The sequence below is a fragment of the Parabacteroides vesiculifaciens genome (genome assembly GCF_049860805.1).
Lineage (GTDB): Bacteria > Bacteroidota > Bacteroidia > Bacteroidales > Tannerellaceae > Parabacteroides.
The window spans coordinates 1,326,443-1,787,815 of the sequence record NZ_CP187555.1; the positions used below are offsets into that span (position 1 = coordinate 1,326,443).

Below are 461,373 nucleotides of genomic sequence, written 5' to 3' on the forward strand. Positions count from 1 at the left end.
GTTCCTCGAATCTTATGATTTTGCAGGGAAAACGATTATCCCCTTCTGCACTCACGAAGGTAGTGCAATGGGACGCAGCGAAGGAGATATAAAGAAGCTCTGCCCGGAAGCCAAAGTCCTGTCCGGCCTTGCCATCAAAGGCGGAAGTGTCAATAAATCGGACGAGAAGATCGCCGCATGGTGCAAGGTTTCCGGTAATAATGGTAGATAAACCGGTAATTTATGTATTAGCAGTCGGTATAATCAGGTATAACTTTGTATTTCACAGTGTGATGTAAGTACACAAGTATCGGTTCAACCTGTTGTGAAATAGGTTGATTCCGATGTATGTTTTTATGAATCGGAAAGGCGAGATAATGGAATAAGTCATTACCTTTGCAGCCGGTTTAGAAAAAAGATGAATTATGACACTACCGGAAGATCCGATGATGCTCTTTAGCGTTATCAATATGAAACTGCGTGATAATTATTCTTCTCTTGATGAATTGTGTGACGATATGCATATCAAGAAAGAAACACTCGTCCAGAAACTGAAGAACGTAGGATTCGAGTATAGCCAAGAGAATAATAAATTCTGGTGATTGCGGGAATGGGGCTGTCTCATTTTTTTATATTCCATACGGCAAGAATGATTTTGTGATTTGTAAGATTTATTTGTATATTGATCCCGCAAATTGCATTATGGTTATGAATAGTTGTAGGAATATAAAAGTAATAGTTGCCGGATTGGCGGGGACATTAGGATTGCTTTTCGCATGCGTACCAGGTTCCCGTCCGGAATTGAGCGATAAGGAGCTGGTAGGGAAACAGCTCTTTTTTGACGAATCGCTGTCGGAACCGGCTGGACAGTCATGCGGTACCTGCCATGAACCGACGAAGGGCTTTGCCGATAAATACGGACGGATCACTTCGGAAGGGGCCGTGAAAGGCTTGTTCAGCAACCGGAATTCCATGAGCTGTTCGTATGTGGCGTATGTCCCGGCCTTGTATTATGACGAGAAAGAAGAAACCTACGTAGGCGGCTTGTTCTGGGACGGCCGGGTGAACTCGTTGGAAGAACAGGCCGGACAACCCTTCATCAATCCGTTGGAAATGGGGAACAAGGACGGCCGGATGGTTACTGAGAAAGTCCGGCGTGCAACCTACTATCCCGATTTTGTGCGGGTATATGGAGAGATAACCTCCGATGATTCCCTATATGCCAAAATACTGGATGCGTTGGCGACTTATGAACGGTCTGCCGAGGTGAACCCGTTCACCTCCAAATACGATGCCTATCTGGAAGGAAAATGCCGGCTTAGCGAGCAAGAGATGGAAGGACTTGACTTGTTCAAGGAGAAAGGCCTTTGCGCCGAATGCCATATCCTGGAAAACGACGAGCGCGCCGGTCGTGTCCTGTTTACCGACCATACATACGATAACCTCGGAATCCCCTCCAACCCTGACAATCCGTTCTTCAGGGTTCCCGCTCCCTACAACACGGCCGGACGGGACACGATGGACCTGGGGTTAGGGGCTTTCCTGCATGACAGCACCGAGTTCGGCAAGTTCCGTGTACCCACATTACGCAATATAACCCTGACGGCCCCTTACGGGCATAACGGCTATTTCAAGACACTTGAAGAGATAGTCCATTTCTATAATGTGCGTGACGTGGAAGAATACCCGGCCCCTGAATATGCAGAGACTGTCAACCGCGACGAATTGGGGAACCTCGGACTCACACCGGAGGAGGAAGCGGCCATTGTCCTCTTTATGCATACCCTGACCGACGGATATCAAATAGATTGATCCATATTGTTTTTTTGTATACATTTGCTGTCATTTAATAAAAAGTGAAAGAGATATGAAAACAAGATTGATGATGTTCATGGCGGTTGTCGCTTTGTTCGTTTTAAGTGGTTGTAGCGATTCCAAAGAGTCGTATATGAAAGATTTCAAGAAGTTTATCGAGAAGGTGGAAGCTGCCGGGAGCGATTACACGGAAGAAGACTGGAAGAAAGCCGATGAAAAGTATGAAGCCTTTACCGGTGACCGCTATGAGAAGTTCAGTTCCGAACTGACGATAGACGAGCAGGTGGAGATCACGAAACTGAAAGCGACCTATGCAACCCGGAGAGGACTTTCGACCTTAAAGAACGGAGTTGACAAACTTCTGGATAGCGATATCCTCAAAAAGGAAAAGAACAAAAAATAACGTTTGAAGAGTCTGATACCATGAAGCTTAAATTATCCTTTTTGGCCCTTTTTACCCTGTTAGCCATTTCGGCAAAAGGGGCGGTTGTCGATACGTTGGCTGTTTATAGCGAGGCAATGAAGAAAAATGTCCAGGTCGTTGTCGTTTCTCCGGAGAATAATCGTGTGCCCAAACCGGTTATCTACCTGTTGCACGGATATGGCGGGAATGCGAAAACCTGGATTTCTATGAAGCCGGAGTTGAAAGATTTTGCAGACCGCGACGGCCTGATCTTTGTCTGTCCCGACGGCAAGAACAGTTGGTATTGGGACAGCCCGAAAGATCCGTCCTACCGTTATGAGACATTCGTCACTTCTGAATTAGTCAAGTATATCGATTCCAAATATCCGACAGTGAAAGATCGCTCCGGCCGTGCTATTACAGGGTTGAGCATGGGTGGACACGGAGCTATGTGGCTATCTTTCCGTCATAAGGATGTGTTTGGCGCCGCCGGAAGCACGAGTGGCGGAGTCGATATCCGTCCGTTCCCCAACAACTGGGAAATGAGCAAGCAGCTCGGAAACGAGAGCGACAATCAGGAGGTCTGGAACCGTCACACGGCAATCATGCAGATCGACCGTATCAAAAACGGCGAGCTGGCTATTATCTTCGATTGCGGTTACAGCGATTTCTTTTTCGAAGTGAATAACGACTTCCACCAAAAACTGTTGAAATATAAGATCGACCATGATTTCCTGGTCCGTCCCGGATCGCATAACGGGGAGTATTGGAAGAACTCGATGGATTATCAGATCATCTTCTTCAAGAAGTTCTTCGATAAAAACAAAGGAAAGAATTAGCCAGGTATGGTCTGATTGCAAAACACCTATGTTTTTCCGCGAAACATAGGTGTTTTGCATATAAGGATATGGAGGCTCTTTTTTAGCTCAACCCTTCTATCACGCCGTTCACGATGTCGATACGTTTTGCCTGCGGGTCTTTCGGCAATCCCGGCATACGCATGATCTCGCCCATGACAACGACGATCATCTCCGCACCGTTGTTGATGATGATGTCACGCACTTTCAACTCGAAATTCTTGGCTACCCCGTATGCTTTCGGGTCGGAAGAGAACGAATACTGCGTCTTGGCTATACAGATCGGGTAGTGGGAGATGCCGAGGCTTTCGATCTGTTTGATTTTCTTGTCCGCCAATGTCGTGTAGACAACGGAGGCCGCCCCGTAGATCTGTTCGGATACCTTTTTGATTTTCTCGCGGATCGGTTCGCTGTCTTCGTATATATATTTAAGCGGGGCGGAAGGTTTCTTCTCGATCGTGTCGACCACCAGTTTCGCCAGCTCTGCGCCCCCGTCGCCTCCGTCGGCAAATACGTTATTCATGCAGAAGCCTACGCCTATCTCGCGGCAATGTTCTGCCACCAGAGCGATTTCTTCGTCCGTATCGGATGCATACCTATTGAAAGTGACGATCACTTCCTGACCGAAACGTTTCATATTTTCAACATGCTTGTCCAGGTTAGCAAAGCCGTTTTTAAGACCTTCGATATTCTGTTCCTTGATCTTGTCTTCCGGTACTCCTCCATGTAGCTTCAAACTCTGGGCCGTTGCCACGATAACCGTCAGCTTCGGCGTCAATCCGGCTTTCCGGCATTTGATGTCGAAAAACTTTTCGGCTCCCAGATCTGCACCGAAACCGGCTTCCGTAATGACATAATCGCCATACGTCAGCGCCATCTTGGTAGCCAGGACGGAGTTGCAACCGTGTGCGATGTTGGCGAATGGGCCTCCGTGTACGAATGCAGCCGTGTTCTCGGTTGTCTGCACTAAGTTGGGCAAGAGGGCGTCTTTCAGCAATACCGTAATCGCTCCGGCTACGCCCAGATCGTTAACGGTGAAGGGCTTGTCGTCGTTCGTATACCCCAGCAGAATATTGCCGACACGGCGTTTCAGGTCCTCGATGTCCGTTGCCAGGCAAAGGATCGCCATGATTTCCGAAGCGGGCGTGATGTCGAAGCCCGTCTCCGTCGGTACGCCGTTGGCCGATCCGCCCAGGCCGGAAACGATGTTGCGCAGGCTGCGGTCGTTTACGTCCAGGACGCGTTTCCATTTAATCTCTTTCAGACCTTCACAGGTGTTACGTGTCTGGTAGATGTAGTTATCCAGCAGCGCCGTGATCATATTGTGGGCGGAAGTAACAGCATGGAAGTCTCCCGTAAAATGCAGGTTGATGTTTTCCATCGGCAACACTTGCGAGTAGCCCCCTCCGGCAGCTCCGCCCTTCATACCGAAGCACGGGCCTAATGAGGGTTCGCGCAAGGCGACGATCGCCTTTTTACCGATCTTGTTCAGTCCCAATGCCAGCCCGATCGAAACGGTCGTCTTGCCGATACCGGCTTTCGTAGGGGTGATGGCTGTGACCAGGATAAGATTGTGTTGTTTGATTTTCTCTTCGTCAATCAGATGGAGAGGTATTTTGGCGATGTATCTGCCGTAATTCTGAACTTCTTCGCGCGGGATGCCTAATCCGGTTGCGATTTCTTTTATCTTGCGCAGAGAAATCTCTCTTGCAATTTCTATGTCCGATTTCATGTCTTATGTAAGTTTAAGTGGAAAACAAAAGTAAATATATTTTTATATAATAACAAAATGAAAGGTCAAGTAGTTTTAGATATTATTGAATGATCATCAGGGAAAAGTATGGGAATATTTTTTCCTGAATTTGTTTACGGTCGGAGGTATAAAACTCTTTTCCGGTCCCCACATTTTCGAAATAGTGGAAGTTCACCTGCGGATGTAACCGGATGCAGGTATGGACGGCCTCCACGCATTGGGACAGCTTCATGATGACGACCACATAACCGGCCTCGATCTTTTCCGACAATTCTTCCGCCGTCAGCATTCCGGGTATGACGATGATCTGTTCTTCCTGTTTGACGATATGCAAGCCGGCCAAAGCACCTGCCGCAATGAAGGCGGGGATTCCGGCGGTTCGTTCCACTTCGATCCGGTTCTCCCTGAATTTGTCATATATATATTGTATGGATGAATAGAACCCGGCATCGCCTTCCGCCACAATGACCACCTTTTTCCCTTCATGCCAGGCGGAAACAGCCTTTTCATACAAGGCGTCGTAGGCTTTCCTGGCTTCGGTGCGGTCTTTGCTCATCGGGAGCGTGAAGAGCCGGATTGCGGATTCACCGATTTCCAGTTCCTCGATAATATGGGCTGCGCGGGAGAGGGGTTGCCCGCTTTTGTTCATGGTGGCAGGGCAATAGATGATATCGGCCTGTTGTAGCTTTTTCAAGCCTTTCAGGGTGATCAGTTCCGGTTCTCCCGGGCCGAGCGATACGAAGCAGATGGGGTACGACATTATGCGTTTTATTTATTTGGTGCGCAAAAGTGAGGAAAATCGCGGAACTTTCCAAATCCGCATTCCACAATTGTGGGGATAATATCCACACTCCCCGTTCTACAGGCTTTAATGTCCCGTTTGTTTCATCAGGTTGAAACTATCGTTTCAAGCGGAGACACTTTTGTTTCTGATATTGAAACTAAAGTGTCCTGCAAGGGAAACATTTACGGAGTTATGGAGAGTATTTACGGAGAAAGAGACCGTTTTTATGTTCTTTGGCATATAATTTGTATTTAATGGGGCGATTAGAAAAAGGTAAATAGATTGTTTAAAATTTTAGGTTATGAAGAAGTTGGTATTAATGGTGACTATGGTGGTTTCATGTGTCTTTATGTCTCAAAACGGTTATGCGCAGGCAGGACAAGACGGGAATACGGATATCGATATGTTGAGTATGAAAAATTTCTATGCCGTCGATATCGTCGATGTGGATCTTGCCGCACAGGAAGCAATTTACAATGCGTATGAGAATTGCCTGATCAAAGAAGTGTACAAATCGAATGGCAGCGGCAGCCCTATCCAGTATAAAGTCTCTCTCGAAACGACCGATCAGCGAAACCTGGTTGTTGCTTTCGACGAAAGCGGCCGTGTACTGAAGGTCATGCCGGAAGACGAATATCTGGCAGCCCGTAAGGAAAACAGATAAATCATCATTCTTTCTTCTTTTTTTATTACTTTTGCCGCTGAAACAGGTTCTGTTATCCTTTTCTGGATATGGGATTAAAAGGGAACCGGGTGGAAATCCCGGACAGACCACGCTGCTGTGAAACTTCGGGAACATACCGGCAATACTCTATGCCACTGATCGGGGGATCGGGAAGGTGTCCGGGATGGAAGTAAGTCAGAAGACCTGCCGTTTCGGTTTGGAAGAGTTTTGTCCTCGTGGGGCGGACAAGGTTGCCCGGTTGTAATAAAATAATATTGAATATGAAAAAATGCCTGGCAGGGTGTTACCTGCTCATGTCGTTGTGTGTCGCATCTTCGTGTACGACTAAAAACAATCAACAGACCGGTAAGGTGGAGACGGCGGAAGAAAGCACGTTCTCCGGTGTCCGTATCGTACCGGGGTATGCCCGTGGTTTCGAATTGTCCTATCGGGACGGATATGTCTTGGTGGATATCCGGGACCCGCAGAATGAGGAGAGCACGACTTTCCATTATGCACTTGTCAGGAGAGGGATGAAACCGGCCGGCATCCCCGGATCATATACCGTGATCGAGACACCCATCAGGAGTGTTATCTGCATGACCTCTTTGCAGTTGTCCAATTTTATCAAGATGGGCGAACTGGACAAGGTAGTAGGAGTGACCAGCACCCGGCATCTGTTCAATAAGGAGATGAACGAACGCCTGGAGAGTGGAAAGACCGCCAAGATCGGCATAGAAGGGAATTTTGACAACGAAGTGATCATGAGCATGAACCCCGACCTGATCCTTGTCTCGCCTTTCAAACGGGGCGGGTATGAGACATTGAAGGATGTCGGCATCCCTCTGATCCCGCATTTAGGTTATAAGGAGATGACGCCGCTGGGACAGGCGGAATGGGTGAAGTTCGTCGGCTTGTTGTTAGGACAGGAGCAAAAGGCGAACGAAACGTTCGACGCCATCGCGATGCGTTATAATGAATTGAAGGAACTAACGGCGGAAGGAAAGGTGAAGAAGCGCCCGGTCGTGCTGAGCGGTGAGATGCGGGGCGGGAACTGGTATGCCGTGGGAGGGGAGAGCTTCCTCGCCCAACTGTTCGAGGATGCCGGAGCCGACTATTTCCTGAAAGACGACAAACGCTCGGGAGGTGTGACGCTTGACTTCGAAACTGTCTACAACCAAGGTGACGAAGCCGACTATTGGCGCATCGTGAACAGCTATCCGGGCACATTCAGCTATGAGGCGCTGAAGGAGCAGGACCCGCGTTATGCCGATTTCCGTGCTTTCAAGGAGAAAGGGATTATCTATTGCAATATGAAAGATACGCCTTTTTATGAAAGTATGCCGACCGAGCCGGAGGTCGTGTTGGCCGACCTGTTGTATATATTCCATCCGGACCTGCTGCCCGATCATACTCCCGTTTATTATGCCCGACTCAAATAAGTTGCACGAATGAGACATTCCACTACTTTTCTGATGTTGCTCATCGTAGCGTCTATCTTAGCCCTGATGTTCCTGAACCTGGTGCTGGGATCGGTGTCTATTCCTTTGAAGTCTGTCTGGAACATTGTCTGCGGATTGGGAGACGAGCCGGTGACCTGGCAGAATATCGTCTGGAAATCACGTCTCCCGCAGGCGTTGACAGCCTTAGTGGCGGGAGCGGGCCTGGCGATAAGCGGCTTGCAGATGCAGACTGTTTTCCGGAATCCGCTGGCGGGTCCATCCGTGCTGGGGATCAGTTCCGGAGCGAGTATGGGCGTGGCTTTTGTGGTGCTGTTGAGCGGTAGCCTCGGAGGGGTGGCACTTAGCAAATTAGGGTTTATGGGAGAGATCGCGCTTTCGATTGCGGCTGTGATCGGTTCACTGTCGGTGATGGCGTTGATCGTATATGTGTCGCAGAAGGTGAAGGGGAACGTGACTTTGCTGATTATCGGTGTGATGATCGGCTACGTGGCGAATGCGGTGATCGGCGTGCTGAAGTTCTTCAGTGTGGAGGAAGATATTCGCGCCTACGTGATCTGGGGCTTAGGCAGTTTCTCCCGTGTTTCCGGCAATCAGATGATGCTGTTTGTCGCGATCATGGCGATTCTGATCCCTTTGTCATTCCTGCTGATCAAGACACTGAACCTAATGCTGCTCGGTGACGGTTATGCCCGTAACTTGGGGCTGAATATCAAGCGGGCACGTCTTCTGGTTATCACCTCGGCAGGAGTGTTGACGGCGATCGTGACGGCCTATTGCGGACCGGTCATCTTTCTGGGCCTGGCTGTCCCGCACCTTTGCCGGGCTATTTTCCAGACGTCCGACCACCGGGTATTGATGCCTGCCGTTCTGTTTGCCGGTGCTGCGCTGGCACTCGCCTGCAACCTGATCGCCCGGATGCCCGGCTTCGAAGGGGCTTTGCCGGTCAACTCGGTGACTGCCTTAGTTGGAGCCCCGGTAGTGGCTTCCGTGCTATTCAGCAAACGTAAGAACGAACTGAACGAATGATGAAGCAAGACACGATTCATATAAACGACCTTTCGATCGGCTACCGGACGAAGAACGATACAAAGTTGGTGGCGAGCCATATACAGGCCCGGATCTATAGTGGTGAATTAACTTGTCTTTTAGGGGCGAACGGGGTCGGTAAGTCGACGCTCTTACGCACGTTGTCGGCTTTTCAGCCGAAGTTGGGAGGTGAGATCGCCGTCTTGGGACGTGATATGGACAGCTATTCGGACAAAGAGTTAAGCGCAACGATCGGTGTTGTCCTGACGGAGAAATGCGATATCCGGAATATGTCCGTACGCGAACTGGTCGAGATGGGACGCAGTCCCTACACCGGTTTCTGGGGGCGGTTGGGCAAGGAGGATAAGCAGGTCGTGGAAGAGTCGATCGCCCTGGTACGGATCGAGAACCTGGCTTACCGCATGGTGCATACTCTCTCGGACGGGGAGCGGCAGAAGGTCATGATCGCTAAAGCACTGGCCCAGGAAACACCTGTGATCTTCTTAGACGAACCGACCGCTTTCCTTGATTTCCCAAGCAAGGTGGAGATCATGCAATTGCTCCATCATCTGACACGAAGCACGAATAAGACGATTTTCCTCTCCACGCACGACCTCGAACTGGCGCTCCAGATAGCTGACAAGATCTGGCTGATGGACCGGACGAACGGGATTACGACCGGTACGCCCGAAGATCTTGCCCTGAGCGGATACCTGAGCGGCTTCTTTGCCCGCAAGGGAATCGTGTTCGACACGGAGACTGGCTTGTTTCGTATCGATAACCAGTATTCGAAAGAGATACGTCTGACCGGTCACGGACAGAAATATGCGATGGTCCGTAAGGCGCTCCAGCGGAACGGCATACGGGCCGGCCGGCATATCGAATCGTCCATGTGGATCGAAACAGGCGATCTGCCTTCCGGTTCCGTATTCCTGATCCACCACCCCGACGGGTGTACGCAGACAGCCAATACTATAGAATCCCTTTTGCAGCAGCTTTCCGTCTGACAAAAAAAACTAAAAGGAAAAACTTTTCCCGCTTCGTTTGTTATTTCTATCTAAGAACGACAGAGTCCGTAAGGTGACAAATCATCATCATCCTCCCGAAACTTGAATAAAATTAAACGATATGAAAAAGTATTTCCTTTATGCCTCCCTGCTGTTTGCCGGCGTACTTACCGCTTGCGATAACGATGATTCGGACGGGATCGACCCGTCGATTCCTTTTTACCAGAATCTGGGTGTCGAATATAATGTCACGCAGAACCATACCCATATAGGTGCAAACTTCAATAAGTATAACAGCGAAGGGGCCAACCTGCGCCTGCCAGCCAAGAGCATTCTCTTTAACGGGAAAGAACCGGACTTTCTGGGGATGGGGACCTATATGTATATGCTGTCGGAAACCGGGCTGGATCCGGTCACGTTCACCTTCACCCGCTGGAAAGACCAGGTTTACACAAACAAGGCTTCTATCGACGATGTCGATCCGATTGCACTCCCCGAATCCCTGACGGCTATCAAAGGTAATGGCGAAACCGTTATCACCTGGGTGGGAAAGCCTATCGGAAAGGACGAGTATGTCCAAGCTCACCTGACCTATAGCGGCGGTGTCTATGATATCAACAACACGCAGGAAGGGGCGACCTTCATCACGCTGAACTTTACGAACCCGACCTCTGTCGCCAAAGGAACTTTATTCCTGAGCCGCGTCAAGAAACTCTCCTTGCAGGAGAGCAATGGCGATGCGGGAGGAAAGATCGATGTATCCTACGTGCAGAACAAGGACGTTACGTTTGAATAATTACAGCTGAAAGGCTACTTCCCCGCTTTCCGAAATCAGCAGGACGGACAGTTTACCGTTGGGGAGCAGGGGCGCACAATGCTCCCGGCATTTCTGCAACAGGAGCGGGAAGAAACTTTGCTGTTCGGTCGCGCTGAACAGCTCCCATAATTCCCTGGCCAACGTCAGGGAATCTATTTTGTGTACGGATTCCGCTGTGCAGCCCGCCTTCCCTGCCAGTTCTTTCAGGAAGGCTTTGTTCATGACGACCTTCTTGCTGTGTGTGTCCAGGGCTCCTTCAGCCAGTTTGACGGCTTTGCCGGTCATAATCCCCAGTATGACTTCGTCGAATTGCAGTTCGGCGGCTATCTTTAGCGTCTCACCGATAAAGTTTCCGTAGTGCACGAACATCTGCGGAGGAAATTCTTCCGAAAACCGCTCCGAGAGGTAGCCTTTTAGGAAACGTTCGCTTTTAGCCCCGGAGTTGACCACGAGGCGGGAGCATCCTATTGCTTTCGCCACTTCGGCTTCTTTCCGGATGGAGGCGATAAAGGCGTCGTTAGAGAAAGGACGTACGATCCCGGATGTCCCGATGATCGAGATCCCGCCGATGATCCCCAACTTGGGATTGAATGTCCGGGCGGCCAGTTCTTTCCCGCCCGGAACCGAGATCGTGACGACCACCTCTTTTATCTTGCCGGACAGATCGTTCTCTTCCAGTACCGCCGTCAGTTCTTCGGTAATCAGGCGGCGGGGAGTGGCGTTGATGGCGGGGCCGCCTATTTCGAGACCCAGGCCGGGAAGCGTCACCGTACCAACCCCTTCACCACCCCGGAACAGGATAACGGGTGCGGGGGATTGCCCTGCCTGCAATTCGATGCGGGCGATGACAGAACAGCCGTTTGTCACGTCCGGATCGTCGCCGGAATCTTTTATGACAGTGCATTGGGCCGCGTTGTCCACCCATTCGGTGGCGGCGACAGGGAGCGTGACCTTTTCTCCTGACGGGAGCGTGATGCAACTTGCGGTTTGTTCCGTTTGGCTCAGGAGAGCGATTAGAGCGGCTTTGGCGGCTGCCGTGGCACATGCGCCGGTCGTGAAACCGCTTCGGAGCGGAAAAAAGCCGGGAACCAGGCGTTCGATGGCTTTACGAAGTCCTTCTACGCCTTGCACGAAAGTGAAACTGTCGGGCAGGAGAGGGCGTTGAATGACATAAACGGGGATGTCACAGGCTTTTGCCGCCTCTACCTTTTCCCTGAAATATCCGCTTTCCCCACTTTCCTTTGTCAGGATGGCATCCGGCTGAAGCTGGTTCAGCAACCGTTTTTCATCTTCTCCTTCATGGAAAAAAATAAGCCGTTCCTTCGGGAACCCGTCGGATTCGGCGATCGAAAGCGACTCTTCCCGGTCCAGTATACGGAACCAACAGAGCGTCTGCTCCCAATAGGGGCGCAACTTCACAATGGTCTTGACACCTGTCAGGGCCAGCAGGTTGCGAATCCCGTCCGCACGCAGGCGGTCGATGGCGTCGGCATAATCCGTGCACCATATCAATCGTTTGTCGCGCGCGGGATATTGCCTTTCCAATCGGACAACCGGAATCCGGAGCCGTGAGGAAATCTTCGCGAGTGTCCGGTGCAGCCGGACGGCGAAAGGGTGGGCGGCATCGACCAGCAACGAGATTTCTTTCTCGCGGCAGAACCGTGCCATCTCTTCTTCTTCCATGCCTCCGGTAATGCGGATGGCATGGGCGGCTTCTATCGCCTGCTCGCTACCGACCGTCGAGTAATAGTAGGGCTTGCCTGCACTCTCGACGACTTGTATGGCTTTACGCCCTTCGGTTGTTCCTCCTAAGATCAGTATCATTATCGTCACCTGAACAGGTGTTTGAACTCTTTCGCATAAAGTCGTGAAAGCCCTTCCCTGTTGTCTATGGCATCGCCGACGACAAGGAGGGTTGTCAGTGTCAGGTTGTTGTCTTTTACGATCCGTGCCAGGTCTTTCAGTTCACCCCGGTAGATACGTTCGTCTTTCCAGGTCAGCTTGTAGCAGGCGGCGACCGGTGTTGTCGGCGGGTAGTGTTCCAGAAGTTCTTTCTGGACCTGTTCGGCAATGCCGGCGCTTAGGAAGATGCACATCGTGCTTTGGCTGGCTGCCAGTTTATGCAACTGCTCTTTCTCCGGCATGGGCGTACGTCCTTCGCCGCGTGTCAGGATGATGGTCTGCACCTTTTCGGGGATGGTGAACTGGGAGCGGAGAGCCGCCGCGGCAGCCTGGAACGAGGAGATACCCGGTGTGATGCGGTAGCTCATGCCGTATTGGTCGAAGAAGGCCATCTGTTCCTGTATCGCCCCATAGATGCAGGGGTCGCCCGTATGCAGGCGTACGACGAACTTCCCTTTGTCATAAAACTCTTTCATGAGGGCGAATTGCTCTTCCAAGTTCATGTCGGCAGAACTACGGACCGTCGCCCCTTTCTTGGCGCACGAGGTCAGTTCTTTGGGAACGAGGCTTCCGGCATACAGGATCAGATCTGCCTTTTCCAGCATTCGCCTGCCCCGGATGGAGATCAGTTCAGGGTCGCCCGGCCCGGCGCCGACGATTTCGATGTGTCCTTGTCCCGGTTCTTCTTGCCCGTCATCTCCTCCGTTCGGGTATGCCGTTTTGCTGATGGCAATCGCATAGGTGAAGTCTTTCGTCTGCCCCTTTTGTTTTTCCAACAGTAACGGGCCACCCTCAGCACTCAGGATGGCTGCAGCTTCCGAGACGCTGCCCGATCCGGTGACCTTCTTTACTTTGGGGGAGGCGTTGGGGACGGGTATCTTGTTTAGTTCCTCTGCCGGGTAGGTCTTGAACGGGCATCTCAGGTAAGTATTTGCCAGCTCCTTTAATATCTGTTCGTCTTTCTTCAGGTCGATGGAAGAGACGTCGGCTATGCTCTTTAGGTTGATTCTGAAGAAGTTGGAGCAGATATACAAATCCGTGAGGACAGATCTCATATCCGCCAATCCCTTTTTGCATCCGACGCCTAAGTGAAGCACCTTCGGGAAGAATGACAGACAAGGGATGGGAGATTTAGGATAATAATAGGGACTGACCGTGATCAACAGGTCGTATTTTTCTAAGTCGATATCTTTATACTTGTAGAAGATATCCACGTGTGGGGGACAGGTCTTTTTCATATAATCCGTCTCTTTCGTGCGGACATAGAGCAGGAGGGCGGTCGGCCTGCGGTTGACGAAGCGGGCGATGCATTCGTTCATCGCCTTCTCCCTTGAAGCCTCGAAAGCCTCGTCGTCCGTCTTCTCGAAGTCTGTGTGGAGGAAGCTGTGTATGCCCTCTTGCAGGTTGTAGACGTCATGTTCCCAGCCGTATTGCCGCGCCAAAGTGTCCAGTGCCCAAAGTCCCTGGTTGTCGCTCTGTGTCGTGACAATCGCCTCGGCATTCAGTATTTGCGCCAATTCGTGTGTCAGTTCGTTCGCCCCGCCGATATGGCCGGACAGTACTGACACGGCATATTTGCCGGTGCTGTCGAGGCAGACGACCGCCGGGTCGGTGTACTTGTTCTTGATATAAGGTGCGATGCTTCGCACGCAAATACCCATTGCCCCGATAAACACCAGCGCTTCCGATGTATCGAAAAGATTGCCGGTCAATTCTTCGAGAGAGGTGAATTGCTGTACATCGTCATCAGCTTCTTTACAGTAGATGACGGTTTTACCCGGATACTCGTCTCGGATTTTGCGTGCTAAGGGCAGGCTGCTTGCCGAAATCACGAGGATGTTTAGTGTATCTTTAAACATAATATTTATTTGTTGCGCAAAGGATTGTAATAGGGTTGTTGGAATCGACCGTGATATTCATTTCCGAATGCAGTTTCAGGCCGTTCTCTTCGACCGCCTCCCGGAACAGTTTGCTGCTTTCTTCCGAAACGGAGTTGAAGACGATCTTGCCTTTCAGTTTATCCAGATGGGAAGCGACTTTGCGGACGATCTCTTTCAGCTTGCCGCCGTGACCGCCGATAAAGACGGCATCGACAATCGCATTCTCGTCGATCGACAGATTCAGGAAGTTACCGATACGCAGGTCTATGCCAGGAGCACTATGCAGACGTGCGTTTGCCCGGATGATGTCTTTGCATTCTTCCCGCACTTCGAAAGCCTGGATATTCAGGTGGGGGTACTGGCGGCATGCTTCGATCGAAACAGAGCCGGTGCAGGCGCCGATATCCCAGAAGGTGCGGCTGTTATGCAACTCCAGCAGACTCAGGTCTATCACCCGTATCGGCGCTTTGGTGATCATCTTTGCCCGGTCGTTCAGCAAGACAAACTTCGTGTCGGGTATGCCAAAGGCCGGTCGTTGCTGCGTGCTGTTCGGGGCCTTCATCAACAGGACGCAGTTCGGGCTGGTGAAGCTCATCTCGCTGATTTCCTCGATCGAGTAGATTTTATAGATTTTCTCCTTTTCCGGGTTGCCTAAATGTTCGGCTATCCACATACTGTAATCCTTGTCCAGATGATATTCCATCATCCTCTTGGCTATTGCCTTGGGCGTGTGGACACGGTCGGTCAGTACGCCGATCAGCGGCCGGCATTCCAGCAATGCCCGGTCGAGTTCGTGCCACGGCCGTCCGGTAACGGACACGGCGTGCATATTCTCATACGGGATTTGTTCGTGATGGGCGAACATCTGCAATGAGTTGAAGTAGGGGAACACTTTCATGCCCACCCCTAAAAGGTTTTTCCGGATGGTGGAAGCGAAACCGAAGAAGAACGGATCGCCCGAAACGAAGGAGACGATCACTTTGCCTTCCTGGATTAACCGGCTGTATTCCGCAAGGACGGCATCTATCGGAGCCTTTATCTCGATCCATACCGCATCGGCGGGCAGGAATGGTTTCACAATCTCGTAATGCCGCTTTCCTCCGGAGAAGATGTTGTCGTGTTTGACACTTTTGATAATGACTTCTACATGTTTGGGCTGTGGATTGTCATCCATTCCGACCATATAGATGTGTGTTTTGCCGTAGGCTTCTACTATTTCTTTAGTCCTCATACGTCTCTACCTGGTTTTAATTGTTCTGCATCGTTGTAGCATAAAATTGCGTTTACCAAAGTCGCGGCGAGGTTGCTACCGCCTTTCCGTCCTTCGATGATGAGTTTAGGAATGGAGACAAACGGCTTTACCATGTGCTTGGATTCCTGTACGTGTACGAAACCGACAGGAGCGGCAATAATGCCGGCGGGAGTGGCTTTCCCTTTCCTTATCAGGTCACAAAGTTCTATCAATGCGGTCGGCGCATTGCCGAAAACATATAAGGCGCCGGGATGTTCCTGTACGGCAAGCCGGATGCCGGCCTGTGTGCGGGTAATCCCTTTTTCTGTTGCAAGTTGTATGGTGCGCTCGTCCTGCAAATAGCATTTCACCTCGATGCCCATGCGCTGTAAGGCCCCTTTGCGGATGCCGGAAGCAGCCATTGTGACGTCGGTGATGATGGTGCGTACTTCGCCCCGGTTGAATTTCTCATAGAGGGAGGCAACCGCGTGGTCGTCGATCCGCAGGATGTTTTCCATATCGAAATCAGCTGTCGTGTGGATAGCATGGAGCAACGCCCATTTTTTGTCGAGCGGCATTTCTTTGTCCTTAAGTTCTTTCTCGATGGTGCGGAAGCTACGGATCATGATGTCTTGTCCGATCCCGACGTCCGTTTTCATCTTGATCTCCCCGTAATAGCCGCGTGGCGTGATGAATTTGCCGCCGGCCTCGTACGACTGCGAGTTACCGATCAGGATGACGGTGAACATATCGACCTGCTCCGGGTCGAACTCTGCCAGCGTGGTCAGGTTGACAACCTGCTCTTCACGTCCAGCCTGGCGGACATAACCGACCGGCGTTCCGGGCGACCGTTCTTCAAGGAACAGTTCTTTGAGGCGATACAGTTGCCAGTAGCGTCCTTCGCTTTTCGGATTGTAGACGGCTGTCACGAAGTCGCCGATGGCGGCGGCTCGTATGCGTTTCTCGATCCGTTCCCAGGGAGTCATCAGATCGGAGAGGGAGATGATACAGAGATCATGCCCGATAGGTGCCCCCAGAAGCGAAGCCGCTTTCTGGAACGCACTGATACCGGGCACTACCTCGATCTCCACTTGCGGCGCCTTTTTCATCGCTCGCATTTCATATATCAACGGGGCCATCCCGTAGATTCCGGCATCGCCAGAACTTATCACTGTCACCGTTTTTCCTTCCGAAGCGTATTTGTAGGCCTCTTCGGCACGTGCTTTCTCACGCTTCATCCCGGTATCGATACATTGGGCATTCGGGCGGATTATATCTTGTATAAACTGGAAATAATAATTATATCCGATGATCACATCCGACTGCCTGATGGCGGATAGCACCGCGGGCGTTATGTCTTCGCGGCTTCCCGGCCCAATGCCGGCAACAGTAATTTTCCCTTTGTTCATATGAGCTGTTTGTGAATTAACAGAAAATAAAGGTACGATTTAATTTATTTAATTTTCCTCTGCGGGCTGATATAAATACCGTTTAATGCTCCGTTTCGGTGTCTTTTCGAACTCTTCCTGGTAAAGTTTGAGGCAAGATACCTTGCTATAGGCTGGCATCTCTGCATTCAGCTGGTCGATATTCTGTTGCATCAGCCCTTCGATTTCGGAATGTTGGATGCCGGCTTTGTCCACCTGTTCCCAGTCCGGATAGATCAGGGCGACCAGTTTGCCTCCTTGTGAAATGATCAACGACTCAGCCACGTACAACATATTATTCAGCCGGTCTTCAATTTCTTCCGGGTAAATGTTTTGCCCGTTGGAACTGAGGATCATGCTTTTGCTGCGGCCACGGATGTAGAGGAAGCCGTCTTTGTCGAGTGTCCCCAAGTCGCCTGTCCGCAACCAGCCGTCGGGCAGCATCACCGCCTTCGTAGCCTCCGGGTTCTTGTAGTAGCCCAGCATCACATTCATGCCGCGAACTAAGATTTCACCTACTTCGTTCTCCGGATCGTTCGAATCGATCCGAACCTCCATGCGGTCGACGACACGGCCTACCGAACCCTGTTTGAACGTGTCCCACTGTTCGTAGGAAACCAGCGGCCCGCACTCCGTCATCCCGTAGCCAACCGTATAGCGGAAGTTGATGGATTTGAGGAACGTCTCCACCTCTTTGTTGATAGCTGCACCCCCGATCACAATCTCGCCGAAGTTCCCCCCGAAAGAGGCTTCCAGCTTCTGGGCGATCTTCTCGCGTATCTTCTGGTCGACGTAGGGCACTTTCAGCAGCAGCTTGATCAACGGTTTATCCAGTTCGGGGAAAACCTTGTTCTTGATGATCTTCTCGATGATGAGCGGCACGGCAAGGATCAGCGCCGGGCGAACCGTGGCAAATGCCTCTGCAATGATTTTCGGGCTTGGCGTGCGTGTCAGGAAATGAACGTGGCAGCCTTTGTTGACGGAGTTCAGCACTTCGAAAGCCAACCCGTACATGTGCGCCATCGGCAGCATACAAACGATGTTGTCTCCCGGATGGATGAACGGCAACCGGTCGTATGCGAACTGCGTGTTGCTCCACAGGCTGCGGTAGGGGATCATAACCCCTTTCGAAAAGCTGGTCGTGCCGGATGTATAGTTCAGGACAGCCAGTTCTTCAGGGTCCTCGACATGATATTTCACATCGTTGGCTGTGAAGGAGCGGGGGTATTTCTTGCCGAAATATTCATTGATGCGGTCGCGTACGGTGCGTACCTCTTTATTTTTGCAGTCGATGATGGAGAAATTGTCCAGCATCATGAACAGCTTGACATCCGGCATCATCTTTTCGTTCATGTTCTCCCAGTTGCTGGAACCTGCCAATACGGCTTTCGCCCCTGAATGGTTGACGATATGATGGATGTTATCGGGTTTGAATTCATGCAGGATCGGCACGGCAACGGCCCCGTAAGCCAATATTCCGAAGAAGCAGATCGCCCAGTTGGAGGAGTTGCGCCCGACGATGGCCACTTTGTCACCTTTCTTGATGCCGGCATGTTCCAAAAGGATGTGGAACTTCTCTATTCTGCGTGCAACGTCTTTGAAATGAAAAGTATGTCCGTTGTAATCGGAGAAAGCGGGAAGGTCCCAATGTTCCTTCATGCTTCTCTCTATAAGGTCTAAGAAACGATTATCCATAGTGATATAATTTTAAAAAGAACCGGAATATCCGTGAGAATGTTGCAAAGATAGCAAAGAAACGATATGTTTTGCGGCTCACCCGATATTTATTGAGGCAACCGCACCAAATCCAGCAGTAACAATTCTTTATTTCCATGGAGAGAAAAAACCGTTTTTGTCCCGAATAATTCTTTCTTAAGTGCCTGCCAATTCTGTAATCGGTGTCAGTGATTTTATAATCAGTGGTTGTGATTATATAATTGCTGGCACTGATTTTATAATCACTGGCACTGATTACAGAATTGATAGGCACTCCGATGTTTTTTATGCCTATGTAGATAAGTTTTCTTGTAGCAGGGATGGATTATTCCTTATATTATGTAGTCCATAAGATCGTATCGCTTAAAAATGAATTTGGTGCGGTTGCCCTAGAAAAACTGGCGTAAAAAGTTCGATAAGTAAGTAGAAATACTTGTCTACATCCCCATCTTTACCCATTTTACACCCCCATGTAGCTGGTTCCAACATCCGGATGTGGCAATCGGGAACACCCGGGTATACACAGATTTATCTATTTAGCTTGTTGATAATAAGCAATATACTTAGTGGAAAAGGATAGCGTCTTTAATAAGATTGTGTGATAGATGTGTGATAGATGAAAACGCTATCTATCACACCTTTTATCATATGATTATCAAGGTGTACAAAAGAAAGTGTGATAGAGTGATAGTGATTTTGCAAAAAGCATTTAGTGAAAGTGTTTAAATGAGGAAATAATAAACTGTCCCGTTCCTGCGTCAAACGCGGGAATGGGACAGTTCAAATATTGCCAAATTTGAACTAACGATTTGTGTCTAAATAAAACATTAGTTCTTATCGACCAATGATTATCGGATAAACCTGTTTTACAAAATGAGGGAACAGTTTATCCGCGCTTTTTACCACGGAGTGATCGTCACGTTGCGGAACTGTACTTCCTTGCCCTCGCTCTGCAAGCCGATGTAACCCTCTTTTACCTTGTTCGTCCCGGTGTTCTGGTAAACGCCGTTGATGTAAACCGTAATGACGCCGTCTTTTACGAAGATATTGGCTTCGTTCCATTCACCGGCAGGCTTCTCGCTGTCTTGATTCGCCTTTTGGATTTTCGGGAAAGAGGGGCGGGGTTCACCAGGCTTCCCTTGGTATTCAGCCAAGTCAGAACCTCCAAGCAGGACGAAATCGCCGGCATTGTCAAGCATCAGGTTACATTCGATACCGTTCGGGAACGGGTTCTTCGGGTCTTCGATCAGCAGGAAGATACCGCTGTTCGCTTTTTCCTTGCCGTTTGGCCAGCGGTATTCCACATGCAGTTTATAATCTCCGTATTTCTCTTTCGTGTACATATATCCGAATGGCTGTCCGGTGATATTGATGACGCCGTCTTTTACGGAATATACCTGTTCGGCAGGAACGGAATTCTTGTCGACAACGAAGTTCCAGCCCGAAAGATCTTTACCGTTGAACAACTTGGTTGTTTTCTGTGCACTCGCATCACTTCCGAAACACAAAAAGGCGGCAGCTACTACTGCCATAGATAACATTCTTTTTTTCATGGTCTTACAAAATTATTTATATGATTAATCAACAATAAGTTTACGATAACGGACACGTTTCGGTTCTATGTCTCCTAACTGCTTGCGTTTGTATTCTTCATACTCCGAATAGGAACCTTCGTAGAACACGACATTCGAATCCCCTTCGAATGAAAGGATATGTGTACAGATACGGTCGAGGAACCAACGGTCGTGGGAAACGACAACCGCACAACCGGCGAAGTTTTCCAATCCTTCTTCGAGTGCCCGGAGTGTGTTCACGTCGATATCGTTGGTTGGTTCGTCGAGTAGCAACACGTTTGCTTCCGCTTTCAGCGTGAGGGCCAGATGCAGACGGTTCCGTTCACCACCGGAGAGCACGCCGCAGAGTTTTTCCTGGTCGGCTCCCGCAAAATTGAATTTGGAAAGGTATGCGCGGGAGTTGACTTCCTTGCCACCTACACGGATAAACTCCTGTCCGCCGGAAACGACCTGATAAACGGTCTTTTTCGGATCGATATCTTTATGTGTCTGGTCTGCATAACCAACCTTTACTGTTTCGCCTACTTCGAAAGAGCCTTTGTCTATGCTTTCCATTCCCATTATCATCTTGAACAGCGTAGTCTTACCCGCACCGTTCGGACCGATCACACCGACGATGCCGTTTGGCGGCAACATGAAGTTCAGGTCGTCGAACAGCAGTTTGTCACCGAATGCCTTTGCCACATGCTGTGCTTCGATCACCTTATTCCCCAGGCGAGGACCGTTCGGGATAAAGATTTCCAGTTTGGCTTCCCGTTCTTTCTGGTCTTCATTCAAAAGAGCTTCGTACGAATTCAGACGGGCCTTGCCTTTTGCCTGGCGGGCTTTCGGGGCCATATTGATCCATTCCAACTCGCGTTCCAATGTCTTGCGGCGTTTGCTAACCTGCTTTTCTTCCTGTGCCATACGTTTGGTCTTTTGATCCAGCCAGGAAGAGTAGTTGCCTTTCCAGGGAATACCTTCGCCACGGTCCAATTCCAGAATCCATCCGGCCACGTGGTCGAGGAAGTAACGGTCATGCGTGATACAGATAACCGTACCCGCATATTGCTGCAAATGCTGTTCCAACCAGTCGATCGACTCGGCATCAAGGTGGTTGGTCGGTTCGTCCAGCAACAAGACGTCCGGCTGTTGCAACAACAAACGGCAGAGAGCCACACGACGGCGTTCGCCTCCCGACAACGTATCGACAACCTGGTCTTCAGGCGGACAGCGCAGGGCATCCATCGCCCGTTCCAAGCGGCTGTCGAGGTTCCATGCGTCGGTTGCATCTATCTTATCTTGCAATTCGGCCTGCCGGTTGATTAGTGCGTCCATCTTGTCCGGATCTTCGAGCACTTCGGGATCACCGAATTTTTCGTTTACTTCTTCATATTCCTTAAGGGTGTCCACGATATCTTGTACACCTTCCTGCACGATTTCCTTTACCGTCTTACCCGGTTCCAGTTTCGGATCCTGCTCCAGATACCCAACGGAATATCCGGGTGAGAAAACCACTTCTCCCTGGTATTCTTTTTCGACACCGGCAATAATTTTAAGCAATGTAGATTTACCGGAACCGTTCAAACCGATGATCCCGATCTTCGCTCCATAGAAAAAGGACAGGTAAATATTTTTCAATACTTGTTTTTGAGGCGGAAAGACTTTACTCACGCCTACCATCGAGAAAATAATTTTCTTGTCGTCTGCCATGTTTTAATATATATGTATTTATATGATCATTATTGTTCGTGGACAAACTTACATAAATATCTTCAAAGTTTATATATGTCGGATGAAAATAGCATGTATTTTTATCCTCCCTGTTCCTTATTTTTTAATTTATATCCACTTATTCCATAATACAATATATATACTTCTCCGGCAATGACTAACAACCATGTCCAACGCCAGCACCCGTCCATCAGATCGAATTACTTGTTCCTCCGATCACTTGTCTTTGCAGGGCTGTCGTTTTTCCGATCTGGCAAACGTCCAGATACAGAATCCTTCAGATAGGGGATAGGCTATAAACCATGAGAAATTCAGCATCGTTACTAATGTATTTGTAATATTGCTATCGCGGGAAAGTATGGCTGTTTGTAGTGGTATTTGGAACTGTTGATTGATTACGGTGAAAAGTCCCACGATAAAATAAAGTATCAGCATTACTATAAACACAGTAAATGCGTTCACCACTTTTGTTCGATTATTATTGGGGTTCATGTGAAATAAATTTGGTTATGTAATTGATGAAAACAACCATTAACCGTAAAGAGTTGCTTTTTTTAAAGAACACTGATTCTCAGTCATAATCCAGTCGGATGAATATTTTTCTTAATGAAAAGTAAATAAAATGCGCTCAATATTTGCATGATAAAAATTAATCACATATCTTTGCACCCGCATTACAGAAGTAATGCACCGGATGATTCGCTAGCTCAGCAGGTAGAGCACATCCCTTTTAAGGATGGGGTCCTGGGTTCGAACCCCAGGCGGATCACTGAAAACAAAAGAGAAATCAAGCAAATCCCTGATAATCAGATATTATCAGGGATTTCTTTTTTCTGGCAGGTAGCAGAAAATAGCCGTTTCAAGCATATTATCGGTGGATAAATCGTGGGACTAAAATTTAGTTCTAAAAAGTCCCACGAATTTGCATATTTCTCACTGATTCATAGTATTTTGCATAGACTTACTTTGGAAGAGAATACATAGTTTTGTAACTTAAAAAACGATGTAAAAATGGCTCGAAAATCATTTTCTGTTTTGTTCTTTATCAAAAAAGCCAAGTTATTAAAGAACGGAGAAGCACCTGTGTGCATGAGAATCACTGTAAACGGCTGTATGGCAGATATTTCTATCAAAAGAAGTTGTCCCGTAAACCTATGGAATCAGGCAAAAGAGAATTCAAAAGGAAAAGACCGTATGTCGGTGGAACTGAACCACTACTTAGAAATCACACGCTCACGCATACACCAAATTTATAGGGAACTGGAAACTTCCGACAAGGTTATCACCGTTGATCTTGTGAGAAAACTGTATTATGGTGTGGATGAAGAAAGCAAAACCCTTTTGCAAGTATTCAGAGAACACAACGAACAAAGTCGTAAGCTGATCGGCAAAGACTTTGTTAGTAAAACCGTTCAACGGTATGAAACCACTACCCGATATTTGGAGGAATTCATTAAGAAAGAATATCAGTTATCTGATATTGCCCTGAATAACTTGGAAGCCAACTTCATTTCTAAGTTCGATGCTTTCTTGAAGATTGAAAAAGGTTGTGCGCAGAACTCCGCTATCACCCGACTAAAGAATTTGAAGAAGATTATCCGCATTGCTCTGGAAAACGACTGGATAAAGAAAGATCCATTTGCTTACTACCGCTTCAAACTGGAAGAAACTGATCCCGAATTTCTGACGATGGACGAGATTAAAATCATTCTCGCTAAAGAGTTCACAATTAAACGAGTAGAACAGGTACGTGACGTTTTTGTCTTTTGCATTTTTACTGGCTTGGCGTTCAGCGATGTGAAAGATTTATCACCCGAACACTTGGTAAAAGACAACAAAGGGGAACTTTGGATAAGGAAGAACCGCCAAAAGACAAAAATCATGTGTAACATTCCTGTGTTACCAGTGGCAGCTTCCATACTTGATAAATATAAGGATGTGGCAGAGTGTACCGGAAAACTTTTGCCTGTATTGTGTAATCAACGCATGAACAGTTATTTGAAGGAAATTGCCGATGTGTGCGGAATTCATAAAAATCTTAGCACTCACGTTGCGCGCCATAGCTATGCCACAAGCATCTGCCTTGCAAATGGCGTGAGTATGGAGAATGTTGCTAAGATGTTAGGTCATGCAGATACAAGCGTAACAAAACACTATGCAAGGGTATTGGATCAGAATATTTTCAAGGATATGCAAAAAGTAAATAGCAGCCTGTCGGAATTGGCTATATAATAAAGATAGTAGCTAATATTGAAAAAGGATTGGGAAGAATGAATTTCATTTTCTCAATCCTTTTCTTTTATAGTAAGTTTTCGGAGCTGCTGGCTGGCTATTCTTTCCAGCTTTCAAAGTAGTGCTTTTGGAGCAGTTTATCAATATCGCTTTGGCGATAGATGATTTTACCTTTTATCTGGATAAAGGGAATTAGACCTGTATCTCGCCACTCTTGCAGAGTTCGCAGACTGACATTTAGTTTCTTGGAAACTTCATTGTTAGAAAGAAAGTGTTCCCCGTTCAGATGGGGTTTGTAATGCTTGACAATAGATTCAATACCGTTCAGCATCGAATCGAGTGAAGAAATAAACTCTTTGACTTGTGGGGTATCTTTATTTATTAGTTCCATGATTGAAAGATTGTTTTATTGAAATATTGATTTCAAAATTGCTATATAGCTAATTAGTTGCGCAGATAGTCACCAAGTGATGAAATGTTAAGTACATCTTTTGCCGGATCATAATCTATATAGAGCCGTTTGGAGGCAGTGGCAATAAAATACCGGTTACCATCTTGCTGTATCTCATAAGTAGCGGGTGAAGCCTGTTTGGTAATTTCCGATACATATATAATAGAAAGGAGATACTCTTTGTCGCTCCGATAAATGATAACCGTAGGATTCAAATTAATGCTTTCCCATGTACCGACAATAGAAAATAGATTGAAGGACGGGTAATCTTCTTTAATTCTTTTCATAAGGCACGATTTGTTTATTTGATTGATTCCGTATTTCACTATTGGAAATAATTTTTTCAATATCAGCAGATTTATAATAAATCTTGCTACCAATTTGGGAATAAGCCAATCTTCCACTACTTCTGTAATACTGCAAAGTTCGCTTGCTAAAGCCTAACAACAGGCATACTTCCTGACTATCCAGCCAGTTTTCGACTTTCTGCGTATGAGTGTTGCACAAACTCTCTATCCGTTTGGCGAACTCTGTGAACCGTTCGCAGACATACGAAAAGGTTCTCTTTTCAATAGTTACTACTTCCATACTTTCAATTTTAAATGGTTTATAAAACGTGTTGATCCTATTTTCATCGGCAAATAAAAGAAGAATCATGAGCCGTTTTCAAAACTGTCCGAAAGTGGCTAAGTAAGGTTCTTAATGACTTAATATGTACTTATCGTGGCAACATAATACAATGATTTATAGACCGAATACTCATTGATTTAGGCAGATCATATAGAAACAAAGAAAAATAAACTGATATTTCTTTGTCAATTCAAAAATAACGCTTATGTTTGCAATGACCAATAATAATAAAATAGTCACACGGTATGGCAAAAGCATTTGATGACAACGAAAGGAAGCTTATAAAGGATAAACTCAAAGAAGGAGCTTTGCTATTTATCCAACAACAAGGGGTACGTAAAACTTCTGTAGATGAGCTTGTTAAATATGCTAATATTTCTAAAGGAGCATTTTATCTATTCTATACATCAAAAGAACTTCTTTTTTTTGATACAATAATAGACTATCATAAGAAATTGGAAAAAGAATTTCTTAATGCCATAAATAAGCATACCGATAATATTACGGTTGATACATTGACAGATATTATATCTGACTTGCTAATCAACAACAAGCCATACTTTGTATCTGTCTTTGTGAATAGTGACGTGGAATATCTAAGTAGAAAGCTCCCTCAAGAAGTACTTTCACAACACGTAGATGATGATGTCATGCTGGCAAACGAAGTGCTGAAATTTATTCCAGAAAGTAAATCAATTGACACAAAGGTATTTGCAGGGGCTTTAAGAGCTGCATTCTTGACTATTCTAAACGAGAAAACAATTGGAACAGATATTTACAATGAAGTTTTCAAGTTTATAGTTAGGGGAATAGTAAAGCAACTACTTAAAGACTAATCCAACACAATAAGATTATATAATATCAACTGACTATGTGCAAATATGCTACATGGCGATGCTCTGAATTCACAATATGACCATATAGACTAATTTAGTCATAAAATATAAAAATTAAAAATTATGATTACAGTAAAAAACTTATCGTTTAGTTATTCTCAACTACCATTTATTGAGAATATGAATTTTCAAGTAAGAAGCGGAGAAATATTTGGCTTTTTAGGACCTTCTGGAGCAGGAAAAAGCACTCTTCAAAAGATATTAATAGGTATGCTCCCTAAATATAAGGGGAGTGTTTCTATTAATAATAATGAAATTAGAAATAAGCCTGACCATTTCTATGAGAGTATTGGTGTCGATTTTGAATTTCCTAGTTTTTATGAGAAATTCACCGCATTGGAGAACTTAAAATTCTTTGGCTCTTTATATGACAGCAAGCTTATTCCTGCCGAACAATTATTAGAAATGGTCGGACTGTCACAACATGCCAACAAGAAAGTGGCAGGTTTTTCTAAAGGAATGAAATCCAGATTAAACTTTGCCCGGTCAATCATTCATCAGCCGAAAGTGCTATTTTTGGATGAGCCAACATCAGGTTTAGACCCCTCAAACTCCCAAGTGATGAAAAACATTATTCGTGAGCTTAAAAATAAAGGAGTGACAATCATTCTGACTACTCACAATATGCACGATGCAACCGAACTTTGTGATCGTGTAGCATTTATTGTTGATGGCAACATTAAAGCTATGGACACTCCTCATAATCTTATCATGTCAAGGCGTTATAATGAAGTAACATATTCATATTTGGAGAATCAAAAAGAATTAAATACTACACTCGCACTTGACAAAATAAGTACAGATAAAAAACTAGAATCTCTGATTCAAGCTAATGCCTTATTGTCAATACATAGCAATGAGCCAACATTAGATAATATATTCTCAGAAATAACAGGGAGGAAATTACTATGAAACTTAAAGGTTTAATACTAGGCGATATTCGGCAACAATACAAATATGGTTTTTATGCCCTATATACGTTATTTACACTAGTGTATATTACAGTATTGCGCATTCTTCCTATGCCGTGGAAAGAACTATGTACAACTACCCTTATATTTTCAGATCCCGTACTGATCGGATTAATATTTATGGGAGCAATAATATTATTCGAGAAAAGCGAAAAAGTAATGCAGGCATTAGCTGTTTCGCCCATATCGATACACGCATACATTTTGTCAAAGGTAATTTCCATTGGACTAATTTCTTTGCTAAGTGGAGTTCTCATCGCATTGTTCTCAGGCATGGAACATTCTTACATACATCTTGCTGTTGGAATTATGTTAGGTTCAGCATTATTCACACTGGTTGGAATATCACTTTCCGCTTTCATTTCAACCATGAATAACTTTATGCTGATTATGGTTCCCACTTTAATAATATCCGTAGCTCCCATATCTGTTTATACAATGGGCTATAAATCGGGAGTTATGCTATTACATCCAAGTATAAGTCTGATAGAACTTATGTCTGGAAATATCAGTGTCATATCTCTAATGGCAATAAGCATTTGGTGCATTGCGATGTATATTTTTTCTTGTCTGTCAGTAAAAAAAATGATGACGATATAATTATGAATCAGAATATTATTTCTTTCAAAATGTTTATCAGAAACATATTCTCAGATGGTATGTTATCTGCAATAATATGTATTCCGCTAATATTAGCGGCAATATATAGGTTTGTTTTCCCCTTAATTGTACAGCATTATCCGATGCTAAAGGATTTCAGTCTATATTATCCGATATTGGATTTATTCCTTGCAATTATGTGTCCTTACATGATTTGCTTCGCTTCGGCCTTAGTGGTATTAGATGAAACAGATATGAAAATCAACAGGTATATCACAATTACTCCACTTGGGAAGAAGGGGTATCTTATATCAAGATTGCTTATTCCTGTTTTATTTGCAGCTATTGTTTCTTTTGTGCTGCTTTCTTTTTGTTCTGTATCAGGTATGTCATTATGGACTACATTTATAATATCAATATTGGCTACAATACTAAGCGTTGTGGCTGCTATGATTATTTTGGCATACGCGGGAAATAAAGTGGAAGGTATGGCACTTGCAAAAGTATCTGCTTTAGTTATGGTTGGACTAATTATACCTTTTGTTATTACAGATAGTATCCAATATGTATTTTCATTTATCCCTTCTTTTTGGGTAGCCAAGTTTCTAATAAGTAATAACTATTGGTTTATTCTACCAACGATCTTTCTTTCTGGCGGACTGATTTACCTATTATATAATAGGTACAATGCAAAAATATAGTTTCTCCTAAAATTGATACTATTAATACCGAAGATATAAAAAGTATAGTACCTAAATAAGCATATTAAATTTATGATTATACGAATTAATATTATTCACTATCTAAAAATTATGCTTATGAATGAGTTATTGAAAATTAAGTTTTTTGAGCTATTGTCTAAAACTTCACAAGAAGTTACTAACACAGAAATGCAAGATGCCTATGGAGAATTTGTCAAGCACATAGTCGCTATTAGCAATTCAGAAGATTATTCCTATATCTTTCGGATGCTAAATCTCACCCGTATTGAGATAGTACCCCTAAAAGAGTTATATCAATGTGGGCAGGGGGAAAAATGCGCTTAAAATTCTCTATGTCCACAAAGCGTTATCGACAATTGATGCCGAGCTACAATTAATCAACTTAAAAATTAACCATCCAGAACAATTTAAGTTATCTATTCCTACAGCGTTCAAGTCCGACCTATATGTAATCCATAAGTCAAAAGATTTGGGGATTATTGGCATTGCAGAAATCGTATTAGCTCTGTTTCTACAGGGGCAAATCGTTGGCGAAGATGGAAAACCTGTCCCAGAAGTTCGTTTAGCTCGTGGCTTTGAGCAGCTTTTCAATCTAAAATTCGGAAGTATTTACGATAAGGTAGGTGAAGTATTTACCCGCAAGCCGTACAACCTTACCAAAACATTGGATGCCTTACGAAATGCTATCATTAAAGAGGATCGAAAACGTAAGAGCCGATAAAGATCAAAAAAGATATTTGTGCAAACTGTTTATTCTCAGATATTTGCAAATATCTTTTCGGGGAGTAGGTAACTACTCCTCTTTTTCTCTTACATTGTTTTACAGAATTTTGCTTCATCAATCGATTGAGAACAATAATGTTAAACTAAAAAATGAAGCAAAATGTATATAGACAACGAAAACTTCGATAAATGGATGGAGAAGCTATCTAAGAAACTCACTGAGATAGGACAAGACTTAAAATCCCTTATCAATACCGATCAGGTATTAGAAGAAAATGAACGATTACTTGATAATCAGGATTTAGCATTTCTGTTAAAAGTGTCTTTCAGAACTTTACAACGCTATCGACTAAAAGGTAAGCTCCCCTACTTTACTATTGGGCATAAAACCTACTATCGGGCTAGCGATATTAGAGCTTTTGTACGTGAACGAGCCGATTATCAAACTTATAAACAGTTTGAAAAAGCCAATCAATTAGAAAACAAACTCTGACAGCAAAATGCAGCAGAGGAAAGAAGCTTGTGTTTAAGCTATCACTTTGTGTAACCACCCCGATTTAGTAGAAACCGCTTCACCTATCGGTTCAGCCCATTTCACTAAATCGAGCAAGAGGGAACTGGACAAGTCCTGTTCTTCCCTCTTGCCCTGCGGGGCAAAGCCTTCGGCTTTAGCGTGTTACAAGAACACGCTGTAATGACACCTGTAATAAGTATTTTCTTTGTAATGCTTATTATCAGGTATTTATCTATTCATATTTCTATAAAAAAGTAATTGCCATGCCAAACAGCAGTCGGAAAACAATATTCACTACCATTTCCATAGATAAGGAAACAGCAGCTTTGGTAGAAAAGATATGCAAACGCTATTCACTGAAAAAGAGTGAAGTTGTAAAGTTAGCGTTCAGGTATATAGATAAGGCACATATCAACCCATCCGAAGCCCCTGAATCCGTAAGATCGGAACTGGCGAAAATAAATAAGAGACAGGATGATATTATTCGCTTCATCCGTCACTATGAGGAAGAACAACTAAATCCCATGATACGAGCTACAAATTCTATCGCTTTGCGTTTCGATGCTATCGGTAAAACTTTGGAAACTCTTGTTCTCTCCCAATTGGAAGCCAGTCAGGAGAGACAAACAGCCGTACTCAAAAAGTTAAGTGAGCAGTTCGGTAATCATGCAGATGTTATAAACAATCAGTCCAAACAGATTAATGCACTTTATCAGATACACCAACGGGATTGTAAAAAGTTACTTCACCTGATACAACTCTATTCGGAGTTATCCGCTTGTGGTGTGATGGATAGCAAAAGAAAAGAGAACCTGAAAGTTAAAATCAGTAATCTGATAAATACATAAGATTATGCACATAGACTTTGCCCCGCCATCAAACGGAACATATAATAATGTTGGAAGTTGCCGTCAGTTAGCTAATTACCTCGAACATGAAGACTTAGAACGGATGGGAAAGGGTATTTATATCGAAGGCTTTTTCAATCTGACAGAGGATAACATCTATAAATCAAAGGTTATAAAAGATATAGATAGTAACATCGGACAACTCCTAAAAACGGATGCTAAGTTTTATGCTATTCATGTCAGTCCATCGGAAAAAGAACTCCGAGTGATAGGTAATACGGAACAGGAACAAGCCGAAGCAATGAAGCGATATATCCGAGAGGTGTTTATTCCTGAATATGCCAAAAACTTCAATAAAGAACTATCCGAAGCGGATATAAAGTTTTACGGCAAAATCCATTTCGACCGCAATCGTTCCAACAACGAACTGAATATGCACTGTCATTTGATTGTCAGCCGGAAAGACCAAGCCAATAAGAAAAAGCTATCTCCGCTTACCAATCACAAGAACACCAAGAACGGAGTAGTAAAAGGTGGCTTCGACCGTGTGAACCTGTTCCAACAAGCGGAACAAGGCTTTGATAAACTGTTCAATTACAATCGCCATCAATCCGAATCATTTCATTACCACAACACAATGAAAAATAGATCCATATGTGAACAGATTAAACACCAAGAACAAAAAGCACTATATAGTAAAAGAAAATTAACAGTCGATATAGAAAACTTGCTTGCTATCAATATTGAGACTCATACAACAAAACAAGAAAGGCAAAATCCTGACATACCATTTATCAATCAAGGGAACAACCAAATATCCGATATATTCACCACTTTTTCAACATCAAGTTTAGATCTTATTACCCACAATGAAGAGCAACCGCTAAAACTTAAGAGGGAAAAGAAAAAAAGACGAAATCTATAATTTATTTTTAATAAAAATACTCCAGTCATATCAAGCAATATAAATTAAATCAATATATTTGCAATATACATCAATTTATCATGCAATGGAATTAAATAGATTAAAAATTGTACTTGTAGAAAAAAAGCGTACTGGAAAGTGGCTTGCCGAAGTCTTAAAGAAGAATGAAGCAACTATCTCTCGATGGTGTACAAATGAGTCACAGCCATCTATAGAAACGCTTTTTGAGATAGCAAAAGTATTAGATATTGATGTGAAAGACCTATTAGTAAATTCGAAAGAGCAATAATATGGCAAGAGATACTATATTCATTAGTCATGCAACACCAGAAGATAACGAATTTTCTATTTGGATAGCATCAAGACTAGAAATGCTTGGTTATAAAACTTGGATAGATAAAGATGGACTATTAGGAGGTGAACGTTTTTGGGCTACTATACAAAAGGCTATTGAAAGTTCCATAAAAGTACTATTTGTTTATTCGAAAAATATTGTGACAAAAGACGGATTGCTAAAGCAGGGTATTGAGAATGAAATAGAATATGCTAAAAGCATTGCTTCGCAATATGGGTTACAAGATTTTATAATCCCGCTTCATCTTGATGCATCTCCTTATAATTTGGCAATTGGGCTTCCTAACATCAATCATATCCCATTTAACAACAATTGGGCTGATGGTCTGAAACAACTAATAAGAAAGCTAGAAAAAGATTCTATTCCAAAAAACTTTGATAGCCAAGAATCTTCATTTTCAGAATGGTACGAAAATGAATATGTGTCAAATTGTTCTATCATTCCTAAAAAAGAACTTTTTTATACATCATGGTGGCAGATAGAAAATGCTCCTAAAGTTTTCTATATGTATCAATTTACAAATGCAGCACAAGCTAAAGCAATTAGGAATCTAAACAAGGATATACCGATCAGCCTTTTATCAAATATTATATCCACTTTTGATAATAAATTGAACTTCGTAGTTCCAAGAGAAAATGATCAAGTTGAAGTATTACCAGAAAACAGTTATACATTTTCTTTAAATGACATTTTATTTGGTTTTGAATCTATTTCTTTTCCTTTGCATAGAGATGTAGAAAATCACTTTAAGAGATTGTTATATTGCGTTGTATCAAATTTGTTTAGAAAAAAAGGACTGTTTAAATATGAAATGTCAAACAAAAGACTAGCTTACTATTTGCCTAAATACGAAGGATTGAAAAAAATAGAATTTACATATCCATATACAAGAAAAAAGAAATCAAAATCTATTTTAGGAAAATACGAAGCAATTGGTTCATGGCATTATGCTGTTTCTCTTCAACCAATTATATTTCCATTTGTGGGGTTTTCTATTAAATCTCACATATTATTTACTTCAGATGGGTTTAATATTATTAATGATGCTAAGAAACAACATTCATTTAGAAGAAAGAAAGGGAAACGTTTTTTTAATGAAGAATGGAGAGATCTACAATTAGCATTCATACAACAACTAAAAGATATAGATGGAAAGATCAAAATAAAAATTTCGATTAGTGAAGATTTTTTAGAAATGAAGCAATGGCCTGAGACTTTTTGGAGTGAGGTCGGATATAATGATCCAAAATCTCAAATGGATATTAATAAAGTGGAAGATTATTATGAAGAATTAATAGAAGAATCAGATGATTGAACCAATACTTAAATATATAAATGAGCCATCTTTGACATTTGGAAATGGACAAAAAGCAATAGATCCAAGAGATGGTTTAATGTTATTTGGCCCTTTCGATCAAATGCGAGTACGAGGTGTAAAAAACATTGGTATTATTGGAACTAAAAAGCTTAGAGAGCAGATGATCAAATATTTGAAAAAAATCAACTCTCCTGTGATTAATTCTGATGCTAATATAGCACGCCCTAATTTTCCGGGATTAGAAACCGTTTTTGGTATCTCTATAAATTTCGATAACATCATTCAAATTGATATTAAAGATAATGATATTGAGAAATATTTAAGATATACAGATTCTCATCAGAGAGTTCATAATTGGGTAAATCTGTATGTAGATCCTTTAATTGCATACAGTGAAAAAGAAGAAATGCCAGTTGATATTTGGTTTATTGTTATTCCAGAAAGTATATATCAATTTGGAAGACCTAATTCTAAAATTCCAAAATCAGCAGAAAATATTAATATCGGATTAAAGAAACAAGAACGAAATTCCACTCAATTGGATATGTTTTTCCAAGAAGAAAAGGAACAGCTAAGAGAAGCATATGAGTTTGAAGTAAACTTTCATAATCAATTAAAAGCAAAAATATTATCTGCTAAGATTGTGACTCAGATAATCAGAGAAAGTAAAATAACATATAGAGACATCTTCTCACAAAAGCAAATAGAAGAAGAACAAAAATTCGACACATCAAAAGCATGGAATATATCAAACACTTTATACTACAAGTTGGGAGGACTCCCTTGGAAATTAGGAGATGTTCGTGATGGCGTTTGCTATTTAGGATTAGTGTATAAAAAAACAGAATCAGACTCTAAAAGTAAAAATGCATGTTGTGCTGCTCAAATGTTTTTAGATTCAGGTGACGGAATGGTTTTCAGAGGTAATGTTGGGCCTTGGTGGAACCCTCAAAGTGGAGAGTTTCATTTATCAGAACAAGATGCTTTTGAAATTATCTCACAATCATTAGATTCTTATTATTATAAATTTAACGACTATCCTAAAGAAATTTTTATCCATGCAAAAACATACTTTGACAATGTAGAATGGAAAGGTTTTGAAGAAGCTGTAAAAGGTAAATCGCAAATTATTGGCGTTAGAATAAAAGAAAACAGTGCATTTAAAATCTATAGACATTCTTCATATTGTGTGCCAAGAGGAACAATGATGCAATATGATAATTCAAAAGCATTCCTATGGACAAAAGGATTTGTCCCAAGATTTAAAACACAAATAGGATTAGAAACTCCTAATCCTATAGATATTGCCATAACAAGAGGAAATGCAGATATAGATACTGTGTGCAAAGACATTTTAAGTTTAACTAAATTAAATTACAATGCCTGTATTTATGGAGATGGTGTTCCTGTTACACTCAAATTTGCTGATTCAATAGGGGAAATTCTTACAGCAGGAAAGGATATTAAAACAGGAGTTTTGCCCTTTAAGCATTACATTTAAGAAGAGGAATGTAACATCAATAACAATTACATTAATTTATAAATTAACTAATATCATATTATTATGGTTGACTTTAGAAAAAAATTAGGTAAGAAAGAGGTTGAAAAGAAAATCATACCTTTAGATATATACAATGAGTTAGATCGTAGAAGTATTACTGGTCCTTTGAGACCTGCCCAAAGTAAGATATTAGATGAATGGTTTAATCACAAGCAAAAGGAACATAATTTAATCATAAAACTTCACACAGGGGAAGGTAAAACATTGATTGGATTATTAATTCTACAATCAAAAATAAATCAGGGAGAAGGACCGTGTGTTTTCGTTTGTCCCAATATATATCTATCACAACAAGTAGCTCAAGAAGCTACAAAATTTGGAATACCATATTGCTTAATTGAAGAAGATAATAATCTACCAAATGACTTTATTGAGGGAAAGAAGATATTGATTGTTCATGTTCAAAAGCTTTTCAATGGGAAATCTATTTTTGGTATTGATAATAATTATATTCATATTGGAAGCCTTGTTTTAGATGATTCGCACGCTTGTATTGATGCTATAAAAGATTCGTTTACAGTGAGAATAAAGAGAGAACATTCTTTGTATGGAGAAATACTGTCTCTTTTTGAGGATGATCTAACAGAGCAAGGAGAGGGAGATTTTCTAGATATCCGTAATGGTGACTATGACGCATTACTTCCAATTCCATATTGGTCTTGGATTGATAAAAAAAGCGAAGTAGCAAATTTGTTATCTAAATACAGAGAAGAAAATGAGCTGGCATTTACATGGCCACTAATAAAGAATTGTCTTGAAGACTGCCAAGCTTTTATTACTGGTAATGGGGTTGAGATTCTTCCATATCATATTCCTATTAGAAGTTTTGGCTCATTTGCAAATGCAAACCAAAGAATCTTAATGTCTGCCACAACTCAAGATGATTCATTTTTTATTAAAGGTTTAGGGTTTGATATAAACGCTATCAAAAATCCTTTAATTAATACTGAACAAAAATGGTCTGGTGAGAAGATGATTTTGATACCATCACTGATTGATGACTCATTGGACAGAGATTTGATTGTTAGTACATTTGCAAAGCCTAACACAAAATTACATTTTGGAAGAGTTGCTATAGTTCCAAGCCATCGTAGGTCTGAACAATATTATGTATTAGGTTCTACTATTTCTGGAACAAAAAATATTTTTACTCTAATATCTGATTTAAAAGCAGGAAATATAGAAAAAACACTAGTAATAATAAATAGGTATGATGGTATAGATTTACCAGATGAATCATGTCGATTATTAATAATAGATTCCATGCCTTATTTTAATTCATTAGTTGATAGATACGAAGAGCAATGTCGAGTTAATAGCGATATTATAAATATTCGTTTAGCCCAAAGAATTGAGCAAGGGCTAGGGAGAAGTGTTAGAGGAGAAAAAGATTACAGTGTCATATTACTGATTGGAGCTGACCTCGTGAAGTTTATCAGAAGTACAAGAACTAGTAGATATTTCTCTCCACAAACAAAAAAACAAATCGATATTGGCTTCCAAATTGCAGATATGGCAAAAGAAGATTTAAGAGCTGATGAACCTGCTCTTAAAGTAGTAACATCACTAATTGTTCAAGCTTTAGTAAAAAGAGATGAAGGATGGAAGGAGTTCTATCGTGAAGAAATGGATAAACTCTCTTTATCTGATGGAAAAAGTGATATTTATGACATTTTAGAATTAGAGAAAGAAGCAGAAGCTTTTTCTTTTAAGAAGAACCATGAAGAAGCATGTAACAAAATACAAATAATATTAGATAAACATATTAAAGATGATTCTGAACGCGGGTGGTATATGCAAATATTAGCACGATATAAATATTTTATCAGTAAAACAGATTCTAATAAAATTCAAAAGAGCGCATTCAGTTCTAATTTGCAATTATTGAAACCTAAAGATGGTATAACATATAGAAAAATAAATGTCATTAATGATAGTAGAATCTATAGAATAAAAAAATGGATAGCTCAATATAAGGATTATAATGAACTAGTATTGGCTGTTGATGGTCTTTTAAACGACTTTACATTCGGTGTAAATGCCGAAAAATTTGAAACTTCTCTACAAGAAATAGGTGCATTATTAGGTTTTATAAGTCAAAGACCTGATAAAGAAATTCGTAAAGGACCTGATAACTTATGGGGAGGAGTAGAAAACAAATTTTTCTTACTAGAATGTAAAAGCGAAGTTAACGAAAGCCGTGAAACAATAAACAAGCATGAAGCTGCACAAATGAATTCACATTGTGGTTGGTTTGAAAACGAATATGGAAAAGAAGCATTAGTTAAAAGAATTTTAATCATACCTACACATAAATTATCTTATGAAGCTGACTTTACACATAAAGTAGATATAATGCGAAAAGGAAAAATGAAAATTTTCAAAAACGCAATAAGATCTTTTATTAAAGAGTTTAAATCTTATAACATAAATGAGATTGAGGATATTAAGATCCAAGAGTTTATAAATATTCATAAGTTAAATATTCAAGATATTGAGGAGCTTTATACAGAAGCATGGTCTCGAAGAAGTTAAATGAGTAAAAGAAATATTGTAAAATCGAGAAGAATAACTATCTTTACCCCAGTATTCTCCATGAGCAAACTACCGCAAAAGCACGTAGCAAATTAGTGGGTTAAATCATGGGATATGCTTGAAGCTAAAAATATAAAGTTTTAAATATCAGCATGGTAACTCTCTTAGGAGAATCCCAGGCGGATCACTGAAAACAAAAGAAGAATCAAGCAAATCCCTGATAATTAAGCATTATCGGGGATTTCTTTTTTTGGGCAAGTGGCAGAAAATAATCGTTTCAAGCATATTATCGGTGCATAGTTTTGTAACTCCAAAAACGATATAAAAATGGATAGAAAATCTTTCAGTGTTTTGTTCTTCTGCATATTCATGTTCCGGTTGTTATGCCGCAGCCATTTTATTTTATCTTCCAGTTCCTTAATACGCTGTATAAGGTCATTGCCGGAATTGTTTGCTAATAGCAATGATGTAATCTGCTTCTCCATATTTAATAACTTGTGTTGTTCTGTTATCCATATTCTCCCCGCTTAGCGTTGTCACCCGAATATCAGGTAGCATACTGCCAAATATACAATCAAAAAGATAAGAAATTTTATCCGCATTTTCTTTTCCTGCGGGCTGGGATGCAGCCATTTGACAATGCGGGTACGCATCGTCAGGGGACGGGGCATCATGACCTCGGCAAGCTCCTCGAAAGTCTTGCAAGCGAAAATCGTTTGCCGGAAATCTTTCACGCTGTCCCAGCATTCTTCCTCGAACCACCATCCTTTGGGGTATCTCTCCGCTATTCTCTCTTGCAGTCTGTGTAAGGGGAAAGGTTCGGTGGTATCTTCATACTCCGTTTCGTAACGAATCATCCCCGTATGCATCCCCGTGAATCCGTGTATGCCCTTCCATCCGGTCATGTAGGAACGTTTGATGACGTACTTTGTCCCGGTGGAATCTATCACTATCTCACCCTTCCACCCGTCAGCCTCTTCCAGTATGGCAAGCTGTGTCGTTTGGTTCTCCTCCCAAAAGGTGTAAACCATATTCTCGTCCGGGCTGAACTCGAATATCGGGTATTTCAATTTCGCTTTCATTATTTCCTTTGGTTTATTTTTTTGTTGTTACATAGATTACAAATAATGATAACAGATCAAATAAGGTAGGAATCATCCACAACAGCCACATAGGAATCGCATCCTTCCATATACTTTGTCGGTAGTGGTGCTTGATAGCCGCCACCCTGTTTTTTCTGTATCTCAACAAACACCACAGATCCGGCGGAAGTGCTATTGCAACAAATATTGGAAAAAGAAAAATCACTACCTCCAGTATCGGATGAAGATTATCCGTTAAATTTATTTTCACCAATATATCTCCCAGTATATTGGTATAGTGAGGAGCAAAAAAAGGTAGAAGCGGAAAGAAAACAAACCCGATCCAATACAATGTTATTAACATATTGCCTGAACTTCTTGGATATTTCTTACTGTATCGCTCTCCCTGATAATAGAGGTAGTCAACAAAGTTGTACCTGTAATTTCGTGCTTGCCGGGTTATCCGGTTACGCTCAAAATAATTATCCGTTTTTTTTATGTCTTTCTTCATTTATGCAAAATAAATGTATTTTATTTCTGTTCAACCGGTAAGATAAAATGAATCCCCTTATCATCGCTCCAAGGAGTATAAATCCAAAATTTAATACTATCGTTCTGGAGCAATGTCTTAATTATTTCAGGGTACTTCTCTTTAAATGCCCGAATAGTGCTAATGTGCAATGTATCTTTACCGGACTGCTTTATCGCAGGTATAAAGGAACGAAAAACAGATTGTAATGTAGTATCTTCATATCGTATGGAGTGTCCGGTCTGAAACACGAAATTTTCAGTCGTTAAACTATCAATCATTATTCGTCCCCTCTTGTAGGGACTAAGAAGTTCTCCTTTTTTGATTCGATTGATTCGTACATTATAATTCCATCCCTGTTCATAGGATAGTGCATGATTTATATCCTTGTAGTAATATGCTATTTGACAAATTTGCTTATTTCTTCCTGATATATTACATATTCTAAATGTCAATGGGAATTGAACTCTGAATATGTAATCCCTTACGCTGTCATATCGGATGATAATAGGAAGATCTGATTCCACCTGCTCTACAACAACAGTGTCATTCTTAATTCGGAATGAACACAATGCAATACTAATGAAAGTCAATAACACTATTACTCTTTTCATAATATAATCATTTATTTACCATCGTAAGTTACATGCTACTTTCTGGTGATATTTCATAGACACTCCGGCACTTCTAAGTTGAATTTGCATAGACACTCCGAGTTCCTTCCATTTGGCTTCAAATTCCTCTTTCGTCATCAGCTTAAAGCAGTTTTCCTGCGCTTCCAACCCGCTTTGTGTGTTATCTACCGGGATGATGTAATATTCGGTTATGTCCGTATCGTAACGATGCAGGGAATTTCCAAGACTATCTATCAATGTCTTGTATGCTTTGGCAAGGATGAAATGTTCATCGTACCCCACTTCATATATTCCGTTTTCTGTAATCGAAACATCCAAGTCCATACCCTTGTCATAATAGCTGACGCACATTTCACTCATTGAATCTATTGCCAAAAGGTAATAATTCCCAATTAATTTTTCGTACCAAGCCTCACAACTGACAAAGCCGAACAGTATAATAATATATAATATAACTTTCTTCATGCGTATAATCTTATTGATACCTTTTTTCATTCGTGCCTATATTGTTGTTAATTGAATATCAACATACATATTCCTATCCCTGCCAAGAAACTCCATATCGGGAAAGTATATATTACCCAAGACGGGATAATCCTGTTCCATTTGTTTCCTTTATATTTCAGCAGTATGGCGGCAGTCCGTTTCCGGGTGTATCGCAGATAGAAGGGGATGATACAAAACACGGTTGTCAGGATAAAAAAGACAAGCCCGCCTTGTAGTTCCGTGAAGTTCTTTCGTGAAAACCAACTGTCCGTCAGCACACAATTGAAGAAAATACTAAAAAAGAGCAGGGCAATCATGAATGTGGCGGCAAACACGCCGAAAGCACTGAAACGTGGCGGATCATTATGCTTCTTGTAGGTAACATACAGCCTGTAATACAGATAATCAAAGAAGCAATACCTGTATTTCTTCCCATTCTGCATTGAGTTATTTTGCTCAAAACGACTTCTTGTTTCACTTGTATTTTTCATCTTTGCTACAAATTATCGCTAATGGTTTGGTAAGGAACAGCGTTTAGCTGTTTAGGTGATTGTTATAAACTTATCTTATTCCTTTCAATTCTTCTTTCATTCTTCCTTTTAGATGAAAATAAGCCAGCACGCCAAGGGCGTTGAATAATGCGGTTTCATCTTGATTGCGCCCTAATGCATTATAGAATTTTGCAACATTCCGATAAGCCAAAATTAGAAAGATTAAATAAACAACAGCCAAAATCCCTCCACTAAATACAAGCGTACAAATGCCTATCAATGAATTTCTATTGTATGCTTTATATTGTTTTTCAGCTTCATCATAATCATAGTTTGTTAAATAACCAAATTGTTGCAAATCATCTCTGCTCCATCCGCGCTCTCCCAATAAGTTGATAGCATAATCACGAAGTTCGTCATCATAGCCATAACGTTTATAATTTTTCACTACGTCTATCAACTTGTCATTATCAAATTTATTAAGAATATCAATATCTCCCATACAACTTCGTTTTATTGTTTATAATAGGTTGGTGAGGGACAGCATTTAGCTGTTGTCTCGACCTTGTTAAATGTTTAATTCCTTGCATATCTTTTTATATTCATCTCCCCACAAATTGGCAAAGCATCTACCTTTTGATTTTACCTTAGCGGCAGTAAAATATTCCTTTGCCTTATTTATATCCTCATTCTTATAGTAACAGATAGCTACATAATAATCTTTTTCGCCTGAATCAATACGACCATCCGATACAAAATCGAAAGTATCAAAAACTCTCGCCCAGTGTAGAGCCATTGTATATTCCTGCATTCGCAAGTATGTAATTACCATGTCACATAACAGATGATAGCCCAAACTTTGTGCTGTTTTAGGTTCGGGCAACATATCCCAATAGCGTTTGATTAATTCAATCATCTTTTCATATTCATGACTTTCGCAAAGTGCGGTTTCGTCTATATATTGATTGAACAGGTCTCCGTCTTCATCGAAAGCGGGAAATACTTTTGTTTTAGCAGTAATTGTTTTTGAAGAGGATTTTTTCTGTTTCAAATCCACATTTTCAGAAAGCCACTGCAAATACTTTTTCCCATTTTTGAATATCTTTTTTCCTTCAATCATATATGTGCGGAGAAGAAACTCTTTTGCATTATTATAATCTTGCAATTCAAAATAGTTTTCTCCTATGCGTAGTAGAATGAAAGGATTATCTATCTCTCCTAATTTGTAACATCGGCAGAAATAATTTAATGATGTTCCATAATCCTGCATCATAAAGTAGGCATCGCCAACAGAAGCGGAAAGCCAAATATAGGCATCCCATTTTTCTTTAGGAAGAGGGAGTAGTTCTTCGGCTTTCTGAAAAAAGACCATAGCATTTTGATAATCTTTATCATCCATTGCCTTATTTCCTTGCTTTGACAATTTCTCTATTTGATCGTATAGTGTGTTTGGTAGTTCCATATAATTGCATTTAATGGTTTGGTGAGGAACAGCGTTTAGCTGTTATCTCGACCTTGTTAGCAAAATATTATACCCATTCTAATATTGGGTTAGGTCTATGAACAAGATACTGTTTGTTACCCGGAATTGAAAATGTTATTCCTGTAATGCGATTTCGTTCAAGTTCCTCTTTTAATTTGTCAGATATATAGATCATCCATGAAAAGTTGGGTATTTGAAACAAATCCATTGAAAAATCAAAAGAACGATTAAAATATATCTTATCAACTCGTTCAAAATCCCAATACTCCTCAGATAAAGTAGATATTTTGTTCTGATTTTTTTCTCTTAACTTTGCTGTTTTAGATAACTTATTTATCATTTCCGATATAGTTTTGTTATGTATAGGCAAGTTCTCTACATCTTTTCTATCTCTGACTAAGAGATATTCTCCTGCATTTGTTTTTATCCGAATATTAGACTTTTCATAATCAATCATTCCTAATATATCATTTTGAATATAGGTAAAGTCATAATGTAGAGCGTAATAGTTGGCATCTACCTTATTCCTTTTTTTAGGCATATAAACATCTACATTAAAAAACCGATGTTCGGGTAAAGAACAAAGTTCTATGATATTTTTGACCTTTTCGGATATACACAAAGGCTTTATCGGACTGAAAATAAAATCATTCAGCCTATTAAATTCCACATCATCATAAATCCTAATTTCAAGATTTAAGTCGGGAATTTGTTCAGGATATGCACCGTTTTCTTTGATATATTCTCTCAAAGAGAATTTTGGTTGCTTTTTCCAATAGTTCTTTGTAAACTCCGCAGAACTTGTGTCCTCTACTTCTAATACATAGTATCCTTTGTTCATAGACTTTCTGTTTTTGCTAATGGGTTGGAAAGGAGCTGCGTTTAGCAGCTAACTTGGCTCGTTAATAGTAAATTACTCATAATAGCCTTTCATTCCTATGCCAACAGTCCAAAAATGTTTGCTTTTCTCCAAATCATTTAAAAGCCATAACTTTTCATCTTCATATACTCCATTTTCCTTAGCTTCCTTTATGCTTTGTTGTATTGTTTCTTCTGAAAACTCTCGGAATATGCCAACAGAAATACTTCTGAAAGCATAACATACAGGAACTTCTGAATAGTCAATATCAGAGTCGTTCTTTTGTGTCAGTAAATCCACCAACTCATTTGCCAATAACACAAAAGGATTGGCATCATATAATATTGGCTCTATGGCTTTTGGATATGGACCTGATATAATTTCAATAAACTCCAAACATTTTTGAGAATTGAAATCCAAACGAAGCTCTTCAGAACAATAGTACAATTGGGAATCATCTTCTTGCTCAGGCTGTCCTAAAACCTCTTTCACTTCGTTGGCGGTCATTCCAAATTCTATTGTTCCAACTTGTGCGATATGTATTCCCTTTAAGGGGTTTAATTCTATTTTTGTCATATTCATGTTACTATTAATGGTTAAGCGGGGAACGCTGTAAGCGTTAGCCTGCTTCGTTATGAACTCATTTAAAAGATATAAGCCTACTATCTTCGCAATCAGAAGAAAATAATTCTAATAATTGATTGAAGCTATTACAAAGAAAGTCTGCCGAGTTTTCAAATTCAGGTTCTAAGCCATAATAGATTTTACCATAATTTTCAAATGACAAATCAATACAGAGATATTGATATTCACCCTCGACTGCCATAGTAATAGGAATATGTGTATTCCAAAAGTTACGGATTTCATTACAGGCTTCTTCGTCACCTTCAAATGTTTCGAGGCTCATAATCTCAAATTCATTCCAACGGATTTCACTATCACTTGCTCCATTAAAATCTTCAATGGAATTAAACCAAGCGTTATCATCTTTATTCGTGATAAGCTGGAACTCATTCAAAAATTTCATATAATCTGCCGGGAGATTATTGTATCGCTGTAAAAAGGCAGAAGATAATTTATTAGCTTTTGTTCTTTCTTGTACAATAAATCCTCTATTTCTTAATGCTTCAATCATATATTGTTTTTTTAATTGTTCATAATGTATTCAATAACCACACCTTATGGTGTAGTTCCTAATCTCTAATATCCACACCTCACGAATCATCAAGTGTATCAAGTGGATTGGGTATGCTTGATTTATGGGCACTCGTTACATGAAGATATATACTTGTTGTCTTAATGTCATTGTGCCCCAGCAACTCCTGTATGGTTCTTAGATCAGTACCTTGTTCCAGTAAATGGGTAGCGAAAGAGTGACGGAGCATGTGTACATGTACCCGATGTTTGATACCTGCACGTTCGGCAGCTTCTTTCAGTATTTTCACCAATGCACTTGCCGAATATTGCTCACCGGAAGTATCACCCTCAAACAGCCATTTCTTCGGACGGTACTCTTTGTAATATGTTCGTAGCTCATTCAATACTTTTTCTGATAACAATGAATAACGGCACTTTTTCCCTTTACCCATTATGCGTACTAACATCCGTTCGCTAATGATGTCTTTCGGGGTAAGGTTCAGCAGTTCGCTTCTTCTTAGTCCGGCAGAATATATCAGCGAAATCATGCAATGATGTTTCAAGTTAGGCAAACAGGAGAGGATACGGCTTATCTCATTACGGCTAAGCACTTCGGGCAGTGTCTTGTACTCTTTGGCACGTGTAATTCCGCCGTAATATTGCCGCTTGCCACCTTTTACTTTCTCGTAGTAGAACTTGATAGCGTTAATGCGCATATTCTGTTGTGACACGGAGATTTTTTTCTCATTTACCAAATAAAGTATATAGTGATTGATGTCCGCCACTTTCAGACGGTCGATGTTACGTCCTTTGTGATACTCCATGAAATCACTGAAATAAATCCTGTAAGTCTTGATTGTCGAGGGACTGTAACGCTTCTGTTCCAGTAATTCCAAATAGCCTTTCGGCAGCACGTATTCACGTTGGGGTTTAGGATGACGAACATATACCCGGCTGTAATCAATATAAGCGTGGGGAGAGTAACGGGTGTAGAACTCCGAAAGCTGGAAAGTGGATGCTTGTATGTATGCACTTCCGTTCCCGATTGTTTTAATTCCTTTGTCTTGCGAAAGTAGCAAGGCAGTAGTCTGATTATCGGCATATTCTATCCGTATATAATCCTGACCGTCTATATTTTGTTTTGTCAGTACGATACTTCCCCGTTGTTTGCTTGCATCCATGTAGGGCTTGTTTTATAACATTACAACTCTCATTAATTAAATGATATTGCCAAAGTTATAAAACTATTCCGAATAAAGTGAACGAACGTTTTCTTTTTATCTTTTTTTGCACAGACAATCAGGGCAGCAGGGGAGCAGCGTTCAATGGAGACTGTTTAGCGTTTCAACAAGGAGTAAACGGCATGTAAATGTTTGGAGAGTTTTTCGGTGTTCAGCCCACCCAGAAAAGACATTTCAAAGGACAACCCCATGTAAACCTGCCGGAACATGACTACCGCTTCCTCTACATCCACATCCTCTCTTAGTTCTCCGGTAGCTATGGCACGTTGTATAGCAGCACGCCAGTAAGCATAATCAACTTCTACAAGATTACGGAGTTTTTCTTTTGCATCAGGATCGTATTGGAGCAGTTGAAACAGAAAATGAAAATATTGGGCATGGTATGTGAACTTTCCTTGCGCTACCTTGTCCCGGTCTGCACCTATCAGGTCGCCCAGCATATCCATTGTCCGTTGTACGCCACGCACATATTCGTCTATAAATTCGGCAAACGTGCCGTTCGTTTCAGTGAATTTGTTTCGTGGGTTTTGCGTGCTGAACCAAAATTTATCCACTACGGCAATGAACAATTCCTGCTTGTTCTTGTAGTATTTGAATATTCCTGCTTTCGACATTCCGAGCATCTTGCCAAGTTCCGCAAAACTGGCTTTCTCATAGTTCACGGACATAAACAGCTTGAACGCAGCTATCAGTAATTCATCACGGGTAATTTTCATTTTACGGCAGTCTTTTATATTTTCCAATCCCGAAAATACTATTTTATTCCCATACAGACCACATTACAGGTAATAGATTAACAAAAATAAATTTGCGAACTCTGTTGGTAAATCGAAGCAAGGGCATTTTAAGTTGAAATATTAATAATCAAATACTCGCATAATTCAAAACGAATGTACACTTTTGAACCCAAGGTAAATGGAGACAGACATCTGCCAAAAGCAGACAGAAACCTATAAAAAAGTTAGTATCCAAATCGTACTCCCTCAAAAGGGTAAGGATAGATAAAATATTGATATTTAGGACTGTGAACCGGGTGGGTTAAAGACCCTCAAGGTTTTCGGTATGATTCAAAAAAATATAAGAGGTCTGTGAACAATGTGAAAAACAAGATTGTTTATTTGGGGTACATAAAGAATGTAAATTCAAATAATCTAAAAAACATGAAAAGTATGATATCGTACACAGACGCTGAAAATGGTAAGGTTGCTTTGATGCAGGAAATATTAGGTGTTAATGACATGCAAGATATTGACTTGCTATACAAATTGCATCAGGAATTTCTGGATGCACAAAAGAATATAGGAAATAGTAAAGAGAAGAATGAGTTATCGTGATTCTTTAAAAAGAAAAAGAGAATGTTATTGATTTAACATTCTCTTTTTTGTGACCGCGACAGGATTCAAACCTGTAACCGGCTGATCCGTAGTCAGCTACTCTATTCAGTTGAGCTACGCGGCCAATCTTTATATTTTCGTTTAAACTTTATCTGAATGGTGACCGCGACAGGATTCAAACCTGTAACCGGCTGATCCGTAGTCAGCTACTCTATTCAGTTGAGCTACGCGGCCAATCTTCATTTTTGTTTAAACTTCATCTTGAAATGGTGACCGCGACAGGATTCAAACCTGTAACCGGCTGATCCGTAGTCAGCTACTCTATTCAGTTGAGCTACGCGGCCATTATTTCGTGATTGCGAGTGCAAAGGTAGCACTTTCTTTTATATTTGCAAGTCTTTTCGATATCTTTTTTTTAACTAATCCAGCATCTTCGGGTTAAATATCAGATAACCAATATTCAAACCGAAATTAAAATTTTTCGCCGGGTAGCTGTATCCGTTTGCATACAGGCTGATGTTGGCAAAGGGCAGTTGTAAAACAAGGGCTGCTTCTCCCATATACTTGAAAGAATTAAGGAATTTCCCGTAATAGGGAATTGCCGTGTATGTGTCGTTATTCCATATTTCTTCTTTCTTTATTTCGTATAACGGCGCGAAACCGTACATATCGAGGCGGAAGTGCAGTAGTTTGCTGAATTTCCAGATCGGCGACAATCCGAATGCTACGTACTGGTTGGCGCGGAACGCTTCGTTGAAGACGATCTGGCTATGCGGCGTCGGCGTGAAAGCGGGTGCTTGCAAAACGGAAGCCGTGTAGTTGTTCATCAGATTTTTACTGGAAAGAACGAGCTCGCTCATGAAGCCGAGGTTGAAATGTGAACTAATGGTCTTATATTGTTCCCATTCGCCTTTCATTTGCAGCCAGCTATGGACTTTCCGGTCGAATGAACCCATATCGGTAATGGGGGATGGGATGTACTTTTCCGTACCGGTTACATATTGTGCTACCAGAAATTGTTTTCTCCCGGAGATCGGATATTGTTTATAGTCCAACGAGTTCCGTTCGATGCTGAGAGATCCGGCAAACAGGTCATACCAACTGTGATCGGTGGTCGCGTTTGGGAATGTCATGTAGGAGGTCTGGAAATAATAATCATTCAGCCGGCCGTAAGCAAAACCGATTTCGGCTTTGGCACGGTTCAGAAATGGGAATCCCAACTTGACCTTGGTATACAATTCTTTCTGGTGGATAAAAGCCGGTAAGACGTCTTCGTAAAACAAAGACTGGCTTTCGGAATATTTCTTGTCCGAGAATACGCCCTGCCAATTCAGATAGGTCGGTATTCTTGTCTGCAAATAGATACGGCCGTTCAGCATCACGCCACTGAAAGAATTACCAACCTGGAAATTGGCGTTCACATCGGCTGCGTACCTTCTCAAATACTGGTATCCCAGTCCGAGGAATAACTGGTTGGCCTGGTAGGAGGAGATGTTACCTCCGAACCCGACTGTGATCTCTTCCTTCATTTTGACATTGAGATAAAGGTCAAATTTCTTTTCTTTCCGGTTATAAACGGCATGGGGCAATATTTCTTTAATTTTGGAATAGGTCAGCATCTTGAAATAGGCACGCTTGAACTCTTCCATCGAGAATTCGTGATTGATATCACGATGTAGCTGGGCTTCAATGTATTTCTTTTGCGATTCATTCACGCCTGTAACATATATATTCTGAAAAATCAATGGAGGGAGGCTTTGCTTATAAGCTTCGCGACGTTTGTTGACTTCGCTTAGTTCAACACGCCGGGGGACACGTGCTTTGATGGAGTCGATCATCGCCATCGTCCGCTTGTAGCCAATATCCATCAAATCCCGTGCCTTTTGGAAATCGAGCAGGGAAACGGTGGGAAAACTGAATTTGATCATCATGCCTTCGTCTTCGGGAACGTCATAGTCCGTCTTTTGCATAATCATCGTTTCAAGTTGGTTATAAGGATTGGATGAAGGTTTGTTGTTTCCGCCTGCTACTGTCGAACCGAAGATAAAATCCGGATGGAAAGCCTCTTTCATTGGGCCGACCGGGAAGTTGTCATAGATGCCGCCGTCGAAAATGGGGACGCTGTCTTTCCAGATCGGCTGGAAAAAGAAGGGAAATGTCATGGATGCACGAACGGCGTCTCCGAGGTCTCCGTTCTTGAAAATAATGGCTTTCTTGCTATATATGTCCGAGGCCACACAACGGAACGGGACGAAAAGATTGTCGAAGTTCCAGCCTGCCTTTGCCGTAGCTTGTGAAAACAGAGCCATAAACGCTTGATTCATCTGGATCGGATTGATCAAGCTTTGTGGTAAGAAACTGGCTTTCACCTGCAATGAGTCGGTCATGTCGATTGAGAAATGGCCGAATTCCGGTGTCGGGTCGGGGCGTTTGAAATAATATTTGTATTCGTTTTCAACCGTTCCGGTCTGCCAATAGCTGAACTCTTCGGAAAGCATCAGTTCAACCATTTCTTCAGGGGTATATCCCATTGCATAGAGACTGCCGACAATTGCGCCGGCAGATGTCCCCGTTATGTAATCAATTGGTATTCCGTTTTCTTCCAGTGCTTTGATTACCCCGATATGGGCGGCTCCTTTCGCACCGCCTCCACTCAGAACCAATCCTACTTTCTGGGCGTATCCTATTTGTAAGGCAGTAAACAACAGGGCTGTCAGTACAGCTATTCTTTTCATACTTGTATCTTCTCTGCTTAATGAATTCAAATGTAGTCGTTATTTCTCAGACTACAAGATTTTGAGATATAAAATACAACATAAAATTGGTCCGTTTTGTTAATCCTGCGGATAAACTAAATTCCGGTTGCTGACCGAAATGCAATAAAAGGAGGGGGGATAATAGCCGGATAAGAAAAATGAAACAAAAAAGGGTGTCAAAATTCCTATTCCCACACTTGACATGAGAATGGATATCTTGATACCCTTTGTTATTCTCTCCGTTTCCGGCTTAACCGATCATCTGAACGCTACGTTTGATGAACTGGCTCAACGCTTCGCCTTTCAACATACCGTTTGCTAACAGGGCAAGGTCGATCAACTGGCTGACCAGTTTGTTTTCACCTGCATATTCGGACAGGATGCTATTGCGCTGTTCTACCAGTTCGTCGATCTTTTTGTTCGTACTCGTCATGTCTTCCTTCTCCTCAGAAGTGATTTCTTCTTCCTTCTTCTTGCTTTGGGTTTCGCGCAGGTCGGACTGACGCGTTTTCCAGCCTTTCAGGTCGGCAAGGATCGGGTTCAGTTTTTCGGCACAAGCCGCTTCTTCTTCGGTCAGGATTTTCTTAACCAATTCATGGTCAGTATTCAGTACCAGGTTGTAGTTGTCAGGCAATTCACCGTAGAACGACATACCGGGTTGCATGGCAGACATTTCACGCATACGACGCATATATTCGCTTTGTGTCAGCATGACCGGGTTGGAGTTTGCGCCCAACGCTTCGAATGTGACAATGAAGTCCGTCTTATCGATCTTTGGCAACTGGCTTTTGAACATTTCCTGAAGGGCATTCTTTTCGTCCTCATTTAATGTAACCTTGCTGACATCATCTTTGCGGATCAGATTGTCGATCGTGTCGCTGTCCACACGGACGAAGCGGGTCTTTTCGAACTTCTGTTCCATCTGGCTGATAGCATGAACATCCAACTGGCCGTCCATGATTAGAACACTGTAAGCCTTGTCTTTTGCAGCCTGGATATAGCTGTACTGGTCATTCGCATTCGTTGTGTACAGGTAGATCAGGTTGCCTTCCTTGTCTGTCTGGTTAGCTTCCGTCAGAGCTTTGTATTCTTCGAATGTATAATATTTGCCGTCTACGTCCTTCAATAGGGCGAACTTGGCAGCACGATCATAGAATTTTTCTTCGCTCAACATACCGTACTGGATGAAGAGTTTCAGGCTGTCCCACTTTTCTTCGAATTGCGGACGGTCGTTCTTAAACATCTCTTCCAAGCGATCTGCCACCTTTTTCATAATGTGGTTGGATATCTTTTTAACGTTCTGGTCGCTCTGCAGATAAGAACGGGACACATTCAGCGGGATATCCGGAGAATCGAGGACACCGTGCAGCAGTGTCAGGAATTCAGGAACGATGCCTTCAACCGAATCGGTCACAAATACTTGGTTGCTATATAACTGGATCTTGTTGCGATGCAGGTCGATGTTACTCTTGATGCGTGGGAAATACAGGATACCGGTCAGATGGAACGGATAATCCACGTTCAGATGAATCCAGAACAAAGGTTCGTCGGACATCGGATACAATTCCTGATAGAATTTCTTATAGTCCTCATCTGTCATATCTGTCGGCTTGCGAACCCATGCCGGTTGTATATCATTGATGATATTGTCTTCGTCTGTATCGACATATTTGCCGTCTTTCCATTCCTGTTTTTTTCCGAATGCGATGGGAACCGGCAAGTAACGGCAATATTTGGTCAACAGGCTGCTGATCTTGTCTTTGTTCAGGAAATCTTTATTTTCGTCATCGATATACAGGATGATATCTGTTCCACGATCTTCTTTTTCCGTCTCTTCCAATGTATATTCGGGCGTCCCGTCGCAACTCCATTTCATAGGGACGGCTCCTTCTTTATATGATTTGGTGACAATTTCCACTTTCTTTGAAACCATGAAAGAAGAATAGAAACCAAGTCCGAAGTGACCGATGATAGCGGCTGCGTCGTTCTTGTATTTTTCAACAAACTCTTCAGCACCGGAGAAAGCGATCTGGTTGATGTATTTGTCGATCTCTTCGGCTGTCATACCGATACCTCGGTCGGAGATCTTGATCGTATCGCTATCAAAGCTGACATGTACAGTCAAATCTCCCAGTTCTCCTTTGAACTCGCCGACAGAAGCCAGTGTTTTCAACTTCTGCGTTGCATCGACTGCATTAGATACTAATTCACGAAGAAAAATTTCGTGATCACTATACAAAAACTTTTTGATGATAGGGAAGATGTTCTCGCTCGTAACACCAATGTTTCCTTGTTTTGCCATAATCCGATATAAAATATTTTTATGTTATACTTATTATTTCCTATAACTATAATAATTCACGCAATGTTTAATTACAAAAACAATGCCAAACGAACAAAATGACATTTTGACTGACAAGTTATCAGGAGGAGGGAAGGTGACCGCATCAAAATATCCATTCTCCAATCATTATCCACTATACGGAAAAGCATAGAGTTAAGACTGCTAATACATAGGTTTACGGAACTTAAAGCAGCGTGTTACAAGATATAAATATGTGGAACCTGAATTATGTAGCGGACCTTGGGTGGGGGAAGGAATGTATATAAAAAATTAAAGGCTGTCTCACGACAACCCCTAACCAATTTTGTTAACCTTAAATCTAATACTATTATGAAAAAACCACATTGCAAATGTACAGATACTTCTGTAATTGTCAATAGATAAAGTGTTAAATTTTATTCTTTCGATTTTAATAAAATATAATATCTTCAAATATGTTGTTTCCTATACGTTATTAGGCTTACGAGAAGCATCGCAAGGGTGGATAAAGGTAACGCAAAAAGGATCGGATCAATGGCGAACCAAGGATAAACATCGATCAGGACATCGCGCCCAAACAGCATATCGCATAAGCCGACCGCTCCGGCTTCCGCCTTGTGGAGGAACAGCATGGCGAATAAACTTGCCAATGCCCCTGTCCATAGACTTGCCAGCGCTCCTTCTTTGGTCGCTTTCTTCCAGAAAAGGGAACAGAAGTAGGCTGGGAGGAAAGTGGCGGCACAAATTCCCATGAACAAAGCGGTTCCACGTGCTATGACTCCCGCACTCAGCGTATAACAGATTATATAACTGACCAGTATGGAGCAAAGCACTCCGATACGTACGCCTATCGTCGAGTTTGTATTCTTCTTATGCCCTAATTTGGGGAACATGTCTGCCCCGAAAGAGGCTCCCATCGTATGGAACTGGGCGCTAAGCGTAGACATACTTGCCGACAGGATGCAAAGCATGAAAACGGCACTGAACCATTCCGGCATTGCCCGGTCGATAAACAGCGGGATAATCTTATCCATGTCCTTGATGGCTTCCGAAGCAACCACGCCTTCCGTTTTCAGGAAAAAGAGATTGGATAAAGCTCCGACATGATATATGGCTCCAACGGTCACGATCAGAAAAACGCAACCGATCAGTACGCCCCGGTTCAGTTGTTTGGTACTTTCCACCATCATAAAACGTACAACCAATTGTGGCTGGGCAAGACAACCGATTCCGACTCCTAAAATAAGCGAGGTTACCAGGGTGTACCATTGCGGAGACCCGGTCACAGGCATAGCCGTCCATCCCTGATGTCCCATCTCCTTGAACCGTTCAGGGACAAGGGGGGCTATTTCAGTCAGTTTTCGGTTGGCCTCGATAAAGTCCATATCCATTACCCGGTAGAACCAGAATAGCAGGAACAGCATACAGGCAAACATAATGACAGCCTGTAGGGCATCCGTATACAAAACACCTTTAATACCTCCCGTAATCACATAAGCAGCAACTATGAGCGTGAAAATAAGCAGTGCCAGATGCAGGTCTATGTGAAACATTTGTTCGATAAACACTGCTCCCCCTTTCATCACGACCGCTGCATATAACGGCATACCGATAAAAATGATAGCAGCGATAAATATTTGTATGGCACGCGAATTGTAGTGCAATCCTAATAATTGCGGGAATGTGCGGGCGTTATACTTTTCGCCTAATTTACGGGTGTTCCGCCCGAATATGATAAAAGCGATGACAACGCCCATAAACATATTTAATAAGCAAAGCCATTGAATCCCCATGCCGAACGTGGCTGCCACCCCTCCGAAACCGACAATGGCCGATGCGGAGATAAAGGTCGCCCCGTATGAGAGGGCCATGATGATGGGATTCACTTTTCGTCCCCCCAGCAAATAGTCGCTGGCATTTTTCGTCTGTTTATATCCGATGTATCCCAGCCAGGCCAGGATGAACATATAGATGATGACTACGATACCTAAAGTCAGTGTGTTCATTTTTCCGGCTGTTGTGAGTTAGTACTATCCTTGTCGTCTTTATTCCAATGAGTTATTCCGAACCAAATGGAGTAGGAGAGACAGACGAGGGCTAACAGATAGGCAAGCCAGATGCCAGGGTCGCTTATTCCGAACATACCAGAGCCTTTTATAGGTTAATCAAATCGCTTTCATTGATGTAACCCAGATTTTGGCGGCGAATCACCTCACGGGCGGCTTCGCGGTTGTTGGTGCGCAAGATCAGGATCGATTTCTCGTTGGCAGAGAAACAATACATATATTCGATGCTGACGCCAGCCTTCGTGAAGCAAGACAGTGTTTGGGCAAAGCTGCCTGCACATGAATTCGTGACGATAGCCAGCACATCAGTCAGATTGGCACTGACATTGTTGCTCTTCAGTATCTTATAGGCTTTTTGCGGATCGCTGACAATGATTCGCAGGATACCGTATTCGGATGTATCTGCCACTGTTGCGGCAATAATCCGTATCTTTTCTTCGGCCAGCAAAGCGAGGATTTCGCTTAACTTTCCGTATTTGTTTTCCAGAAAAATAGAAATCTGATTGACTGTCATGTTGATTTATGATTTTAGATGTATGATTTATGAGTTCAGCAAAGTTTACGCAAGTCTTTCACCCGGACTGCTTTTCCATCCTGTACCGGCAAGGAACCTTTGGCCACCAGCTTGAGGTGGGGCGTCAGAAGCAACTCGTCTTTCAACTGACGGGTGATTTCCTTTGTCAGACGTTGCAAGACGCTGTAATCGTCGGTGAACAGATCGCTCAATTCCACTTCGATCAGCATCTCGTCATTGTTTCCTACCGTTTCGATCGTAATCAGGTAATTGCTGCCCAATTCTTTAAACTGCATCAGTATCTTTTCGATCTGGATAGGGAAGAGGTTGACCCCTTTCAATATGATCATATCGTCGCTGCGGCCTTTGAAACGGGCCAGGCGTTTATGTGTCCGTCCGCAGGGACATTCTCCCGGAAGGACACAGGTCAGGTCACGGGTACGGTAACGGAATAAAGGCATAGCTTCGCGGTTGATGGTCGTCAGGACCATTTCGCCGACTTCACCTTCTTTCACCGGCTTTAATGTGACCGGATCGATAATTTCTACGATTACATTATCTTCCCAGATATGAAGCCCGTTCTGCTCCGTACATTCGAATGCGACGCCGGGACCGTTCATTTCCGACATTCCGAAACAGTTATATGCTTTTACGCCTAACAACTGCTCGATCCGGCGGCGTTGTTCTTCCGAGTGAGGTTCGGCGCCGATACAAACGGTGTGCAGTTTGGTGTCGCGACGAGGATCGAGGCCCATTTCATACATGACTTCAGCCAGGCGCGTGGCATAGCTGGGAATAATATGAAGGCAGGTTGTACCGAAGTCTGTGATAAACTTGATCTGCCGTTTGGTATTTCCTGCTGCTGCCGGTACGGTCAGGCAACCTAATTTTTCTGCTCCGTACTGAAACCCCAGTCCGCCGGTGAACATCCCGTAGCCGGAAGTGTTCTGGAATACATCCGTGTCGCGAATGCCTACCATATACATACAGCGTGCCACTTGGTTAGCCCATTGGTCCAGGTCTTTGGCCGAATGCAATACGACTGTCGGATTTCCTGTCGTGCCACTCGACGAATGGATACGTACGCAGTCTTTGATAGGAATAGCCGCCATTCCATACGGATAATTGTTACGAAGATCATCTTTCGTCGTGAAAGGTATCTTTTGCAAATCTGCCAGTGATTGTATACTGTCGGCCGTGATGCCGTTTTCTTTGAACACTTTGCTGTAGAAAGGTGAATTTCCGGCTGCTTCAATTGTCTTTTTCAATCGCTCCAACTGTAACTTTTCCAAGTCTTCGCGATTCATGGTTTCAATATCTTTCTGCCAATATTCCATTGTTTTTCGTATTATAATGTGTTTGATTCATGAAATTAGACTGCAAATATATCGTTTATATTGGATTTGTGCGGCATTTTATTGGAATAATTCACATGGCTATATCTGTTTTACCTATTAACTTGTTTTTTGCTCGCCGACAAAAACAAGTTAATAGTCCGATTTCTATTTGATGAACATCTTATCATAGTTGATTGCCAATTTCTTGAATGCCAATACAAAGTCTGCTCCTAACGAACCAAAAAATAAATGGCTGTTGTTGGTGTCATATTTTACTATTTCCGTATTATATAATGTACATACCCATGTTCAATAGATTCTGGCTCTGAGTGCTGCCATGCCGATTGAGGTTTCTGCGCCAAGTTCTTGTTGATGGAATTAGACACAATTTACTGTCACTTCGATTCGTTTTGAGTTATTTTGATAACAGGCAAATCTTCGTTTTTCATCCTTTTAGCCTGAAAAGTTCTTGTTTTTGCACCTCTTTCTCAAAATCATTTAGATCATTTTTAAAATCATCTGAATGTTTTTCCAAAACTATTGAGATGTTTTAGGCAAATCATTCAGATGAATCCGGCAAATCATTTAGATGATTTTTCCGAACGAACCAAAAAAGGGAGGAATAACGGTCTGACAAGGTTCCGGAAAGAGCTCAAAATGCCATTTTAACATTTCACAGACTCTATAAAGCAATCTATTTCTAATTGACATTTAGGTAGAAATCCTACCGTCTAACTTATATTCTCGTTTATTTTTCCTGCATCTTCCCGATTCCAGGTGACAAAAAGAAATATTTCTGATGTCCCTTCCGACAAAATAATAATGGTGAACGCTGTCTCCTGGACTTATTTGTAATCATTTCGCTCCCGGACACATAGAGGACAATCTGAGGCGGGTAAATTTGACATTTTGTCAATGTGAAAAAAAAATACTTAGAAGCGGACAATTAATAAAATAGTAAGACCAGCAAAGTAAAAGTAGTTTAAACTCTATTTGGCAATAGGTCTTACGCCTTGTTCAAACTATACTTGCGCGGATAATTGAATGCGATAGCAAGCAAGGCTCCTACACCCAATAAATAAGGATAATACAGATACTGCATGATTTCGATAGGGAAGACATGCCCCAGACCAGCCGCCATCAACAATTGAGCGCCGTAGGGTATGATACCCTGAACAAAGCAGGAGAAAATGTCCAACAGGCTGGCACTGCGTCTCGGATCTATTTTGAAACGATCGGCCCCGTTTCATATCCGCTCCCGACCCCACTTCCGATCAGCACGTAGATAATACCGGTCAGGATGGCGATCGGAAGAGCGATTCGAATATTCACCTTGAACTTATCATTCATATTACAACCTTGCGTACGCGTGGCAACGATAGTCGTATCGGATATGAAAGACAGGTTGTCCCCGAACATGGCTCCGCTTACGACAACTCCCAGCATGAGCGCATCGGGCATTCCGGTTTTGTCAGCGATCCCAACGGCGACAGGAGCCAGGGCAACGATTGTCCCGACAGATGTTCCGACAGAAATGGAAATAAAACAAGCAGCGAGGAAGATTCCGGTAGCCAACAAATTACCTGGCAGGATGGACATAGCCAGATTGACCGTAGCATCGACTGCTCCCATCGCTTTTGCTGTTTGGGCGAAAGCACCGGCAAGAATGAAGATCAATACCATCAGCATAATATTGCTGTTGGCCGCTCCCCGGCAGAATTGTTCGATCCGGTTGCTTAGTTTTCCTCCCTTGGATATGGCTATGGCAACTACAGAAGAGACAACAAAGGCCACGGTAATAGGTATTTTGTAGAAATCTCCTGCAATAATGGACACTACAAGATAGGATAATAAGAAAACAACCAGAGGTGTCAGTGCCCACGGGTTAGGGGCATGATGTAAACGTGAACTATTCGGATCTGTCATTATTATTAAACCACATATTTAGAAAGTAAATCTCAGCGCAATACGGATGCCACCCTTTTTGATATCAGGATGATTCAGGTAGGTTAAGCGTCTGTAATAATCGATGCGCAGGATCTTAAATATATTTTCCAAACCGACGCTGCATTTTCATAAGCACTCATAATTAATTTAGTATTACGCAATCCTGTCCTCAAAGGTCGCATTTATAAAAGAAAGCGCAAGGACCATCGTTTATTACTGTCTTGAGGCTCTCGACTGCCCACACACCAATAATAGAACAATGTCCCCACGCTTTATGTTAGTATATAGTCACCTATCAAAGCTGACAGGTGTATATAGCAAACACAAGCGTAGGAGCCATTTTTGTCTATTATCTTGGTATGTTGAAATTGTCGAGATTTCAAGACAAGATAATATCGAAACGCTTCTACGTTATTTTCTAATACGAAAGCAAAGGTCGTGGTTTTAGGCGAGTATGCAAAATTTATGGTAACTTTTTTTGTCAAAACTTCCATGATTGGGAATTTGGTACTACTTTTGCCGTAGTACAATAAAAAAGAGAAAGTGAAAATCATTGATTCTGAGAAATTAGAGAAATTCATCCGTAAGCATAAGGATGCAGACAAAGCTGTTCAAAAATGGATTGAAATATGTGAATCTGCAAACTGGAAGAATCATTCAGATTTGAAAAATGATTTTCTGTCAGCAGACTATGTCGGTAACAACAGGTACGTGTTTAATATTAAAGGTAATAACTACCGGATTGTTGCTGTGGTCGTCTTCTTCGCAGGTCGGATGATTATCCGTTTTATCGGTACGCATCCGGAATATGATAGAATTGATGTGAAAACAATCTAAAGAAAGTTCCTATGATAATTAAAAATGATGCCCAATACAGAGAATATAAAAACGCAGTGGAAGTGATTATCACAAAGGGTACAGAACTTGGTGATATGGAACTTTTGCCACAGCCTGATAAAGATGAATTTATCAAACTCACTGATGCTGTCTACGAATGGGAGGCTGCTTATCATCCTTTGCCGGGTAAGGTATCGACTTTGATAACAGACGAGATAAAAAAGAAGATGGCAGATAAGAAAATCAAACAAAAAGAAGCGGCAAGAATGCTTGGCATTTCAGAGTCTCGAATAAGTGAATTGTTGAATGGAAAACGTGCAATCAACTTGAACATAGCTAAACGTTTACGCGATTATTTTGGAATACCGGCAGATTTCATATTTGACCATATCTGATTAGGAATAGAATGTCTTTCTGATAGGAGAAAAAGGCTTTTGCCGGATTTTCTATAGGATTTCATCCGACATATCAAGAGGCTCCATGTGTCTGAAAACGGCTTATTAAGTAGTGCGTCATCTACTCGATAAGCAGACGTTCATCTACTTAGTAAGTAGGCAATCCTCTACTTAGTAAACAGAGTACCCCTCTACTTATTAAGTAGATTTAGGCCTGCATACTTGCGCGGATAATTGAATGCGATAGCAAGCAAGGCTCCTACACCCAATAAATAAGGATAATACAGATACTGCATGATTTCGATAGGGGAGACATGCCCCAGACCAGCCGCCATCAACAATTGAGCGCCGTAGGGTATGATTCCCTGAACGAAGCAGGAGAAAATGTCCAACAGGCTGGCACTGCGTCTCGGATCTATTTTGAAACGATCGGCGATATCTTTAGCTATCGGACCTGCCATGATCAAAGCAATGGTGTTGTTTGCGGTGCAAAGATTGGCAAAACTTATTAATGCCGCAATGCTCAGTTCGGCTCCTTTGGAGGAACGGATGCGGGAGGTGAGTTTCAGGATAATCCAATCGATGCCTCCGTTATACCGTATCATTTCCAACATCCCGCCGGCCAGCAACGTGACGATAATAAGCTCACCCATATTCGAAATGCCCAGTCCCATCGAAGCATTCCAACCCCAAATGTCGAACCCGCCTGTAAGCAGTCCGACGATACCGGACAGGATAATCCCGACAATCAGAACCATCATGACATTCACGCCGCAAATAGCTGTTATCAGGACAACCAAATAGGGCAGGACCTTGACCCATTCGATCGGCCCCGTTTCATATCCGCTCCCGACCCCACTTCCGATCAGCACGTAGATAATACCGGTCAGGATGGCGATCGGAAGAGCGATTCGAATATTCACCTTGAACTTATCATTCATATTACAACCTTGCGTACGCGTGGCAACGATAGTCGTATCGGATATGAAAGACAGGTTGTCCCCGAACATGGCTCCGCTTACGACAACTCCCAGCATGAGCGCATCGGGCATTCCGGTTTTGTCAGCGATCCCAACGGCGACAGGAGCCAGGGCAACGATTGTCCCGACAGATGTTCCGACAGAAATGGAAATAAAACAAGCAGCGAGGAAGATTCCGGCAGCCAACAAATTACCTGGCAGGATGGACATAGCCAGATTGACCGTAGCATCGACTGCTCCCATCGCTTTTGCTGTTTGGGCGAAAGCACCGGCAAGAATGAAGATCAATACCATCAGCATAATATTGCTGTTGGCCGCTCCCCGGCAGAATTGTTCGATCCGGTTGCTTAGTTTTCCTCCTTTGGATATGGCTATGGCAACTACAGAAGAGACAACAAAGGCCACGGTAATAGGCATTTTGTAGAAATCTCCTGCAATAATGGACACTACAAGATAGGATAATAAGAAAACAACCAGAGGTGCCAGTGCCCACGGGTTAGGGGCATGATGTAAACGTGAACTATTCGGATCTGTCATTATTATTAAACCACATATTTAGAAAGTAAATCTCAGCGCAATACGGATGCCTCCCTTTTTGATATCAGGATGATTCAGGTAAGTTAAGCGTCTGTAATAATCGATGCGCAGGATCTTAAATATATTTTCCAAACCGACGCTGCATTCCATATAAGGTGTGTTGCCCAACGGCTGTGTCCCTTCCGGTAACAGGAAAAGTCCCGGAGTCAATGTCGGGTTGTTTTTATCCGTCAGTCCGCCATAGATCATATTAAAGGAAAGAACTTCACGCAGCCGTAACCATTTGATACCCGGAATACGGTTCAGAATCCAGCCCTTCATATAATAAGTAGCATTAAACGATACATATTGGTCGGTCACGAACTCCAACGCGTTCATCATGTGGAATGCTTCCGGCTGGATTGTGACGGATTGGTTCGTGTTCGGCAAAATCAATAGGGGAAAAGGCACTTTATCCCAAACCTTTCCTGCTTTTAACTGTGCGTCGATATGGCCGAAAGAAGACAGCCAGATACGTTTTTCAGCACTGATCTCCGTATGGTTGTAATTGTAATCGCCACCTAATACGCCTTTTATTCCTAATTGATGGGAGAGCTTGAAAACAGGAGCGTCTTTGGACAGGTTGAATACAGATTCTTTGCCCGAACGCCCGTTGTAAGCCCGTTCACCCGGAGCAAAACGCAATTGTGTCCCGATTTCGGATGTCGTGAAATCCTTTATATGATACAAATTGCCCGATTCATCCCGTTTAATGTATTGAAGGGTTCCTGCCGCTTCGTTGTTCTGATTCATCATCCAGGACTTCCAGGTCAGTCCGTTCAGCCATTCTTTCTCGTATTGTAATACGCTTTTGCGGATATACTGCATCTTAGTCACAGGCTCGCCGACTTTCCAGGCAACGAAAATGTTATCTTTACTTGTGAAAAGGAAGTCCTGCCCCGGGGTGTACACGTCATATTCCTGGATAAACGACAGGTTATTGACCGGGTTCTCTCCTTCGTGATATTCTTTTTTAGTGAAACTGTGCGTTAATTTCAGGTTGTATTTTATCTTACGGTCGTTTGTTCCATAAGCCAGATAACCGCTTGCAAACCAGTATGGATTGAGGTTCGCGGTCGTCATTCCTCCCACACGCATGCGGAAACCTTCCAGGTGGTTCGCACTGAAGGTAGTATTCATCGGACCGAAGTCGAACTTAGTCACTTTCTTGTCGTTTGCTGTCGGGATATAGCCGGTTATCAGGATTTCGGCGGTTTTGATAATGGCATTGAAGGCCGGTACTTTACGCAACTGCCCTAATAAATCTTTTAACGCATCTTCCTTTTCTTTCAATGGAATAGGACGGTTGTGCGTCCAAAACGTATCAGGCTGTGCCGTTGCTTCCGGCAAGATATGCAAGGCCCCTAAGAGTCCGAAAATGGAGTCTGCATTCTGCACATTAAAATTATAATTGTCGTAATTCCTAAGCTGGTGGGCATACAGTTGTTGCGCCCCTTTTACCACATAGAAATTGACAAAGGTATTTTCCTGGTCGAGTACCCAGGTGCTATCTGGCATCTGCTTGAATTCCTGTTCGATACGGAGCTTGTCCACCCAGTTCAAGTTGATATTCGCGGGTGTATTCAATAAGACTTTCTTGACTGCATAATTACCGTCAAGCGTTATATAAAGTCGTCCGGTAAACCCGTAACTTTCACTGTTTGCCGGAACAAAAGCCAGATCCACACATCTATCTCCACCCACATCAAGCGTATCCATAATGTAGTAATGGTAATAAGTTGTCGCCAATGTCGATGACAACGGACTGACGAACCGGTTCAATAAAATAGGAATGTTGTTATCGAAGATATTGATACTCTTGAATATTTCTTCCAGATTGGAAGTTATGCCGCCACCGTCGTCCAATGTCTTGTCGATACCCTGCATACGTTTGGCCCTGACAAGCGTCTTCTCCGTTTTAGGACTTTTCCGGTAGTAGAAGTCAGAAAGATTTTCACGGACGGAAACGGTCAGAATCGGTTTGCCGTTAAATTCGGATGTGTCCAGATAGTTCTTGATGAACTTGAACTTTTTCAAAAATTTATTTTTGTCGAGATTCGGATTGAAATTATCCAGCGACAGGCTTAATTTTTCGTACACTTCCGTTTGATATTCCGGTTTTGCCTCGATCCGGTTGTCATTCTTGTGAGCAATCACTTTTTTAATAAGTTCCACAGCCGGGTTATCCTTGCGGGTATATTTTTCTCTTTTAGGTTTGATCACGACTTCTGATATCTCGAAAGCAGTCGGTTTCAACAGCAGTTCCAGGTTTTCATTTTTTTTACCGGGTTTGAGATCGATGATTTTAGTGTCGTAGCCCAATGAGGCGGCAGCCAGTTTGGTGTAGCCCTGATTGTTTTGTAGAGTGAATGCTCCATCGTCGTCTGTCATTGCTCCGATAGTCGATCCGTCAAAATAGACGGATACAAATGGGAGCGGTTCACCGGTAATCGAGTCTTTGACAATACCGGATGCCGAGGTAAAACTCTGAGCATATGATAGAAAAGTTCCTGCTGTCGATTGTAACAGAGCTATTAATATTATATAACGGATAAATCTTACCATGTATTTAACGTTGTTCCTTCTCGGATATATGGAACAAAGGTAAGATTTTTTATTGGTTACAATTTTACGGGCGATATTAATAATCTTTAATCGAAAGATTGATTGTCGCTTAAACAAGTTTTTCGGATTTTATTTATGTAATTTAATATCAGCCATGGTTACAAGAAGTATGTTTGTATTTAATTTCTCTTTATATTTGTTTCTTCCGAAAACGTAAAAAACATGTTTTTTATGATTGGTGTTTTATTGAAAGGTTGTTTTTCTCTATAACTGCTAAATTTAATGAGAATAAAAGATTTGGAGCAACAAATTGCTCAGACAGTCCGGTTGGAAGATGTGGTGAGGCGGTATGCAGAACTATTTCGAGGAAGTAAATCGGGAAAGACACTAAGGTGTGATTGTTTATTTCATAGGGATGATAGTAAGTCTTTCAGAATCAAAGTGACGGAGCAGATCTACGAATGCTGTATCTGTAAGGAAACAGGTAACGTAATAGATCTGGTACAGTCTTTAGTCGGGTGTAACGATACGGAAGCTTTGTATATTCTGGCTGATTGGTTTGAAATTCCGATTGATGAAACTGATAACCTTGTTGTACAAAAAAACAAACGACAGGTAAATGATTCGGATAATGCAAGTTTGCTGCATTCAATCCATGAAAACAGGGAGCTGAACATGATACTTGAATCGTTAGGTTACGATGTGGGTAATAATCCTCTGTTAACAGCCTGCCATAAGTATTTGGGGCTGGGTGTAAGTCCGGAAGTACTTCCGGATAAGTATGAACGGCTTGCCGGTGCTATGCTATTTCCTATCCGGGACGGGGGGGGCGTTCTGCAAGGCTTCCTGAAGTATAAGGCGGAAGAAAAAGGAAAAGAATGCATTTGTTATCCGCCAAATCTGGCGGATAGCTGTCTGTTAGGCCTTTACCAGGCGATCAAGGCGATCGAAAAGTTAGGGTTTGTCTATCTGGTATGGAACTACAACGATCTATTGACTATGCATATTGCCGGTTTTACCAATACGGTGGCATGCTATAACGGTAGTTTAACCAGTCAGCAGATCGACTTGCTCCTGAAATATACGAATCGGGTTGTTCTAATTCATACCAGTGAAGTTTCGAAGCAGGTCAGGGCGACAAAAACGGCTGCCCGTTTATCGTTTGCATCGGCAGTGCCTTATTGCTTGTCATTATCCAAAAAGAATATTCCTACTCTATACAAGTGGATGGGAGCGGCAAAATTTGAATACTTTATCCGCCAGTCTACCCGTTTGGTATTCTTGAATGCTTTGAAGGATAAATGGCTTATTGAACAGCAGACCCTTTCCAAGCGATCGAATGACGCGAAGTCGAAAGAGGAAAAAATAGAGTTACGGTCGAAACTGGTTGTCCTCCGGAACAAGCTGGATAAGCTTTTTACCATTTTAGATGAAAACTGCGACTATCTGTGTCGGTATTTTGAGTAGATTTGTTGTCTGGTAAAAGAAAAGGAATGAAAGAACATATTAGAAAAAGAAAAATCATGGCCGTGACCCTGGTCGGATCACTCGCCAATTTTCTGCTATTGGTTTTCAAATTCGTAGCAGGGGTGTTAGGGCACAGTAGCGCCATGATTGCGGATGCCGTGCATTCGCTCTCCGATTTTATTACGGATGTAATCGTTTTGCTCTTCATTAATATATCTTCCAAGCCGAAAGACGAAGGACATGATTACGGGCATGGTAAATATGAGACCTTGGCTACTACGATTATCGGGATTGTCCTGATGTGCGTGGGAGTCGGCCTTTTCTGGGATGGGGCGAATAAGATATTCGGATTCTATTTTAGAGGTGAAGCGCTGGAAAGTCCCGGCAAGATCGCGCTTATTGCTGCCATTGTCTCTATTATAATAAAGGAAGCCCTGTATCGCCTGACGCTATATGTAGGGAAGAAAGAGAATAGCCAGGCCGTTATTGCGAATGCCTGGCATCATCGTTCGGATGCTTTTTCTTCTATTGGAACGACGCTGGGAATTGGAGGAGCCATCCTATTAGGCGATAACTGGCGTGTGCTGGATCCGATAGCTGCCGTAGTCGTCAGTATATTGATTGTCAAAGTGGCTTTTCAGTTGGTCATACCTGCAATTAATGATTTGCTGGAAAAATCTTTACCGGGCGAGATCGAAGATGAGATCCTTTCTATAATTAATGAGACGCCGGAAGTCAAGAATCCGCATAATCTGTGTACGCGCAGAATCGGAAACGATTTTGCAATCGAAGTGCATATCCGGGTCGACGGGCAAATAACCGTAAGCCGTGCACATGAGTTGACGAAAGAGATAGAAAATAAGTTACGTTTGAATTTCGGTCCGGCAACCCATATCGTTTTGCACGTCGAACCGATAAAAGAGAAGAAAGATGAGTGAGCTGACATTATACAGAGGAGAAGTTTTTGATTTTATCGATTCTCCATTAAATAAGAAAGAAGCTTACCGTTATTTCCCCGATGGAGCATTGGTCGTACAGGATGGGCAAATAATCGATTGCGGGCCTTTTAAGGAGACCAAAGATCGTTATACAGATTTCGAGCTGGTTGATTATTCCGGTAAACTCTTGATGCCGGGATTTATAGACTCCCATATCCATTACCCGCAAGCCGAGATAATCGGGATGTATGGAAAGCAATTGCTGGACTGGCTGGGTGATTATACTTTTCCGGCAGAACAGTCGTTCGCTTCTCCGGAGCATGCTGGCAGGATGGCTCGCTTCTTTATACAGGAACTCTTTCGGAACGGAACAACAACCTGTATGGCCTATGCGACTGTACATCCGGCCTCCGTCACCGCTCTCTTTTCCGTTGCGTCGGAATATGATATGTGTATGCTGACCGGAAAAGTGCTGATGGACCGGAACGCCCCGGCAGGATTGACCGATACGGCAGAGCGGGGAGAATCCGAAAGCCGTAACTTGATTGAAACCTGGCATGGCAAAGGGCGAAATCGCTATGTCATCACGCCTCGTTTTGCTATATCCTGCTCGACGGAACAACTGATTGCGGCAGGGCGTTTGCATGAGCAATATCCGGATACTTATATACAGACGCATCTTTCCGAAAATACAGACGAGATCGACAGCACGCTTTCTTTGTGCCCGGACTGCCGGGATTATCTGGAAGTATATGAGCGGGCTGGATTGGTCACGGGCCGCTCTGTCTTCGGGCATTGCATCCACCTGTCCGATTCGGAATGCCGCCGGCTGGCCGAAGCCGGTTCCGTCGTAGTCCATTGTCCGACATCCAATCTCTTTTTAGGAAGCGGCCTTTTTGATATGCGACAAGCCAATCGCATCGGTATGCAAACCGTATTGGCAACGGATGTCGGAGCCGGAACCTCTTTTTCTTTGTTGCGTACGATGGGAGAGTCATATAAGGTGCAGCAACTTAACGGATATCCTATGTCCGTCTTCGAATCGTTATATAAATGTACCTTGGGAGCAGCTAAAGCACTTCATCTGGACGATGAAATCGGCAGTTTACGGAAAGGCCGGAAAGCGGATTTCATCGTAGTGGACTATGCCGTTACGCCCTCCCAGCAGATACGCATGGACTATCTGATACGGAATGGACAATGGACATTAGAAAACAAACTGTTCGGCCTGCAAACCATTGGTGACGACCGGAATATTCAAGCAACTTACGTAGTAGGAAAGCAGGTGAAGTGAAACGTCTCATACCGATGAGAATTTTTTCTCACACTGATGGGAATTAATTCTCATGCCTGTGAGAATATTTTCTCATAGGGTGAGATTTAATGAGAAAAACAAACGAATTATTCGTAGGCTTAGAATACCTGCATCTCGTTCCTGACAGTCGTGACACCGATCAGGCGGTCGTAACGGGCACCCATCGGACGGAAATAAACATAGATACTGTACTCGTTTTGCGTCTGATAGTAGTTGCCTTCTATCGGGCCCGTCTGACCGACAGTGGAGCCGGTCGGGACAAACAGATATTGGTAATTGTAGCTTCCTTGTTTGAGGAGGACAGCCTTTTCATATTGCTTGGCCTCGAAGTTATAGCCCATTTTACTCTTTTCATCCAGTACGTTATTGAATAGTTCGCCGTTGAGATAGACGCTCCCGTCAGGTAGCGGATCGCATGCAAGCGTAAAGTGTACGATATAATAATCCGCTTCCGTGTCCGGATCGTTACAGTCGCTGCAACGGATGAAGAAACGGCCGTCCTGGTCCTGGTCATATTGGTAAGTGCCTTTGTTACGCTTGTAATCGGTCATAAGTTCTACATTATAGTAGGGGTTGTGAAAGGTGATGTTTTCCACATGCATGCCGTTATATCGGTTACTCAGGAATTCCATACGGCGGTACTCATTCCCGGCAGGGAAGATAAGGTTGCGGTTATAGGTGTAGGAAATCTGGTTCTCGAGGATACTCATCGGTTGCAAGTCCGTAACGGCATTATCGCGCCGGTTATCCTGGTAGACGAATATCTTCAGGTCCGTCTGCGGGTAAGTGATCGGGAAATTCTTGTTGTTGATGTTGAAACTTACCTGCTGGTGGCTCTGGTTGGTGTCGATATCGGTGTTTCCGCTGACCGAAGCCGAAATATTGACAACCGGCTCCACCACCGAGAAGCAGGCTGTAAAAATAATCTGGTCCGGCGTGTCTTCATTATAGACCTGGATGGCATAATTGCCGGAAACCTTAAACTGGATGTTTTCGTTCGGAAGCAACAGGCGGTAATTTGAATATTGAGTCGTAGTCCCGATGGAATTGGCAAAATCATCGATTGTCGTTCCCTGGAAACCATTCATATATTCGATAGGGCTCAACTGTGATTGCGTCCAGTCACCGTTGCAGTGCACCACATTATAGGCATATTGCGTGTATCCGCTGCCCAATTTGTCGAAGTTGATTTCGATTCGTTCTTCTCCTCCCAAAGTTATATAGGGTTCGGATATCAACTCTCCGGCCACTTTTACCTGAAGCGTTTTTATCTGCTTGCTGTTGACATTGGTGAAGTACTTCACCTGTGCGTTTGCCCCGATGGAAAGGGCGAAAAGCATCACAAATAGTAAACTGTACACTCTCTTTTTCATATTTCTTTCTTTGTCGGTGCAAAATTATGGAATTATTTCTTTATTTATTTTCTGTTCCCTGCTTTAAAGCATAAAAAATTGCTTACTTTTGCGGGAAAATTACATATAAACAATTTTAGTTGTATCATGGCAAATGTGATTAAGATTAAAAAGGGTTTAGACATTAATCTGAAGGGCAAAGCTTCGGACGTACTGTTAAACGGAGGGAAAAGCGATAGTTACGCTATCGTTCCCGATTATTATAACGGTATTGTACCCAAAGTTGTTGCCAAAGTAGGAGAAAAAGTCAAAGCCGGTTCTGTATTGATGATCGATAAGAACCGCCCGGAGATCAAGTTTGTTTCGCCTGTCAGTGGCGAAGTAACTGCCGTAAACCGAGGAGAGAAGCGTAAAGTGCTTAGCGTGGTCGTTAAGCCGGATGCGCAGATCGAGTATGAGGATTACGGTAAGAAAAATGTAGCTTCCCTGAAGAGAGAAGAGGTAAAGGAGGCAATCCTGCATGCAGGTATGTGGCCGTTTATCAAACAACGTCCGTACGACATCGTCGCTTCACCGGCCGATGAGCCTCGCGACATCTTTGTTTCTGCATTCTATTCAGCACCGCTGGCGCCGAACTTCGATTTTATCGTGAAAGGACAGGAGGCTGATTTCCAGACGGGGTTGGATGCGCTTGCAAAACTTACCGCCGGAAAAGTGTATGTCGGCATCCGCAAAGGTTCTTCCGTCAGTGTGAAAGGTGTTGAAACTGTAGAAGTGGAAGGTCCGCATCCTGCTGCCAATGTGGGAGTACAGATTAATCACATCAAGCCTATTAATAAAGGCGAAGTGGTCTGGACGGTAAATCCTGCCGACGTGATCGTGATCGGGCGTTTGTTCAATAAGGGTATCGCCGATTTCAGCCGCCTGGTTGTGATTACCGGTTCCGAGACAACGGAAAGAGGATACGTCAAGACGATCTCCGGTTGTACGATCGGTAGCCTGGTCGACGGAAAGATTATGAAAGGCAATGAAGATGTCCGTATCATCAGCGGCAACGTGCTGAGCGGTACGAAGGTGATGGAAGACGATTATCTGGGAGCTTATGATAATCAGATCACAGTTATTCCGGAAGGCGACGAAACATACGATTTCTTCGGCTGGGCTACTCCCGGTTTCGGAAAATACAGTGTGAGCCATTCATTCCCGACCTGGTTGGTGGGTAAGAACAAGGAGTATGTGATCGATGCCCGTATCAAGGGAGGTAAGCGTGCCATGATCATGTCTAACGAATACGAAAGCGTGTTCCCGATGGACATCATGCCGGAATACCTGTTGAAGGCCATTATCGCATTCGATATCGATAAGATGGAAAACCTGGGTATCTATGAAGTAGCACCCGAAGATTTTGCCCTTTGCGAATTTGTCGATACATCCAAACTTGAGATTCAAAAGATCGTTCGTCAAGGCCTGGATGTATTATACAAGGAAATGAATTAATAACATTAAAAATTAGAATACATTGAAAGCGTTAAGGAATTACCTCGACAAGATTAAGCCTAACTTTGAGGAAGGCGGAAAGCTGGCGATGTTCCGTTCTGTTTTTGAAGGTATCGAAACATTCCTGTTTGTTCCGAGCACAACTTCCAAATCAGGCGTACACATTCATGACTATATTGACTCGAAGCGTACGATGACCGTGGTCATCATTGCTTTGTTGCCCGCTTTGCTTTTTGGTATGTACAATGTCGGTTATCAGCACAACCTTGCAGTAGGGGCTGATCCGGGATTTCTCATGACTTTTATTTTCGGTTTTCTGGCTGTATTGCCTAAAATCATTGTTTCGTATGTAGTAGGTCTGGGTATCGAATTTGCTGTTGCCCAGGTGAAGAAGGAAGAGATTCAGGAAGGTTTCTTAGTTTCCGGTATCCTGATCCCGATGATCGTTCCCATCGACACTCCGCTGTGGATGATCGCTGTGGCTACTGCATTCGCTGTTGTTTTTGCTAAGGAAGTATTCGGTGGTACAGGTTATAATGTATTTAATGTAGCGTTGGTTACACGTGCATTCCTGTTCTTCGCATATCCGGCAGCTATGTCCGGCGACCAGGTGTTTGTCCGTACGGCTGATACGTTCGGTATCGGTGGCGGGCAGGTGGTAGACGGTTTCTCGGGTGCAACCCCGCTGGGACAGGTCGCTATCGCTGGCAAGGAACTGATCGGTTCGTTCCAGGCGGTCGATGTTCTCGGACATCCGATCTCCACATGGGATATGTTCTTAGGCCTGATTCCGGGTTCAATCGGTGAAACATCCGTATTGGCAATCCTGATCGGCGCATTTATCCTTCTTTTCACAAAGATCGCAAGCTGGAAGACTATGGTTTCCGTATTTGTCGGTGGTGCAGTCATGTCGCTTATCTTCAATATGATCGGGACAACAGTAGCGATGTGTGTATCTCCGTTCGATCATCTGTTCCTGGGTGGTTTCGCATTCGGTGCCGTGTTTATGGCTACCGACCCTGTTACTTCTGCCCGTACGGAAACAGGCAAATATATCTACGGCTTCCTGGTAGGAGCTATGGCTATCATTATCCGCGCATTGAATCCGGGTTATCCTGAAGGTATGATGCTCGCTATCCTGTTGATGAATGTATTTGCTCCGCTGATCGACTACTACGTAGTGGAAGCTAACATCAACCGCAGATTGAAACGTGTAATCAAATAATGTAAGAAGGAGTATGGCAAAATATAAATGTAAAGTATGTGGATATATCCACGAAGGGAATAAAGCTCCGGATGTTTGTCCTATATGTGCAGCTCCTGCTTCCGATTTCGAAGAAGTGAAAGACGAGGCTGCCGCCGCAAAGAAAGGTATTAACCGGGATAGCAATGTCTATACGGTTGTATATGCTGCGGTAATGGTTGTCCTGGTTGCTGTTGTGCTGGCATTTACTTCGCAATCGCTGAGAAGTTTCCAGCAGAAGAATGAGGAGAACGACAAGCGTCAGCAGATCTTGCGCTCTATCAACGTATCGGTACCGGCTAATGAAGCGGAAGCCAAATATACGGAATTGATCAAAGATGCATTTCTGGTAAATGAAAACGGTGAAAAGGTGGAAGGTGATGCTTTTGCTGCCGATGTGGTGAAGGCTGCTACCGAACACGAATATCCGGTTTTTGTTGCAAACGTAGACGGGCAGCCTAAATATATTATGGCTCTGCATGGTGCCGGTCTTTGGGGACCGCTGTGGGGATATATCTCTGTGGATAGCGATAAGAATACCGTTTACGGCGCGGACTTCAGCCACCAGGGCGAAACTCCGGGTCTGGGAGCCGAAATTGCAAAACCGGCATTCAGCAACGAATTCAAAGGGAAGAAGTTGTTTATCGATGGCACGTTCAAGTCCATCGCTGTTGTTAAACCTGGTAAAGGTGTTGCCGGTCAGGATTATGTCGACGGTATTTCCGGCGGTACGATCACAAGTAAAGGTGTTGATGCAATGTTGTTCAACAGTTTGAGTGGTTATGTCAAATTTTTAACCTCACAAAATTAAGTAGAAGATGGGATTATTATCGAATAAGAATAAAGAAGTTCTGTTAGGCCCGCTTAGCGCCAACAACCCGGTGATCGTCCAGATGCTGGGTATCTGCTCTGCGTTGGCTGTGACATCAAAACTGGAGCCGGCTATTGTAATGGGTATTTCAGTAACGGCTGTCGTGGCTTTTGCCAACGTGATTATTTCGTTGATTCGTAACACGATTCCTAACCGTATCCGTATTATCGTACAGTTGGTTGTTGTGGCTGCGTTGGTAACGATTGTTAGTGAAGTGCTGAAAGCATTTGCTTATGATGTGAACAAACAGCTTTCCGTGTTTGTGGGGCTGATCATTACCAACTGTATCCTGATGGGACGTCTGGAAGCATTTGCCCTGGGCAACGGCCCGTGGGAATCATTCCTTGACGGTATCGGCAACGGCCTCGGATATGCATTGATTCTGGTGATCGTAGGTTTCTTCCGCGAACTGCTGGGTTCAGGCACATTGCTGGGATTCCAAGTGATTCCGCAGGCATTCTACGATTTTGGTTATGTAAACAACGGCTTGATGATTTTGCCGCCGATGGCATTGATCGTAATCGCTGTGATTATTTGGGTTCATCGTGCTCGTAACAAAGAACTTCAGGAAAATTAATGCTAAACGATTAAACGAATAATAGAATGGAAGAATTATTAAGCACATTTGTCCGCTCGATTTTTGTAGACAACATGATTTTCGCGTACTATCTGGGTATGTGTTCTTTCGTGGCTGTTTCCAAGAATGTGAAGACTGCTTTAGGATTAGGTATAGCAGTGACATTCGTATTGGTTTGTACGCTGCCGATCAACTATATGCTTGAAAATTATGTACTGAAAGAAGGTGCATTGAGCTGGCTGGGGCCGGATTTCGCTAACGTAAATCTGAGCTTCCTTGCGTTCATCATCTTTATCGCCGTTATTGCCTCTTTTGTGCAGTTGGTCGAGATGGTTGTCGAGAAGTTTTCTCCTTCTTTATATGCATCCCTGGGTATCTTTTTGCCGCTGATCGCTGTAAACTGCGCTATCCTGGGTGGCTCTCTGTTTATGCAACAAAAAGCATTCCCGAATGTAGGTGTTGCAACTGTATATGGCTTAGGTTCTGGTATCGGATGGTTGTTGGCTATCGTCGGTATGGCTGCCATTCGTGAAAAGCTGGCATATTCGGATATTCCCAAACCGTTGAAAGGTCTTGGTATTACCTTTATCATCACCGGTTTGATGGGTATGGCCTTTATGTGCTTCTCAGGTCTTAAGATTTAAGTATTAACGCATTAAAAATAACAGATAAAGATGATTTTATTAATGTCGGGCGGACTTACAATCGCAGCCAGTGCAGTTGTTTTCTTGTTGATTACACTGATTCTGGTAGCTGCACTTTTGTTCGCTAAAGCAAAATTGGTACCATCCGGAAATGTTAAACTGGAGGTAAATAAAGAAAAGGAAATAGAAACTCCTATCGGCGGAACGTTGTTAGGCGCTTTGCAGAGTGGCGGCATCTTCTTGTCGTCTGCTTGTGGTGGTGGTGGTAAATGTGGCCAGTGCCGTGCACAGGTGATCGATGGCGGTGGAGAAATCCTGCCGACTGAAAAGGGCTTCTTCTCTCGTAAACAGATCAAGGAGCATTGGCGTCTGGCATGCCAGTGCAAAGTGAAGGAAGATATGGTCGTTCAGGTTCCGGACGAAGTATTCGGCGTAAAGGAATGGGAATGCGAAGTGATTTCGAACAAGAACGTGGCTACTTTCATCAAAGAGTTTATCGTGGCATTGCCTAAGGGCGAACACATGGACTTCTTGCCGGGTTCTTATGCACAGATCAAGATACCTGCATACTCGATGGACTACAACAAGGATATCGACAAGGCTCTGATCGGCGACGAATATCTGCCGGCATGGGAAAAGTTCGGCCTTTTCACGCTGAAATGCAAGAATGACGAACCGACTATCCGTGCATACTCGATGGCTAACTACCCTGCAGAGGGCGATCGTATCATGTTGACTGTCCGTATCGCCACTCCGCCGTTCAAACCGAAACCCGAAGTGGGCTTCCAGGATGTAATGCCGGGTATCGCTTCTTCTTATATCTTCACTCTGAAACCGGGCGACAAGGTGACGATGAGCGGTCCTTACGGTGATTTCCATCCGATCTTCGACTCGAAGAGGGAGATGATGTGGATCGGTGGTGGTGCCGGTATGGCTCCGTTGCGTGCACAGATCATGCACCTGACGAAGACGCTGAAAACGACAGACCGCAAGATGTCGTACTTCTACGGTGCACGTGCGTTGAACGAAGTGTTCTATCTGGAAGACTTCCTGGCTATCGAAAAGGAATTTCCGAATTTCACGTTCCATCTGGCGCTCGACCGTCCGGATCCTGCAGCCGATGCAGCGGGCGTAAAGTACACGGCTGGTTTCGTACATCAGGTAATTTACGATACCTATCTGAAGGATCACGAAGCTCCGGAAGATATCGAATACTACATGTGTGGTCCGGGCCCGATGTCGAAAGCAGTGGAAAATATGCTGGACAATCTGGGTGTGCCGCGTGAAATGTTACATTTCGACGACTTCGGCGGATAAGCGATTATCCAAAATAATAATAGAGACGGGGAAAGAGGATATCTTTTCCCGTTTTTTTTTTAAACTATTTTGTATAATAGAGTGTTAACCTTGAAATTTAAGGTCAAAAGGCGATCTGTGACAAAAGTATTACAAAGAAAATACATTTCTTTTGTAATATAGTGCAGCGTTTTGCGTTTTGAATACATCATACTTGTATATGATATTAAAATTATAATAGAATATGAAAGCGTTGATATTATCTTTTTTTGCAGTTATCTTAGGTTATTCACTTATCTTCAATGAGAAGAAAACAACTGACCAACCTGTCATAAAGGATAGTAATTCCGTTTATGTCGACAGACCGGTCAATATGCAAATCTCCGATTCCATTGTGATATACAAGGATCAGACTGCATCCGTTCTGTAAAATTTTAAGTTAGAGTTTGTTGTTTACCTGTGGTTTTTTTGTTTTTCAGTGTCACTCTATCACCCGGTCCGGTGTAGCCTTTGTTTTTCAATGGTGCTAATAGGTAATACTTCTTTATTTTCTCTATCACACCTCTATCACACTCTATCACAAAATACCCGTTTCTTTTTCAGAAGAAATATATGGACCTATTTGTCGAATTAACGGACTTATTTTCAGTAAACTAACCATCTTTTTCCGTGTACACCCGGATGTAGGGAGGATGAATATCCGGGTGTTCATCCTTCCTACATCCGGGTGTACAAGCGGGAAGACCGGGATGGAGGACGCCTTTTCTGCCTTGTTTTGGCAAAAAAGGTTTTTATCTTTGGATGTAAAAGTATGTATATCGGACGTTAATATTGGTAAAAACAACGTTTATAGCTCGTTGTATGCGGGTATTCCTTCCAAAAAGGCGTAAGTCTGGTTGTTATAATCGATTTTGCAGCAATAATGGTTCATGCCGTTGCTAACAATCAGGTATTCGACACGCAGTACCATGTTGTAACGCGCAATCTGGTCGAACACGGAACCGGTAATGGGAATGGAGGGCGCTTTGTATTCGACAATGACCAGAGGCGTCAGGAAACGATCGTATGCAACCGTGTCGCAACGTTTTGAAGTGCCGTTCAGCTTGACTAAAACTTCGTTAGCCAGTAGCTCTTTCGGATAGCTTTTGATGGTGATCAGGTAGTTGACAAAGTGCTGGCGGACCCATTCCTCGGGAGTCAGGGCTACATATTTTCGGCGTACGGGGTCGAAGATCGTACGTTTTCCATCTTTTTCTGCTACTTTAGGAGCGAAACCGGGTAAGTTTAATGCAAGCATTTAGTATATTTGTTCTTTTATTCTGTGAAAATAGACCATCAAAGGTAATGATTTATGAAAACAAAACAAGAAATTGTTGAGAATTGGTTGCCGCGCTACACGGAGCGGAAGCTGGAAGACTTCGATAAATATATCTTGCTCACCAACTTTACGAAGTATGTGGAGCTATTTGCCGACCATTTCAACGTGCCGATCCTGGGATTGAAAAACTCTATGCCGAATGCATCTGCCAATGGCATTACGATTATCAACTTCGGGATGGGAAGTGCGAATGCGGCGACCGTTATGGATTTGTTATCGGCGATAAAGCCGACGGCCGTGCTCTTCCTGGGGAAATGCGGAGGATTGAAGAAGGCGAATAACTTGGGGGATTATGTCATGCCGATTGCCGCCATACGGGGCGAAGGAACATCGAATGAATACCTTCCGGCAGAAGTACCGTCGCTTCCGGCTTTCTCGATGATGCGCGCCATCTCGTCAGCTATTCGTGACTGCGGAAAAGACTATTGGACGGGGACCGTCTACACGACGAACCGCCGGGTGTGGGAGTATGACAATGATTTCAAAAATTACCTTCGCCGTACGCATGCTACCGGTATCGATATGGAGACGGCTACCTTGTTTACAGCAGGCTTTGCAAACGAAATCCCAACAGGGGCCTTGCTGATGATTTCCGACAAACCGATGGAAGAAACCGGGGTAAAGACGGAAGCCAGCGACCGGGAGGTCACCCGGAATTTTGCGGAAGAACATGTGATGTTGGGGGTAGAAGCGCTTCGCCAGATTATTGATAGAAAGAAAACGATCCGTCACATTCGTTTCAGTTGGTAATTTTAATAGAGATTGCACGCAAATATGGCAAAAAAAGAATATACATACGAGGAAATATGCCGGGATATCGTTGCTAAAAAATTCGCTCCTGTCTATATAATGATGGGTGACGAACCGTTTTTTATGGACCAGATAACGGACTTATTGCTCGAAAATGTATTAGAAGAATCCGAACGCGATTTTAACCAGATTATCATGTATGGAGCAGATACGGATGCGGCATCTATAATCAATGCGGCCCGTCGTTTCCCGATGATGTCGAAATACCAGTTGGTAGTAGTCCGGGAAGCTCAATTAATCCGTGATATCGAACTTTTGTCGAACTACGTTAAGAACCCGTTAATGTCGACCGTTTTGGTCATTAATTATAAATATAAAAACTTAGATCGTCGCAAGACGCTGGCATCTGCGACGGACAAAATCGGGGTGCTGTTCGAGTCCAAAAAGATTCCTGACTATAAGATGCCGGCATTTATCTCTTCCTTCATGCAACTGCGCTCCGTTGGAATAGACGGAAAGGCGGCCCAGATGCTTTCCGACTTCCTTGGAAACGATTTAAGCCGCCTCAGTAAGGAATTGGACAAGCTGGCGCTGATCCTGCCTGAAAAAGGCGCAAAACGCATTACGCCGGAGTTGGTGGAGCAGAACATCGGAATCAGTAAAGAATACAATAACTTCGAGCTGATAAAGGCCCTTGCCATAAAGGATGTCCTGAAAGCGAACCGGATCGCCCAGTACTTCGAAAAGAACCCGAAAAGCAATCCGATCCAAATGACCCTTCCTGTATTATTTAACTATTTCTCAAACCTCCTGATTTGCTACTATACGAAGGATCGTTCCGAAACCGGACTGATGGCGGCACTCGGACTTCGGGGTACATTCCAGGTAAAAGATTATCTTTTGGGAATGCGAAACTATTCGGCGATGAAAGTGTTTAACCTGATCAGCGATATCCGTATGACAGACGCCCGTTCGAAAGGAGTGGAAAACACTTCGGTGTCCGATGCCGAACTTTTAAAGGAATTGCTCTATAAAATCTTGCATTAAACGATTTTTTATACCCGATTTGCCCAAAGAAGGGGCTTTTTCTCTGGAACGACAGAAAAGTTGAACCGGATAAAAAGCCTCTTCTTTTTGTTTTTCAACTCATTATCTTCAATTTTACCATCCTGAGATTTTAATATTTGTCTGCTCTTGGACATCTGTTCACGAAAATCACAAAAATGGAAGGGTTAAGGCTTTACCTGTACAAAAGTATATTGATTAGCAAATGTGACAAACGTAAATAGGGACATTTTGTCAGTATATTAAAGCAAGCCTTTTCAGAATAGTATTGAATTGTGAACATAATTATGCTTGTTATAAATGTGAACAGTTCTTTTTGTGTAAAAATTGACTGTTTACAATTCTATTTTGTATACAAACTATAGATATGAAACATTTGTGTCGGTTTACATTATTATCTTAAACAAGCAAAAACAGGAGTTTTATCTCTGTTTTATATTTTCGACATAAATTTCCATCAACCAATTAATTACACGGGATTATTAATCTAACGCATTAATTATTTTGCTACATATGTGTACAAACATCGGTAAATAGGAGTATATCTTCTACATATCCTGTCTATAATTAAAAGTATAACAGCAAAGTACACCTTTATGGCGAAGTAATGCTTCAACCCTATTTTTATACTAAAACAACCTGTTTACAATTATACTATATACGATTGTTATCTACTGAATACAAAAGTAATCGTTCAAGTTTATCTAATTAAATTGCACAATTGAGAATTATAGTGTATATTTGTATCACTAATGATTTGTGTACATTTTTACTATGCAAACAGACATAATGGCAGTATATTTATAAATTAATTAGGATTTACAGAAATGATAGGACGTATTACCAAAATAATGGAGCGTGAAGGCTTGACTCCTTCTAAATTTGCAGAGGCAATCGGTATCCAGCGTTCAGCGATGTCGCATATATTGAACGGAAGAAATAATGTCAGTCTGGATGTCCTTATTAAAATACTGGAACGGTTCACTTATGTAGATTCCGACTGGCTCCTTTTCGGTAAAGGCGAAATGACGCGAGATCATGTGTCGACACAACCCGATTTGTTCCAAAATACGGCAATAAATCCGTCCGAGGGGCAAGTCGCTCTTGAATATCGCAAGGAAATAAGGGTTGACACACCTGTAAACAGTACTAAATTGCCTGTTGTTGAGCAAATTATACAACAAGAAACAACTGCCAGAAAAGTAAGCAAAATAATGATATTCTATTCCGATAATACGTTTGATACTTTTATTTCCGAAAAAAACAAGAAAGAATAGCTTGTTTTGGTTTATATACCATATTCATGTATCTTTGTATAGAATTTGACTAATCATATTATATGAAGAAGTACATGCTTGACATGAAGGTGACTGAAAACTGCAGCCTTCATAAAAATTATTGCCTGCTTAAACTAACATCTGATCAGATCCTACCGGAAATGTTACCGGGACAGTTCGTACAGGTACGTGTGGATAACTCTCCTACAACATTTCTTCGCCGCCCGATCTCGATTAATTATGTTGATAGAGCGACTAATGAACTGTGGTTACTTATCCAATTGGTTGGCGACGGGACGCGCCGGATGGCCGAGTATAAGCCGGGCGATATTGTAAATATTATGTTGCCTTTGGGGAATGGTTTCACCATGCCTGCCGATAAAGAGCAAAAACTCCTGCTGATCGGCGGCGGTGTCGGGACAGCCCCGATGTTATTTTTGGGTGCAATCCTGAAAGAGGCCGGTTATACGCCAACCTTCCTTTTAGGGACCCGCTCGAAAGAGGATGTGTTACAATTGGAACAATTCGAACAGTTTGGAACCGTGTATGTTACAACTGAAGACGGTTCACTGGGTGAAAAGGGGTATGTAACCAACCATTCCATATTGAAAGATGTACAATTCGACCAGATTTACACTTGTGGACCCAAGCCTATGATGGTGGCTGTGGCTAAATATGCTCATGCGAGTTCTATTGCTTGCGAGGTATCTCTGGAAAACACAATGGCTTGTGGTATAGGCGCTTGCTTATGTTGTGTGGAAAAGACGAAGGATGAACATCATGTGTGTGTATGTACTGAAGGACCTGTATTTAATATTGAAAATTTGACATGGCTGAATTAAACGTAAACATCGGTAATTTACAATTGAAGAACCCGGTCATGACGGCATCGGGTACTTTCGGATATGGCATTGAATATTCAGACTTTATGGATATCTCCCGCTTGGGTGGTATTTTTGTGAAAGGAACAACGATCCAGCCGCGCGAAGGAAACTTGTACCCCCGTATGGCGGAAACACCTTCGGGGATGTTGAATGCTGTAGGCTTGCAGAATAAGGGTGCACAATATTTTGTCGATCATATCTATCCGGAGATTAAGGATATCGACACGAACATGATCGTTAATGTGAGCGGTTCTTCTGTCGAAACGTATGTGGAATGTGCTGAAAAGATAGCGGATCTGGATAAGATCCCGGCTATCGAACTGAATATTTCCTGCCCGAATGTGAAGCAGGGAGGTATGGCATTCGGTGTGACCACCTGTGGAGCAGGCGAAGTCGTGAAGGCCGTCCGCAAGGTTTATCCGAAGACCCTTATTGTAAAACTTTCTCCCAATGTAACCGATATTACGGAGATTGCCCGGGCGGTGGAAGCCGAGGGAGCTGACTCCGTTTCATTGATTAATACTATGCTGGGCATGGCTATTAATGCGGAGAAGCGTAAACCGGTATTATCTACAATAACCGGTGGCCTTTCCGGTCCGTGTGTAAAGCCGGTTGCTTTGCGGATGGTATGGCAGACTTATAAGGCGGTGAAGATTCCTATTATCGGTTTGGGCGGTATTTCCAACTGGAAAGATGCGGTGGAATTTATGCTGGCCGGAGCTACGGCAATCCAGATCGGAACCTACAACTTTGTAGATCCTGCCGTTGGCATAAAGGTTATCGAAGGGATGGATGACTATTGCAACAGACATGGGTTTTCGTCTGTCCGCGAACTGATCGGGGCCTTGGAAGTATAAAGAAATCGGATAAAATAATCCTTTCCTGAATAACAAATTAAAGAAAAGCCTGTAAAACGCCTGAAATAAGTCGTTTTGCAGGCTTTTTTCTTATATTTTTATTTGTTTGGAACATGGTTATTCCAATAATTATAATATCTTTGTTCGTATATAAAATAAACCTTGGATTTGTAATATCTAATTAATAATTTATAGAAGAAAAACATGAAGATCAGACACCTTTTTTTGCTATGTCTAATAGCAATATCAGCGACGCTGAGTGCAAATGGAAAAACTGTAATTCCAATTACGACCGATAACATTAGCCTTATTTATAAGGTTGATGATAAAAATGGTCGCCTTTATCAATCTTATCTGGGTCAAAAACTGTCATTTGATTCGGATATCGCACAATTACCTCTCGGAAACGAAGCTTATCTGACGCATGGCTTGGAAGATTATTTCGAGCCGGCCATCCGTGTTTTGCATAACGACGGCAACCCGTCCCTGCTCCTTAAATATGTTTCCCATGAAAGCAAACAGCTTCAGCCGGGAGTAAACGAGACGGTAATTCTTTTGAAAGATGATAAATATCCGGTCGAAGTGAAGTTGCATTTCATCGCTTATCCAAAAGAAAACATCATCAAGGAGTATGCCGAGATTTCACATCAGGAGAAAAAGCCTGTAACCCTTTATAATTACGCTTCCTCTTTGCTGCATCTGAACGGCAGCAAGTATTTCCTGACCGAATTTGCAGGGGATTGGGCACATGAAGCCAATATGAAGGAAACCGAACTGGCTTTTGGTAAAAAGATGTTGGATACCAAGTTAGGAAGCCGTGCAAATATGTTTTGCTCCCCGTTCTTTTTGCTTGCCTTAGACAAAAAAGCGGAAGAAAATGCAGGTAATGTGTTATTCGGAACTATCGGATGGACAGGCAATTACCGTTTTACATTCGAAGTAGACAACGAAAATGGCCTGCGTATTCTTTCCGGCATAAACCCGTATGCATCGGAATACTCGCTGAAGCCGAACGAGGTATTCCGCACACCGGAATTCATTTTTACCTACAGTGCAGAGGGCAAAGGCAAAGCCAGCCGCGATTTCCAACGTTGGGCGCGCAAATATCAGTTGAAAGACGGCGAGAAATCCCGTATGACATTGCTGAACAACTGGGAAGCGACCTATTTTGACTTTAATGAAGACAAGCTCGTGAATATCATGGATGAAGCCGTTACACTGGGAGTCGATATGTTCCTGCTCGACGACGGTTGGTTTGCCAACAAATATCCCCGCAGCAGCGACCATCAAGGCCTGGGAGATTGGGAAGAGACTGCAACCAAACTGCCTAACGGTATCGGAAAGTTGGTGAAAGAAGCAACGGATAAAGGCATTAAATTCGGTTTGTGGATCGAACCGGAAATGGTTAATCCCAAAAGCGAATTGTATGAAAAGCATAAGGATTGGGTGATTCATCTACCTAATCGTGACGAGTATTACTTTAGAAATCAGATGGTTTTGGATCTAAGTAATCCGAAAGTGCAGGATTATGTATATGGTGTTGTCGATAATTTGATGACGAAATATCCGGGTATCGCCTATTTCAAATGGGATTGCAACAGCCCGATTACGAATATCTATTCACCGTATCTGAAAGATCAGCAGTCTCATTTATACATCGAACATGTACGCGGTTTGTATAATGTTTTGGAACGGATCAAACAGAAGTATCCGAATCTGCCGATGATGTTATGTTCCGGTGGCGGTGGCCGTTGTGACTATGAAGCATTGAAATACTTCACGGAATTCTGGCCGAGCGATAATACGGATGCTGTGGAACGTATCTTCATCCAGTGGGGATATTCGCACTTCTTCCCGGCCAAGAGTATGGCTGCCCATGTAACAAGTTGGGGAAAACAGCCGGTCAAGTTCCGTACAGACGTTGCCAGTATGTGCAAGTTAGGTTTCGATATCCGTGTTCACGAAATGAACGCTGCAGACCAGCAATATTGCAAGGAGGCAGTAGCTAACTTCAAACGCTTGAACAATGTTATTCTGGATGGCGACCAGTATCGATTGCAATCACCTTATGATGGCCAGCATGCTGCCGTTATGTATGCCAACGGGAATGCAGACAAGGCCGTCCTGTTTGCATTCGATATCCATCCGAGATATGCAGAAGCGATGCAACCCCTTCGTCTACAGGGATTGAAGAAAGATGCCCGTTACGAACTGAAAGAAATCAACCTGGTTCCGGGAACGCAATCCCGTTTAGCCTGCAACGGTAAAACGCTCTCAGGGGAATTCCTGATGAATGTCGGTATTCCTGTATTCTCGAGTCGGCCGACAAATAGCCACGTGATTGAAATAACTGAGGTCAAGTAATCAACAAATATTTGTATTTGCGTGTTACTAAAGCAACAAGTATGTTTGAACAGATAAACGACATATTACAAAATACAGCTATTACTCCCTATACGGCAGCCGTAAAACTGTTGATCAGTTTCTTTCTGGGAGCTGTCATCGGGATAGAACGCCAGTTCAGAAGACGGGAGGCGGGAATGCGTACTTTCACATTGATTTGTATGGGTTCGACTGCAGCCATGCTGGTCTCGATCTGGATTCCGCAATGCTATCCTAATTTCCTGAACGGCGATCCGGGACGTATTGCGGCACAAGTACTTTCCGGGATCGGTTTCCTCGGAGCGGGAGCGATTATTCAGAGTCACGGGAGTGTACATGGACTGACGACAGCGGCTTGTATTTGGGTAATGGCAGTAATAGGTTTGGCAGTGGGAGCCGGAATGTATATTCCGGCTGCTATTGCAACTGTTATAACACTTTTTATTTTGGTCAGCCTGGAACGTTTGGAGAGAAGGATGTTCCTGAACGGTGTCAATAAGATTTTGACGATTACTTGCTCTACAGCTACACCCGACTTAAAGGCTGTCCGTAAAATATTGGAGGATAAAGGCGTTTTTATCGTCAGTGTTTCTTTCGAAACATTCTATAAAGAGGATAGATCCGTTATCACCTACAAGGTGAATGTCAAGGCTATTTCCTCTTATATGAACTTATTTAACGATATACGGAGTTTAGGAATTGTCACACAAATCAGATTGATGGCATAAGCCATCAATCCAATTCTCCTTTCAGCATTTTCCCTGCAATGCGGGCCGAATCTTCCACGAATCTTCCACAGGGGCGTTTCTGGTAATATTCTTGTGTACGGGCAGCCGGTGCCGGTGATGTTGCTGCGGCATCTTCAGGAGGCAAGAGCCTGCGGCAGATAATCGTACCGTGCTTCTTCTTAAATATGTCAGCCATTTTCTGTACCATTGCATAGTTCTTCGTGCGAGCTTCCTGGTCGGTAATATCCAGAACCGGATATTTGAAACCAGCCAACATGGCCATTGCACTGACCGTTCCACAAATTTCACGCATACGGCCTACGCCTCCTCCAAAAGAGACAGACACATTCTTGGCCGTTTCCATGTCCAGCTCAAAAACATCCGAATAGGCCAGGAAGACGGATTGCGCACAGTTATAACCCGCTTCGAAATTCCGGACTGCACGATTTACACGTTCTTCAATATCAAAGTCTTTCATGATACAACTCACCTGGTTAGCATTCATAATCTACACAGGCTCTATCTGCCTTAACGGGGCCGATGATACCTTTGGATATGGCAACATGTTCGGGATGGTTGGCATAGGTGCTGACATCCTCGAGCGTATCCAGTTCTGTTGTCAGGATTATATCCCATGTCTCTGCCGGATTCACGTTAAAGTCTACTCGGATCATGCGCAATACGTCGATTTTGTCGATCAATGCTTCCAATCCTCTTTTGATTTCCTGCATTTTAGCTTGTTTGTCAGCCGGAGTTGCAAACTCCTTCAATTTGAACATTACGATGTGTCTGATCATATTTCTCTTATTATTTAATTGTTACATTCTTTCATCCAGATAAGAATCTTTATAGCCTAAGAAGTACAGGATGCCGTCCAGCCCGATCGTTGAAATGGACTGTTTGGCTGTGGCCTTTACTTTCGGTTTGGCATGGAAAGCGATCCCAAGACCGGCAATACTGATCATAGGCAAGTCATTGGCGCCGTCTCCTACGGCAACCGTCTGGCGGATATCAACGTTCTCGACTTGTGCAATAAGGCGGAGCAGTTCCGCTTTGCGTTTTCCGTCCACAATATCGCCCACATAGCGCCCGGTCAGCTTCCCGTTCTCCACTTCAAGCTCGTTGGCATAGACATAGTCGATGTTGTATTTCTGTTTCAGATAGTTGCCAAAATAGGTAAATCCTCCGGAAAGGATCGCAATCTTGAAACCTACTTTTTTCAAGATACGCATCAGGCGGTCCACCCCTTCGGTAATCGGCAGGTTCTCGGCAATCTCCTGCATGACGGAAACATCCAGTCCCTTCAATAAAGCGCAACGCTGGCGGAAACTTTCGCAGAAGTCTATTTCCCCCCGCATGGCCGATTCGGTAATGGCTTTCACCTGGTCGCCGACACCGGCCCGCATGGCCAGTTCGTCGATCACTTCCGTTTCGATCAGCGTCGAATCCATATCGAAACAGATCAGCCGGCGCATACGGCGATACATGCTCTCTTCCTGAAAAGAGATATCCATTTCCTGCTCGGCGGAGAGCTTCATAAAGTCAGCCTTCATCTGTTCCTTGTCCCTGGGAGTTCCGCGCACGGAGAATTCCACGCTTGCTTTCGGCGTACGGGCATTCTCGTCTAACGGAATACGTCCGGTCAGGCGCTTGATGTCGTCGATGTTCATATCCTGGTCGGCAACGATGCGTGTAACGCCTGCAATTTGCCGGGCCGTCAATTTACGTCCGAGGATCGTTATGATATACCGGTTCTTGCCCTGCATGGAAACCCATTGGTTATAAGCCTCTTCGGTGATCGGATTGAAACGGATGTTCACATCCAGCTCGTAGCTTTTGAAGAGCAACTCTTTCAAAATATCTCCTGAGTTTCCTTCGCTGCTCTGGAATAAGATTCCTAAAGATAGATTGTTATGGATGTCGGCTTGACCGATGTCTAAAATAACAGCATTATTCTTGGCCAGTATCTCGGTAAGGGCAGCGGTCACTCCCGGACGATCCGTACCATTTATGTTTATCAGTATTATTTCGTCTTTTTGTTCCATACTATTATAATTGTATGGCGAAGAAACGAATAATTCTTTTAAGTAAAAAGTGTTTTCCAAAAATAATGCTTTTTCTTGAATTTCAAACTCGCGATGATTCTGATCAGAGATATGGGATAATCGTTATATAAATACCTGTTATGATGGCCGAAGTGATTACACCGGAGATGTTTGCACCCAAGGCATCTCCTAAAATGAAAGATTCGGGATTTTCGGATCGAGCAATAACTTGGCATCGCAGAGGACTCCCAACTTCCGGGGCTGGATAAAAGTTGTAAAAAACCAGATAAAAACACAAGAGTGCGTCCCGTAGATACGAACGGTTGACGCACTCTCGTGTCTATCTTGCTTATTTCCTTATCGCTTCCACTTCTTCAGCACGAACGGGGATCTTTTTACCTAACAGGCGGGCGCCGTTTTCGGTGATCAGATAATCCTCTTCGTTGCGAATACCGCTGAAATCTTTGTATGTGAACAGCTTGTCGTAATTGATAAATTCGGTGAACTTGTTCTGGCTTCTCCAGAGATCCATCAGTTCGGGGATAAAGTAAACGCCCGGCTCGATAGTCAGGACAAAGCCCGGTTCCAACTTACGTCCGAGGCGGAGAGACTTACGTCCGAACTCCGTGCTCTTCGGCTGGCCGTCATATCCGACGTAGACTTCGCCTAAGTTTTCCATATCATGAACGTCCAGTCCCATCATGTGTCCCAGGCCGCAAGGCATGAACATGGCATGAGCACCGGCTTTGACTGCTTCCATCGGATCACCTTTCACGAAGCCTAATTCTTTCAGACCTTCCATGATCACCTTGCAGGACAATTCGTATACATCGACAAAAGGAATGCCCGGCCGCAAAGCCGCAACAGCCGCTTCGTGGGCAGCCACCTGGATATCATAGATTTCACGTTGGCGAGTGGTGAATTTGGCATCGGCAGGAATCGTGGACGACATATCGCCGGCATATCCCATCTCTGTCTCGGCACCGGCATCGAGCAGCAGCATATCGCCGCTCTTGATCAAATTGCTGTGGTCATGGTTGTGCAGCGTCTGCCCGTTGATCGTCGCGATGATCGGGAAGGAGAGTTCGTAGTTCTTTGAAAAAGCAGCTTCGGCAACGGCAGCTGCCACTTCACTTTCGCGGATACCCGGACGGACGGTGCGCATGGCAGCCAGGTGCATGTCGGCTGTCACGATACAGGCTTTCTCTATTTCGGCAATTTCTTCTTCGCTCTTATAGTTACGCTGGTTGACTACGCCCATAATGAAAGGAACGGACGGTTTCTCGGCTCCCGGAATGATACCCAACCACTGGAACAGCTTGATCTGATGTTCGGCGCGGTAAGTCGGCAGGTAATGGATCGGCTGGCCTTTCTGCTGCGCGTTCTTCAGATATGTTTCGATTTCCTTGAACGGACGGACTTCGGTGATACCGGCAGCTTCGCTCTTTTCCTTCAGCGTCGGCTGTGTTCCCATCCAGACAATTGCGTCGATTGTCAATTCGTCGCCAAAAATGATCTCACGGTCGTTATCTATGTCGATGATGGCGGACAATCCGGCGTAGGGAAGCCCGAAGAAATACAGGAAAGTGGAGTCCTGGCGGAAATGGTATGTGTTATCGGCATAGTTCATGCCGGACTCATCGTTACCCAGAAATAACAGCAGGCCGGAACCTATCGTCTGTTTTAATTTAGCCCTGCGGGCGATATAAGTTTCTTTTGCGAACATGATATTATAAATTTAATTTAATGCTACCAAAGATAGGAATAAATTGCAATCCTAACCTATTCGTACCCCATTATTTTTATCGCTACTCTGTATCTTTTGTCAACCTTTAGAAAGTTTTACCGATTTCCCCTAAGGCAACCGCATCAAAAAACTCATTTCTTGGCAAAGGTAAATCCGTCTTTTTGATTGTTAAATCGCACAATAAGTTCCCTAAAAAGGAGGATATTCGTATTCATCTATTATCCAGCGTTTTGCATTGTTTCGAGTTTCTTAAAAAATATTACCCGCAAGTGTAATTTGAAATATATGGGGTAGAAAACCAAATTAGATGCACTACTGTTTCGATTCAGACCAACGAGTATTTTAGTGAATCATACAATAAGTAATAGATGACAATAAGATTCGTTTTGAGGAAATAATGAGCCAATTGGATAATATGCCAAGAAACGAACTGTATTTTGATGCGTTTGCCCTGGATTTACCCCTGTCGGCTTGCGGCGGGAACGAACCTGCCGATGTAAATATTTTATATGGCAGTATACATACTTTCACATCGACAGGTAAATGATTTATAAATGCAATGCGCTGACAGATAATTACTAATCTTTTTATTGCTTTATTTGATCGGATGAATCGGCGCCCCGTCCATATAGGTAAGGGCGGCGCCTATGGCCGTCCTGTATTCCGAATATTTGGGGATCAGGAAACGGACGCCATACATCTCTTCCAGCTTGGGAAAAATCTCCTTGCATTGGGGCAGTTGCGTCAGATTGCCGATCAGGACGAAATCACGGATCGGGCTGTTGAGAGCCGACAGGATAGCGGCCTGGCCGATCGATTGCAAGACCATGTGGATAATTCCGGAAGCGATGTCTTCGGGAGAGGCGTTGCCGTCCGCCTTTCCGAAATTGGAGGCGGTGGCGTCCAGCGGAAGGTCGGGCAGGGGCTTGTTGCAGATGTCCTGTATCTGGAGGTCGATATTTGTCAAGGTCCCTTTCCGGGCCATTTCTGCGATCAGATGAATGTCCTGTGTTTTCAGGAGCAGGCGGGAGAGCCCCAGCAAGGTTCCGCCTCCGACGCCTATCCCGCCGATGTGCTGGATCTGCTGTCCTTCCACCTTTACGAAAGAAGTTCCCGTCCCCATGCTTACGACAATCAGGTTTTCCAGCGAAGCGGCATATTTGGCTCCGAGGCCGTTGGCTAAGAATTCATCGGTCTTGGCTGTCGGCAAGCCGTATAGCGGTTGGTCGATGAAAGCGCTTCCCACTCCCGTCAGCATCACCATCTCGATCTCAGGCAAGGTGATCCCGTTGTCATAGATATACTTACCGAAAGCTCCGAAGAGCGAGGTGACCGGATCTGTCGCCTTGACGAACATCGGCGATTTGATGGCCTTGTTTTCTACTCCGATAATCTTGGTTGTGCTTCCACCGACGTCAATACCTATTACTACACCCATATTTTCATGATTTAGTTGTAACTTTCTGTATCTTTTCGCTTGCAAAGTTATAACTATTTCTTACATTGTCCCGGCAAATATAACCTTTATATAATATGAAGATACGGCAGATAACGGCACTTACCGGCGCGATAGTCATGTGCGGAAGCGGCCGGGAAGACCACGAAGTGCAATGTGCTTTCGCAAGCGACCTGATGAGCGACGTCCTGACACTGGATTGCAACGGTGTGCTGCTCGTCACGGGCTTGTGCAATATGCAGACGATCCGGACGGCAGAGATGGCGGATGTTTCTTGCATCCTGTTCGTGCGGGGCAAGAAAGCGACTCCCGATATGCTGCAACTGGCAGCGGAAAACGATATGATCCTGATGGAAACGGATCACTCGATGTACCATACGGTCGGCGAACTCTATTGTAACGGTTTGCCGCCGATCTATTAATCAAGAAGGAGGTGAAGATATGCAATTCAGATTTGAACTGGAAGGAGGCAACTTCTCAAAAGCCGGTTATGCTTCGAGCCAGATAAAGAAGGTCTTGAAGCAACTGTCTGTCGATCCGCGCATCATCAAGCGGGTGGTCGTTGCCCTCTATGAAGCCGAGGTCAACGTCGTGGCTCATGCCTGGCGCGGGATGGTGTTGGCCGATATCGAAGCCGATAAGATCAGCCTCCTGTTGCAAGACGAAGGCCCCGGCATTCCCGATATCGGACAGGCGATGCAGGAAGGTTTTTCCACCGCCTCGGCTGCCGTCCGCGAGATGGGTTTCGGAGCAGGCATGGGGTTGCCCAATATGAAGAAGAATGTAGATGAATTAACGATCGAGAGCAAAGTAGGAAAAGGTACGACCGTCCGTATGCTGACCTATTTCTCCGCAAACGACAGATAGCCATGGAAGAGACAAAGTTTTACCACGCATTGAAAATAGACAATGACCGCTGTGTCGGGTGTACCCACTGTATGACGAAGTGCCCGACCGGTGCGATCCGCATTCGCGAGGGGAAAGCCTCCATCCGCAAGGGCTGGTGTGTGGACTGCGGCGAATGCCTGAAAGCTTGCCCGGCCGAAGCTATCTATGTGGAGCAGGACGACTTTCAAAAGATATTCGACTATAAAGCGCGTGTCGTGCTGGTCCCGACGGTCTTTATCGGGCAATTCTCCAAATATACGACGGAAGAGGAGATTTTCAGCGCGCTCTATGAGTTGGGCTTTACCCACGTGTATCAGGTGGAGTTTACGGCTGACATGATCCATCGCGAAATGCTCAGGCAGATGGAACAGGCGGAGGATAAGCCGGTTATCAGTTCGTTTTGCCCGGCTATCGTCCGGCTGATACAGGTGCGCTTTCCGGCCTTAGTCGATAATATCCTGTTGGTGAAGGCGCCTGTCAATGCGACAGCCGCATACTACCACAAGGTGCTGGAAGAAGACGGATTCTCGTCTGATGAGATCGGTGTCTTTTATGTGACACCCTGTGCTGCCAAGATCGCTGCGCTGAAAGGTGCGGAAGGATATTCGTCGACGATCAAAGGGGTGATCAATATGGATACCTTATATAATAAGGTATACCATATCCTGAAAAACCGCCCGAAGGATTATAAACCCGAATGCGTTCTCCCGCCGGCCCTGACCAAAAAGGAGATGCGTTGGAGCCAGACCGGAGGAGAGGCCAAGCATTTTTCCGGCCGTTGCCTGGCGATCGACGAGATACACAATGTGATCGAGTTTCTGGAACGGATGGAGTCGACAACCGAGGTGCGCAACGTGGACTTCCTTGAACTGCGCGCCTGTGACCGGAGTTGTGCAGGCGGTGTGCTGGCTGTTGCTAACCGTTTCCTAACTTCAGAGCGGGTGATGAAGCGTTCGATGAAGCGCGACAAGGCTCCGCTGATCTATTCCGACCGGTTGGAGGCGCTGTCTTATCTGAAACAGCACATCACTATTCGTCCGCTTCAGCCTAATCCGAAGTTGCGGTATGAAGGGAATATAGAAGAAGTCCTGAAAAAAATGGAGCAGGTGCGCAAGTTGATGTGCTACCTGCCCGGTATCGACTGCGGAGCCTGCGGTTCGCCCAATTGTCAGGCGTTGGCGGAAGACATTGTACGCCACGAAGCGCAGTTCAGCGATTGCGTCTTCATGCAGCGCAATATGGAAAAGCATGGGAAGTTGGACAAGGAGCATGCTTTCCGCCTGATCGAGAAGACGTGGGGAAAAGACCGGTTGAATAAAGATTGTTATAAGAAAGGAGCTAAATATGAAGGTCAGTGATTTAGTGAGGGAATTGAACCTAACCGTTTTTTGCGGGGAGGCAGGATTAGACGCGGAGATCTCCGGCGGTTACACCAGTGACTTGTTGAGTGACGTAATGGGACATATCGACGAAGGGATGTTGTGGATCACGATGCAGACGCACCAGAACATCCTGGCCGTCGCCACCCTGAAAGATGCGGCAGCCGTCCTGATCGTGAACGGGGCTTCGCCGGACGAGGAAACGCTTGAGAAAGGAAAAGAGGAAGACGTGCCTTTGCTCGGAACGCCGCTTCCCGCTTTTGAGGCAACGGGAAAAATCTACCGCCTTTTGCAACAGGCATGAAAGAGTTCCGGGTTGACTTGCACCTGCACACCTGCCTTTCGCCTTGCGGAAGCCTGGAGATGAGTCCGCAGCGGATTGTGGAAACGGCCCTCGAACGGGGGCTGGACGCAATCGCGGTCACGGATCATAACAGTACGCTGCAAGGTCCCGAAATCCAGACTTTAGGAAAGGAGCGGGGATTGGTGGTCTTTGCCGGTGTCGAGGTGACGACACGCGAGGAGGCGCATTGTGTCGTGCTTTTTGCAGACGACCAGGCTCGTGCCGCTTTCCAGAAATACTTAGATGACCATCTGCCGCCTGTCCCGAACGATCCCGAACGTTTCGGCGACCAGGTTTGGGTGAACAGCCGGAACGAGATCGTGGGGGAAGCGCCTTATCTGTTGCTTTCGGCCCTCGACCGGAGTGTCGGTCAGATTGCTGCTACCGTCAGGCAATTGGGCGGGTTGTTCATTGCGGCGCATGTCGAACGCCCTTCGTTCAGCCTGATCAGCCAGCTGGGGTTTATCGATCCTTCGTTGCCTTTGGATGCAATAGAGTTCAACGATGCGGCCCGTTATGAAAAGTTAGTGGCGGCACATACTTATTTGAAGCATTATACGGTCTACCGCGCCTCCGATGCGCATTATCCCGAACAGATCGGCACAAAATACTCCCTGCTGAAAGCCGGCGCGCTCGATTTCCAACATTTGGCAATGGCTTTCCGGAGGGAAAACGGCCATACGATTGTAACAGCATGAATAATCTATCTTTCCATATTACCGATATCACCGCAAACAGCATCCGGGCGAACGCGTCGGAAATAAGTCTGTTTATAGAAGAGCAGGATGCCAGGATCATCATCCGTATCACGGACAACGGCTCGGGGATGGATGCTGAAACCGTTGCCCGTATCACAAATCCGTTCTACACCACCCGTACGACTCGCAAAGTGGGGCTCGGTGTTCCCTTCCTGATCCAGAATGCGGAGCAGACCGGCGGTTCCGTGTTTATCACATCCGAGCCGGGAAAGGGGACGGAGGTGACGGCCACATTCCTGGCTGACCATATCGACTGCCCGCCCTGGGGGGATCTTCCGGGAACGGTCGCCATGCTGATCACCGGCAATCCGGAGATTAATGTTTGTTTTGAATATCATGCGGGAGAAACCGCATTCTCGATCAGTACGAATGAGATAAAAGAGATTTTAGATGGCATCCCGCTCAACCATCCGAAGGTGATGCTGTTGGTAAAAGAGATGATCAAGGAGAATTTATAGGAGGTCGTCTTAGTTCCAAGTAAGATGTTGTCGTAAAATTGAGCTATAGTCCCTATTACTTTCTTGTCCCTGTTTTGCCGAGATAGTAGTTGTAACGCTCCATCACTTCGCGCACATAGTTGAAGGTTTCCGAACCGCGCAGGTAACCGTGTTTGCAGACCGGGTCATTGTAGTATTCCGGATCGTTTTTCAGCCGGATATATTCAGCCACATTGTCATCCCAAACATAAGGGTTCTTACCGTATTTCTCCGCTAATCGCTGGGCATCGTAAATATGTCCGATCCCTGCATTGTAGGCTCCCAACGTGAACTTGATCTTCTCGACCGGATCGGTCACTTTTGCGAATCCCTGGCGGAAACGGCGCAGGCAATCGACACCTGTACGGATACCCGTGTCCGGTTCTTTCAGTTCATGAGGCGTTACTCCCAATGCCTTGGCCGTATTCGGCATGATCCCCATCAGCCCCTCCGCGCCGGCCCATGAGACAACGTTCGGGTTGAAGCGGGATTCCTGATAGCCGATCGAGGCGAGCAGTTGCCAATCCCAACCGATGTTTTTGGCATGTTTGCGGAACAGATCGTCGTAGGGCGAAACATGGCCGTTCTTGACCTCCGGAAGCTCGGTTGTAATGGGTTGCTTGCTTAGTTCGAAGTAACGTTTGATTAAAGCTTTGTAGACATGTGTCCCCGATTTGTCGGAAGCCCAGGCGTCGATGGCCCCGGCCAGTTCGGGGCTGCTTTTGCGTACGACCCATGAAGAGCGTTGCATAAAGCTGATCTTCAACGAGACGTTCAGATTCCAGAAATAAGTTTTGTTCAGTCGGGCTATATTCTCGTCGCTTATGGTGTAAGGAATTTCCCCCAGCGAAACCATGCTGATCAAATCCTCCGTCGTCACTGTATCGGCATCCACCTCATGGATCCGGATACCGCCGCCTAGTTCTACATCGAGGTTTTTCAGTCGTTCGAAGTATTTGGTTCCCGGTTTCACATAGACATCTTTTCCGAGCAGTTCCGTCACGTCGGTGATTACCTTGTCGCCTTTGTTGGCACGCTGGATCAGCACCTGGCAGTCTTGTTCTTCCCGTCCGCAATAGATCAGTTTCTCTTTCATGCGGTTACTGATCTGGATCGGGTAGGCGACTACATCCGCTTCGCCGGCTTCCAGCATCTCGATCAGCTTCGTCGGGCTTTCTGCAACCTTGATGTTTAGTTTCAATCCTTCCGAGCGGGCGAAATCCTTGATCAGTTCGTATTCGTAACCCATCGGCTGCATCTTATACTGGAAATAAGAAGTCGAGCTATAAAGCGTGACGGCGGTTATTTCGCCTTGCGCTTTCAGTTGCGACAGGTCGATTGTCACATCGTCATCCTCCTGTCCTTGTTCCTGCCTCGCACGATTACAACCGGACAACAACAGTGTCACAAAAAACAAGAGGATGACTTTCTTCATTTCTTAATTATTAATTCTTATTTTTTAATTTCTCCAAGAGAACGACATTTTCCACATGATGCGTATGAGGGAACATATCTACCGGCTGTACCTTCTTGACGGCATATTTCACGGAGAGCAAGCTCAGGTCACGTGCCTGCGTCGCCGGGTTACAGCTTACGTATACGATACGTTCCGGTTCGGCAAAGAGGATCGTGTTGATCACATCGTCGTGCATACCGGCACGGGGAGGATCTGTGATAATAACATCCGGGCGGCCGTGTTGGTTGATGAAATCCTGTGTCAGGATGTCCTTCATGTCGCCGGCATAGAACAACGTGTTTTCGATTTTGTTCAGTGCGGAGTTGACTTTGGCATCCTCGATTGCTTCGGGTACATATTCGATGCCGATCACTTTCTTTGCCTGGCGGGAGACGAAGTTGGCGATCGTGCCGGTTCCGGTGTACAGGTCGTAGACCATTTCGTTTCCGGTCAGTCCGGCAAACTCGCGGGCAACTTTGTACAGTTCGTAAGCCTGTTCGCTGTTGGTCTGGTAGAATGATTTCGGGCCGACTTTGAACTGAAGTCCTTCCATCTCCTCGATGATATGATCTTTTCCGCGGAAGACAAGAACATCCTGGTCGGTGATCGTATCGTTGCATTTTTCGTTAATGACATACATCAGCGAAGTGATCTCCGGAAACCGTTCGGCGATATGGGAGAGAAGCGCTTCACGACGTTCCACATCTTCGTAGAAGAACACCAGCACTACCATCAGATCGCCTGTCGAAGCCGTGCGGATCATCAGCGTGCGCACAAACCCTTCCTGATTGCGGAGGTCGAAGAACGGATAACCTTCGTGTGTCAGACAGTATTCTTTTACAGCCAGTCGGATACGGTTTGAAATGTCGTTTTGTAACCAACATTTGTGAATGTCGAGCACCTTGTCGAACATTCCCGGAATATGGAAACCGACCGCATTCATGCAATCGAACTTGGCTCCGGTCTTCACCTCTTCTTCCGTCAGCCATTTCTTGTTGGAGAACGTAAATTCGAGCTTGTTACGATAGAAAGTCGTGTGTTTGGAGCCCTTGATCGGAAGTATTTCTTCCATCTCGATCTTGCCGATGCGCGTCAGATTGTCGATCACTTGCTTATGTTTGTAGCGGATCTGTTCCTCGTAGGGTAGATGCTGCCATTTACAGCCGCCGCATACGCCGAAATGTTCGCAGAACGGCACTGCACGCAGGGGCGAATATTCATGAAAAAGCACAGCTTTTCCCTCCGCATAATTATGTTTTTTACGTGTCAACTGTATGTCGATGACATCTCCGGGGGCGACAAAAGGTACGAATACCACCAGGTCATTCACGCGTGCGATAGCCTTTCCTTCTGCGGCTACATCTGTTATTGTTACCTTTTCCAATAAAGGCAACTGCTTCTTATTTCTTGCCAAGATGATTAATTTTTAATTTTTGCGCAAAGATAGAGATAAAATGCATCGTAAAATACTTTGTATAAAAGATTTTAACTATCCGTATAACTGTCTTGTCTTTTCCCGACTTTCGAAAATAACCGTCATGTGCTCCAATGCCCAGCCGACAAGGCTCTCTATATGTGGTATCAACGTTTTTCCGGTTTCTGTAAGCTGGTATTCGACGCGGGGCGGAACTTCGGCATAGACCGTTCTCGAAACAAGCCCGTCGGTTTCCAATGTCCGGAGGGTGACGGTCAGCATACGCTGGGAAATATCGGAAATCGTTTTTTGAATGTCGCTGAAACGCATTGTGCCGTTCACGTTCAGTGTGATCATAACAAGCATCGACCACTTGTCGCCGAGCCTGCATAAGATGTCCCGGATGGGGCAATTTCCTGTCGGATGAAAATTTTTCATTTATTTTGTTTTAGTAGTATCTTATGTATCAACAATAGTTACATCCATGTAAGTAGCTTATTCAGAGGTGCGTTCTTGTTTTGCCGAATCAGACTACTTATCTTTGCTGCACAAAGGTAATAAACTTACTAAAAAGAACTATTGTCTCACTAAAATTATTATTATCATGGCAAAGAAAGTAGCAGTTTTGGCTGTAAATCCGGTAAACGGATGTGGATTGTTCCAGTATCTGGAAGCATTTTTTGAAAATGGCATTTCTTATAAAGTGTTTGCCGTAAGCAACACGAAGGAGATTTGTACAAACTCCGGTATCACTTTGATCGTAGACGATGTTATCGCAAACCTGAAAGGGCATGAAGATGAATTTGATGCGATGGTATTCTCATGCGGAGATGCTATACCTCAGTTTGCCCAACATGCAGGCGAACCGTACAATCAGGATCTGATGGCTGTTATTGCAGCATTCGGACAGAAAGGAAAAATAATGATCGGACATTGTGCCGGAGCGATGTTGTTTGATATGGCAGGCGCTATCGATGGAAAGATTGTTGCTGTCCATCCGCTTGCCAAGCCGGCTATACAAAAGGGAAAAGCCACAGATAACAAGTCGGAGGTAGATGGAAATATTTACACGGCCCAAGACGAAAATAGTATCTGGACGATGATGCCTCAGGTGCTCGATGCCTTGAAATAGGAACCTGATTATTTATAAAAAAAGCGGTACTTCCGGAAGGTTCATAAACTTTAGGTTTGTACCGCTTTTTCCATTTTATTCAAGATCGCTTTTCTTTTTCCTTCTTGAAGGCAAGTTCGGTATATTTTCGCGTACGAAACGCTTGAAACCGCTCAAAGAGACCTTATAATAATCGGCTAATTCGGCGTATGTCGCATTTTCTTCTTTCAGCTCTCTTTCGATCTGGCTTTTCTGTGAAAGGAGAAATTCGGTTTTAGGGCTTCCCAAAGGACGTCCTAATTTCGTTCCTTTGTTTTTACTGGCCGTCAGTGCTTCTTTTGTACGGGCGGAAATAAGTTTGCTTTCTATCTCGGAAACAAGCCCGAATGTGAATGCCAATGTCTTGCTGTCCACGTTGTCCTCGAACGAATAGCCTTCCTTGATACAGTAAAGCGTCACTTTCTTTTCAATGCACAACAAAATCAGATGCATAATTTCCATCAGTTTCCGGCTGAGTCGGGTGACATCCGCAACGATAAGAATATCTCCTTCCTGCAGATTCTTTATCACGTCTTCGAGCCGGTTTTTTCCTTTGGAAGAGTTTTTAGCATCTTTTAGCCACTTATCAATCTCGATTTTTTTTGCTTTTGCAAATTGTTCGATTGCATTTTTTTGACTCTCTGTTTGTTGTTTATTTGAATACGTACGTATATAAGCGATTGTCATATTTCTTAATTATTTAAATTTTGTTTCATCATTTGATATATAACAGATTGGTTTGCAATATGTTCATTCTAAAAATTAATAAAGAGGGTATACATCTTGTTGTAATGATCTCCTTAACTGATGCGAATGTACGCAAATAAAAAAAACAATGAAATATTTGGTAGTTAAAAATAAATACATACCTTTGCACCGCAATCGAAAATAACAAGAGTTGCAAAAACGGGGTGTAGCGCAGTCCGGTTAGCGCACCTGCTTTGGGAGCAGGGGGTCCCAGGTTCGAATCCTGGTACCCCGACATAAAAAAGGAGTCAGTACATAAGGTATTGACTCCTTTTTGTAATAAGCATACATCCTTTTACCTTAAAGCATCCACTCTCGATTCACCGGCTGCTGTCTTTCTGAAATGTTAAATCATACAAGAACCTCCCCTAAAAGGCGAATATTCGTATTCGTTTATTATCCAACACTTTGTATTATTGCGAGTTTCTTAAAAAATATTACCCGCAGGGGTAAATTGAAATAGATGGGGTAGAAAACCGAATTTCATGCGCTACTGTTTCGATTTGGACCAACGGGTATTCCGAAAAACTATACTCTAAGTTTGCGTAAAGCAAGAAGCTGAGGTTAATTTATATCTTTGTTGTATGAAGAAACTAAATTAACCGACTAACGGAAGTACACTAATGGAAAACGATAGTCTTTAAAGACTAGTTATTGTAACAGACTTCCGTTAGTCAAGCAGGCAAAGACTAAATAGATTATTGATATATAATAGGATATCATTTAGAGTAGTAGCCCATTCCTGCTTTCGGTTAATCCAAAAACAATATAAAGGTATGAATAAATTATTTATCGGGATTGATTTCTCCAAGAAAAAAGTAGATGTAAGTGTGATAGAGAAAGAAAACATATCTTCAGGTGTCCACCGTGAGTTCAGTAATGATGTTGCCGGACATGAGAGTCTGTTGGCATGGCTTTGTGATAGCTATCCGCAGACAGGCAAAGATCAGATGCTCTTTTGCGGTGAGAACACGGGACTTTACAGCGTTTGTTTGAGTAACACTCTCGCGCACGAGGGTTATACACTGTGGCTGGAACATCCTTACAGGATCAAACACAGCAGCGGCATGCAACGCGGGAAAAACGATAAATTGGATTCATTGCTGATCGCACAATACGCTTGCCGTTTCGAGGATATGGCCAAGGTCTATACCCCCAATACGGAAACCATCCGGGCGCTGCACTCATTTTTCACATTCCGTGATTTATTGGTGAAAATGAAAAATGAAGCATTGGTACATGCCAAAGAACTCCATTCGGTCCTAAAAGGGAATCACGCAACAGATTACATATATCAACATAGCCTGACACAAGTGGATAACTTGAACCGTGAAATAAAAGATGTGGAAAAGGAAATAATGGATCTGATCAACAGTGAAGAGGAGATCAAAAACAATTATGAGCGTATTACATCCATCAAAGGCGTGGCTTTTGTCAACGCCCTTGCTTTGATCGTTTATACCGAAAACTTCACCTGTTTTGACGATCCGCGCAAGCTGGCCTGCTATGCGGGAGTGGTACCGTTCCAACGAACCTCCGGCTCCAGTGTCAAAAGCAATGCCAAGACAAGTGGATTTGCCAATAAAAAACTAAACACGCTACTCACCCAAGCGGCACGAACCGCTGCCATACATGATCCAATATTAAGAGAATATTACAGGCGCAAAAGAGAAGAGGGGAAGCATCATAATTTAGTTATAAACAATATTAGAAACAAACTGATACATCGAATCTGTGCATTGGTCAGGAACCAAACTTTCGACCAAACGGCTTAGATTTTTGCAATATTCTTAATTTGTTTTAAAATCTTTCCGTTTATTTGGTTGGGAACATAGATTACAATAAGCCAGGGACGACACTAAGCTTCGTTTAGATGAAAATGTGAACCTTCCAAATGATGATTTACCAGTGTGTTAATAGCGACAATGTCTTAGAGCTATCAAGCCGGCATTGCCCCGGGTGAGGGGAGCAATGCCGGCGGTAAGGATTGTTTTTGTTTTATTCTATTACATACCAGTTATAACCCCTTGCCGGAATCCGGATTTTCAACGGAATCGTATAGTCGCGCGACAAGGTGTGGCGAACACCCTCTTTACCCTGTTCTTTTACCAATGCTTCCGTGGTCAATCCTGTATAGTAGAGCGGCAACTTGATGGTGCGCTCCATTGGTTGGTCGGTAGGATTATAGACCATGACAAATCCTTTTTCCTTCCTGCCGGGTGCAACGTGCATGATTCCGTCCCAGTCCTTACCGTCGGGACGGCGCAGGTGGATCACTTCGCTGTTCAGAATGTCACGATACTGTTTATACCAGCCGACGACCTCTTTTACCGTCCGTTTCGTCTCTTCGGTGTCGTAAAGCCGGTGCCCCCGGTAACAGGCCTGCACACCGGTTCCATAGTTTTGTATCATGTGGGCTTTATAATCGGCGAGATGTTCGCTGAGCGGTTCCAGCGTAGCGGCGGCTCCGCCTCCGTGATACTGGGTGAGCGGTACGAACGTCCAGCACATACCCGGTAGCCGTTCCCAAAGACCGTCATACATAACTTGTCTGCCCAATACCAACTGCCGTTCGCGTGGCAGTGACCAGTTAACTTCTCGGTAACCGATTCCGACTTTGTTGCCTCCGTTCAGTAGATAGCCATAGTCTGGGATATTCATGTAGATGCCGTTCTCGCACATCCACTGGTAGAGATTGGCGATTTGTTTGCGCTGTTTCCACTGGGAGTCTTTCAATCCTTTGTGGTGGGCGTGGACAGTCGAGGCACAGACATTCCCCGGATAGGAACCGTCGTTCTCGAACACGGTCATCCCTGTCTTTTCGAAGAACTGTTTGATCTTACGGAAATAGTCATAGCCCCAATCGCTGCAAAGGCAAGGGGAGCTACCGAAGATCATCCCACCTCTTTTGCCTGTTTCGGGATTGATCACGTCCACATCATCACTTATCCAACGGCTTGACAGCAGTGAATAGCCGCCCAGTTCGATACCACGGGAGTGGGCATAGTCGCGCAGTTCCTTGAATTTGGCATAGTTGGCCGGCGATTCGTCTTCCATATCCAGACCAGACCCAAAGCTGATGATCAACATCTCGTATCCGGTGGCTACGCATTGATCGACCGCCTGTTTCACTACTTCAGGATCGCTGGAGGTGCAGTGCATGAAAATCGGGTTTTCAGTAGTCCAGGGTGCAATTGTCCGGTACATCCGTTTGACGAACAGTCCTTTGCGGTCCCTTTCCTCACTGTCGAAAGGCATCAGCCAGGTGCGGAAACTTGAAAAAGAAGTGCCGTTACTGATCCGCTCGTCCGGTCCCATCGGCAATTTAACTTCTAACAGGCAAGGTGTCAGCAATGGATAGTTACACTGTGAAGTGTAGCGCGGATCAGGATTCCAGTGCTCGGTTTTGTCGGCTATCTTTTCGATAAAGCCCAGGAAACCCCAATCGCTTTCAACGTGGATATTCGGCTTGCGGAACATTTCCGGGCTCTTGGCCTCTACCGGCGACTCCGGTTCAGCCATTGCCAACTGTTCCAGCACGAAGGAATCGAGATTGACATCTGCACCTGTGTGGTTTTCGATCTCGAACCATTTGGATATACAAGGCAGGCCGTCGTAAAGGACATAGTGCAGCTTTACTTTTACACCTTTCAGTTCGTCCGGTCCTTCCAATAGGAAGGTAAGCTGTTTGCCGGACAGGTTCTGTTTCTTTTCCAATGCCCATCGTTTACTCGTCCAATGGATACGCGGAGAGATTCCGGAAATCCGGAAATCAACGACACGGAACGAATTGGCGAAAGGTTTCATCCGGTCGAGCCATTTGTACTGGGTGTAGCCGAATTCAGGCTGGCCGTCCAGTCCGCCTAACGGATAGTTCTTGCCATCGAGCGTCAGAATCCCTTCGTTGCTCACGGCCCGCAACATATTTTCCCCGGTCATCAGATTCTGGATGTCGACTGTTGCGAGGTTTGGAAAGATACGGAATACACGGCTGACCAACCCATTGCTCAGCACAAGGTCTTTACCTTGGTTGGCCTGGCGGACAGTTGTCTTAGCTTCCTCGCTACAGATCAGCCAATCGTAACCGGGAGACGGTAAAGGCAGGCTGACAGCTTCTAACTGGCTAATCTTTTGCTGGAGGGATTGTTCGACCTTCTTAGGCATGGAGGCGATTTCTCCCTGGTAATCGGGAGCGATCAGGGACGGTCTAATCTCGAAATAGGTAACAACGGCTTCCAGCCAGTCGGCATGGTCACCGCTGATTCCGTCGTTTGCATCTTCCGCTTCCAGTTCCAGTATCTTAATTCCTTCGATGGGGATGGAGATCTCTTTGGCAGCCTCGCCTCCTCTCATGATGCCGCTGTTATACAGTTCTTTCCCGTCTCCAGTGATTTTGAAGATAACGCTTCCCTTTTCCAGCTCCCCGCTTCCTTCTCCTGTGCCGACATATTGTTTGCGGCCGTTCGCCTGGTCGTAAAAGAGCATTGTCCCGTTGGTCAGGGGAATTTTGGCCAGACGGCTGTCCTTGTAATTAACCGACTGGTCGTTGATACCGATCTTGCATGTGAAAAGAGTGGATTTGCCTTGGAGGGAAATCTTTATTTTGCTGTTTGCCTGTACACCGACTCCATCCGTAAAAGCCGTTCCGGCAACCTGCAAAGGTTCGCCGGTGACTGCTTTGCCGGACATCGGGATTCCGTAAGGTTGGTAGATGGAGGTTAGATCCATCCCCGACAGTTTCATCTGGTCTGTTTGGGCAATCAGATTGGTTGCCATGCAGCAAAAGCCAGCAAGCAGAAGTTGTTTTGTTGTCATATTGATTTTTTTAAGGAGTTATTTATCCAGGTTTTCAAAGATATTGTTTTCATGGATTTCGTCTACCTTGATTTTATATTTGTAATATTCGGCGCTATGGCAGGCGACATTTTTTCGTTATTGCATTGTTTTCAGCCCCCTCAGGTCACTGCCTGAGACATTCTGGAAGACGCTGAGCCCGAATTCTGGAATCACGGCCAGCACATGGTCGAATACGTCGGATTGGATGCCTTCGTAAGGAACCCAGTCTTTCACAGAAGAGAAAAAATACAGTTCGATCGGGATGCCCGTCTCCGTGGGTTGCAACTGTCGGACCATGCAGGTCAGTTCCTTGCTCACTTCCGGCAAGCTTAGGAGATAGTTGACCAGGTAGGCGCGAAACACGCCGATATTCGTTTGCCGCCGTCCGTTTACAAGGATGGAACCGTCGATCCGGTGCTCTTCGTTATAGGTATTCAATTCTTTCTCTTTCTCGTCAATATAGCCTGTCAGCAAGGATATTTTACGGAATCTGGCCAGCATCTCCGGTGTGCAGAAACATACGCTGTTCATATCGATATTGATCGAACGCTTGATCCGCCTACCGGGCGATTCGGACATCCCGCGCCAGTTCTGGAAGGCATCGCTCACCAAGGCATAAGGGGGAATAGTCGTGATCGTATTGTCGAAATTCTTCACTTTGACAGCGTTCAGCGTGACTTCGGTAACCGTCCCGTTCGCCCCGTATTTCTCCATCGTGATCCAGTCACCCGGACGGAGCATATCGTTGGCGGAAAGCTGTATGCCGGCCACGAATCCCAGGATCGTATCTTTGAATACCAACATCAGGATCGCAGCCGAAGCACCCAGCCCGGCAAACAGCGTCGTCGGTGATTTACCGATCAGAATGCTGATGATCAGTATAAAGCCGATAAAGAATACGGCCACCTGCAATAACTGGATGAAACCTTTCAGTGGTTTGTTTTTGAGCGACTCCTTCCGGTTGTATATTTCGTGGACGACATTTAGGGAGGCGCTGATAAAGCGCAACGATACGGCGATAATATAAATCTTGCATATCATTTGCAGGATTCCCAGTATCTTAGGTGTCTCGTCGGCCGGGAAAGCCAACGGCAGCAGGATATACACCAGAATGGCCGGAATCATATGCATCAGTTTATTGATGATCTTACGCTCGACGATCAGGTCGTCCCACTGGTTGCGGGTTCTCTTTGCAAGCCGTTTGAACATATTCAGGAAGATGTAGCGGCAGGCGTAGTCGATGCCCACCGTTACGACGATGATCAGCAGCAGGACGATCGTATTATCCAGTTCGTTGGCCGAACTGCTGATAATACCCCATTCGACCAGACGGCTATTAATCCATTCTTGTATCGCGTGCATATTCTCTATGATTAATCAAGTGGAACTTGCGGGTAATCTTCCGGCGACATGCCGGTGATCCCCTTAAACTGGTGGTGAAAATTGCTCCGGTCAGACTCCACATTCTCTGTCCTCGAAATACTCTTTAATAACAAATGAATGCCGCAGGCAAAGATCACAGCGAAAGAGACCAACGATAACAACAGATATGTATTCAATTCCGGCATATATAATTTATTTGAGTACAAAACTAATTAATAAAAGCGCAATTAGAAAAAATACGGCGGCAAAACTGGAATGATAGTTTTACCCTGCCGTTATTATAATAAGATCAGCTCGCCGATTGCTGCAAATCGAAGCATACCGGCAGACCCCGGAATCTGCTTTGTCCGCATCGGCCTCAGAACTATAAATTTATAGTTCGCTGCTCCGCGATAGGCAGAATAACGCTCTTTAATAGCCCACCCTCTCTTTACTCCGAATACTGATAAACCTTCAACTCGAACTTGGGGACCATTGCGAAGAAATGGTCGAAGATATCCGATTGGATGCGTTCGTAATCTTTCCATACTTTATTGCGTGAGAAGAAATAGATCTGGATGGGCACGCCATATTCCGTCGATTGCAACTGGCTGATGATCAAATCCAGGTCGGTGTTTACGACCGGAAGGCTTGTCAGGTATTTTTCCACATAGACACGGAACACCTGTGAATTGGTGGGCACGACGCCTTCATCCGGCTTGTAGTCGGCAAGCAACGGGATCTCCTTGCGGAACGTGTCGAGCATATCCGGCGTGCAGAACTTGATCGTGTTCAGGTCGATGTAAATGGATTTCATCACGCGGCGGCCTCCCGATTCCACCATCCCGCGCCAGTTTTGGAACGAGCCGTTCACCAACGTATAGGGAGGAATGGTCGAAATGGTGTTATCGAAGTTCTGTATCTTGACCGTGTTAAGCGTGATTTCCATGACAATACCGTTGGCGTTCGAGCCGGGAACCGTGATCCAATCGCCCGGCCTCAGCATATCATTGGCGGAAAGCTGGATGCCAGCCACAAACCCCAGGATTGTATCTTTGAATACCAACATAAGGATTGCCGCCGAAGCGCCCAGTCCGGCGAACAGGCTTGCCGGCGATTTCCCGATCAGAATGGCGATAATCACGATCCCGCCGATAAAGAACAGCAAGACTTGAAGTACCTGCATGAACCCTTTGATCGGGCGGTCCTTACTCACCTGCCGCATATTGTACATATCCAAGAACACCAGTATAAAGCCGTTTATCGCCAGCAACAAAGCGAACACGATATACACAGCGCATATTTTCTGGGACCAGAGCAACAAGCCTTTCCCCCGTATAAACGCTAAAGGCAACAGGGCATAGACTAAGATGCCCGGTATCGTATGGACCAGGTGGTGGACGACCTTACGTTTGAGAAGCAGCGAGTCCCACTGGTAATGCGTATGCTGCGCCAACTTTTTCATGCTGCCGACAAAGATCGCCTGGCATAGGTAGTCAAGTCCGATTGCCAGTATGACCAGCAAAACAGCGATAATCATTTCGTCGAAAGTGTTTGCAATTTTAGGGTCTACGCCCCAACCGATCAGGATGCCATTCATCCAACTGCCTAAGTTTATCATAAGGTATTTGCTTTTATTTAGGATAACAATTAAATATTCGTTTGGTTTATTGTATCAATCACAAATATCTGATTAATTTTTTTATCTTTGACGCTAATATTACAAATCTGTGGCATGACCGTGAAATTAAAAGTAATGATGATGGTATTCGCATGTTGTTCTTATCAATCGCAAGCAGGGGACTTGAACGCTCTTAAAGTAAAAGAATATAAACTGGAAAACGGACTGACCGTTTGGTTGAACGAAGATCACAGCCAGCCGAAGGTCTTCGGCGCCGTTGTCGTCAAGGCGGGATCGAAGGATTGCCCGGACACGGGTATCGCCCATTATTTCGAGCACATGATGTTTAAGGGTACGGACCGTATCGGGACGCTCGATTACGAGTCGGAGAAGGTCCTGCTGGACTCCATCGCCATGAAATACGATGAGCTGGCCATGACGGAAGATGTCGTGACGCGTGCCCGCCTGCAAAAGGAGATCAACGAACTAAGCATCCGTTCTTCCGAATATGTCATACCGAACGAGTTCAACCGGCTGATCAGCCGCTTCGGCGGTTCAGGCTTGAATGCAGCGACTTCATACGATGCTACGATCTATTTCAATACGTTTTCCCCGCAATATATGGCCCAATGGGCGGAGATTAACAGCGAGCGCCTTATTAATCCCGTCTTCCGTCTTTTCCAGAGCGAATTGGAAACAGTCTATGAGGAAAAGAACATGTATGGTGATTTCATCGGCGGCCAGGTGATGGACACGTTGATGGCGCGCTATTTCGGTCCGCACCCGTATGCCTATCCGATTATCGGCAGCACGAAGAACCTGAAAAATCCGCGGCTGACGGAGATGCGCAAGTTCTTCGAAGATTATTATGTGGCATCCAATATGGCGCTGATTCTTAGTGGCGATTTCGATACGCAGCAGGTTATGCCTGTCCTCGAGAAGACCTTTTCACGCATCCGTCCGGGGAGTGTCCCGAAGTCGGAGAAGGTGATGTTGCCGCCGTTCAACGGGCGGGAGAAGTTGAAGGTGAAGTTTCCGATCCCCTTTATCAAGGCGATGGGACTGGGGTTCCGGGGCGTTTCGGCCAATCATGAAGACCAGGTTGCCCTGAACATAGCGGTCAACCTGTTGAACAACGCCAACGGTACGGGCTATCTGGACAAGCTGATGGTCGAACATAAGCTGATGGGAGCCCTTGCCATTAACGAGAGCATGAATGAGGCGGGGATTCTGGCTGTCGCCATTATGCCGAAACTGTTGATCCAGTCGTACAGTTCGGCCGAGAAAATGGTCTGGAACGAGATCAACCGGGTGAAGAACGGAGACTTCAGCGACGAAGTGTTCAACAGCCTGAAACTGGAACAGAAACGGCAGTATGCTTCCGCATTGGAGAATATCGACTCGCGTGCGACGGTCATGATGAACCTGTTTTCGCAGGGAAAGAATTGGAACGATTACCTGAACGAAGTGGCGCGGATCGAGTCCATCACGAAAGAGGATGTCGTGCGGGTCGCCCAAAAATATTTCAGCAATAACTATTTGTGTGTAACCAAGAGCACGGGGAAATATCCGAAAGACAATTTGCCGAAACCGGCTTTCTCTCCGGTTGTTCCCCGGAATGCAGACGCTTCGTCTTCCTATGCCGAACAGTTGGAGAAGATACCGGAACAGCAAGTAGCACCTCGTATCATCGATTTCGAGAAGGATGTGAAGACGTCGAAGTTGACTCCTTTGGTGACGTTGTACACGACTCCTAATCCGCTGAACGATATTTTCACCTTCAACATCTCCTATGGAATCGGAGCCTTGGAACAGCCGGAATTGATGCAGCTCATCAACTACCTGCAACTATTAGGAACCGAGTCTTTACCTTTCGAGCAGTTCCGCAGCCGTTTGCAATCGATCGGGAGCACACTTGCTTTCGATGTGACGCCCGATGCTTTTGTCATGAAGGTGACTGGTTTCGATAACCATATTGACGAGACGATGGAACTTGTGGGCGACTTTATCCGCCATGCAAAAGCTGACGACAAGAAGCTACGTCAGATTGTGGACGATGCCAAAGTCTCGGAGAAAGCCTTTTTCAAGTCGGGCGACAATGTGGCATCAGCTTTGTTAGAACAGGTGAAGTACGGCGACCAGTCCCGTTACCTGCGTAAACTTTCACTCTCGCAGATCAAGAAATTGAAGGGAAAAGATCTGTTAGCGGTCTACGATAAAGTACGGAGTGTACAGTGCGACCTTCACTACTGCGGCACATTGCCTGTGGAAAAGGTGATCGGGACGATTCGCCGGCATATCCCGTTGGAGCGGACAACCGTAGCCTCCAATTCTCCCTATTACCGCGAGTTGAAGCAATACGACAAGCCGACAGTCTTTTTTATCGATATGCCGGACATGACGCAGAGTATCGTTTACAGCTATGTCAAGGGCGATCCGGTTGACGACAAAGCTTCCCGCCACGCTTCCCGGCTGTTCTCCGTCTATTTCGGGGGCGATATGTCGTCACTGATGTTCCAGGAGATAAGGGAATTCCGATCTTTTGCATACCGGACAAGCGGTCGTTATCAGTTGCCGAACCATGCCCATAAGGGGACTGCCGGATCTTTTACGGCGATGCTGTCCACCCAGAGCGACAAGACGCTGGATGCATTGGGCGTGCTGGATTCGCTGATCCGGAAAATGCCGTTGAAACCGGAAAGGGTAGAAGCGATCAAGCAATCGTTGGCCAACCGTATCAATAACGATTATCCGTCTTTCCGTAGCCTTTCCGAAAAAGTGGCAAGTGCGCGAATGGAAGGTTTCGACCGTGATCCGGCAGAAGAATTTCTGCGGGATATCGCGACGATGGATATGGAAGATATTTCCCATTTCTATCAGGAGCAGATCTGTGGCCGCCCGGTTGTTTACGTGATTGCCGGGAACCGGAAACGTATCGATATGAAGAAACTGGCTGAATATGGTACGATAGTAAAAGTTAAAAAGAAAGATATTTATAAATAATGTATAGTAAAGACGAACTCAAGAACCTGAAACTTGAATTTTGGGAAAGTTTCGCCGCATTTTGTGAAGTACAACCGTATCTGAGGGGACGTAAAAAGATGTGGACCTTGTATGATACGAAAGTAAAAGGGGTCGAGCTCAAATTCGATGCAACGAGGGAAGGGGCGTTTGTCATCCTCGAAGTGAACCACAGGAGTGAAGATGCCCGGCTGGAAATGTTCGAACGCCTGACGTGGTATAAAGATACGCTCGAAATGGATTTTCCGGAGGGGCTGACGTGGGACATTTGTTTTGTGCGTGATACCGGCAAGCAGGTAGCCCGCGTTTATACCTCCAGATCCGGTATCGATTTCCACCGCCGCCAGGATTGGGGCGAGTTCTTTTCCTTTATGGCAAGTCAAATGTATCTGTTGGAACGTAACTTCATGTCTATAGCAGAGTATTTGAGGGAATAGAGGAAATTTATGATTTTTGAGTTATGATTTATGTTATGTTTAAACACTTTATTGGTATAGCTTCTATCGCATTCTTGAGTGCTTGCAGTACTCCTGCATCCGATACAGTGCTGTTGCAACCGGGAGTCAGCCGGGAGTTGGCGCAGTTCAGGAAAGAACATTTCCAGGGGGTACGCTACAACCTCTTTTTCTCCATTTCCGAATCCCGCAAGGAGGCTGTTACAGGTAAAGCGGAAATAACGCTTGCCCTCCGGAAAAAGCAGCCGGTTATCATAGATTTTCGCGGAGAACCGGAACAGGTCGCTTCTGTTTTATTGAATGGCAAGAAAGTTTCTTATGCAGTTAAGGACGAGCACATCGTGATCAGTGCAAAAGATGTGGCAAAGGGTGAGAACCGTGTAAACATCGAATTTACGGCAAACGACCAGTCGCTGAACCGCCGGGACGAGTTTTTGTATACGTTACTGGTTCCCGACCGGGCGCGTACGCTCTTTCCCTGTTTCGATCAGCCGGATATGAAATCGCTTTTCACCCTGTCATTAGAGGTTCCTGCCTCCTGGCAGGCTGTCGCCAACGGGGCGATCGGGCAGGAAGATTCGACTTCCGTCCCCGGACGCAGGCGGGTTTCTTTCCGGGAAACTGAACCGCTCAGTACTTATCTTTTCTCTTTCGTGGCCGGCAAGCTGACGCGGGAAACGTATTCGCGAGACGGACGGACGATTTCGATCTACCATCGTGAAACCGATCCGAAGAAAGTGGCACAGTGCCCGGATATCGCCTCCGAAGTGTTCGATGCACTCGAATGGCAGGAGGATTATACCCGGATACCGTACCCCTTTGCCAAATATGACCTGATCATTTTGCCGGGATTCCAGTTCGGCGGGATGGAACATACGGGAGCGACTTTATATACGGACGGGCGGATGTTCCTGAACGAGAACCCGACATTGAACGAACGTCTGGGACGTAGCGCCCTGATTGCACATGAGACTTCCCATATGTGGTTCGGTGACTTTGTGACGATGGAGTGGTTCAATGATGTCTGGACAAAAGAGGTCTTTGCCAATTATTATGCCTCCCAGATGATCGAGCCTCTGTTTCCGGAGGTAAACCATTCGCTTAACTTTATGCTCGACTATATTCCGGCCGCCTACTCCGAAGACCGTACCGCGGGCGCCAATCCGGTGAAGCAGGAATTGGCGAATATGCGGGATGCAGGTTTGATGTACGGCAATATCATCTATGATAAATCCCCGGTTATCTTGGAAATGCTGATTAAGAAAATGGGGGAGGAATCTTTCCGGAATGGGATCCGGGAATACCTGAAAACGTATGCCTACGGGAATGCAACCTGGGAAGGGCTGATCGGCATCCTGGACAAATATACGGACGACGACCTCTCTGCCTGGAGCCATATCTGGGTGAATGAAGAAGGTATGCCGGAGATATGTGGAGTAATAACCGAAGGCAAAACGTTGCTGGTTCAGCAGAAAGATCCGTTAAGGCGTGGGCTTCTGTGGCAACAAGACTTGTCCTTTTTGATTGTCTATCCCGATGGCGGGACGGAAGATTTGCAAGTTTCATTTGAAAAAGAGGCCATGTTCTGTTTCAAGGATTTGAAAAGGCCGGCAGGTGAGGGCAGCTTCGTTATACCCAATGCCGATGGCAAAGGATATGGATTCTTCCGCCTGTTTGAAAAAGATGCAAAGGCTTGTTTGGCCTATCTTCCCGCTTGCAAGGACGAAGTGTTGAGAGGTTCCTTGTTGATTACCCTGTATGAGAACCTGTTGAACCGGACGATCCCTGCGGAACTTTATATGGAAGCCATGTTGGACTATCTGCCGAAGGAAACCAATTCCCTGTTGTTCTCGGCAGCCCTCGGATATGTCGGTAATTGCCAGCGCCTATATCCCTCTGATCCGAAGAAGTTGGAACAAGTGCTTTGGCAGATCGTAGCAACGGCAGAACAACCCCAGCAACGTTTGCAGGCGTTCCGTTATTACCGTTCCATTGCCCGCTCGCCGGAAGCGGTCGGAAGACTGTATGCGCTTTGGAAAGACGGGAAAGCGCCTGCCGGTTGTTCGCTGAGTGAAAACGATTATATCAACCTGTCGTACGGCCTGGCAATCCTGATGCCCGATAAAGCCGATGAGATTGTTGCAACCCAGCAAGCCCGGATCACCAATCCGGACCGTAAGCGGCAATATGCGTTCATCTCGCCATCCGTTTCTCCCCGGAAGGAGGTACGCGACAGCGTGTTTGCCTCTCTGCTCGTTGCAGGGAACCGCCGTGTCGAACCGTGGGCTTCGGCTGCCTTATCGAACCTGAACTGCCAGTTGCGCCAAAAAGAGGCAATCGGTTATATCCGTCCGGCCTTGGAAGTCTTGCAGGAAGTGCAGCGTACGGGGGATATCTTTTTCCCGCGCGACTGGGTACGGGCTTTACTCGGCGGACATACTTCACCGGAAGCCAGGAAGGAAGTGGACGATTTCTTTGCCACTCATCCGGATTATCCTGTTCTGCTCTCAAACAAAATCCGTCAGCAGGCGGATCATTTGTACCGGTTGCACGATTAATTAATGATGATTTAGATGGGCGGTATGGTATAATCATGTCATTCCTGTCTTATTGTACAGTTTTTTGAAATACCCGTTGGTCCAAATCGAGACAGTAGTGCATGAAATTCGATTTTCTACCCCATCTATTTCAAATTACCCTTGCGGGTAATATTTTTTAAGAAACTTGCAATAATATAAAGCGCTAGTTAATAAATAGATATAGATATCCGCCTTTTAGGGGAGGTTCTTGTATGGTTTAACATTTCAAAAAGACAGGTTCACTTCTTGGCATATTTGAATCATTTGGAAGGTTCACCTTTTGGCTGAAATTACACTTTTGATGCAGTTGCTTTGAATATTTTGTAAGTTTTATTTGCTAATTCAATTATTATTGTAACTTTGCAGCGTAAAAATAATAACAAATGAAAAGTACGGTTCTACATTTCCATCATCATCATTACAACGGGCAATAGTTCGGTGGGCTGTGTGGTATGTAGAAACATATGATATAAAAGAATAAGGCTTGCCGTTTGCGGTGAGCCTTATTTTGTTTTTGGAATAATATATATAAACGAAATAAACATGTTACGAATTGCAGTACAATCTAAAGGTCGTCTTTACGATGAAACAATGCTTCTGTTGGAAGAAGCCGGTATTAAATTGAATAGGGGAAAACGTATTTTGTTGTTGTCGGCAAAAGGTTTTCCGGTAGAAGTCCTATTCCTGCGCGATGACGATATTCCACAATCCGTTGCCAATGGCGTTGCCGACGTAGGTATCGTAGGCGAAAACGAATATGTGGAGAAAGGGCAGGAGGCCAAGCTGATCAAACGCCTGGGATTCAGCAAATGCCGTCTTTCGCTCGCGATCCCGAAAGACGAAGATTACCAAGGGGTGGAATGGTTCGCCGGAAAGACGATCGCTACTTCCTATCCGGAAATCCTGAAGGCCTATCTGGCAGAAAAGGGAGTGAAAGCGGATTTTCACGTGATCAGCGGCTCTGTGGAAATTGCGCCGGGTATCGGCCTGGCGGATGCGATTTTCGATATTGTCAGCTCCGGCAGTACGCTGGTGAGCAATCAGCTTAAAGAGGTGGAAGTCATCATGCAGAGCGAAGCCCTGTTGATTGCCAATAACAACCTGTCGGATGAAAAGCAGGCTATCTTAGATGAGCTGTTGTTCCGTTTCGAAGCGATCCAGGTTGCGGAAGGCAAGAAATATGTATTGCTGAATGCACCGAAAGACAAGATGAACGAGATCATAGAAGTGCTGCCGGGTATGAAGAGCCCGACCATCACGCCGCTTGCCGATGAAAACTGGGTGTCTGTCCAATCTGTTATAGCAGAGAAACATTTCTGGGAAATCATCGGTAAGCTGAAATCGTTGGGAGCAGAAGGCATATTGGTGATACCGATTGAGAAAATGATACTTTAAAGGCATGGAAGTAATCAAATATCCGTCAAGAGAAGAATGGGCCTCATTGGCTCAGCGTCCGGCATTAGATGTCACGACACTGTTCGACACTGTTCGCACGGTGCTGGATGAAGTCCGGGAGGGAGGAGATGCCGCCGTTATCCGGTATGAGGAGAAGTTCGACAAAATAGATCCTGCTACTTTCAAAGGGTTGCAGGTCTCGGAACAGGAATTGGCAGAAGCTAAAGAGCTTGTGCCCGAAGAGCTGAAACAGGCCATCCGCCAGGCAAAAGACAATATAGAAATATTCCACGCCTCACAGCGTTTCACCGGAAAAAAGGTGGAGACGGCGCCGGGCGTTACCTGCTGGCAGAAAGCGGTAGCCATCGAAAAAGTAGGTCTGTACATTCCGGGCGGAACGGCCCCTCTTTTCTCCACCGTCCTGATGTTGGCAGTCCCGGCACGTATTGCCGGTTGTAAGGAAATCGTGCTTTGTACGCCTCCGGGCAGGGAAGGAAAGGTGCACCCCGCAATCCTGTTTGCGGCGGAAACGGCAGGAGTCAGCAAGATATTCAAAGCTGGAGGCATCCAGGCTATAGCAGCGATGGCTTACGGGACGGAATCGGTTCCGAAGGTCTATAAGATATTCGGCCCCGGTAACCAGTATGTGACGGCAGCCAAACAGTTGGTCAGCCTGAAAGAGGTGGCAATCGATATGCCTGCCGGCCCTTCCGAAGTGGAGGTGATTGCGGACGAATCGGCCAACCCCGCCTTTATCGCCGCCGATTTCCTTTCCCAGGCGGAACATGGGGTGGACAGCCAAGCTATGCTGGTAACGGCATCCGAAAAGATTGTCGAACCGGTCATGCAAGCGATCCGGGAACAACTGGACCGTCTGCCCCGCAAGGAGATCACGGAGAAATCGTTGGGGCACAGCCGCATCGTCGTACTGAAGGATAAGCAGGAAGTGGTCGACTTCACCAACTTGTACGCTCCGGAGCATCTGATTATACAGACTACCGATTATGCGGATATTGCCGGGCAGATCGAGAATGCAGGCAGTGTCTTTATGGGGCCCTATACGCCGGAAAGCGCAGGCGACTACGCTTCCGGCACGAACCATACGTTACCGACCAACGGATATGCTAAAGCCTACAGTGGTGTAAACCTGGACAGTTTCATCAAAAAGATCACGTTCCAAGAGATCACGGCTGACGGCATCAGGCAATTGGGCGGGACGATTCAGACAATGGCAGCCAACGAACAGTTGGATGCACACAAAAATGCAGTAACAATCAGATTGAACACATTATGAAAGACTTAAAAGATTTAGTCAGGCCCAATGTCTGGAACATGAAGCCGTACTCGTCCGCCAGAGATGAGTTCCAGGGCAATGCCTCCGTTTTTTTGGATGCAAACGAGAACCCGTTTAACAGACCGTACAACCGTTATCCCGACCCGTTGCAATGGGAACTGAAAAAAAAGATTGCGGAGATTAAAGGTGTGAAGCGCGAGTCCATTTTCCTGGGAAACGGAAGTGACGAACCGATCGATCTGATAATCCGTGCGTTTTGCGAACCGTCTATCGACAATATCGTAAGTATCGATCCTTCTTACGGGATGTATGAAGTGGCGGCCAATGTCAATAACGTGGACTTCCGGAAGATCAAGCTGGACGCGAAATTCGACCTGGATACCGACAGCCTTCTCGAAGCGGCAAACGATTGGGTGAAAGTGATATTCCTTTGCTCACCCAACAATCCGACGGGAAACAATCTGAGCCGTGACCGTCTTTATAAAGTGCTGAACACTTTCCAGGGGATCGTTGTGATAGACGAAGCTTATATAGACTTTTCTATCGAACCTTCCTTCCTGGGCGAGCTGGATAAATTTCCGAACCTGATCGTCCTGCAAACCATGTCGAAAGCGTGGGGTGCTGCCGGAATCCGTCTGGGGATGGCTTTTGCTTCTCCTGAAATCATCGCGATCCTCAATAAGATCAAATATCCGTACAATGTAAATCTGCTGACTCAGGAGCGTGCCTTGTATATACTTGAAAACAAGGAACGGATGGAGAGCCAGCTTCGATCGATCCTTTCCGAACGGATCCGCTTGCAGGCTGCATTGCCGGGGCTGAACTGCGTGCGTAAGATCTATCCTACGGATGCAAACTTTATCCTGGTCGAAGTGACGGGTGTCGACACGATCTATAAGAATCTGGTTAAACAGGGGATCATCGTCCGCAACCGGACAAACGTGACCATGTGTAACGGCTGCCTCCGCATTACGGTCGGCAAGCCGGGAGAAAACGACGCTTTACTTGAAGCGCTAAAAAAAATGTAAAGATTTATGATTCACAAATCATACATGAAAAGAGCCTTATTCATAGACAGGGACGGAACGCTCGTGATAGAGCCGCCTGTGGATTATCAGTTGGATAGTCTGGAGAAGTTGGAATTTTATCCGAAGGTATTCCGTAACCTGTACTTTATCCGCAAGCAGTTGGATTTTGAGTTTGTGATGGTTACGAACCAGGACGGTTTAGGTACGGATTCTTTTCCGGAAGATACTTTCTGGCCGGCACACAACAAGATGTTGAAGACATTGGAAGGCGAGGGGATACGTTTCGACGATATCCTGATCGACCGTTCCTTTCCGGAAGATAACTCTCCGAACCGGAAGCCTCGCACGGGGATGTTGGGCAACTATCTGTCCGGCGAATATGATCTGGCAAACAGCTATGTGATCGGCGACCGGCTGACGGATATGCAGTTGGCAGTCAATCTGGGAGCAAAAGGGATATGGTTGCGTCCGGATGACGACGAGGCCCGCTTGTTGCTGGCGGAAAATCCGGCTATTTCTCCTGTCCTGATTACGGACGATTGGGACCGGATTACGGAATATCTTTTTGCCGGAGAACGCCGCGCCACTGTCCAGCGTACGACAAAGGAGACGGATATTTTTGTGGAAGTAAACTTGGACGGACATGGACGGACGGAGATCTCTACCGGTCTCGGCTTCTTCGATCATATGCTCGACCAGATCGGGAAACATTCGGGTATCGACTTGGCGGTACGGGTGAAAGGGGATCTGGAAGTTGACGAACATCATACGATAGAGGATACGGCCATTGCGCTTGGAGAAGCCTTGTTGAAGGCGTTAGGAGACAAGAGGGGGATCGAACGTTACGGCTATTGCCTGCCGATGGACGATTGCCTGTGCAGTGTGGCGCTTGATTTCGGCGGACGCCCCTGGTTAGTTTGGGATGCTGCCTTTCACCGTGAGAAAGTAGGGGATATGCCGACCGAAATGTTCCTGCATTTCTTTAAAAGCCTGAGCGACGCTGCCCGCATGAACCTGAACATCAAAGCGGAAGGCACGAATGAACATCATAAGATTGAAGGAATCTTCAAGGCTTTGGCTCGTTCCATCAAGATGGCTATCCGGCGTGATATTTACCGGTTTGAACTGCCGAGTACGAAAGGAACTTTGTAAATTAAAAATGAAAGAGTTAAAGAATGAAAAAATAGCATCGACTTTCATTCTTTAACTCTTTCATTTTTTCATTTATTCCGCGGTTGGTCCTTCCACATAGAGTTTGCCGTTCTCATCGATTCCCATTTTGTCGATAAAGACAACCCGCTCGCTTCCGGTTTTCTGGGTGTAACCATGATAAACACAATACATCTGCTTGCCGTCTTTTGACCAAGTCACACTGTTGTGCCCCGTACCGGTAACGATGCCTCCCTGCTCCACGTTCTTTTGTAGCACAGGATTGTCGTTTGATTTGGCAAACGGACCGAGCGGATTTTTTGCCGTCGCATAGCCGACAGCATAATTCTGGCCTTTATAGTAATTGGCCGAATACATCATATAATAAGTATCTCCCTTTTTGAGTGTGTAGGGCCCTTCTGTCCAGCGGCGGTTTATTTCGCCTGTCGTAACGGAGCGGCTTTCCCATTCGGATTGCGTGTCGTCCAGTTTTACAGGCGGCCTGAGCAGCAGGACCGGTTCGCCGATTACCTCGGTCAAATCTGGTTTTACCTCAATGCCATATATCCAGCTTTCCTCTATTTCATCGAATTTCCCTTCTTTTTTTGCTTGTTCGGCAATTTCGCTTTCTACCGGATGTTTGTAACAACAACGGGAATAATACAGGTAGGTCCGCCCGTCCTCGTCATCGATCAAGTTTCCATCGATAACCGGATAGCCCGGATCGAACAAAGGTTTATCAGATAATTCCTTGAAAGGCCCTGTCGGTTTGTCAGCAACGGCCACTCCGATACGGAAATTTTCCAATTCGTTAGTCGGATTTTCTTTCCAGTCGGCACTGTACAGCATATAGAACTTTCCACCCCGTTCATACACCTCCGGGGCCCAAAAGTTGGCGACTCCCCATGATCCCGGAATGTTACCCCGGAATACCTGTCCTTCGGCTTTCCAGTTTACCATGTCGGGAGAGGAATACACACTGAAACCGTCGACGGCGCCTCCGCCTGTTCCATACATATAGTATATGCCGTCCGAAGCCAGCAATACATACGGATCACCAAACTGTACGGGGAGAGGATTGGTATGCACGATACTCTTTTCCTGTTGTTCCTTCTGCGCCTTGTGCACGCAGGAAGAAAAAGTAAAAACTGCCGAAAGCAGTATTACAAATTGTTTCATTTGTTTCATAGAATGTCTGTAAAATTAAAAACACATAATAAATGGCGACAAATATACAAATTTGAAATTATTTCCTTTTCTTTGATGTCCGATTTAAGCAGAAAAAAGAGTATGGTTAGAAATATATTGATAGTGTTTTGTGTGATCCTGTTTGCTTCGTGCAGTAAAGATACGGAGTCCAAATTGTTTGGTAAATGGCAATTGCAGAAAATAGAAACAGGTGGGGACGTAGAGAATGTCGACACGGTTTATTTTAATTTTGAACATTCCTTGTTTATGTACCAGGTTTATCTTCCCGCAATCGATTCTTTCCGCCACCAATATGGCTATAATACGCTGGAAGGAGAAAAAACACTATTGCTGGAATTAGAGAACAATCCGGGGCCGATCAGTAAATTCCTGCCTTATACCGACTGGAATTCCTCCAAACAAACTTATACCATCGATAAATTGGAATCCAAGCAGCTGATCTTAAGCCGCGAGGGGAAAAGGTATAGTTTCCGGAAATTCTGATGTTTACATTATTTTGTAATTCAATTTTATCTACAATTTGTCAAAATGCCAGATTTACCCTCCTTAGATTCGTCTGTATACGTCCATTTGCCCAAATGGTTACAAATTGGATAAGGAAATAGGATTTGCAATTGTCATTTTGGTTGTCTAAACCAACGGAAAGTTTTTTCTGTCACCGAAAAATCGAAATGGTGCAGAAGAAAGAATAGAAGTGTAGGCAGAAAGAGCGGTTTGCCGTCAAAATGTCAATCACAAAAGGTCTTCCTCATAGAGCTTGTGAGGTGTTAAAATAGTGTTCAAAGGCCTTTCAGGAGCCTTCTTACCATTTTCTTTTTCTTTTTTTCAGTTCGTCCGGTAAAATCATCTAAATGATTTACTAAATTCATCCTAATGTTTTGTCCAAAACACCCTAATGGTTTTCCATAATCATTGAGATCATTTGAAAAATCATTGAGATGATTTCCCGAAAAAGTGCAAAAACAAGTGGCTCTTAGGCTAAAAAGCATAAAAACAAGAATATGCATGTTAGCAAAAGCATTCAAAATAAATCGATTTGATAGCAGATAGCCTATATTTACTATCAATGAGACAAGTTGCCGCAAATAGACATGAACTATTTCATGACCAAACAATAGTTCTCCTTCCCCCATCTTCCCGCCAGACCTTCTTATCCTGAAGCTGCCGGATTACGGCAGCTTGCTTTCGAAATAGACAGCATTGATGAAGCCATCAAGGAACTGTGCTATGTGGTGGCGAGAAAGTATCTACCAAGTCATATTGTTTAGAGAGGATGTTATCTTCATCCTCTGTCATCAGACCTGTTTCAGCAGCCAATTTACGAAGATATTCCCAAGTAGATCCACCATTTTTGTCAATGGGAATACGAGTGATATAGACATCATTTTCCTCAAAGTTCTCATAGTAACCATTGGTATAGGTCACTCGATAGAATGTATGACGAGTGTCAGAAAACCGCAATACTTCAGCCATATTGTTGATGTGCTTATTCTTGATATGCAATCCTTTTTCGCTGAAATCTATGTTTTTTGGATTGGTAAAGAATAGCAGACGGGCCTTGTTGTAATTGAACACACGAGGAGATGACGAGAATCGAACTGTCCAAAGGCCGTTCTTGTTTTCACTGATAAAGGAAACTTGCTCGGTGATAAACATTCGCTTATTGTCACGTCTCTCTAAATTTACTATCATGTATTGTCTTGTGTCCATAATATACTTCTTTCTCATTATTTATTATCAAGATTGTCCTTGGTAAATGTAACCATAAATTCCTTGCACTTGCGTTTGCCCGGACGGGCTGCAGCAACAGAATAAGGGCTATACTTTTCATAAATGTCCAATCCTCTGCCTAACGAAATGACCCAACCTGTGTCTGTTTTGATGCAACGGTCGTGGAAGTCGCGGAAATGATAATCGAACTCGATGCCATACTCCGTCATGTCATCCTTAATATCATCCAGTTTGTCTATCAGTTCGGGAATCTTACTTTCTTCCTCGTTGGTGGTCAAATGGACTTTAAGGTCATCCACATAGCGAGTGTCAATCAGCATAGCCAGGAACTCCATCAGGTTCTTTACCTGCCAACTGGTGCGGATGAACGGATCTTCAATCGTTATTTCGGTAGCCTCTTTCAGATAGTCGGCAAAAAGCGATTGATAAGTAACTCCGGTCTGTCCCAAACGGAAAGAAAGATTCTTCTCCTGCAATGGGGCGATGCGTGGGCGTGGCTTTCTTTGTTCCTTGACCTCGGGCATGACGGTTTCATTATTTATCCGTTCCAAAGTTTCCACATTCAACTCCCTGCTATCCTTCTTACGGATGTATGTGAACTTTGCAGGTTCGGCCAGAAAAGTTTCATCAATGATATAAAGTTGGTCTTTTACGCGCTTGCGACTTTCAGCGGCAAAGTCAATCAGTTCATACGCTTCTTCGTCTGTCATCTTTCCATCCGGGTAGATGAGTTTTACCATACCGGAGAATGTCTTGCGGATGGCCAAGTGGTCGCGTTCCGAAAGCGAACCGTCAAATTGTGCATACTCTTTGAGCAGAGCGGTGAGGTCATTGTTACGCAACTCGTGGAGCACGGCGGCTATATAGTCTGTTATCAATCCGTAACTTTTGGAGAAGCTGTCTTTTTTCAGCATCTTGATTTCCCAACCGGGATTGTACAGATGGATGCGGTCTAAGAAGGCTCCTTTGATGAAAGCCGTAGGAATGGACTCGAACAGATGGCTATTTTTCAGCATATAAGGCACGGTGTGTTTGGTATTGCCCACGAATACCATAGATGCCGAAGCCTCGTGCGTACCCTTGCCTCGGTTGAACGATTTGTTGGCAAGGTAGTTTTGCATGGTGTCAATCAACACTGCATCTACCGAACGACCTTTCTGCTGTTCAAACTCGTCCCATGCCACCACATCCCAATAGCCCACCAAGCCCAGTATCTCCCTGTTGCCACTCATCTTGACAAAGAGGCGGGCACTGGTTACATCACCACCGCTTACCAGTACGCCGTATGGCGACAATTCTTGAAATACATGGCTTTTTCCGGTTCCTTTCGGACCGAGTTCCATAAAGTTGAAATTATTCTCCACGTGGGGAAGCAACCTTGCCAACGTAATCAACTTCTCCCTTCGGTTGAACTTTTTCGGGTTCAATCCCACGGTGTGCATCATAAAGTCGAGCCATTCTTCTGTGGTGAAGCATTGCCGTTGTTCGATATACTCCTGTACATCCACATTGGATATTTGTACCGGTTTGAGCGTCTGAATTTCCCAACGCACCTTGACATCTTCCCCTGGAATATACCCGATAGTGACAATGCACCACACTCCGTTGCCTGAAAGCAACTTGGGATTGGAGGTCACATATTGCGTACCGATAGGAATATTATTCAAACCCAAGTTGGCAAAATGCGCATGATACTCATCCGACCTTTCATTGAGCGTCACCGTCACCTTGTCAATGATGCGATGTTTCCCTTTCTCACGGATAGTTCCTTTGATGGCTTCGGCATCGGCACGATGTACATAATTGTTTTGGATTACTTTCTTTACCTTTTCTAACCCTTCCGCAATAATCTCTTCCTCATTACTGGCACAATACTGCCCTAACAGGTATTCCAACACATAGGTAGGTACCGGCAATCCTCCTTTTACGAGGAAAGCCAAATCCTTGCGAACCACCTTGCCCACAAAGGCATCCATCACTTTATCTTGTAAGTCCATAATCAGTCGAAATCAAAGTCATTAGCAATCAGTGTATTGTTCGTTACATTCTCTTTTATCAGAGGATTCAAGTGGTCGGTTACATCATAAGCCTTCAGTTGCAGCACCTTGGCATTGACGTTCTGGTTCAGCGTGAGGTCAACCAACACCTTGCGGTTATCCAGTGAGGCATCCGTATTGTCCAATACAAATTCCTTCACGGGAGTGACGGCACGGTCGTTGTGGTATAGAGCAACCCTTATCGTCCTGGCTTTTCGCTCCATACTTACCGCATCGGTCTGCAACAACTTGCAGCGGAGTCGTGAAGCCTGGATGGAAAGATTCCTGTCAAGCACCATGACACCCACCGAGGGTTTAGTGTTTTCTCTTTCTTGCCGACTGACAATGACCGGTATCAGTAACTCCTGTAGGGAAGCACCGCCATGCGCAAATCGATAGCCACCCGATGGAGCTTGCAATCGGTTGGTTCCTTCGGGCACCGCCACATACACACCGTCAGCCTCCATGCCCGAAACCTTTGCTAATGGGAACTTCACGATGCCGGGTACAGATGCCACAGATTGCGTAAGGTAATAACGGCTGCTTTTCTCCAATGCCGCTTCGGTCACTTTGTGCTTGTCCTTCTCTTCAAATGCCTGGTCGTTGAACAAGAAACCGTGGTCGGCGGTGATATACACTTCGGTCACATTGTATGTTTCATGTATCTTATGCACCAGCATTTCCAGTTCGTTGATGGCATTCCGACAATTTTCCACAATATCCTTTGCCGTAGCCCCGTGACTTTTGTCATCGATGGTGTTGTGCATCACATACACTAATGGGTGCTTGAATATTTCCCGGTTCTTGGTTTGCTCATACTCCGCCACCGTCTTATAGTCCACACAGATAGCCCCTTGTCGGTAAGCATCCACTTGCTCGGTACGCTTGTCCATCGTGTCCAATATGCGGTTGTCCACCCCCATGTTTTGTGTCCCGTCCACTTCGACATACAATCGTAGGGTGCGGTGCGGGAGCAATGCCGGCTTGCAGAATTTTGTTTCTGTGGGCAGCATGGCGATTCCTACGTTCAAGTGTGCGATATGTTTTCGTGCCGCCAATTTCCCGATAAGCTCTTGCGCCACTTCATAGCGGAGGGCATCGCTTACAATCACCACCACCTTCTTCTGTATTCCTTTAATCAGACTGTCATAGAAATCCTGTTGGCGGAGGCCATGTAGGGCTGTCATGCCCCCGGCTTCCTTCACGCAGCGCATCCATTCCAAGTTGATGCGGTTGCAGAGCTTGGCATACTGCAAATCGAGGTTTTGCTTCACCTTTTGTACGGCTTCGTAAAGGACGATGGTAGGACTTATCTTGTAGAAGCACTCCATGGATTGCCGATACAGTTGGTCGATGAAGTAATACTCGTTTTGGTATTTTTCAATGTAATCGTCCGGCTGATTCAGCGTGATAGAACTCAACGACAAGGCACATTCATAGTAACGTGCCACCAACACATCGTAATCCATTACGGCACTGATCTCGCCGTTATCGCAATGTTTCACCATCAGTTCTTCCAACCTTCCCATCACTTTCTTCGGGTCATCCATCAGAGTCTTCTCCATCAGGGTGCGAAGTATGGGCAGGCAAAGACCGTGGGTGATATAATAGTAATTGGCATCCACGCCATAACACCGTATGATGTTGTCGTCCTGTATGTCTGTGCCCAATTCATCTATCACCTCTGCCAATGCTTCTGCTGTTTTGGGATGGCTGAGAGCTAATTCCAAGATGCGATTCATCTGCTGCAAGGCGATGGAGTCATTGATGCGATACCCCTTGTAGTCATCTGCCGAGGTGGAGGCAAGATTCTGGACGATGGCATTATATTTGAATGTTTCTACCAGCTTCTTCACCTTCATTTCCGCATGGTCATCCACCGTGCAGCCGAAGATGCTTTCCAGTTTCTCGTCCAAGGCTTTCTTCACCATCGGCGCGTTTCTCAGCTTTACGTAGAAGTCGGTCTGTTTGCTCCGTTCTGCGCTTCGTCCTTGGAACAAGACTCTCAGAATGAGGTTGTCCCAATCCAGCACCCGGCTTTGCCCCATGTACAAGGACAGGAACGCTCGGACTGCGATGTCGAGTGAAATACTCTTGTCGGCATAATAGCTTTGTAGCAACCGGAGCATTTTGTCCGACTGCAACTGCCGGATGTTCTTTTCCACAAAAGTGGTCATGGTGGCGGGCAATCCATATTGCTGCATATAGGCGGCATAGTCCTGATGGTGATACTCCATGTTGGCAATCAGCACATCCATCAGCGGGAACGTCTCTTGCAACGATTTCTTTTGCAACGGAGACTCTTGCCGGAAATAGAGAATCACTTTGTCATTTGCCCATGCAGTGTCTAAGTTGTACTTGGTGGTAAACCAGTCTCCTTTGAACTCCACATAGCGGTATCCCTCTTTCCATGCCGCTTCCGCGAGATCCACCGCCAGAAGGTCATCTTGAAAGATGAAAAGCACCTTCAAGTCCGGTTCTCTATCGAAGTAACTATATATCTTGTCTATTACTGTCATTTCTTTCTGTATTTTTGATTGCTGGCGTTCGGATTATCCGGGTTTGTCATTTCCAAGTATCCGGCTTCGACCAAAGCGGTTACGTACCTTTTTATATTTGTATTATGGTATCTTACACCCACTCTTTCTAAGATTTCCCTACTGCTTCTGGGTACACTACAGAAGTTTACAATATCCTTTTGCTTATTACTAAGTTTAGTACGGATAGTGTCAGGGCATTTGTCTTTTGTGTTAGGGGTAGTGTTAGGGTATCCTTCTTTAGTGTCAGAGTTGGGCTTAAAAGTGTTAGAGTCGGACTTAAAAGTGTCAGAGTCTGTGTTAGGGCATCCCTCTTTAGTGTCTAAGTCGAGTGTCAGAGTGTCAGAGTCGATGTCTAAGTCCTCCTTTCTCATTACCGTAATCAGGAACTCATGTGTCCGCTCGTCGTTCTTGAACTCCACTTGCAATCCATCCTCCAAGGCGCGTTGGATGCCTGTACCTGCTCCAGTATAGGGCAGAAGATAGATAGCGTTGTTGAACAGGAAGTTATTGCGAGGCATGGATGTTCCATTGGTAATGTCTTCCACCTGCAAACCGTTGGGCAATATGCCCGGACTATGTATCTCCACGCGGTTGTCGAAGATAAAGATGCGGATAGGCGCATTCCAGTTCAGCGAACGGTGAACAAGCGCATTCACTACAAACTCGACCAAGCTGGTATAGGGAATTTCAAGCCTACCCAACGAATTGAATTCTTTCTCTACTTGCACGTTTTTAAGATTGCGGGTAAAGAAAGACATGATGGTCTCAAACTGATGCAATAGGTTTCCCTCCATGTCTGCATCGTTCACCTTGTCCCGAAATTGGTTGCCTCCTACACGATTTCCTACAAAGCTGATACATTTGGCAGTCATTACAGGCAACCAACGCTGGGTATATTTACCAAACAACAGCATGGCTGCTACCGTCAGTCTACCATCGGGACGGAGAAAGCGCAGATTGCGCATCAGTTTATTCAGGTTATGTCCCTTGGCAATGGCATTGGCCACTTCATCAAGAGAAGCCTCACGCATCGCATCGCCTATCATTCCCTTCTTTTCCAACACGGTAGCAAATCGGTTTTGTAGGAACACTTTGAGCGTGTTTTCGTCAAGGTCATCCAATGTCGCATCTTTCACCACGGCTTCATCCGGAGCGAAGCTGCCACACTCAGACATCATTTCTGCCAACTCTGCATTGTCAAAGACCTTGCGCTTGTCTGCACCGTTCTTTACCCAGACAATACCCTTGTTGTCGTGATAAGGTTTGTTGTTTCCCTCTTTGATGGTTGCAATAACCACACTGCCACCCTCTACCGTTGCGGTATCAATGTCGAGCAAAATGCCGGGCACCACATTCTCCGAAGCCATATTGCTAAGCATATTGGTGGTTTCCTGCACCTCGGCATACGACAAGGGGTTAAACTCTCCCGTCTTATCATTGATACCAATCACAAGCTGGCCTCCGCGAAAGTTGCTCATGGCAACCAACTCGCAGCCTATGTCGTATTTATCCAAGATGCGTTCCTTGAACTGCACTTTGTTCACTTCGCCGAGGTTTCTGAGTCGTAGTATATCTTCTGTTGTCATAACTCTTAATCACTAAAACATATCACTTAATACTTCTCAATACATCCCCAAACTTCGCATAGTTCACCACCACACCATCGTCAAGGTCGAAGCCAATCTGTTGGTCGGCTACTACGTGGAGGCGGTCGTGGTATTCGCGACACTCGGTTATCTGCTTGCCGATGTTGTCCATTTCCTTGCGCTCACGGCTGGTGAGGTTGGCGGCATTGGCTTGCAGTTCCTCTTGGCGGGCCATCAGCCACTCAATGTGGGGTAGGAGATACCCGGTGCGCACCTTTTCGACGGTGTAGGCATTCATGCGGTGCATATATACGATGCACTGGAAAGCACCCTTCTTCGAGCTGAAGAGCCAGTAGATGGGGCGGTTCTGATACATCTTCTTGTGGTCTTTCCAGAAGTCCTTCAGGAAGTAATCTTCCAAGCGTTTACCCAAGGCTTGCTCCACGAAGTTGATATTTTCCATCAGTGTTTCCTCGCCAAAGGCGATGCCCAGCCACGTCTTGAAGCGGAGGGTGATGTGGTCGGTCAGCTCGTTGTTGACAGACATGAGGGGGATGATGCCGTCGTCATCGATGGCGAAACGGCTGCCCGGTACAAGGGCTTCGTATTCGGCTTTTCCATCACCTTGGTTGGCAAGGATGAGGCCCGGACGGTCTATACTGTAGCGCCCCATCATGCAGCCTACGGCATAAGAGATGAGTTGCTTGATGAGGTTGTCATCGTGCCACACGATGCGTTGGGTGTTATTTTCGTTGTTGTTCTTATCCATGATGTTTTTGTCTTTTATTCGTTTCCTATCAATTCATTCCCAGTCGTAGCTCTCCTCCATACGGTCGTAAGGGGGCACTTCGCCAACCTCAGCTTTCCGGAAGATGGCGGCGATGCGTGCCTGCTCGTCGGGCGAGATGAGCCACGTGCCGTTCTTGCAATAATAGTAAGAACGTTCGCACCCGAACACGGCTTGCACGTGTGCCTTCACCGTGGGGTATTTCTTCTTGGGCACTTCATCGAACAGGTGGGCGAAGCCGCGGGCAAACACCTTCTTGCGGGCTTCGCGAAACAGCTTGCACTTCTCCGTATTGGAGTGCAACTCTTCATTCCAGAGGTTTACCACTTCCAGTCGTGAGGCCTTTTCGCTATACATCTGTTCGCGGTGAACAAGGCTTCGCAGGCAACGCTCACGCAAGGGGCACGCACCCTCCGGGGTGATGCAGCAGGTATAGGTGGCGGGGATTTCAGCACTTCGTATCATAAACCTAACTCTTAATTTCGATTTCTCCCTGTTGCAGAATGGTGATTTCGCTAAAAGGCACATCGGGTGTCAGCTCATCTTGCAGGCCGTAGATGTCGATAAACTGGCGGTTGAGTTCCTCCTCGTTGGCATGGAGTTGCATGAAGAGGGCTTCCCACTTGCGGTGGTACTTATCTACGAGGTCGCTCAATCGGACGTTTCCGCTGCTCCCTATGGAGGTGTCTTTTGCTGCATCGGCTGTGCAGTGTTGCTGCATGGCTGTTGCAGGATTGCTGCACGGCTTTTGCAGTGATACTGCACAGCGCTGTGCAGTATCGTTAATGTCTGTAGTCTGCGCCTCGATGTTGGTGAGGTCATCGTCGGATTGTCCTATCAAGGCGAGGAGTTCGTTCTGGCGGAAGTCCCAGGAGGTTTCGTGGGCGTCCCAGTCGAGGCGGGAGATGGAGATGTTTTGACGGATAAGATTAGAAATACCCATTTGTGATTGTTCATCAATAATACAAGTTGGAATTTGTTTTATATCGCCAATCTGAAAGCTCAATGTTGGTGCTATAAATCTTAATAATTCAACGCATACTTTAGAATCTAACAATGCAATAATGTAATCAAGAGAGAGTTCATTCTCAAATATGCATGGACTATTGCAATCAAAGAAAAAACCTTTAGGAGTCATTCTTGCACCAAGCTTTCCTGAGCTTATTCTTGACCAAGTAATATTCTTTTTGCAGTATAAATCAAAGTTGGTTGGTCTAATTCTTGCATCTTTTACTCCATTGGAATTTATATGGTTCAATATTATATTGCCTGAATCTTCCCATCTAATGGCTAAATCAAGATTGCCATACCATTTTCTATATTCTCCCCCCTTGACATATGGGAACCATTTGTATTCAGAACTATTGACATCCTTTAAAGATGAAAGGTAGGAACCAAATAGTTTAAAATTGATTTCATGCCAATTACGAAGAAACAAGTCATTATCACCAGTTTTAATGCCTATTACAACCTTAGAATTATCTTCGATGGAATCATTTTTAAACGATTCTATCATTTTTATAGAAACCCAATACCCTATCGGACATCCCGGAATCTTCTCAAAGTTCTTTTGCGGCACATTGGGATAATATATTTTAGCCCCTTTTTCAGAATATACAATATCCTCAACCCCCTTAGAGTATTCACCAAAGAAGAAGCGGAAGTCGTGGTTGGCAAGGGTCTTCTCAAAGAGCATACGAAGATGCTTTTGGTCGAACTCTTGGAAAGTACGTTCAATGAGGCGGAAGTAAGTGCCACAAGCATTTGGATTCTTTGTATTGGCAATAACAGCCGAAGAAGCACCGAAGTCAGCACCAAATACACCACGGCTCAGATGAAGCAAAGAGTCGATGACTTGATTGTCGATAATGTTTCTGCGCAGATTCTCGAAAGTAGTGAGGAACATCCAAGAAGGTGGAATGATAAAGGCATAACGACCTTGAGCTAAGGTACGTTGCCCCATCATCTCTACAAATACGGTGGCAAGATCGGCTTTGCTGTCCTCGTAATTATCCTTCACATACCTGCTCAACACCTCATTCATATTGCCACCACCCATATACGGCGGGTTCATCACCAGCGCCGCATATTGCTTGGTCAATGCTAATATCACTTCAAAGCCCTCCATCAGCGGCTTGAACGAATCCGCGAACTTCTGTTGCTTTGCCTGTTCGTCCACCGCTTCCAGCAAGAACTCGCGGGTGCGGGGTGAGATGTCGAACTTCATAATGGAACCTAAGCTGTCGGCATCTTCCATCAGAGTGAAGGCTGCCTCTAACTCTTTGCTGATAATCTCGTCGGTATGCAAGTCCAGCGCGGAGCAGAAGTGACCGTTGAGGTCGAGCCACGTGTAGCGGCTTACATCGGGCATCACCCATACCCGGGGCATACAATGCCCATCGGCAAAGCCTTTCTCCTTTTGGCAGGCCTTCATCAGCAGGGCAAAGGTGGCGAGCTGCTTGGCACGGAGGTCTATATCCACACCCGTGAGGTTGTGGCGGAAGATGTGCTCCACCGCCTGACGGCGGTTGTAGCCCTCTTCCATGTAAATCTGATAGAGTAGGTCGAAACACTCGTTGAGGATATGGCCCGAACCGCAGGCGAGGTCTGCCACCTTCAGGTCGCAGATGTCGTCAAGCTGATAGATGCTGTCGGCAGGAGTCGGTTCGGCAGGCTCCACCAGGTACTCCATTCCCTCCTTGATGTCCGAATAGGGGTTGTTGTCGAGATAGATGCGCCCCACGGTGTTTTGCACCATGTACTTCACTATCCAATTAGGCGTGAAGATTTGCGTGGCGGCAGGAATCTCGTCGGCGGCAAACTTCCCTTTCTTGGCAAACACTTCGTCCTTGCGCTCAGAGATATAGAACTGGTAGAGCCAGCCGATGAGTTCGGGCGAGCGGTAGTCGGCATCTGTGATGTAATCATCGGCATTGAGGCGGTCGATGAAGCCGTCGCTCTTCAGAATATTGCCGGGCAGCAGCAGCTCCGTGTAGTCGGAGATAGCCCCGAAGCACTTTTGGATGAGGGGGTTGCTGTGGCAATAGGCCACGATGAGCAGGACAAACTGCTCGTCCGTCAGGGCATCGTTCAGAAGCAGGGCATCCAGCTTCCGGCGTTGCGCCTCGTCCATCTGCGGCAAGCGTCCTTGGCGGGCTTCGGTCACGATGAGCGGGATGCGCACCTCGTCACTCTCATATTCCAACACGGCAGGCACCAATTCGTTCTTCACCATGATGCGAATGGCCACCAAGCGGTTGAACCACGTATAGGCAGCCTCTTCCGCCACCTCGCGGAACGAACGGCGTTGCACTTGCGCTTGGAGCGACATCCATTGGTGATAGAAATCCTCCGTCTGCACTTCTCCCATAAAGACGGCACCGCCACCCATCAGTTCGGGCTTCTCGGTGGTGGTGCCATCGGGCTGGAATCCCAAGGCAGTGAGGCGTTGCACCACACCGCCAATCAATATATTGCGAGCTTCGGTAGCGAAGCGTTTGAGTCTGTTTGTATCCATAATGATATATACTTACGCAGCGTTGATATATTTTTGTATATATTGTATTCGTAACTCTATGAAATCTGGAAAGACATCTGAATGTAGCCATTTCTCAATCATTGCCATCCACTCTTCTTTTGTCTTTTTACCAAGAACAGACAGCAATGCGTCAAGACATTTTTTACGAGCGTCAACCAGCGAATGGTGATTCAGGTTTAGTTCACGAATCGCATGGCGGGCATCTTTCTCATCCTCAGTCAGCGTTTGAGCCTTTTCATAATCACTCCATACGTGAGATTGTCCGTTAGGAATGATTTCCCCCTTTGAATTATAGCGAAAATAGCTCTGGCAGGATGTCTCTTTTATAAACTCACGAATGATGGTGTTACTCTTTGCCACATCACAATATTGGTCTTCAGGAGCATTGCCGGACGAGTCGATGCAACTGGCAAACAGGTTGGAATATTCCAATTGCTGCCTTGCACTTTCAACGGCATCCGGCCCGTTTTCAGGGTAGGAATGCTCTGTACGATAAGCTTTGCAGTGGCGTTGGCAATAACAACACACATCATGTTGTTCTGTTACCAAAATGCGCCTCAGCTCACTTGTCCTGTTAAAATCCTTGTAGAGATAAGGCTGAGGCACATTATTCTCTGCGCATTCTTCCTTGTATTCTGTTAGGCATTGAGGCTCTGAAGCCGCTTTTTCTATATATCTCATGGCAGATTCATTTAGAAGAACGACAGAAGCATATCGGCACGTTTCAGCTCAGCGTTGTCCTCTCCAAGCATTCTTTCCAGTTCTGTTCTCAAATCAGACGCTTCGACACTATGGCCCAGCCCCTGGTCTATCAGAGAGAAATAACGATCCAGCTTTTCTTTTTCATCATCGGTATGGTAATCGACTTCCATTCCCCTCAGGATATAATTGGCATCACGACCGTTCTGCATCGGGAAATTATATACCTGCCTGTCTGAAATCTTATATATTCTGCAATCGTTCAATCTACTTACTACCAACGGAGCGTGTGTAGAAACAATGAACTGAATCTCAGGAAACGCTTTGCGGAGGTCGTTGAGTACATGTATCTGCCATGATGGATGCAAATGCAGATCTATCTCGTCAATAAGCACAACACCATTCGTTTTAAGGGGTGCATCCTTCCCAAGGTGCGGATTGAGCAGATAGCATCGGAATGCTATTTCCATAACCATGGCAAGAGAACATCGCACACCGTCTGAAAGAAGATTGAACGGAAGGCTCTCACCGCTGTTATATTCAACAAGAAGTTCCTGAGTCTTCAAGTTGTATTTGAGGTTACGGCAGTTTACGCAGGTAGTCACCGCACTGTTTACGGCAGAGAGAAGCGTAGATACTGTGCCATTCTGTACCTGGTCCAATGTTTCCGTATAGTACAAGTCAAGGAAGAACTTGGTACTTGTGGTAGTATCAAGCGCATTGAAATAACCGCGCATACGACTTCCTGCCGAAGAGACATCCGTATCCTTACGTTCTTTTTTATAGCGATCGGTCGAAAAATAGGCAACTAACGGAATGGTCTGTCCTAATCCCTCACGTACAGATGATTGAATCTTGGCAGATGCTTGCAGCAAATCCTTGGCATCACGAGTTGTTGTACTTCCTCCGAGTGTTTCCATAGCCCTTTTCCAAGATATAGACAGATTATTTTCAGGCATATAGCAAGTAGACAGAACGCCTTCACAAGAAACATAAGCCGGGATTTGCGGCTCCAGATTGCCATCTATGTTACGTAGGCGAATATCATCTTTTATAATCCCCGGCATCGTTATCTTGTTCTCATACTTGTCATAACCAAGATATAATGAACCAATCAAAATGCGGAATGCTTCGAGCAACGAACTCTTGCCTGTGCCATTGTTACCCATGAGGACATTAAGCCTGGGGTGTAACTCAAAACTTACGTCTTCAAAGCATTTGAAGTTGTGTATATTAATTTTATTCAGCTTCATATTATGATTCTATTTTTTATGTAAACTATAATATTACGATTTCCTTATTACCATCAATATGTGGCATAATCTGCTGCTTCAAAGTCTGGAGATATGCGTCAACATCTGCTTCTGTCTTCATTGGTGAATGCTTGCTGGTTTTAAGACGAATATAGGTACGCTTGGTAGCTGGAGGTATCGAACCTGCTGCAACTTCAATTCTACGCATCTGTTCATCTACAAAACTACGGGTGTCAGCATTGACCTGCAGAGCAAAGAAGTTGTCAGTATTCGTTTTTTGGCTGATTACAATATCCTTCTTGGCATACTTATCAGATGTTACATTAAGCGATCGGGCGTATGTGTCAAGTTGAGTAAATGCATCGTCATAATTTGCTTTTATGGTTGAAACAAGTGCTGCCTTTTTCTCCTTGAGTGCACCTTCAAAGTTACGCTTCATCTTGTTGTAGGCAGGCATCTTGTCCCAAGGCTCTTCATCGGCAGTGATGGTTTTCAGGTGTTGCAATGCCTCTTGTTGGTCGTCAGGCAAGAATGCGAAGTTGTCGCGGTTGGCATCGAGGAAGGCGGTTATCTTCTGGAACATCAGATATTGGTCTTCTACAAACGAGCGTACACTCTTGCATCGGTCGAACAGAGTGGCAGCACTGTCGCGGGCTTCGGTGATTGTCTGGAAAAACTCTTTCGGGTCGCGAATGGCAGTCCATTGTTCTAACAATAGGATGGCTTCGTCAATCACGCCGGCAAAGGCTTGGTTGCCCACTTGGTGGTTGAGTTCGCGGTAATTCTTCAGCAAGCTGTTGAGCGCACTGTCCGGTGTTTCCTTGCAGTTGCGGAACAGTTCGGTATAGTCATTGCTTCCCTTGATGCTGACCACATTGAAGATATGCTTCCACGCTTCGATGAAGTTGTTCAGGATGTCTTGCGAAATGGCTTTTGCTGGTTCGATGGTGAAGCGGTTGGACTCGCGCACGATATTACGGGCTATCTCCTCGCGGCTCACATTGGGATTGTTGTTATAGTTGAACGCATAGAGGTGGCGGCGAACCAGTTCGTTCACCACGTAGATGCTGCAACTGTCTGCCCAGCCGTAGGGCACTTTGGCAAACTGGCGTACCACATCTGCCACGGTGACATCGTGGGGCGAACGGTCGAGATAGTCCTTTACCTTCTTTTCGGGTACTGACAATGGCGTTTCCATCAAAGTGACTTCGATGGGACGAAGTATTTTTGCAGGAAGTTCACCGGTGGTTTTGGGAAACTCTGCACCATTGACCAATGCGGCGAAACTATACAGGTTTTGCAGGTGGCGGTTCATGGCTGTTTTGTAACGCTCCTTGTTCTTAGCCGTACCCAATACGGATTGCGGAAGAATCTCCTGCCCGGAGATAACGGGACAACTGTCGAGCAAGTCGCGGAACTTAGGCTTAATTTCCTTTTGATACATTTCCTTGGCACGGTCTTGGAAGAGACGTTTGGTGCGCTGGCGCTCTTCACTAATGGCCGGTTCCTGTGCGAAACACTGCACCCGGCAATAGTCTAAGAAGTTTTGGCGAAGTTCCTGATTGTCCTTGAAGAGCGGATAGAGGAAGAACACCAAGTGGTTGGGCTGCTTGGTAAAGGCAGCAAACTGGTCGGGCGAATCGGTGACTGCCGTGGTGAGAAAGTCCACCACTACATCCGGATTGTTGGAAAGGATATTCTTACCATCCACATTACCCCCCACGTTAAACGAGCGAGTAGCAAAGTTTTCTTTATTGGTAGAAGCGGAAAATCCGAAATGGTCGTAGATGATTTTGTAGAGCTCTTCGGTATAAGTATTGCTGTCCACCCGTTGGTTCTTGATAATCTGAGCCACTTTCGACTCTTCTTCTGTGTAGAACTCATAGATTTCGGCACCATTATCGGTCTTAATCTTGCGTATCACCGCCTTATCTATCAGGAACGAAAGCACTTGCGACACCTCTTCCTTGATGGCAGCTTTGTTGGCATCCACCTTGGTCATCAGCAGGGTAACGAGGTTATCGATGGTAGCCGAGAAACTTTGCTTGTCGGCATCCGAAAGGTTGCAGACCATGAAGAGCACATAGACCACGCGGCGGTAGAATGCCTGTTTCTGCTCATCGTCAATCAGTTCCAATGCCTGTCGAGCGTTGGACATGGCACGCTGGCCAAGGTGCTGCATGGAGCCCTGGAACATGGCACCAAAGAAACGGTCGAACGGAACAAATTCGCCCACCTCGCATTCGGCGGTTTCCTTGGCTATGGAGAAGGTGATATTGAGTAACGAACGTTCGTTACCTTTCACCTGCTTGTCCACATAGTTCATATCCACAAAGGAGTTGAGCACCTTCATAATCAGTTGGAACTGATAGGGCACAAAGGGATAGAAAGCGGCAAAGTCATCCTTGTTCTTATAGGATTGGTAGGTGCTGGGCAGGATGAACTGGGCATCGAGCATGGCTTTCTTCTCCTCAAAGAGTTCGCCTAACTGTATCTCCACTTCGCCTTTCTTGTCCAAAATACGTTTTTGCGTGATGTATTCGGGGCTTGTGCCTTGCAAAGAGGCGCGGACTTCAAAGCGACCGAGAATCTTGCCCACCTCGTCTTCGGGATTGGTATCGCTGCCGCCCACATTCTTCACCACATCTTCCAAGGTCTGCTGGGCGGTACACGAAATCCACACTTGCGATTCGCATACTTCGTCGAGCCGCTTCACCAGCGACTGGAGTTGTAGCAACAAGTCGCGATGTTCACCGATGAACTGGCTCACCTCGTCCACAAAGAAGAGGATGCGGAAGTTGCGGTTGTTCTTGCGCTCAATATATTCTTTCATTTCGGCAGCAAACGCTTCCACCGAAACATTGATGTCGTTGTTCTTGATGCGCTCACGAATTACGTCGATGGCAAGGTATGAATCCACTTCTTTCGCCATCTGTAGTGCCAAGTCCAGTCGTCCGGCTGCAAAGCGCGAGATATTGCGCTCCCAATCGTACCCCTTGGCCTTGACATACTCCTTGAACTCCCCGAACTTCCCGTCATCATCCAGTGCCTTCTCCAGATATTGCGCCATCGGAAGATTGAAGGAGTTGTATCCACGTTTCGCATTGAACTGGTTCCAGAAGATGGTGGTAAAGGTATTGGTACGTTCCACGTTGGCATCGTGTACATCGCCAATATTGAACATCACCATTTCCACTTCCGCCTTGTTTACATACCAGTTTTTAAGGGCACTCAATTCGGAGAGGGATACACCGGCTTTTTCAAGTTCCGTGGCATCTTTCTCGCTGAGCAACATCTCTTGAGTGGCTTCCATTAACCGGATAAAAGCCATTTCGCTATATTTGTCTGACAAGCAATAGCTGGCATATTTCAGGAAGTGTGACTTACCCGAACCATAGTAGCCGTTAATCCAAATACCGACATGGCTGCCTTGGTTCAGCTTGATGTTGGTCAATATGTTGTACAGGTTGACAATAATCTCTTGTGTGAACACATATTCCACGATTTCGGTGAGAACAGTGTCTTCGCTCAAATCGGATGCGGAAACGGCAGGGTTCACTTTCCGGTCGAGTCCTTTTTCGTATAGCTCTTTGAATTTCATTTCGGTATGGATTTATTTGTTGACTAATAAGGTGGCGCGATAGGTGTGCGCATCGTCCAATGTATCGAACAGGGAGAAGGAGTTGCCTTCTTGGTGTCCGGGATAGAAGAGGATGATTTTATAACGCGACGTATCGTTGTATTTCTCATAGCGTGTGAGGAATACGTTAGTTCTCAAATAAGGGAACATCTTTCCTATGCCATGGATGAATATGTAGGGCTTGTTCAGTCCGTCGTTTTCATCAAGATGTTGGCCGATGCGGTCGTGGACGTAGCTGATAAAATTGTCGGAATTGGCTTCGTTGGTCAATTCGGCTGTTACCATGTCCGGTTGTGTACGGTCATCCTCTAATGTCACATCGAACAAACTGTCCGGTCCGAACTTCTCCGCTTTCAGGTAGTCGCAAAACACTTGGAACAAATCTAACAGCATGGCATTGACAAAGCTGGTGGGGCGTTCAAGGTTCTGCTTGAACATCACTAATTGCCGCCGCATTTCATATTCTTTGGCGGCAGGGTATTGATATATATAGTAGTTGTAGAAGATATTTCCACTCTTGACGTTTTGGAACTCTGGACTATTGAGATAGTCATATAGCTCCTGTATAGACATACTCTTCATAATAGCTGCTTTTTTATGTCGTTCACTTCGTAGGGATAAAGCAGGCAGGCTTCCAAGAACCATTCTTCACCGCTACGCACATAATACTCATAATCGGAAGTCTCCAGTCGAGGGGCTTGAAGCTCATCCGTTTTTTCCTGCAACAATCCCGACTGGCGCAAGATGGTCAGGTATTGGCTGGCACATCTGTCCTTGGTGTTGTCGGTCCAACTGTCCACAAACGCATCCCTTGAAGACAGTTCGCTAAATTCCCTCATGATGTCATTCTTACAAAGAGTTTGTTCCACAGAGTTCCAACGCTTGATGGTGACATTGAAATGGAAATCGAAAACCAGTTTGTAAGCTTTCAATATAGCATAAAGCAGTCCTATCCGTTGGGCAGGCTCGCTCAACGTGACAAAGTGTGCCCAAAATGAAGCAGAGGCAGCACAATATCGGCGTTTGAACTCGTTTATGAAAGTTTGCCTTGCCTTTTGGGAGTTTACTTGCAATATGCGGTTGTTTTGTACTTCATCTTTCAGTAATTCCGCCACATTCTCATCCATAAGCAAGGGGAGGATGCGAACAAACTCGTTATACAAGAATGCACATCCCGTAATCGTTGCCGAATATGGACTGTTGTATTTATTCATCATACAGTTATAATCTACTTTTATTGCCGAACCAATTCATTAATATCCACTTCCAAACATTTGGCTATCTGGAGCAGGTTTTCTAATGTAGGTTGCGCACTATTGGTACACCATTTAGAAATAGTGGCAGGATCTTTCCCTAATTGTTCGGCGAGCCATTTATTGGTACGCTTCTTTTCTGCCAATATCACTTTTAGTCGGTTCAAATCTTTATTTTCCATATAGTACATCTTTTTATATCTAATACAAAGGTAATGCTTTCCCAATCAATATCATTATCAAAGTGGAAAAATAACTATCTATAAGTAAAGAAATTGTTGAATACACCATTTTTCTTAAGAGTTGCATCTGTTCGTTTCATTGTGGCTGGCAATAATAAGGTGGCAAATTCGACTATTGGTAAATGGCTCCTGCGCTTATGTTTGTTGTATACCTGCCATTCTTTCTGGATGGTAGCCTATATACTTGCATAAAGCGTGGGATCATTGTCTCATTATTGTGTGACGGGCAGTCCAGAGCCTCAGAACAGTGATAGACGATGGTTCCCGCTTTTTTGTGATTACGAAAATATTAAACTATTAATTTAAATTATTACTTAAATGAAAAAGAAATTATTAAGTTTTGCCTTTGTCAATAAGACAGATAAGGATGTATTTATAAATATGGGACAAACATTTTTTATAGTGAATGGCAAAGCTAAAGATTATTATCAAGAGAGAACCTTTGGCTTACATGATTTTACACAATATTCAGCAGAGGTGGGGACAGGACAAATTACTCTTGAGACTAATGGCTATTGGGGGAGTGAGAAGTATTATGAGAATATGCAAGCCATTAATAATGCAATGAAAATCAAGAAATCGGTTTCTACAACTAATTCAGTAACTATAAAAGAAAAAGAAATTATATGCATTCCGGCCAATTCATATAAGATTTTATGTAAATGCTCTGTGAATCCTGTAGTATTACAGACATGTATTAAAAATAAAGATTTCCCTAATAGAAACACAAATGTAGGTTCATACGATAAGAAAACAACTCCTCTTGTATTTAAAAATAGAATTGCATATGGATTCAATAAAGATGGGATAGCTGAAAAATATGTAGAAAGTGATTTTTGGCTTTCTTCGGTTGATAATTATTCTCAGAAAGCGGCAACAGAAGAAGTTAAAACAAAAATAGAATGCTATGGATTTAAACATTCCGAAAAAAGAAGAACCTTTAAAATTGGTGGCCCCAATATGTTCTATCAAGTTTACTCAAAGCCGAAATAATCAGGCATCTTGAATTATCTTCATGGCAACGAAAAAGATCATTGCCATGAAGATCTCCTCTTTTTATTCTTCCTCTCTCACGACATCCGCCACCTCCGCCCGTGCCTCCCGAATCAAATCCCCCGGTGCGAGGCGTATCTGCAAGCCCCGTTGTCCGGCACTGACATAAATGTGGTCGAACTGTCCGGCCGTATGGTGGATATAGGTTGGGAAATGCTTTTTCATGCCGATAGGGGAGCAGCCGCCACGGATGTAGCCGGTGAGGGGCAGGAGATCCTTGACCGGAATCATTTCACAGCTTTTGTTGCCGGAGACTTTGGCGGCCTTTTTCAGATCGACTTCGTCGGCACCGGGGATGACGCAGACGAAATAGCCGCTCCGGTCGCCATGCAGGACAAGCGTTTTGAATACCTGCGCGACATCCTCGCCTAACTGGTCGGCAACGTGTGTCGCGCTCAGATCGTTTTCATCCACTTCATAAGGAACCAGCTGGTAAGCCACTTTGGCTTTGTCCAGCAGGCGTGCTACGTTTGTTTTGTTAATTTTCATCACTGTTTATACTCCTTTCATAGAAAGCTGGACCCGTTTCCGCACGAGGTCGACGCTTAACACTTTTACTTTCACATGCTGATGGATCGAGACAACCTGGGTCGGATCGCTGACGAAACGGTCTGCCAATTCGGAAATATGAACCAGCCCGTTCTCTTTGATGCCGACATCGACAAAGCAACCGAAGTTCGTTATATTGGTGACGATACCCGGCAGGACCTGCCCTTCTTTCAGGTCTTCGATCGTTTTGACCGTCGGGTCGAAAGAGAATACCTGGATGGCCTGGCGGGGATCACGTCCCGGCTTATCCAGTTCTTCCATGATATCCAGCAAGGTCGGCATTCCGACTTTATCCGTTACATATTTCTTCAGGTCGAGCTTTTTCTTCAGGTCCTTATTGCTGATCAGCTCGGCGACGGTACATTTCAAATCTTTAGCCATCAGTTCGACGATCGGATAACTTTCCGGATGGACGGCCGAGTTGTCCAACGGGTTCTTGCCACCCTGGATGCGAAGAAAACCGGCGCTTTGCTCGAAAGCCTTTTCTCCCATGCGGGGAACTTTCAGCAGTTCGCGGCGGGATTGGAAAGGCCCGTGTTCGGTACGGTAGTCAACGATGTTCTGTGCCAGAGTAGGGCCAAGGCCGGAAATATACGTGAGCAGATGTTTGCTTGCCGTATTGACATTCACGCCGACTAAGTTCACGCAACTTTCCACCGTCTGGTCGAGGCTCTTCTTCAGAGCACCCTGCTCGACGTCGTGCTGATATTGCCCGACACCGATGCTTTTCGGATCGATCTTGACCAACTCGGCAAGCGGGTCCATCAGGCGGCGGCCGATGCTGACAGCGCCACGGACCGTCACGTCATATTCGGGAAATTCGTCGCGGGCGATCTTGGACGCGGAATAGATGGACGCTCCATTCTCACTGACCACGAACACCTGTACCTTGCGGTCGTATCGGATATTGGTAATGAACTGCTCCGTCTCACGGCTTGCCGTCCCGTTCCCGATAGCGATGGCGTCGATGGCATAAGTCGCTACTAATTGTGCCACTTTGGCAGCCGCTTTGCTTTTTTCATTCTGGGGCGGGTGGGGGTAGATCGCTTCGTTATGCAACAATGTCCCTTGCGCGTCGAGGCAAACCAACTTGCAACCTGTGCGGTAGCCGGGGTCTACACCCAACACACGTTTCTGTCCTAACGGGGCGGCCAGCAACAACTGGCGCAGGTTCCCGGCAAATACACGGATCGCTTCTTCATCGGCTTTCGCCTTGCTCAGATTGGCAAATTCGGTTTCGATGGAAGGTTTTAGCAAACGCTTGAAAGAGTCGTCTACGGCTGTCGACACCTGGTCGGATGCCTCGCCACGTCCTTTCACGAAACGACGTTTCAGACGGTCCAAACAGTTATCCGTGTCGGGTGAAATGCTTACGCGCAGGATGCCTTCCGCTTCACCGCGGCGCAGGGCCAGCAGGCGATGCGAACTGGTGCGGTTCAACGGTTCGCTGAATTCGAAATAATCGCGGTACTTGGCCCCCTCTTCCTCTTTCCCTTTGATGACCTTCGACGTGATAACGGCCGTATGCGAAAAAGAATTACGGACAGTGTTGCGCGCCTCTTCGTTCTCATTCACCCATTCGGCAATTATGTCACGTGCTCCTTGCAAGGCTTCTTCCGCGTTCCTTACTTCTCCTTTGATAAAGGCTGACACACGGGAGGACAAGTCTCTTTCGGTTTGCATCATCACCACTTTGGCAAGGGGTTCGAGGCCCTTCTTGCGGGCGATTTCCGCTTTGGTGACGCGTTTGGGCTTGTAAGGCAGATAGAGGTCTTCTATCTCGGTGCTGTCCCACGAATCCTCGATACGCTTTTTCAGTTCGGGAGTCAGTTTGCCTTGTTCTTCTATGGAGGATAAGATGCTTTCTTTTCTCTTTTTTAATTCGGTCAGTTTGTCCAACTGATCTTTGATGTTGCCGATCTGGACTTCATCCAGCCCTCCGGTCACCTCTTTGCGATACCGGCTGATGAAGGGGATTGTCGCTCCTTCGCCCAGCAGCCCGATGGTTCGTTCCACCTGTCCGGCAGGGATGTTCAGGATGTGCGAGATCAGCGCATGAAATGATGTTATCATATGGATTGTTTCTTTATATTTGAGTTGCAAAGATAATGGTTTGACCTTTATTTTGCTCCAACCGGACTGGCTTATCTGCAAATAAGCGCAGTTCTTCCGGATTATGGGAGGTGAAGAGAATGGTCTGTCTACTTTCAGCTTGCTGTTCACGAATACATTCGATAATCCGGCGGCTCAGAGCTTCGTCCATGCCTTTAAAAGGTTCGTCCATCAGCAGGAGTGGGGAAGGGTAAGCCAGGGCGCGTGCAATCGCAACGCGTTGTTGTTGCCCGAAGCTCAGTTCATTCGGGAAACGGTTTGCAAAGTCTGCCAATTCCATTTCCCGTAATACGGAAATCGCCTGTTCAAGAGCCATCTCTTTCGTCAGCCAGCCAGCCAGGGGCAAGGCGATGTTTTCAGCAATTGTCAGTTGGTTAAGTAAACAGGGTTCCTGGAACACATAAGGGATTCCGGGTTTACAGTTCATTTTTATTACTCCTTGTGCCGGTTGCAGAATGTTTCCAATCAGGTTCAGCAATGTCGTTTTGCCGGTTCCCGACGGGGCTGTTATGCCATATATGAATCCTTGTCCGAATGTATAGCTGAGATGGGATATGACTGTTTCCGGACCATACCGGTATGAAAGATCCTGGATCCGGATATCGCAGTTTTCCTCTGCCGCCGGCAGCTCGGAAGCATGCTTATTATAATGTATAGGAAATTGTTGTTTCCCCAGCCGGCTGATTCCTTTATCAAAAAGATAACTGATCAAGATCGCGATAATGGTCCAGGCAATCAATTCGGGAACATTTATAAAAACTTGCGCCTGTTTCATCTCTCCACCGATACCGGGCGTGCATTGTGCCAATACTTCACCCATGATAATGGCACGCCAGCCAAAACCCAAAGCGGATGCAAGGCCGCTGTACAGGAATGGCTTCAGTTGGGGATAGATCACTTGTGCCAGCCTGTTCCACCGTCCGATCTTGAATTGGTGAGCCATGATTGAAAGTTCTTTCCGCCGGCTCCGTAATCCTCTCGTCAGGTTTTCCGTAAGGAGCGGGAACATGGTCAGAAAAGCGATTATCAGGGGAATACTTTCTGCATTCAGAAAGATCAGAGCTAAGAGTATAAAGGAAATGACCGGGATGGAACGCAGGATTGCCAATAGCGGACGGAAGAGCTCGTATGTCCATTCGCTTTTGTTGAACAGGAAAGCGGTTCCCATTGCTGCTGTTAACGAGATCGACATCCCAGCCGCTCCACGCAACACTGTTGCTGCGACTGACCGGTAGAAAGAACCGGATGTAAAAAGTGCAGCAAGCGTACTCAGCAGGCGAGGAACAGACGGTATCAGATCCGGTAAACGAACCAGCATGGCGAATAGTTGCCAGGCCAGTAAGAGAATTGTTATCGACAGGATTGTAAGGATACTTTTCTTCATTTTCCGGATTATTTATAGAAATTCCCGTCCGGCATCTTTCCTCCCAATGCTTTGGGCTCATATTGTCCGATCAGTTGCAGGAAACGGAGTATATTCTCCCGGGCTTCGGAGGCTGTTTTATAATCGATCTTGCAACGTCCGATACTTTCGGGAGTCAACATGCCGGAAGCAAATACATCTTCGTTTTCTAATATACGGATAGCCTGTTCCGGCTGTTCCACAGCAAAGCGGCAAGAGACACTTAAAAGACTGTCTATCGTTTTTTGATGCTTTTTCAAGGCAGGCGCATAAAGTATGGCAGTCTGTGCAAATCCCAAAGAGGTTGAATCGGGCCTGTTCAAGTCTGCCAATATTTTTAACGTGCTGTCTTTCCTTAACGCTATACTCAGAAACGGCTCTCCCAGAACGGCATTGTCGACTTTCCCGGCCAATAATCCCTGCATTATTTCCCGTGCAGTCGTGAAGGAATAATTCAGAGCGTAGTCTAACTTATGTTGCTTGAGATAGTGACGGGTAAGAATGTCCGGTGTCGTCCCGCCTCCGAAGATATGTAAAACCGGTTTGCCGCTTTCACCGGATACATCCTGATCGCTTCTGCCCGCCAGATAAAGTGTTCCCCATATGGGGCAACCGGCCAAATGATACTGAATGCCTTTATTATACAGATTGGCCGCACTGATCATCGGCAGAACGGCTATATCCGCCTCGCCCTTTATCAAAGCGGCCTGCATCAAGTCGGGTGAATCGATTATTCGAACGGATAATGGTTTGCCATCGATAACGGGCGTTTCAGTCATCCATTGTGCAAAGGCAATAGCGGAAGGGCCACGCAAAACAAATACATGTATCGTTTCCATGTCTGTTTTCGGTTTACTATTGCAGCAGCATAAAATAAGTAGCAAGCAAAGGCATCTGAAGAATGTCATAGCATAAAAAGTTTAGGCAAACTTACGGAAAAACTTGCGATTTATGGCAAATCACATAAAAAAATGCCGCTGTGATATAAAACCACAACGGCATTCCTAATTATATTAAAGAAAATCAAGACTCGATGGCCGATTCGCTTTTCTTTACATTCGTCACAATCTCCTGTTTGTCCTTATCGAAATCGACAACAATCGTATCTCCTTCTCCGACAGACGCACGGATAATCATTTCTGCCATTTCGTCTTCTAAGTATTTCTGAATGGCACGTTTCAGCGGACGGGCTCCGAACTGCACATCATATCCTTTGGTCGCCACAAAGTCTTTGGCGGCATCTGTCAGTTCCAATGAATAGCCCAGACTTGCCACGCGTTTGTAAAGGCCTTGCAACTCGATATCGATGATCTTGTGGATCGATTCTTTATCCAACTGGTCGAACATGATGATATCGTCTACACGGTTCAGGAATTCCGGAGCGAATGCCTTATTCAGAGCTTTCTGGATAACGCTGCGCGAGAAGTCCTTATCCGGTTCGCCGGCAGCCTGTGAACTGAAACCAACACCACGGCCGAAGTCTTTCAACTGGCGTGTACCGATATTGGAAGTCATGATCAGAATTGTGTTCTTAAAGTCGATCCGTCTGCCAAGACTGTCAGTCAGGCGGCCTTCATCCAATACCTGCAATAGCAGGTTGAACACGTCCGGATGTGCTTTTTCGATCTCATCCAACAGGACGACAGAGTAGGGTTTACGACGAACCTTCTCAGTCAACTGACCACCTTCTTCATAACCGACATATCCCGGAGGTGCACCGATCAGGCGGGACACCGCAAACTTTTCGAGGTACTCGCTCATGTCGATACGGACCAGAGAGTCGGCCGAATCAAACAGGTATTCTGCCAATTTCTTAGCCAGGTGAGTCTTACCGACCCCCGTCGGTCCTAAGAACATGAATGTTCCGATCGGTTTGTTCGGATCTTTCAGACCGACACGGTTACGTTGGATCGCTTTGACAATTTTCTGAACGGCATCATCCTGACCGACCACTTTCTTTTTCAGGTTCTCGGCCATTTCGAGCAGTTTCAGGTTTTCTGCTTTTGCGATACGCTGTACGGGGACACCGGACATCATGGCAACAACTTCTGCCACCTTATCTTCGTCTACCGTTTCACGATGCTCCTGCAATTCCTGTTCCCATTTGGCTTTAGCTGCTTCCAATTGCAAAAGATACTGACGTTCCTTGTCGCGGAAGCTGGCAGCCAACTCGAAATTTTGTGACTTTACGGCAGCGAGTTTCTCTGTTTTAGTCGCCTCGATCTTGGCTTCCAGCTCTTCAATGCTCTTCGGAACCGTAATGTTAGATATATGTACGCGTGAACCGGCTTCATCCAGTGCATCGATTGCTTTATCCGGGAAGTTGCGGTCGCTGATATAACGTTCTGTCAGTTTGACACAAGCCTGCAGAGCCTCGGGTGTGTAGATCACATTATGATGCTCTTCGTAACGGGCTTTGATATTTTGCAGGATCTGCAAGGTTTCTTCCGCCGTTGTCGGGTCGACGATCACTTTCTGGAAACGACGTTCCAAAGCACCGTCTTTCTCGATGTTCTTACGATATTCATCGAGTGTCGTAGCACCGATACATTGTATTTCACCACGAGCCAAGGCCGGTTTCAGCATATTGGCGGCATCCATTGAACCGGAAGCCGAACCTGCACCGACGATCGTATGAATCTCGTCTATGAACAAGATGATATTCGGGTTCTTCGACAGTTCGTTCAGAATCGCTTTAATACGTTCTTCAAACTGGCCGCGGTATTTGGTGCCTGCCACGATAGAAGCCATATCCAGGCTGATCACCCGTTTGTCGAACAAGACACGGGATACTTTACGCTGGATGATACGCAATGCCAAACCTTCCACTATCGCCGATTTGCCGACACCCGGTTCGCCGATCAGGACAGGATTGTTCTTCTTACGGCGACTCAGAATCTGCGCCAGGCGTTCGATCTCTTTTTCGCGTCCGACAATCGGGTCGAGACGGTTTTCAGCTGCCGCACGCGTCATATCCGTACCGAAGTTATCCAATACAGGCGTGTCGTTCGGTGATTTGGGCTGTGCAGAACCGGCTCCGGAAGAGGAGCGGGGGGATTCCCTGCGGGAAGAAAAATCATCGTCATCGTCTTCATCATCGTCGGTATACCCGTCGCTGATTTCTTCAAAGCGTTCAATATCTTCTTCTCCTATAAAATCTTCCATACGTCTCAATCCCGTACCGCTTACCAGGTAATTATATACACTGCGATACGTTATGCCTACTTCGCCCAACACTTTTGCCGCAACGTTAAACTCTTCTTTCAGAATAGCCAGAAGCAAATGTTCCGTTCCGGTTTCTTCTTTTTTGAATAAGCGTGATTCAAGCATACTCATACGAAGTACACGCTCGGTTGTTTTACTGATGGCTATATCATGCTGGACTGCCTCTTCGGCATCAATTGTATTCTTAATTTCTTGTTCGATCTTTCTCTTGATATCCCATTCGTCGATGTTCAGTTCGCGCAGGGTTTGCACGGCCTTTCCTTCGCCGTCACGGATAATTCCAAGCATTAAGTGTTCCGGTCCGATATAACTGTTCTGAAGCCTTGCAGCTTCTTCCCGGCTATACTCTATAACGTCCATTAATCTCTTTGAATAGTTATTTTTCATATTATAATGATGTACTGTGATAATGCAAATGTAATAAACTCTCGTTATATACCTAACAAAATCCATGCCATTATTCCTTAAAAGAAAATAATGCAAGCAAAAGCTGATTTGTCATATTATTACAAAAACCGGGCTTGTCCTGTCATAAAGAAACGTTAAAAAATATTACCCGCAAGTGTAAATCTGATTACATACGCTACTAATCCGATTTAGACGGGGTGGTAGTTTCATTTTGATAGTTTGAAACCTGATGCCTCCTGACAAGTAAATTCTAAAATTTCGAGTCAAAAGTTTTCGTGATACACAGAAAAGCCTTACCTTAGTGCACTTTTTGAAAGGTGAGATATTGAGTGTAATTAATATAAAACTAAATGGTTGATCAAGACAGAATTATTAAGATTAACATCGAGGAGGAAATGAAATCGGCATACATTGACTATTCAATGTCTGTCATAGTTTCGCGTGCTCTCCCGGATGTTAGGGATGGTTTTAAACCGGTTCATCGTCGTATTTTGTTTGGAATGAATGAATTGGGTAATACATCCGACAAACCTTATAAAAAATCTGCGAGAATTGTTGGTGAAGTTTTAGGTAAATATCATCCACACGGCGACTCGTCCGTCTATTTCGCAATGGTTCGTATGGCACAGACATGGTCTATGCGTTATACGCTGGTGGATGGACAGGGAAACTTCGGTTCAGTGGATGGTGACAGTCCTGCCGCAATGCGTTATACGGAAGCAAGGTTAAGCAAGCTTGCCGAGGAAATGCTTCGCGATATAGACAAAGATACGGTTGATTTCCAGCTGAACTTTGACGATACGCTGAAAGAGCCGACTGTATTGCCGACTCGTATTCCGAATTTGCTCGTAAATGGTGGTTCCGGTATTGCCGTTGGTATGGCGACAAACATGCCGACACATAACCTGAGCGAAGTTTTGGATGGCTGTATGGCTTTCATCGATGCTCGTGGAGAAATGGAAGTGGCAGATTTAATGCAATATATCAAAGCCCCGGATTTTCCCACTGGCGCAACTATCTATGGATATGCCGGCGTGAAAGATGCTTTTGAAACAGGTAGGGGACGTATCATCCTGCGTGGTAAAGCCGAAATCGAAACGGAAGGCAATCACGAGAAGATCATCATCACTGAAATTCCTTACCTTGTTAATAAGGCGGAATTGATCAAATATATTGCAGATCTGGTAAACGAAAAGCGCATCGAAGGTATTTCTAATGTAAACGACGAGTCGGACCGTAGCGGTATGCGTATCGTTGTGGATGTCAAGAGAGATGCCAATTCAAGCGTAGTGCTGAATAAATTGTATAAGCTGACAGCTTTGCAGTCTTCTTTCAGTGTCAATAATATCGCATTGGTAAACGGGCGCCCGCGCCAGCTTAACCTGAAAGACCTGATCAAGGCTTTCGTAGATCATCGCCATGAGGTTGTGATCCGTCGTACTAAATACGAATTGCGTAAAGCAGAAGAACGTGCCCATATCCTGGAAGGCCTGATTATTGCTTCCGATAATATCGATGAAGTTATTGCAATTATCAAGTCATCTAAGAATCCGGCTGAGGCCATCGAACGGTTGATGGAACGTTTTTCCCTATCGGATATACAGGCCCGTGCTATTGTTGAAATGAGACTTCGCCAGTTAACAGGTCTGGAACAGGATAAACTTCGTGCAGAGTATGAAGAAATCGAAAAATTAATCGCATATTTGAAGGAAATTCTGGAAAATGACGATCTTTGTATGAAAGTCATCAAAGACGAGTTGCAGGAAATCAAGGACAAGTACGGAGACGAACGTAAAACAGATATCGTTTATGCTTCCGAAGAGCTTAATCCTGAAGACTTCTATGCGGATGATGAGATGATCATTACCATTTCCCACATGGGATATATCAAGCGTACGCCGTTACGTGAATTCCGTGCTCAGGGACGTGGCGGAGTAGGGGCCAAAGGTTCTGAAACGCGTGATGAAGACTTTGTGGAATATATCTATCCGGCTTCTATGCATGCCACCTTGCTGATCTTTACGGCAAAAGGTAAATGCTACTGGCTGAAAGTATTCGAAATTCCGGAGGGAGCGAAGAACTCGAAGGGTAGAGCTATCCAGAATTTATTGAACATCGAACCGGACGATAAGGTAAACGCCTTTATACGTGTAAAGAAGCTGACAACGGACACAGAGTTTATCAATTCTCACTATCTGTTATTCTGTACAAAGAAAGGTGTGATCAAGAAGACGCTGCTGGAAGCATATTCCCGTCCTCGCCAGAATGGTGTAAATGCCATCACATTGCGTGAAGACGACGGTCTGATCGAAGTTTGTATGACAAATGGCAATAATGAAGTCCTGATTGCAAACCGAAACGGACGTGCTATCCGTTTCCATGAAAATGCAGTGCGTGTTATGGGTCGTACAGCTTCTGGTGTCAGAGGCATGTCACTTGACGACTCAAACGACGAAGTGATTGGTATGGTTTGCATAAAGGATAAAGAAAAAGAAACAGTACTGGTTGTGTCTGAACAAGGTTACGGTAAACGTTCTAATATAGATGATTATCGTATTACGAACCGTGGAGGTAAAGGTGTCAAAACCATCAACATTACGGAGAAGACCGGTAAGCTGGTTGCCATCAAGAATGTTACGGAAGAAAACGATATCATGATCATTAATAAATCCGGTATCGCAATCCGTATGAAGGTATCTGATCTGAATGTTATCGGACGTGCAACGCAAGGGGTACGCCTGATTAATTTGGGGAAACGTAATGACGAAATCGCCTCTGTATGTAAAGTGCTGTCACAGACTGAAGAAGAAATAGCCGAAGAAAAGGCTCAGCTTGAAGCTTTAGAAGATGTAGCCATTCATGAACATCCAATAGAGAATACCGATTTCGAGGATGTCTCTAATGATGTCGAAAGCAATGAAAATGTGGACGATACAGAAGAAACAACTGAGGAATAATTTAAACAAATAGAAATATTAATCTCAAATCACTATCACAAATGAAACGAGTATTATTAACAGTTGCACTATGTGTTGCAGCATCTGCCTCTTTCGCACAGAAAAAAGCTGTGAACGAGGCACAGAGTATTGCTAAAGGCAGTAACGCAGACTTCGGAGAAGCCAGAACCTTGATTAAAGGTGCATTGGAAAATCCTGAAACTAAAGATGACGCTAAAACTTGGTATGTAGCAGGTTTTATTGAAGATCAACAGTTTAACGCTGAAAGAGCAAAACAGATTCTGGGACAGCAGCCGAACGAGCCGGTTATGTATGAAGCTTTGTATGGTATTTTACCTTATTTCCAGAAAGCCTACGAACTGGATCAGTTGCCTAACGAAAAAGGTAAAGTAAAGCCTAAATACACAAAAGATATCAAGAGCATCCTGGGTGCTAATCATGTATATCTTTTCAATGGCGGTGCATATTACTTTGATAAACAAGAATATAAAAAAGCGTATGATTTCTTCAATCAGTATGTGGAAATTTCTGAACTGCCGATGTTTGAAGGAACTCAGACTGCTGAAAAAGATTCTACATTCATGACTGTCCAGTTCTATGCAGCAGCTGCTGCTTCTTTGGCTAAAGATTCTAAATTGGCTATTGCCGCTTTGGAACGTGCTAAAAAAACTCCTTATCGTCAAAATGATGTTTACCAATATCTTTGTTACGAATATGGAGAGGCAAGAACTCCTGAAGATTCTTTAATGCTGGAAAAGACACTGGAAGAAGGTCTTCAAGTTTTCCCGGATTCATCTTTCTATTTAAATAACTTGATCAATATTTATATCTATTCCAATAGAAATGAAAAAGCGTTGGAATTATTGAATATTGCTATACAGAAGAGTCCGAACGATGCAAACCTTTACAATGTAATGGGACGTGTTTATGAAACAGGATTGAAAGACAATGTTAATGCAGAAAAGTATTTCAAGATTGCTTTGGAGAAAGACCCTGATCTGACAGATGCATTATCTAATATTGGTCGTATCTACTACAATCAGGGTGTAAACAAACTGAGCGAAGCTAATATGATCAACGATAGTAAGAAATATCAGGAAGAACTGGGCCATGCAAAAGAGCTCTTTAAACAAGCTCTGCCATATTATAAGAAAGCTCATGAAGCTGAACCGGAAAAAATGGACAACATGATTGCTTTAAGAGGTATATATTACAACTTAAACATGGGTCCGGAATTGGAAGCTATCGAAGCTGAAATGAATAAATAATAGATCCAATAGATTTATGGGAAAAAGGAGTTCCTCAATCGGAGGGCTCCTTTTTTATTTTAATAAATAACACCTTGTGTTAGTAATATAATTAGCCAGTTTGTTCTGATGTGGGAGGTTTCAACAGAAGTCCAATAATCTTATTAAACATAATCGTAATTATCTCAAGTAAACATATAGAGCATGGGATTGGTTATATAAGGAATAAAAAAAGCCCGTATCCAACTTCACAGTTACATACGGACCAAACAAATAACAAACTCTACTTATATGAAAAAACAAATACTACTAACTTAATCATGTTAGGAATTTCTTTGGATGCAATTCCTAATTCATTTTATCATATAACAGCATACAAACCGGTTTGGTTCATGAATAATGAAAAAAAATTCTCTTTGGTAAGCTTAGATATGGATTGTGAGTCATATAACCCTGTATTACAGAAATATATCATTTATGAAATAACTAATATCATTTTTAAAACATGATCCTCTTTTCTTTCTTGTACTTTTAAAATCGAATTTCAACCTAAAAAGATATTACCATGAAGGAATTGAAAATGTTTATTGATGGCAGATTCATAGAAAACGAATCTGGAAAATGGATTAAGGTATTAAATCCTTCTACTGAAGAAGTTATCTCGCTAATGCCGGACGGTACGGTCGAAGATGCTAAAAGAGCGATCGATGCAGCAGAAAAAGCCCAGGATCAATGGGAAAGAACACCTTCTATAGAGAGAGCCGCTTATCTGACTAAGATTGCAGCAGGTATCCGCAAAAGAGAAAAAGAACTTACTGATATAATTGTTCGTGAAGGTGGAAAGACGCAAGGTCTGGCTAATGTAGAAGTACTTTTCACAGCCGATTATATCGATTATATGGCCGGATGGGCTCGCCGGTATGAAGGAGAAATTATCCCCAGCGACCGACCGCGGGAAAGTATATTCCTGTTCAAGAAAGCAATTGGCGTAACGACCGGTATTCTTCCCTGGAATTTCCCGTTCTTCCTGGTTGCGCGTAAGGCGGCTCCTGCTTTGATTACCGGTAATACGATCGTAGTAAAACCGAGTCAGCTCACCCCTGAAAATGCATACGTTTTCGCACAAATTGTGGAGGAAGCCGGTTTGCCGGCCGGAGTTTTCAACTTAGTGAACGGGCGTGGCTCAGTGATTGGCCATGAACTGGCTGCAAATCCGAAAGTAGGTATGGTCAGTCTTACCGGAAGTGTGAGTGCCGGACAACAGACAATGGCTGCTGCTGCTCCCAATATCACGAAAGTTTCTTTGGAATTAGGTGGAAAAGCACCTGCAATCGTGATGGAAGACGCGGATATCGATTTGGCGGTGAAGTCGATTATTGCTTCACGTGTTATCAATACAGGACAAGTCTGTAACTGTGCGGAACGAGTCTATGTAGATAAAAAGATCAAAGAAGTCTTTATGGAAAAACTGGTGGCCGGTATGAAACAGGTAAAAGTCGGTAATCCAAACGAGATTGCAGACTTGGATATGGGGCCGCTGATCGAAGCAAATGCTCTGGCTGCTATGGAGCAAAAAGTTGAAAAGGCAGTTCAACAGGGAGCTAAATTACTGTGTGGCGGCCACCGGATCGGGACAAAAGGATATTTCTTCGAACCGACAGTACTGGATTGTGCCACACAAGAAATGGATATCGTACGCGAAGAGACCTTCGGTCCTATCCTGCCCGTTGTCGAATATACGGATATTAACGATGCGATTGCATGGGCTAATGATTGCGAGTATGGATTAACCTCTTCCGTATATACGCAAAACCTGGATCATGCATTCAAGATCATGCGTTCTCTGAAGTTTGGCGAAACATACATCAACCGTGAAAATTTTGAGGCTATGCAAGGTTTCCATGCCGGCTGGCGTAAATCAGGAATCGGCGGCGCTGATGGGAAACATGGCCTTGAAGAATATTTACAGACACATGTCGTTTATATAGAGACAAAGGAATAATGAAAATTGAGGCTGTCTGACAAATCAAGCTCCTCCATGACTGGATAGTGACTTTTCAGACAGCCTTACAAAAGATAAATAACTTATACCTGCTCCAATAAGTAGTATTCGGATAGGATATCCCGCACTTTCTCAGGAGTCAGGCGCCCGTAAACCTTTCCGGCAATCGTAACAACCGGAGCAAGCCCGCAAGCACCTACGCAGCGCAGGCAATCCAATGAGAACAGGCCGTCAGGAGTAGTCTCTCCTACTTTGATCTCTAACTGGCGTTGGAACTCATCCAATACTTTCTCGGCTCCACGTACATAACAAGCCGTCCCCAGACAGACGGAAATAGGATATTTCCCCTTCGGAGTCATGGTAAAGAACGAATAGAACGTGACAACCCCGTATACCCTGGAAACCGGTATATGCAACCGGCCGGCAATAATCTCCTGCACTTCGCGCGGAAGATAGCCGAATATCCCCTGGGCGGCATGCAATATATTGATCAGCTCTCCCGGATCGTTATTATGTTCATCACATATAGCCAACAATTCATTGATCTTTATCTGAATCAAATGTATCTTCATCTTATCCATCGTTTATCCCTCCTGATTTTCTTGCGTAAACATATTAATGGCTTCTTTCCGGTCGAAATAGTGCGTATGTAACAGCTTATGGGCACGCGGTCCGCACGGTTCTCCCAAATAGTTGGCATAAAGAGCCTGGATGTAAGGATTTTCATGGCTCTTGCGAAGCGTCTTATTGCGATCTTCCTGATAGAGAGCCTCCGCACGCTTGCGCAGTACCTCCATCCTACCCCTATGGAACGGTTGGCCGCCACCACCTATACAACCACCCGGACATGCCATAATTTCGATAGCATGATAGGGCGATGTGCCGCTTTTAACTTCTTCAACCAGTTTGCGGGCATTGCCCAAACCGTGGGCGATCCCTATTCTTATCGGGGTTCCGTCGAAATCTATTGTCGCACTGCGAATGCCTTCCAATCCGCGGAGTTCTTCGAAATCGATCTTGGGAAGAGGCTTTTTCGTGTATAGTTCGTAAGCCGTACGACAGGCAGCTTCTATCACGCCTCCGGTTGTTCCGAAGATGACGCCGGCTCCTGTCGATTCGCCTAACGGACGATCAAAATCACTATCCGGCAGTTCCGTGAAGTTTATGTTCGCATATCGTATCAAGCGAGCCAACTCGCGTGTGTAGATCGAAATATCGACATCCGGATTACCATCGACCGTAAATTCCGGGCGGCTTGCTTCATACTTCTTTGCCAGGCAAGGCATGATAGACACGACGACGATCCGCTTCCGGTCCACTCCCAGCCTTTCGGCAAAATAGCTTTTGGCAATTGCCCCGAACATCTGCTGCGGGCTCTTAGCCGTAGACAGGTTGTTTAATAATTCAGGGAAATGCTGTTCGACAAAGCTGACCCAACCCGGGCAGCAACTCGTCATCAACGGCATTTTCACTTCCTTGTCACCCTTTAGGTATTTTTCGATCCGCTGTAGCAGTTCCGTACCCTCTTCCATAATGGTCAGGTCGGCGGCGAAATCCGTATCGAAAACATAATCGAAGCCCAATTGACGGAGGGCGGAAACCATCTTTCCTGTCACCAGCGTTCCGGGTTCACATCCGAAGTCGCGCCCTAAAGCCGTGCGGACAGCCGGGGCCGTCTGGGCTATCACGATCTTGTCCGGATCGGCCAACGCATCCAATACGGGCTGTTGCGTATTCCGCCCGCTCAACGCATTTACCGGGCAAACCGATACGCACTGTCCGCAATAAGAGCAAGTACTACCGGCGATATCCCGCTCGAAAGCCGTAGACACGGCAGCGTTAAAGCCTCGGTTGACAGCTGTCAAAGCTCCGACAGTTTGGATATTATTACACATGGTTTCACAGCGGCGGCACATGATACACTTATTCATATTGCGCACGATAGACGGCGAACGGTCTATCTGGAACGTAGACATCTCGCCCTTATAGCGAATCTCGCGTATTCCCAGGTCATGGGCGATCGCCTGTAATTCGCAATGACCGTTGCTACTGCAAGTCAGGCATTCTGCCGGATGGTTGGAAAGAATCAACTCCATCACGGTTTTCCGGGCATTCATCACACGCGGGCTGTGTGTCTGCACGACCATCCCTTCGGTACACTCCGTTTTGCAGGAAGGAGCCAGATTGCGGCGGCCTTCTATCTCGACCACACAGATACGGCAAGCACCCGGATTGTTTTCATAGTTCAAATCCTCCAACTTCATGTAGCAAAGAGTCGGAATGCGGATACCCATCCCTTTTGCGGCATCCAGGATCGTGGTTCCTTTGGGGACTTCCACAGGTCTTCTATCTATAATAAGTTTTACTGTTTCCATTTTAATTTGTCCTTTGTCTGTTCGATATTCTTAGTGCACATAAATGGCACCAAACTTACATCTCTCTATACACGAACCGCACCGGATACAAGTCTGCGGGTCAATCACATGCGGGACCTTCTTGTCTCCCGTGATCGCATTCACCGGACACATCCGGGCACAAAGCGTGCATCCCTTGCATTTCTCCGGATTGATAAAGTATTGCGTCAGTTCACGGCATTGATGAGACGGACAACGTTTTTCCTTTACATGGGCCAGATATTCGTCATAGAAGTTATCCATCGTTGACAAAACCGGGTTGGGTGAAGTCTGACCCAATCCGCACAGAGCCGTGTCTTTTATCACGCCGGCTAAATTGCGAAGCCGGTCCAAGTCTTCGATTGTCCCGTTGCCGGACGTAATCTTTTGCAACATCTCGTGCAACCGCTTGTTCCCGATCCGGCAAGGAGCACATTTGCCGCACGACTCCTCGACCGTGAAATCCAGATAGAACTTGGCCATAGCCACCATGCAATCGTCTTCATCCATCACAATCATACCGCCCGATCCCATCATCGAACCGGCCGCCAGCAGATTGTCATAATCGATCGGCAAATCCAGATGTTTCTCGGTCAGGCATCCGCCCGAAGGCCCTCCCGTCTGTACAGCCTTGAACTTCTTTCCGTCCTTAATGCCACCACCGATACCGAAGATCACTTCACGCAACGTCGTCCCCATCGGAACCTCTATCAGCCCGACGTTGTTTACTTTCCCCGCCAGGGCGAATACTTTCGTACCCTTGCTTTTCTCCGTGCCTATGCTACTGAACCATCCGGCTCCTTTTAACAGGATAACCGGCACATTGGCATACGTTTCCACATTGTTCACATTGGTCGGGCAACCCTTGTAACCTTGTTCGCTCGGGAATGGAGGCTTGACGGTCGCTTCCCCTCGAAGCCCCTCCATACTATGGATCAAAGCCGTTTCTTCACCGCAGACGAAAGCCCCCGCACCATAGCGTATCTCGATATCGAAAGAGAAATCCGTCCCGAAGATGTTCTCACCCAGCAGACCATATTCTTTCGCTTGCCGGATCGCAATCTTCAACCGCTCTACGGCCAACGGATATTCGGCCCGGATATATACCAGCCCTTTCGTGGCTCCTGTGCAATATCCGTTGATCGCCATCGCTTCTACGATGGAATGCGGGTCACCTTCCAGGATGGAACGGTCCATAAACGCCCCCGGATCACCTTCGTCCGCATTACAGACGACATATTTCTGGGGAGCTTTCACTTTGCGGGTTATCTGCCATTTCAGGCCGGTCGGGAAACCGCCTCCTCCTCTGCCGCGCAAGCCGCTGTCCATGATCTCTTTGATCACAGATTCGGGCGTCATCTCGGTCAGCGCTTTTCCTAAAGCCACATAACCGTCGCGGGCGATATATTCGTCAATGTTTTCAGGATTGATAAAACCACAGTTTCTGAGGGCGATGCGGAGTTGTTTTTTGTAGAAATCGATATGCTTGGAATCGGGCACCTGCTTGTTCGTCTCGGGATTGACGTAGAGCAGCCGTTCCACCTTTCGTCCTTTCACCAGGTGTTCCCGGACGATATCCTCGGCATCCGTCGGTTTTACCTGGACATAGAACGTATTGTCCGGAATCATTTTTACCACCGGTCCTTTTTCACAAAAGCCGAAACAACCGGTACGGATCACCTGGACGGTTTCCTGCAACCCGTGTTGTTCGACGGCCTCTTTCAGATTTTGAAGTATAAGTTCACTCTGTGATGCACGGCAGCCGGTACCACCACACACCAGTATATAACTACTGTACTGTGCCATTATGTAAGTATTAAATGTTTAAGGAAGTTCGTTATTCCGGTTTGACAGTCGTGTAAGTAACCGGGATGATATCGTCCAGCAGTTCCCCGTTCCGGATGTAGCGGTCGATGATTTCATCCACTTTCGCTTTCTTCACATGTCCGAAAACAAGGGGTTCTTTACCCGGCAGGGTAACTTCGACAGTCGGTTCGGCATAGCAATACCCCATGCACCCGGTTTGTGTCACCAACGCATCTACTTTTTCACGATCCAGTGCTTCAACGAAATAATTCATGATCTCTTTGGCTCCGGCGGCAATCCCACAGGTAGCCATAGACACCCGAATCTGCACCATTTGTTCAGGATGATTACTTTTCTCTCTAATATCCAAGGTCGAGCGCAAGGTTTCACGCATCTTCCGGAGATCATCCAATGTTTTCACTTTATTCATGGTCTACACTATTTTAAGGTATAATACGCTTCTAAAAGGCATATCGCAAACATACGTATTTTTCCGGAATAAAACACGTCTTTTCTTATTTTCTCATTTATCCTTGTTCCAAAACATAGGTGTTTTATTGCAAAGCATAGGAGTTTTGAATCCGGAAGATATATGTTTGAAAAAAGGATGCTTTCCGATAGGGAAACGAGTCGTTATCCGTTTGGAAAAAGATAGTAACTCTTTCCGAAAAAAGTATGCACCTTTTGCCTGACAGGCCGGTACCTTTTCCTGAATAGCCTATAGGCTGTAAAATATAGCCTTAAGGGTATATTTTACAACTCCCGTCCTGCAAAAACATACCTATAAGCCGTTTTACATAAATTACATTCACTTTCACACGCTTGTAACTTATTAAATGACTGCCGGTTGTTGTGAACCCTGTGAAGTCTGTGATGAATTTTTGTTTTCCCTCCTATTTTAAATGCCAGTTTAAGCATCCGTAGGGTTCACTGTAAACAGCTATACATTAGTTATTTAGGGACATTCAGTAAATGTCTTTAAAAACATAAAATGGCATATGAAGATGCTTTGTTCATATCATCTCATATGCCATTTTTATTATCTATTCTTTCTCTCTGACCTAAAATCTTCTCCTTTCGGGCACGATGTTCCGGAAGAAGCCTGGGACTTCTTCTAATAGATTCTTTATACTTATGCTATGCAGCTCTCTTCTGTCTGTTTTTGATTTTATCAATCATCAATATGGCGTTTGCCGTATGTATTCCAAAGAAAATCCACAGGATTTCTGTTTTCCTGTTCCGTGCTTTGACTTTCGATAGCGAGTAATGCTGTTTTTGCGTACCGAAACTGCCTTCAAGCCTGGTGGCTCTTTCCCTTGAGAGTTCACTCCTGAGAACCTTCCTCACCCGCTCATCCTTCGCGTCCCTTCCCTTGCGTACAAAGGAGGTTGATATCCCATATTTTGTACAGAACTTCCTGTTGGCATTATTGGCGTATATGGAATCGGCGGCCACACACCTGACCCTTACATTCATCAACTTCTGATGCATACGGATACAATCCTTCAAGCGTATGCCCTCATTGAATGCCTTGAAAGAGACGTGCTCGATGAACGAGATCCCGTCTATCTGTATGTTATTAACCTTTGCGCCGAACTCTACAGATTTTACCTCCTTGCCCCTTACGATAGGGCGTACGTAATGACGGTCAATACTGACAATACGGTCACTGACCTTCCTGCCTTCAAAGAGTTCCTTTTCCTGTACAAGGACCTTTCTGATGATGGAAAGCCGCTTCTGATAATCCTGTGTATATGTGAGTGAAGAGCCGTATTCTCTGTGAATGTCATCCCGTTGTATGATGAGTTTTTCCAGGAGTCTGATCATGCGACGCCTCAGCATCCTTGTCCTTGAAGCCTTCCTCTTTCTTTTCTTGCAATAGGATAGATAGGATACCGCAACATCCGCATATTTGTTACGGGGACGCCTTATGCCGAGTTGCCCACAATGTATGCGGATATGCCGGTAGAGCCATTCGATGCTTTCCCAAAGGAGCTTCATGTCCGTAGGGAAACGCATATGACTTTCATAGCATGTGGCATCGGACATGCATACGTGAAGGTTCTCAAGATAAGGCTTCCAGTGTGAGGCAAGGATTTTCTGAAGGGAGTCGATGTCAAGACGGGATGCTATCTCATTACGGACAGCACTGATTATCTTGTAGTTCGTTATAGGGCAGGACGGGTCTATCATGATACCACAGAACAACTGATAGTGTATGTTTCCGTTAAGATGTTCTACCAATAACCTGTCAGAGAATCCGGTGTAAGCCTTCAGTACCATAAGGGCTATCTTCGCGGAAGGACTGAAACTGTTCCTGCGACCCAAGCGGGATTGTGAAAGGCCTATCTCTTTGGCTATGCTCTCGAACGGAAACACGGAATGAAGACTGCCAAGTTCACTCGCATGAAAACTCTTACGATATTTTTCCAGAATATCGAATTCTGTAAACCCTAAAGTAGGGTGAATTTCTGAAATATTTTGTATCTTCGCCATATCTTAGTGTGGATATTTCCCCCGTTTTGGCCGTCAAACCGTATTTTACGGGGGAATACCTAAAGATACAAAAAAGCCAACTAATTCGCAATACTTTTAGTATGAATTAGTTGGCTAATTTTATAGGATTTACTGAATATCCCTATTTAGAACGCTGTGAAGGTGAACCCTAAAACAAAAAAAACCGTTTAGGAAAGGTTATTTATCTTCGACAGCACGCGTCTGCAATACTTTGGAGTTAGGCGGAACACTATGGGTAAGCCAGATGTTACCACCGATCACAGAGCCATGCCCTATCGTGATCCTTCCCAAAATAGAGGCATTGGAATAGATCGTAACGTAATCTTCGATAATCGGATGGCGCGGTACGTCCAGGGGCAACCCTTCTTCATCCAGGGTAAAACTTTTTGCTCCCAACGTCACACCCTGATAGAGGCGGACATGATTCCCGATTACGGCTGTCTGCCCGATCACGACGCCGGTTCCATGATCGATACTGAAATATTCCCCGATCCGTGCTCCCGGATGAATGTCTATACCCGTGTCTGAATGAGCCATTTCCGTTATAATGCGCGGAAGCACAGGCACACCGAGTTTCAGCAGTTCATGAGCCACCCGCTGATAGAGAATGGCATGGATCGCCGGATAACAGAAAATGATCTCGCTGGGGCTTTTGGCTGCCGGGTCGCCATCCAGGATCGCTTTCACATCCGTAGATAACAGATATTTGATATGCGGAATCCGGTTAATAAAAGCGACGGCTATTTCAGAGGCACGGTCCTTGGAGTCGCAACAACGTTCGACCTCAAAGCACAGGCCGTTATAGATTTGTTCTTGGAGCAGATCATAGACCTGCTCCAGATATACGCCTATATAATATTGTATGGAATCTGTCTGCGCCTCCTGCTCCGTCCCGAAAAAACCGGGGAAAATGACCTTGCGTAGCAGGCTCATGATCTCACGTAACGCTGTCACCGAGGGCGACGGTTTCTGGTGCAACGGTATGTATTTATACTCCGCCAAACCTGCTGTCGATAAGAACTCTACGTTTTTTTGAATCTCTTCTAATACCTTTGTCCTATTCATCTTTTACTGTCATTTTCCTGGATCCCAGACAGGATCATACATCATGAAGAAATTATTCTCAAATCGATCTTGGCCTAAGATATAAATCTTATCCTTCAGTATGAACATATGGTAATTATTCATACGCTGGAGAGTCGTTGCATGCTCTATCCATTGGCTGTTCGATAAATTATATTCCCAGATCTTGCCATTATTGTCTACCATAAAGAAACTGTCCCACTGCTCGTTCTTATAATAAACGGCAGACGAGACAACCCCGATGTTGCCGGGTAAAGAGCCGGGAGCACTCTCCCAAGCCGTCAGGCTATCGGAGGCAACCCAAAAACCTTTTTTCAGTCCGGTGCTGCTACCCAAGCCTGCATACACCTTATCATTCGCTACCAGAGCTATTCCTTTTTGTTGGGATACTGGGAACTTATCCGTCTTCTTCTCCCAGGTTTCTCCGGTATATTTCCAAAGTTCTTGTGAGTTTTCGTTATTATTCACACCTCCGAGGACATATACGGAATCCCGGTAGACGAAACTAACCGCATCATAGCGCCCTGCCCCTTCCGGCAGTGGAGCCATTGTCGCCCAGGTATTCGAAGAGGGTATATAGATCTGAACATCCGTCGCAAATATGGAATTGTCAGTACCTCCGATGATATAGGCGTTGTCACCTTTTATACAAGCCGTCATCTGCGAATAGCTCTTGATGTATGGTGCTTCAGAAGTCCATTCATCGACATCTGGTTTATAACTGTAAGATTCGTCCGTCCGTTCACTGCCCAAGTCCCCTCCGACAATAAAAGCTTGATTGTTGATTGCAAAACCGGCAGAGAAGGAACGTTTGGCTCCCTGGTAAATACTTTTAGCCGTAAGTATGGCAGGAGTGGTGAACGACTGGACTTCGGTTCCATATTGGATTCCGTTTTCATTGGCCGCATAAGCATTCACATAGTAGGTCGTTGCTCCCGTCAGGTTAGTCAACGTATATGTAAACACTTTATTTTCGTCCAATTCTCCTAATGATATTTCCTTATAAGAGGAATTTTTGTCCGTAACCTTCGGGTTTTTATTGGTTGCCGACCAGCAAATGCCGACAGTCGTAACGGCAGACATACCTTCATTTTGCAATTCCCCGCTTATCACAGCCGAACCGTTGACAATCGTTTCTACTGCAACCGGATTGGTGACAATTGTCGGCAATTGGCTTTTCGGGAAAAAGTCTTTTGTATTGGTGCTGTATACAGTACCGAAGGTATTTGTAGCATAGCCCCGGACATAATATTTTTTATTCGGTTCCAGGCTGTGTATCCTTCCGCTGAACTTACCGTCGGTAATGCCTGAACAGACAATCGTATCTGCATCTTCAACCGTAGGAGTTTCCATCACTCCCCAGCAAAAGCCATAGGCAGTCAGGGCGGAATCTCCTTCACTGATCAACAACGCAGATACATCGGCGGTTGTAAAGCTTGTACTATCGAGAGACAGGGCACCTAATTCAGGTTTGCCATCCGTCGTTTTAAAAGAGTCCACATCAAAAGAAAATTCACCGAACACGTTGGTCGCGAATGCACGTATATAATACGATGTGCTGGGTTTCAGGTTTGTAATGGAGCAACTGAATGAATCCGTTGCCAGATAGTCTCCGGTATAATGGATAATGGAATCCTGATCCGATGGCGGATTATTTTTCTCCGACAGATAGAAACCGATATCCTCGATCCCTTCCCCCCTGTTTTTGATCTTACCACTGACCAGGACGGATGTGGCCTTTACATTCACACTGTCGACCGGCACGGTATGAACCTGGCCGATACCTTCGATCGTCGTATAAGTGCCTTGGGCTGAAAAGGCCGTATCGGTTTCATTAATAGCATAAGCATAGATGTAATAGTTTGTAGCATCATGAAGATCGGAAACCGTTACTTCAAATTTATTATTCTTGATGCCGGAAGCCTTCTTATATCTTCCATTGTACATATTATTTTCGGGAGTTTCATCTTCCCTTTCGCTCCAGCAAAAACCACATTCGAGTATTTGTGAACCATTTTCCTTTATAATATTGGCACTTACGATTATGGATGATGCTTTCGTTGTCCCTGATGTCTCTGACAATTCCGGCGGAAGCCCGTTTTGAAGATGTGTGTTCATTTCCGGATCGTCAACACAGTTGGAGAACAACCCTAATGAGGCAAAGAAAGATAATAACAGATATATATGTTTCATACTATACAAAGATTAGAAAAATACACCCAGACCGGCATTGAGGTCTATATATTTAAAGTTTAATGTATTGCATCCTGCACTGACGAAAACCGGACCGAACTTGACCATAAAGTCCAGGTCGGCAGCCAGGCCGCTGTAAGAATAATCCATATTCTTGCTCCAATATGCCTTTTCAATTCTATGGTCTACGGCATCGATCGTTTTATATTCGCATAACAACTCACGGCTACCATACCCCAAACCTACAGACGTATAAAGCCACGGTGTACATTTAACAACGACACCTGCGGTTCCGGCATAGCAATTCACTTTCTTGTTATTCGTAAAACGAATGAGAGGCCCTCCTGCCACCGAACCTACTATCTGTCCGTCTCCCCTGCACTCGCTGTCATGGTCTTTAAACCCCAAATTCGTTTTAAAACGTGCAAACCAACCTAAACGGGATTTCACACCTCCGACGGTCAAGCCATAAGGTGCTTCTATAGAATAGGCATAACCAACAAAAAACTTCATCGGTTCTTTGGGTTTGTCTGGTTTCATTTGATTGGCAGAGGGATAAAAAACCGGCTCTACCGGTTTGCGAAGTGTTTCCAGACGGTCTTGCCAGGACTTTGCCAACGTTTCATTCTTGGAAGCTCCTATACCTTCGGTATAATAGACTATCAACTGCGAAATGGCTGTCGTGTCCTTATTATTGGCCATCAGTTCCAGGCAAGCCCGGCATTTGTTCATCAGGCTATGCATGGAAGGGCGCATCCGCTGGTTGGCTAACCAGATAGACGTGAGCTGCCCGATGCTGTAAGGGTCGCATTGCACGACACCTTCTTCATACCACATCCTTGCATCGCTATAGTCCAGGCGTTTCATCGCCTCGTCACCTTTTCTGTTATATTCTGTTTTTTGTTGGGCCAGCAAACACATCGGCAACACAACAAAAAGAGTCAAAATCCAAAGTCTTTTCATAAACACGTTAATAATACGTTGATCCTTCATTTATCAATACACCATCAGCATTATAGATATCGAACAAACCATCCTTACGTTCAAAAGCCCGGCCGTTTTCTGCAATCCCGACATTCCGGTATTTACAGGGTATACGCTCGTTGGCCTCCGAGTCGATCGCTCCGTATAACATGGTCGATTTCTTTCGTACAATTGTAAAATTCCCGAAAGTCTTCTTCATCTCATATTGGGCTTTCCTGTCGGCTAAAAGTTTGGCTGCTTCCTTCTCGTCACAAGAGATCAGGAGGCGTACGACCTCTTCCGTCAACTTAGTTTCTTTCGCTTTCGTGAAATCTTTCTTTGCATTCGTAAAATCGGCTTTTCCCATCTTCTCCTTGCCGGAAGCGATTAAAGCGGTATATTCCGCATCAATTTCTTCAGCAGTAGGCTGTGGTGGTTGTATTGTTATTTTTTTATCTTCAGTCGGAACCTGCTCAGTTTCCGGTTGTTTCCGCGGTTCATCAACTGTTGCAGGCATAACCTTTTCCGGTTGTCGGGCCGTTACTGTTTCCGTTTTCTTATCTCCGGCAAGAGGCGATTCTTCTTTTACCTCAGGAATTGTTGCTTCCTGAAGGGTTTGAGCCGAATCTTTCTCTTCTTCAACCGGATTAATCAACTCCGTCACATCCGGCTTTGTAGAGACTTTGTTCCCTTGCACCAGAAAAGCGACAGCTGATCCTATGCAGGCAAATATAGCAATAACCACCGATATCAGCACCCCTTTTCTTTTTTTCTTACGAGGCTGGGAAATAATTTCTTCGCTGTTTACAATCGTACGATCTTCGTCGTCCTCATTCTGAGGCAATTGATCGTTCTGGTGTATGACTGTCGTTTCGTCCTCCTCTTCCTGTCCGTCTGAGTTTTGCAATCCATTCGTGAACGTTTCTTCTTCCGGAGGAAGATCTAATGCCGCCATCATTTCGGCTACTGTTTGGTAGCGGTCGGCCGGAATGATTTGCATCGCCTTGATTATGGCAGCTTCCGTTTTGGGTGATATATCCTTATTCAGTTCCGACGGATTCTGCAGAGGACGCGTTGCCCGCAAAATAGATTCGGTTGGAATCTTTCCTGTCAGGAGGTTATACATGGTAGCTCCCAACGAATAGATATCCGGACACGGGGAGAAACTCTGTGTCCCTTCGTTATCATATTGTTCGATTGAAGCAAAACCTTTTGACAAGGTTAGCATGGTCGTACTGGTTTCCTGCTGTTCGATATCGTACCTTTTGCTTACGCCGAAATCGATCAGGCGTGCTTTCCCGGACGAGTCGATCAGGATATTGCTGGGTTTGATGTCCAGGTGGAGGATGTTCTTTTCATGTACAAACTGGAGTGCTTTCCCAATCTGGCGGACATACCTGAGGACTTTCGCTTCCGGCAATACCCCTTCCCTGTCCATCATATACTTGAGGGAACAGCCGGAAATATATTCCATGGCAATATAGGCTGTGTCGTTTTCTTCGAAAACTTCCAGCACATTTACGATATGAGGGTGGTGGACTTCAGAAAGTATCTTGGCTTCCTTGATAAGCTTTTCTTTGAATTTATCGAAAAGAACCCTACCTGTCTCGGAATGAACCTTGACAGCAAAAGATTCAGCTTCTCTGTAACAATAGTCTTTAAAGAAGTATTCTTTTATACAAATAGGCACCTCTGTTTGCACAGTTCCTAACGAGCCCTTCACTTCCGTATACCAGACGCCTTTGTAAGTTATACCAAAGCCGCCCTGACCAATTACATGAGTGATCCGATATTTTCCATTCTGAAGAACATGTCCGTTTGGCAAATTCATAACTATACTATGCGCAATTCTATTAATCTGCCAAAATTACGTTATTTATATAAAAGAATAAAGGAAAGAAAGAATATTTTGCTTAATTCCTGTAGAATCTAACACATTTTGTATAGGTATGATATAAAAAGAAAAGTTATCGCGCGTTTTTCCGCTGCAAGCGGACATGATTGCATTTTTTATTTCTTCCGGACTGCCTGAATGCTTGAATATTCCAGAAAGTTCCTCATTGCTAAGGCGTTCAAGCACGCCATCCGAACACATGAGCAGATAATCGCCTGCTTTGATATCGCTTAGCAGTATAACATCGGCCTCTGTCGGATGATCCGTCCCCTGCACAGCCCGTATGATTACATTCCGCTGCGGATGGTGCACAGCCTCTTCACGAGTGATCTTTCCCAGTTTCACCAACGAATTGACAAGTGAATGGTCTTCGGTCTGAAATAAGATATCTCCCTGCCTGAAATGATAAATCCGGCTATCTCCCACATGCGCCAGGGTTATGCCGCCCGTGCCGACAAAAACCATGGTTAAAGTGGTGGCCATTCCTTTTGCTTCCGGGTGAACGGCTACATAGTCATCGAAACGCGCTTCGGTATAACGGATTGCTTTATTAATAAAAGCAGCGGTTGGCTCACCTTCACGAAAAGTTGAGAAAAAAGTCTGGAAAGACTCGCAAGCCAACGAACTTGCAATCTCTCCTTTTTCAGCGCCACCAACACCGTCACATACCAAAAACAAATTTTGATTGGAGTTTGCCGTTTCCGGCAGAGGGTAGATGGAATCTTCGTTATTCAATCTGCCTCCTTTTTCGCTGACTGCCCAAGGTTTGCCGATCGTTATATTCATAGCATAGACAAATTTTATTCATTAAACCGGAGTACCGTACGACCGATAATAATCTCATCATTATTATTCAGTACGACAATCTCTCCATTCTCTAAGTAATTGCTATTATATAACGTATGATTTTTACTATTATTGTCAGAAAGATAATGTTTATAGCCACCTTTTGCATCTTTTTTCACCTCGATCCGGATATGCTCACGGCTCATTGACTTATCGGCCGTCACAATGCCGATCGTAGCCGTGGATGCATTGGATTTTCGTCCTATGATATAGAGGCCTTCCTGAAGGGGGAAGGTTTGCTCCGGCGTATCGGCATTTGCAATTACAGAGAGACGTCCGGTTGTCATACGAAGAGGTTGTACCAGAATCGTTTCCGATTCAGATGCGCTATTTCCTTTCTCCATAGACAGTAAAGAGACAGGAATCGGTTGTTTGCACTTCGGGCATTTGAAGGAGGTGATATCGAGGGGAATTTTCCCCTCGTCTACCTTTAACCCAACATGGCAATGTGGACATTTAACGGAAATCATAAGATAAATGATATGTCAGATCCGTCAATATCGGTCGAATATGTATCCAGCATGTCTGCATCGGACAGCATAATCGTGTCATCAGATAATGTAATAAAATCAGAAACATCAATACTTTCGTCAATCATTACAACATCCGACAAATCGTTTCCCCCGTCCACATCCACGATAACAGCGTCGGTCAGCATAGCTTCGTCGCTGTCTAAAGTCACGAATGTGTAATCCTCTTCTTGCATAAAATGTTATAATTAAATTTTCTGGAAACAAAAGTAAGGAAACGTATTGACATTCAATTATAAAATAGTTCCTTATAATCAAATGATTGGGTTTACTGTACGAAAGTATTACTTTTAGTATATGAAATGGAATATCTTATTCACTTACCCATTTAGCCTTACAGGAGGACATCGGGCATTGTTTTCTGTTGCGCAATGATTCCCAGGGTATTTCACCTAAAAAGGTTCCGCATTTAGGACAAACATAGTCGATTTTGAATTGATTGGTCAAATCTTGCAGCAGTTGCGGAATCTTGGCCGACTGTTTCGCACCCAGATAAATACCGACTGTCGGGGCACAGATCGTGATAAACAAGCTAAGCCCAAACAATTCCGGACTTCCTTTTCCAAGAAAACCGATTACAACCCCCACCACCCCGGGAAGGGCAAACGGAAGAGATTGAAACAACCTGGTTTTAAACTGGTTGGAAGATTGTATCTTAACCTTTGCTTGAATATAATTATCGTATACCTGTTTCAACGCCGCAAACTCCTCGCTATAATCATTATTAAACTTCAAGGCTTCCGGTATATTTAAAACATAATTATCTCCCAGCTTGATTGTGTCGCTGGGAGTAATATGCTTTTTAATGATCTGGGCACCATTGACGAATGTTCCGTTCGTAGAGCCCAAATCTTCAAGCAGCCAACATCCTCCCTCTTCACGAACCAGTTTTGCATGGTATCGGCTTACGTGAGGATCGTTTACCACAAAATCGTTATCGTTCGCTTTTCCAATTTTTATGATCATTCTGTAGCAACTTTTGGTTCTTCAGGTTTTCCCATCTCCTTTTCAAGATTGTCTTTCAATACTTTCAAAGGATCTTTGGATATCACCAATTCTCTCGGTTTCCCGTCCTGTGTCAATAATAATAATTTTTGCTTAGGCAGGTTTATTTGCAGGATGTGATTTTTATTAATGATATGGCTTTTGCCTACGCGCATCAGGATCGTGTTACAACCTGCCACCTGTTTCTCCAATATTTCTTCAATTTTCCCTATATTAATCGCAAAAGTGAATTGGATCCCGTTGGATAATAGTAATTTGGTATAATTTCTATCAGCTTCAAAATAGAGGATCTGCCCTATTTTAATACGCAACAATTCATCTCTCGTCTTAATTATTAAATACCGCTCCATACGTAGATATTGTTTTTTCGTTCATCATCAGAAAACAAATGTACGCTATTTTGCGGGATCTAAAAAAATATCCGGGCAGAAAAATAAATTTTCCGCCCGGATATTTAAAACTCTCTGCCGGAAAATCACCCCGGCAGCTATGAATGCCAAATCCCTTAATCTTCTAAAGCTGCCTGCGCCGCTGCGATACGTGCGATTGGCACGCGGAACGGTGAACAGGATACATAGTTCAGCCCTACTTTGTGGCAGAACTTCACAGAAGATGGTTCACCGCCATGTTCGCCACAAATACCACATTTCAAGTCCGGACGAATAGCTCGGCCTTTTTCGGTAGCCATACGGACCAACTGTCCTACTCCATTCTGGTCGAGAACCTGGAACGGATCGACTTTCAGAATTTTCTTTTCCAGGTAAACCGGAAGGAAGGATGCAATATCGTCACGAGAATAACCGAAGGTCATCTGTGTCAGGTCGTTTGTTCCGAATGAGAAGAACTCGGCAGAAGAGGCGATACGGTCTGCTGTCAATGCGGCACGCGGGATTTCGATCATCGTACCGACCTTAAAGTCGATACTGTCTCCCACTTCCTCGAACAATTGTGCGGCAGCTTTACGGATCACTTTTTCCTGTTCCTTGAATTCGTATAAGATACCCGTCAGCGGAACCATAATTTCAGGTTTTGCTTCGATACCTTCTTTCTTCAACTCGAGGGCTGCTCCCAAAATAGCACGTGTCTGCATCTCCGTAATTTCGGGATAGGTGTTACCCAAGCGGCAACCACGGTGTCCCAACATCGGATTATGTTCGCAAAGCGATTCCACACGTTTCTGAATTTCTTTTACAGATACGCCCATTGCTTCTGCCATTTCTGCCTGACCTTTCACATCATGAGGAACAAACTCATGCAGAGGAGGATCGAGCAAACGTACCGTTACCGGACAGCCGGCCATAGCTTTGAATATGCCTTTGAAGTCATCTTTCTGGTACGGCAAAATCTTTTCCAACGCGTTCTTACGTCCTTCTGCATCTTCAGCCAGGATCATCTCACGCATCGCTTTGATCTTTTCACCTTCGAAGAACATATGTTCCGTACGGCACAAACCTATACCAACTGCACCGAAACTACGTGCGATCGTAGCGTCGTGCGGAGTATCGGCATTCGTACGAACCTGCAACTTCGTATATTTATCAGCCAAAGTCATCAATTCGGCGAAATCACCCGACAGTTCGGCTGCTTTTGTTTCAACCTTTCCGACATAAACCGTTCCGGTCGTACCATTGATAGAGATATAGTCGCCTTCTTTCAACTTAACGCCATCGACTTCGACAGTCTTATTCTTATAATCGATCTCCAAAGCTCCGGCACCGGATACGCAGCATTTACCCATACCGCGGGCAACAACGGCAGCGTGTGAAGTCATACCGCCGCGAGCCGTCAGGATACCTTCGGCAACAGCCATACCTGCCAAGTCTTCAGGAGATGTTTCGATACGAACCATTACGACTTTCTTACCGTCAGCATGCCATTTTGCAGCATCATCGGCAAAGAATACGATTTGTCCGGTTGCAGCTCCCGGAGATGCCGGTAAACCTTTCACCCAAACTTTTGCCTGCTTTTCTGCCAACTTATCGAATACCGGGTGAAGCAGTTCATCCAATTTATTCGGTTCGATACGTTTCAAAGCCGTTTTCTCGTCGATCATTCCCTGATGCAACAAGTCGATTGCAATTTTAACCATTGCAGCACCGGTACGCTTTCCGTTACGGGTTTGCAGGAACCACAGTTTTCCTTCCTGTACGGTGAATTCCATATCCTGCATATCATGATAATGGTTTTCCAGTTTCGTCTGCAGTTCGTCCAGTTGTTTATAGATTTCCGGCATGGCTTCTTCCATCGAAGGATATTTAGCTACGCGGTCTTCTTCTGAAATACCGGCACGATCCGCCCAACGTTTAGATCCGATCTTCGTGATCTGCTGCGGTGTACGGATACCTGCTACAACATCTTCCCCTTGTGCATTGATCAGGTACTCGCCATTGAAGAGGTCTTCCCCATTACCGGCATCACGGGAGAAACATACACCGGTAGCGGAAGTCTCGCCCATATTACCGAATACCATAGCCTGTACGCTGACAGCCGTACCCCATTCGGCAGGAATACCTTCCATCTTACGATAGAGGATGGCACGTTCGTTCATCCAGCTGTCAAACACAGCACAAATAGCCCCCCAAAGCTGTTCATAAGCGGAAGTCGGGAAGTCTTTACCGGTCTGGGCCTTGACAGCTGCTTTAAATTTAGAGACCAGTGTCTTCAGGTCTTCCACCTCCAGTTCATTGTCCAGCTTAACGCCTTTGGCTTCCTTTACTTCTTCGATGATTGCTTCAAACGGATCGATATCTTCCTTATTGGTCGGCTTCATACCTAACACAACGTCCCCGTACATTTGTACGAAACGGCGATACGAATCCCATGCAAAGCGAGGATTGTTTGTCTTACGGCTCAAGCCTTCCACTACTTCATCGTTCAAACCCAGATTCAGGATCGTGTCCATCATACCCGGCATGGACGCACGGGCACCGGAACGAACGGATACCAACAACGGATTGGCTACATCTCCAAACTTTGAATTCATCAACGTCTCAATATTAGCAATTGCTTTTTCGACGTCTGATTTCAACAGTTCAACCACTTTGTCTTTTCCCAATTCATAATATTCGGAACATACTTCTGTGGTAATTGTAAATCCCGGAGGAACCGGAACACCAATCAGATTCATTTCGGCAAGGTTAGCACCTTTACCACCCAGCAGATTTCTCATATCCGCTTTACCTTCGGCTTTTCCATTTCCGAATGTGTAAACTCTTTTTCTTTCCATATTCGACAGTATTTAATTTTAGATTTTAGTTTTGCTATCTCCAGATTGCAATGCTGCAAATATATGCTATTTAAAGGTCGCATTTGCATGTATGGTTAAATAATTTTAGATGTTTTACAACTATTTTTCACCATCTATATCCGGTAAATAACTACATTTGCGTGCGGGAATTTTTAAAGCCTAAAAGAAATAGCCTGTATTCCAAAAGTTTTTTATAAGACTTCCGGAATACAGGCTGTTTAGTATCAGGGCTTTATCCAAGATTGATTACTTTTCGATTCGTATACGTGCATCTACGGCAAACAGTCCGCGCTCGGTTGCAACAAGCGGATTGATATCCATCTCCTTGATTTCGGATGCGAAACGGAGCAGCGTGGACAGGCGAACGATGATATCCGCATATTGCTGTTCGTCTACTCCCCGCTGACCGCGTGTACCTTTTATAATAGGATAACCGCGGAGGGAACGGATCATGGAATAGGTTTCGTCGTACGACAAAGGCGACAAGCCATAAGACACGTCTTTCAGTACTTCAACGAAAATACCTCCTAAGCCGCAGAACACGACATGGCCGAAACGATCCTCGTACTTGGCTCCCAAAAACAACTCCTGCCCTTTCAACATCGGCTGGACCATGACGGCTGTCACATCCGGCAAACGCATCATCCGCTCATATTCGAAAATCAGATGTTCTTCACTTCGGATATTCAGGGCGACACCGCCCATATCGCTCTTATGTATCGGACCGACTACTTTTGCAACTACCGGGAACTTCACTCTTTTGGCGAAGGCGACCAGTTCGTCGCGGTCGGTCGATGTAAACTCTTCCACCAAGGGTATCTGGGCCGCTTTCAGCAAGGTACGGACTTCTTCGGGATTCAGATAGCCGCTTCCGGGCAAGCGGTCGATAATACGACGGACTTCGGGAACGTCAACACCATACAGCTGGATATCCGTGCTCATAGGCTTCGGCGTGTTGATTACACGCGAGAGGGCCGTACCCAACGTCACCTCGTCCGAAAAGTTCACATGCCCTTTCTTCACGAAGCTTTTTACTTCCGGACCGGCTGTTACGATGGATGGCAATACCGGGAAAATCGGTTTCTTGCATTCTTCCATTTTCTTATGAAGCACTTCGTAGGTGTCGTATAGCTTTACCAATCCCGGACTACCGAAGATAACCATCATCAGGTCGATATCTTCAAAACGGTTTTCACAGAAATCGATGGCGGTAGCCAGGTGTTCGGGCGTACCCGTACCGATAATATCTATCGGATTGCCGACGGCAGCTCCCGGATAGAGTTTGGATTTCAATTCTGCGGCAAGCGGACCGTCCAGCTTGGGCACGTTCAGGCGTCCCTTTTCCAGTGCATCCGCCAACATAACGGCAGGGCCGCCGGCATGTGTGATAATCGCACAGTTCTTACCTTTCACTTCTTTCAAAGTAAAGATACTGGCAACAGTCGTCAATTCTTCACGGCTGAAGCAACGCACGATACCTGCCTTACGGAACAGAGCTTCCACTGCCGAGTCCGAGCTGGCGATCGCTCCCGTATGAGAAGATGCGGCACGCTTGCCGACATCCGTGCTGCCAGCTTTGATGGCCGCAATATGGCAACCCTTGCGAATCAGCGAAGAAGCATGGTAAAGGAGTTTATCGGGATTCTTGATCTGCTCGATATAGAGCATCTTTATTTTGGAGTCGAGGACCGGGTCGAAGTTGCGGTCCATATATTCGATCACTTCTTCCACGCCGATCTGCTTGGAATTGCCGACAGACCAGACAGAAGAAAAACGAAGGCCTTTTGTCAATGCAGACTCGATAATGAAAAGCGCCGTACCACCGGAACTGGACACGAAATCGACACCGTCGGCATGGAATTCGGGAATCGGCTGGGTAAAGACACCATGATAATGCATATTCATCAAACCGATGCAGTTCGGGCCGATCAATGAAGCACCTGCTTCGTTAATACTTTTCAGCATCTGTTCTTCCAGTATCGCTCCTTCATGCGTTTCTTCTCCGAAGCCGGCCGAAATAACGATGAATGCTTTTACATTTTTCTGTTTGGCAAGCACATCCACCGCTTCCGGGCAGGCCGGACCGGGGATAGAGATGATTGCCAGTTCCGTTTCCGGGATATCATGCACCGAGTGATAGGATTTCAGACCCTGCACATCGTCTTCTTTGGCATTTACGACATACAGTTCGCCTTTATACTTTCCGTCCAGTAGATTACGTACCAAACGGCCACCCGGTTTATGCACATTATTGGATCCTCCCACCACTACGATGCTCTGAGGATTAATTAATTCTCGGTTAATCATGACATTTTGATTGATTTGGTTCAATGAATGGGAACAAATATAGTTTATTTCTCCGTTTATTCATTGAATCCGGGGTAAATTATTTACATTTTGCACACTCGTCCACTAACCACCCGCACCAGGCATCCATCCCCGTACCCTTTGTCGCAGACACTTCGAATATTTGCAAGTGGTGGTTTACCTTCAAAGCATTATTCCGCAGCGTCTCCACATCCGTGTTCAGATAGGGAGCCAGATCGATCTTATTGATCACGCAGATATCCGCTTCGAGGAAGATGTGGGGATATTTCAACGGCTTGTCGTCTCCCTCGGTGGTACTGACGATCACGACTTTCTTCGCCTCTCCCAGATCGAACATGGCGGGACAGACAAGGTTACCGACATTCTCCACAAAAAGGATAGTGCCGTCAGAGGGATTCAGATGCTTGACGGCATGATTCACCATATCGGCCTCCAGATGGCAACCGGTTCCGGTATTGACCTGGAAAACGGGGACATTTAGAGCGGCAATGCGGTCGGCATCGTTCGAGGTCTGCTGGTCTCCTTCGATAACACAGATTTGCAAGGGCAGTTCGCCGGCCTCACCTGAGGTCAACCGGCGTATCGTTTCTTCCAGCAGAGTCGTCTTGCCGGAGCCGGGCGAACTCATCAGATTGAGGCAGAAAATATGTTTCGCCTCGAAATAGCCCCTGTTACGTTCGGCCAGCAGATTATTGCGCTGGAGAATATCCTGTTCCAGCGTTATTACTTTTCCATCATCGTGATGATGGCGATGTTCATGTCCGTGATCGTGTTCATGGTCATGATGGTGATCGTGATGATGATGCTCTCCGCATCCGCAAGTTCCACACATAAGCGTTTGTCTTTTTATTTTATAACAATTGATTTAATCCGAAGTTCCCGCCCCTTTGTGATATTTACCAAATACGAACCGCAACTGGGGCAAGGAGAGAACAAATTACTTACGGGAAAGACTGTTTCGCAATCGCTGCACTGCCCTTCCCCATCTATATAGTGACGGATTATCTTTGCTTTTTCGAGCAAAGTGCCTTTCACTGCGCTTTCCATCGCGAACTCCAATGTTTGCAACTCCACTCCGGCAAGGCGTCCGATCTCGAGCTCCACTTCTTCTATTTGCGAAGAATGGTGCTCTCGAGCTTGCTTTTCGGACAACTGAACGATACTTTGAGCAATAGATAATTCGTGCATAACCAGTTTCTTTATAACAATAGGGTTTACCAGATTCCCATACCTATGAGTATTTATTCTCATGCCTGTGAGAAAATATTCTCATGCTTGTGAGTATTTATTCTCACGCCTGCGAGAAGCGTGAGAAAATTAAGTCCTGTGCATCAACGCCTTGCAAAGACGCAGCAATTGCCAGTTGCCCGACCGCCACACCCCCGTCGTTGCAGGGGATACGCCCCGGCACGAACAGAGGGATACCGTCTTCGGCAAACAGACGTTGCAACTGTTCCGTCAGGCGTCTGTTCTGGAAACAGCCGCCGGAGATCACGACTTTGTTCGCTCCGGTCTGCATCCTGGATAGCTTAGCCTTCTCCACCAGTAACCATGCCAACGTATTATGGAAGCGGGCGGATATCCCGGCTACCGGAACGCCAGCAGCCAGATCCTCTAATATTCCTTTCAATACGGGACGCATGGAAATAGTCTCCCCTACTATTATAACAGGATAATGGCTTTGATGTTCATCGGAAGCCAGTTGTTCCAGCTTAACGGGGGCTTCTGCCTGATGGGTGGAGAGATCGCAGACACCCAGCAAGGACGCGACGGCATCGAACAGGCGGCCTGCGCTGGATGTGTAGGGAGTGTTAATCCCTTTCTCCATCATCTTCAGAAGCATTTGTATCTTCGTTTCTCCCACCCGTTCTTTGAAACCGGCAGGAAAGGATATCTCATCTCCGAAATAATGCCACAGGCAGGCAACCGCCATACGCCAGGGCTCGGTCGAAGCCTTATCGCCTCCGGGAAGGGGCATATATTCCAGATGCGAAAGCCGCTTGTACTCCCGGCGGTCGCAAAAGAAAATCTCGCCTCCCCAGGCTTTGCCGTCGTCACCCAGTCCCGTTCCGTCTAAGACAAGCGCGATTACCGGTTCGTCCAACCCGTATTCCAGCATACAGGCCACGGCATGGGCGTGGTGATGTTGCACGCGCAACAGAGGGAGATACAGGTCAGAAGCATAACGCTCCGCCTCACGGGAGGAAAGATAGTCGGGATGCAGGTCGCAAACCAGGCGGGAGGGCCGGAAACGGAAAAGATGCTGGAAGCGTTGCAGCGACTCCTTATAAAACTGATACGTCTCCCAGTTCTTCAGGTCGCCGATGTACTGGCTTTGCAGAATCGTTTCCCCCTTTCCTATGGCAAACGTATTTACCTTTTCGACTCCGAAAGCCATTATGCCTTCGACCGGAACATCCGCGAAGAACGGCTCCGGCACATATCCCCGCGAACGGCGTATCAGGCAGGGTTGCCCGCCACAGACCTGCAGCACGGAGTCGTCCACCCGGTTATGGATATCCCGGTTATGGTGGAGCAGAAGGGAGACTTTGCCGGCCAGTTGCTTTTCCGCCTCTTCGGGGGTTATGGCAATAGGGTATTCGCTAAGATTACCGCTCGTCATGACAAGAGCAGATGTCTCTAACTGCTCGAACCAATCGGAATGGACCGGCATATAAGGGAGCATACAGCCCAATGTCTCCATCCCCGGATTGACAGACGGGGCCAACGGCCGGAGTTGTTTCAGCAACACGATCGGGCGGCGCCAGGAAAGCAAAGATTCTTCCTCCGCCTGATTCAGGGAAGCATACCGGCGGACGCTCTCTATGTCTCGAAACAGTACGGCAAAAGGCTTGCCATCCCGCTGCTTGATCTCCCGGAGACGGGAAACCGCCTTCTCGCTTGTCGCATCGCAAACCAGGTGGTAGCCTCCTATCCCTTTCGCGGCAATCACCCCGCCTTCACGAAGCAGACGGGATGAGAGCGTGAGTAGCTCTGCATAGTCGGTAATCATTGCCTTATTATATAATGTATAGTAAGACGGCCCGCAATGGTTACAGGCAACAGGCTCGGCATGGAAGCGCCGATCGTTGACCGTCGTGTATTCTTTCCGGCAGTCCGGACACATCGGGAAAGCCGACATAGTCGTCTGGCTCCTGTCATAAGGCAGGTCACGAATGATGGAAAAGCGTGGTCCGCAATGTGTGCAATTGATGAAAGGGTATTGCAGGCGGTGGGGTTGCACCTTCCGGTCGCACAGGCATTCGGGACAAACGGCGATATCGGGCGCGACCTGTGTCACCTCGTCAGATTCCGAGCGACTGGGGGTGATGCGGAAGTCGGTGTATGGATTCTTTGCCTCTGCCCTTTCCGAAACGATTATCCGGTGGATGGAGGCCACCGGTGGGTGCTCACGGCGGATACGTTGAATAAAGAGTTCGCGTTGTCCAGGTGGAAGGACGGCGCGGATGCAGACCCCGTTATTCCGGTTGTCCACCTCTCCGCAAATCCCCATTTCGCTGGCAATGCGGTAGATAAACGGACGGAAGCCCACTCCCTGTACTAACCCTTGGACGGTAAGGACCGTTATAACAACTTCCTCCTCTTTCATCTTCTTTGTTTACGTTTTGACAAATGTAACCCCTTTTGGAGGAATACGCAAACCTGCCGGATGGCAATTTTCTATAGTGCTTATAAATTATATCTATCCGGGAGATAAATAGAAATGTGTGATATCGTACATTTCTTCAGAACATATTGCCTACTTTTGAAGTTAGATAAATATAACAAAGATTTTACTAATATGTGTCTTGCTATACCGGGAAAAATATTAAGCGTCGATGACTCCATCCCAGAGCTTAAAATGGCCAAAGTGGATTTTAGCGGAATCGTTAAGGATATATGTGTCCAGTGGGTCAATGTGTCTATTGGCGACTACGTGCTGGCGCATGCCGGCATGGCCATTTCCGTCGTCAATGCGAAAGAGGCGGAAGAGACGCTGGAAGACCTGAAGAAATTGACAATCGACTGTTAAAGGTAAATAACTGACAACCGGAATGAAATACGTAGACGAATACAGAGATAAAGAGCAAGTCCGTTCGCTCGTCCGGGCCATCCGGCAGGTGGTGACGCGTCCCTGGCATATCATGGAGATATGCGGGGGGCAGACGCACGCCATCGCCCGTTACCGCCTCGAAGAGATGTTGCCCGAGGAGGTGAAGTTGCTTCACGGGCCCGGTTGCCCGGTCTGCGTCACCCCGGCAGGTATCATCGACCGGGCGCTGGAGCTGGCCAAACAACCGGATGTCATACTGGCCTCATTCGGCGATATGATGCGCGTACCGGGAAGCCGGGAAGACCTGTTACGGGTCAAGGCGCGCGGGGCGGATGTCCGTATGCTCTATTCGCCGCTCGATGCCGTCGCTCTGGCGGCCGGCCATCCGGACAAGAAGGTCGTATTCTTTGCAATCGGCTTCGAGACGACTGCTCCCGTACACATGATAGCATTAAAAGAGGCCATGCGGCAGGGGTTGGATAACTTCTTCCTGCTAACATCCCTGTTCACGGTTCCGCCCGCCATAGAAGCGATCCTGTCCGACCCCGAATCGCGTGTCGACGGCTTCTTGACGGCAGGACACGTCTGCGCCATTACCGGAAACGAGGCCTATCATCCCCTGGCTACCCGATATAAGACACCGATGGTCGTGACGGGATTCGAACCAGCCGACCTGCTTTCAGGCATTTACCGTTGCCTGCTCCAACTGGAAGCGGGCACATATAAGGTAGAGAACGCCTATAAACGCGCCGTTCCAGAAGAAGGGAACCCGGCAGCCCGCACCCTGATGGGGGAAATGTTGGAACTCTGCGACCAGGAGTGGCGGGGCATCGGTGTCATTCCGCAAAGCGGGATGCGGCTGAAAGCGGGATTCGCACGGCAAGACGCTTCATGTCTTCTCCCTGCGCCTGATGCAAGTAAGGGGCAGGGAGAAGACAATCCCGCTCCGAGCGCAGGAAAAGACCGGTGTATCGCCGGCGACATCATGCGCGGGACGAAACAAACAAAAGACTGCCCCTTCTTTGGAACCCGTTGCACTCCGGATCACCCGGCCGGCGCACCGATGGTATCATCCGAAGGCGTATGTGCGGCTTATTACAGATACAAATAAGATAACGATATGATAACACCCAATTGCCCCATCCCCTTTCCCGGTTCCGACTGCGTGCTGCTGGCACACGGCGGCGGCGGACGGCTCACACACGAACTTATCGGCAGCATCTTCTATCCCGCTTTCCGCAATCCCTTGTTGGAACAGGACCACGACGGATGTGTCTTCCCGGTGGAATCCGGACGGATGGCCTGTTCGACCGATTCGTTCGTGGTCGATCCGATCTTCTTTCCCGGCGGCGACATAGGCGACTTGGCGGTCAACGGGACCGTGAACGATCTCGCTTGCTGTGGCGCCCGACCGCTATACCTGACAGCCGGGTTCATTCTCGAAGAGGGGTTGCCCCTTGCCGACCTCCGGCGCATTGCCGGGTCGATGAAAGCGGCTGCCGACCGTGCCGGGGTACAGATTGTCGCCGGCGATACGAAAGTCGTCGGGCGGGGCAAATGCGACAAGCTGTTTATCAACACAAGCGGTATCGGCGTTGTTCCCGAAGGGGTCCGCATCGCTCCCGACAGGGCGCAGCCCGGTGATGTGGTGATCTGCAGCGGACCGATCGGCGTTCATGGCATCACGATCCTCTCTGCCCGTGAGAGCTTAGGTTTTGAAACCAATCTGGAAAGCGACACTGCCTCGTTAAACAATATGATTGGCCGGTTGTTGGAACAGATAGAGGAAGTCCATGTCCTACGCGATCCGACACGAGGCGGTATAAGCGGCACGTTGAACGAGATTGCACAGGCTGCCGGCGTCGAGATCGTCCTGGATGAAGCATCACTCCCTATTCCCGATGCCGTGCGCGGTGCTTCGGAGATCCTGGGGCTCGATCCGCTCTATATCGCCAACGAAGGATTGGTGCTGGTGATCCTGCCGGAAGAAAAGGCGGAACAGGCACTTTCCATTATGCAAAACTGTCCGGAAGGGAAGAATGCCACTATCATCGGCCGTATTCCGGAAAAGGGCAATGCTTTCGTTAAAATGAAAACGTTATATGGGAACTACCGGATTATCGATATGCTCAGTGGAGAGCAGTTACCGAGGATCTGCTGACAAGCCCTTCCGTAAGGGGCGACCTCACCGGTAAGGACGGAGTGACCTCCGAAATATGAATCATCTATAATTGACTAAGATATGGAACACAAAAGACCGTCTATCTACGAAGAATGCTTAGAGAAAGGCATCTCCCGCCGGGATTTCCTGAAATTCTGTACCACAGTTGCCGCTCTGATCGGACTCGAGTCCAGCGGTGTGGCACAGGTAGTAAAAGCATTGGAAACGAAGCCGCGCCTGCCGGTTATCTGGCTTCACTTGCAGGAATGCACCTGCTGTAGCGAATCGTTCATCCGCTCCTATCATCCTACGGTAGGCAACCTGCTGTTCGATAACATCTCGCTCGACTATACGGAAACACTGATGGCTGCCTCCGGCTTCCAGGCCGAAGCCTGCAAGGAGGAGACTATGAAGAAATACTGGGGCGAATATATCCTGATGATCGAAGGTTCCATCCCGACCAAAGACGAGGCCTATTGCTGCGTAGGCGGAAAGAGCGCGATGCAGATCGTCGAGGAATGTGCCGAAGGGGCGAAAGCCATCATCGCCTGGGGCAACTGCGCATCCGCCGGCTGCGTGCAGGCCGCCAACCCGAACCCGACCGGAGCGAAAGCCATCCACAAGCTGATCAAAGGCAAACCGCTGATGAACGTGCAGGGCTGCCCTCCTATCGCCGACGTGATGACGGGTGTAATCGTCTATATGCTGACGTACGACCGGATGCCGCAACTCGATGGGCTGGGACGTCCGAAGATGTTCTACAGCCGCCGTGTGCACGACACCTGTTACCGCCGCGCCAATTTCGATGCCGGCTTGTTTGTCGAAAGTTTCGACGACGAGAATGCAAAAAAAGGATACTGCCTGTATAAGGTCGGTTGCAAAGGACCGAATACTTATAATGCCTGCGGTATCATTAAATGGAACGAAAGCACCAGTTACCCGATTCAGAGCGGACATCCTTGTCTGGGCTGTAGTGAAGCGGGTTTCTGGGACATGAGCCCCTTCTACAAGCGGTTGCCCGACGTGCACGGTTTCGGTATCGAAGCGACTGCCGACCAGATCGGCCTGGCTGTCGGTGCTGCCACGGTTGCCGGTATCGCCGTGCATGCCGTAGCCACCAATATCCGCAAGAAAGAGTTGATCGACAACGACGAGCCCGAGAGCAAGTCGACCATCTAACTCATTTTCAATTATCAATTATCCATTTTAATTACTAAGAGCCATGTCTGAAAGAATAGTAGTAGATCCGCTTACCCGCATAGAAGGCCATCTCCGGATCGAGGCCGATATAGAGAATGGAAAGATCAAAGACGCATATAGCTCGGGCACGATGGTGCGCGGAATCGAAACGATCGTAAAAGACCGTGACCCGCGCGACGCCTGGGTGTTCGTGGGACGTGTCTGCGGGGTGTGCACCTCTATCCATTCGCTTTGCTCCGTGCGGGCGGTAGAGAATGCGTTCGATATCGTCATCCCGCCAAATGCGCAGATGGTGCGCAACATCATGACCGCCGTACTGTATATGCACGACCATGTCGTCCATTTTTACCAGTTGCACGCGCTCGACTGGGTGGATGTCGTATCTGCCCTCAAAGCCGATCCCGCCGAGGCTTCGCTGCTCGCCCAGAAACTGTCGCCCTGGCCGAAAAGCTCCACCGGCTACTTTACGGCGCTGAAAGAACGGCTCACGAAGTTCGTGGGGAGCGGGCAGCTTGGCATCTTTGCCAACGGTTACTGGGGACATCCGGCCTATAAGCTGACACCCGAACAGAACCTGATCGCCGTCGCCCACTACCTCGAAGCCCTCGAATGGCAAAAGGAGATAGTCAAGGTGCATGCCGTATTCGGTGGCAAGAACCCGCACCCGAACTACCTGGTGGGCGGTATGCCGTGCAGCATCGACCTGAACGAAGCCAACGCGATCAACACCGAACGCCTGGACCTCGTCAAACAGAAGTTACAGGAGGCAAAGACCTTTATCGACCAGGTCTATATCCCCGACCTGCTGATGATCGCCAACGTCTACAAGGATGAATGGAGCAAGCTGGGAGGCGGTGTGAAGAACTATCTCGCCTACGGTGACTTCCCGATGTACGAATACGGCGAGACGGACAACTACAAGATGCCGCGCGGGATCGTCCTCGACCGCGACTTGTCGAAAGTGCATCCTGTCGACGCCAACTCTCCCGAAGAAATAAAGGAGTATATCTATCACTCCTGGTATAACTACACGCAGGGCGATAAAGCCGGCCTGCACCCATATGACGGCGAGACGAACCTGAACTATACAGGTCCCCGTCCCCCTTACACCCACCTGAATGTCGATGACAAATACAGCTGGATCAAGACGCCGCGCTGGAAAGAGGAACCGATGGAAGTCGGTCCGCTTGCCCGCATGATCGTTGCCTATGCCGCCGGCAAGGAGCCTCAGAAGTCTCTGATCGACGACACGCTGAAGCAACTCGACCTGCCGGCCGAAGCCCTCTTTTCCACTCTCGGACGCACGGCTGCCCGCGGTCTGGAAACGAAACTCACGGCTGACTGGGCGCTCGAGTTCTACGACCGGTTGATCAAGAACCTCGAAAACGGCGACTCCCGCATGGTCAACCATTATATGTGGGAAAGCGAAGCCTGGCCGAAACATGCCCAGGGCGTCGGCCTGACAGAAGCGCCACGTGGTGCGCTGGCCCACTTTATCGTGATAGAAAACAACAGAGTGAAGAATTACCAGATGGTAGTACCGACTACCTGGAATGCCTCTCCACGTGACGAAACAGGCAAGCTGTCCGCCTACGAATCATCCCTGATCGGTACGCCGATACACGATCCGAAGCAACCGTTGGAGATCCTTCGTACGATCCACTCGTTCGACCCCTGTCTGGCATGTGCCGTGCACCTGTATGACGAAGAAGGGAAATATGTGCATCAAATGGATACGTTCTAAAAAAGCAGGTCAATGAAAAGTCGTAAGAAACGTTTAAGAGAAGTATATGTATGGGAACTTCCCGTGCGCGTCTACCACTGGCTGAATGCACTCTGTATCGTGATACTCTGCATCACCGGTTTCATCATCGCCGATCCGCCCGCCATCATGACAGAGACGGAGGCCAATTTCAGCTACTGGTTCGGCACGGTACGTTTCATCCATTTCGTGGCTGCATTCGTGTTCTTCTTCAACTTCGTGTTCCGCCTCTATTGGGGTTTCGTCGGGAACCGGTATGCACGCTGGAACAACTTCATCCCGTTGAAGAAGTCGCAGTGGAAGGAGATAATCGAGGTGATCAAGGTGGATATCCTGATGATCAAGAACAAGCCGGTGGACAGTATCGGGCATAATGCGTTGGCAAGCGTGATCTATTTCGCTACGTTCTGGGCCTTCCTGCTGCAATCCATTACAGGGTTCGGCCTCTATGCCAAAATGAGCGAGTCTATCTTCCCGCAACTGTTCGCCTGGACGATTCCCTTGATGGGCGGTGATTTGATGGCACGCGAGATTCATCATTTCCTTATGTGGTTCTTCATCCTTTTCGCCATCGTGCATGTTTATCTGGTATTCTACCATGATTATATCGAACAGCGCGGCGAAACGTCTTCCATCATCGGCGGTTGGAAGTTCATCGAAGAAGATATTGCAGACAAGGAAGAGGTGACGGAAAATGCAGAAGTAATCACTAAATCCGCCCGTAAGAATGAATAAGGATATATTGGTACTGGGTGTCGGCAACCTGCTGTTGAAAGACGAAGGCGTTGGCATCCACGTGATCCGCACCCTCGAAAAGGAGGAACTGCCATCCAACGTCTCCCTGATGGACGGAGGCACAGGCGGGCTGCATCTGATAAGCTGGATACAGGACTACGACCGGATCATTATGGTCGACGCAACGCTCGACAGCAACCCGCCGGGAACAGTCCGCCTGATACGCCCGCGCTATGCTACGGACTTCCCGCCTTTGATGAGTGCGCACGAAATCGGCCTTCGCGACATGATCGAAGCTATGATATTGACGGAGAAGCTCCCGGACATCCAACTGATCGTCGTCTCTGCCGAAGACATCAGCGAGGTCGGTATGGAGCTGACGCCGGTGGTTGAAGCAGCTGTCCCGAAAGTGGTGGAGATGATAAAGCAGATTATATAAAAGCACTTTATCCCCGTGCTTGCACGGAGATGCAAAAGAACCGGCCGTATAAACATCTAATTTATACGGCCGGTTCTTTTTTGTGATCCTGCGTCGAACTCTGCAACCATCTCGTTATCGATCTTCAACGTACTCCATCGTCCGGCAGGTCACTTTAGTTTAGTAATTCGATGTGAGGCAAATATACAAAAAAAGAGCTGCCCCTTAACAAGGAACAGCTCTTTTTAAATAATAATCTACTGATTAACTCTTCTTCAATACATTCGTCAGATCTTCCGGGGTTACGTTGGCGGCAATAATAACACCCTTGTCGTCAATCAGGAAGTTACGGAATCCCTTCTGCAGGTTATACTTCCCAAACAATTCTGACTTTCTGCCGAGTCCTTCGTGAAATTGCATCGTGCCTACCAGTTTGTCGGCCTTTACCGTTTCGGTAAAGATGGATTCTTTCTCGTCCAAAGAGATCGAATACATCGCAATCTTGTCTGAACTCAACTTGTTAACTTCATTCCATAATTGAACGTTACGGGCCCGCGATTCAGCATCGTAAGCTGCCCAGAAATTCAGCAATGTGTAACGTCCTGAATGATTTTGGAAACTAAAATTGCTTTCGTTTCCTAAAGACTCTATTCTCGGGGCAAGGTCGCCAGGGTTAATACCGACTGTCGGCTTTGCGTTTTTAGTTCCGGCAGACACTGCAAACAGTGCAACCGCAACAAAGAGAACATAAGCTCTTACTTTCATATCATCATTTTTATGTTAAACTTAATCGGAGTATCGTTTAATAACTTTTTCCTCCGACTCCTGATTTTCAGGAAGTAAACAAGGGCTTCACCTTCGCTAAGGAATCGCTTTCTTGTTCTTAACGGTTGCAAATATACAGGCAAAAGCCCTATCCCGCCAAATGATATAACACTTTTCGATCAAAAAGCAAGATTTTTTATATGTTTTATTGCATAACAAGGACGAAAACAGTATGTTTTGCAGCATATCATTAATGTTATTTCACATATACTCATCAGTTCATATGCCAAAGCTTATTGTCTCTTTTTCCAAAATACCCATCTTCACTGCTTTTCCTTTCTTACACAACTTTTGGGAAGCATACTTTTCCAGCGGCCATTCTCGCCTATACCTTATTATTAGAAGGTACGTTATTTATAGTCGAAGAATTAGAAGTTTATCATGGAAGAGACCTTACGGGAAAGCAACAAATTTATCCGTACTAACGTGAATCAGAAAGAATAGCAATTAGTCAAATAAAAGCGAAGACTTTTCCTGTCCGCCAGGAAAAGTCTTCGCTCTTAATATCTGCAACCGGCCTTCCGGATTTATTTACCACTGTAAGGTGAAGGCATCGGCATGCCTTCCTTTATATATTCGTCATATACAACAGTCGGATGATCCTGTGGAGATGCGACATTATATTCCTCTTTAAAGTTATCACGGCGGAAATTCTTTAATTTCAGATTTTCCGAACTATAAGTACGCAAAGTTTGCCTTTTATTCCCGGTTAAGGAACTTTCCACCACTTCCGAATCCAAAATATTCATTTTAGGCGTAAGAGCTGGTAAAAGCTTTTGCTCAAGTAAACCGCGATAAGCTCCGATATATTCACACCAGACTGCATTTCCACGAGTAAAAATACGATACGTGTAATTAGACCATGCAGTCCGGATATGGATTTCATGCTGCCAGATTTCAATACAAGCTTCCGATTCGTAGTTCGGATCTTTGATTGTTACCCGCTCCAGCCCGTGCATTTTTTCCAGGACTTTCGTTTGCCATTTGTCTGAATGCATTATTTCTGCAATAATATCAGGCAATTTTTCCTTAATTTCAAACTGAATCTTCATCTTCGTGTGCCTGCCAGTCAGGACTTCTTAAGGTTGCCAGGTTCTGTTATTAATATAATGTCTCTTAATAAGAAACAATAAATACGCGTGGTTTGTTTACAAAACAATCGTTTTTTGCACATATCTCGTGTATCTTTGTTTCACAATAAAATATTATGCCATCATTACGAGGCAAATTGACCACCAATAAACGTCTATTTGTAACTTTCGTAAAGATAATAGTAAAATATTATTTTACAAAGTAAATTTCTTTTTTGATGTTCTATTTTTATTGATAACCGGAATCTCGGAATTTGATTTTAAATATTATCTTTGCGAAATATAATTATAATCAAATGATTTTAGGGTAAAGTTAAATATATGGATAATGTTAGCTTATGGAACTCATACTAATTATAGAAACAATAATCTGCATCATTCTTTTATTGCTTTTGGTCAGAAGTAACAGAAAGCAAGCCTCATATAAAGCCCGGGAAGCCAAGATTATTGATTCACAACAGTTCTGCCTGAACATATTGGACAATCTCCCTTTCCCCGTATTTGTCAAAGACATCAATAACAATTTCAGATACAGACTTTGGAACAAAGAAGCTGAAAAAAAATCCGGAACAAAGCGGGAAGATATTTTAGGGCTCTCCGATTTTGAAATATATGGTGAAGAACGCGGTCTCAAATATCGTCAAATAGATGAACAACTGGTGAAAAGTAAAGTCGAATACCAAGCAGAGGACGATTATATTACGCCTGACGGGACGGTTCACAATACGATCGTAAACAAATCTGTTGTAACGCTGGGAAATAATAACTGGCTTTTAGTTGTCCGCTGGGACATCACGCAGATAAAAGAGTATGAAAAAGAACTGATTCAGGCTAAAGAAAAGCTGGAAGATGCTATAAAAAACCAAAACCTGGTACTGAATAGCATCAACTTCGGGCTTGTTTTTGTCGATAAAAACTACGTCGTTCAATGGGAATCGACAGCCAGCTTACATGAAATCGCCAAAGGACGGCATTATAGTGCCGGAAAAGTCTGCTACCAGACAGTGATGGGGCGTGGGGCACCTTGTTTGCAATGTGCTTTAAGTGAAACGATAGAAACAGGAAAACCAGTGCGCCATGAGGTGACCGAAAAAGATGCAGTCATCGAAATAAGCGCTATCCCGGTCTATACAAACACCGGAGAGATACAAGGCGGTCTGATGAAGATAGAGGATATATCGGATAAAAAACGCATCGAGCGTCTACAATACGAAGTAAAAAAGGCAGATGAAGCCAACCGCTTGAAATCAGCCTTTTTGGCAAATATGAGTCATGAAATCCGTACACCATTAAATGCAATCATCGGTTTCTCCAACCTATTGGTCGAGACGGACAATCCGGAAGAAAGAAAAGAATTTGTCCACATCATCACCGCTAACAACGAACTATTATTACAGTTGATCAACGATATTATCGATATGTCCAAAATAGAATCCGGAACCCTTGACTTTATCTATTCCGATACGGATATCAACCAACTGCTGGAGGATCTTTGCCAGCAAATGAAAATGAAAAACACAAAGCCGGATTCTGTAGAAATCGAATTTGTACAAAAGCAACCGGAATGTATTATCAATACCGACAGTAACCGTATTTTGCAAGTCATGATCAATTTCATGACTAATGCTATGAAATTTACCGAACAAGGCAGCATCACCTTCGGTTATGAAAAATCCGAAAAAGACATATACTTTTTTGTTAAAGATACTGGAATCGGAATTCCGGCAGATAAGAAAGATCAGATATTCGACCGCTTCGTCAAATTGAACACTTTCGCGCAGGGGACAGGGCTGGGGCTGCCTATTTGTGCCATGATTGTCGACAAATTCGGGGGGACGATCGGTGTAGATTCCCGGGAAGGTGAAGGATCGACTTTCTGGTTCCGTTTACCCCTCTGAAATAAATCCGATTTTTTTTATACTTTTGCCTGTATTAATAGGATTAGTCAATGTTTAAATATTTTGTTGTATTTGCGGGAGCCTCTTTACTTGCAATATCTTTGCCGGTAAAGGCTCAGGAGCAACGCGATATTGTCGCACTCTCCTCTGAAGAAATAACGACTCCTTCAGATACCGTGCCTCGAAAGGAGGTTGTCACTGTAGACGGTGTGGAATTGAACGAAAAGCAGTTGAAACGCTACTATCGCCAGTTGCGTAAAGATTCCATCCGGGCTCACAAAAATATATGGTGGTCCGTGCTCGGTGGGCCTTCCTATACGCCGGAAGCCTCGTTCGGAGTGGGCGGTGCCGTCCTTGCCAGCTTTCGAATTAATAAACAGGACACGGTTTCCCAACGTTCTTTCCTGCCTGCCGGTTTGAATCTGTCTATAAACGGGACCATTGTTGTTGCAGGCGCCGGGACGTTTTTCTTCAATGAGAACCGTTTCCGCATCTACATGAACTACGGTTATCGGAACGAGCCTTCACACTATTACGGCAAAGGATTTGAAAAAGCTGAGAATCTGGAAAGGAGCGATTCCACTACCCGGTTCCATAGGAGCTATTTCCAATTGTATCCGCGATTTGTATGGGAAGTCCGTCCGCACTTCTATTTGGGAGGCCTGTTCGACCTGAACTATACAAAAGTTTCGGATGTTAACCCGGTGATGGAAGAAGATCCTTATTTTCAAAAGTTCAAAAGAAAATACTTCAATGTCGGCATTGGTGGACTCATCCAATATGACACACGCGACGATGTGGCAACACCTACACGTGGTATGTTGTTAGGGGCTAATTTCAAACTGTTCGGTAAATATCTGGGAGGTGCTTATAACTATGAGATCTTAGAACTTGAATACCGGCAATTTAAAAACGTATTCCGCCCGCGCAGTACACTTGCCTGGATTGCTAAAAGCCAGATCGGTTTAAGGGACGTTCCTTTTACGGAACTCCCGACTTTCGGCTCTCCTTTCGACCTTCGCGGTTACTATATGGGTAAATACCGGGATAAATCGATGGCTTACGGAATCGTTGAATACCGTCATATGTTCGGCTCCCCGGCAAAATATAAAAGTGGGAACTTCTGGGCAAAATGCGGTTTCGTAGCATGGGTCGGTACCGGAACGATCGGTGAGACTCCTTTTGACTGGGACAAATGGAAATTGAATTTCGGAGCCGGTCTCCGGTTTCAGATGCAGCCGGGGAAGAACTTCAGGCTGGATATAGGCAAGGAACCCGGACAACCGGGTATGCAAGTCTATATGAACATGACAGAGGCTTTTTAAGAAGGAATTACATTCATACAAAAGAGAAAAGGTGAAAGTTCATTTGCATAGCAAGTCGAGCTTTCACCTTTTTTATTCTATGTTCCCTTTGATCAAAATGACATTCGCATCATAAAACGAACACCTTTCGTTTGGATGCCAGGATGATCGCGATAGTTCAAACGCCATACATAATCGAGACGGAGGAACTTAAATATGTTTTCAATACCGACGCTTGCTTCCATATAAGGAGCTTTTCCAAACGTATAAGAGCCGTCAGGGAAAAGATACAAGCCGTCTCCCCCATTCATGGGATTATTTTTCTCCGTCAGATGCCCCCACATACCACGGAAGCAAAACACCTCTCTCCATTTCAACTTCTTGATGAGCGGCAAGCGGTTCAACAGGTTTCCGTTCATGTAATACGTCAAATCCCAGGATGCATACTCATCACTGATGAATTCCATCGCATTCATATTCGTATATGATTCCGGTTGGATCGTATAAGAAAGGTTGGCATTCGGCAGGATCAGCAACGGATAAGGAACCTTGTTCCATACTTTCCCAGCTTTCGTGATAAGATCGATATAGCCGAAAGCCGAGAACCAGAAACGCTTCTGAATACCGATATCCGTACGTTGATAATCGTACGACGAACCTAACAAATCTTTCTTTGCCATCACATGGCTGAAGTTGAAGATCAGCGCATCGAACGTAATCGGATAGCGAAGGTTACGCGTCTGGTAGAACTTTTCATCCTTGGCATAACGGAACTTCAATTCCAACTCCGTCATATCATAACTCTTAACCGGGCTGATCGTGCCATCCGGTCCGATCCGGTCGAACACGGCATATTCGGTTGCATATTCACGACGGTTGCGGACGACAGCTCCGTAAGCCAGACCATTATAATGTTCGTGATAGTAAGTCAGTTCGGCCTGCCGTAAATAAGTAGCCCGCGTATCTTTCTGGCGTTTCCAGGCCAGGAACATATTATCCTTGCTGGCGTACATATATTGCTGTCCCAACTGGTTGATATCGTACATATATTCCAGGCGGATTGAGTTTAGCGGAAACTCCTTACGATATTCCTTACGATCGTTGAATGAATACTCGACAAGAGCATCATATTTCAGCTTTTCGTCTTTCGTACCGTACGCCATATAGCCGTCAAAGAAAAGGTTTTTACTAAATGCAGTCGTCGTAGTTCCTCCCACACGGAAACGGGCTCCTTCGATCGCATTACCACTGATTGTCGTATTCATGGGGCCGAACTCGAACTTGCTTTTAAGCGGATCCTTATTGGTCGGGATATATCCGGAGACAAGGATCGAAACAACTTTTTCCGTTATATAGAAGATCGGAACGGAACGGAATTTAGCCATCAGCTTCTCTACCGAATTCGGATTCTTCTTAATCGCCTCTTCCGGCCGGTTGCTTGTCCAGAAATCCTCCGATTGCTGATAAGCATCCTTTAGCGTGATGACAGGTGCGCTCTCTTTGAACACAAGCGCGCGTTCGGCATCGGGTTCGTCAAACGAATGGTTGCTGTAGATATTCAAGCGCCGCGCATACATGCCTTTTGATTTCTCGCTCAATTTGAAATTGACATTGATATCGTCTTTCGTAATGATCCGCGTACTGTCGGGCGTACGTTCAAACGTTTGCTCGATCGTCATTCCGGATACAAAGTTCAGGTTGATATCCTTAGGCACATTCAGGATCGCTTTCTGTACAAAGAATGTAGAATCGAGCGTAACAAACAGATGCCCGGTGAAACCGAATGTCTCCGAATTAAAAGGGACAAATCCCAGATCCACACATTTCTGTCCGTTTACATTCAACGTATCGAGCAAATAATACTTGTAATAATTCGGTCCGATAGTAGAGAGCGGGCTGACAAACCGCTGCAAGAACAAAGGAATGTCATTCTTAAAAATATCGACTTCCCGGAAAACCTCATTCAAGAACTGCTGGATACCATCACGCGAGAAGATTTCATCCACGCCGGATGATTTATTCCCTTTTACAAGACGCTTCTCCGACTTCGGCTCTTTACGATAGTAGACCGATTCGACTTTTTCCTTTTCCGAAACCGGAAGAATAGTCGTACCGACATCGAGCGTATCAATAAAATCGACCAGGAAATCGAATTTACCCGGTTTTCCGTTCTTCTTAGGTTTAGGATGATAATCATTCATCGCAAACACCATCTTCTCATACTGATCGTATTGGAAATAGTCGTGGTTACGCGGATCGTTACTCTCCCGTGAGGCAATGACCTGCTTTACAAACTTGACAGCCGGATTTTCTTTCTTGCTGTATTTCTCCTTCTTTGGTTTAACGACAACTTCATTCAAGGCGATTCCGTTCGGAGCCAATTTTATTTTCAGATTATTCGTTTTACCCGGAATGATTTTAACCTCTTTCGTATCATATCCGAGATAAGACACCTCCAGGTTTTTGACATCGGTCGATGCGGAGAATGAAAAATTACCATCCCCGTCTGTTGCCGTGCCTATTGTCGTTCCTTTAAATATAATAGAAACGTAGGGTAATCCTTCCCCTGTAATCGAATCGGTTACGATTCCTTTTATGATCGTATTCTGTCCGTTTGCCATGCATGCCATAAACAAGGATGCCAGCAAAAAAACAATCTTCTTCCCCATCACAATTCCTTATCCTTTTATTTTTACTTTATCCCTAATTAAACCGCTGCAAAAGTATAACAGATTCTTTTTACAGAGTGTTCCAAAACACGCACATAATATTCCAATTATAAAAAATCTTCCTACCTTTGTCCTCCGAAAGGGGTGCCATACTGTTAACGGGCTGAGATTATACCCTCATGAACCTGATGCGGGTAATGCCGCCGTAGGAAACAACAGACAAGGCTTTTTCCCTCCTTTTATATGTAGAAATGAAAAGAAACACGATGTTCCGCTATCCGGTGGCACTTACTATAGCCGGTTCAGACAGCGGCGGCGGTGCCGGCATTCAAGCGGATCTGAAAACATTTTCGGCTTTAGGAGTCTTCGGAGCCTCTGCCATCACATCGATCACAGCCCAGAACACACAGGGTGTAAGAGGAATACAAGCTATTTCCCCGGAGATTGTCGAAGGACAGATTCATGCCGTATTTGAAGACCTGACAGTCGACGCCGTCAAGATCGGGATGCTGCATAACCGGGAAGCAGCCCGGATCGTAGCCCGTTCGATCGATCGTTTCTCCCCGTCGAAAATCATCCTCGATCCGGTCATGATCTCCACCAGCGGCAGCAAGCTGATGGAAGACGAAGCAATCGAAGTCATCATAAAAGAGCTTTTCCACCGCGTCACATTGATCACTCCGAATATAGACGAAGCGGCTTTCCTTTCCGGCATACCGATATGCAACGAGGAAGATATGGAAATAGCCGCACAGAAACTGTTGGCTTTGGGATGCCGTTCCGTACTGATGAAAGGCGGACATCTGGAAGGCAAAGAAATGGCCGATATCCTGTTTACACGCGATGAAGCCCCGCTCCGGCTGGCAGTTCCGACCATTCATACCCTGAACACACATGGCACAGGTTGCACGCTCTCGTCGGCCATTGCCGCCTATATGGCATTAGGGAAAGAACTGCCGGATGCCGTACGTTCGGCAAAAAACTATATAACGGCAGCCCTCGATGCCGGAGCCGATGTAAAGACCGGGCATGGACACGGGCCTCTCAACCATTTCTTCAATCCGGTCCCACTTATAAAAATAAAAGGATGAAAAGGCTGATCGTAATTACTACGCCCTACTTTTTCCGGGGAGAAAGTGTCGTACTGACGCATCTTTTCGAGGAAGGAATGCAACGTCTTCACTTGCGCAAACCGGATGGCGATGCTGATGAATTACGCAGATTACTGGATAAGGTTCCGGCCATCCATTATCCGAAAATCGTGCTTCATGATTGTTTCGGACTGGCAGCGGATTATGGCTTGGGAGGCGTGCATCTGAACAAACGCAGCCATCAGGCGCCGGCGGGTTTTACGGGCACAATCAGCCGTTCTTGTCATTCCGTCGGAGAACTCGAACAGTTCCGGACACTCGACTATCTGTTTCTCAGTCCTATTTTCCAGAGTATATCGAAAGAGGGTTACGGGAATGGCTTTGAAATGGAAACACTCCGCGAGGCGTCAGATGCCGGAATTATCAATGACAAAGTCATAGCCTTAGGAGGCATAGACCTGACAACTCTTCCGTTTCTGCGTCCTTTCCGTTTCGGGGGAGCAGCCGTATTGGGAGCACTTTGGGGAGATCGTCCTTCGGCAGACAGACTGGATTCTATTATTAAACAATATAAAAAGCTACAAGTATGGAATTAGATGATTTTTTATATATGAGTGCAGGCAGAGGAAGGTATGCCTGCTTCACTGGTACGAACCGGTTGATGTTCATCACACATCGTACGGACAAATACACAGAGTTGGATGAAGTCAAAATGGTGACCAAAGGCGGTTGCACTTGGGTCCAACTCCGCATGAAAGAGAATTTGAACCTGGAAGTCGCCAAGGCAGTCTCGCATTTTACGCTGTTTAACTGCGAAACGGATTGTGTCTGCTGCTTGGACGACGACCTGGAAATGGCCTTCAAAGCCGGCATCCACTGCGTTCATTTAGGGAAGAACGACACGCCAGTCTCCGAAGCCTGGCGCCGCATTATCGAGAGAGGGCAAGCAGACCTCTTCCTGGTCGGGGCGACGGCCAACACGTTCGAAGATATCCTGAAGGCAGACCGGGAAGGAGCCTCCTATATCGGCCTGGGCCCCTATCGTTACACCGAAACGAAAAAGAACCTGAGCCCCGTATTGGGATTGGAAGGATATCAAAAAATCATGGAACAATATAGGGAAGCAGGACTCGAAATTCCTATCTTTGCCATCGGAGGGATCGAGTTTGAAGACATTGCCCCGCTGATGGAGACAGGAATAGAAGGTATCGCCGTTTCCGGAGCGATCATCAATGCAGAAGATCCGGTGGAAGAAACACGCCGTTTCATCCGGGAGATCAACAAACATAAACCGGACCCTTGCAGAGACGATTCTGAACTATAAAAAATAAATAATATAACTATGGCAAGTAAAAACAAAATACGCATCACGTATCCTTCTTCAGAAAAGGTCTATGTACGCGGTAAAATCCACAAAATAAGCGTAGGTATGCGGAAGATCAAAATCCTGGATACCGTCACGCGCAATGAAAAGGACGAGCTGATATATAAGAAGAACAATCCCGTAATCGTGTATGATACCAGCGGACCGTATTCAGACCCGAAAATCAAAATCAATACGCAAAACGGCATTCCCCGCATACGTGAATCCTGGTACGCGGGACGCAAGGACCTGATACGCTTGAAGGAGCTGACCTCCGACTACGGCCGCCAGCGTTTGGCCGATCCCTCGTTGGACAGCATCCGCTTTCCGAAAAAGCATCTGCCCTATCGGGCGAAAGCCGGTAAAAACATCACCCAGATGTATTACGCCAAACGGCGCATCATCACTCCGGAAATGGAATATGTCGCCATCCGCGAAAACCAGCAGATCGAGGCATTGGGGCTGAAATCATATATCACCCCCGAATTTGTCCGTAAGGAAATTGCCGCCGGGCGTGCCATCATCCCCGCCAATATCAACCATCCGGAAGCCGAACCGATGATTATCGGCCGGAAATTCTTAGTGAAGATCAATACCAACATCGGTAACTCCGCCCTCTCGTCCGGTATCGAAGAAGAGATCGAAAAGGCCGTTTGGAGCTGCAAATGGGGAGGCGACACGCTGATGGACCTTTCTACGGGCGACAATATCCATGAAACCCGCGAATGGATCATCCGCAACTGCCCGGTGCCGATGGGAACGGTTCCGATCTACCAGGCGTTGGAAAAAGTGGACGGAAAGATTGAAGATCTGAGTTGGGAAATCTATCGTGACACACTGATCGAACAGGCCGAACAGGGTGTCGACTATTTCACCATCCATGCCGGTTTGTTGAAGAAGCATATCGAACTGACACAGACGCGCTTGACAGGCATCGTCTCACGCGGAGGTTCAATCATGGCCAAGTGGATGCAGCTCCATAACGAAGAGAATTTCCTGTACACGCATTTCACCGAAATCTGCAAGATACTGAAAATGTATGATATTGCCGTCTCGATCGGCGACGGCCTCCGTCCCGGCTCCATTTACGATGCGAACGATGCCGCCCAGTTTGCCGAGCTGCATACGATGGGCGAACTGGCACAGATCGCCTGGGGCCAGTTCGTGCAGGTTATCATCGAAGGCCCGGGCCATGTCCCGATGAACAAGATACAGGAGAACATGAAGGAACAGCAATATGCCTGCCATAACGCCCCGTTCTACACCTTAGGCCCGCTGACAACCGATATAGCTCCGGGTTACGACCATATCACATCGGCTATCGGCGCCGCCCAGATTGCCTGGCAAGGCACGGCGATGATCTGTTATGTCACCCCGAAGGAACATCTGGGCCTGCCGAACAAGGAAGACGTCCGCACGGGTGTTCTCGCCTATAAGATTGCCGCCCACGCCGCCGACCTGGCCAAAGGGCATCCCGGCGCACAGGTCCGCGACAATGCTTTGAGCAAAGCCCGTTTCGAATTCCGCTGGAGAGACCAGTTCAACTTGTCGCTCGACCCGGAACGCGCACTGCAATATTACAACGACAGTGCCGTGATGGACGGCGAATACTGTACGATGTGCGGTCCTAACTTCTGCGCCATGCGGTTGAACAAGGATTTGCATAAGGAGAGTTGTGATAAATAGGAATCATTCCTCTTTTTCGGCAAGGATATATACACGATGTGTCTTATATCCTTGCCTTTGTACCAGCTTTTCTTCCTCAAACTTCTTGAAATCGCTTTTCGCCACATAATAGGTACAACCCACAAACCTTTGATAATCCGTCAGGTTGATAAAACGGTGCATGTCCAGATAAGCCATCAGCTTTGCTCGACGTCCCTCATAATCAAACTTCGACACATTCGTACGCTTCACCTTCTGAGGTTGGCTTTTCCGTACCTGTTCTTTCAGTTTTTTCGAGCAACGGAAGTTCACGCCATCCACCCGCACTTTATACATTTCCTCTCCTTTCTCGTTCATCCCGTCTTTAAAAGTCTTCAAAGCCGGCGAGAAAAAGCCCAATCCCTCCAGCTCTACGCAGGAACCATACGACAGTTCCCGTCCGACATATTTCGATAAAGCATCCAACACCCCTTTGATATCGGCCGAGTTGACCGAACAGCATTCATTGATGAACGAGCAGATCTCATCCAACTTCTTTGTTTCCCGGCTGATTAGCCGGGCATAGGCTTTCTTTGCGGCATTGCCTTTTTTGTTTTCCGCCGGCATCTGGTAAATACCGAATTGCACTCTTCCCATCCTTACTTTCGTGTTTTATTAATTACCAACTCCCATAAACTTCCCGTTTCCATCCCATGCATCCGCTGTTTTCATCCCATGTATCCGCAAAAAGATGCAAGTGTAATTTGTTCTCTACGTCGCCGGGCATATTCCCGACGTCGTCGTATATATTTTCGGCAACGACGTATATTTACACGACGTCGTCGAAAACAAATTACATTTGCATCAAATGTACGATATATAAGGAGGAAAAACAAGAGAATCAAGGAGGAATGTCTCATTTTAAGCAATAAAAACAAAAGGATTGCTTAATGCAAAGAAAAATACTATTTTTGTATAAATTCTAATTTGATAAGACGAAAACGAAAAAAGTAAATTTCAACAATGGATAAGATCAAAACAGGTTTGGCCGCCTTCGGTATGTCGGGACAGATATTCCATGCTCCGTTTATCAGTACGAACCCTGCTTTCTGCCTGGCAGCCATCACGGAACGCAGCAAGGAGCTGTCGAAGGAGCGTTATCCTTCTGCCCGTATAGTGCGCAGCTTTGAAGAGCTGATCGCAATCGACGAATTGGAATTAGTCGTTGTCAATACGCCGGACAGCACCCATTACGAGTATGCACGAAAAGCACTCGAAGCGGGAAAGAATGTGATTGTCGAGAAACCTTTCACGACAACCGTAGAGCAGGGACAGGAACTGGTCGGCCTCGCCCGGAGCAAAGGGCTGGCGATAAGCGTCTATCAGAACAGACGCTGGGATTCGGATTTTCTGACTGTGCGGGAAGTGCTGGATAAGGGGCTGCTGGGGCGCTTAGTCGAGTTCGAATCGACTTTCCCCCGCTACCGCAACTTCATCAAACCGGGGACATGGAAGGAAACCGGCGAAATGGGCGGCGGACTGACCTATAACCTCGGAGCGCATGTGATCGACCAGGCGGTTCAGTTGTTCGGTGTGCCGGAAGCGGTTTTTGCCGATATCGACATCATGCGTACGGGCGGCGTGGTAGATGACTATTTTGTGATCCATCTGCTCCGTCCCGCCAAGGCGCCACATGTCAAAGTGACCCTCAAATCCAGCTACCTGATGTGTGAACCGGAACCCCGTTTCGTCTTGCACGGCACGGAAGGCTCGTTTGTCAAATACGGCCTGGACCGCCAGGAAGCCGATCTGAATGACGGACGGATGCCCGGCACGCCCGGCTGGGGAGTGGAAGAGGAAAGCATCTGGGGCCTCCTGCACACAGAGAAAGACGGAAACGCCGTCCGCCGCAAATATCCCAGCCTTGCCGGAAACTATGCGGGATTTTACGACAACATATACCGCCATCTCCGCCTCGGCGAACCGCTCCTGACGGATGCCGCCGGCGTATTGCCTGTCATCCGCCTGATCGAGGCGGCTTGGGAGAGCAGCAAAGAGGGAAAGGTAATTAAAATCTGAAAATAAAGTATTTTGATGAAATAGTCCGGTTTACTCCGGACTATTTCATTTAATATACCTATATTTGCAACAGTATCAACATTAATACTTTATATTATGACAACTATGGAATTAAACGCGATGAAGCAACTTTTGATAGAAGAGATTCAAGGCATAACCAATCCTGAATTGATTGCTTATCTAAGGAAATCTCTGGATAAGTTCGTATCCATGAACTTTGTTCCAATAAAACGACCTTGTGTTTATACACATGATGAACAAATGGAAATACTACGACAGTCATTGGAAGACGACAAAAATGGTTTAGGAATCTCTACCGAAGAACTTGAAGAAGAAATAAAAACATGGTAAAAAAACAGAACCCGACGTGGTTACCCCAAGCCAAAAAACAATTGAAAGAAATTTATACGTTTTATAAACCTATGTCAAATGGTAAAGTTGCTCGAAAAAGAATCGATCCTATCACAGATGCTGCAAACAGTTTAGTCCGTCAGCCATTAATGGGGAAAATAGAAACAGTTGAACCTCAAAGCAAACAAGTCTTTCGTAGTTTTGTTGTCGGTGACTATAAAATCATATATTATATACGAGAAGATATTATTAAAATTGCTGCCATTTTCGATTGCCGTCAAAATCCATCCAACTTATGCACAATGTTGAAGTTATAAGGAGATTTCAATACTATTTTATCTTGTATACAATTTTTTATCGTAAATTTGCCAGCGATCCCCTAAAAGAAGCAGGGGACTCATTGCAATAACCAATTTTACATGTAATGAAAAGAGACAATATCATTTTCGACATCATTGAGAAGGAACATCAGCGCCAGGCAAAAGGCATCGAGCTGATCGCTTCCGAAAACTTTGTAAGCGACCAGGTGATGCAAGCCATGGGAAGCTGCCTGACCAACAAATACGCTGAAGGATATCCCGGCAAGCGCTATTATGGAGGTTGCGAAGTAGTAGACCAGAGCGAAACCATCGCCATCGAACGGTTGAAACAGATTTTCAATGCAGAATGGGCTAACGTACAGCCGCATTCAGGTGCACAGGCTAATGCAGCCGTATTCTTAGCAGTCCTGAACCCGGGCGACACATTCCTCGGCCTGAACCTGGCACACGGCGGCCACCTTTCACACGGTTCTCCTGTAAACAGCTCCGGTATCTTATACCATGCTACGGAATATAACGTAAAAGAAGACACCGGCCGTGTCGATTACGACCAGATGGAAGAAGTCGCTTTACGCGAAAAGCCGAAATTGATCGTAGGTGGCGGTTCCGCTTATTCCCGTGAATGGGACTACAAACGGATGCGTGAGATTGCAGACAAAGTTGGCGCTCTGTTGATGATCGACATGGCACACCCTGCCGGCCTGATCGCTGCCGGATTGCTGAACAACCCGCTGGAATATGCCCATATCGTAACTTCTACGACCCATAAGACTTTGCGTGGCCCGCGCGGAGGTATCATCCTCTTAGGTAAAGATTTCGAAAACCCCTGGGGCAAGAAGACTCCGAAGGGAGAGATCAAGAAGATGTCCCAACTGTTGGATTCAGCCGTGTTCCCCGGCATACAGGGAGGTCCGCTGGAACACGTGATCGCCGCTAAAGCAGTCGCTTTCGGCGAAGCATTGGAACCGGAATACAAGACTTACCAGACACAGGTTAAAGCAAATGCCGCTGCTATGGCAAAAGCATTTATGGATAAAGGTTACAAGATCATCTCCGATGGTACGGACAACCACAGCATGCTGATCGACCTGCGCAAGAAGTTCCCCGAACTGACCGGTAAGGTAGCTGAAAAGGCATTGGTTGCCGCCGATATCACCGTAAACAAGAACATGGTTCCGTTCGACAGCCGCTCTGCATTCCAGACTTCCGGCATCCGTGTCGGAACTCCGGCTATCACGACCCGCGGCGCTAAAGAACCGCTGATGGCCGAGATCGTCGAGCTGATCGATACCGTACTGGCTGCACCTGAATGCGACAAAACTATCACGGCTGTTCGCGAAAAGGTGAACAGCATCATGAAGGAATATCCTATCTTCGCTTGGTAAAATGATAGATTTATGATTTTTGATTTATGATTTATGCGTCACAGAAATAAATCATAAATCATAAATCATAAATTTCTTTCTTCTTCCTAAATCAATCAAATCACATAAATAATTTATGAAAACACTTTTATCACTTTGTGTCGGCGCAGCACTTTGTATACTTGCGTCATGCAGCGAAGGGCCTACCAAACAGATGCCTTACAACCAGGGCATCAATGTTATCCCGACGCCTGTAAGCCTCGTCCAGAACGAGGGCAGTTTTAAACTAAGCAAAAACACAGCCTTCTCCGCTTCCACTCCGGAAGCTAAAACAGTTGCCGAATATTTTGCCGCCCAAATGAATCTTGCCACCGGCTACCAGATTACCGTCAGTGACAAGGCTGCCTCAAACGGCATTACACTGGCAATCGACGAAGCGCTGGATGTAAACAACGAGGGCTACACGCTGGATGTCACTCCGAAAAGCGTGACAGTCAAGGCAAAGACACCGCAAGGCTTGTTCTACGGCATGCAAACATTCATGCAGCTGCTTCCGGCCGAAATCGAAAGCCCGGCAGCCGTCAGCGGCATTGCCTGGACGGCTCCCTGCGTAACGGTGAAAGACGAACCGCGTTTCGAATATCGTGGTATCATGCTCGATCCTTGCCGTCATTTCATCCCGGTAGAGAATGTGAAGAAACACTTGGATGTACTGGCTTTGTTCAAGATCAACCGTATGCACTGGCACTTGACGGACGACCAGGGCTGGCGCATCGAGATCAAGAAATACCCGAAACTGACGGAAGTCGGTTCCAAACGCATTGATGGCGAAGGAACGGAGTACAGCGGTTTCTACACACAAGACCAGATCAAGGAGATTGTCAAATATGCGGCAGACCGCTTCATCACGATCGTTCCCGAAATCGAACTTCCGGGACATGAGTTAGCTGCAATCTCGGCATACCCGGAATTGTCTTGCAAGGGCGAACCGACAACTCCGCGTATTATCTGGGGCGTCGAAGATATCGTATTGTGTGCCGGCAAGGAAGAACCGTTCGAGTTCTTGCAGGATGTTTTCGACGAAGTCGCTCCTCTTTTCCCCGGCGAATATATCCATATAGGCGGTGACGAATGCCCGAAATCAAGCTGGAAAGAATGTCCGCTCTGCCAGAAACGCATCCGCGAAGAAGGTTTGAAAGCCGACAAGAACCACTCTGCCGAAGAAAAATTGCAGAGCTATTTCGTCCAGCGCATGGAAAAATACCTGTCCGAGAAGCATGGCAAAAAGATCATCGGATGGGATGAAATCCTCGAAGGCGGCCTCGCTCCTTCCGCAACGGTTATGTCCTGGCGTGGTGAAGAAGGCGGTATCGCTGCTGCCAACATGGGACACGAAGCGATCATGACTCCGGGAAGCGGTGGTATGTACATCGACCAGTTCCAGGGCGATCCGAAGATCGAACCGGTTTCTATCGGCGGTTACGATCCGTTGTCAAGAGTGTATGCATACAATCCGACGCCCGACACTTTGGTCGCTACCGGAAAGGCGAACCTTATCAAAGGCGTACAAACAAACCTGTGGTCCGAATATATGTATAACACAGACCTGTTGGAATACCGTGCTTACCCGCGTGTGCTGGCATTGGCTGAAATCGGCTGGACTCCGCTGGCCCGTAAGGATTATAAAGACTTCGAACGTCGCCTGGATAATGCTTTGGTTCGTCTGGACGAGCTTAACATCAACTACCATATCCCGCAGCCGGAACAACCGAACGGTTCATGCAATTTCGTTGCTTTCACCGACAAGGCTTCTCTGGAATTCAAGACAACCCGCCCGATCAAGGTGGTTTATACAATCGACGGTTCCGAACCGACTCCGGAGTCAACGGTCTATTCCGCTCCGATCGAGTTCACGGAATCCGGCGTTCTGAAGATACGTTCCGTATTGCCTTCCGGTAAGATGAGCAAGACTCGTACGATCACAGTCGAAAAGCAAGCATTGGCTCCTGCCAAAGAGGTTGCCAAGACTGCTCCGGGACTGGAAATGCAGGTGACTGACGGTATGTTCCTGAATGCTTCCAAACTGGGCGATGTAAAGGAATGGAAGAAATCGGTGATCAAAGACTTGCGCGAAATCACCAGCGTGGTGAAAACAAGCGAATCCATGCGGGGTGTCAAGCAGTATGCCGCCATTGCTACCGGTTATGTAAACATTCCGGAAGACGGCGTTTACTATATTTCTTCGGACAACGAAGAGGTCTGGATCGACGGCAAATTGTTAGTGAACAACGGTGGCGAAGTAAAACGCTTCTCCCGCCACGACAGTTCGGCCGCCTTGTCGAAAGGCTTGCACGAGATCAAGGTGGTATTCTTAGGGCATATCATCGGCGGCTGGCCTTCAAACTGGAACGACGGTAGCGTGAAACTCCGCAAAGCCGATAGCGACAAGTTTGTCAAAATCACTCCTGAAATGTTAGTTCATTAATTAATGTGATACTAAACGGAAAAGGCTGCTTCTGTAGAGAGGCAGCCTTTCTTGTTTTATCCGGCAAGCATCGGACTGCAGATGGACGGGCATCGGATAAACACGGAATAGGCATCCGGTCCGGATCCGATGCTTATCGCTCTGTCAGTCGATCTTCAACTTCATTATCGTAATCGAGTTCGGAGGGAAATTATACACTCTGGGGCCACTCAACGAGAACGATATTTCCTTTGTCTCCGGTACGATCGCATCAGGTTTGCTATACGTGTTACGCGCTTCGGGATCTCCTGCCAGCTGAATGATTTCAGCCGTGTTTTTGATGCTGACTCCTTGCAGGTCCAACTCCGTCTTCTCTTCGTGTTGTGTCGTATTGATTACTTTGAGTATAATCGTATGGGTCTCTTTATCCAACGTTGCAGTTGAAATCAATGAAGGAATACCGGGAAGTATCGCTTCATGAACCAATGTGTCATTCACGAAATATCCGATCTGTTCGCCTTTACAAGCGATCTTCACATTATACCAACGGTTACTCTGGAACGGATACGGGACAGGCGTGCACAATGTATCCCTCACTCCCCCCGCCTGGCGATAGAACTCGGCAACACCTGTTCCGATCGTCAACCCGATATAATCATTCTGTTCTCCCGGAAGTCCGTTGTCACGCACACGAAACTGGATTTGCCCGCTCCCCTTCGTCCGTCTGATATCGGCCGAGAACGTATAATCATAGTCAGACGGATTCCCTAAAAGAATGTAGTTCCATCTGTTTGCTACAGGTGTCAATGTGCCTTGGCCGACGGTCCAGCCTCCGGTCATAACGGAACCTTCCGTAACCGGGATGCCGTCTATTTTCACCTCCCTGAATTCATAACTGTTATCGAAGAGTTCGATACCCGCTTGTCCGAAAGTAACCTGTGGCCTCTGGTAAGTACGGACCTCGGTCTTCAGCACTTCGTCTCCCCGGTTCGTGCCGAACATCCGCAAAAGGTAGTAGGAAGGAGAAAGAGCAACCTTTTCGCCGTCAAAAGAGATGGCCGGATAGCGCTCTATCTTGTATTTCGTATTTCCTAAAACCGGGGCGTAAGCCAGACGCTTCACGATATCCTGCCCGTTCTCTGCTCCTGCAAGGAAACAAGCCTCCCCGATAGCAGCCCGCAAGCTTCCGGGAGTCGCTCCACCGGACAGGCCGAATTCACCGATAAAGGCAGGGGGCATCCGGCGCGTACGCCCGGATGCAAAACGGTTATGATTGGACTGCAAAAACGATTCGCTCGAATAGAAATGGGTATCCGACCATTCATTCCTGTTTTTCCCTCTCACGTCGGAACTGCTTATCACCGTAACATCCGGATAAGTCTCCTGGATCGCTTTCTTAAACAACTCGAAACGTTTGCTATATTCCAGTCCGTAATTTTCGCTGCCGATCTCCACATACTTCAGTCCGAAAGGCTCCGGATGTCCATGCTTGGCCCGCAAAGCACCCATAATGGAATCGGCCGGTTCGTTGGCATAGGCGATGGCATCCAAAGCATCCTGCACCAGTTTTCCCATCGCCGTTATATCTTCGTAACGCGGACGGCGGCTTTGGCTCGTCACGCCGCTATTGATGACATAGACCGGTTCGGCGTCCAAGTCTTCGCACATCTGCAGATATTCATGATAACCGGTACCGTTTGTCGTACCGTATGCCCAAACATTCCAGAAATGTTTACGTTCAGCAATATCCCCAACGGTTTCATGCCAGACCGGATAAGTTCCGGCCGTATATCCTTCAACAAAACTTCCGCCGGGAAAGCGTATAAATGCAGGCTTCAATGCAGCAATCAGCTCCATCAGCCCGGGACGTAATCCATTCGGACGGCCTTTCCATGTTTTTTGCGGGAACAGGGAAACGACATCCAGCCAGAAAACAGCCGAGCTGTCCGTCGTTATCGTCAACACGGCTTTGTCCGTATTCGAAGTAGCGGTAAAGGTATGCTTGTATTTCCTCCACTCGTAGGCCGGAGCGACACGGAAAACTTCGCTGAAAGCGGTCTCCCCCGTAGAGTCGGCCAAAGCAAGACTTACGGTCTTCGGAACCATGGAGGCTCCTTTCATATAAAAAGACAGATCGTATTTCTCACCTTTGCGAAGAGGTATTCCTCCATACCCTTCGGCAACGACACCCCCTTTTCCCGTTTCGGCTGAAGCGGACACCGAGACCAGCAGGGAACGCCGGTTCTTATCGTTAATCAGCTCTTTGGTGTCAGGGTACATATAAGATGTTGCAGAAAAACAACGCCATCCCGGCACCGAATCCGAGCGCAAAAAGGGAATACTCCACCCATTCGGTGTAGTCAGAACCCGGCGAACAGGATCATACGGACAGTTCAAAGGAGGCACTCCGTCTTCAAAGCTCCGGTTTTGTATCAGTTCCGCATAGATACCACCATCCACCGCATGGTTGATTTCCTCAATGGTCAAACCATACAATTCCTTGTTTACAGGAATGGTCAAACCATCCCCTTCTATTAGAATAGAAGATGTTACAGGCATTTCCGGCTGACAACCGGCTAATAAGAGCGCTAATAGAATTAAATTCGATTTCATGGTGCAAACTTAAAGAATAATTTCAATAAAAAGCCCCATCGATGCCAGTATTGAAAACGACTCTGATCCAAACTATTCTTTCTAAAGAAATGCTAATGATTTTATTTTTAAGCGTTTTAGCAAAACATCTTTAATATACAAAACAAAAGTTTCAGCGAAATAGAATTTATTTTCGGGAAAAAGACGTTTATGTCAACAGAATTAAATACATTTGTATCATTGATAGTGTTTGAATATCAAGAAAAGTACAGAATCAAATGGAAAACTTAGCATCACAATATACTGTATTAGTGGTAGACGATGTGCCAACTAACGTCATGCTTGTGCAAGCAATACTAAAAAAAGAAGGTTATACACTACTAACGACAGACAGCGGAGCTAAAGCGCTACGCATCGCCCAGGAAAGGCATCCTAATCTTATCTTGCTCGATATAATGATGCCGGAGATGGATGGATATGAGGTGTTGCAACATTTGAAAAGTAATCCGGAAACAAACAACATCCCCGTCATTATCATGTCAGCCCTGAGCGATATGCAAAGTATCGTAAAGGGGTACCAGCTGGGGGCAACGGAATATGTAACAAAACCTTTCCAACGGGAAGAATTGGTGAAGCGTGTCGCCCACCGTTACGAACTGTTCAGCATTAAACGTATCAAGCAGGAACTTGAAAACACGATCGAATCCCGTGATACGCTCTATTCGGTTATCGCTCACGATTTGCGTTCTCCACTCGGTTCTTTGAAAATGATGAATAACGCGATCCTGATGATGGTCGATAAGAATCAGGTAAGCAACGAGGTCTACGAAATGCTTCAGATGATGAACAAGACATCCGAAGAAATATTCCAACTTCTCGATAATCTTTTGAAATGGGCTAAGAATCGCTTAAACAAACAGAGTATCTACAGGCAACAGGTCGATATCAACAGTATCGTCAGCAGTACCGCCGAAATCTTTATTCCGATGGCTACCCAAAAAGGGATATCTATCAAGCTCGAAGGTTTGGATAAAGAATTGATGGGGTCGATAGATATCGATATGGTAAAGACAATCGTCCGCAATCTGGTTTCCAACGCTGTTAAATTCAGCTACGAAAAAGGTATGATTACAGTATCTACCAAAACAGACGGAGACTTCGTCGTTGTCAGCGTGAAAGACTCCGGTAAAGGAATCAAGAAGGAAGACCAGGGCAAACTGCTGAAACAAAACACTCATTTTACTTCCTACGGGACAAATAACGAAAAGGGTTCCGGTTTGGGCTTAATGTTATGCAAGGACTTTGTCGAACAACTCGGCGGTAAACTGTGGTTTGATTCCGAAGAAGGGAAAGGCACTACTTTCCATTTCTCTTTGAAAGCATTGAATCAGGAATGACACGACAATAGAATATATGACAATAAAAAGGGACATTCAGTAAATGTCTTTAAAAACATAAAATGGCATATGAAGATGCTTTGTTCATATCATCTCATATGCCATTTTTATTATCAATTTTTTCTCTCTGACCTAAAATCTTCTCCTTTCGGGCACGATGTTCCGGAAGAAGCCTGGGACTTCTTCTAATAGATTCTTTATACTTATGCTATGCAGCTCTCTTCTGTCTGTTTTTGATTTTATCAATCATCAATATGGCGTTTGCCGTATGTATTCCAAAGAAAATCCACAGGATTTCTGTTTTCCTGTTCCGTGCTTTGACTTTCGATAGCGAGTAATGCTGTTTTTGCGTACCGAAACTGCCTTCAAGCCTGGTGGCTCTTTCCCTTGAGAGTTCACTCCTGAGAACCTTCCTCACCCGCTCATCCTTCGCGGCCCTTCCCTTGCGTACAAAGGAGGTTGATATCCCATATTTTGTACAGAACTTCCTGTTGGCATTATTGGCGTATATGGAATCGGCGGCCACACACCTGACCCTTACATTCATCAACTTCTGATGCATACGGATACAATCCTTCAAGCGTATGCCCTCATTGAATGCCTTGAAAGAGACGTGCTCGATGAACGAGATCCCGTCTATCTGTATGTTATTAACCTTTGCGCCGAATTCTACAGATTTTACCTCCTTGCCCCTTACGATAGGGCGTACGTAATGACGGTCAATACTGACAATACGGTCACTGACCTTCCTGCCTTCAAAGAGTTCCTTTTCCTGTACAAGGACCTTTCTGATGATGGAAAGCCGCTTCTGATAATCCTGTGTATATGTGAGTGAAGAGCCGTATTCTCTGTGAATGTCATCCCGTTGTATGATGAGTTTTTCCAAGAGTCTGATCATGCGACGCCTCAGCATCCTTGTCCTTGAAGCCTTCCTCTTTCTTTTCTTGCAATAGGATAGATAGGATACCGCAACATCCGCATATTTGTTACGGGGACGCCTTATGCCGAGTTGCCCACAATGTATGCGGATATGCCGGTAGAGCCATTCGATGCTTTCCCAAAGGAGCTTCATGTCCGTAGGGAAACGCATATGACTTTCATAGCATGTGGCATCGGTCATGCATACGTGAAGGTTCTCAAGATAAGGCTTCCAGTGTGAGGCAAGGATTTTCTGAAGGGAGTCGATGTCAAGACGGGATGCTATCTCATTACGGACAGCACTGATTATCTTGTAGTTCGTTATAGGGCAGGACGGGTCTATCATGATACCACAGAACAACTGATAGTGTATGTTTCCGTTAAGATGTTCTACCAATAACCTGTCAGAGAATCCGGTGTAAGCCTTCAGTACCATAAGGGCTATCTTCGCGGAAGGACTGAAACTGTTCCTGCGACCCAAGCGGGATTGTGAAAGACCTATCTCTTTGGCTATGCTCTCGAACGGAAACACGGAATGAAGACTGCCAAGTTCACTCGCATGAAAACTCTTACGATATTTTTCCAGAATATCGAATTCTGTAAACCCTAAAGTAGGGTGAATTTCTGAAATATTTTGTATCTTCGCCATATCTTAGTGTGGATATTTCCCCCGTTTTGGCCGTCAAACCGTATTTTACGGGGGAATACCTAAAGATACAAAAAAGCCAACTAATTCGCAATACTTTTAGTATGAATTAGTTGGCTAATTTTATAGGATTTACTGAATATCCCTAAAAAAGCTGCGTCTTCGGAAGATGCAGCTTTTTTATTGTCTCTTTTTATAAAGGTATTATCCGGCAATCGCTTTCCGGCTCCCTTTCCGGGGATATTTACGGAACAGACTCCACCATTTCAGTTTCAATACGCCAAACAGGGCTTCCCCGAAAATAGAGGAATTCATCTTGGAAGTACCTAATACGCGGTTGATAAAGATAATGGGGACTTCTACTATTTTATAGCCGCACTTATAAGCTGTGAACTTCATTTCTATCTGGAATGCATACCCTTTGAAATGAATGCGGTCCAAATCGATCGTTTCAAGTACCTCGCGACGGTAGCATTTGAAACCGGCTGTCGTGTCCTGCACCTTCATGCCGGTAACAAAGCGGACATATACGGAGGCATAATAGGACATCAGCACGCGTCCTAACGGCCAGTTTACGACATTCACGCCATTGCAATAACGCGAACCGACTGCGACGTCGCCTCCCTGTTCCGTACAGGCTGCATATAATTTGGGAAGATCATTCGGATTATGACTGAAGTCTGCATCCATTTCGAATACAAAATCATACTTATGCTCTATTGCCCACTTGAATCCGCAGATATAAGCCGTACCCAGTCCCAACTTGCCTTTGCGTTCCACCATGAAAAGGCGGTCGGGAAACTCTTTTTGCAGCCGCTTTACAATATCAGCCGTGCCGTCGGGCGATCCATCATCTATAATCAAAATATGAAATTCTTTCTCCAACCCAAATACAACCCGAATAATGTTTTCTATATTCTCCTTCTCGTTATACGTGGGAATAATAACAATACTGTCTGACATAATCCACTGTTTAATTGAAAATTGAGAATTGAAAATTGAAAATCACAAAACAATGTTTTATCTTTCAAACTTCAACTCAGACGCGAAGGTAGATATTTTCCTCGATTTTAAGAATATCATTGTGACATTTTCCGTAATTTTGCACATATATAATTATCAATTATCAATTTATCCGTTGGAGGTACAAGATTTACTAAAACAATATGCCGCCCATCCGCAAGTGACGGCGTTACATACCCTGTTAAAAAGCAAAACGTCCCGCAATATCTTTTTGAAAGGACTGAACGGTTCAGGGGCCGCAATGACAATAGCTTCTCTTTTTTCCAAAAGAAGGGGGAGCCATGTGTGCGTTTTAAATGACCTGGAGGAAGCCGGCTATTTCTATCATGACCTGGTTCAGCTTACCGGAGGCGACGGGATCTATTTTTTCCCTTCCGCCTATCGGCGTGCCATCAAGTACGGACATGTGGACCCGGCGAACGAAATCCTGCGGACAGAAGTTTTAAGCACGTTGCAGGACCCGACTGCTCCCTTCGTCATTGTCACCTATCCGGATGCATTGGCGGAGAAGGTGATCTCGCGGGAGGTGCTGAAAGATAACACGCTAAAGATCAGTGTGGGCGAGAAACTGGATAATATGTTCGTTTCGGACGTATTAGACGAATACGGTTTCGAGCAGGTGGATTATGTCTATGAGCCGGGGCAGTATGCGATGCGCGGCAGTATTTTGGACGTGTTCTCGTTCTCGTACGAGTTCCCTTACCGTATCGACTTCTTTGGAAACGAAGTGGAGACGATCCGTTCGTTCGATGTAGAGACACAGTTATCGAAGGAAAAGTTGGACAGCATCTATATCGTGCCTGAAATGACGAAGGGGAACCGGACCAACTCGTCCCTGATGGACTCGCTGCCGTCCGGGACACTGCTCGCCTGCAAAGACCTGGCATGGGTAAAAGAGCGGATCGGCAGTATCTGGAATGAAGAACCGATCACCGGTGACGAAGAATCGTTTGCCGATATCGAACAGATGCGGGCCAAGTTGGTGACAGGAGAAGACTTCCTGCGCTCTGCGCTCGGTTTCTGCCGCCTTCATTTCGGTACACGGCCTACGGGAACGGCTGATGCCACCTTAGAATTCCGGACGGAGGCGCAACCGATCTATCACAAGAGCTTCGATCTGGTCAGCAAATCTTTCCACAAATACTTAGAAGAGGGCTATACATTATATATACTGAGCGACGTCGAGAAGCAAACCGCCCGCATCCGTGCCATCTTCGAGGACCGGGGGGACAACATCCCTTTCACCTCTGTCAACAAGACCATACATGAAGGTTTCGCCGACGAGACGCTGCGTGTCTGCCTCTTCACCGACCACCAACTGTTCGACCGCTTCCACAAGTTCAACCTGAAGAGCGACAAGGCCCGGAGCGGAAAACTCTCCCTCTCGCTGAAGGAGCTGAACCAATTCACGACCGGCGACTACATCGTGCATATCGACCACGGTGTCGGCCAGTTCGGCGGCCTCGTCCGCACGGAAGTGAACGGCAAGATGCAGGAAGCCATCAAGCTGATCTACCAGAACAACGATATCATTTTCGTCAGCATCCACTCCCTACATAAGTTGTCCAAGTATAAAGGCAAGGACAGCGGCGAGCCGCCTAAACTGAGCAAGCTCGGGACAGGAGCCTGGGAGAAGATGAAGGAGCGCACCAAGTCGAAAGTCAAGGACATCGCCCGCGACCTGATCCTACTCTACTCCAAACGCAAGCAGGAAAAAGGCTTTGCTTACAGCCCGGACAGCTTCATGCAACACGAACTGGAAGCCAGCTTCATCTATGAAGACACGCCGGACCAGATGAAAGCGACGGCCGACGTCAAGGTCGACATGGAGAACGACCGCCCGATGGACCGCCTGATCTGTGGAGACGTAGGGTTCGGAAAGACCGAGGTCGCCATCCGCGCCGCCTTCAAAGCCGTTGCGGACAACAAGCAGGTAGCCGTCCTCGTCCCGACCACGGTGCTGGCGTTCCAGCATTACCAGACCTTCTCCGAGCGGTTGAAAAATTTTCCCTGCCGGATCGAATACATCAGTCGTGCACGTACGGCGAAAGACATAAAAGGAATCCTGAAAGACCTCAAGGAGGGACACGTGAACATCATCATCGGCACCCACCGTATTGTTGGCAAGGATGTCACGTTCAAAGACCTCGGCCTGCTGATTATCGACGAGGAGCAGAAGTTCGGCGTCTCCGTCAAAGAGAAGTTGCGCCAGTTGAAAGCCAATGTGGACACACTCACCATGACCGCCACTCCGATCCCTCGTACCCTGCAATTCTCGCTGATGGGCGCCCGCGACCTGTCGAGTATCACAACCCCTCCGCCCAACCGCTACCCGGTGCAGACAGAGGTGGAACGGTTCAACCCCGACATCATCCGCGAAGCCATCAACTTCGAGATGAGCCGCAACGGGCAAGTCTTCTTGATCAACAACCGCATCCAGAACATCTACGAGATGGAGGCGCTTGTCAGACGCGAAGTGCCGGATGCCCGCATCGCCGTCGGCCACGGGCAGATGGAGCCGGAGAAGTTGGAAAAGATCATCCTGGATTTTGTCAACTACGAATACGATGTCTTGATCGCCACGAGTATTGTAGAGAGCGGAATCGACGTACCGAACGCGAACACGATCATCATCAATAATGCCCAGCAGTTCGGCCTCAGCGACCTGCACCAGTTGCGCGGCCGTGTCGGGCGGAGCAACCGGAAGGCCTTCTGCTACCTCCTCTCTCCGCCCCTGTCGAGCCTCACACAGGAGGCGCGCCGCCGTTTGCAGGCGATCGAAAACTTCTCGGAGCTGGGCAGCGGCATCCATATCGCCATGCAAGACCTCGACATCCGGGGAGCGGGAAATATGTTAGGAGCCGAACAGAGCGGTTTCATCGCCGACTTAGGCTACGAAACGTACCAGAAGATCCTGGAAGAAGCCGTGGACGAGTTGAAGGCCGAAGAGTTTGCCGACCTCTATTCCGATGCCGGCGGGACGCATCCCGACACCGGTAGCGAATATGTCCGCGAAACGTATATCGAGAGCGACCTCGAACTGATGTTCCCGCCAACCTATATCCCGAACGACTCCGAGCGCGTCTCTTTGTACCGCGAATTGGACAAGATGGAGGAAGAACGCGATATCCTCGCTTTCACCGAACGGCTGAAAGACCGTTTCGGCAAGATCCCGAAAGAAGGGAAAGAGTTGATCCGCGTCGTCCGCCTCCGTCGTATGGCCAAGATATTAGGCATGGAAAAGATCATCCTGAAAAAAGGGCAGATGAGCATCTTCCTCGTCACCAACCCCGAAAGCCCGTATTACGAGAGCGAAGCGTTCGACAAACTGCTCGGTTTCATCCAGAAGCACCCGCGCGAATGCACCCTCCGCGAGCAAAACGGGAAACGCAGCATCGTGGTCAAGAACGTGCCGACGGTTGAAGCGGCTTGCGGCTATCTGGAGGAGATCGGGAAGGAAGCGGTCGTCCAACGGTAACACGGTTTAGAGAAAATACATCGTTAGAATATAACACGAAACACTATTACAGATATGAGAAAGACAATCATTGACCTTTTTGAGGACTCGGTACGGATACACAAGGATATGCCTTTCCTGTGGGAAAAGACCGGAGACAAGTACGTTTCCACCAGCTACGGGGCAGTCCGGCAGCAAGTCTACACCACCGGCGCCGGTTTTGTTGCGCTCGGCGTAAAGAAAGGCGACAACATGGCGCTCCTCTCCGAAGGCCGGAATGCCTGGATCATCGGCGAACTGGCGATGTTCTACGCCGGTGCGACCAACGTCCCGCTCTCGATCAAGCTGGAAGAAGCCAACGACCTGCTGTTCCGCCTCGTGCATGCGGATGTGAAATATATCCTCGTCTCCGGCAACCAGTTGAAGAAGATACGCGCCATCATGGACCGCCTGCCCCTTGTCGAGAAGGTGATCGTGATGGACGATCAGCCGGAATACCGCGAAAAAGAGATCGCGCTTTCCGAAGTGATACGTATGGGAAAAGAATACCTGTCGACCCATTCGCTGGTATCGTTCCTCGACACCGCCCTGTCTGTCGAAAATGACGACTACGCGACGATTACTTATACATCCGGCACGACAGCCGACCCGAAAGGCGTCATCCTGACGCACCGCAACTATACGGCGAATGTGGAGCAAGCGCTCTCGTGCGTCGATATCGACCATACATGGCGCACGCTGGTCATCCTGCCACTCGACCACTGTTTCGCCCACGTGGTCGGCTTCTACATCTTCATGTCGAAGGGAGCATCCGTCGCCACCGTACAGGTCGGGCGCACGGGGTTAGAGACGTTGAAGAACATCCCCATCAATATCAAAGAGTTCAAGCCCTACCTGATCCTGAGCGTCCCGGCGTTGGCCAAGAACTTCAAAAAGAACATCGAGCAAGGCATCCGTGCCCAGGGCAAAAACGTGACGCGCCTGTTCAACATCGCCCTCCGGGTAGCCTATATCTATAACGGAAACGGCGGGGAAGACAAGGGACGCGGCGCGCGCCGCCTGCTGAAACCGCTCGTGAACCTGTTCGACAAGCATCTGTTCGCGAAAGTACGCGAGAACTTCGGCGGCCAGTTGAAGTTCTTCATCGGCGGAGGCGCCCTGCTCGACAAAGACCTGCAAAAGTTCTACTACGCCATCGGCCTGCCGATGTACCAGGGCTACGGCCTGAGCGAAGCTACCCCGGTGATCTCGACCAACGGCCCTGAGCGGCACACGTTCGGCAGCAGCGGCGTGTTGGTCCGTCCGCTCGACCTGAAAATATGCGATGCCGACGGCAATGAGCTTCCGGCAGGCGAGAAAGGCGAGATCGTCGTACGCGGCGAGAATGTGATGGCGGGCTACTGGAAGAACCCGGTGTCGACGGCCGAAACCGTGCGCGACGGATGGCTCTACACCGGCGACATGGGGTATATGGGAAAGGATGGGTTGCTCTACGTCCTCGGACGTTTCAAGAGCCTCTTGATCGGCAGCGACGGCGAGAAATACAGCCCGGAAGGGATCGAAGAGGCGCTGGTCGAACACTCCTCCTCGATCGACCAGCTGATCCTGTACAACAACCAAAGCCCGTACACCGTCGCCCTCGTCGTCCCCAACAAAGACCGGCTGAAGAAGCATCTGGCACACCTTCATCTCGACTTTTCGTCAGACGAAGGACGCGAGGAAGCGATCCGGATCATCCAGTCGCAGATAGACCGTTTCCGCAAGGGAGGCGACCTGTCCACCCTCTTCCCCGACCGTTGGCTGCCTGCCGCCTTCGCCATCCTGCCTGAACCTTTCACCGAGCAGAACGGCATGGTCAACAGCACGATGAAGATCGTCCGCGGCAAAGTGGAGAAGGCCTACGCCTCCCGCATCGACCATCTCTATACGCCGGAAGGGAAAAATCCGGTCAACGAGGAGAATAAAAGAGCCTTGCTTTAGAAAACGCAAAAGCCCTTCCCCGGACCACGGGAAGGGCTTTTGTTTTTTTATACTATGCCGGCAGCTTAAAGCTCGCCGGGACGCTCGTCATTATTATCGGGCGAAATATCACCCGCCTCACCCGGTTTGGATGCCTTTTGGTTCAGGACTTCGCGCTTATAATGCACGATGCAAGAAACCGTGTTTCCGGCTACTTCCCGGACGGAAAGCGGTTAGAAACGGTGTTTCTGCCCTATTTATTAAAAATTCAAGCACAATGAAACTCCTGGGCTATAAGAAACAGAACCGTTTGGCAACGGTGAAGCGAGATTCCGCCCTTGCAAAGAAAGCGAACGGGCTTTTTGCTTGTTAGAATGGGCTAATCCGAACATAGGAACACTGACTAACACCAGACAGCCTCCACAAATCAGCGCTCCTATCGCTTTGTCCTGAGACATATCTGAAAAAAGTCCATAACCGACTCCGCCAACCCCGACTAGTAAAGATGTCCATCCTATGGTTTTGAAAGTCCGGTGCTTTTTCAGGTACTGCTCCTGCATGTCCACGGTTTGCCGGTGATAATCGGTTCTGCCGACAAACCGTGTATTCTGCCCGTAGACGGATATTGCCAAGAATGAAACCAAAAGGATAAACTGGAATTTCTGTTTCATGAGATCCAAAATATTATGTTCAAAAACTGATTCGCAAAGCCACTGCCGGTCTATATTCCACACTTCCGCACGGCAATGGAGCTATAATATTTCCGCCTCCGACAGACAAAATGGCATTCTCTTTACAAACATGCGAGAGGATGAAACAAGGAATACTTGCTCCTATCAAAAACAGGCCGGAATAACAAATACCTCCCGCCGTCTTCTTCCGCTTTTCAGGATAATCACCTTCATACATTGATACAGACCACCAAAAACCGGCATTTGCCGTAACAAATCCGGTAGCCAAAGTTCCCCATCCCAAAGCCTTAAACATCTTATGCCTTTTCCAATCTTGTGTTTGCATATAAGACTTATCCGAGACTTTTGGAACAAAACATATATTATTTACGGACGGAAATTCCCGTCCGTAAATGCTGACAGTAAAAAGAACAAGTATCGCAAAAATTATTTTTGACTTTTTCATACTAATCAACTTATCACTCCATAATCCCACTTCTTATACCAAGGGCCAAGCGATCCTGTCGAATAAACAAAGACACCGACTTCTCCCCAAGCACCAGCATATAATTTCCACGGTTATTCATCCAAAACTTCCGTTTTATCTGTGATAATCCTTTGGTAACCGCTTCCAAAAGGAGTAATGAGAAATTCAGTTTCATATCTCGATCAAAAACAGATTTGTAACGCTATTCCTTGCCGGCAAGCAAGTTTTCCACCCGAAAGAGGAGCTGCTAAGTTCCCGCAACCGGCAGAAACAACAATCGCCTTCTCTTTTTTTTGATCCGCACAGATAAAAACCGGTATGGTGGCTACTGCAATTCCAATGCCGGAATAAGCAATACCTTCCCAAACTTTCGTATCATGGCCACCCTGAAAAGAAAAAGATCCTCCTATAATTCCCCCGGCTATCGCAAAAGCGCCGACTCCTAACCCAACCCACCCAATACGTTTCAAAACCTTATATTTTTTCCAATACGTGGAATTTCTATCGTATAGTTTTTTAGGAGTGTCGTTCGTGTTAGGAGGAAACCACTGGCCTTGCCCATACATATTTGTAGAAAAAAGGCATAAGATTATACCCAACGCCACAATTTTTGTTTTCATACGAAATTGTTTTTAGCCGGTTACTCCATAGTCCCATCTCTTATATCCCTGTGTGACAACGCCCTGTCAGAACTGAATTGGCCGGGCAAAGGAATGTACAGTCTTTCTCTCTCATACCAGCAGTCACTGTGCGTGTGGCAGGTACAATGTAATACTTTTCGTTTGCCATGATACTTTTTATTTTGTGAATAATGTCGCCAAGGTATGGATATTGTTCGGAATAAAAAAGTACCGGATACGGCCTTGCGGGGTTTGGAACAATATTCGATACTTTTGAACCAAAACAGGACGGGAAAGGCTTTCTTCCCTACTAAAACTGGAAGTAAATAAACGGCTGTACCCCGGCACTCTTGAACTGTACGACAACAAAAATAGCAATCGCCAGCATCACCGCCTGCACAAGCAAAGGGGAACGGGTGACAACCGCCTGCAGGCTGTTTTCGGCCGATTTCGGCATGAAGTGAAGGATATAACCTGTCACCATCAAAACGAATACCCCTTTATAGCCCGCCACAAACTGCGTGAAGACCTCCGGATGGAAATTCGTGAAAATCTGCGTCAGCATCTCGCCTACCGCCTGCATCGAGTCGGCACGGAACAGGATCCAGCCGAAGCAAACCAGATGGAAAGTGACCAGGACACCTAACACTCTTCTCCAGGGTTTCATTTCCGACCCTAACGGCTTGAAGCTGCTGAAATGGTTCATCATGAACTTATGGACGGCCAGCGCAACCCCGTGCAATGCGCCCCAGAGGATAAAACTGACGGAAGCACCGTGCCACAGGCCGCCCAGCAACATCGTAATCAGCAGGTTCGCGTATGTCCGTATTTTCCCTTTCCGGTTGCCTCCGAGCGAAATATACAAATAGTCTTTCAGCCACGAAGAAAGCGAGATATGCCAGCGCCGCCAGAACTCCGTGATGGTCGCCGACTGGTAAGGCGAATCGAAGTTCATGTTAAAGCGGAAGCCCAGCAGCAGCGCGATCCCGATCGCCATATCCGAATAGCCGGAGAAATCGCAATAGATCTGCAAGGCATAGCCATAGACGCCCAACAGGTTTTCCACCCCGGTGTAGAGCAAGGGGGCGTCGAATATGCGGTCGACGAAGTTCAGACTGATATAGTCGGATATGACGGTTTTCTTGAAAAGCCCGCACAGGACGAGAAAAAGCCCTTCGCCGAACTCCGCCCGCGTGAGAACCGGCGTCTTATAAATCTGCGGGATGAAATCACGTGCCCGGACGATCGGGCCGGCCACTAACTGCGGGAAGAAGGAGACATAAAAAACATAGTCTACCCAACGCCGGAGGGGTTCTATCCTGCCCCGGTACACATCGATCACGTAGCTGATGGTCTGGAAGGTAAAGAAGGAGATGCCGACCGGCAGGAAGATATCCAACGGTTGATAAGTGATGTTCTGTAATGAAGCGTTCCCCATCTGGTACCCCAATTCGTGGGCTACGGTAGCCACGATCTCCCGCAGAAAATTGAAGTATTTGAAATATCCCAACAGCCCCAGGTCGACACACAGGCTCAGGACAACCCATGCCTTACGCCCCCACCGGGAGGTCGTCTTGGCCATGCACTGCGCGATACAAAAGTCGGATGTCGCGACAAACAGCAGGAGAAAGAAAAACAAGCCGCTGCTCTTATAATAGAAATAGATGGAAAACAGCGTGACATAGATGATACGTGTTAATAGGTGCTTCCTGAGCGACATATAAATGATCAGGAAACCGATAAAAAGGAAGAAAAACAATCCGCTGCTGAAAAGTATCGGTGCATTGTGCTGGTAGGTCAATATATCGCCAAGTTTGTCGAATGAGAGCTGAGACCAATATTCTCCCATTTTATTTATAAAATCATTCATCATCTTTTCTGATTTTCAACATTTGATTACAAGATTGCATCAGGGCACGATATAACAAGGTTCCTTGTTCGCGATAGCCTTCCTTTGTGAAATGGATGCGGTCACGCCCCATCAGTTTCTCCTTATGCCAATTGATACAAGAACTTTTCCCTCCCGTAGTGGCAAAAAGGTCCCAGCAGGCTACGCCCTCTTCATGGGCCGCTTTTACAATTGCTTTTGCGGCAAGCTGGGTATTCGCGTTACGGACATACGTCCGCTTCTTATTGACATACGTCCGCTTGTAGCATTCCGGCGGAGTGGTAAGCAGAATAGCCGTTTCAGGCATCTGCTTCTTGACGAGGGAAACGAACGCGCGTACCTGCCCGCCGAATTCTTCCGGACGGAAGCGGCGACCGAAGGTCTCGTTCGTACCCAACGAAATGATCAGTAAAGAAGGTTTCAGCAGGGCCAACTGTCGGACATAGGCTTCGTCTGTGTAATTGACATACATCGCTCCGTTCACACCGACCGAATGGTAGAGGATGCCCGGATTGCCATTCGTCAGGCTGAAACCGTAATACACATTCTTGAAGGTGGAGGCCGGAAGCAGTTTGTCCGTGCCTTGTTTCCGCCGGGTACTGTGCAGCTGCAACGTATCTACCGGATATAGGATGCGGAAGGTGTCGGCCAAAATGCCACAAACATCCGTAGAGACGCACGGCCGTGCGTCTCTACATCGTGCGTCCCAAAACGTCTGCACATCCTTATTCGGGCCGGCCGGCAACATCGGCATGGATTTCTCCCCCCGGTAAAGGATTGCCTGGTTGAAGGAATAGCCGGCTCCGTTGTTAGGCGCTATCCGGACATCCAGATTGATGGAGGGCGAAACGGACTGGATGCCGATCCCGCCGATTCCGACAGGACATTTCTTATTGGCTTGGATGCAACGTCCCGTCACCCATTCGCGTACGGAAGAAGAGATGAAATAGTCGTCCGGCTCATTCGTCTTGCTCAACTTGAAGGGGGCAATCCAACCGCGTCCGGCATTTCCGAACTGTTCCTGTAGAAGGCGCATCATCCTGCCGGAATAATAACCGGCCTGTATGTGGGAATCGCCCAGATGGACGATCGTCAATACGGTATCCTTCCCCGCCCTGAGCGAATCAAGCCCGGCAAAGAAAGGCTGTAACGACAAGGGTGACAGGATCGAATCGACCTCGTTACCGATCGAATAAGTGCGTGCAGGGAGCGGGATCGTGTCGAAGTTCCCTGATTCCTGTGCCCCGCGCGGGACCGCCAGTCTTCCTTTTGCTCCGGCGGCACTGACAGCCATCAAAACTAAACAAGCCGATAGGCTAACGAGCCACTTTGTCTGCTTCATCATAAAACTCTTTTTCTAATAATATTGCTTTCAACAAGGCAGAAGCGATCTCTTTTCCTCCCCTGAAACTCAAATGCGTATAATCTTTGCTCGCCCAGTTGTTTTCCACGAAGCGTACCATACTGTTCTCTCCTCCCATCGCCCCGAACACATTCCAGAACGTGACACCCGAACGGCGGGCCGCCTGCCGTTGTGCGTGTAGCAAAGCCAGAACGGCGGGCATCGTTTCGAACGCCCCGTCCACTTGCCGGCTCCTGTCCGAAACCCCTAACATCAGGATATCGGCATCCGGGAAACAAATACGCACGTGGCGGACGGCATCTTCCATCCGCTTGGCGTACCAGCCGTACTGGAGAATGCTGTCGCTGACGACATTCAATCCGTACTGCAAAATGACGAGGTCATACGTACGTATCGCATTCAACTCCCGGCAACGGGCACTGTCCAACCTCGAAAGGATCATGCCGGAATTGCCGCGCAACGAATAATTGTCCACGACCACCCCGGAATTATCTTCGAGTGCAACCCCGAGAGCACGGAAGCCTGCCGTATCGGCAAAGCTGAAGGAGGCCTCCGTAAAGGTCCCCGTCTGTTCGTATTGCGTGATAACGGATGTAGGTTTCAAGGTTTCACGGATCGTATCTTGCGTACCGTTGCAAACTAAATCCATCCGGGTACGGGTATTCTTTTCGTACAAGAGTTTAAGGGACGAAACCGTTTTCAGCTCCGGATAGCGGTCTGTCGTCTTGACTGAAATAGACGGCTTCTCTCCTTTCGGCTCGAATGTCATTCCGGAAAGCGTGTACCGGTGATGGTGGTCTGTCAGCATGGACCAGGTAGTCCATCCTTCCGCCTTTTGCTCGATCGTCGGACGGAACTGTGCAGCCACCGATGTAACCGGGACAAAACCGACTCCGCGCCCCCCGAACCGTTCCTGCATTCCCGAACGGAAATCGGCCACCACAATATCGCCTTCGATAAACGAATCACCTAAAAAGGCCACACGCACCGGGCGGTTCTCCTTCCGGTTGTCCCGTAAGGCGGCAAAAAACCGTTTCAAACCGATATGGCCGACAGAGTAATCTTCGATGCGCGTGCCGAGCGAATCCGCTCCCTGGTCTGCATACATTATATTATATAAGGAATCACGCAGCGCTAATGCCACGGAGTCGATGCCTGTCGTTTTCAGGATCGAATCGCGCATGGCAGCCGAATCTATCCGAATCGTATCCGGTTGTTCCAGTTGCATACGCAAGGAATCCATAGACAAGGATTCGGGCTTTACCCTAAGATCGGAAAGCAAATCAACCTTTTTTATTTTCATGCCGAACAGCTGGTCCGGTAAGTAATAAAGCCCTAAACAGATACCTAACGCAATCAATAGCAGAAGCAAAAGTCTGCCGAAATTATTATCTTTATTCATCTAAGTCCTCTCTTTCGAAGCCACAAAGATAAGAAACAAACGCAATTTATGACAAACTCGGCCGTTTCATATTTATATTATATGTCCGTTACTTTTGGCTTGATCCAAAAGTAACATTAACAAACAACAAATATGGAAACTCCGAAAAACAGAAACTGGAAAGTATTGAAAAGTGAATATCTGTCCCGCCAACCTTGGTTCACCGTGCGCAAGGAAGAAGTGGAATTACCGAATGGGAACAGGATCCCCGAATATTATATATTCGAATATCCGGAATGGATCAACGTGATCGCAATCACCAAAGAGCAGAAATTCGTATTTGTAAGCCAATACCGTCATGGCCTGGGTATTACGGCTTACGAACTTTGCGCGGGTGTCTGCGAAAAGGAAGACGCCTCCCCGCTCATCTCCGCCCAACGGGAATTGCTCGAGGAAACCGGTTACGGCAACGGAAATTGGAGCGAACTGATGGTAATAGGCGTCAATCCGAGTACCCATACCAACCAGACTTACTGTTATCTTGCCACGGATGTCGAACCGGTCACAGTCCAACACCTTGAAGCGACAGAAGACCTGAGTGTCCATCTCCTGACGCTCGATGAAGTAAAAGAGTTACTCCTCGACGACCGGATCAAACAAGCGCTCCATGCCGCCCCACTTTGGAAATACATGGCGATGAATCATTTGATCTGAGAAAAAGGACTTACCCACTCTATGCCTTATTGTTTATTTTCCCAGAAACCCCCATTCGTCCAAATCGAAATACACAGGCATGAAAATCTATTTTCATACCCGAGAAAATAGATTTTCATGCAAGGGTAATATTTTTTAATAATCTTACACATGCTATAACACTGATTTTCAACAGGTGTCAAAAACACGTTTTTCAAGGGGGATATTGTCATATTTTTCTGATTCTGCATAACAACGTATTGCATAATCCCGAAAAAGCATTATTTTTGTTCGCGTTAGTAACACATCACCAATGAAGTTTAAACTTAGTATCATATTCGCGTTATTTCTTACCATACTTTGCGCCAACCGGTTACAGGCCCAAGAGAAAGCATTTCCCAAGAAAGGGGAAGGCGTTACCCTGTTCCTTAAACGTCATAACCGTATAGGAGCCGCCTATCAGAAACAGTTCATCGAGCTGAATAAAAAGAAATTAGGCAAGGGAAACGTCCTTAGGATGGGAGTCAAATATACGCTTCCCCCCTTACAAGGAAAAGAAGCTGTCGCAGCCACCGCCAAACGAGCGAACTATGAACCGTTGTTCGGTAAAGAACTGGCCTCCTATAAAGTAACATCGTCCGAACTGAAAGGAGCCTGTTTCTATCTGGTCAGCGGGCATGGAGGTCCTGATCCGGGGGCAATCGGACGGATTGGCAAAATCGAGTTGCACGAAGACGAATATGCTTATGACATCGTGCTTCGACTGGCACGCAACCTTATGATGAAAGGAGCCAAAGTCCACATTATCATCCAGGATGCCAAAGACGGTATACGGGACGATAAATACCTGAAGAACAGCAAACGGGAAACCTGCATGGGCAGTCCGATCCCTTTCAACCAGGTTCGCCGCCTGAAACAACGAAGTGACAAGATAAACTCCCTGTTCAAGCAGGATAAATACGCCTACAAACGAGCTATCTTCGTACATGTGGACAGCCGGAACAAGGGACACCAGACCGATGTTTTTTTCTATCACCAGAATAAAAACTCCGAAAGCAAGCATCTGGCAAAAACCATGCGGACGACTTTCACCCATAAATACAAGAAGCACCAGCCGGGACGAGGGTTTACCGGAACGGTGGACGGACGGAACCTATACGTGTTGAGACATACGACACCGGCCTCCGTTTTCGTCGAGTTAGGCAATATCCAGAACAGTTTCGACCAGCAACGAATCATCTTGAGTGATAACCGACAGGCACTCGCGAATTGGCTTTGTGAAGGATTTGTCACCGATTACAACCGCTACAGGAAAAAAACACGATGAAAAAAAACATTCATTCGCTAAAAAGACTACATTTGCATACGAAACTAAATAAAATATCGTTTTAGACATACCATGAACAGTCCGTATATATCCCCGTTCGCGAAACCCGTATATGTAATGTTGAAGCCCGTCGGTTCGATTTGCAACCTGGCGTGCGAATACTGCTATTACCTTGAGAAGGGGAAACTTTATCCTGAGGTGAAAAATCATATCATGAGCGAACAGCTACTGGAAAAATTCATCAAGGAATATCTGGAATGTCAGACGATGCCGCAGGTTCTCTTTACCTGGCATGGCGGTGAAACGCTGATGCGTCCGATCAGCTTCTACAAGAAAGCGTTGGAGTTGCAACGCAAATATGGCCGCGGACGCCAGATCGACAACTGCATCCAGACAAACGGGACGTTGCTTAACGATGACTGGTGCCGTTTCTTCAAGGAGAATAACTTTCTTGTGGGAGTCTCGATTGACGGTCCGCAAGAGTTTCACGACGAATATCGCCGTAACAAGCAAGGTCTTCCCTCTTTTTATAAGGTGATGAAGGGAATCGAACTGATGAAGAAACATGGTGTGGAATATAATGCGATGGCAGTCGTCAACGACTATAACGTAGATTATCCGCTGGAATTCTATAACTTTTTCAAGGAAATAGATTGCCACTATATCCAGTTCGCTCCGATTGTGGAGCGTCTCGGGTTCCATCAGGACGGAACATTGCTCACCTCGCCGGAACAGCAGGATGCAAATATCAAACTGGCCCCTTTCACGGTCGATGCCGGGAAATGGGGAGATTTCCTCTGCGCAATCTTCGACGAATGGCTGAAAGAAGATGTAGGTAATTATTATATCCAGCTCTTCGACTCAACTCTGGCGAACTGGGTAGGCGAGCAACCGGGTGTCTGTACGCTGGCGCGTACTTGCGGACATGCCGGAGTGATGGAGTTCAATGGCGATGTATATGCCTGCGACCACTTCGTATTCCCTGAATATAAGTTGGGAAACATCCATACCCAGACGCTTACCGAGATGATGTACAGCCAGCACCAACTGAAGTTCGGTGCCGACAAATATGAAAAACTCCCTACACAATGCAAAGAGTGCGATTACCTGTTTGCCTGTAACGGCGAATGTCCCAAGAACCGTTTCCTCCATACGGCAAACGGCGAACCCGGATTGAACTATCTATGTAAAGGATACAAGAAATTTTTCAAACACGTTGCCCCTTACATGGATTTCATGAAAAAAGAATTGTTGGCCGAGCGCCCGCCTGCCAACGTTATGCAATGGGCACGTAAAGACGCATGACCGTGCGTCTCTACCGATAACAAATAAACAAATCATAATAATAAATCATAACGTGAAAATAAATCATAACGTGAAAATCAACAGACGTGATTTTATCAAAACAGGAGGTATGGTTATGCTTGGATCATTAGCGGCTCCCTCATTCCTGGGAAGTTGTACCGGAAATGGAGCAGATCAGGCAACCGGTATCTCATTCGCTCAGAACCATTTTGGTGTCAGTGAAAGCGACATGAAGAAAGTGCTGACGGCAGCACTCGAAAAAGGTGGCGACTATGCCGATCTTTTCTTTGAACATTCCTACCGGAATAACATCGGATTGCAGGACGGTGCTGTAAACCGTGCTTCTTCCAACATCGATTTCGGTATGGGGGTACGCGTATTGGCCGGCGATCAGACCGGTTATGCGTATGTAGAAAACGTGACTCTTGATGAGATGCTGAAAGCTGCCCGTACGGCGGCTCGCATCGCAACCGGCTCGGCAGGAAAGGCTCCGGCGGGCCTGACGGAGGAACCGATCTTGAATAATTATTACGGCATACAGACTCCCTGGGACGAAATTGCCGTAAACGCAAAGACTCCGTATCTCCAGAAATTGAATGACCAGATTTTTGCGCTCGACAAACGGGTGCACAAAGTGATGGCTTCATTGGGAGACACGACTTCACACATCCTGTTCTGCAACTCCGAAGGACAAATGTATTACGACTATCGCCCGATGGTGACGCTGAGTGCAGTCTGCATCATGGAGGACAACGGGAAGATCGAAAATTCGTATGCATCCCGCGCTTTCCGTATGGGGGCTGAATTCCTGACTGACGATATCATTGCCGAAGTTGCAAAGGAGGCAGTCGAGAAGACTTCCATCCTGTTCCAGGCCATCAAGCCTAAAGGAGGCGAAATGCCGGTCGTAATGGGTGCCGGAGGCTCCGGTATCTTATTGCACGAAGCAATCGGCCATGCTTTCGAAGCCGACTTCAATCGCAAGAACACGTCTATCTTCTCCGACCAGCTGAATAAGAAGGTTTGTAACGAGCATATCAATGTGGTGGACGACGGTACGATTCCTTTCAACCGCGGTTCGGTCAATATCGACGACGAAGGTATCGCCGGACAGAAGACCTACATCGTGAAAGAAGGAATCTTGACCAGCTACCTGCACGACCGCATCAGCGCCAAGCATTACGGCATTCCGTCAACAGGCAACGGCCGCCGCGAGTCATTCCGCCAGATGCCGATCCCGCGTATGCGCGCTACCTATATGGAGGCCGGAAACGTGACGGAAGAAGAAATGATCTCGACCGTGAAGAAGGGTATCTATGCTTCCAGTTTCACCAACGGCCAGGTACAGATCGGTGCAGGCGACTTCACTTTCTTTGTGAAAGACGGTTACCTGATCGAAGACGGTAAACTGACACAGCCGATCAAGGATATCAATATCATCGGTAACGGCCCGCGTGCGTTAGCCGATATCACGATGGTCGGAAACAATTACAAGATGGATAACGGCACCTGGACATGCGGTAAGGACGGACAATCCTGTCCGGTGACCTGCGGTATGCCGTCTGCCTTAGTTAGTAAACTTACAGTAGGAGGAGAAAATTGATATGATTTATGATTTCAGATTTATGATTTATCACCGACACATGAATCTATAATCTGGAATCATAATTCATAAATCATAAATCATAAATTATTAGACATGATAACGAACGAAAATAAAAAGCTGGCTCAGTGGGCCATGGAGTTTGCCTTGAAAAACGGTTGCCAGGCCTCACGTGTAAGTATCTATAACGGGTCAAGCAGTTCTTTCGAAATACGCGATATGAAAATGGACCGTTTGCAACAGGCATCGGAAAACAGCTTGGTGATCCATCTGTTTGTAGACGGACGTTTCGGTTCCTTTTCCACAAACCGTTTGGATAAGAAGGAACTGGAAGGTTTCATTCGTAACGGCATCGCCTCCACCCGCTTTTTAGCGGAAGACAAGGCGCGGACGTTGCCCGATGCTTCCCTCTATTACAAGGGGGGCAATCCTGACCTGCAACTGATCGATCCGAAGTTCGACTCGATCCAGCCGGACGATAAGGTGGCACTGGCCATGAACGTTTGCAACGAAATGATGGGGAAAGACGACCGTATCATCTCCGCCAATTCATCTTACAGTGACGAGAAAGATTTCAAATATATGGTTGCCAGCAACGGCTTCGAAGGAGAAGCATCCGGTTCTTCTTTCAGCTTGGTTGCGAGCATTAGTATCAAGGGTGAAGGGGATGCCCGTCCGGAATCTTACTGGTTCGATTCTTCTCTTTACTACGATACGCTGGTTAAGGAAGGTCTGGGTGCAAAAGCTCTGGAACGTGTCATGCGTAAGCTGGGACAGAAAAAGGTCGCTTCCGGCAAATACCAGATGGTTGTGGACAATATGAATTCCGCCCGCCTGATTTCTCCGGTAATCGATGCACTGTACGGTTCTTCCATCCAGCAGAAAAACTCTTTCCTGTTAGATAAAATCGACCAGAAAGTGTTGGGCGATAAACTGACGATCATTGACGAACCGCATATGGTAGGTGCATCCGGCGCCCGTTATTTCGATGGCGAAGGCGTAGCGACAAAGCGTATGCCGGTGTTTGAAAACGGCGTCCTGAAAACGTATTATATCGATACCTATTCAGCCAATAAGATGGATATGAAACAGACTATCGCCTCCCCTTCTATCCTGACCATGCAGATGGGAAATAAGGATACAGAAGGTCTGATTGCTTCTGTCGATAAAGGCATTCTGGTAACCGGCTTCAACGGCGGCAACAGTAACAGTACGACCGGCGACTTCTCCTACGGTGTGGAGGGTTTCCTAATCGAAAAAGGCAAACTGACACAGCCCATTTCCGAAATGAATGCAACAGGCAACATGATTTCTTTATGGAGCAACCTGGCCGAAGTCGGCAACGACCCGCGCACGTTCTCCAGCTGGCGTGTTCCTTCGTTACTATTCGACGGAGTGGATTTTAGCGGACTATAGAGAAACGAGACATATCGCAAAAAGGCGGGCTAATCAAAGTCCGCCTTTTTATTTTACCGGATTATTTGTATCCTCCGGTATATTACTTATATTTGTGTCATTATTAATCAATAAGCGAATTAACTATGAAGCGTAAAACGGTGCAAGTATCGGTAGCTCCGATAATCATCAATGAGAAACTGGGTGATTTCTTTATCGATATTGCCAAATTGGTCTTTGCAGGAGTTGTTTTAAGTACGTTGTTGGATATAACAAGTGATAAACTGTTAGTTTTGCTTTTAGGTATCGGAGCAACGATTGGTTTAATGTTGTTAGGTTTTAAACTTTATAAAAATAAAGGAGGTAAATAATGGAAGCAATATATTTATTCAGCGGTCTGATCTTATTTAGCATAATAGGGATTGCGATCCTTTCCTACCGGGAACGGAAATATAAGAAAGAACATCCGGAAGAATGTAAGTAATAAGAAAAAGGAGAAAGCGGCAATTGCTTTCTCCTTTTTCTTTTATACCAACAGGTAAATCGATATAAAATGGCAGACGCTCCCTCCCAGCACAAAGAAATGCCAAACAGGATGCATATATTTATACTTGTCCAGGAAGAAGAACAAGCTGCCCACCGTATAAAACAGCCCTCCTCCGATCAACCAATACAGAACATCCATCGAACCAGTCTCACGAAAGACATGCAGCAAGGGCTTAAAGGCAATTATGACTACCCAGCCCATTGCCAGATAGCAAACCGTTTTCAGATGGTCTTTCTTCTTCATCTTCCGGAAACTCAACCAGACACCGACCACCGCCGCAATCCATACGATGGCGAATAGCGACCAGCCCCAATAACCTTCCTGCCGAAGGGCTACCAGCGTAAAGGGTGTATAAGTCCCCGCAATATGCAGATAGATCGCACTATGGTCGAACCGGCGTAAAAGCCTTTTCTGCCGTGCGTGGGTCGAAGCATGGTAGAATGTAGATGTCACATACGAAAGTGTCATGCAAACGGCATAGACGGCAAAACTGCCGACCGCCCAAGGATTGCCGCTTCGGATAGCCGCCATCATCAAAACAACGATAGCGGTTAGTCCCAAAAGCATCCCGGCGCCATGTGTCAGGACATTGGCTACCTCTTCACCGTATGTTTGTCGTTGCCGGGCAATCATCCGCTTATAACTGTTCAGCCTTGAATCCGGCCTCTTTTACAGCGGTAATCACAGTGGCAGGAGCAATATCGACCCTCACTTCCAAAACCTTATCAGGATCAGCCAGATTGATAGACCAGTCATCCGAAGCCATTAATGTATTGAGTTTTGCTCCTATCGCGGCTACGCATCCGCCACACTTTGCATTCGTTTTAAATCTTGTTGTTACCATAACCATACTCTTTTTAAATTGTTATTTCATGAACTTTAATCGTAAACTATTCAACACCACCGATACGGAACTGAAAGCCATTGCAGCACTCGCCAGCATCGGGTTCAACAGTAATCCGTTAACCGGGAACAGGACGCCTGCGGCCAGCGGAATGCCTATTACATTATATATAAATGCCCAGAACAGATTCTGATAAATCAGCCGGACGGTTTGTTTGGACAAACGGATCGCATCGGGAAGCAGCAACAGGTCAGACGTGATAAGCGTGACCATCGCCACATCCATCGCAATATCCGTTCCTTTCCCCATCGCGATACTGACATCCGCCCGGGCGAGCGCCTGCGAGTCGTTGATGCCATCGCCGACCATCGCCACTTTCTTTCCTTGTCGCTGTAAAGATACGATATATTCTTCTTTATCGTTCGGCATCACTTCCGCTTTATAATGATCGATCCCTAATGTTGCGGCAACCCGTTCGGCTGTCCGGATACCGTCGCCGGTCAGAAGGTGGACTTCTATTCCCTGTTTTTTCAGTTCTTTGACGGCTTCAGCCGAAGTCGGTTTGATACGGTCCGAGATCGCCAAGACAGCCAGCAGGCAGGCATCCTGACCATAGAAGACAACGCTCTGCCCCTCTTGCTGCCATTGTTCGACTTGCTTCCGCGCTTTTTCCGGAATAACAGCCTGGAATATTTCAAGTAAACCCTGGCTTCCTACCCAGTAGGTGATCCCTTCGACCTGGATGCGTACGCCACGCCCCGTCAGGCTCTCAAAGTTTTCAGTCTCGCAAGCCTTTGCACCGGAATCTTCCAACCAACGGATGATAGCGGAAGCCAAAGGATGCTCGGACTTCTGTTCAGCCGTGTAGAGGATATCTAAATAATCAGCATTATCGTCTGAAACCCAATATGAATCCGTGACGACCGGAACACCTTCCGTCAACGTACCGGTCTTGTCCAACACCACCGTATCGACCTTACACAGGTTTTCCAGGGCAAAAGCATCCTTAATCAGGATATGCCGTTCGGCGCCTTTCCCCATCCCGACCATCAAGGCCGTCGGCGTAGCCAATCCCAATGCGCACGGACAAGCAATAACCAACACCGATACGGCTGATAGCAAGGCATACGAGAAATAACTTTCTCCCCCTATCATCAGCCAACAGACAAAGGTGAGAAACGAAAGCGACACGACGACAGGAACAAATATACCGCTTATTTTGTCTACAATCCGCTGTACTGGAGCCTTGCTGCCTTGTGCCGATTGCACCATCTGGACGATCTGTGCCAGCACGGTCGTACCCCCGACACCCGTCGCCTCCATTGTAAAAGCGCCCTTCTGGTTGATCGTTCCGGCCAGCACCCGGTCGCCGGCGTTTTTCTCCACAGGAATCGGCTCTCCGCTCAGCATACTTTCGTCCACCGAAGAACTCCCCTGCAAAAGAGTTCCGTCCACCGGAATCTTTTCACCCGGCCGCACACTGACGATGTTTCCGACCTGAAGCGTCGAAATAGGCACTTCCTCCTCCCTCCCGTCCGTCACCAGACGGGCCGTTTTAGGTTGTAACCCCATCAACCCTTTTATGGCCGAAGAGGTACTGTTCTTGGCACGTTCCTCCATCAGCTTGCCCAGCAAGACAAAGGCTATAATCACCCCCGAAGCTTCATAATAAACGTGTGGCTCCAGGCCTTTCTCCAGCCAGAACCCGGGACATAAGGTATTGAATAGGCTGAACAGGAAAGCGATCGAAGTACTGAGCGCGACCAACGTATCCATATTGGCTTTCCCCTTCAACGCATGCCGTACGCCGCTCACATAAAACGAACGTCCGAAAAAGACCATAATAGCCAGCGCCAACGCCATCATGATCCAATTACCAAACGGCATATGCATGAACACCATTCCCAAAAGCGCCAAAGGGATGGATAGCATCCATGCCCCTATCGTATTTTTTTTCAATATCTTATAATGCTTCCGAGCCATTTCTTCCTGCATAGCCACAGGATCTTCCGCCTCCACTATCAGGTCATAGCCGGCCGCCTGCACAGCCGCCTGCATAGCCTCCAAAGTGATAACGGACGGATCATAAGTTACTGTCAACGTACCCGCAGCGAAATTCACATTTGCCTTCTCCACGCCGGGCAATGCCTGCACCGTACTCTCTACGTTACCGGCACAAACGGCGCAACTCATTTCAAGAACAGGCAATACCTTTGTTTCTGTTTCTCTCATATCGCGTTTATATGTCTAATTTGTTTCATTAGTATAACAAAGATAAGGGTTATTCGGTTATTTGTTAGCTAAATAAATATTCTTTGATTTTAATAGAATTATTTGCAGATAGGGGCTATTATTTAACATTCGAATATGCGACCTTTGTCCGGTAATCAAACGAATGAACGAATTAAAAAATAAGACGTATGATACTTGATTCATTGAACAACACCGAAAAAATCGAATGCCTGCATCCTCTATTCAAAAAAGCATTCGACTACCTGAAATCCACAGACTTCTCTAAAATGGAAGATGGTAAGTATGAACTCGAAGGTTCTCGCTTATATGTAAGCATAGCCAGCATTTTTGGCAAGGAAAAGAAAGATGCCGCTATCGAAACACACAAGAAATACATCGACATCCAGATGCCTTTATTAGGTGTGGAGAAGATCGGCTGGAAACCGGGATGTGAGCTACAGGAAGAGTCTGCCCCTTATAATGAGCAAAAAGACATCGCTTTCTATATCGACCGTCCGACTGCCTTCACCAAGATCTATCCGGGGCAATTCGCCATTTATTTCCCCGAAGACGGACATGCACCCGGCATCGGCCAAGGAAATATCCGCAAGGTGATCGTAAAGGTGCAAGTTGAATAATAAAAATGAAGCTGGCTCTTTTATAAAGGCCAGCTTCATTTTTTATACGCAAAACAGACAAAAAACGCCAACCCTACTTCGACTAAAAGTACAATGAGCCGGAAAAAACTCGGACAAACCATCATTCTTGCAAAAATATTATTCAATATGCTTTAATTTTCAAAAGTTTTCTCTATTTTTGCATTGACATATTCACAAAGACACATATTATTCCAATGAATTTATAAAATCTAACTCTACCCGACTTCCAAGATGGGTCAGAGTTTTTTATATTTTATACATTCTTCAATGATAAAGCCAAAGGTGGAAAAGTCTAATAAGTTTTAAAGTCAAATAATTGTAGGGTAACGCAAAATTGCCAATAATGAAGTCAATTCTAATTGTTGATGACAAGCCGGAAATAGCAAAGATCATTATGATCTATTTATCCAGCTCCTATCAAGTGGTGTATATGGAAAATCCAGTAAAAGCCATTTCATGGATGAACGAGGGGAATATTCCGGACGGTATAATTTCTGATTTGAATATGCCGGAGATGAGTGGTGAAGAATTCGTATGTTATTTGAAAGGAAATAATCTTTTCAATCACATCCCAATTTTAGTATTATCAAGCGAAGAAAGCAGTTCAACACGAATACGCCTACTGGAAGAAGGAGCTGAAGATTTTATAATAAAACCATTCAATCCCGAAGAGTTAAGAATCAGGATTAAAAGACTTGTAAAATAACAGATATGGAATATATCTTCTTTGGAAATCATTCTTCACTACCTGGCAGGTTGGAGAAAGCCTTAAGTCAACGCGTGGTGGAATGTCCGACGCTTACACAGTTTTGTCGGGCTATGGTTCATGTGAATCCTGTCAACTTTTGCATATTTTTAGAAAAGGACGACGTTAAGAAGGACTTGGATGCAATCCTAAAACTACGAAAGCTCTACTCTACCGCTTACATTATTTTATTTGCGAATTCCCTGGATAAAGAAGAAAAGATCGCATATATAAAAGTAGGTGTCAATTGTGTCATCACAGAAAGCATAACAAAAGAAGAGTTGCTTCGTTTACTCGCGATCGCTGAAGATTTCTTGAGCAAAAAAGCAATTTGCGACAAAAAAGACAAAGAGGTGGACAGATTATACTCTTTCCACCTCCCTCTTTGGAAACGGGCTTTTGATATCGCCGCATCCTTAGGAGCCATACTATGCTTATCTCCCATTTTTGCCATAACGGCTATTGCCATAGAATTGGAAAGCAAAGGTTCTATCGTCTATAAATCCAAACGAGTCGGAAGCAATTACAAAATATTCGATTTTTATAAATTCAGGTCCATGTATCCCGACGCGGATAAAAGATTGGCTGAATATAAGACACAAAATCAGTATCACGCAGAGGTAGAAGAGCTTAGCTCTTCTACCTCTGCAGTACTGCAGGTTCCATTAACAAATAATCGATCGGCAGGTTCCCTTTTATATTCCGATAACTTTAGCACGACAGAACATGATTATTTAAAAAACAAATCGACAGAACGTGCCAATACTTTTTTTAAAATGGAAAACGATCCGCGTGTTACCCGCGTAGGCCGTATTATCCGGAAATACAGTATTGACGAACTTCCGCAATTATTCAATATTCTAAAAGGTGATATGTCTGTTGTGGGAAATCGTCCATTACCTATTTATGAGGCTGAACAATTAACTTCCGATAATTATATTGAACGGTTCATGGCTCCTTCCGGATTAACCGGCCTTTGGCAGGTTGAAAAGCGAGGAAATGGAGGCAGCCTGTCTCCTGAAGAACGTAAGCAACTGGATATTAAATATGCCCGGACTTTTTCTTTCAGCCTGGATATGAAAATAATCATCCGGACTTTTACGGCTTTTATTCAGGAGGAAAATGTCTAAACCCTGCGGAGGAACATCATGAGAACAACACTTATATTATTATTGATATTCAGCTGTATGCATTGCATGGCGCAAAAACGCAAAAGTTATACGGACAATGCGACAGTTATAGAAATCGGAGCCAAGTCCGAATCTGACTCTATACAAGCTATGTTGGATGATTACGAACGCGTTCAACTACCTCCCCTTTCAGTGTTTCTTCAATCCGTCTATGAACATCCTTCTGTCAAAATATATGAAGCGAAACGGGATGAAGCAGATGCAGAAAGGAAAATCACCCAACGGGAATGGCTTAGCTACCTGAAATTACAAGGTACATATCAATACGGACGAAATAATCTCTATTCTACATCTTCCACAGATGGAGATCCTATAATCAGCAATATAGGCAATAACCAAAATTTATATAATGCAGGAGTATCCCTCAGTATCCCGATCGGTGACTTGGTGAGTAGAAAACAAAGAAACAAAGTAAAGAAAGCGCAATATGCTCAACTGCAATCCGAATATGAAATGTCGGTAGAAGAACGAAAATTGATGATTTTACAAGCATATAATAATGTACTCCAGCAATTGGCAACGCTAAAAGCCAAATCTGACGCCGCCGCGCTGTACAATGCCCAAATGAAAATATCCGAACAGGATTTCATTAACGGGAAAATAGATATTACTGCACTCTCCCTTGAAAGAGGACGCCGTTCAAGCGCAGTAATTACCTATCAAGAAGGGCGTGCAGCTTTGCATAACGCTGTCACATTGTTAGAAATGCTTACAAATGTAAAGATTATCAACAGAAGTAGTCAGGAAGAATAATGAATATAACGTTATATATAGTACGTTTTCTTTACCGGATTCGATATCAACTGATATTTGGCTCTGTTATTGTCACAGGGTTAGTTATTTATTTTTCCCGCTTTATTCCTAAAACATATACCGTAAAAGCTACAATTTATACAGGTATTGTCTCCGATACCGGATTAAATAGTGATCAACAACCGGCAAACTGGAAATCTGTAGAGAATATGTTTGACAACCTTGTTAAATTAACTCAAGAAAAAGGTATACAGAAAAATATCGCTATTAAATTACTTGCTATAAATCTTGTCCATGGAGACCTCGATCAAGATAATGTTTATATAAGGGCCAAGAACTACCAGAATCTAATAAAAATTATACCAGAAGACTTATTACAGTTGGTTGACAAAACCTCCGAAGAAAAAACGATCGATAATTTCATGAAATACATGAAAAATGATCCGGAAAATTTTTTATATGGATTACTTAATGGCAACGGACCGTTTTATAGTTATAACAAGCTATCGTCTCTTGTTGCAAAAAGGCTGGACAATAGCGACCTTATAGAAATTTCTTACCAGACCACAGATCCGGGTATCACATTAAATACAATCAAACTCATATATGATGAACTGCGCAGTGCTTATGAAGATATACGCTATAAAACCACCAATGATATCGTAGCCTATTACGAAAAAGAGCTCAATAGACAACAAGCAAAACTATCAAACTTAGAAGACAAATTAGTTAACTACAACGTAGCAAACAGCGTCATTAACTATCCGGAACAAACCAAGGCCATAGCTAACTCATATTCTGAATTTGAAAACCGCTATGAAGCGACCCGAAGAGCTTACGAAAGTGCAGATAGAGTCATTCAAGATATGGAACAATATATGAATATCCGGACAAAATTGGTAAAAGCTAATGATGATTTTATCCAAGCTTTGAATGAAATTTCTACCATCAATGGAAAAATAACAGAAATCGAGACATTCAGTTCGGAAGAAATGCAATCCAAAAATACCGAACTTCAAGAATACAAGCTACAATTAAAGAATGCTGAACAGAAAATAGCCTCTTTAACAACAATGATAAACAGCTACAAAGAAAGTAAAGAAGGTGTTGCAATCAACGGACTTGTTGATGAATGGCTAAGGCAAACGATTGTGAAAACAAAAGCAAAAGCGGAGTTGGATGTTTTAGATCAAAGAAGGAAAGTCTATGATGAACAATATAAAATTTATTCACCTATCGGGACGCAGATAGACAGGCAGCAACGTGAAATTAAAGTATTAGAACAATCCTATTTGCAGATGTTACATGCATTGAACATGGCTAAAATGAAACAAAAAGATATACAACTTACTTCTGCAACGTTAAGATTAATTTCCGAGCCGACATTTCCCATTCTCAGTGATAAAAGTAAACGTTCGTTACTTGTGATAGCGTCTTTTTTTGGCAGTATACTTTTTATTATCGGATTCAATCTGTTAATAGAATTACTGGATCGAACTCTACGGGATGCCGATCGCGCCAGACGGCTTACCGGACTTCCGGTTCTGGCAGCATTTACCGGACATATTAATCTGAGATATCGAGGATTCACAAAGGCATCAAACAGGGTTGTTGCCGCTTATTGTTGTAACCAATTAAATGTATTCCTGCAGTTTGGCAATACTTCAATCATTAATTTAATCAGTTTTGGAGAACAGGAGGGGAAAAGTTTTATTGCATCCTATTTGCAGGAATATTGGGAAGATTTGGGGTTCACAGTCAAAATCATATCTTATGACAAGGACTTTAATTCACAATCAATGGTATATGCTCAGGCAAATAGTATTTTCCATATTTATGAACCGCCATACGGAGAAGAAAATCCGGATATCCTGATAGTCAAATATCCTCCATTGAGAGATTATCCTATTTCCACTGCATTATTACAGGAAGCACAGGTCAATTTGTTAGTCGCAGATGCTTGCCGGGTATGGACAACAAGCGATACAATGCTTTTGGAGCATTTCAAGAAACAAATAAAAGATAAACCTCTTTATTTACTGTTGAATCGTACGGAACGAGAATTTGTAGAAGATTTTACCGGCCAACTTCCTCCTTATTCCGGATTGAAGAATCTAATATTCCGGCTAAATCAATTTGGTATCACAGCCAATAAAGCATAAAAATGGAAGGGATAAAAGGAAATACTAATTCTTTCAGCCCCTATCCATTATTGGCGATAGGGCTTATACTGTTAGCCTATGCGTTACTACGGCAAATATGGCTGATGGCAGCAGTAGTAGTGATTATCCCTTTTCTTACTTTTTATATTGTTACTGTGCTTAACAAACCCTATTGGGGACTTATAACCTTATTTACGCTAAACTATTTTTTTATCGGTATATTGCGTTATGTAAATGTTCAAAACAGTAGTGTACTGATGGATATTTTTATTATTTTTCTATTAGTCTGTATATTCCTTTACGCTTTATGCGGAGGGAAAATACCTTGGCAAAGAGCCAACAATAAACTGTTTTACATATCAATTGCATGGATGATCTATGTTTTTTTTGAATTGTTCAATCCATCCGCAGTTGTAGAAGCTTGGGTATTTACTCGCAGTTCTTTTTATAATTTCACGTTATTAGTACTATTAAGCTCTCTACTGTTAAATAGAGTACAGGATATCAAAAAAATATTATTTCTATTATCCATCTTTACCTTGATTGCGATCACTAAAGCACTTATTCAACGTTATATAGGATTTGATGCCGGTGAAAGTGCTTGGTTAATAAGAAGTGAAAGCTATAAAACACATCTTTTGCCAAGTGGCACCCGTTATTTTTCTATATTCTCTGATGCTGGAAATTTCGGTTCTAATATGGGAATGGCAGCTGTCATTTATATGATTTTATCTTTTTATATCTCAAATAAGAGGCTCCGGTATTATTACAGATTCGTGTCTTTACTTGCCGCTTATGGATTAATAATGTCTGGTACGCGTGGCGCTATGATTGTGCCTCTTGGAGGAGTAGCAATGTTTATTCTTCTCAATAAAAATACCCGCTATATTGTAGGCGGAGCAATCTGTCTACTTTTTATCTATGTTTTTTTCGCTCAAACACATATTTTGGATTCAAATAGGCAGATACATCGTATGCGCACAGCTTTTCATCCGGAAAAAGATGCATCCTACCTGGTTCGGAAAGCCAATCAGAAACGACTTGCCGAATATATGGTTCATAAACCGTTCGGAGAAGGAGTTGGTTTGGCAGGTATGGAAGGAAGGCGTTTTTCACGTCGTTTTACAACCGATATACCAACTGATTCGCACTATGTCAATATTTGGGTACAATTCGGAATCGTCGGATTATGCCTGCACATCGCCATTTTATTGTTTGTCATTGGATATAGTGCCTACCTGATCATGTTCCGTATACAGAACAGGGAATTAAAAGGTATGTTGATCGCGATGAATTGCGGTCTTTGGGGCATAATGCTCAGTGCATACGGCAATAATTTTTTCTGGCAATATCCGACAGGATATATCGTGTATATATTTCAGACTTTTCTTGTTTTAGGAAAATCGTATGATAAAGAATTAGCAGAACAAACAAAGTTAGAACCAATATAAATACATATAATATGGATTTTGAATATGAAATAAACAAATGGTGGGTCTCCAATGGAGATAAACTGATAGAATATGCTGATGCAATTATATTTCTTTTGTTTCTGATAGCGGTATTGTATATTTTCATTTTTTCACTGGCATCATTGAAAAAGACGAGAAACAAGTATCCTCCCGCCCGGAAGAAGCACCGCTTTGCCGTTCTCTTTCCAGCCTATCAGGAAGATGCGGTCATCGTTAATTCTGTCTGTTCATTCCTGGAACAGGATTATCCATCTTATATGTATGAGGTTATTGTGATAACCGATAAAATGCAAGAAAGAACAGTTCAAACACTTAAAGCATTGCCATCCATCACGGTATTGGAGGCTGGATACGCTCAAAGCACCAAGACGAATGCACTCCGTCTTGCAATGGATTACCTGAGCACAAAAACGGATAAATGCGATATGGTTGTAATCATGGATGCTGACAATATCGTAAACGCCTCTTTCCTAAATAAATTGAATGATGCATACTATTCCGGATGCCTTGCCATACAGACACACCGGGTTGCTAAAAACAGAAATACTAATACAGCAGTTCTGGATGCGGTCAGTGAAGAAATAAATAATTCTATTTTTCGTTCCGGACATACCCGTTTAGGGTTCTCTTCAGCATTGATCGGTTCCGGTATGGCGTTCGATTATGATTGGCTTAGACAATATATTTATAGAGCAGCACATGTTGGGGTAGACAAACAACTTGAAAGTATGTTGTTGTCACAAAATATATATATCGAATTTCTGGAAGACGTTTATACTTACGATGAAAAAATTGAAAAGAAAGGACAGTTTTACGAACAACGACGCAGATGGATCGCTACACAGTTCACAAATTTGTTTTCCGGCTTATGGAAGCTCCCTAAAGCTTTCTTCTCGGGTAATTGGGATTATTGTGATAAGCTTTTACAATGGATGATGCCTCCGCGAATAATCTTATTCGGTTTTCTGGTGATATTTTCAATCGTAACAACTTGGTACGATTGGTCTTTATCTCTTAAATGGTGGGGAATCACATTCATACTGATCGTTTCATTTTTCATGGCGATACCGGATTATCTGGTAGACAATCGTTTCCAGAAAGCCATCATCAGCCTGCCGCTTCTGTTCATTTTAATGTTCCTCAATCTTTTCCGCCTGAGAGGAGCAAACAAAAAATTTATTCATACAGTACACAGTGATCATTCATCCGATAAAAATTAATATAAAACCCGACAAAATGAAAATCGCAATAGAAGCACAACGCATTTTCCGTCCGAACAAGCACGGAATGGATTTCGTGGCCCTCGAAACGATCCGTGAGCTGCAGAAGATCGATAAGGAAAATGAATATTTCATTTTTGTAAGCCCGGGAACAGACCGTTGCCTGGAAGAAACGGACAATGTACATATCATCGAAGTGAAATGCCCGACCTATCCGCTTTGGGAACAATGGGCATTACCGCGTGCGATAAATAAATACAAACCGGATTTACTCCATTGCACAAGCAACACGGCTCCTTTGCATCTTCAAGTCCCTCTGATTTTGACTCTCCATGACATTATTTTCCTGGAAGATAGACAAGGCAGCAGTAAATCCCTCTATCAAAATATGGGATGGTACTACAGGCGTATCGTTGTGCCTCGCATCTTGCCTAAATGCCGAAAAATAATTACCGTATCTCATTTCGAATGCAACCGTATACGGGAAACGCTTCATTTGCCGGAAAACAAGATTATGGCTATCTATAATGGTTTTAGTAATCATTTTCATCCGTTGGACAACATAGAGACAGTCACACAAAAATACATACCGGTAACCGACTATTTATTTTTTTTAGGGAATACAGACCCTAAGAAAAATACGCCCCGTACATTGAAAGCATATCATTCGTATCTGCAACAATCCAAAGAGAAACGCCCCCTATTAATCGCAGACCTGAAACCGGAATATGTAGATGAGATGCTAAAAGAAACAGGTTTGGAGAATATCCGCCCTTACCTGCATCTACCGGGTTATATCCCCAACAACGATTTGCCTTTTATATACAATGGAGCTTTTGCTTTTCTTTATACATCTTTGCGAGAAAGCTTTGGCATCCCTTTGCTGGAAGCAATGGCTTGCGGCATTCCGGTAATAACGTCCGACACATCATCCATGCCGGAGGTCGGAGGAGAAGGCGCTATTCTGACGGACCCGACAGACGAGCGATCGATAGCAACCCAACTCCTTTTATTGGAACAGGATAAAGCGTACTATCAAAAACAATCGGCTTATGGGCTCGGACGCGCCAAATGTTTTTCATGGGAACAGACAGCCCGTGAACTGTTAAAACTATATCAATCAACCATCAAATCTAAATAACACCACCATGAAGAATCGCGACTTTATCATAACCAGCCTACAACCTTGGGATATCGAAATAGGCAGTACCATTAAAAATACGGCTTTAGAGATTTCAAAAAATAACCGGGTTTTATACATCAATACGCCAATGGATTATTCCACCCGACTACGAGGAAATAAAAATAAAGCTTGGACTCGCAGGATGGATGTAATAAAAAAGCAAGTCTCTCCTATCCGTCAGATTAATGAAAATATGTGGATTGCGGATTGTCCATTTTGCATATTGCCAGTCGGAGGATTACCGACCACTTTCCTATTCGATTGGGTGAATAAACTGAATAACCGGAAAATAGCAAACTACATTCTCCAAATAGCGATACAATTAGGTTTTAATAATTATATACATCTGATAGATACGGATATCTATCGCAGCCAAAATTTGAAGGAATATATAAAGCCATCTCTATCTATCTATTATTGTAGGGATTTCGTCATTGGCGAATCCTATTGGAAAAAGAACGGGACACGACTTGAACCGCTATTGGCAGCCAAATCAGATATTGTTCTAGCAAACTCTACGCATTTTGCCGAACGTTTCCGCCCCTATAATCGTCACACTTTTCCTATTGAAACCGGAGTCAATCTCTTTCTGTACGACGGTAGAAAAGACTGGCCGATACCGGAAGATATAAAACCTATACCTCACCCCATAATTGGTTATGTTGGAACAATCAACAGTACCCGTCTGGATAGCGATCTGCTTCTACGAATTGCAGAAGAACGACCAGCATACAGTTTTGTTTTTACGGGTCCGGAAGACGAAGTATTTAGTAAACATCCGATACACCAACTCTCCAATGTCTATTTTTTAGGGAAAAAACCAGTTGAAATTTTACCGGCATATATCAATAGTTATGATGTCTGTATCAATCCCCAAATGGTTAATGATATTACAAATGGAAACTACCCATTAAAAATAGATGAATATTTGGCTATGGGGAAACCTACTGTTGCAACCAGTACCCATACCATGCGGGATATTTTTGCAGCACACACATATCTTCCAACAAATGAAGACGAATATCTCCAAGCCTTGGACAAGGCATTGAAAGAGACGAATGATCCTATAAAGAAAGACGAACGTATCTGCTTCGCACAAACACATAGTTGGGGACATAGCGTCCAAAAAATATATAACATTATCGAACAGTTTCAAGAAGAGAAATCATGAACTATAGAAGTATATCCGACCTGAATCAGGTCATATTAAAACGTTTGTATATCATTCCCAGAGATATAGATCTGATTGTCGGTATTCCTCGTAGTGGAATGTTTCCGGCAAATCTTTTGGCTCTTTATCTGAACAAGCCCGTTACGGATCTCGGTTCATTTATTAATGGACATATCTACAAAGCCGGAGAAAGAGGGCAGTTTTTCAATGTCCGACAATACAAAAAGATATTAATTGTCGATGATAGCATTTCGTCCGGCTCGGCTATACAAAAATGTAAAGAGCAAATCAAGCATCTGGAAAATGATTTTGATATTCAATATTGTGTCGTTTATGTTATTCCTGGTAAAGAGAATATGGTAGATTACGCTTTGGATATTGTTCCTCTTCCCCGTTATTTTCAATGGAATATTTTAAATCACACCGTATTGGAAAAAACTTGTATGGATATTGATGGTGTTTTATGTGTGGATCCTTTACCTGAACAAAATGACGATGGGGAACAATATAAAGATTTTGTACTTCATGCACAGCCCCTGTTCATTCCAGGAGCCCCAATTGGAACATTGGTGACTTCCCGCCTGGAAAAATATAGGAAGGAAACAGAAATATGGTTAAAAGCCAACAAGGTTAAATACAACAAATTGGTTATGTTGGATCTGCCAAACAAAGAAGCCAGGCAAAAAGCGAACTGTCATGCTTCACATAAAGCAAGCGAATATAAACTTAACCAATATAAATTATTTATAGAAAGCTCTTTACAACAAGCCCTCGAAATAAATAGAATTACAGGGAAGCCTGTTTTATGCACTGAAAACTTCGAGATGATATTCAACTCACAGTCTACGTTGTACAATATAAAAAACGGACAGTCTTTGCCCTTCATCCGGAAAGGGTTATTAAAACTTAGAGATTTGATAAAAAAATAATCCAATAGAGGCTTCTTATGATAAAACAAAAATTCTGCCACATAGAGACTTTACGTGGAATTGCTATTTTACTTGTTGTGTTGGGACATGTTATTGGCTCTACATCGGAAGGAGGAATGAAAGTTACCAACGATTCCTTCTTCAGGTATCTATACGATCTTTTTGTCAATATTCGAATGCCTCTCTTCACAGTTATCTCAGGTTGGGTATATGCTTTACATCCTGTAAAATCAGATAATATATCTATTTTTCTAAAGAAAAAGGTCAGACGTCTACTATTCCCTATGATATTTGTCGGTTCCTTATATTTCCTGCTCCAATATCTCATTCCCGGAACAAACAACAAAATGGCATTATCCAATATATGGGAAATATACATATTTCCTTATAGTATATACTGGTATTTACCTGCCCTTTTCCTTGTTTTTATCGGTATAGCTTTCTGTGACATAAAAAAGTATCTGAATACCATATTCGGCTGGTGTATTTTTATGATTGTAGCCTACCTATTATGTTATTCTGAATTAACAGGTATAATTCCAAGATCCGTTCCTAATTATTTTGCATTTAAAAATGCGCTCTACTTATCGCCTTTCTTCCTTACCGGTGTAGGTATTGTCAGGTTTAGAGAAAAACTATCAAGTCCAGTAATGCTCAAAATATATTTAGCAGGTCTCATTATAGGAATAGGTTTGCAACAAATGAATTTCTTCTATCCACACCTAACAACATTTTATACCAAATTTCATTTATCAATCATAATAGGTATTCTTTCTTCCTCATTTTTGGTCAATTTAAAACTAAACAATCGTTTTTTTATCTGGTTAGCCCAATATGCATATACAATCTATCTATATCATGGCTTTGGTACATCCGGAGGTCGTATTATCCTTTCACGCATAGGCATACAAAACGAATTCCTTATATTTATTTTTGCAGGATGTATTGCTACTTTCTGTCCTATTTTGGTCGAAAAAGTGTGTAAGAAGTGGAAAATTTCAAGTATGCTCTTTTTAGGGACTGTGCCACACAAATAAATAGAAAAGATTTTCTACTTCCTGACAAAAAGTAAGCGAAACCGTATCAAAGCATAAGTAATTCCATAAATTAACCGCTGGAATCCCCTTGTCCTATTGAAATAGGGAGTGAGCTTGAGAAGGGAGGAATCGGCATCTCCTAAATAGATGTAATCGGCATAGATTCTATCAGGTAATAGTGAATGAAGTATTTGTTCCCGTTCCTTTTCATACAATTTCCGGTTCACGCTACTGATTCCTGTCTGGTCGTACCGAGCAACGATTACATCAAGATGCACATAGCTACATTGGCGGAAAATCAGGCATTCTATAAAAAATTTCCAATCAGAGGCGATCCGATAAGTTTCGTCATACAAATGATCTTCAAACAGTGTCCGCTTCAAAAAAGATGCCTGATGGTTCGGATGTGTTTTGTACAAAGTCAACATCGTGATAGGAGTTGGATAGGCAATCCCTTGCGGATGGCGGTCACTGGCATATTTTCCAAACAAAATATCTTCGGCCGGATCGGAAGCGAATATATTTTCCAAAACCGTCGAATCTTCAAAAAGGTCGCCCGAATTCATAAAATTATAATAAATACCTGTAGCTTGACGAATGCCTTTGTTCATTGCGGGATAAATACCTCCGTCTGGTTCCGACACCCAATAGGTAATCCGGTCGGCAAATCCTTCGATCACCTCTCGGCTTCCGTCGGTTGATCCACCATCAATTACAATTGATTCATAATCGGTAAAAGTTTGAACAAAAAGACTTTCGAGCGTTCTTTTCAAACCTTCTGCATTATTGTAGTTAATTGTGATAACTGATACTTTTTTCATTATCTGTAGAATTTATTTTTTAATGTCCGTACAAGCTGGAAAAACCTACCTAAAAAATCTTTCATTCCTGTAGCACCAAACAGTAATAAGAAGAAATAGCAGAAAGTAAAAGGAACGACCGTTAAACAAGCATATCCGATCAAATTTCCAAAATTTCTCTCTGGCTCGAAAGGAACCCACCGGCTTAACAGGGTAAAGAGAAAAAAACAAACTGCAAACAAAAAATAATAACGGATCGTTTGTTTCCAATAGACTTTAACAGGAAGCTTAAAGCCGGTTGAAAACAAATAATAAGGTTTCCAAAAAACAATAATCGGCAAGATGCTGGCTATTTTACCGATTAATACTCCTGCTATACCCAAATAATAAGCTGCAGTGATAGTGACCGCCAGATTTACAAAACCTTCCACCCAAGCGGTCCAGACATCGGCATATAAACCATGTGCATGATTAAAAGTATCTACCACTCCCCGTGTTTGCATGATAAAAACAGTGATCATCAAAAGGGTAAGTACACTCCGACCAAGTAAATATTCCGATCCCAGCCAAAGAGTAATGAAGGGTGCTAACAGATGATAAAGACCAAAAACGACTACCCCTGCTATGAAATAACGAATAGCTGTAAGTTCCCAAAATACCTTCATAATCTTCCGCTGCTCTCCTTCGGCAACCAATTGTCCAACACCAGCACTGACGTTGTCAAAAGCGGTGGAGATGATTTGATTTATTTTTGTGATAATGAGGGTATAGTTTCCGTAATATGCAACCATTTTCAGAGAAACAAAAGCGAAGATCATGATTTCGTCACTTCTATTCAGTAAGAAGTCTTTGATTTTATGAATAAATATTTGCTTGGTATATGTAAATAATTCGGGATTTTTCTTCAGCAGTTGTTTACCATTAGAAAGATTATTCTTTAACCAAGGATATTCTTTGTCTATTTTCCAGTTCAGGATCAAACAACTGATTATACTAAACAAGAACTCGATACTGATCCAGACAAAAAGATTTTTAAAATACCAGGCCAAAAAGATTTGTACCAGTGTTTTGACTATACCGATCGTTTGGAAATAAGCAGTGACAATATAGTTCTTTTGATCAGCAGTTAACAATACCTGGCGGTAGTTGATAAAGTAGCCGATCAGTGACGAACCAAGATAGCAATAAAAGACAAAGTAAATAATACCGAACTCCATCGGTGTCTGTTTGAAAATCAATGGGAAAAACAGACTGACCACAATCCCTCCCGTCCCAATCATCCAGCCAATTCTGCGGTATACATATCCGAACATAGAAATAAGTTCCGAAATCCGGCCACGATCGGCAATTTGCAACGGTTTGTAAAGAAAGAAACTAATAGCAGAACCTATTCCGAATTCTGCCAAGTTGAGAAAACCAAGAATATTAGTCAACGTCCCGGTTAATCCAATAAATTCTACCCCAAGATTATCCAAAAATATTTTCCTAGAAATAAAGGATAAAGCCAGTGTGACCAAATAAAAGATCAGACCAATCTGGGCGTTCAATAAACTTTTGTAGGAACGGGATTCATTCATAATTTCATCTCATGGAATAGAATAGTTAATTAGAGAACTATTTTAGGGCTTAAAAAAACAGATCGTATACCCAAGAAGAAGACCGTTATCATCAGTAAATCATACAAATAAAACATACGATGCAATAACAGGTATTTTCCAAGCAGATCTATTTTATATACCGGGCGATAATAGAAACGTATGATTTCCAGACGTGTATCTACCAGCTGTCTCAAGTGTTTTAGCCTTGCCTTTCTGAGAATAGAGTTTCCAGGTAGGTAATCAGTCTTCAAAGCTCTACGGAAGCAAATCATCAAAGAACAATAGACTGCCTCCATTTCCTCAGACGATAAATCATATTTATGCTTTATCTGCTCTGCCAATGATATATATTGCAAGAAACAGATGTATTCCGATTCAAAAGGATTCACCCGGATAGATAATGAAGTACTGTATTTAATATAAATATAATGAGCACATTTACCATATACGATATAGTCGCAATGCAATAAATACTCCAGCATAAAGAGTAAATCTTCGCAACATGCTACTTCTGTATTAAAAGTAATATCATGCTTGTCGATCAAATCTTTCCGGTACAATTTAGAGCATATATACCCTAATCTGCATATATCATCCTGAATAAAGGCTTCGGCAAATTGTTTTTCATACAAGATTTTATCTTGCAATTTGGTTTCCGAAATTACCCGGCCATCAGGAGAACATTCGGCAAAGCCATGTATAATTAATCCCGACTTACTATTATCTGGTAATAAGGCATCATATAAATCTTTCAAATAATCAGTTTTTATCCAATCGTCCGAATCCACAAAACAAACATACAGGCCGGTAGCTTCAACTAATCCCTTATTACGGGCAGCGCTGACACCGGTATTTTGTTGATGAAAAACACGGATTCGTTTGTCTTTACCACCCCACTCTTCACAAATAAGACCTGAATCATCGGGACTCCCATCATCTATTAATAACAATTCGAAATCCGGAAAAGACTGTTCTAAAATGCTACTTATACATTTAGACAGAGTCTCTTCCGCTTTATATACAGGTACGATAACTGAAATCTTACACCTCTGTGTCCCGTTTATTCCCGACCGCTCCATTGCCTTAGTTTTATAGATACTATTAATAATTTATACGACACATATACAAATGCTTTAAAATATACAAAGCCCAGTTTTTTAGGAAGTAGCTTATGAATATTACAAAAACAAAGTTTAACGCCAGGATTAAAAACGAGTAATGCTTTTACGGGAGAAATATAAGTTAGCGTACGGAATGAATCATATGCAGCATATTGAAAATCTTTATCTCTTGAAAAATAGAGGATCCTATCAAAATATTTGGCTTTTAAAGACTCAAACAAGATATAAACATGGGGATTCTTTTTTAATTCCGGATACAAATTTATGTAATCATATAAATATCCAACTATTTTCACCCTGCATTCCAGCGTGCGCATTGAGGGCTTACCCATTATGGAATCTGCCTGAATCGTATAATAATAAGTCGTCTGATTCACACAATAAGCCTTCCGGGCTTTGCAAGCCAACATAAAAGACCATAGATCATCTTCATGTATAATCCCTTCTTGAAAAAAGAGGGTACTATCGTTTACAAATGACTTCCTTACCAACTTATTCCAAGCCATAACATACCATTTATCTTTAGAATAAGCGGACAATATATCCTCGTTATTAGCTAATAAACATGAATCCAGCAACAAAGGAGGTGTCCAGCGAGGAGAACCTGTTATTTCATAATTACCGATTACAAAGTCAACATTATGGCGGATCGCTGCATCCGCTAACAACTCGATACTATTTACGGGTAAATAGTCGTCACTGTCCAGGAAGTAAAGATAATCGCCCTTAGCCTGCCGGATACCAGTATTCCGGGCAGCCGAAAGGCCTCTGTTTTTCTCATGTTTCAGAATTGTAACCATATTACTTCGGGAAGAAGTCTCTAATACACTCCGGGCAATATCCATCGAATCATCAGGAGTACAGTCATCGACCAGGATAATCTCAAGATCTTTCCAAGTCTGATCAAGTGCAGACTTTAAACAACGCTCAATATACTTGGAGACATTATAAACAGGTATGATGATAGAAACTTTCATCTTTATTACTCAAATAAGATTAGACAAATTGATTGCCCTGTTTGATAAACTTCTCCCACCAGACGGACAAAGCCAGTAAATTGAAATATTGTATAGCCCTATTCTGTTTGTACCAGAACCAATTACCCGTTTCATGCGATTCTTTATCGTACTCCACTATAAACTTCTCCACATAGTCTCTATTCAGAAAATCGGAAACAACGGAAGAGCTAAGGATATAGTCGGCAATCCGCGCACGCTGTTTATTATCCCGGAAAAAGATTGGCATGGGGGCAAATCCTCCCTGTTTTTTCTTTGTGGTGATCGCTTCCGGAAGCATGGGTTTATAATGATATTTCAATAGATATTTAGCAGTAGTTTCCCCTTTGGCTATTCGGAAAACATTATCACCCTTACACTTATAGCAAACCGGCAATTGCATCAGGAACGTATATAAATCCAGATCCATGTAAGGAAAAACAAGGCGATTGCCGAACATATCTGCAATTTTAGAAGCCTTAAACAGGATAACCTGATTAATAATCTTTTCCATATCACACTTATAAGTATGCTGGGTGTATAAATGCTCAAAACTGCGCATATCGGGGTGAAGTAACGAAGAAGAATGAAGAAAAGAATGGTCTTTCAGCAACTTCTCCAACTGGAACACAGGAAAGCCAAACAAATCCCCATCTAAAATATGCAATATCTTATCCAAATGAAAACGTATTCGATAAGGGGTTGCATCTCTATCAAAAGCAGGCCGGCTCAGTATTTTATATAAAAGATTCACGACAGGCTTCATCCCAAAACGGGATATCAGATAATGCAAAGCGACCTCACGTCCGGAGGTTCCGAAATATTGATCACTGCCATCACCACCCAATATCACATCCGGTTTATCCTGCCCTATCAAGCGCATAACGGCATAATTCACCATTAATCCGCCTTCCACAAAAGGGTCTCCCAACTGTTCGACCAAATCAGGAAGAGCTTCTATCTCACTCCCGTCTATTTCATATTCGGAATGAATCGTACGGAATGTTTCGGACATACATCGCGCCAAAGGCAGTTCCGTCCAGTTGTCTCCTTTAAACCCGATCGAGTAAGAACGGATATCGCCATTATAGAGTGAACGTAATGCAGCCAGGTTACACCCGGAATCATATCCTCCACTCAATAGAATGCCGACATTCGTACTTTCACCGATTCGCTTTCTTATTGCTCCGGCATGTAAAGCGGCATATTCTTCGGCATAAGCATCCAATGTCTTTTCCCGAGATAAAACCGGAATTACGGCATCCGTTGGGAACAAAGTGTTGGATTCTAAATGCCCGTCTCTGTATGTTAAGACTTCGCCTGCGCCTAATTTCCGCACATTTGAAAAGGCTGAAAAAGGGGTTACGATATAACCGATTAATAAGAAAGAACTCAATGCCTGATAATTGGGTGTCGCCTCGAATCCTGTTGTCGATTTCAAAAGAGAGAGAGAAGAGGCAAAATACCTATCCGTATAATATACCTGATCAGCCAAACCATGCCGGTCACGAACGATCAATACCGAATCAGGAGTTTTCACTATACAGGTAAAAGCCCCATCCAAACAGGCAAGCCCCTGGATTCCTTTCCGGTCATATATGCAGAAAAACGTTTCCGCATCATCTGACGAGCCATATCCTAATTCCTTTTTATTATATAGCTCCCCGAAAAACCAGATACATGTTTTATTCCGTTGACAACACTGGCAATTTCCTTTATAAGCAAAACCCTCTTCCGGCTCAACCTGCGGCATTTCCGGGAGTTCACCCGCTCTATTCCAAGATCCGACAAACATATCCATATCCTTTCTTTATTATTTTACCCCATGTTCCGTATGGATAAACTTCTTGTTAGCCCCCTTTAAGCGGAAAAGGTTCAGGAACATGCTAAAAAATGTCTCCGGCAATTCTATAATAGCCAAAAATAGATGCCTTGTATACAAGCTTCTAGGAACAGCCAAGAGTAAAGAAACTATCAGTAAGCATAATAAGACCCACCACTTCAAAGACATCGGCCAGGAGATACATGTAATAACCAAGGCTATGATAAACGTTTCTCCCAACAGGAGCAACCGAGGAATACTCATTTGCTGGAACAGCTTATCACAAAAATCCCAATTCCTATTCATCAAGGCACCCGGCATGTCACCTATAAACTCCCTTAGGTAATGAAACTGTGCCGACAGCCAACGCCTGCGTTGACGGGCAAAGTCCCGACGATTTTGTACCTTTTCATCCAGTACATAAGCATCCGGCAAATAATCGATACGTTTACCGGCTTTAAACAAAGTAAGCTCCAAAGCACGATCGAAACCACCAATTGCCTGAATATTGGACAACACCTTTTTTATCAACTCAAAATCGAAAGCCATGCCAGAGCCGATCAAAGCCGCTGACAGCCCCATATTCACATGCCCCTGGCGGAAAATGCTGTTATTGATTTCTTCGCTTACCGCATCCAGATAGGCCAGGCTCGTGTTCTTATTCTTGGCCGTCCGGTGCGTCTGGTAACCGACTATATTTCCGGCAAAGGGAACAACATTGATTTGGTTAAGATAATCGGGACCGATTGTATTATCGGCATCCAGGATCAGGGCAATATCATAACCCGTTAAATGACCCAGTGCCAAATTCAGAGCTTTCGCCTTCGTACTGTTTTCAAAACGGACCATTTCAAGGATCACAGGCAAGGCTGCCAACCTCTCGTTCGTTTCAGGCCCCATCTGGTCAGAAATCACAACGACATCGTAGTGGTCGCACGGATAATTCTGCTGCAAACAGGATTCCACACATTCCATAATCACCCGGTCCTCTTTATAAGCAGGAATCAATATGGCAATGCGACGGAAAGATGCAGACTCTCCCCCCTCTGACTTCCGCTTTTTATACAAAGAAGCCAGGCTGAAAATAAGCAAATAAAGTATGTTGAAGGAGAAACACACAAACAGCATAATCTCCAATACCTTTAGCAATATCATATTCTTTACTTTACAGACTTTGAAAATACTGAATAGTCCTTTTCAACCCTTCCTCAAGCGGCACGGATGGAATCCAGCCGTCGAGTTTCTCCTGGGCAAGCGTGATGTCCGGTTTACGTTGTTTAGGATCGTCGGAAGGCAACGGACAGAAAACGATCTCAGAGTGGGAATCGGTAAGGCGGATGATTTGTTCGGCCAACTCTATCATCGTAAACTCATTCGGATTACCGAGGTTGACTGGCCCCGTGAAACTATCCTCGGTCGCCATCATACGGGTCATGCCTTCCACCAGATCGTCCACATACTGGAAACTACGGGTTTGATGGCCACTGCCATAAACCGTAATATCTTCGTTCTTAAGAGCCTGGACAATAAAATTAGAGACGACACGGCCATCGTTGACCGTCATATTCGGGCCATATGTATTAAAAATACGGATGATCTTAATCTTCAACTCCTTCTGTCGGTGATAATCCATGAAAAGCGTTTCGGAAGCCCTTTTCCCCTCGTCATAGCAACTGCGGAGGCCAATCGTATTCACATTTCCCCAATAGTATTCCGGCTGCGGATGAACAAACGGGTCGCCATACACTTCGCTCGTAGAAGCTTGGAGGATACGGGCATTATGCACCTCGGCCAGTTCCAACATATTGATTGCACCTAAAATAGAAGTTTTAATCGTCTTTATCGGATCATACTGGTAATGAATCGGTGAGGCCGGACACGCCAAGTTATAGATTTCATCGATAACCGATGTTGTCTTATACGGAACGGTCACATCATGCTCGACCAACTGGAAATGATGATTTTCAAGTAGTTCATGGACTAAACTTTCAGAACCTGTAAAATAGTTATCCAGGCAAATCACCCGGTTTCCTTCCCTTAACAATCGTTTACACAAATGAGATCCTATAAATCCAGCTCCCCCAGTCACCAATATCGATTTCATATTTTACCCTTAGAATTTGTTTATTTATATTCAAATACTTAACAATGGGCAAATGTAATAATTTATTTCTTGATAAATCCAGAAATATATTGATTATTATAGCATATTTAAAATATCAGTCACAGCATTTATAGCGAAGGAAAGAAAAAATAATTACATTTGCGCAGTTAGAATAATTTAATTTATGAAAACAGTATGGAACAAATATACCCTCTTTTTGGCTTTCTACTCTGGTTTGGCTTGTTCATCGTCTTTTATACATATATAGGATATGGCATTCTACTATACGCATTGGTTCGCATAAAGGAATTATTCAAGAAAAGAGTAGCGCTCGTCCTGCCCGAACCGTTGCCTGACGTTACGCTTTTCATTGCTGCATACAATGAAGAAGACATTATCAGCAAAAAGATGGAGAACTGCCGTGCCCTCTCCTATCCTGCCGGCAAACTGCATATCGTCTGGGTAACGGACGGATCGAACGACCATACAAATGAGAGACTGGCGGAATATAAAGACGTTACGGTTTTGTTTAATCCCGAACGGAAGGGCAAAACTGCTGCCCTGAACCGGGGGATGCAATACGTCACAACCCCTTATGTCGTTTTTACGGATGCCAACACGATGCTGAATAGGGATGCCATAAAAGAGATCGTCCGTTGTTTTTCGGACCCTGAAGTCGGTTGCGTGGCAGGCGAAAAGAGGGTCGATACCCAATCTGCACAGGGAGCAACTGCCGGGGAAGGGATCTACTGGAAATACGAGTCGGCGCTGAAAAACTTAGACGACCGTCTTTATTCGGCCGTCGGCGCGGCAGGCGAACTGTTCGCCATACAAACACGTCTGTTCGAGCAGATGCCGCCGGACACCCTGCTCGACGACTTTATCCTCTCCCTCCGCATTGCGTCCCAGGGATATAAGATAGCCTATTGCAAAACTGCCTATGCCACTGAAACCGCTTCTTTGAATATGAAAGAAGAGGAAAAACGGAAGATACGGATAGCAGCCGGTGGTCTGCAATCGGTCTGGCGGCTGAGGAGCCTGTTCAATATTTTCCGCTATGGCACGCTTAGTTTCCAATATGTCAGTCACCGGGTGCTGCGTTGGACGCTTACCCCGTTGATGCTGTTCCTGCTGCTGCCCGTGAATCTTGTCCTGGCTTTGTCCGGCAGTCCATTTTATATAGGATTGTTGTTCCTGCAACTCGTGTTTTATATAGCCGCCTACGCCGGTTACCGGATGGAGCGACGTAACCTGAGGAATAAACTGCTGTTCGTCCCTTACTATTTCATCTTTATGAATATAAATGTAATACGGGGATTCTTTTATCTGAATAAGAACAAAGGAAACGGAGCTTGGAGCAAGGCTAAAAGAGGTCCGTCTACTCTTTAATTAAAAACAGAACTAAAGGCACTTATTATCTGGAAGTAGCAACACGATTTACATCAGGACGAAGTGAATCTCAACGGAGGTAACGAATGGCACGAAGTGTATGCCATCGGTATTAAGGACGGCTCCGGAAAAGTAACCCACATCCACTTCCGAAGGCTCCATAACCATAGGATACGAGGTGGACGAAAAGGAAATCTGTTTTTATGTGACCGACACAGGAAAAGGAATCGATAAAGAAAACCTCTCACACGTCTTCGAACGCTTCGCCAAATTCGACGCGTTTGTACAAGAGACTCCCTTGCCGGTTCATTTTGCAGAAACTATTTCTTTTCTATTTTTTTCGTCCGGTCCGGCATAAAATCTGATTCAGGATTGTTATTTATATATAGAAGTCTTACAAATAAATATTTAATATCATGACAGAATTAGACAACATAGGTACAAATGCAGGAAAAGTATGGCATGCTTTGAAAGACATAAAAGAGATCACGACGGTCGAGCTTAGCCGGAAACTCGAACTTAGCTTCGAAGATACCGCAGCAGCCGTCGGCTGGTTGGCAAGAGAGAACAACATCATTATCAAGAGGAAAGACAATTTATTAGTACTTAGCAGCATCCTGCTGTTAACAAATACTTCCTTACAGGATCAGCTATAAAAAGAAAAGGCCCGGTGAAGTTATCACCAGGCCATAATTTATTAAAAACTTTACTCATGCATGCATCACCAACAACGGCGTGTCGGTATGGAACAGCATCTTTCGGGCAATCGAAGGATTGAACATGCGGGCCAGGATATTCCGGCGGTAGGTGCTTAGGGCGATCACGTCGATATGTTCGTCCCGCACAAACTTTTCAATAGCCAACAGCAGGTCGCCATCGGCCAGAACGGTATGTGTGATATGGGCATCCGGGTATTGCTTCTTGAAATACTCGTTGACACCCGTCAGGCGTATTTCATTCCATTCGTCCTTGCTGGTCGAAATATTGAACAGGTGGATATGGGCATCGTACGGTTTGATGATTTCCATAAACTCATCGAAAGCAACCAGGTCGCGCTGGTTGAAGGAGGTGGCAAAAGCAATGTTCTTAGCTTCGCTCAAATCTTCAAAAGGCACGTTTTCAGGAATGGCCAGGACGGGAACCTTATTCACCTCGATCACTTCCCCCGTGACGCTACCGATCAGATCCATGTCTTTCTGGCTCTTTCCACGAGTACCCATCACGATCAACGACGGATGGTATTCCTTGCTGTAAGCGATGATCTCTTCTTCCGGCAAACCTTCGCGCAGGACATAATTGTATTTCACCTTGGGAAGTTCGCCCGACTGCACCTTGCGGTTGATCAGCGTGCAGATATTTTCCATGTCGATCTGGACACGCTTCAGGACATTCTGTGCCGTCTCTTCCTCGTTCACCTGATAGGCCAGCGTGTCGCCCATAGGGATAGCGGACGGGAAATAAGGGCTGAAATAGGCGTGCATGATCATCACTTCAGCTCCGACTTTATGAGCGTAATTGATTCCCAATTCACATGCTTTAATTGAGTAGTCGGAAAAGTCTATCGGTATCAATATCTTCTTTTCCTGAGGACGGGCTTTTTCCTCTTGCCCGGTATCTTCGCTGAGCCATTTGCTGTCTTCGATGATACGCAAAGCATGAGGCAGATCGCTTTCTTTAATTCGCACACGTACACCAGCCGAAACTACCGGTTGAATTTGGTTTACATTATGTATGTAGACTTCAATTCCCTCTGTTTCAAGCATCGTCTTGAGAATCTGAGCTTTCTCGAATGTGTGAATCGCTAACGTTACTAATTTATCTTCCATACTCGTGTGTTTTTATAAATTAAACAATCGGAAATCACTAAATGTTGAGTAAAAAAAAATCCCATAGCGTCTTTTCAGATTCAGCTATGGGATTTCTTTGTAATAATAAATTTCTTTACGCCTGCTGTGCTTCCGATACTTCTTCGTTTTCAGCAAGTATCTGCAAAGCACGTTCAAATATTGTGGTGTCGTCCAATACTACCAGACCTCCGTCAGGTCCCGGTTCAATATGTATTCCACAACTCTTTCCATCTTTAAAATTATGCCCACCGAAATAATTACGAACAGTCTCTACAGAGATTCCTAATTCATCAGCTATACGATGAGTACTACCGTCAGGCAGTCTGTCTTTCAGTCTGCGAAGTTCATTAAATGTAATAGTTTTTGTCATGGCTTCCTTATTTTGAAGATTAATACTTTGTTTAAATTTGTGCCACTAACTTAGGCATTATAAATAACAGCAACAAAATTATTCCGATAAAATAAACATGCTTTACGACATGTATCACTTTTGCAGGCAAGCGGCCAACGGTACATTAAAAATGATTATAACCAGTATCGTCACATATATAGCATAGGCAATGAGACGAATACGCTTCTTCGAATACGGCGGTTCACCGGAATTCATCGCCACAGGCAATAGCTTTGAACGGCTGAAAGAATAGAGTTTGTAGACTATATAACCAAAGAACACACCCGAAATTGCCCCCGGTACGATGTCCGAGATAAAATGGACGCCGAGGTAAACCCGCGTATAAGCCGTAAGAGCCGCCCAGAAAAAGATCGTCCAGCCGAACAGTTTATCCCGCATAATGAGCGCCATGAGGGTCGCAAAGCCGAAAGCATTCGCAGCATGGCTGGAGATAAAACCGTATAGCCCTCCCCGGTATCCGAAGACCGTTCTGACCTGATCCATAAAATCAGGATGATGAGTCGGACGGAAACGGGTGAATATCGGTTTACAGATATGGGAAGCAAACTGGTCGCATAAAGTAATCACCAGTACGATTGCCAACAAGATCAGCAGGGATTCGCGCCAGTTTTTTTTGTAGATCAGCACCAACAGGATAAGAACGGCTAACGGCAGCCAAACTGCCTTTCCTGTAAAGATCCACATGAAACGATCCAGAAAAGCAGAGTCGCTGCCGTTGAGTGCGAAGAACGCATCGCGTTCATAGATTAGTATTTTTTCAATCATTGAAAAAGGAGATTTATGATTTGTGATTTATGATTTATGATTTATGCGTCGATGATAAATCATAAATCATAAATTTTAAATGAGTTCAATGTCTTTGCTCGGCATCCATCCTACATTTCCATCTTCCATTTCTATTTCATTCCAGTCTCCCAACTTGCTTTTGATGGAAACTTTTGTTCCTTCATGCAGGATAAACAGGTCAGTTCCGCTTGCATCAGGAGAACTTTTCACCGTAACCGTCGGGGCAAATACAATGGCGCTTTTCCGGTTTACCAACTCGTTCTTCTGGTTGCTGGCAAATATATTGGAGAAGATTACCAGTATCAGGAATACCAGTCCCAGATAAAAGCCGATCTTTTTCAAATGCACCCATTTGGAGAAGAAGAACAAGATCAGGCATCCGATAAACAGGATAAAACAAACGATGCCGGCCTGCGCCCATGAATCGGCTGCTCCCATATTCTGAACCTTGTCGAACCACCGGTGCAGGAAGAAATCGCCTACCGGCTCGATCTTATCCACCGACTTCTGGCGAGCCAACTGCAAGTTGAAACGGATATCCCCGTCTCCCGGATCGAGCAGCAAAGCGCGCTCGTAGTTCAAGATAGCCGGAGCAATTTTGTTTTCCTTATAATAGGCATTCCCTAAGTTATAGTAGATTTCTGCCGATTCGCCATGACTTTTCAGAAGCCCTTCATACAGTTCGATAGCCTTGCCATAGTCTTCTTTCGTATAGGCAGCTTCCGCTTCTTTGATCGCTGCCTCCTGAGCAAATGCTCCTAAGGCAACGAATTGAACTAAGAGGAAGAATACGATCTTTTTCATATTTATATTCATCTTCATCGCGTTACTTTTTAATTGTATTTTCCATCTTGCCGATGGCATCCACTGTCAGTTCATATAACTTATCCATCGCATCCGAAGCCTGTGCCGGAGCATAGCGGGCAAATTCGCAAGTGTTCAGGATATCCATAAATTCTTTGATCAAAGCGTCGTCCACACCATATTTCGCCAGTTCCGCTTCGACATTATCCTTTGTCAGGTTGGCCTGCGGGATACTCAACTTGTCGCTCAGGTAGCCCCACAAAGCACGGAGTACTTCGTCATAGAATTCTTCTTTCTTGTTTTCCTTCATCAGTTTACCGGCGTTTTTCAGACGTCTTACTGCCATCTTATTGGCTTTCTTCGTACGAACCAAGGCCAGGTTGGAGTTCTCTTTCACCTGTTTGCGATAGATGAAGAAGAAGACGATAAACAGGATTGCGGGGATCAGATAGCACATATAGTACATGAATGAACCGAAGAATAACTCATTGTTCGGAACAAAATGAACGTTATTCACTTTCAGATAACGGATATCCTTACCCAGATACTTAACGCTTTCCTTATTACTGAAGTTAGAAACGACAGGAGATGTCCCTCCCCCCTTACCCTGCTCTACATGCAGTTTGTACGGTTCAGATGTAATCGTCTTATAAGAATCTGACTTTGTATCGAAATAAGAGAAAGCGATAGCCGGAATTTCGAAATCACCTGCATAACGGGGGATGGCCATGTATTCGATTGTCTTCGTTCCGGAAGAACCTGCTGTAGTAGTCTTGATATCGACCTCCACTTTCGGATCGTAGACATCGAAATCGTTCGGGAAAGCCACTTCCGGATTCTTTACCAGCTTAATATTCCCATTGCCCGAGATCTGAACCTTCACGGTAACGGCATCATCCGTTTTTACGTTATTGGAACTGATACTCGATGTCATAGTGAAATTACCCACCGCACCGGAGAAAGAGGCAGGTTTACCGGATGGCAATGGTTTCACATCGATTGTCACGGGAGGAGTAGTCAGTTCTTTTTTCACATCTATATAAGAAGACGAACCGAAGAAGTCGTCAAAGACACTACTTCTCTGTTTGGCAGGTCCCGGTACACGTAAAACCAGGTCCAACTTCCCGGAAGGAATCGTGATTTTACCTGAACGCTGCGGATATAATACGGTTTGCTTTATTATGGCAGTTCCATAGTTCTTTCCCTTATAGTTTTCCATTACCAACTGCTTATTTTGCGGTAACTCTACCTCTTGGGCAAGGAAGCCAGTAAATTCGGGGAACTTGGGTTGATCGATGCCAGCAATGTCTTTTCTTACAAATAATTTAAACGTAACCAAAATACCTTCCTGCTCATACACATTTCGCTTGGAAACATCAATTGTCAGGAAAGCATCGTCCTTACTGATTCCGCTACCGGTCGAACCACCCTTTGTGGCTTCATCCGCCTTATCGGGAGGAAGCACTTTTACCACTAATGCGTTGGATGTGTAATTGGCTCCCTTCACCTTGATCGTTGCCGGTGCGATATTGAAAGTACCCTCTTTCTTCGGTTGGAGGATATAGGTAAACGTCAATGACGTTTCGGTTGTCATTTTACCGTTAATGATCTGGGTACTCATATTCGTGGAAGTCGATGGGCCTATCAACACCTCGAAGTCCGGAATTTCCGGTACACGTATATCCTTGCCTTCCGCATTCACCGTGTACGACAATCTGAATGTTTCTCCCATAACGACAGCTTCCGGAGCAGAAGCCTTGAACGTCACATCTGCCGCCCGGGTCACTACTCCGAAAGTTGCCAAGAGAATAAATAAGAAAACTAATTTCCTCATTATCTATCTTTAATTTTTAATTCCTAATTCTCAATTTCCCAATTACCACTCTTTATCTGTCCGACGGCGCTGTTGCTGTTGAGCCTGCGCTTTCTTCACCTTTTCCTGAGTGTCTTTTTCATCTTGCAGGAAGGCATCCAACATCTGTTGGGCGTTGTCCTTGCTCATCTGCTCTTGTTGTTCCTGCTGTTGTTCCTGAGTCTTATCCTGCTTCTTGTCATCTTGTTGCTGATCCTGATTCTGCTGCTGTTGATCCTGTTTATCCTGATCTTCTTTCTTGTCCTCGTTCTGATCCTGATTTTGATCTTCATTCTGCTGATTCTGTTGATCCTGCAACAATTTTTGTGCCAAAGCCAAATTATAACGCGTTTCATCGTCTTTCGGATTCAGGCGCAAAGATTGTTTGTAGGCTTCGACACTTTTGGCATACTCTTTATTCTGCATGCCAATATTTCCGACATTATGGTAAATCTCCGCCAAGCGGGCTTTGCCTTCGGGGGTTTCGACCATCTTCTCTCCCTGTCCGGCTATCAACTGGTACTGCTCGGCTGCTTCAGGGAATTTCTTTTGCTTGTACAGGGCGTTTCCTAAATTATAAGTTCCTTCGGACGAACGGGGGTTCACTTCCAGGCTTTTCCGGTAAGCGATTTCCGCCTCGGTAAACTTTTCCGCCTCATAAAGTTTATTTCCCTCCCGCACATTCTTACGTTCCGCCTTCTGGGCAAACACGGCTCCAGAGCAGAACATAAATGCCGCCATCCATATAATCGATTTTCGCATACGTTTCATCTTATCCATAGCATTAAGAGAATAATTTTACTTTTCTGAATATACGGTTCTTGCGGTCCAGCGTCATGAAATCCACCAAAAGCAGAATCAGCGCGATCCAGGCAAACGTCTGGAAACGTTCGTCATATTCCGAATAGACCTTGCTGTCCAGTTCCGATTTATTCATTTTATCGATCTCTTTTTGAAGTGCACGAAGTGCAGAATTGGTGTTGTCGGCACGGACATACGTTCCGTGACCGGCAGCCGCAATCTCCTGGCACATCTCTTCATTCAGTTTCGTGATCACGACATTTCCTTCCTTGTCCTTCATGTAGTTGTTGCTGCCATCCACAGGGATCGGGGAACCTTTCGGGTCGCCCATGCCGACAATGTTTACATGAATGCCTTTTTCTGCTGCTGCGGCAGCTGCTTTCACGGCATCGTCTTCGTGGTTCTCACCATCGGTAATCAGTATAATCGCCTTGTCCGAGGTCTCGCTCGGCGTAAAGGAACGGACGGCAAGGTTGATAGCCGAACCGATCGCCGTACCTTGTGTCGACACCATCGACGGGTTGATGGAAGAAAGGAACATCTTGGCCGAGACATAATCAGAAGTGATGGGAAGCTGCGTGAAAGCATCTCCCGCAAAAACGATCAGTCCGACCTTATCATTCGAAAAGCCGTCGGTCAACTTGGATAACATCTGTTTGGCTTTGGACAGACGATCGGGCGAAACATCTTCCGCCAACATCGAATTGGATACGTCCAGACAAACCATGATCTCCACTCCCTGACGCTTCACTGTCTCCAGTTTGGAACCGAACTGTGGCCCGGCCATAACTATGATAACCATCGTAATGGCTCCGAACAACAGCCAAAACTTCAGATGCTGACGCTTGGGAGAAACCTCCGGCATCAACTCTGCCAACAATTCAGGATTACCATATTTCTTTATTGCCTTCTTCTTCAAGACGATTGCATACACATAGAATGCAACCAGTACGGGAAGCAAGAAGAGCAAGTATAAAAAGTCCGGATGTGCAAAACGAAACATAAGCCTTTTATATTTACGGTATATTTCTTAACAATGTATTTCTCAATAATATCTCGACCAGCAACAGCGAGAACAACAGGATCGCCCAATTCTTGTACTCTTCCTGCTTTTTACTGTATTCCTGCACGCTGATCTTCGTCTTCTCCATCTTGTCGATTTCCGAATAGATCTCCTTCAGACTGGCGTTGTCCGTCGCACGGAAATACTGCCCGCCGGTCGTGGCAGCGATCTGTTTCAGAGTCGGTTCGTCGATCTCCACATCGACATCCATATACTGGACACCGAAAGCGGTCTGGAACGGATAAGGCGCCTTGCCCTGCGTTCCGACGCCGATCGTATAAACACGTACGCCGAACGTCTTGGCAATCTCGGCAGCCGTCACCGGAGCGATCTCGCCCTGGTTGTTCACACCATCCGTCAACAGGATAATAACCTTCGACTTGGCCTGACTGTCCTTGATACGGCTGACTGCATTTGCCAACCCCAGACCGATCGCCGTCCCATCCTGGATTATACCCGGCTGGACATCCTTGAAGAGGTTCAGCAGGACCGTATGGTCGGTCGTCAACGGACATTGCGTGAAACTCTCCGCCGCAAATACGACCAACCCGATATTATCGTTCGGACGACCGTTGATAAAGGCGGACGCCACATCTTTGGATGCTTCCAGACGGTTCGGTTTCAAGTCCTGCGCCATCATACTGGTCGAAATATCCATTGCCAGCACGATGTCGATACCTTCGGTCGAAGAATTCTGCCAACTGTTGGTCGACTGCGGACGCGCCAATATCACGATCAGGACAGCTACCGCCGCCATACGCAAGATGAAAGGGACATGCCTGAGCCAGACTTTCCAGGAGCTTGCCCCCGGAGCATCGAAACCTTCTGTAGACGATACCTGCAAACTTGCCTGATTCTTGCTCAGTTTGTAGACGTACCATCCGATCATCGGGATCAGCAATAATAACAAATACAGATATGTAGGATTTGCAAATATCATCTTATTCTTTACTTATATTTGAATCATTCTTTGAATCGGTTTGCTTCTCATCGAGACGGTGCCCTGCGTTCAGTCGAGACGATGCGCTGCGTTCAGCCGAGACGACGTCCTGCGTCTCGTCGAGACGATGCCCTACGTCTTGATGAGACGGAGAATCCTGTTCCGGCTCGACGATTTCCACCTTCGTCTGGTTGATGAACAGATAAGCGTTCATCAAACTCAAATCGTTTTCATCAGGCAGCGGATTCATCTTCGCGAACTTCACGAAATCAGCCAGCTGCATGATCTGTTTCAGGCTTTCATAGACAGAAGCCGCCTCCTGCTGCTTGCGGATGATATCGAGTATCTCGCCGGAAGTCATTTCCATCGCATTGATACCGAAACGATCCACAATATAACGGCGCAACGTATCCGTAATCAATGTATAATACTCCTTGCTACGCCCCTGTTGCCAGAGTTTCTGCTGCTTGATCTCGTCGAGTTCCTTGATCGCCTGTTCGTGAGGCGGAAGTTTCGGTTCCGGCTTCTTGAACGGCATGATGGATTGACGGTTACGCATACGTTTGATCACGTAGGCAACCACACAGATCAGGAACAGAGTCAGCAACACGCCAAATATCCAAGGATAATAATCGGCCAATACAAAAGGCGGCTTCCAGACGCTTTTTATATCGTAAAACTCCTCCGGTTTGTCAGCATTGACAGGGACTGTCGACACCTTCAAGGCCACCTGGTTGGAGTAAACGGTATCCGCCCCGTCGATCACCATGAACGGGGGCAGCAGATAAAGGGAAGAGTCGAAAGAGGTTACCAGCAAGTCCTGCTTGATCAGCAGGCGATCGTTTTCGATCAACGTGGAATCCGCTTTCGGAATTTCCAGCACCTCCACACCTGCCATCAACGTGTCGCGAGGGATGACGAGCTGAACGGCTTTATCTTTGTCTGTCGTTACCGTCAAATGTAAAACAGTCTGCTCTCCGATCAGTATGGCGGCAGAATCGACACGGACGTCAACGAGTGTCTGCTGCGCATACGCTTTCCCACCGGACAGGAACGTCCCCCCGGCGAGTGCAAGTAACAGAATGCTTTTCTTTATTAATTTCATTTGTTTGCTTTAATTACGTTTGTCAAAAAGAGCAATCAATGCTTTCACATAATCATCTTCCGTACGGACGGAAACCGAATCGACACGACATTTCTTGAACGAATCGCTCATGGCAGCCTGCCGGCGATCCCACCATTCCTTGTAGGCGGCGCGTACACGAGCGGACGAGCTGTCTATCCAGCGCTCCTGCCCGGTCTCCGCATCCTTGATCTTCATCAACCCTACAGCCGGAAGTTCCGTCTCGCGGCGATCGTACACCTGTATGGCGACCACGTCATGCTTACGGTTGGCGATGGTCAAGGCATCCTTGAAACCGTCCTTGTCGATAAAGTCGGAGATCAAGAAAGCCGTACAACGCTTCTTGATCGCATTGGTCAGATATTTCAATGCCTGTGCAATATTGGTCTGCTTTTTATCCGGCTGAAAGTCGATCAGTTCGCGAATGATATACAAGATATGTTTCTTCCCTTTCTGGGGAGGAATAAACTTCTCTATCTTGTCGGAGAAGAACACCACGCCGATCTTGTCGTTGTTCTGGATGGCCGAGAAAGCCAGTGTCGCTGCGATCTCCGTAATGATTTCTTTCTTCATTACATTCACAGAACCAAAGTCCCTACTCCCCGACACGTCGATCAGCAACATCACCGTCAGTTCCCGTTCTTCCTCAAACACCTTCACATAAGGGCGGACGTAACGGGCGGTCACGTTCCAGTCGATATCGCGGATATCATCTCCGTATTGATACTCGCGCACTTCGCTGAACGCCATACCACGTCCTTTGAACGCAGAATGGTATTGTCCTGCAAAAATATTGCGGGACAAGCCACGAGTCTTTATCTCAATCCGTCGAACTTTCTTTAATAGTTCACTTGTTTCCATTATTTAAGGTACTTCGACTTTGTTCAGAATTTCGCTGATCACCTCTTCGGATGTCAGGTTATTGGCTTCCGCTTCGTAGCTCAAACCGATACGGTGACGCATCACGTCGTGGCATACGGCACGGATATCTTCAGGGATCACATACCCTCTGCGTTTGATAAAGGCATACGCACGGGCAGCTAATGCCAAATTGATGGATGCACGCGGAGAGGCGCCGAAGGAGATCATATTAGACAGATTTGCCAAACCATGTTCCTGCGGGAAGCGGGTAGCAAACACGATATCTACGATATAGCGTTCGATCTTTTCGTCCAGATAAACCTCACGGACCACCTTGCGGGCTTCGAGGATCTCATCTTTCGTCAGGATCGGTTTGATGTCCGGCTTCACTCCGGAGATATTCTGACGGATAATCAGCTTTTCCTCTTCTTTCTTCGGATAGTTGATGATGACCTTCAGCATGAAACGGTCTACCTGTGCTTCAGGCAGCGGATAGGTTCCTTCCTGCTCGATCGGGTTCTGGGTCGCCATTACTAAAAAAGGAGACGGCAACTTGTATGTATTTTCGCTGATTGTCACCTGGCGTTCCTGCATCGCTTCCAGAAGGGCGCTCTGCACCTTTGCCGGAGCACGGTTGATTTCATCCGCCAATACAAAATTAGCGAAGACGGGACCTTGTTTGACTTGGAATTCTTCGCTTTTCTGACTATATATCATCGTTCCGATTACGTCGGCCGGCAGCAAGTCCGGCGTGAACTGAATACGGCTGTATTTCGCATCGATCAATGATGCCAGTGTCTTAATAGCCAATGTCTTTGCCAATCCCGGCACACCTTCCAGCAGGATATGGCCATCTGAAAGCAGACCGATCAATAATGATTCAACCAAATGTTTCTGTCCAACAATTACCTGGTCCATACCCATCGTAATCATGTTCACAAACGAACTTTTACTTTCAATTCGCTCGTTCAACTCACGAATGTCTACTGTCTGACTCATAGATTTTCTTCAATTATATTATTACTATTTTTACTTGCTTTTTTAAGATGCACAAAATTAGAAATGTTAAATTCGTATGCTGCACTTTCGCAGTTAAATAATACTAACCTGCGCAGAACTATTTTGTTTTATTTTACTTAAAAGGGAGAGTTTTCGTTACTGTTTACCACTCAGTATCTCAGTCTGCCGGGCAGCAGCTTTTTCGACGGAAGAGCGGTCACGACGGTCGATGCCATACATTTCCGGTGCAGGCACCTCGATCACAGTGCCGATAGGCACGTTATTCGGGTCTTTAATGATGGCTTTATTATATTCATACAGATATACCCAGAACAATTTGCTCCCGTAATATTTCAACGAGATCAGCGTCAGACGGCTTCCCGGCTCGATCTTGACACGGGCAATAACTTTAGGCGAAGCAGTTTTCGGCTTTGTCGACGTATCCGGAGTATCGGCACGTGCAGCCGTCACTGGCTCTTCCGCTTTTAGAGGAACCGGATCTTCTGACAAAGGGAGCGTATCTTGCATGGAAAGCCCGACATCTTCCGTCATCACAACCGTATCTTCGGTTAAAGAAGCAGAGTCTCCCGTAACAGTATCGTTCTTCCAAACAGCCACTTTCTTCTTTAAAGCAAGCATTTCCTTGTCTTCTTTAGAAAAGAAAAAGATATTCAAGGACAAACAGATACCGAAACAAGCCAGAAAAATAACGACTACCCAAATGATCAACTTCAGTTTATTCCGAGACATATCCACACCTACGTTTGTTTCCGAAGAGCCGGCAATTTGATCATCCTTCATGGAATATCCTGGCTGACTGACTTCCGGCGCTTTTGGGATTTCAGATGCTTCAGGCGTCTCTGTTGAAAAACCGAGGATTCCCAAAGTCTCAGGGACTCCTTCCATTATTTTATCATATGTCTCTTTTGATATTTCTTCTGGAATCTCTTCAGACGTTTCTTCCGAAGCATCTTCAGGTACTTCCGGGATTTCTTCAACCGTTTCCGAGATCTCCGGTTCATCAAGAATCGCCTCTTCCTGTGGTTGGGGCTTCTCTTCAGGCATAACCTCTTCTACCGATTCGTCTTCCACCTCCTTTTCTTCAGGTTCGCCGGGTACGACATCCATATCGGTAAAATCGACATTCTCGCCCAGTTCGGTCGTTTCAAAAAAAGAGAACGGCCTGTTGACAAGCTCCCGCAACTCCTTATCCGGCAGAAAGGAAAACTTGTAATGTTCCGGGATTACAAAACGTTCACCCGTATTCACATGGATGCTCTCACGCTTCTCCACCGGAATGATTTTAAAAGTACCGAGACCTTTGACCTTTACCAGTTTATCCGTATAGACACCTTTCGACACGACCGCTATGAACTCCCTCAGAAAGCGCTCGGTACTATTCTTGTCCTTACCTGTATATTCGGCCAACAGAGCGGCTAAATCCTGTATTGTCAGCCGGTTATTCATGGTCTCCTAATTCTTTTAGTTTATTCTTGACAGTCGTTCCGGGTTTAAACACCGGGACGAGCTTGGGAGGGACTAAATACCGTTTGCCGTTTGAAGGATTGACCGAGATCCGTTCCGCTTTCTTTTTCACCTCGAACTGACCGAAGCCCTGCAAGTAGATGGTGTCGTTGTCTACCAGACGCGAACTGACGACAGAACTCAGTACAGAAAGCGTTTCAGCGACTTCCTGCGCAGTCCAGCCCATGCGGGCGGCAAGTTCAGTAACCAGTTCCTTATTTTTCATATCCGCATCCATTAATAGATTATGCAGCTATATTAGTTATTTTTTCGTAAACCGACAAACATCTTTGCAGTTTTTATATCAAATTAAAGTACGCTTCCATACAGGTCGAAAGCCTGCGCATCGTCAATCCGTACGTTATAAAACGTTCCGGGGATCAACGGCTTCTCTTTAGAAACAAGAATCTCCGGATCGACCTCCGGCGAATCGAATTCCGTACGGCCTACATAGAAGTCGTCTTCCTCCCGATCGACCATCACCTTGAATTCCTTTCCGATCTTGGAGCCGTTCACTTCAGCCGAAATGCCTTCCTGTATACGCATCAGGTAGTCCAGACGGTCTTGTTTGACGTCCGGATCGATATCATCGGTATAATGCTTAAACGAATAGGTTCCTTCTTCATGGCTATAGGCGAAAGCACCCATACGTTCGAAACGGGCTTTCTTTACGAATTCGACCAATTCTTCAAAGTCTTGTTCGGTTTCTCCCGGATGGCCGACCATCAGGGTCGTACGCAGATGGATGCCGGGGACTTCTTCCCGCATCCGGCGTATCAGGGCATACGTTTCTTCTTTCGTGATGTTCCGGCGCATTTTCTTCAACATCGGGTCACTGATATGCTGAAGGGCGATATCCATATATTTGCAGACATTATCGCGTTCACGCATCACCCTGAGCAGGTCATAAGGAAAATGGGACGGATAGCCATAATGCAAGCGAATCCATTCCACTCCCGGAATGTCGGAGATGCGTTCCACCAACTCCGGCAACGCATGACGTTTATACAAATCCAAACCGTAATAAGTCAAATCCTGGGCGATCACCTGAAATTCCTTCACGCCCTGTTTCACCAGCAGGCGGACTTCTTTCTCGATCTCTTCCATCGGTATGGACTGGTAATGCCCCGTGCTGATCGGAATGGCGCAGTACGAACAGGTACGGTCACACCCTTCGGCGATCTTCAGGTAGGCGTAGTGCCGGGGAGTTGTCAAGATACGGTCGGCAGCCAGTTCCCGGTGGTAAGATTTGCCTAAATCGTTCAGCAACTCCTTCCAATTAAACTTTCCGTAGAAACGGTCGACTTCCGGCAACTCATTTTCCAGATCTTTCAGGAACCGTTCGGAAAGGCACCCCATGACAAAGAGTTTACCGATCTTCCCTTTCTTCTTGGCTTCCCCTAAATCAAGGATCATATTAATCGATTCTTCTTGTGCGTCACCGATAAAACCACACGTGTTTACAACGACGATTTCACCGTTAATCTTGTGAGGATCATGTTCGACGGTATATCCGTTCGCCACAAACTGGCGCATAAGTTGTTCCGAATCCACCAGGTTCTTCGAACATCCCAGCGTTATGATATCTACTTTATTTTTTCTCATATATGGTTCAAACAACCCTCTTTATTCTCCGAAAAGGGAGTTTACAAATTCTTTTCTGTTGAACACCTGCAGGTCTTCCATTCCTTCCCCCAAGCCGATATACTTGACAGGAATACGGAAATGGTCTGAAATGCCGATCACGACACCTCCTTTGGCCGTACCGTCCAATTTGGTAACCGCCAAAGCATTCACTTCGGTTGCGGCCGTAAACTGCTTGGCTTGTTCAAATGCATTCTGCCCGGTAGAGCCGTCCAATACCAACAAGACTTCGTGCGGGGCATCGGGAATCACCTTCTTCATAACATTCTTGATCTTGGTCAGCTCGTTCATCAGATTGATCTTGTTATGCAGACGGCCGGCGGTATCGATGATAACCACATCCGCCCCGTTTGCTTTCGCCGAACTCAAAGTGTCGAAAGCCACCGAAGCAGGGTCCGAACCCATCTTCTGCTTCACGATAGGCACTCCCACCCGTTCGCTCCAAATCACCAACTGTTCTACGGCTGCGGCACGGAACGTATCGGCAGCTCCCAGATATACATTTTTACCGGCCTTCTTGAACTGATAAGCCAATTTGCCGATAGTAGTCGTCTTGCCTACCCCGTTCACGCCTACGACCATGATGACATACGGCTTCTTGTTTTCCGGAACCGTGAACGACTCCAAATCTTCCGTATGGTTCTCCGTAAGCAGAGAGGCAATCTCTTCACGCAGGATCGCCGTCAACTCACCGGTTGTCACGTACTTGTCTTTAGCCACGCGATCTTCGATACGGGAAATGATCTTCAGCGTAGTATCTACTCCGACATCGGATGTGATCAGTACCTCTTCCAGGTTGTCCAGCACTTCGTCATCCACCTTGCTCTTACCGGCAATGGCTCTGGTAATCTTAGAAAATACATTTTCTTTTGTCTTAGATAACCCTTTGTCCAGAGTTTCCTTTTTTTCCTTACTGAAAAAGCTAAAAATACCCATATCTTATACTGCTTAATTTATTTCTTTTCTGAATGAGTGCGCTAAATTACTAAATAATTTTCAATTTCCATCAGTCCATTCTACCCTTGTAGTCTTCGTAACCGAATTGGCGATACATCACGAGTTTATCCTCCTTGCTCCATAAGGCCAGGGAGGGGTGCGGGATTCCGTTGAACATAGTCGTTTTGACAATCGTATAATGGATCATATCTTCGAATATCAACTTGTCTCCCACTTTCAACGGCTGCTCAAAAGACCAGTCGCCCATATAGTCACCGCTCAGGCAACTGTTTCCCCCGATGCGATAGGCCGGTTTCCCTTCCGCCGGCTCTACTGCTCCGCGGATCACGGGCTTATAGGGCATCTCCAGACAATCCGGCATGTGGCAAGTGAAAGAGGCGTCTATAATCGCAGTCTTGATGCCATGATTCTCCACGATGTCCACCACCGTCGTCAGCAGGAACCCGGTTTGCCAGGCAAATGCACTTCCCGGCTCCATAATGATCTCAAGGTTCGGATACTTGGCCTTGAACGACTGCAACAGACCGATCAGATGCTCCGTGTCATAGCCTTTTCGTGTCATCAGATGTCCGCCTCCCATATTCAACCATTTGATATGCGGCAGGAAACGACCGAAACGTTTTTCCACTTCCCCAAGCGTCTTTTCCAAGTCATACGAATCCGATTCGCAAAGCGTATGAAAATGCAAACCGTCGACACCATCCGGCAACTTATCGCCCAATAGTTCGCTGACCACTCCCATCCGGGAACCCGGCGCACAAGGATTATATAAATCCGTTTCGACATCCGAATATTCCGGATTGATGCGCAAACCACACGATACCCGGTTTCCATCCGCCTGCACCATCGGATAGAAACGTTCGAACTGCGTGAGCGAGTTGAACGTCACATGGCTGCTATATCTTAAAATCTCCGGGAAATCCGCTCCCGTATAGGCCGGCGAATAGGTGTGCGCCCGGCTACCCATCTCTTCAAAAGCCAGCCGGGCCTCGAACTTTGAGCTTGCTGTCGAATACGGGATATATTCACGCACGATCGGAAATGCTTTCCACATCGCAAATGCCTTAAAAGCCAAGATTATATTAACACCTGCCCGCTCCTTCACACTTTTAATCAGTGCTAAATTATGGCGGAGCAACTCTTCTTCCATCACATAACACGGGGACGGTATCACATTGAAATCTATCATCCGGTAAGTATTTTCTTTGATTTAATCGGGCAAAGATACATAATAAAAAACGGAAAACAAGTAAGGAACTTATTGTATCCTTCCACCTTATTGTAATATTTTTTAAAATACCCGTTAGTCCAAATCGAAATACCATAGCGTTTATTTCAATTTTCTACCCCGTTTTTTTTGATTTACACTATATGGTAATATTTTTTAATAATCTAATACATACTATAACACTGATTATTAGCATATTGCAAAACAGCTGTTTTTAGAGGGCTTATTGTCTGTTTTAACATTAAAAACAGGCACTTTCTTTTATTATCCCTCACCTTACCGGAAGCAAGAAGACAAACCGCTTTCAAAAAGGCTCTTCTTCCTTCATTAACAATAATTACCACAAAAGAAAGCCCTTGTCTACTAAAATAAAGTAGCTTTGCGAAAAGATAGTAAACTGAAATTCAAAAACAATAAAGCAATGGTAAGATTGACAGCACAAGAGGAAGATGTTATGTTATATATCTGGAAACTGGGACCATGTTTCATCCGTGATATACTGAACGAAATGCCCGAACCGAAACCACCCTATACCAGCGTGGCATCGGTCGTACGGAATCTCGAAAAAAAGGAATACGTCACCCCTAAGAAATTCGGGCCGATCACACTCTTTTCACCCCGTGTAAAGGAAGCGGAATACAAACGGACTTTCATGTCGAATGTCGTACAAAACTATTTCACCGGTTCTTATAAAGAGATGGTTTCCTTCTTCGTTCGTGACCACAAATTATCCAAAAGCGATTTACAGGACCTGATGGACCAGATCGAAAAAGAAGAATAATTAAAAAAATATCAATATGATAACTCCGATACTTATCTATTTCCTAAAGGTAAATCTGGCGTTGGCATTCTTATATACTTGTTACCGCCTGCTATTTCGTGACGATACGTTTTTCCGGTTACGCAGGGGGGTATTATTGTCTATTTACCTGATTGCGTTCCTCTATCCTTTACCGGACTTAAGCGGTTGGTTGTCCACCCAGACAAGCGTAGCGGGTATAGTCGGCTACTATTCGGGATTGCTGCCTAAGGAAACAGTCCTGACGGCGGGAAGTGAAATAGCCGCCTCCGATTGGAAAGAAACCGGACTCAGGGTTATAAAAATAATCTGGCTGACTGGAGCCGGTATATTGTTATTCAGATGCCTGGCGGAACTGTTCACCGTTTTCCGTCTACACAGAAGATGCAGGAAAGTCACTTTAAACAACACAGAGGTTCGTCTCCTGCCGGAAGCGGAAACCTCTTACTCTTTCTTCGGTTGGATTTTTATTTCATCCGATCCGAATCAACAGGAAAGCCTCGATGACATCCTGATCCATGAACAAACACACGTCCGCCAATGGCATTCGCTCGATATGATAATTAGTGAAATCGTCTGCATTGCCTGCTGGATAAACCCGTTTACCTGGTGGTTAAAGAAAGAGATCAGCATAAATCATGAATTTATTGCAGATGAGCAGGTTATGCTTTCCGGATTCGACAAAAAGGAATACCAGTACCATCTGATCGGCGTGAAACATCCCAATGCGGCTATTGCAAATTTATATAATAACTTCAGTGTCTTACCACTTAAAAAGAGAATTACTATGTTAAACAAAAAAAGAACGAACAGCGCCAGAAAAGTAAAATACCTGGCATTGGTTCCAATGGCCGCAGGCTTGCTATTGCTCAATAACATTGATGCAATGGCACGTGTATTGAATGAAAAAGTAACAGAGGTAATCCAACAACCGGCTTCTGTTATTGCAACGACTGTTTCCAAAATGGAAATAGCCGATCCGCTTCCACCGGATAAGGACAAGGTTCATAATTTGTGTGATATTATGCCGGAATTTCCGGGTGGACAGAGTGCTTTATTGCAATTTCTTGCCAAAAACATCAAATATCCGGTAGATGCTCAGCAGCAGAAAAAACAGGGGAAAGTGTCTATCACATTTGTTATTGAAAAAGACGGAAGTATTACAGATGCCAAGGTTGTAAATTCCATATTTCCCTCCTTGGACAAGGAGGCTTTACGAGTTGTCAATTCAATGCCTAAATGGACTCCGGGAAAGATGGCAGACGGAAAAATTGTCCGTGTACAATACACCGTTCCTATAACTTACCGGTTGCAATAGCCTAATAGCATTTCCCTTTTTGAGCAGGACACAAAAAAGGCACGCAATCTTCAAAATGCTGCCAGGCGATAACGAAGATCACATGCCCCACGCTCCTCTCAGAAAGGGAGATATTTTTTACAAATTATCAAGCCAACGTTTGCCTGCGGGAGTGTGCAGGAAAATATAAAAACCGACTGCCAAAACAGCTAATATTCCAAATGTCATCATAATTCATCCTTTTAAAATATTATTACCAATACCAGCTAATGCGACAGATAAAACACATCCCATCATGATAGTAGCCATCCATTTACCTTCAGTTCCTTGCAAAAAGGAGATTATTCCACCTAACACCATTGCCGCAAAAACCAACTTTGACAAATCATAGAAATACTTTGCCATGGTTTCTTTTCTAAGCTTCTTCAATTCTTTTGAAGCCTTTTGAGCCTCCTGTAGTTCTGCATATTTTCCCATAATCAAGACTTTTATATGTTAATGCCTCAAAGATAGGATATTCATTTGGGAATATCAATCTATTCTCCTGTTTTTATTCAATGACTGTCAAGCGTGCGAACTTCAAAAGCAGCTGTTTCTGACCGAAATGGGTAAACGAAACGGTTGCTTTTGCATTGCCGCCTTCTCCTTCAATGGCAGTCACTTCACCTTCGCCAAAGCGGTCGTGGCGGACTTTGGCTCCGACATGCAAGCCCGACAGATCTGAAATCGGATTCGAAGAAGGCGATGAAGCACCTGTTTCCATCTTAGTCAGATACGTCTGTTGCTGCATCGCTTTAGCAACCGGAGAAACATATGTTTCTTCTTCTACAGCTTTCGGTTGCCGGAAGGAAGAAGAGAAAGCCGATGAACGGCGAGTGACGGTAAGTAGACCGTCGGCAATGGCATCTTTCGGTGTATAAATATACTTTGTATCGATATCCTTCAAGAAACGGCTGGGAGAGCACATCGCGCTTTGGCCATTGCGATAACGGCTCTTGGCATAAGTCAGCACGCAGTTTTCTTCCGCACGGGTAATGGCGACATAAAAGAGGCGGCGTTCTTCCTCGACCGCCCTCGGATTGTCTTTCGACATGGCGGAGGGAAACAGATCCTCTTCCATCCCGACTACAAAAACATTCCGGAACTCCAGTCCTTTAGCGGCATGCACCGTCATCATCGTCACTTTATTTGCCTGTTCTTCCTTATCATTGTCCTGATCGGTCAGCAGAGATACCTCGGAAAGGAAGTCGGCAAGCGAGACATGCCCGGTCCCTTCCTCGCGACGTATCTCGCAAAACTCCGCAATACCTTTCAACAACTCCTGCAGGTTCTCTTGTTTGCTTATCCCTTCCACAGAGCGGTCTTGGAACAAAGTACCGACAATGCCGCTTTCCTTTACTACTGCAGAGGCGATTTCTTCGGCAGAAAGCTTCCCGTTCAGTTCGATAAAGCCGGAGATAAGTTCCCGGAAATCGTTTAGCCTTTTTGCCGTTCCATTATTGATCGGCAGGGCATAACCGATCGTATCGTTCAACACGGTCCACAGGCTGACACTATGTTTAGTTGCGGCGGCAACCAGTTTAAGAAGCGTAGTCTCCCCTATCCCGCGAGCCGGATAGTTTATCACCCGCTTGAAAGCCTCCTCGTCATGGGGGTTAATAATCAGGCGAAGGTATGAGATGACATCTTTTATTTCTTTACGCTGGTAGAAAGACAAACCTCCGTATATCTTATAAGGAATGCCTCGTTTGCGCAAGGCTTCTTCCAGGATACGAGACTGGGCATTCGTCCGGTACAAGATGGCAAAATCGGCAAAGTCGTATTTCCGCTTCCGCATCTCTTCGATTTTATCGGCAACAATATATGCCTCTTCATAATCGGAATAGGAAGAGAAAACAGGTACTTTGCTTCCCTCTTCCTTTTCCGAGTAAACTGTCTTCTGAATCTGTTTCTTATTCTTATGGATCAGGCTGTTTGCGGCGTTTACGATATTCTGTGTCGAACGATAGTTCCGTTCCAGTTTAAAGATGCGGCAGCCCGGATATTGGTTCTTGAATTGCAGGATATTATCGATATTGGCTCCCCGGAAAGAATAGATGCTCTGCGCGTCATCCCCCACCACACAGATACGGCGATTCACTTCGCACAAGCGGTGTACGATCATGTGCTGGGCGAAGTTCGTGTCCTGATACTCGTCCACCAGCACAAACTGGAAAAAGTTCCTGTACTTCTCCAATACATCCGGATGATCGCGGAACAGGATATTCGTTTGTAGCAGCAGGTCGTCGAAATCCATCGCTCCCGCTTGCAGGCAACGGCTTTGGTAACGCTTATAAATCTCACGCAACAAAGGAATTTTCGAATCGATGTCATGTTGCACCAGTTCCTTGTTCTGCTCATAGGCCTTATAGGTAATGAGCGCGTTCTTTGCATTCGAGATACGGCTCTGTACCATTCCCGGGCGGTACAACTTGTCGTCGAGCTGCATCTCCTTCATAATGGAGCGGAGCAGGCTTTTGGAGTCGGCTGCATCGTAGATGGTGAAATTGGAGGGATAGCCGATGCGCTCCGCTTCATAGCGCAGAATGCGGGAGAAAATGGAATGGAACGTCCCCATCCATAGCCGCCGTGCCGTCTGTCCGTCCGTCAGGGAGGCGATACGTTCTTTCATCTCGCGTGCCGCCTTATTGGTGAAAGTAAGCGCAAGGATGCTCTGGGGAGGCAATCCCTGCTGTAAAAGATAGGCTATCTTGTAGGTCAGCACGCGCGTCTTTCCCGATCCGGCTCCGGCAACCACAAGCGAAGGTCCATCGGTATAGACAACCGCTTCGCGCTGGCTTTCATTCAATTGTTTCAGATATTTTTCCACGTATCTTGTATTTTTAAGAATACAAAGGTACGAATCTTTCATTTATATCCAATTACCTTACAGAATCATCCCCCTCTCAAGAAATCTTGAAACCCCGTTTGAACGCTGCAAACCCGTTTCAAGAAATCTTGAAGGCACTTTCCACCGTTGAAACAGCATTTCAAGATTTCTTGAGGGCTTTTCCGGCAATAAAAAGCCGGAGTCGCATTTACTGGTTATACGGTTTATAAGGCGAATGCATCACATTCAAGGTCTTCGGCAACCACACCCGGTAACGCTGCGTCTTATCCCAAGTATTCCCGGCAGAAGCAAAATCGCAGAAATGGATCTGCTTCGGGGCCCGGTTGCTTTCCAGGTCCGTTCCCAACACCATCGGAGCGGTAAAAGCCAGCCATGCAAAAGCCGGGGCCTCGACGGGCGTCAACTCCACATAGCCGTCTTTGCTTACGACAACAGACGCTTCATCGACAAAGCCATCCCCAAAACGGCTGTCGCGAGCCAAAACGAGAGGACCGCGCACAATAGCCTGTGCCTGGTTCCTTTCCACCAGACGGGCACGCAAATCGAGCTTGACAGTGATCCGGTCGCCCTTCTTCCACTTCCGGCTCACCGGCAGGTAAGCCCCTTGCAGGACACCGTCCTCCGGCCTTCCATTCACGGAAACCGTAGCAATCTTGCTCCATGCCGGAATACGCAAGGCAATGGTGAAAACCGTCTCTTTAGCCGGATCGACCTCTATCTCGATCTGATCCGTCCCCGGATAATCGGTCGTTTGTATCAACCGCACCGGTTTCTTGCCCGGCAATAGCAATTCCGCCTCCGAAGGGGCATAGAAATTCACCCGGACACAGTCGTCCTGGACCTGATAGGCAAATTGGGGGATCATGGCAAAAGCACGCGGGCCGTTCGCATTGCAACAGTTGATGTGCATACCGCACTGCTCCTCCCCTTCATGGCGCCAACCTTCCAGCGGGCTGTATTTGGCAATCTGCGAAGCATCCGCTTTCAAAGAAGCCATCAAAGCATTATAGATAGCCGTCTCCATATAATCGGCATACAGCGAGTTGCCCGTCATCTGCAACAAACGGTTACAAAGCTGCATCCAGGTAAAGGTTACGCAAGTTTCCATCGTATGGTAAGTAGGCTGTGTCTGCCGTTCCTTCCCGCCATACCAGCATTCGAACGCACTGCCCGATCCGGCAACGTTTATCTCTTCGCGTACGATATGCCCCACCGTCTTTTCCACGACAGAGAGATAGAGCGGATTGCCCGTCACCTTATACAGTTCCAGCAACCCTTCGTAACAGGACATCATTTCATACGCTTTCTGCCCGTTCTCCCTCGAAAACCAGGTTTTCGGATGCGGGAAACGGTTGGCTACGGGCACTTCGGCAATCGCTTTGCTGATCAGTTGCGGACCACCGGGTGTCTCCCATTGTCCGACAATGTAGTTGGCGAAATCGAGGTAGCGCGCCTCTTTCGTCCGGTTATACAGATACATGACAGGTTCGAGGACGGACGAGCTCGGCATACCGATATAATTGCCGGTTGAGACGATATCCGCCTTTCCGGGCCCGACCTGCGTCATCAGATGGTCGACAACCTTGCAAGCCGCCTCCAGCGCTTTTTTGTCACCCGACAGGTCATACCAGGCGATCAATCCCAACGAAGTATATTTGCGTCCCCAGACATCCCACTGCTGCAACTGGTATTCCGGCGCATAATTCCCGATATACCCGTCCGGCTGTTGCGTCGCCATAAGCGATTCGGCCGCATCCTTTATGATCCGGTACAGCTCCGGGTCCCGGTTATAACGGTAAGAAGCGATTGCCCCCTGTATCCATTTTCCCCAGAACTCGCTTTGCCAGCGCGACTTTTCATTCTGGTGGCGGAACGGTTCGACCAGATGATCCACATCTTGCGCTTTCACACGATGTTCGATGCAATCAGCGATCCGGGTTCCTACATAACCGGATATTTTTACCTGTTTTACAGGAGAGTTATCGACTACTTGCGCCATCCCTGCCGTCGAACAGGCACAAGCTAACAGGAAAGAGAAGGTCTTCACCTTAAACGGAATCATCATAATATTGAGAATTTAAGAATTATATGGGCAAAAATAGAGAGATAAACATGATATAGTGTTATAAAATTGACAGAATACCTGTCATTTATGATAGTCAGTCTGCCTCAGGGGTACGAGTTATAATGTTTCCACGTAAAGTCACGTTTCCGGTTACGCTTTTTATCCCGTTCACTTTTCCAAAAGACGGAGCGCAGCATATCTTCCATCGAGAAATGAAGTGTTATGGTCACGCCAGCCGATCCCCTTCGTTGTCCGTCCTTCACCTCCGGCAGAAAAAGGTTTTGTGTTCCGGTCCTACCGTAAAAAGGCGTTTTCCCAAATCGTATCTGATTGCTTATGACTAATGAATTGATAGGCTTATGATAGTTTCCCCGTATATTCCTATGCACTGTATCTGCCTGATAGAGCCAGAACACAGCTGGAGAAAGTGAGTCGATTTGCAACAATTGCCGAAGAGTATCCGCTTTTATATATTCCGAAAAATCTTTCAGGATCGGCAGTCGGGAAAATTCGAGTTCCAAAGGCTGTCCTAAGTTTATCAAGGTCCCGTTTTCTATCGCTTTCAGATATTCCGGATTAAGCCGTATGGTATCTTTACCTGCCAGCACCTCGGATACCCATACCGAATCTTCCTGCAAAGCATTCTGAGCAGAAAGAACAGCCGTATACAAAAGAGGTAATAGAAAAGCCAATCCGTATCGCCACATATCATTGTTTTTTTATAAAGACAATAAGAAGCGGAGATCCCCCTATTGGATAGTTCATTAAAAATCTTGACGTATCTTAATAATTGATATCAGGAGTAACAGCTTACTTTTAGTATTTCCGGCTTTATATGAGCAAATCTTCATTCCGGGTTGTTATTACTCTAAAGTCAATATAGCAATCGTATGGAGAAGAACATTTTCTGGTTGGATAACGACCAGCTCAAAGAGATAGCCCGCTCGTTCCGGGAAAAGATTGAAGAGGGGTTAAACAGGGATAATGCGGAAATACAATGCATTCCAACCTTTATTACGCCTGATACCGGCAGTATCCAGGGGAAAGCATTGGTCCTCGATCTGGGGGGAACCAATTACCGGGTGGCGACCGTCGATTTCAGCAATGGCACACCTGCCATCCATCCTAATAACGGTTGGAAAAAGGATATGTCGGTCATGAAGTTGCCGGGCTACACCCGTGAGGAACTGTTCAAGGAACTGGCCGATATGATTGTCGGGATAAAACGGGATGAAGAGATGCCGATCGGCTATTGCTTTTCTTATCCTGCGGAATCGATACCGGGTGGAGACGCCAGATTGCTACGCTGGACAAAAGGTGTCGATATCAAAGAAATGATCGGGCAGTTGGTCGGGAAACCGCTGCTCGACTATCTGAACGAACACAGCAAAATCAGATTTACGGGTATCAAGGTGTTGAACGATACCATAGCCAGTTTATTTGCGGGATTAACCGATAACAGCTACGATGCTTATATCGGGCTGATCGTAGGGACGGGAACAAACATGGCGACGTTCATTCCGGCAGACAAAATAACGAAACTGAATCCGGCGGACAACATGAAAGGGCTAATCCCGGTCAACCTGGAATCCGGCAATTTCCATCCCCCCTTCTTAACAGCTGTCGACGATACGGTAGATGCCATTTCCGGCAGTTTAGGAATACAGCGATTTGAAAAAGCAGTCTCAGGCATGTATCTGGGAGATATTCTGAAAGCTACTTTTCCTTTGGATGAGTTCGAAGATAAATTCGATGCGCAGAAACTGACGGCGATCATGAACTATCCGGACATCCATAAAGACGTTTACGTACAAGTCGCCCACTGGATCTATAACCGGTCGGCACAGCTAATTGCCGCATCACTCGCAGGACTTATCCGATTATTGAAATCGTACGATAAAGACCTACGGAAGATTTGCCTGGTTGCCGAAGGTAGCCTCTTCTGGAGCGAGAACCGGAAAGATAAGAACTATAGCACTCTTGTCATGGAGAAATTGCGGGAACTGCTCGATGAATCGGCATTGGGGGATATAGAGGTTCACATCAACAATATGAAGAACGCCAACCTGATAGGGACTGGCATCGCAGCGCTTGCCTGATCATTGAAAAACTGTCCCCGCGCTTGACACGGCAAACAAAGCGATTCCGGGCAAGCGTTCCGACAATTCTTTTAGCTTAAAAAACAGGTCGTAATTATATTATTCCTATATTTACGAAAATTATACCTGGAAAACATGGAAGAATACATCGGTACAGTCATCAAAGTCGGAGGAATCCTGATAGGAAGTGTTTTGGTTTTCTTCGTCATTTGGTATATAGTCAAGGACATATTGGATATTAGCGGAAAAGATTCATCCGACGGCAAATAGCCGCCCGCAAGTCCCATCGTTGCTACAACGGGCCAGCTTCCCGCCGGATGCGAAAGAAATATCAGAACGGCACCTCATTATTCCCCGGAGTCAGGAAATCCACTCCCTTAGGCGGTATTGGCGGCATAGCCTCCATCGGATTCGCGGCATTCATGTTGGAAGCGAACTCGCGAACCGGAATATCTTCGTCTACATTCATGAACTTAGCAAATTCGCTCTTGAAACGAAGACGTACATCTCCGACCGCACCATTACGATGCTTGGCTATAATAATCTCAGCCAGACCGATCAGGGAATTACCGCGCTCATCTTCCGTTATCTTATAGTATTCGGGACGGTGAATGAAACAAACCATATCGGCATCCTGCTCGATAGCGCCGGATTCACGCAAGTCGGCCAACTGCGGACGTTTTCCTTCCGCCCCTTGGCGTGCCTCGACACCACGGTTCAACTGGGACAGGGCAATGATCGGAATGTTCAGCTCCTTCGCCAACCCCTTCAACGACCGTGAAATGGTACTTACTTCCTGCTCACGGCTACCGAAACTCATTCCACTTGCATTCATCAGCTGAAGGTAGTCGATTATGATGATCTTGACTCCATGTTCGCGAACCAGGCGACGGGCCTTCGTACGCAGCTCGAAAACCGAAAGGCTCGGCGTATCGTCGACATAGATCGGCGCGTCGTACAACTCTTTTATCTTGAAGTCCAACTGCTCCCATTCGTAGTTCTCCAGACGTCCGCTCTTGATCTTCTCGCCCGGGATCTCGCATACATTCACGATCAGACGGTTCACAAGCTGGACGTTGCTCATTTCAAGCGAGAACAGGGCTACCGGCGTATTATGGTTCACAGCCATATTCTTGGCCATTGAGAGGACAAACGCCGTCTTACCCATTGCAGGACGGGCGGCAATAATGATAAGGTCTGAATTCTGCCATCCTGAAGTCATCTTGTCCAGCCCTTCGAAACCGGTACGCAGACCGCTCAGACCTTCTTTCTGATTGGCTGCCTTCTCAAGCAATACCATCGCTTCCTTGATGACGGGATTGATCTGGGTGACATCCTTTTTCACATTACGCTGGGAAATTTCGAAAAGTTTTCCTTCGGCTTCCTGCATCAGGTCCTCCACATCGATCGTCTCGTCAAACGCCTTACCCTGTATCATGGCTGTAAAAGAGATCAACTCCCGTGCCAGGTATTTCTGGGCGATGATACGGGCATGATATTCGATATGGGCGCTACTGGCCACTTTACTGGTCAGTTGGGATATATAGAACGGTCCGCCGACCTCTTCCAGCTCGCCACGCTTTTTCAACTGCTCGGTGACAGTAAGCATATCCACCGGACGCTGGCTGATTGCCAAATCTACGATTGCGGCATAGATCTTCTCATGCGCCTTCTCATAGAAACATTCCGGTTTCAAAATTTCACTGACTATGGAATAAGCATCCTTTTCAAGCATCAGAGCGCCTAACACCGCCTCTTCCAACTCACGGGCTTGCGGTTGCAAACGCCCCATATCAGGCACTACAACCGGTTTCTGCTTTCCTTTGCCTCCTGTATTTTTTCCTCTTTCTGCCATCATTCTAATTATTATCGGGCATCAAAAGTAATACTTTTTATCCGGTTCTCCGAGCCTTGCAAAAGAGAATCCTACTAATACATCCTGAATTGTCTTTTATCAAAAAGACAGCACTATCCCATGAAAATCGAATTAGTACCCCATCTATTTGAAATTACCCGCAAGGGTAATATTTTTTAACATTCAGTTTGGTAGTAAAAACCCTCTTTTCCCTATCTTAATGTCAAACGAGCAGATCACATCGATTTGCCGAATCGGGAAGCATCCACTGCTTCATGCTGTTTCTTCTTGTAGCCGCCGAACTTCCAGACAAAAGAAACCGTTACACAACGTTGGTCGTCCAGTTTCCAGAGGCGGCTATATTGGCCGGACTGGTTGATTTCCATCGTATGAGGCATATTGCTGCGAAAAATGTTGTTACATTTCAGAATCAGAGTGGCACGATCGTCGGCAAACTGCCATTTCAATGCCGAAGACACATCATAGAGATAACCGAGATCATAGATTCCCTGCACAGCTCCGGTAACGAAATAGCCATTCAAATCCAGTTTCAAATTCGGCCGGGATTTGGAGAGGGTAAACGTATTATCCATCTTGAACTGCCCGGTGTATTTCTCATTATGGAAAGATACATCATGAAAATGATCCAACTTCTCCTGCATACGCAAGCCTAATAAAGTCACCTGACTGTTCCAGAACTCACCGACACGGAAAGGAACAATCACTCCCATCCCGAATTGTAATTGATAGTCCATGTTCTCATACCGGAATACATTTTTCAACTCCGACGTATTCTGATAAGGCAATTGGGCAAAATAATCAGGGACATAATCACAAAAGGCGAGGATCGTATATTTCTGCTTCAATATATAAAGCAACTGGCCGCTATAGGAACGGTAAGGCTTCAAGGAAGGGTTACCCAGGATTACGGAATAAGAATTGATCGGGCTTGCCTGTGGGGTTATATCCCAATAAGACGGATAGGTCTTATCACTACTTACATTCAACTGCAGGATATGCATCGGGGTGATCGTATAACTGAGCGTCGCATCCGGAAATAAAGTCCAGTCATTCCAAAGTGTGGACTTAAAGCCATTGGAGGTATAATCGGATTTAAAATATTCAGCTTTCAGAGAAGCGGTCACAGAAAAGCGGGAACCAAAATTCTTAGATACTTCCAAAAAGGCATTCCCACTATATTCTTTCTGACGGTTATTTTCAAGTTCATCAAGAGCCGATTCATAGCCGTTACCTTTATTATAAAGATAGTCGATATAGGTTTTCGAAGAGGTGAAACCGCCGTGGACACCGTAATTCAGCGCCCACCCGGTTTCAAAAGTGTGGCTATGGTTAATAAATAGTGCTCCTTGTGAAATATTTTGTTTGGAATTATTCTGCATATCCGTTACGGTCTCTTCATGGCTTTGATCGATAAAAGTCTGAAAACCGGGTGAACGGTAACGCGTAAAGTCTGCCCCCGCCATAAGCCCGGAATGCCCGTCATACTGGATACGTACATTATGCAGCGCACTGTTTCCTTCTATGTATGTACGGCTAAAGCGTTCTTCTGCCGGTTGTCCGGAACGTAATACCTGGAAGGTTGTTGCAGCCACCCGCTCAATATCTGATTTACCGGCTGTGAGATAATAAGCGGCGGACAGTTTGTCGTCATTCTTAAAAGTATAATCCACACCCAAGCGCATAGTACCATCCATGCCATGCCGGATGCCATGTCCCGACTGGTTGATTTCCGTTATCTGGTCTTTCAGGGTGTGACGTGCCAGAATCTCCTCTCCCATATAATTACGGCCTTTAGAACCGTTGACTAAAAAGTCCACATTAAGGCGGGATGTCGAATAAAGCAAATTACCATGTGCTTTCCCTTCTGCGTAATGGCGTTGCAAATAATCAGCTCCGACCTCTCCCTGCAGAGAATTATTTCCGGTTGTTTCCTTGTCCAATACGACATTGATCATGGCCCCTTTAATATTATATTTGGCAGGAGCATTATACATAATCTCTACATTGCTGACACGGGAAGCAGGAATGGTTTTCAACAAACCCACCAACTGGTCGACCGACATCGTCGTCAACTGCCCATTGATCACAATACTCGGGCTGCCTGCTCCCAACAATTGGACGGCATCGTCATTTCCGATCACGCCGGGTATCTGCTTCACCACTTCGAATGCATTACTGACCGCTTTGTCCTTCATCAATTGGGGCACATCGTATTTCAAAGCGCCGTTTTCCACTTTGACCTGCGGGCGTTCGGCTTTTACGACAACGCCTTCCAGTTCATAATCTTTTTCAGTCAGTCTTATCGTACCGGCATCAGCAGTCGAGATTTCTTTACAAACCGGCTCGTACAACAGATGCTGGAACAACAAACGATAGTTCCGGCCGGCATCCTTGTTCAGCATAAATGTCCCGAGACTATCCGTAACGACCGCATCTATATAAGTAGAATCCAATGTTTGCAACACGACAGCCACTCCGTCTACCGGTTGTTCTCCTTTATCAACCACTTTTCCATGAATCCAATTCTGCGCTTGTAACATCCCATTACCGGAAGCAAGTAAAACCAGAGAGTAATAAAGTATTCGTTTCATCTTTGTTCGTTTTTTTAATCAACACTGCAAAGGAAAAGACTTCAAAGGAGAAACTGTGTTATCACTCGCTTACGGAGTGTTATTTAGTATTATCGCCAACAATTGAACAAGGAATAATAAGACCGGTAACAATAACGTCTCCCGTGTATTTATTAAATTACCGGAAGCCGATTTAAAGAGAGTAAACATTAAAGGATTCCAAACTGTTGATATATAATCAAATGTATCAAGACAACTCATTAAAAGCTGGAAATTATGTGTACAAGAGTAGTATATTCAGGAACAAATGGAATGGTGGCAACCGGCCGCACAATGGACTGGAAGACCGAAATGCATAGCAACCTGTGGATATTCCCACGGGGAATGGAGCGTAACGGAGAAACCGGCGATAATTCATTACAATGGAAATCCAAATACGGCAGCGTGGTCACTTCCGCCTTTGAGATTGCCAGCACCGACGGCATGAACGAGAAAGGCCTGGTCGCCAATTTGCTTTGGCTGCCTGAAGCCCAATATCCGGCCAGGGACAAAAATAAACCGGGGCTTGCCATTACGATATGGGTACAATATATGCTGGACAATTTTGCCACGGTCCAAGAAGCAGTCTCCTTTATCGATGAAGATACATTCCAGGTGGTATCGGACAGGATGCCGGACGGTTCCCGTTTGGCGACATTACATTTATCCATTTCGGATGCAACAGGCGACTGTGCCGTATTCGAATATATAGGTGGCAAACTGACCGTTTACCATAGCAAGGAATATAATGTGATGACAAACTCCCCTACATATAATAAACAGTTGGCTCTTTGTGAATATTGGAAATCGATTGGCGGATTGGTATTCCTTCCGGGAACGAACCGTGCAGCCGACCGTTTTGCCAGAGCGAGCTTTTATATTAACGCAATACCTAAAACAGATGACGAAAGGATAGCAATCGCCAGTGTATTCAGCGTGATCCGTAACGCGTCTGTCCCCTACGGTATATCGACACCCGAAAGCCCCGAAATCTCCACTACGCAATGGAGGACGGTATCTGAAAGCAAGAACCTGATTTATTTTTTCGAATCGAGCCTGACTCCGAATACATTTTGGGTGAGGTTATGCGATATGGATTTGTCAGAAGGTGCACCCGTCCTTAAACTATCCATAGCCAACGGTGAAACCTATCATGGGAATGCTTCCAAAGACTTTAAACCGTCACAACCTTTCAGGTTTATGGGAGTAAAGGATTAGTTTGTGTTATTTAGTCTTACCGGATTCGCAATAAATGAATCGGAACATATACTTTTGTCGCAAATATAAAAGGATATGAAAACGCGCCTCCGATTTAAGATAATAGCTGCGCTTATTTGCCTTTCGCTTGCCGGGCTCTCGATTTCACAAGGGTACTGGCTGAAAGGCTTATATGTGTCCAGTAAGAAAAGCACATGGGACAATATAGAGGAAGCCATGTGGATGGCCGACTATATGGAACTGTTCCTGCGTCTGGACTCCCTGAGCAAAAACAATTTTCACGGCCAGATAAATCCCCAATTCAACTTTAGCCAGGACACGGAAAAGAGAAAGGATTCCCTTTCCCCGGATAGCATGACGATATCATCGTCAAGTTCGACAATTCAATATATGGAGGCAGCCCAAACGCTGAATGAGTACTTGCAAATGATCGGGACGCTGGAAAGGGACGTGCAGATTCTCATGCATCAAAAGATAGACACGTTACTTCCAGCCAATTACGCACAATTCAATACTTTATTAAAGAACGGGCTACAGGAACGGGGCATTACGGTCCCATACCGTTTGCAGGTAATCCGGCAAGGAGTGAAAGACTCCGTACTATATACCTATACGGATGCTTCCGGAAAAGGAGAATCATGGAAAAGCGCCGTCCGTTTCACTCATGTGATCGAGCCGGAACAATATTACTACGATCTGGAACTCCAATCCCCCGACCGGGTTGTATTCCGGCAGATGGCAGGCATATTGATTTCATCTCTCCTGCTTTTTATGATTATCCTGGTCGCTTTCGTTTATTTGCTCTACACGATCCTGCGGCAAAAAACAGTAGAGGAACTTAAAACGGATTTCACCAACAATATGACGCATGAGCTGAAAACCCCGATCTCCGTTGCCTATGCCGCCAACGATGTATTGCTGAACTACAGCAATACGACAAACGAGAAGCAAAAGAAATATCTGAATATCGTGCGGGAGCAACTGAACCATTTATCCGGCCTGGTCGAACAAATCCTGACTCTGTCCGTCGAGAACAGAAGCACTTTCCGCCTTCGTCCCGAAACAATACAGGTAGCAGAGCTGCTGACTCCGCTTATCGAACAATTCAAGCTGAAAACAGATAAACCCATCGACATCACGACAGAGATACCGGAGGATATGACCGTAACAGCCGATCGTACCCATCTGTATAATATGCTCAGCAACCTGATCGGGAATGCCGTCAAATATTCCGGTGAGAAGGCCTGCCGCATCACCCTCAAAGGGACGGTGTCACCCAAAGAGACGACTCTATCGGTCACAGACGAAGGGATCGGCATCAGTGAAGCCAACCAAAAGAGGGTGTTCGATAAGTTCTACCGCGTACCCAGCGGCAACCTGCATGACGTGAAAGGTTTCGGCCTTGGCCTGTATTATGTCAGCGATATGATGTCCAAACATAACGGAACCGTGACGGTCAAAAGCCAGCCGGGGAAAGGTTCCACTTTCACCCTTCATTTCAAAAACTAACGACAATGGATAAGATCAGAGTATTATTAGTAGAAGACGAGCCGACCCTCGCCATGATTATAAAAGACACCCTGGATGGTGAAGAATTCGAAGTGCTCCTCGCAGCTAACGGCGAAGAAGGATTATCGCGCTATAAAGAGATAAAACCGGACATCATCGTCACAGACATCATGATGCCGAAAATCGACGGTTTCACAATGGTACGCCATATTCGGAAGACGGATCAGCAGATACCGGTCCTTTTCCTTTCCGCCCGCTCCGCTGCCAACGATGTGGTGGAAGGTTTCGAACTGGGCGGCAACGACTACCTGAAAAAACCGTTCGGCATGGCGGAGCTTATCGTCCGCATCAAAGCGTTATTAAACAAAATAACCGTCCGCAAGGAAGAGAGCAACAATTTCACACTCGGACAATATACATTCGATTTCATCACCCAAACGCTTCAGCATTGCGGAGAAAAACAATTGCTAAGCAACCGGGAATCCGAGATACTGAAACGCCTCTGTGAAAACAAAGACCATGTACTGCCCATGAAAGACGTTCTCATGGAACTTTGGGGAGACGATTCGTTCTTCAACGCCCGCAGCCTGCATGTATTCATCACCAAATTAAGGCATAAGCTGTCGAAAGACGAATCGATCAAGATACTGAATGTCCGCGGGATCGGCTATAAACTGATCATCGACTGATCTGCTTCAATGCCTGTGCCAGTTGGTCCGGGCATGAAGTTCCGCGTTCGCGACAATCGATACCTTCCAGGCGTCGGATCGCATCGCCGACTTCCATACCTTCCAGCAGCCTGGACAAACCTTGTGTATTTCCCTGGCAACCGCCAATGATCTGTACATTTGTAATTACGTTGTCTTCCGAGTCGATAATCATCATTTTAGAACATACTCCGCCGGTCGGAGTATAGGCTACACGTTGTTTATTCATTTCAATCCCTTCTATTCTATTTTTATTAACGAGGCGCAAAGGTATAAATAAATTTGACTACTTTTGCGAAATATAAATAACAACAGCATGACATACGAAGAGACGCTACACTATCTATATACCAGTATTCCAGTTTTTCAGAATGCCGGACCTTCAGCTTACAAACCCGGATTGGGGACCAGCATCGCGCTGGACGACCATTTAGGCAATCCGCATAAAGCATACAAGACCATACACGTAGCAGGCACAAACGGCAAAGGCTCCGTCAGCCACCTGTTAGCCGCCATCCTGCGCCGGTCGGGATACAAAGTCGGGCTTTACACCTCCCCGCACCTGATCGACTTCCGCGAACGCATCCGGGTAAACGGCCAAAAGATACCACGCGAATACGTGATCGATTTTGTGGAACGCAACCGCTCCTTCTTCGAGCCTCTCCAACCTTCTTTCTTCGAACTGACTTCCAGCATGGCATTCGACTATTTCCGTGCCGAGAAGGTGGACTATGCCGTTATCGAAGTAGGCATGGGTGGCCGTCTGGACAGTACCAACATCATCACTCCTATCCTGAGCATCATTACGAATATCAGCTTAGACCATACGCAGTTCTTAGGAGATACGGTCGAAAAGATCGCTTTCGAGAAAGCCGGAATCATTAAAAAGGACGTTCCGGCATTAGTCGGCGAGGTAGACCGCAACAGTGTGGCACGCGTCTTTACAGACGCCGCTGTCAAAGCCGGCACACAGGTTTATTTCGCGCAGGATGAAGGATTGCTGAAAGAGTCCTATCTGATGGATACGGGCAAATGGTATCTGGACTCTGCGGAATATGGACAGCTATTTGGAGAACTGGGTGGCGTCGTACAGTTCAGGAATGCAATTACCGTATTGGGGGCGATCAACTTATTGAAGGCTGCCGGTGTGGATATTCCGGCCGAAGCGATACGGGAAGGCTTCGAACATGTGGTCGAACTGACCGGACTGATGGGACGCTGGCAGGTTTTGCAGCAAAACCCGAAAGTCGTATGCGATACCGGACACAACGCCGGGGGATGGCAATATCTGCAAATCCAGCTGGATGATGAATTGAAACGCCATAAGCATCTCTATATGATCGTCGGCATGGTAAACGACAAGGACATCAACAGCGTATTGGAGCTGATGCCGAAAGAGGCATTCTATTTCTTCACACAAGCATCCGTACAGCGGGCAATGCCGGCCGAAGGATTTGCCGCGCTGGCCGTAAGCCACGGATTGTCGGGCGTAGTCTGCGATTCCGTACCTTCGGCAATCGAAAAGGCACTGGCACGTGCCGGACAGGACGATATGATCTTTATCGGCGGCAGCACCTTCATCGTTGCAGACGCCCTGCCCCTGTTCCTCAAAGAAAACGAATAACATAATTCAAAAACAAATATCATGACAAAACAAATTCAGAGAAAACTGAGCGAATCGAAGACGGCGCGATGGTCCGTTCTGGCGCTCGTCGCATTCACTATGCTCTGCGGTTACTTCATCACGGACATGATGGCTCCGCTACAAGACTTATTACAAACTCCTGTCGAAGGCGGCGGACTGGGATGGTCTGCCAATGAATACGGCAAATTTACCAGTGCCTACGGCTGGTTCAACGTATTCTTCCTGATGCTGATCTTCGGAGGTATGATCCTTGACAAGATGGGCGTACGCTTCACCGGTCTGATGGCAACCAGCATCATGCTTGTCGGCGTGTTTATTAAATGGCTCGGTATATCGCACAACTTCGACGGTGCAACCGTTACTATTTTCGGTTCGGAATACGGATATCCGCTGGTGATCGCTTCGCTGGGTTACGCCTTGTTCGGCGTCGGTGTCGAGATTGCCGGTATCACCGTTTCGAAGATCATCGTAAAGTGGTTCAAAGGCAAAGAGATGGCATTGGCAATGGGGCTGGAAATGGCTTGTGCCCGTATCGGTACTGGTTTGGCAATCGGTGTTACGCCTTTGTTGAGCCGTGCGTTCGGCAACTCCATCAGCATGCCGATCTTCATCGGTTTGATTCTGCTTTGCATCGGGCTGCTGTCATTCATCGTATTCGTTGTCATGGACAAGAAACGCGATGCGGAAGATGCCGCCGACGCCACCGGAGAGGAAGAAGCAGAAGAACCGTTTCGTTTCGGCGATATCGTGGATATTATCACGTTGAAGGGCTTTTGGTACATGGCGCTCCTTTGCGTTTTATTTTATTCGGCCGTTTTCCCCTTCCTGAAATATGCACCGAACCTGATGATCAATAAATTCGGAATCGATCCCGAATGGTCGGGCGTAATCCCGGCATTGTTGCCGTTCGGCAATATCCTGCTGACGCCGTTCTTCGGCAACCTTTACGACCGCAAGGGGAAAGGGGCTACCATCATGATTATCGGTTCCGTAATGCTTATATTCATCCATAGTATGTTCTCCATCCCGATGCTGGACAACTGGTTGATCGCCCTCGGACTGATTCTTTTGCTGGGTATCGCTTTCTCGCTGGTTCCTTCGGCCATGTGGCCTTCCGTTCCGAAGATCATCCCGGAAAACAAGTTGGGAACAGCCTATGCGCTGATCTTCTGGGTTCAGAACTGGGGATTGATGGGTGTTCCGTATATGATCGGTATCGTATTGGATAAATATTGCATTACCGGAGAGATCAACGGCAAGCCGACGTACGACTATACGATCCCGATGCTGATCTTCACCTGCTTCGGCGTTCTGGCACTTGTGATCTCCCTGTTGCTGAAACGCGAAGACCGCATCAAAGGTTATGGCCTCGAACTGCCTAACATCCAGAAGGATGCGGATCTGGTCATTGCAGAAGAGATGATTGGCGAAGGACAAAGATAAAAAAGAAGTATATGATCTGTTTTCCTAATGCCAAAATAAATCTGGGGCTGAATGTAGTAAGCAAACGTCCCGATGGCTACCATAATATCGAAACGATTTTCTATCCGATCCCGGTAAAAGATGCATTGGAAATAGTCAGAGCCGGGACTTTCTCTTTCACGCAAACAGGGATTCCGGTAGATGCTCCGGAGGAAAAGAACCTGGTTGTCAAAGCGCTGAATCTGTTGAAGTCCCGGTATGAAATCCCGGGACTGGAAGTCCACCTGTTGAAAGCCATTCCCTTCGGGGCCGGGCTTGGCGGAGGGTCGGCCGATGCCGCCTTTATGCTGAAACTGCTGAATGATTACTGCGTGCTTCATATCCCGGAGGATGAATTGGAGCAACTGGCCTCCTCGATCGGGGCGGATTGTCCGTTTTTCATCCGCAACACGCCTGTGTTCGCATCCGGCACAGGCAATATATTCGAGCCTGTGGAGCTGTCACTGGCAGGCTACCACCTCTGTCTCGTCAAGCCGGACGTGGCCGTCTCGACTCCCGAAGCCTATTCGATGGTGACGCCCGAGGCCCCGGAAACTTCCCTAAAAGAAATTATCCGGAGACCGATCGACGAATGGCGACAACTGATGATAAACGATTTTGAGAAGAGCGTCTTCCCGAAACATCCGGCCATTGCCGAGATCAAAGACAAGCTGTATGAAAAGGGAGCCGTATATGCCGCCATGTCCGGCTCCGGTTCTTCCGTGTTCGGCTTGTTCAGAGAGGCGACCGACCTCAAAGGCCTGTTCGCAGGGTGTTTTGTCTGGGAGGGACAATTGCCATGAACCGGGTGGCGGACTTCTTCGACACCCTTGCCGACAGATGGGACGAACTTTGCTACCATGATCCCGAAAAGCTGAACGATATCCTGAAAAAGACCGGGCTTAGGAAAGGATTACGCATACTGGATATCGGGTGCGGAACCGGTGTGTTGGAGAGCTACCTCCTGCCCCATTCGCCTCGGCAGATTGTCGGTGTCGACCTGTCGCCGGCGATGATCGAAAGGGCACGGAGCAAATATGCGACGCCGGTCGTCGACTTCCGTTGCCAGGACGTATGGGACATACAGGGAGAGACGTTCGACTATATCATTGCCTACAGTGTTTTCCCCCATTTCCGGGAACCGGAGAAACTGATCTCACACCTCGCCGGCCTGTTGCCAACGGGTGGCGAACTGGTGGTCTGCCACAGCGAAAGCCGCGACAAGATCAACGGGCATCATGACAAGCACGCCGGAAAGCTCTCGGAAGGATTGCCTCCCGTGGAAGAGCTGGCCCGTATGCTGTCACCCTTCTTCACCGTCGGCGCGATGGAAGACAGTGACCGGCTCTATATGATCAGCGCCACCCGCAAACAGACATTCTAAATATACACAATATATGAATCAGAAAATTAAACTTATCCCGTTACTCCTCTTTTCAGCCTTCGCCACACAAGCGGCGGAAGACGTAAAAGTGATGCAGTATCTTTATGCCGGGCCGATAGCGGTCAACAAGCCCATCCTGGCAGACAGCCTGAACGTCAATGGCAAGCCTTTCGAGGCAAAGAACCTGGTCAAATCGACTATTCCTTTCGACCGCGCCTTCAGCAATGCTGCCGTCGTCGATGCGGACACCGCCGGACTGGTCACCGTCCCGGCTTCCGGCAAGGGATATGCTTTGCACCTCTATTCGTTCTACCTCAATAGCGACCGCTATACAAAAGGGTCGCTGGAAGTTTCCGGGCCAGGTACGTTCGACGTGTTTGTCAACAATAAACCGGTCGGTGCCACTTCCGAGCTGACCCTCGAACCGCACCGCTATGAAGTGGTGGTCAAATACCTGACTGCGGAAACCGATACTTGCCCGTCCACGCTGACAGCCCAGTTCAAGAGCGAGGAGGAGGCGCAGGTCGTTGCTTCCCTCAATCCCGAAAAACGGTACACGTCGCGCGATATCCTGGAAGGGACGCAATTCAGGGGAACGAGCATTTCGCCTAACGGGAAATATGTATTGGTGAAATATTATACCCGGCTGGAAGGCGGGAAAAGCGAACAATACGCCCAACTACGGGATGCGGCGACCGGACGGGTTTTATTGCAGGACAAAGGCTTTATCCTGACTGCCGACTGGATGCCCACAAGCAACAAGATGTATTTCACCCGTACAGGGATGAACGGCAAGGAGCTGGTGGCAGTCGATCCGGCAACCATGCTGGAAGAAGTCTTGGCGGAGAACCTGCCGGAAGGTAGTTTCAGCTTTACGCCGGATGAAAAGACATTGCTCTACACCATCCAGGAGGAAGGGCCTAAAGACGGGCCGGATATGCTTCGTATACTGGAACCGAACGACCGCCTGCCGGGTTTCCGTGACCGTTATTTCATCTGGCGCTACGACATTCAGTCCGGTTTATACGAGCAGCTGACGTACGGACACAACAATACCTTTATCCATGATGTCAGTGCCGACAGCCGTTACCTGCTGTTCAGTACCAGCGAACAGGATTATACTTCATTGCCCCACTCCGCCAATTCCATGTATAAGCTGGATTTGCAGACGATGGCGATCGACACGTTATGGGAAAAAGCCAAATACATCAACGGGGCGAACTTCTCGCCGGACGGCAAGCAGTTGATGGTGTTCGGTTCCGGCAATGCTTTCGACAATATCGGGCTGAACATCAAAGAGGGGCAGATATCCAACACCTACGACGGACAGCTTTTCCTGTACGATCCGGCAACGCGTAAGGCAAAAGCGCTTACCAAAGACTTCAATCCGAACGTCACGAATGCAGAATGGAGCAAATTCGACGGACAGATCTATATGCTGACGGAAGACCAGGATTACCAACGTGTCTATACCTGCAACCCGGCCAACGGGAAGATCCGCCGCCTCGACCTGCCGGAAGACGTCATCTACAACTATTCGCTGGCCGAAGCCGCTCCGGTCATGTATTACTACGGGCAAAGCGTCTCCAACGCCAACCGCCTGTACAGCTACAACACCAAGAGCAACAAGACGCAACTGATTTACGATTTGTCGGCCGACAAGTTGAAAGACATCAAGTTCGGGGAAGTCCGCGACTGGAACTTCACCTCTGCCGACGGGACTGTCATCCAGGGCCGCTATTATCTTCCGCCCAACTTCGACGCATCCCAGAAATACCCGATGATCGTCTATTACTACGGCGGGACTTCTCCTACTAACCGCGCTTTGGAATTCAGCTACTCCATGCATATGTATGCCGCCCTCGGCTATGTGGTCTATACCCTGAACCCAAGCGGTACGACCGGCTTCGGACAAGAGTTCGCCGCCCGCCACGTTAACGCCTGGGGAGATAAGACCGCCGATGAAATCATCCAGGGGACAGAACAGTTCTGCAAAGAACATTCGTTTGTCAACCCGAAGAAGATCGGTTGTGCCGGCGCCAGCTACGGAGGCTTTATGACGCAGTATCTGCAAACAAAAACCGACCTGTTTGCGGCAGCTGTCAGCCATGCGGGCATCAGTGCCCTGAGCAGTTATTGGGGTGAAGGTTATTGGGGATATGGATATTGCTCGGTTGCCAATACGGGCACTTACCCATGGAATAACCCGGAGTTCTATACCAAGCACAGTCCGCTGTTCAATGCCGACAAGATCAAAACGCCTCTCCTCTTGCTTCACGGGAATGCCGACACGAACGTGCCCATCGGAGAAAGTATCCAGATGTTCCTGGCGTTGAAACTACTTGGAAAAACAGTCGAGTTCGTACAAGTAGACGGTGAAAACCACGGAGTAGCGGATTACAAGAAACGTCTCGAATGGCAAAACACCATCTTTGCCTGGTTTGCCAAATACCTGAAGGACGAACCGCAGTGGTGGGATGCGCTTTATCCGGAAAGACATTTATAACGGCGTTATAAATGTAAAAAAGGAGTATGTCAGGGAAGGGACGAAAAGCCCTTTTGACATACTCCTTAAAATAAATATCTAAAACCTACTATCTGATAACCTAAATCTTTCTACCTGTCTTTTTGACTTTTCATTTAATATTCGGATTCAATGCATGCCATTCGGAGATCGGAGGCAAAACACCCATTGCGATCACTTCGTCGCGCAGCGCGCAAAGATGCTTGTAGCTCTTTTCCAAAGCGGCTTCTTCTTCCGGAGTGCCTTTTACCTCTTTCAGTGCCACACCGTCTTTTGTAATGGAAGTTTCCCAAGCCATCATAATATGGTCGAACTTGCCGTTGGAGACATAAGCGCCTGCCGGCCAGCGGAACGGTTTACCACCCATAGCGGCAGCAATCATTTCGATAGAGACATAAGACGGGCTTTGGAAAGAAGAACGGCCACGCAAAGCAATGATATTGGCGCCACCTTTCGTTACCTTCGTCTGGATTTCAGCCCACTGGTCTTTTGTCAAGGCATCCGTGCCGATTATATCTGCCAACGGTTTGCCATCCACTTTCGCTGTAGAAGCATAAACAGCCATTTGCTCGCCGTGGCCGCCGTATGTACGGCAGTTCTCTACAACATCCATAGATACACCGAAGTGTTTAGCCAGTTCGCTACGCAGACGGGTAGAATCCAATGCTGCCAAAGTCGTCACCTGCGAAGGTTTCAAACCTGAATACAACAATGTGATCAAGCCAGTGATGTCAGCCGGATTGAAAATAACTACGATATGCTTGACATCCGGACAATAAGCCTTCACATTCTTACCGAATTCTTCGGCGATGGCGGCATTTCCTTTCAGCAAGTCTTCACGAGTCATACCGGCCTTACGGGCGGCACCACCGGAGTTTACAATATACTTGGCCCCTGTCAGCGCTTCTTTGATATCGGAAGTAAAAGTGATATTAACGCCTTCGAAACCGCAATGGAATAATTCTTCTGCTACTCCTTCCAAACCCGGAGCGTACGGATCATACAAGCAAATGTTAGAAGTAAGTCCCATCATGATGGCTGTCTGAGCCATGTTTGAACCAATCATACCTGCTGCCCCTACGATCGTGAGCTTTTCGTCTGTCAATGTTTTCATATTGTATTGTTTTTTAATGTATGTCTTTTTATAAAACACTCCCGGCAACTATAAAGTTCGCTTGCAAACCTTATTTTTCCTTTCGTCTGCAAAGATAAAAGATTTCCATACCTCTTGTACATCATTAATACCTATCACCCATAAGCAAAAGTTATAATTTTAGGGCAACCGTACCAAATTCATTTTTAAGCAATACGATCTTATGGACTACATAATATAAGGAATAATCTATCCCCTCTACAAGAAAACTTATCTACATAGGCATAAAAACATCGGAGTGCCTATCAATTCTGTAATCAGTGCCAGTGATTATAAAATCAGTGCCAGCAATTATATAATCACAACCACTGATTATAAAGTCACTGACACCGATTACAGAATTGGCAGGCACTTAAGAAAGAATTATTCGGGACAAAAACGGTTTTTTCTCTCCATAGAAATAAAGAATTGTTACTGCTGGATTTGGTGCGGTTGCCCTATTATACAGACAGAATATAATTCGTACCTTTGCCGGCATGAGAACATTCAGACCGGAGGCATGGCTGCCTACTACAAAGAAAGAAGTTGAAGCCCGCGGATGGGACTATATAGATGTGATACTTTTCAGCGGAGATGCGTATGTGGATCATCCGTCATTCGGGGCTGCCGTCATCGGACGGACACTCGAAGCGATGGGATTGCGCGTAGCAATCGTCCCGCAACCGGACTGGCGCGGTGATTACCGGGATTTTAAGAAGTTGGGGGCTCCCCGCCTGTTCTTCGGTGTTTCTGCCGGAGCGATGGATTCGATGATCAATCACTATACGGCCAACAAACGCCTGCGTAGCGACGATGCTTATACACCGGACCGCCGTGCCGGTATGCGCCCGGACTATCCCAGCATTGTTTATACGAAAATATTGAAGGAAATCTATCCGGATGTCCCTGTCGTATTGGGAGGCATAGAGGCTTCCCTGCGTCGCGTCACGCATTACGATTACTGGCAGGACAAACTGCTTCCCGGAATCCTGAAAGACAGCCCGGCGGATTTGTTGATATATGGCATGGGGGAACTTCCCCTGAAAGAATTGGTCTGCCGGTTGCAAGCGGGAACTCCCTTCCATGAGATCAAGGATATACGGCAAACGGCCTATTTAGCGGACGCGGTAGAGCCGCTACCGGACGACATCCATCTCTTTTCCCATGAAGAATGCCTGCGCGACAAGCTAAAACAGGCCAAGAACTTCAAACACATAGAAGAAGAATCCAACAAGCAACAAGCTTCCCGTATCCTGCAAAGGGTAGGTAAACAGACGATAGTCGTCAATCCGCCTTTCCCGCCTATGACGGAAGAGGAGATCGACGCATCATTCGACCTGCCCTACACCCGCCTGCCCCATCCTAAATATAAGGGGAAGACGATACCGGCTTTCGAGATGATCAAGTTCTCGGTAAACATCCACCGCGGATGCTTCGGAGGTTGTGCTTTCTGTACGATTTCGGCCCATCAGGGAAAGTTCATCGCTTCACGTAGTAAAGAGTCCATATTGAAAGAGGTAAAGGAGATTACCCGGATGCCGGACTTCAAAGGATATCTGAGCGACCTCGGCGGTCCTTCGGCCAATATGTACCGGATGAAAGGGAAGAATCCGGATATCTGCGCCCAGTGCAAGAAGCCATCTTGCATCTCTCCTGTCGTCTGCAAGAACCTGAATGCGGACCATACGCCGCTGTTAGATCTATACAAAGAAGTGGACTGTATGCCGGAAATCAAACGTTCGTTTATCGGTAGCGGTGTCCGTTACGACCTGCTTTTGCACCGGTATGCGGACGACAATCTGAACAAGGCAGCCCAGACCTATATGGAGGAATTAATCGCCCGCCACGTTTCCGGCCGTCTCAAAGTCGCCCCCGAACATACGGAGGACAATGTCTTGAAGATGATGCGCAAACCTTCCTTCGAGCTTTTCGGACAATTCAAAAAGATATTCGACCGGGTAAACAAACAACAAGGATTGAACCAGCAACTGATCCCTTATTTCATATCCAGCCATCCCGGTTGTACGGAGGCGGATATGGCAAACTTGGCTATCCAGACCAAGAAACTGCATTTCCAGCTCGAACAGGTGCAGGATTTCACGCCTACTCCCATGACTCTGGCAACGGAGATGTACTACACAGGCTATCATCCTTATACATTGGAAAAGGTGTATACGGCCCGTACGAAAGAACAAAAACTGGCACAACGGCAGTTCTTCTTCTGGTATAAGCCGGAATTCCGCCGCCAGATCACACAAGCATTACAAAAGATAGGAAAGAAAGACCTGGTCGGAAAGTTGTTCGGAAAGTAATCATCGAATCATACAACATATCATAATCAAATCACCATGAAACATGTTTGCACAAACTGCCCGATGCGGGCAAAGTATGACAAAGATCCGAAATCGTTAATCGGTAGGTTCTGGCGTTGGCACATCAATTTCTGTCCGGGGTGGAAAGCCTATTTTACCTCTTTGGGCAAAGAGGAACAAAAGGGTTTGCGTGACCAATACAAATTCACGAAATACCTTTAGCAGAAGTCCTGTAACCTATAGCTTGAAAAACAATTGTCTTCAGTTACAAATACATCTGCTTTTGACTTCAAAGACAGTCGTATTTGTAACTGAAGACGGTTGTTTTATTCCTTTACTGCAATCACTTCTATTTCTACCAAGCCGTTCTTCGGCAATGTCTTGACTGCAACAGCGGAACGAGCCGGGAAAGTTCCTTCGAACTGAGAGGCATAGACTTCGTTCATAGCTGCGAAATCGCTCATATCAGCCAGGAATACGGTTGTCTTCACGACATCGTTGATGCTAAGGCCGGCTTCTGCCAGGATTGCATGGACATTCTTGAATGCCTGCACGGTCTGTTCTTTCACTCCCCCTTCTGCGAAATTGCCTGTTGCCGGATCAAGGCCCAACTGGCCGGAAGCAAACAGCATATTTCCTACTTGTACGGCCTGGCTATACGGGCCGATAGCGGCAGGCGCATTTTTTGTTGCGATAACTTTCTTCATTGTCTCTTTATTTTATAATGTTATTGTGCTTGTTCATTCATCCGCTGGCGAACCACTTCATAGATCAGGATGGAAGAGGCAACCGAAACGTTCAGCGAACCGATCGTGCCGAACTGCGGGATCTTCACCATGCTGTCGCAGATGCGTAGATTATCCATCGAAACACCCGTATCTTCGGCCCCCATTACAATGGCCACAGGTCCGTCATATTTGATGGCCGTATAATTTTCATAGGCCTTTTCACTGGCTGCATAGACTTTTACGCCGGACGCCTGTAAGAAACGGATGGCCTCCGTAATACTCTTTTCCTTGCAGACAGGCAGTACATGGAGGGCACCGGCCGAGGTCTTGATCGCATCGGCATTCACCGTTACGCTGCCCTTTGATGGTATTACGATCGCATCCACACCGGCACATTCGCAGGTACGGGCAATCGCTCCGAAGTTACGGACATCCGTGACCCCATCCAATAATACAATAAACGGATTCTTTCCCTGTTCATACACAAACGGAATAATATCTTCCAGACGCTGGTACGTGATAGCCGGGATAAAGGCGATTACCCCCTGATGGTTCTTACGTGTCAAACGGTCGAGACGTTCGGCAGGTACACGCTGTACAGGTATGTCGCGTCCTTTCAGAACTTCGAACAGTTCACGGGACAGGTCTCCCTGCATTTCGCGTTTCACCAATATTTTATCAATCTCTTTATCGGCTTGGATTGCCTCGATCACGGCACGGATGCCGAACACCATTTCGTTTTCTTTCATTATTCTATATCTTTTCCGTTTTTACCACCGGGCTATTCGACTATTCCCGGCTTTATGTGGACAAAGATACAAAGATTTACGCTTATATATATACCTTTGTGTAGCATTCAAAAACAAACAAAGGTATGCTGCCTGGCCTGCTTTATTTTAGCTATCGCCTTTCAGCTCAGGCGGGACGATGAACAGGCCCGGATCAGGAATAGGATGCCGGTAATAATCAGGGCAGACGAAAGTCCGGTGTAAAAGACCGAAATAAAGGAGTTGGGAAGCAATTGGAAATGGCGGATCGTAACGCCGAAAGTAATCATAAAGATCATCACGATCCAGCCTTTGACATCGAAAAACGAAAAAGGACAGTTCTTTTCCCCCTTCTGTGAAATCCGTTCGGAATGTTTCACAAACAAACGGCGAAAGACAAACTGAAAGAATAGCAGGAAAACAACAATTGCCTCTCCGACTTTAAACAGCCAGTAATGGGCATCGTTCAACCAGGTGACGATGCCGATCCTTAAGATATTGATGCCTGCTATTATCCAAACGCACCCGGCTATTAAAAGCAGGGTACGCCGGTTTACTCTAAATCCCATTGTCAGATACTTTTCTCTATGCTCCGCCTGTTACTCGTACGTTGGCGACCATTCGTACGATCCTTATCAGAGCGTTTATCTTCTTTCTTGTCTTTATCGTAATGCTTGTCTTTAGTCCGATCCGGACGTTTCTTGTCATATTTGTCCTTATCGTGCTTATCCCTATTCGGTTTATCCCTGTGATTATCGAAGTCGGGACGGCCTCCCTGGTGGTTCGGACGATCGTATTTGTCGGGTTTCCACTGTCCGTTGTCATGGTGAGGACGGCCATTGTTATGATTCGGCTGAGGGCGATCATACTTGTTCGGCCGCCACTGCCCGTTATCATGACCGGGACGGTCGTACTTGCCGGGATACCATTTGCCATCATCGAAACGGTCGAACCATCTATTGTTCGTATACTCCCACCGGCAATGCCAGTAATGATCTTCATAACGATGGCAAGAGCTGGACGGACGATAGTTCGGATAATGCGGATTATTATACCAACCTCTCCAATCATGGATGCGTGTCGGCGTTTCACGGACAAAACGCACATATAAACGGAATTGGGATGGTGAAAGGATACGTTGTAATTTCCGGTCCCGCTCCATACGCAACTTATATATCTTTCGGGCAGATTGGTCCCAATAGCGATAATGCCTGCGAGCTTCACGCTCGATCTTCTCCCCGTAACGATGAATGATCTTATGATACTCGGCAGCCTGACGGTTCGTCATACGGATTGCCTGTTCCATCCAAAGGCAGTTCTGGCAATGGGGTTCATTCCATCCGAAACTGATCCAAAATTGTGCATGTCCCTGCAAGCTGCAGAAAAGGACCACCATTAATATAATACTCACTCTCTTCATATCACTCAATTTTTAATTAGCAATTACACAATGTTGCTATTATGACCATACAGCGATAAAAAGGTTTAATTTTTCGCCTTCAACAGCTCTTTCGCATTTGCAATAGAAGCATTAGTCAACGATGCGCCACTCAGCATACGTGCGATCTCTTTCACGCGCTCTTCCTTATTCATTTTCCTGATACGGGTAACAGTGCGTTCATCCGTATCTTCCTTATAAACAAAATAATGGTCTTTTCCTTTTGCGGCAATCTGGGGAAGATGGGTGATGGCAAAAACCTGCATCTTTGTACCTAATTCCTGCATAATATCCCCCATTTTATCGGCGATATCCCCGGAAACACCAGTATCCACTTCATCGAAAATGATAGCTGGCAATGCCGTAAATCCGGCAATCATAGCCTTAATACATAACATCAGACGGGAAATTTCACCTCCGGATGCCGTCTGAGCGACAGGTTGCAGTTCCGCACTCTTATTGGCAGAAAACATAAAGCAGATTTCGTCCATTCCATCGCTTTCCGGCTCCTGTTTGGGGACAAAATCGATCGAGAAACGCGTGTTCGGCATCCCCAACGGAACGACCATTTCCACCAGTTGGGAGGCAATCGCTTTTGAGGCGATCTTACGCTGCTCGCTCAATACAGCAGCCTGTTGAAGCAATTCCTGATGAGAGACCTCCAACTGCTTCTTCAACGATTCGATCTGTTCGTCAAAAGAATCGATCTCCTTTAGCTGTTCGGCGTATTTAACCTGCAACTCGATCAATTCTTCCACTTTGGAAACCCGGTGTTTCTGCTCCAGGGTGTATAACGTATCAAGACGTTCGTTCACCCAATCCAGTCGTTCGGGATTAAACTCTATGTCCTCCTTCAGCACTTCCGTTTCAGAAGACAAATCGTTCATATCGATATAGGCAGAACGCAGGCGTTCCGCTATTTCCTTCGCTTTGGGATAATAACGCTCCAAACTCTCTGCAGTGGAAAGGGCTTCTTTTATCAGCTGGACGGCTCCCTGTTCTTCCCCATCTAACAGCTGGGTAATCTTATAAAGAGAACCTTTTATCTCTTCGGCATGGGAAAGGGTTTCCAACTCCTGTTCCAGTTCTTCCTGTTCACCGGCTATCAGAGCGGCATCCGTCAGTTGTTCCAACTGAAAACGTACGTAATCTTCCTCCTGTTTAGTCTGGAAAGCCTTTTCAGTCAGCTCTTTCAGTTCTTTTTTCAAAAACAAATAACGGCTGTATTCCTTCCGGTAAAGGATCAACAGGATATCGTTTTCAGCCATTACATCGATTACTTTCAACTGAAACCGGTTATCCCCCAACAAAAGATTCTGGTGTTGCGAATGGATGTCGATCAGGCGGCTCCCCAATTCCTTCACTACGGAAAGCGGAACAGGCGAATCGTTTACAAAAGCGCGGGATTTCCCCGATGCAAACAACTCGCGACGAAGAATACAAATCTCCGCATCATATTCCAGGTCATTTGTGAGAAAGAATTCTTCCAGTTTATACCGGGAGACATCGAAGACTGCTTCTATCACACATTTATCAGAACCGTTCTTAATGCTCTTTCCATCTGCACGCTGTCCGAGGACTAAGGAAAGGGCACCCAATATAATAGACTTTCCTGCCCCCGTCTCACCGGTTATCACAGAAAAACCTTTATCGAACTTAATATCCAGGCTGTCTATCAGGACAAAGTTCCGTATGAATAAAGATTTCAGCATAGTTATTCCAGATTACTTTTTAAGCGATTCCATACGTGTCGTGAGGGCAGGATACAGATTGGACAACATTTTATAGCCTTCCTGCTTCTCCGGCGTAGTAGCTTTCGAATAAATCAAAACGACTTCATCCAGTTTGGAGTCGGCGAACATCTGTAGCAACGGAGATGTCGGCCGAGAACTTTTAATCTGCTCTAAAACCGGAAGCAAACCGATTATGGTCGTACGTCCGCGATCCGGATTAGCGGCCATTTCATCGAGGCCCTTACGATGATAGTTATACCACATATCCCGGAACAATTCCGAAGTATTGTCCGTCAGAGCCGTTGCCAAAGCGTGGCGGTTACGGTCGTTTTCAAATGCTTTCCAACCGGTCCATGATGTCTGTGCTTGCGCCAAACTGACAATCTGCATGGCCTGCTGAAAGAAAGCAGCGCCCCCTTTCGGGGAAAAACTGTCGAAATCCAGTCCGAGGATCGTATAAATATAGTAAACAACAGTTGCGATCAAGTTACTGTTCAACGTATTTTCCGTATATTCCAACGGTTCAAACTCGGTATAGTCGAAAGAAAGTTCCGTGTCACGATAATTCATCAAGGTTGTGGTATAACTGGAATTATAAACCGGACGACGGGCTTGTACCTGTATTTCGCCCTTAAAGCTATTATCGGAAACTATTTCACTTATAATAATAGTCATGGTACAGTCGATACGTTCGTTCATGGCGAAAGTGGCGTCCGTCCATTTTTTGTTATTAACAAACTCCGTCAATGCAGTTTGCAGAGTGGTAAAGACCTGCTTATTGGTAGCCTGTACCTTATCACTGTTAATGGTGATACGGGCATTCAACTCCTGCGCTTCTCCCCAAAAAGGAGCAGCGCCCAATAAACATATATATAACAATCTCTTTATCATCTTCATTTTAATAACGTTGCCAATTTATTTATAATATCAACGGCTACTCCTTGTTTGCTTTTTAAAGGATAAGCTGTCGCCTCTCCTTCCTTGTCGATGATCGTAATTTTATTTGTATCACAACGAAATCCTGCACCTGCATCCCGTAAAGAGTTCAACACGATGAAATCGAGGTTTTTCCGCTTCAACTTTCCTTCCGCATGAGCCGTTTCATCATTTGTTTCCAACGCGAAACCGACCAAGATCTGTCCTTCCCGCTTGATTGCTCCGAGCGAGGCGGCGATATCTTTGTTCGGAACGAGAAGAAGCGTCATTTCCCCTTTTGTTTCCCGTTTGATCTTTTCGGTTGCCTGCACATCCGGACGATAATCCGCAACTGCCGCACAAAGAATCCCGGCATCAGCCTCCGGGAAAGCCTCCATGGCAGCATGGTACATCTCTTCGGCAGACTCGACATCGATCCTCTTTATATTCGGATGAACCGTTTTTAAAGACACCGGACCTGCTATCAATGTAACTTCTGCACCTTGGCCGGCACAGGCCTCCGCCAATGCGAACCCCATCTTTCCGGAAGAATAGTTACCTATAAAACGAACGGGATCTATCTTTTCATATGTCGGACCGGCAGTTATTACAATCTTTTTTTTTTCAAGCTGAATTTGGGAAGCGAAAAAATCTTCCAGTACCGCCACGATCTTATCCGGTTCTTCCATCCGTCCCTTACCTACCAGATGGCTGGCAAGCTCCCCTTCGGCAGGTTCGATAATACGATTCCCGAATGAACGGAGCCGGTCTAAGTTCTGCTGTGTGGAAGGATGCGCGAACATATCCAAATCCATCGCCGGGGCAACGAACACCGGAGCTTTGCAAGACAGATATGTCGTGATAAGCATATTGTCGGCAATGCCGTTTGCCATCTTTCCGATCGTCGAAGCCGTAGCCGGCGCAATCAGCATGGCATCCGCCCAAAGGCCGAGATCGACATGGCTATTCCACGTGCCGTCACGATTCGAGAAAAACTCGCTGATCACCGGATGGCTGCTCAACGTGGATAATGTAAGCGGCGTAATAAATTCTTTTCCCGCAGGGGTAATCACAACCTGGACCTCCGCCCCTTTCTTCACGAGGGCACGGATGATATAAGCAGCTTTATAGGCCGCTATGCTCCCGGTAATCCCCAATATGATATGTTTACCTTTCAAATTGTTCTCCATAACCCAATTGTGTACATCTCCGGACGAAACCGGAATTTCATAAGCATAAAACGATTGTTCCATAGGCATGAAACTTTAATTCCATAGGCATGGAACTTTTGTTTCACAGGCATGGAACTTTTTGCCTGCCGGCACAGGAATGCGATTACAAACGCAACGTCATTATCTCGCGCGCCACACGGCTGTCGATATTATGATGTTCGCCCAATTTCCAACCCTGTTTATCTACAGGGGCAGCAAGGGCATCCAAATCTTTTTCCGTAATGCCGCATTCACCGAGGCGCGTTTTCAGCCCCATCCGACGGAAGAAATCTTCACAGGCAGCAATTGTTTTACGTGCTTTTTCCTCTTCCGTTCCATCGGTAATGCCAAAAACGACTTCACCCATACGAGCCAGCTTGGCCTGCTTCTCCTTAAACATATACGTCATGACACCCGGCAAGAGAATAGCCAGTGTTTGTGCATGATCCAGTCCGAACTGCGCCGTCAGCGAATAGCCCATACGGTGTGACGACCAGTCCTGGGGAACCCCTTGACCGATCCAGACATTCAACGCATTGGTGGCCGCCCACATCAGGTTGGCACGGATATCGTAGTCATTCGGATGATCCAGGACTTTCAGCCCCTCTTCATGGATGACACGCATCAATCCCTCCGAAAAGGCATCCTGCACCTTCGCATTGACCGGATATGTCAGATATTGTTCCACTACATGAATAAAAGAATCGACCACCCCGTTTGCGACCTGGCGTGCGGGGAGCGAATAGGTCACTTCCGGATCCAGCACAGAAAACTTCGGAAATACCAACGGGCTGGCGAAATTCAGTTTCTCACAGGTCGATACGCGGGAGATCACCGAACGCTCGTTCATCTCCGAACCGGTAGCAGCCAATGTAAGTACCGTACCCAAAGGCAGAGCACTCTTTACCTGCCCGCCTTTCGAAAGGATATCCCACGGATCACCTTCAAAACCGACCGATACCGCTATAAACTTTGTCGCATCGATCACCGAACCACCACCTACGGCCAACAGAAAATCGATATTCTTCTCTTTGACGATCTCCACGGCCTTCATACAGGTTTCGTAATGCGGATTTGCTTCGATACCCGGAAATTCAGTCACTTCAAAATCTTTCAGCGCCTTTGTCACCTGGTCGTAGATACCGTTTTTCTTTATGCTTCCGCCACCATACACCATCAGCACTTTACTTCCTTCCGGAATCAAAGCGGACAGACGGGCAATGGAACCTTTGCCGAAAACAACCTTTACAGGATTACTAAACTCAAAATTATTCATGGTTCTTATTTCGAATTAAAACCTCTCAATTTTATCTCAGTCAGTATTTTCTTAGTGTTCAGAGGGAAGTCGCCATTCATAATCCAGGAATAATAACCGGGATCGTTCTTCAGCACCTCCTCTACCAGACGCCCTTTATATTTGCCGAAGTTGATCACTTCTTCCCCTTTATCGTTATACACCATACGGCCGGCAAAGTCCACATTATTCGTATAGCTTGAATATTGGGAAAGGAAATTGATATCATTCTGCAAGTCCGGATAACGGTCCAATTGCGCTTTCAGCACTTCATAAGTCGCCATCGTATCGGCCTCCGCCGTATGGGCATTTTCAAGGCTCTTATCGCAGTAGAACTTATAAGCGGCCGAAAGCGTACGCTGTTCCATCTTATGGAAAATGGTCTGTACGTCTACAAACTTGCGTTTATTCAAATCGATATCGACACCTGCACGCAGAAACTCTTCTGCCAGCAAAGGGATATCAAAGCGGTTGGAGTTATATCCTGCCAGATCACACCCCTCTATCTGGGTTGCCAGCGATTTGGCTATTTCTTTAAAAGTAGGACAGTCTTTTACATCTTCGTCGGTGATGCCGTGTATTGCGGTCGATTCCGGTGGAATGGGCATTTCCGGATTGATCCGTCTCGTTTTAGATTCCTCTTTCCCATTCGGGAAAACTTTGACAAAAGAGATTTCTACGATACGGTCTTTTACAATATTAATACCCGTAGTCTCCAGATCGAAGAAGACTAACGGGTTTTTCAGGTTTAACTGCATTTTTTATATTTTAATCATTCAACATCATAGGCATCAACAGCATCAGCAGATCTTCGTTCTCTTCGTTTTCAGAAGGAACGATCAGACCGGCACGCGAAGGATCAGCCAGTTCGAGTATCACCTCTTCCGAGTTGATGTTGCTCAGTATTTCAATCAGATAAGTGGCTTTGAAACCGATGCTTAATTCGGTTCCGTCAAAGCTGCAAACAATCTTTTCTTCTGCGGAAGTAGAGAAATCGATATCCTGTGCGGAAACAAGCATTTCGCTCTCCTTCAGTTGCAACTTCACAAGGCTGCTCGCCGGATTGGAGAAAACGGAAACGCGCTTCAAGGCATTCAGGAAAGAGATACGGTCGATTGCCACCTTGAAAGGATTTTCCTGCGGGATCACGCTGTTGTAATTCGGGTAACGGCCTTCGATCAGGCGGCAAACCATTTCGAAATTAGAACAGTTCACATAGGCGTTGTTATCATCGAACTTGATGCTAACCATCTCCCCTTCCTTTGATAAAAGGCCTTTGAGCAGGTTAGCCGGTTTCTTCGGCAGAATGAAAGAAGCTCTTTCCGGTGATTTCACCGAAAGATTGCGCAGGCGCACCAGCTTATGTCCGTCGGAAGCGACGAAAGTCAGATCGTCCGTATGAATATCGAAATAGATACCGTTCATGACCGGGCGAAGTTCATCGTCTGCCGTTGCAAAGAGGGAACGGCTGATACCGTTCAGTAACATTTGTGCGTCCATCATGATGGAGATTGCATTCTCATTCAGCGGTTTTTGCTGCGGATACGTATCTCCCTTCTGTCCGATAAAATTATATTTACCATTCTGGAAATGGATAAAGATTTCCAGGTTATCGTCATTAATATCAAAAGTCAGCGGTTGTTCGGGCAGCTCTTTCAACGGATCGAGTAAGATTTTTGCTGAGACGGCGAAAAGCCCGCTTCCCTGTGCATTCATCACGTCAACGGATGTAACCAGACGTGTTTCAGCATCCGAAGCTGTTATAGTGAGTTTATTACCTTCCAGGTTGAAAAGGAAACTGTCCAGGATAGGTAATGAATTCTTAGAAGCAATAACTTTGCTAATAGATTGCAAACGTGATAACAGCGCTGTGCTGGATACATCAAATCTCATGGTTCTTAATTATTTATTTGTTTCTATTTATTATTTACCAATGTGTGTAGGTCCGACTCACGAACAGTCCTCAACCGGACAGCCGCAGATTAGCCCACACAAAATTATGAAAATATTCCATATAACCACCCGAATGGAGACAAAAAAAGAGGCCCTTCCCTCTATGGGGAAGAACCTCTCTTTGTATCTTGATATTACGCTCTGTTATTTAGCGAAATAATCTTTAACAGCTTCGTTAGGAATCATTTCTTCCTGGAAGATGTAAGCACCGGTCTTCGGGGACTTAACCATCTTGATTACTTTAGAATAGGTACGACCGTCACCTTTCTTAAATGTTGCAACCGCTTTTTTTGCCATTGTTTAATCTCCTCTTACTTAATTTCTTTGTGTAACGTCATCTTCTTCAGGATAGGATTGTACTTCATCAGCTCCAATCTCTGAGTTGTATTCTTTCTGTTCTTTGTAGTAATATATCGAGAAGTACCCGGCATACCACTTTCTTTGTGCTCAGTGCATTCAAGAATTACCTGAACTCTGTTACCTTTTGCTTTCTTTGCCATTTCTTATTTCCTCCTCAAATTAAGCGTTTAAATAACCTTTTTCAGCAGCTTTCTTAATTGCTGCATCCAAACCAAGTTTATTGATAGTACGCAAGCCAGCGGCTGAAATATTCAGGCTAACCCAACAATCCTGTTCTACCCAGTAGAACTTTTTAGTAAACAGGTTCACATCAAACTTACGTTTCGTTCTTCTCTTAGAGTGAGAAACGTTGTTGCCAACCATTGCTTTCTTTCCGGTAATTTGACAAATTTTAGACATCGCTAATCTTTCTTTTTAATATTACGAAATTTAAGTCAACTCCTGCTATCTGTCTTCCCTTTTTGAACTGCATCTTGAACAAAAACAAAGATTCTAATAGAGTTTCTCTTCTTTTACGGGGCACAAAGGTACAAATTATTTTCATTCACACACAAGAAATCAGCAAATAAATCAGCACTTTCTGCTATTTTTCCTTAATTTATTCTGTATGAGAGCATCAAGTCCCGCTGCGGCATAGATTGTTATCGCAAACAAATAAGGATAATGATAGCGGGAAGTAATCACGAATAAAACCGTTACAACCGTGCCTAAAGCAGGAATCAGGAGATAGATATTCCGTTCCCGGAACAGGTCACGCCGGTTCTTCCACACGTAGTAAAGGAATAATAAAAGTACCGCGTAATAGACAACACTTTTCAACGCCAGAGAAGCTATTAACTCTATTAATTTCAAATCATTACCTTTCACATTTGAAAGTACTACTCTAAATCCCATATCCGGCTTTACACGCTCTGTCCAGGTATCTTCACTATATAAGGCGACCAGCTTGAGAGGTATTTGGGAAATATATTCAAACGGGTGTTCCGATATCCAGCGGATCGACGCACGCTTTAACAGGCTGTCCCGCTCCATATAGGTATAGTCTCCGGGAGGAAGGCAAATATAGTTATCCGGATCACTGAAGCCATTAAAATTGACTAAACCGTTTGCTTCATCAAAAGAACTCATTGCCAGGTTATACCCTCCCGATACTGCCTGGTACACAAAATGGCCCGTTCTCGCTTTTGCACTTTGACCTATTAGGAAAACCGTCAACACAAGAGGTATAAACAACGCTACATAACTCCGCCAACCTCTTTTTTGGACGATGAAATGGACAATTATGGCAAATAAAAAGACGACCGCCAATGGACGGAACCAATTTGCCAAGCCAATAATCACACCTGCAAAAAGAATCGGAAACAATCTACGGCTGGTACACAAAAGCAACGCTGTCAGCAGCAGGAATGTAAAGGGCAAATCGGTCAGCATTGCAATCGGGATATACAGGTTCGAATAGACCAACATATATAAGATTGAAGCGTAATACCCGATTCTATCATTAAAAAGCCGGCGGGCAAGCAACAGTATCTCAAATACCATTGCCATATTCAGTAATAAATTCAGCAAACGGATGTATGAAAAAGATCCGAAAAGCGTTTGAATGCCAATAAGCAAATTAACATATCCGGGACCGAAAATAAAAAGATCATACTGGTTATGAGGGGCAGGATACCAAGTTCCTGTCTCAATACATTCGGTTGCATATTTAGCATAAAAACGGGCATCGTCGTGGTTAGGCATATCCCAGTATTTTACTACTAAGCAGACCTGCAGGATCACCCATATGGCAAACACGATCCAAAAAACGGCCGGCAATTTTTTTCCAATCATTCCTTAACTCTTTTTGGGTGACAAAGATACAGCCTTTTCACCGGTAATCCTTCCGTGATAGATTAATTCTATCGGTTTATTTGAGAAACAACAGGAGGTATTCGCAACAAAATCAAACTCCTGATGGTTTTATTTTCAAAGAAACACAAAATAAAAACGTATTGATTATGGCACGAGATTTTAAAGAAGCATTGAGACATCGCAGAACTTATTATCACATCACGAACAGTTCCCCGATATCAGACGAACAGATCAAAGAAATAATAGACTTCGCAGTTATGAACGTCCCTTCAGCCTTTAATTCACAATCCACCCGTATCGTATTGCTACTGGGCAAGAATCATGAAAGACTTTGGGAAATCACGAAAGAGACATTGAAGAGACTTGTTTCAGCGGAAGTTTTCAAAGGGACGGAGGCTAAAATAGACGGAAGCCTGGCAGCCGGCTATGGGACGATCCTGTTCTTTGAAGACAAAGCGGTAGTCGAACAATTGCAAGACTCCTTCCCTACTTATTACGACAAATTCCCGGTTTGGGCACAACAAACATCCGCCATGCACCAACTGGCTATCTGGACAATGTTGGAAGATGCCGGTTTAGGTGCTTCCCTCCAACATTATAATCCGTTAATTGACGAAACGGTATGTGCAGAATGGAAACTCGACCCGAAATGGGAACTGGTAGCACAGATGCCTTTCGGAACACCGACGGAAGAACCCGGACCGAAAGAGATCAAACCGTTGGACAAAAGAGTCCTGGTTTTCAAATAAAAAACGAAAAGCCGTTTTAAGCACCGATATCACTATTTACAATCGAGAAAAGAGAAAATTGCTCCATTACCAAAATGTCACTACGACCCCATGTAAATCGGATTAGTAGTGCATATAAATAGAATTAGTAGTAAGGGTAATATTTTTTAACGTTTCTATTTGAAAGCGACAATCCCCTTTTACTGTCGAAATGATAAAATAGCTTCTTTCTCTTTTTTGCGTACTTGCCGAAGACGCCGAAGAATGTCAAACTAAATAAAGCACAAACATGAATTACGATATTGCAATTATAGGAGGAGGGCCGGCGGGCTATACCGCCGCCGAACGGGCAGCCGAAGGAGGCCTGAAGACCGTCCTCTTCGAAAAGAACGCCATCGGAGGCGTCTGCCTGAACGAAGGTTGTATTCCCACAAAAACGTTATTATACTCCGCCAAAATACTGGACAGTTTCAAAACATCCTCCAAATATGGCATTTCATCGGAAGGGACGCCGTCTTTCGATATGGACAAGATCATCGGGCGCAAGAACCGGACGGTCAAAAAACTGACGTCCGGTGTAAAGATGCGCCTCACTTCAAGTGGGATCACGATCGTCGAAGGGACAGCCGTGTTGAACGGGGAAACGGACGGAATGATCCGCATACAGTGCGGAAACGACCTTTTCACCGTCAAAAACTTACTTCTCTGCACCGGTTCCGAAACAGTAATCCCGCCTATCAAGGGACTCTCGGAAACGGAATACTGGACTTCGCGGGAAGCGCTCGACAGTAAAGAACTCCCCAAAGAACTTGCCATCATTGGCGGCGGCGTTATCGGGATCGAGTTCGCCTCCTTCTTCACCAGCATGGGAGTAAAAGTGAAGGTAATCGAGATGATGCCGGAAATACTCGGTGCGATGGACAAAGAGGCGTCCGCCATGCTCCGGAGCGAATACGCCAAGAAAGGGGTGGAATTTCATCTGAACACAAAAGTGATCGAAGTCAACCCGAAAGAGGTCATTGTCGAGAAAAACGGCAAGACGAATGCGATTCCGGCCGACAGAATCTTAGTCAGCGTAGGTCGCCGGGCAATCACCCAAGAACTGGGCCTGGAAAGCCTTTCCATCGAGACGGACCGCCGGGGAGTCCGGGTGAACGAATATATGCAGACCTCCCATCCGCACGTTTATGCAGCCGGCGATATCACAGGATTTTCGCAACTGGCCCATACGGCTTACCGGGAAGGTGAGGTTGCCGTCAACCATATACTGGGACATGAAGACCGGATGGACTACAGTGCCATTCCTGCCGTCGTCTACACCAACCCGGAAGTAGCCGGTGTCGGCAAAACGGAAGAAGAGTTGAAGGCAAACGGTGAATATTACAACCTTGTGAAGATACCGATGACCTATTCCGGACGCTTTGTCGCCGAAAACGAAACCGGCAACGGGCTCTGCAAGCTCCTGACGAACGTGAACGGCCAGATCATCGGTTGCCACCTGTTGGGAAATCCGGCATCGGAGATCATCGTCATTGCCGGTATCGCCGTCGAACATGGTTATACGGTCGATGAATTCAAGAAAACCGTATTCCCCCATCCGACTGTCGGAGAGGTGATACACGAAAGCCTGTACCTCTGATGATGCTTTATATCGACAATCCATACACCGATGCCTGGTTCAATCTGGCAGCCGAAGAGTATCTGCTCAAGAACTTTTCGGACAACATCTTCATGTTGTGGCAAAACGAACCGTCCGTCATCATCGGCAAGCATCAGAATGTATGGGACGAGATAAACCGGAACTATATACAGGAGAAGCATATCAAAGTCGTACGCCGTTATTCAGGTGGCGGAGCCGTCTATCACGATTCGGGCAACCTGAATGTGACTTTTATACAAAGCAACAAGGAACTTACGTCCGGCACATTCACTGCCCGGCTGATCGCTTTCCTTGCCACATTCGGCATCCGGGCAAAGGCAGACGAACGGCAGGCACTCACGATCGACGGGCTGAAAATATCGGGCAGCGCACAATCCATCCACAAAAGCAGGATCTTGCATCACGCCACCCTCTTATTCTCAACCGACCTGTATCGCCTGGCGACCGCCCTCAAAAGCACAGGACGGAGGCCGGAGAGCAATGAGATGAAGCCCGCTCCTTTTTATGTCAAATCCGTAAGAAGCCCGGTCACCAATATTTGTACCTATACCCGCAAAGCGGTATCTATCGGAGAATTCAGAGATGCACTTCTGAACTATTTTACAGAAAACAAGACGGTTCCCCGTCCCTATTCATTCACTGAAGACGATTTGAACGCCATCCGGTCCCTGCGTGACAACAAATATGCAACGCCGGCCTGGAACTTCAATATCAGAACATAAAATACACATTTAAACTATGTCGACATTTGAAATAAAAATGCCCAAACTGGGCGAAAGCATCACGGAAGGGACGATTGTCTCCTGGTCCGTCAAAGTAGGCGATGCTGTTCAGGAGGACGATGTCCTTTTTGAAGTGAGTACCGCCAAAGTCAGTGCGGAAATCCCCTCTCCCGTAGCCGGGAAGGTTCTCGAACTGCTGTTTGCCGAAGGCGATACGATAGCCGTCGGCACGACCGTCGCCCTGATCCAGTTGGAAGGCGAAGAAGGAGAAACTCAGGAAAGCTCCGCTTCCGCAGCAGCCAAAAGCGACGAAAGCACCACGGTCCGGTCCACCCCGGCAGAACCCGCCCAGCCGGTCAAATCATCCAAAGAAGAAGACGGAAGGTGGTATTCGCCCATCGTGTTGCAACTGGCACAGGAAGCCAAAATATCGCAGGCCGAACTGGATGCCATTCCGGGAACCGGCTACGAAGGGCGGCTCAGCAAAAAAGATATCAAAGATTATATCACGGCAAAGAAAAGCGGTATCGCCCCACAAAGTGAAACCGAAAACTTGCATCAACGGTCGATGCAGTCCACCATCTCCGGCGGATGCAACGCACCATCTACTGCAGATGGCGCCCACCATCTCCGGTCGATGCCGCCCACCATCGACGATCGACGCAACCCGGCAGCTATTACCGAAGACGAAACAGTCGAAATGGATCGCGTAGCCCGCATCATATCCGACCACATGGTGATGTCGAAAAAAGTGTCTCCTCACGTCACGACCGTTGTCGAAGCCGACGTTACCCGCCTCGTGAAATGGCGTAGCCGCGTAAAAGATGCATTCTTCAAGCGCGAAGGCGTGGCACTCACTTTCATGCCTGCCATAGCAGAAGCTACGGCAAAAGCGCTGGCTGAATTCCCATATGTGAACGCATCGGTTGACGGCTATAAAGTCATTCTGAAAAAGCATATCAACCTGGGTATCGCCGTGTCGCTGCCGGACGGCAACCTGATCGTGCCGGTTATCCATGACGCGGACAAACTGAATCTGAACGGCCTTGCCGGCAGTATCGACAGCCTTGCAGCCAAAGCACGCAGTAACAAGCTGATGCCGGACGACATTCAAGGCGGAACCTTCACGATCACCAACTTCGGCTCGTTCAAAAGCCTGTTCGGGACCCCGATCATCAACCAGCCCCAGGTCGCAATCTTAGGCGTCGGCTTCATCGAAAAGAAACCGGCCGTAGTGGAAACACCCGAAGGAGATACGATTGCAATACGACACAAGATGTATCTATCCCTGTCGTACGACCATCGGATCATCAACGGTGCTCTCGGCGGAGAGTTCCTGCGGCGGGTTGCGGACTACCTTGAGAATTGGGATAAATAATGATTTATCTGTGCGCAATAAAATAATGGTGTCCCGTAGGGGCGGGGTTCTACTCCGCCCAATGAAAATAACCTCCGTCTTGCCCGGATCCAATGGGCAGAGCAGAGCCCTGCCCCTACAAGCGACAACCATGTCATCCATCTTCCGCACCGGTAAATCTGCATTTATCACCAAACAATTAATACAATATAAAATAATCAAGTATGAAACGATACGATATAAAAACGACCGATACCGAGACACTTCGCAAATGGTACTACCTGATGAGTCTCGGCAGGGCGCTCGATGAAAAGGCGCCTTCTTACCTGCTCCAGTCCTTAGGATGGTCCTATCATGCCCCTTATGCGGGACATGACGGCATCCAGCTTGCCATCGGACAGGTATTCCACCGGGGAGAGGATTACCTCTTTCCCTATTACCGCGATATGCTGACGGTCCTCTCTGCCGGAATGACGGCGGAAGAAGTTATCCTAAACGGCATCTCGAAAGCGACCGACCCGTCCAGCGGCGGCCGGCACATGTCCAACCACTTCGCTAAACCGGAGTGGCATATCGAAAACATATCCTCGGCAACCGGGACACACGACCTGCATGCCGTAGGTGTCGCCCGCGCAATGGTTTATTACGACCATACAGGTGTTGCGATCACTTCACACGGTGAATCCGCCACTTCCGAAGGCTACGTCTACGAAGCCATCAACGGGGCGAGTAACGAACAGCTCCCCGTTATCTTCGTCCTGCAGGATAACGGCTACGGCATCTCCGTCCCCAAAAAGGACCAGACGGCCAACCGCAAGGTGGCCGACAATTTCTCCGGCTTCAAGAACCTACGCATCATCCACTGCAACGGAAAAGACGTTTTCGACTCGATGAACGCCATGACCGAAGCCCGCGAACATGCGATCAATACGCATAATCCGGTGATCGTCCATGCAAACTGCGTACGCATCGGTTCCCATTCGAACTCCGACAAGCAGACTTTGTATCGCGATGAAAACGAACTTGCCTACGTGAAAGCAGCCGACCCGCTGCAAAAATTCCGTCGTATGCTGCTCCGTTACAACCGCCTGACCGAAGATGAGCTGAAGCAGATAGAAGCACAGGCGAAAAAAGACCTGAGCGCAGCCAACCGAAAAGCGATGGCGGCTCCCGAACCCGACCCTGCAACGATCTTTGACTATGTCCTGCCCGAACCTTACCAGCCGCAGAAATATACAGACGGCACACACAAAGAAGAAAATGGCGAAAAGAAAACACTGGTAACCGCAATCAACGAAACACTAAAAGCAGAATTCCGCCATAACCCGAATACATTCCTGTGGGGACAGGACGTAGCAAACAAAGATAAAGGCGGCGTGTTCAACGTCACCAAAGGTATGCAGCAGGAGTTCGGACCGAAACGTATCTTCAATGCTCCCATCGCCGAAGATTACATTGTGGGCACGGCCAACGGCATGTGCCGCTTCGACCCGAAAATACACGTCGTGGTGGAAGGAGCCGAGTTTGCCGATTACTTCTGGCCGGCCATCGAGCAGTATGTCGAATGTACCCACGAATACTGGCGAAGCAACGGACAGTTCACCCCGAACCTGACGCTCCGCCTGGCATCGGGCGGCTATATCGGCGGCGGGCTCTACCATTCACAAACGATCGAAGGTGCGCTGACCTCCATTCCGGGGGCCCGCATCGTCTATCCTTCTTTTGCCGACGATGCGGCAGGGTTGTTGCGTACCAGCATACGTTCGAAAGGCTTCACCGTCTTTCTCGAACCGAAGGCACAGTATAACTCGGTCGAAGCAGCCAGCTTCGTGCCGGAAGACTTCGAGGTTCCTTTCGGGAAAGCCCGCATCCGCCGGCCGGGTAGCGACCTGAGTGTGATCACGTATGGCAACACGACGCATTTCTGCCTGACCGTTGCCGAAAAGCTGAAGAAAGAACATAACTGGGACGTTGAAGTCATCGACATCCGCTCGCTGATCCCGCTCGATACGGAAACGATCTTCGCCTCCGTGAAAAAGACCAGCAAGGTGCTGATCGTGCATGAAGACAAAGTGTTCTCCGGTTTCGGTGCTGAAATAGCCGGAATCATCGGGACGGAGATGTTCCGCTATCTGGACGCACCGATCCAGCGTGTCGGTTCCACCTTTACCCCTGTCGGTTTCCATCCGGTCCTCGAAAAGGCGATCCTGCCCGGAGAAGAACGGATCTACAACGCAGCAAAAGCATTATTGGAATATTAATGAAAGAGACGGAGCAATCCGTCTCTTATAAACAACATACAGAATGAAAAAAATAGGTTTATTCTATGGTGGCACAACCGCAAAAACAGCCGTAGTCGCCTTGAAAATACAAGAAGCATTCGCTGAAAACGAAGTCGTCCTGATCCCAATCGAAGGAGCGACACGCAAAGAATTCGAATCGTTCGAAAACATCATTGCCGGAACTTCCACCTGGTTCGACGGAGAACTGCCGACCTACTGGGACGAGTTTCTGCCGGAAATAGAGTCTATCGACATGACGGGCAAGAAAGTCGCCATCTTCGGCCTCGGCGACCAGGAACGCTATCCCGACAATTTTGTCGATGGAATCGGCATCCTGGCGGAAGCCTTCGTCAGGAGCAACGCAGAACTGGTCGGCTTCATGCCCGTCAACGACTACCATTTCACCCAGTCACAAGCCGTTAAGGGTGATCATTTCCTGGGGCTTGCCCTCGATGTCGAGAACCAGTCCGAACAAACGGAAGAACGTATACTGAAATGGGTGGCGGAACTGAAAAAGGAGTTTCAATAATATTTGCATTTGTTTCTGTTCTTGGCAGTTTCGAGTTATAAATTATCATTTATGATTCAAATCTGCCAAAAGGCGAGGGCGGGATATTCATGCTGTGTTGTGGGCAGAGCATAGCCCTGCCCCTACAGAAGGACAATCATTTTGCATAACCCTGACATCCATGTTTCATATCCGTAAATCATCATTTAAAAGGTTCACCTTTTCTTAAATCAATATCTATTTATTTTTGTAACAACGATGCGACGCGTATATTTGCAGGCGCAAACAAATACAAAATATGACTGCAAATAACAAAACGTACCGCTATCATTTCCTGGCAATCCTTACCGTTATCATTTGGGGTACGACTTTCGTTTCCACGAAGGTTCTGATCGGTAACGGGCTGACTCCGGTCGAAATTCTCCTCTATCGCTTTTCGTTGGCATATATCGGAATCTGGTTTTTCTGCCCGCGCAAGCTATTGGCTAAATCATGGAAAGACGAACTCCTCTTTCTCGGAGCCGGACTTTGCGGCGGTTCGCTCTACTTCGTTTCCGAGAATACGGCATTGGGGATCACGCTTGCCTCCAATGTCTCGCTGATAATCTGCACGGCCCCTATCCTGACCGCCTTTCTCTCCCGCCTCTTCCATAAGGGCGAAAGGCTGAAAAACCATTTGATCTATGGTTCGCTGATGGCGCTGCTCGGAGTGGGCCTCGTCGTGTTCAACGGGAGTTTTATCTTACAGATCAATCCGCTCGGAGACATCTTGACCCTGTTTGCCGCTCTCATGTGGGCATTCTACGGTCTGATCTTAAGACGCCTCGGAAGCCGGTATCCGACGCTCTTCATTACCCGCAAAGTTTTCTTCTACGGGATTGTGACTCTGATTCCCGTCCTGGTCATTTCTCCCATTCATCCGCAGATTGCCGTACTGATACAACCGGCTGTTATCTGCAATCTGTTATTTCTGGGGGTTATTGCTTCATTGCTCTGCTACATCATGTGGAATACGGCTGTGAAAGAGTTGGGCGTCGTCCGTACGACAAATTATATTTATGTAGTTCCGCTCGTAACTCTTCTTACTTCCGCCCTTGTCATTGACGAAACGATAACGGTTATAGCATTATTCGGTTCCGCTTTCATCCTGTCGGGGGTATATATTGCGGAAAAGGGAATTACATTCCGAAAGAAGTAAAAATAAGCGCCATAGGTTTCGAAACACTATTCTCTATCATTATCAGACTAAAGTCCGCTCACTAATAGATATAATTGAGGCACGGATTTCACGGAAAACACGAAAAAAAATAAACTCATCCGTGTAAATCAGTGAAATCCGTGCCTAAAAAGATTGTGATAAAGGCGTTTTCCGATTATTGCAAGCGACGAATACCCACCGCCTTATTATACTGAGCGAGGGATGCTTTCTGCTGATACCAGGTCTGGATCAAGCTACTATAAGACTGAATCCAGGAAAGCTGGGCGGAAAGCACGTCGAGGATCGGAAGTTTTCCCTCGTTATAGCTGAACGTATTCAGGTCGAGGTTTTCTTCGGCGATCTTGCAGGCCTCTTCGGCAACATTGATCTGCTTCGTGTTTTCCGTCAGACTGGTCCAGGAATTAGCAACCTCCTGGGAGATCTGGTCACGTGCATAATCCATCGCATATTCCTTACTCCGCAGGATTGCTTTCTGGGAATTTACCTCTTTGAAACGGGCGCCCCAACGGAACAAAGGTATCTTGAGGGATGCGAATACGGCAGGTGTCCAAAGCTGGTCGGAACCTTTCACGTTCAGCATCGGTGTGCCCCAGGTTCCCTGGAAACCGATTGCCAGTGTCGGATTATATTTAGCTTTTGACAGGTTGATCTGCCTCTTCTGGTATTCGATATTCAGCTTGGAGATCGTGAAGTCCGGCCGGTTCTGCAAAGCGGCCTCTTCCCCTATGTGCATAGGCAACGGCTGGACCATCGTGATAGCATCTGCAATCTCTACCGGCGTCATAGGAGGAACACCCATCAGCACGTTCAGGTTCTGCAAGGCGATCTGATAGTCTTTGTACGCAGCGCTTTTATTCAATTCCGCTTCTTTCAAACGCGACTGCACCTGCAGGAGGTCTGTCTTACTGATCTGCCCGTCATTAAAACGGGTAGTCAGCACGTTTGCCAATTCCTGCACGATATCGACATACTGGCACATGACATCGTACATACCTTTGCGGGCAGCTGCCGACCAGTAGTTCAGGTCGGCGGCATACACGATGTTATCCGTCGTCAGGTCTTCCGCCTCGGAAGCGATCTGTCCCTGAATCTGGGCAGCCTTGTAGCTGTTATAGATCTGTCCGCCGGCATAAACAGGCTGACTTACGGTAGCTCCCAAACTATAAGTATTGTGATCCATTTCGACAGACATACCCGGACCGAAGTCCAGGTCGTACTTATTGATACGGTACTGATAGCTGCCGGAGAAATCGACAGCCGGGAAGAAAGCGGTCTTGGCCGCCTTGATAGCATGTTGCATGGCAATACGCTCTTCCGCACTCTGTTTGATCTGGCGGCTATATTCAAGCACTTTCTGCTTGTAGTCTGCAGCCGTTACGGGCTTTTCCTGTGCTCCCACAGATAAAGCCCCCAACAGCATACAACCGATAATTATTTGAGTTCTCATATTTATTATACCGATTTAATCTTAAAGAATATACAATAGGTCACCGGAAGCACGAAGATGGTCAGGATGGTCGAAACGAACAGACCTCCCATAATCGTCGCCGCCATACCGGCAAACATGGCATCACCCAACAACGGCAACATACCCAAGATCGTTGTGCCCGATGCCATCGTCACCGGAACGATACGCGTCTTGGTTGCTTCGATCACCGCATTGACCGGCGCCAGGCCACTGTTGAGCTGCAACCCGATTTCGTCTACCAGCACGATCGCATTCTTGATATTCATACCGATCAGACCTAACAGACCCAGCATGGCAAAGAAGTCGAGCGACTTGCCGAACACCAGCAATCCCAATACTACACCGATGAAGATCAGCGGCAACATACACATGATCAATACCGGCTTCCGGTAATATTTCGGGAACAGGAACAACAAGGTGACATAGATCAAACCGAACATCAACGGGATGTTGGCGGCAATCGCCTTGTTACCTTTATCCTGCTCGGACTGCTCGCCGAAGTATTGCAGTTTATATCCTTCGGGAACCTGTACCTCCTGCTGGATCTCCTGCCACAACTGGCTGAAAGCGGCCATCGTATTGGCGCCGCGTTTCGGTTCGCACTGCATCATCATATAACGCTGGCGATTGTAACGCTTCACAACACTGTACTCGTAATCGAGCGAGAAGTCGTCGGTCACCTGTTCCACTTTCACGGAGCGACCTTTGGCACTGTAGACCGGCAAGGTCTTGATATCATTCAGGTTCATGGAGTCACGATCGGCATCTTTCAGCAGGATCGGCATAAACACATCCCCCTCACGGTATTCGCCTAAAGGCACGCCGTTTGTAGCCGAACGAAGCGAATAGGCCATCTGCTGGCGGGTGATACCTAAGCGGAGACCTTTCTCCTGCGAATACAACGGCTTCCATACCGGAACCTTGTTTCCCCAGCTGTTACGCACTTCCATCACCATCTCGTTCTTGCGGGCGATCTCTTGCGCACGCTGCGTCAGAGCCACCAGCGTATCGATATTATCGCCAACAAACCCGATTTCAATTGCGGCATCAGGCACGGGAGACAAAGCAAACAAAGCTGAACGGGTCAAAATATCCGGATAATTGGCGACCATATATTCATAGAACTTGTTTTCCTCGCTCTGCGCATCTTTCGCGTCCTTGGTCTCGATCAAGACATTGGCGAAGTTCGGTTTCGGACCGATAGAAGAACTTGCCAGGTAATAACGCACCGGTGAGCCTCCCATCGTAAAGGAATAGGATTTGATATTCTCGTTATTCTTAAGATATTCCTCGATCTTGATCACATTCCTTTCCACATCGTCGATACCATACCCTTCCGGGAAGATCAGGTCGGCACGGAAATACGGCTTATTCATGATCGGGAAGAAACTCTGCGGCATGATACCCATGATAAACAGAGACAAGAACAAGGTCGCCACAACCGAAGTAAGCGTGATGTAACGGCGTTTGATCAGGCGGCCCAATACTTTCTCGAACCGATGGTACAACTTCGTGTCATACGGATCTTTGGATTCGCCCGGTTTGCCTTCTTTCAGGATGAAACTACCGAAAGTCGTTGTCTGTGTCAAAGCCAATACCCAACTCAGTCCGAGAGATACGGCAAGCACGATAAACAGCGGTTTGACAATTTCGGCTACGGAAGCCGGCGCCAAGTACATCGGCAGGAAAGAACAAACAGCGATAAAGGTTGCCCCCAGCAACGCCCATTGCGGTTTGGTAGCACCGTCGACCAACGCCTGGTAACGTGACAGGCCCCGCTTGATACCGACCTGTGCGTTATCGGTCACCACAATCGCATTATCCACCAGCATACCCATCGCAATGATGAATGCAGCAAGTGAGGTTCGGTTCAGCCCGACGCCCCAGATCAACATGATCAGCAAAGTGCCTCCGACAGAGAAGAGCAGCGAACTGCCCACCAACATACCGGCACGCGAACCCATCACGAGGAAGATAATCACGATCACAATCAGCAACGATTCGATCAGGTTCAGGATAAAGCCGTTGTTCGCCTCATTGGCAATCTTATTCTCCGGATAGATGGTTTTCAGCTCCATGCCGATCGGGAACAGCTGTTCCATCTCTTTCAGATGGTCGGCAACCGCATTACCGACCGCCACCACATCGTCTTTAGACCCTGTAGCCACGCCGATACCGATCGCCCGTTTGCCATCCACACGCATCAGGTTGGAAGGAGGATCCATATATCCCCGTTCGACTGTTGCGATATCACCCAGACGGACTTCACCGCCGCCTTTTGTCACGATCAGCTGGTCGCGTATATCCTGGATGCTTTTATAAGTACCTTCGGCACGCACACGAAGTTGGTAGGTTCCGGTCATGATCTCGCCAGTGTTGACCAACAGGTTCTGCGTTTGCAGGACTTGCTGTATCGAATTGGGGTCGATCCCCAGGTTCGCCAGCTTGGGAACGGAGATACGCACATTCACGACTTGCGTCTGCTCGGCAAACAGGTATACTTTCTGCACACCGGAGATCGGCGTCAGTTCCGTCTTGATCTTCTGCGCCCAGTCGCGCATATCATCGTAGGTAAAACCTTCATCGGCCGTCAAGGCATAATAGATACCGAACACGTCCCCGAAGTCGTCACTCACATTGATGGCGGATGCACCACTCGGAAGGCGGGGTTGTATATTGGCTACTTTACGCCGTAGTTCGTCCCATTTCACCGGCATGTAATCCGGAGCCAGGGTCGGTTGCAATTCGATCGAGATCTTCGACATGCCGAAGTAAGATTCAGACTTGATCTGGAAAACATCCGACATGGACTGAATTTCCCGTTCGATAGGTTCCGTTATCAACTTTTCCACCTCCTGAGGAGTAGCACCCGGATATTGCGTAACCAAAACAGCCTGCTTGATTACGAAAGGCGAGTCCTCCTTCTTCGGCAATTTAAAGAAAGAATATATACCCCCGATCAGCATCACTGCCAGGAAGAAGTATATAATCTTCTTATTCTCTAAGGAATATACTGGAAGATTCATTATTTATCAGCTTAATCTGTTAATACTTTTACCTGTTGTCCTTCCACAAGTCGGGTCGCACCGGCAGAGACGACCTGGTCGCCGGCTTTCAGGCCTTTTACGATCACCACATTGTCTTTACCGACCAATTCGGCTTCTTCAATCTGGCGACGTTCCACTTTTTGCGACTGCGGATTATAGACAAACACAAATTTGTCGCTGTTCTCTTCGCTTGCCACGATAGCAGAAAGAGGTGCCAGGACAGCGCCTTCGCTGAAACTCTCGCTCTCGATATGCAGGATGACACGGCAGGAGAAACCGACAGCCACCTTATATTTATTGAGGTTAAATTCAGGATCGTCGATATACAGGAAGACGGGTACGCCCGAACCGTCGGGTGATGCTTCCACATACTCTTTCACCTTTGCCTTGAAACGGACTCCCTTATAGTTGTCGAACTCTACATATATATTATATGAATAAGAGAAATAGACGATATTCGTTTCCGGGATCGTAAACTGCACCTGCAACTTGTTCGGGTTGATCAGGCAGACAATACCCTGTCCGGCCTGTACCTTCTGATAGTTTTCGACATATTTCTTCTGGATGAAACCATCGAACGGAGCACGCAGTTTGGTTTGTTCCAACTGGTTCTGTGCATATTCGAATGCAGCCTTTGCATTGGAATAAGAGGCTTCGGTCGTTTCATATTCCTGCTTGGAAATTGCCTGTTTGGATAACAACTTCCTGGCACGTTGCAACTGCGCTTCGGCCGTTTGGAAAGAGGCTTTCTTCGCTTCATATTCCCATTTGAAGTCCTGCGGGTCGATCTCTGCCACGACCTGTCCCGTACGGACTTTTTGCCCTTCATCCACATTCAGCGAAACCAGCGGCCCGGACATTTTAAAGGCCAGGTCACTGAACTGGTCCGGCGAAACGACGCCGCTAAACGACTTTTCCACTAAGTTCAATGAGGTCACTTCCGTCAGCTTTACCGGACGGGGACCTTGCTCCTTCACCGGCGGCTGACTGCACGACATCAATGCTGCCAATACAAAAACGGGGATTAATTTACCATTCATGATAACTTGCATTTAGTTATTTGTTATTACTATTATATTCTGATTATTAATTGTATATCCAAGCTTTTACACCATAACAATACAACATTCTTTTAAAATCTATTGTTCCGGTTTCCACCGGGTTTAAAAGCGTATCCTCTGATAATTTTTCAGATATATGCATTAAAACGACCAACTGCTCCAATCGACCGCCGCCTCCATTTCTTTCTCCTGATCGTCGGGGATAGACGGGAAGAAGTCAATGCCTGTTACCTTTTCCACACTGTCGATAGGTATCACCATCGATTTCAGCGAATTATCTTTATAGTCCCTATTTTCGAAAAGAAATCCGATACCTTTATAACCCTTCTCCGTATGGTAACATAATACTTTATAAAAAGATTTGGGTATCGCCACCTTATTTTTTCCTAACCGCTTCATATCGCCTGTAATGACCGGCCCCGTAACAATCAAAAGCGAACCGTTATCCAACGCCCACAAGCGGCACTGTTCCTCGAGGTCTTTCCAGATACCCCGGTTTAATTTCGGTTTTTGCGGGCAGATGTTGCTCAGGTAAAAAGATTCGCGCATGGCTTTAGCAGACCATTTCATATCGCCTGCCGGAGCCAGATGGCCACGATCGTAACCCGTGCGTGTGTAATCTTCATTCGTTGCCGTTGCACCTTTCACCAACGGGTCTGAGACAAACTTATTGGAGCGTTCCGTCTTTTTACTCTTGGCTTCCGTAGCGGTCAATTCGTATGCTACCCAGTTGGCTATGCAATATTCGGAATTATAAGAAACCGTATATCCCTCATGCTTGATAACCTGCTCCCGGCGTTTCTCCTTCAAGCGGGGTATCTCTGTGTCTGCAGGGATTTTAAAAGTCTTTGTAGAAAATTTGACAGGCGCTTTCTTTGCAGGAGTTTTGTCCTGTACATTTTGTTTGGAAGTAGTTACAGCCTTCCCTGAAGAAACAGCATCCTGTCCCTTTTTCTCAACAGCCACCGGTTTGTGACCAGCCGCCGGAGCAAAGTAATCATATATAAACAGAAATCCAATAAAACAAGCCACTACGATAAAGGCTCCAATAAACATTCGCTTCACAGTGGAAAGGAAGGACGAAGTCTTTTGAACCTTTTTCCGCGGTTTCCTTGCGCTTTTTCTTTTTGCCATCTCTCTTGATAAAACCTATTCCTATTCAACCGCAAAAGTAGGCAATATAAAGATGCTATACAACATATGCAAAGAGAATGTATTGGTTTGGATTGTTAGAAAAAACGGGTTAAATGCAATGTCAATCATCCGAATGAAGACCGGCATTCCTTCTCACACACTCCCGGCTTATATTGGCATAACAATAAATTCCAGATTCATGATAACTATATTGGGGGCAAATAACCTGTTCCCCCACATCTATCACAAGTATCAAGTTTATGCAGCAAACGATTATTTTCATCACAAAACATCAGCCCCCCCTTTCCCCACCCTATATGAATATCTCGAATCTACCTATGCAAAAGTGTGTGTCCGGACTGAAAAACAAATTTTTATGCCCTATTATTCTGTAATCAGTGGCACTGATTATAAAATCACAACCATTGATTATATAATTACTGGCTGCGATTATATAATCAGTGGTTAAGATTTGGAAATAATACGGCAAATAAGTATATTTGTAAGCAAGGAGCGAAAGGATATTCCTATAGCAAGCAAAACAATTTATATACAGCAGGCATGGCAAGATATATCACACAGGAAATGAGCGACCTCAACGGTAAAGGCGAGAAGCGGGTATTCTACCGGATGAAGATAGAGGAAAACATCGATTCGAATCAGTTCATGGATGAGATTGCCTACCCCGGATCAGGGCTGAGCCGGGCGAGCGTGGTGTCGGTGATGACCGCCGTGGCGGAACAACTGGCACGCTGCATGGCGGACGGACGGTCGGTGACGCTCGAAGGGATCGGGACGTTCAAACCCAAATTAGGCGTGGTGAAGAACAAGGAGGCAGAGAACCTGAATGAAGAGGAGCCGAAACGGAACGCACAGAGCCTTGAGGTGAACGGCGTCGATTTCAGGGTGGACAGGAAATTGGTACGCAACACCAACCGGCGGTGCCGGCTGGAGCGCGGGGGAACCAGCCGCATCCAACCTTCGCCCTACGAAGAGAAGGAGCGGCTGGCACAGGCCTTGCACTACTTGGACGAACATCCTTTCATGCGCATATCCGACTATATGCGCATCACCGGGCTGAAACGGACAAGCGCGACATTGGAACTGCAACGCTTCCGCCACGATCCTTCCAGCGGGATCACCTTTTCCGGTTGGGGGAAACATAAAGTGTATATACGCAGGAAGGAGGCGTGACGGTATAAACAGGCATATAGCAAAAAAGGCCGGGGGTTCCTATTCGGAGACCTCGGCCTTTTCATTATTTATCCGGATATGGCAAGCTCTATTTCGCCAAGTGACGCCCCGGACCGAAATGCTTTCGGGAGCCGTCGGTCAAGATGACTTCGGCGGTCGTTCCGTCGGGGACGGAAAGGGCGGCTTCGATCTTTTTCCCCTTCCGCTTGAGCGACACCTCGATCTTGCCGAAATGCGTGTCGACCGTGGCGGATGCTTCGGTCAAAGTGCCCATTTGGGGGCGGACCTTGAAGGAGCGGAAACCCGGAGAAGTCGGTTCGATGCCGCATACTTTCTGGCTCAGCAGCGTAAGCGGGCCGCCACTCCATGCATGGTTGATCGTACCGCCGCCAAAACCGTCCGGGCCGATCCCCCACCCTTCGAACAGGGTTGTGTATTCGGGATAATTCATCATTTTCGTATAGCGCTGTTTAATCCTTTCCAGAGCAAACGCAGGTTCATTCATTTGGAACAAGGCCTCGAGCACATACTTCTCCATATAGGGGCTGGCATGATATTCCTTTTTCAAGACTTTTACCAAGGCGGGATATTTATCGGCGGAAGCCAGACCGGAAACGACAGCCATTGCCTGCGCACGGTCGTCCGTTTCTCCCTTATAGCCGGGAGAGCGATAGGCCGAACCTGTCCAGAACTTCGTGTCGAAGCATTTCCCGATGCTGTACATCATACGGCTGATCTCGTCGGCATCGGCCGTCTTCCCGAGTTGGAGGGCAAAGGCTTTCTCTGCTTTCAACGCCAGGTAATACCAGCAGTTGGCCAACACGCCCATATCGATGTTTTCACCCCAATCGCCCCAGCTCCAATCGCCGTCGCGCTCCATGACCAGGCCGCTCTTGTCGACTTGCCAAACTTCGTGCAGATAGCGGTACATACGGTCGTAAATACCGGCGACAAAGCTACTGTCGCCACTATAATAATACTGGGTGTAGAAACCGTACCAGCCCACAGATGCCAACATTTGCAACGGCAGTTCCTTCCGCCAGTTGCCGGCCGGGGCCGGAGCGAAAATCACGCCGTCTTCGCGTTGCCAGTTCATCAGCTCGTGAATCCCTTTTAGCGCCAGTTTATGGCTGGAGGGAGAAAGGGCATAGAAAGCCTCGCCCAGTTCGTTCACTTCGTCACCCCACCACTGCGCCCGTTCGCGATCCGGACAATCCATATAGCTGTCGCGCATCGTTATATATAGGGTACGGGCCGAACGTTTCCAGAGTTCGTTCATAAACGGATCGTTACAGCTGAAAGAACCCGTGAATTCGGTATTATAACCCGTCTCCCGGAATTTCACGTCCAACACCTTCACGCCTTCCGGCAGGATATATAGCATCTCGTGGCCGTTCATCCAGCCGTAGCTCTCGTATTCCTGCACACCGTCGCGCGTGATATATTCGGCGCGGACGTTATATTGGGAACCGCCTTCATAGTTGTCCGTCCGGATATGGATCACCTTGCCGGCAGGAGCTTCCACTTTCAGGTAAGGGGTCACCTGGCCGTTATAAGGCAGGCGGCAATAAAGCGTATCGCCGGCAGCCGACCGGCGGACACTGGCATACGGCTTCAAGCCATAGTCTTTCCATAAGGGTATCGGACGCTCGACCAACTTGCCCAAAGGTGCGACCCCGACAGGCGAAATGATCTCGGCATTCGGCATCTTTCCCGCGTAGCCGGGCTGGTTCCATCCGGACATTTCCATCCGGGCATCAAAACGGATGTTGCTTTCCGGCAAACGGAAATTCGGATAGGGAGCATCCGTATCCTGGTATGCATCATATACGGCGCATTGCCAGCTCTTGTCGGAAACGATCTCGATTCCGGGAGCGACCGCTTCGAACAGCAAAGCCGCCAGCCCGCTGTTCACATGGCTGAACCCGCTTTTGCCGAAATGCCAGACCAGCACGGCAATCGTATTCTCGCCGTTTTGCAGATAGGGTGCGATCTCGACCGGGTCGTAATAGGTATCATAAGGGGAAGGCCCCCGTTTCAATCCGCCTTCGAAGACCACTAAGCGGCCGTTTATCCATAGCCAGTATTTGCTATCGGCAGCGATACGTGCGGTAAGCGTCTGCGGGACTTTGTCTATATGGACGGCCTTACGGAAAGCCAGCCAGGTGTTTGTCGCGCTCTGGCAACGTTCGGTATTGATCCAATGCGCTTTCCAGTCGGATTGGGCTTGAACGGATGCGATACATCCGATCAACAGCAATAGCAAGAAATAATTTTTCATCCTATTCTTGTTTAAAGTTTTACATCATAAAGCGAACATCTGTTGGAGGGAGCGTCTCCCTAATGTTGGAGAGGGCGCTTCCCTAACGTTGGAGAGGCTATGCGCCTAAAAAGTGTTAACGTGCGTACCGGAACCGACCGTCTTCGTCTTGTCACCCACCCGGATCTCGGCCGTACAGCCAGAGGGTATTGTCACGGTGAGCGTAACCTTATCGCCCTCACGTTTCCACTGGCTTGAAATCAATCCCCGTACGGAACGATACTCACCTTTCGCCCAGTCCATTCCTTCCACAAAATGGGGAGTAATCAGGATATGGCGGAAACCGGGTTCGGCAGCATCATAATTGATACCGGCAAGCTGGTTCATCATCCAGGCGGAGACATCTCCCATAAAGACATGGTTCAGGGAGGCATCCCGGAACTGCGGACTCAACGTCCAGGTTTCAGGCAACGTCGTATATCCCATTGTTTCCACCCAATAGCCCCAGGAGGGCGCTTCCGTCTTCGTGATCATCTTCATGGCATCCTCGACATAGCCGTAGCGGGTCAGCATGGCCGGGACAGATTTGCTTCCCAACAAGCCGAAATCGAGGAAATGGTTGTTGGCACGCACGACCTCGCAAAGCTTATCGGCCACCAGCTGTTCCTTCCCTTCCGGAACGATTCCCAAATAGAGGGCAATCGCCTGCGCCGTCTGGGTTCCTTCGGCATAGACTCCCGTTTCGGGATTGAAGAATTTACGGTTGACCAATGCTTTCAACTCGTCGGCTTTCTGCCGGTAAGGGGTGGCATCTTTGCCCAACAGTGCGGCAAAGCGGGCCATCAAGGTATAATCCAGATAATAATAAGCCGTGGAAGTATAGGTGTTATCGGTCGTAGACTTCCAGTACACCCAGTCGCCCAAACCGAACGTCAGGTAGCCGCCGTCTTTCTCTTTCGCTTTCAGATAATCCAAATAGCGCAACATCGTGGGATAAAGGTTCTCGATGCTGCGTGTTTCACCGTAATAATTATACAGGGCATTCGGGATGATAAACATGGCGGCATCCCATACCGGGCCGGGCCATTCGCCGTATCCCCAACCGCTGGACGGGATAATGCCGGAGATTTCACCGGCTTCGCGCTGGTTGTCGATAAAGTCATTCATCCATTTCTCATACAACGTGATGCCGTCGAAGCCCAACAGGCCGAGGTCGATCGCGACATGCGCATCGGCCGTCCAGCCGTTCTTTTCACGCTGCGGGCAGTCGGTCGGAATGCTGTGCAGGTTGCTGCGGTAGGCTTCCATTGTCGCCTTCCATATTTTGTTCAGCAGCGGATCGGAGCAAGAGAATGAACCGGCGGGTTCAACTGCCGTATGCATAAACAAGCCGGTCAGGCTCTCCTTTGCCAGGGTTACGGGAGCAGAGCTTTCGACTTCCACGTGCTGGAAGCCATGATAGGCGAAGGAAGGCATAAAGATTTCCTCCTCGCCCGTTCCTTTCAGTGTAAAGACATCCATCTGGAACACTTCGTTCGGTTTTACCGGATGATAATAGACGTCGATATTTCCCGGTTCCAGACGTCCGTCCGGTTTCAGCAGTTCGCCATGCTTCAGGGTGATCCGTGTGCCGGGAGCGCCTTTCACCTTTAACCGGGACAGGCCGGCAAAGTTCTTTTCGAAAGAGAAGACATAGAGTTTGTCGCTGAACTTCTTCATCGAGACGGGCGACAATTCTTCCGTAATCCGGATACCCGGCATCTGCTGGGCGACCAACAAGGGAGCCGGGGCTTCCGTAATTTGTACCGGAGCCCACTTGCTGTCGTCGAAACCTTCCGCATTCCAGCCGTCCTCTTCTAACGTGGCGTCGTATTTGTCGCCGCTGTAAATATTATTATAAGTATAAGGGCCAGTCGCCGTACGCCAACTCTCATCGGTAACGATCACCTCGGTCGTGCCATCGGTATAGCGGAGGCGCAGTTCGCAGAGCATCCGGGGACGGTTACGCCAACGGGCAGTCTCGAAATCCCAGACAGCCTTGGACTGTATGTTGTGCCAGCCGTTGCCCAACGCCGAAGCGACTGCATTTTCACCTTTCTTCAACAAAGGAGTCACATCGTGCGTCACATATAGGATGCGTTTGTCGAAATGCGTATAGCCCGGATCGAGGTAGTTCTCTCCTACCCGCTTGCCATTGATAAACAGGTCGTAGTAACCGGCGGCGGCAACATAGACACGAGCTTCTTTGACCTCTTTCTCAAGCGTAAAGGCTTTACGGAACATGGGGGCCGGCTCGAACTCTTTGTCGTGGCTGTCGGTTATCCATTTCCCCGACCAGTCGGACGGATTGAACTTGGCCGTTTCGAAGGTAGCTGTTTCCGAAGTCTCGCAGACATCCCCGTCCTGGTCCCATACCGTCACATTCCAATAGTAACGGGTATGCGGTTCCAATGTCATGTTGCCAGTATACGGTTGCAGGTTATCCGGCGAAGTCCCGATACGGATTTCCGAACGGGAAGCGAGGAAGTTCTTCTCTCCACCTTTGTATTCCCAGGTGAAACGGGGATTTTTTGTATCTAAACCGATCGGTTCGCGCAGGTATTCGGTTCGCAGATTAACCGGAATCGTAAGTTCGTTTTTGCCCTTGCAACCCAGCAACGAAAGGAAGGCAAGCGAGCAGATCAACAGCGTGTTTTTCTTTCCCATATCTTTATATCATTTAATTATCGTAATACTTTTACTTCGGACGGCGCATCGATCCGGCTCTTGACTTCACCGTCTACGCCCATCTCATGCCGGATCGTGATCAGGCCGTAGGGAGTCGGGAACGTTCCTTCCACCCATTTCAGGTCACCCAAATGAGGCGTGATCCGGACAACACGGCAGCCCGGTTCCACAACCTGGACACCCAACACATATTCACTCAACCATGAGGTCGGACCGGATGCCCAGCCATGACAGAGGCTATGGCGGAAACCTTTATAGCAATAAGCGCCATAGTCGCCGTGGATATCTTTCTTGCCTGCCGGAACGGGTTCGTCGATGCGCGAAGCACCGGGCAGCCAGTCTAAGTTGAAATCTTCCCAGAAAGTCGTAGCGCCAAGATCGATCATCGCTCCCCAATATTGGCGGATCACGTCGATCGCCCCTTGATAATTGCCGGCGGCGGCCATTGCACGAAGCATATAATAACCATAGAATGTAGAGAACCCATGTCCGCCATTGACCGCGAGATATTTCCGATCGGCCTCCTCCGGCTTCATCAGACCGGCCAACGCCAACAGGGAAGCCGCCTGCTTCGAACCCGGAGCATCGGGGGCGACACCTGATTTCAGGAAAGGCTTTATCACTTTAGGGGCGGCTTTGACCATACGGTTCCTCACCGCCTCGCATTCAGCGGCCAACGCATCTTCGCCTAATACCTTGCAAAGTTCGTTACCGGCTTTCATCGCCTGCAACATCAGGGCTTGCAAACCCGCATTAATAGCGATCTCGTTTTCGCTGGAGGGCCAATCGAGGAAACGTCCGCCTCCATCGAGCCTCTCGATGCCTTCTTTATCCACCTTAGAGATCAGGAGGCGAAGCAAGCCGGTCAGATAGCTTTTCTGTTCCTTCAGATAAGCCAGGTCGCCCTGATAGTAGTACCAGTCGCGCTGTATCAGCAACCACCAGATGGAATAGCTGCACATCCCGTTCATCCACTGTGGCAACGGTGTGATGTCGCGGGTCAGGTCAAGGCTCTTCGGGATGACTTCATTATAACCGAACACGGTATTGACCGTCATCACTTCCGGATGCAGGTCGCCGATCCAGACTAAGCGGTCGCGCTTGATCCCGTCCCAGATATATTCCTGCATATTCAGATGCACGGTGTAAGCGCCGGTCTGCCAGATTTTGTTCAACCGTTCGTCATTGCAACGGAAAGAACCTTTATAAGGTATATCGCGGAAAGTAGAGATGGCCCGGACCTCTTTCAACTGTAACTCAACGGAATCATCGAGGAGGTCGATGCGTACAAAACGGAAACCGGAATTACCTACTTCCATGACCCCCAGCCAGGGCAGGCGAATGGTGAAATCGCGCATGGCATGATCGTTGGTAGCTCCGTTTACTCCGTCGACATCACACATCGCTTCGCTCACCGACTCGCCAAAACGGACACGGACGGCGATCGGTTCGTGCGAGGCCGGCATTCCTGTCACGATTTGAAGGCCTCCCTGCAGTTCTTTTCCGAAATCAAACAGGATGGCGGGATGTTGCCGGCCGGTACTCGTGAGTTTGCAGATGGAACGGTTTGCCAGATCGGATTGTCCGTTGCCGGGAAGAAGCAAATGGTCTGCACCTTGTATTAATTGACTTTCTTGTTGCCAGACAATGCGCGTAGGAGAAAGATATTCGCGCACACGGCTATCGCGCTGCTGGGCAAACAACGGGATTGAAATGAATAAGGATATAAGAATAAACAGTTTTTTCATGGTACATGGTATTTATAATGATTTGTCTGTTACTTTTGGCTTGATCCAAAAGTAACCAAAAGATCAAGGCCGAACCTGCTTCGCTACTCCGTTCCCTTCGTTCGCTGTCGCGTCTGAAACTCGCTTCGCTCAAACAGCAGACGCTCCGGACGCTCACTGCGGTCACTGCGCTTAACGCTCACCAGCTTAGGCCGGAAATAGAGCCTGACGGCTCTTTTGGGATGGCCGATACTGCCTGCTTCTTTGTGATTCCGCATCAAGTGCGGGAACAGGCTTGTCCCCGTGCTCCGCACGGGGACGCAAAAGAGCTGTCGGTGTCGGCCATCCCAAGAGAAAGCGCAGCTTTCTAAGAAAGGCCTAAGCGGGTGGGCGTTAAGCGGAGGGCAAAGACGAAGCGTCCGGAGCCTGCGCTGTCTGAGCGAAGCGAGTTTCGCAGGCGACAGCGTAGTCTTTGCCCGGAGTAGCCCAGCCGGTTAAGCCTTGATCTTTTGGTTACTTTTGGATCAAGCCAAAAGTAACAGACAAATTATCATTTACGATCACAATCTATCACAAACCGAAAGCCGGGACCAAATCATCCAACTGCTTGTCGGTCATGCCGGCGGGTTCGCAACCTGCCATGCGTGCGCTAAAATAGATCTGGGCGGATTTGCTCAGGGTATCGATTGCGTCGAAGCATTCGATCAGGTCTTCGCCGACTGCCAGGATGCCATGCTTTTCCCAGAATACGACATCGTGTTTTTCCAATTGCTTGATGGTGGCACGTGCCAAATCCAACGTTCCGGGGATTTCATACGGAACGATGCCGACACCTTTCGGGACAATGATACGGCATTCCGGAATCATGCTCCACAACGTACGGGTGATGACGTCCGAATCTAAGAACGGTTTGCAATGCGTCATGCCGATCAGATCGGTCGGGTGCGTATGCAGAACGACTTTATTGTCACGGCCCAGGGCACGCAGATAATTATGCATCATCAGATGAGAAGGCAGTTCGGAGGTCGGCAAAATCAATTGCTCGGCTATGATATCATAACTTTTGCCATCCCCGGCGATACGGATCAGGGAACCGTTGGCAAACGGGTCCTGTGCGACATAGCGCATCCGCTTTCCGGTACCGGTGACATAAAAAATATGCCCGGCGAGGGCGGTCATTGCTTCCTGCAACGGAATAGCCGGCCCCAGTGCGGGGAGCGCTTTTTCGACGTCGCTCATCAAGTCGGTCAGGTTTACGGAAATGTTACCGCCGTTACGTTCCGCCCATCCTTTTGTCCAGAGATAACCGGCCACTTCGGCGATACGGCCGATCTCGGCCATCAATTTTTCATTGTTTCTGATTGTTTCCATTTTACTTATTATATCTTTTTTTATGAGGGACACGCCCCCGACTTAAAATCGTCATCTTAAATCAAATTAGGCAGCAAAAGCGAGAATATCAGGAGGCACATGCCGCATATCAGAACGATGATCGTCTGCCGGCTCACCCCTTTCCATTCTTTCAGGATAATGCCCCACACATTGCTGAAGATCACATTCAGCGACATCAGGATACTCCATGAAAAAGCCAACATCACCGGAGAATCGGCAAAATAGCTCTTTCCCATTCCCAGCCCGAAGAATTGCGAATACCACAAAACACCTGCCAGCGCGCAAAATAAGACATTATTCAGCAAAGTACCGCCCGATACGGAAAAATAATCTTTCCCCGTCCCGTTCTTTACATTCTGGAAGAGACAATAAGAAGCGTTCGTGATAAAGCCTCCGATCGTCACTAACAGGATGACCGGGTTCAGTGCGAACAATTCGCTTGCGCCGGACTGTTTCGCCTTCTCAAGAATCGGAGCACCGGATTCTAAGCCCAGATTGAAGCAGGCACTCATCACACCGGCCAAAAGAGCGACAAGCAAGCCTTTCGTCAACGCAAAATCCTTTACTGCCGCTTTCTTCTCCTCCTCGGTCATATTACGGGCTCGAAGACTTCCGGCATATCCGATCACGGCGATACCGGCAAGCGTGATGCATACACCGATCAGCAAGACCAGTCCATCGCCATGAAACAAATCCGTTCCGCCAAAAACTGCCGGGAAAAGCGTTCCGAAACCGGCACACGTTCCAAGCGCGATGCTCTGGCCGAGCGCCACCCCCAAATAACGCATGCTCAACCCGAAAGTCAGGCCGCCGATTCCCCACAGGACTCCGTAGATAACAGCTCCCGCAGCTCCGCCGGCACTCCACAGTTCCGAAAGGCTGCTACCGTCGGGAATGGCCAGCTGCGCCCCTAAGAACGGAAAGACGAGCCAGGCAAAAATGCCCTGCACCAACCAAAAACTTTCCCAACTCCAATCCTTGACTTTATTGATCGGAACATAGGAACTGCTCTGTCCGAAGCTTCCGATCGCAATTATGATTAATCCGATGATTATTTCCATATTACCGTTTGCTTGTTACTTCGGCTTCATATTTCTCTATCTCAGCAATATAATCTTCACCTACCGGCACATCGTTTTGCAGGCAGAACATATCCCAGACAGCCGTCCACGGGAGACTCTTCATTTCCTCCTGCAAAGCCAAACGCTGGAAATACTTACCTTCGGCTTCGTATTGCTGCAAGGTCGCAGACGGTTCGAGAAGGGCTTGCATAAAGGCTTTCTGTGTCGCACGGCAACCGATCACGTACGCCCCGATACGGTTGATCGTCGCATCGAAATAGTCCAGACCGATATGCACCCGGTCCAATGCCTTGCAACGGATAATTTCACGTGCCAAGTCGAGCAAGTCGTCGCTCAGGATCACCACATGGTCGCTGTCCCAACGAATCGGACGGCTCACATGCAACATGATCTCCGGCGTAAAGAGAAGCAAGGCCGAAACCTTGTCGGCAATACTTTCCGTCAGATGGAAATGGCCTGTGTCGAGTGTCACGATCTTATTCTTCTTCGCACCGTAACCTAAGTAGAAATCATAGGAACCGACCGTATAACTCTCCAGGCCGATACCGAACAGTTTTGCTTCGATACAGTCCTTCATATTTTTATACTCGGTTGCAAAAATCTCGTCCAATGACTGTTCCAATATCTGACGGTATTTGAGACGGCTGGCGGGAACTTCCTTGCTGCCGTCATGAATCCAAAGGTTCATGATACAGGGATCATCCTGATATTTACCCATCTCCTCGCTGATCCAGCGGCAGCGCTTCGTATGTTCGATCCAGAAATTACGGATCGCGTCGTCCGGATTCGCCAACGTCAGGTCGCCACTCTTCGGATGCGAGAAAGAAGTGCTGTTGAAATCCAGTTTCATCCCGTTTTCTTTCGCCCACTGCATCCAGCTTTCAAAATGAGCAGGTTCCACTTCGTCGCGATCGACCTTCTTGCCCTGGAAGTCTCCATATATTTCATGCAGGTTCAAACGGTGTTTGCCGGCAATCAGCGAAGCCGCTTTCAGGACATCGGCACGAACTTCGTCGATCGTGCGGGCACGTCCCGGATAGTTGCCCGTCACCTGGATTCCGCCCGTCAGCGAACCGCCCTGGTTCTCGAAGCCGCTCACGTCATCCGCCTGCCAACAGTGCATGGAGAGAGAAATTTTCTGCAATTTGTCCATTGCCTCTTTTACATCTACTCCGACAGCTGCATAGCGTTCAACAGCTGCTTCATACGCTTGTCTGATAATGTTTTCTTTTGTCATGGTCTTATTTTTTTGAGGTTATAGATTGATATTTCTTAAAAGCCTCTTCCCACTCGCCGCTACCTTCCGGCAGAAAGACAGCCGGCGAGAGGAAAGAGTTGATCAAACGGCGCATCTCCCAGCGGTCGGCCACTAATCCTGCCGCCCTCGCCTGCACCATACAGTTGCCGATTGCCGTCGCCTCGGAAGGCCCTGCCACAACCGGCATGTTAATTACATTTGCCGTAAATTGATTGAGAAGATTATTCATCGAACCTCCCCCGATCACATGCAATTTGCGGATCGGGAAAGGAGCTATTTCAGATAACAAGGCCAACACCTCTTTATACCGGAATGCTAAGCTTTCAAAGATACAACGGATAAACTCGTCATCATCCTTAGGCTCCGGCTGCCCCGTCTCGCGACAATAGGCCTTGATCGCCTCTGTCATAGATTCCGGATTGGCAAAACGCGGATCATCGGGATTCACAAAACAGCGGAAAGGTGTCGCCCGCTCCGCCATCTTGACAATCGCAGGGTAAGAATAATCGCGCCCGGCCTTCTCCCACTCTTTCCGGCACTGTTCGAGCAACCACATTCCCGTAATATTTTTCAGGAAACGGGTCGTCCCGTCTATACCGCCTTCGTTCGTAAAATTATGCCGGAAAGATTCTTCCGTGATAATCGGTTCCTCCGTTTCGATCCCCATAAGGCTCCACGTGCCGCTGCTAAGGTAGGCAAACTCCCGGTCCGAAGCCGGGACAGCCGCGACGGCCGAAGCCGTGTCGTGACCGGCGACTGCTATGACAGGCACCTTGCCGATCCCCGTTTCCCGGGCAAGCGCGTCGGTCAACTCCCCTACCACTGTTCCCGGCATCACTACCGGACGCATGATGGAGGGGGCTACACCGGCCGCATCCAGCAAGAACGCCTCGAACTCTTTCGTCGCCGGATTCAGCAGTCCGGAAGTGGAAGCATCCGTATATTCGCAAACCTTTTTGCCCGTCAACAGGTAGGAAAGCAGATCGGGCATAAAGAGTATCTCCTCGGCAGCCTTCAACGGTCCGAAGCCTTCCTGCCCGGCCCGGAACAACTGGAAAACACTATTAAAATTCATGATCTGTATGCCGGTAAGCCGGTAGACTTCCGACCGGGGAATCCGCTGGAAATATTCTTCCGGCGCCCCTTCCGTATAAGGATCGCGATACGCACGCGGCAGTCCCAACAGCGTACCGTCTTTCGCCAGATATCCGAAATCGACACCCCAGGTATCGATCCCGATAGAGTCCGGCACCACGTTCCGGCGTGCACAAATCGTAAGGCTTTCTTTCAAGGCATCATACAACTGATAGATGTTCCAGTACAGTTTTCCATGCAACTCCATGATCGCATTCGGGAAGCGGTGGAGCTCCTGCATTTCAAATTTGTCACCAACCAAGGTCCCTAATACGGCACGTCCGCTGGTTGCTCCTATGTCAAAGGCTAAAAAGTTATATTTCTTCATGGTACAACAAAGTTGTTTGTTTTATGATTGCAAAAGTAAACGGTAAATTACTATCTTTGCTTTTGAAAATGATTTTAAACCTTTCAAATCTGACAGAGGAGATGGAGAAACAACTAAGCGATCAATTAAGATACCTGGCGATAAGTGCGATAGACGAAGAGTGGGGAATTGTCGTCACGACTGTAGGCTACCAGTTTATTCCCCCGAAAGGGAACTATCCTCTTTCGAAGCATCCGGACAATTATAACTTCAAGCCGCAGACCGGGCGAATCCTGAACGAATACCAATTAGTCTATATCACGAAGGGAAGCGGTTACTTCTCCTCACAATCCTGCAAGATGCAAAAGATAAACGCAGGCACGATGATCCTGCTTTTTCCGGGAGAATGGCACAGCTACTACCCCGACAGCGAGACGGGTTGGGACGAATACTGGGTAGGCTTCCGTGGTGTCCACATCGACCGCCGCGTGGAGAAACGCTTTTTTACCCGTGAAGAGCCGTTACAGCACATCGGGCTCAGCGCGACGATCGTCGGGCTATATGAAGACATCCTGAAATTCGCCTCTCAGGAAAAGACGGGCTACCAGGAGATGATTTCGAGTATCGTTCTCCACATATTAGGTACCGTCTATTACAAAAGAAGAAACAACTCCTTTACGAATACCTATGTAGTGGATAAGATCAACGAAGCGCGCATCCTGATGAAAGAGCAAGTGGAAAACCCGTTGACGCCTGAAGAAATAGCCTCCCGCCTGGGGCTCGGTTACTCCTGGTTCCGCCGTATGTTCAAAGAATATACAGGCGTATCGCCCGCCCAGTACCAACTGCAACAGAAACTCCTGAAGGCAAAGGAACTGCTTACCAGTAGCAGTATGAATATCTCTGAAATAGCCTACAGCCTCAAATTCGAGAATGCCGGACAGTTTTCCACCTTCTTCAAGAAGAAAGAGGGGGTGACGCCGTCGGAGTTTCGCGAACGGGCGCACTGAGGAAATTGAAAATTGAAAATAAAAAAATTAAGGGTTGAATTGGAAGGTGATTTTCTTGTTCATCATGTAGTTGACTGCTCCATAGATGAAGAGTCCGAGGAACTGGGCGAGGTATTCGTTCAGGTCGAAGATTTCCACCATGATCAGCAGAGCGAGAAACTGGGCGCAGTAGGCACATCCGAAAGCGATCAGGAAAAGAGGGATTTCACGGCGGAATTTACCGGTACGGGAAGAAAATATCCAGTATTTGCTCCAGAAGAAGTTGTTGATCTGCGCAATCACATAGGCAGTGATGTTGGTAGCGATATAGTTGCAATCGAGCTTGTCCATCATCAGCCAGACAATCAAGACTGTAATCAACGCATTCAACGTACCGATCAGTATAAACCGGATCACGCGTACCATATTTTTAGATTGTAAAACCAAATGTATTTCCTGCTGTTTTTGTTCTTTGAAGTTTGATATTCCGGGACAAATATACGGATAATATGCAAATAGCCATACAATAAGTCACAAAGTATGGCGATCAACCCGTATCTTTGCCGCCATGAAATATTTATTGTTTTACATAATCAGCCTGTTATCCCTCACTGCCTGCATCCGTGAAGATTTGCCTGCGGGTAGTTTTGCTCTGGAAGAAGGCGACCTGCTTCCAGAATTCAGCATCTCCAATCCGGACGGCACGGTCTCGAATAAGGATTTAGAAAATAAGTTCGCGCTAATTATTTTCTTCAGCACGACCTGTTCCGACTGCCGGGAGGCTTTCCCGGATATTTCCACTTTATATAATACGTATAAAGATAACCCGTCCGTCCGCATACTCCTGATCGCCCGCAGCGAAACCGAAGAGCAGGTAACGGCCTACTTCCGGGAACATCAGTACGATATGAAGTTTTTCGCCGATCCGGACCGGAACGTCTACTCCCTCTTTGCCGACAACACCATTCCCCGCGTATTCCTTGCCGACAAAAGCGGTACGATCATCCTGACACAAACGGAAAAGGTGGATGCGGAGGAAATTATGAAAATTACCACTTAGAATACCGCAACAATCCGTTTGACACTTTCTAACTTTTTCAGGAAAGATTTGTCCCGCTTAGTTGTTTGCATATCATAATCGGCTTGCAGTCCTATCAATATATGAGCCGGCAATCCCAAGGCTGCCTCACAAAGCAAAGCAAACTTTGTATTTACGGAGCGTTTGCCGTTTACAATGTCATTGAGTACCGTATATGAGACACCCATGTCAGCGGCAAGTTGCCGTTGAGATATGCCTCGACATTCTATTTCGTCTTTAAGCAATTCCCCCGGATGTGTCGGTTCAAACGGTTCCAAATTATTAGCTATCATATCCCGTTTCACGCCTTTTACTTCTATCATGGATCTGTTCATTTATAATGGTTGGACAATTCCAATATGTTGCAAATGGTGATCCTCGGCTCACCTTTCTCCACCACAGCAAACTCCACTCGATATTGGTCATTCACTCGTATGGAAGAAATACCAGCCTTATCACCCTCTAAAACTTCATAACGCAAAGAGGGTATAAGGAAGAGTTCTTCAATTTTCTTGACTTGTTTCAAGTAATCAACACATCGTTTGTAACGACTCACGATGCTTGGCTGGAAACGATGTTTTTTGTCATCCTTACCCTGTTCATACAGCACTTTCAAATATTCTTTATCGAATGTTACTATCATTTTGCTTTACTTATCAACAAAGATAGTTTTTTTCCTCTAAACATCAACAAAATTGAGGATATTTTTATTGATATCAACTCCATTACAGCAAACAAAGAGCGCAGCCCCCTTTCGTGACCTGCGCTCTCCTTGCCTATTCGTATGATGCTTCCCTTACAATTCACCGGGGCGGTCATCTTCACCCCCGCCACTGCCGTTTCCGGAGTCAACAGGGACAAAAGCGAACCGTTCGAACTTGGCATCCTGTTTTGCCTTACGGAGCAACGAACCCGGGCTGAACACGATACGCGGAGTCTTGATCATCTCCGGATCGAAATCTTCGTCCGTCGTACTTCCAATCGAACCGACACCGTAGCGGAAGTTCCCGAACTCACCGAACTGCACGCGTCGGCCGGCAGACAGATGCTTGCGGATCAGATAATTCATACGGTCGATCACCCCTTTCACCTGGTTGGTCGGAATACCCGCCTCGACGATCTCGTCCAAAAGGGATTCGAAACTGACCAGTTCCATATAGACCGGCTGTGCATACACTTTCTCAGGAACCGCTTCCTGATCTTTACCCAAATTCTTCTTCTTTACCAAACGATACTTTACTGACATAACTGTTTCTGTTTTTTAATTGTGAATAACTTTTGAAATGCTTTGTTCTCGAAAACATGACAAAGATACTCCCACTAAAAACAGCCCAGTCGTCATCTGTCGGCGTGTGTCGGCATTTGTGGGGATGTGTGGGCGGATGTAGGCAAACCGAAACAAAATATGCAACTTAATTGTGTGTGATTACTCCGTCAATGTTTTGTCTCACCTTCTTTACTCTTTGTAAGTAATGGTAAGCCAAGTTCTGCGAGAAATTTATTATGTCTTTCGGAGGCATCAGCTATTTTACCTTCCAGCTCGATCAACTTCTTATTGACTTGCAACAAATCAATTTTCACATCCTCTTTGGCAATGCTAACATAGCGTGAAATATTCAGATTATAACCGTTTCTTTCGATTTCGTCCATCGAGACAGGACGAGAGTAACGTTCTTCTTCTTTCCGCTGCTTATAGGTGTCTATGATTTTGTCAATGTCTTTAGTCCGTAGTTTATTCTGCTTCTTGCCTTTCTCGAAATTTTCTTTGCCGCTGGCGTTGATAAAGAGTACGTCGTCGGACTTCTTACATTTCTTGAGTACCAAGATACATACAGGAATACCTGTTGAAAAGAAAAGGTTTGCAGGCAATCCGATTACAGCATCTATATTGCCGTCTTTGAGCAATTTTGTGCGAATGCGTTCTTCTGCTCCCCCTCTGAAAAGCACACCGTGAGGCAAAATAATCGCCATCGTGCCGTCTTGTTTCAAAAAATGGAAACCATGAAGTAAGAAAGCGAAATCTGCGGCTGATTTGGGAGCAAGCCCATAGTTCTTAAAACGGAAATCTTTCCCCATCTCTTCCGTAGGTTCCCAGCGGTAGCTGAATGGAGGGTTTGCAACAATAGCATCGAACTCTACTTTTTTGGCCGGGTTCATTTCATTCAGCATATCCCAATCATTCAAAAGTGAGTCACCGTGATGGATTTCGAACTCCGAATCTTTGACTCCGTGCAGGAGCATATTCATACGAGCTAAATTGTAGGTCGTGATATTCTTCTCTTGTCCGTATATCTTACCAATACTTCCCCCATTGGTTTTCATCCTGTGGCGCACATTGAGCAGCAAAGAACCAGAACCACAAGCAAAGTCCAAGACGTTTTCAAGTTTTTTCTTCGGTCCGGACTTAGGGTCTTGGGTATCCAATGTGACGATACCCGACAGAATGCTCGACAATTGTTGTGGCGTATAGAACTCGCCAGCCTTTTGTCCTGAACCTGCGGCAAACTCACCGATCAGGTATTCATAAGCATCCCCTAATATATCCGTATCGGTAGAAAACTGAGCGATTCCTTCGGCAATCTTTGTTATCACTTTACAAAGTAGTGCGTTGCGTTCGTCATAATTCTTACCTAACTTGTCCGAGTTCAAATTTATTTCGGAGAAAAGTCCTTGAAACGCCCTGTCGAAAGATTCGTTTTCGATATATTTAAACCCTTTCTCTAGTGTTTTCAGAAGATCATCATTTTGCGTCCGTGCAAGTTCGTAAATATTAGTCCATAGATAGTCCGGTTCAATCACATAATGCACTTTACGGCGCATCTGTTTTTCAAAATCCAATACATCTGCCGGGTTCTCTCCGTACCATAATTGCAACGGTGTCGAAACACCATGCTCTTTCAGTTCTTCCGGTGCTTTATCTGGATAATCCCCTCCGAGTTCTTTTCTTGCAGCCTCTATATAGTTATCTGAAATATAACGCAGGAATAGGAAAGACAGCATATAATCGCGAAAATCATCTGCCATCATTGAACCACGGAGGTCATCTGCTATTCTCCACAGGGTTTTACCCAGTTCGTGCTGTTCTTTTATTGTCATATTTTTATCTGTTTTCTTGTTCTGTTTCTATTAATATCTCAGGCAGGTAAAATTCATACTTTCTCAAAAAGGCATCAAGGATTCGGACAAATAGTTGTTTCGTGTCTCTTCCCATGAATACAGGTTCGTATATCGAATATTTACCATGACTAAGTAAATCCAAAGCTCGTCCAAATAACACCTCATCTTCTATACCATGAATACATTTAGAAAAATGGCTATAACCGAAAAACACCGCTGTTTTTTCAACAACACTGCGCAACATATTAAAATGATATGTGTTTATCTGCACATCGTCTATCGTCTGCCCCTCTTTAGGTAAGAGCCGTTTTAATTCGCATAGAGTTGCGACATGATGAAAGAACGGTGTCTCGTCGGTCGCCCTCAATGTATAGCCGTTTGCCCCGTTTTTGTGAAAGAAATAACTTTTACGTCCATTCCTTTTTAAATCGTTATACATCACATTAAAGAATAAATGGTGATGAGAGGAAATAACGATTTTTCTTTTTCCGGAATCCTTTTTCAGCAGATTACCCAAATCATTGGCAATTGCGATAACGTTATTGTCATCAAGCGAAGACACAGGATCATCTATATAAATATATTTAACCCATGAATATGCCTCGGCTCCATCAATGACCAGTTCGCAAATGGCAAGGAACACACACCATATAAATATGTTTTCTTCACCACGTGAAATCTTTATTTTATCTTCTTCCTCCTTTGAAAAAGAGATATGCCACTCTTCGTAATCGATCTTGAAATCGAACTCTGCATATCGTTGCAAATAACCGAATATCTTCTCTTCTAATGCTAATTCTTTAAACCCGTTGAAGAAGTTCGAATCTGCATTGATCTTGAGAACCCTCTCCGTATCATTTTCAAGGTCGTTGTCCCAATAGAAAAGATCTTCGGTAAAAGCATTGAAGTATAGTGTATCTCTGGTATTAGTTTCCGTATCTCTACCTCTGTTCTTAAATTCCATAGAAAGACGAGTTTTTCCCGTCCCATTATAGGCATATACTAAAACATAGTCGAAATCATTTAAATCAGAACGAAATCTGACGGCAACATCCGACAATGTGTTGTATTTGAATATTTTCGCTTCGTTACTCATTGTAATTTAGGAAATAGTTGTTGCATTAATCCTTTTTTATGGGCTTTTAGTTGGTCGAGTTTTGCGATCTCGGTGGATATGAGTTCGTCTACTGATGATAGGCAATTCGTAACCATCCTAAATTCTTTGTCATTACGTGTTGTCCATATCTTAAAATCTTCAATTTGCTTTAAGCTAATATGGGGAATACCACTACTTGTATTTATTCGATCAATATATTTTTTAAATCGATCTGATCCTATTTGTTGATAAATAAACATGATGAAATCAATATTATCAGCTCTTAGTCTTGCCACACGTTGAACTAATAATGAACCTTCATCTTGCTTATTAATCAATGCAAAATTACGTCCAACTTTTGAACCGTCCATTGCTATAACAAGATCATTACATAATAATCTGTATTTAGATAATGTATGATCTTCTCCGCTGTAAAATCGATCTATATCATTATTATGACGCACTACACCTTCTGTAATATTTATCCCTCTCATTAATGGAATACCGTCGTTATCTTCTAAAATTTCAGTCCCTTTAAACGCATAACCTGTAAGTATATCAATATTACATTTTTTTATTGGCAAAAGCATCCATTCTCCTGCTTTCTGGAATTCGGGAAAACGAAAAGCCGGAGTTGTTTTGCCTTCGGCAGGAAATAGTTGCTGCATCAATCCCTTTTTATACTCCTTCAATGTTTCTATCTTATCTGCTACTGCGCTTATCAAATCATCCAAACTACTCAAACAGTCAGCTATCCTTTGCTGTTCTTCAATTTCTGGCAATGGCACATGAAGGTTTTTAATTTCAGCAGATGCAATGCCCTTAATAGAGGTACCTTGTGTTTCTTGAACCTTTTGTTTCATTATGATTGAAAGCAAATAAGACAGAAAAATATAGTTGCAGTTTATATTACACAGATTAGTAAAATCTTGGCTGGTACATATATCTACTCTGCTAAAAGCTACTTTTCCTACACCTACACGGGATACGATGTGAATACTTGGAGCTTTACAAAGTTTGGTCGCAGAGTTTTTAATCGCATCTTTTGTTATATGTCTTGTAGGAGTTATTTCAGATATGTTATTTTCGTTAATGTCTGATGAGGATATCCAAGGAATGTCACCATTCCAATATACGTCATTAGATGATGTTGGAGTTCCTCCACCTATAATTTCACATATTTCCAATATTGGTGTTCTCTTCCACCCTTCACCATCCCGAAACTCCGGAAACCGCAAAGCAGGCACAACCGTTTTTATATCCTTATCTTTTGTCATAACATCAATCTTCATAAGCAGACAATCCTGAAATTTCACGGCCAGCGGCCAAACGTTTCAATAATGGAACGAGATCATCCATCAGGGCTAATTCAGCCTTGATACGCGCTTTCCATCCTAATTCCAACGGAGCTAACAAATCACTCAGTTTTTCGCCATCGAATATCATTCGATCCATTATCTGTTCTACAAATTCGCGTAACGAATCTGCTGTGATACTGTGTTTGTCGGCAATGGATGCCAATTGTCTAGCATATTTCTCTGCCTTAAATGCTTCGTAACCCTCTTTTATCTCCTGTTCTGTCTTACCGTTCACTTCGTCGAGACTATCGATGTATTCTCGAATATCGTCCCGTTCATCAATCAGGTTGGCGCTCGATGCCACAAGGCTGATCAACTGCTCTTTGGTTACTCGTTGCTTGCTGTTTTTGCTATTCGTATAGCGGGCGATTAATCCCATTATATAATCGTAGTCAATGACTGCCGAAGCAAAAAGAACAAATTCAAAATCAAGGTCTTCAACCTGTGGACTAACCTCATGGTCTTTGCCTGTCTCCCGCTGTTTGCGTAATTGTTGTGCCGTTTCAATATAGGCTCCACGGAACGAACGCAAAGTCTCTTCTGGCAACAGTTCTTCGATTTTTGCTTTCTCCTGCTCGTTAATATCGGTATATTGCTCCAACTGGGTTCTGTATCGTTGTACTTCTTTGAAACAGTTGATAAAACCGGCACGAGCCTCATCTCCCTGCAAACTATAAACATTTTCAGCTTGGCACTCCAATCCTTGCGATTGCATATATTCACTCAACTTCTGAACGGCATCTTGGAACTTCTCTATCACTTTCGGGGCAGAATCTACAAGCCATATCTCTTTAGGATTATCGGTCTTCTCTCCAGAGAATAACGCTATCGCTTCATCGACAGCATCTTGCTGACCTCTAAAATCAAGGATGTTACCATATGGCTTAGTGTCGTTCAAAATGCGATTGGTACGTGAGAACGCCTGTATCAGACCGTGATATTTCAAATTTTTATCAACATATAATGTATTGAGATATTTAGAGTCAAAACCTGTCAGCAACATATCCACGACAATCGTTATATCGATCTTATTTTTGTGTGGATAGTCTTTATTGCTATATTGTTGATCTTTGATGCGTTTCTGCACATCCTGATAGTAGGTATCAAACTCTGCAATCGTATGGTTGGTCTTATACTGCCGGTTATAGTCGTCAATAATCGTCTTCAACGCCTTTTTCTTTTCTTCAGGCTCTTCACGGTTATCATCCTGCTCTTGCGGCAGATCTTCCTGTATTTGCTGAATATCTTTATTTCCTTCGGCAGGAGGCGAGAATACACAAGCTATGTTAAGCGGTTCGTAATTTTCATCCTGCTGCTTTAGGCTTTCTTGTGCGCTGCGGAACAGTTCGTAATACTCGATAGCTTCATTGATAGAAGCTGTGGCAAGTATGGCATTAAACCTACGGGAATGAGTTGCAGCGTCATGTTTCGATAATATCGCATCTACCACCGCTTGCTTCTTGAGCGTACCATCTGCCCGGCGGTCACCTGTCTCTTTGGGCTTAAAGTAATCGACATGGAAACGTAAGACGTTTTTGTCCTCGATAGCATGTGTTATGGTATAGGCGTGCAGCCGGCTTGGGAAAATATCTTCCGTGATCTTGTACGAGGCTTGCTCTCCGCTTATTTTTGTATAGGTTGCATTCTGTTCAAATATAGGTGTTCCGGTGAAGCCGAAGAGTTGGGCGTTCGGAAAGAACTCTTTAATTGCCTTGTGATTGTCTCCGAACTGGGAACGGTGGCATTCATCGAAAATAAATACAATCCGTTTATCCTTTAGATGGATTAAACGGTCCTTATAGTTGTTTTTATTGGACGAATCGAGAGCGACACCCAATTTTTGAATGGTAGTTACAATCACTTTGTCGGCATAGTCGTCCGACAACATGCGTCTAACAAGAGTCCCTGTATTGGTATTCTCTTCTACGCAATTTTCCTGAAATTTATTAAACTCCTCACGGGTTTGTCTATCCAAGTCTTTACGGTCTACCACAAACAAGCATTTATCAATGTCGGGATTATCTTTTAGCAGAGTAGATGCTTTGAATGATGTAAGCGTCTTGCCACTTCCTGTCGTGTGCCAAATATAACCGTTACCTCTGTTTTGATGAATACAATCTATGATTGCTTTTACCGCATATATCTGATAGGGACGCATTATGAGCAACCTTTGTTCACTGACAACCAAAACCATATAGCGGTTAATCATCTCCCCCAATGTACATTTCGACAAAAATGCCGTAGAAAACGCATCAAGGTGTGTTATTTTTCTGTTTGACTCTGTCGCATATTGATAGACTGGCAAAAACTGCTCATCTGTATTGAAACTGAAATATTGATCGTTATTATTGGTGAAATAGTAAGTATTTGCCTGATTGCTTACGATAAAAAGTTGCATAAAACAGAGTAATGTATTCGTGTACCCGTTACCCGTATCACTTTTATAATCAACAATTTGTTGCATTGCCCGGCGAGGACTTACATCCGAAGCCTTCAACTCTACCTGAACTACAGGAATGCCATTGATCAATAAAATCACATCATACCGATGATAGCTGTTATTGGTATTTATACGCAACTGATTTATCACCTCATAATCATTCTTACACCAATCTTTGATATTGACCAGCATATATTGTAACGGCGTCCCGTCTTCACGCATAAACGTATTGATTCCTCGCAGCCTTTTAGAAGAAGCAAAAACATCAGCGTCAATGATCTCTTCAAGTAGACGACTAAATTCAGAATCGGTCAAATGAACTCTGTTCAATGTTTCGAACTTTGTTCTAAAATTCCTCTCTAATGAATTCCTATCACGAATATCGTCACGATAGGTGTACTTGAGATCTATTAATTTATTAATAAAGTGATCTTCTATTTGTTTTTCCTTAGATATCATACTTATCCACTCTTTAGCTATCTATTGAATCCTTTATTTCAATACCTAACACATTTGCAAAATCGAAGAGTCGCACCTACTCTCGATATTTTTATTTGGCCATAAAGATATGAAATATCCCTTTTATATAAGCCTAATTTTTTCATTTCATATCATGGCACACCGATTTTGTAGGGTGAATTATGCGAAATTATATTTCCTTTTGATATTTCCAGCTTATCCCCCATCTCCTACCCTTATTGTATAATTCCACTAATTACCCGTTGGTCTAAATCGAAATACCATCGCATCTATTTCGATTTTATACCCCATATATTTCAAATTTCCCGCAAGGGTAATATTTATTAACAAACACAATTTTCAATAACATACTATTATACAGCGGAATACGATAATACACGTTTTCAAGGGGGATATTGTCTGTTTTAACATTTAAATCCGCCCTACCGCAGACATCTTTTCCGGTTCTTGCGAATAAAAGCGGAGAAGAGCAGGAAACGAGGTTTCGAACTTATATTTCAAAACCTTTGAATTATAAGACTTTTCTATTACTTTTGCCGGCATAGAACCAGGAAGTCGTACCTTTAATGGAAATTCCGGAGTTCGACTTTTTGGTTTACGCTAATACTAAATCCATCAATTCATTCTCCCCTTTTTCATACACCGGAAAGTTAACCTGCGGTTTTTTAATAACATTAACAAAAAAAACAACTATCAAAATGGCAAGACCCATAAGAAAGGGACTCGGCTATTTTCCGTTGGACACCCATTTCATGTCCGACCGGAAAATACAACGCCTTGCGCAACGATACGGATGCAACGGCATCTGCATCTACCTCGCCACCTTGTGCGAAATCTACGGCGGGAACGGATATTACGCCCGCTACGACAGCGATTTCTGTTTCGACATCGGTTTCACGACCGGACAGGACGAAACGCTTGTGAAAGATGTGATCGGATTCTGTGTGCAGATCCGCCTCTTCGACAGCGAATTGATGGAATACCGGCAGATACTCTCGTCCGTCGGAATCCAACAACGTTTCGAAGAGATCAGCCGGCGTACGGCTGTACGGATCGATACGGATATCAACCTGCTCGTTCCCCAAACATTATCGACAGATAAAAACGGGGCTACTAAGGCCCATGCAGAAGTTAATGCTACAGAAAGCACCGTTACTGTTGCAAAAACTACCGCCAATGAGGCTGATTCCAGAGTTATTGCGACAAAAACACCCGTTTCTGCTACAATAACCCCGGTAAATATAAATGGAAATATAAATACAAATACAACAACTCAAAAAACAAGATTTTATGGAAATCAACCAAACGATCATGGGGAAGCTGCCCGGCGGGCAGAAATCCTCCGCATGGCTCAAGAAGCAACAAGAGGCCGCTGAGATGTGCAAACGCTACGGGGCGGCCGAACAATTCCTGAAACTGTTCACTCCTGACTTGCAAATCGCTACGGCACGCAACGAGGCACGGGCTTATCTCGGCTCCGCCCCGTCGCTGGAGGTCATGGCGGAAGGCTATGGCTGGCAAACCGTCATTGTCTGGCTCTGCATCCTGATCGAAAATTTGAATAACTTCACCGGAGTAAGAGAAAAAATGCAGGTTGCACGGCAGAGGGAATTGGCTGCCTTGATACTGGCTGAATATCCCAATCTGAAGGCATCGGAAATTTTGCTGTTTTTCCATCGTCTCAAATGCGGACGTTACGGACGGTTCTACGGGATGGTGGACGCATTGTTCATCACCTCCTCGCTCCTGCAATTCACCGAACAGAGACGCACGGATATCATCCGATATAAAGAAGAGCAATCGCGTGTCGAAAAATCGGCCTTGCCGCCAACCGACACGAGCAAATGCATCACACGTGAAGAATATCTGGAACAAAAACGACTAAAAAAGAACAAGAATGGATAAAGATCGTATCTACGGCCATGCCGAACTGGCCTTGATGTATTTCAAAAACATACAGCCTAAATCGGCATCCACGCAACTGGCACGCTGGATCAGACGTGACGAAGAACTGTGGGAAGAACTCTTGCTCGCGGGTTACCACAAAGGCCAGAAGGTCTTCACTCCACTGCAAACCGCCATCCTCGTCGACCATTTGGGCGACCCGGAAACTTGGGAAGTTAAATAACAACGACTACCGATAGGCTTTCCTCCAGTCCGACTTCCCGGGTTCTACCCGGCAAACACGTTTTATGCCGACTGATACCGACAAATACCGACACTCGCCGACCAAAGGCGATTCCCCTTCCCGCCCTCCTCCTATCTTCGCTTTCGGGAATTAAAAATTGAGAATTGAAAATTAAAAGATCATGAGAAAAATCAATCTGATTGTCTTGCATTGTTCTGCCACGAGGGAGACACAAGACTACACGTCCGAACAGTTGGAACGCGACCACAAAGCACGCGGGTTCGTCCGGGCAGGCTACAACTACTATGTCCGCCGCAGCGGTCAAATCGTCCCCATGCGGCCTCTCGAACAGATTCCGGCACATGTGAAGGGCTACAACCGCAACAGCATCGGCATTTGCTACGAAGGCGGGTTGGATGCCGCCGGCAATCCTGAAGACACCCGGACGGACGAGCAAAAGGAATCACTCAAAATTCTGCTGAAACTCTTGAAAATAAGATATCCGATGAGCCGGATATGCGGCCACCGGGATTTAGGAGCACACAAAGCCTGTCCTTGTTTTAATGCGGAGGAAGAATATGCGGAACTGTAAGAAAATGCACCATCCGTTCACCTGCCAGCTGACCGTGGCCGTCGCACTGTCGCTGGCGGGGATCGCACTGCTGTTCATGGGATTCTGGTGTTCCCCGGCAGGCGAGATACATAATTCCGTACTGGTCGGATTCGGCGAGATATCCACTTTTTCCGGTGCGCTGTTCGGAGTCGACTATACCTATAAATACAAATACAGGAAACAAGATGAAAAAAAATAAAGGATTCCGGTTTACGATCGGATGCCCGGCAATAGGGCTACTATTGCTCCTGCCGTCCTGCTCGGTACGAAAACAACGGGAAAAATCGACATGGCGGCAGGAGGAAACGTACTGCCTGCACACAGACAGTCTCTTTTCGAGAGGCAAGCGCAGGATGGAGAGCGAGAGCATCCGCCAGTGGGAAATGGTCCGCCTTTCTCCACCCGACAGCGCAGGCAGGCAACACGTATCGGCAGTTGTCCGGAGCCGGGACACCCGGAGCAGCCGTTCCTTCTCGGAGGACAGCCTGCGGCGAAACGTCACCGGAACCGTCCGGCAAAAGGAGGACGACCGTTCGCGAGACAAGGCAGAAAAACAGCAGACCCCGACCGCCTTATGGAAATGGGCGGCCGGGGTCATTGCCGTTATCGGCGGAATCACAGGACTCCGCAGGATCGGCAGGCATTAGCGTTCGGCGACAGGAACGTATTTCAGTTCTTCGAGGACGTTCTTGTAGGCCGGGCGGATGATGCGTTTGCCTTCGAAGTTCAGCTCTTCGATGCGGTGGGCAGTCCATCCGACGATACGTGCCATAGCGAACAGAGGCGTGTAAATTTCCTGCGGCAATCCGATCATTTCATACACGAAACCGGAATAGAAATCGACGTTCGAGGAGACGCGTTTCTTCGTTCCTTTATGCTTGGCGAAACATTCGATGGCGCGCGCTTCGAGCAATTCGAGGAAAGCAAATTCTTCTTCACGCCCTTTTTCCTTCGCGAGATCGCGTGCCAGCTCTTTCAAGACAACGGCACGGGGATCGGAAATCGTATAGACGGCGTGTCCGATACCGTAGATCAGGCCGGTCTTGTTATAGGCTTCCTTGTTCAGCATACGCATGAAATAGGTATCTATCTCGTCCACATTCTTCCAGTCGGCGATATTCTCTTTCAGATGATGGAACATATCGACAACCTGTATATTGGCTCCCCCATGCAACGGGCCTTTCAGCGAACCGATACCGGCGGCAATGGAAGAATAAGTGTCCGTACCGGTGGAACTGGTCACACGGACGGTAAACGTGGAGTTGTTACCTCCGCCGTGTTCGGCCTGCAGGACAAGCAACAGGTCGAGCGTACGGGCTTCCAGGTCGGTGAAATCTTTTTTCAGCATATGCAGGAAGTTCTCGGCGATCGAAAGGTTTTCATGCGGGTGGCGGATATGCAGCGAACGGCCTTGCTGGCTGTGCCGGTAAATATTGTAAGCATAGGCGATGATGGTCGGGAAACGTGAGATCAGTTCGATCGACTGGCGCATCAGGTTGTCGCGCGAGGTATCGTCGGGGTTCGGGTCGAACGTGTACATTTCGAGGACGCTACGGGCCAGGATGTTCATGATGTTCTGTCCCTCCAGGTCGAGGATGTTCATCTTCGTCTTCTGTTCGAGCGGCATATTGTCGCAGATCAGTTCCTTGAAACCTGCCAATTCTTCCTTGTCGGGCAATTTTCCGGACAGAAGCAGGTAGGCGACTTCTTCAAAGCCGAAACGTTTTTCCTTGATCAGCCCGTGTGCGATGTCTTCCACATCATACCCGCGGTAAAACAGCTTTCCGGGGATCGCTTTCAGACCGCCTTCGGGCAGGCGTTCGTAACCGACCACGTTGCCGACCTTCGTCAGCCCTACCAACACACCTGTGCCGTCTTCGTTACGAAGCCCGCGCTTCACATTGTACATCGGGAACAGTTCGTTGTCAATCTTGCATGCTTCTTTGGATGCATCGGACAATTTGTAAATAATATATTCTTTCTTCATGACAGTAATTTTTTAATCTATTCAATTTCTTTGTCGTTACAGGATCGACATTATATATTCGCCAAACTCCCGGGTGCCGAGAGATTGTCCGTTCGGCATGAAACGGGCCAGATCGTGGGTGGCCTTTCCTTCGGAAAAGGCGTGTTCGAGCGCGGCGGTTATCAGCCGTCCGGCTTCGTTCCATCCCATATATTCGAGCATCATGACGGAAGAGAGCAAGAGGGAGCAGGGGTTCACGACGTTTTTGCCGGCGATGTTGGGCGCTGTCCCGTGTGTCGCTTCGAAGATCGCATAGCCGCTGTCGTAGTTGATGTTGGCTCCAGGTGCAATGCCGATACCGCCTACCATCGCCGCCAACTGGTCGGAGACATAATCGCCGTTGAGGTTCAGTGTGGCGATCACCGAATATTCTTCCGGCACGAGGAGGGTGTTCTGCAGGAAAGCGTCGGCAATCACATCTTTGACGACGACCTTTCCGGCTGCCTCGGCTTCCAAGAGAGCGGCTGCGGCGGCATCCTCTCCTTTTTCCTTCTTAATCTTCTCATACTGGGGCCAGGTGAAGGTCTTATCGGGAAATTCGCGTTCCGCAAGCGCATATCCCCACAGTTTGAATCCGCCTTCCGTAAACTTCATGATGTTTCCTTTATGCACCAACGTGACGCTGGGCAGGCGGTTGGCCAAGGCAAACTCGATGGCGGCGCGTACGAGACGTTCCGTACCCTCGATCGAAACAGGTTTCACGCCGAAAGAGGAGGTTTCGGGAAAACGCACCTTCGTCACACCCATCTCTTCCGTCAGGAATTTGAGGAATTTGCGGGCTTCGGGCGTCCCTTGCTGCCATTCGATGCCGGCATAGATATCTTCGGTGTTCTCGCGAAAGATATACATATCGACTTTTTCCGGTTCTTTGATGGGAGTCACGACTCCACGGAACCAGCGTACCGGACGGAGGCAGACATAGAGGTCGAGGGTTTGCCGGAGGGCAACGTTCAGCGAACGGATGCCGCCGCCGATGGGGGTTGTCAACGGGCCTTTGATCCCGATCATATATTCACGAAAAGCCTCCATCGTTTCGTCGGGCAGCCAACTGCCGGTTTGCTTGAAGGCTTTCCCGCCAGCCAGCACTTCCTTCCATTCGATCGCCCGCTTGCCGCCATACGCCCTGCCGATCGCTTCGTTGACGATGCGCTGGCAGACCGGCGTGATTTCCGCACCTACTCCATCTCCCTCTATAAAGGGAATGACTACTTTATCGGGGACAAGGAGCGTCCCGTTTTGTTTTGTAATCTTGTTCATAATACTGATTATTTATTTTTATGGATGATGATTTATGGGTGTGAATTAATAATGGAGACTCGTAGAGGCGGGGTTCTACTCCGCCCAATGGAAATAACGTCTGCCTTGCCGGATTCAAAGGGCAGAGCAGAGCCCTGCCCCTACGGGATGATAATCATTTTGTATAACCATGTCATCCATGTTCCACACCGGTAAATCAATAATTTATCACCGGGCTGCATTCAAGGCTGCACCCGCTTTAAACCATTTTATCTGCAACTCATTATAGGTATGATTCACCGCGAATGATTCTTCCGTGCCGTCGGCATGGTACAGAATTGCCGTCAGCGGTTTTCCGGGTGCGAACTCTTTCAGGCCGATAATCGAGATTTTGTCCTCTTCGCGCACTTTCTTATAATCATCCTTATCGGCAAAGGTGAGGGCAAGCATACCCTGTTTTTTCAGGTTCGTTTCATGGATGCGGGCGAAACTCTTGGCAAGGATCACTTTCACATTCAGGAAACGGGGTTCCATAGCGGCATGTTCGCGGGACGATCCCTCCCCATAGTTCTCTTCCGCTACGACGATAGAGGAGATTCCCTTTGCCTTATATTGCTTAGCGACAGCGGAGACAGCTTCATATTCGCCGTTCAACTGGTTCAGCACACTGTTTGTCTTCCCGTTGAAAGCATTCACGGCCCCCATCAGCATATTGTCCGAAATATTTTCCAGATGGCCACGGAAACGGAGCCACGGACCTGCCATCGAAATATGGTCGGTCGTACATTTGCCTTCGGCTTTCAGCAACAACGGCATTTCGATCAGGTCTTTGCCATCCCAGGGAGCGAAAGGTTTCAATTCCTGCAAGCGATTGGATCCGGAGGCGATCACGACCTCGACCTCCTTGCCCGTCGGAGCGAGATAGCCGTTGTCTTTTACTTCGAATCCTTTCGACGGGAAATCGGTACCTTTCGGTTCATTTAGTTTTACTTCGCGGCCGTCGGCTGTTTTCAGGGTATCGGTCAGCGGGTTGAAGCAGAGGTCTCCGGCAATGGTCAACGCCAGTGTCAGTTCCGGGGAAGCGACAAAAGCGTGTGTGTTCGGGTTGCCGTCTGCACGTTTGGCGAAATTACGGTTAAAGGAGGTGACGATGGAGTTTTTGCGCGTATTGTCGTCGGTATGCCGTTTCCATTGCCCGATACACGGGCCGCAGGCGTTGGCCATAATCGTTGCGCCGATCTTCTCGAAATCGCCGAGAATGCCGTCCCGTTCGGCCGTATAGCGGATTTGTTCGGAACCGGGGTTGATAATAAGCGGGGCTTCCACCGGAATCTTGTCTTCGGCAGCCTGGCGGGCGATCGAGGCGGCACGGCTCAAGTCCTGGTAGGACGAGTTCGTGCAGGAACCGATCAGTCCGACTTCCATCTTACGTGGCCAGCCGTTCTCCTTCACTTTGGCGGCAAATTCGGAGATAGGCGTGGCGGCATCCGGTGTGAACGGGCCGTTGATATGCGGTTCCAATTCGGACAAGTTGATGACGATCACACGGTCGTAGAAAGAATCCGGCTGTGCCCGTACATCCATATCGGCTTCCAGATAGTCGGAGATAGCTGTCGCCCATTCGGCAACCGTATCGCGTCCGGTGGCACGCAGGTAAGTAGCCATATTCCGGTCGAATGGGAAAAGGGAGGTTGTGGCTCCTACCTCGGCGCCCATATTACAGATCGTCGCTTTACCTGTCGCTGACAAGGATTCAGCTCCGGGACCGAAATATTCGATGATGGCATTCGTTCCCCCCTTCACGGTCAGGATTCCGGCCAATTTCAGGATCACATCTTTCGGAGATGCCCATCCACTCAGGCTACCGGTCAGCTTTACGCCGATCAGTTTCGGCATTTTCAGTTCCCATTCCATGCCGGTCATCACATCCACAGCGTCAGCGCCGCCTACGCCGATAGCGATCATACCCAGACCGCCCGCATTAGGCGTATGCGAGTCCGTACCGACCATCATGCCGCCGGGAAAGGCATAATTCTCAAGCACCACCTGATGGATGATTCCGGCTCCCGGTTTCCAGAAGCCGATACCGTATTTGTCGGAAACGGATTTCAGGAAATCGTAGACCTCGCTGTTGCTCTGCGTAGCCGTTGCGATATCCGTCTTCGCTCCCATGTTTGCCTGGATCAGGTGATCGCAGTGCACGGTGGCGGGAACGGCAGATTTGGACTTCCCTGCATTCATAAACTGAAGCAGGGCCATCTGTGCAGTCGCATCCTGCATCGCGACACGATCGGGACGGAAATTCACATAATCTTCACCACGGCGGAAGGGACGGACGTCCGATTCGTTATACAAATGTGCATATAAGATTTTTTCGGCCAGTGTCAACGGACGGCCAACGTGTTTGCGGGCTGCATCCACCCGCTTTGGAAAATTAGAATAAAAGCTTCTCAGCATGTCAATGTCGTACACCATATCTGTTCTTTTTATTAGTTAGCAATGTAGGCTGGGATAAAAATAGTATTTATATGAATACCTTTTATTCAATAATTTCTATAGACCGATAAAGGGCATCTATAAGAACGGGCTCCCTATACGTTCAATAATAGAACGTAGCGAGAGCCCGTTTTGTTCAAAGGCTTTATTTATTTCTTCTTATTTCTTCAACGATTCTTTCCATTTGTCCGCATAGCTGTGGAGGATGGATGCGATCCCCTCCCCGATACGGACGTAATCTTCACGTTTCAGATTGGCAAGCGAACAGCGTATCGACCACTCCGGCGCATCGAACCCGCCACCATTGAGCAAGACCAGCGAAGTTTCCTGTGCCAGGCGGAACACAACGTCGACCGGCTCGTAATTTTCCTGCAGGTAGACAACGAAATCGTCCCCGTAAAACTTCTTTGCCCAGACCAGCATATCGATCTCGCTGTAGTAACCGGCACGCAACGGATCGTCGAGCAACGTGAAACCGGTACTTTCCCAAAGTGTATGGAGGCGGTCGTGAATGATCTGCTGCATTTTCGTCTTATAGGCATTCTCGCGGTCCAACAGCGAGAAGGAGGCAAAGAGCGCCATTTGCGTCTGTTGCGGCAGTGAAAGCCCGGCGGTATGGTTCAGGGCGACCTGGCGGCTGTCGGCAACCATGCGGTCGATGAAACGGATCTCCTCGGGATGGAGAGAAATGCTGCTATAGCGTTTATTCAGCTGCTCCTTCTGCTCTGCCGGCAGCTCCTTCAACATCCGGTCGTAAATATTATTTTCGTGCAGCGCGACAACGGCTAAGCGCCAGCCCGTAGCTCCGAAATATTTGGAGAAGGAGTAGACGCAGAGGGTATTATCCGGCAGTTCCGCCATGATCGAACGGAAATGGGGAATATAGGTGGCGTAGACATCATCCGTGATAATCATCAGGTTCGGATTGTCGTTCCGGACAACGTCGACAATACGCTCCATCAGCCCGTCCGTCAGCCCGTAGGAAGGCGGGTTGCTCGGATTGACGATGAAGGCGGCTTTGACGGTCGGGTCCTTCAGTATGTCGAGGTCTTTTTCCTTGTACTGCCAGGTATGGTAGCCGTCTTTCGTCATTTTGCAAGCGTGGATTTCGGTTACATCGAATAAGTAGCGGGCTTGTTCCGGTATCTCTATATAAGGGGTGAATACCGGAGCAAACAGGACGATCTTGTCGCCTTTATTGAGAAGGAAATTTTGTTGCAGGGAGTCGAAGATATAGCACATCGCGGCTGTCCCTCCTTCGGTGGCGAAAAGATCGAACTTTCCTTTGGGCGGGCGGTTGTCGCACAACTCCTGTTTCAAGTAGTCTTCGACCAGCACTTCCGTATATTTCAGGATGCGGTCGGGAACGGGATACTGGTCCCCGATCACGCCTTCCGCCCATTCATGCACGAGGTCGTTCTCATCGACTCCTCTCTCGTTCACAAGGTAATCGTACGTATCTTTCAGCAACGCCATACCGGGAGAACCGGCGTGCTTCATCAGGAACTGTGTAAAGCGGGTGGCGATACGTTTCTTTTCGGGGATGCCGGCCAGCCCGACCATCTCCTCGGCATATTCGGAGGTACGGGCGCATTCTTCCAGCCCGAACTGGCCGAGCAGGAAAAAGGCTTCGCGGGGCACGGTGCTGATCCAGTTCGGATTGCCACGCCCGGCGTTCAGCATGATGTGCGTACTCTTGCGGGCACTTTCGTCCGCAAGGTCTATCAGGATGTTCTTCAGCTCAAAAGGGCTGATCTCTGACATTTTTTTTTCGTATTCACGAGTGATTTTGTGTTTCATAGAGATATAATTAATATGATAAATAATAACCCCTTGTTCAAATGGTATATTATTGATGGTAATAGATGGCATACCATCTATGGTAACAGATAGTATACCATCTATGGTAACAGATGGCATACCATCTAAATTCATGTCATAAGTAAGACGATCACGACACCCCAGATGATCAACAGGGTGTTGCCTACCGCGTATGTAACCGTATAGCCTAACGCAGGCGTTTGGCTCTCGACAGCATCTTCCACCGCTCCAAGGGCTGCCGTAGTCGTACGGGCGCCGGAGGTGCAGCCCAGTGTAATCGCCGGGTGGAACTTAAAGACATATCTTCCCAGCAATACACCGACGATCAGCGGAATAGCGGTTGCCAACGCACCGATAAAGAAGAGGCTCACACCGACTTCCTTCAATCCGGTGACAAAGCTCGGACCGGCCGTAATGCCGACAACGGCGATAAACATGTTCAACCCGACATTATTCAGCACCCAAAGGGAGGGTTCCGGAATTCGCCCGAAAGTAGGATGTTTCGAACGCAACCATCCGAAGACTAATCCGGCGATCAGTGCGCCGCCGCTTGTACTCAGGCTGATGGGAACACCTCCGAAATGGATCGCTAAAGATCCCACGACGCCTCCGAGGAAGATTCCGAGACCGACGAAAATCATATCCGTCTGGTTCGTCGGCCGGTCGGCATAGCCCAACGTATCGGCTGCCGCATTCACCTCTAATTTGGTTCCGACTAATTCCAGCATATCGCCCGGATCGATCGTCGTAGCCGCCAATACCGGTATATTGATACCGGCACGTTTGATGCTTTTGATACTGACACCATGCATAACCGGCAGTTTACGCAGTTTGGCGACCGTCATACCCACATATTTCTTACGGGAGATCAGCACCGGCAAAGTTTCGGCAGGGAAGTCCAGCAGTTCGATGTCATTGACTTCATCGCCGATCCAGTCCTCCTCCCCGACCACAAACTCACGGCGGCCGCTGAGCACGACTTCATTCCCTTTCAGGAGCATCTGGTCGGGCTTCGCATCCCGGATCACATGATCGATGCGGACACGTTCGACGAAAAGACGCCGGCCCTGCTCTTCCAGGTAATCTTCCAATTCCTTCACGGTTTTTCCCGCCCCGAACCAGTCGTTGCTGATCTTATAGGCACGAAACGTGATCGGACGGGCGGCAGGCATGAAGCCGGGCTTCTCGCTTTCATCGTCCGAACCCATTTTAGCTTCCAGGTCACGACAGGCTTTCTTGACCGACTCGATCCCTCCCAACAAACGGGGAGCGATATCGCTCATGATCCAGGCGGAACCGGCCGTACCGAAAATATAGGAGACGGCATAGGCTACCGGCATGACATTGATCATGTCCGTCTTGTCCGTCGCCGGTATTCCCAGCTGGTTGATCGTATCTTCGGCTACTCCGAGCACGGCGGATATCGTCTGCGAACCCGCCAGCAGGCCGGCTGCCTCCCCGGCGGAATATCCCATAACCTTTGCCAGCACAAACGGTGCCAACAAACAGAACACACACATGACGACGGCAAACAACACCTGGGGCAACCCCTCCTTCTTCAATCCCCGGAAGAATTGCGGACCGACACTATACCCTACAGCAAACAAGAACAGCAGGAAAAACACCGATTTCAGCGGAGCCCCGATATCGATATGCAATTGCCCGATCAACACACCGACCAGCAAAACACTGGTTACCGTTCCCAAAGTGAACTTTTTAATCTTGAATTTACCGATCCAGAAGCCGAAGGCAAGCGTAAGAAAGATGGCAAGCTCCGGGTAATGCCGGAGCAAATTGGCAAACCATTCCATATATATCTTTTTTTGGCGTTAATAAAATTGATAATGAAACACGGCAGGGGAAAGAGTTGTTGTGTTAAACCAAAATAAAAAAGCTGTCACAAATTCTACTCTGCGACAGCTTCCTTATAAATTATATGATCTGAAAAGGCTATCCCCCGATCGTCGTTTCAATCCCGTAACCGGCGAATATCTCCCGGCAGCGTCCGACCGTCTCGTCCGAAGGGGCTGCAAAAGCATACTGGTCCGGATTGTAGACCGTACCCAACTTATCATGCTTGCCTTTGCCGATGTCATGATACAAGAGCAGGTTCACAGTCCGGTGCTCCCACGGCAACGAAGCCAGGAAAGCAGCACTGCGTGTTATATTTTCTTCATCGGCATTCACGCCTTCGATGAGTGGGATGCGAAGATAGAAATCGTGCCCCGCTTCCGCTACCATCCGAAGATTGGATAAGATCAATTCGTTAGGGACGCCGCAATACTTCTTATGCTTGGCCGAATCCATCTGCTTCAGGTCGACGAGGAGAAGTTCGCAGTTGTCCATCACATCGCGTACAATCTCCGGACGGGCGAAAAGCGTCGTATCGACAGCCCGGTGAATCCCTTGTTCACCGCAACGGCGCAACAAGTCCAGCAACGGCTCGGGATGTAACAACGGCTCTCCACCGCAAAACGTCACGCCTCCCTCCGAACGGTCCATGAATACCGTCTCCTTCTCTATCTCCTTCATCAAGGCATCGGTCGAATACTCCGTACCGGATATCTCCATCGCCAAAGCCGGACACACCTCTGCACAGGTCCCGCACAGGGTACAACGTGTCCCATCCGTCACGATCCCCTCCGGCGTGAGTGTCAATGCCTGCTGCGGACAAGCTTGTACGCAAGTCCGGCAACCGATGCATTTCTTCTTCGTATAGAGCTTTTGCTTCCGACTGGAAACCCCTTCAGGATTATGGCACCACACGCACGACAGGGGACACCCTTTCATGAAGATCGTGATCCGGATGCCCGGCCCGTCGTTGATGGCATATCGTTTTATATCAAAAATAAGCATATCAGAATGATTCCTGTTCCGTCCGCATGATTACATCTGCCTGCAGATCGGCATTCATATCATTGAAATAATCGCTGTAACCGGCTACTCGAACCAGGAGGTCGCGATAGTCTTCCGGACATTTTTGGGCAGCATAAAGCGTCTCCGTATCGACAATGTTGAACTGGATATGATGTCCGCCCAAAGCGAAATAACTACGGATCAGCGAAGACAACTTGGAGATGTCCTCCTCCCGCTTCAGCAGGCTCGGCAGGAAACGCTGGTTCAACAATGTACCGCCGCTCTTCACCTGGTCCAACTTGCCGAGAGACTTGATAACGGCAGACGGTCCGTGCGTATCGGCGCCATGAGACGGAGACGTGCCGTCCGAGATGGCCCGTCCGGCCAGGCGTCCGTTAGGAGTCGCCCCCATCACCTTGCCGAAATACACATGGCAAGTGGTAGACAGCATATTCAGATGGAAACATTCGCCTTTCGTGTTCGGTTTCCCTTCGATCGCATCATATAGATCGTCAAACATCTTCACGGCGATAGTATCGGCATACTCGTCGTCATTGCCGAAGAACGGCGTGCGGTTCAAGATCGTCTGGCGCATTGCCTCGGCCCCTTCGAAATTATTCGCCATCGCCTTCAGCAATTCGTCCATCGACCAGCGTTTATCCTCGAATATATGTTTTTTCAGCGTAGCCAGGCTGTCGGTAATCGTACCGAGCCCCGTACACTGGATATAGGTCGTATTGTAGCGCGGGCCGCAGTTGTAGTAATCCCGCCCTTTCGCTATGCAATCGTCGATAAAAAGAGACAGAAAAGTAGCCGGCGCATATTTAGCGAACATCCGGTCGATATAGTTGCTGACACGTACCTTCATATCCACGAAATAACGCACCTGCTCCATAAAAGCAGCATACAACTCGTCATAGTCGGCAAAACCGCGCGGATCGCCGGTTTCCAGCCCCACCTTACGTCCGGAAATCGGATCGACACCGTTGTTGAGCGTCACTTCCAAAATTTTAGGCACATTCAGGTAACCGGTCAGCACATATGCCTCCTTGCCGAACGCCCCGACCTCGATGCAGCCGCTACAACCGCCTTCACGTGCATCCTGCAAGGATTTTCCCTGCCGCATCAATTCCTGGATATACACATCCGGATTGAAAACGGACGGATAACCATGCCCCTGGCGGATCACCTTACAACCGGCACGCAGGAAACGTTCCGGTGTACGGGCACTGATATGGATCGCACTGCCGGGTTGCAGGATATGCAACTCTTCAATCGTCTCGAGCATGATATAGGAGACTTCGCTAACCCCGTCGCTGCCGTCGGATTTCACACCGCCGATATTCAGGTTCGTAAAGTCGTTATACGTACCGCTTTCCTTAGCCGTGATTCCGACTTTAGGAGGAGCCGTGTGGTTGTTCACTTTGATAAAGAAGCACGACATCAGTTCCTTTGCCTCGTCGCGGGTCAATGTGCCGTCAGCAATCCCTTTTTCGTAGAAAGGAGCCAGATGCTGGTCAAAATGGCCGGGGTTCATAGCGTCCCAACCGTTCAGTTCGGTAATCGTCCCTAAATGGACGAACCAATACATCTGGATCGCCTCCCAATAGTTGCGGGGAGCATGAGCCGGAACCTGCCGGCAAACTTCGGCGATACGACGCAGTTCGGCCGCCCGTTTCGGATCTTTCTCCGTAAGCGACATTTCGTCGGCAAGGTCCGCATGCCGTTCGGCAAACAGGATGGCGGCATCGCACGAGATGGACATGGCAGTCAGTTCCTCCTGCTTGTCGGTCGCTTCAGGATCGTTCATAAAATCGAGCCCGTCCAGTTCTTTCCGGATACGTTCCTTCAAATCCAGCAATCCATATTTATACACTTTGCCGTCCAGAGCGGTATGTCCCGGAGCGCGTTGTTCCATAAACTCGGTGAACATCCCCACCTCATAGGCATCTTTCCACTCCTGGGGCACATGGCTAAAGATACGTTCTCGCTGTGTACGTCCTTTCCAGTAAGGGATTACTTCGCGTTCATAAGCGTCGATATCTTCCTGGCTAATCGTATAACGCTGTAATTCGCGGGTGTTCAGGACATGCAGGTCCTCCACGCTGTGGCAGGTCAACTCCGGGAAGGTCGGAACACATTTCGGTTTTGGTCCGCGTTCACCCACGATCAACTCGTCCTTGCCGATATAGATCGTCTTATGCTTGCAGATTTCATAAAAGTTCATGGCCCGAAGAATCGGAATCGGATATTTTCCGTAGTTTTCCTTGTAGAAACGAGTTTCTATCAAAGCGCGTTCAATAGACAGGGAGGGCTCGGCATCGAACGTTTCCTTGCGAAGACGTTTGATCCGGTCATTCATTCCATAAGTATTTGCCTCTACTGCCGGGGCAAAATTAGATGCACTGTGCGGTGCACGCTGAGCTGTGATTGTAGTCATATATAAAAAGGCTATTTTTTATTCAAGTTATTTTAATCAGATAAATTCCGTATAGGATGATACATAGATAAAACCACCGGCATATGCCAATGACTTCAGATACCAGTACAAATTGAAAAGACTCTTACCAGGAAACGGTAAAAGGGAAGAAAAGAATCGCCTGTCAAGAAATCAGGCAATTGAATAGTCGTCTATAAGATTTAACGAGCATATCACAATAATTTAAAATCAACACTCGGTATTAAGTGTATGAATGCAGCAAATATATACATTTTTCTATAAAAACAAAAGAAATCATATTTTTTAATTAATCTTACCAAGTTATCCCATACGCCTTTAACTTATTATAAAGCGTCTTACGGTCGATTCCCAATAGTTGGGCGGCTCTGGTTTTATTGTTACCGGCCTCTTGCAGGGCACGTTTGATCATTTCGCATTCGTGCGATTCGTTTTTCAACTGGATATTGACCTGGGCGGAAACCGGGTTGGCAGTCAGTTCTTCCGGGAGTTCATTGCGAGTAATATAGCGGCCGGTTGCCAGCAGAGTGGCATACTTAATCGCATTCTTCATCTGGCGCAGGTTACCCGGCCACGAATAAGACTGGAAAATCCGGATCACTTCATTATCAAAACCGATAATATCTTTCTGCAATTCCATATTGGCCTGGTCCAGAAAGTTGTTGGCAAACAACAAAAGATCTTCATTCCGCTCTTTCAGGTCGGGGATGCGGACAGTAAACTCATTGATACGGTGATATAAATCTTCACGAAAATCACCCTTATCGATCGCATTACGCAGGTTCTCGTTCGTCGCAGAGATAAGACGGACGTTGATCGCGATCTCCTGATTGCTACCGATCGGTTTTACCTTCCGTTCCTGCAAAGCACGAAGAAGCTGCACCTGCACCTCATAGGACAAATTGCCGATCTCGTCTAAAAAGATCGTTCCCCCCTGGGCGGCAGCAAAAGCACCTTCTTTATTATCGATGGCTCCGGTAAACGAACCTTTCACGTGCCCGAAAAATTCGGATGCAGCCAGGTCTTTTGGGATAGCCCCGCAGTCGACGGCAATAAAAGGAGCTTTCCTGCGGTTACTTTGTTCGTGAATACGACGGGCAACATACTCTTTTCCCGTACCGCTCGAACCGGTAATCAATACGGACATATCTGTCGGAGCGACCAAGCGCACATGCTCGTAGAGCTGACGGGCAGCCTGGCTCCGTCCCTCCACATACTGGCTATGCGTTCCTCCCGACAGTTCGGAGCGTTTAGCTGAATGCACAGGGCGTTCCCGCTCGGTTGCAGGAGCTACCGGTCCAACTTCTGCCTTTACCACATCCCGGATCTTGCTTAAAAGTTCTTCCGGGTTCAACGGTTTGGCGATATAATCGGACGCCCCTAATTTGATAGCTTGCACAGCGGTTTGTATCTCCGCATAGCTGGTCATCATAATCAGGGGGATTGCAAAATTATTTTCTTTTATCCATCTCAACAGATCGATTCCATCCCCGTCCGGCAAACGCAAGTCAGACAGGATCAAATCGAAAGAGGTATCTTCTATCCGGCTTCGTGCATCCGAAACCGATGATACTGAACTGACTTCGAAACCCTTCCTTCCAAGCCAGGTTTTCAGCATCAAAGAGAATGTTATATCATCTTCTAAAATCAGAATAGACGGCATATTATTCTTTTTTGTTTCGATGGCAAAGATACGGAAACTCGCTCACATACGGATGCATTTCGCAGGAATAATGCAAACCGTTGGAATTAAAGGGAGATATGTAGGTTTTACCTATATTCGTCCATTATGGGGTTTTGACCCGTTTTGGAGGAGTTAGGAAAATAAATTGCTACTTATCCGTTGCCGATTCAAGGTCGAAAACAGTACGGAAAAAGGTCTTTGCACCACTCCTGACATCACCGTAAAGAACGCTGTAGCTAACACTTGAAAAGTGACCCGGATAGCATTTGAAAAGTGTTAGCTACAGGCGAACTGCCGGAATATGTTTTTGTATTTCATAAGAGATGGATTAGAAATAGAAAATACTTTTTTCATCTTTCTGTTTATTTTTAATTAAAGTTTGCGCGAAATTATATTATTACCTGTGTACTAAGAAATAACACTTACCTACAAATCGACCTACATAAGGAAGAAGATGTAGATATAAGCACTTATTTATAATCACCTTGATATAAATTGTGACCGCAGTACCTCTTAACATGAAATTTCACGGGTAAAGGCACTTGGAAAATATTCTGCAAATGGAAAGAGGAGAAGGCGAAATTCCCTGATAAAAAATAAGGATAAGGTGATAGAAAAAGCAATCGTGGATAACAAACTAAACAATTACCTAAATTGCTTCCGATACTTGGAGGGCGACATTCCCATTGCATTCGTGAACACCCTCACGAAATGAGGCAAATCGTTAAAACCGACCGTATAGCAAATCTCGGATACCCCCTTTTGCGAATGTTTCAGCAACTAGCAAGCAGTATTCAGACGATACTGAGTGACGAATTGTGAGAAAGTTATCCCTTTGCATCGTTTGAAATAAGAACAGAACGCGGAACGATTCATCCCCACTTCTGCTGCAATATCGTCCAAAGCAATAGAATGAACGTAATGTGCCATGACATAGGCGCAAATCTGCTGCATCCGCCGCACGTCCCGTTCGATACGCATCGGTTTTCCGGCAAACGTATGATCTGACGAAGTAAAGATGACAGGCAGCAAGCGAAACATCACGCTCAAGCGTCCCAACTCGTCCATACCGTTCATTTCGGTCAATACCTTACGAACAACACGTGAACTTTCCGCTCCGAACTTCAACGCTTCGGTCGGAAACATCACCCCCGCCAATCTATTCCTCAATTCAGGAAATACCTCCATGCAGCGCTCCACCAACGAATGACTGAAAGCTACCATCAAATAACGGACATACCCGTCTTCGTCCACAGAATCGGGCGCATACTCCCAACGGTGAAGCATGGCCGGAGGAATCAAAACCACGTCGCCTGCCGCAAAGAGCTGTAATGTATCGCCTGCCATACGGTTACCCTGACCGTGAACGACATAATATAATTCCCAAGCATCATGCCGATGCAGTTTTGCCTCGATATTTGTTTCGACCCGTTGGTCTATGAAGAAAAACGAGTGATTCTCCACTTCGGGCAGTTCGTATGGGATAGTGGTATCTTCCATTAATGGAAAGTTTTTAATTTGTCGAAATGTAAATATACGACAAATATATAAAACGATACCACAAAAACACAACAACAAATCGTAATAACTTTGCACAATAAAAATAAATCAATGTTCATTTATAATTGAAACAAGAAGTATAACTAAAAAAATGTATTGTTATGGAATTGTACGAAGTAATGGAGAAACGCCGCACATACCGCGATTTTTCCGACCGCGAAGTAAGCGATGAAATCCTTAAAAGAGTCATTGATGCTGCATTCAAAGCCCCGACCAACGACCACCTGCGCCAGTTTGAGTTTATTGTGGTGCGTGGACGTGAAAATATTGCCAAAGTAATCGCCCCGCTCGTAAAGAACATGGCAGCGTTCAAGGAGCTCGTTTTCGAGGTGGACGACTCCGGCGACAAGGACAAAATGGAGATGTTTGCCGAAGCACTTCCCAAACAGCAGAAGATGCTTATGGAGAGCGGACTGCTCATCCTTCCGTTTTTCCGTCAGAAACAAAGTCCTCTGCTTGAACCTGTGGAGCAAAGTTCACTCAACTACTTTGCCTCGGCATGGTGTGCTTTGGAGAACATGCTGCTTGCTGCCACCAGCGAAGGACTGGGAACAGCGTTTCATATCCCTGTGAGCGACGAGGCCGGCAAAATAAAGGAAATCGTAGGAGCTCCCGAAGGTTACGAGTTTACCTGTCTGCTTACAATGGGCTATCCCGCGGAAAACGCATTCCTTCCCAAACAAAAGGAAATCAACATAGAGGAGAGAATACACACTAACGTCTGGTAACATGATCATCAGCACCGGAGAGCGGACTGATCCCGTACTGCCGACCGAAAAACGGCACTTTTAGTAATTTTGTTCCTCATAATTGTTATATATATAAGATTTTACAAGATGGATATCAATGATATAATAAATAGCATTTACAAATTGCCCCAGCCTTCCCTCGATACATTGATTGCTTCGATATCGGAAGTGGAATACCCTAAAAAATTTCATTTGCATCGGGAAAATAAAAAGGAGACAAAGTCTTATTTCATAAAGAAAGGAATCGTTCGGGCATATGCACATAAGGAGGACAAGGATATTACATTCTGGTTCGGTCAGGAAGGAGATCTTATATTTCCTTTGCAAACTCTTTTTGCAGCAAGACCGTAGGATTTGAAAAAGGTTTGTGGTGCATAGGCACGGCAAGTGCCATTGCACTTAGTTTGTACATTGTGACTAAGGTGCTGAAGACTTTACCTATCGGCACAGCTTATGCCGTCTGGACAGGTATCGGTGCTGTCGGCACGGTTCTGATAGGCATCCTCTTTTTCAAGGAGCCCGTAAGTTTCGGAAGGCTTTTCTTTATCTTTACGCTGATAGTATCTATTATAGGATTAAAGGTCGTATCTTCCTGAATGATAAAAAATGAAATAATATGACGGAGCAAAACTTTCCATTGTACGAAGAGGCCGTTTCTATTCTTAAAAAAAGAGATAAGAAGTTGGCTTGGCTGATAGAACGGATTGGTCCGATTTCTCATACTGACCAGAAAGAAAATCAAACAGAATAGGATGCGTGGGGGGGGTGATTTTTTTATAGGCCTTAAAGTTGCGGAAATAAGGAAGGTAGCCGAACGGTACGCCCATATCTGTTTGGATGAAATAGAACAGTTGCTCTTATCGGAAGTACATGAACACCGGATGTGTGCGCTTATCATACTCAAAAAAAGGTTCAAACAAGGAAACGAACATGAACGGACAGAGATTTTCGAGTTCTATATCAACCACACGAACTGTGTGAACGATTGGGATTTGATAGACAGCTCCTCTCCCTACATCGTGGGCGAATACCTACAGGATAAACCGTGCGATGTATTGTACCGGTTAGCCCAAAGCGATTCGCCTTGGGACAACCGTATCGCTATGATGGCGACATACACGTTTATACATAACGGCAATGTCGAAGATACATTCCGCCTTGCTCTCTCCTTGATGGAAAGTCCTCACCCTCTGGTACAAAAAGCCGTAGGGTGGATGTTGCACGAAGCAGGTAAATACGACCTCTTCCGGCTCAGTCTCTTTATCAATAAGTACCGGCAAGAAATGTCCCGTGCCATGCTTCGTATTGCCGCCAGCGGCTTTCCAAAAGAGAAACGTAGGGAGTGTTTCCGTCGTTGTTAGAACATCCCAACTCCAATAATCCTTTTTTAGCATCGAGGCCGCCTCCGTACCCCGTGAGTTTATGATTGCTGCCGATTATCCGGTGGCAGGGGTACATGCTATTTAGTAAAAGGGTGCATACTTTTTTCCGAATGGGTATCACTAAAGATCCACGTTGCTCTGCGCCATGCTCCTTCGAACGGACCTTGTTTGAATTTTTTCAACCACCAATGGCAGAAAGCTAACTGGAGGATGAACAGCAGGACACCTACTCCGAAACTGGCAGTCGTTCCCAAAACTTTATAAAGTGACAAACCGTATCCAAAATAAACGAACGAACCAATAATGGATTGTGTCAGGTAGTTAGTCAGGCTCATCTTTCCGTAGGGAACCAGACCATGCAGCACTTTATGGGCCGAAACTTGTTGCCACAGGAAGACGAAACAGGCAACCAACACACACATGAAAGAGAAATTACGGAAAGAGGAAATAACCGTATTCATCGGAGTCAGCATCGCCTTATTGGGGATCATATCCGGAAGCGAAGCCGTGATGAAATATAGCGGGACAAAACAGATCGCACCGATGACCAGCGTCCGCATCCAAAAAGCACGGTGTTCGGACAGGTTGACAAACAGCTGTCTGCGCCCGATCAGCATACCTAACAGGAACAAAGAGGCAGTCTGGAAAAAACGTCCGTATCCCCACGCCCACAACAGGCTGAACAACTGACCATCCCAGAGGTTGGATTTAACCATCGCCCAGAAATCCGGCTGCGAAAGGAAAGGATACATACGTTGGCTATGAACACGCCATATACCGGCTGCCGGCACATAGTCGGGATTCATCATCGCATAGAAAAACTTACCGAGTTCGAGCGGCTGGAGCATCAGGATAACGGCAGCAATCAGGACTGCCCGGTCGCTCCATTTACAAACCAACACCAGCACCACCCCGATTATAGAATAAAGGACCAATATGTCACCCGGAAAAAACGCCCCGTTAAAACAGCCGATAATGAACAGAAGGAAAAGCCGCCACAGGAAACGCAGGCGGAAGTCTTTTCCTTTCTTTGCCTGGTTGTTATACTGAATAAAAAAGCTGAACCCGAACAAAAGGGAGAAAATCGCATAAGCCTTCCCGGAAAAAAGGAAAAACAAAGTTTCCCATATCCCCTTATCCATCGCCTGCATAAAGGCCGAAGAAGCCGTTGGGAAGTCATAAAAATTAAAATGTTCGATGTTGTGCAATAACATAATAGCCATTACGGCAAAACCGCGTAATGCATCCACCACCTCGATACGAGGCGACTTAGCCAAAAGTCCGTGCTCCATTGATAATGATTTATGATTTTTAATTTATGATTTATGATTTACAATTTTACGAAAGACAAAAGTAGGCAAAGAAGTCATATAAAACAAAAAAAGCACCTTTTTAGGCGCTCTTTTTGTTTGCAGACTTAAAATAGATACTCGAACATAGTAACTTTAAAACGGTTTTAATGTAGAAACGTCCACTTCCGCTTCTCACCAGAAAAGAAGCGAATATCGTGCCAAACTCAAACCGGCACACGACCAGTTTTTTGTAAACTCTTCTATCTTAACAGATAAGTCACGCATAATGTTTTAGGATGGCTAATTATTACCGCATCACAAATGGGGAACTGTAGAGATATATGGGGAATTTTTCTACAGATACCGTTCCACAGCCTGGTTGACGACAGCAGTCGCCTGCAGGATCACCTCGGATAAAAGCCGTTTCCAGCCGTCGTCTGTCAGCGTCACATCATTCTTCTCAAGGATCCTCAACTGGGCTACCAGGTCGGAAGCTCCCAACATGGTGAAAAGGGGGATCAATTTATGGGAGATCTTGGCAGCCGCGTTACGTTCGGCCTTTTCCAGGGCTTGTTGCAACAATGAGATGCTCTTGTTCGTCTCCTCGGCAAACGTCCGGATAATGGAAGTGGAAGCATCTTTGTCTTCACCGGCAAAAGCGGTGAGCGAATCAAAATTGAATTCTGGCGACACTTCGGCTTGTATATCGGCCTGCAACAGGCTATTCAACAAGGCGATCAACTGCTTAGCCGTGAAAGGCTTGTTCAGGAATCCGGTGAAACCGACCTCCAGGTAGTGGGTATGTTCGTTCTCCACACTGGCGGAAAGCGCAATGACGGGCACAGTGTCCGTCCCGGGAACGCCCGACGAACGAATGGCGTCCAGCAGGCCATATCCGTCCATACCCGGCATCTGTATATCGGTTATTATCGCATCGAAAGAGCTGTTACGCAAAATATCGACCACGGCAAACGGATTTGAACAACTGGCGACCTCCACATGATTCCGTTTCAAAAACTCTTCCGTCAGTGCCAACTGTAACGGATCGTCATCGACCAGCAAACAATAGATTTCGCGTCCCCCGAAGGTCTCGTCTTCCGTTTCGTCGTCCTCTGCGACAGGCGTAACAGGCAATGTCTGCACTTCTGATTCCTGCAACGGCATGACAATCGTAAAATCGCTTCCTTTTCCCGGAACACTCTTCAACGAAAGCGTACCTCCCATCAGTTCGATCAGTTTGCGGGTGATGGAAAGCCCGAGGCCGAAACCCTCTTCCTTTTCGGTTCCAGACAGACGGGCAAACTCACCGAAAATCTTCTCCTGTTCTTCTTCCGGGATTCCCGTACCGGAATCGGAAACGACAATTATCAATTGTGCATTGTCCATTGATAATTTAACGACAAGGACAACGCGTCCTTCATGCGTGAACTTGATCGCATTGGAAAGCAGATTACCGACCACCTGGCGTAGGCGTATCGGATCACCGGAATAGATACGGTCCATCCCCTCCTCCTTCATATTCAAAACAAAAGCCAGCCCTTTCGCTTCGGCTATCGGACGAAAGCTCCCGTATATATCGTTGAAAAGCGTGCGCACGCTGAAAGGCACGTTCTGTATTTCCATCTGCCCCGATTCCAACCGGTGGAAATCGAGCAGGCCGTTCACCAGCGAAAGGATATGATCGGCCGACCCGGTCATGTTTTCCAGATAATAGCGTTGCCTTTCGTCCGGATGACGGCGCAGCAACAGTTCGATATAACCGATTATGGACGAGAGCGGCGCCCGGATATCGTGGCTGATCGTCAGCATCAGCTTCTCCCGGCGATGGAGCAGGTCTTCGGCATATTGCTTGGCTTTCTCCAATTGCTGCCGGTAATACTGGCTCTTAGAGATATCGCGGGTGATCAGGATGATAAAGACGATCACGATAATCAGCGACAGTACGGCGATACCGGCAATGAGATAGGAAGTTTCGCGCAACACCTCCTGTTTCTTCACGACACGCTCCATCGACGCGTTCATCTCCTCTTCTTCTATATCGCGCAACATCTGGTTGATCCGGCTTGTGATGATACTGTTATTATAACGCAGGTTGGCGGCACGCTCCAACAACTGGTCGACAAGCTGTTTGCGCTGGTCGGCCACACTATCCTGCAAGTTTTTCAGGACCGTCACAATCGTATCAGCCGGGTTAAAGGCATTCACCAGCGTATCGGTCACGATCTGCCGGGTCGTATTCACGACAACGGTCGAATCTTCTTTGGGTGGAGAAAAGGCATCGGCAAGGCGACGGAAAAAACCGCGGGGTTTATGGGGCTGGGGAGTTTTTACGGAATCCTGATGCACGATCACACGCTCCTGTATTTCGACCTGCCGGATTACTGTATCCTGCTGGGCGATCACTTTCTCGATATTTTGCGCATAGAGGTTTTCCGCGTTCGTCTCGCGCCAAGTTTCCAGCAAGCGACGCGTGTTCCAGCGTTTTTGCTCGATCAGCATATCGATCGTATCGATCTTGGGATATAACGCTGGATTCGATACCAGCGTACGCAGGGAATCCATATTCTGTAAAGCCTTGTTCAACGTGCGGTTGAAATGGTTGATTTCTCCCTGCGGACGTCCGATCACTTGCCCCAGCGCTTCGCTTTCGTAGAGCAGCGACAAAGTATTGGTGACAAGATAGACTTTCTCGCGCGATTTGCTGTTCGGGGCTTCTTCTCCGGCAAACTGTTCGATGATATTATAGATATAAACGACAGAACACACGGCTATCAGGATCAATAACAAGTACCCCAATATGACTTTACTTGTAATATGCCCGTTTTGTGTGCTCATCAGTCTTTCTTATAGGCTATTTTCCATTTGTCCAACATGATAAAATCAGCTTTCTTCAGCCCGACTTTCCAGAACGGGACCGGCTCGTCATGATCTCCGAGGAACATACGGTCGCGCACGGCAAAAGCCGGATTGGTCAGGGCAAGCGTGGAATCGGAAACCGAAGTCCGGACACTTGCAATATCCAGTACCGTATGGAACACGCTGTTCGTGCTGACCGGATAAGCCCCGTGAGACATCGCCGTCCGGTATTTTTCAGGGAAAGTTTCCCGGTAATCGTCCGAAAACCAGATAACATACGGGATATGAAGTTGATAGTAAGTCGGTATAGGCGAAGCATGCAGATAACGGGCACGCGAATCATCGAAAATATCCTCCCCGTGATCGCTTAGATAAAGCATCGACGAGCAGGCATTCTTCTTTTTCAGCATATCGATGATTTCTCCCAACACATAATCTGTATAATGGATCGAATTGTCATAAGCATTGCGCAGTTCCTTCTTATAGGACTGGCGGATGCCTTCGGCCTTATCCGGCGTATAAATCCGGAACTCGTCCGGATAACGCTCATGATAATTGAAATGCGATCCGTATGTATGGAGGACAACAAACATATCATCGTCCGATTTGTCCAGTTCTTTTTCCAAATACGGCAAAAGAGCCGCATCGTGCAACGATGTCAGATACGATCCGGTGTTGAACGTGCTCATATCGATAAACGTATCGGCCTCCCCGTAGAAAGCCCCGATCATCGAAGTGGTAAGCTTCTGGTTGGCGATGACCAACGTACGGAAACCTGCCTCCTTGAATGCGGTGACAATACTTTTTTCATTGTAAATCACGCCATAGTTTTCCGCGCTGGCGGCAGACAGGATGATCGGAACGCTTTTGTGCGTATTGTTGGATTGCGTCACGACATCCGCAAAACGGACCAGGCCGTCGAGCCCTTTCATCCGCGGAGTCGTATTGCGTTCATACCCATACAGGCTCCATTCCATGGCGCGCGAAGTCTCTCCCACCACAAGCACATAAATCTCACGCTTGCCATCTGCCTGTCCCGTCCGGACCGAGTTGAACTTGAAATCGGCGGAAGAAACGGAATAGTTGGCATTTTTGTTCGCTTTGGTAATCGCAAAATAAAGATTATAAAGCGCATTGACCGGATAGACATCGTTCTTAAGCGAGAAACTGTGCTTTTGCAAAGAAGGAAGAAAGCAAAGCAGCACCCCCACCCCAAAAAGTCCTAAGCTTCTGAACGCCCATTTCTTACGGAACACGGCGGTCAGCCTGTCTTTTATCCGGATCGAACGCGTAGCCAGCCACAAGGTTGGAAGCGTATAAAAGAAAAAGACGCAAATGATGACAAGGAAAATGTTCCCCAGCAATTCACTCGCCTCGGAAGCATTCGAACTTGTCAGGTTCAGGAACATATCCACCGCAATCACCGACTCGCCGAAAAGGTACAATAAGACCAACTGCCCTCCGTCCAGAATGATTTTCGGCAACAGGCACCAGACCACCACTCCGGGTTTACGCGCCAGCAACAAAACTCCCATCCAGAATGCCAACGGCATCATAATGGAGGCAAGGCCCACCGGTACAGGCAGAGGTTCTGTGAACAGAAAAACGCAGTTCGGGATGATAAACAGCAAGCCGAACAAGAAATATAAGTGTTCCTGTGAAGATATCCAATGTAAAATATTAGTAAAGTACCTCATCGATTTTTACCTAAAAAACCAAATTTCATCAACTATTCTTATCCCTTTTTACTACAGCACTGCAGCAATCGGCAAATGTAGGTGTTATCCATCACATACACATACAGAAGAAGCACAAAAAAAGTTATTTCAAGGTCTCCCGTAGGGGCGGGGTTCTACTCCGCCCATGAAAACAATGTCTGCCTTGCCCGATATCATTTCGTCAGCAAAACAGCCACTCCCCAGTCCAAATAGAAACGTTAAAAAATATTACCCGCTATAGTAATTCCAAATACATGGGGTACTAATCCGATTTACATGGGGTAGTAATGACATTTTGATATTTCAAAAATCATGCAATTGTTTTCAATAATCTTGCAATATGCCGGTAACAGAACTTTGTTGCTTCCGACTGTCGCTTTTTATTTTTAATTTCGGGCAACCGAAAAAGGGGAAGATTATTTAAAATCACCAATAATAATTAAGGTAAAGACAAAATGAAAAGACAAATTATGTTGTTATCGGCTTGTACGGCGGCTTTGTTGAGCGCTTGTTCATCGAACACGCGTACCGCAAGCGAAGTATATGCCCCTGCTGCAAAAAACGAGTTACGGGCACCGGCCACACCGCTGGTAACGATCGACCCGTACACCAGCGCCTGGTCGTTTGCCGACCGGCTGAACGAAGAAAGCGTGCGTCACTGGACCGGCCGGAACTTCCCGCTGTTGGGAAGCCTGCGCGTCGACGGCGTTTCATACCGTTTTATGGGAGTGGACAAGGTCGAAGTAACGCCGGTTGTCGGCACAGCCTCTTCCGGTTTATGGGAGGCAGCCTACACATTCGGACAGCCGGAAGGAGAATGGACCGCTGTCGATTACGAAGCAAAAGACTGGAAAACCGGAAAGGCCGCATTCGGGACGGACGACAATCCATATCGCTCCACCCCCTGGCAAGACGGCGACATCTGGATACGCCGCTCGTTCGACTGGCCGGAAGGAACGGACAAGGAAGATCTGTTCCTGCAATATTCACACGACGACAATATCGAGTTGTACATCAACGGCAGGCAGGTTGCCGTAACCGGCAACGGACTGGATTACGACCTGCTGAAGGAAATCCCGCAGGAAGTGGCAAGCACGCTCAAACCGGCCGGAAACATCCTGGCTGCCCATTGTCGAAATAATGGAGGTGGCGCCTATGTAGACATGGGAATCATGAAAAAGGTGAAACGGGGAGATACGTTTGACAATAAAGCGATCCAGAAATCGAGTACCGTCATGCCGACACAAACGTATTATACGTTCGAATGCGGCCCTGTCGAACTGGATTTGATTTTCACCGCCCCGATGCTAATGGACGACTTGGAGGCCATGACCGCCCCGTACAATTATATCACGTATCAGGCCCGTTCGTTAGATGGCCGGGCACACGAAGTCCAATTATACCTGGAAGCGACTCCGCAATGGGCCGTTAACACGACAGACCAGCCTGTTACCTTCGAAAAGATCGAAAAAGACGGGTATGTCTATTTAAAGACCGGCTCTGTCGACCAGGAAGTTTTAGGCAAGAAGGGAGACGACCTTCGGATCGATTGGGGTTATTTCTACCTTTCAGCCGCACAATCTCCGGACGTAACAGTTGCCATAGACGAATATTATGCTGCAAAAAAAGCATTTATGGCCGACGGCAAACTATCCGACAAGGCAGAGAATGTGTCTCCGGATATGGAAAAACAGATGACGGTCCTCGCCTACTCCGACAACTTAGGCAAGGTAAACGGAAAGACCGTATCAGGACATCTGTTGATCGGATATGACGATCTGTATGCGATCCAGTATTTCAATGACAACCGGATGGCCTACTGGAAACACGACGGGCAAACGGACATTTTCGATGCCTTCGTCAAAGGGCAGAAAGAATATGCCGGAATGATGAAACGGTGTACGGACTTCGACGAACGGTTGATGCAGGAAACGATGGCTGCCGGCGGACAAAAATATGCCGAGCTGTGCGCCCTGGCCTATCGCCAGGTTATCTCCGCCCACAAGTTGGTGACGGATAAGGAAGGCAACCTGCTATTCCTTTCGAAAGAGAATTTCAGCAACGGTTCGATCGGGACTGTCGATATCACATATCCTTCGGCACCAATGTTCTTATGCTATAATCCCGAACTATTAAAAGGCATGATGAACCCGATCTTCTACTACAGCGAGAGCGGAAAATGGAACAAGCCGTTCCCTTCACACGATGTCGGCACTTATCCGCTGGCTAACGGGCAGACCTATGGCGGCGACATGCCGGTCGAAGAATCGGGCAATATGCTGATCCTCACAACAGCCCTTGCGACAATCGAAGGGAATGCGGATTATGCGGCCAAACATTGGGATGTCCTGACAACCTGGGCCGATTATCTGAAAAAAGAAGGTCTGGATCCGGACAATCAGTTGTGCACGGACGACTTTGCCGGTCATTTCGCCCACAATACCAACCTGTCCATCAAGGCGATCATGGGTATAGCCGGCTATGGCAAGATGGCCGGAATGTTGGGTAAGAAAGAGGTGGCGGATTCCTATCTGGCGACAGCACGTGAAATGGCAGAGAAATGGGTTGCGATGGCAAAAGACGGGGATCATTATAAACTGACCTTCGACAAGCCCGGTACCTGGAGCCAGAAATACAATCTGGTATGGGACCGCTTGTTAGGCCTGAATATTTTCCCTGCGGAAATAGCCGAAACTGAAACGGCTTATTATAAAACGAAACAAAACAAATACGGCCTGCCGCTGGACAACCGCGAAGATTATACCAAATCCGACTGGATCCTGTGGAGCGCCTGCCTGACAGGCAATACGGCCGATTTCGAAACGCTCATGCTCCCCGTCTGGACGTATGCCAACGAAACGACCTCGCGCGTCCCGTTGAGCGACTGGCATTTTACCTCCGACGGCACACAGCGCGGATTCCAGGCCCGCTCGGTCATCGGCGGCTATTATATGCGACTGCTGGAAAACCGTTTGTCGGGTAAATAAACATTGTCACATCCGATAAACTGCCTCAAAATAAAAAACAGACAGTAATCTTTTAAGGAGAGTATAAGTATGGTTCATCCAAGCCATACTTATACTCTCCTTAATCGATAACTACGAACAAATATACAAAAAGCAACCTTTCGACAGCAAAAAGTTGCTTTCTATAGAACAAGAATTACAATCGGCTACAAATATCAGGCCTGCGACACCTTTTGGATAATATTGATAAACTCCTCGTTCGTCATTTGAATATCCGGTTCCTTATAGTTCACGTAGTCCTCGAAATAATCGCTGGCAATATCCGCCACAATTTCAGACCCGTCCAGTCCATAGGAACTTACCAGTTTTTCCACTTTGCCGCGAATTTGTCGGATCACCTGCAAGCGGTCTTCATAACGATCCGGCTTTTCCAGATCCGTCACATGCTCATTGCGGGCAATCAGATAAACGACTGTATAGAACTTGTCCACATCCCCGAATACCGGGACAAACAAGGCTTTCTTCTCTTCTGGCAATGCAGCCAGCGTTTCCTGAATTTTTGTCATTATTGTGTTTATTTTAATTGGTTAGCGAAGATAGTACATTCTGTTTATAGAAACAGTCTATCCCGCAATAAATAATATGTATTTCATTCAATGAACAAATTTCAGACAGGGAATGTTAGAATAGTAGAAACAACATAAAACAGATCGATCATGCTTACATTATGTCTCAGTTTATTATTGTTGATAACTAATAGTAGTAATAATAGTCAAATAACAGATAAAAAAGAAAAAGTTATGAAATTTGAATTAATCCAGTTACCCTATGCAGCCAACGCGCTGGAACCGGTTATAAGTAAAGAAACCATCGAGTTTCATCATGGCAAACATTTACAGACGTATGTAAATAACCTGAACAACCTGATTCAGGGAACCAAGTTCGAAGACGCCAATCTGGAACAGATCGTGGCTGAATCCGACGGTGCTATTTTCAACAATGCCGGACAGACGCTCAATCATAATCTGTATTTCACCCAGTTCTCCCCCTATGGCGGCGGCAGACCGACGGGCGCACTTGCCAAGGCTATCGACGCGACCTGGGGATCGTTTGAGAACTTCCAGAAAGAATTCGTAGCTGCCGGAACAGGTCTGTTCGGTTCAGGCTGGGTATGGCTGGCTAAAGATAAAGATGGAAAACTTTCAATTACCAAAGAAGCTAACGGTAGCAACCCGGTTGCTCACGGATTGAAGCCGATCCTGGGATTCGACGTGTGGGAACATGCCTACTATCTGGATTACCGGAATCGCCGTCCCGATCATCTGAATGCCCTGTGGAAAATTGTTGATTGGGACACCGTTGGCAAAAGATATTGATACGAGAGCTTTCTAAGCGCCATATAAAAGCCGCCCGGCAACAAACCGGGCGGCTTTTTATTTGCAACATAACTGATATTCGACTGATATAGTAATATTGACAATTATAAGGGAAAAATATCCAATAACGGAACGGAATAAACAGCGTAACTTTGTTATATAATTAAAGAACAGAATATAAACCTCAATTAATTAAGGAGAATAAATATGAAAGTACAAGAATTGACAAAAGCGGAATTCCTGAAAAAAGTAGCGAACTACGAAGCCAGCCCCGACAAGTGGGTCTACGAAGGCGACAAACCTTGTATCGTGGATTTCTATGCAACCTGGTGCGGGCCTTGCAAAATGGTCGCTCCTATTCTGAAAGAATTAGCTGAAGAATATGCCGGAAAAATCGACATATATAAGGTAGATACGGAAAAAGAAGAGGGATTGGCTGCCTCTTTCGGCATCAGAAGCATTCCTTCCCTCCTTTTTTGCCCGATGGAAGGACAACCGCAGATGGCAAAGGGAGCAATGGGAAAAGCCGACTTCAAAAAAGCTATAGATGAGGTACTTTTGAAAAAATAAAGACAATATCCCAACTCAAAAAAGAAGCGCGATCCGAGTTCTGAACAGAGCTCGGATCGTTTTTTTTGAGAAAATATTACACATTATGCAACCAAACTATTGCATAATTAAAAATAATACCTACCTTTGCACCCGCAATCGAGAGAGATTGATATTGAAGTAATGAATGCCTCTTTAGCTCAGTTGGCCAGAGCACGTGATTTGTAATCTCGGGGTCGTTGGTTCGAATCCGACAAGAGGCTCTAAAGAATTGAAAATTAAAAATGGAAAATTGAGAATTAGAGTTACTGAAATTTTCAATTTATAATTTTCAACTTTCAATTATCCAAGGGGGCAGTTACCAGAGTGGCCAAATGGGGCTGACTGTAACTCAGCTGTCTTTCGACTTCGGTGGTTCGAATCCATCACTGCCCACAAAAAGACCTGAAAGATTTTTCTTTCAGGTCTTTTTGTTTTATTTTATACCAATTGTAGTTATCTCTTTATTCTTTTGCTTTTGCCACTTTCAGGCTTGAATACTTGGTCTTTCATAGCAGTTGGCCGGCATACACAGATATAGACAGAATCGAAAAATAAGAATCCGGGCATTCCCCATGGGCAAGTCTTGATTCCAGAACTGAAAAAACAAAAAAGCCTTTGATTCGCAATGAACCAAAGGCTTTTTATTTCTGGCGGTCCGGACGGGACTCGAACCCGCGACCCCATGCGTGACAGGCATGTATTCTAACCAACTGAACTACCGAACCAGAACTATTACTCACAATCTCTCTCGATTGCGGTGCAAAGGTAGAGATTATTTTTAATCATGCAATAGTTTCGTGACAAAAATTTACGTCGGACAGATTATTTTTCTACTTTTGTCCTCCATATAAACAATAACAATCATGAAGAATACTCCGGTAGATTATCAGACAGCCAGAAAAATCATCGCTGGCTACGGACTTCCCGATTTCGGGAAAGCAACAATCCGCGAGGTCGTTGCCATATCCACACAACTCGAACAAGAGACTAAAACAGAATTTATCCACATGGAAATGGGTGTTCCCGGGCTGAAAGCAGCTCAGGCCGGTGTCGATGCCGAGATCAAAGCGCTTCAGGATGGCGTCGCCTCCATCTATCCGAATATTAACGGAACGCCTGAAGTGAAAGCGGAAGCATCCCGTTTCATCAAAGCATTTATCGATATCGATGTGGCTCCGGAAGGTTGTGTTCCCGTAACCGGTTCCATGCAGGGGACGTATGCTTCATTCTTAGTTTGCGGACAATGTACACCGGGAAAAGACACGATTCTTTTTATCGACCCGGGATTTCCTGTCCAGAAACAACAGATCACAGTCATGGGCTACAAATATGAATCGTTCGACGTGTACGAATATCGGGGTGAAAAGCTCCGCGACGTATTGGAACACTACCTTTCCAAAGGAAACATTGCAGCCATGATCTACTCCAACCCTAACAATCCGGCTTGGTTCTGCCTGACAGAAGAAGAGCTGAAAATCATCGGAGACATGGCAAATAAATACGATACGATCGTGATCGAAGACCTGGCATACTTCGCCATGGACTTCCGCAAACCGTTGGGGAAACCGTTTGAAGCGCCTTTTCAGGCAACTGTTGCCCGCTACACAGAAAATTACATCTTACAGATTTCAGGCTCAAAAGCATTCAGCTATGCCGGACAGCGTATCGGTGTGACGGCAATCTCCAACAAGTTGTACCACCGGGCCTATCCCGGACTGACACAGCGTTACGGAGGCGGAACGTTCGGGACTGTATATATCCACCGCGTGCTTTATGCCCTGTCGTCGGGTACAAGCCATTCGGCACAATTCGCACTGGCCGCCATGTTTAAAGCGGCGGCAGACGGGACATTCGATTTTATCTCGGAAGTAAAAGAATACGGTCGCCGTGCAGAAAAACTTAAAAAGATCTTTACCGATTACGGTTTCCGGATCGTGTATGACCATGACCTGGACGAACCGATTGCCGACGGATTCTATTTCACGATCGCCTATCCGGGAATGACGGGAGGAAAATTGATGGAAGAGCTTATTTACTACGGCGTAAGCGCCATTTCATTGAGCACGACAGGTAGTAACCAGGAAGGTTTGCGAGCTTGCACATCCTTTATCAAACCGCATCAATATGCACTTCTCGAAGAACGCTTGAAGCTGTTTAAAGAAAATCACACCGCATAATTAACATAGGCCGGACTTTTATTTATGGTTCATTAACATGAAAGTCCGGCTTTTCATTTGTTTCTTTAAATCAAAAGCTATATATTGTCGCTGTTTTATTAACCAGCAAGTATTACTCTGTCATGGCAATATATAATAATATCTTCAAAATAACTCACAATGATGTGCTTCCGGCCCAGGGAAGTATCTTAATATCAGAACCTTTTTTACAAGATGCATACTTTCAACGTTCCGTCGTATTATTAATAGAACACACACAGGAAGGTTCGATGGGCTTTGTCCTAAACAAAAAAACAGAGTTGTCAGTCAATACTTTTTTTGCCGATCTTCAGGAGTTTCCGGCAATGCCGATTTATTTAGGCGGTCCGGTCAGTGCCAACCGCTTGTTTTTTATCCATTCCTTGGGAGATCTGATTATTCCGAACTCTCTTAAGATAAATGATCATCTTTATTTCGACGGTGATTTCGGTGCACTGATACGTTACATGCAGAACGGGCATTCTATCGACGGAAAAGTAAAATTCTTCTTAGGCTATTCCGGTTGGCAGAAAGGACAATTGCATAATGAGATAGACAAAAACTCATGGGTCGTAAGCCATGCCTCCAACCGGAACGTGCTGCTTGCCGAAGGAGAAGATTTCTGGAAAAAATCACTCGAATCGCTCGGCGGCCCATACGAGACATGGACTAAATATCCGAAAGAACCTTCGCTAAATTGAAATTCGCTGCATAGTCAGGACATCCGAATAACCATCTCGAGTCGTTATCCAATCTGTCAGTATGCCCGTCACGGTAAAACCGCAACGGGTAAACAGGGCTTTGCTGGCTTCATTCCCGATTGGGATATGCACGAACAGTTGATGTAACTTCAGGTAAGAAAAAGCATACTCGACCAATAGGTTCAGCGCTTCCGTTGCCAAACCGCTCTTCTGGTAAAGCGGATCGACCAATATGCCGACTCCTGCCCGGCGATGATGCGGATCGAAATCATATAAATCCAACATCCCCACCGTTGCCCCCGTGGAACAAAGGTCGATCATCAGGCGCAATTGCTTCAAATCGAATATATCCCGGTGAGATTCTGCTATATATTCTTTCAGAAGATAACGGGAATAAGGCGCCAGCGTATTCCCAAGTTCCCACCACGCGGGATTATTTTCCCAGACGTAGAGCAGTTCCAGGTCTTCCGGTTCCGGGGCGCGAAGGCGGACAGTTTCGTTTTGAAGTAGTTCCATTTTGTAAATTGAAAATTGGGAATTGAAAAATGGAAATCGCTTAATGCATTTTTCCATTTTCAATTTTTAATTCTCCATTAATAAAAATATAATAAGTGATCTTCTTATCGACCATCTTGTCCATCAATAAGAGCATCTGCTCGAAACGGGCATCCGGATAGCAGAAAGCGATGTCGGTGAAGCGCTTCATCTGGTTGCGGCGGCAGATGGCGTCCATTACACGTTCTTCGTCCAAATTCCAGAGGTTGACATATTCCAGGCCAGGCATCCGTTTCACACAGGCTGCTTTCACTACCTCAAACTCCTCTTCCCGGCATAGAACCAGCAGGCGGCGATGTTTCGTCCGGGGTTTGCGTTTCAGCCCTAACAGGCCGGCAAAGGCCGAAAGGGATGCTTTCAGCAGAACGGCCAAACGGATCAGCAGGCTCACCAGCCAACCGGAATGCGGATAATATTTCCGGTAGAATATCAGCATCGCGCCATAAAAGGCTTTTACATATTTGATATCGCCATGCTTCGTGCTTTCACCCTTATAATGAAGAATGCGTTCAGGGATATAATAATTCGTATAACCTCCCTGCACAATCCGGTAAGACAGATCGATATCTTCGCCATACATAAAGAAAGATTCGTCCAGCAACCCCACTTTATCTAGCGCTTCACGGCGAAGGAACATAAAAGCGCCAGCCAGCACCTCTACCTTATGCTGCTTCTCCTTATCCAAATACGGCAGGCTGTAACGGGCAAACAAGCGGGAGGAAGGGAACAGTTTCGACAACCCGAATATCTTGCAGAAAGACACCCAGGGAGAAGGGAAACTCCGTTTACTCTCCGCAAGAAAAGCGCCGTGCCCATCCAACATCTTCACCCCGATCCCACCCGCTTCCGAGTGCTCGTCCATAAAGAAACAGAGGGAACGAATGCTCTCCTCGCCTATCACGGTATCGGGATTCAACAGGAGGACATATTCGCCGCTACTTATCCGGATCGCCTGGTTATTCGCCTTTGCAAATCCCGGATTATCCTTATTCACGATAAAAGTCACTTCCGGGAAACGCGGACGAAGGTATTCGACGGAGCCGTCGGCCGAATGGTTATCGACAACCAGCACCTCAGCCTCCATCCCGGCTATGGCAGCACGAACGGAACAGAGACACTGTTCGAGGAAATACTTTACATTATAATTGACTATGATTATGGAGAGCTTCATGGGAATTGAAAGTTGAATGTTGAAAATTAAGTTAGATTTTGATAGAGTCGTTGAAGCTGGTGCGGTTCACGATGGAACGCCCCAACGTTATTTCATCGGCATATTCGATTTCGTCGCCAATGGAGACGCCACGGGCGATGACCGAGATTTTCACATCATAAGAAGAGAGTTTGCGGTAGATGAAAAAGTTTGTCGTGTCGCCTTCCATCGTCGTACTGAGCGCCAGGACGACTTCCTTCACTTCTCCGCCGGCAACCCGCTGCACCAGGCTGTCGATCTGCAAATCACCGGGGCCGATCCCGTCCATCGGCGAGATAATACCGCCCAAGACATGGTAAACCCCGCGGAACTGCCCCGTGTTTTCGATCGCCATCACTTCCTTGACATTCTCGACCACGCAGACCATGGAATGGTCCCGCTGCCGGTCGCCACAAATGGAACACATATCATCGTCGCATATATTATGGCAGACCTTACAATATTTAATATCCCGACGGAGCGCCAACAGTGCGGACGCGAATCCTTCCGTATAACCGACATCCCGGCGGAGCATATAAAGTGCCAGCCTGAGCGCCGTCTTCCGCCCCACTCCGGGCAACGACGACAATTCATTCACTGCATTTTCCAATAAGACTGATGGATATTTTTGATTCATTCGTTTGTTTATCTTCTTCCTGCGGACAAAGATACGGAAAATCTCCCGCTTGCAAAACATTCCCTAAGCCTGTACAAAAAACATTCTCATACCTCACACAAAACCTGTTTCTTGCGTAAGCATCCGCCCCAGTACATCCTCCTCTAATTATATGTGCTCTTTATCTTTGTTCCGAAAAAACAAAAAAAAGGACTCAGATGAAAAATCGTGAAAAAGAAATCTTTGAAAACGCCCAATTGTTATCAATGTTGTCAGAACCGGGTGAACTGAATGAAATAACCTTCGAGTACCTGCGTTACCAATCGGGCGGTGCGGTCCGCTTCAGGATTCACCATTACCGCTTTTCTCCGGAGAGCTTGGGCATTTATAACGTATCCGATCTTGTCAAAAGTAAAGAAGACCGGCATTATGGCCTTCCCTCAACGGACCGTGTCTATTTGTTTCCCCTGAAGAATTTCCATGCCGGCATCCCGTGCCTTAGCGGCATCGTGAACAGCCGTTTGGGACATTATCCGAAAGAGGGGGAAATCTATGTCTTCATCAACGGCGGACACAAGCAGCTTAAAGTATATTACCTGTCCCCTAACCAGGAACGGGTTTACCTTTACCATCTTTCGGAAGGGACTTATGACCTTCCCCGGCAATTTGAAAAACAATCTTACGAACAGGTAAACCGTACCTCTCTCGTCCGGTTGCTCGATTGTCCGAAAAAAAGGCGTAAAAGCAAGTAATATATTTATAAATCAGTGCCATAATATCAAATATTATTCGTATCTTTATTACGTGAAAGAGATGAAAACAAAGACGGCAAATAAAGTCCCCGAAGTCAAGGTCCCGCTGGCCGATTACCAGGCGCTGCTTGCCCGACGCAAGGCGTTAGAGGAGGAGCGGATGCAATGGCTACTCGAACGTCAGCGCTTATTGGACCTGAACCAACAGTATGTGTGGGAGATTTACGACCTCAAACGCCGCCTTTGGAGTCCCAAAAGCGAAAAAAGACTTCCCCGGGATCCCTCCCAGTTGAATATCTGCTGGGAAACGCCGGTAGACTCGGCTCCGGTGGAAACCGTGCGTGAAGAAGCACGTGGGGAAGTAGAAAAGGAAGAGAAAAACTACTTGCATGATCGCGACGGGTTCAAAAAGAAGAAACATAAAGGAAATATCCGTAAGCCTTTCCCCCTGGATATTCCTCGGCGGCAGGAGATTCTGGACCCGGCAGGGGACTTGTCGTCTTGTCGCCATATAGGACAGGAAATCACGGAAAAACTGGAGATAGAAAAGAATGTGTATGTCCGTCAAATCATCCGCAACAAATACAAAACCCCGGATGGACGTATCCTGATAGCGCCCCTGCCGGTCCAAGCCATAGCCCACGCCAAGGCAGGCGCCAGCGTGTTATCCCATATCGCAGTGGGCAAATATGGCGACCACCTGCCTCTGTACCGTCAAATAGATATCTTCTCGCGTATCGGCCTTCACCTGCCGGCCTCGACGGTAAGCGACTGGTGCCTGTCCACAGCCCAGGAACTGGAACCAATCTACAACGAATTACGTGAAAAAGTCCGTTCCTCACGCTATGTCATAGCCGACGAAACTCCTTACAAAGTCCAGGGAAGTGACCGTAAGGGGAGCTTACACCAGGGCTACATGTGGAATTTCTACTGCCCGGAGGTGAAGAGCCCTTTTTTCGAGTATCATAAGGGAAGGGGGGCAAGTTGCATCGGGCTGTTGCTGGAGGGTGGGAAAGCAGTCCAAAGCGACGGTTATCAGGTATACGACATCTTTGACGACCTGCCCGGTTACCTGCATCTGTGCTGCTGGGCACATGCCCGCCGGAAGTTCAAAGAAGCCGAGAACAGCGATCCTCCCCGGGCGGGGGAAATACTTTCCCTGATCGGAAAACTTTACAAAACCGAATCCGAAATCAGGGAAAAAGAGCTTGAAGGAAATGCGAAAACGGCTTACCGCCAGGCGGAGGCTTATCCGGTATTGCAGGAAATAGAGGCATGGATCAAGAGTAACATAGGGCAGGTGAAAAGTGGCAGTCCGATGGACAAAGCCATGCAATACACTTATGCCCGTATGGAGCAATTATCGCTATACGTGACTAATGCCGACTTCCATATCGACTCCAACGCAGTGGAAAGAAGCATCCGTCCCCTAACCCTGAACCGTAAGAATACCCTTTTTTCAGGTTCCCACGAAGCCGCCCATGCCGCCGCCATTTTTTTCACACTGATCGGTTGCTGCAAAGAGAACAATGTCAATCCCGAAAAATGGATGCAGGACGCGCTCATCAGGGTGAAAGACGAACGCCTGGCAGTGGCTAACGACTACTCGAGCCTGCTGCCTTTCAACTGGAAAGAAGCGTAATCCCTCCCATGACCAGGCCAAGGCCCTGCTTCTTATGCTCTCAAACATGTAAAACGGCAAGTAATAATCGTCTAAAATATAGGATGGCTGGTTATAAATGCGTTCCTTTGCAACGTTGTCCGATGGGAACATCAAGGGGTGACTGGTGGCGGTTTATATGTAAAGACGAATTCTTTCACGTTTTGGGCACAAATAAACACGTACACGTTTGAAACTTTAATTATGAAAATTGGTAGGATGGGTTGTCGCTTGGTTCAGGCGGCAACCCTTGCTGCTTTTATACATATAGTCTTTACAAGCGAAGTTATAGCCCAGGATCCTACTGATTTGGATAAGGATGATGTACCGGGGCGGATGCTTACTTTCTTGCCTTACTATTCTATAATCAGTGCCAGTGATTATAAAATCAGTGCTTGCGATTATATAATCACTGATGCTGATTACATAATCACTGGCACCGATTACAGAATATATCCAGAGAAAACTAAAAACCTTCAAGCATCCGAACAATTTTCCAATAGGGCATTCCGGTTTTATCTGAATATGCAACTGAGGCATACAGCCCAAGGCACACTTGTTTCTTACCAAGAAATAATGTAGCTTTGCATTGTATATATCCGATAATTCTAACTAAATAAACAAATACCGTGAAGAAGGAAGATGAAGAAAAGGTGAGCGGGCTACCGGAAAACGCCTACAGAGAACTAAAAAAAGGTGAGGTATATAAACCCATCCTGTCGCCCGACAAACAGTATCGGGAAGTAACCCCCTGGTCCGTACTTTGGGGATTGGTCATGGCCGTCCTGTTCAGTGCGGCGGCAGCTTTCCTCGGGCTGAAAGTCGGACAGGTATTCGAGGCCGCCATCCCGATCGCGATCATTGCGGTAGGTCTGTCCAACGGATTCAAGCGTAAGAACGCGTTAGGCGAGAATGTCATTATCCAATCCATCGGGGCAAACAGCGGCGTGATCGTGGCAGGCGCAATCTTTACTCTTCCCGCCCTCTACATTTTGCAGGACAAGTATCCGGAGATCACGATCAACTTCTTCGAAGTATTTATGAGTTCGCTTTTAGGCGGTATCCTCGGCATCCTGTTGCTGATCCCGTTCCGGAAATACTTCGTATCGAACATGCATGGTAAATATCCGTTCCCGGAAGCGACCGCAACCACGCAGGTCTTAGTGTCCGGCGAAAAGGGAGGCAACCAGGCGAAACCGCTTATCTATGCGGGGCTGGTCGGAGGTTTATACGACTTTATCATTGCAACTTTCGGCTGGTGGAGCGAGACAGTCAGCACGCGCATCGTCGGTGTCGGCGAAATGCTGGCGGATAAGGCGAAAGTCGTGTTCAAGGTAAATACCGGTGCTGCCGTATTAGGGCTGGGATATATCATCGGATTGAAATATTCGGCCATCATCTGTGCCGGATCATTCTTAGTGTGGTTGGTAATCATTCCGTTGATGTCTGCCGTTTTCGGCGCCGATGTCCTGACGTTCGGCAATGACGCCATCACGGCAACAGTAGGAAGCATGAGCGCGGAACAGATCTTTACGACCTACGCCCGCCATATCGGTATCGGAGGTATTGCGACCGCCGGTGTGATCGGGATCATCAATTCATGGGGGATCATCAAGGGAGCCGTAGGGCTGGCAGCCAAAGAGCTGAAAGGGAAAACAGACGCCGGACAGGCGAAAGAGTTACGCACTCAGAAAGACATTTCAATGAAGGTGATTGCCATCGGTATCTTCGTCACGCTGATCGTGACCTACCTGTTTTTCCATTTCGGCGTGTTAGACAATTGGTATTATGCGCTGATCGGGTTATTGCTCGTCGGTATCATTGCGTTCCTGTTCACAACCGTTGCAGCCAATGCGATTGCCATCGTCGGGACCAATCCCGTATCCGGCATGACGCTGATGACCTTGATCCTGGCATCCATCATCCTGGTAGCCGTCGGACTGAAAGGAACGGCCGGCATGGTGTCGGCACTGATTATCGGAGGCGTGGTTTGTACGGCGCTTTCAATGGCAGGCGGTTTCATCACCGACTTGAAAATCGGATACTGGATAGGTAGTACACCTATCAAGCAAGAAGGATGGAAATTCCTCGGCACACTGGTTTCGGCTGCTACCGTAGGCGGCGTGATCTTGATCTTGCATCAGACATTCGGTTTCACAAGCGGGCACCTCGCCGCTCCGCAAGCCAATGCAATGGCGGCGGTTATCGAGCCGTTGATGAATGGTTCGAGCGCTCCCTGGGCATTGTATGCCATCGGGGCGGCACTGGCTATCATCCTGAACTTCTGCAAAATTCCGGCGCTGGCGTTTGCGCTGGGTATGTTTATCCCGCTGGAGCTGAACACACCGTTGCTCATCGGTGGCGCTATCAGTTGGTATGTTGGCAGCCGCAGTACAGATCAGGCGTTGAATAGTGCACGTCTGGAGAGAGGGACTTTGTTGGCATCCGGTTTCATTGCGGGCGGAGCCTTGATGGGAGTTGTCAGTGCGGCCATGCGTTTTGCCGGCATCAACTTGCTTAATACGGAATGGATGGAAAGCAATGCAGCCGGAGGGCTGGCCGTTATGATGTATGTCATTTTGATTACATATTTAGCAATCAGTTCATTGAAAACAAAGAAATAATAAGCCAAATGGAAGCACCTGTAGTGAATGTCGGCATTATGACGGAAAAGGCCGTTTCGTTTGTATTTCATGGAGAATATGTACATACGGAAACCGGAAAGTTCCTGACGGGGGAACAGCGCGCATTATTTGTAAACGGTAATATCGTTTTCAACGGGAAGTTGTTTAAAGAGATATTCTTTGAACCCGCCTCTCCCGCCTCATCCTTCGAATTGAAGGCAGTCACCATAGGCCATAACTTCCACTGGCAACGGCAGGAAGACCAATGCTTCAAAGGAGCTTTCAACCTGGTGGCCGGTGAAGACGGGATTGTCGTCATCAACCAGGTGGATGTGGAAGAATACCTGACCAGCGTCATCTCTTCGGAAATGAGCGCACAGGCCTCGAAGGAGTTGCTAAAGGCACATGCCGTCATCTCCCGTAGCTGGCTGCTCGCACAGATCGAAAAGAACTTCCGCCTGGCAGGAGAAGAAGAGAAGCGACAAAGCTATTACCGGGACAACGAACAGCTGATCCGCTGGTACGATCGCGAAGACCATGATATCTTCGATGTCTGTGCCGACGATCATTGCCAGCGTTACCAGGGAATTACCCGCGCCTCCACTCCGATTATCCAAAAGGTGATCCACGAGACAAGAGGCGAAATACTGACGGATGGTGAAAACATCTGCGATGCCCGCTTCTCCAAATGCTGCGGAGGTGTAACGGAACAGTTCGAGCATTGCTGGGAACCAGTCCCCCATTCCTATCTGACAGCATTGCGGGACAGCCGGGAGGCAATCTTTCCGGACCTCACCCGGGAAGAAGAGGCGCAGAAATGGATTCGCTCCGCTCCCGAAGCTTTTTGCAACACTTCCGATAAGGAGATTCTCAGCCAGGTTCTAAACAATTACGACCAGGAGACTACCGACTTTTACCGTTGGAAAGTATCCTATAAGCAGGAAGAATTAGCCGAACTGATCCATCGCAAAAGCGGCATAGATTTCGGCCGGATACTGGATCTGATTCCGGTCAGCCGCGGCACTTCCGGCCGTATCGAAATGCTGAAGATCGTCGGGACGCACCGGACCTTTACCATCGGCAAGGAGTTGGAGATACGCCGGACCCTGTCCGAAACACATCTGTACAGTTCGGCCTTTGTCGTGGATAAGGAAGATGTGCAATTCGATATTCCGGGGCGGTTCGTCCTGACCGGTGCAGGTTGGGGACATGGCGTAGGGCTCTGCCAGATCGGAGCCGCCATGATGGCAGGCGAGGGATACGATTATCGGCAGATTCTCTCCCACTATTTCCCCGGAGCTTTTGTTGAGAAACGATATTGAGGGATTTATGATTTATCATCGACACATAAATCATAAATCATAAATCAAAAAGGCTGCGTATCCGAAGATCGCAGCCTTTTCTTTATTGTGTTTACCTATTTGTCTCCGGTCTTGTAAACCGGTTGCTTTGACTCTCCCGAGCTCCAGCTGATACAAAGGAACAAGAAATTAATAACATAAGCAAAACAAAATAGACAAAAAGCTTAAATTTTCCTGTGAAAAGGAAAAATTCATCGATGAATAGGTTTATGATTCGAAGGTTCCCTATTTATGTTCTGCTTTATCGAACTCTCTTTCCATTACCGGTTCGAGCCGTTCTTTGGAGGTATTTACCGAAGTAACTGTATCATTGAATAAAGTTATTGATCCGGTTTGCCGGATTGAGCGGCGTCTGGTCGGATAGCACGAGTGCCTTGACCATGTGCAGCGTTCCCTGTTTGTACTTTTGAAAATGCTCCGATGTGATATGAGATTTATAAGCCTCGCGGTTCGCATACGTTTCGAGAATGGTAACCATGCAGGGATTCTCCTTTTCGCTGACGGCATACATGGTCAGCACCCCCGGCTCGGTACGCAAGGAAACTTCGCCTACTTCGGTCGCATATTTCACATATTCTTCAAGATACTCCGGATAAACCTCTATCTTCGACAGACGCACAATGCCGTCGGCAGCCATAGGTAGCTTAGTACACATACCGGATTGTTCCTTGTTTTCTTTCACTGCCGTGTTGCATGACAGCATGAAAGATAGAAACAGAACATTTAAAATCGATTTGATCATAGTTTTATAAAATATGGATAATTACATTATTTCAACTTGATATAGTGCAAAGATAAAACAGTATTTCCGTCCGGTTTGTAGACTAATTACGGATTATGCTACCTTTTTTACAGGTGATTTTCATTTTTTATCCGCATCTTTGCCCCAAATTAACAACAAACCATGAATAGCTATATCATCCTCTTTATTATAGCCGCCTATTTCGGGATTCTTCTGCTGATAGCCTGGATTACGGGGCGGAAAAGTTCAAGCAACGAAGCGTTTTTCCTCGGTAACCGGAAATCTCCCTGGTACATCGTGTCGATCGGAATGATCGGGACATCGCTTTCGGGCGTCACATTCGTCTCTGTCCCGGGAATGGTGCGCAGTATAGACATGACTTATATGCAGACGGTCCTGGGGTTCTTCTTCGGGTATATCCTGATTGCCAAAGTGCTGCTTCCGCTTTATTATAAGCTACAGCTAACCTCCATCTATTCGTATCTGGATGACCGGATCGGGAGGCATAGTTATAAAACGGGAGCTTCCTTTTTCCTGCTATCCAAGATCGTAGGGGCGGCGGCGCGGCTCTATCTGGTCGTACTGATCCTGCAACATTATGTATTCAGCACCTGGAACATACCGTTCGCCGTAACGGTCGTTATCAGTATTTTCCTGGTCTGGCTCTATACCTACCGGAGCGGTATCAAAACAATCATCTGGACGGATACGCTGCAAGCATTATGCCTGATCGCGATGCTGGTCGTTATCATCTGGCAGGTGAAAGATAAGATGCAGCTGGATTTCGGAGGCATGGTACAGACCTTGCAGGCCAGCCCGCACTTCCGCATCTTCGAGTTCGACGACTGGCACAGCACACAGCATTTCGTGAAGCAGTTTTTCAGCGGGATCTTTATCACCATCGTCATGACCGGACTCGATCAGGACATGATGCAGAAGAATCTTTCCTGTAAGAGCCTGAAAGACGCTCAAAAGAATATGTACACGTATGGCTTTGCATTCGCGCCGGTCAATTTCCTCTTCCTTTCGCTTGGCATCCTGTTGCTGGTGCTTGCATCCCGACAACATATCGAACTGCCCGCATTGAATGACGATATTCTTCCGATGTTCTGCACTTCCGGCATCTTGGGACATTCGATCCTGATTTTCTTCACGATCGGTATCATAGCGGCGGCGTTCAGTAGTGCCGATTCCGCACTGACAGCGTTGACGACCTCTTTCTGTATCGACATTTTAGGTGTGGAAAAGGAAAAGGCACAAACCGCCAAGCGCACCCGTCTGGCAGTCCATTTAATGATATCCGTCCTGTTTGCCATTATCATACTCGCGTTTAAGGCGGTCAATAGCCGGAGCGTGATCGACGCTATTTATATGATTGCATCCTATACATACGGGCCGCTGCTCGGCTTATTTGTGTTCGGGCTGTTTACGAAAAAACATACTCGCGACAAATTTGTTCCTTACATATGCATCTTATCTCCCTTGATCTGTTTCCTGATCGATTATTTAGTGAAACGGCATACGGGATATGCTTTCGGCTACGAGATGTTGATGCTGAACGGAGCCATTACATTCTGGGGATTATGGCTTTTTTCAATTAAAAATGGAAAATTGAAAATGGGGAATTAAATGCATTGTTATTCATTTTCCATTTTCAATCTTCAATTTTCAATTATCTTTGTTCCTGTATTCAGTTTGAATTTTCTATTATCAATTTTCTATTATCAATTATCAAAGATGGAAATCAAAAGCGCAGAATTTGTTATCAGTAACACAGACGTAAAGAAATGTCCCGCAGGCAATCTGCCGGAATATGCTTTTATCGGGCGAAGCAATGTTGGCAAATCCTCTCTTATCAATATGCTGACCGGCAAGAAAGGGCTTGCCATGACTTCCCAGAAACCGGGAAAGACAATGCTTATCAATCACTTCCTCATCAACGGACAATGGTATTTGGTCGATCTCCCCGGTTACGGTTTTGCCCAGCGGGGAAAAGAAGGACGCAATAATATCCAGCGAATCATCGAAGATTATATCCTGGAACGTGAACAGCTCACGAACCTGTTCGTCCTGATCGACTGCCGTCACGAGCCGCAAAAGATAGATTTGGAATTTATGGAATGGCTTGGAGAAAACGGGATCCCCTTCTCCCTCATCTTCACAAAGATCGACAAAATCAGCAGGGGCCGTCTGCAAGAAAACCTGAAAGCCTATCAGGCGAAATTGCTGGAATCATGGGAAGAACTTCCTCCCATCCTCCTCTCCTCTTCCGAAAAGAAAGAAGGAAGGGATGAAATTCTTAATTACATCGACGAGATCAATAAAAGTTTATAAAATACAGAACGCTCAATCGCAACTTGGGGTGATAAGAGGTACGGGTGGTATGGAAATCGCCAACAACTTTACCGAAGCCGGCACAACTGCACCGGCTTCGAGGGGGCAACACTCCGCCGAGTACAGTTGACCAGCCACCGTACTACTATCTTCACGCTTTAACAATCCTACCGGACCGATTTGCTATGAAATAATTTCTTTCCTGCTGAAAAAGAACTACATTTGCGAATATCAAACAACCAAAAGTAAGTAGTAAGTATGAATACATTGAATTTGCAAGGAGAACAGCTCGAACTGTTCAACCAGATCGCCAGCCTTGACAACGAAAGTTTTGCTAAGGTAAAGAAGTATGTCAAAAGGGTTATCCACAAACACCATCAAATCAAACCGGAAGAAATCCTTCTTGAAGATATAGATATCATCACAGATGAAGAAATCGAGAATGCGATGAAACCATTAACCGACGAAGAGAAGTTAAGCCGCCTTATTAAAGCGGATAACGATTCATTTTATTACACACAAGACGAAATGAGAAAAGCTGTAGCTTCATGGAGACACCATTAGAAATCAGATGGAGTAAAACAGCAAGAAAAGAAGCACGAACAATCTATGCTTGGTATAAGAAAAAGATGGGAATATCAACAGCAGACAAGTTCATTGATGGGATTCTCCATACCATTGACTTGCTGGCCTTAAATCCCAATATGGGGCAGTCTGTTCCTAATAACATTCTATATAAGAAAGAATACCGGATCTTTGTCGAACATAAAAATCATAGTATTATTTATTATGTCAAAAAGAATACCTTAAATATTCATGGCATCTGGCCAAACAGCCAAAACCCCGAAGACATAGACAAACGATTGAAATAAAAAAAGCCCGGTAAAGATTACAAACTTTTACCGGGCTTTTCCACCACTCAATAACTGATCTTACACCCCACGAAATAACTGCGCGGAGTTCCGGGACCATAGATATATTTGGAGTCGCGGTCTTTGCCTTGGTCGAAATCACTCTGATAGGCCTCGAATATGTTTTGCACTCCGGCATTCACCTGCAAGGTCACCGATTTATACAAAGGGAAATCGTAAGCGACCTTCATATTCAGATCGAAGAAGTCAGGCGTTTTCTCTTCCCGGTCCTCGGTGATGTACCCGGCAAGATGCTGTACCAGCATGGTTCCCGTATAGGTTCCCGTCAGCGAAACAGCCAAGCGCTTGACCGGTGTAAAGGTGGAAGTAAAATAGCCATATACATCCGGTGTACGGAACATCTTTTTCTGTGCCGGCAGATCCGGGTTCGTCTCACTCCAAGTCACTGCCTCCTTGTAACGGCTGCGCTGGATAGTGGCTCCCGCCTGAAGCTGCAACCAGGCATACGCCATCTTACCTTCCAGATTGATACCCATCACGCGGGCACCGTCCTTGTTGCGACGTTCCATAATCAGGTTGCCCTTATCATCATGCCCTTTCTCCTGCAGGAAGAAGACATCGCTCAGGTTCGTATAGAAACCTTCCACCAACAGATTCAGCTGGACCGGACCGAGACGATGATAGAAGTCGGCCGAAGCACTGATACTGTTGGATTTCTCCTCTTTCAAATCCCCCGCAAGCTGGATAATCGCCACTTCGCCGCCGACAGCCGCCACATGCAGATCCTCGTCAAACGCCTGCGGAGCACGGAAACCGCTCGAATAGGACAAACGCAGATTGATGTCCTGCGTCGGATTGAAGCGTACGTTCGCACGCGGACTGAAGATCAGGTGATCGATCAGATTATGCTTGTCGAAACGGCCGCCGACCAGGAAACTCCATTTCTCATTCTTCCATTCGTTCTGCAGGAACAGACTACCGATATGGACCGTCTGGTCCACGACGCGGTTATATCCCAGCATCTCGTCCTTCAGCTCGTCGAAGTTATATTCCAGCCCGCCGGTAAACTCCGCCGGCATGAACAGGCATTTATCTGCCGAATAGGAATACTGCGAGCCCCCGACAAATGTCATATCCGTCGTATGCCCGTAAGCATCCAAATTCCGGTTAGTCCCATAATAACTCTTCCGGTTCGTATGCTGCGCGGAAGTATATACGTTCAGGCGATGTTTATAGTCTTTGGAGAAAAGATCGAATTTCAGGCCGCCGCCATTGATACTATGATCCGTCTGTTCCGCCACCCACGCTTCATGAGGCGGACGGTCGATCTGGTCGCCGCCACGACGATATTCGCTAATATTATGATATTCAAAACTTAATTTGGAATACGTACTCGTTTTCAAATACGAACGGAAACCGACCGTACGGGCTTCCAACTGGCCGAGTTCGGAAAAGCCGTCCCCATCATAATCGTAAGCCGAACGATGGCGGCTCTGGCCAAAAAGATAGATGCCGGCCTTGTGATCGTCCGTCACCAAAGAAGCATTCAGTGTCGTATTATTGTCAGGGCGGCTCCCTCCGATCATCGTCAGCGAGTGAGCGATCTGGGCCGAGTTGCGCAAAGGCTCTTTCGTAATGATATTGATCGTGCCCGCTATTGCAGAAGAACCGAAAAGGGCCGAACCGCCGCCGCGCATGATCTCGACCCGCTCGATCATGTTAGCCGGGATCTGTTCAAGGCCATACACACCCGTCAGCGCACTGAATATAGGGCGGCTATCCACCAATATCTGTGTGTACGGGCCCTCCAACCCATTGATACGCACCTGTTGGAAACCACAATTCTGGCAGTTGTTTTCCACCCGAACGCCCGGCTGGAAGTTCAGGCCGTCGGCCAGGGAAGTAGCATGCGTCACCTCGAATGTTTTCGAATCCAGCACATTTACGAGCGACGGAGCCATGCGGCGGGTCGTCTCGTTGCGATTTGCCGAAACCACGACTCCATCCAAGGACAAGGCCTCTTCTTCCGCTTCGAAGTTCACTTCCAAGGTCTTTCCTTTTTTCAATGCCACGGGCTTCTCGATCGTTTTGTATCCCATCGTTTTCATAACTACCGTAAACTTTCCTTCGGGCAGGTTCTTCAGATAGTAATGACCCGTAGCGTCGGTCGAAGTCCCGATAGTCGTTCCCTTCAAAAAGATCGTAATAAAAGACAGGTGCTCCCCCGTCTTCCGGTCCACCACATGACCGACAAGATTTGCGTCCGATGGATTCAAGGCAGGACCGTCCTCCGCCCGTGCAGACATAAAGGCATAGCACAGGCATAGTATAAGTGTAATAATCTTATTCATTTCGTTTGTTTTAATAAAATAGAAATTTGCTTGCAAATCAATGCTATTCCGCACCTGCAATATTCAGAGCCTGCAAGTCCGGTGCGTTTCCTCGGCGGGAAACGCTCGTTCCCTCGGCGGGAAACGCTCGTTCCCTCGGCGGGAAACTATCGTTTCCATGGCAAGAAACTGTCGTTCCCTCGGCGGGGAACGGCCGTTCCCTTATAGCAGAAACGGTAATAACATAGTTATCAATATTTTATCAAACAAGAGGAGGAGCGCGAAGAGATAGCTTCCCCAGGACAGGGACAAGATGGTCCGGATAGACCGGATTTTCAATTATTTTATAATTCTGTATAGCATAAAATTGCAAAAGCAGCGAATGGATAACCCCGTCCTGCACATGGACAGTCGTCAGCAAATGAAACAACTGGATTTCCGAAAGAGACGAGTGATGATGGCAAGTACCGTCCGCCGCCTTCTCGAACGGGTGCGAATGGACAATCGTCGTACCATGCTCGATATGGACGTGCATAAACAAAGAAATACTGCTGTAGTACACTATAAAAAGTGCAGGCAGCAGCCATTTCATATATTTTGCCATTGTCTGTTTCACATTACGCCCGTGTTTAATTGAGAGCACGAAGATAAAACAAATACCTGATTCTTGCAAATATAGAAAATTCGAGCAACTAAATGTAAGCAATAGACGCCATATTCATAATAATTTGTTACTTTTGTGCGCTATTTTCGAAAGACAAACAATAACATAAAACTATAAAGTCTATGGCTAAGATCACTAAAGAAGAAGCACTCCGCTATCATGCGGAAGGCAAGCCGGGAAAGATTGAAGTCGTTCCCACCAAGCCCTATAGTACCCAGATGGATTTGTCGCTGGCTTATTCGCCCGGCGTTGCCGAACCCTGCCTGGAAATCGAAAAGAATCCGCTGGATGCTTACAAATATACTTCCAAAGGAAACCTGGTGGCCGTCATTTCAAACGGTACTGCCGTATTGGGGTTAGGAGATATCGGTCCGTTGGCAGGCAAACCGGTGATGGAAGGAAAAGGTCTGTTGTTCAAAATATTCGCCGGCATCGATGTATTCGATATCGAAGTGAATGAGAAAGACCCTGACAAATTTATCGAGACAGTAAAGGCCATCGCTCCTACTTTCGGCGGCATCAACCTCGAGGATATCAAAGCTCCCGAATGTTTCAAGATCGAAACACGCCTGAAAGAAGAACTGGATATTCCGGTTATGCATGACGACCAGCACGGGACGGCTATTATTTCCGGTGCAGGCCTTATCAATGCGCTGGAAATTGCAGGAAAAAAGATCGAGGATGTGAAGATCGTGGTGAACGGCGCCGGTGCTGCTTCCATCTCGTGTACGAAACTATATATAATGTTGGGTGCAAAGAAGGAAAACATCATCATGTGCGACAGCAAGGGCGTTATCTCCACGCATCGTACGGACTTGAACGAATCCAAAAAATTCTTCGCAACCGACCGTGACATCAAGACTTTGGCTGAAGCAGTTGTAGGAGCCGACGTATTCCTGGGACTATCGGTAGCCAACGTATTGACCAAAGATATGGTCCGTTCCATGAATGCGAACCCGATCGTGTTCGCCCTGGCCAACCCGAACCCGGAAATATCGTATGCCGACGCAATGGCCTCGCGCGACGATATCATTTTTGCAACAGGCCGTTCGGATTATCCGAACCAGATCAATAATGTTTTGGGATTCCCTTATATCTTCCGTGGTGCTTTGGACACACACGCCAAAGCGATCAACGAAGAGATGAAATTAGCCGCCGTCTATGCCATCGCCGAATTGGCCAAAGAACCGGTTCCCGACGTGGTGAACGCTGCTTACAAGCTGAAACGCACCACTTTCGGACGCAATTATATCCTGCCTAAGGCTCTTGACCCGCGTTTGCTGACCCGTGTCTCCTGCGCCGTTGCCAAAGCCGCGATCGAATCGGGCGTTTCCCGCCGGACAATCACCGACTGGGAAGGATATGCAAACCACCTGCGTGAGATGATGGGATATGACAATAAGCTGCTCCGCTCGTTCACCGATATGGCAAAAGCCAATCCGAAACGGGTCGTATTTGCAGAAGCCAACCACGTCAATATGCTGAAAGCCGCCGCCGAAGCAAAAGCCGAAGGTATCTGCATCCCTATCCTGCTGGGCAACGAAGAGCGTTTGGAAAAGATTGCCGCAGAAGAAAATATCAGCCTCGAAGGTATCGAAATCGTCAACCTGCGCCACGACCGCGAAACGGAACGCCGCCATCGTTATGCCAAGATCCTGTCTGATAAGAAAGCCCGCGAAGGCGTGACGTATGCAGAGGCTTGCGAGAAGATGGTCGACCGCAACGCGTTCGGTATGATGATGGTTGCGACAGGCGATGCCGATGCTTTCGTAACGGGTGTCTATAGCCGCTACTCAGAAGTCACCAAGATGGCAGAGCAGATCATCGGTATCCGTCCGTCTTATACGCATTTCGGCGCCCTGAATATCCTGACTTGCAAGAAAGGTACGTTCTTTATCGCCGACACGCTGATCAACCGCCACCCGTCGACGGAAGTATTGATCGATATCGCCCGCCTGACCCAGGATGCCGTGAAATTCTTCGCACACGAACCGGTAATGGCTATGTTGTCTTACTCCAACTTCGGTTCCGACAAGCAGGGTAGCCCGCTGAAAGTCCACGATGCGATCAACTACTTGCATAAAAACTATCCGGACATGATGGTGGAGGGCGAAATGCAGGTCAACTTCGCCTTAGACAAGAAACTGCGCGACGAAATGTATCCGTTCAACAAACTGAAAGGCAAAGACGTCAACACGTTGATCTTCCCGAACCTGAGTTCTGCCAACAGCGCTTACAAGTTGCTCGACACTCTCGGTATCAGTGAAACGATCGGCCCGATCCAGATGGGCTTGAACAAGCCGATCCACTTCACCGACGTCGAAAGCTCTACACGTGACATTCTGAACCTGACGACTGTCGCTGTCGTGGATGCGATTGTACAGGAACAGATAGAGAAAGGAGAATAATCCAAACTTCTCATATCAAACAGCGATGAGACTTTTCGTTTCATCGCTGTTTTTTTATTGCGTAAATACACTTATCGGAACAACTTTCCATCCTTTTCTCTATCTTTGTCCCCCAAATTGTTTAGGTATCACATTTATGGCAACTACTACTAAAGAAATGACGGAGGGTGCTCCCCTGCCGCTTATTCTCAATTTTACCTTCCCACTGTTGCTTGGAAATATATTGCAACAAACCTACTCGCTTGTGGATGCCGCTATCGTTGGAAAATTCTTAGGGATCAATGATCTGGCGGCGATCGGTGCAAGCACTTCGGTCGTGTTTCTGATCCTGGGATTCTGCAACGGGTGTTGTTGCGGTTTCGGGATTCCGGTGGCACAGAAATTCGGGGCAAAGGATTACAAGACGATGCGACGGTACGTGACGGTCAGTTTGCAACTGGCAGCCCTGATGTCGATCGTCATTGCGGTTCTGACAAGCGTATATTGTGCAGATATCCTGCGAAATATGCAGACACCGGAAAATATATTTCATGGAGCTTACTACTATCTGCTCGTTACGTTTATCGGAGTACCTTGTACGTTCTTCTATAACCTATTGTCCAGTGTTATACGTGCACTCGGAGACAGCAAAACACCATTCTGGTTCCTGCTGTTCTCAACAGTATTGAATATCGTGCTCGACCTGTTCTGCATCCTCGTACTGGGATGGGGCGTGCTGGGAGCCGGTATAGCGACTGTCGTCTCGCAAGGCGTATCGGCACTTCTGTGCTATTTTTATATGTACAAGCATTTCCCGATCCTGAAAGGAACGGCCGACGACCGGAAGTTCCGCTTGCCGTTAGCTAAAAATCTTTTATATATCGGAGTCCCGATGGGGCTTCAATTCTCCATTACGGCAATCGGCAGCATCATGCTCCAAAGCGCCAACAATGCATTGGGAACAGCTTGTGTAGCCGCCTTCACTGCCGCTATGCGAATCAAAATGTTCTTTATCTGCGCCTTTGAAAGCTTAGGTATAGCGATGGCAACCTACACGGGACAAAACTACGGAGCCGGTAAGCCGGAACGCATCTGGCAGGGAATCAAAGCCAGCTCGCTGATGATGATGGTCTATGCCGTCTTCACTTTTGCAATACTGATGCTGACTTCCGACAAGATATCGCTGTTGTTTGTTGACGCTTCGGAAACGGAAATACTTAAGAACACGGTGCTTTTCCTCCATGTTTCCACCTATTTCTTTCCGATCCTGGGCCTGCTTTGCATCCTGCGCTACACCATACAAGGTGCAGGATATACCAATCTGGCAATGCTTTCAGGCGTCTCCGAGATGATCGCCCGTACGCTGGTCAGTATTTATGCCGTGCCGGTATTCGGGTTCTTAGCCGTTTGCTATGGCGATCCGACTGCCTGGATAGCAGCAGACTTGTTTCTTGTCCCGGCATTTATATATGTTTATCGGAAACTTAAAAAAAGTCTTGCGGGAAATTATGCAATCCCCAACAGTTCGACTTCAAACAGCAGCGTAGAATAACCGGGGATCGGGCCGGATGTACGCGTCCCATACCCTAAAGTATAAGGGATATAGATCATCCAACGGTCCCCCACATGCATCCGTCGAAGCGCCTCTTGCCATCCTTCGATCACCTGATTGAGGCGAAATGCCTCCGGACATCCCCGCTTCCAGGAATTATCGAACTCGCGTCCGTTAGCCAGCGTTCCCCGGTAATGGACCGAAACGACATCCGTCAACCCTGGCGAAACCAAACCGGTTCCTTTCTCTATCTCCTTATACATCACGCCACAAGGAAGCTTGACAACTCCCTCCCCGGCAGCTACTTCTTCTAAAAACCGCAGATTCTTTTCCTTATATTCTTCTTTCTTTCCCATTGCTATTCTTATTTCATTTCAGGACAAAGATACAAAGCATCCTACATATAAAATAAACAGAAAGAAATAAAAAGAGGCAAACAATTATACGGCAAGTCTGTTCTTTAATGGCTAAATCTAAACAAAAAAGTTATGCACATACGTACATGGTGTTATGCAGTGCTTTGCCTGTTCCTGCCGATAGCGTTGCCGGCCCAGAAAGAGCACAAATACCTGGATCACGCATTACCGGAAGCGTGGCAGGAAAACGACAATGATTTTCAACAGACATTACCGGTAGATGACCAGTGGTGGAAGAACTTCAACGATGCCACACTGGACTCGCTGATCGAAGTAGCCGTAAAGCAAAACTACTCTGTACTGATGGCGGCAGACCGTATTGCTATGGCTAAAGCCAATCTGCGTATACAACAAGGCAGTTACTCGCCGACCCTGGGACTCGCTGCCGGCTGGACCCGCCAACAAAGCAGCGGCCATACAAGCAGCCTGCCGCAGACAACAACACAATACAGCGATGCAGCCCTTTCCATGAACTGGGAAATCGATGTATTCGGAAGCATCCGCAACCGCGTAAAGGCCCAAAAGGAAAACTTTGCAGCTTCCAAAGAGGACTATAACGCCGTGATGGTTTCCCTTTGCGCACAGGTGGCATCCGCCTACATCAACCTGCGGGAACTGCAGCAGGAAGTGGAAGTGGTCAAAAAGAACTGCCTGTCGCAACAGGCAGTCGTCAAGATCACAGAGAAAAGATACGAAACGGGACTTGTCTCCAAATTGGATGTCGCACAGGCCTTATCCGTTTATTACGACACAAAAGCCTCCCTCCCTATGTTGGAAGCCGGAATCATCCAGTACACAAATGCTTTGGGCGTGCTGATGGGACTCTATCCCTGGGATGTCCGGAAAATTATGGAGACTCGGAAACCTCTGCCGGAATATATCGAAACAGTCGGGATCGGCATTCCCGCCAACCTGCTGTTACGCCGTCCGGACATCCGGGCAGCCGAACGCTTAGTGAATGCACAGGCCGCATCGCTCGGAGCCTCCAAGTCCGACTGGTGGCCGAAGGTTTTCGTCAAGGGATCTGTTGGTTTTGCTTCCCATGATTTGGACAAACTGGTAAACCATAACAGTTTCACCTATGAGATCGCTCCTGCTATCTCCTGGAATTTCTTCCAGGGAACGAAGCTGGCACAAGCGACACGGCTGGCAAAAGCCCAGCTGGACGAGTCGATCCGCCAATTCAACCAGGACGTGCTGACTGCCGTGCAGGAAGTGGACAATGCCATGAATTCCTACAAAAACTCGATCAAACAGATCGTCGCCCTCCGGGAAGTTGTCAATCAGGGGAAACAGACATTGGAACTTTCACTCGACCTCTACAAACAGGGGCTTACTCCTTTCCAGAATGTTCTGGATGCACAACGTTCCCTTCTCTCCTACGAGAATGAACTGACACAAGCAAGAGGCTCATCCCTGTTAAGTCTGATCCAGCTCTATCAGGCGTTAGGCGGCGGTTGGGAAATTGAAAACTGAAAATAAAGAATTAAAAAATAAGAGAGATGAAGACAACGATTAAAATAGGGATTATGGGGTTGTCCATTGTCCTGCTGGCAGGATGTAAAGAGAAAAGTCACCAGACGGAAATGCCGGCTCCTTCCATCAGTGTTACGACACCGGTCGTACAAGATATTACGCTGACTAAAGACTATCCGGGCTACTTAAGTTCCGACCGTATGGTCAATCTGGTAGCACGCGTGAACGGGTATCTGCAATCCTCACAACTTGTGCCGGGAGCAAAAGTAAAGAAAGGCGACCTGATATTCGTGATCGAACCGGAAGTGTATCAAAACAATGTCACCCAGGCGGAAGCAGCGCTGAACACGGCAAAAGCCCAGGTCGAATATGCCCGCAGCAATTATGAGCGCATGAAAGAAGCGGCCAAAAGCGGAGCCGTCAGCCAGATACAGGTCTTACAGGCCGAATCGACCGCAGCGGAAATGGATGCATCCGTGCACAATGCCGAAGCAGCCTTGAAAACCGCCCGGACCAACCTGGGCTATTGCTACATTCGGGCTCCCTACGACGGGCGCGTTACCCGGGCAAGCTATGATGTGGGCAACTATATCAATGGTGCCGTCCAACCCGTCACATTGGCGACATTATATAAAGATGACATTATGTACGCCAATTTCAATATCGAAGACAACCAGTTCATACGAATGAAAATGATTGCCGCCCAAAACGATCCGAACGTCAAGATGCCTACCCATGTATCCATACGCCTCGGACAGGACGGACGGCAGAAATACACCGGAACATTGGATTACCTCTCTCCCAATGTCGATCTTTCGACCGGTACATTGAACGTCCGTGCCAATCTCGAAAATAAAGACGGCGAATTGAAAAGCGGGTTGTATGTAACGATCACACTCCCCTATAGCGAGCAGAAAGACGCGGTCCTCGTGCGCGATGCCTCCATCGGTACAGACCAGTTAGGAAAATTCCTGTATATTGTAAACGACTCGAATATCGTACGATACCGCCATATTGAACCCGGACAGTTAGTAAACGATACACTCCGGCAGGTCATCAGCGGCATCCAGCCAAACGAGCGGTATGTGACAACCGCCCTGATGAAAGTAAGAGACGGTATGAGTATTAAGCCTATAAAATAAACAGCTATGGTAAAATTCTTCATAAACAGACCGATATTCGCTACCGTCCTCGCCCTGATCCTGGTGGTAGCCGGATTGGTCACGCTACACATACTTCCCATCGCGCAATATCCGGAAATCACGCCGCCGACCGTACAGGTGTCGGCTTTCTACCCGGGTGCGGATGCGGAGACTGTAGCGCAGACCGTAGGATTGCCCATCGAACAACAGGTGAACGGTGTGGATGGGATGCTTTATATGAGTTCCAATTCATCCAGCTCCGGAGCCTATGCGTTGACTATCACGTTCGCCGTCGGAACCGATATCGATATGGCAACCGTCATGGTGCAGAACCGTGTCAGTATTGCACAAAGCAGCCTGCCGGAAGCCGTGATCGTTCAAGGTATTACCACTAAGAAGCAATCGTCCAACATCGTTATGATGCTGACGCTAAGTTCCCGTGACTCCACCTACAACGGGTTATACCTGAGTAACTATGCCAGCCTTAACATGACGGACGAACTGACGCGTCTGCCGGGAGTCGGTTCTGTCAGTGTCATGGGAGCCGGAAGCTACAGTATGCGTATATGGCTCGATCCGAACGCAATGCGTATCCGCAATCTGACGCCGGATATGATCTTCCAGGCGATCTCGACACAAAACACACAGGTTTCGGCCGGTTACGTCGGGCAGCCGATAGCCAAGGCCGACAATCCGTTCCAGTACACGTTGACAGTAAAAGGCCGTTTGACGACTCCGGAAGAATTCGGAAACATCATCCTCCGCACGGAAGAAGGTGGTAAAATTCTCCGGCTGAAGGATGTCGCCCATATCGAACTGGGCAGCTCCTCCTATAATGTCACCTCCAAACTGAAAGGCCAACCGAGTGCCGCCATAGCCATTTACCAACTTCCCGGTTCCAATTCGCTGGAAGTGGCCAAAGGGGTACGGGCCAAAATGGAACAGCTGGCAGCCAATTTGCCGGAAGGTGTCGTTTACGATGTGACACTGGACACGACACAGGTCATCAATGCTTCGATCGACGAAGTGCTCGTTACCTTCCTGGAAACGACAGCCCTCGTCATATTGGTCATCTTCCTGTTCCTCCAGAACTTCCGTGCCGTTATCATCCCCTGTATCACCATCCCCGTCTCCTTGATCGGAACACTGGCGGTCATGTCCGCCCTGGGATTCTCCATCAATACGTTGACCTTGTTCGGGTTGATCTTGGCCATCGCGATCGTGGTGGATGATGCGATTGTGGTGGTCGAAAACTCGTCGCGACTCATGGATACGGGGAAATATACCGCACGCGAAGCCGTGACCGAAGCAATGGGAGAAATTGTCGGCCCGATCGTAGGCGTCGTGCTGGTATTGCTGGCGGTGTTTATTCCGACGACCTTCATCAGCGGTATTTCCGGACAGTTATACAAACAATTTGCCCTGACAATCGCTGCAGCCACCGTCTTGAGCGGTTTCAACTCACTGACGCTTACGCCGGCCTTGTGCGCCTTGTTCCTGCAAGTGAACAAAGAACCGAAATTCTTTGTCTTTAAGGCATTCAATAAAGTGTTCGGCAAAACCCAGAAACTATATGACGATATCGTAGGCCGTATGCTGAAAAGCCCGTTCGTCACCATGGTGATATTCGGGATCATAACGGTTGCCGCCATCGTCATGTTCATGCGCTGGCCGACCACTTTTATTCCTGAAGAGGATGACGGCTATTTCATAGTGTCCACCCAGCTACCGCCGGCAGCCAGCCTGAACCGTACGGAAGCGGTCGGCAGGCAGATCGACAAGATTCTCGACAGCTATCCAGAAGTAAAGACTTATATCGGGGTAAACGGTTTTTCTATCATGGGGGGAGGCGAACTCTCTAACGCAGGAACCTATTTCGTAATCCTGAAAAACTGGGATGAACGAAAAGGCAAGGAGCATACCGCCTCGGCTGTCGTAAACCGTTTCAACCGCGAAGCCTACGGCATCCAGGAAGCACAGATATTCGCGTTGGTTCCCCCTGCAATCCCTGGGTTGGGAGCTTCAGGCGGCCTGCAACTCCAATTGGAGGACCGTAAAAACCTCGGGCCGACCGAGTTGCAGCACGCCATCGAAACACTGCAAGCCACGTACCGGAGCAAACCGCAATTACTCAGCCTTTCCAGTATGTATCAGGCCAACGTCCCGCAATACAAACTGGAAATCGACCGCGACAAAGTACAATTGCTCGGATTACAGCTTAACCAGGTTTTCGCCACTTTAAGCTATTACATGGGGGCCGCCTATGTAAACGATTTTGTCGAATTCGGGCGTATCTATCAGGTCAAGATCGAGGCTAACGGCGAGGCTCAAAAAATCATAGATGATGTGTTGCACCTGAGCATCGAAAATAAATCCGGCAAAATGGTTCCTTTCTCTGCCTTTACAGAGGTGAAAGAACAGTTAGGATTGGATCAGATCAACCTATATAATATGTATAAGTCGGCATCCATTACCTGTATCGCTAATCCGAAATACAGTTCCGGTGAAGCGATACAGGCTATGGAAGAGCTCGTACAGGAACAGTTAGGCAATAATTTCGGATATGAATGGACATCCGTCGCTTATCAGGAAACGAAAGCCGGCTCCACCACCATGCTTGTCTTTGCGATGGCCCTTTTGGTTGCCTTCCTGGTTCTTTCCGCTCAATATGAAAGCTGGACAAGCCCGATTGCCGCCATTATGGGATTACCGATCGCCTTGTTGGGAGCTATTTTGGGATGTTTCGTCATGGGAGTACCGGTCAGTATTTATACGCAAATCGGTATCATCCTGCTGATCGCGCTCTCTGCCAAGAACGGTATTCTGATTGTCGAGTTTGCCCGTGACTACCACAAAGCCGGTAATCCGATACGCGAATCCGCACTCGAAGCCGGCCATGTCCGTCTACGTCCGATCCTGATGACCTCGTTTGCATTCGTATTAGGGGTTATGCCTTTGCTGTTTGCAACAGGAGCCGGGGCGGGAAGCCGCCTTTCCTTAGGAGCAGCCGTCGTATTCGGTATGGCGGTAAACACCATTTTTGCAACGATGTTTATCCCCAGCTTCTACGAATTGATGCAATTATTCCAGGAGAAAGTATTGGACAAATTCAGCCGGGAACAGAAATAAGCCGGACCCGGCTTATGGCAAATTGGTTGTCGACGCGTTGGGAATCAGCCTGGAAGATGCATTGCAAGAAACCAGATAAATAAAAATATCTACCAAGTAAAAAGGATTGCCTCATCGTGACAATCCTTTTTTATTAATCTACTTTATATTCTCCTATCTGTTTGAATCCATTCAGGAAATCCGTAACCGGCAACCGTTTCTTGCCTGCCAGTTGAACGGATAGCAGACGTAGGTATCCGTCTTCCACAGCGATATCGACATAGCTTTTACGGTCGGTCCGGATGGTTCCGACCGGGAATTCATGTACGGCAGGATGTTTTTCTGCTTGGTAGACTTTCAGTGCGGTGCGCACGCCCTCCGGAGAAACGATTTCGGTCCAGGCAGCCGGATAAGGAGACAGGCCGCGGATAAAATCATAAATCTTTTTCACCGGCTGATGCCAATCGATACGGCAAGTTTCTTTGAAAATCTTCGGAGCGGGACGGAGTTCGGAAGGATCTTTATAAAATTCTTCCTGGGGAACGGCATCTGTTTTTCCCTCCAGCAACAAATCGACGGTTTCCAATACCAACCCGGCTCCCATTGTCATCAGGGAATCATGGACAATGCCCACATCATCCGTATCGGCAATAGGCAGATGCTTCTGGCGGATGATCTTACCGGTGTCGATCTCGTGAGTCAGGAAAAAGGTAGTCGCACCTGTTTCTGTGTCGCCGTTGATCACAGCCCAGTTGATAGGCGCGGCCCCCCTGTATTGGGGAAGCAAAGAGGCATGGAGGTTAAACGTTCCCAGGCGGGGCATATTCCAGACAACCTCCGGCAACATACGGAAAGCGACGACGATCTGCAAGTCAGCTTCCAAAGCCCGCAACTCGGAAAGAAAAACTTCATCTTTCAGTTTTTCCGGCTGGAGCACCGGCAACCCCTTCGATACGGCGTATTGCTTTACGGGGCTTGCCTGTAAAACACTGCCATGACGGCCGACCGGCTTGTCCGGCATCGTTATTACGCCTACTATATTATATCCGCCTTCAACCAAGGCACGCAGGCTCTCCACCGCAAAATCGGGAGTACCCATATAAACAATTCGTAAATCTTCTTTCTTCATCTTTTAATCTCCTGAAAAGTTTTCAACCAGCACTTCGCGGTATGAATTAAATATCTTCGATTTGGACATAAAGCCGATATACCGTCCTTCCTCGTCTACAACCGGCAGGTTCCAGGCTTTCGTATCGTCAAAGATACGCATAATCTGCTCCATAGGCGTCCCTACCTGGATCTTGGCAGGAGCCGACACCATAAACTTGGAAACATGGAACCGGTTATATAACTCGGGACGGAACATAATGTTCCGGATATTATCCAGCAGAACAAGCCCCAACAAGATTCCCCGCTCGTCGATAACCGGAAACGTATTTCGTCCGCTCTTGGCAATCACCTTCACCATATCACCTAAAGACATTTCGGGAGAGACGGTCAGGAAGTCGCGCTCGATCACACTGTCGGTATTCAGCAACGTCAACACGGCACGGTCTTTATGATGCGTAAGCAGTTCCCCTTTCTGAGCCAGACGCATCGAATAGATACTATGCGGAAGGAACATCTTGATTGTGATATAAGAGCTCACGGAAACGATCATCAGCGGAAGAAAAAGGGCGTATCCGCCGGTCAACTCGGCAATCAGGAAAACACCGGTCAGCGGCGCATGCATAACGCCGGACATGATACCCGCCATTCCCAACAGGGCGAAGTTCTTCTCCGACAGGTACATCGTAAAAGGGAAATAATTGGAAGCATGAGCAAATACGAATCCGGCAATACATCCCAAATACAAACTGGGAGCAAATATACCACCGCATCCGCCGCCCGCATTGGTCGCACTCGAAGCAAAGACCTTAAACAGCAGGATCAGCGTAAGGAATATCTGCAATCCCCAATAGGTTTCGTTCAGGCCATAGAACATACTCTTATCCATTATATGGGTGAACTGCCCGTTCAGCAAAGCCGAAATCGTATCGTAACCTTCACCGTAGAGCGGAGGAAATATAAAAATCAGCACACTCAGCATAATACCCCCGACAATAAATTTCTTCCAGTAATTATTCAGGTTCCGGTACATCCCCTCGACCCGGTTCATGACTTTGGTAAAGTAGAGAGACACCAAACCACAGAAGACGCCGAGCAGCAACACATAGGGTATGCGCTCGATCACAAACACTTCGGTCTGCGAAAACGGGAACATCGCTTCCGTACCCGTAAAGATATAGGAAACGGTAGCTGCCGTCACCGAAGTGATAAGCAAAGGCAGTACCGACGTCATCGTCAGGTCCAGCAACAGCACTTCCACCACAAAGACCACCCCTGCAATCGGAGCTTTGAAAATACCGGCAATCGCACCGGCGGCCCCACAGCCGACCAACAGCATCAAGGTCTTTTGCTCCATACGGAACAAACGGCCCAGGTTGGAGCCGATCGCCGCCCCCGTAAGCACAATAGGCGCCTCCGCCCCGACCGATCCACCGAAACCGATGGTGACGGAACTGGCGACAATGGAAGTCCAGGTATTATGAGGTTTGATACGGCTCTTCCGTTGGGAAATGGCGTACAGTATCTTCGTCACCCCGTGGCTGATATCATCCCGTACGATATATTTCACAAACAAACCGGCAAGCAGGATACCAATCACCGGATAGAGCAGATACAGGTAATTCGCTCCATCCTGATTGAAATTGCCTGTCAGGATATGTTGTATAAAATGAATGATCGACTTTAGGATAATAGCCGCCGCCGCGGTACAAATACCTACCAGAAAACTAACGATCAGTATGAAATGCTTCTCTTTTATATGCTTGTCCCGCCATAGCAGGAGCCGATAGAAAAATCCTTCGTTTATCATCTTAAATACCTTTACCTGTAATTACTGTCTTAACTGTATAGATCAGAATTGTCAGATCCAATGTCAGCGACATATTTTCGTAATATAATATATCATATTCCATACGCTCCACCATTTTGTCCACACTTGCCGCATAGCCGTATTTCACCATTCCCAACGAAGTGATACCCGGACGAACATTGTGCAGCAGATAGTAGTAAGGAGCCGTTTTCACGATCTCGTCGATAAAATATTTACGTTCGGGACGTGGCCCGACCAGCGACATATCGCCTTTCAGCACATTCCAGAACTGCGGCAATTCGTCCAGCCGGTATTTCCGCATGATACGTCCGAACGGCGTTACACGGCAATCGTCTTCCGATGAGAGCGACGGCCCGTTGTCTTCCGCATTGACATACATGGTCCGGAATTTATACATCCAAAACGGCTCTCCGAGATAACCGATCCGCTCCTGTCGGAAAAACACAGGCCCCGGAGAGTCTTTCTTCACCCGCCATGCAATATAGGCGAATAAGGGAGAAAGCAACAGCAGTGCAACAACGGAACAAACCTTATCCAGAAAAAGCTTTATATTCTGTTCGGCCGGTGAAAAGTTGTTATCCGTCACATCGACCAGCGGGATCCCCCGTATTGTCCGAAGCTGGATTTTCGATAGCATATTGAACCGGTCTGCCAGCACTTTTATCGGGCGTTTATACCGGTAAAGCGAATAGAGGACCCCCAGGAGCACCTTATTATTCTTCGACTCGACAGCCAGAACGATCTCATCCACATTTCCCTTTTCCATCAAAACCGGAATATCATCCACCGTCCCCAGCACATAATTCCGGTCGGCCTTAACCGGCGTCTTCTCGTCTTCCGAGACAAACCCGCAAATATCATATCCCAGGCGATACAAATCATGAGCGATACGGACGGCCTTTCCTCCTGCGCCGATGATCAACACATTCATCGCCCATTCCCGATTCTTTATTTTCCTTACTCCGCTTTGCGTAATCAACAAACGCGGGATATAGGTAATGAAAAGCTGCAGTCCGAACATCCCGAAAAACAGTTTATAATAGATATTGATCGAACGGGGAATATCGTCGAGCACCAAAGCAAAAAAGACGAAAATCGTCCCGATCAGCACGGTAACGAATGTTGAGAAAAGCTCGGTAAGGCGAGACTTCCCAAACGGCTTGTTGTAGTATCCCGAAAAATAGTAAAGCACCAACCAGAAAAAAGGGATGACTACCTGACCGGTAAGCACGCCCGGATATTGCAAATAGTCAAGCAGGCTATATGCTCCTTCATTGATGGCGAACACCTCATAACGAAGGATATTGAATAGCAACCACGCAACCGAAGCCGATATAAAATCCGATAATATATATTTTCCTGCCTGTTTGCTCTTCTTCATTTTTATCTGATTACCTGAATAACGCCACCGTCTCCTAATTTGATGATATTGGAAGGATTAGCCTTGCTCATATCATCCTGGCGATATTTCACAATATAATCGACGCCGTTTTTAATACTTTCCGACACCTCGCTGAAATTAGCCGGAGAAGGTTCGCCGCTCACATTCGCAGAAGTGGAAACCAGCGGCCTGCGGAAACGTTCACACAATTTACGGGAAAACTCTTCGTTCGTCACCCGGATGCCGACACTTCCGTCTTCCCCCAACAGGTTAGTCGCCAGATTCTTTGCATGCGGATAGATAATCGTAAGCGGTTTATCGGCCACCTCGATCAGGTCCCAGGCTATATCGGGCATATCCGATACATACATGCTTAGTTTAGCCGAGCTGTCGGTCAGAACCAACATAGCCTTATTGTCCATTCTCTTCTTCAGCTCGTACACTTTCTGCACGGCTTTCTCATTGGTCGCATCGCAACCAATTCCCCAGATTGTATCTGTAGGATAGAGTATTATACCTCCTGCGTGCATGATTTCGCAGGCTTTTTGAATATCTTCTGTCATTGTTTTTTAAATAATGTCACAAATGTACAAATCATTCGCGGACTTAGAAAGCGGTTTGAACTTTTTTCAAACAGTTTCCAAGAATTGCCATTTCCGGATTCTGCCATTTTGCTTCCTCCAAACAGGTAAAACGGTTCATTTTGTTATGTTAAAAAATATTACCCGCTATACTAATTCCAAATACATGCCCTACTAATTCGTTTTACATGGGGTAGTAGTGACATTTTGATATATCCGGAAAACAGCCGAAGAGCAGTTTGAAAAAAGTAAAACAGCTTCTAATTAATAAAAAAGCAAGCCGCCAAACAGAAATATCCATTTATATTATCTAACTTTACGGATTCAAATATATTGGAGGTTTATTACCATAAACCCAGATATCCGATATATCAGAGACGAAAAAAAGAAAAAAACAATATATAATGATTACTAAATGGAACTTTCAACCCCCAACAGAAGAAGAGTTACATAAAAGAGACAAACTGGCAAGCGAACTGGGACTCAGCCCGGTCGTATGTCTTCTGCTCGTTCAGCGAGGACTCTCCACTGTTGAAGAGGTGAAGAAATTCTTTAAACCCAGCTTGAACGACTTGCATGATCCATACCTCATGCCGGATATGGAAAAGGCTGTCAAGCGCTTGAATAAAGCACTGGGGAATAAAGAAAAGATTTTAATTTACGGAGACTACGATGTAGACGGCACGACTGCCGTTTCATTGGTCTACAAGTATTTGCGTCCTTATTCATCGACACTGGACTATTATATTCCGGACCGGTACGACGAAGGATACGGGATTTCGTATAAAGGAATCGACTATGCCCGTGAAAACGGAATCACGCTGGTGATCTCGCTCGACTGCGGTATCAAAGCCATCGAAAAGATCGAATATGCCAAGCAATTGGGGATCGACTTTATTATCTGCGACCATCACATGCCGGACGACATTTTGCCGGATGCCGTGGCTGTATTGGATGCCAAGCGCGTAGACTCCGTCTATCCGTACGAGCATCTGTCGGGATGCGGTGTCGGCTTCAAGTTCATGCAGGCATTCGCCAAAAGCAACAACTTCCCGTTTGCCGACCTGGAAAAGCTGCTGGAACTGACGGCTGTCAGCATCGCCTCGGACATCGTCCCTATCACCGGTGAAAACCGCATACTGGCGTATTACGGGCTAAAACAGCTCAACAGCAATCCGAGCCTCGGCCTGAAAGGGATCATCGATATCTGCGGCCTGTCGGGAAAAGAGATCACGATCAGCGACATCGTCTTTAAGATCGGACCCCGTATCAATGCTTCCGGCCGTATGATGAACGGAAAGGAAGCGGTCGAACTGTTGTTGGCGAAAGATGTGGACGTAGCCCGCGAGAAGAGCGAAAGCATCAACCAGTATAACGAAGAACGCCGCGAATTAGACAAAAAGATCACGGACGAGGCGAACGCCATCATCGACGAATTCCAGAATATGGAAGACCGCAAGGCGATCATCGTCTACAATCCCGGATGGCACAAAGGGGTTATCGGCATCGTCGCTTCCCGCCTGACGGAAAAATACTACCGCCCGGCAGTCGTACTGACGAAATCGTCCGAGCTGATAACCGGCTCCGCCCGTTCGGTTACGGGATTCGATATATACAAAGCGATCGAAAGTTGCCGCGACCTGTTGGAAAACTTCGGTGGCCATACCTACGCTGCCGGCCTCTCCCTGAAAGAGGAGAACTTAGATGCTTTCACCCAGCGGTTCCTAAAATTAGCCGCCGACGAGATCATCCCCGAACAGATGACGCCGCAGATCGATATCGACGCCGTACTGGACCTGCAGGATATCAATTCCAAGTTCATGAGCGAACTGAAAAAGATGAACCCGTTCGGCCCGGACAACCAGAAACCCGTGTTCTGCTCCCTCGGAGTGAAAGACTACGGGACCAGCAAGCTGGTAGGGAAAGACTTGGAACACATCAAACTGGAACTGATCGACGACAAGTCGAACACACCGATACATGGCATTGCTTTCGGTATGCGCCGGCACAATATACATATCAAGAACATGAAACCTTTCAATATCTGCTACACCATCGAAGAGAACACCTACAACGGCAACACGTCGTTGCAACTGATGGTGAAGGACATCAAGGAGAACGATATATGAAGGGATGCGGTGGATGTCTACCATAAGATTTTAGGGAAGTATTGGGGATACCCTGCTTTCCGTCCTCTACAAGAGGACATAATCCATTCTGTCTGTGCGGGAAAGGATACACTCGGACTGATGCCTACGGGAGGTGGCAAATCGATCACCTTCCAGGTTCCGGCACTGGCGATGGAAGGGATTTGCCTCGTCATTACCCCGCTTATCGCTTTGATGCGCGACCAGGTCGACAATCTGCGCCGGGTCGGAATCAAAGCGACGGCTGTGTATTCGGGCATGAGCCGCCAGGAGATTGCCACGGAGCTGGATAACTGCCGGTCCGGGCAATATAAATTCCTGTATGTTTCACCGGAACGGCTTGTTACCGGATTCTTTCGGGAGAAGCTGCAAGAGATGAACGTCAGCCTGCTGGTTGTCGACGAAAGCCATTGTATCTCGCAATGGGGCTATGACTTCCGCCCCTCCTACCTCCATATTGCCGATATACGGGAACAGCTGCCGGGCGTTCCGGTACTTGCCTTGACTGCCACTGCCACGCCCGAAGTCGTGGAAGATATTCAAGAGCGGTTGCTTTTCAGGGAGAAGAATGTGTTCCGGACAAGTTTCATCCGCCCGAATCTTGCCTACATCATACGCCGAACGGAAGACAAGCTGAACACATTGGCCTACATACTCGGAAAAGTCCCGGGCACAGCCATCGTCTATACACGTAACCGCAAGCAGACCAAAGAGACTGCGATTTTCCTGCAACAGGCCGGACTGTCGGCCGACTTTTTCCATGCCGGACTCAGCCGGGAAGAAAAGGCGATCCGGCAGAACCGTTGGAAAAACAATGAATGCCGCGTCATGGTCGCCACAAATGCTTTCGGGATGGGGATCGACAAGCCGGATGTACGGTTGATCGTCCATCTGGATATGCCGGGCTCATTGGAGGAATATTTCCAGGAAGCCGGACGTGCCGGACGGGACAGCCGGAAAGCTTTTGCGGTGGCTCTCTGTACGGATACGGATAGTTTCCATCTGAAAAAACGGGTAGACGACGAGTTTCCCGAAAAGAAACTGATCGGACAAGTGTATGAAGCGTTAGGCAATTACTTCGGGATTCCGGAAGGACAGGGAGAAGATACCGTCCATAATTTTGAATTGACGGATTTTTATTCCGCCTGCCAACTTCCTCCCTTACAGGTGCATCATGCTTTGAAGTTGCTGGAACTGTCCGGCTACATTGAATATTGCGAAGCGCTGGATGAATCTTCCTTCCAGATCGTACCGCAAATCACTTATACACATCCGCGAGTAGGGAAAGAGACCCTTGTCATTCCTTCATCCGCTTATGAAGAACGCCGTGAAAGGATGAAAAAGCGTATCTCGAAGGTTGTGGAATACATGGACGGGGAACGTATCTGCCGGAGCCACCTTTTACTCTCTTATTTCGGAGAAAAGCATACGGAAGATTGCGGATGCTGCGATGTCTGCCTTTCCAAGAACGATTCCGGCCTGAGCAACCGGGACTTCAACGCTATACGCGACGGACTTCTGAAAAACCTGTCCGGTCAACAGCCGCTTCCGGTCAAAACATTGACAGACTCCCTTCCTTTCCCGGCAGACAAAAGCATTACCGCCATCCGTTTCCTGGTCGAGCACGACGAACGGTTTTATTTGAGGGATGGGGTGATAGGGGTCATTGCCGAACATTCATGATCCAACAGCTTCTTTTTTTGACAACAATGCACAGAAGGACTTCTTTCTGCATTCAATATTTTAAATTTTTAGACTTATAAACCATGAGTCTTATTTTTTATTCAAGGTTCACACCCTTATAAAGCTCTAATGGTTAGAGACTTCTTGTGAATGCTGTGAAGGGTGAAATAAATAATAAAATTTTGGAAATAAAAGAAAAAAGAAGTCATAAAACAGTTCGGGTAATTCAGGATTCACAGGATTCACAACTAACCGCAGAGCATCAATTAGCTACAGACAGATGTGAACCCCGTTTGCTTTTTTGAGAAAGGGGTAACAGGGCTTATTTGCAGGCCTACGTCTCATAAAATATAGCCTAAAGAGTAAAAATTATAGCCTATAGGCTATTCATCAAAAGCCTATAGGCTGTCTGCAAAAAGGTGCAAGCCTGTACCGGAAAAAGTGCCGACTTAATAGGAAAGGCCTGCCGCCCCTTCCGCACACCGTTCGCCGTCGATAGCGGCAGAGACGATTCCGCCTGCATAGCCGGCTCCTTCGCCGCAGGGGAAAAGGCCTTTCAGGGTTATATGCTGGTAGCTTTCCTTGTCGCGCAGGATGCGGACGGGCGAAGAGGTCCGGGTTTCCACACCGATCATGACGGCATCGTTGGTCAGGAATCCTTTGGAGACTTTACCGAAATAGCGGAAGCCTTCGCGCAGGCGGCTGGTGACGAACTCCGGCATCCAGAAATGCAACGGGGAGGCCAGCAAGCCGGGCGTATAAGACGATTCGGGGAGATCGAAAGAGTTCTTCTTGTTCACGAAGTCGACCATCCGTTGCGCAGGGGCGGTTTGCTTCATCCCACCGTTCAGCCAGCAAAGTTCTTCCAGCCGTTCCTGGAAAGCCATCAACGCTAATGGAGAATCCGACTCTACCCTCTCTCCATTATTCATTATTAATTCTTCATTATTCATTAGCGAAGTATAGTCTTCCGGGCGGATCTCCACCACCATGCCGGAATTTGCCCAGCGGGAACCGCGGTTGGAGGGAGACATTCCGTTGACCACTACCTGCCGGGGACCGCTTGCCGCCGGAACGACAAAACCGCCGGGACACATACAGAAGGAATAGACGCCCCGTCCGCCGGCTTGCATGACGAAGCTATATTCGGCTGCCGGCAGATAGTCGCCCCTGCCCTCTTTGCGATGATATTGTATCTGGTCGATCAGCATTTGCGGATGTTCCAGACGGACACCGACAGCGATACCTTTGGCCTCGATCGGGATCTGCCGGTCGTGGAGGTAGCGATACACGTCGCGGGCGGAATGGCCTGTTGCCAGAATAACCGGACCGTGGAAACTCTCTCCCGTATTCGTCTCGACGCCTATGACTTCTCCGTTACGAATAATCAGGGCGTCCATTCGTGTCTCGAAATGGACTTCCCCGCCGCTGCGGATGATCTGTTCGCGGATATTCTCGATCACACGAGGCAGCTTGTCCGTACCGATATGCGGATGGGCATCCGCCAGGATCGAGGTACTGGCTCCGAACTGACAAAAGATATTCAGGATCTTATCGACCGAACCCCGCTTCTTGCTGCGAGTGTACAGTTTGCCGTCGGAATAGGCGCCTGCTCCCCCTTCGCCGAAGCTGTAGTTGGACTCTTCGTTCACCTTATGCTCGCGGCTGATCAGGGCGATATCTTTTTTACGCTCGCGCACATTCTTTCCGCGTTCGATCACGACCGGACGCAGGCCAAGTTCGATCAGGCGGAGGGCGGCAAACAATCCTCCCGGCCCCGCTCCTACGACCACGACAGGCTTCCCGCCCGACACGTCTTTATACTCCACCGACTGATATTCCGGTTCGTCCGGCGCTTCATCGATGAAAACACGCAGTCTGACATTCACATAGATGGTCCGCTGGCGCGCATCTATAGAACGTTTCAGCACCCGGACGGTGTGAATATGCGGGACGGATGTTCCCGTCTCACGGGCCACCGCCTGCTTCAACGACTGTTCGCTGGCTGCCTCTTCGGGCAATACACGGAGTTGTAATTCTTGTATCATGTTTACTTCTTTAAATTCAAATAAAAAATCAAACCGGCCTGTGCCCGGTAGCCGCTCCAATCCACTTTGAAAGTCGACGGTGACTCTGCTTTTTCGATCGTATGTTCCTGTTTCACGGCATCCCATTCATAAGCCACACTCAGGTTCAACGCGACATAGCGGCACAAGCCGAACTTAATGCCGAAAGCAGGCTCCACGAAGAAATTCCTGCCTGAAAAAGTATTTTCCTTCCAATATCCGGCTTCCGGATCAGACTCGATAAACAGGCTGTTCGCTCCCTTCACCTTGTTCAGCACGACACCCGTCGAGAGCCCTACGTACGGTTCGAACGTAAAGATACTAATTTCTTCCTTAACCAAACGGAAACGATAAAAAGCTCCGAACTTATATCCTTTATTACGCAGTTCGTAGTTGCAAGAGCCGGAATAATCCGTTACCCCCTTTTTGCCCGCCGTATTCATATAGTTGAAAAGGACGCCCACGTGATGGCGTCTCCATTCGATCCCCATACGGGTGTCCTGCGTTACATAACCGGGGAAGTTATCCGTGACCTGCGCATTGGTTACGGGAAGTTCCATCTTATTCAAAAAATCTTCCATATCGGACATCTGGTACGAGCCATGCCCGATATTATATTCGACTGTCAGCGACTGAGCCTGCCCAAGACGACCGAAGAAAAACAGCAGGGCTATAAACAACAATACCTTTTTCATCTCTTCGGGTAGTTTTCAAGGTTAAACGTATAATTTGCATTCTCATATCCCCAATTATCGACGGGAGAGAAACGCAACTCAACCCTGCCAGCTTCCTGTCCGGCAAGGGGAAACTCCGTCACGCCGTCCGTTACTTTCTCAGCCACGACTTCACCTCCGTAGACGACATCGACTGCCGAACGGTAAGGATATGTCCAAGACAGGCGTACGCGGTTCTTTGTCCTATATTCTACCTGAACCTGCGGTTTGGCCTGCTCCAAGTCAAGCGATCCGAGCGAACGGGGACGGTCGGCTTCCGCTTTGAAATAGAGATAGACCTTGTATGATCCTTTCTCACCGGCATATCGTTTATCGGCGTATGAATGAATATCAAAATCCGACCTTCTCGCAATATAGGTATAATTTAAACCCTCCTTCAGCGTAGTAAACTCAATCTGGTAATGATCGAACCCGTCACGAAACGCCTCATCCACCTCCCAAGAAATTTCAATCAGTCCCTCTTCATTCACCCGATGCAGCAAAGGAAGTTCCGTCTCGGTACGCGCATTTACCTTGAGAGGCCAACTGCGCTTTTCCACATAATGTTCAATCCCGACCTGCCCGGCAACCGTCCCGCTGTTCATACGGGCAATAATCTCGCACGACAGTTCATAAGAGCCATTCGGTATCAGGTCTACATCCAACAGGAAATCACACTGTGTCCCACTGCTTTCCCAGACCATTTCACCCAAGCGGATGATCTGTTTCTCAATTTCGAATCCGGGCAACGGATAGATCTGGCAAACAGCATTACCACTGTTTTCCACCACAAAGGTTCCGTTTTCCACATCATGGATAAACGAGCCATAGAAGTCCACACTCATCGCGACCGAATCGACCTGCCGCTTTTCAAAATCCATAAAATTCTCCCCTAACTGGTACTCGCAGCTTGTAAACAGGAAGAAAATACTCACAAATAGATAAACAACACTTTTTTTCATATACATATAAACTTATCCGAACAATTGCCGGAAAGCCTCTTCCACCTTGCGTACTTGCACAATTTGCATCTTGCACTTGGACGTGTCGAAGCCTTTCAGGTTATTGTGCGGGATGATAATACGCGAGAAACCCAACTTTTCCGCTTCTAAGATGCGCTGTTCGATGCGGTTCACCGGACGGATTTCGCCCGAAAGCCCCACCTCGCCGCACATCGAGATACCCGGCTCGATCGAAATATCGAGACTGGAAGAAAGGACGGCGCTAATCACCGCCAGGTCGATTGCCGGATCGTTCACCTTCAGTCCGCCGGCAATATTCAAAAAGACATCCTTTTGGATCAGCTTGAAACCGGCACGCTTTTCGAGCACCGCGAGCAGCATGTTCATACGCCGGAGGTCGAACCCCGTCGCGCTGCGCTGGGGCGTCCCATAAACAGCGGAACTCACCAATGCCTGCGTCTCGATCAGGAAAGGACGGATACCCTCGATCGCCGCCGCGATCGCCACTCCGCTCAACCCTTCATGGTTCTGCGTCAACAGCAGCTCGGAAGGATTGCTGACTTCGCGAAGGCCGTTCTGGCGCATCTCGTAGATACCTAATTCTGCCGTACTTCCAAAACGGTTCTTGATGCTCCGCAAGATGCGGTACATATAATGCTGGTCGCCCTCGAACTGGAGGACGGTATCGACAATATGTTCGAGTACCTTCGGCCCGGCAATGCTTCCCTCCTTATTGATATGGCCGATCAGGAGGACGGGCGTGCCGCTCTCCTTCGCATATTTCAGGATGGCCGCGCTGCACTCGCGCACCTGCGAAACACTTCCGGGAGAGGATTCGACCACCTCCGTATAAATGGTTTGTATCGAGTCGACAATCAGAAGGTCGGGCTGGACGTTCTTGGTCTGGACAAATATCTGTTCGAGGTTGGTTTCGCAAAGGATGAAGCAATCCGGGTTCTCATGCGCGATGCGGTCGGCACGGAGTTTCAACTGGCGGCTGCTCTCCTCACCGGAGACATAAAGCGTGCGTAACCCCTTAAACCCCAAGACGGTTTGCAGTACAAGCGTTGATTTCCCGATGCCCGGCTCGCCACCGATCAGGACCAGCGATCCTTTCACCAAGCCGCCACCGAGGACGCGGTTCAGTTCCTGGTCACCGAGGTCGATGCGCGTCTCCTCTTCGGAAGTAATATCGCGAAGGAGGACGGGGCGCACTTTGCCGCCATCCGAAACACCATAGAGCGCACGCTTTCCGGCGGGTTCCTTTGCCACAACCTCTTCGACATACGTGTTCCACTCCCCGCAGGAAGGACATTTCCCGATCCATTTCGGAGAATCAGCCCCACAGTTGGAGCAGACATATACTGTTTTTGCTTTTGCCATTCTCTTATTTTGTTAATTGCGCAGACGAGGCCGCTGTTTTTCATCCGAAAAGGTCGAGCGTCAACTGCTTTTTCTCAGCTTCGAGCTTCCTGAGGTGACGTTTTCCCTGCGGCGTAATGATTTCCATCTTATCGAAGCGGGTGCGGATCACCGTTTCGACCGTATAGCTGATATTGACCACTTCGCCCAGTTCGCTCATCTTCCGCTGGATCTCCAGCACACAGTCGATGCACATACCGCTCTTAAAGACGATCTTCTCATCGAACATCTCTTTCTTGAAGTCTTCGTCGCACATATAGAAGTCGATCGTCTCGCCCCCTTTGTTGTAGATGCCTTTCCAGCGGTAACGCGCGTCTTTCAGCACAGGCGAAATGATCTCTATCGTCGCCTTGTTGTCCTTGACCGGGGGCAATTCGTCGGAACGGAGAATGTAATAGTCGAACTGTTCGCGTTTGACTTCCAACGAACCCGAACGGCTACGGTTACCGGCATTCAGTTCGCGCAAGGTGAACTTCGTCACCTTCGGATAGCCGCGCACAGACTCGTAAAAATTCGATTTGCACTTGCAGACTCGGGGCGATGCGCTCAGTAATTCAACCAATTCGCGCGTGACCGTTATGCCGGGCGATTTCTTCCTGAGGTTCGTACGCAACAAGGCAATCTCACGCTGCATCTTTTCCTCGTCGGCCGCCGAGCGGTCCACGACCGGTTGCCCGCCGACCAGAAGGGACGGCCGTGTCCACACCTGCATAAACAGATTGAGGAGGACAGAGATCAGGCGGCTGTTCTCACCTGCCACCGACCAGATTTCGCGAAATCCTTCCTGCTGTGCAAAAGACTCGCAATAAACAGTCATTTTGATGTCCAGCATATCTGACAGCGTCCGGATCAACGAAAGAACCTCCTTTTCCGAACGGTGTTTGATCATGGCATCCATGTAGTTGGACTTATCATTGAAATAGTATCGCAGTTCGAGTTTGTTATCAAACTTTATCATGGCTCACTCTGTTTTCGGTTTTCGATCGAAGAACGGGTTTTTCGAGGATGCGCTCACCGGGATCGCCATCACGCATTTGCAGTCGCCCAACATCCCCAGACGTTGTGCAGCCAGGCCGGCACTGAACATCACGCGCGTGTCTAAGCGCAAATCCGACGCCGTAGCGCAAGCCGAGCCGATCGCAATGCCCAAATCCACCGAATTGATCGCACAGGGAACGGCTTCCGGTTTCTCCACGCAGGTCGGGAATCCGCAATGCCCGCAATTCAATCCCTGCACCTGCTGGCGGGTACCTGCAATCAAGATGGCTTCGGCCTGGAGGATATTGTCGGCATCGCGCAAAAAGAATTTCAAACCGGTTTCGCCGGACATGATGACAAGCTCTTCCGAGAGGCGTTTGATATCCTCGTCCGTCACCATCGCCACTTCGATAATATCGATGCCTTTCCCCTTCGGGGCTGTCCGGGCGGCTGTCATCATCTGACGAACAGCCTGTAACACATGCTCGTGTCGTATTTCTCTTTCGTTCTGTATCATTTTAATATTGGTTTAGCACGAACAAAGATAATAATTACTCGTTTTATAGCTCAAGATTTGTCATCTTTTCTGTAATATCGAAAGGATAACCAGGGTATTCGTAAATACTGAACCGGGGTTCGGTCACGCCTTCGGAATAATTCCAGATACTGATATACTCCCGCACATCCTCGCCCATATCCTGTAGCTGGCGCAGGTAGGCGGCGACGGACTTGTTCTCGGCGATGTAGACCTCTCCCATCCGGTCGATAATCGGACTGTGGCGGCGTCCGGCGTCGTGGTCGAATTTCAGGATGCGCTTTCCTTCGGCCGTCAAGCCAATTGTCCGGAAGGTCATGCTTTTCCCGATAGCCGGCAGGTTCAGCACGCTGCGGTCGGTGGCGGCAAAAAGGAGACGGTTTTCTTTCAGGAAACCGGACAGCTTCTTCCCTAAAGGCCGCTCATAGCGAATCAGCCGGTACAGTTCCTTCTGCTTCTCCTTGGGGATAAGGCCGAAGACTTTCTCCTCCTGCTGTTCCTGCAAAGAGCGGCTGTTAGGGGTGAACACGGCGTAGTTCTCATGGAAGCCCTTGACCGAGAATGTATAATAGCACACCACTCCCATCGCATTCAGCGTCTGGCGAAGTTTTGCCGTGTGCCCGCGCCGGGAAGCGGCAACGGTATAGACCAACTGGTTAGTGATGATCCATCCGGCGGATAGGATCGCCTCGATCGCCTTTTTCGCTTCCGGTGTGACCTCTAAGGGGGACTGGAAATGCGTCTGGATGATAAACTGCGTGACGCCGACGCGCGAGGCTTTGTCTTTGAAATCCCTCAAGATGCCGACCAGCTCGTCCGTGATCCTGAGAGGCAGGTAAGCAAGCAGGCGCGAACCCAGGCGGACCCGTTGCAGTTCGGCATACTTCTCGCCTTCGGGACGGCTCTCGTTGGCTTTCCGTTTCCGCACCGCCATCTTGTAGACGGCGTCGAGTATGTTGCGGAGCGTCGCGTTCTGGCTCATCAACGCGTCGCCTCCGGTGATCAGGATATCCCTGAGCTGGGCATCTTCTTCAAAATAGCGCATCAACCGGCGCAGTTTCTTGTCCCATGTCTCCTTCGGTTTCAGGGATTCGAAATCAAAATTCAGGCGCTCGCTCTGGAAATCGTACATCCGCTGGCAGGAAGCGCACAGGCCGCCACAGGCACGCCCCATCGAATCGGGAATCAAGATTGCCACCTCCGGATAACGGCGGTGTATGTTGTGCCCTTCCGGCAGCAACCACCCGGCGGCATTCGGCTGTCCGGCCACGACAATGTCTTCTTTCTCCCACGCCTTGATCTGCCCGTATGTATCGACCAGTTCTTCGGAATAGAGGATATAGGAACGGATCGTCGCATCGTCAAACCCGCTTGTATTCGTATTCAGCAGGGAAAGATAGTAAGGGGTCACAAAGAACGGCATGCCTTTCTTGCGGGCACGCGCCAACAGTTCCATCGTTTCTGCCGAAAGGGAACCGCCGAGGAAATAGTTCAGTTCCGTCGGGCTTTTGAAAGCCATCGCAAGATGGAAACGGCCGGTATTCCACCATTCCTGCACTTTGGTGTATTTCTCTTCATAACTCATTCCCTCCGTAAACTGAAACCGGGAGGTCGGGGCATGGCGCCGTTCGATCTTGCGTATCAGTCCAGCCATGATCCGCTCCTTGTTGGAACGGCGGATCGCCATCACCTCTTCGTCCAATCCGGTCGGCCAGCGGTTCATCTGCCTTTTGACGAGCGAGCGGTCCGGTACGATCTCCTGCGGGTTCTCCAGCAATTCGAATTGCCGGTACAGGTCGATAAAGAAATCCGGCGAAACATCTTCCCCCGGCTTTCCGGTCAGGAATTGCCAGAGGTAGGTAATCGTCCGTACCGGTATCTCTTCGCCCGTCGAAAGTTCGGCAACTGTCGTATCGTCGTGTTCGATCAACAGAAGAATACGCTTCGCCACGGCATTTCCCATATTGCTCCCGCCAACCGTCCTGTCGATGCGGGAAGAAACGAAAGAGCGCAAGGCTTCTTTAAAAAGCGCTGCGCTCTCACTTTCTTCCGCCATCGTTACCAGTTGGGGAAAATCTTTTTTAAATACTTTAGTCAATTGCGGAATGTCGTACGATAGTAATCTTCTTTTGATCATAAGCAAATACTGTTTTAGGAGGGGTTATAGAATGTAATTTTGAAATCATTTGTCTACAAATATAACATTTTTTTCCTGCTATCAAAAGTATGTTACTTATAAAACATCTTAAACGCCTTGCAAATCGCAACAAAATGGCAAAAGCGATACGTATTACGTATTAAATGTTAAATCAGACAAGAACCTCCCTTCTGAAAGGGATATACATATTTCTCTATTATTCAACACCTTGTGTTATTGCGAGTTTCTTAAAAAAATATTACCCGCAAGGGTAATTTAAAATAAATGGGGTAGAAAATCAAATTTCATGTGCTACTGTTTCGATTTAGACTAACGGGTATTTGAGAAAAACGTACTCTAAGTTTGCGTAAAGCAAGAAGCTGAGGTTAATTTATATCTTTGTTGTATGAAGAAACTAAATTAACCGACTAACGGAAGTACACTAATGGAAAACGATAGTCTTTAAAGACTAGTTATTGTAACAGACTTCCGTTAGTCAAGCAGGCAAAGACTAAATAGATTATTGATATATAATAGGATATCATTTAGAGTAGTAGCCCATTCCTGCTTTCGGTTAATCCAAAAACAATATAAAGGTATGAATAAATTATTTATCGGGATTGATTTCTCCAAGAAAAAAGTAGATGTAAGTGTGATAGAGAAAGAAAACATATCTTCAGGTGTCCACCGTGAGTTCAGTAATGATGTTGCCGGACATGAGAGTCTGTTGGCATGGCTTTGTGATAGCTATCCGCAGACAGGCAAAGATCAGATGCTCTTTTGCGGTGAGAACACGGGACTTTACAGCGTTTGTTTGAGTAACACTCTCGCGCACGAGGGTTATACACTGTGGCTGGAACATCCTTACAGGATCAAACACAGCAGCGGCATGCAACGCGGGAAAAACGATAAATTGGATTCATTGCTGATCGCACAATACGCTTGCCGTTTCGAGGATATGGCCAAGGTCTATACCCCCAATACGGAAACCATCCGGGCGCTGCACTCATTTTTCACATTCCGTGATTTATTGGTGAAAATGAAAAATGAAGCATTGGTACATGCCAAAGAACTCCATTCGGTCCTAAAAGGGAATCACGCAACAGATTACATATATCAACATAGCCTGACACAAGTGGATAACTTGAACCGTGAAATAAAAGATGTGGAAAAGGAAATAATGGATCTGATCAACAGTGAAGAGGAGATCAAAAACAATTATGAGCGTATTACATCCATCAAAGGCGTGGCTTTTGTCAACGCCCTTGCTTTGATCGTTTATACCGAAAACTTCACCTGTTTTGACGATCCGCGCAAGCTGGCCTGCTATGCGGGAGTGGTACCGTTCCAACGAACCTCCGGCTCCAGTGTCAAAAGCAATGCCAAGACAAGTGGATTTGCCAATAAAAAACTAAACACGCTACTCACCCAAGCGGCACGAACCGCTGCCATACATGATCCAATATTAAGAGAATATTACAGGCGCAAAAGAGAAGAGGGGAAGCATCATAATTTAGTTATAAACAATATTAGAAACAAACTGATACATCGAATCTGTGCATTGGTCAGGAACCAAACTTTCGACCAAACGGCTTAGATTTTTGCAATATTCTTAATTTGTTTTAAAATCTTTCCGTTTATTTGGTTGGGAACATAGATTACAATAAGCCAGAATAGATCTATATGGAATCCTTCACAAAAAAAGCTCCAACGATTTATTATCGTTGGAGCTTTTTGCGGAGAGGGCGGGATTCGAACCCGCGAAACCCTTTAGGGGTTTACACGCTTTCCAGGCGTGCCTCTTCAACCACTCGAGCACCTCTCCTTTTTCGGTTGAAATCATGTAGATCCGGAAGCAACCAGCCTCCATAAAACATAAAAAGCAGCTTTTTGCTGCTTTCAGCGGAGAAAGAGGGTTTTGAACCTATAACTTTAACCGCTTATGTGTCAGCTACTTTACTTTCAAAATTTCAAATAGGTAACGAAACAGTAACGATTTTCAACCGTTAAGCCTGTCCGACTTTGACCGCTGTTTGTCTGCCTAACTTTCGGGTTCAAAGATAACGCTTCCTTTTGAAATACGCAAATCATTGAAAATAAATATTCTGTGGTTAGTGCAAGGTGCAAGCTATATATATAAATATATACTTGCACCTTGCACTAAATTGTCACTTGAACAACTACTATGAAACACTAATCCTACTAAAGCCTTATATAAGTGGTATTTTTCAATTCACGTATTGCAATTGAACTATTTATTTTGGCAATGCCATTTATACGTGTCAGTTTTTCAAACCTAAACTTATCATAAGCATCCAAATCTTCAAGAACCACTTTAATTAAAAGTTCATATTCTCCACCAATGGAATAACATTCTATCACCTCTTCCAATTGCACTATTTCATCTACAAAACGGGCATAGCTTTCATGCTCATGGACTAACAACGCAAGCCGACAAAATACCACTAATGGCTTGCCGACTTTATCCTTATTCACAATAGCGGCATAATGAGAAATATATTTCTCATTTTCTAAACGTTTAACTCTATCATATAAAGGACTTTTAGAAATATTCAATTCATCAGCCAATACTTTCATGTTTAATTTGGCATCCTTTTGAAGGGCATTCAGTATAATTTTATCTGTTGCATCCATTTTTTACCGTATTTTTTCCTGTTTCAAATATATACCCACATAAGAAATCAGGAATATTTTTGATTTATCTCACAAATATAAGATATTTTCCGCTTATCAAACTCTTTATTTAATATTTTTTCCGCATTTAATATCTTTGCACAGGAAATAATATAAAACTGTAAAATATGAATATTCAAATTGTACCATTTAAAAACGAATACAAAAATGAATTTGTTGAGCTTACCAAATCTTGGCTTAACGAATATTTTTGGATTGAACCGTCTGATGAAGAATTGTTTGCTAATCCTATAGCCGCTTACATAGAAACAGGCGGTGAAATATTGGTGGCATTAGATGCAGATAGCAATGTCGTGGCAGGAGTATGCGCACTTGTTTTTCACTCTCAAGAAAACATTTGGGAAATGTCTAAATTAAGCGTTAGACCTCAATATCGACACAATGGTATTGCAGAAAGGCTTGTTGATGCAATTATCAAAACAGCAAAATCAAAAGGTGCAGAGAAACTGTTTTTAGATACAAGTGTGAAACTTGAAGCAGCGGTTCGTCTATACCGCAGAAAGGGATTTATCGAAATTCCTTTGAGAAACTCACACTATCAACGTACCGATATCCAAATGATGATAGAATTATGAAAGAATTAGATATCGAAAAATGGGAGAGAAAAGGAATCTATGATGTGTTCCGTCATCTTGATTTCCCTTTCTACCATGTCGCATTTCGTGTTGACGTGACAAATCTTAAACGATTTACAAAAGTTCACGGTCTGTCATTTTATTACTCGTTGGTGTACCTTGTAGGAAAGGCAGCCAACTCCATTGAGTGCTTTCGTCTTCGCTTCATCGACGGCAAAATATACGATGTTGGAGAGACTATACCAAGTCTTACATTCCTTAAAAAAGGAAGCGAAGCGTTTCAGGTAGTCAATTGCGCATTGACTTCTTCATTAGAGGAATACACAGATAAAGTAATGTCACTGACGGACTGCCAAACGGTCTTTTCCGGTGGTGAGGACTGTCCCGAGTATCAATTGATTTATATGTCATGTCTTCCTTGGATAGACATGACATCATCATCAAGTGAGCATTTTCTTAATCCCGATGACGCAATACCTCGTATAGCATGGGGCAAATACATCGAAAAAGATGAACGACTTTCACTCGGCATGTCCGTTGATGCAAACCATAAAGTCATTGACGGCTATCACATAGGTAAATTCTATGAAAGGCTTCAGCAGATGATTAATGAACTTGAAATATGATACTTCTTCGATGAAAAAAATCAAACAATACATCGTGAATACGTTCACGGATAAACTTTTTTCCGGAAATCCAGCAGCCATTTGTTTGATAGAAAAATGGTTACCTGATGAATTAATGATGAAAATAGCTATGGAAAATAAGCTTTCAGAAACAGCGTTTGTGGTGAGAGAAAATGAGCAATATAAACTCAGGTGGTTTACCCCAAAAATGGAAATTGATTTATGTGGACATGCAACTTTAGCAGCAACATATGTAATAACTTCTTTTGTAGAGCCAAACAAAACGACCATATCATTTCACACTCGAAGCGGAGTTTTGAAAGCTACCCGAAAAGACAATCTGTATTATATAGACTTGCCTGCTTTCCCATTGAAATTGATAGATACGCCACCCTCAATTGTAAAAGCAATAGGCGTATATCCTATAGAGGTATATCTTGGGCGAGATTTGGTATGTGTGCTACCGTCTAAAGAGGATGTATATAATTTAACTCCTAATTTGAGTGAAGTAGAAAAATTGGAAGGAGTATTGTTGCATGTCACCGCTAAAGATGAAAAATACGATTGTATCAGTCGTACATTTGCTCCTAAGCACAGCGTCCCGGAAGACCCGGTTTGTGGTTCCGGACATTGTCACATCATTCCATATTGGAGCAAAATAACGGGAAAAAATGATTTACTTGCTTATCAAGCATCTTCAAGAGGTGGTGTTTTGCATTGTCATAAAGAAAATGACAGAATAATAATAGCAGGAGAATGTGTATTGTATTCAAAATCCTATATATTTATCTGACGACTTAACGATACAAGTATTTAGACTATCATAGTAAAACATAAACTGCACCTTGCATTAGAGAAAAATTCAATTATTTTTTGCAGGGTAAAAATTATGTTATATATTTGCGTAATCAATTACGTATTCAAAAACATAATATTATGGATTTTTTTGAAAAAACAGGTAAAATGGCTATTGGTAGTAGATTGCGTATGCTAACAGATACTGTAACTGCCGATGCAAACTGTATTTATAAATTGTATGGTATTGACATCAAACCTAAATGGTTTCCACTACTTTTCGTATTAGCAGATGGAGAAGAAAAAACAGTGACAGGAATAGCCAAAGAAATTGGGCATAGTCACCCGTCCGTGAGCAACATCGTAAGGGAAATGACCGCAAAGGGGCTGATAAAAGGAATTGAGGATAAGACAGACAAGAGGCGTACAGTAATTACCTTATCATCTCGTGGAAAGCATATTGCAACTATGCTAACTGAACTTTGTAAAGACGTAGAAGTAGCTGTAGAATGTATTTCCAAAGAAACACGTCACGACTTGTGGAGAGCTATCGGAGAATGGGAAGACTTGCTCACAGAAAAAAGCCTGCTACAACGAGTTAAAGAAGCACGGATAGAGAGAGAAAAAAAAGATATAGAAGTCGTGTTATATAAATCATGCTACAAAGAAGTATTTAAGTCATTGAATGAACAATGGATTACACAACACTGGAAAATAGAACCACATGACTTGGACTATCTCGACCACCCACAAGAATACATAATAGATAAAGGCGGTTTCATATTCGTAGCTATATATAAAAACACTCCAGCAGGAGTATGTGCTCTCTGTAAAATGGACGACCCTATATATGACTATGAATTAGCGAAACTTGCTGTTAGTCCCAATGTACGAGGAAAAGGCATTGGAACATTACTTTGTGAAGCTGCTATTAATAAGGCAAAAACAATGAAAGCAAAAAAACTTTTCCTCGAAAGCAATACCCTATTAAAGCCCGCCATTCACACTTACAAAAAATTAGGTTTCAAAGAGCTTACCGAATATCATCCTGCATACGAAAGAGGAGATATTCAAATGGAACTATCAATATAAATCAAAAGTATTATATGCTTAGCAAATTATTCGTTTTAAGTGTAGCCGAATTATACTGCTATCCATTTAAAGAAAACATTTCAAAAACAAATAGTAAAAAAATGTTTAATTTAAAAAGAAGAAACATGGAAAAGAAAAAAATCGTAGTACGAAAAGAAGAAGCCCTAAAAAAAGTTTTTAAGGGGGTTTCATTGGATTCTTTGGCTGTTGGTGAAAAATCTATGGTAACTAAAATGAATTATGTTAAAGGCAATTTTGCAACAACACATCAACATCCTCATGAACAATGCGGATATGTCATTTCAGGAGAATATCGGCTAAAAGTAGAAACCTCAGAAAATCCGATTGACATATTACTCCATGCAGGAGATAGCTATGCCATACCGGGAAATACCCTACATTCATTTGAAGTTCTTGAAGGTGGAGAAGTGGTAGATGTATTTACCCCCCAACGAGAAGATTATTTATAAATTATATTAGTCCACTTTGCAATGGATAGTTGCAAAGTGGACTATGATTTAATAATCTGCAAATGAAAGAAGTATTCGACAAAATATTATTTCAAATTGATTTAGAGATTGACGAAATCGACCTCTACGGTTATGATATTATCGAAACTTCTCTTTCAATGGTACATCGCTTGCAATCTGTCGTGAACGACTTGCGAAATAGATTGCAAACTTATGTTTTTCCAACACAAGAAGATGAAATTTCCTTTTTCAAGACACAGAAACCGGAAATACTTGGTCGTTTATTATTCTTCTACAAGATTTATCGGATAGAAACGCAATGTCCCAATGGAAGTAATGTGGTTATCCGGAATTATTTAAACCGGGAACTGGATAGCCTGACTTACTTTTTCAACCGAAATTTGGATTTCTATCAATACTATCGTTCCCATTCAACTGTATATGATGAATACTATTTCGTTAGAGGAAAAGCTGATTTACGTCTATGTACAGATAGCGCACAATTTGACAAAGACCCGAATTTCTCAACTGGATATGACTACAAAGTAGCCAAGATAATAGCCAATGAAATGTTACGTATATATCTCAATAAAAGGCTAATCAAACTTGAAACAGATAATCAAATTGAAGATAATTTACAGAGATTAAACAAATATCCTTTCCGTTTCACGGGTAAGAAAGTTTCTCTTGTTGAATTGGGATATTCTCTTGCATCATCAGGAGATTTTAATAATGGCAATGTAGAAATAAAAGAGATGATGAATTTTCTTAGCACTGTTTTTCATACAGATTTGGGGGATTATTATGCCGCATATATCGCTATGAAAGAACGAAAAGACCGAACAGCTTATCTTCATCATCTAATCGAACGCCTTATTAAGCGCATGGATGATGATGATATGAAATAACACTCTGTATTTCAATATTTATAAGTACCATGTTCACCCCAACATGGTACTTCCTTTTTTATAGCGAAAAACGTCATAAAACCGATGTTTTTTCAAGGAATTTGAACTATTTACGACTTAAAACAGCCCCAAAAAAGTAATACCATGATAGGTACAACCATGACTTTTAGGCTGTTTCTTCTTCCGAACTTTGCGGCAAATCAATCAGTTACCATTATGGAAATAATAACATTCGAGTCCAAAGCCTATAAGGAACTGGACAACAAGATTACCGCTATTGCCGATTACATCTTCAATCATGCGGAAATGGCAAAGCAAAGTGAAGAAGATATGTGGGTGGACAGCTACGAAGTCTGCACGTTTCTGAAAATAAGTGAAAAGACCCTGCAACGCCTGCGGGTGTCGGGTACTATCGCCTATTCCAACATCAGGGGACGCTATTTCTACAAGGTCAGCGAGATACGCCGGATGCTGGAAGAACGCCTGATAAGGAGCAACAAGGAGAACATCGACAACCTGATAACCAACCACCAACTGTATGCTAAGGAAAGAGGAAATCTTAGAAAGAACAAGTAACGGGCTGGCGATATTCAAACACTACCTGCCCGGAAACTGGCGCATAGGTCGCAACTTCCTTAACCCGCTGTACGAGGACAGCAAGGCTTCCTGCAACATCTATTTCGACCGCCGGAGCAGCATCTACAAGATGAAAGACTTCGGCAACGACAGTTACAGCGGCGACTGTTTCTTCCTCGTGGGGCAGTTAAAGGGACTGGACTGCAACCGGGCGGCTGACTTCGTGGAGATACTGGAAATCATCGACCGGGATTTGGGTTTAGGGCTGGCTTCCGGCACTCCGGTTTCCGTTCCCCCGGCAACCGTCCGCCGGGCAGTGGCGGACAAACCCGAAGAAACGCCCGAAAAGCCTGTCAAGCCCTACCAGTTCCGGGAACAGAAGTTCCCGCTTGCCGAACTGGTGTACTGGCAACAGTACGGCATCACGCCCGAACTGCTGGAACGTTACAAGGTTTGCTCGCTCCGGGAGTACAACAGCGAAACGGCAGAGGGCAAACCGTACACCTACACTTCATCGGTGGCAGAACCCATGTACGGCTACAAGGGCAAACAGCATATCAAGCTGTACCGCCCGTTCTCCACGCCCCGCTTCCTCTATGGCGGCAGCTTCGGCGAAAACTACTGCTTCGGGCTGGAGCAACTGCCAGCAAAAGGCGACACGCTCTTCATCACGGGCGGCGAGAAAGACGTGCTTTCGCTGGCGGCACACGGTTTTCACGCTATCTGCTTCAACAGCGAAACGGTGACTATACCGCCCACGCTGGTATATCGGCTGACGTTCCGATTCAAGCACATCGTCCTGCTCTTTGACATGGACAAGACGGGCAGGGAAAGTTCATGCAAGCAGGAAAAACTGTTGGAAGAATTTGGAGTGAAACGCCTGCTCCTACCGCTTCCGGGTACGAAAGAGGAAAAGGACATTTCCGACTACTTCAAAGCCGGGAACACCCGTGAAGATTTCCTGAAACTGTTTATCGAATTTTTAGACAACCTGTATAGCGACACATTGATTATGCTAAAATCGTGCGAGATAGATTTCAACAACCCGCCCGCCAAAGCGCAAGAGATTATTTCGGCGGGTGACGTTCCGTTAGGAACACAAGGCAACCTGTTCGGCATCACCGGGGGCGAGGGAACGGGCAAGAGCAATTATGTAGCCGCAATCGTGGCGGGCTGCATCTGCCCGGCTGGTGCGGAAGTAGATACGCTGGGAATACAGATAACCGCCAACGGCAGGCACAAGGCGGTCTTGCTCTATGACACAGAACAGTCGGAAGTGCAACTGTTCAAGAATGTAAGCAACCTGCTGACACGAGCCAAACAGCCGGACAAACCCGATGAACTGAAAGCGTTCTGCCTGACGGGTATGTCACGCAAAGAACGCCTGAACGCCATTATGCAGAGCATGGATAAGTTCTACTACCAGTACGGCGGCATCCAGTTGGTCGTCATTGACGGCATCGCTGACCTTGTAAAGAGTGCCAACGATGAAACGGAAAGTGTGGCGGTGATAGATGAACTCTATCGGCTGGCGGGCATCTATAACACGTGTATTCTTTGTGTGCTGCACTTCGTCCCTAACGGATTAAAGTTACGTGGGCATTTGGGTAGCGAACTGCAACGTAAGGCGGCTACAATCCTTTCGATAGAGAAAGACGATGAACCCACCCAGTCAGTCGTGAAAGCCCTGAAAGTAAGGGACGGAAGCCCGCTGGACGTGCCGTTGATGCTCTTTGCATGGGACAAGGAAACAGGGATGCACGTGTACAAGGGTGAGAAGCCCCGTAAGGAAAAGGAGAAGCGCAAGGAAAGGGAACTGGTGAATGTCGCACGGGACATCTTCGGGCGGCAGACACGCATTACCTACATAGACCTTTGCGAGCAGTTGCAGCAGGTCTTGGACATCAAGGAACGTACCGCAAAGAGCTATATCCGCTTCATGCGGGAAAGGGACATCATCACCAAAGACACGGCGAACCAAAGCTGTTTTGTCATCGGTTCATATAATCTTCAATGGAACACAAGCCGCCCGTAGGCGTATGGGTCTTGTGTAATTTTAGGTGCTTGTGTCCTGCCCTGTTGTGATAACACGGCAGGATTTCTACTATTTACAAGGTTATTCCAGTGATTTTTACTACTTTTGCAAAAGTAACATAAGAAAATAACGGCGATTGAACAGCCTCGGTTGTGATTTCGTCTTTATATATAACATATACGTTCGCCGAACGTCCCAAAGCGAAAACTGGCACTTTTCAAAATGAGGGGATATTCAGCGCAGGATATGCTATGTTTTATCATAGCGTGGTCTTGCCTGTTTCCTCATTTGGGTATGCCAGTACCTCGCTTTGAAGCAGTGTAAGGTCACGCTTCTTTTTTAGGATATTGGTGGACAGTTAAATGCGGATTATTAAACTGTTTAATACCTAACAAGATGAAACAAATTAAAGCGCACATCGCCGTATCTCTTGACGGGCATACCGCCACACTGGATTATGAACTGGACTGGCTACCCCGTGAAATAAAAAATATCGTTGGCAAACAATATTTGGAAGCGGATTGCCTGCTTATGGGGGCGAACACCTACAATTACATCTTTGAACACTGGGGCGGGTGGCCGCACAAAAGCAAGCGGTCTTTTGTGGTGTCACACTACGATACCAATGTTACGCCGGACTGCGGTGTGGAGTTCCTGACCGAAGAACCGCTGCAAAGGGTCTATGAACTGAAACAGGAAACCGATATATTAGTGGTGGGCGGTGGCAGGTTGCTTACTTCGCTGATAAAAGCCGGACTGTTGGATAGCCTGACTATCTACACCGTCCCCGTCATGGTGGGCAAGGGTATCGGTTTCATCGGGGAAACATTAGGCTCGGAATGGAAGCTGTCGGAAAGCATGGTGCTGGATAACGGGGTGGTCTGTTCGACTTACCTGTTTAGCGGAAACATATAAAAAATGCGCCCGGTTTCCCTCCGGGCGCAACCACTAAAATTTCAATTATCATAAGTCGTAAAACCTATCACAATGAAATTTCAGTGGCAAAGATAGGCTATTTCTTCGGTTTGGCTTTCTTTTCGGGAAATGAAAAGGCGACATTGAACTGTTCGTCCAGCACCAGCGAAGCATCGAAAGCCTTGCCGTTCTTGCCCTTGAAGCCCTTGATTATCCCGGTCTTGCGTTTCGTCACCAGTTCGACAATCTGCTTGTCGGAAAGTTGCTTGTCGCACTTGTTTCGGAATATGGTAAGCGTACAGTCCACGTTGGAACACTTCGCCACTTTCGGGTAGAACAGGATACGCCCGTTATTGCATTTGGGGCAGGGACAGGTTTCACTGCCCGCAACAGATAATTGTACCGAAAGCAGTTCCGCCGTGATTTGCGCTGCGTACACCTCGATACCCTTTCGGAACGTGTCGGCATCCATGCTGCCCGCTTCTATCTTGGCAAGGGCGGTTTCCCACATACCCGTCATTTCGACATCGGCAATCTTCTTGTCCTTGACAATCCTGTAAACGGCAAGCCCCTTGTCGGTGGGTACAAGGTTCTTCTTCTCACGCACGATGTATTGGCGGGTGAACAGCGTTTCGATAATCGCCGCACGGGTGGCGGGTGTACCTATCCCGGCATCTTTCAGGCTGGCTTTCAGTTCGGCATCCTCCAGTTCCTTTCCGGCATTCTCCATTGCAGCAAGCAGGCTGCTTTCCGTGTGCAACGGTTTCGGCTTGGTCTGTTTCTCCAACAGTTCCACGTTGGAAATAGGCAGGTTTTCGCCCTTTTGGAGTGGCGGCAGGCTGGCGATTTCTTCATCCTCTCCCGTTTCCTGCTCGCTGAATACGGCACGCCACCCGGCTTCTTTCATCACCGACCCTTTCACCGTGAAGTCGGTATCTCCAGCAGACAGCACAGCGGTGGTTACGTCTTTCACGCACCTGCCCGAAAAGGCTTCCAGCATACGCCCGGCTACCAGTTCGTAAACCGCCCGTTCGTCTTTGGAGAGTTCACCGGGCAGGTTTTCAGTCACGATTAAGGCGTGGTGGTCGGTCACTTTGCCGTCATTCACGCTACGGCGGTTCAGCGTTACGCCGTTCAATCCGGCGGCATATCCGGCAAAGCGGGGGTACTGCCCCAGCATGGCGACACGTTCCGGCATTTCATCGAAAACGTCCTCCGGGATATAGCGGCTCCCGGTTCGGGGGTATGACATCACTTTCTTTTCGTACAGGCTTTGCGCTATGGAAAGAGTCTTGTCCGCCGAAAAGTTCAGTTTCGTGTTCGCTTCCTTTTGTAGCGTGGTAAGGTCATACAAAAGGGGCGGTTCTTGGCTGGTTTCTTTCCTTTCAACGGACTTCACCGCAAGCTGCCCGGCATCCTTTACCCGTTGCAGGGCGGCTATGGCTTCGGGCTGCTGCTCCCACTTGGCGGTAGATTGGGCGGTGAAACTGATTCTACCGCTGGCGGTATCGGCTTTGAGTTGCCAAAACTTGGTCGGGACAAAGTTCTTGTTTTCCAAATAGCGGCTGCATATCATCACGAGCGTGGGTGTCTGCACCCTACCCAGCGAGAACACGCCCTGCCCGGCTGCCACGCTCAACGCTTGGGTGGCATTTATACCTATCAGCCAGTCGGCTTCGCTGCGGGACTTGGCAGAAAGGTAGAGGTTATCGTAACGCTCTCCCGGCTGCAAGTTATCCAGCCCCTCACGGATTGCCCTGTCGGTAAGGCTGCTTATCCACAGGCGTACAAAGGGCTTGGTACAACCTAAATAGTTATAGATATAGCGGTGTATCAATTCGCCCTCACGCCCGGCATCGGTGGCTACAATAATCTTGTCGCACTGGTCGAATACCTCTTTAATCACTTTCAACTGTTTCAACACGCCGGGGTCTGCCTTGTAGCCTTTCTCGGCTTTCACCTGACGGGGGATTAGCTGGAAATCGGGCGGCAGGATGGGCAGGCTCTCCCTGCGGAAGTTCGCCACACCGTAGGCTTCCGGCATGGCAAGCTGGATTAAGTGGCCGAACGCCCATGTCACCATATACCCATTGCCGGAAAGATAACCGTCATTCTTCTGTGTCGCCCCGATGATACGGGCGATGTCTTTTGCCACGCTGGGCTTCTCTGCTATCAATGCAATCATAATTCTTTACTTTTTAAGGGTGGGTACTACATTTTCATTCCTTTGGACTTTTTGGGCTTGTCCGCTTTCAGGCTCTTGTCTTGCGCCTTGTCCTGCTTCTCTTTCTGCTTGGCGGTAGGCTTTTGCTGCCCCTGTTTCAACGGCTCTTTGCCCTGCTTGGTGGCTTCGTTGGTCTTGCCCTCTGTATTGACCGCTACCTGTGTCCGGCTCTCGGCAGCGGGGGTAACGTCTTTCGGCTGCACCTTGTCGGGGGATTTGCCCTGTGCGCCGGACTGCACATGACCGTTGAACTCAACGCCCTGCCCGTCCTTTAGCCCGGCTACTTGCTGCTGTCCCTGCTGTAAGAACTGGACGGCGGCACGGGGCAGGAACTCCAAGCCACGCTCCACTGCGCTGACCTGTAGATAGGCACTGCGCTTCGTGCCGTCCCTGAATTGCAGGTTTTCCATTTTGACCGCTTGCCCGGCTTCAAAGGCGGCTTTCTGTTCCGGGCTGACTTTCACGTTACAGATTGTATCGGGGCATTTCCATTTGTCTGCCCGCATGTATTCCAGTTCGTGCGTGTACCTGTCCCGGCTGACGAACACGGGGATTTGTTCGCCGCTTTTCGGGTCTTTGATTTGGGTAATGCCGCCCAAGTTGCCAGTACCCTGCAAGTTGCCCTGTTCCTGCTTGGTGAAGTCGTGTTCATGGAACGGGCGTTGCAACAGCTTTTCATCCTGCTGTACGCCATGCAGCTTGGGTACTACCGTACCGTCCTTTGCCTGATAGAAAGAGAGCTTAACATCGGTAGGTTTGAGGTAAAAGCCGCCTACCGTCCCCGAAACGGTGTAGGTGTTGCGGGACTTGTAGCCACGCATCACCCGGTCGAAGTCTTTCGTGTTTTTCAGGGTGTCGGCGGTGATGCCGACTTTTTTCAGGTTCTCCCAGTCGATTTTTGCCGGGTCGAAGCGGTAGCCCTGCTTGAACTCGTGAAAGTCGGGCTTCGGAACTCGAAGCATTTCTGTTCGTTTGCTGCCCTCCGGTGTCGGGTTGCGGTGATTGTCCTCGATTGCCCTTGCCTGTTGTTCCGCTTCGGAAGCCTTTACGCTGAACAGTTCCAGCCCGGAAGTGTCCTGAAACTTGCGGAAAAAATTGGAAATGAAGTTACTGAACACATCGCTGTTCTTGTCCACCTGCATGAACTCGCCGCCATGCGTCGGCGATACGGTCTGCAAATTGCCCTCCTTGTCGATACCCTTGACGGCACTCACCTTACCCTGCTGTTTATCCAAGACCAGCAGCACGTCTTTTTCCTGCCCCTCTGCGGGCGGGGTCATTCTGTTTGCCATAAATAATTGGAATTTTAGTGGTTATGGGAATAGTCCCGCCCAAAGGTAGCCACTAAATATGCTATATTTGGATAGGCGGAAAGGAGTGTCCGCATTTGTCCTGCGCTGTCTGAAATTGTCCGGTCGGGATGAAATTCCGCAACCATTGGTTGCAGTATTGGAAAAGGGCATAAAAAAAGAGAGCGAAGTTAATCACTCTCTTTTGATGAGCCATTTGTGAAACGTTTATGAAGCGTTTGTGATTTTAGCAAACACTTTATAATAAGCTATATATAAAAATCAAAGCTAAAAAACAGCTTATTTTTGGAGCGTTTGTGAAGCGTTTGGTAAACCTTTGATTGTATAATATGTGTTTTTGCCAGTAACGCCCTGCATTTCCAACCACGTTTCCATTTGTTGCAACAAACGGTAAGCGGTGGTTCTATTGGTATTCAATATTCTTTGAACGTCCGAATTGGTAACACTTCCATTTTGGGCTGCATATTCGATAATAGGTATAAACCTTTCATCTGCCCGCTGCGCCAATAGCTGCGAACGTATATCGGTATAATAGGTAATCATCAGACCGCTTAACATTTCAAGTTTGGGCGGCAACAGCTTGTATGCGCTGACCGCTTCCAAAATACGCTTGTAACCACGTCCCCAGCTTTCAATGTCCCCGCTTCTGAAAAAGGCGTTGGCGATTAGCGGATTATAGGGAGTGGACGGGTGACTTTCAAAAAGTTTCTCGGTTGTCCAGTTCTCCGGCAACTGCCCGGCGTTCCAAAAAGTGATGTGGTCGGGGAACACGCTAATCTGAATGGGTACGGCACTGGCATAATCTTTATGGGCTATGGCATTCATCAGTGACTCCCTGACAGCTTCCACCGGGAACTGCGGTGTTTCACGCCGGGAAATACCCTCGTATGAAATGTGATAGATTAGGTATTTGGTCTTTATCAAATCCATAGCCTTATCCACCTGTTCCATTAAAGAGCCGTGAACCTCGTCCTGAAACTCCAAGTTACCTTTATCGTCCCGGAAGAAACCTATCTTGATGTATGCCCCAGTCACAAAGCGTTCCGGGTCGGGGTGGAACAACAGCAAGGCGGCACGGGTCGGGCATTTGGTTTGGGCATCTATCAGCCGCAAATCGTGCAACAGGTTTTCGGCTGTATCTTTCAACACATCTTCATCCACACGTCCGCTTCTCGCCGCTTCCTTGCGGAAACGGTCTAATGCACTGGTGGAAAGTTCCTCTATACCTGCCCACTCTACGGGAAATTCATCCCAATGCCTGCCAGTACGTTGCAGGATAAAGCGATTCAACGCCGCACCTTTCAACTCCTGCTTCGTGCTGCCACTACGGTAATGGTACTGACCCTTGTAATTGATAGGATTTGAGTAAGGCGGCACGTCAATCTCGACATATTTCAGTCCGTTTTCTTCCAGCAGGTTCACGTCCACGATGATACCCAGCACGTCACGCACTTTGTTCGGTATGTCTTCCAGCAGTTTGTCAGCATCGGCAACGCCGACTACCTTACCGCTGTCATTCATACCTATATATATCTTACCGCCTGTGGCGTTGGCAAAGCCGCATATCCATTTCAGATACTCGTCACGCCAGCTTTCTTTCCATTCTATATTTTGGTTTTCGTTCATACTCTTTTATTTGTCTGCAAAATTAGTAAAAATACTGTGTGTCAGGAAAGAATATCGGTTATTCTTCTTCCTCCCTTATCAAATGGCACAGTTCCGGGTCGTTCTTGATACGGGTTATCTCGTCCTCGACAATCTGCCGGACTTCCTGACGGATGCGGTCGTAATTGGCTTGTATTTCCTCCTGCATCCGGTCGTTGCCGTCCTTGTCGGTGAAGTCGATTATCTGCGGCAGCTTCACATAACGGGCGGTTTCCCGCTTCACCTTTTCATTGTCCACCACGATTTCACAGTGGAAAATCTTCTGCTCTATCCGTTCATCGAAGTTGTCCGCTACCGCCCCCACGAACATGCCTTGCGTGAGGTTGGATATTTTACTGGCAGGTATCAGGCTGTCCATTTGGGTGCTTATCGAGGTGGACTTCTCCCGCTGGTTGATTGTCATACTCTGCCGTTTCTGTAACACCTTTCCGAAACGCTCCGACAGTATTTTTGCCGTTTCACCGACTACCTGACCGCTAAACACGTTACCCACAGTATTTTGTATCACACGACTTTCCTTGTCCCCGTAGTCACGGGTAAGCTGGCTGTAATCCTGAAAGCCCAGCAGAACCGCCACTTTGTTGCTTCGGGCGGTTGCAATCAGATTGTCAAGCCCACGAAAATAAATCGTTGGCAACTCGTCTATTACCACCGAACTTTTAAGCTGACCTTTCTTGTTTATCAGCTTCACTATTCTACTGTTATACAATCCCAGTGCCGCCGAATAGATATTTTGGCGGTCGGGATTGTTGCCGACAACCAGTATTTTAGGCTCTTTCGGGTTGTTTATATCCAACGAGAAATCATCGCCCGTCATTACCCAGTAAAGGGCGGGTGAAATCATCCTTGAAAGCGGGATTTTCGCACTCGCTATCTGCCCCTGCAACTGTTCGTTAGCATCAGACTCCCAAGCATCTACGAACGGGGAAAGGTAGTTTTCCAGTTCGGGATAGCTGCGTAAAATCGTGAACACATCGGCGTATTTCTTGTTCAGCAGTTCTATGGCATGGGGAAACGTGCAATACTTACCGCCCTGATAGATGCGCAAATACCAAATAATAGCTGCAAGCAGGATAATCGGACTTTCCACGAAGAAATCGCCCTGCTTGCTTATCCAGCTTCGATTGAGGTTAAGCATAATCGTGTAGCTGGCTTCGTAGGCATCCGCAATGTCCGACATGAAGCTGGCATCTATCGGGTTGCATCGGTGGCTCTTGCGTGGGTCGTCAAAATTGATAACATAAAACTTAGGCTTTACCTTGTAGCCGTCCAAATGGTTAAGCAAATGATTATAAGCGATTTCTGAAAGGTCAGGAAACTTATAATCATAACAATAGAGGGCAAAACCTTTCTCTATCTGCTGTTTTATGTAATTATTTACCACCGCATACGACTTACCACTGCCCGGTGTACCCAATACAAGACTGGCACGGAAGGGGTTTACAACATTTATCCAGCCATTATTCCATTTCTTTTTATAGTAGAACCGGGTAGGCAAATTTACGGAATACTCGTTTTCGATAAGCCTTGTTTCCTGCATGAAACTTTCGTTCTCGGTATTAAAGACATCATCCATGAGGTTGTTTTTCAATAATCGGGACATCCATGTACCTGCCATGAGCATACAGATATAACCCACCGACAGCGTGACGATATAAAACACGGTGTCCGCCGTGTGTGGCAGCGGAAGTTCCAGCAGCCACCAGTTCAGGAAAAACAGCACCACACCCGCCGCAAGGCTGCAATGTATCTTCGTCCATGTTATCTTTTCCTCTTTTACGCCCTTAGTGCCGATGCACGACAGGGAGAGGAACACCACCGAAAATAGTTTTGTCCATAAGATAGACGAGAACAGCCCGGTAGTGCGCTGGAAGTTCCACAGTATCTTGTCTATTACCTCAAAGGTCACTCCCCACTCTTTCAGGGTGGAGTAACAGAACCAGTACGCGTTTATTCCCACGAATAAAATACTGACAGCCCGCATAAAGTCCATGACCCTTGCAAGCCCTCTCAAATCATCTTCTTGCTGCATAATTGTATATTTTTTTAGTTAGTCGATACGCCTTGTACGTTTCTTTTTCTTCTTCTTTTTCTTTTGGTGGGCGGTATCTTGTGGCTCGTCACCACCGGATGAACCGCCGCCCAGCAAACCACCGAAAGCACCCGGCACGGAAGCCATACCCGAAACGATGTCGGCTTTCGGCGTGAAGCCCGGCTGTTCCTGATGCGTGGATTGTTCCTGCCGTATATCCGTTTTTCTTTCATCGGAATACAGGTCGTTGAACACGTTCGCCGAATACTCCTTGCCCAAGCGAGAACCGTTCAGCACCACCCGGCTGTCATGGTCGATGAACGTAACGCCATAGATGCGCCCGTTGTCGTTCTGACGGAATACCACGTCAATGCCCTGCTTCTTTAGCTGTTGTTCCAGTTCCTTGCGGCTGTGGGTATTCCTCACGGCATCGGCAACAATCTTCCGGGTACGCTCTTTCAGTTTCCCGTTCTTGATTGCGTCACCCGATTTCTCCATTCTGCGCTGTACCGCTTCATAGCCCACCGACTTGCCGATGCGGGAAGCCTTTACCGGGTTGCCCACCTTTTCGCCCTTGTCATTGGTAGCGGAATAGACAATGCCCTGATAGGGTTTGCCGTTTACCTCGCCTTTGACTTCCTCGGTACATATATTATAGGTGGCAAGCAAAGCCTTGTACTCCCCGAATGACTGGAAGCGGTAGCCGTAGCAAGCCGCTTTCACGGTATTGCCGATTTGGTGTTTCACGTCCCCGGCGGTGTAGTCCACCTTTTTAAGTTCCGGGCGTTCGGTACGTTCCTTTCGTTCTGCCGGGTGAAGTCCGTATTTCTTTTCCAGTTCACGGGTTATCTGCTTGCTGCGCCGATGCTCGAACTTGTCATTCAGCGGTCTGCCGTTCTCGTCCACCCGCAAGCCAACGATGTGGATATGGTGGCGGTCGATGTCGGTATGCTTGTACACCAAATAAGGCTGGTCGCCATAGCCCAATTTCCGCATATACTCCTGTGCGATGTCGGAAAGCTGCTGGTCGGTCAGCACGTCTTCCGGATGCGGGTTTATGGAAATATGCAGTATCGGCTTCTTGGTGGATAGCTGGACGGGCATCTGCATTTCAAAGCTGCGCATACACTCGCCGATGCTGAAATGCCCGTCCTCGCTTAACAGCATCCTGTTGGAGAAAAGCACCTTTGCTTCCTCGCTATCCACCTTGTTTTGGTTGTATGCCAGTGCGCCGAACATATTGCCGCCCGTACTTATTTTGGCAACCATAGTTCCTTGCACTCGTTTGTCAGGTCGATAACCTGACGGTTCAACATAGCCAGTTCGGTGGTCGCTTTCTCCAATTTATAGAGAAAAGCCAGTGCCTTTTTCTCCGAAAAGTTACTGTGCAACGCCTTTACAATTTGGTTGTAATTGACCGCTACCGCCCGGAACTGGGCGTAAAATTCGGTCAGCCGGGTGCAGTATTCTACTGCCGACTTGTCCACTTTCACCACCCGGAACGGCTCGCCGAATAGTCGGGCGGCGATGAAACGGGACTTGCTCGTAACGCCCGACTGCTCCCACTGCGAGAGGAAGCGGGCGTTCTCCCGGTCATTCAGGTAAAGGACATGGCGGTGCTTCGCCGGGTCTGCGAGGGCGGGGCGACCGCCCTTGTTGGGTTTTCTTGTTTCCATACTTCTTTGGATTAAAAAATTACGACTTCGGAGTGATTTTTATCCCCGCAAGGGGCAAGGCGTTTTCAGGCACGGAAAACGGTTTTGTATGCTACAAAACACACCTTGCTATTTTCTGACGAAAATCGAAATCCGTCACGGACGGATTGGGGTTAGCGTGAAACGGTAAGCCCTGCCATTAACCAGCCCTGTTTTACACCCCTGCCCCCCAGCGGTTCGTTACTCCGCTGCAAAGTAACGGCGATTTATAATGCTGTAAAATAGGTGGTTGGTGGACAAATCAGGACAGCGCAGGACAAATCGGGACAAGGTTTTCAGGGGACGTTTTTTCTCCTTTTTTTTGCATCGGATTTCAAGATTGAAAGCAAGATTGAAAGAAATATTCCAATCAGGAAAGAATGATTGAAAGCATGATTTCAAGAAAACGTGATTGCAAGATTTCAATATTTCAAGAAAGAATGAAAGCTGGAAAACAAGATTGAAATAAAACAATCTTTCAAGATTGCAATATGGAAACAAAGAAAGCTATATGGCTGGATTGATTGAAAGCAATAAATAAATCTATCAACCAATAATGAACGAAAGCAATATGGAAAACGAGAAAACACCCCTGTATGTCGCCTTTTCCACCCAAAAGGGCGGGGTCGGCAAAACAACCTTTACCGTGCTGGCGGCGAGTTACCTCTACTATCTCAAAGGCTACGATGTGGCGGTGGTCGATTGCGACTACCCGCAACACTCCATTGCCGGGATGCGAAAGCGGGATGCCGAGCAGGTCGGGGCGGATGAAGATTACAAGCGCATGGCGTATGAACAGTTTACCCGGCTGGGGAAGAAAGCCTACCCGGTACTGTGCAGTTCGCCCGAAAAGGCGATTGCAACGGCTGACGAATATATAGCCGCCGGACACGTGCCGGATATTGTCTTTTTCGACCTGCCCGGCACGGTGAACAGCGAGGGCGTGATAAACTCCCTTGCGGGCGTGGACTACATCTTCACCCCGATTTCAGCCGACAAGGTGGTGCTGGAAAGCAGCCTGTCGTTCGCAATGGCTATCCAAAAGCTATTGGTAAGGAATGAAGCCTGCCGACTTGCCGGGCTGTACCTCTTTTGGAACATGGTGGACGGTAGGGAGAAAACAGACCTTTACACCGCCTATGACAAAACCATTAAGGAACTGGAACTGCCGCTGATGAAAACCTTTATCCCCGATACCAAACGCTACAAAAAGGAACTGGTGGCGGATAAAAAGGCGGTGTTCCGCTCCACGCTCTTTCCCGCCAGCCGCCCGCTGGTAAGGGGAAGCAACTTGGAAGAACTGATAACCGAAATAGTGTACTACATCAAATTACAATGATATGGCAAAGCAAAGCGGCGGGATGCCGAAGATAGACGAGGATTTCATGAAAGAACTTATCTCGCAGGGCGTACCCGCCAAGCGGGAGAACCTGCCGGATGATGCACCGCAGCCCGGCGGCGAAACGGAAACCGCCCACGAGGGACGGCAGACTGAAACGGTGCGGGTGGAGAAAACGACAAACCGCAAGCGCAAGGGCGGTTCGGGTGACTACCGGGAAACTTACTTTCAGAAAGTGGAACTGGCAGACCGACAGCCCTTGTACGTGAGCCGCACGACCCACGAGAAGCTGATGCGTATCGTGACTGTGATAGGCGGGCGCAAGGTGACAGTAAGCAGCTATGTGGAAAACATTCTGCTGCGCCACTTCGAGCAGTTCCAAGACGAGATAAACACCCTGTACGAAAGCAACTTCCAAAAGCCTGTCTGACTATGGCAATCTATGGAATACTTACTGGGCTTTTGGTGTACTATATCGTCCTATGGTTGTGGTATCGCTACACGGACAACAGAAGTTCCGAAAAGGGAACAAGCGACAAAACTGTTCCTAAAAGTCAGGCAAACGACTACACGCTGATAGGCGCAAGCCGCTACAAGGGCGGACAAATCGGGACTGCACAGGACAAATCGGGACAGCTCCCGCAAGCGGTTGAAAATGATACTATTTTTGCGCCGCAAGCTGACAGACAACCGGAAAAAAACATTTCGGAAGCAGTAGCCGAAGCGGAAGAAACGCCCGGTTACGAGAATGACGAACCCGACTACGAGGACGAGGAAATAGCCGGGTACATGGACGGTGACGATGATACCGGGCGGGCTACGGGCGTGAGCTTTGACGAACTGGGCGAAGCGGTACGCACGGCGAACGCCGATAACCCCACCGAAGCGGAACAGCGGCAAGCCGCCGGGACACTGGCTGGCATCGAGGGGACGAACCTCTACGATGCGGTGGTGGAGAACATCAACGGCGGGCTGACAAAGGTAGCGGAACTGCTGGGGCGCAACGAAGCGGAACTGGCTACGGCTGCTGTCCCTGCCGGAACTGGCAATACAAGCAAGGAACACGAAGCGTTCGACATGAACGACTTCCTTTAATATAATAATGTATAAGACTGACAACATGAAACAGCGTGATTACGGTTGATTGGCAACCCTAAAACCAACAGACGGCATCCGTGCCGCAGCCACTAAAATTTCAAGTTATTCATCAGCCGGGAAAGGCGGACTATCCACCCGCTACCCCGGCATTAAAATCCAATTCGCAATGAAAAAGAAAATCTTTTTGTCAGCGGCTATCCTTGCCGTTGCGGTAAGTGCCTACGCACAGGGCAACGGGCAGGCGGGCATCACCGAAGCCACGAACCTAATCACCGGGTATTTCGACCCCGGAACAAAATTAGTGTACGCAATCGGGGCGGTCTGCGGCTTGATTGGCGGGGTAAAAGTATATAACAAGTTTTCAAGCGGCGATCCCGACACCTCAAAGACTGCCGCCAGTTGGTTCGGGGCGTGTATCTTCCTGATTGTCGCCGCCACTATCCTGCGGTCGTTCTTCCTCTAAAACAGCGGCTATGTCTGAATATCCGGTAAACAGGGGTATCGGAAAGCCGGTGGAGTTCAAGGGACTGAAAAGCCAGTACCTTTTCATTTTTGCAGGCGGCTTGCTTGCCGTCTTCGTGGTGTTCATCGTCCTGTTCATGGCAGGCGTGAACCAGTGGCTATGTATCGGTTTCATCGTGTCGGCTTCGCTGCTGCTCGTGTGGCAGACGTTCCGGCTGAATACCCGATACGGTACACACGGGCTGATGAAAGCTGCCGCCCGCAAAAGACATCCACGCTTCATTATCAGCCGAAAGGCGATACCCCGGCTGTTCAACTACAAAAGAAGAAAGGAAGAAAGAACATGAGGAATACATTAAAGGCTACCACGCTGGAGAGGAAGTTTCCCCTTTTGGCGGTGGAGAACGGCTGCATCATTTCAAAGGATGCCGACATCACGGTGGCTTTCAGGGTGGAACTGCCCGAACTGTTCACCGTCACCAGTGCCGAGTACGAAGCCATACATTCGACGTGGTACAAGGCAATCAAAGTGCTGCCCGACTACTCCATAGTACACAAGCAGGACTTCTTCATCAAGGAGAACTACCAGCCCGACACCGAAAGGGACGAACTTAGTTTCCTGTCCCGGAGTTTTGAACGGCATTTTAATGAACGCCCGTTTCTGAACCATTACTGCTACCTGTTCCTGACGAAAACGACAAGGGAAAGAAGCCGCCGACAGAGCGACTTCTCCACCCTCTGCCGGGGCAGGATTGTACCGCAGGAGATAGCCGACAAGGAAGCGGCAACAAAGTTCATCGAAGCGGTCGGGCAGTTTGAACGAATTATGAACGACAGCGGTTTTGTCACCCTTACCCGGTTGGCGGCATCGGAAATCACCGGGCAGGACGGAAAGGCGGGCATCATCGAGAAATACTTCTCGCTATCGCAGACCGACACCACCTGCCTGAAAGACATCGGACTGTACCCGGAAGAAATGCGTGTCGGAGACGATATACTGTGCCTGCACACGCTTTCGGACGTGGAAGATTTGCCCGGCAAGGTCGGGACAGATACACGGTTTGAAAAGCTGTCCACCGATAGAAGCGATTGCAGGTTAAGTTTTGCCGCCCCGGTGGGCGTGCTGTTGTCGTGTAACCACGTCTATAACCAATACATCTTCATAGACGACCACGCCGAGAACCTGAAAAACTTCGAGCAGACCGCCCGGAACATGCAGTCGCTCTCCCGTTACTCCCGTGCCAACCAAGTGAACAAGGAGTGGATAGACGAGTACCTGAACGAAGCCCACAGCAAGGGGCTTGTATCGGTACGCTGTCACTGCAACGTCATGGCATGGAGTGACGACCGGGACGAACTCAAACGCATACGCAACGATGTGGGAAGCCAGCTTGCACTAATGGAGTGCAAGCCACGCCACAACACGGTCGATACGCCCACGCTCTTCTGGGCGGGCATACCCGGTAACGAAGCCGACTTCCCGGCAGAGGAAAGTTTCTACACATTTTTGGGGCAGGCTCTCTGCCTGTTCGTGGAAGAAACGAACTACAAGAGTTCGCTTTCGCCGTTCGGTATCAAAATGGTGGACAGGGTAAGCGGTCGCCCGCTGCACATCGACATATCGGATTTGCCCATGAAGAAAGGCATCACCACCAACCGCAACAAGTTCATACTTGGGCCGAGCGGGTCGGGAAAGTCTTTCTTCACCAACCACATGGTGCGCCAGTATTACGAGCAGGGTGCGCACGTGCTGCTGGTAGATACGGGTAACAGCTACTTTGGGTTGTCCCAGCTTATCCACAACCGTACACACGGCGAGGACGGGATTTATTTCACCTACACAAACGAAAACCCGATAGCGTTCAACCCGTTCTATGTTGAGGACGGGGTATTTGACATCGAGAAGAAAGAGAGTATCAAGACCCTTATACTCACCCTGTGGAAGCGGGACGATGAAGCCCCCAAGAGGTCGGAAGAAGTGGCGTTGTCCAATGCGGTAAGTGCCTATATCGAACGGATAGGCAATGACCGTTCGGTAACGCCCTGCTTCAACACGTTCTACGAGTTTGTCCGGGATGATTACCGACAGCGGCTTGCCGAAAAGAACGTCAGGGAAAAGGATTTTGACATCGACAACTTTCTGAACGTGCTTGAACCGTACTATCGTGGCGGTGAATATGACTACCTGCTGAACTCCGACAAGGAACTGGACTTGTTGCATAAACGCTTTATTGTCTTTGAATTGGATAACATCAAAGACCACAAGATTTTATTCCCGATAACGACTATCATCATCATGGAAGCCTTTATCAACAAGATGCGTAAGTTAAAGGGAATAAGAAAGTTAATCTTGATAGAGGAAGCGTGGAAAGCGATTGCAAGCGCAAATATGGCGGACTACATAAAATATTTGTACAAGACCGTCAGAAAGTATTTCGGGGAAGCGATTGTAGTCACGCAAGAGGTAGAGGATATTATTTCTTCCCCTATCGTGAAAGAGAGTATCATCAACAACTCGGACTGCAAAATCCTGTTAGACCAAAGAAAATATCTGAACAAGTTCGACAGCATACAAAACCTGCTCGGATTGACCGACAAGGAGCGTTCGCAAATATTGTCTATCAACATGGCGAACCACCCCGGACGGAAGTACAAGGAAGTTTTCTTTTCGCTGGGCGGTACGCAGTCGGCGGTGTACGCTACCGAAGTTTCGTTGGAAGAATACTACACGTTCACGACAGAGGAAAGCGAGAAAATGGAACTGTTCGCCCTTGCCGACAAACTGGGCGGCAACCTTGAACTGGCTATCAAGCGGCTTGCGGAAAGCAAACGTAATCCCCAATCATCAACAACTTAAAAATTAGGAACATGAAGAAAATAATCCTCTTTATGGCGGTGTGCCTTTGCTTCATCGGCAAGGCATCCGCCCAGTGGGTGGTGTCAGACCCCGGCAACTTGGCACAGGGTATCATTAACACCACCAAGCAGATAGTGCAAACTTCCACCACAGCCAAGAACACGCTGGACGGCTTTATGGAAGCGCAGAAGATTTTCCAGCAGGGTAAAAAATATTACGATGCGCTCAAAGCGGTGCATGACGTGGTTAAGGGCGGTGTCAAGGTGAAGAAGTCCATTGAACTGGTGGTGGAAATCTCCGAAATCTACGTGCGCAATTTCCAAAATATGCTGGCAGACCCGAATTTCACGCCTGACGAACTTTCCGCAATATCGTTCGGCTATGCCAAACTGATGTCGGAAAGCTCGGACGTGTTGCAGGACTTGAAAAACGTGGTGAACATCACGGGCATGTCGCTGACGGATGCCGAACGGTTAGCAATCATCGACAACGCTTATCGAAGCCTGCTCAATTACCGCAACCTCGTGAACTACTACACCCGCAAGAACATATCCGTGTCCTACCTGCGGGCGAAGAAGAAGAACGACACCGACCGGGTGTTGGCTCTCTACGGCTCGGCGGATGAACGCTATTGGTAACATATAATATGGTATGCCTATGTTATTAGCAGCAGTGGATTTTGACAACCTGCACCAAGTGTTGCGGGTGCTGTACGATGAAATGATGCCCTTGTGCAGCAACATGACGGGGGTAGCCAAAGGGATAGCCGGGCTGGGAGCTTTGTTCTATGTAGCCGCCAAAGTGTGGCAGTCGCTCGCACGTGCCGAAGCCATAGACGTGTACCCGCTACTCCGCCCCTTTGCGCTGGGGCTGTGCATCATGTTCTTCCCCACGTTCGTGCTGGGGACTATCAACACGGTGCTGTCGCCAGTGGTGAAAGGCTGCAACCAGCTTATGGAAACGCAGACCTTCGACATGAACGAGTACCGGGCGCAGAAAGACCGACTGGAATATGAAGCCCTGATGCGAAGCCCCGAAACCGCTTACCTCGCATCGGACGAGGAATTTGACAGACAACTGGAAGAACTGGGCTGGTCGCCCTCCGACATGGTGACAATGACCGGAATGTACATGGACAGGGCGGCTTACAACATCAAGAAGTCCGTCCGGGACTGGTTCAGGGAGTTGCTGGAAATGCTCTTTCAGGCGGCGGGGCTGATTATTGACACGCTGCGGACATTCTTCCTAATCGTGTTAAGCATACTGGGTCCGCTGGCGTTCGCTATTTCCGTCTATGACGGTTTCCAAAGCACACTGACCCAGTGGATTTCACGCTATATCTCCATTTACCTGTGGTTACCCGTGTCTGACTTGTTCAGCAGTGTGCTGGCTCGCATACAAACGCTGATGCTCCAAAAGGATATTCAGGAACTTTCAGACCCGAATTTCATTCCTGACGGGAGCAGCACCGTGTATGTAATCTTTATGATTATCGGCATCGTGGGCTACTTCACCATTCCAACGGTGGCAAGCTGGATTGTGTCGGCTGGCGGTATGTCCGCCTATAACCGCAACGTGTCGAAAGCCGGGTCGGTCGCCGGGGCTGCGGTTGGCGCAGTCGGTGGAAAGGTATCGGGAAAACTACTCAAATAAACAACATCAAATTTTTAAAGGATATGGAATTTAAGTCATTGAACAACATCGAAACGAGTTTCCGGCAAATCCGGCTCTTTGCGCTGGTATTCATCTGCCTGTGCGCACTGGTGACGGGCTTTGCCGTGTGGAACTCGTACAGCTTCGCCGAGAAGCAGCGGCAGAAGATATACGTCCTCGACAACGGCAAAAGCCTGATGCTGGCACTCTCGCAGGACATGGCGCAGAACAGACCAGTGGAAGCCAAATCGCACGTGCGGCGTTTCCACGAACTGTTTTTCACCTTATCACCCGACAAGGGGGCTATCGAAAGTAATATCAAACGCTCGCTGTTCCTTGCCGACAAGACCGCTTTCAACTATTACAAGGACTTGGCGGAAAAGGGCTACTACAACCGGGTGATTTCGGGGAACGTCACGCAGACGGTGGAGATTGACAGCGTGAAGTGCGACTTCGACCAGTACCCCTACAAGGTGAACACCTACGCCCGCCAGTTGATTGTCCGGGAAAGCAGCCTGACGGTGCGAAGTCTTGTGACCTCGTGCCGCCTGCTCAACGCCACACGCAGCGACAACAACCCGCACGGCTTCATCATCGAAGCGTTCACCATTACCGAAAACAAGGATTTACAAACCGTCAAAAGATAGCCGTATGGAAAGGAAACAGAGTTATATCGGAAAAGTACAAGACTGGGCGGACGACCGCCTGCGCCGTATGTGCGGACGGATTACGCCGGGCAAAAGGCTGGCGGTCATCCTCGTGATGTTCTTCTTTTTTAGTGGCTTGTCTATCTATATCACCGTTTCATCAATCTACAACATCGGGAAACGGGACGGGCAACGCCTGCAAATAGAACATATCAGACAACTGCCATTGCAGGGCAATGACACAATCAACAGTATCAACCCATTAAACAAACCGGAATATGGAAGAAGTACAGAAGAATGAGAACGGCACGACCGTACCACAGGCGGACGGGAAGCCGAAAAAGGAAGATAAGTCCAAGCGGGAACTTACCCCGCAGCAGGTACAGCAGCGCAGGAAAATGATAGTCTTCCCGCTGATGTTCCTCGTCTTTGCAGGGTGCATGTACCTGATATTCGCACCCGCCGATAAAGAGGACGTGAATGTGGAAAGCGTGGGCGGCTTCAACGCCGACATACCCCTGCCCGCAGAGGACGGTATTATAGCCGACAAGCAAAAGGCATACGAGCAGGCGATGATAAGCCGCAAGCAGCAGGACAAGATACAATCTTTGCAGGACTTCGGTTTCACGGGGGACGATGAAACGGAAGAACCGCAGGCGGAAATCGAACTGATGCCGGAAGAAGATGCGCAACCCCGGCGGGGCGGTGGTGCTTCTTCTTCGGCAAACGCCTACCGGGACATCAACCGCCAGTTAAGCACGTTCTACGAAACGCCCCCGGTGGATGAAGAAAAAGAGGAATTGAAGCGGCAGGTGGCGGAACTGACCGATAGACTGCAACAGCAGCAGAACGCCACGCCTACGGCTGACGACCAAATGGCACTCTTGGAAAAGTCCTACGAACTGGCGGCAAGGTATATGAATGACGGCGGGCAAGTGGCGCAAGTACCCGTAACTGGCGGCATTGAACGCAAACCGGATGCGGTAGCGGTACAGGCTCTCCGGGAAACAACCGTATCGGGATTGCAGCAGCCCATGAGCGATGCCGACTTCATCCGGGCGTACAGCCAGCCCCGCAACTACGGCTTCAACACGGCGGTAGGCACGGGTTACGTTATGGGAAAGAATACGGTAGCCGCCTGCATCCACCAAGACCAAACGCTGACGGACGGGCAGGCGGTGAAACTCCGGCTGCTTGAACCCATGCAGGCGGGGAACATCGTTGTGCCGAAGAATACCATTGTGGCGGGAACGGCAAAAGTGCAAGGTGAACGGCTCGACATACTGGTGTCCTCGATTGAATACGCTGGAAACATCATCCCGGTGGAACTCGCCGTGTTCGACACGGACGGGCAAAAGGGGCTTTCCGTCCCGTCCTCTATGGAACAGGAAGCGTTCAACGAAGCTATGGCGAATATCGGCAGCGGGCTGGGTACAAGCATTTCCTTTGCCCAAAGTGCCGGGCAGCAGGTGGCTATGGACGTGACAAGGGGCTTGCTGCAAGGAACGTCCGGCTATCTTGCCAAGAAGTTCCGAACCGTGAAAGTGAAGCTGAAAGCCGGGTACAAGGTGATGCTTTATGCCAAACAACAATAACCATTTTATCAACCACTAAAATTTCAATTAACGATGAAACAGATTTTTGTAATGTTCGCCCTCTTGCTGGGCGTGTGTGCGGCAAACGCACAAACTACTGACACCGTGAAGTATGCGGCTGGCAACGACTTGTACCGGGGCATTACCCGGAAACTTCCTTACCGACAAATGGTAACGCCCTATGGCGTGGAAGTGACCTTTGCCAAAACGGTACACATCATCTTCCCCGCCGCCGTCCGCTATGTCGATTTGGGAAGCAACCACATCATAGCGGGCAAGGCGGACGGTGCGGAGAACGTAATACGTGTGAAAGCCACCACAGAGGGCTTTCCGGGCGAAACGAACTTCTCCGTTATCTGCGAGGACGGGAGTTTCTTTTCATTCAACGCCAAGTATGCCCGTGAGCCGGAAATGCTCAATATCGAAATGAAAGACTTCTTGGAAAATGAAGATACGTCCGATTGCTCGCACACCCGCATGAACATCTACTTCCGGGAACTGGCGGGCGAAAGCCCGCTATTGGTGAAACTGATAATGCAGAGCATCTACAAGAACAATGACCGGAAAGTGCGCCACTTGGGTAGCAAGCGTTTCGGCATACAGTTCTTAATCAAGGGGATTTACACCTATAACGGGATGCTCTATGTACACACGCAGACGAAGAACAGCTCCAACGTGCCTTTCGATACCGATTTCATCAAGTTTAAGATAGTCGATAAGAAAGTGCCGAAGCGCACGGCTATTCAGGAAACGGTGCTGGATGCAGTCAGAAGCTACAACGAAGTGATAGAAATTGCCGGGAAATCGACCGTCCGCACGGTGTACGCCCTGCCGAAGTTTACCATTCCTGACGACAAGCTGCTGTTGGTGGAACTCTACGAGAAAAACGGCGGGCGGCATCAGGTTATCCGGGTAGAGAACGCTAACATCGTGAACGCGGAAGTGATTAACGAACTCAAAATCAAATAGGAATGAAGAAACACATCTTTATAATGATGCTCTCTGCGCTGTGCCTGACCTCGTTTCAGGCACACGCACAAAGATACCTGCCGGGCATGAAAGGCTTGCAGGTGACGGCGGGCATGACGGACGGGGTGCATTGGAACGCTGGTAGTGATTTCGCCTACCATATCGGGGCGGCATACAGCGTTTACACCAAAAACGCAAACCGCTGGGTGATTGGCGGGGAATACCTGCACAAGAAGTACGACTACAAGGATATGCAGATACCCGTAGAACAGTTCACCGCAGAGGGCGGCTATTACCTGAAATTCCTTTCGGACAGGCGCAAGACCTTTTTCCTTTCATTGGGATTGTCGGCACTCGCCGGGTATGAGGTGAGCAACAAAAGCGAAAAACTGCTGCCGGACGGTTCTACCTTGCTGGATAAGGACTGCTTCATTTACGGCGGTGCGCTCACGCTGGAACTGGAAGCCTACCTGACCGACCGGGTGGCTCTGCTGCTGAACGCAAGGGAACGGGCGTTGTTCGGCTCGGACATAGGCAAGTTCCACACGCAGGTATCTTTGGGACTGAAATTCATTATCAACTGACCGCTATATAATAATGTATATGAAGAATGTAATGTATAAAATCATCATGGGCTGCTACATCGTGGCCGCCCTTGTGCTTGTCACCGCCTGTAATGACAATTTGGGTATTCAGCAGGCGTACCCGTTCAGCATCGAAACGCTGCCAGTACCCAAAAGGCTGAAAGTCGGGGAAACCGCCGAAATACGCTGCCAACTGGTGCGTGGCGGCTATTACCAGCCGACTACCTATCAGATACGCTATTTCCAGCCGGACGGCAAAGGGAAGTTGGAAATGGATAACGGCACGGTGTTCCTGCCCAATGACCTGTACCCACTGGAGAAAGAAACGTTCCGGCTCTATTACACATCGGCATCGACCGACCAGCAGACGATTGACATTTATATTATCGACAGCTTTGGACAGATGCAGCAACTTACACTATCATTTAATAATGACAACAGCGAAGAAGAAACGGAAACAATAACCCCCTAACAATAAAATGACATGGTAAAAATAGAATTGGATATAAAAGGTATCTCGTGGTATATAGAAACCACGTTGGAAACAGATACAGTTCCGGCAGTAGGTGACATCATTATCGTGGATAAGGACTGCATTTCCGCACGTGCCAGGGCTAAATTGTGGAAAATACCGTCCAATCAGGTTTTCAAATGGGTGGACGAAGAAGAAGATATGCCCGTTATGGAATGGTTTGACAGCGACACGGAAATGCTTGTCAATAAGCGGACTTGGAAATACGACATCGAGGAAGAAGAAACCGTGTGCATACTTAGTGTAAAATTTATTCACAGTGAGGATTTGTAGCTGTGATATTCGTTTAATGATACGCAAAGCGTAAATGCCAGCAGACAGCCCGCCGGGAAGCATCGGCGGGCTGTTTCCATGATAGGGAAACGAGCGGCTTCTTTGTTACTTTCTTCACCCGCTGGCAGGCTCACGGAAGAAAGTAACGGCGGCAAACAGCCGCCGTTCTCTATCAACTGATTTTAAGGCTCTTTATGGACGTGTATTTCTCTAACCACACCTTCACCTGTTCCATGTTGTATTCGCCCGTTATGACCGCCGTATGGTCGTTTATGGCTACAAACCGGACACTCTCGTAGCTGTTTACCCAGCCTTGCAGGGAACAGACACCCCACGCCGCCGCATCTTCAAAAATACTGCGGTCTATTTGGCTGATTGGCTCACCGAAAACTACCGTCATTGTCTGAAAGTCCGGTTTGTCCTCCAGCAGTTGTAAATGGCGCAACGTGCCGAACTCGTCAATTTTACGCCCCCACGCCCACACATCATTATATAAATCATCGCCCCACTGGTGCGGGCGGTCGAAGCGTACTTTTACCTCCTTAGTGTGTTCGTTTTCTTCCGTGTCCTCGATAACGCCCGTTACCATTAAGCCCGTAAAAATGCACTCGCAACGCCTGCCGATTAGTTCCCTGTTTACTTCTGTCGTTTTCATATCCCTAAAATTTACTTGTTATTACTCTGTTCTTTCTTCGCCAGCCATTCGTCACGCCTACGGCGGCACTCGTCCAGCGTTTTGGCTACCGTGCTGAAAAGTTCCATATCGGTATAGCGGTAATCGTACTGGTAAAATGTCTGTCCCTTAAATGCGCTCAAACGGCATTTGACAAACTTTTCCTCTCCCGGTGTTTGGGTGATGCTTACCCCGTTTTTGTTAAGTGACTGCATGATGTCTTATTCTTTTATGGTTATAAACTTGGTTGTTTTTAGCGGGCAGGGCTTTGACACCCCGCCCGGATTGGTTGTTATGCCGCACGGAACACAAAGCCGTCATCAAACCAGTAATCGCACATGAACAGGTCACGGGCAAACTTTTCATAATCGAAATAGGTCTTTGCGAACTCCGGCAGGTCGTAACATTCTTCTATAATTTCATAGGCGAAATCTTCTTCATCGTCATATTCCCCTTGATATTCATCCCGGAAATCACGTACAAGGTCGTCCGCATCTTCCTCGCCTAAATCATGGCTTTTATAGTTACACCACACGAAAAAGGCTTCCTGCTCGGTGTCGCTCAAATCCTCCACCGCATCACGCAGGGAAAAGAAATTTTCAGAAATCCAGCTTTCGCCGATTAAGCCCTCCGGCACGTTCTCCCAGTCCTGAAACATATATTCCGCATCTTCCTCGTCCTTGTGAAGTTCCCGGCAGGCTTCGTAAAATTCTTCCTTGTCCGAATAATCCGAAAGGTTGAGCCATGCGCCGGACAATGAACCGTTGTTGTACTTGGCGTAAGTGCCTACATAAACGCTTGCTGCTGATAATGTCGTTGCTTCCATATTGCTGTAATTTTTAAGTTTTTAATTTTATGCGGATTCGAGAGGTGAGGGAGTTGAAGTTTCACTGAACTTTTTTCCTGTTTCCCGTAAATCCGACTTTTTTTTTATGCGTCTTCCGGTCGGGTCGGTCGTTTTCGTTTCACATAGGCGTAAAAGGGTAGTGTTTAGAGTTTGCAAAGTTTTGGGCAAAAAATACCTCGCAAGGCAGGGAAGATTTTTTCGCCAAACCGGAACGGCTCGACCTTGCAAAATCGTGAAGAACACGTAACTACCTTTGCCTATTGAAATGATTAAAACGACTGTCCCGGCTGGGGGACTGCGTAAGAGGAAGATTTACAGATAGGGAAACTGGGGAAAAGTGCCTGTTCTCTTTCATCTTTTAGGGAACACTCCATGCGGGTGGGAAAGGCAAGGGTATGGCAAGTTTACCTTGCGGTACGCTTGTGCGGGTTTCCAACGGCTCTTTTCACGAAATACAGTCAGCCATGCCACGCACGGCTGGCGTTTCGGGGAATGTGCCAGTGGGAAAAGGATATAAAAAATGCGGGTAGTCAGTGGACTGCCCGCAAGGTGAAAGAATGTACTTTATTGGGATATAGTTTGTTAGGTGGAATTTCGTTACCGAAATCGTTACCTGTTCTGTTACCAACAGTATATAGGTAACTAAAAACTCACATGGCGACTTCCTTGTAAATTTTCTCGATGCCGACAAACTTCTTGTCAAGCCCCTGCATATCGCTGCCTATCTTGCTGTTGGTGATGCGGGCGTAAATTTGCGTAGTTTCTATATTTGTGTGTCCCAGCATCTTGGACACCGTTTCAATGGGTACGCCCTTTGACAGCGTGGTGGTCGTGGCGAACGTGTGCCGGGCAAGGTGGAATGTCAGGTTCTTTTTAATACCGCAAATATCGGCAATCTCTTTCAGTAGGCTAGGCCCGCAGCGCTTTTCCACCTTTCGGTGGTAAGTTTCCGCTAACCTGCCCCCGAACCGTACGTACATGTCTCCATGTATACGGCTCTCCATTGTCAACATCACTTTACTTATCATAGCTTTTATGGATTAATGCATCGCAATCATGACAGACTGCGAGAGTTTTACGATGGCGTTTAATCATCACAACATTCCACTTGGTGTCAGCTTTAAGCTGATTGATGTTGCGTATGTGATGCATCACAAGGTCTCCTATTGCACCGCATAATTCACACTTTCTCTCTTTGAGCCTTTCCACAAGTGTGGGGGCAGGAAGATACATGGTGTTCGGTATGTTGTCGTAATGGTTATCCTCATAGATGTCGGTGAAGCGTTTGCATCTGAATCCGCCGTTATACCATACTCTTTGTTTCGCATTGCCTTTGCTATCCTTATAAGGGATAATCACATCCGTTCCGTCTTTGTACTTTTCAAGTATTTGTCCGACGGTTCTTTTGTGCTTGCGACCGAGAGTTTTGAGCATACTATACTTCATGAAGTAATTGAACTTCCACCCCCAATAGCCGATATTGTCCGCAATGGAATAGTAGTTGTAGAATCCCCGCAATTCAAGATTGTATTGCGCCAGGATATCTGCGTCTTGTCTATTTACCATATACTTACGAGACGAAGGCTTAAGTGTCTCTTTTCTGTTTACTTGTGTGATAAGCACAGCATCATAGTATTGAAGACGCTTAAGTACAGTTTCGTAAGAGACTTTCAACACAATTGTTCCCAGCCACGGGCGTCGTTGTAGTCCACTCCGTGTGCGTGTGTGGTCCATAGAACGGCGTGCATTGATTTCGTACCCAAGGAATTTTGCAGGTTCCTGTGCGTTCGTAATCAAGGTCTTTTCCTGCGACATCTCCAATTTGAGTTTATCACTCATGAACGTCGTAATATCAGCCTTGATTTTCTCGCATTCCTCTTTGCTGCCAATCACTCCTATAAGAAAGTCATCGGCATACCTCACATACTTCAATCTTCTGAACGCATCGTCTATGTCCCTTGTTGCTGGAATATCCAGCATCTTCTTGCGCATTTCGGCAATTTTTGATTTCAGTTCAACCTTGCGGTTTTCATCCGTTTCTGCTTCTAGTTTCCATCGTAATACATTCCTTTGATTCCGGTTACGCTGATACTCTTGGGTTAGTCTACGTCCTCTGCCTCTATTGAAGTTATCGGCATACTCCTTTATATACTTGTCGAACTTGTCAAGGTAGATGTTAGCCAAAATAGGGCTAATGATACCACCTTGTGGTGTTCCAGAGTAGGTGTTGTTGTATGTCCATTTCTCCATATAGCCTGCATTTAAGAATTTGCGGATTAATCGCAGGAACCGTTCATCGGAGATGCGCTCTCTGAGGATATCAATCATAATGTTATGATCAATATTGTCAAAGAAGCCTTTGATGTCACCTTCGATAAACCATCGTGTTCCTTTGAATGTCACCTTTATGTCTCTTAATGCCGTGTGGCAACTTCTATTGGGGCGGAATCCATGCGAGGTATCTTCAAAGTGTCCCTCGTAAATGGCTTCCAGAATCATATGCACTACCTCTTGCACAAGTTTATCCTCAAAAGATGGAATGCCCAGCGGGCGATTCTTCCCATTCTTTTTAGGAATATACACTCGACGTGTCGGGTGGGGCTTATAAGATTCATCCCTCAGACTTGCCACTATTTTCTGTATACGGTCAATGCTCATTCGGTCGATGGTTCTACCATCGCTGCCGGGCGTCATATTACCTTGATTGGCATATTTACGCTGATAGGCAATGAAGAACATCTGCTCATTAAACAGAATCCGGTAGAGTCTTTCGTATCGGTAATCCGAATCTTTGCTATGTTCGCATAAAGCGTTTAATACTTGCTGTGGATCTCTCATACGTCTCACACGTTTTCCTTAGTTTGTATTAAGTTGACAACTGCTTCCCTTCGCCATGTGCAAGGCGTTACCTTGCTCGGACTACTACGGAAGCTCCGTTTCCATATCGGGTATTCAGTATCTTTATACATAGCCCTTGTTTCCATAGGCA

General features: G+C 46.4%; 392 protein-coding genes, 9 tRNA genes, 7 pseudogenes and 1 riboswitch (1 of these 409 running past the window's edge). Of the genes and pseudogenes, 190 read left to right on the plus strand and 218 right to left on the minus strand.

Annotated features, from left to right (window positions below):
• The 5 genes from ACPYIV_RS05280 to ACPYIV_RS05300 all read left to right on the plus strand — a co-directional run.
• Window positions 1–211, plus strand: partial view of a flavodoxin gene (locus ACPYIV_RS05280; protein ID WP_293734205.1) — the final stretch only. 401 nt of this gene lie to the left of the window's left edge; the window shows 211 of its 612 coding nt (coding positions 402–612); its start codon lies beyond the left edge, outside the window; it ends in the stop codon at window positions 209–211.
• Window positions 212–404: 193 nt separating this feature from the next.
• Window positions 405–581, plus strand: coding sequence for a DUF4250 domain-containing protein (locus tag ACPYIV_RS05285; protein ID WP_293734206.1), 177 nt, complete (start codon window positions 405–407; stop codon window positions 579–581).
• Between the two features lie 106 nt (window positions 582–687).
• On the plus strand, window positions 688–1,791 hold the full coding sequence (locus tag ACPYIV_RS05290) for a cytochrome-c peroxidase (RefSeq protein ID WP_425886006.1): 1,104 nt from the start codon (window positions 688–690) through the stop codon (window positions 1,789–1,791).
• A 55-nt stretch (window positions 1,792–1,846) separates the two neighbouring features.
• Window positions 1,847–2,197, plus strand: coding sequence for a DUF6565 domain-containing protein (locus ACPYIV_RS05295; RefSeq protein WP_293734208.1), 351 nt, complete (start codon window positions 1,847–1,849; stop codon window positions 2,195–2,197).
• A gap of 20 nt (window positions 2,198–2,217) precedes the next feature.
• Entirely contained in the window at window positions 2,218–3,036 is an 819-nt protein-coding gene (locus ACPYIV_RS05300; RefSeq protein ID WP_293734209.1) for an alpha/beta hydrolase, read from the plus strand.
• An 82-nt stretch (window positions 3,037–3,118) separates the two neighbouring features.
• Here the strand turns inward: ACPYIV_RS05300 and ACPYIV_RS05305 are convergent, their stop codons facing one another.
• Together ACPYIV_RS05305 and ACPYIV_RS05310 are read right to left on the minus strand one after the other, a co-directional pair.
• The gene (locus ACPYIV_RS05305; protein ID WP_293739128.1) at window positions 3,119–4,786 is read right to left on the minus strand and encodes a formate--tetrahydrofolate ligase; all 1,668 of its coding nucleotides are present in this window, start codon (window positions 4,784–4,786) and stop codon (window positions 3,119–3,121) included.
• Window positions 4,787–4,868: 82 nt separating this feature from the next.
• Entirely contained in the window at window positions 4,869–5,567 is a 699-nt protein-coding gene (locus tag ACPYIV_RS05310) for a precorrin-2 C(20)-methyltransferase (protein WP_293734211.1), read from the minus strand.
• 325 nt (window positions 5,568–5,892) lie between these two features.
• Here ACPYIV_RS05310 and ACPYIV_RS05315 point away from each other — a divergent pair, with 325 nt between their 5' ends.
• The 5 genes from ACPYIV_RS05315 to ACPYIV_RS05335 all read left to right on the plus strand — a co-directional run bounded on the left by ACPYIV_RS05315 (window position 5,893) and on the right by ACPYIV_RS05335 (window position 10,547).
• Window positions 5,893–6,255: a hypothetical protein gene (locus tag ACPYIV_RS05315; protein ID WP_293734212.1), complete on the plus strand. Its 363-nt coding sequence runs from the start codon at window positions 5,893–5,895 to the stop codon at window positions 6,253–6,255.
• A 26-nt stretch (window positions 6,256–6,281) separates the two neighbouring features.
• A riboswitch (cobalamin riboswitch) is annotated at window positions 6,282–6,481 on the plus strand.
• A 55-nt stretch (window positions 6,482–6,536) separates the two neighbouring features.
• Window positions 6,537–7,697, plus strand: a complete 1,161-nt coding sequence (locus tag ACPYIV_RS05320; protein WP_425886010.1) for an ABC transporter substrate-binding protein — start codon at window positions 6,537–6,539, stop codon at window positions 7,695–7,697.
• Between the two features lie 9 nt (window positions 7,698–7,706).
• Complete coding sequence (locus tag ACPYIV_RS05325) at window positions 7,707–8,744, plus strand: FecCD family ABC transporter permease (RefSeq protein WP_293734214.1); 1,038 nt, start codon at window positions 7,707–7,709, stop codon at window positions 8,742–8,744.
• Window positions 8,744–9,751, plus strand: coding sequence for an ABC transporter ATP-binding protein (locus ACPYIV_RS05330; protein ID WP_425886498.1), 1,008 nt, complete (start codon window positions 8,744–8,746; stop codon window positions 9,749–9,751). The genes ACPYIV_RS05325 and ACPYIV_RS05330 overlap by 1 nt, the downstream gene beginning before the upstream one ends.
• Window positions 9,752–9,872: 121 nt before the next feature.
• Window positions 9,873–10,547, plus strand: a complete 675-nt coding sequence (locus tag ACPYIV_RS05335) for a hypothetical protein (protein ID WP_293739126.1) — start codon at window positions 9,873–9,875, stop codon at window positions 10,545–10,547.
• Here ACPYIV_RS05335 and cbiD read toward each other — a convergent pair whose 3' ends face one another.
• From cbiD to ettA, 7 genes are all read right to left on the minus strand, one after another.
• Window positions 10,548–12,392, minus strand: coding sequence for a cobalt-precorrin-5B (C(1))-methyltransferase CbiD (gene cbiD / locus ACPYIV_RS05340; protein ID WP_425886499.1), 1,845 nt, complete (start codon window positions 12,390–12,392; stop codon window positions 10,548–10,550).
• 5 nt (window positions 12,393–12,397) lie between these two features.
• Complete coding sequence (gene cobM / locus ACPYIV_RS05345) at window positions 12,398–14,329, minus strand: precorrin-4 C(11)-methyltransferase (protein WP_425886013.1); 1,932 nt, start codon at window positions 14,327–14,329, stop codon at window positions 12,398–12,400.
• Entirely contained in the window at window positions 14,322–15,581 is a 1,260-nt protein-coding gene (gene cbiE / locus ACPYIV_RS05350) for a precorrin-6y C5,15-methyltransferase (decarboxylating) subunit CbiE (protein ID WP_425886015.1), read from the minus strand. The genes cobM and cbiE overlap by 8 nt, the downstream gene beginning before the upstream one ends.
• Window positions 15,578–16,990: a precorrin-3B C(17)-methyltransferase gene (gene cobJ / locus ACPYIV_RS05355; RefSeq protein ID WP_425886017.1), complete on the minus strand. Its 1,413-nt coding sequence runs from the start codon at window positions 16,988–16,990 to the stop codon at window positions 15,578–15,580. The genes cbiE and cobJ overlap by 4 nt, the downstream gene beginning before the upstream one ends.
• A 48-nt stretch (window positions 16,991–17,038) precedes the next feature.
• Window positions 17,039–18,703, minus strand: a complete 1,665-nt coding sequence (locus ACPYIV_RS05360) for an AMP-binding protein (protein ID WP_293734219.1) — start codon at window positions 18,701–18,703, stop codon at window positions 17,039–17,041.
• A gap of 920 nt (window positions 18,704–19,623) precedes the next feature.
• Entirely contained in the window at window positions 19,624–20,277 is a 654-nt protein-coding gene (locus ACPYIV_RS05365) for a 3-keto-disaccharide hydrolase (RefSeq protein WP_293734952.1), read from the minus strand.
• Between the two features lie 24 nt (window positions 20,278–20,301).
• Window positions 20,302–21,990 carry an energy-dependent translational throttle protein EttA gene (gene ettA, locus ACPYIV_RS05370; protein ID WP_293734951.1) on the minus strand — a complete coding sequence of 563 codons (1,689 nt, stop codon included), beginning with the start codon at window positions 21,988–21,990 and terminating at the stop codon, window positions 20,302–20,304.
• A 717-nt stretch (window positions 21,991–22,707) separates the two neighbouring features.
• Between ettA and ACPYIV_RS05375 the strand changes: the two genes are divergently transcribed.
• Both ACPYIV_RS05375 and ACPYIV_RS05380 read left to right on the plus strand, forming a co-directional pair.
• Window positions 22,708–22,780, plus strand: a tRNA-Lys gene (locus ACPYIV_RS05375).
• 242 nt (window positions 22,781–23,022) lie between these two features.
• Entirely contained in the window at window positions 23,023–24,243 is a 1,221-nt protein-coding gene (locus ACPYIV_RS05380; RefSeq protein WP_425886020.1) for a site-specific integrase, read from the plus strand.
• Between the two features lie 97 nt (window positions 24,244–24,340).
• Here the strand turns inward: ACPYIV_RS05380 and ACPYIV_RS05385 are convergent, their stop codons facing one another.
• From ACPYIV_RS05385 to ACPYIV_RS05395, 3 genes are read right to left on the minus strand one after another with little or no spacing between them, the layout of a single operon-like run.
• On the minus strand, window positions 24,341–24,634 hold the full coding sequence (locus tag ACPYIV_RS05385; protein WP_196036272.1) for a helix-turn-helix domain-containing protein: 294 nt from the start codon (window positions 24,632–24,634) through the stop codon (window positions 24,341–24,343).
• Window positions 24,635–24,687: 53 nt separating this feature from the next.
• Window positions 24,688–24,981, minus strand: a complete 294-nt coding sequence (locus tag ACPYIV_RS05390) for a DUF3876 domain-containing protein (protein WP_425886023.1) — start codon at window positions 24,979–24,981, stop codon at window positions 24,688–24,690.
• On the minus strand, window positions 24,968–25,282 hold the full coding sequence (locus ACPYIV_RS05395) for a helix-turn-helix domain-containing protein (RefSeq protein WP_425886025.1): 315 nt from the start codon (window positions 25,280–25,282) through the stop codon (window positions 24,968–24,970). Before ACPYIV_RS05395 ends, ACPYIV_RS05390 begins: the two co-directional genes overlap by 14 nt.
• A 287-nt stretch (window positions 25,283–25,569) precedes the next feature.
• Here ACPYIV_RS05395 and ACPYIV_RS05400 point away from each other — a divergent pair, with 287 nt between their 5' ends.
• From ACPYIV_RS05400 to ACPYIV_RS05460, 13 genes are all read left to right on the plus strand, one after another.
• Window positions 25,570–26,160 carry a TetR/AcrR family transcriptional regulator gene (locus ACPYIV_RS05400; protein ID WP_008766657.1) on the plus strand — a complete coding sequence of 197 codons (591 nt, stop codon included), beginning with the start codon at window positions 25,570–25,572 and terminating at the stop codon, window positions 26,158–26,160.
• Between the two features lie 123 nt (window positions 26,161–26,283).
• Window positions 26,284–27,132 carry an ABC transporter ATP-binding protein gene (locus ACPYIV_RS05405; RefSeq protein WP_425886028.1) on the plus strand — a complete coding sequence of 283 codons (849 nt, stop codon included), beginning with the start codon at window positions 26,284–26,286 and terminating at the stop codon, window positions 27,130–27,132.
• A complete protein-coding gene (locus tag ACPYIV_RS05410; RefSeq protein ID WP_425886030.1) occupies window positions 27,129–27,791 on the plus strand; it encodes an ABC transporter in 663 nt (220 codons plus the stop codon). Before ACPYIV_RS05405 ends, ACPYIV_RS05410 begins: the two co-directional genes overlap by 4 nt.
• A gap of 59 nt (window positions 27,792–27,850) precedes the next feature.
• Window positions 27,851–28,492, plus strand: coding sequence for a hypothetical protein (locus tag ACPYIV_RS05415; RefSeq protein ID WP_238023638.1), 642 nt, complete (start codon window positions 27,851–27,853; stop codon window positions 28,490–28,492).
• A 111-nt stretch (window positions 28,493–28,603) separates the two neighbouring features.
• Window positions 28,604–28,837 carry a hypothetical protein gene (locus ACPYIV_RS05420; protein ID WP_425886500.1) on the plus strand — a complete coding sequence of 78 codons (234 nt, stop codon included), beginning with the start codon at window positions 28,604–28,606 and terminating at the stop codon, window positions 28,835–28,837.
• Window positions 28,812–29,234, plus strand: coding sequence for a hypothetical protein (locus tag ACPYIV_RS05425; RefSeq protein WP_425886032.1), 423 nt, complete (start codon window positions 28,812–28,814; stop codon window positions 29,232–29,234). Before ACPYIV_RS05420 ends, ACPYIV_RS05425 begins: the two co-directional genes overlap by 26 nt.
• A gap of 162 nt (window positions 29,235–29,396) precedes the next feature.
• Window positions 29,397–29,729 carry a helix-turn-helix domain-containing protein gene (locus ACPYIV_RS05430; protein ID WP_022011056.1) on the plus strand — a complete coding sequence of 111 codons (333 nt, stop codon included), beginning with the start codon at window positions 29,397–29,399 and terminating at the stop codon, window positions 29,727–29,729.
• A gap of 284 nt (window positions 29,730–30,013) precedes the next feature.
• Window positions 30,014–30,598 (plus strand): BfmA/BtgA family mobilization protein, encoded by a 585-nt coding sequence (locus ACPYIV_RS05435; protein ID WP_425886035.1) that lies wholly within the window; start codon window positions 30,014–30,016, stop codon window positions 30,596–30,598.
• A 4-nt stretch (window positions 30,599–30,602) separates the two neighbouring features.
• Complete coding sequence (locus ACPYIV_RS05440) at window positions 30,603–31,523, plus strand: DUF5712 family protein (RefSeq protein WP_425886037.1); 921 nt, start codon at window positions 30,603–30,605, stop codon at window positions 31,521–31,523.
• Between the two features lie 85 nt (window positions 31,524–31,608).
• Window positions 31,609–31,812, plus strand: coding sequence for a helix-turn-helix transcriptional regulator (locus ACPYIV_RS05445; RefSeq protein ID WP_036632779.1), 204 nt, complete (start codon window positions 31,609–31,611; stop codon window positions 31,810–31,812).
• 1 nt (window position 31,813) lies between these two features.
• A complete protein-coding gene (locus tag ACPYIV_RS05450) occupies window positions 31,814–33,193 on the plus strand; it encodes a toll/interleukin-1 receptor domain-containing protein (protein ID WP_118429403.1) in 1,380 nt (459 codons plus the stop codon).
• Window positions 33,186–34,697, plus strand: coding sequence for an argonaute/piwi family protein (locus ACPYIV_RS05455; RefSeq protein WP_271691073.1), 1,512 nt, complete (start codon window positions 33,186–33,188; stop codon window positions 34,695–34,697). Before ACPYIV_RS05450 ends, ACPYIV_RS05455 begins: the two co-directional genes overlap by 8 nt.
• A 63-nt stretch (window positions 34,698–34,760) precedes the next feature.
• The gene (locus ACPYIV_RS05460) at window positions 34,761–37,292 is read left to right on the plus strand and encodes a DEAD/DEAH box helicase family protein (RefSeq protein ID WP_118429402.1); all 2,532 of its coding nucleotides are present in this window, start codon (window positions 34,761–34,763) and stop codon (window positions 37,290–37,292) included.
• Between the two features lie 224 nt (window positions 37,293–37,516).
• Here the strand turns inward: ACPYIV_RS05460 and ACPYIV_RS05465 are convergent, their stop codons facing one another.
• From ACPYIV_RS05465 to ACPYIV_RS05525, 13 genes are all read right to left on the minus strand, one after another.
• Window positions 37,517–37,777: a hypothetical protein gene (locus ACPYIV_RS05465; protein ID WP_293739121.1), complete on the minus strand. Its 261-nt coding sequence runs from the start codon at window positions 37,775–37,777 to the stop codon at window positions 37,517–37,519.
• 51 nt (window positions 37,778–37,828) lie between these two features.
• Entirely contained in the window at window positions 37,829–38,374 is a 546-nt protein-coding gene (locus ACPYIV_RS05470; RefSeq protein WP_425886042.1) for a hypothetical protein, read from the minus strand.
• 13 nt (window positions 38,375–38,387) lie between these two features.
• Window positions 38,388–38,885: a hypothetical protein gene (locus ACPYIV_RS05475; RefSeq protein WP_244440281.1), complete on the minus strand. Its 498-nt coding sequence runs from the start codon at window positions 38,883–38,885 to the stop codon at window positions 38,388–38,390.
• Window positions 38,886–38,905: 20 nt separating this feature from the next.
• Window positions 38,906–39,517, minus strand: a complete 612-nt coding sequence (locus ACPYIV_RS05480; protein ID WP_425886044.1) for a hypothetical protein — start codon at window positions 39,515–39,517, stop codon at window positions 38,906–38,908.
• A gap of 15 nt (window positions 39,518–39,532) precedes the next feature.
• Complete coding sequence (locus ACPYIV_RS05485; protein ID WP_425886046.1) at window positions 39,533–40,003, minus strand: DUF3997 domain-containing protein; 471 nt, start codon at window positions 40,001–40,003, stop codon at window positions 39,533–39,535.
• Between the two features lie 47 nt (window positions 40,004–40,050).
• Entirely contained in the window at window positions 40,051–40,515 is a 465-nt protein-coding gene (locus ACPYIV_RS05490; protein WP_025833537.1) for a hypothetical protein, read from the minus strand.
• A 70-nt stretch (window positions 40,516–40,585) separates the two neighbouring features.
• On the minus strand, window positions 40,586–41,017 hold the full coding sequence (locus ACPYIV_RS05495) for a hypothetical protein (protein WP_425886048.1): 432 nt from the start codon (window positions 41,015–41,017) through the stop codon (window positions 40,586–40,588).
• Between the two features lie 66 nt (window positions 41,018–41,083).
• Window positions 41,084–41,977 (minus strand): tetratricopeptide repeat protein, encoded by an 894-nt coding sequence (locus ACPYIV_RS05500; RefSeq protein ID WP_301706455.1) that lies wholly within the window; start codon window positions 41,975–41,977, stop codon window positions 41,084–41,086.
• A gap of 67 nt (window positions 41,978–42,044) precedes the next feature.
• On the minus strand, window positions 42,045–42,839 hold the full coding sequence (locus ACPYIV_RS05505; RefSeq protein ID WP_425886051.1) for a hypothetical protein: 795 nt from the start codon (window positions 42,837–42,839) through the stop codon (window positions 42,045–42,047).
• 72 nt (window positions 42,840–42,911) lie between these two features.
• Window positions 42,912–43,433, minus strand: a complete 522-nt coding sequence (locus ACPYIV_RS05510) for a hypothetical protein (protein WP_302133050.1) — start codon at window positions 43,431–43,433, stop codon at window positions 42,912–42,914.
• 64 nt (window positions 43,434–43,497) lie between these two features.
• A complete protein-coding gene (locus ACPYIV_RS05515) occupies window positions 43,498–43,992 on the minus strand; it encodes an SMI1/KNR4 family protein (RefSeq protein WP_425886053.1) in 495 nt (164 codons plus the stop codon).
• Between the two features lie 79 nt (window positions 43,993–44,071).
• Window positions 44,072–45,175 (minus strand): tyrosine-type recombinase/integrase, encoded by a 1,104-nt coding sequence (locus ACPYIV_RS05520; RefSeq protein WP_300761945.1) that lies wholly within the window; start codon window positions 45,173–45,175, stop codon window positions 44,072–44,074.
• Between the two features lie 155 nt (window positions 45,176–45,330).
• Window positions 45,331–45,951 (minus strand): TetR/AcrR family transcriptional regulator, encoded by a 621-nt coding sequence (locus ACPYIV_RS05525; RefSeq protein WP_302313800.1) that lies wholly within the window; start codon window positions 45,949–45,951, stop codon window positions 45,331–45,333.
• A gap of 453 nt (window positions 45,952–46,404) precedes the next feature.
• Between ACPYIV_RS05525 and ACPYIV_RS05530 the strand changes: the two genes are divergently transcribed.
• Window positions 46,405–46,569: a hypothetical protein gene (locus ACPYIV_RS05530; protein ID WP_293739107.1), complete on the plus strand. Its 165-nt coding sequence runs from the start codon at window positions 46,405–46,407 to the stop codon at window positions 46,567–46,569.
• Between the two features lie 50 nt (window positions 46,570–46,619).
• On the opposite strand, the gene ACPYIV_RS05535 is transcribed toward ACPYIV_RS05530, so the two are convergent.
• The 10 genes and pseudogenes from ACPYIV_RS05535 to ACPYIV_RS05580 form a co-directional block, all read right to left on the minus strand.
• Window positions 46,620–46,693 (minus strand) — tRNA-Arg (locus ACPYIV_RS05535).
• Window positions 46,694–46,726: 33 nt separating this feature from the next.
• Window positions 46,727–46,803, minus strand: a tRNA-Arg gene (locus ACPYIV_RS05540).
• A gap of 33 nt (window positions 46,804–46,836) precedes the next feature.
• Window positions 46,837–46,913 (minus strand) — tRNA-Arg (locus tag ACPYIV_RS05545).
• 75 nt (window positions 46,914–46,988) lie between these two features.
• Entirely contained in the window at window positions 46,989–49,304 is a 2,316-nt protein-coding gene (locus tag ACPYIV_RS05550; RefSeq protein ID WP_293734752.1) for a patatin-like phospholipase family protein, read from the minus strand.
• Window positions 49,305–49,575: 271 nt separating this feature from the next.
• A complete protein-coding gene (gene htpG, locus ACPYIV_RS05555) occupies window positions 49,576–51,627 on the minus strand; it encodes a molecular chaperone HtpG (protein WP_293734751.1) in 2,052 nt (683 codons plus the stop codon).
• A gap of 470 nt (window positions 51,628–52,097) precedes the next feature.
• Window positions 52,098–53,654 carry a sodium:solute symporter family protein gene (locus tag ACPYIV_RS05560; protein WP_299360933.1) on the minus strand — a complete coding sequence of 519 codons (1,557 nt, stop codon included), beginning with the start codon at window positions 53,652–53,654 and terminating at the stop codon, window positions 52,098–52,100.
• Window positions 53,651–53,791, minus strand: coding sequence for a symporter small accessory protein (locus ACPYIV_RS05565; RefSeq protein WP_293741042.1), 141 nt, complete (start codon window positions 53,789–53,791; stop codon window positions 53,651–53,653). The genes ACPYIV_RS05560 and ACPYIV_RS05565 overlap by 4 nt, the downstream gene beginning before the upstream one ends.
• 11 nt (window positions 53,792–53,802) lie before the next feature.
• Complete coding sequence (locus ACPYIV_RS05570) at window positions 53,803–54,228, minus strand: acetolactate synthase (protein ID WP_293734749.1); 426 nt, start codon at window positions 54,226–54,228, stop codon at window positions 53,803–53,805.
• Between the two features lie 35 nt (window positions 54,229–54,263).
• On the minus strand, window positions 54,264–55,565 hold the full coding sequence (locus ACPYIV_RS05575; RefSeq protein WP_293734748.1) for a phenylacetate--CoA ligase family protein: 1,302 nt from the start codon (window positions 55,563–55,565) through the stop codon (window positions 54,264–54,266).
• Window positions 55,566–56,571: 1,006 nt separating this feature from the next.
• Window positions 56,572–57,491: pseudogene (locus ACPYIV_RS05580) on the minus strand (Na+/H+ antiporter NhaC family protein).
• A gap of 564 nt (window positions 57,492–58,055) precedes the next feature.
• On the opposite strand from ACPYIV_RS05580, the gene ACPYIV_RS05585 reads away from it, so the two are divergent.
• Window positions 58,056–58,349 carry a type II toxin-antitoxin system HigB family toxin gene (locus tag ACPYIV_RS05585; protein WP_425886059.1) on the plus strand — a complete coding sequence of 98 codons (294 nt, stop codon included), beginning with the start codon at window positions 58,056–58,058 and terminating at the stop codon, window positions 58,347–58,349.
• Between the two features lie 11 nt (window positions 58,350–58,360).
• Window positions 58,361–58,744, plus strand: coding sequence for a helix-turn-helix domain-containing protein (locus ACPYIV_RS05590; protein WP_300761943.1), 384 nt, complete (start codon window positions 58,361–58,363; stop codon window positions 58,742–58,744).
• 191 nt (window positions 58,745–58,935) lie between these two features.
• Here ACPYIV_RS05590 and ACPYIV_RS05595 read toward each other — a convergent pair whose 3' ends face one another.
• A complete protein-coding gene (locus ACPYIV_RS05595) occupies window positions 58,936–60,261 on the minus strand; it encodes a Na+/H+ antiporter NhaC family protein (RefSeq protein ID WP_425886061.1) in 1,326 nt (441 codons plus the stop codon).
• 18 nt (window positions 60,262–60,279) lie between these two features.
• A complete protein-coding gene (locus tag ACPYIV_RS05600) occupies window positions 60,280–62,865 on the minus strand; it encodes a DUF5686 family protein (RefSeq protein ID WP_425886063.1) in 2,586 nt (861 codons plus the stop codon).
• Between the two features lie 282 nt (window positions 62,866–63,147).
• Between ACPYIV_RS05600 and ACPYIV_RS05605 the strand changes: the two genes are divergently transcribed.
• Genes ACPYIV_RS05605 through guaD form a run of 3 tightly spaced genes read left to right on the plus strand, consistent with a single transcriptional unit; the run spans window position 63,148 to window position 66,564 of the window.
• Window positions 63,148–64,332, plus strand: a complete 1,185-nt coding sequence (locus ACPYIV_RS05605) for a CHC2 zinc finger domain-containing protein (protein ID WP_299363359.1) — start codon at window positions 63,148–63,150, stop codon at window positions 64,330–64,332.
• Between the two features lie 26 nt (window positions 64,333–64,358).
• On the plus strand, window positions 64,359–65,270 hold the full coding sequence (locus ACPYIV_RS05610) for a cation diffusion facilitator family transporter (protein WP_300761939.1): 912 nt from the start codon (window positions 64,359–64,361) through the stop codon (window positions 65,268–65,270).
• Window positions 65,263–66,564, plus strand: a complete 1,302-nt coding sequence (gene guaD / locus ACPYIV_RS05615) for a guanine deaminase (RefSeq protein WP_300761938.1) — start codon at window positions 65,263–65,265, stop codon at window positions 66,562–66,564. Before ACPYIV_RS05610 ends, guaD begins: the two co-directional genes overlap by 8 nt.
• A gap of 119 nt (window positions 66,565–66,683) precedes the next feature.
• On the opposite strand, the gene ACPYIV_RS05620 is transcribed toward guaD, so the two are convergent.
• Entirely contained in the window at window positions 66,684–67,958 is a 1,275-nt protein-coding gene (locus ACPYIV_RS05620) for a DUF5103 domain-containing protein (RefSeq protein ID WP_425886066.1), read from the minus strand.
• A gap of 126 nt (window positions 67,959–68,084) precedes the next feature.
• Between ACPYIV_RS05620 and ACPYIV_RS05625 the strand changes: the two genes are divergently transcribed.
• The 7 genes from ACPYIV_RS05625 to ACPYIV_RS05655 all read left to right on the plus strand — a co-directional run bounded on the left by ACPYIV_RS05625 (window position 68,085) and on the right by ACPYIV_RS05655 (window position 74,495).
• Window positions 68,085–69,434, plus strand: coding sequence for a Na(+)-translocating NADH-quinone reductase subunit A (locus ACPYIV_RS05625; protein WP_293740671.1), 1,350 nt, complete (start codon window positions 68,085–68,087; stop codon window positions 69,432–69,434).
• A 22-nt stretch (window positions 69,435–69,456) separates the two neighbouring features.
• Window positions 69,457–70,659: an NADH:ubiquinone reductase (Na(+)-transporting) subunit B gene (locus ACPYIV_RS05630; RefSeq protein WP_293734573.1), complete on the plus strand. Its 1,203-nt coding sequence runs from the start codon at window positions 69,457–69,459 to the stop codon at window positions 70,657–70,659.
• 13 nt (window positions 70,660–70,672) lie between these two features.
• Window positions 70,673–71,488, plus strand: a complete 816-nt coding sequence (nqrC, locus tag ACPYIV_RS05635) for an NADH:ubiquinone reductase (Na(+)-transporting) subunit C (protein ID WP_293734574.1) — start codon at window positions 70,673–70,675, stop codon at window positions 71,486–71,488.
• A gap of 7 nt (window positions 71,489–71,495) precedes the next feature.
• Window positions 71,496–72,125, plus strand: coding sequence for an NADH:ubiquinone reductase (Na(+)-transporting) subunit D (gene nqrD, locus ACPYIV_RS05640; protein WP_293734575.1), 630 nt, complete (start codon window positions 71,496–71,498; stop codon window positions 72,123–72,125).
• Between the two features lie 26 nt (window positions 72,126–72,151).
• Window positions 72,152–72,769: an NADH:ubiquinone reductase (Na(+)-transporting) subunit E gene (gene nqrE, locus ACPYIV_RS05645; protein ID WP_293734576.1), complete on the plus strand. Its 618-nt coding sequence runs from the start codon at window positions 72,152–72,154 to the stop codon at window positions 72,767–72,769.
• A gap of 30 nt (window positions 72,770–72,799) precedes the next feature.
• A complete protein-coding gene (gene nqrF, locus ACPYIV_RS05650) occupies window positions 72,800–74,086 on the plus strand; it encodes an NADH:ubiquinone reductase (Na(+)-transporting) subunit F (RefSeq protein ID WP_374042312.1) in 1,287 nt (428 codons plus the stop codon).
• Window positions 74,087–74,309: 223 nt separating this feature from the next.
• Window positions 74,310–74,495, plus strand: a complete 186-nt coding sequence (locus ACPYIV_RS05655; protein WP_293734577.1) for a hypothetical protein — start codon at window positions 74,310–74,312, stop codon at window positions 74,493–74,495.
• Between the two features lie 417 nt (window positions 74,496–74,912).
• On the opposite strand, the gene ACPYIV_RS05660 is transcribed toward ACPYIV_RS05655, so the two are convergent.
• Entirely contained in the window at window positions 74,913–75,362 is a 450-nt protein-coding gene (locus tag ACPYIV_RS05660) for a type I restriction enzyme HsdR N-terminal domain-containing protein (RefSeq protein WP_293734578.1), read from the minus strand.
• Between the two features lie 54 nt (window positions 75,363–75,416).
• Here ACPYIV_RS05660 and ACPYIV_RS05665 point away from each other — a divergent pair, with 54 nt between their 5' ends.
• The 7 genes from ACPYIV_RS05665 (at window position 75,417) to ACPYIV_RS05695 (ending at window position 83,386) form a co-directional block, all read left to right on the plus strand.
• Window positions 75,417–76,193 (plus strand): AMP nucleosidase, encoded by a 777-nt coding sequence (locus ACPYIV_RS05665; RefSeq protein WP_293734579.1) that lies wholly within the window; start codon window positions 75,417–75,419, stop codon window positions 76,191–76,193.
• A gap of 24 nt (window positions 76,194–76,217) precedes the next feature.
• A complete protein-coding gene (gene holA, locus ACPYIV_RS05670) occupies window positions 76,218–77,240 on the plus strand; it encodes a DNA polymerase III subunit delta (RefSeq protein ID WP_293734580.1) in 1,023 nt (340 codons plus the stop codon).
• Window positions 77,241–78,085: 845 nt separating this feature from the next.
• Window positions 78,086–78,535 carry a helix-turn-helix domain-containing protein gene (locus ACPYIV_RS05675; RefSeq protein WP_293734581.1) on the plus strand — a complete coding sequence of 150 codons (450 nt, stop codon included), beginning with the start codon at window positions 78,086–78,088 and terminating at the stop codon, window positions 78,533–78,535.
• A 62-nt stretch (window positions 78,536–78,597) separates the two neighbouring features.
• Window positions 78,598–79,377: a dihydroorotate dehydrogenase electron transfer subunit gene (locus tag ACPYIV_RS05680; protein ID WP_425886073.1), complete on the plus strand. Its 780-nt coding sequence runs from the start codon at window positions 78,598–78,600 to the stop codon at window positions 79,375–79,377.
• Window positions 79,365–80,276, plus strand: a complete 912-nt coding sequence (locus ACPYIV_RS05685; RefSeq protein ID WP_293734583.1) for a dihydroorotate dehydrogenase — start codon at window positions 79,365–79,367, stop codon at window positions 80,274–80,276. Before ACPYIV_RS05680 ends, ACPYIV_RS05685 begins: the two co-directional genes overlap by 13 nt.
• A 204-nt stretch (window positions 80,277–80,480) precedes the next feature.
• Complete coding sequence (locus ACPYIV_RS05690) at window positions 80,481–82,640, plus strand: alpha-galactosidase (protein ID WP_425886076.1); 2,160 nt, start codon at window positions 80,481–80,483, stop codon at window positions 82,638–82,640.
• A 41-nt stretch (window positions 82,641–82,681) separates the two neighbouring features.
• Window positions 82,682–83,386 (plus strand): MgtC/SapB family protein, encoded by a 705-nt coding sequence (locus ACPYIV_RS05695; protein WP_293734288.1) that lies wholly within the window; start codon window positions 82,682–82,684, stop codon window positions 83,384–83,386.
• A 4-nt stretch (window positions 83,387–83,390) separates the two neighbouring features.
• Here ACPYIV_RS05695 and ACPYIV_RS05700 read toward each other — a convergent pair whose 3' ends face one another.
• The 6 genes and pseudogenes from ACPYIV_RS05700 to coaW form a co-directional block, all read right to left on the minus strand.
• The gene (locus tag ACPYIV_RS05700) at window positions 83,391–83,864 is read right to left on the minus strand and encodes a C-GCAxxG-C-C family protein (protein WP_425886501.1); all 474 of its coding nucleotides are present in this window, start codon (window positions 83,862–83,864) and stop codon (window positions 83,391–83,393) included.
• 16 nt (window positions 83,865–83,880) lie between these two features.
• Window positions 83,881–84,183, minus strand: coding sequence for a Dabb family protein (locus ACPYIV_RS05705; RefSeq protein ID WP_293734290.1), 303 nt, complete (start codon window positions 84,181–84,183; stop codon window positions 83,881–83,883).
• Between the two features lie 21 nt (window positions 84,184–84,204).
• On the minus strand, window positions 84,205–85,431 hold the full coding sequence (gene serB / locus ACPYIV_RS05710) for a phosphoserine phosphatase SerB (protein ID WP_293734291.1): 1,227 nt from the start codon (window positions 85,429–85,431) through the stop codon (window positions 84,205–84,207).
• A gap of 103 nt (window positions 85,432–85,534) precedes the next feature.
• Window positions 85,535–85,642 (minus strand): annotated as a pseudogene (locus tag ACPYIV_RS05715) (hypothetical protein); the annotation flags it as partial.
• A 138-nt stretch (window positions 85,643–85,780) separates the two neighbouring features.
• Window positions 85,781–87,157 (minus strand): aminopeptidase P family protein, encoded by a 1,377-nt coding sequence (locus ACPYIV_RS05720; protein WP_301705084.1) that lies wholly within the window; start codon window positions 87,155–87,157, stop codon window positions 85,781–85,783.
• A 616-nt stretch (window positions 87,158–87,773) separates the two neighbouring features.
• A complete protein-coding gene (coaW, locus tag ACPYIV_RS05725; protein WP_293734294.1) occupies window positions 87,774–88,616 on the minus strand; it encodes a type II pantothenate kinase in 843 nt (280 codons plus the stop codon).
• Between the two features lie 95 nt (window positions 88,617–88,711).
• Between coaW and ACPYIV_RS05730 the strand changes: the two genes are divergently transcribed.
• The 6 genes from ACPYIV_RS05730 to ACPYIV_RS05755 are packed head-to-tail and all read left to right on the plus strand — an operon-like array spanning window position 88,712 to window position 92,460.
• On the plus strand, window positions 88,712–89,056 hold the full coding sequence (locus ACPYIV_RS05730) for a hypothetical protein (protein WP_293734295.1): 345 nt from the start codon (window positions 88,712–88,714) through the stop codon (window positions 89,054–89,056).
• 19 nt (window positions 89,057–89,075) lie between these two features.
• Window positions 89,076–89,501, plus strand: a complete 426-nt coding sequence (locus tag ACPYIV_RS05735) for an ATP-binding protein (protein WP_293740660.1) — start codon at window positions 89,076–89,078, stop codon at window positions 89,499–89,501.
• A gap of 2 nt (window positions 89,502–89,503) precedes the next feature.
• The gene (locus ACPYIV_RS05740) at window positions 89,504–90,880 is read left to right on the plus strand and encodes a [Fe-Fe] hydrogenase large subunit C-terminal domain-containing protein (protein WP_293740659.1); all 1,377 of its coding nucleotides are present in this window, start codon (window positions 89,504–89,506) and stop codon (window positions 90,878–90,880) included.
• Window positions 90,867–91,205, plus strand: a complete 339-nt coding sequence (locus tag ACPYIV_RS05745) for a DRTGG domain-containing protein (RefSeq protein ID WP_293734298.1) — start codon at window positions 90,867–90,869, stop codon at window positions 91,203–91,205. The genes ACPYIV_RS05740 and ACPYIV_RS05745 overlap by 14 nt, the downstream gene beginning before the upstream one ends.
• The gene (locus ACPYIV_RS05750; RefSeq protein WP_293740658.1) at window positions 91,202–91,942 is read left to right on the plus strand and encodes a PHP domain-containing protein; all 741 of its coding nucleotides are present in this window, start codon (window positions 91,202–91,204) and stop codon (window positions 91,940–91,942) included. The genes ACPYIV_RS05745 and ACPYIV_RS05750 overlap by 4 nt, the downstream gene beginning before the upstream one ends.
• Window positions 91,939–92,460 (plus strand): ATP-binding protein, encoded by a 522-nt coding sequence (locus ACPYIV_RS05755; protein WP_293734300.1) that lies wholly within the window; start codon window positions 91,939–91,941, stop codon window positions 92,458–92,460. The genes ACPYIV_RS05750 and ACPYIV_RS05755 overlap by 4 nt, the downstream gene beginning before the upstream one ends.
• A 55-nt stretch (window positions 92,461–92,515) precedes the next feature.
• Here ACPYIV_RS05755 and ACPYIV_RS05760 read toward each other — a convergent pair whose 3' ends face one another.
• The 3 genes from ACPYIV_RS05760 to ACPYIV_RS05770 form a co-directional block, all read right to left on the minus strand.
• Window positions 92,516–93,913, minus strand: coding sequence for a transglycosylase SLT domain-containing protein (locus ACPYIV_RS05760; protein WP_301705081.1), 1,398 nt, complete (start codon window positions 93,911–93,913; stop codon window positions 92,516–92,518).
• Window positions 93,914–93,923: 10 nt separating this feature from the next.
• The gene (gene rlmD, locus ACPYIV_RS05765) at window positions 93,924–95,348 is read right to left on the minus strand and encodes a 23S rRNA (uracil(1939)-C(5))-methyltransferase RlmD (RefSeq protein ID WP_293734302.1); all 1,425 of its coding nucleotides are present in this window, start codon (window positions 95,346–95,348) and stop codon (window positions 93,924–93,926) included.
• 75 nt (window positions 95,349–95,423) lie between these two features.
• Window positions 95,424–95,786: a winged helix-turn-helix transcriptional regulator gene (locus ACPYIV_RS05770; RefSeq protein WP_293734303.1), complete on the minus strand. Its 363-nt coding sequence runs from the start codon at window positions 95,784–95,786 to the stop codon at window positions 95,424–95,426.
• Window positions 95,787–95,952: 166 nt separating this feature from the next.
• On the opposite strand from ACPYIV_RS05770, the gene ACPYIV_RS05775 reads away from it, so the two are divergent.
• Entirely contained in the window at window positions 95,953–96,480 is a 528-nt protein-coding gene (locus ACPYIV_RS05775; protein WP_293734304.1) for a DJ-1/PfpI family protein, read from the plus strand.
• A gap of 75 nt (window positions 96,481–96,555) precedes the next feature.
• On the opposite strand, the gene ACPYIV_RS05780 is transcribed toward ACPYIV_RS05775, so the two are convergent.
• Window positions 96,556–97,185 carry a recombinase family protein gene (locus tag ACPYIV_RS05780; RefSeq protein WP_293734305.1) on the minus strand — a complete coding sequence of 210 codons (630 nt, stop codon included), beginning with the start codon at window positions 97,183–97,185 and terminating at the stop codon, window positions 96,556–96,558.
• Window positions 97,186–97,405: 220 nt separating this feature from the next.
• Here ACPYIV_RS05780 and ACPYIV_RS05785 point away from each other — a divergent pair.
• Window positions 97,406–97,480 (plus strand) — tRNA-Pro (locus ACPYIV_RS05785).
• Window positions 97,481–98,021: 541 nt separating this feature from the next.
• Entirely contained in the window at window positions 98,022–99,020 is a 999-nt protein-coding gene (locus tag ACPYIV_RS05790) for an IS110 family transposase (protein WP_290092606.1), read from the plus strand.
• A 223-nt stretch (window positions 99,021–99,243) separates the two neighbouring features.
• Here the strand turns inward: ACPYIV_RS05790 and ACPYIV_RS05795 are convergent, their stop codons facing one another.
• The 4 genes from ACPYIV_RS05795 to ACPYIV_RS05810 all read right to left on the minus strand — a co-directional run bounded on the left by ACPYIV_RS05795 (window position 99,244) and on the right by ACPYIV_RS05810 (window position 105,064).
• Complete coding sequence (locus ACPYIV_RS05795; protein ID WP_425886084.1) at window positions 99,244–102,060, minus strand: NPCBM/NEW2 domain-containing protein; 2,817 nt, start codon at window positions 102,058–102,060, stop codon at window positions 99,244–99,246.
• A gap of 117 nt (window positions 102,061–102,177) precedes the next feature.
• Window positions 102,178–103,443, minus strand: a complete 1,266-nt coding sequence (locus tag ACPYIV_RS05800) for a mechanosensitive ion channel family protein (protein ID WP_293733740.1) — start codon at window positions 103,441–103,443, stop codon at window positions 102,178–102,180.
• Window positions 103,444–103,454: 11 nt separating this feature from the next.
• On the minus strand, window positions 103,455–103,649 hold the full coding sequence (locus ACPYIV_RS05805; RefSeq protein ID WP_293733741.1) for a hypothetical protein: 195 nt from the start codon (window positions 103,647–103,649) through the stop codon (window positions 103,455–103,457).
• A 245-nt stretch (window positions 103,650–103,894) separates the two neighbouring features.
• The gene (locus ACPYIV_RS05810) at window positions 103,895–105,064 is read right to left on the minus strand and encodes a mechanosensitive ion channel family protein (RefSeq protein WP_293733742.1); all 1,170 of its coding nucleotides are present in this window, start codon (window positions 105,062–105,064) and stop codon (window positions 103,895–103,897) included.
• 114 nt (window positions 105,065–105,178) lie between these two features.
• On the opposite strand from ACPYIV_RS05810, the gene ACPYIV_RS05815 reads away from it, so the two are divergent.
• From ACPYIV_RS05815 to hisB, 7 genes are all read left to right on the plus strand, one after another.
• On the plus strand, window positions 105,179–108,067 hold the full coding sequence (locus ACPYIV_RS05815; RefSeq protein WP_425886088.1) for a M16 family metallopeptidase: 2,889 nt from the start codon (window positions 105,179–105,181) through the stop codon (window positions 108,065–108,067).
• Window positions 108,067–108,522, plus strand: a complete 456-nt coding sequence (locus ACPYIV_RS05820) for a DUF4268 domain-containing protein (RefSeq protein ID WP_293733744.1) — start codon at window positions 108,067–108,069, stop codon at window positions 108,520–108,522. Before ACPYIV_RS05815 ends, ACPYIV_RS05820 begins: the two co-directional genes overlap by 1 nt.
• Before the next feature lie 23 nt (window positions 108,523–108,545).
• The gene (locus tag ACPYIV_RS05825) at window positions 108,546–111,098 is read left to right on the plus strand and encodes a M1 family metallopeptidase (protein WP_425886091.1); all 2,553 of its coding nucleotides are present in this window, start codon (window positions 108,546–108,548) and stop codon (window positions 111,096–111,098) included.
• 564 nt (window positions 111,099–111,662) lie between these two features.
• On the plus strand, window positions 111,663–112,514 hold the full coding sequence (hisG, locus tag ACPYIV_RS05830; protein WP_293733746.1) for an ATP phosphoribosyltransferase: 852 nt from the start codon (window positions 111,663–111,665) through the stop codon (window positions 112,512–112,514).
• A gap of 4 nt (window positions 112,515–112,518) precedes the next feature.
• Window positions 112,519–113,808 (plus strand): histidinol dehydrogenase, encoded by a 1,290-nt coding sequence (gene hisD / locus ACPYIV_RS05835; RefSeq protein WP_293733747.1) that lies wholly within the window; start codon window positions 112,519–112,521, stop codon window positions 113,806–113,808.
• Complete coding sequence (gene hisC, locus ACPYIV_RS05840) at window positions 113,805–114,836, plus strand: histidinol-phosphate transaminase (protein ID WP_301705010.1); 1,032 nt, start codon at window positions 113,805–113,807, stop codon at window positions 114,834–114,836. Before hisD ends, hisC begins: the two co-directional genes overlap by 4 nt.
• A 24-nt stretch (window positions 114,837–114,860) precedes the next feature.
• Window positions 114,861–115,988, plus strand: coding sequence for a bifunctional histidinol-phosphatase/imidazoleglycerol-phosphate dehydratase HisB (gene hisB / locus ACPYIV_RS05845; protein ID WP_301705011.1), 1,128 nt, complete (start codon window positions 114,861–114,863; stop codon window positions 115,986–115,988).
• 72 nt (window positions 115,989–116,060) lie between these two features.
• Here the strand turns inward: hisB and ACPYIV_RS05850 are convergent, their stop codons facing one another.
• On the minus strand, window positions 116,061–117,173 hold the full coding sequence (locus ACPYIV_RS05850; protein ID WP_301705012.1) for a glycoside hydrolase family 43 protein: 1,113 nt from the start codon (window positions 117,171–117,173) through the stop codon (window positions 116,061–116,063).
• Window positions 117,174–117,275: 102 nt separating this feature from the next.
• On the opposite strand from ACPYIV_RS05850, the gene ACPYIV_RS05855 reads away from it, so the two are divergent.
• A complete protein-coding gene (locus ACPYIV_RS05855) occupies window positions 117,276–117,677 on the plus strand; it encodes a lipocalin-like domain-containing protein (RefSeq protein WP_301705013.1) in 402 nt (133 codons plus the stop codon).
• Between the two features lie 296 nt (window positions 117,678–117,973).
• Here the strand turns inward: ACPYIV_RS05855 and ACPYIV_RS05860 are convergent, their stop codons facing one another.
• From ACPYIV_RS05860 to ACPYIV_RS05925, 14 genes and pseudogenes are all read right to left on the minus strand, one after another.
• Window positions 117,974–118,327, minus strand: a complete 354-nt coding sequence (locus ACPYIV_RS05860) for a hypothetical protein (protein WP_425886095.1) — start codon at window positions 118,325–118,327, stop codon at window positions 117,974–117,976.
• Window positions 118,328–118,439: 112 nt separating this feature from the next.
• Window positions 118,440–118,904 (minus strand): annotated as a pseudogene (locus ACPYIV_RS05865) (AAA domain-containing protein); the annotation flags it as partial.
• Window positions 118,905–118,921: 17 nt separating this feature from the next.
• Window positions 118,922–120,922 carry a BREX system Lon protease-like protein BrxL gene (gene brxL, locus ACPYIV_RS05870; protein WP_301705015.1) on the minus strand — a complete coding sequence of 667 codons (2,001 nt, stop codon included), beginning with the start codon at window positions 120,920–120,922 and terminating at the stop codon, window positions 118,922–118,924.
• Window positions 120,923–120,924: 2 nt separating this feature from the next.
• Entirely contained in the window at window positions 120,925–123,480 is a 2,556-nt protein-coding gene (locus tag ACPYIV_RS05875; protein ID WP_425886097.1) for a PglZ domain-containing protein, read from the minus strand.
• Window positions 123,477–125,087 (minus strand): RNA-binding domain-containing protein, encoded by a 1,611-nt coding sequence (locus tag ACPYIV_RS05880; protein ID WP_425886099.1) that lies wholly within the window; start codon window positions 125,085–125,087, stop codon window positions 123,477–123,479. The genes ACPYIV_RS05875 and ACPYIV_RS05880 overlap by 4 nt, the downstream gene beginning before the upstream one ends.
• Before the next feature lie 22 nt (window positions 125,088–125,109).
• The gene (locus ACPYIV_RS05885) at window positions 125,110–125,856 is read right to left on the minus strand and encodes a hypothetical protein (RefSeq protein ID WP_425886101.1); all 747 of its coding nucleotides are present in this window, start codon (window positions 125,854–125,856) and stop codon (window positions 125,110–125,112) included.
• A 33-nt stretch (window positions 125,857–125,889) separates the two neighbouring features.
• Entirely contained in the window at window positions 125,890–126,339 is a 450-nt protein-coding gene (locus tag ACPYIV_RS05890) for a DUF6078 family protein (protein ID WP_425886103.1), read from the minus strand.
• 4 nt (window positions 126,340–126,343) lie between these two features.
• Entirely contained in the window at window positions 126,344–129,391 is a 3,048-nt protein-coding gene (gene pglX / locus ACPYIV_RS05895) for a BREX-1 system adenine-specific DNA-methyltransferase PglX (protein WP_425886105.1), read from the minus strand.
• Window positions 129,392–129,403: 12 nt separating this feature from the next.
• Window positions 129,404–130,093 (minus strand): retron system putative HNH endonuclease, encoded by a 690-nt coding sequence (locus tag ACPYIV_RS05900; RefSeq protein ID WP_301842562.1) that lies wholly within the window; start codon window positions 130,091–130,093, stop codon window positions 129,404–129,406.
• 11 nt (window positions 130,094–130,104) lie between these two features.
• Window positions 130,105–131,364: an AAA family ATPase gene (locus ACPYIV_RS05905; RefSeq protein ID WP_301705934.1), complete on the minus strand. Its 1,260-nt coding sequence runs from the start codon at window positions 131,362–131,364 to the stop codon at window positions 130,105–130,107.
• Between the two features lie 25 nt (window positions 131,365–131,389).
• On the minus strand, window positions 131,390–134,965 hold the full coding sequence (gene brxC, locus ACPYIV_RS05910) for a BREX system P-loop protein BrxC (RefSeq protein ID WP_425886109.1): 3,576 nt from the start codon (window positions 134,963–134,965) through the stop codon (window positions 131,390–131,392).
• A gap of 12 nt (window positions 134,966–134,977) precedes the next feature.
• On the minus strand, window positions 134,978–135,586 hold the full coding sequence (locus ACPYIV_RS05915) for a BREX protein BrxB domain-containing protein (RefSeq protein WP_301705937.1): 609 nt from the start codon (window positions 135,584–135,586) through the stop codon (window positions 134,978–134,980).
• The gene (locus ACPYIV_RS05920; RefSeq protein ID WP_425886112.1) at window positions 135,583–136,221 is read right to left on the minus strand and encodes a BrxA family protein; all 639 of its coding nucleotides are present in this window, start codon (window positions 136,219–136,221) and stop codon (window positions 135,583–135,585) included. The genes ACPYIV_RS05915 and ACPYIV_RS05920 overlap by 4 nt, the downstream gene beginning before the upstream one ends.
• 17 nt (window positions 136,222–136,238) lie before the next feature.
• A complete protein-coding gene (locus ACPYIV_RS05925; RefSeq protein ID WP_301705939.1) occupies window positions 136,239–136,439 on the minus strand; it encodes a helix-turn-helix transcriptional regulator in 201 nt (66 codons plus the stop codon).
• 378 nt (window positions 136,440–136,817) lie between these two features.
• On the opposite strand from ACPYIV_RS05925, the gene ACPYIV_RS05930 reads away from it, so the two are divergent.
• On the plus strand, window positions 136,818–137,492 hold the full coding sequence (locus ACPYIV_RS05930; RefSeq protein WP_425886114.1) for a hypothetical protein: 675 nt from the start codon (window positions 136,818–136,820) through the stop codon (window positions 137,490–137,492).
• Window positions 137,493–137,555: 63 nt separating this feature from the next.
• Here ACPYIV_RS05930 and ybaK read toward each other — a convergent pair whose 3' ends face one another.
• The 5 genes from ybaK to ACPYIV_RS05955 all read right to left on the minus strand — a co-directional run bounded on the left by ybaK (window position 137,556) and on the right by ACPYIV_RS05955 (window position 145,227).
• On the minus strand, window positions 137,556–138,041 hold the full coding sequence (ybaK, locus tag ACPYIV_RS05935; RefSeq protein WP_301705398.1) for a Cys-tRNA(Pro) deacylase: 486 nt from the start codon (window positions 138,039–138,041) through the stop codon (window positions 137,556–137,558).
• A gap of 6 nt (window positions 138,042–138,047) precedes the next feature.
• Window positions 138,048–140,174, minus strand: coding sequence for a Tex family protein (locus ACPYIV_RS05940; protein ID WP_301705399.1), 2,127 nt, complete (start codon window positions 140,172–140,174; stop codon window positions 138,048–138,050).
• 13 nt (window positions 140,175–140,187) lie between these two features.
• Window positions 140,188–141,597 carry an ATP-binding cassette domain-containing protein gene (locus tag ACPYIV_RS05945; protein ID WP_425886117.1) on the minus strand — a complete coding sequence of 470 codons (1,410 nt, stop codon included), beginning with the start codon at window positions 141,595–141,597 and terminating at the stop codon, window positions 140,188–140,190.
• Between the two features lie 8 nt (window positions 141,598–141,605).
• Entirely contained in the window at window positions 141,606–142,523 is a 918-nt protein-coding gene (locus ACPYIV_RS05950; RefSeq protein WP_425886119.1) for an ABC transporter substrate-binding protein, read from the minus strand.
• A gap of 115 nt (window positions 142,524–142,638) precedes the next feature.
• Entirely contained in the window at window positions 142,639–145,227 is a 2,589-nt protein-coding gene (locus tag ACPYIV_RS05955) for an ATP-dependent Clp protease ATP-binding subunit (RefSeq protein ID WP_293733757.1), read from the minus strand.
• Between the two features lie 371 nt (window positions 145,228–145,598).
• Here ACPYIV_RS05955 and gyrA point away from each other — a divergent pair, with 371 nt between their 5' ends.
• From gyrA to aldA, 3 genes are all read left to right on the plus strand, one after another.
• Entirely contained in the window at window positions 145,599–148,205 is a 2,607-nt protein-coding gene (gene gyrA, locus ACPYIV_RS05960) for a DNA gyrase subunit A (RefSeq protein WP_425886122.1), read from the plus strand.
• 41 nt (window positions 148,206–148,246) lie between these two features.
• The gene (locus tag ACPYIV_RS05965) at window positions 148,247–149,473 is read left to right on the plus strand and encodes a tetratricopeptide repeat protein (protein ID WP_299359728.1); all 1,227 of its coding nucleotides are present in this window, start codon (window positions 148,247–148,249) and stop codon (window positions 149,471–149,473) included.
• 544 nt (window positions 149,474–150,017) lie between these two features.
• The gene (gene aldA, locus ACPYIV_RS05970; protein WP_293734546.1) at window positions 150,018–151,454 is read left to right on the plus strand and encodes an aldehyde dehydrogenase; all 1,437 of its coding nucleotides are present in this window, start codon (window positions 150,018–150,020) and stop codon (window positions 151,452–151,454) included.
• Between the two features lie 83 nt (window positions 151,455–151,537).
• Here the strand turns inward: aldA and ACPYIV_RS05975 are convergent, their stop codons facing one another.
• From ACPYIV_RS05975 to hypF, 19 genes are all read right to left on the minus strand, one after another.
• Complete coding sequence (locus ACPYIV_RS05975; protein ID WP_293734545.1) at window positions 151,538–152,026, minus strand: complex I 24 kDa subunit family protein; 489 nt, start codon at window positions 152,024–152,026, stop codon at window positions 151,538–151,540.
• A gap of 12 nt (window positions 152,027–152,038) precedes the next feature.
• Window positions 152,039–153,829: an NADH-dependent [FeFe] hydrogenase, group A6 gene (locus tag ACPYIV_RS05980; RefSeq protein WP_293734544.1), complete on the minus strand. Its 1,791-nt coding sequence runs from the start codon at window positions 153,827–153,829 to the stop codon at window positions 152,039–152,041.
• Window positions 153,830–153,859: 30 nt separating this feature from the next.
• Entirely contained in the window at window positions 153,860–155,653 is a 1,794-nt protein-coding gene (locus ACPYIV_RS05985) for an NADH-ubiquinone oxidoreductase-F iron-sulfur binding region domain-containing protein (protein WP_293734543.1), read from the minus strand.
• Window positions 155,654–155,684: 31 nt separating this feature from the next.
• Window positions 155,685–156,083 carry a (2Fe-2S) ferredoxin domain-containing protein gene (locus ACPYIV_RS05990; protein ID WP_299360605.1) on the minus strand — a complete coding sequence of 133 codons (399 nt, stop codon included), beginning with the start codon at window positions 156,081–156,083 and terminating at the stop codon, window positions 155,685–155,687.
• 707 nt (window positions 156,084–156,790) lie between these two features.
• Window positions 156,791–158,149 (minus strand): transposase, encoded by a 1,359-nt coding sequence (locus ACPYIV_RS05995; protein WP_425886126.1) that lies wholly within the window; start codon window positions 158,147–158,149, stop codon window positions 156,791–156,793.
• A gap of 198 nt (window positions 158,150–158,347) precedes the next feature.
• Window positions 158,348–159,235, minus strand: a complete 888-nt coding sequence (locus ACPYIV_RS06000) for a serine O-acetyltransferase (RefSeq protein ID WP_299360606.1) — start codon at window positions 159,233–159,235, stop codon at window positions 158,348–158,350.
• Between the two features lie 9 nt (window positions 159,236–159,244).
• Window positions 159,245–161,446: a Kelch repeat-containing protein gene (locus ACPYIV_RS06005; RefSeq protein WP_425886128.1), complete on the minus strand. Its 2,202-nt coding sequence runs from the start codon at window positions 161,444–161,446 to the stop codon at window positions 159,245–159,247.
• Window positions 161,447–161,458: 12 nt separating this feature from the next.
• Window positions 161,459–162,409 carry a hypothetical protein gene (locus ACPYIV_RS06010; protein ID WP_425886130.1) on the minus strand — a complete coding sequence of 317 codons (951 nt, stop codon included), beginning with the start codon at window positions 162,407–162,409 and terminating at the stop codon, window positions 161,459–161,461.
• 7 nt (window positions 162,410–162,416) lie between these two features.
• Entirely contained in the window at window positions 162,417–164,240 is a 1,824-nt protein-coding gene (locus ACPYIV_RS06015) for a serine/threonine protein kinase (RefSeq protein WP_425886132.1), read from the minus strand.
• Window positions 164,241–164,285: 45 nt separating this feature from the next.
• Window positions 164,286–165,089, minus strand: coding sequence for a PP2C family protein-serine/threonine phosphatase (locus ACPYIV_RS06020; protein ID WP_293733737.1), 804 nt, complete (start codon window positions 165,087–165,089; stop codon window positions 164,286–164,288).
• Window positions 165,090–165,103: 14 nt separating this feature from the next.
• Entirely contained in the window at window positions 165,104–165,619 is a 516-nt protein-coding gene (locus ACPYIV_RS06025) for an FHA domain-containing protein (RefSeq protein ID WP_293740019.1), read from the minus strand.
• Window positions 165,616–165,855 (minus strand): hypothetical protein, encoded by a 240-nt coding sequence (locus ACPYIV_RS06030; RefSeq protein ID WP_293733736.1) that lies wholly within the window; start codon window positions 165,853–165,855, stop codon window positions 165,616–165,618. Before ACPYIV_RS06030 ends, ACPYIV_RS06025 begins: the two co-directional genes overlap by 4 nt.
• Before the next feature lie 136 nt (window positions 165,856–165,991).
• Window positions 165,992–166,645 (minus strand): FHA domain-containing protein, encoded by a 654-nt coding sequence (locus ACPYIV_RS06035; protein WP_293733735.1) that lies wholly within the window; start codon window positions 166,643–166,645, stop codon window positions 165,992–165,994.
• Window positions 166,642–167,034, minus strand: coding sequence for a LytTR family DNA-binding domain-containing protein (locus ACPYIV_RS06040; RefSeq protein ID WP_293733734.1), 393 nt, complete (start codon window positions 167,032–167,034; stop codon window positions 166,642–166,644). Before ACPYIV_RS06040 ends, ACPYIV_RS06035 begins: the two co-directional genes overlap by 4 nt.
• A gap of 155 nt (window positions 167,035–167,189) precedes the next feature.
• Window positions 167,190–169,910: a pyruvate, phosphate dikinase gene (gene ppdK / locus ACPYIV_RS06045; RefSeq protein WP_293733733.1), complete on the minus strand. Its 2,721-nt coding sequence runs from the start codon at window positions 169,908–169,910 to the stop codon at window positions 167,190–167,192.
• A gap of 267 nt (window positions 169,911–170,177) precedes the next feature.
• Window positions 170,178–172,238: an acetate--CoA ligase family protein gene (locus ACPYIV_RS06050; protein WP_293733732.1), complete on the minus strand. Its 2,061-nt coding sequence runs from the start codon at window positions 172,236–172,238 to the stop codon at window positions 170,178–170,180.
• A gap of 79 nt (window positions 172,239–172,317) precedes the next feature.
• Window positions 172,318–173,091 (minus strand): hydrogenase nickel incorporation protein HypB, encoded by a 774-nt coding sequence (gene hypB / locus ACPYIV_RS06055; protein WP_425886137.1) that lies wholly within the window; start codon window positions 173,089–173,091, stop codon window positions 172,318–172,320.
• A 14-nt stretch (window positions 173,092–173,105) separates the two neighbouring features.
• On the minus strand, window positions 173,106–173,447 hold the full coding sequence (gene hypA / locus ACPYIV_RS06060) for a hydrogenase maturation nickel metallochaperone HypA (RefSeq protein WP_293733730.1): 342 nt from the start codon (window positions 173,445–173,447) through the stop codon (window positions 173,106–173,108).
• 103 nt (window positions 173,448–173,550) lie between these two features.
• On the minus strand, window positions 173,551–175,869 hold the full coding sequence (hypF, locus tag ACPYIV_RS06065; RefSeq protein WP_425886139.1) for a carbamoyltransferase HypF: 2,319 nt from the start codon (window positions 175,867–175,869) through the stop codon (window positions 173,551–173,553).
• Between the two features lie 192 nt (window positions 175,870–176,061).
• On the opposite strand from hypF, the gene ACPYIV_RS06070 reads away from it, so the two are divergent.
• The 7 genes from ACPYIV_RS06070 (at window position 176,062) to ACPYIV_RS06100 (ending at window position 182,610) form a co-directional block, all read left to right on the plus strand.
• Window positions 176,062–176,292, plus strand: a complete 231-nt coding sequence (locus ACPYIV_RS06070; protein ID WP_293733728.1) for a HypC/HybG/HupF family hydrogenase formation chaperone — start codon at window positions 176,062–176,064, stop codon at window positions 176,290–176,292.
• A 22-nt stretch (window positions 176,293–176,314) separates the two neighbouring features.
• Window positions 176,315–177,424 (plus strand): hydrogenase formation protein HypD, encoded by a 1,110-nt coding sequence (gene hypD / locus ACPYIV_RS06075; RefSeq protein ID WP_425886142.1) that lies wholly within the window; start codon window positions 176,315–176,317, stop codon window positions 177,422–177,424.
• Window positions 177,425–177,433: 9 nt separating this feature from the next.
• A complete protein-coding gene (gene hypE / locus ACPYIV_RS06080) occupies window positions 177,434–178,474 on the plus strand; it encodes a hydrogenase expression/formation protein HypE (RefSeq protein WP_425886144.1) in 1,041 nt (346 codons plus the stop codon).
• Window positions 178,475–178,555: 81 nt separating this feature from the next.
• The gene (locus ACPYIV_RS06085) at window positions 178,556–179,653 is read left to right on the plus strand and encodes a hydrogenase small subunit (RefSeq protein ID WP_301704529.1); all 1,098 of its coding nucleotides are present in this window, start codon (window positions 178,556–178,558) and stop codon (window positions 179,651–179,653) included.
• A 43-nt stretch (window positions 179,654–179,696) separates the two neighbouring features.
• On the plus strand, window positions 179,697–181,418 hold the full coding sequence (locus tag ACPYIV_RS06090) for a nickel-dependent hydrogenase large subunit (protein ID WP_293733724.1): 1,722 nt from the start codon (window positions 179,697–179,699) through the stop codon (window positions 181,416–181,418).
• A 12-nt stretch (window positions 181,419–181,430) separates the two neighbouring features.
• Window positions 181,431–182,171 (plus strand): Ni/Fe-hydrogenase, b-type cytochrome subunit, encoded by a 741-nt coding sequence (cybH, locus tag ACPYIV_RS06095; RefSeq protein ID WP_300761616.1) that lies wholly within the window; start codon window positions 181,431–181,433, stop codon window positions 182,169–182,171.
• Window positions 182,164–182,610: a hydrogenase maturation protease gene (locus ACPYIV_RS06100; RefSeq protein WP_293733722.1), complete on the plus strand. Its 447-nt coding sequence runs from the start codon at window positions 182,164–182,166 to the stop codon at window positions 182,608–182,610. Before cybH ends, ACPYIV_RS06100 begins: the two co-directional genes overlap by 8 nt.
• A 243-nt stretch (window positions 182,611–182,853) precedes the next feature.
• Here the strand turns inward: ACPYIV_RS06100 and ACPYIV_RS06105 are convergent, their stop codons facing one another.
• Together ACPYIV_RS06105 and ACPYIV_RS06110 are read right to left on the minus strand one after the other, a co-directional pair.
• The gene (locus ACPYIV_RS06105) at window positions 182,854–183,354 is read right to left on the minus strand and encodes a thioredoxin-like domain-containing protein (RefSeq protein ID WP_425886146.1); all 501 of its coding nucleotides are present in this window, start codon (window positions 183,352–183,354) and stop codon (window positions 182,854–182,856) included.
• A 587-nt stretch (window positions 183,355–183,941) separates the two neighbouring features.
• Window positions 183,942–184,466: a hypothetical protein gene (locus ACPYIV_RS06110; protein WP_293733720.1), complete on the minus strand. Its 525-nt coding sequence runs from the start codon at window positions 184,464–184,466 to the stop codon at window positions 183,942–183,944.
• 377 nt (window positions 184,467–184,843) lie between these two features.
• Between ACPYIV_RS06110 and ACPYIV_RS06115 the strand changes: the two genes are divergently transcribed.
• The gene (locus ACPYIV_RS06115) at window positions 184,844–186,403 is read left to right on the plus strand and encodes a PAS domain-containing sensor histidine kinase (protein WP_425886147.1); all 1,560 of its coding nucleotides are present in this window, start codon (window positions 184,844–184,846) and stop codon (window positions 186,401–186,403) included.
• A gap of 50 nt (window positions 186,404–186,453) precedes the next feature.
• Window positions 186,454–187,728, plus strand: coding sequence for a BamA/TamA family outer membrane protein (locus ACPYIV_RS06120; protein WP_425886148.1), 1,275 nt, complete (start codon window positions 186,454–186,456; stop codon window positions 187,726–187,728).
• Between the two features lie 92 nt (window positions 187,729–187,820).
• On the opposite strand, the gene ACPYIV_RS06125 is transcribed toward ACPYIV_RS06120, so the two are convergent.
• The gene (locus ACPYIV_RS06125) at window positions 187,821–190,376 is read right to left on the minus strand and encodes a DUF5686 family protein (RefSeq protein WP_425886149.1); all 2,556 of its coding nucleotides are present in this window, start codon (window positions 190,374–190,376) and stop codon (window positions 187,821–187,823) included.
• A 251-nt stretch (window positions 190,377–190,627) separates the two neighbouring features.
• Between ACPYIV_RS06125 and thiD the strand changes: the two genes are divergently transcribed.
• The 4 genes from thiD to thiC are packed head-to-tail and all read left to right on the plus strand — an operon-like array spanning window position 190,628 to window position 194,516.
• A complete protein-coding gene (gene thiD, locus ACPYIV_RS06130; RefSeq protein ID WP_425886150.1) occupies window positions 190,628–191,467 on the plus strand; it encodes a bifunctional hydroxymethylpyrimidine kinase/phosphomethylpyrimidine kinase in 840 nt (279 codons plus the stop codon).
• Window positions 191,464–192,063 (plus strand): thiamine phosphate synthase, encoded by a 600-nt coding sequence (locus tag ACPYIV_RS06135; protein ID WP_425886151.1) that lies wholly within the window; start codon window positions 191,464–191,466, stop codon window positions 192,061–192,063. The genes thiD and ACPYIV_RS06135 overlap by 4 nt, the downstream gene beginning before the upstream one ends.
• The gene (locus ACPYIV_RS06140) at window positions 192,054–192,791 is read left to right on the plus strand and encodes a thiamine phosphate synthase (protein ID WP_293733715.1); all 738 of its coding nucleotides are present in this window, start codon (window positions 192,054–192,056) and stop codon (window positions 192,789–192,791) included. The genes ACPYIV_RS06135 and ACPYIV_RS06140 overlap by 10 nt, the downstream gene beginning before the upstream one ends.
• An 18-nt stretch (window positions 192,792–192,809) precedes the next feature.
• A complete protein-coding gene (gene thiC, locus ACPYIV_RS06145) occupies window positions 192,810–194,516 on the plus strand; it encodes a phosphomethylpyrimidine synthase ThiC (protein ID WP_299361587.1) in 1,707 nt (568 codons plus the stop codon).
• Window positions 194,517–194,519: 3 nt separating this feature from the next.
• Here the strand turns inward: thiC and ACPYIV_RS06150 are convergent, their stop codons facing one another.
• Entirely contained in the window at window positions 194,520–195,131 is a 612-nt protein-coding gene (locus ACPYIV_RS06150; RefSeq protein ID WP_293733713.1) for an HU family DNA-binding protein, read from the minus strand.
• Window positions 195,132–195,497: 366 nt separating this feature from the next.
• On the opposite strand from ACPYIV_RS06150, the gene ACPYIV_RS06155 reads away from it, so the two are divergent.
• The 5 genes from ACPYIV_RS06155 (at window position 195,498) to ACPYIV_RS06175 (ending at window position 201,073) form a co-directional block, all read left to right on the plus strand.
• Window positions 195,498–196,553 carry a Gfo/Idh/MocA family oxidoreductase gene (locus ACPYIV_RS06155; protein WP_425886152.1) on the plus strand — a complete coding sequence of 352 codons (1,056 nt, stop codon included), beginning with the start codon at window positions 195,498–195,500 and terminating at the stop codon, window positions 196,551–196,553.
• Window positions 196,554–196,649: 96 nt separating this feature from the next.
• Window positions 196,650–196,904 carry a hypothetical protein gene (locus ACPYIV_RS06160; RefSeq protein WP_301705067.1) on the plus strand — a complete coding sequence of 85 codons (255 nt, stop codon included), beginning with the start codon at window positions 196,650–196,652 and terminating at the stop codon, window positions 196,902–196,904.
• The gene (locus ACPYIV_RS06165; protein ID WP_301705068.1) at window positions 196,898–197,221 is read left to right on the plus strand and encodes a type II toxin-antitoxin system RelE/ParE family toxin; all 324 of its coding nucleotides are present in this window, start codon (window positions 196,898–196,900) and stop codon (window positions 197,219–197,221) included. Before ACPYIV_RS06160 ends, ACPYIV_RS06165 begins: the two co-directional genes overlap by 7 nt.
• A gap of 107 nt (window positions 197,222–197,328) precedes the next feature.
• Entirely contained in the window at window positions 197,329–198,609 is a 1,281-nt protein-coding gene (gene glyA, locus ACPYIV_RS06170; RefSeq protein WP_293734644.1) for a serine hydroxymethyltransferase, read from the plus strand.
• A gap of 115 nt (window positions 198,610–198,724) precedes the next feature.
• A complete protein-coding gene (locus ACPYIV_RS06175) occupies window positions 198,725–201,073 on the plus strand; it encodes a family 20 glycosylhydrolase (RefSeq protein WP_293734643.1) in 2,349 nt (782 codons plus the stop codon).
• A 144-nt stretch (window positions 201,074–201,217) separates the two neighbouring features.
• Here the strand turns inward: ACPYIV_RS06175 and ACPYIV_RS06180 are convergent, their stop codons facing one another.
• Window positions 201,218–203,665 (minus strand): alpha-L-arabinofuranosidase C-terminal domain-containing protein, encoded by a 2,448-nt coding sequence (locus ACPYIV_RS06180; RefSeq protein WP_425886153.1) that lies wholly within the window; start codon window positions 203,663–203,665, stop codon window positions 201,218–201,220.
• Between the two features lie 257 nt (window positions 203,666–203,922).
• Between ACPYIV_RS06180 and ACPYIV_RS06185 the strand changes: the two genes are divergently transcribed.
• Complete coding sequence (locus tag ACPYIV_RS06185; RefSeq protein ID WP_293734641.1) at window positions 203,923–205,041, plus strand: hybrid sensor histidine kinase/response regulator; 1,119 nt, start codon at window positions 203,923–203,925, stop codon at window positions 205,039–205,041.
• A gap of 208 nt (window positions 205,042–205,249) precedes the next feature.
• Here ACPYIV_RS06185 and ACPYIV_RS06190 read toward each other — a convergent pair whose 3' ends face one another.
• Entirely contained in the window at window positions 205,250–206,608 is a 1,359-nt protein-coding gene (locus ACPYIV_RS06190; RefSeq protein WP_425886154.1) for a transposase, read from the minus strand.
• A 201-nt stretch (window positions 206,609–206,809) separates the two neighbouring features.
• Window positions 206,810–207,568 carry a polyprenol monophosphomannose synthase gene (locus ACPYIV_RS06195; RefSeq protein WP_293734640.1) on the minus strand — a complete coding sequence of 253 codons (759 nt, stop codon included), beginning with the start codon at window positions 207,566–207,568 and terminating at the stop codon, window positions 206,810–206,812.
• A 175-nt stretch (window positions 207,569–207,743) separates the two neighbouring features.
• On the opposite strand from ACPYIV_RS06195, the gene mfd reads away from it, so the two are divergent.
• Both mfd and ACPYIV_RS06205 read left to right on the plus strand, forming a co-directional pair.
• Window positions 207,744–211,106, plus strand: coding sequence for a transcription-repair coupling factor (gene mfd, locus ACPYIV_RS06200; RefSeq protein WP_425886155.1), 3,363 nt, complete (start codon window positions 207,744–207,746; stop codon window positions 211,104–211,106).
• 54 nt (window positions 211,107–211,160) lie between these two features.
• Window positions 211,161–213,065 (plus strand): AMP-dependent synthetase/ligase, encoded by a 1,905-nt coding sequence (locus ACPYIV_RS06205; RefSeq protein ID WP_425886156.1) that lies wholly within the window; start codon window positions 211,161–211,163, stop codon window positions 213,063–213,065.
• Window positions 213,066–213,304: 239 nt separating this feature from the next.
• On the opposite strand, the gene ACPYIV_RS06210 is transcribed toward ACPYIV_RS06205, so the two are convergent.
• The 6 genes from ACPYIV_RS06210 to ACPYIV_RS06235 all read right to left on the minus strand — a co-directional run bounded on the left by ACPYIV_RS06210 (window position 213,305) and on the right by ACPYIV_RS06235 (window position 219,475).
• A complete protein-coding gene (locus ACPYIV_RS06210) occupies window positions 213,305–213,715 on the minus strand; it encodes a hypothetical protein (RefSeq protein WP_425886157.1) in 411 nt (136 codons plus the stop codon).
• 19 nt (window positions 213,716–213,734) lie between these two features.
• Window positions 213,735–214,061, minus strand: a complete 327-nt coding sequence (locus ACPYIV_RS06215; protein ID WP_299364539.1) for a hypothetical protein — start codon at window positions 214,059–214,061, stop codon at window positions 213,735–213,737.
• Window positions 214,062–214,384: 323 nt separating this feature from the next.
• Window positions 214,385–214,822, minus strand: coding sequence for a hypothetical protein (locus ACPYIV_RS06220; RefSeq protein WP_425886158.1), 438 nt, complete (start codon window positions 214,820–214,822; stop codon window positions 214,385–214,387).
• Window positions 214,823–215,132: 310 nt separating this feature from the next.
• On the minus strand, window positions 215,133–216,692 hold the full coding sequence (locus tag ACPYIV_RS06225) for an MBOAT family O-acyltransferase (RefSeq protein WP_301705518.1): 1,560 nt from the start codon (window positions 216,690–216,692) through the stop codon (window positions 215,133–215,135).
• Entirely contained in the window at window positions 216,685–218,055 is a 1,371-nt protein-coding gene (locus ACPYIV_RS06230; RefSeq protein WP_425886159.1) for a GDSL-type esterase/lipase family protein, read from the minus strand. Before ACPYIV_RS06230 ends, ACPYIV_RS06225 begins: the two co-directional genes overlap by 8 nt.
• Window positions 218,027–219,475, minus strand: coding sequence for a hypothetical protein (locus ACPYIV_RS06235; protein ID WP_425886160.1), 1,449 nt, complete (start codon window positions 219,473–219,475; stop codon window positions 218,027–218,029). The genes ACPYIV_RS06230 and ACPYIV_RS06235 overlap by 29 nt, the downstream gene beginning before the upstream one ends.
• Before the next feature lie 132 nt (window positions 219,476–219,607).
• Between ACPYIV_RS06235 and ACPYIV_RS06240 the strand changes: the two genes are divergently transcribed.
• The 6 genes from ACPYIV_RS06240 (at window position 219,608) to ACPYIV_RS06265 (ending at window position 226,148) form a co-directional block, all read left to right on the plus strand.
• Window positions 219,608–220,168 carry an NUDIX hydrolase gene (locus ACPYIV_RS06240; RefSeq protein WP_008149609.1) on the plus strand — a complete coding sequence of 187 codons (561 nt, stop codon included), beginning with the start codon at window positions 219,608–219,610 and terminating at the stop codon, window positions 220,166–220,168.
• Between the two features lie 292 nt (window positions 220,169–220,460).
• Window positions 220,461–221,474, plus strand: coding sequence for an N-acetylmuramoyl-L-alanine amidase family protein (locus ACPYIV_RS06245; protein ID WP_293734708.1), 1,014 nt, complete (start codon window positions 220,461–220,463; stop codon window positions 221,472–221,474).
• Between the two features lie 72 nt (window positions 221,475–221,546).
• A complete protein-coding gene (locus tag ACPYIV_RS06250) occupies window positions 221,547–222,779 on the plus strand; it encodes an anaerobic sulfatase-maturation protein (protein ID WP_293740087.1) in 1,233 nt (410 codons plus the stop codon).
• Window positions 222,780–222,849: 70 nt separating this feature from the next.
• Window positions 222,850–224,382: a TldD/PmbA family protein gene (locus ACPYIV_RS06255; protein WP_374042316.1), complete on the plus strand. Its 1,533-nt coding sequence runs from the start codon at window positions 222,850–222,852 to the stop codon at window positions 224,380–224,382.
• 96 nt (window positions 224,383–224,478) lie between these two features.
• Window positions 224,479–225,798, plus strand: a complete 1,320-nt coding sequence (locus tag ACPYIV_RS06260) for a TldD/PmbA family protein (protein ID WP_293734706.1) — start codon at window positions 224,479–224,481, stop codon at window positions 225,796–225,798.
• Window positions 225,799–225,923: 125 nt separating this feature from the next.
• Window positions 225,924–226,148: a DUF6722 family protein gene (locus ACPYIV_RS06265; protein ID WP_221727604.1), complete on the plus strand. Its 225-nt coding sequence runs from the start codon at window positions 225,924–225,926 to the stop codon at window positions 226,146–226,148.
• 155 nt (window positions 226,149–226,303) lie between these two features.
• Here ACPYIV_RS06265 and trhA read toward each other — a convergent pair whose 3' ends face one another.
• The 3 genes from trhA to ACPYIV_RS06280 are packed head-to-tail and all read right to left on the minus strand — an operon-like array spanning window position 226,304 to window position 229,400.
• Window positions 226,304–226,957 carry a PAQR family membrane homeostasis protein TrhA gene (trhA, locus tag ACPYIV_RS06270; protein ID WP_008157647.1) on the minus strand — a complete coding sequence of 218 codons (654 nt, stop codon included), beginning with the start codon at window positions 226,955–226,957 and terminating at the stop codon, window positions 226,304–226,306.
• Window positions 226,958–226,961: 4 nt separating this feature from the next.
• Entirely contained in the window at window positions 226,962–227,168 is a 207-nt protein-coding gene (locus ACPYIV_RS06275) for a heavy-metal-associated domain-containing protein (protein WP_293734705.1), read from the minus strand.
• 21 nt (window positions 227,169–227,189) lie between these two features.
• Window positions 227,190–229,400 carry a heavy metal translocating P-type ATPase gene (locus tag ACPYIV_RS06280; RefSeq protein ID WP_425886162.1) on the minus strand — a complete coding sequence of 737 codons (2,211 nt, stop codon included), beginning with the start codon at window positions 229,398–229,400 and terminating at the stop codon, window positions 227,190–227,192.
• Window positions 229,401–229,588: 188 nt separating this feature from the next.
• On the opposite strand from ACPYIV_RS06280, the gene ACPYIV_RS06285 reads away from it, so the two are divergent.
• The 11 genes from ACPYIV_RS06285 (at window position 229,589) to ACPYIV_RS06335 (ending at window position 241,921) form a co-directional block, all read left to right on the plus strand.
• On the plus strand, window positions 229,589–230,038 hold the full coding sequence (locus ACPYIV_RS06285; protein WP_293734703.1) for a YhcH/YjgK/YiaL family protein: 450 nt from the start codon (window positions 229,589–229,591) through the stop codon (window positions 230,036–230,038).
• A 361-nt stretch (window positions 230,039–230,399) separates the two neighbouring features.
• Window positions 230,400–230,765: a response regulator transcription factor gene (locus ACPYIV_RS06290; RefSeq protein ID WP_036608461.1), complete on the plus strand. Its 366-nt coding sequence runs from the start codon at window positions 230,400–230,402 to the stop codon at window positions 230,763–230,765.
• Between the two features lie 5 nt (window positions 230,766–230,770).
• Window positions 230,771–231,934, plus strand: coding sequence for a sugar transferase (locus ACPYIV_RS06295; protein ID WP_425886163.1), 1,164 nt, complete (start codon window positions 230,771–230,773; stop codon window positions 231,932–231,934).
• Between the two features lie 18 nt (window positions 231,935–231,952).
• Complete coding sequence (locus ACPYIV_RS06300) at window positions 231,953–232,747, plus strand: TolC family protein (RefSeq protein ID WP_293733377.1); 795 nt, start codon at window positions 231,953–231,955, stop codon at window positions 232,745–232,747.
• Entirely contained in the window at window positions 232,747–234,909 is a 2,163-nt protein-coding gene (locus tag ACPYIV_RS06305; protein WP_293740083.1) for a GumC family protein, read from the plus strand. The genes ACPYIV_RS06300 and ACPYIV_RS06305 overlap by 1 nt, the downstream gene beginning before the upstream one ends.
• A gap of 2 nt (window positions 234,910–234,911) precedes the next feature.
• The gene (locus ACPYIV_RS06310; protein ID WP_293740082.1) at window positions 234,912–236,360 is read left to right on the plus strand and encodes an O-antigen ligase family protein; all 1,449 of its coding nucleotides are present in this window, start codon (window positions 234,912–234,914) and stop codon (window positions 236,358–236,360) included.
• 11 nt (window positions 236,361–236,371) lie between these two features.
• Window positions 236,372–237,601, plus strand: coding sequence for a glycosyltransferase (locus tag ACPYIV_RS06315; protein ID WP_293740081.1), 1,230 nt, complete (start codon window positions 236,372–236,374; stop codon window positions 237,599–237,601).
• A gap of 16 nt (window positions 237,602–237,617) precedes the next feature.
• Window positions 237,618–238,742, plus strand: a complete 1,125-nt coding sequence (locus tag ACPYIV_RS06320) for a glycosyltransferase family 4 protein (RefSeq protein WP_293733373.1) — start codon at window positions 237,618–237,620, stop codon at window positions 238,740–238,742.
• A 7-nt stretch (window positions 238,743–238,749) separates the two neighbouring features.
• Window positions 238,750–239,955, plus strand: a complete 1,206-nt coding sequence (locus ACPYIV_RS06325; RefSeq protein ID WP_425886164.1) for a glycosyltransferase — start codon at window positions 238,750–238,752, stop codon at window positions 239,953–239,955.
• Window positions 239,952–240,884, plus strand: coding sequence for a phosphoribosyltransferase family protein (locus tag ACPYIV_RS06330; protein ID WP_301706307.1), 933 nt, complete (start codon window positions 239,952–239,954; stop codon window positions 240,882–240,884). Before ACPYIV_RS06325 ends, ACPYIV_RS06330 begins: the two co-directional genes overlap by 4 nt.
• A 17-nt stretch (window positions 240,885–240,901) precedes the next feature.
• Window positions 240,902–241,921, plus strand: a complete 1,020-nt coding sequence (locus tag ACPYIV_RS06335; RefSeq protein ID WP_425886165.1) for an acyltransferase family protein — start codon at window positions 240,902–240,904, stop codon at window positions 241,919–241,921.
• A 14-nt stretch (window positions 241,922–241,935) separates the two neighbouring features.
• On the opposite strand, the gene ACPYIV_RS06340 is transcribed toward ACPYIV_RS06335, so the two are convergent.
• Genes ACPYIV_RS06340 through ACPYIV_RS06370 form a run of 7 tightly spaced genes read right to left on the minus strand, consistent with a single transcriptional unit; the run spans window position 241,936 to window position 250,361 of the window.
• Window positions 241,936–242,742, minus strand: a complete 807-nt coding sequence (locus ACPYIV_RS06340; RefSeq protein WP_425886166.1) for a glycosyltransferase family 2 protein — start codon at window positions 242,740–242,742, stop codon at window positions 241,936–241,938.
• Window positions 242,742–244,298 carry a lipopolysaccharide biosynthesis protein gene (locus ACPYIV_RS06345; RefSeq protein WP_425886167.1) on the minus strand — a complete coding sequence of 519 codons (1,557 nt, stop codon included), beginning with the start codon at window positions 244,296–244,298 and terminating at the stop codon, window positions 242,742–242,744. The genes ACPYIV_RS06340 and ACPYIV_RS06345 overlap by 1 nt, the downstream gene beginning before the upstream one ends.
• A gap of 29 nt (window positions 244,299–244,327) precedes the next feature.
• Window positions 244,328–245,398, minus strand: a complete 1,071-nt coding sequence (locus ACPYIV_RS06350; protein ID WP_301705273.1) for a glycosyltransferase family 2 protein — start codon at window positions 245,396–245,398, stop codon at window positions 244,328–244,330.
• On the minus strand, window positions 245,380–246,417 hold the full coding sequence (locus ACPYIV_RS06355) for a glycosyltransferase family 2 protein (protein ID WP_425886168.1): 1,038 nt from the start codon (window positions 246,415–246,417) through the stop codon (window positions 245,380–245,382). The genes ACPYIV_RS06350 and ACPYIV_RS06355 overlap by 19 nt, the downstream gene beginning before the upstream one ends.
• A 19-nt stretch (window positions 246,418–246,436) precedes the next feature.
• Window positions 246,437–248,236 carry an asparagine synthetase B family protein gene (locus ACPYIV_RS06360; protein WP_425886169.1) on the minus strand — a complete coding sequence of 600 codons (1,800 nt, stop codon included), beginning with the start codon at window positions 248,234–248,236 and terminating at the stop codon, window positions 246,437–246,439.
• A gap of 12 nt (window positions 248,237–248,248) precedes the next feature.
• The gene (locus tag ACPYIV_RS06365; RefSeq protein ID WP_293740071.1) at window positions 248,249–249,412 is read right to left on the minus strand and encodes a glycosyltransferase family 2 protein; all 1,164 of its coding nucleotides are present in this window, start codon (window positions 249,410–249,412) and stop codon (window positions 248,249–248,251) included.
• Window positions 249,413–249,422: 10 nt separating this feature from the next.
• Window positions 249,423–250,361 (minus strand): UDP-glucuronic acid decarboxylase family protein, encoded by a 939-nt coding sequence (locus ACPYIV_RS06370; RefSeq protein ID WP_293733363.1) that lies wholly within the window; start codon window positions 250,359–250,361, stop codon window positions 249,423–249,425.
• A gap of 195 nt (window positions 250,362–250,556) precedes the next feature.
• Here ACPYIV_RS06370 and ACPYIV_RS06375 point away from each other — a divergent pair, with 195 nt between their 5' ends.
• The 3 genes from ACPYIV_RS06375 to ACPYIV_RS06385 all read left to right on the plus strand — a co-directional run bounded on the left by ACPYIV_RS06375 (window position 250,557) and on the right by ACPYIV_RS06385 (window position 252,406).
• Window positions 250,557–251,750: a glycosyltransferase family 2 protein gene (locus ACPYIV_RS06375; RefSeq protein ID WP_301705277.1), complete on the plus strand. Its 1,194-nt coding sequence runs from the start codon at window positions 250,557–250,559 to the stop codon at window positions 251,748–251,750.
• Between the two features lie 205 nt (window positions 251,751–251,955).
• Window positions 251,956–252,108 carry a hypothetical protein gene (locus ACPYIV_RS06380; protein WP_425886502.1) on the plus strand — a complete coding sequence of 51 codons (153 nt, stop codon included), beginning with the start codon at window positions 251,956–251,958 and terminating at the stop codon, window positions 252,106–252,108.
• A gap of 58 nt (window positions 252,109–252,166) precedes the next feature.
• Window positions 252,167–252,406, plus strand: a complete 240-nt coding sequence (locus ACPYIV_RS06385; protein ID WP_293733361.1) for a winged helix-turn-helix domain-containing protein — start codon at window positions 252,167–252,169, stop codon at window positions 252,404–252,406.
• 54 nt (window positions 252,407–252,460) lie between these two features.
• Here the strand turns inward: ACPYIV_RS06385 and ACPYIV_RS06390 are convergent, their stop codons facing one another.
• The 16 genes from ACPYIV_RS06390 to nspC all read right to left on the minus strand — a co-directional run bounded on the left by ACPYIV_RS06390 (window position 252,461) and on the right by nspC (window position 268,552).
• Window positions 252,461–253,576 (minus strand): universal stress protein, encoded by a 1,116-nt coding sequence (locus tag ACPYIV_RS06390; RefSeq protein WP_293733360.1) that lies wholly within the window; start codon window positions 253,574–253,576, stop codon window positions 252,461–252,463.
• Window positions 253,577–253,691: 115 nt separating this feature from the next.
• Window positions 253,692–253,967: a DNA-binding protein gene (locus ACPYIV_RS06395; protein ID WP_293733359.1), complete on the minus strand. Its 276-nt coding sequence runs from the start codon at window positions 253,965–253,967 to the stop codon at window positions 253,692–253,694.
• Between the two features lie 114 nt (window positions 253,968–254,081).
• On the minus strand, window positions 254,082–254,774 hold the full coding sequence (locus ACPYIV_RS06400; protein ID WP_425886170.1) for a phosphatase PAP2 family protein: 693 nt from the start codon (window positions 254,772–254,774) through the stop codon (window positions 254,082–254,084).
• 75 nt (window positions 254,775–254,849) lie between these two features.
• On the minus strand, window positions 254,850–255,617 hold the full coding sequence (locus ACPYIV_RS06405; RefSeq protein ID WP_301704176.1) for a tetratricopeptide repeat protein: 768 nt from the start codon (window positions 255,615–255,617) through the stop codon (window positions 254,850–254,852).
• Between the two features lie 4 nt (window positions 255,618–255,621).
• Window positions 255,622–257,433, minus strand: a complete 1,812-nt coding sequence (locus tag ACPYIV_RS06410; protein WP_293733356.1) for a BatD family protein — start codon at window positions 257,431–257,433, stop codon at window positions 255,622–255,624.
• A gap of 42 nt (window positions 257,434–257,475) precedes the next feature.
• On the minus strand, window positions 257,476–258,222 hold the full coding sequence (locus ACPYIV_RS06415) for a tetratricopeptide repeat protein (RefSeq protein ID WP_293733379.1): 747 nt from the start codon (window positions 258,220–258,222) through the stop codon (window positions 257,476–257,478).
• A 13-nt stretch (window positions 258,223–258,235) separates the two neighbouring features.
• On the minus strand, window positions 258,236–259,255 hold the full coding sequence (locus ACPYIV_RS06420; protein ID WP_293740946.1) for a VWA domain-containing protein: 1,020 nt from the start codon (window positions 259,253–259,255) through the stop codon (window positions 258,236–258,238).
• A gap of 13 nt (window positions 259,256–259,268) precedes the next feature.
• The gene (locus ACPYIV_RS06425) at window positions 259,269–260,255 is read right to left on the minus strand and encodes a vWA domain-containing protein (protein WP_008149537.1); all 987 of its coding nucleotides are present in this window, start codon (window positions 260,253–260,255) and stop codon (window positions 259,269–259,271) included.
• Window position 260,256: 1 nt separating this feature from the next.
• On the minus strand, window positions 260,257–261,360 hold the full coding sequence (locus ACPYIV_RS06430; RefSeq protein ID WP_293733354.1) for a hypothetical protein: 1,104 nt from the start codon (window positions 261,358–261,360) through the stop codon (window positions 260,257–260,259).
• A 9-nt stretch (window positions 261,361–261,369) separates the two neighbouring features.
• Window positions 261,370–262,239, minus strand: a complete 870-nt coding sequence (locus tag ACPYIV_RS06435; RefSeq protein ID WP_301704173.1) for a DUF58 domain-containing protein — start codon at window positions 262,237–262,239, stop codon at window positions 261,370–261,372.
• A gap of 3 nt (window positions 262,240–262,242) precedes the next feature.
• Window positions 262,243–263,238, minus strand: a complete 996-nt coding sequence (locus ACPYIV_RS06440) for an AAA family ATPase (RefSeq protein ID WP_293733353.1) — start codon at window positions 263,236–263,238, stop codon at window positions 262,243–262,245.
• Window positions 263,239–263,394: 156 nt separating this feature from the next.
• Window positions 263,395–264,705 carry an HU family DNA-binding protein gene (locus ACPYIV_RS06445; RefSeq protein ID WP_425886171.1) on the minus strand — a complete coding sequence of 437 codons (1,311 nt, stop codon included), beginning with the start codon at window positions 264,703–264,705 and terminating at the stop codon, window positions 263,395–263,397.
• Complete coding sequence (locus tag ACPYIV_RS06450) at window positions 264,698–264,988, minus strand: HU family DNA-binding protein (protein WP_005642933.1); 291 nt, start codon at window positions 264,986–264,988, stop codon at window positions 264,698–264,700. Before ACPYIV_RS06450 ends, ACPYIV_RS06445 begins: the two co-directional genes overlap by 8 nt.
• 83 nt (window positions 264,989–265,071) lie before the next feature.
• Complete coding sequence (gene rimO / locus ACPYIV_RS06455; RefSeq protein ID WP_425886172.1) at window positions 265,072–266,367, minus strand: 30S ribosomal protein S12 methylthiotransferase RimO; 1,296 nt, start codon at window positions 266,365–266,367, stop codon at window positions 265,072–265,074.
• Window positions 266,368–266,388: 21 nt separating this feature from the next.
• Window positions 266,389–267,342 carry a signal recognition particle-docking protein FtsY gene (ftsY, locus tag ACPYIV_RS06460; protein WP_293733349.1) on the minus strand — a complete coding sequence of 318 codons (954 nt, stop codon included), beginning with the start codon at window positions 267,340–267,342 and terminating at the stop codon, window positions 266,389–266,391.
• A 70-nt stretch (window positions 267,343–267,412) separates the two neighbouring features.
• The gene (gene nspC / locus ACPYIV_RS06465; protein ID WP_425886173.1) at window positions 267,413–268,552 is read right to left on the minus strand and encodes a carboxynorspermidine decarboxylase; all 1,140 of its coding nucleotides are present in this window, start codon (window positions 268,550–268,552) and stop codon (window positions 267,413–267,415) included.
• 460 nt (window positions 268,553–269,012) lie between these two features.
• Between nspC and ACPYIV_RS06470 the strand changes: the two genes are divergently transcribed.
• Both ACPYIV_RS06470 and ACPYIV_RS06475 read left to right on the plus strand, forming a co-directional pair.
• A complete protein-coding gene (locus ACPYIV_RS06470; protein WP_293734078.1) occupies window positions 269,013–269,372 on the plus strand; it encodes a BlaI/MecI/CopY family transcriptional regulator in 360 nt (119 codons plus the stop codon).
• Window positions 269,373–269,388: 16 nt separating this feature from the next.
• Window positions 269,389–270,708, plus strand: coding sequence for a M56 family metallopeptidase (locus ACPYIV_RS06475; RefSeq protein ID WP_299362810.1), 1,320 nt, complete (start codon window positions 269,389–269,391; stop codon window positions 270,706–270,708).
• Between the two features lie 213 nt (window positions 270,709–270,921).
• Here the strand turns inward: ACPYIV_RS06475 and ACPYIV_RS06480 are convergent, their stop codons facing one another.
• The 4 genes from ACPYIV_RS06480 to ACPYIV_RS06495 form a co-directional block, all read right to left on the minus strand.
• On the minus strand, window positions 270,922–271,164 hold the full coding sequence (locus ACPYIV_RS06480) for a DUF6722 family protein (RefSeq protein ID WP_293734076.1): 243 nt from the start codon (window positions 271,162–271,164) through the stop codon (window positions 270,922–270,924).
• A 73-nt stretch (window positions 271,165–271,237) separates the two neighbouring features.
• Window positions 271,238–273,556, minus strand: coding sequence for an ATP-dependent helicase (locus tag ACPYIV_RS06485; protein ID WP_299362807.1), 2,319 nt, complete (start codon window positions 273,554–273,556; stop codon window positions 271,238–271,240).
• A 208-nt stretch (window positions 273,557–273,764) separates the two neighbouring features.
• On the minus strand, window positions 273,765–275,642 hold the full coding sequence (locus ACPYIV_RS06490; RefSeq protein ID WP_425886174.1) for a glycoside hydrolase family 127 protein: 1,878 nt from the start codon (window positions 275,640–275,642) through the stop codon (window positions 273,765–273,767).
• Between the two features lie 104 nt (window positions 275,643–275,746).
• Complete coding sequence (locus ACPYIV_RS06495; RefSeq protein ID WP_425886175.1) at window positions 275,747–276,349, minus strand: hypothetical protein; 603 nt, start codon at window positions 276,347–276,349, stop codon at window positions 275,747–275,749.
• A 183-nt stretch (window positions 276,350–276,532) separates the two neighbouring features.
• On the opposite strand from ACPYIV_RS06495, the gene ACPYIV_RS06500 reads away from it, so the two are divergent.
• A complete protein-coding gene (locus ACPYIV_RS06500) occupies window positions 276,533–277,741 on the plus strand; it encodes a hexokinase (protein ID WP_425886176.1) in 1,209 nt (402 codons plus the stop codon).
• Between the two features lie 135 nt (window positions 277,742–277,876).
• Window positions 277,877–278,011, plus strand: a complete 135-nt coding sequence (locus ACPYIV_RS06505) for a hypothetical protein (RefSeq protein WP_293734071.1) — start codon at window positions 277,877–277,879, stop codon at window positions 278,009–278,011.
• A gap of 61 nt (window positions 278,012–278,072) precedes the next feature.
• Here the strand turns inward: ACPYIV_RS06505 and dnaB are convergent, their stop codons facing one another.
• Window positions 278,073–279,596 (minus strand): replicative DNA helicase, encoded by a 1,524-nt coding sequence (gene dnaB / locus ACPYIV_RS06510; protein ID WP_293734070.1) that lies wholly within the window; start codon window positions 279,594–279,596, stop codon window positions 278,073–278,075.
• A 236-nt stretch (window positions 279,597–279,832) separates the two neighbouring features.
• Window positions 279,833–282,208 (minus strand): TonB-dependent receptor domain-containing protein, encoded by a 2,376-nt coding sequence (locus ACPYIV_RS06515; RefSeq protein ID WP_425886177.1) that lies wholly within the window; start codon window positions 282,206–282,208, stop codon window positions 279,833–279,835.
• Window positions 282,209–282,463: 255 nt separating this feature from the next.
• Here ACPYIV_RS06515 and ACPYIV_RS06520 point away from each other — a divergent pair, with 255 nt between their 5' ends.
• From ACPYIV_RS06520 to ACPYIV_RS06530, 3 genes are all read left to right on the plus strand, one after another.
• Window positions 282,464–283,444, plus strand: coding sequence for a linear amide C-N hydrolase (locus ACPYIV_RS06520; RefSeq protein WP_293740318.1), 981 nt, complete (start codon window positions 282,464–282,466; stop codon window positions 283,442–283,444).
• A 75-nt stretch (window positions 283,445–283,519) separates the two neighbouring features.
• Window positions 283,520–284,953 (plus strand): sensor histidine kinase, encoded by a 1,434-nt coding sequence (locus ACPYIV_RS06525; RefSeq protein WP_425886178.1) that lies wholly within the window; start codon window positions 283,520–283,522, stop codon window positions 284,951–284,953.
• 5 nt (window positions 284,954–284,958) lie between these two features.
• The gene (locus tag ACPYIV_RS06530; protein WP_425886179.1) at window positions 284,959–285,642 is read left to right on the plus strand and encodes a response regulator transcription factor; all 684 of its coding nucleotides are present in this window, start codon (window positions 284,959–284,961) and stop codon (window positions 285,640–285,642) included.
• Here the strand turns inward: ACPYIV_RS06530 and ACPYIV_RS06535 are convergent.
• On the minus strand, window positions 285,632–285,889 hold the full coding sequence (locus tag ACPYIV_RS06535) for a TIGR03905 family TSCPD domain-containing protein (RefSeq protein WP_293734065.1): 258 nt from the start codon (window positions 285,887–285,889) through the stop codon (window positions 285,632–285,634). The genes ACPYIV_RS06530 and ACPYIV_RS06535 overlap by 11 nt on opposite strands.
• A gap of 87 nt (window positions 285,890–285,976) precedes the next feature.
• Here ACPYIV_RS06535 and ACPYIV_RS06540 point away from each other — a divergent pair, with 87 nt between their 5' ends.
• The 5 genes from ACPYIV_RS06540 to ACPYIV_RS06560 are packed head-to-tail and all read left to right on the plus strand — an operon-like array spanning window position 285,977 to window position 292,656.
• Entirely contained in the window at window positions 285,977–287,284 is a 1,308-nt protein-coding gene (locus tag ACPYIV_RS06540; protein ID WP_300761969.1) for a bifunctional folylpolyglutamate synthase/dihydrofolate synthase, read from the plus strand.
• Between the two features lie 21 nt (window positions 287,285–287,305).
• Entirely contained in the window at window positions 287,306–288,748 is a 1,443-nt protein-coding gene (locus tag ACPYIV_RS06545; RefSeq protein WP_425886180.1) for an MFS transporter, read from the plus strand.
• Window positions 288,749–288,759: 11 nt separating this feature from the next.
• Window positions 288,760–289,569 carry a 4-(cytidine 5'-diphospho)-2-C-methyl-D-erythritol kinase gene (gene ispE, locus ACPYIV_RS06550; protein ID WP_299362785.1) on the plus strand — a complete coding sequence of 270 codons (810 nt, stop codon included), beginning with the start codon at window positions 288,760–288,762 and terminating at the stop codon, window positions 289,567–289,569.
• Entirely contained in the window at window positions 289,566–290,150 is a 585-nt protein-coding gene (locus ACPYIV_RS06555; protein WP_321781255.1) for a class I SAM-dependent methyltransferase, read from the plus strand. Before ispE ends, ACPYIV_RS06555 begins: the two co-directional genes overlap by 4 nt.
• 13 nt (window positions 290,151–290,163) lie before the next feature.
• On the plus strand, window positions 290,164–292,656 hold the full coding sequence (locus ACPYIV_RS06560; RefSeq protein WP_425886181.1) for a prolyl oligopeptidase family serine peptidase: 2,493 nt from the start codon (window positions 290,164–290,166) through the stop codon (window positions 292,654–292,656).
• A gap of 130 nt (window positions 292,657–292,786) precedes the next feature.
• On the opposite strand, the gene ACPYIV_RS06565 is transcribed toward ACPYIV_RS06560, so the two are convergent.
• Entirely contained in the window at window positions 292,787–293,788 is a 1,002-nt protein-coding gene (locus ACPYIV_RS06565) for a malate dehydrogenase (RefSeq protein ID WP_293734059.1), read from the minus strand.
• Window positions 293,789–294,303: 515 nt separating this feature from the next.
• On the opposite strand from ACPYIV_RS06565, the gene ACPYIV_RS06570 reads away from it, so the two are divergent.
• Window positions 294,304–296,118: a YgiQ family radical SAM protein gene (locus tag ACPYIV_RS06570; protein WP_300761970.1), complete on the plus strand. Its 1,815-nt coding sequence runs from the start codon at window positions 294,304–294,306 to the stop codon at window positions 296,116–296,118.
• Window positions 296,119–296,444: 326 nt separating this feature from the next.
• Here the strand turns inward: ACPYIV_RS06570 and ACPYIV_RS06575 are convergent, their stop codons facing one another.
• From ACPYIV_RS06575 to ACPYIV_RS06640, 14 genes are all read right to left on the minus strand, one after another.
• Window positions 296,445–296,825, minus strand: a complete 381-nt coding sequence (locus tag ACPYIV_RS06575) for a RidA family protein (RefSeq protein ID WP_293733815.1) — start codon at window positions 296,823–296,825, stop codon at window positions 296,445–296,447.
• Window positions 296,826–296,845: 20 nt separating this feature from the next.
• Window positions 296,846–297,595 carry a 23S rRNA (guanosine(2251)-2'-O)-methyltransferase RlmB gene (gene rlmB, locus ACPYIV_RS06580; protein ID WP_293733816.1) on the minus strand — a complete coding sequence of 250 codons (750 nt, stop codon included), beginning with the start codon at window positions 297,593–297,595 and terminating at the stop codon, window positions 296,846–296,848.
• A 161-nt stretch (window positions 297,596–297,756) separates the two neighbouring features.
• Window positions 297,757–298,182, minus strand: coding sequence for a hypothetical protein (locus ACPYIV_RS06585; RefSeq protein WP_425886182.1), 426 nt, complete (start codon window positions 298,180–298,182; stop codon window positions 297,757–297,759).
• Between the two features lie 2 nt (window positions 298,183–298,184).
• Window positions 298,185–299,033, minus strand: coding sequence for a hypothetical protein (locus ACPYIV_RS06590; RefSeq protein ID WP_293733818.1), 849 nt, complete (start codon window positions 299,031–299,033; stop codon window positions 298,185–298,187).
• Window positions 299,034–299,098: 65 nt separating this feature from the next.
• Complete coding sequence (gene recN / locus ACPYIV_RS06595; RefSeq protein WP_293733819.1) at window positions 299,099–300,763, minus strand: DNA repair protein RecN; 1,665 nt, start codon at window positions 300,761–300,763, stop codon at window positions 299,099–299,101.
• Between the two features lie 12 nt (window positions 300,764–300,775).
• Window positions 300,776–301,681 (minus strand): DUF4835 family protein, encoded by a 906-nt coding sequence (locus ACPYIV_RS06600; RefSeq protein ID WP_293733820.1) that lies wholly within the window; start codon window positions 301,679–301,681, stop codon window positions 300,776–300,778.
• Complete coding sequence (coaBC, locus tag ACPYIV_RS06605) at window positions 301,678–302,889, minus strand: bifunctional phosphopantothenoylcysteine decarboxylase/phosphopantothenate--cysteine ligase CoaBC (protein WP_293733834.1); 1,212 nt, start codon at window positions 302,887–302,889, stop codon at window positions 301,678–301,680. Before coaBC ends, ACPYIV_RS06600 begins: the two co-directional genes overlap by 4 nt.
• 145 nt (window positions 302,890–303,034) lie before the next feature.
• Complete coding sequence (locus tag ACPYIV_RS06610) at window positions 303,035–304,186, minus strand: iron-containing alcohol dehydrogenase (RefSeq protein ID WP_425886183.1); 1,152 nt, start codon at window positions 304,184–304,186, stop codon at window positions 303,035–303,037.
• A 5-nt stretch (window positions 304,187–304,191) separates the two neighbouring features.
• Window positions 304,192–304,962: a 3'-5' exonuclease gene (locus ACPYIV_RS06615; RefSeq protein ID WP_293740331.1), complete on the minus strand. Its 771-nt coding sequence runs from the start codon at window positions 304,960–304,962 to the stop codon at window positions 304,192–304,194.
• A gap of 10 nt (window positions 304,963–304,972) precedes the next feature.
• A complete protein-coding gene (gene dnaN, locus ACPYIV_RS06620) occupies window positions 304,973–306,097 on the minus strand; it encodes a DNA polymerase III subunit beta (protein ID WP_293733822.1) in 1,125 nt (374 codons plus the stop codon).
• 204 nt (window positions 306,098–306,301) lie between these two features.
• On the minus strand, window positions 306,302–306,454 hold the full coding sequence (locus tag ACPYIV_RS06625) for a DUF4295 domain-containing protein (RefSeq protein WP_005638125.1): 153 nt from the start codon (window positions 306,452–306,454) through the stop codon (window positions 306,302–306,304).
• 14 nt (window positions 306,455–306,468) lie between these two features.
• Window positions 306,469–306,657: a 50S ribosomal protein L33 gene (rpmG, locus tag ACPYIV_RS06630; RefSeq protein WP_005642977.1), complete on the minus strand. Its 189-nt coding sequence runs from the start codon at window positions 306,655–306,657 to the stop codon at window positions 306,469–306,471.
• Between the two features lie 19 nt (window positions 306,658–306,676).
• Window positions 306,677–306,916 (minus strand): 50S ribosomal protein L28, encoded by a 240-nt coding sequence (rpmB, locus tag ACPYIV_RS06635; protein ID WP_005638129.1) that lies wholly within the window; start codon window positions 306,914–306,916, stop codon window positions 306,677–306,679.
• Window positions 306,917–307,087: 171 nt separating this feature from the next.
• Window positions 307,088–308,350 (minus strand): glycosyltransferase family 39 protein, encoded by a 1,263-nt coding sequence (locus ACPYIV_RS06640; RefSeq protein WP_425886184.1) that lies wholly within the window; start codon window positions 308,348–308,350, stop codon window positions 307,088–307,090.
• A gap of 167 nt (window positions 308,351–308,517) precedes the next feature.
• Between ACPYIV_RS06640 and ACPYIV_RS06645 the strand changes: the two genes are divergently transcribed.
• The 8 genes and pseudogenes from ACPYIV_RS06645 to ACPYIV_RS06680 all read left to right on the plus strand — a co-directional run bounded on the left by ACPYIV_RS06645 (window position 308,518) and on the right by ACPYIV_RS06680 (window position 316,826).
• Window positions 308,518–309,120 carry a nitroreductase family protein gene (locus tag ACPYIV_RS06645; RefSeq protein WP_293733824.1) on the plus strand — a complete coding sequence of 201 codons (603 nt, stop codon included), beginning with the start codon at window positions 308,518–308,520 and terminating at the stop codon, window positions 309,118–309,120.
• Between the two features lie 268 nt (window positions 309,121–309,388).
• Window positions 309,389–310,738 carry a dihydrolipoyl dehydrogenase gene (lpdA, locus tag ACPYIV_RS06650; RefSeq protein WP_425886185.1) on the plus strand — a complete coding sequence of 450 codons (1,350 nt, stop codon included), beginning with the start codon at window positions 309,389–309,391 and terminating at the stop codon, window positions 310,736–310,738.
• A gap of 2 nt (window positions 310,739–310,740) precedes the next feature.
• Entirely contained in the window at window positions 310,741–311,481 is a 741-nt protein-coding gene (locus ACPYIV_RS06655) for a lipoate--protein ligase family protein (RefSeq protein WP_293733835.1), read from the plus strand.
• Window positions 311,482–311,497: 16 nt separating this feature from the next.
• Window positions 311,498–311,999 (plus strand): annotated as a pseudogene (locus ACPYIV_RS06660) (biotin/lipoyl-containing protein); the annotation flags it as partial.
• Window positions 311,975–312,859 carry a dihydrolipoamide acetyltransferase family protein gene (locus ACPYIV_RS06665; RefSeq protein ID WP_425886503.1) on the plus strand — a complete coding sequence of 295 codons (885 nt, stop codon included), beginning with the start codon at window positions 311,975–311,977 and terminating at the stop codon, window positions 312,857–312,859. The pseudogene ACPYIV_RS06660 and the gene ACPYIV_RS06665, both read left to right, overlap by 25 nt.
• Window positions 312,860–313,062: 203 nt before the next feature.
• The gene (locus tag ACPYIV_RS06670; RefSeq protein WP_293733827.1) at window positions 313,063–315,099 is read left to right on the plus strand and encodes an alpha-ketoacid dehydrogenase subunit alpha/beta; all 2,037 of its coding nucleotides are present in this window, start codon (window positions 313,063–313,065) and stop codon (window positions 315,097–315,099) included.
• A gap of 43 nt (window positions 315,100–315,142) precedes the next feature.
• Window positions 315,143–315,649 (plus strand): flavodoxin, encoded by a 507-nt coding sequence (locus tag ACPYIV_RS06675; RefSeq protein WP_293733828.1) that lies wholly within the window; start codon window positions 315,143–315,145, stop codon window positions 315,647–315,649.
• A 277-nt stretch (window positions 315,650–315,926) separates the two neighbouring features.
• The gene (locus tag ACPYIV_RS06680) at window positions 315,927–316,826 is read left to right on the plus strand and encodes a DMT family transporter (RefSeq protein ID WP_425886186.1); all 900 of its coding nucleotides are present in this window, start codon (window positions 315,927–315,929) and stop codon (window positions 316,824–316,826) included.
• Window positions 316,827–317,001: 175 nt separating this feature from the next.
• On the opposite strand, the gene ACPYIV_RS06685 is transcribed toward ACPYIV_RS06680, so the two are convergent.
• The 4 genes from ACPYIV_RS06685 to ACPYIV_RS06700 all read right to left on the minus strand — a co-directional run bounded on the left by ACPYIV_RS06685 (window position 317,002) and on the right by ACPYIV_RS06700 (window position 323,557).
• On the minus strand, window positions 317,002–318,294 hold the full coding sequence (locus ACPYIV_RS06685; protein WP_293733830.1) for a TolC family protein: 1,293 nt from the start codon (window positions 318,292–318,294) through the stop codon (window positions 317,002–317,004).
• 5 nt (window positions 318,295–318,299) lie between these two features.
• Window positions 318,300–321,341 carry an efflux RND transporter permease subunit gene (locus tag ACPYIV_RS06690; protein ID WP_293733831.1) on the minus strand — a complete coding sequence of 1,014 codons (3,042 nt, stop codon included), beginning with the start codon at window positions 321,339–321,341 and terminating at the stop codon, window positions 318,300–318,302.
• A gap of 11 nt (window positions 321,342–321,352) precedes the next feature.
• A complete protein-coding gene (locus ACPYIV_RS06695) occupies window positions 321,353–322,402 on the minus strand; it encodes an efflux RND transporter periplasmic adaptor subunit (RefSeq protein WP_293733832.1) in 1,050 nt (349 codons plus the stop codon).
• Between the two features lie 162 nt (window positions 322,403–322,564).
• The gene (locus tag ACPYIV_RS06700) at window positions 322,565–323,557 is read right to left on the minus strand and encodes a DNA/RNA non-specific endonuclease (protein WP_425886187.1); all 993 of its coding nucleotides are present in this window, start codon (window positions 323,555–323,557) and stop codon (window positions 322,565–322,567) included.
• Between the two features lie 561 nt (window positions 323,558–324,118).
• Between ACPYIV_RS06700 and ACPYIV_RS06705 the strand changes: the two genes are divergently transcribed.
• Window positions 324,119–324,751, plus strand: coding sequence for an HU family DNA-binding protein (locus tag ACPYIV_RS06705; protein WP_293734793.1), 633 nt, complete (start codon window positions 324,119–324,121; stop codon window positions 324,749–324,751).
• 88 nt (window positions 324,752–324,839) lie between these two features.
• Here the strand turns inward: ACPYIV_RS06705 and ACPYIV_RS06710 are convergent, their stop codons facing one another.
• The 7 genes from ACPYIV_RS06710 to ACPYIV_RS06740 form a co-directional block, all read right to left on the minus strand.
• Window positions 324,840–327,032: an alpha-L-rhamnosidase C-terminal domain-containing protein gene (locus ACPYIV_RS06710; protein WP_425886188.1), complete on the minus strand. Its 2,193-nt coding sequence runs from the start codon at window positions 327,030–327,032 to the stop codon at window positions 324,840–324,842.
• Window positions 327,033–327,137: 105 nt separating this feature from the next.
• A complete protein-coding gene (locus ACPYIV_RS06715; protein WP_425886189.1) occupies window positions 327,138–329,717 on the minus strand; it encodes a family 78 glycoside hydrolase catalytic domain in 2,580 nt (859 codons plus the stop codon).
• A gap of 17 nt (window positions 329,718–329,734) precedes the next feature.
• Window positions 329,735–331,486: an alpha-L-rhamnosidase C-terminal domain-containing protein gene (locus ACPYIV_RS06720; protein WP_425886190.1), complete on the minus strand. Its 1,752-nt coding sequence runs from the start codon at window positions 331,484–331,486 to the stop codon at window positions 329,735–329,737.
• Window positions 331,487–332,035: 549 nt separating this feature from the next.
• Entirely contained in the window at window positions 332,036–332,836 is an 801-nt protein-coding gene (gene rhaD, locus ACPYIV_RS06725; protein ID WP_293734571.1) for a rhamnulose-1-phosphate aldolase, read from the minus strand.
• A 56-nt stretch (window positions 332,837–332,892) separates the two neighbouring features.
• Window positions 332,893–333,918, minus strand: coding sequence for an L-rhamnose/proton symporter RhaT (gene rhaT, locus ACPYIV_RS06730; protein WP_293734570.1), 1,026 nt, complete (start codon window positions 333,916–333,918; stop codon window positions 332,893–332,895).
• A gap of 1 nt (window position 333,919) precedes the next feature.
• Window positions 333,920–335,176 carry an L-rhamnose isomerase gene (locus tag ACPYIV_RS06735; RefSeq protein WP_195280754.1) on the minus strand — a complete coding sequence of 419 codons (1,257 nt, stop codon included), beginning with the start codon at window positions 335,174–335,176 and terminating at the stop codon, window positions 333,920–333,922.
• Between the two features lie 4 nt (window positions 335,177–335,180).
• A complete protein-coding gene (locus ACPYIV_RS06740; protein ID WP_425886191.1) occupies window positions 335,181–336,659 on the minus strand; it encodes a rhamnulokinase in 1,479 nt (492 codons plus the stop codon).
• A 101-nt stretch (window positions 336,660–336,760) separates the two neighbouring features.
• On the opposite strand from ACPYIV_RS06740, the gene ACPYIV_RS06745 reads away from it, so the two are divergent.
• Entirely contained in the window at window positions 336,761–337,648 is an 888-nt protein-coding gene (locus tag ACPYIV_RS06745; RefSeq protein WP_293734567.1) for an AraC family transcriptional regulator, read from the plus strand.
• Between the two features lie 27 nt (window positions 337,649–337,675).
• Here ACPYIV_RS06745 and ACPYIV_RS06750 read toward each other — a convergent pair whose 3' ends face one another.
• Window positions 337,676–338,053, minus strand: a complete 378-nt coding sequence (locus tag ACPYIV_RS06750; RefSeq protein ID WP_293741036.1) for a GtrA family protein — start codon at window positions 338,051–338,053, stop codon at window positions 337,676–337,678.
• A 142-nt stretch (window positions 338,054–338,195) separates the two neighbouring features.
• Here ACPYIV_RS06750 and ACPYIV_RS06755 point away from each other — a divergent pair, with 142 nt between their 5' ends.
• Entirely contained in the window at window positions 338,196–338,687 is a 492-nt protein-coding gene (locus ACPYIV_RS06755; RefSeq protein ID WP_300761976.1) for a TlpA family protein disulfide reductase, read from the plus strand.
• Here ACPYIV_RS06755 and ACPYIV_RS06760 read toward each other — a convergent pair.
• The 7 genes from ACPYIV_RS06760 to ACPYIV_RS06790 form a co-directional block, all read right to left on the minus strand.
• Window positions 338,684–339,028 carry a HigA family addiction module antitoxin gene (locus ACPYIV_RS06760; RefSeq protein ID WP_008149372.1) on the minus strand — a complete coding sequence of 115 codons (345 nt, stop codon included), beginning with the start codon at window positions 339,026–339,028 and terminating at the stop codon, window positions 338,684–338,686. The genes ACPYIV_RS06755 and ACPYIV_RS06760 overlap by 4 nt on opposite strands.
• An 8-nt stretch (window positions 339,029–339,036) precedes the next feature.
• Window positions 339,037–339,348 carry a type II toxin-antitoxin system RelE/ParE family toxin gene (locus tag ACPYIV_RS06765; RefSeq protein WP_087375565.1) on the minus strand — a complete coding sequence of 104 codons (312 nt, stop codon included), beginning with the start codon at window positions 339,346–339,348 and terminating at the stop codon, window positions 339,037–339,039.
• 153 nt (window positions 339,349–339,501) lie between these two features.
• On the minus strand, window positions 339,502–339,951 hold the full coding sequence (locus ACPYIV_RS06770; RefSeq protein ID WP_008149358.1) for a DsbA family protein: 450 nt from the start codon (window positions 339,949–339,951) through the stop codon (window positions 339,502–339,504).
• A gap of 188 nt (window positions 339,952–340,139) precedes the next feature.
• Window positions 340,140–341,801: a type I restriction-modification system subunit M gene (locus ACPYIV_RS06775; protein WP_425886192.1), complete on the minus strand. Its 1,662-nt coding sequence runs from the start codon at window positions 341,799–341,801 to the stop codon at window positions 340,140–340,142.
• Between the two features lie 4 nt (window positions 341,802–341,805).
• Complete coding sequence (locus ACPYIV_RS06780; protein ID WP_425886193.1) at window positions 341,806–342,786, minus strand: AAA family ATPase; 981 nt, start codon at window positions 342,784–342,786, stop codon at window positions 341,806–341,808.
• A gap of 128 nt (window positions 342,787–342,914) precedes the next feature.
• Window positions 342,915–344,195 carry a restriction endonuclease subunit S gene (locus ACPYIV_RS06785; RefSeq protein ID WP_425886194.1) on the minus strand — a complete coding sequence of 427 codons (1,281 nt, stop codon included), beginning with the start codon at window positions 344,193–344,195 and terminating at the stop codon, window positions 342,915–342,917.
• A gap of 4 nt (window positions 344,196–344,199) precedes the next feature.
• Window positions 344,200–347,175 (minus strand): type I restriction endonuclease subunit R, encoded by a 2,976-nt coding sequence (locus ACPYIV_RS06790; protein WP_425886195.1) that lies wholly within the window; start codon window positions 347,173–347,175, stop codon window positions 344,200–344,202.
• Window positions 347,176–347,894: 719 nt separating this feature from the next.
• On the opposite strand from ACPYIV_RS06790, the gene ACPYIV_RS06795 reads away from it, so the two are divergent.
• The 6 genes from ACPYIV_RS06795 (at window position 347,895) to ACPYIV_RS06820 (ending at window position 350,584) form a co-directional block, all read left to right on the plus strand.
• Entirely contained in the window at window positions 347,895–348,572 is a 678-nt protein-coding gene (locus ACPYIV_RS06795) for a DUF4373 domain-containing protein (RefSeq protein WP_293734907.1), read from the plus strand.
• Window positions 348,487–349,101 carry a DUF6633 family protein gene (locus ACPYIV_RS06800; protein ID WP_293740752.1) on the plus strand — a complete coding sequence of 205 codons (615 nt, stop codon included), beginning with the start codon at window positions 348,487–348,489 and terminating at the stop codon, window positions 349,099–349,101. Before ACPYIV_RS06795 ends, ACPYIV_RS06800 begins: the two co-directional genes overlap by 86 nt.
• A complete protein-coding gene (locus tag ACPYIV_RS06805; RefSeq protein WP_293734905.1) occupies window positions 349,094–349,324 on the plus strand; it encodes a DUF4248 domain-containing protein in 231 nt (76 codons plus the stop codon). The genes ACPYIV_RS06800 and ACPYIV_RS06805 overlap by 8 nt, the downstream gene beginning before the upstream one ends.
• A gap of 181 nt (window positions 349,325–349,505) precedes the next feature.
• Window positions 349,506–349,916 (plus strand): N-acetylmuramoyl-L-alanine amidase, encoded by a 411-nt coding sequence (locus tag ACPYIV_RS06810; RefSeq protein ID WP_293740751.1) that lies wholly within the window; start codon window positions 349,506–349,508, stop codon window positions 349,914–349,916.
• Window positions 349,903–350,136: a hypothetical protein gene (locus tag ACPYIV_RS06815; protein WP_293734903.1), complete on the plus strand. Its 234-nt coding sequence runs from the start codon at window positions 349,903–349,905 to the stop codon at window positions 350,134–350,136. The genes ACPYIV_RS06810 and ACPYIV_RS06815 overlap by 14 nt, the downstream gene beginning before the upstream one ends.
• Window positions 350,123–350,584: a hypothetical protein gene (locus tag ACPYIV_RS06820; protein WP_293740750.1), complete on the plus strand. Its 462-nt coding sequence runs from the start codon at window positions 350,123–350,125 to the stop codon at window positions 350,582–350,584. Before ACPYIV_RS06815 ends, ACPYIV_RS06820 begins: the two co-directional genes overlap by 14 nt.
• Here the strand turns inward: ACPYIV_RS06820 and ACPYIV_RS06825 are convergent.
• The 9 genes and pseudogenes from ACPYIV_RS06825 to ACPYIV_RS06865 form a co-directional block, all read right to left on the minus strand.
• Window positions 350,581–351,924, minus strand: coding sequence for a citrate/2-methylcitrate synthase (locus tag ACPYIV_RS06825; RefSeq protein WP_293733780.1), 1,344 nt, complete (start codon window positions 351,922–351,924; stop codon window positions 350,581–350,583). The two genes, ACPYIV_RS06820 and ACPYIV_RS06825, sit on opposite strands and share 4 nt — an antisense overlap.
• Window positions 351,925–351,960: 36 nt before the next feature.
• Complete coding sequence (gene icd / locus ACPYIV_RS06830; RefSeq protein WP_425886196.1) at window positions 351,961–353,220, minus strand: NADP-dependent isocitrate dehydrogenase; 1,260 nt, start codon at window positions 353,218–353,220, stop codon at window positions 351,961–351,963.
• 207 nt (window positions 353,221–353,427) lie between these two features.
• On the minus strand, window positions 353,428–355,674 hold the full coding sequence (locus ACPYIV_RS06835; protein WP_425886197.1) for an aconitate hydratase: 2,247 nt from the start codon (window positions 355,672–355,674) through the stop codon (window positions 353,428–353,430).
• A gap of 180 nt (window positions 355,675–355,854) precedes the next feature.
• Window positions 355,855–357,495 (minus strand): bifunctional aspartate transaminase/aspartate 4-decarboxylase, encoded by a 1,641-nt coding sequence (locus tag ACPYIV_RS06840; protein WP_293740748.1) that lies wholly within the window; start codon window positions 357,493–357,495, stop codon window positions 355,855–355,857.
• A 131-nt stretch (window positions 357,496–357,626) separates the two neighbouring features.
• Entirely contained in the window at window positions 357,627–359,327 is a 1,701-nt protein-coding gene (aspT, locus tag ACPYIV_RS06845) for an aspartate-alanine antiporter (RefSeq protein WP_425886198.1), read from the minus strand.
• A 139-nt stretch (window positions 359,328–359,466) separates the two neighbouring features.
• Window positions 359,467–360,372, minus strand: a complete 906-nt coding sequence (locus ACPYIV_RS06850; protein WP_293733785.1) for a glycyl-radical enzyme activating protein — start codon at window positions 360,370–360,372, stop codon at window positions 359,467–359,469.
• Between the two features lies 1 nt (window position 360,373).
• Window positions 360,374–362,812, minus strand: a complete 2,439-nt coding sequence (gene hypD, locus ACPYIV_RS06855; RefSeq protein WP_293733786.1) for a trans-4-hydroxy-L-proline dehydratase — start codon at window positions 362,810–362,812, stop codon at window positions 360,374–360,376.
• Window positions 362,813–363,125: 313 nt separating this feature from the next.
• Window positions 363,126–364,493, minus strand: coding sequence for a sigma-54-dependent transcriptional regulator (locus ACPYIV_RS06860; protein ID WP_425886199.1), 1,368 nt, complete (start codon window positions 364,491–364,493; stop codon window positions 363,126–363,128).
• Window positions 364,494–365,159: 666 nt separating this feature from the next.
• A pseudogene (locus ACPYIV_RS06865) lies at window positions 365,160–366,014 on the minus strand (AraC family transcriptional regulator).
• A gap of 161 nt (window positions 366,015–366,175) precedes the next feature.
• Between ACPYIV_RS06865 and ACPYIV_RS06870 the strand changes: the two are divergent.
• The 5 genes from ACPYIV_RS06870 (at window position 366,176) to ACPYIV_RS06890 (ending at window position 368,184) form a co-directional block, all read left to right on the plus strand.
• Window positions 366,176–366,802, plus strand: coding sequence for a nitroreductase family protein (locus tag ACPYIV_RS06870; protein ID WP_293733789.1), 627 nt, complete (start codon window positions 366,176–366,178; stop codon window positions 366,800–366,802).
• A 108-nt stretch (window positions 366,803–366,910) separates the two neighbouring features.
• Window positions 366,911–367,174, plus strand: coding sequence for a hypothetical protein (locus ACPYIV_RS06875; protein ID WP_425886200.1), 264 nt, complete (start codon window positions 366,911–366,913; stop codon window positions 367,172–367,174).
• Window positions 367,108–367,419, plus strand: coding sequence for a DMT family transporter (locus ACPYIV_RS06880; protein ID WP_370648536.1), 312 nt, complete (start codon window positions 367,108–367,110; stop codon window positions 367,417–367,419). The genes ACPYIV_RS06875 and ACPYIV_RS06880 overlap by 67 nt, the downstream gene beginning before the upstream one ends.
• Before the next feature lie 20 nt (window positions 367,420–367,439).
• Window positions 367,440–367,574 (plus strand): hypothetical protein, encoded by a 135-nt coding sequence (locus ACPYIV_RS06885; protein ID WP_293740744.1) that lies wholly within the window; start codon window positions 367,440–367,442, stop codon window positions 367,572–367,574.
• Between the two features lies 1 nt (window position 367,575).
• Entirely contained in the window at window positions 367,576–368,184 is a 609-nt protein-coding gene (locus tag ACPYIV_RS06890) for a DNA alkylation repair protein (RefSeq protein WP_425886201.1), read from the plus strand.
• A gap of 7 nt (window positions 368,185–368,191) precedes the next feature.
• Here the strand turns inward: ACPYIV_RS06890 and ACPYIV_RS06895 are convergent.
• The 4 genes and pseudogenes from ACPYIV_RS06895 to ACPYIV_RS06910 form a co-directional block, all read right to left on the minus strand.
• Window positions 368,192–368,275, minus strand: a pseudogene (locus ACPYIV_RS06895) (MGMT family protein); the annotation flags it as partial.
• A gap of 7 nt (window positions 368,276–368,282) precedes the next feature.
• Complete coding sequence (locus ACPYIV_RS06900) at window positions 368,283–369,497, minus strand: DUF418 domain-containing protein (protein ID WP_293740742.1); 1,215 nt, start codon at window positions 369,495–369,497, stop codon at window positions 368,283–368,285.
• A gap of 354 nt (window positions 369,498–369,851) precedes the next feature.
• Window positions 369,852–372,332: an ATP-binding response regulator gene (locus ACPYIV_RS06905; protein WP_425886202.1), complete on the minus strand. Its 2,481-nt coding sequence runs from the start codon at window positions 372,330–372,332 to the stop codon at window positions 369,852–369,854.
• On the minus strand, window positions 372,332–374,050 hold the full coding sequence (locus tag ACPYIV_RS06910) for a sulfatase-like hydrolase/transferase (protein WP_425886203.1): 1,719 nt from the start codon (window positions 374,048–374,050) through the stop codon (window positions 372,332–372,334). The genes ACPYIV_RS06905 and ACPYIV_RS06910 overlap by 1 nt, the downstream gene beginning before the upstream one ends.
• Before the next feature lie 476 nt (window positions 374,051–374,526).
• On the opposite strand from ACPYIV_RS06910, the gene ACPYIV_RS06915 reads away from it, so the two are divergent.
• On the plus strand, window positions 374,527–377,058 hold the full coding sequence (locus tag ACPYIV_RS06915; RefSeq protein WP_425886204.1) for a glutaminase domain-containing protein: 2,532 nt from the start codon (window positions 374,527–374,529) through the stop codon (window positions 377,056–377,058).
• 194 nt (window positions 377,059–377,252) lie between these two features.
• Here ACPYIV_RS06915 and ACPYIV_RS06920 read toward each other — a convergent pair whose 3' ends face one another.
• The gene (locus ACPYIV_RS06920) at window positions 377,253–377,603 is read right to left on the minus strand and encodes a hypothetical protein (protein WP_293734631.1); all 351 of its coding nucleotides are present in this window, start codon (window positions 377,601–377,603) and stop codon (window positions 377,253–377,255) included.
• Between the two features lie 150 nt (window positions 377,604–377,753).
• Here ACPYIV_RS06920 and ACPYIV_RS06925 point away from each other — a divergent pair, with 150 nt between their 5' ends.
• The 4 genes from ACPYIV_RS06925 to ACPYIV_RS06940 all read left to right on the plus strand — a co-directional run bounded on the left by ACPYIV_RS06925 (window position 377,754) and on the right by ACPYIV_RS06940 (window position 379,397).
• A complete protein-coding gene (locus ACPYIV_RS06925) occupies window positions 377,754–378,413 on the plus strand; it encodes a superoxide dismutase (protein ID WP_293734632.1) in 660 nt (219 codons plus the stop codon).
• Between the two features lie 207 nt (window positions 378,414–378,620).
• On the plus strand, window positions 378,621–378,983 hold the full coding sequence (gene trxA, locus ACPYIV_RS06930) for a thioredoxin (RefSeq protein ID WP_425886205.1): 363 nt from the start codon (window positions 378,621–378,623) through the stop codon (window positions 378,981–378,983).
• A gap of 168 nt (window positions 378,984–379,151) precedes the next feature.
• Window positions 379,152–379,225 (plus strand) — tRNA-Thr (locus ACPYIV_RS06935).
• An 89-nt stretch (window positions 379,226–379,314) separates the two neighbouring features.
• A tRNA-Tyr gene (locus ACPYIV_RS06940) sits at window positions 379,315–379,397 on the plus strand.
• A 255-nt stretch (window positions 379,398–379,652) separates the two neighbouring features.
• On the opposite strand, the gene ACPYIV_RS06945 is transcribed toward ACPYIV_RS06940, so the two are convergent.
• Window positions 379,653–379,729 (minus strand) — tRNA-Asp (locus ACPYIV_RS06945).
• Between the two features lie 138 nt (window positions 379,730–379,867).
• Here ACPYIV_RS06945 and ACPYIV_RS06950 point away from each other — a divergent pair.
• Both ACPYIV_RS06950 and ACPYIV_RS06955 read left to right on the plus strand, forming a co-directional pair.
• Window positions 379,868–381,181, plus strand: a complete 1,314-nt coding sequence (locus ACPYIV_RS06950) for a pyridoxal phosphate-dependent aminotransferase (RefSeq protein WP_293733635.1) — start codon at window positions 379,868–379,870, stop codon at window positions 381,179–381,181.
• Between the two features lie 122 nt (window positions 381,182–381,303).
• A complete protein-coding gene (locus tag ACPYIV_RS06955) occupies window positions 381,304–381,900 on the plus strand; it encodes a YqgE/AlgH family protein (RefSeq protein WP_293733634.1) in 597 nt (198 codons plus the stop codon).
• Here ACPYIV_RS06955 and ACPYIV_RS06960 read toward each other — a convergent pair.
• The 3 genes from ACPYIV_RS06960 to recR are packed head-to-tail and all read right to left on the minus strand — an operon-like array spanning window position 381,892 to window position 384,281.
• Window positions 381,892–382,416 carry a GNAT family N-acetyltransferase gene (locus ACPYIV_RS06960; protein WP_425886206.1) on the minus strand — a complete coding sequence of 175 codons (525 nt, stop codon included), beginning with the start codon at window positions 382,414–382,416 and terminating at the stop codon, window positions 381,892–381,894. The genes ACPYIV_RS06955 and ACPYIV_RS06960 overlap by 9 nt on opposite strands.
• Window positions 382,417–382,456: 40 nt before the next feature.
• Complete coding sequence (locus tag ACPYIV_RS06965; protein WP_425886207.1) at window positions 382,457–383,626, minus strand: glycosyltransferase family 2 protein; 1,170 nt, start codon at window positions 383,624–383,626, stop codon at window positions 382,457–382,459.
• 31 nt (window positions 383,627–383,657) lie between these two features.
• The gene (gene recR, locus ACPYIV_RS06970) at window positions 383,658–384,281 is read right to left on the minus strand and encodes a recombination mediator RecR (RefSeq protein WP_293733631.1); all 624 of its coding nucleotides are present in this window, start codon (window positions 384,279–384,281) and stop codon (window positions 383,658–383,660) included.
• Between the two features lie 197 nt (window positions 384,282–384,478).
• Here recR and tnpB point away from each other — a divergent pair, with 197 nt between their 5' ends.
• The 5 genes from tnpB (at window position 384,479) to ACPYIV_RS06995 (ending at window position 390,618) form a co-directional block, all read left to right on the plus strand.
• Window positions 384,479–385,012: an IS66 family insertion sequence element accessory protein TnpB gene (tnpB, locus tag ACPYIV_RS06975; protein ID WP_336527059.1), complete on the plus strand. Its 534-nt coding sequence runs from the start codon at window positions 384,479–384,481 to the stop codon at window positions 385,010–385,012.
• A gap of 61 nt (window positions 385,013–385,073) precedes the next feature.
• Window positions 385,074–386,654 (plus strand): IS66 family transposase, encoded by a 1,581-nt coding sequence (gene tnpC, locus ACPYIV_RS06980; protein WP_425883139.1) that lies wholly within the window; start codon window positions 385,074–385,076, stop codon window positions 386,652–386,654.
• Between the two features lie 222 nt (window positions 386,655–386,876).
• The gene (locus ACPYIV_RS06985; RefSeq protein WP_425886208.1) at window positions 386,877–387,254 is read left to right on the plus strand and encodes a hypothetical protein; all 378 of its coding nucleotides are present in this window, start codon (window positions 386,877–386,879) and stop codon (window positions 387,252–387,254) included.
• Window positions 387,255–387,301: 47 nt separating this feature from the next.
• Window positions 387,302–389,296, plus strand: a complete 1,995-nt coding sequence (locus ACPYIV_RS06990) for an OPT family oligopeptide transporter (RefSeq protein ID WP_425886209.1) — start codon at window positions 387,302–387,304, stop codon at window positions 389,294–389,296.
• Window positions 389,297–389,304: 8 nt separating this feature from the next.
• Complete coding sequence (locus ACPYIV_RS06995) at window positions 389,305–390,618, plus strand: SpoIID/LytB domain-containing protein (RefSeq protein ID WP_425886210.1); 1,314 nt, start codon at window positions 389,305–389,307, stop codon at window positions 390,616–390,618.
• A 346-nt stretch (window positions 390,619–390,964) separates the two neighbouring features.
• On the opposite strand, the gene ACPYIV_RS07000 is transcribed toward ACPYIV_RS06995, so the two are convergent.
• Complete coding sequence (locus ACPYIV_RS07000; RefSeq protein ID WP_301705166.1) at window positions 390,965–391,399, minus strand: putative quinol monooxygenase; 435 nt, start codon at window positions 391,397–391,399, stop codon at window positions 390,965–390,967.
• A gap of 162 nt (window positions 391,400–391,561) precedes the next feature.
• On the opposite strand from ACPYIV_RS07000, the gene ACPYIV_RS07005 reads away from it, so the two are divergent.
• The 4 genes from ACPYIV_RS07005 to ACPYIV_RS07020 all read left to right on the plus strand — a co-directional run bounded on the left by ACPYIV_RS07005 (window position 391,562) and on the right by ACPYIV_RS07020 (window position 394,605).
• Window positions 391,562–393,028, plus strand: a complete 1,467-nt coding sequence (locus tag ACPYIV_RS07005) for a sodium:solute symporter (RefSeq protein WP_293733627.1) — start codon at window positions 391,562–391,564, stop codon at window positions 393,026–393,028.
• A 108-nt stretch (window positions 393,029–393,136) separates the two neighbouring features.
• On the plus strand, window positions 393,137–393,733 hold the full coding sequence (gene yihA, locus ACPYIV_RS07010; protein WP_300761985.1) for a ribosome biogenesis GTP-binding protein YihA/YsxC: 597 nt from the start codon (window positions 393,137–393,139) through the stop codon (window positions 393,731–393,733).
• 258 nt (window positions 393,734–393,991) lie between these two features.
• Window positions 393,992–394,297, plus strand: a complete 306-nt coding sequence (locus ACPYIV_RS07015; RefSeq protein WP_293733625.1) for a hypothetical protein — start codon at window positions 393,992–393,994, stop codon at window positions 394,295–394,297.
• Window positions 394,282–394,605: a type II toxin-antitoxin system RelE/ParE family toxin gene (locus ACPYIV_RS07020; RefSeq protein WP_293733624.1), complete on the plus strand. Its 324-nt coding sequence runs from the start codon at window positions 394,282–394,284 to the stop codon at window positions 394,603–394,605. The genes ACPYIV_RS07015 and ACPYIV_RS07020 overlap by 16 nt, the downstream gene beginning before the upstream one ends.
• 47 nt (window positions 394,606–394,652) lie before the next feature.
• Here ACPYIV_RS07020 and ACPYIV_RS07025 read toward each other — a convergent pair whose 3' ends face one another.
• Window positions 394,653–396,956, minus strand: a complete 2,304-nt coding sequence (locus tag ACPYIV_RS07025) for a TonB-dependent receptor (protein WP_301705167.1) — start codon at window positions 396,954–396,956, stop codon at window positions 394,653–394,655.
• 241 nt (window positions 396,957–397,197) lie between these two features.
• The gene (locus ACPYIV_RS07030; protein WP_293733622.1) at window positions 397,198–397,551 is read right to left on the minus strand and encodes a hypothetical protein; all 354 of its coding nucleotides are present in this window, start codon (window positions 397,549–397,551) and stop codon (window positions 397,198–397,200) included.
• Window positions 397,552–397,721: 170 nt separating this feature from the next.
• Between ACPYIV_RS07030 and ACPYIV_RS07035 the strand changes: the two genes are divergently transcribed.
• Window positions 397,722–400,007 (plus strand): NADP-dependent malic enzyme, encoded by a 2,286-nt coding sequence (locus ACPYIV_RS07035; protein WP_293733621.1) that lies wholly within the window; start codon window positions 397,722–397,724, stop codon window positions 400,005–400,007.
• Between the two features lie 136 nt (window positions 400,008–400,143).
• Window positions 400,144–401,538 carry an MATE family efflux transporter gene (locus ACPYIV_RS07040; protein WP_293740401.1) on the plus strand — a complete coding sequence of 465 codons (1,395 nt, stop codon included), beginning with the start codon at window positions 400,144–400,146 and terminating at the stop codon, window positions 401,536–401,538.
• Here the strand turns inward: ACPYIV_RS07040 and ACPYIV_RS07045 are convergent.
• Entirely contained in the window at window positions 401,493–401,894 is a 402-nt protein-coding gene (locus tag ACPYIV_RS07045; protein ID WP_293740400.1) for an FKBP-type peptidyl-prolyl cis-trans isomerase, read from the minus strand. The genes ACPYIV_RS07040 and ACPYIV_RS07045 overlap by 46 nt on opposite strands.
• A gap of 132 nt (window positions 401,895–402,026) precedes the next feature.
• Between ACPYIV_RS07045 and ACPYIV_RS07050 the strand changes: the two genes are divergently transcribed.
• From ACPYIV_RS07050 to ACPYIV_RS07060, 3 genes are read left to right on the plus strand one after another with little or no spacing between them, the layout of a single operon-like run.
• The gene (locus tag ACPYIV_RS07050) at window positions 402,027–403,430 is read left to right on the plus strand and encodes an efflux transporter outer membrane subunit (protein ID WP_293733618.1); all 1,404 of its coding nucleotides are present in this window, start codon (window positions 402,027–402,029) and stop codon (window positions 403,428–403,430) included.
• Between the two features lie 26 nt (window positions 403,431–403,456).
• Window positions 403,457–404,572 carry an efflux RND transporter periplasmic adaptor subunit gene (locus ACPYIV_RS07055; protein WP_425886211.1) on the plus strand — a complete coding sequence of 372 codons (1,116 nt, stop codon included), beginning with the start codon at window positions 403,457–403,459 and terminating at the stop codon, window positions 404,570–404,572.
• A 6-nt stretch (window positions 404,573–404,578) separates the two neighbouring features.
• Window positions 404,579–407,701, plus strand: coding sequence for an efflux RND transporter permease subunit (locus ACPYIV_RS07060; RefSeq protein WP_425886212.1), 3,123 nt, complete (start codon window positions 404,579–404,581; stop codon window positions 407,699–407,701).
• 133 nt (window positions 407,702–407,834) lie between these two features.
• Here ACPYIV_RS07060 and fmt read toward each other — a convergent pair whose 3' ends face one another.
• From fmt to ACPYIV_RS07080, 4 genes are read right to left on the minus strand one after another with little or no spacing between them, the layout of a single operon-like run.
• Window positions 407,835–408,809, minus strand: coding sequence for a methionyl-tRNA formyltransferase (gene fmt / locus ACPYIV_RS07065; protein ID WP_293740396.1), 975 nt, complete (start codon window positions 408,807–408,809; stop codon window positions 407,835–407,837).
• Window positions 408,810–408,812: 3 nt separating this feature from the next.
• The gene (locus tag ACPYIV_RS07070; protein WP_293733614.1) at window positions 408,813–410,597 is read right to left on the minus strand and encodes a chloride channel protein; all 1,785 of its coding nucleotides are present in this window, start codon (window positions 410,595–410,597) and stop codon (window positions 408,813–408,815) included.
• A gap of 1 nt (window position 410,598) precedes the next feature.
• Window positions 410,599–411,999, minus strand: a complete 1,401-nt coding sequence (locus ACPYIV_RS07075) for a sugar transferase (protein ID WP_425886213.1) — start codon at window positions 411,997–411,999, stop codon at window positions 410,599–410,601.
• A gap of 2 nt (window positions 412,000–412,001) precedes the next feature.
• Window positions 412,002–412,562 carry an L-threonylcarbamoyladenylate synthase gene (locus tag ACPYIV_RS07080; protein WP_293733612.1) on the minus strand — a complete coding sequence of 187 codons (561 nt, stop codon included), beginning with the start codon at window positions 412,560–412,562 and terminating at the stop codon, window positions 412,002–412,004.
• Window positions 412,563–412,984: 422 nt separating this feature from the next.
• On the opposite strand from ACPYIV_RS07080, the gene recJ reads away from it, so the two are divergent.
• Both recJ and ACPYIV_RS07090 read left to right on the plus strand, forming a co-directional pair.
• The gene (gene recJ, locus ACPYIV_RS07085) at window positions 412,985–414,709 is read left to right on the plus strand and encodes a single-stranded-DNA-specific exonuclease RecJ (protein ID WP_425886214.1); all 1,725 of its coding nucleotides are present in this window, start codon (window positions 412,985–412,987) and stop codon (window positions 414,707–414,709) included.
• 9 nt (window positions 414,710–414,718) lie between these two features.
• Window positions 414,719–416,410 (plus strand): RecQ family ATP-dependent DNA helicase, encoded by a 1,692-nt coding sequence (locus tag ACPYIV_RS07090; RefSeq protein WP_293733610.1) that lies wholly within the window; start codon window positions 414,719–414,721, stop codon window positions 416,408–416,410.
• Window positions 416,411–416,859: 449 nt separating this feature from the next.
• On the opposite strand, the gene ACPYIV_RS07095 is transcribed toward ACPYIV_RS07090, so the two are convergent.
• Genes ACPYIV_RS07095 through ACPYIV_RS07125 form a run of 7 tightly spaced genes read right to left on the minus strand, consistent with a single transcriptional unit; the run spans window position 416,860 to window position 425,223 of the window.
• Entirely contained in the window at window positions 416,860–418,458 is a 1,599-nt protein-coding gene (locus tag ACPYIV_RS07095) for an NAD(P)/FAD-dependent oxidoreductase (RefSeq protein WP_425886215.1), read from the minus strand.
• 2 nt (window positions 418,459–418,460) lie between these two features.
• On the minus strand, window positions 418,461–419,171 hold the full coding sequence (locus tag ACPYIV_RS07100; protein ID WP_425886216.1) for a hypothetical protein: 711 nt from the start codon (window positions 419,169–419,171) through the stop codon (window positions 418,461–418,463).
• Window positions 419,168–420,151: a hypothetical protein gene (locus ACPYIV_RS07105; RefSeq protein WP_293740390.1), complete on the minus strand. Its 984-nt coding sequence runs from the start codon at window positions 420,149–420,151 to the stop codon at window positions 419,168–419,170. Before ACPYIV_RS07105 ends, ACPYIV_RS07100 begins: the two co-directional genes overlap by 4 nt.
• A 12-nt stretch (window positions 420,152–420,163) precedes the next feature.
• Window positions 420,164–421,534 (minus strand): DNA repair protein RadA, encoded by a 1,371-nt coding sequence (gene radA / locus ACPYIV_RS07110; RefSeq protein ID WP_425886217.1) that lies wholly within the window; start codon window positions 421,532–421,534, stop codon window positions 420,164–420,166.
• 40 nt (window positions 421,535–421,574) lie between these two features.
• Window positions 421,575–422,531, minus strand: coding sequence for a hypothetical protein (locus ACPYIV_RS07115; RefSeq protein ID WP_425886218.1), 957 nt, complete (start codon window positions 422,529–422,531; stop codon window positions 421,575–421,577).
• 3 nt (window positions 422,532–422,534) lie between these two features.
• Window positions 422,535–423,068, minus strand: coding sequence for a ferredoxin domain-containing protein (locus tag ACPYIV_RS07120; protein ID WP_293740387.1), 534 nt, complete (start codon window positions 423,066–423,068; stop codon window positions 422,535–422,537).
• A gap of 43 nt (window positions 423,069–423,111) precedes the next feature.
• Window positions 423,112–425,223, minus strand: coding sequence for a KamA family radical SAM protein (locus ACPYIV_RS07125; protein WP_425886219.1), 2,112 nt, complete (start codon window positions 425,221–425,223; stop codon window positions 423,112–423,114).
• 598 nt (window positions 425,224–425,821) lie between these two features.
• Here ACPYIV_RS07125 and ACPYIV_RS07130 point away from each other — a divergent pair.
• A complete protein-coding gene (locus ACPYIV_RS07130; RefSeq protein WP_290092606.1) occupies window positions 425,822–426,820 on the plus strand; it encodes an IS110 family transposase in 999 nt (332 codons plus the stop codon).
• Window positions 426,821–426,960: 140 nt separating this feature from the next.
• On the opposite strand, the gene ACPYIV_RS07135 is transcribed toward ACPYIV_RS07130, so the two are convergent.
• Together ACPYIV_RS07135 and ACPYIV_RS07140 are read right to left on the minus strand one after the other, a co-directional pair.
• Window positions 426,961–427,048 (minus strand) — tRNA-Ser (locus ACPYIV_RS07135).
• Between the two features lie 377 nt (window positions 427,049–427,425).
• A complete protein-coding gene (locus ACPYIV_RS07140) occupies window positions 427,426–427,878 on the minus strand; it encodes an Lrp/AsnC family transcriptional regulator (protein ID WP_054349208.1) in 453 nt (150 codons plus the stop codon).
• 167 nt (window positions 427,879–428,045) lie between these two features.
• Here ACPYIV_RS07140 and ACPYIV_RS07145 point away from each other — a divergent pair, with 167 nt between their 5' ends.
• From ACPYIV_RS07145 to ACPYIV_RS07185, 9 genes are all read left to right on the plus strand, one after another.
• Window positions 428,046–428,513, plus strand: a complete 468-nt coding sequence (locus tag ACPYIV_RS07145) for a GNAT family N-acetyltransferase (RefSeq protein WP_054349209.1) — start codon at window positions 428,046–428,048, stop codon at window positions 428,511–428,513.
• Window positions 428,510–429,139, plus strand: a complete 630-nt coding sequence (locus tag ACPYIV_RS07150; RefSeq protein WP_054349210.1) for a CatA-like O-acetyltransferase — start codon at window positions 428,510–428,512, stop codon at window positions 429,137–429,139. The genes ACPYIV_RS07145 and ACPYIV_RS07150 overlap by 4 nt, the downstream gene beginning before the upstream one ends.
• A gap of 10 nt (window positions 429,140–429,149) precedes the next feature.
• On the plus strand, window positions 429,150–429,932 hold the full coding sequence (locus ACPYIV_RS07155; protein WP_205128622.1) for a PhzF family phenazine biosynthesis protein: 783 nt from the start codon (window positions 429,150–429,152) through the stop codon (window positions 429,930–429,932).
• A 143-nt stretch (window positions 429,933–430,075) separates the two neighbouring features.
• Entirely contained in the window at window positions 430,076–431,026 is a 951-nt protein-coding gene (locus tag ACPYIV_RS07160; RefSeq protein WP_151872282.1) for a bifunctional helix-turn-helix transcriptional regulator/GNAT family N-acetyltransferase, read from the plus strand.
• 14 nt (window positions 431,027–431,040) lie between these two features.
• Window positions 431,041–431,496: a cupin domain-containing protein gene (locus tag ACPYIV_RS07165; protein ID WP_151872283.1), complete on the plus strand. Its 456-nt coding sequence runs from the start codon at window positions 431,041–431,043 to the stop codon at window positions 431,494–431,496.
• A 62-nt stretch (window positions 431,497–431,558) separates the two neighbouring features.
• Window positions 431,559–432,404 carry an RteC domain-containing protein gene (locus tag ACPYIV_RS07170; RefSeq protein WP_054349212.1) on the plus strand — a complete coding sequence of 282 codons (846 nt, stop codon included), beginning with the start codon at window positions 431,559–431,561 and terminating at the stop codon, window positions 432,402–432,404.
• 216 nt (window positions 432,405–432,620) lie between these two features.
• Window positions 432,621–432,980, plus strand: coding sequence for a helix-turn-helix domain-containing protein (locus tag ACPYIV_RS07175; RefSeq protein ID WP_004294815.1), 360 nt, complete (start codon window positions 432,621–432,623; stop codon window positions 432,978–432,980).
• On the plus strand, window positions 432,943–435,015 hold the full coding sequence (locus ACPYIV_RS07180; protein WP_425886221.1) for an AAA family ATPase: 2,073 nt from the start codon (window positions 432,943–432,945) through the stop codon (window positions 435,013–435,015). The genes ACPYIV_RS07175 and ACPYIV_RS07180 overlap by 38 nt, the downstream gene beginning before the upstream one ends.
• 396 nt (window positions 435,016–435,411) lie before the next feature.
• A complete protein-coding gene (locus ACPYIV_RS07185) occupies window positions 435,412–435,930 on the plus strand; it encodes a dihydrofolate reductase family protein (protein WP_195335191.1) in 519 nt (172 codons plus the stop codon).
• Window positions 435,931–436,027: 97 nt separating this feature from the next.
• Here ACPYIV_RS07185 and ACPYIV_RS07190 read toward each other — a convergent pair whose 3' ends face one another.
• The 6 genes from ACPYIV_RS07190 to mobA form a co-directional block, all read right to left on the minus strand.
• On the minus strand, window positions 436,028–438,115 hold the full coding sequence (locus ACPYIV_RS07190) for a DNA topoisomerase 3 (protein ID WP_425886222.1): 2,088 nt from the start codon (window positions 438,113–438,115) through the stop codon (window positions 436,028–436,030).
• A gap of 26 nt (window positions 438,116–438,141) precedes the next feature.
• Window positions 438,142–439,446, minus strand: coding sequence for a DUF4099 domain-containing protein (locus ACPYIV_RS07195; protein WP_425886223.1), 1,305 nt, complete (start codon window positions 439,444–439,446; stop codon window positions 438,142–438,144).
• Between the two features lie 297 nt (window positions 439,447–439,743).
• Window positions 439,744–441,090 (minus strand): RNA-binding domain-containing protein, encoded by a 1,347-nt coding sequence (locus tag ACPYIV_RS07200; protein WP_425886225.1) that lies wholly within the window; start codon window positions 441,088–441,090, stop codon window positions 439,744–439,746.
• A gap of 58 nt (window positions 441,091–441,148) precedes the next feature.
• Entirely contained in the window at window positions 441,149–443,161 is a 2,013-nt protein-coding gene (gene mobC, locus ACPYIV_RS07205) for a conjugal transfer protein MobC (RefSeq protein WP_425886226.1), read from the minus strand.
• An 18-nt stretch (window positions 443,162–443,179) separates the two neighbouring features.
• Entirely contained in the window at window positions 443,180–444,430 is a 1,251-nt protein-coding gene (gene mobB / locus ACPYIV_RS07210; RefSeq protein ID WP_425886227.1) for a conjugal transfer protein MobB, read from the minus strand.
• Complete coding sequence (gene mobA / locus ACPYIV_RS07215) at window positions 444,415–444,837, minus strand: conjugal transfer protein MobA (RefSeq protein ID WP_425886228.1); 423 nt, start codon at window positions 444,835–444,837, stop codon at window positions 444,415–444,417. Before mobA ends, mobB begins: the two co-directional genes overlap by 16 nt.
• Window positions 444,838–445,411: 574 nt before the next feature.
• Here mobA and ACPYIV_RS07220 point away from each other — a divergent pair.
• The 15 genes from ACPYIV_RS07220 (at window position 445,412) to ACPYIV_RS07290 (ending at window position 456,864) form a co-directional block, all read left to right on the plus strand.
• Complete coding sequence (locus ACPYIV_RS07220) at window positions 445,412–446,194, plus strand: ParA family protein (protein ID WP_425886229.1); 783 nt, start codon at window positions 445,412–445,414, stop codon at window positions 446,192–446,194.
• Between the two features lies 1 nt (window position 446,195).
• Window positions 446,196–446,624, plus strand: a complete 429-nt coding sequence (locus ACPYIV_RS07225; RefSeq protein WP_425886230.1) for a DUF3408 domain-containing protein — start codon at window positions 446,196–446,198, stop codon at window positions 446,622–446,624.
• A gap of 2 nt (window positions 446,625–446,626) precedes the next feature.
• Window positions 446,627–447,289, plus strand: a complete 663-nt coding sequence (locus ACPYIV_RS07230) for a hypothetical protein (protein ID WP_425886231.1) — start codon at window positions 446,627–446,629, stop codon at window positions 447,287–447,289.
• A gap of 169 nt (window positions 447,290–447,458) precedes the next feature.
• Window positions 447,459–447,755 (plus strand): DUF4134 domain-containing protein, encoded by a 297-nt coding sequence (locus ACPYIV_RS07235; RefSeq protein WP_054350016.1) that lies wholly within the window; start codon window positions 447,459–447,461, stop codon window positions 447,753–447,755.
• A gap of 10 nt (window positions 447,756–447,765) precedes the next feature.
• Window positions 447,766–448,101: a DUF4133 domain-containing protein gene (locus ACPYIV_RS07240; RefSeq protein ID WP_425886232.1), complete on the plus strand. Its 336-nt coding sequence runs from the start codon at window positions 447,766–447,768 to the stop codon at window positions 448,099–448,101.
• On the plus strand, window positions 448,098–450,611 hold the full coding sequence (locus tag ACPYIV_RS07245; protein ID WP_425886233.1) for a TraG family conjugative transposon ATPase: 2,514 nt from the start codon (window positions 448,098–448,100) through the stop codon (window positions 450,609–450,611). The genes ACPYIV_RS07240 and ACPYIV_RS07245 overlap by 4 nt, the downstream gene beginning before the upstream one ends.
• A gap of 11 nt (window positions 450,612–450,622) precedes the next feature.
• Window positions 450,623–451,249: a DUF4141 domain-containing protein gene (locus ACPYIV_RS07250; RefSeq protein WP_425886234.1), complete on the plus strand. Its 627-nt coding sequence runs from the start codon at window positions 450,623–450,625 to the stop codon at window positions 451,247–451,249.
• A 19-nt stretch (window positions 451,250–451,268) separates the two neighbouring features.
• Window positions 451,269–452,264 (plus strand): conjugative transposon protein TraJ, encoded by a 996-nt coding sequence (traJ, locus tag ACPYIV_RS07255; protein WP_425886235.1) that lies wholly within the window; start codon window positions 451,269–451,271, stop codon window positions 452,262–452,264.
• A 23-nt stretch (window positions 452,265–452,287) separates the two neighbouring features.
• Entirely contained in the window at window positions 452,288–452,911 is a 624-nt protein-coding gene (gene traK / locus ACPYIV_RS07260) for a conjugative transposon protein TraK (RefSeq protein WP_005680379.1), read from the plus strand.
• Between the two features lie 4 nt (window positions 452,912–452,915).
• A complete protein-coding gene (locus ACPYIV_RS07265; RefSeq protein ID WP_132140691.1) occupies window positions 452,916–453,212 on the plus strand; it encodes a TraL conjugative transposon family protein in 297 nt (98 codons plus the stop codon).
• Window positions 453,190–454,506, plus strand: a complete 1,317-nt coding sequence (gene traM, locus ACPYIV_RS07270; RefSeq protein WP_425886236.1) for a conjugative transposon protein TraM — start codon at window positions 453,190–453,192, stop codon at window positions 454,504–454,506. Before ACPYIV_RS07265 ends, traM begins: the two co-directional genes overlap by 23 nt.
• 33 nt (window positions 454,507–454,539) lie before the next feature.
• On the plus strand, window positions 454,540–455,475 hold the full coding sequence (gene traN, locus ACPYIV_RS07275; RefSeq protein ID WP_425886237.1) for a conjugative transposon protein TraN: 936 nt from the start codon (window positions 454,540–454,542) through the stop codon (window positions 455,473–455,475).
• Between the two features lie 2 nt (window positions 455,476–455,477).
• Window positions 455,478–456,059, plus strand: coding sequence for a conjugal transfer protein TraO (locus tag ACPYIV_RS07280; RefSeq protein WP_425886238.1), 582 nt, complete (start codon window positions 455,478–455,480; stop codon window positions 456,057–456,059).
• A 13-nt stretch (window positions 456,060–456,072) separates the two neighbouring features.
• Window positions 456,073–456,531: a DUF3872 domain-containing protein gene (locus tag ACPYIV_RS07285; RefSeq protein WP_425886239.1), complete on the plus strand. Its 459-nt coding sequence runs from the start codon at window positions 456,073–456,075 to the stop codon at window positions 456,529–456,531.
• A 12-nt stretch (window positions 456,532–456,543) separates the two neighbouring features.
• A complete protein-coding gene (locus ACPYIV_RS07290) occupies window positions 456,544–456,864 on the plus strand; it encodes a hypothetical protein (protein ID WP_425886240.1) in 321 nt (106 codons plus the stop codon).
• 172 nt (window positions 456,865–457,036) lie between these two features.
• Here the strand turns inward: ACPYIV_RS07290 and ACPYIV_RS07295 are convergent, their stop codons facing one another.
• The 5 genes and pseudogenes from ACPYIV_RS07295 to ACPYIV_RS07315 form a co-directional block, all read right to left on the minus strand.
• On the minus strand, window positions 457,037–457,519 hold the full coding sequence (locus tag ACPYIV_RS07295; RefSeq protein ID WP_425886241.1) for a DUF7258 domain-containing protein: 483 nt from the start codon (window positions 457,517–457,519) through the stop codon (window positions 457,037–457,039).
• A gap of 11 nt (window positions 457,520–457,530) precedes the next feature.
• A complete protein-coding gene (locus ACPYIV_RS07300; RefSeq protein WP_176469483.1) occupies window positions 457,531–457,752 on the minus strand; it encodes a DUF3873 domain-containing protein in 222 nt (73 codons plus the stop codon).
• Window positions 457,753–457,829: 77 nt separating this feature from the next.
• The gene (locus ACPYIV_RS07305) at window positions 457,830–458,363 is read right to left on the minus strand and encodes an antirestriction protein ArdA (RefSeq protein WP_054349995.1); all 534 of its coding nucleotides are present in this window, start codon (window positions 458,361–458,363) and stop codon (window positions 457,830–457,832) included.
• A 671-nt stretch (window positions 458,364–459,034) separates the two neighbouring features.
• A pseudogene (locus tag ACPYIV_RS07310) lies at window positions 459,035–459,289 on the minus strand (tyrosine-type recombinase/integrase); the annotation flags it as partial.
• Window positions 459,290–459,401: 112 nt separating this feature from the next.
• A complete protein-coding gene (locus tag ACPYIV_RS07315) occupies window positions 459,402–461,222 on the minus strand; it encodes a reverse transcriptase domain-containing protein (protein WP_425886488.1) in 1,821 nt (606 codons plus the stop codon).
• Window positions 461,223–461,373: the final 151 nt, after the last annotated feature.

Bases quoted from the DNA above. Each gene is read 5' to 3' on its own strand.
- ACPYIV_RS05285 (WP_293734206.1), top strand. From the start codon at position 405: ATGACACTACCGGAAGATCCGATGATGCTCTTTAGCGTTATCAATATG.
- ACPYIV_RS05290 (WP_425886006.1), top strand. From the start codon at position 688: ATGAATAGTTGTAGGAATATAAAAGTAATAGTTGCCGGATTGGCGGGG.
- ACPYIV_RS05295 (WP_293734208.1), top strand. From the start codon at position 1,847: ATGAAAACAAGATTGATGATGTTCATGGCGGTTGTCGCTTTGTTCGTT.
- ACPYIV_RS05300 (WP_293734209.1), top strand. From the start codon at position 2,218: ATGAAGCTTAAATTATCCTTTTTGGCCCTTTTTACCCTGTTAGCCATT.
- ACPYIV_RS05305 (WP_293739128.1), bottom strand. From the start codon at position 4,786: ATGAAATCGGACATAGAAATTGCAAGAGAGATTTCTCTGCGCAAGATA.
- ACPYIV_RS05310 (WP_293734211.1), bottom strand. From the start codon at position 5,567: ATGTCGTACCCCATCTGCTTCGTATCGCTCGGCCCGGGAGAACCGGAA.
- ACPYIV_RS05315 (WP_293734212.1), top strand. From the start codon at position 5,893: ATGAAGAAGTTGGTATTAATGGTGACTATGGTGGTTTCATGTGTCTTT.
- ACPYIV_RS05320 (WP_425886010.1), top strand. From the start codon at position 6,537: ATGAAAAAATGCCTGGCAGGGTGTTACCTGCTCATGTCGTTGTGTGTC.
- ACPYIV_RS05325 (WP_293734214.1), top strand. From the start codon at position 7,707: ATGAGACATTCCACTACTTTTCTGATGTTGCTCATCGTAGCGTCTATC.
- ACPYIV_RS05330 (WP_425886498.1), top strand. From the start codon at position 8,744: ATGAAGCAAGACACGATTCATATAAACGACCTTTCGATCGGCTACCGG.
- ACPYIV_RS05335 (WP_293739126.1), top strand. From the start codon at position 9,873: ATGAAAAAGTATTTCCTTTATGCCTCCCTGCTGTTTGCCGGCGTACTT.
- cbiD (WP_425886499.1), bottom strand. From the start codon at position 12,392: ATGATACTGATCTTAGGAGGAACAACCGAAGGGCGTAAAGCCATACAA.
- cobM (WP_425886013.1), bottom strand. From the start codon at position 14,329: ATGTTTAAAGATACACTAAACATCCTCGTGATTTCGGCAAGCAGCCTG.
- cbiE (WP_425886015.1), bottom strand. From the start codon at position 15,581: ATGAGGACTAAAGAAATAGTAGAAGCCTACGGCAAAACACACATCTAT.
- cobJ (WP_425886017.1), bottom strand. From the start codon at position 16,990: ATGAACAAAGGGAAAATTACTGTTGCCGGCATTGGGCCGGGAAGCCGC.
- ACPYIV_RS05360 (WP_293734219.1), bottom strand. From the start codon at position 18,703: ATGGATAATCGTTTCTTAGACCTTATAGAGAGAAGCATGAAGGAACAT.
- ACPYIV_RS05365 (WP_293734952.1), bottom strand. From the start codon at position 20,277: ATGAAAAAAAGAATGTTATCTATGGCAGTAGTAGCTGCCGCCTTTTTG.
- ettA (WP_293734951.1), bottom strand. From the start codon at position 21,990: ATGGCAGACGACAAGAAAATTATTTTCTCGATGGTAGGCGTGAGTAAA.
- ACPYIV_RS05380 (WP_425886020.1), top strand. From the start codon at position 23,023: ATGGCTCGAAAATCATTTTCTGTTTTGTTCTTTATCAAAAAAGCCAAG.
- ACPYIV_RS05385 (WP_196036272.1), bottom strand. From the start codon at position 24,634: ATGGAACTAATAAATAAAGATACCCCACAAGTCAAAGAGTTTATTTCT.
- ACPYIV_RS05390 (WP_425886023.1), bottom strand. From the start codon at position 24,981: ATGAAAAGAATTAAAGAAGATTACCCGTCCTTCAATCTATTTTCTATT.
- ACPYIV_RS05395 (WP_425886025.1), bottom strand. From the start codon at position 25,282: ATGGAAGTAGTAACTATTGAAAAGAGAACCTTTTCGTATGTCTGCGAA.
- ACPYIV_RS05400 (WP_008766657.1), top strand. From the start codon at position 25,570: ATGGCAAAAGCATTTGATGACAACGAAAGGAAGCTTATAAAGGATAAA.
- ACPYIV_RS05405 (WP_425886028.1), top strand. From the start codon at position 26,284: ATGATTACAGTAAAAAACTTATCGTTTAGTTATTCTCAACTACCATTT.
- ACPYIV_RS05410 (WP_425886030.1), top strand. From the start codon at position 27,129: ATGAAACTTAAAGGTTTAATACTAGGCGATATTCGGCAACAATACAAA.
- ACPYIV_RS05415 (WP_238023638.1), top strand. From the start codon at position 27,851: ATGTTATCTGCAATAATATGTATTCCGCTAATATTAGCGGCAATATAT.
- ACPYIV_RS05420 (WP_425886500.1), top strand. From the start codon at position 28,604: ATGCTTATGAATGAGTTATTGAAAATTAAGTTTTTTGAGCTATTGTCT.
- ACPYIV_RS05430 (WP_022011056.1), top strand. From the start codon at position 29,397: ATGTATATAGACAACGAAAACTTCGATAAATGGATGGAGAAGCTATCT.
- ACPYIV_RS05435 (WP_425886035.1), top strand. From the start codon at position 30,014: ATGCCAAACAGCAGTCGGAAAACAATATTCACTACCATTTCCATAGAT.
- ACPYIV_RS05440 (WP_425886037.1), top strand. From the start codon at position 30,603: ATGCACATAGACTTTGCCCCGCCATCAAACGGAACATATAATAATGTT.
- ACPYIV_RS05445 (WP_036632779.1), top strand. From the start codon at position 31,609: ATGGAATTAAATAGATTAAAAATTGTACTTGTAGAAAAAAAGCGTACT.
- ACPYIV_RS05450 (WP_118429403.1), top strand. From the start codon at position 31,814: ATGGCAAGAGATACTATATTCATTAGTCATGCAACACCAGAAGATAAC.
- ACPYIV_RS05455 (WP_271691073.1), top strand. From the start codon at position 33,186: ATGATTGAACCAATACTTAAATATATAAATGAGCCATCTTTGACATTT.
- ACPYIV_RS05460 (WP_118429402.1), top strand. From the start codon at position 34,761: ATGGTTGACTTTAGAAAAAAATTAGGTAAGAAAGAGGTTGAAAAGAAA.
- ACPYIV_RS05465 (WP_293739121.1), bottom strand. From the start codon at position 37,777: ATGGAGAAGCAGATTACATCATTGCTATTAGCAAACAATTCCGGCAAT.
- ACPYIV_RS05470 (WP_425886042.1), bottom strand. From the start codon at position 38,374: ATGAAAGCGAAATTGAAATACCCGATATTCGAGTTCAGCCCGGACGAG.
- ACPYIV_RS05475 (WP_244440281.1), bottom strand. From the start codon at position 38,885: ATGAAGAAAGACATAAAAAAAACGGATAATTATTTTGAGCGTAACCGG.
- ACPYIV_RS05480 (WP_425886044.1), bottom strand. From the start codon at position 39,517: ATGAAAAGAGTAATAGTGTTATTGACTTTCATTAGTATTGCATTGTGT.
- ACPYIV_RS05485 (WP_425886046.1), bottom strand. From the start codon at position 40,003: ATGAAGAAAGTTATATTATATATTATTATACTGTTCGGCTTTGTCAGT.
- ACPYIV_RS05490 (WP_025833537.1), bottom strand. From the start codon at position 40,515: ATGAAAAATACAAGTGAAACAAGAAGTCGTTTTGAGCAAAATAACTCA.
- ACPYIV_RS05495 (WP_425886048.1), bottom strand. From the start codon at position 41,017: ATGGGAGATATTGATATTCTTAATAAATTTGATAATGACAAGTTGATA.
- ACPYIV_RS05500 (WP_301706455.1), bottom strand. From the start codon at position 41,977: ATGGAACTACCAAACACACTATACGATCAAATAGAGAAATTGTCAAAG.
- ACPYIV_RS05505 (WP_425886051.1), bottom strand. From the start codon at position 42,839: ATGAACAAAGGATACTATGTATTAGAAGTAGAGGACACAAGTTCTGCG.
- ACPYIV_RS05510 (WP_302133050.1), bottom strand. From the start codon at position 43,433: ATGACAAAAATAGAATTAAACCCCTTAAAGGGAATACATATCGCACAA.
- ACPYIV_RS05515 (WP_425886053.1), bottom strand. From the start codon at position 43,992: ATGATTGAAGCATTAAGAAATAGAGGATTTATTGTACAAGAAAGAACA.
- ACPYIV_RS05520 (WP_300761945.1), bottom strand. From the start codon at position 45,175: ATGGATGCAAGCAAACAACGGGGAAGTATCGTACTGACAAAACAAAAT.
- ACPYIV_RS05525 (WP_302313800.1), bottom strand. From the start codon at position 45,951: ATGAAAATTACCCGTGATGAATTACTGATAGCTGCGTTCAAGCTGTTT.
- ACPYIV_RS05530 (WP_293739107.1), top strand. From the start codon at position 46,405: ATGATATCGTACACAGACGCTGAAAATGGTAAGGTTGCTTTGATGCAG.
- ACPYIV_RS05550 (WP_293734752.1), bottom strand. From the start codon at position 49,304: ATGAAAAGAATAGCTGTACTGACAGCCCTGTTGTTTACTGCCTTACAA.
- htpG (WP_293734751.1), bottom strand. From the start codon at position 51,627: ATGGCAAAACAAGGAAACATTGGTGTTACGAGCGAGAACATCTTCCCT.
- ACPYIV_RS05560 (WP_299360933.1), bottom strand. From the start codon at position 53,654: ATGAACACACTGACTTTAGGTATCGTAGTCATCATCTATATGTTCATC.
- ACPYIV_RS05565 (WP_293741042.1), bottom strand. From the start codon at position 53,791: ATGTTCGGAATAAGCGACCCTGGCATCTGGCTTGCCTATCTGTTAGCC.
- ACPYIV_RS05570 (WP_293734749.1), bottom strand. From the start codon at position 54,228: ATGACAGTCAATCAGATTTCTATTTTTCTGGAAAACAAATACGGAAAG.
- ACPYIV_RS05575 (WP_293734748.1), bottom strand. From the start codon at position 55,565: ATGGAATATTGGCAGAAAGATATTGAAACCATGAATCGCGAAGACTTG.
- ACPYIV_RS05590 (WP_300761943.1), top strand. From the start codon at position 58,361: ATGATAATTAAAAATGATGCCCAATACAGAGAATATAAAAACGCAGTG.
- ACPYIV_RS05595 (WP_425886061.1), bottom strand. From the start codon at position 60,261: ATGACAGATCCGAATAGTTCACGTTTACATCATGCCCCTAACCCGTGG.
- ACPYIV_RS05600 (WP_425886063.1), bottom strand. From the start codon at position 62,865: ATGGTAAGATTTATCCGTTATATAATATTAATAGCTCTGTTACAATCG.
- ACPYIV_RS05605 (WP_299363359.1), top strand. From the start codon at position 63,148: ATGAGAATAAAAGATTTGGAGCAACAAATTGCTCAGACAGTCCGGTTG.
- ACPYIV_RS05610 (WP_300761939.1), top strand. From the start codon at position 64,359: ATGAAAGAACATATTAGAAAAAGAAAAATCATGGCCGTGACCCTGGTC.
- guaD (WP_300761938.1), top strand. From the start codon at position 65,263: ATGAGTGAGCTGACATTATACAGAGGAGAAGTTTTTGATTTTATCGAT.
- ACPYIV_RS05620 (WP_425886066.1), bottom strand. From the start codon at position 67,958: ATGAAAAAGAGAGTGTACAGTTTACTATTTGTGATGCTTTTCGCCCTT.
- ACPYIV_RS05625 (WP_293740671.1), top strand. From the start codon at position 68,085: ATGGCAAATGTGATTAAGATTAAAAAGGGTTTAGACATTAATCTGAAG.
- nqrC (WP_293734574.1), top strand. From the start codon at position 70,673: ATGGCAAAATATAAATGTAAAGTATGTGGATATATCCACGAAGGGAAT.
- nqrD (WP_293734575.1), top strand. From the start codon at position 71,496: ATGGGATTATTATCGAATAAGAATAAAGAAGTTCTGTTAGGCCCGCTT.
- nqrE (WP_293734576.1), top strand. From the start codon at position 72,152: ATGGAAGAATTATTAAGCACATTTGTCCGCTCGATTTTTGTAGACAAC.
- nqrF (WP_374042312.1), top strand. From the start codon at position 72,800: ATGATTTTATTAATGTCGGGCGGACTTACAATCGCAGCCAGTGCAGTT.
- ACPYIV_RS05655 (WP_293734577.1), top strand. From the start codon at position 74,310: ATGAAAGCGTTGATATTATCTTTTTTTGCAGTTATCTTAGGTTATTCA.
- ACPYIV_RS05660 (WP_293734578.1), bottom strand. From the start codon at position 75,362: ATGCTTGCATTAAACTTACCCGGTTTCGCTCCTAAAGTAGCAGAAAAA.
- ACPYIV_RS05665 (WP_293734579.1), top strand. From the start codon at position 75,417: ATGAAAACAAAACAAGAAATTGTTGAGAATTGGTTGCCGCGCTACACG.
- holA (WP_293734580.1), top strand. From the start codon at position 76,218: ATGGCAAAAAAAGAATATACATACGAGGAAATATGCCGGGATATCGTT.
- ACPYIV_RS05675 (WP_293734581.1), top strand. From the start codon at position 78,086: ATGATAGGACGTATTACCAAAATAATGGAGCGTGAAGGCTTGACTCCT.
- ACPYIV_RS05680 (WP_425886073.1), top strand. From the start codon at position 78,598: ATGAAGAAGTACATGCTTGACATGAAGGTGACTGAAAACTGCAGCCTT.
- ACPYIV_RS05685 (WP_293734583.1), top strand. From the start codon at position 79,365: ATGGCTGAATTAAACGTAAACATCGGTAATTTACAATTGAAGAACCCG.
- ACPYIV_RS05690 (WP_425886076.1), top strand. From the start codon at position 80,481: ATGAAGATCAGACACCTTTTTTTGCTATGTCTAATAGCAATATCAGCG.
- ACPYIV_RS05695 (WP_293734288.1), top strand. From the start codon at position 82,682: ATGTTTGAACAGATAAACGACATATTACAAAATACAGCTATTACTCCC.
- ACPYIV_RS05700 (WP_425886501.1), bottom strand. From the start codon at position 83,864: ATGAAAGACTTTGATATTGAAGAACGTGTAAATCGTGCAGTCCGGAAT.
- ACPYIV_RS05705 (WP_293734290.1), bottom strand. From the start codon at position 84,183: ATGATCAGACACATCGTAATGTTCAAATTGAAGGAGTTTGCAACTCCG.
- serB (WP_293734291.1), bottom strand. From the start codon at position 85,431: ATGGAACAAAAAGACGAAATAATACTGATAAACATAAATGGTACGGAT.
- ACPYIV_RS05720 (WP_301705084.1), bottom strand. From the start codon at position 87,157: ATGTTCGCAAAAGAAACTTATATCGCCCGCAGGGCTAAATTAAAACAG.
- coaW (WP_293734294.1), bottom strand. From the start codon at position 88,616: ATGGGTGTAGTAATAGGTATTGACGTCGGTGGAAGCACAACCAAGATT.
- ACPYIV_RS05730 (WP_293734295.1), top strand. From the start codon at position 88,712: ATGAAGATACGGCAGATAACGGCACTTACCGGCGCGATAGTCATGTGC.
- ACPYIV_RS05735 (WP_293740660.1), top strand. From the start codon at position 89,076: ATGCAATTCAGATTTGAACTGGAAGGAGGCAACTTCTCAAAAGCCGGT.
- ACPYIV_RS05740 (WP_293740659.1), top strand. From the start codon at position 89,504: ATGGAAGAGACAAAGTTTTACCACGCATTGAAAATAGACAATGACCGC.
- ACPYIV_RS05745 (WP_293734298.1), top strand. From the start codon at position 90,867: ATGAAGGTCAGTGATTTAGTGAGGGAATTGAACCTAACCGTTTTTTGC.
- ACPYIV_RS05750 (WP_293740658.1), top strand. From the start codon at position 91,202: ATGAAAGAGTTCCGGGTTGACTTGCACCTGCACACCTGCCTTTCGCCT.
- ACPYIV_RS05755 (WP_293734300.1), top strand. From the start codon at position 91,939: ATGAATAATCTATCTTTCCATATTACCGATATCACCGCAAACAGCATC.
- ACPYIV_RS05760 (WP_301705081.1), bottom strand. From the start codon at position 93,913: ATGAAGAAAGTCATCCTCTTGTTTTTTGTGACACTGTTGTTGTCCGGT.
- ACPYIV_RS05770 (WP_293734303.1), bottom strand. From the start codon at position 95,786: ATGAAAAATTTTCATCCGACAGGAAATTGCCCCATCCGGGACATCTTA.
- ACPYIV_RS05775 (WP_293734304.1), top strand. From the start codon at position 95,953: ATGGCAAAGAAAGTAGCAGTTTTGGCTGTAAATCCGGTAAACGGATGT.
- ACPYIV_RS05780 (WP_293734305.1), bottom strand. From the start codon at position 97,185: ATGACAATCGCTTATATACGTACGTATTCAAATAAACAACAAACAGAG.
- ACPYIV_RS05790 (WP_290092606.1), top strand. From the start codon at position 98,022: ATGAATAAATTATTTATCGGGATTGATTTCTCCAAGAAAAAAGTAGAT.
- ACPYIV_RS05795 (WP_425886084.1), bottom strand. From the start codon at position 102,060: ATGACAACAAAACAACTTCTGCTTGCTGGCTTTTGCTGCATGGCAACC.
- ACPYIV_RS05800 (WP_293733740.1), bottom strand. From the start codon at position 103,443: ATGCACGCGATACAAGAATGGATTAATAGCCGTCTGGTCGAATGGGGT.
- ACPYIV_RS05805 (WP_293733741.1), bottom strand. From the start codon at position 103,649: ATGCCGGAATTGAATACATATCTGTTGTTATCGTTGGTCTCTTTCGCT.
- ACPYIV_RS05810 (WP_293733742.1), bottom strand. From the start codon at position 105,064: ATGATAAACTTAGGCAGTTGGATGAATGGCATCCTGATCGGTTGGGGC.
- ACPYIV_RS05815 (WP_425886088.1), top strand. From the start codon at position 105,179: ATGACCGTGAAATTAAAAGTAATGATGATGGTATTCGCATGTTGTTCT.
- ACPYIV_RS05820 (WP_293733744.1), top strand. From the start codon at position 108,067: ATGTATAGTAAAGACGAACTCAAGAACCTGAAACTTGAATTTTGGGAA.
- ACPYIV_RS05825 (WP_425886091.1), top strand. From the start codon at position 108,546: ATGATTTATGTTATGTTTAAACACTTTATTGGTATAGCTTCTATCGCA.
- hisG (WP_293733746.1), top strand. From the start codon at position 111,663: ATGTTACGAATTGCAGTACAATCTAAAGGTCGTCTTTACGATGAAACA.
- hisD (WP_293733747.1), top strand. From the start codon at position 112,519: ATGGAAGTAATCAAATATCCGTCAAGAGAAGAATGGGCCTCATTGGCT.
- hisC (WP_301705010.1), top strand. From the start codon at position 113,805: ATGAAAGACTTAAAAGATTTAGTCAGGCCCAATGTCTGGAACATGAAG.
- hisB (WP_301705011.1), top strand. From the start codon at position 114,861: ATGAAAAGAGCCTTATTCATAGACAGGGACGGAACGCTCGTGATAGAG.
- ACPYIV_RS05850 (WP_301705012.1), bottom strand. From the start codon at position 117,173: ATGAAACAAATGAAACAATTTGTAATACTGCTTTCGGCAGTTTTTACT.
- ACPYIV_RS05855 (WP_301705013.1), top strand. From the start codon at position 117,276: ATGGTTAGAAATATATTGATAGTGTTTTGTGTGATCCTGTTTGCTTCG.
- ACPYIV_RS05860 (WP_425886095.1), bottom strand. From the start codon at position 118,327: ATGGGGGAAGGAGAACTATTGTTTGGTCATGAAATAGTTCATGTCTAT.
- brxL (WP_301705015.1), bottom strand. From the start codon at position 120,922: ATGGACTTACAAGATAAAGTGATGGATGCCTTTGTGGGCAAGGTGGTT.
- ACPYIV_RS05875 (WP_425886097.1), bottom strand. From the start codon at position 123,480: ATGACAGTAATAGACAAGATATATAGTTACTTCGATAGAGAACCGGAC.
- ACPYIV_RS05880 (WP_425886099.1), bottom strand. From the start codon at position 125,087: ATGACAACAGAAGATATACTACGACTCAGAAACCTCGGCGAAGTGAAC.
- ACPYIV_RS05885 (WP_425886101.1), bottom strand. From the start codon at position 125,856: ATGGATAAGAACAACAACGAAAATAACACCCAACGCATCGTGTGGCAC.
- ACPYIV_RS05890 (WP_425886103.1), bottom strand. From the start codon at position 126,339: ATGATACGAAGTGCTGAAATCCCCGCCACCTATACCTGCTGCATCACC.
- pglX (WP_425886105.1), bottom strand. From the start codon at position 129,391: ATGGATACAAACAGACTCAAACGCTTCGCTACCGAAGCTCGCAATATA.
- ACPYIV_RS05900 (WP_301842562.1), bottom strand. From the start codon at position 130,093: ATGAGATATATAGAAAAAGCGGCTTCAGAGCCTCAATGCCTAACAGAA.
- ACPYIV_RS05905 (WP_301705934.1), bottom strand. From the start codon at position 131,364: ATGAAGCTGAATAAAATTAATATACACAACTTCAAATGCTTTGAAGAC.
- brxC (WP_425886109.1), bottom strand. From the start codon at position 134,965: ATGAAATTCAAAGAGCTATACGAAAAAGGACTCGACCGGAAAGTGAAC.
- ACPYIV_RS05915 (WP_301705937.1), bottom strand. From the start codon at position 135,586: ATGAAGAGTATGTCTATACAGGAGCTATATGACTATCTCAATAGTCCA.
- ACPYIV_RS05920 (WP_425886112.1), bottom strand. From the start codon at position 136,221: ATGATGAATAAATACAACAGTCCATATTCGGCAACGATTACGGGATGT.
- ACPYIV_RS05925 (WP_301705939.1), bottom strand. From the start codon at position 136,439: ATGGAAAATAAAGATTTGAACCGACTAAAAGTGATATTGGCAGAAAAG.
- ACPYIV_RS05930 (WP_425886114.1), top strand. From the start codon at position 136,818: ATGAAAAAGAAATTATTAAGTTTTGCCTTTGTCAATAAGACAGATAAG.
- ybaK (WP_301705398.1), bottom strand. From the start codon at position 138,041: ATGAAAATTAACAAAACAAACGTAGCACGCCTGCTGGACAAAGCCAAA.
- ACPYIV_RS05940 (WP_301705399.1), bottom strand. From the start codon at position 140,174: ATGATAACATCATTTCATGCGCTGATCTCGCACATCCTGAACATCCCT.
- ACPYIV_RS05945 (WP_425886117.1), bottom strand. From the start codon at position 141,597: ATGAAGAAAAGTATCCTTACAATCCTGTCGATAACAATTCTCTTACTG.
- ACPYIV_RS05950 (WP_425886119.1), bottom strand. From the start codon at position 142,523: ATGACATTCTTCAGATGCCTTTGCTTGCTACTTATTTTATGCTGCTGC.
- ACPYIV_RS05955 (WP_293733757.1), bottom strand. From the start codon at position 145,227: ATGAAAAATAACTATTCAAAGAGATTAATGGACGTTATAGAGTATAGC.
- gyrA (WP_425886122.1), top strand. From the start codon at position 145,599: ATGGTTGATCAAGACAGAATTATTAAGATTAACATCGAGGAGGAAATG.
- ACPYIV_RS05965 (WP_299359728.1), top strand. From the start codon at position 148,247: ATGAAACGAGTATTATTAACAGTTGCACTATGTGTTGCAGCATCTGCC.
- aldA (WP_293734546.1), top strand. From the start codon at position 150,018: ATGAAGGAATTGAAAATGTTTATTGATGGCAGATTCATAGAAAACGAA.
- ACPYIV_RS05975 (WP_293734545.1), bottom strand. From the start codon at position 152,026: ATGAAGATACATTTGATTCAGATAAAGATCAATGAATTGTTGGCTATA.
- ACPYIV_RS05980 (WP_293734544.1), bottom strand. From the start codon at position 153,829: ATGGAAACAGTAAAACTTATTATAGATAGAAGACCTGTGGAAGTCCCC.
- ACPYIV_RS05985 (WP_293734543.1), bottom strand. From the start codon at position 155,653: ATGGCACAGTACAGTAGTTATATACTGGTGTGTGGTGGTACCGGCTGC.
- ACPYIV_RS05990 (WP_299360605.1), bottom strand. From the start codon at position 156,083: ATGAATAAAGTGAAAACATTGGATGATCTCCGGAAGATGCGTGAAACC.
- ACPYIV_RS05995 (WP_425886126.1), bottom strand. From the start codon at position 158,149: ATGGCGAAGATACAAAATATTTCAGAAATTCACCCTACTTTAGGGTTT.
- ACPYIV_RS06000 (WP_299360606.1), bottom strand. From the start codon at position 159,235: ATGAATAGGACAAAGGTATTAGAAGAGATTCAAAAAAACGTAGAGTTC.
- ACPYIV_RS06005 (WP_425886128.1), bottom strand. From the start codon at position 161,446: ATGAAACATATATATCTGTTATTATCTTTCTTTGCCTCATTAGGGTTG.
- ACPYIV_RS06010 (WP_425886130.1), bottom strand. From the start codon at position 162,409: ATGAAAAGACTTTGGATTTTGACTCTTTTTGTTGTGTTGCCGATGTGT.
- ACPYIV_RS06015 (WP_425886132.1), bottom strand. From the start codon at position 164,240: ATGAATTTGCCAAACGGACATGTTCTTCAGAATGGAAAATATCGGATC.
- ACPYIV_RS06020 (WP_293733737.1), bottom strand. From the start codon at position 165,089: ATGAATATAACGATCGGCAAACCTTGGGCAGTCAGCGAAAAAGGAGGC.
- ACPYIV_RS06025 (WP_293740019.1), bottom strand. From the start codon at position 165,619: ATGATTTCCGTTAAATGTCCACATTGCCATGTTGGGTTAAAGGTAGAC.
- ACPYIV_RS06030 (WP_293733736.1), bottom strand. From the start codon at position 165,855: ATGCAAGAAGAGGATTACACATTCGTGACTTTAGACAGCGACGAAGCT.
- ACPYIV_RS06035 (WP_293733735.1), bottom strand. From the start codon at position 166,645: ATGATCATAAAAATTGGAAAAGCGAACGATAACGATTTTGTGGTAAAC.
- ACPYIV_RS06040 (WP_293733734.1), bottom strand. From the start codon at position 167,034: ATGGAGCGGTATTTAATAATTAAGACGAGAGATGAATTGTTGCGTATT.
- ppdK (WP_293733733.1), bottom strand. From the start codon at position 169,910: ATGGAAAGAAAAAGAGTTTACACATTCGGAAATGGAAAAGCCGAAGGT.
- ACPYIV_RS06050 (WP_293733732.1), bottom strand. From the start codon at position 172,238: ATGATTAACCGAGAATTAATTAATCCTCAGAGCATCGTAGTGGTGGGA.
- hypB (WP_425886137.1), bottom strand. From the start codon at position 173,091: ATGTGTGGAACTTGCGGATGCGGAGAGCATCATCATCACGATCACCAT.
- hypA (WP_293733730.1), bottom strand. From the start codon at position 173,447: ATGCACGAATTATCTATTGCTCAAAGTATCGTTCAGTTGTCCGAAAAG.
- hypF (WP_425886139.1), bottom strand. From the start codon at position 175,869: ATGAAAGAGGAGGAAGTTGTTATAACGGTCCTTACCGTCCAAGGGTTA.
- ACPYIV_RS06070 (WP_293733728.1), top strand. From the start codon at position 176,062: ATGTGTCTTGCTATACCGGGAAAAATATTAAGCGTCGATGACTCCATC.
- hypD (WP_425886142.1), top strand. From the start codon at position 176,315: ATGAAATACGTAGACGAATACAGAGATAAAGAGCAAGTCCGTTCGCTC.
- hypE (WP_425886144.1), top strand. From the start codon at position 177,434: ATGATAACACCCAATTGCCCCATCCCCTTTCCCGGTTCCGACTGCGTG.
- ACPYIV_RS06085 (WP_301704529.1), top strand. From the start codon at position 178,556: ATGGAACACAAAAGACCGTCTATCTACGAAGAATGCTTAGAGAAAGGC.
- ACPYIV_RS06090 (WP_293733724.1), top strand. From the start codon at position 179,697: ATGTCTGAAAGAATAGTAGTAGATCCGCTTACCCGCATAGAAGGCCAT.
- cybH (WP_300761616.1), top strand. From the start codon at position 181,431: ATGAAAAGTCGTAAGAAACGTTTAAGAGAAGTATATGTATGGGAACTT.
- ACPYIV_RS06100 (WP_293733722.1), top strand. From the start codon at position 182,164: ATGAATAAGGATATATTGGTACTGGGTGTCGGCAACCTGCTGTTGAAA.
- ACPYIV_RS06105 (WP_425886146.1), bottom strand. From the start codon at position 183,354: ATGAAAGTAAGAGCTTATGTTCTCTTTGTTGCGGTTGCACTGTTTGCA.
- ACPYIV_RS06110 (WP_293733720.1), bottom strand. From the start codon at position 184,466: ATGAAGATTCAGTTTGAAATTAAGGAAAAATTGCCTGATATTATTGCA.
- ACPYIV_RS06115 (WP_425886147.1), top strand. From the start codon at position 184,844: ATGGAACTCATACTAATTATAGAAACAATAATCTGCATCATTCTTTTA.
- ACPYIV_RS06120 (WP_425886148.1), top strand. From the start codon at position 186,454: ATGTTTAAATATTTTGTTGTATTTGCGGGAGCCTCTTTACTTGCAATA.
- ACPYIV_RS06125 (WP_425886149.1), bottom strand. From the start codon at position 190,376: ATGGGGAAGAAGATTGTTTTTTTGCTGGCATCCTTGTTTATGGCATGC.
- thiD (WP_425886150.1), top strand. From the start codon at position 190,628: ATGAAAAGAAACACGATGTTCCGCTATCCGGTGGCACTTACTATAGCC.
- ACPYIV_RS06135 (WP_425886151.1), top strand. From the start codon at position 191,464: ATGAAAAGGCTGATCGTAATTACTACGCCCTACTTTTTCCGGGGAGAA.
- ACPYIV_RS06140 (WP_293733715.1), top strand. From the start codon at position 192,054: ATGGAATTAGATGATTTTTTATATATGAGTGCAGGCAGAGGAAGGTAT.
- thiC (WP_299361587.1), top strand. From the start codon at position 192,810: ATGGCAAGTAAAAACAAAATACGCATCACGTATCCTTCTTCAGAAAAG.
- ACPYIV_RS06150 (WP_293733713.1), bottom strand. From the start codon at position 195,131: ATGGGAAGAGTGCAATTCGGTATTTACCAGATGCCGGCGGAAAACAAA.
- ACPYIV_RS06155 (WP_425886152.1), top strand. From the start codon at position 195,498: ATGGATAAGATCAAAACAGGTTTGGCCGCCTTCGGTATGTCGGGACAG.
- ACPYIV_RS06160 (WP_301705067.1), top strand. From the start codon at position 196,650: ATGACAACTATGGAATTAAACGCGATGAAGCAACTTTTGATAGAAGAG.
- ACPYIV_RS06165 (WP_301705068.1), top strand. From the start codon at position 196,898: ATGGTAAAAAAACAGAACCCGACGTGGTTACCCCAAGCCAAAAAACAA.
- glyA (WP_293734644.1), top strand. From the start codon at position 197,329: ATGAAAAGAGACAATATCATTTTCGACATCATTGAGAAGGAACATCAG.
- ACPYIV_RS06175 (WP_293734643.1), top strand. From the start codon at position 198,725: ATGAAAACACTTTTATCACTTTGTGTCGGCGCAGCACTTTGTATACTT.
- ACPYIV_RS06180 (WP_425886153.1), bottom strand. From the start codon at position 203,665: ATGAAATCGAATTTAATTCTATTAGCGCTCTTATTAGCCGGTTGTCAG.
- ACPYIV_RS06185 (WP_293734641.1), top strand. From the start codon at position 203,923: ATGGAAAACTTAGCATCACAATATACTGTATTAGTGGTAGACGATGTG.
- ACPYIV_RS06190 (WP_425886154.1), bottom strand. From the start codon at position 206,608: ATGGCGAAGATACAAAATATTTCAGAAATTCACCCTACTTTAGGGTTT.
- ACPYIV_RS06195 (WP_293734640.1), bottom strand. From the start codon at position 207,568: ATGTCAGACAGTATTGTTATTATTCCCACGTATAACGAGAAGGAGAAT.
- ACPYIV_RS06205 (WP_425886156.1), top strand. From the start codon at position 211,161: ATGAGAAAGACAATCATTGACCTTTTTGAGGACTCGGTACGGATACAC.
- ACPYIV_RS06210 (WP_425886157.1), bottom strand. From the start codon at position 213,715: ATGAAACAGAAATTCCAGTTTATCCTTTTGGTTTCATTCTTGGCAATA.
- ACPYIV_RS06215 (WP_299364539.1), bottom strand. From the start codon at position 214,061: ATGCAAACACAAGATTGGAAAAGGCATAAGATGTTTAAGGCTTTGGGA.
- ACPYIV_RS06220 (WP_425886158.1), bottom strand. From the start codon at position 214,822: ATGAAAACAAAAATTGTGGCGTTGGGTATAATCTTATGCCTTTTTTCT.
- ACPYIV_RS06225 (WP_301705518.1), bottom strand. From the start codon at position 216,692: ATGAATGATTTTATAAATAAAATGGGAGAATATTGGTCTCAGCTCTCA.
- ACPYIV_RS06230 (WP_425886159.1), bottom strand. From the start codon at position 218,055: ATGATGAAGCAGACAAAGTGGCTCGTTAGCCTATCGGCTTGTTTAGTT.
- ACPYIV_RS06235 (WP_425886160.1), bottom strand. From the start codon at position 219,475: ATGAATAAAGATAATAATTTCGGCAGACTTTTGCTTCTGCTATTGATT.
- ACPYIV_RS06240 (WP_008149609.1), top strand. From the start codon at position 219,608: ATGGAAACTCCGAAAAACAGAAACTGGAAAGTATTGAAAAGTGAATAT.
- ACPYIV_RS06245 (WP_293734708.1), top strand. From the start codon at position 220,461: ATGAAGTTTAAACTTAGTATCATATTCGCGTTATTTCTTACCATACTT.
- ACPYIV_RS06250 (WP_293740087.1), top strand. From the start codon at position 221,547: ATGAACAGTCCGTATATATCCCCGTTCGCGAAACCCGTATATGTAATG.
- ACPYIV_RS06260 (WP_293734706.1), top strand. From the start codon at position 224,479: ATGATAACGAACGAAAATAAAAAGCTGGCTCAGTGGGCCATGGAGTTT.
- ACPYIV_RS06265 (WP_221727604.1), top strand. From the start codon at position 225,924: ATGAAGCGTAAAACGGTGCAAGTATCGGTAGCTCCGATAATCATCAAT.
- trhA (WP_008157647.1), bottom strand. From the start codon at position 226,957: ATGATTGCCCGGCAACGACAAACATACGGTGAAGAGGTAGCCAATGTC.
- ACPYIV_RS06275 (WP_293734705.1), bottom strand. From the start codon at position 227,168: ATGGTAACAACAAGATTTAAAACGAATGCAAAGTGTGGCGGATGCGTA.
- ACPYIV_RS06280 (WP_425886162.1), bottom strand. From the start codon at position 229,400: ATGAGAGAAACAGAAACAAAGGTATTGCCTGTTCTTGAAATGAGTTGC.
- ACPYIV_RS06285 (WP_293734703.1), top strand. From the start codon at position 229,589: ATGATACTTGATTCATTGAACAACACCGAAAAAATCGAATGCCTGCAT.
- ACPYIV_RS06295 (WP_425886163.1), top strand. From the start codon at position 230,771: ATGGAATATATCTTCTTTGGAAATCATTCTTCACTACCTGGCAGGTTG.
- ACPYIV_RS06300 (WP_293733377.1), top strand. From the start codon at position 231,953: ATGAGAACAACACTTATATTATTATTGATATTCAGCTGTATGCATTGC.
- ACPYIV_RS06305 (WP_293740083.1), top strand. From the start codon at position 232,747: ATGAATATAACGTTATATATAGTACGTTTTCTTTACCGGATTCGATAT.
- ACPYIV_RS06310 (WP_293740082.1), top strand. From the start codon at position 234,912: ATGGAAGGGATAAAAGGAAATACTAATTCTTTCAGCCCCTATCCATTA.
- ACPYIV_RS06315 (WP_293740081.1), top strand. From the start codon at position 236,372: ATGGATTTTGAATATGAAATAAACAAATGGTGGGTCTCCAATGGAGAT.
- ACPYIV_RS06320 (WP_293733373.1), top strand. From the start codon at position 237,618: ATGAAAATCGCAATAGAAGCACAACGCATTTTCCGTCCGAACAAGCAC.
- ACPYIV_RS06325 (WP_425886164.1), top strand. From the start codon at position 238,750: ATGAAGAATCGCGACTTTATCATAACCAGCCTACAACCTTGGGATATC.
- ACPYIV_RS06330 (WP_301706307.1), top strand. From the start codon at position 239,952: ATGAACTATAGAAGTATATCCGACCTGAATCAGGTCATATTAAAACGT.
- ACPYIV_RS06335 (WP_425886165.1), top strand. From the start codon at position 240,902: ATGATAAAACAAAAATTCTGCCACATAGAGACTTTACGTGGAATTGCT.
- ACPYIV_RS06340 (WP_425886166.1), bottom strand. From the start codon at position 242,742: ATGAAAAAAGTATCAGTTATCACAATTAACTACAATAATGCAGAAGGT.
- ACPYIV_RS06345 (WP_425886167.1), bottom strand. From the start codon at position 244,298: ATGAATGAATCCCGTTCCTACAAAAGTTTATTGAACGCCCAGATTGGT.
- ACPYIV_RS06350 (WP_301705273.1), bottom strand. From the start codon at position 245,398: ATGGAGCGGTCGGGAATAAACGGGACACAGAGGTGTAAGATTTCAGTT.
- ACPYIV_RS06355 (WP_425886168.1), bottom strand. From the start codon at position 246,417: ATGAAAGTTTCTATCATCATACCTGTTTATAATGTCTCCAAGTATATT.
- ACPYIV_RS06360 (WP_425886169.1), bottom strand. From the start codon at position 248,236: ATGGATATGTTTGTCGGATCTTGGAATAGAGCGGGTGAACTCCCGGAA.
- ACPYIV_RS06365 (WP_293740071.1), bottom strand. From the start codon at position 249,412: ATGATATTGCTAAAGGTATTGGAGATTATGCTGTTTGTGTGTTTCTCC.
- ACPYIV_RS06370 (WP_293733363.1), bottom strand. From the start codon at position 250,361: ATGAAATCGATATTGGTGACTGGGGGAGCTGGATTTATAGGATCTCAT.
- ACPYIV_RS06375 (WP_301705277.1), top strand. From the start codon at position 250,557: ATGGAACAAATATACCCTCTTTTTGGCTTTCTACTCTGGTTTGGCTTG.
- ACPYIV_RS06385 (WP_293733361.1), top strand. From the start codon at position 252,167: ATGACAGAATTAGACAACATAGGTACAAATGCAGGAAAAGTATGGCAT.
- ACPYIV_RS06390 (WP_293733360.1), bottom strand. From the start codon at position 253,576: ATGGAAGATAAATTAGTAACGTTAGCGATTCACACATTCGAGAAAGCT.
- ACPYIV_RS06395 (WP_293733359.1), bottom strand. From the start codon at position 253,967: ATGACAAAAACTATTACATTTAATGAACTTCGCAGACTGAAAGACAGA.
- ACPYIV_RS06400 (WP_425886170.1), bottom strand. From the start codon at position 254,774: ATGATTGAAAAAATACTAATCTATGAACGCGATGCGTTCTTCGCACTC.
- ACPYIV_RS06405 (WP_301704176.1), bottom strand. From the start codon at position 255,617: ATGAAGATGAATATAAATATGAAAAAGATCGTATTCTTCCTCTTAGTT.
- ACPYIV_RS06410 (WP_293733356.1), bottom strand. From the start codon at position 257,433: ATGAGGAAATTAGTTTTCTTATTTATTCTCTTGGCAACTTTCGGAGTA.
- ACPYIV_RS06415 (WP_293733379.1), bottom strand. From the start codon at position 258,222: ATGAAACGTATGCGAAAATCGATTATATGGATGGCGGCATTTATGTTC.
- ACPYIV_RS06420 (WP_293740946.1), bottom strand. From the start codon at position 259,255: ATGTTTCGTTTTGCACATCCGGACTTTTTATACTTGCTCTTCTTGCTT.
- ACPYIV_RS06425 (WP_008149537.1), bottom strand. From the start codon at position 260,255: ATGATATTTGCAAATCCTACATATCTGTATTTGTTATTATTGCTGATC.
- ACPYIV_RS06430 (WP_293733354.1), bottom strand. From the start codon at position 261,360: ATGAAATTAATAAAGAAAAGCATTCTGTTACTTGCACTCGCCGGGGGG.
- ACPYIV_RS06435 (WP_301704173.1), bottom strand. From the start codon at position 262,239: ATGGAAACAAGTGAACTATTAAAGAAAGTTCGACGGATTGAGATAAAG.
- ACPYIV_RS06440 (WP_293733353.1), bottom strand. From the start codon at position 263,238: ATGAGTCAGACAGTAGACATTCGTGAGTTGAACGAGCGAATTGAAAGT.
- ACPYIV_RS06445 (WP_425886171.1), bottom strand. From the start codon at position 264,705: ATGAATAACCGGCTGACAATACAGGATTTAGCCGCTCTGTTGGCCGAA.
- ACPYIV_RS06450 (WP_005642933.1), bottom strand. From the start codon at position 264,988: ATGAAAAATAAGGAACTGGTTACTGAACTTGCCGCCCGCATGGGCTGG.
- rimO (WP_425886172.1), bottom strand. From the start codon at position 266,367: ATGAGAAAAAATAAAGTAGATATCATAACGCTGGGATGTTCGAAGAAC.
- ftsY (WP_293733349.1), bottom strand. From the start codon at position 267,342: ATGGGTATTTTTAGCTTTTTCAGTAAGGAAAAAAAGGAAACTCTGGAC.
- nspC (WP_425886173.1), bottom strand. From the start codon at position 268,552: ATGATAGATTTCAATGTGATACCGTCCCCGTGTTATGTGATGGAAGAA.
- ACPYIV_RS06470 (WP_293734078.1), top strand. From the start codon at position 269,013: ATGGTAAGATTGACAGCACAAGAGGAAGATGTTATGTTATATATCTGG.
- ACPYIV_RS06475 (WP_299362810.1), top strand. From the start codon at position 269,389: ATGATAACTCCGATACTTATCTATTTCCTAAAGGTAAATCTGGCGTTG.
- ACPYIV_RS06480 (WP_293734076.1), bottom strand. From the start codon at position 271,164: ATGGGAAAATATGCAGAACTACAGGAGGCTCAAAAGGCTTCAAAAGAA.
- ACPYIV_RS06490 (WP_425886174.1), bottom strand. From the start codon at position 275,642: ATGATGATTCCGTTTAAGGTGAAGACCTTCTCTTTCCTGTTAGCTTGT.
- ACPYIV_RS06495 (WP_425886175.1), bottom strand. From the start codon at position 276,349: ATGTGGCGATACGGATTGGCTTTTCTATTACCTCTTTTGTATACGGCT.
- ACPYIV_RS06500 (WP_425886176.1), top strand. From the start codon at position 276,533: ATGGAGAAGAACATTTTCTGGTTGGATAACGACCAGCTCAAAGAGATA.
- ACPYIV_RS06505 (WP_293734071.1), top strand. From the start codon at position 277,877: ATGGAAGAATACATCGGTACAGTCATCAAAGTCGGAGGAATCCTGATA.
- dnaB (WP_293734070.1), bottom strand. From the start codon at position 279,596: ATGGCAGAAAGAGGAAAAAATACAGGAGGCAAAGGAAAGCAGAAACCG.
- ACPYIV_RS06515 (WP_425886177.1), bottom strand. From the start codon at position 282,208: ATGAAACGAATACTTTATTACTCTCTGGTTTTACTTGCTTCCGGTAAT.
- ACPYIV_RS06520 (WP_293740318.1), top strand. From the start codon at position 282,464: ATGTGTACAAGAGTAGTATATTCAGGAACAAATGGAATGGTGGCAACC.
- ACPYIV_RS06525 (WP_425886178.1), top strand. From the start codon at position 283,520: ATGAAAACGCGCCTCCGATTTAAGATAATAGCTGCGCTTATTTGCCTT.
- ACPYIV_RS06530 (WP_425886179.1), top strand. From the start codon at position 284,959: ATGGATAAGATCAGAGTATTATTAGTAGAAGACGAGCCGACCCTCGCC.
- ACPYIV_RS06535 (WP_293734065.1), bottom strand. From the start codon at position 285,889: ATGAATAAACAACGTGTAGCCTATACTCCGACCGGCGGAGTATGTTCT.
- ACPYIV_RS06540 (WP_300761969.1), top strand. From the start codon at position 285,977: ATGACATACGAAGAGACGCTACACTATCTATATACCAGTATTCCAGTT.
- ACPYIV_RS06545 (WP_425886180.1), top strand. From the start codon at position 287,306: ATGACAAAACAAATTCAGAGAAAACTGAGCGAATCGAAGACGGCGCGA.
- ispE (WP_299362785.1), top strand. From the start codon at position 288,760: ATGATCTGTTTTCCTAATGCCAAAATAAATCTGGGGCTGAATGTAGTA.
- ACPYIV_RS06555 (WP_321781255.1), top strand. From the start codon at position 289,566: ATGAACCGGGTGGCGGACTTCTTCGACACCCTTGCCGACAGATGGGAC.
- ACPYIV_RS06560 (WP_425886181.1), top strand. From the start codon at position 290,164: ATGAATCAGAAAATTAAACTTATCCCGTTACTCCTCTTTTCAGCCTTC.
- ACPYIV_RS06565 (WP_293734059.1), bottom strand. From the start codon at position 293,788: ATGAAAACATTGACAGACGAAAAGCTCACGATCGTAGGGGCAGCAGGT.
- ACPYIV_RS06570 (WP_300761970.1), top strand. From the start codon at position 294,304: ATGAGAACATTCAGACCGGAGGCATGGCTGCCTACTACAAAGAAAGAA.
- ACPYIV_RS06575 (WP_293733815.1), bottom strand. From the start codon at position 296,825: ATGAAGAAAGTTATCGCAACAAAAAATGCGCCTGCCGCTATCGGCCCG.
- rlmB (WP_293733816.1), bottom strand. From the start codon at position 297,595: ATGAAAGAAAACGAAATGGTGTTCGGCATCCGTGCCGTGATCGAGGCA.
- ACPYIV_RS06585 (WP_425886182.1), bottom strand. From the start codon at position 298,182: ATGGGATTTAGAGTAAACCGGCGTACCCTGCTTTTAATAGCCGGGTGC.
- ACPYIV_RS06590 (WP_293733818.1), bottom strand. From the start codon at position 299,033: ATGAAGAGAGTGAGTATTATATTAATGGTGGTCCTTTTCTGCAGCTTG.
- recN (WP_293733819.1), bottom strand. From the start codon at position 300,763: ATGCTGAAATCTTTATTCATACGGAACTTTGTCCTGATAGACAGCCTG.
- ACPYIV_RS06600 (WP_293733820.1), bottom strand. From the start codon at position 301,681: ATGAAGATGATAAAGAGATTGTTATATATATGTTTATTGGGCGCTGCT.
- coaBC (WP_293733834.1), bottom strand. From the start codon at position 302,889: ATGGAGAACAATTTGAAAGGTAAACATATCATATTGGGGATTACCGGG.
- ACPYIV_RS06610 (WP_425886183.1), bottom strand. From the start codon at position 304,186: ATGAATAATTTTGAGTTTAGTAATCCTGTAAAGGTTGTTTTCGGCAAA.
- ACPYIV_RS06615 (WP_293740331.1), bottom strand. From the start codon at position 304,962: ATGCAGTTAAACCTGAAAAACCCGTTAGTCTTCTTCGATCTGGAGACT.
- dnaN (WP_293733822.1), bottom strand. From the start codon at position 306,097: ATGAGATTTGATGTATCCAGCACAGCGCTGTTATCACGTTTGCAATCT.
- ACPYIV_RS06625 (WP_005638125.1), bottom strand. From the start codon at position 306,454: ATGGCAAAAAAAGCGGTTGCAACATTTAAGAAAGGTGACGGTCGTACC.
- rpmG (WP_005642977.1), bottom strand. From the start codon at position 306,657: ATGGCAAAGAAAGCAAAAGGTAACAGAGTTCAGGTAATTCTTGAATGC.
- rpmB (WP_005638129.1), bottom strand. From the start codon at position 306,916: ATGTCTAAAATTTGTCAAATTACCGGAAAGAAAGCAATGGTTGGCAAC.
- ACPYIV_RS06640 (WP_425886184.1), bottom strand. From the start codon at position 308,350: ATGATTGGAAAAAAATTGCCGGCCGTTTTTTGGATCGTGTTTGCCATA.
- ACPYIV_RS06645 (WP_293733824.1), top strand. From the start codon at position 308,518: ATGGCACGAGATTTTAAAGAAGCATTGAGACATCGCAGAACTTATTAT.
- lpdA (WP_425886185.1), top strand. From the start codon at position 309,389: ATGAATTACGATATTGCAATTATAGGAGGAGGGCCGGCGGGCTATACC.
- ACPYIV_RS06655 (WP_293733835.1), top strand. From the start codon at position 310,741: ATGCTTTATATCGACAATCCATACACCGATGCCTGGTTCAATCTGGCA.
- ACPYIV_RS06670 (WP_293733827.1), top strand. From the start codon at position 313,063: ATGAAACGATACGATATAAAAACGACCGATACCGAGACACTTCGCAAA.
- ACPYIV_RS06675 (WP_293733828.1), top strand. From the start codon at position 315,143: ATGAAAAAAATAGGTTTATTCTATGGTGGCACAACCGCAAAAACAGCC.
- ACPYIV_RS06680 (WP_425886186.1), top strand. From the start codon at position 315,927: ATGACTGCAAATAACAAAACGTACCGCTATCATTTCCTGGCAATCCTT.
- ACPYIV_RS06685 (WP_293733830.1), bottom strand. From the start codon at position 318,294: ATGAGAACTCAAATAATTATCGGTTGTATGCTGTTGGGGGCTTTATCT.
- ACPYIV_RS06690 (WP_293733831.1), bottom strand. From the start codon at position 321,341: ATGAATCTTCCAGTATATTCCTTAGAGAATAAGAAGATTATATACTTC.
- ACPYIV_RS06695 (WP_293733832.1), bottom strand. From the start codon at position 322,402: ATGAATGGTAAATTAATCCCCGTTTTTGTATTGGCAGCATTGATGTCG.
- ACPYIV_RS06700 (WP_425886187.1), bottom strand. From the start codon at position 323,557: ATGGCAAAAAGAAAAAGCGCAAGGAAACCGCGGAAAAAGGTTCAAAAG.
- ACPYIV_RS06705 (WP_293734793.1), top strand. From the start codon at position 324,119: ATGGCAAGATATATCACACAGGAAATGAGCGACCTCAACGGTAAAGGC.
- ACPYIV_RS06710 (WP_425886188.1), bottom strand. From the start codon at position 327,032: ATGAAAAATTATTTCTTGCTATTGCTGTTGATCGGATGTATCGCATCC.
- ACPYIV_RS06715 (WP_425886189.1), bottom strand. From the start codon at position 329,717: ATGGGAAAGAAAAACACGCTGTTGATCTGCTCGCTTGCCTTCCTTTCG.
- ACPYIV_RS06720 (WP_425886190.1), bottom strand. From the start codon at position 331,486: ATGAAAAAACTGTTTATTCTTATATCCTTATTCATTTCAATCCCGTTG.
- rhaD (WP_293734571.1), bottom strand. From the start codon at position 332,836: ATGGAAACAATCAGAAACAATGAAAAATTGATGGCCGAGATCGGCCGT.
- rhaT (WP_293734570.1), bottom strand. From the start codon at position 333,918: ATGGAAATAATCATCGGATTAATCATAATTGCGATCGGAAGCTTCGGA.
- ACPYIV_RS06735 (WP_195280754.1), bottom strand. From the start codon at position 335,176: ATGACAAAAGAAAACATTATCAGACAAGCGTATGAAGCAGCTGTTGAA.
- ACPYIV_RS06740 (WP_425886191.1), bottom strand. From the start codon at position 336,659: ATGAAGAAATATAACTTTTTAGCCTTTGACATAGGAGCAACCAGCGGA.
- ACPYIV_RS06745 (WP_293734567.1), top strand. From the start codon at position 336,761: ATGGAGAAACAACTAAGCGATCAATTAAGATACCTGGCGATAAGTGCG.
- ACPYIV_RS06750 (WP_293741036.1), bottom strand. From the start codon at position 338,053: ATGGTACGCGTGATCCGGTTTATACTGATCGGTACGTTGAATGCGTTG.
- ACPYIV_RS06755 (WP_300761976.1), top strand. From the start codon at position 338,196: ATGAAATATTTATTGTTTTACATAATCAGCCTGTTATCCCTCACTGCC.
- ACPYIV_RS06760 (WP_008149372.1), bottom strand. From the start codon at position 339,028: ATGATAGAAGTAAAAGGCGTGAAACGGGATATGATAGCTAATAATTTG.
- ACPYIV_RS06765 (WP_087375565.1), bottom strand. From the start codon at position 339,348: ATGATAGTAACATTCGATAAAGAATATTTGAAAGTGCTGTATGAACAG.
- ACPYIV_RS06770 (WP_008149358.1), bottom strand. From the start codon at position 339,951: ATGTCAGTAAAGTATCGTTTGGTAAAGAAGAAGAATTTGGGTAAAGAT.
- ACPYIV_RS06775 (WP_425886192.1), bottom strand. From the start codon at position 341,801: ATGACAATAAAAGAACAGCACGAACTGGGTAAAACCCTGTGGAGAATA.
- ACPYIV_RS06780 (WP_425886193.1), bottom strand. From the start codon at position 342,786: ATGGAATTTAAGAACAGAGGTAGAGATACGGAAACTAATACCAGAGAT.
- ACPYIV_RS06785 (WP_425886194.1), bottom strand. From the start codon at position 344,195: ATGACAAAAGATAAGGATATAAAAACGGTTGTGCCTGCTTTGCGGTTT.
- ACPYIV_RS06790 (WP_425886195.1), bottom strand. From the start codon at position 347,175: ATGATATCTAAGGAAAAACAAATAGAAGATCACTTTATTAATAAATTA.
- ACPYIV_RS06795 (WP_293734907.1), top strand. From the start codon at position 347,895: ATGGCAAGACCCATAAGAAAGGGACTCGGCTATTTTCCGTTGGACACC.
- ACPYIV_RS06800 (WP_293740752.1), top strand. From the start codon at position 348,487: ATGGAAATCAACCAAACGATCATGGGGAAGCTGCCCGGCGGGCAGAAA.
- ACPYIV_RS06805 (WP_293734905.1), top strand. From the start codon at position 349,094: ATGGATAAAGATCGTATCTACGGCCATGCCGAACTGGCCTTGATGTAT.
- ACPYIV_RS06810 (WP_293740751.1), top strand. From the start codon at position 349,506: ATGAGAAAAATCAATCTGATTGTCTTGCATTGTTCTGCCACGAGGGAG.
- ACPYIV_RS06815 (WP_293734903.1), top strand. From the start codon at position 349,903: ATGCGGAACTGTAAGAAAATGCACCATCCGTTCACCTGCCAGCTGACC.
- ACPYIV_RS06820 (WP_293740750.1), top strand. From the start codon at position 350,123: ATGAAAAAAAATAAAGGATTCCGGTTTACGATCGGATGCCCGGCAATA.
- ACPYIV_RS06825 (WP_293733780.1), bottom strand. From the start codon at position 351,924: ATGAAGAAAGAATATATTATTTACAAATTGTCCGATGCATCCAAAGAA.
- icd (WP_425886196.1), bottom strand. From the start codon at position 353,220: ATGAACAAGATTACAAAACAAAACGGGACGCTCCTTGTCCCCGATAAA.
- ACPYIV_RS06835 (WP_425886197.1), bottom strand. From the start codon at position 355,674: ATGGTGTACGACATTGACATGCTGAGAAGCTTTTATTCTAATTTTCCA.
- ACPYIV_RS06840 (WP_293740748.1), bottom strand. From the start codon at position 357,495: ATGAAACACAAAATCACTCGTGAATACGAAAAAAAAATGTCAGAGATC.
- aspT (WP_425886198.1), bottom strand. From the start codon at position 359,327: ATGGAATGGTTTGCCAATTTGCTCCGGCATTACCCGGAGCTTGCCATC.
- ACPYIV_RS06850 (WP_293733785.1), bottom strand. From the start codon at position 360,372: ATGCTTATTTTTGATATAAAACGATATGCCATCAACGACGGGCCGGGC.
- hypD (WP_293733786.1), bottom strand. From the start codon at position 362,812: ATGACTACAATCACAGCTCAGCGTGCACCGCACAGTGCATCTAATTTT.
- ACPYIV_RS06860 (WP_425886199.1), bottom strand. From the start codon at position 364,493: ATGCCGTCTATTCTGATTTTAGAAGATGATATAACATTCTCTTTGATG.
- ACPYIV_RS06870 (WP_293733789.1), top strand. From the start codon at position 366,176: ATGGAATTGTACGAAGTAATGGAGAAACGCCGCACATACCGCGATTTT.
- ACPYIV_RS06875 (WP_425886200.1), top strand. From the start codon at position 366,911: ATGGATATCAATGATATAATAAATAGCATTTACAAATTGCCCCAGCCT.
- ACPYIV_RS06885 (WP_293740744.1), top strand. From the start codon at position 367,440: ATGACGGAGCAAAACTTTCCATTGTACGAAGAGGCCGTTTCTATTCTT.
- ACPYIV_RS06890 (WP_425886201.1), top strand. From the start codon at position 367,576: ATGCGTGGGGGGGGTGATTTTTTTATAGGCCTTAAAGTTGCGGAAATA.
- ACPYIV_RS06900 (WP_293740742.1), bottom strand. From the start codon at position 369,497: ATGGAGCACGGACTTTTGGCTAAGTCGCCTCGTATCGAGGTGGTGGAT.
- ACPYIV_RS06905 (WP_425886202.1), bottom strand. From the start codon at position 372,332: ATGAGCACACAAAACGGGCATATTACAAGTAAAGTCATATTGGGGTAC.
- ACPYIV_RS06910 (WP_425886203.1), bottom strand. From the start codon at position 374,050: ATGAGGTACTTTACTAATATTTTACATTGGATATCTTCACAGGAACAC.
- ACPYIV_RS06915 (WP_425886204.1), top strand. From the start codon at position 374,527: ATGAAAAGACAAATTATGTTGTTATCGGCTTGTACGGCGGCTTTGTTG.
- ACPYIV_RS06920 (WP_293734631.1), bottom strand. From the start codon at position 377,603: ATGACAAAAATTCAGGAAACGCTGGCTGCATTGCCAGAAGAGAAGAAA.
- ACPYIV_RS06925 (WP_293734632.1), top strand. From the start codon at position 377,754: ATGCTTACATTATGTCTCAGTTTATTATTGTTGATAACTAATAGTAGT.
- trxA (WP_425886205.1), top strand. From the start codon at position 378,621: ATGAAAGTACAAGAATTGACAAAAGCGGAATTCCTGAAAAAAGTAGCG.
- ACPYIV_RS06950 (WP_293733635.1), top strand. From the start codon at position 379,868: ATGAAGAATACTCCGGTAGATTATCAGACAGCCAGAAAAATCATCGCT.
- ACPYIV_RS06955 (WP_293733634.1), top strand. From the start codon at position 381,304: ATGGCAATATATAATAATATCTTCAAAATAACTCACAATGATGTGCTT.
- ACPYIV_RS06960 (WP_425886206.1), bottom strand. From the start codon at position 382,416: ATGGAACTACTTCAAAACGAAACTGTCCGCCTTCGCGCCCCGGAACCG.
- ACPYIV_RS06965 (WP_425886207.1), bottom strand. From the start codon at position 383,626: ATGAAGCTCTCCATAATCATAGTCAATTATAATGTAAAGTATTTCCTC.
- recR (WP_293733631.1), bottom strand. From the start codon at position 384,281: ATGAATCAAAAATATCCATCAGTCTTATTGGAAAATGCAGTGAATGAA.
- tnpB (WP_336527059.1), top strand. From the start codon at position 384,479: ATGAAAAATCGTGAAAAAGAAATCTTTGAAAACGCCCAATTGTTATCA.
- tnpC (WP_425883139.1), top strand. From the start codon at position 385,074: ATGAAAACAAAGACGGCAAATAAAGTCCCCGAAGTCAAGGTCCCGCTG.
- ACPYIV_RS06985 (WP_425886208.1), top strand. From the start codon at position 386,877: ATGAAAATTGGTAGGATGGGTTGTCGCTTGGTTCAGGCGGCAACCCTT.
- ACPYIV_RS06995 (WP_425886210.1), top strand. From the start codon at position 389,305: ATGGAAGCACCTGTAGTGAATGTCGGCATTATGACGGAAAAGGCCGTT.
- ACPYIV_RS07000 (WP_301705166.1), bottom strand. From the start codon at position 391,399: ATGATCAAATCGATTTTAAATGTTCTGTTTCTATCTTTCATGCTGTCA.
- ACPYIV_RS07005 (WP_293733627.1), top strand. From the start codon at position 391,562: ATGAATAGCTATATCATCCTCTTTATTATAGCCGCCTATTTCGGGATT.
- yihA (WP_300761985.1), top strand. From the start codon at position 393,137: ATGGAAATCAAAAGCGCAGAATTTGTTATCAGTAACACAGACGTAAAG.
- ACPYIV_RS07015 (WP_293733625.1), top strand. From the start codon at position 393,992: ATGAATACATTGAATTTGCAAGGAGAACAGCTCGAACTGTTCAACCAG.
- ACPYIV_RS07020 (WP_293733624.1), top strand. From the start codon at position 394,282: ATGGAGACACCATTAGAAATCAGATGGAGTAAAACAGCAAGAAAAGAA.
- ACPYIV_RS07025 (WP_301705167.1), bottom strand. From the start codon at position 396,956: ATGAATAAGATTATTACACTTATACTATGCCTGTGCTATGCCTTTATG.
- ACPYIV_RS07035 (WP_293733621.1), top strand. From the start codon at position 397,722: ATGGCTAAGATCACTAAAGAAGAAGCACTCCGCTATCATGCGGAAGGC.
- ACPYIV_RS07040 (WP_293740401.1), top strand. From the start codon at position 400,144: ATGGCAACTACTACTAAAGAAATGACGGAGGGTGCTCCCCTGCCGCTT.
- ACPYIV_RS07045 (WP_293740400.1), bottom strand. From the start codon at position 401,894: ATGGGAAAGAAAGAAGAATATAAGGAAAAGAATCTGCGGTTTTTAGAA.
- ACPYIV_RS07050 (WP_293733618.1), top strand. From the start codon at position 402,027: ATGCACATACGTACATGGTGTTATGCAGTGCTTTGCCTGTTCCTGCCG.
- ACPYIV_RS07055 (WP_425886211.1), top strand. From the start codon at position 403,457: ATGAAGACAACGATTAAAATAGGGATTATGGGGTTGTCCATTGTCCTG.
- ACPYIV_RS07060 (WP_425886212.1), top strand. From the start codon at position 404,579: ATGGTAAAATTCTTCATAAACAGACCGATATTCGCTACCGTCCTCGCC.
- fmt (WP_293740396.1), bottom strand. From the start codon at position 408,809: ATGAAGAAAGAAGATTTACGAATTGTTTATATGGGTACTCCCGATTTT.
- ACPYIV_RS07070 (WP_293733614.1), bottom strand. From the start codon at position 410,597: ATGATAAACGAAGGATTTTTCTATCGGCTCCTGCTATGGCGGGACAAG.
- ACPYIV_RS07075 (WP_425886213.1), bottom strand. From the start codon at position 411,999: ATGAAGAAGAGCAAACAGGCAGGAAAATATATATTATCGGATTTTATA.
- ACPYIV_RS07080 (WP_293733612.1), bottom strand. From the start codon at position 412,562: ATGACAGAAGATATTCAAAAAGCCTGCGAAATCATGCACGCAGGAGGT.
- recJ (WP_425886214.1), top strand. From the start codon at position 412,985: ATGATTACTAAATGGAACTTTCAACCCCCAACAGAAGAAGAGTTACAT.
- ACPYIV_RS07095 (WP_425886215.1), bottom strand. From the start codon at position 418,458: ATGATACAAGAATTACAACTCCGTGTATTGCCCGAAGAGGCAGCCAGC.
- ACPYIV_RS07100 (WP_425886216.1), bottom strand. From the start codon at position 419,171: ATGAAAAAGGTATTGTTGTTTATAGCCCTGCTGTTTTTCTTCGGTCGT.
- ACPYIV_RS07105 (WP_293740390.1), bottom strand. From the start codon at position 420,151: ATGAAAAAAAGTGTTGTTTATCTATTTGTGAGTATTTTCTTCCTGTTT.
- radA (WP_425886217.1), bottom strand. From the start codon at position 421,534: ATGGCAAAAGCAAAAACAGTATATGTCTGCTCCAACTGTGGGGCTGAT.
- ACPYIV_RS07115 (WP_425886218.1), bottom strand. From the start codon at position 422,531: ATGATAAAGTTTGATAACAAACTCGAACTGCGATACTATTTCAATGAT.
- ACPYIV_RS07120 (WP_293740387.1), bottom strand. From the start codon at position 423,068: ATGATACAGAACGAAAGAGAAATACGACACGAGCATGTGTTACAGGCT.
- ACPYIV_RS07125 (WP_425886219.1), bottom strand. From the start codon at position 425,223: ATGATCAAAAGAAGATTACTATCGTACGACATTCCGCAATTGACTAAA.
- ACPYIV_RS07130 (WP_290092606.1), top strand. From the start codon at position 425,822: ATGAATAAATTATTTATCGGGATTGATTTCTCCAAGAAAAAAGTAGAT.
- ACPYIV_RS07140 (WP_054349208.1), bottom strand. From the start codon at position 427,878: ATGGATGCAACAGATAAAATTATACTGAATGCCCTTCAAAAGGATGCC.
- ACPYIV_RS07145 (WP_054349209.1), top strand. From the start codon at position 428,046: ATGAATATTCAAATTGTACCATTTAAAAACGAATACAAAAATGAATTT.
- ACPYIV_RS07150 (WP_054349210.1), top strand. From the start codon at position 428,510: ATGAAAGAATTAGATATCGAAAAATGGGAGAGAAAAGGAATCTATGAT.
- ACPYIV_RS07155 (WP_205128622.1), top strand. From the start codon at position 429,150: ATGAAAAAAATCAAACAATACATCGTGAATACGTTCACGGATAAACTT.
- ACPYIV_RS07160 (WP_151872282.1), top strand. From the start codon at position 430,076: ATGGATTTTTTTGAAAAAACAGGTAAAATGGCTATTGGTAGTAGATTG.
- ACPYIV_RS07165 (WP_151872283.1), top strand. From the start codon at position 431,041: ATGCTTAGCAAATTATTCGTTTTAAGTGTAGCCGAATTATACTGCTAT.
- ACPYIV_RS07170 (WP_054349212.1), top strand. From the start codon at position 431,559: ATGAAAGAAGTATTCGACAAAATATTATTTCAAATTGATTTAGAGATT.
- ACPYIV_RS07175 (WP_004294815.1), top strand. From the start codon at position 432,621: ATGGAAATAATAACATTCGAGTCCAAAGCCTATAAGGAACTGGACAAC.
- ACPYIV_RS07180 (WP_425886221.1), top strand. From the start codon at position 432,943: ATGCTAAGGAAAGAGGAAATCTTAGAAAGAACAAGTAACGGGCTGGCG.
- ACPYIV_RS07185 (WP_195335191.1), top strand. From the start codon at position 435,412: ATGAAACAAATTAAAGCGCACATCGCCGTATCTCTTGACGGGCATACC.
- ACPYIV_RS07190 (WP_425886222.1), bottom strand. From the start codon at position 438,115: ATGATTGCATTGATAGCAGAGAAGCCCAGCGTGGCAAAAGACATCGCC.
- ACPYIV_RS07195 (WP_425886223.1), bottom strand. From the start codon at position 439,446: ATGGCAAACAGAATGACCCCGCCCGCAGAGGGGCAGGAAAAAGACGTG.
- ACPYIV_RS07200 (WP_425886225.1), bottom strand. From the start codon at position 441,090: ATGAACGAAAACCAAAATATAGAATGGAAAGAAAGCTGGCGTGACGAG.
- mobC (WP_425886226.1), bottom strand. From the start codon at position 443,161: ATGCAGCAAGAAGATGATTTGAGAGGGCTTGCAAGGGTCATGGACTTT.
- mobB (WP_425886227.1), bottom strand. From the start codon at position 444,430: ATGGTTGCCAAAATAAGTACGGGCGGCAATATGTTCGGCGCACTGGCA.
- mobA (WP_425886228.1), bottom strand. From the start codon at position 444,837: ATGGAAACAAGAAAACCCAACAAGGGCGGTCGCCCCGCCCTCGCAGAC.
- ACPYIV_RS07220 (WP_425886229.1), top strand. From the start codon at position 445,412: ATGAACGAAAGCAATATGGAAAACGAGAAAACACCCCTGTATGTCGCC.
- ACPYIV_RS07225 (WP_425886230.1), top strand. From the start codon at position 446,196: ATGGCAAAGCAAAGCGGCGGGATGCCGAAGATAGACGAGGATTTCATG.
- ACPYIV_RS07230 (WP_425886231.1), top strand. From the start codon at position 446,627: ATGGCAATCTATGGAATACTTACTGGGCTTTTGGTGTACTATATCGTC.
- ACPYIV_RS07235 (WP_054350016.1), top strand. From the start codon at position 447,459: ATGAAAAAGAAAATCTTTTTGTCAGCGGCTATCCTTGCCGTTGCGGTA.
- ACPYIV_RS07240 (WP_425886232.1), top strand. From the start codon at position 447,766: ATGTCTGAATATCCGGTAAACAGGGGTATCGGAAAGCCGGTGGAGTTC.
- ACPYIV_RS07245 (WP_425886233.1), top strand. From the start codon at position 448,098: ATGAGGAATACATTAAAGGCTACCACGCTGGAGAGGAAGTTTCCCCTT.
- ACPYIV_RS07250 (WP_425886234.1), top strand. From the start codon at position 450,623: ATGAAGAAAATAATCCTCTTTATGGCGGTGTGCCTTTGCTTCATCGGC.
- traJ (WP_425886235.1), top strand. From the start codon at position 451,269: ATGTTATTAGCAGCAGTGGATTTTGACAACCTGCACCAAGTGTTGCGG.
- traK (WP_005680379.1), top strand. From the start codon at position 452,288: ATGGAATTTAAGTCATTGAACAACATCGAAACGAGTTTCCGGCAAATC.
- ACPYIV_RS07265 (WP_132140691.1), top strand. From the start codon at position 452,916: ATGGAAAGGAAACAGAGTTATATCGGAAAAGTACAAGACTGGGCGGAC.
- traM (WP_425886236.1), top strand. From the start codon at position 453,190: ATGGAAGAAGTACAGAAGAATGAGAACGGCACGACCGTACCACAGGCG.
- traN (WP_425886237.1), top strand. From the start codon at position 454,540: ATGAAACAGATTTTTGTAATGTTCGCCCTCTTGCTGGGCGTGTGTGCG.
- ACPYIV_RS07280 (WP_425886238.1), top strand. From the start codon at position 455,478: ATGAAGAAACACATCTTTATAATGATGCTCTCTGCGCTGTGCCTGACC.
- ACPYIV_RS07285 (WP_425886239.1), top strand. From the start codon at position 456,073: ATGTATATGAAGAATGTAATGTATAAAATCATCATGGGCTGCTACATC.
- ACPYIV_RS07290 (WP_425886240.1), top strand. From the start codon at position 456,544: ATGGTAAAAATAGAATTGGATATAAAAGGTATCTCGTGGTATATAGAA.
- ACPYIV_RS07295 (WP_425886241.1), bottom strand. From the start codon at position 457,519: ATGAAAACGACAGAAGTAAACAGGGAACTAATCGGCAGGCGTTGCGAG.
- ACPYIV_RS07300 (WP_176469483.1), bottom strand. From the start codon at position 457,752: ATGCAGTCACTTAACAAAAACGGGGTAAGCATCACCCAAACACCGGGA.
- ACPYIV_RS07305 (WP_054349995.1), bottom strand. From the start codon at position 458,363: ATGGAAGCAACGACATTATCAGCAGCAAGCGTTTATGTAGGCACTTAC.
- ACPYIV_RS07315 (WP_425886488.1), bottom strand. From the start codon at position 461,222: ATGAGAGATCCACAGCAAGTATTAAACGCTTTATGCGAACATAGCAAA.